Annotated in this window: 439 protein-coding genes, 4 tRNA genes and 2 riboswitches; of the genes, 234 read left to right on the top strand and 209 right to left on the bottom strand. The window is 62.4% G+C overall.

Annotated elements, in window-relative coordinates:
- On the top strand, positions 1-1,322 hold a 1,322-nt coding region (locus tag AAC077_RS00005; protein WP_339765604.1), incomplete at its 5' end, for a methylmalonyl-CoA mutase family protein.
- Between the two features lie 59 nt (positions 1,323-1,381).
- On the opposite strand, the gene AAC077_RS00010 is transcribed toward AAC077_RS00005, so the two are convergent.
- Positions 1,382-2,008: a tail fiber protein gene (locus AAC077_RS00010; RefSeq protein ID WP_339765606.1), complete on the bottom strand. Its 627-nt coding sequence runs from the start codon at positions 2,006-2,008 to the stop codon at positions 1,382-1,384.
- Between the two features lie 400 nt (positions 2,009-2,408).
- Here AAC077_RS00010 and AAC077_RS00015 point away from each other — a divergent pair, with 400 nt between their 5' ends.
- From AAC077_RS00015 to AAC077_RS00035, 5 genes are all read left to right on the top strand, one after another.
- On the top strand, positions 2,409-3,032 hold the full coding sequence (locus AAC077_RS00015) for a VOC family protein (protein WP_339765608.1): 624 nt from the start codon (positions 2,409-2,411) through the stop codon (positions 3,030-3,032).
- Entirely contained in the window at positions 3,029-3,505 is a 477-nt protein-coding gene (locus tag AAC077_RS00020; RefSeq protein WP_339765610.1) for an N-acetyltransferase family protein, read from the top strand. The genes AAC077_RS00015 and AAC077_RS00020 overlap by 4 nt, the downstream gene beginning before the upstream one ends.
- Positions 3,506-3,573: 68 nt before the next feature.
- The gene (locus AAC077_RS00025) at positions 3,574-4,266 is read left to right on the top strand and encodes a molecular chaperone DjiA (RefSeq protein WP_339765612.1); all 693 of its coding nucleotides are present in this window, start codon (positions 3,574-3,576) and stop codon (positions 4,264-4,266) included.
- The gene (locus AAC077_RS00030; RefSeq protein ID WP_339765614.1) at positions 4,266-5,294 is read left to right on the top strand and encodes an endonuclease/exonuclease/phosphatase family protein; all 1,029 of its coding nucleotides are present in this window, start codon (positions 4,266-4,268) and stop codon (positions 5,292-5,294) included. Before AAC077_RS00025 ends, AAC077_RS00030 begins: the two co-directional genes overlap by 1 nt.
- A gap of 41 nt (positions 5,295-5,335) precedes the next feature.
- The gene (locus AAC077_RS00035) at positions 5,336-5,692 is read left to right on the top strand and encodes a hypothetical protein (RefSeq protein ID WP_339765616.1); all 357 of its coding nucleotides are present in this window, start codon (positions 5,336-5,338) and stop codon (positions 5,690-5,692) included.
- Positions 5,693-5,705: 13 nt separating this feature from the next.
- Here AAC077_RS00035 and AAC077_RS00040 read toward each other — a convergent pair whose 3' ends face one another.
- The 7 genes from AAC077_RS00040 to AAC077_RS00070 form a co-directional block, all read right to left on the bottom strand.
- Positions 5,706-7,325 (bottom strand): Ppx/GppA family phosphatase, encoded by a 1,620-nt coding sequence (locus AAC077_RS00040; RefSeq protein ID WP_339765618.1) that lies wholly within the window; start codon positions 7,323-7,325, stop codon positions 5,706-5,708.
- 63 nt (positions 7,326-7,388) lie between these two features.
- Positions 7,389-9,557 carry an RNA degradosome polyphosphate kinase gene (locus AAC077_RS00045; RefSeq protein ID WP_339765620.1) on the bottom strand — a complete coding sequence of 723 codons (2,169 nt, stop codon included), beginning with the start codon at positions 9,555-9,557 and terminating at the stop codon, positions 7,389-7,391.
- 123 nt (positions 9,558-9,680) lie between these two features.
- Positions 9,681-10,355, bottom strand: coding sequence for a chromosomal replication initiator DnaA (locus AAC077_RS00050; protein ID WP_339765622.1), 675 nt, complete (start codon positions 10,353-10,355; stop codon positions 9,681-9,683).
- Positions 10,356-10,358: 3 nt separating this feature from the next.
- Positions 10,359-11,465 (bottom strand): AI-2E family transporter, encoded by a 1,107-nt coding sequence (locus AAC077_RS00055; protein WP_339765624.1) that lies wholly within the window; start codon positions 11,463-11,465, stop codon positions 10,359-10,361.
- Positions 11,466-12,211: 746 nt separating this feature from the next.
- Positions 12,212-12,382, bottom strand: a complete 171-nt coding sequence (locus AAC077_RS00060) for a hypothetical protein (RefSeq protein ID WP_339767985.1) — start codon at positions 12,380-12,382, stop codon at positions 12,212-12,214.
- Positions 12,383-12,546: 164 nt separating this feature from the next.
- Positions 12,547-12,939 (bottom strand): hypothetical protein, encoded by a 393-nt coding sequence (locus AAC077_RS00065; protein WP_339765626.1) that lies wholly within the window; start codon positions 12,937-12,939, stop codon positions 12,547-12,549.
- 84 nt (positions 12,940-13,023) lie between these two features.
- Complete coding sequence (locus AAC077_RS00070; protein WP_339765628.1) at positions 13,024-13,473, bottom strand: hypothetical protein; 450 nt, start codon at positions 13,471-13,473, stop codon at positions 13,024-13,026.
- A 266-nt stretch (positions 13,474-13,739) separates the two neighbouring features.
- Here AAC077_RS00070 and pepT point away from each other — a divergent pair, with 266 nt between their 5' ends.
- From pepT to AAC077_RS00110, 8 genes are all read left to right on the top strand, one after another.
- Positions 13,740-14,996, top strand: coding sequence for a peptidase T (gene pepT / locus AAC077_RS00075; RefSeq protein WP_339765630.1), 1,257 nt, complete (start codon positions 13,740-13,742; stop codon positions 14,994-14,996).
- 204 nt (positions 14,997-15,200) lie between these two features.
- Positions 15,201-16,268: a DUF6792 domain-containing protein gene (locus AAC077_RS00080; RefSeq protein ID WP_339765632.1), complete on the top strand. Its 1,068-nt coding sequence runs from the start codon at positions 15,201-15,203 to the stop codon at positions 16,266-16,268.
- Between the two features lie 292 nt (positions 16,269-16,560).
- Entirely contained in the window at positions 16,561-18,057 is a 1,497-nt protein-coding gene (nhaC, locus tag AAC077_RS00085; protein ID WP_339765634.1) for a Na+/H+ antiporter NhaC, read from the top strand.
- A gap of 157 nt (positions 18,058-18,214) precedes the next feature.
- The gene (gene proS / locus AAC077_RS00090; protein ID WP_339765636.1) at positions 18,215-19,552 is read left to right on the top strand and encodes a proline--tRNA ligase; all 1,338 of its coding nucleotides are present in this window, start codon (positions 18,215-18,217) and stop codon (positions 19,550-19,552) included.
- A gap of 47 nt (positions 19,553-19,599) precedes the next feature.
- On the top strand, positions 19,600-20,088 hold the full coding sequence (locus AAC077_RS00095) for a DUF2937 family protein (protein ID WP_339765638.1): 489 nt from the start codon (positions 19,600-19,602) through the stop codon (positions 20,086-20,088).
- A 396-nt stretch (positions 20,089-20,484) separates the two neighbouring features.
- The gene (locus AAC077_RS00100) at positions 20,485-21,771 is read left to right on the top strand and encodes a lipoprotein-releasing ABC transporter permease subunit (protein ID WP_339765640.1); all 1,287 of its coding nucleotides are present in this window, start codon (positions 20,485-20,487) and stop codon (positions 21,769-21,771) included.
- Positions 21,764-22,444 carry an ABC transporter ATP-binding protein gene (locus AAC077_RS00105; protein WP_339765642.1) on the top strand — a complete coding sequence of 227 codons (681 nt, stop codon included), beginning with the start codon at positions 21,764-21,766 and terminating at the stop codon, positions 22,442-22,444. Before AAC077_RS00100 ends, AAC077_RS00105 begins: the two co-directional genes overlap by 8 nt.
- Positions 22,445-22,559: 115 nt before the next feature.
- Entirely contained in the window at positions 22,560-23,102 is a 543-nt protein-coding gene (locus tag AAC077_RS00110; protein ID WP_339765644.1) for a hypothetical protein, read from the top strand.
- Between the two features lie 9 nt (positions 23,103-23,111).
- Here AAC077_RS00110 and AAC077_RS00115 read toward each other — a convergent pair whose 3' ends face one another.
- From AAC077_RS00115 to AAC077_RS00140, 6 genes are all read right to left on the bottom strand, one after another.
- A complete protein-coding gene (locus AAC077_RS00115) occupies positions 23,112-23,867 on the bottom strand; it encodes a class I SAM-dependent methyltransferase (protein ID WP_339765646.1) in 756 nt (251 codons plus the stop codon).
- Positions 23,868-23,909: 42 nt separating this feature from the next.
- On the bottom strand, positions 23,910-24,593 hold the full coding sequence (locus AAC077_RS00120) for a pentapeptide repeat-containing protein (protein WP_339765648.1): 684 nt from the start codon (positions 24,591-24,593) through the stop codon (positions 23,910-23,912).
- A gap of 75 nt (positions 24,594-24,668) precedes the next feature.
- Positions 24,669-25,334 carry a DNA-3-methyladenine glycosylase I gene (locus tag AAC077_RS00125; protein ID WP_339765650.1) on the bottom strand — a complete coding sequence of 222 codons (666 nt, stop codon included), beginning with the start codon at positions 25,332-25,334 and terminating at the stop codon, positions 24,669-24,671.
- Positions 25,334-26,017, bottom strand: coding sequence for a hypothetical protein (locus AAC077_RS00130; protein WP_339765652.1), 684 nt, complete (start codon positions 26,015-26,017; stop codon positions 25,334-25,336). Before AAC077_RS00130 ends, AAC077_RS00125 begins: the two co-directional genes overlap by 1 nt.
- Before the next feature lie 57 nt (positions 26,018-26,074).
- Entirely contained in the window at positions 26,075-26,575 is a 501-nt protein-coding gene (locus AAC077_RS00135; protein ID WP_339765654.1) for an alkylphosphonate utilization protein, read from the bottom strand.
- Positions 26,576-26,682: 107 nt separating this feature from the next.
- The gene (locus AAC077_RS00140) at positions 26,683-27,093 is read right to left on the bottom strand and encodes a PaaI family thioesterase (protein WP_339765656.1); all 411 of its coding nucleotides are present in this window, start codon (positions 27,091-27,093) and stop codon (positions 26,683-26,685) included.
- Positions 27,094-27,432: 339 nt separating this feature from the next.
- On the opposite strand from AAC077_RS00140, the gene AAC077_RS00145 reads away from it, so the two are divergent.
- The gene (locus tag AAC077_RS00145; RefSeq protein WP_339765658.1) at positions 27,433-27,849 is read left to right on the top strand and encodes a hypothetical protein; all 417 of its coding nucleotides are present in this window, start codon (positions 27,433-27,435) and stop codon (positions 27,847-27,849) included.
- On the opposite strand, the gene AAC077_RS00150 is transcribed toward AAC077_RS00145, so the two are convergent.
- Positions 27,846-29,801, bottom strand: a complete 1,956-nt coding sequence (locus AAC077_RS00150) for a DNA topoisomerase IV subunit B (protein WP_339765660.1) — start codon at positions 29,799-29,801, stop codon at positions 27,846-27,848. The two genes, AAC077_RS00145 and AAC077_RS00150, sit on opposite strands and share 4 nt — an antisense overlap.
- 183 nt (positions 29,802-29,984) lie before the next feature.
- Between AAC077_RS00150 and AAC077_RS00155 the strand changes: the two genes are divergently transcribed.
- Complete coding sequence (locus AAC077_RS00155; protein ID WP_339765662.1) at positions 29,985-30,587, top strand: NADAR family protein; 603 nt, start codon at positions 29,985-29,987, stop codon at positions 30,585-30,587.
- A gap of 386 nt (positions 30,588-30,973) precedes the next feature.
- On the opposite strand, the gene AAC077_RS00160 is transcribed toward AAC077_RS00155, so the two are convergent.
- The gene (locus AAC077_RS00160; protein ID WP_339765664.1) at positions 30,974-31,372 is read right to left on the bottom strand and encodes an STAS/SEC14 domain-containing protein; all 399 of its coding nucleotides are present in this window, start codon (positions 31,370-31,372) and stop codon (positions 30,974-30,976) included.
- Positions 31,373-31,664: 292 nt separating this feature from the next.
- Between AAC077_RS00160 and AAC077_RS00165 the strand changes: the two genes are divergently transcribed.
- Both AAC077_RS00165 and AAC077_RS00170 read left to right on the top strand, forming a co-directional pair.
- Positions 31,665-32,174, top strand: coding sequence for a cell wall hydrolase (locus AAC077_RS00165; RefSeq protein WP_339765665.1), 510 nt, complete (start codon positions 31,665-31,667; stop codon positions 32,172-32,174).
- Between the two features lie 335 nt (positions 32,175-32,509).
- Positions 32,510-32,827: a hypothetical protein gene (locus tag AAC077_RS00170; protein ID WP_339765666.1), complete on the top strand. Its 318-nt coding sequence runs from the start codon at positions 32,510-32,512 to the stop codon at positions 32,825-32,827.
- Positions 32,828-32,896: 69 nt separating this feature from the next.
- On the opposite strand, the gene AAC077_RS00175 is transcribed toward AAC077_RS00170, so the two are convergent.
- The 4 genes from AAC077_RS00175 to AAC077_RS00190 all read right to left on the bottom strand — a co-directional run bounded on the left by AAC077_RS00175 (position 32,897) and on the right by AAC077_RS00190 (position 36,557).
- Positions 32,897-33,448 (bottom strand): 2OG-Fe(II) oxygenase, encoded by a 552-nt coding sequence (locus AAC077_RS00175; protein ID WP_339765667.1) that lies wholly within the window; start codon positions 33,446-33,448, stop codon positions 32,897-32,899.
- Positions 33,449-33,723: 275 nt separating this feature from the next.
- The gene (locus tag AAC077_RS00180; protein ID WP_339765669.1) at positions 33,724-34,152 is read right to left on the bottom strand and encodes a hypothetical protein; all 429 of its coding nucleotides are present in this window, start codon (positions 34,150-34,152) and stop codon (positions 33,724-33,726) included.
- A gap of 234 nt (positions 34,153-34,386) precedes the next feature.
- Entirely contained in the window at positions 34,387-35,268 is an 882-nt protein-coding gene (locus tag AAC077_RS00185) for an alpha/beta hydrolase (RefSeq protein WP_339765671.1), read from the bottom strand.
- On the bottom strand, positions 35,265-36,557 hold the full coding sequence (locus tag AAC077_RS00190) for a dienelactone hydrolase (RefSeq protein ID WP_339765673.1): 1,293 nt from the start codon (positions 36,555-36,557) through the stop codon (positions 35,265-35,267). Before AAC077_RS00190 ends, AAC077_RS00185 begins: the two co-directional genes overlap by 4 nt.
- A 373-nt stretch (positions 36,558-36,930) precedes the next feature.
- On the opposite strand from AAC077_RS00190, the gene AAC077_RS00195 reads away from it, so the two are divergent.
- Together AAC077_RS00195 and AAC077_RS00200 are read left to right on the top strand one after the other, a co-directional pair.
- A complete protein-coding gene (locus AAC077_RS00195; protein ID WP_339765675.1) occupies positions 36,931-37,875 on the top strand; it encodes a Hint domain-containing protein in 945 nt (314 codons plus the stop codon).
- The gene (locus AAC077_RS00200) at positions 37,875-38,396 is read left to right on the top strand and encodes a toxin-activating lysine-acyltransferase (protein WP_339765677.1); all 522 of its coding nucleotides are present in this window, start codon (positions 37,875-37,877) and stop codon (positions 38,394-38,396) included. Before AAC077_RS00195 ends, AAC077_RS00200 begins: the two co-directional genes overlap by 1 nt.
- A gap of 214 nt (positions 38,397-38,610) precedes the next feature.
- Here AAC077_RS00200 and AAC077_RS00205 read toward each other — a convergent pair whose 3' ends face one another.
- Positions 38,611-39,813, bottom strand: coding sequence for a pyridoxal phosphate-dependent aminotransferase (locus AAC077_RS00205; protein WP_339765679.1), 1,203 nt, complete (start codon positions 39,811-39,813; stop codon positions 38,611-38,613).
- A 96-nt stretch (positions 39,814-39,909) separates the two neighbouring features.
- Between AAC077_RS00205 and AAC077_RS00210 the strand changes: the two genes are divergently transcribed.
- Positions 39,910-40,317, top strand: coding sequence for a helix-turn-helix transcriptional regulator (locus AAC077_RS00210; RefSeq protein ID WP_339765681.1), 408 nt, complete (start codon positions 39,910-39,912; stop codon positions 40,315-40,317).
- A complete protein-coding gene (locus AAC077_RS00215; RefSeq protein ID WP_339765683.1) occupies positions 40,310-40,576 on the top strand; it encodes a succinate dehydrogenase assembly factor 2 in 267 nt (88 codons plus the stop codon). Before AAC077_RS00210 ends, AAC077_RS00215 begins: the two co-directional genes overlap by 8 nt.
- 156 nt (positions 40,577-40,732) lie before the next feature.
- On the opposite strand, the gene AAC077_RS00220 is transcribed toward AAC077_RS00215, so the two are convergent.
- Positions 40,733-41,374, bottom strand: a complete 642-nt coding sequence (locus AAC077_RS00220; protein WP_339767888.1) for an NAD(P)H-dependent oxidoreductase — start codon at positions 41,372-41,374, stop codon at positions 40,733-40,735.
- A gap of 126 nt (positions 41,375-41,500) precedes the next feature.
- On the opposite strand from AAC077_RS00220, the gene AAC077_RS00225 reads away from it, so the two are divergent.
- A complete protein-coding gene (locus tag AAC077_RS00225) occupies positions 41,501-41,863 on the top strand; it encodes a helix-turn-helix domain-containing protein (RefSeq protein WP_231034090.1) in 363 nt (120 codons plus the stop codon).
- A gap of 64 nt (positions 41,864-41,927) precedes the next feature.
- Here the strand turns inward: AAC077_RS00225 and AAC077_RS00230 are convergent, their stop codons facing one another.
- Complete coding sequence (locus AAC077_RS00230) at positions 41,928-42,647, bottom strand: TetR/AcrR family transcriptional regulator (RefSeq protein WP_339765686.1); 720 nt, start codon at positions 42,645-42,647, stop codon at positions 41,928-41,930.
- A 257-nt stretch (positions 42,648-42,904) separates the two neighbouring features.
- Between AAC077_RS00230 and AAC077_RS00235 the strand changes: the two genes are divergently transcribed.
- Both AAC077_RS00235 and AAC077_RS00240 read left to right on the top strand, forming a co-directional pair.
- Positions 42,905-44,137: a serine hydrolase gene (locus tag AAC077_RS00235; protein WP_339765688.1), complete on the top strand. Its 1,233-nt coding sequence runs from the start codon at positions 42,905-42,907 to the stop codon at positions 44,135-44,137.
- 268 nt (positions 44,138-44,405) lie between these two features.
- Positions 44,406-44,915, top strand: a complete 510-nt coding sequence (locus AAC077_RS00240; RefSeq protein ID WP_339765690.1) for a winged helix DNA-binding protein — start codon at positions 44,406-44,408, stop codon at positions 44,913-44,915.
- A 16-nt stretch (positions 44,916-44,931) separates the two neighbouring features.
- On the opposite strand, the gene AAC077_RS00245 is transcribed toward AAC077_RS00240, so the two are convergent.
- The 5 genes from AAC077_RS00245 to AAC077_RS00265 all read right to left on the bottom strand — a co-directional run bounded on the left by AAC077_RS00245 (position 44,932) and on the right by AAC077_RS00265 (position 49,104).
- Entirely contained in the window at positions 44,932-45,639 is a 708-nt protein-coding gene (locus AAC077_RS00245) for a DUF1194 domain-containing protein (RefSeq protein ID WP_339765692.1), read from the bottom strand.
- Positions 45,636-46,319 (bottom strand): DUF1194 domain-containing protein, encoded by a 684-nt coding sequence (locus AAC077_RS00250; RefSeq protein ID WP_339767889.1) that lies wholly within the window; start codon positions 46,317-46,319, stop codon positions 45,636-45,638. The genes AAC077_RS00245 and AAC077_RS00250 overlap by 4 nt, the downstream gene beginning before the upstream one ends.
- Before the next feature lie 40 nt (positions 46,320-46,359).
- Positions 46,360-46,788: a VOC family protein gene (locus AAC077_RS00255; RefSeq protein WP_339765694.1), complete on the bottom strand. Its 429-nt coding sequence runs from the start codon at positions 46,786-46,788 to the stop codon at positions 46,360-46,362.
- A gap of 107 nt (positions 46,789-46,895) precedes the next feature.
- On the bottom strand, positions 46,896-48,245 hold the full coding sequence (locus AAC077_RS00260) for a hypothetical protein (protein WP_339765696.1): 1,350 nt from the start codon (positions 48,243-48,245) through the stop codon (positions 46,896-46,898).
- Between the two features lie 4 nt (positions 48,246-48,249).
- Positions 48,250-49,104: a hypothetical protein gene (locus tag AAC077_RS00265; RefSeq protein WP_339765698.1), complete on the bottom strand. Its 855-nt coding sequence runs from the start codon at positions 49,102-49,104 to the stop codon at positions 48,250-48,252.
- 194 nt (positions 49,105-49,298) lie between these two features.
- Between AAC077_RS00265 and thyX the strand changes: the two genes are divergently transcribed.
- The 4 genes from thyX (at position 49,299) to AAC077_RS00285 (ending at position 53,095) form a co-directional block, all read left to right on the top strand.
- The gene (gene thyX / locus AAC077_RS00270) at positions 49,299-50,204 is read left to right on the top strand and encodes an FAD-dependent thymidylate synthase (RefSeq protein WP_339765700.1); all 906 of its coding nucleotides are present in this window, start codon (positions 49,299-49,301) and stop codon (positions 50,202-50,204) included.
- Positions 50,201-51,001 carry a DUF4393 domain-containing protein gene (locus AAC077_RS00275; protein ID WP_339765702.1) on the top strand — a complete coding sequence of 267 codons (801 nt, stop codon included), beginning with the start codon at positions 50,201-50,203 and terminating at the stop codon, positions 50,999-51,001. Before thyX ends, AAC077_RS00275 begins: the two co-directional genes overlap by 4 nt.
- Before the next feature lie 550 nt (positions 51,002-51,551).
- Positions 51,552-52,730: a cytochrome P450 gene (locus AAC077_RS00280; protein WP_339765704.1), complete on the top strand. Its 1,179-nt coding sequence runs from the start codon at positions 51,552-51,554 to the stop codon at positions 52,728-52,730.
- Positions 52,731-52,813: 83 nt separating this feature from the next.
- A complete protein-coding gene (locus AAC077_RS00285; protein WP_339765705.1) occupies positions 52,814-53,095 on the top strand; it encodes a hypothetical protein in 282 nt (93 codons plus the stop codon).
- A gap of 61 nt (positions 53,096-53,156) precedes the next feature.
- On the opposite strand, the gene AAC077_RS00290 is transcribed toward AAC077_RS00285, so the two are convergent.
- Positions 53,157-53,363, bottom strand: coding sequence for a cold-shock protein (locus AAC077_RS00290; RefSeq protein WP_339765707.1), 207 nt, complete (start codon positions 53,361-53,363; stop codon positions 53,157-53,159).
- Between the two features lie 189 nt (positions 53,364-53,552).
- On the opposite strand from AAC077_RS00290, the gene AAC077_RS00295 reads away from it, so the two are divergent.
- On the top strand, positions 53,553-53,873 hold the full coding sequence (locus tag AAC077_RS00295; protein WP_339767891.1) for an ArsC/Spx/MgsR family protein: 321 nt from the start codon (positions 53,553-53,555) through the stop codon (positions 53,871-53,873).
- On the opposite strand, the gene AAC077_RS00300 is transcribed toward AAC077_RS00295, so the two are convergent.
- The 6 genes from AAC077_RS00300 to AAC077_RS00325 form a co-directional block, all read right to left on the bottom strand.
- Positions 53,870-54,406, bottom strand: coding sequence for a DoxX family protein (locus AAC077_RS00300; RefSeq protein WP_339765709.1), 537 nt, complete (start codon positions 54,404-54,406; stop codon positions 53,870-53,872). The genes AAC077_RS00295 and AAC077_RS00300 overlap by 4 nt on opposite strands.
- Entirely contained in the window at positions 54,403-55,170 is a 768-nt protein-coding gene (locus AAC077_RS00305) for a DNA-binding domain-containing protein (RefSeq protein ID WP_339765711.1), read from the bottom strand. The genes AAC077_RS00300 and AAC077_RS00305 overlap by 4 nt, the downstream gene beginning before the upstream one ends.
- Positions 55,167-56,018 (bottom strand): DUF692 domain-containing protein, encoded by an 852-nt coding sequence (locus AAC077_RS00310; RefSeq protein ID WP_339765713.1) that lies wholly within the window; start codon positions 56,016-56,018, stop codon positions 55,167-55,169. The genes AAC077_RS00305 and AAC077_RS00310 overlap by 4 nt, the downstream gene beginning before the upstream one ends.
- Positions 56,019-56,083: 65 nt before the next feature.
- A complete protein-coding gene (locus AAC077_RS00315) occupies positions 56,084-56,389 on the bottom strand; it encodes a DUF2282 domain-containing protein (RefSeq protein ID WP_339765715.1) in 306 nt (101 codons plus the stop codon).
- Between the two features lie 251 nt (positions 56,390-56,640).
- Positions 56,641-58,623, bottom strand: coding sequence for a threonine--tRNA ligase (thrS, locus tag AAC077_RS00320; protein WP_339765717.1), 1,983 nt, complete (start codon positions 58,621-58,623; stop codon positions 56,641-56,643).
- A gap of 89 nt (positions 58,624-58,712) precedes the next feature.
- Entirely contained in the window at positions 58,713-59,864 is a 1,152-nt protein-coding gene (locus tag AAC077_RS00325; RefSeq protein WP_339765719.1) for an MFS transporter, read from the bottom strand.
- A 208-nt stretch (positions 59,865-60,072) separates the two neighbouring features.
- On the opposite strand from AAC077_RS00325, the gene AAC077_RS00330 reads away from it, so the two are divergent.
- The 5 genes from AAC077_RS00330 (at position 60,073) to AAC077_RS00350 (ending at position 63,682) form a co-directional block, all read left to right on the top strand.
- Positions 60,073-60,825 carry an alpha/beta hydrolase gene (locus tag AAC077_RS00330; protein WP_339765721.1) on the top strand — a complete coding sequence of 251 codons (753 nt, stop codon included), beginning with the start codon at positions 60,073-60,075 and terminating at the stop codon, positions 60,823-60,825.
- Entirely contained in the window at positions 60,825-61,811 is a 987-nt protein-coding gene (locus AAC077_RS00335) for an alpha/beta fold hydrolase (protein WP_339765723.1), read from the top strand. The genes AAC077_RS00330 and AAC077_RS00335 overlap by 1 nt, the downstream gene beginning before the upstream one ends.
- Complete coding sequence (locus tag AAC077_RS00340; RefSeq protein WP_339767893.1) at positions 61,811-62,239, top strand: VOC family protein; 429 nt, start codon at positions 61,811-61,813, stop codon at positions 62,237-62,239. Before AAC077_RS00335 ends, AAC077_RS00340 begins: the two co-directional genes overlap by 1 nt.
- A 17-nt stretch (positions 62,240-62,256) precedes the next feature.
- Complete coding sequence (locus AAC077_RS00345; RefSeq protein ID WP_339767895.1) at positions 62,257-62,871, top strand: hypothetical protein; 615 nt, start codon at positions 62,257-62,259, stop codon at positions 62,869-62,871.
- Between the two features lie 97 nt (positions 62,872-62,968).
- On the top strand, positions 62,969-63,682 hold the full coding sequence (locus AAC077_RS00350; RefSeq protein WP_339765724.1) for an alpha/beta hydrolase: 714 nt from the start codon (positions 62,969-62,971) through the stop codon (positions 63,680-63,682).
- Positions 63,683-63,725: 43 nt separating this feature from the next.
- Here the strand turns inward: AAC077_RS00350 and AAC077_RS00355 are convergent, their stop codons facing one another.
- Entirely contained in the window at positions 63,726-65,366 is a 1,641-nt protein-coding gene (locus AAC077_RS00355; RefSeq protein ID WP_339765726.1) for an ABC transporter substrate-binding protein, read from the bottom strand.
- A gap of 213 nt (positions 65,367-65,579) precedes the next feature.
- The gene (phaZ, locus tag AAC077_RS00360; protein ID WP_339765728.1) at positions 65,580-66,908 is read right to left on the bottom strand and encodes a polyhydroxyalkanoate depolymerase; all 1,329 of its coding nucleotides are present in this window, start codon (positions 66,906-66,908) and stop codon (positions 65,580-65,582) included.
- 128 nt (positions 66,909-67,036) lie between these two features.
- On the opposite strand from phaZ, the gene phaC reads away from it, so the two are divergent.
- The 3 genes from phaC (at position 67,037) to phaR (ending at position 70,252) form a co-directional block, all read left to right on the top strand.
- The gene (phaC, locus tag AAC077_RS00365; RefSeq protein WP_339765730.1) at positions 67,037-68,842 is read left to right on the top strand and encodes a class I poly(R)-hydroxyalkanoic acid synthase; all 1,806 of its coding nucleotides are present in this window, start codon (positions 67,037-67,039) and stop codon (positions 68,840-68,842) included.
- Between the two features lie 172 nt (positions 68,843-69,014).
- Entirely contained in the window at positions 69,015-69,458 is a 444-nt protein-coding gene (locus tag AAC077_RS00370) for a phasin family protein (RefSeq protein ID WP_339765732.1), read from the top strand.
- 218 nt (positions 69,459-69,676) lie between these two features.
- Positions 69,677-70,252 (top strand): polyhydroxyalkanoate synthesis repressor PhaR, encoded by a 576-nt coding sequence (phaR, locus tag AAC077_RS00375; RefSeq protein ID WP_339765734.1) that lies wholly within the window; start codon positions 69,677-69,679, stop codon positions 70,250-70,252.
- A 91-nt stretch (positions 70,253-70,343) separates the two neighbouring features.
- On the opposite strand, the gene AAC077_RS00380 is transcribed toward phaR, so the two are convergent.
- The 14 genes from AAC077_RS00380 to rlmJ all read right to left on the bottom strand — a co-directional run bounded on the left by AAC077_RS00380 (position 70,344) and on the right by rlmJ (position 82,834).
- Complete coding sequence (locus AAC077_RS00380; RefSeq protein ID WP_339765736.1) at positions 70,344-71,531, bottom strand: aminotransferase class I/II-fold pyridoxal phosphate-dependent enzyme; 1,188 nt, start codon at positions 71,529-71,531, stop codon at positions 70,344-70,346.
- Between the two features lie 128 nt (positions 71,532-71,659).
- Positions 71,660-72,964 (bottom strand): FAD-binding oxidoreductase, encoded by a 1,305-nt coding sequence (locus AAC077_RS00385; protein ID WP_339765738.1) that lies wholly within the window; start codon positions 72,962-72,964, stop codon positions 71,660-71,662.
- Positions 72,965-73,025: 61 nt separating this feature from the next.
- A complete protein-coding gene (locus AAC077_RS00390; protein WP_339765740.1) occupies positions 73,026-74,390 on the bottom strand; it encodes a glutamine synthetase family protein in 1,365 nt (454 codons plus the stop codon).
- On the bottom strand, positions 74,390-75,070 hold the full coding sequence (locus AAC077_RS00395; protein ID WP_339765742.1) for a type 1 glutamine amidotransferase: 681 nt from the start codon (positions 75,068-75,070) through the stop codon (positions 74,390-74,392). Before AAC077_RS00395 ends, AAC077_RS00390 begins: the two co-directional genes overlap by 1 nt.
- Positions 75,071-75,134: 64 nt before the next feature.
- On the bottom strand, positions 75,135-76,469 hold the full coding sequence (locus AAC077_RS00400; protein ID WP_339767897.1) for a glutamine synthetase family protein: 1,335 nt from the start codon (positions 76,467-76,469) through the stop codon (positions 75,135-75,137).
- 122 nt (positions 76,470-76,591) lie between these two features.
- Positions 76,592-77,398, bottom strand: coding sequence for an ABC transporter permease subunit (locus AAC077_RS00405; RefSeq protein ID WP_339765744.1), 807 nt, complete (start codon positions 77,396-77,398; stop codon positions 76,592-76,594).
- Positions 77,395-78,276, bottom strand: coding sequence for an ABC transporter permease subunit (locus AAC077_RS00410; RefSeq protein ID WP_339765746.1), 882 nt, complete (start codon positions 78,274-78,276; stop codon positions 77,395-77,397). Before AAC077_RS00410 ends, AAC077_RS00405 begins: the two co-directional genes overlap by 4 nt.
- A gap of 39 nt (positions 78,277-78,315) precedes the next feature.
- Positions 78,316-79,050: a transporter substrate-binding domain-containing protein gene (locus AAC077_RS00415; RefSeq protein ID WP_339765748.1), complete on the bottom strand. Its 735-nt coding sequence runs from the start codon at positions 79,048-79,050 to the stop codon at positions 78,316-78,318.
- 26 nt (positions 79,051-79,076) lie between these two features.
- On the bottom strand, positions 79,077-79,856 hold the full coding sequence (locus AAC077_RS00420) for an amino acid ABC transporter ATP-binding protein (protein WP_339765750.1): 780 nt from the start codon (positions 79,854-79,856) through the stop codon (positions 79,077-79,079).
- 273 nt (positions 79,857-80,129) lie between these two features.
- On the bottom strand, positions 80,130-80,567 hold the full coding sequence (locus tag AAC077_RS00425; RefSeq protein ID WP_339765752.1) for a TerB family tellurite resistance protein: 438 nt from the start codon (positions 80,565-80,567) through the stop codon (positions 80,130-80,132).
- Between the two features lie 57 nt (positions 80,568-80,624).
- A complete protein-coding gene (locus AAC077_RS00430; protein WP_339765754.1) occupies positions 80,625-81,071 on the bottom strand; it encodes a TerB family tellurite resistance protein in 447 nt (148 codons plus the stop codon).
- Positions 81,072-81,080: 9 nt separating this feature from the next.
- A complete protein-coding gene (locus AAC077_RS00435; protein ID WP_339765756.1) occupies positions 81,081-81,665 on the bottom strand; it encodes a hypothetical protein in 585 nt (194 codons plus the stop codon).
- Positions 81,666-81,747: 82 nt separating this feature from the next.
- Positions 81,748-82,044 carry a DUF1330 domain-containing protein gene (locus AAC077_RS00440; protein ID WP_339765758.1) on the bottom strand — a complete coding sequence of 99 codons (297 nt, stop codon included), beginning with the start codon at positions 82,042-82,044 and terminating at the stop codon, positions 81,748-81,750.
- Positions 82,045-82,054: 10 nt separating this feature from the next.
- A complete protein-coding gene (rlmJ, locus tag AAC077_RS00445) occupies positions 82,055-82,834 on the bottom strand; it encodes a 23S rRNA (adenine(2030)-N(6))-methyltransferase RlmJ (RefSeq protein WP_339765760.1) in 780 nt (259 codons plus the stop codon).
- Between the two features lie 138 nt (positions 82,835-82,972).
- Here rlmJ and AAC077_RS00450 point away from each other — a divergent pair, with 138 nt between their 5' ends.
- Complete coding sequence (locus AAC077_RS00450) at positions 82,973-83,491, top strand: methanogen output domain 1-containing protein (RefSeq protein ID WP_339765762.1); 519 nt, start codon at positions 82,973-82,975, stop codon at positions 83,489-83,491.
- Positions 83,469-84,425 (top strand): GGDEF domain-containing protein, encoded by a 957-nt coding sequence (locus AAC077_RS00455; RefSeq protein WP_339765764.1) that lies wholly within the window; start codon positions 83,469-83,471, stop codon positions 84,423-84,425. The genes AAC077_RS00450 and AAC077_RS00455 overlap by 23 nt, the downstream gene beginning before the upstream one ends.
- Before the next feature lie 68 nt (positions 84,426-84,493).
- Here the strand turns inward: AAC077_RS00455 and AAC077_RS00460 are convergent, their stop codons facing one another.
- Both AAC077_RS00460 and secG read right to left on the bottom strand, forming a co-directional pair.
- Entirely contained in the window at positions 84,494-86,140 is a 1,647-nt protein-coding gene (locus AAC077_RS00460; protein ID WP_339765766.1) for a CTP synthase, read from the bottom strand.
- A gap of 183 nt (positions 86,141-86,323) precedes the next feature.
- Positions 86,324-86,686: a preprotein translocase subunit SecG gene (secG, locus tag AAC077_RS00465; protein ID WP_339765768.1), complete on the bottom strand. Its 363-nt coding sequence runs from the start codon at positions 86,684-86,686 to the stop codon at positions 86,324-86,326.
- Positions 86,687-86,814: 128 nt separating this feature from the next.
- Here secG and nthA point away from each other — a divergent pair, with 128 nt between their 5' ends.
- The 3 genes from nthA to AAC077_RS00480 all read left to right on the top strand — a co-directional run bounded on the left by nthA (position 86,815) and on the right by AAC077_RS00480 (position 88,522).
- Positions 86,815-87,432, top strand: a complete 618-nt coding sequence (nthA, locus tag AAC077_RS00470) for a nitrile hydratase subunit alpha (RefSeq protein WP_339765770.1) — start codon at positions 86,815-86,817, stop codon at positions 87,430-87,432.
- A gap of 101 nt (positions 87,433-87,533) precedes the next feature.
- The gene (gene nthB / locus AAC077_RS00475; RefSeq protein ID WP_339765772.1) at positions 87,534-88,211 is read left to right on the top strand and encodes a nitrile hydratase subunit beta; all 678 of its coding nucleotides are present in this window, start codon (positions 87,534-87,536) and stop codon (positions 88,209-88,211) included.
- Positions 88,208-88,522: a nitrile hydratase accessory protein gene (locus tag AAC077_RS00480; RefSeq protein ID WP_339765774.1), complete on the top strand. Its 315-nt coding sequence runs from the start codon at positions 88,208-88,210 to the stop codon at positions 88,520-88,522. The genes nthB and AAC077_RS00480 overlap by 4 nt, the downstream gene beginning before the upstream one ends.
- Before the next feature lie 2 nt (positions 88,523-88,524).
- Here AAC077_RS00480 and AAC077_RS00485 read toward each other — a convergent pair whose 3' ends face one another.
- Complete coding sequence (locus AAC077_RS00485) at positions 88,525-88,920, bottom strand: DUF6524 family protein (protein ID WP_339765776.1); 396 nt, start codon at positions 88,918-88,920, stop codon at positions 88,525-88,527.
- A gap of 187 nt (positions 88,921-89,107) precedes the next feature.
- On the opposite strand from AAC077_RS00485, the gene AAC077_RS00490 reads away from it, so the two are divergent.
- From AAC077_RS00490 to AAC077_RS00500, 3 genes are read left to right on the top strand one after another with little or no spacing between them, the layout of a single operon-like run.
- A complete protein-coding gene (locus tag AAC077_RS00490) occupies positions 89,108-90,400 on the top strand; it encodes an adenylosuccinate synthase (RefSeq protein ID WP_339765778.1) in 1,293 nt (430 codons plus the stop codon).
- Positions 90,401-90,409: 9 nt separating this feature from the next.
- The gene (locus tag AAC077_RS00495) at positions 90,410-90,643 is read left to right on the top strand and encodes a DUF2842 domain-containing protein (RefSeq protein WP_339765780.1); all 234 of its coding nucleotides are present in this window, start codon (positions 90,410-90,412) and stop codon (positions 90,641-90,643) included.
- On the top strand, positions 90,643-91,014 hold the full coding sequence (locus AAC077_RS00500) for a glyoxalase superfamily protein (protein WP_339765782.1): 372 nt from the start codon (positions 90,643-90,645) through the stop codon (positions 91,012-91,014). Before AAC077_RS00495 ends, AAC077_RS00500 begins: the two co-directional genes overlap by 1 nt.
- Positions 91,015-91,077: 63 nt before the next feature.
- Here AAC077_RS00500 and AAC077_RS00505 read toward each other — a convergent pair whose 3' ends face one another.
- Positions 91,078-93,186: a chemotaxis protein CheA gene (locus AAC077_RS00505; RefSeq protein ID WP_339765784.1), complete on the bottom strand. Its 2,109-nt coding sequence runs from the start codon at positions 93,184-93,186 to the stop codon at positions 91,078-91,080.
- A 229-nt stretch (positions 93,187-93,415) separates the two neighbouring features.
- On the opposite strand from AAC077_RS00505, the gene AAC077_RS00510 reads away from it, so the two are divergent.
- On the top strand, positions 93,416-94,063 hold the full coding sequence (locus AAC077_RS00510) for a thiamine diphosphokinase (protein WP_339765786.1): 648 nt from the start codon (positions 93,416-93,418) through the stop codon (positions 94,061-94,063).
- Here AAC077_RS00510 and AAC077_RS00515 read toward each other — a convergent pair.
- The 5 genes from AAC077_RS00515 to AAC077_RS00535 all read right to left on the bottom strand — a co-directional run bounded on the left by AAC077_RS00515 (position 94,060) and on the right by AAC077_RS00535 (position 97,526).
- Positions 94,060-94,974, bottom strand: coding sequence for a DMT family transporter (locus AAC077_RS00515; protein ID WP_339765788.1), 915 nt, complete (start codon positions 94,972-94,974; stop codon positions 94,060-94,062). The genes AAC077_RS00510 and AAC077_RS00515 overlap by 4 nt on opposite strands.
- Positions 94,975-95,029: 55 nt before the next feature.
- Positions 95,030-96,403, bottom strand: a complete 1,374-nt coding sequence (locus AAC077_RS00520; protein WP_339765790.1) for an L-serine ammonia-lyase — start codon at positions 96,401-96,403, stop codon at positions 95,030-95,032.
- The gene (locus AAC077_RS00525; protein WP_339767899.1) at positions 96,404-97,093 is read right to left on the bottom strand and encodes a glutathione S-transferase family protein; all 690 of its coding nucleotides are present in this window, start codon (positions 97,091-97,093) and stop codon (positions 96,404-96,406) included. It lies immediately after the preceding gene.
- A gap of 71 nt (positions 97,094-97,164) precedes the next feature.
- A complete protein-coding gene (locus tag AAC077_RS00530) occupies positions 97,165-97,326 on the bottom strand; it encodes a hypothetical protein (RefSeq protein WP_339765792.1) in 162 nt (53 codons plus the stop codon).
- Positions 97,323-97,526: a hypothetical protein gene (locus AAC077_RS00535; protein WP_339765794.1), complete on the bottom strand. Its 204-nt coding sequence runs from the start codon at positions 97,524-97,526 to the stop codon at positions 97,323-97,325. Before AAC077_RS00535 ends, AAC077_RS00530 begins: the two co-directional genes overlap by 4 nt.
- Before the next feature lie 263 nt (positions 97,527-97,789).
- Here AAC077_RS00535 and AAC077_RS00540 point away from each other — a divergent pair, with 263 nt between their 5' ends.
- From AAC077_RS00540 to AAC077_RS00570, 7 genes are all read left to right on the top strand, one after another.
- Complete coding sequence (locus AAC077_RS00540) at positions 97,790-98,830, top strand: Hint domain-containing protein (protein WP_339765796.1); 1,041 nt, start codon at positions 97,790-97,792, stop codon at positions 98,828-98,830.
- Between the two features lie 72 nt (positions 98,831-98,902).
- A complete protein-coding gene (gene rpiA / locus AAC077_RS00545) occupies positions 98,903-99,691 on the top strand; it encodes a ribose-5-phosphate isomerase RpiA (protein WP_339765798.1) in 789 nt (262 codons plus the stop codon).
- A gap of 22 nt (positions 99,692-99,713) precedes the next feature.
- A complete protein-coding gene (locus AAC077_RS00550; RefSeq protein ID WP_339765800.1) occupies positions 99,714-101,183 on the top strand; it encodes an FAD-dependent oxidoreductase in 1,470 nt (489 codons plus the stop codon).
- A gap of 75 nt (positions 101,184-101,258) precedes the next feature.
- Positions 101,259-102,431, top strand: coding sequence for an FtsH protease activity modulator HflK (gene hflK, locus AAC077_RS00555; RefSeq protein ID WP_339765802.1), 1,173 nt, complete (start codon positions 101,259-101,261; stop codon positions 102,429-102,431).
- A complete protein-coding gene (locus tag AAC077_RS00560; protein WP_339765804.1) occupies positions 102,431-103,324 on the top strand; it encodes a protease modulator HflC in 894 nt (297 codons plus the stop codon). The genes hflK and AAC077_RS00560 overlap by 1 nt, the downstream gene beginning before the upstream one ends.
- 1 nt (position 103,325) lies before the next feature.
- Complete coding sequence (locus AAC077_RS00565) at positions 103,326-103,523, top strand: DUF2065 domain-containing protein (RefSeq protein ID WP_339765806.1); 198 nt, start codon at positions 103,326-103,328, stop codon at positions 103,521-103,523.
- 277 nt (positions 103,524-103,800) lie between these two features.
- Positions 103,801-105,276: a DegQ family serine endoprotease gene (locus tag AAC077_RS00570; protein ID WP_339765808.1), complete on the top strand. Its 1,476-nt coding sequence runs from the start codon at positions 103,801-103,803 to the stop codon at positions 105,274-105,276.
- 54 nt (positions 105,277-105,330) lie between these two features.
- Here AAC077_RS00570 and AAC077_RS00575 read toward each other — a convergent pair whose 3' ends face one another.
- Positions 105,331-105,858 (bottom strand): peptidoglycan-binding domain-containing protein, encoded by a 528-nt coding sequence (locus tag AAC077_RS00575; RefSeq protein WP_339765810.1) that lies wholly within the window; start codon positions 105,856-105,858, stop codon positions 105,331-105,333.
- Between the two features lie 203 nt (positions 105,859-106,061).
- On the opposite strand from AAC077_RS00575, the gene AAC077_RS00580 reads away from it, so the two are divergent.
- On the top strand, positions 106,062-106,385 hold the full coding sequence (locus AAC077_RS00580; RefSeq protein ID WP_339765812.1) for a 2Fe-2S iron-sulfur cluster-binding protein: 324 nt from the start codon (positions 106,062-106,064) through the stop codon (positions 106,383-106,385).
- Entirely contained in the window at positions 106,385-107,104 is a 720-nt protein-coding gene (locus AAC077_RS00585; protein WP_339765814.1) for a VCBS repeat-containing protein, read from the top strand. Before AAC077_RS00580 ends, AAC077_RS00585 begins: the two co-directional genes overlap by 1 nt.
- A gap of 70 nt (positions 107,105-107,174) precedes the next feature.
- Here the strand turns inward: AAC077_RS00585 and purD are convergent, their stop codons facing one another.
- Positions 107,175-108,440, bottom strand: a complete 1,266-nt coding sequence (gene purD / locus AAC077_RS00590) for a phosphoribosylamine--glycine ligase (RefSeq protein ID WP_339765816.1) — start codon at positions 108,438-108,440, stop codon at positions 107,175-107,177.
- Positions 108,441-108,518: 78 nt separating this feature from the next.
- Here purD and xseA point away from each other — a divergent pair, with 78 nt between their 5' ends.
- Entirely contained in the window at positions 108,519-110,069 is a 1,551-nt protein-coding gene (gene xseA / locus AAC077_RS00595; RefSeq protein ID WP_339765818.1) for an exodeoxyribonuclease VII large subunit, read from the top strand.
- Here the strand turns inward: xseA and AAC077_RS00600 are convergent.
- Both AAC077_RS00600 and AAC077_RS00605 read right to left on the bottom strand, forming a co-directional pair.
- The gene (locus tag AAC077_RS00600; RefSeq protein ID WP_339765820.1) at positions 110,066-111,103 is read right to left on the bottom strand and encodes a cyclase family protein; all 1,038 of its coding nucleotides are present in this window, start codon (positions 111,101-111,103) and stop codon (positions 110,066-110,068) included. The two genes, xseA and AAC077_RS00600, sit on opposite strands and share 4 nt — an antisense overlap.
- 134 nt (positions 111,104-111,237) lie before the next feature.
- Entirely contained in the window at positions 111,238-111,627 is a 390-nt protein-coding gene (locus AAC077_RS00605) for a hypothetical protein (RefSeq protein WP_339765822.1), read from the bottom strand.
- 229 nt (positions 111,628-111,856) lie between these two features.
- Between AAC077_RS00605 and AAC077_RS00610 the strand changes: the two genes are divergently transcribed.
- Positions 111,857-113,560: an NAD(P)H-dependent oxidoreductase subunit E gene (locus AAC077_RS00610; protein WP_339765825.1), complete on the top strand. Its 1,704-nt coding sequence runs from the start codon at positions 111,857-111,859 to the stop codon at positions 113,558-113,560.
- Between the two features lie 2 nt (positions 113,561-113,562).
- Here the strand turns inward: AAC077_RS00610 and AAC077_RS00615 are convergent, their stop codons facing one another.
- Positions 113,563-114,465, bottom strand: coding sequence for a lytic transglycosylase domain-containing protein (locus tag AAC077_RS00615; protein ID WP_339765828.1), 903 nt, complete (start codon positions 114,463-114,465; stop codon positions 113,563-113,565).
- Positions 114,466-114,528: 63 nt separating this feature from the next.
- Here AAC077_RS00615 and ftsY point away from each other — a divergent pair, with 63 nt between their 5' ends.
- The 3 genes from ftsY (at position 114,529) to AAC077_RS00630 (ending at position 117,654) form a co-directional block, all read left to right on the top strand.
- On the top strand, positions 114,529-115,947 hold the full coding sequence (gene ftsY, locus AAC077_RS00620; protein ID WP_339765830.1) for a signal recognition particle-docking protein FtsY: 1,419 nt from the start codon (positions 114,529-114,531) through the stop codon (positions 115,945-115,947).
- A gap of 169 nt (positions 115,948-116,116) precedes the next feature.
- Positions 116,117-117,019, top strand: a complete 903-nt coding sequence (locus AAC077_RS00625) for a DMT family transporter (RefSeq protein ID WP_339765832.1) — start codon at positions 116,117-116,119, stop codon at positions 117,017-117,019.
- Positions 117,016-117,654, top strand: coding sequence for an inner membrane-spanning protein YciB (locus AAC077_RS00630; RefSeq protein ID WP_339765835.1), 639 nt, complete (start codon positions 117,016-117,018; stop codon positions 117,652-117,654). Before AAC077_RS00625 ends, AAC077_RS00630 begins: the two co-directional genes overlap by 4 nt.
- A 71-nt stretch (positions 117,655-117,725) precedes the next feature.
- On the opposite strand, the gene AAC077_RS00635 is transcribed toward AAC077_RS00630, so the two are convergent.
- The gene (locus AAC077_RS00635) at positions 117,726-118,610 is read right to left on the bottom strand and encodes an alpha/beta hydrolase (protein WP_339765837.1); all 885 of its coding nucleotides are present in this window, start codon (positions 118,608-118,610) and stop codon (positions 117,726-117,728) included.
- A gap of 109 nt (positions 118,611-118,719) precedes the next feature.
- A riboswitch (SAM riboswitch) is annotated at positions 118,720-118,797 on the top strand.
- A gap of 68 nt (positions 118,798-118,865) precedes the next feature.
- Here AAC077_RS00635 and metZ point away from each other — a divergent pair.
- From metZ to AAC077_RS00660, 5 genes are all read left to right on the top strand, one after another.
- Entirely contained in the window at positions 118,866-120,044 is a 1,179-nt protein-coding gene (metZ, locus tag AAC077_RS00640; RefSeq protein ID WP_339765839.1) for an O-succinylhomoserine sulfhydrylase, read from the top strand.
- Between the two features lie 200 nt (positions 120,045-120,244).
- The gene (folE2, locus tag AAC077_RS00645; protein WP_339765841.1) at positions 120,245-121,351 is read left to right on the top strand and encodes a GTP cyclohydrolase FolE2; all 1,107 of its coding nucleotides are present in this window, start codon (positions 120,245-120,247) and stop codon (positions 121,349-121,351) included.
- A 195-nt stretch (positions 121,352-121,546) separates the two neighbouring features.
- Positions 121,547-121,792 (top strand): hypothetical protein, encoded by a 246-nt coding sequence (locus AAC077_RS00650; protein ID WP_339765844.1) that lies wholly within the window; start codon positions 121,547-121,549, stop codon positions 121,790-121,792.
- Positions 121,793-121,863: 71 nt separating this feature from the next.
- Positions 121,864-123,312 (top strand): TrkH family potassium uptake protein, encoded by a 1,449-nt coding sequence (locus AAC077_RS00655; protein ID WP_339765846.1) that lies wholly within the window; start codon positions 121,864-121,866, stop codon positions 123,310-123,312.
- Entirely contained in the window at positions 123,312-124,889 is a 1,578-nt protein-coding gene (locus AAC077_RS00660; RefSeq protein WP_339765849.1) for a thiamine pyrophosphate-binding protein, read from the top strand. The genes AAC077_RS00655 and AAC077_RS00660 overlap by 1 nt, the downstream gene beginning before the upstream one ends.
- Before the next feature lie 169 nt (positions 124,890-125,058).
- Here the strand turns inward: AAC077_RS00660 and AAC077_RS00665 are convergent, their stop codons facing one another.
- Positions 125,059-125,328 (bottom strand): hypothetical protein, encoded by a 270-nt coding sequence (locus AAC077_RS00665; protein WP_339765851.1) that lies wholly within the window; start codon positions 125,326-125,328, stop codon positions 125,059-125,061.
- A 127-nt stretch (positions 125,329-125,455) separates the two neighbouring features.
- The gene (locus AAC077_RS00670) at positions 125,456-127,258 is read right to left on the bottom strand and encodes a serine protease (protein WP_339767901.1); all 1,803 of its coding nucleotides are present in this window, start codon (positions 127,256-127,258) and stop codon (positions 125,456-125,458) included.
- A gap of 267 nt (positions 127,259-127,525) precedes the next feature.
- Here AAC077_RS00670 and AAC077_RS00675 point away from each other — a divergent pair, with 267 nt between their 5' ends.
- From AAC077_RS00675 to AAC077_RS00720, 10 genes are all read left to right on the top strand, one after another.
- Positions 127,526-128,467: a glycine--tRNA ligase subunit alpha gene (locus AAC077_RS00675; RefSeq protein ID WP_339765853.1), complete on the top strand. Its 942-nt coding sequence runs from the start codon at positions 127,526-127,528 to the stop codon at positions 128,465-128,467.
- On the top strand, positions 128,464-128,982 hold the full coding sequence (locus AAC077_RS00680; protein ID WP_339765855.1) for a DUF6446 family protein: 519 nt from the start codon (positions 128,464-128,466) through the stop codon (positions 128,980-128,982). The genes AAC077_RS00675 and AAC077_RS00680 overlap by 4 nt, the downstream gene beginning before the upstream one ends.
- Positions 128,983-129,035: 53 nt before the next feature.
- The gene (locus AAC077_RS00685) at positions 129,036-129,857 is read left to right on the top strand and encodes a DUF1206 domain-containing protein (protein WP_339765858.1); all 822 of its coding nucleotides are present in this window, start codon (positions 129,036-129,038) and stop codon (positions 129,855-129,857) included.
- Positions 129,858-129,960: 103 nt separating this feature from the next.
- Positions 129,961-132,180, top strand: coding sequence for a glycine--tRNA ligase subunit beta (glyS, locus tag AAC077_RS00690; RefSeq protein WP_339767903.1), 2,220 nt, complete (start codon positions 129,961-129,963; stop codon positions 132,178-132,180).
- Between the two features lie 146 nt (positions 132,181-132,326).
- Positions 132,327-134,864: a putative PEP-binding protein gene (locus tag AAC077_RS00695; protein WP_339765860.1), complete on the top strand. Its 2,538-nt coding sequence runs from the start codon at positions 132,327-132,329 to the stop codon at positions 134,862-134,864.
- 129 nt (positions 134,865-134,993) lie between these two features.
- Positions 134,994-135,623, top strand: a complete 630-nt coding sequence (locus tag AAC077_RS00700) for a cell wall hydrolase (RefSeq protein WP_339767905.1) — start codon at positions 134,994-134,996, stop codon at positions 135,621-135,623.
- Positions 135,624-135,723: 100 nt separating this feature from the next.
- Positions 135,724-136,644 carry a dihydroneopterin aldolase gene (locus AAC077_RS00705; RefSeq protein WP_339765863.1) on the top strand — a complete coding sequence of 307 codons (921 nt, stop codon included), beginning with the start codon at positions 135,724-135,726 and terminating at the stop codon, positions 136,642-136,644.
- Positions 136,641-137,651, top strand: coding sequence for a dihydropteroate synthase (gene folP, locus AAC077_RS00710; RefSeq protein WP_339765865.1), 1,011 nt, complete (start codon positions 136,641-136,643; stop codon positions 137,649-137,651). The genes AAC077_RS00705 and folP overlap by 4 nt, the downstream gene beginning before the upstream one ends.
- Complete coding sequence (glmM, locus tag AAC077_RS00715; protein WP_339765867.1) at positions 137,648-138,994, top strand: phosphoglucosamine mutase; 1,347 nt, start codon at positions 137,648-137,650, stop codon at positions 138,992-138,994. Before folP ends, glmM begins: the two co-directional genes overlap by 4 nt.
- Positions 138,995-139,048: 54 nt before the next feature.
- Positions 139,049-139,543 carry a hypothetical protein gene (locus AAC077_RS00720; RefSeq protein WP_339765869.1) on the top strand — a complete coding sequence of 165 codons (495 nt, stop codon included), beginning with the start codon at positions 139,049-139,051 and terminating at the stop codon, positions 139,541-139,543.
- Here AAC077_RS00720 and AAC077_RS00725 read toward each other — a convergent pair.
- The 3 genes from AAC077_RS00725 to ilvC all read right to left on the bottom strand — a co-directional run bounded on the left by AAC077_RS00725 (position 139,537) and on the right by ilvC (position 142,162).
- The gene (locus AAC077_RS00725) at positions 139,537-140,469 is read right to left on the bottom strand and encodes a DMT family transporter (protein WP_339765872.1); all 933 of its coding nucleotides are present in this window, start codon (positions 140,467-140,469) and stop codon (positions 139,537-139,539) included. The two genes, AAC077_RS00720 and AAC077_RS00725, sit on opposite strands and share 7 nt — an antisense overlap.
- 139 nt (positions 140,470-140,608) lie before the next feature.
- Entirely contained in the window at positions 140,609-140,992 is a 384-nt protein-coding gene (locus tag AAC077_RS00730) for a hypothetical protein (protein WP_339765876.1), read from the bottom strand.
- Positions 140,993-141,139: 147 nt separating this feature from the next.
- Positions 141,140-142,162 carry a ketol-acid reductoisomerase gene (ilvC, locus tag AAC077_RS00735; protein ID WP_114293858.1) on the bottom strand — a complete coding sequence of 341 codons (1,023 nt, stop codon included), beginning with the start codon at positions 142,160-142,162 and terminating at the stop codon, positions 141,140-141,142.
- A 132-nt stretch (positions 142,163-142,294) separates the two neighbouring features.
- On the opposite strand from ilvC, the gene AAC077_RS00740 reads away from it, so the two are divergent.
- The 3 genes from AAC077_RS00740 to AAC077_RS00750 all read left to right on the top strand — a co-directional run bounded on the left by AAC077_RS00740 (position 142,295) and on the right by AAC077_RS00750 (position 144,392).
- On the top strand, positions 142,295-142,750 hold the full coding sequence (locus tag AAC077_RS00740) for an Lrp/AsnC family transcriptional regulator (protein ID WP_339765883.1): 456 nt from the start codon (positions 142,295-142,297) through the stop codon (positions 142,748-142,750).
- The gene (locus AAC077_RS00745; RefSeq protein WP_028958170.1) at positions 142,747-143,205 is read left to right on the top strand and encodes an Lrp/AsnC family transcriptional regulator; all 459 of its coding nucleotides are present in this window, start codon (positions 142,747-142,749) and stop codon (positions 143,203-143,205) included. The genes AAC077_RS00740 and AAC077_RS00745 overlap by 4 nt, the downstream gene beginning before the upstream one ends.
- 62 nt (positions 143,206-143,267) lie before the next feature.
- Entirely contained in the window at positions 143,268-144,392 is a 1,125-nt protein-coding gene (locus AAC077_RS00750; protein ID WP_339765927.1) for an aminotransferase class V-fold PLP-dependent enzyme, read from the top strand.
- Positions 144,393-144,492: 100 nt separating this feature from the next.
- Here the strand turns inward: AAC077_RS00750 and AAC077_RS00755 are convergent, their stop codons facing one another.
- The gene (locus tag AAC077_RS00755; RefSeq protein WP_339765929.1) at positions 144,493-145,686 is read right to left on the bottom strand and encodes a UbiH/UbiF family hydroxylase; all 1,194 of its coding nucleotides are present in this window, start codon (positions 145,684-145,686) and stop codon (positions 144,493-144,495) included.
- Between the two features lie 48 nt (positions 145,687-145,734).
- The gene (locus AAC077_RS00760; RefSeq protein ID WP_339765931.1) at positions 145,735-146,382 is read right to left on the bottom strand and encodes a pyrimidine 5'-nucleotidase; all 648 of its coding nucleotides are present in this window, start codon (positions 146,380-146,382) and stop codon (positions 145,735-145,737) included.
- Between the two features lie 108 nt (positions 146,383-146,490).
- Between AAC077_RS00760 and AAC077_RS00765 the strand changes: the two genes are divergently transcribed.
- Positions 146,491-147,135: a GntR family transcriptional regulator gene (locus AAC077_RS00765; RefSeq protein WP_339765933.1), complete on the top strand. Its 645-nt coding sequence runs from the start codon at positions 146,491-146,493 to the stop codon at positions 147,133-147,135.
- Positions 147,136-147,325: 190 nt separating this feature from the next.
- Complete coding sequence (locus AAC077_RS00770; protein WP_339765935.1) at positions 147,326-148,333, top strand: hypothetical protein; 1,008 nt, start codon at positions 147,326-147,328, stop codon at positions 148,331-148,333.
- Here AAC077_RS00770 and AAC077_RS00775 read toward each other — a convergent pair.
- Both AAC077_RS00775 and carA read right to left on the bottom strand, forming a co-directional pair.
- Complete coding sequence (locus AAC077_RS00775) at positions 148,330-150,207, bottom strand: glycosyltransferase family 2 protein (RefSeq protein ID WP_339765937.1); 1,878 nt, start codon at positions 150,205-150,207, stop codon at positions 148,330-148,332. The two genes, AAC077_RS00770 and AAC077_RS00775, sit on opposite strands and share 4 nt — an antisense overlap.
- A 126-nt stretch (positions 150,208-150,333) precedes the next feature.
- Complete coding sequence (gene carA, locus AAC077_RS00780; protein ID WP_339765939.1) at positions 150,334-151,494, bottom strand: glutamine-hydrolyzing carbamoyl-phosphate synthase small subunit; 1,161 nt, start codon at positions 151,492-151,494, stop codon at positions 150,334-150,336.
- Between the two features lie 197 nt (positions 151,495-151,691).
- Between carA and AAC077_RS00785 the strand changes: the two genes are divergently transcribed.
- On the top strand, positions 151,692-152,153 hold the full coding sequence (locus AAC077_RS00785) for a GatB/YqeY domain-containing protein (protein WP_339765941.1): 462 nt from the start codon (positions 151,692-151,694) through the stop codon (positions 152,151-152,153).
- Positions 152,154-152,260: 107 nt separating this feature from the next.
- Here AAC077_RS00785 and AAC077_RS00790 read toward each other — a convergent pair whose 3' ends face one another.
- Together AAC077_RS00790 and ctaD are read right to left on the bottom strand one after the other, a co-directional pair.
- Positions 152,261-152,743, bottom strand: a complete 483-nt coding sequence (locus AAC077_RS00790; RefSeq protein WP_339767907.1) for a DUF2244 domain-containing protein — start codon at positions 152,741-152,743, stop codon at positions 152,261-152,263.
- Between the two features lie 254 nt (positions 152,744-152,997).
- The gene (ctaD, locus tag AAC077_RS00795) at positions 152,998-154,665 is read right to left on the bottom strand and encodes a cytochrome c oxidase subunit I (RefSeq protein WP_339765943.1); all 1,668 of its coding nucleotides are present in this window, start codon (positions 154,663-154,665) and stop codon (positions 152,998-153,000) included.
- A gap of 251 nt (positions 154,666-154,916) precedes the next feature.
- Here ctaD and AAC077_RS00800 point away from each other — a divergent pair, with 251 nt between their 5' ends.
- Entirely contained in the window at positions 154,917-156,176 is a 1,260-nt protein-coding gene (locus AAC077_RS00800; protein ID WP_339765945.1) for an MFS transporter, read from the top strand.
- Here AAC077_RS00800 and lipB read toward each other — a convergent pair.
- Entirely contained in the window at positions 156,173-156,829 is a 657-nt protein-coding gene (lipB, locus tag AAC077_RS00805) for a lipoyl(octanoyl) transferase LipB (protein WP_339765947.1), read from the bottom strand. The genes AAC077_RS00800 and lipB overlap by 4 nt on opposite strands.
- 4 nt (positions 156,830-156,833) lie before the next feature.
- Complete coding sequence (locus AAC077_RS00810) at positions 156,834-157,514, bottom strand: DsbA family oxidoreductase (RefSeq protein WP_339765949.1); 681 nt, start codon at positions 157,512-157,514, stop codon at positions 156,834-156,836.
- Between the two features lie 145 nt (positions 157,515-157,659).
- Here AAC077_RS00810 and AAC077_RS00815 point away from each other — a divergent pair.
- Together AAC077_RS00815 and AAC077_RS00820 are read left to right on the top strand one after the other, a co-directional pair.
- A tRNA-Leu gene (locus AAC077_RS00815) sits at positions 157,660-157,745 on the top strand.
- Between the two features lie 240 nt (positions 157,746-157,985).
- Complete coding sequence (locus AAC077_RS00820) at positions 157,986-158,885, top strand: YihY/virulence factor BrkB family protein (RefSeq protein WP_339765951.1); 900 nt, start codon at positions 157,986-157,988, stop codon at positions 158,883-158,885.
- Here AAC077_RS00820 and AAC077_RS00825 read toward each other — a convergent pair.
- The 7 genes from AAC077_RS00825 to AAC077_RS00855 all read right to left on the bottom strand — a co-directional run bounded on the left by AAC077_RS00825 (position 158,882) and on the right by AAC077_RS00855 (position 165,463).
- Positions 158,882-159,820 (bottom strand): AEC family transporter, encoded by a 939-nt coding sequence (locus AAC077_RS00825; RefSeq protein ID WP_339765953.1) that lies wholly within the window; start codon positions 159,818-159,820, stop codon positions 158,882-158,884. The genes AAC077_RS00820 and AAC077_RS00825 overlap by 4 nt on opposite strands.
- A 66-nt stretch (positions 159,821-159,886) precedes the next feature.
- The gene (locus AAC077_RS00830; RefSeq protein ID WP_339765955.1) at positions 159,887-160,684 is read right to left on the bottom strand and encodes an MBL fold metallo-hydrolase; all 798 of its coding nucleotides are present in this window, start codon (positions 160,682-160,684) and stop codon (positions 159,887-159,889) included.
- Positions 160,684-161,487, bottom strand: coding sequence for a TatD family hydrolase (locus tag AAC077_RS00835; RefSeq protein ID WP_339765957.1), 804 nt, complete (start codon positions 161,485-161,487; stop codon positions 160,684-160,686). The genes AAC077_RS00830 and AAC077_RS00835 overlap by 1 nt, the downstream gene beginning before the upstream one ends.
- Before the next feature lie 8 nt (positions 161,488-161,495).
- Positions 161,496-162,626 (bottom strand): DNA polymerase III subunit delta', encoded by a 1,131-nt coding sequence (locus AAC077_RS00840; protein ID WP_339765959.1) that lies wholly within the window; start codon positions 162,624-162,626, stop codon positions 161,496-161,498.
- 109 nt (positions 162,627-162,735) lie between these two features.
- Positions 162,736-163,383, bottom strand: a complete 648-nt coding sequence (gene tmk / locus AAC077_RS00845; protein ID WP_339765961.1) for a dTMP kinase — start codon at positions 163,381-163,383, stop codon at positions 162,736-162,738.
- A complete protein-coding gene (locus AAC077_RS00850) occupies positions 163,380-164,549 on the bottom strand; it encodes a D-alanyl-D-alanine carboxypeptidase family protein (protein ID WP_339767908.1) in 1,170 nt (389 codons plus the stop codon). Before AAC077_RS00850 ends, tmk begins: the two co-directional genes overlap by 4 nt.
- A gap of 14 nt (positions 164,550-164,563) precedes the next feature.
- Complete coding sequence (locus AAC077_RS00855) at positions 164,564-165,463, bottom strand: SPOR domain-containing protein (RefSeq protein ID WP_339765963.1); 900 nt, start codon at positions 165,461-165,463, stop codon at positions 164,564-164,566.
- A gap of 216 nt (positions 165,464-165,679) precedes the next feature.
- On the opposite strand from AAC077_RS00855, the gene AAC077_RS00860 reads away from it, so the two are divergent.
- The 10 genes from AAC077_RS00860 (at position 165,680) to AAC077_RS00905 (ending at position 177,530) form a co-directional block, all read left to right on the top strand.
- A tRNA-Ser gene (locus AAC077_RS00860) sits at positions 165,680-165,769 on the top strand.
- A gap of 330 nt (positions 165,770-166,099) precedes the next feature.
- The gene (locus tag AAC077_RS00865; RefSeq protein ID WP_339765965.1) at positions 166,100-168,982 is read left to right on the top strand and encodes a monovalent cation/H+ antiporter subunit A; all 2,883 of its coding nucleotides are present in this window, start codon (positions 166,100-166,102) and stop codon (positions 168,980-168,982) included.
- Position 168,983: 1 nt separating this feature from the next.
- Positions 168,984-169,340, top strand: a complete 357-nt coding sequence (locus AAC077_RS00870) for a Na+/H+ antiporter subunit C (RefSeq protein WP_028956614.1) — start codon at positions 168,984-168,986, stop codon at positions 169,338-169,340.
- Complete coding sequence (locus tag AAC077_RS00875) at positions 169,337-170,881, top strand: monovalent cation/H+ antiporter subunit D (RefSeq protein WP_339765968.1); 1,545 nt, start codon at positions 169,337-169,339, stop codon at positions 170,879-170,881. The genes AAC077_RS00870 and AAC077_RS00875 overlap by 4 nt, the downstream gene beginning before the upstream one ends.
- 1 nt (position 170,882) lies before the next feature.
- A complete protein-coding gene (locus AAC077_RS00880; RefSeq protein ID WP_339765970.1) occupies positions 170,883-171,383 on the top strand; it encodes a Na+/H+ antiporter subunit E in 501 nt (166 codons plus the stop codon).
- Positions 171,380-171,667 carry a K+/H+ antiporter subunit F gene (locus AAC077_RS00885; RefSeq protein WP_339765972.1) on the top strand — a complete coding sequence of 96 codons (288 nt, stop codon included), beginning with the start codon at positions 171,380-171,382 and terminating at the stop codon, positions 171,665-171,667. The genes AAC077_RS00880 and AAC077_RS00885 overlap by 4 nt, the downstream gene beginning before the upstream one ends.
- Positions 171,664-172,053 (top strand): Na+/H+ antiporter subunit G, encoded by a 390-nt coding sequence (locus AAC077_RS00890; RefSeq protein ID WP_339765974.1) that lies wholly within the window; start codon positions 171,664-171,666, stop codon positions 172,051-172,053. Before AAC077_RS00885 ends, AAC077_RS00890 begins: the two co-directional genes overlap by 4 nt.
- A gap of 224 nt (positions 172,054-172,277) precedes the next feature.
- Positions 172,278-172,784 carry a hypothetical protein gene (locus tag AAC077_RS00895; protein WP_339765976.1) on the top strand — a complete coding sequence of 169 codons (507 nt, stop codon included), beginning with the start codon at positions 172,278-172,280 and terminating at the stop codon, positions 172,782-172,784.
- Positions 172,699-174,153, top strand: coding sequence for a DNA polymerase Y family protein (locus tag AAC077_RS00900; RefSeq protein WP_339767910.1), 1,455 nt, complete (start codon positions 172,699-172,701; stop codon positions 174,151-174,153). The genes AAC077_RS00895 and AAC077_RS00900 overlap by 86 nt, the downstream gene beginning before the upstream one ends.
- On the top strand, positions 174,150-177,530 hold the full coding sequence (locus AAC077_RS00905) for an error-prone DNA polymerase (RefSeq protein ID WP_339765978.1): 3,381 nt from the start codon (positions 174,150-174,152) through the stop codon (positions 177,528-177,530). Before AAC077_RS00900 ends, AAC077_RS00905 begins: the two co-directional genes overlap by 4 nt.
- A 44-nt stretch (positions 177,531-177,574) precedes the next feature.
- On the opposite strand, the gene AAC077_RS00910 is transcribed toward AAC077_RS00905, so the two are convergent.
- The 5 genes from AAC077_RS00910 to AAC077_RS00930 form a co-directional block, all read right to left on the bottom strand.
- Positions 177,575-178,498, bottom strand: a complete 924-nt coding sequence (locus AAC077_RS00910) for a response regulator (protein ID WP_339765980.1) — start codon at positions 178,496-178,498, stop codon at positions 177,575-177,577.
- Positions 178,499-178,617: 119 nt separating this feature from the next.
- Positions 178,618-179,583, bottom strand: coding sequence for a response regulator (locus AAC077_RS00915; RefSeq protein ID WP_339765982.1), 966 nt, complete (start codon positions 179,581-179,583; stop codon positions 178,618-178,620).
- 13 nt (positions 179,584-179,596) lie between these two features.
- Positions 179,597-180,139 carry a hypothetical protein gene (locus tag AAC077_RS00920; RefSeq protein WP_339765984.1) on the bottom strand — a complete coding sequence of 181 codons (543 nt, stop codon included), beginning with the start codon at positions 180,137-180,139 and terminating at the stop codon, positions 179,597-179,599.
- Between the two features lie 16 nt (positions 180,140-180,155).
- Complete coding sequence (locus tag AAC077_RS00925; protein WP_339765986.1) at positions 180,156-182,096, bottom strand: BapA prefix-like domain-containing protein; 1,941 nt, start codon at positions 182,094-182,096, stop codon at positions 180,156-180,158.
- Between the two features lie 266 nt (positions 182,097-182,362).
- Positions 182,363-184,354, bottom strand: a complete 1,992-nt coding sequence (locus tag AAC077_RS00930) for a BapA prefix-like domain-containing protein (RefSeq protein ID WP_339765988.1) — start codon at positions 184,352-184,354, stop codon at positions 182,363-182,365.
- 293 nt (positions 184,355-184,647) lie between these two features.
- On the opposite strand from AAC077_RS00930, the gene AAC077_RS00935 reads away from it, so the two are divergent.
- The 3 genes from AAC077_RS00935 to AAC077_RS00945 all read left to right on the top strand — a co-directional run bounded on the left by AAC077_RS00935 (position 184,648) and on the right by AAC077_RS00945 (position 188,763).
- On the top strand, positions 184,648-186,603 hold the full coding sequence (locus tag AAC077_RS00935) for a response regulator (protein WP_339765990.1): 1,956 nt from the start codon (positions 184,648-184,650) through the stop codon (positions 186,601-186,603).
- 175 nt (positions 186,604-186,778) lie between these two features.
- A complete protein-coding gene (locus tag AAC077_RS00940) occupies positions 186,779-187,420 on the top strand; it encodes a response regulator transcription factor (RefSeq protein ID WP_339765992.1) in 642 nt (213 codons plus the stop codon).
- 119 nt (positions 187,421-187,539) lie between these two features.
- On the top strand, positions 187,540-188,763 hold the full coding sequence (locus AAC077_RS00945) for a glycosyl transferase family 1 (RefSeq protein ID WP_339765994.1): 1,224 nt from the start codon (positions 187,540-187,542) through the stop codon (positions 188,761-188,763).
- Here AAC077_RS00945 and AAC077_RS00950 read toward each other — a convergent pair.
- The 6 genes from AAC077_RS00950 to AAC077_RS00975 all read right to left on the bottom strand — a co-directional run bounded on the left by AAC077_RS00950 (position 188,760) and on the right by AAC077_RS00975 (position 198,046).
- Positions 188,760-190,061 carry a BamA/TamA family outer membrane protein gene (locus tag AAC077_RS00950; protein ID WP_339765996.1) on the bottom strand — a complete coding sequence of 434 codons (1,302 nt, stop codon included), beginning with the start codon at positions 190,059-190,061 and terminating at the stop codon, positions 188,760-188,762. The two genes, AAC077_RS00945 and AAC077_RS00950, sit on opposite strands and share 4 nt — an antisense overlap.
- Positions 190,062-190,167: 106 nt before the next feature.
- Positions 190,168-191,340 carry an HlyD family efflux transporter periplasmic adaptor subunit gene (locus AAC077_RS00955; RefSeq protein WP_339765998.1) on the bottom strand — a complete coding sequence of 391 codons (1,173 nt, stop codon included), beginning with the start codon at positions 191,338-191,340 and terminating at the stop codon, positions 190,168-190,170.
- A complete protein-coding gene (locus AAC077_RS00960) occupies positions 191,337-193,472 on the bottom strand; it encodes a type I secretion system permease/ATPase (protein WP_339766000.1) in 2,136 nt (711 codons plus the stop codon). Before AAC077_RS00960 ends, AAC077_RS00955 begins: the two co-directional genes overlap by 4 nt.
- A 30-nt stretch (positions 193,473-193,502) precedes the next feature.
- A complete protein-coding gene (locus AAC077_RS00965) occupies positions 193,503-194,795 on the bottom strand; it encodes a TolC family protein (RefSeq protein ID WP_339766002.1) in 1,293 nt (430 codons plus the stop codon).
- A complete protein-coding gene (locus AAC077_RS00970; RefSeq protein ID WP_339766004.1) occupies positions 194,792-195,535 on the bottom strand; it encodes a hypothetical protein in 744 nt (247 codons plus the stop codon). Before AAC077_RS00970 ends, AAC077_RS00965 begins: the two co-directional genes overlap by 4 nt.
- Positions 195,536-195,865: 330 nt before the next feature.
- Positions 195,866-198,046, bottom strand: a complete 2,181-nt coding sequence (locus AAC077_RS00975) for a hypothetical protein (RefSeq protein ID WP_339766006.1) — start codon at positions 198,044-198,046, stop codon at positions 195,866-195,868.
- Positions 198,047-198,560: 514 nt separating this feature from the next.
- On the opposite strand from AAC077_RS00975, the gene AAC077_RS00980 reads away from it, so the two are divergent.
- The 3 genes from AAC077_RS00980 to AAC077_RS00990 all read left to right on the top strand — a co-directional run bounded on the left by AAC077_RS00980 (position 198,561) and on the right by AAC077_RS00990 (position 203,117).
- On the top strand, positions 198,561-199,520 hold the full coding sequence (locus AAC077_RS00980) for a TAXI family TRAP transporter solute-binding subunit (protein ID WP_339766008.1): 960 nt from the start codon (positions 198,561-198,563) through the stop codon (positions 199,518-199,520).
- Between the two features lie 61 nt (positions 199,521-199,581).
- A complete protein-coding gene (locus AAC077_RS00985) occupies positions 199,582-201,366 on the top strand; it encodes a TRAP transporter fused permease subunit (protein ID WP_339766010.1) in 1,785 nt (594 codons plus the stop codon).
- Positions 201,367-201,710: 344 nt separating this feature from the next.
- Complete coding sequence (locus AAC077_RS00990; RefSeq protein ID WP_339766012.1) at positions 201,711-203,117, top strand: HWE histidine kinase domain-containing protein; 1,407 nt, start codon at positions 201,711-201,713, stop codon at positions 203,115-203,117.
- A 52-nt stretch (positions 203,118-203,169) separates the two neighbouring features.
- Here the strand turns inward: AAC077_RS00990 and AAC077_RS00995 are convergent, their stop codons facing one another.
- Genes AAC077_RS00995 through AAC077_RS01010 form a run of 4 tightly spaced genes read right to left on the bottom strand, consistent with a single transcriptional unit; the run spans position 203,170 to position 207,006 of the window.
- Positions 203,170-204,006: a heme ABC transporter ATP-binding protein gene (locus AAC077_RS00995; protein WP_339766014.1), complete on the bottom strand. Its 837-nt coding sequence runs from the start codon at positions 204,004-204,006 to the stop codon at positions 203,170-203,172.
- Positions 204,006-205,088, bottom strand: a complete 1,083-nt coding sequence (locus tag AAC077_RS01000) for an iron ABC transporter permease (protein ID WP_339766016.1) — start codon at positions 205,086-205,088, stop codon at positions 204,006-204,008. The genes AAC077_RS00995 and AAC077_RS01000 overlap by 1 nt, the downstream gene beginning before the upstream one ends.
- Positions 205,088-205,954 carry an ABC transporter substrate-binding protein gene (locus AAC077_RS01005; RefSeq protein WP_339766017.1) on the bottom strand — a complete coding sequence of 289 codons (867 nt, stop codon included), beginning with the start codon at positions 205,952-205,954 and terminating at the stop codon, positions 205,088-205,090. The genes AAC077_RS01000 and AAC077_RS01005 overlap by 1 nt, the downstream gene beginning before the upstream one ends.
- Positions 205,951-207,006, bottom strand: coding sequence for a ChuX/HutX family heme-like substrate-binding protein (locus AAC077_RS01010; protein ID WP_339766019.1), 1,056 nt, complete (start codon positions 207,004-207,006; stop codon positions 205,951-205,953). Before AAC077_RS01010 ends, AAC077_RS01005 begins: the two co-directional genes overlap by 4 nt.
- A 235-nt stretch (positions 207,007-207,241) precedes the next feature.
- Here AAC077_RS01010 and AAC077_RS01015 point away from each other — a divergent pair, with 235 nt between their 5' ends.
- The 9 genes from AAC077_RS01015 (at position 207,242) to AAC077_RS01055 (ending at position 213,771) form a co-directional block, all read left to right on the top strand.
- Entirely contained in the window at positions 207,242-209,233 is a 1,992-nt protein-coding gene (locus AAC077_RS01015) for a TonB-dependent receptor (protein ID WP_339766021.1), read from the top strand.
- A 20-nt stretch (positions 209,234-209,253) separates the two neighbouring features.
- Complete coding sequence (locus AAC077_RS01020) at positions 209,254-209,694, top strand: hypothetical protein (RefSeq protein ID WP_339766023.1); 441 nt, start codon at positions 209,254-209,256, stop codon at positions 209,692-209,694.
- A 4-nt stretch (positions 209,695-209,698) separates the two neighbouring features.
- Positions 209,699-210,340, top strand: a complete 642-nt coding sequence (locus tag AAC077_RS01025) for a MotA/TolQ/ExbB proton channel family protein (RefSeq protein ID WP_339766025.1) — start codon at positions 209,699-209,701, stop codon at positions 210,338-210,340.
- Positions 210,330-210,716, top strand: coding sequence for a biopolymer transporter ExbD (locus AAC077_RS01030; protein WP_339766028.1), 387 nt, complete (start codon positions 210,330-210,332; stop codon positions 210,714-210,716). Before AAC077_RS01025 ends, AAC077_RS01030 begins: the two co-directional genes overlap by 11 nt.
- Positions 210,713-211,093, top strand: a complete 381-nt coding sequence (locus AAC077_RS01035; RefSeq protein ID WP_339766030.1) for a biopolymer transporter ExbD — start codon at positions 210,713-210,715, stop codon at positions 211,091-211,093. The genes AAC077_RS01030 and AAC077_RS01035 overlap by 4 nt, the downstream gene beginning before the upstream one ends.
- Complete coding sequence (locus tag AAC077_RS01040) at positions 211,090-212,004, top strand: TonB family protein (protein WP_339766032.1); 915 nt, start codon at positions 211,090-211,092, stop codon at positions 212,002-212,004. Before AAC077_RS01035 ends, AAC077_RS01040 begins: the two co-directional genes overlap by 4 nt.
- Before the next feature lie 72 nt (positions 212,005-212,076).
- Positions 212,077-212,847, top strand: coding sequence for a cyclase family protein (locus AAC077_RS01045; RefSeq protein WP_339766034.1), 771 nt, complete (start codon positions 212,077-212,079; stop codon positions 212,845-212,847).
- A gap of 247 nt (positions 212,848-213,094) precedes the next feature.
- Complete coding sequence (locus AAC077_RS01050) at positions 213,095-213,295, top strand: hemin uptake protein HemP (protein ID WP_339766036.1); 201 nt, start codon at positions 213,095-213,097, stop codon at positions 213,293-213,295.
- The gene (locus tag AAC077_RS01055) at positions 213,292-213,771 is read left to right on the top strand and encodes a hypothetical protein (RefSeq protein WP_339766038.1); all 480 of its coding nucleotides are present in this window, start codon (positions 213,292-213,294) and stop codon (positions 213,769-213,771) included. The genes AAC077_RS01050 and AAC077_RS01055 overlap by 4 nt, the downstream gene beginning before the upstream one ends.
- On the opposite strand, the gene AAC077_RS01060 is transcribed toward AAC077_RS01055, so the two are convergent.
- The 8 genes from AAC077_RS01060 to AAC077_RS01095 form a co-directional block, all read right to left on the bottom strand.
- A complete protein-coding gene (locus AAC077_RS01060) occupies positions 213,768-215,246 on the bottom strand; it encodes a mannitol dehydrogenase family protein (RefSeq protein ID WP_339766040.1) in 1,479 nt (492 codons plus the stop codon). The two genes, AAC077_RS01055 and AAC077_RS01060, sit on opposite strands and share 4 nt — an antisense overlap.
- Entirely contained in the window at positions 215,234-216,007 is a 774-nt protein-coding gene (locus AAC077_RS01065) for an L-iditol 2-dehydrogenase (protein ID WP_339766041.1), read from the bottom strand. The genes AAC077_RS01060 and AAC077_RS01065 overlap by 13 nt, the downstream gene beginning before the upstream one ends.
- Positions 216,004-217,008 (bottom strand): ABC transporter ATP-binding protein, encoded by a 1,005-nt coding sequence (locus tag AAC077_RS01070; protein WP_339766043.1) that lies wholly within the window; start codon positions 217,006-217,008, stop codon positions 216,004-216,006. The genes AAC077_RS01065 and AAC077_RS01070 overlap by 4 nt, the downstream gene beginning before the upstream one ends.
- A 10-nt stretch (positions 217,009-217,018) precedes the next feature.
- The gene (locus AAC077_RS01075; protein ID WP_339766045.1) at positions 217,019-217,849 is read right to left on the bottom strand and encodes a carbohydrate ABC transporter permease; all 831 of its coding nucleotides are present in this window, start codon (positions 217,847-217,849) and stop codon (positions 217,019-217,021) included.
- 8 nt (positions 217,850-217,857) lie between these two features.
- The gene (locus tag AAC077_RS01080; RefSeq protein ID WP_339766047.1) at positions 217,858-218,724 is read right to left on the bottom strand and encodes a sugar ABC transporter permease; all 867 of its coding nucleotides are present in this window, start codon (positions 218,722-218,724) and stop codon (positions 217,858-217,860) included.
- A gap of 115 nt (positions 218,725-218,839) precedes the next feature.
- A complete protein-coding gene (locus tag AAC077_RS01085; protein ID WP_339766049.1) occupies positions 218,840-220,159 on the bottom strand; it encodes a sugar ABC transporter substrate-binding protein in 1,320 nt (439 codons plus the stop codon).
- A 111-nt stretch (positions 220,160-220,270) separates the two neighbouring features.
- On the bottom strand, positions 220,271-221,299 hold the full coding sequence (locus tag AAC077_RS01090; protein ID WP_339766051.1) for a LacI family DNA-binding transcriptional regulator: 1,029 nt from the start codon (positions 221,297-221,299) through the stop codon (positions 220,271-220,273).
- Positions 221,300-221,478: 179 nt separating this feature from the next.
- Positions 221,479-221,943, bottom strand: coding sequence for a RidA family protein (locus AAC077_RS01095; protein WP_339766053.1), 465 nt, complete (start codon positions 221,941-221,943; stop codon positions 221,479-221,481).
- An 18-nt stretch (positions 221,944-221,961) separates the two neighbouring features.
- Between AAC077_RS01095 and AAC077_RS01100 the strand changes: the two genes are divergently transcribed.
- From AAC077_RS01100 to AAC077_RS01115, 4 genes are all read left to right on the top strand, one after another.
- Positions 221,962-222,681, top strand: coding sequence for a WYL domain-containing protein (locus AAC077_RS01100; RefSeq protein WP_339766055.1), 720 nt, complete (start codon positions 221,962-221,964; stop codon positions 222,679-222,681).
- A 250-nt stretch (positions 222,682-222,931) separates the two neighbouring features.
- Complete coding sequence (locus tag AAC077_RS01105) at positions 222,932-223,771, top strand: crotonase/enoyl-CoA hydratase family protein (RefSeq protein ID WP_339766057.1); 840 nt, start codon at positions 222,932-222,934, stop codon at positions 223,769-223,771.
- 4 nt (positions 223,772-223,775) lie between these two features.
- Positions 223,776-224,927 (top strand): iron-containing alcohol dehydrogenase, encoded by a 1,152-nt coding sequence (locus tag AAC077_RS01110; RefSeq protein ID WP_339766059.1) that lies wholly within the window; start codon positions 223,776-223,778, stop codon positions 224,925-224,927.
- Entirely contained in the window at positions 224,921-225,364 is a 444-nt protein-coding gene (locus AAC077_RS01115; protein ID WP_339766061.1) for a thioesterase family protein, read from the top strand. The genes AAC077_RS01110 and AAC077_RS01115 overlap by 7 nt, the downstream gene beginning before the upstream one ends.
- Positions 225,365-225,416: 52 nt before the next feature.
- Here AAC077_RS01115 and AAC077_RS01120 read toward each other — a convergent pair whose 3' ends face one another.
- Together AAC077_RS01120 and rsgA are read right to left on the bottom strand one after the other, a co-directional pair.
- Positions 225,417-225,791, bottom strand: a complete 375-nt coding sequence (locus tag AAC077_RS01120; RefSeq protein WP_339766063.1) for a hypothetical protein — start codon at positions 225,789-225,791, stop codon at positions 225,417-225,419.
- Positions 225,792-226,171: 380 nt separating this feature from the next.
- A complete protein-coding gene (gene rsgA / locus AAC077_RS01125) occupies positions 226,172-227,248 on the bottom strand; it encodes a ribosome small subunit-dependent GTPase A (protein WP_339766065.1) in 1,077 nt (358 codons plus the stop codon).
- A 367-nt stretch (positions 227,249-227,615) separates the two neighbouring features.
- Here rsgA and AAC077_RS01130 point away from each other — a divergent pair, with 367 nt between their 5' ends.
- The 14 genes from AAC077_RS01130 (at position 227,616) to AAC077_RS01195 (ending at position 241,749) form a co-directional block, all read left to right on the top strand.
- Positions 227,616-229,907, top strand: coding sequence for a bifunctional salicylyl-CoA 5-hydroxylase/oxidoreductase (locus tag AAC077_RS01130; RefSeq protein ID WP_339766067.1), 2,292 nt, complete (start codon positions 227,616-227,618; stop codon positions 229,905-229,907).
- Positions 229,904-230,623: an SDR family NAD(P)-dependent oxidoreductase gene (locus AAC077_RS01135; RefSeq protein WP_339766069.1), complete on the top strand. Its 720-nt coding sequence runs from the start codon at positions 229,904-229,906 to the stop codon at positions 230,621-230,623. Before AAC077_RS01130 ends, AAC077_RS01135 begins: the two co-directional genes overlap by 4 nt.
- Complete coding sequence (locus AAC077_RS01140) at positions 230,620-231,078, top strand: MarR family transcriptional regulator (protein ID WP_339766071.1); 459 nt, start codon at positions 230,620-230,622, stop codon at positions 231,076-231,078. The genes AAC077_RS01135 and AAC077_RS01140 overlap by 4 nt, the downstream gene beginning before the upstream one ends.
- The gene (locus AAC077_RS01145) at positions 231,068-231,868 is read left to right on the top strand and encodes an enoyl-CoA hydratase family protein (protein WP_339766073.1); all 801 of its coding nucleotides are present in this window, start codon (positions 231,068-231,070) and stop codon (positions 231,866-231,868) included. The genes AAC077_RS01140 and AAC077_RS01145 overlap by 11 nt, the downstream gene beginning before the upstream one ends.
- 55 nt (positions 231,869-231,923) lie before the next feature.
- Positions 231,924-233,069: an acyl-CoA dehydrogenase family protein gene (locus AAC077_RS01150; RefSeq protein WP_339766075.1), complete on the top strand. Its 1,146-nt coding sequence runs from the start codon at positions 231,924-231,926 to the stop codon at positions 233,067-233,069.
- Positions 233,069-234,688, top strand: a complete 1,620-nt coding sequence (locus tag AAC077_RS01155; RefSeq protein WP_339766077.1) for an AMP-binding protein — start codon at positions 233,069-233,071, stop codon at positions 234,686-234,688. Before AAC077_RS01150 ends, AAC077_RS01155 begins: the two co-directional genes overlap by 1 nt.
- Positions 234,685-235,500 (top strand): tryptophan 2,3-dioxygenase, encoded by an 816-nt coding sequence (gene kynA / locus AAC077_RS01160; RefSeq protein ID WP_339766079.1) that lies wholly within the window; start codon positions 234,685-234,687, stop codon positions 235,498-235,500. Before AAC077_RS01155 ends, kynA begins: the two co-directional genes overlap by 4 nt.
- A complete protein-coding gene (kynU, locus tag AAC077_RS01165) occupies positions 235,500-236,684 on the top strand; it encodes a kynureninase (protein ID WP_339766081.1) in 1,185 nt (394 codons plus the stop codon). Before kynA ends, kynU begins: the two co-directional genes overlap by 1 nt.
- Positions 236,685-236,747: 63 nt before the next feature.
- Complete coding sequence (locus tag AAC077_RS01170; protein ID WP_339766083.1) at positions 236,748-237,890, top strand: ABC transporter substrate-binding protein; 1,143 nt, start codon at positions 236,748-236,750, stop codon at positions 237,888-237,890.
- A gap of 98 nt (positions 237,891-237,988) precedes the next feature.
- Positions 237,989-238,906, top strand: a complete 918-nt coding sequence (locus AAC077_RS01175; protein ID WP_339766085.1) for a branched-chain amino acid ABC transporter permease — start codon at positions 237,989-237,991, stop codon at positions 238,904-238,906.
- Between the two features lies 1 nt (position 238,907).
- A complete protein-coding gene (locus AAC077_RS01180) occupies positions 238,908-239,891 on the top strand; it encodes a branched-chain amino acid ABC transporter permease (RefSeq protein WP_339766087.1) in 984 nt (327 codons plus the stop codon).
- Positions 239,884-240,639, top strand: coding sequence for an ABC transporter ATP-binding protein (locus AAC077_RS01185; RefSeq protein ID WP_339766089.1), 756 nt, complete (start codon positions 239,884-239,886; stop codon positions 240,637-240,639). Before AAC077_RS01180 ends, AAC077_RS01185 begins: the two co-directional genes overlap by 8 nt.
- Entirely contained in the window at positions 240,636-241,328 is a 693-nt protein-coding gene (locus AAC077_RS01190; RefSeq protein WP_339766091.1) for an ABC transporter ATP-binding protein, read from the top strand. The genes AAC077_RS01185 and AAC077_RS01190 overlap by 4 nt, the downstream gene beginning before the upstream one ends.
- A gap of 25 nt (positions 241,329-241,353) precedes the next feature.
- Positions 241,354-241,749 (top strand): RidA family protein, encoded by a 396-nt coding sequence (locus AAC077_RS01195; RefSeq protein ID WP_339766094.1) that lies wholly within the window; start codon positions 241,354-241,356, stop codon positions 241,747-241,749.
- On the opposite strand, the gene AAC077_RS01200 is transcribed toward AAC077_RS01195, so the two are convergent.
- The 3 genes from AAC077_RS01200 to AAC077_RS01210 are packed head-to-tail and all read right to left on the bottom strand — an operon-like array spanning position 241,730 to position 243,796.
- Complete coding sequence (locus AAC077_RS01200) at positions 241,730-242,527, bottom strand: metal ABC transporter permease (protein WP_339767912.1); 798 nt, start codon at positions 242,525-242,527, stop codon at positions 241,730-241,732. The genes AAC077_RS01195 and AAC077_RS01200 overlap by 20 nt on opposite strands.
- On the bottom strand, positions 242,517-243,293 hold the full coding sequence (locus AAC077_RS01205) for a metal ABC transporter ATP-binding protein (RefSeq protein WP_339767913.1): 777 nt from the start codon (positions 243,291-243,293) through the stop codon (positions 242,517-242,519). Before AAC077_RS01205 ends, AAC077_RS01200 begins: the two co-directional genes overlap by 11 nt.
- 23 nt (positions 243,294-243,316) lie before the next feature.
- On the bottom strand, positions 243,317-243,796 hold the full coding sequence (locus AAC077_RS01210) for a transcriptional repressor (protein ID WP_339766096.1): 480 nt from the start codon (positions 243,794-243,796) through the stop codon (positions 243,317-243,319).
- An 85-nt stretch (positions 243,797-243,881) separates the two neighbouring features.
- Between AAC077_RS01210 and AAC077_RS01215 the strand changes: the two genes are divergently transcribed.
- A complete protein-coding gene (locus AAC077_RS01215) occupies positions 243,882-244,949 on the top strand; it encodes a zinc ABC transporter substrate-binding protein (protein WP_339766098.1) in 1,068 nt (355 codons plus the stop codon).
- A 145-nt stretch (positions 244,950-245,094) separates the two neighbouring features.
- Here AAC077_RS01215 and AAC077_RS01220 read toward each other — a convergent pair whose 3' ends face one another.
- Positions 245,095-247,119 (bottom strand): PhoX family phosphatase, encoded by a 2,025-nt coding sequence (locus tag AAC077_RS01220; protein WP_339766100.1) that lies wholly within the window; start codon positions 247,117-247,119, stop codon positions 245,095-245,097.
- 272 nt (positions 247,120-247,391) lie between these two features.
- Here AAC077_RS01220 and AAC077_RS01225 point away from each other — a divergent pair, with 272 nt between their 5' ends.
- From AAC077_RS01225 to AAC077_RS01250, 6 genes are all read left to right on the top strand, one after another.
- Positions 247,392-248,033: an ATP-dependent Clp protease proteolytic subunit gene (locus AAC077_RS01225; RefSeq protein WP_028958095.1), complete on the top strand. Its 642-nt coding sequence runs from the start codon at positions 247,392-247,394 to the stop codon at positions 248,031-248,033.
- Between the two features lie 157 nt (positions 248,034-248,190).
- Positions 248,191-249,456, top strand: coding sequence for an ATP-dependent Clp protease ATP-binding subunit ClpX (gene clpX, locus AAC077_RS01230; RefSeq protein ID WP_028958094.1), 1,266 nt, complete (start codon positions 248,191-248,193; stop codon positions 249,454-249,456).
- 75 nt (positions 249,457-249,531) lie between these two features.
- Entirely contained in the window at positions 249,532-249,894 is a 363-nt protein-coding gene (locus AAC077_RS01235) for a RidA family protein (RefSeq protein WP_339766113.1), read from the top strand.
- A gap of 88 nt (positions 249,895-249,982) precedes the next feature.
- Positions 249,983-250,366 carry an NADH:ubiquinone oxidoreductase subunit NDUFA12 gene (locus AAC077_RS01240; RefSeq protein WP_339766115.1) on the top strand — a complete coding sequence of 128 codons (384 nt, stop codon included), beginning with the start codon at positions 249,983-249,985 and terminating at the stop codon, positions 250,364-250,366.
- Positions 250,367-250,828, top strand: coding sequence for an outer membrane lipid asymmetry maintenance protein MlaD (mlaD, locus tag AAC077_RS01245; protein ID WP_339766117.1), 462 nt, complete (start codon positions 250,367-250,369; stop codon positions 250,826-250,828).
- On the top strand, positions 250,825-251,190 hold the full coding sequence (locus AAC077_RS01250; RefSeq protein WP_339766119.1) for a DUF2155 domain-containing protein: 366 nt from the start codon (positions 250,825-250,827) through the stop codon (positions 251,188-251,190). Before mlaD ends, AAC077_RS01250 begins: the two co-directional genes overlap by 4 nt.
- Here the strand turns inward: AAC077_RS01250 and aat are convergent.
- The 9 genes from aat to AAC077_RS01295 form a co-directional block, all read right to left on the bottom strand.
- Positions 251,154-251,786, bottom strand: coding sequence for a leucyl/phenylalanyl-tRNA--protein transferase (gene aat, locus AAC077_RS01255; RefSeq protein WP_339766121.1), 633 nt, complete (start codon positions 251,784-251,786; stop codon positions 251,154-251,156). The genes AAC077_RS01250 and aat overlap by 37 nt on opposite strands.
- On the bottom strand, positions 251,786-253,138 hold the full coding sequence (gene accC / locus AAC077_RS01260) for an acetyl-CoA carboxylase biotin carboxylase subunit (protein ID WP_339766123.1): 1,353 nt from the start codon (positions 253,136-253,138) through the stop codon (positions 251,786-251,788). Before accC ends, aat begins: the two co-directional genes overlap by 1 nt.
- Positions 253,139-253,148: 10 nt before the next feature.
- Positions 253,149-253,643 carry an acetyl-CoA carboxylase biotin carboxyl carrier protein gene (gene accB, locus AAC077_RS01265; RefSeq protein WP_339766125.1) on the bottom strand — a complete coding sequence of 165 codons (495 nt, stop codon included), beginning with the start codon at positions 253,641-253,643 and terminating at the stop codon, positions 253,149-253,151.
- A gap of 365 nt (positions 253,644-254,008) precedes the next feature.
- Positions 254,009-255,202, bottom strand: a complete 1,194-nt coding sequence (locus AAC077_RS01270; RefSeq protein WP_339766127.1) for a calcium-binding protein — start codon at positions 255,200-255,202, stop codon at positions 254,009-254,011.
- 322 nt (positions 255,203-255,524) lie between these two features.
- Entirely contained in the window at positions 255,525-256,280 is a 756-nt protein-coding gene (locus AAC077_RS01275; RefSeq protein ID WP_339766129.1) for an ABC transporter ATP-binding protein, read from the bottom strand.
- An 11-nt stretch (positions 256,281-256,291) separates the two neighbouring features.
- On the bottom strand, positions 256,292-257,053 hold the full coding sequence (locus AAC077_RS01280; protein WP_339766131.1) for an ABC transporter ATP-binding protein: 762 nt from the start codon (positions 257,051-257,053) through the stop codon (positions 256,292-256,294).
- 13 nt (positions 257,054-257,066) lie between these two features.
- Complete coding sequence (locus AAC077_RS01285; protein ID WP_339766133.1) at positions 257,067-258,308, bottom strand: branched-chain amino acid ABC transporter permease; 1,242 nt, start codon at positions 258,306-258,308, stop codon at positions 257,067-257,069.
- A gap of 3 nt (positions 258,309-258,311) precedes the next feature.
- Complete coding sequence (locus AAC077_RS01290) at positions 258,312-259,343, bottom strand: branched-chain amino acid ABC transporter permease (protein ID WP_339766134.1); 1,032 nt, start codon at positions 259,341-259,343, stop codon at positions 258,312-258,314.
- A 93-nt stretch (positions 259,344-259,436) separates the two neighbouring features.
- Entirely contained in the window at positions 259,437-260,801 is a 1,365-nt protein-coding gene (locus tag AAC077_RS01295; protein ID WP_339766135.1) for a substrate-binding protein, read from the bottom strand.
- Between the two features lie 248 nt (positions 260,802-261,049).
- Between AAC077_RS01295 and AAC077_RS01300 the strand changes: the two genes are divergently transcribed.
- The 5 genes from AAC077_RS01300 to AAC077_RS01320 all read left to right on the top strand — a co-directional run bounded on the left by AAC077_RS01300 (position 261,050) and on the right by AAC077_RS01320 (position 267,084).
- Positions 261,050-262,342: a short-chain fatty acyl-CoA regulator family protein gene (locus AAC077_RS01300; RefSeq protein ID WP_339766136.1), complete on the top strand. Its 1,293-nt coding sequence runs from the start codon at positions 261,050-261,052 to the stop codon at positions 262,340-262,342.
- 117 nt (positions 262,343-262,459) lie between these two features.
- Entirely contained in the window at positions 262,460-262,828 is a 369-nt protein-coding gene (locus AAC077_RS01305; protein ID WP_339766137.1) for a response regulator, read from the top strand.
- 4 nt (positions 262,829-262,832) lie between these two features.
- Positions 262,833-263,111, top strand: coding sequence for a hypothetical protein (locus AAC077_RS01310; RefSeq protein WP_339766138.1), 279 nt, complete (start codon positions 262,833-262,835; stop codon positions 263,109-263,111).
- Entirely contained in the window at positions 263,111-265,801 is a 2,691-nt protein-coding gene (locus tag AAC077_RS01315; protein WP_339766139.1) for a sensor histidine kinase, read from the top strand. Before AAC077_RS01310 ends, AAC077_RS01315 begins: the two co-directional genes overlap by 1 nt.
- Before the next feature lie 104 nt (positions 265,802-265,905).
- Positions 265,906-267,084 carry a FliM/FliN family flagellar motor C-terminal domain-containing protein gene (locus tag AAC077_RS01320; RefSeq protein ID WP_339766140.1) on the top strand — a complete coding sequence of 393 codons (1,179 nt, stop codon included), beginning with the start codon at positions 265,906-265,908 and terminating at the stop codon, positions 267,082-267,084.
- A gap of 248 nt (positions 267,085-267,332) precedes the next feature.
- Here the strand turns inward: AAC077_RS01320 and AAC077_RS01325 are convergent, their stop codons facing one another.
- The 15 genes from AAC077_RS01325 to AAC077_RS01395 form a co-directional block, all read right to left on the bottom strand.
- A complete protein-coding gene (locus AAC077_RS01325; protein ID WP_339766141.1) occupies positions 267,333-267,758 on the bottom strand; it encodes a TIGR01244 family sulfur transferase in 426 nt (141 codons plus the stop codon).
- Positions 267,759-267,768: 10 nt separating this feature from the next.
- The gene (locus AAC077_RS01330) at positions 267,769-268,200 is read right to left on the bottom strand and encodes a DUF6691 family protein (RefSeq protein WP_339766142.1); all 432 of its coding nucleotides are present in this window, start codon (positions 268,198-268,200) and stop codon (positions 267,769-267,771) included.
- Between the two features lies 1 nt (position 268,201).
- The gene (locus AAC077_RS01335) at positions 268,202-268,630 is read right to left on the bottom strand and encodes a YeeE/YedE family protein (protein ID WP_339766143.1); all 429 of its coding nucleotides are present in this window, start codon (positions 268,628-268,630) and stop codon (positions 268,202-268,204) included.
- 16 nt (positions 268,631-268,646) lie between these two features.
- Positions 268,647-269,513 (bottom strand): MBL fold metallo-hydrolase, encoded by an 867-nt coding sequence (locus tag AAC077_RS01340; RefSeq protein WP_339766144.1) that lies wholly within the window; start codon positions 269,511-269,513, stop codon positions 268,647-268,649.
- Positions 269,514-269,578: 65 nt separating this feature from the next.
- Positions 269,579-269,821: a hypothetical protein gene (locus AAC077_RS01345; protein WP_339766145.1), complete on the bottom strand. Its 243-nt coding sequence runs from the start codon at positions 269,819-269,821 to the stop codon at positions 269,579-269,581.
- Positions 269,822-269,857: 36 nt separating this feature from the next.
- Positions 269,858-270,844 carry a TonB family protein gene (locus AAC077_RS01350; protein WP_339766146.1) on the bottom strand — a complete coding sequence of 329 codons (987 nt, stop codon included), beginning with the start codon at positions 270,842-270,844 and terminating at the stop codon, positions 269,858-269,860.
- Positions 270,841-271,221 carry a biopolymer transporter ExbD gene (locus AAC077_RS01355; RefSeq protein ID WP_339766147.1) on the bottom strand — a complete coding sequence of 127 codons (381 nt, stop codon included), beginning with the start codon at positions 271,219-271,221 and terminating at the stop codon, positions 270,841-270,843. Before AAC077_RS01355 ends, AAC077_RS01350 begins: the two co-directional genes overlap by 4 nt.
- A gap of 2 nt (positions 271,222-271,223) precedes the next feature.
- Positions 271,224-271,595, bottom strand: coding sequence for a biopolymer transporter ExbD (locus AAC077_RS01360; RefSeq protein ID WP_339766148.1), 372 nt, complete (start codon positions 271,593-271,595; stop codon positions 271,224-271,226).
- Positions 271,595-272,230, bottom strand: coding sequence for a MotA/TolQ/ExbB proton channel family protein (locus tag AAC077_RS01365; protein ID WP_339766149.1), 636 nt, complete (start codon positions 272,228-272,230; stop codon positions 271,595-271,597). Before AAC077_RS01365 ends, AAC077_RS01360 begins: the two co-directional genes overlap by 1 nt.
- Entirely contained in the window at positions 272,227-273,009 is a 783-nt protein-coding gene (locus AAC077_RS01370; protein WP_339766150.1) for a cobalamin-binding protein, read from the bottom strand. The genes AAC077_RS01365 and AAC077_RS01370 overlap by 4 nt, the downstream gene beginning before the upstream one ends.
- Positions 273,009-273,668 carry an adenosylcobinamide amidohydrolase gene (locus AAC077_RS01375; RefSeq protein WP_339766151.1) on the bottom strand — a complete coding sequence of 220 codons (660 nt, stop codon included), beginning with the start codon at positions 273,666-273,668 and terminating at the stop codon, positions 273,009-273,011. Before AAC077_RS01375 ends, AAC077_RS01370 begins: the two co-directional genes overlap by 1 nt.
- Entirely contained in the window at positions 273,665-274,411 is a 747-nt protein-coding gene (locus tag AAC077_RS01380) for an ABC transporter ATP-binding protein (RefSeq protein WP_339766152.1), read from the bottom strand. The genes AAC077_RS01375 and AAC077_RS01380 overlap by 4 nt, the downstream gene beginning before the upstream one ends.
- Positions 274,408-275,388 carry an iron ABC transporter permease gene (locus AAC077_RS01385; RefSeq protein ID WP_339766153.1) on the bottom strand — a complete coding sequence of 327 codons (981 nt, stop codon included), beginning with the start codon at positions 275,386-275,388 and terminating at the stop codon, positions 274,408-274,410. Before AAC077_RS01385 ends, AAC077_RS01380 begins: the two co-directional genes overlap by 4 nt.
- Positions 275,385-276,221 carry an ABC transporter substrate-binding protein gene (locus tag AAC077_RS01390; protein ID WP_339766154.1) on the bottom strand — a complete coding sequence of 279 codons (837 nt, stop codon included), beginning with the start codon at positions 276,219-276,221 and terminating at the stop codon, positions 275,385-275,387. Before AAC077_RS01390 ends, AAC077_RS01385 begins: the two co-directional genes overlap by 4 nt.
- Positions 276,208-278,043 (bottom strand): TonB-dependent receptor, encoded by a 1,836-nt coding sequence (locus tag AAC077_RS01395; protein ID WP_339766155.1) that lies wholly within the window; start codon positions 278,041-278,043, stop codon positions 276,208-276,210. Before AAC077_RS01395 ends, AAC077_RS01390 begins: the two co-directional genes overlap by 14 nt.
- 134 nt (positions 278,044-278,177) lie before the next feature.
- Positions 278,178-278,381: riboswitch (cobalamin riboswitch) on the bottom strand.
- 147 nt (positions 278,382-278,528) lie between these two features.
- Between AAC077_RS01395 and AAC077_RS01400 the strand changes: the two genes are divergently transcribed.
- Positions 278,529-278,792, top strand: a complete 264-nt coding sequence (locus tag AAC077_RS01400) for a DUF2312 domain-containing protein (RefSeq protein ID WP_028958061.1) — start codon at positions 278,529-278,531, stop codon at positions 278,790-278,792.
- Positions 278,793-278,944: 152 nt separating this feature from the next.
- A complete protein-coding gene (locus AAC077_RS01405) occupies positions 278,945-279,265 on the top strand; it encodes a hypothetical protein (RefSeq protein WP_339766156.1) in 321 nt (106 codons plus the stop codon).
- Between the two features lie 12 nt (positions 279,266-279,277).
- Here the strand turns inward: AAC077_RS01405 and AAC077_RS01410 are convergent, their stop codons facing one another.
- Positions 279,278-279,796 (bottom strand): hypothetical protein, encoded by a 519-nt coding sequence (locus AAC077_RS01410; protein ID WP_339766157.1) that lies wholly within the window; start codon positions 279,794-279,796, stop codon positions 279,278-279,280.
- 257 nt (positions 279,797-280,053) lie between these two features.
- A tRNA-Thr gene (locus tag AAC077_RS01415) sits at positions 280,054-280,129 on the bottom strand.
- Positions 280,130-280,276: 147 nt separating this feature from the next.
- On the opposite strand from AAC077_RS01415, the gene AAC077_RS01420 reads away from it, so the two are divergent.
- Both AAC077_RS01420 and AAC077_RS01425 read left to right on the top strand, forming a co-directional pair.
- Positions 280,277-281,152: a hypothetical protein gene (locus AAC077_RS01420; RefSeq protein WP_339766158.1), complete on the top strand. Its 876-nt coding sequence runs from the start codon at positions 280,277-280,279 to the stop codon at positions 281,150-281,152.
- 101 nt (positions 281,153-281,253) lie between these two features.
- Positions 281,254-281,475 carry a hypothetical protein gene (locus AAC077_RS01425; RefSeq protein ID WP_339766159.1) on the top strand — a complete coding sequence of 74 codons (222 nt, stop codon included), beginning with the start codon at positions 281,254-281,256 and terminating at the stop codon, positions 281,473-281,475.
- A 68-nt stretch (positions 281,476-281,543) separates the two neighbouring features.
- On the opposite strand, the gene eda is transcribed toward AAC077_RS01425, so the two are convergent.
- Both eda and edd read right to left on the bottom strand, forming a co-directional pair.
- The gene (gene eda, locus AAC077_RS01430; RefSeq protein ID WP_339766160.1) at positions 281,544-282,185 is read right to left on the bottom strand and encodes a bifunctional 4-hydroxy-2-oxoglutarate aldolase/2-dehydro-3-deoxy-phosphogluconate aldolase; all 642 of its coding nucleotides are present in this window, start codon (positions 282,183-282,185) and stop codon (positions 281,544-281,546) included.
- A gap of 20 nt (positions 282,186-282,205) precedes the next feature.
- Positions 282,206-284,011, bottom strand: coding sequence for a phosphogluconate dehydratase (gene edd, locus AAC077_RS01435; protein WP_339766161.1), 1,806 nt, complete (start codon positions 284,009-284,011; stop codon positions 282,206-282,208).
- Between the two features lie 276 nt (positions 284,012-284,287).
- On the opposite strand from edd, the gene AAC077_RS01440 reads away from it, so the two are divergent.
- The gene (locus AAC077_RS01440; protein ID WP_339766162.1) at positions 284,288-285,304 is read left to right on the top strand and encodes a Fe(3+) ABC transporter substrate-binding protein; all 1,017 of its coding nucleotides are present in this window, start codon (positions 284,288-284,290) and stop codon (positions 285,302-285,304) included.
- A 74-nt stretch (positions 285,305-285,378) separates the two neighbouring features.
- On the opposite strand, the gene AAC077_RS01445 is transcribed toward AAC077_RS01440, so the two are convergent.
- Positions 285,379-285,885 (bottom strand): flavin reductase family protein, encoded by a 507-nt coding sequence (locus tag AAC077_RS01445; protein WP_339766163.1) that lies wholly within the window; start codon positions 285,883-285,885, stop codon positions 285,379-285,381.
- A 162-nt stretch (positions 285,886-286,047) separates the two neighbouring features.
- On the opposite strand from AAC077_RS01445, the gene AAC077_RS01450 reads away from it, so the two are divergent.
- Positions 286,048-286,569, top strand: a complete 522-nt coding sequence (locus tag AAC077_RS01450) for a DUF992 domain-containing protein (protein ID WP_339766164.1) — start codon at positions 286,048-286,050, stop codon at positions 286,567-286,569.
- A 103-nt stretch (positions 286,570-286,672) separates the two neighbouring features.
- On the opposite strand, the gene AAC077_RS01455 is transcribed toward AAC077_RS01450, so the two are convergent.
- The gene (locus AAC077_RS01455; RefSeq protein WP_339766165.1) at positions 286,673-287,386 is read right to left on the bottom strand and encodes an adenylate kinase; all 714 of its coding nucleotides are present in this window, start codon (positions 287,384-287,386) and stop codon (positions 286,673-286,675) included.
- A gap of 5 nt (positions 287,387-287,391) precedes the next feature.
- Positions 287,392-289,335: an acetate--CoA ligase gene (gene acs / locus AAC077_RS01460; protein WP_339766166.1), complete on the bottom strand. Its 1,944-nt coding sequence runs from the start codon at positions 289,333-289,335 to the stop codon at positions 287,392-287,394.
- Positions 289,336-289,815: 480 nt separating this feature from the next.
- On the opposite strand from acs, the gene dctP (AAC077_RS01465) reads away from it, so the two are divergent.
- The 4 genes from dctP (AAC077_RS01465) to AAC077_RS01480 all read left to right on the top strand — a co-directional run bounded on the left by dctP (AAC077_RS01465) (position 289,816) and on the right by AAC077_RS01480 (position 293,737).
- The gene (dctP, locus tag AAC077_RS01465) at positions 289,816-290,835 is read left to right on the top strand and encodes a TRAP transporter substrate-binding protein DctP (protein ID WP_339766167.1); all 1,020 of its coding nucleotides are present in this window, start codon (positions 289,816-289,818) and stop codon (positions 290,833-290,835) included.
- A 156-nt stretch (positions 290,836-290,991) separates the two neighbouring features.
- Entirely contained in the window at positions 290,992-291,618 is a 627-nt protein-coding gene (locus tag AAC077_RS01470) for a TRAP transporter small permease (protein WP_339766168.1), read from the top strand.
- Positions 291,618-293,018, top strand: coding sequence for a TRAP transporter large permease (locus AAC077_RS01475; protein ID WP_339766169.1), 1,401 nt, complete (start codon positions 291,618-291,620; stop codon positions 293,016-293,018). Before AAC077_RS01470 ends, AAC077_RS01475 begins: the two co-directional genes overlap by 1 nt.
- A gap of 182 nt (positions 293,019-293,200) precedes the next feature.
- Entirely contained in the window at positions 293,201-293,737 is a 537-nt protein-coding gene (locus AAC077_RS01480) for a YaeQ family protein (protein ID WP_339766170.1), read from the top strand.
- Here the strand turns inward: AAC077_RS01480 and sulP are convergent.
- The 5 genes from sulP to AAC077_RS01505 form a co-directional block, all read right to left on the bottom strand.
- Positions 293,734-295,476 (bottom strand): sulfate permease, encoded by a 1,743-nt coding sequence (sulP, locus tag AAC077_RS01485; protein WP_339766171.1) that lies wholly within the window; start codon positions 295,474-295,476, stop codon positions 293,734-293,736. The genes AAC077_RS01480 and sulP overlap by 4 nt on opposite strands.
- A 66-nt stretch (positions 295,477-295,542) precedes the next feature.
- Positions 295,543-297,222 carry a TIGR01244 family sulfur transferase gene (locus AAC077_RS01490; RefSeq protein WP_339766172.1) on the bottom strand — a complete coding sequence of 560 codons (1,680 nt, stop codon included), beginning with the start codon at positions 297,220-297,222 and terminating at the stop codon, positions 295,543-295,545.
- A 21-nt stretch (positions 297,223-297,243) separates the two neighbouring features.
- Entirely contained in the window at positions 297,244-298,128 is an 885-nt protein-coding gene (locus AAC077_RS01495; RefSeq protein WP_339766173.1) for an MBL fold metallo-hydrolase, read from the bottom strand.
- Positions 298,129-298,172: 44 nt separating this feature from the next.
- Positions 298,173-298,385, bottom strand: a complete 213-nt coding sequence (locus tag AAC077_RS01500; protein WP_339766174.1) for a DUF2892 domain-containing protein — start codon at positions 298,383-298,385, stop codon at positions 298,173-298,175.
- A gap of 113 nt (positions 298,386-298,498) precedes the next feature.
- The gene (locus AAC077_RS01505) at positions 298,499-299,164 is read right to left on the bottom strand and encodes a Crp/Fnr family transcriptional regulator (protein WP_339766175.1); all 666 of its coding nucleotides are present in this window, start codon (positions 299,162-299,164) and stop codon (positions 298,499-298,501) included.
- 326 nt (positions 299,165-299,490) lie between these two features.
- Here AAC077_RS01505 and dusA point away from each other — a divergent pair, with 326 nt between their 5' ends.
- Positions 299,491-300,546: a tRNA dihydrouridine(20/20a) synthase DusA gene (gene dusA, locus AAC077_RS01510; RefSeq protein WP_339766176.1), complete on the top strand. Its 1,056-nt coding sequence runs from the start codon at positions 299,491-299,493 to the stop codon at positions 300,544-300,546.
- Positions 300,547-300,649: 103 nt separating this feature from the next.
- On the opposite strand, the gene AAC077_RS01515 is transcribed toward dusA, so the two are convergent.
- On the bottom strand, positions 300,650-301,828 hold the full coding sequence (locus AAC077_RS01515) for a multidrug effflux MFS transporter (protein WP_339766177.1): 1,179 nt from the start codon (positions 301,826-301,828) through the stop codon (positions 300,650-300,652).
- Between the two features lie 157 nt (positions 301,829-301,985).
- Here AAC077_RS01515 and AAC077_RS01520 point away from each other — a divergent pair, with 157 nt between their 5' ends.
- Positions 301,986-302,807 carry a sulfite exporter TauE/SafE family protein gene (locus AAC077_RS01520; protein WP_339766178.1) on the top strand — a complete coding sequence of 274 codons (822 nt, stop codon included), beginning with the start codon at positions 301,986-301,988 and terminating at the stop codon, positions 302,805-302,807.
- 15 nt (positions 302,808-302,822) lie between these two features.
- Here the strand turns inward: AAC077_RS01520 and AAC077_RS01525 are convergent, their stop codons facing one another.
- The 4 genes from AAC077_RS01525 to ccmI all read right to left on the bottom strand — a co-directional run bounded on the left by AAC077_RS01525 (position 302,823) and on the right by ccmI (position 305,305).
- Positions 302,823-303,242 carry a PACE efflux transporter gene (locus tag AAC077_RS01525; RefSeq protein ID WP_339766179.1) on the bottom strand — a complete coding sequence of 140 codons (420 nt, stop codon included), beginning with the start codon at positions 303,240-303,242 and terminating at the stop codon, positions 302,823-302,825.
- 120 nt (positions 303,243-303,362) lie between these two features.
- Positions 303,363-303,596 (bottom strand): DUF1289 domain-containing protein, encoded by a 234-nt coding sequence (locus AAC077_RS01530; protein ID WP_339766180.1) that lies wholly within the window; start codon positions 303,594-303,596, stop codon positions 303,363-303,365.
- Between the two features lie 9 nt (positions 303,597-303,605).
- On the bottom strand, positions 303,606-304,082 hold the full coding sequence (gene ruvX / locus AAC077_RS01535; RefSeq protein WP_339766181.1) for a Holliday junction resolvase RuvX: 477 nt from the start codon (positions 304,080-304,082) through the stop codon (positions 303,606-303,608).
- Positions 304,079-305,305, bottom strand: a complete 1,227-nt coding sequence (gene ccmI / locus AAC077_RS01540) for a c-type cytochrome biogenesis protein CcmI (protein ID WP_339766182.1) — start codon at positions 305,303-305,305, stop codon at positions 304,079-304,081. Before ccmI ends, ruvX begins: the two co-directional genes overlap by 4 nt.
- Before the next feature lie 211 nt (positions 305,306-305,516).
- On the opposite strand from ccmI, the gene AAC077_RS01545 reads away from it, so the two are divergent.
- The 7 genes from AAC077_RS01545 to rarD all read left to right on the top strand — a co-directional run bounded on the left by AAC077_RS01545 (position 305,517) and on the right by rarD (position 313,114).
- On the top strand, positions 305,517-306,761 hold the full coding sequence (locus AAC077_RS01545) for a sarcosine oxidase subunit beta family protein (protein WP_339766183.1): 1,245 nt from the start codon (positions 305,517-305,519) through the stop codon (positions 306,759-306,761).
- Positions 306,762-306,864: 103 nt separating this feature from the next.
- Positions 306,865-307,200, top strand: coding sequence for a hypothetical protein (locus AAC077_RS01550; RefSeq protein ID WP_339766184.1), 336 nt, complete (start codon positions 306,865-306,867; stop codon positions 307,198-307,200).
- A 99-nt stretch (positions 307,201-307,299) separates the two neighbouring features.
- Positions 307,300-307,629 carry a sarcosine oxidase subunit delta gene (locus AAC077_RS01555; RefSeq protein WP_339766185.1) on the top strand — a complete coding sequence of 110 codons (330 nt, stop codon included), beginning with the start codon at positions 307,300-307,302 and terminating at the stop codon, positions 307,627-307,629.
- Positions 307,626-310,646 (top strand): sarcosine oxidase subunit alpha family protein, encoded by a 3,021-nt coding sequence (locus AAC077_RS01560; protein ID WP_339766186.1) that lies wholly within the window; start codon positions 307,626-307,628, stop codon positions 310,644-310,646. The genes AAC077_RS01555 and AAC077_RS01560 overlap by 4 nt, the downstream gene beginning before the upstream one ends.
- Positions 310,639-311,208 carry a sarcosine oxidase subunit gamma family protein gene (locus AAC077_RS01565; protein WP_339766187.1) on the top strand — a complete coding sequence of 190 codons (570 nt, stop codon included), beginning with the start codon at positions 310,639-310,641 and terminating at the stop codon, positions 311,206-311,208. Before AAC077_RS01560 ends, AAC077_RS01565 begins: the two co-directional genes overlap by 8 nt.
- A 198-nt stretch (positions 311,209-311,406) precedes the next feature.
- Positions 311,407-312,006 (top strand): superoxide dismutase, encoded by a 600-nt coding sequence (locus tag AAC077_RS01570; protein WP_339766188.1) that lies wholly within the window; start codon positions 311,407-311,409, stop codon positions 312,004-312,006.
- A gap of 166 nt (positions 312,007-312,172) precedes the next feature.
- Positions 312,173-313,114, top strand: coding sequence for an EamA family transporter RarD (gene rarD, locus AAC077_RS01575; protein WP_339766189.1), 942 nt, complete (start codon positions 312,173-312,175; stop codon positions 313,112-313,114).
- On the opposite strand, the gene AAC077_RS01580 is transcribed toward rarD, so the two are convergent.
- Positions 313,051-313,599, bottom strand: a complete 549-nt coding sequence (locus tag AAC077_RS01580) for a TIGR00730 family Rossman fold protein (protein WP_339766190.1) — start codon at positions 313,597-313,599, stop codon at positions 313,051-313,053. The genes rarD and AAC077_RS01580 overlap by 64 nt on opposite strands.
- Before the next feature lie 131 nt (positions 313,600-313,730).
- Between AAC077_RS01580 and AAC077_RS01585 the strand changes: the two genes are divergently transcribed.
- The 3 genes from AAC077_RS01585 (at position 313,731) to AAC077_RS01595 (ending at position 317,615) form a co-directional block, all read left to right on the top strand.
- Positions 313,731-315,359 (top strand): LysM peptidoglycan-binding domain-containing protein, encoded by a 1,629-nt coding sequence (locus AAC077_RS01585; RefSeq protein ID WP_339766191.1) that lies wholly within the window; start codon positions 313,731-313,733, stop codon positions 315,357-315,359.
- A 69-nt stretch (positions 315,360-315,428) separates the two neighbouring features.
- Complete coding sequence (locus AAC077_RS01590) at positions 315,429-317,279, top strand: ABC transporter ATP-binding protein/permease (RefSeq protein ID WP_339766192.1); 1,851 nt, start codon at positions 315,429-315,431, stop codon at positions 317,277-317,279.
- Positions 317,280-317,615 (top strand): hypothetical protein, encoded by a 336-nt coding sequence (locus AAC077_RS01595; RefSeq protein WP_339766193.1) that lies wholly within the window; start codon positions 317,280-317,282, stop codon positions 317,613-317,615.
- A gap of 14 nt (positions 317,616-317,629) precedes the next feature.
- On the opposite strand, the gene AAC077_RS01600 is transcribed toward AAC077_RS01595, so the two are convergent.
- Both AAC077_RS01600 and AAC077_RS01605 read right to left on the bottom strand, forming a co-directional pair.
- A complete protein-coding gene (locus AAC077_RS01600) occupies positions 317,630-321,562 on the bottom strand; it encodes an efflux RND transporter permease subunit (protein WP_339766194.1) in 3,933 nt (1,310 codons plus the stop codon).
- Entirely contained in the window at positions 321,559-322,851 is a 1,293-nt protein-coding gene (locus AAC077_RS01605) for an efflux RND transporter periplasmic adaptor subunit (protein ID WP_339766195.1), read from the bottom strand. Before AAC077_RS01605 ends, AAC077_RS01600 begins: the two co-directional genes overlap by 4 nt.
- 245 nt (positions 322,852-323,096) lie before the next feature.
- Here AAC077_RS01605 and AAC077_RS01610 point away from each other — a divergent pair, with 245 nt between their 5' ends.
- The 3 genes from AAC077_RS01610 to der all read left to right on the top strand — a co-directional run bounded on the left by AAC077_RS01610 (position 323,097) and on the right by der (position 326,717).
- Positions 323,097-323,774, top strand: a complete 678-nt coding sequence (locus AAC077_RS01610; RefSeq protein WP_339766196.1) for a tetratricopeptide repeat protein — start codon at positions 323,097-323,099, stop codon at positions 323,772-323,774.
- A 48-nt stretch (positions 323,775-323,822) separates the two neighbouring features.
- Positions 323,823-325,175 carry a PQQ-binding-like beta-propeller repeat protein gene (locus AAC077_RS01615; protein WP_339766197.1) on the top strand — a complete coding sequence of 451 codons (1,353 nt, stop codon included), beginning with the start codon at positions 323,823-323,825 and terminating at the stop codon, positions 325,173-325,175.
- Positions 325,176-325,244: 69 nt separating this feature from the next.
- Positions 325,245-326,717, top strand: coding sequence for a ribosome biogenesis GTPase Der (gene der / locus AAC077_RS01620; protein ID WP_339766198.1), 1,473 nt, complete (start codon positions 325,245-325,247; stop codon positions 326,715-326,717).
- Positions 326,718-326,788: 71 nt separating this feature from the next.
- On the opposite strand, the gene AAC077_RS01625 is transcribed toward der, so the two are convergent.
- Complete coding sequence (locus AAC077_RS01625) at positions 326,789-327,478, bottom strand: hypothetical protein (protein ID WP_339766199.1); 690 nt, start codon at positions 327,476-327,478, stop codon at positions 326,789-326,791.
- A gap of 82 nt (positions 327,479-327,560) precedes the next feature.
- Between AAC077_RS01625 and AAC077_RS01630 the strand changes: the two genes are divergently transcribed.
- Entirely contained in the window at positions 327,561-328,673 is a 1,113-nt protein-coding gene (locus AAC077_RS01630) for a DUF2235 domain-containing protein (RefSeq protein WP_339766200.1), read from the top strand.
- On the opposite strand, the gene serS is transcribed toward AAC077_RS01630, so the two are convergent.
- Positions 328,670-329,962: a serine--tRNA ligase gene (gene serS, locus AAC077_RS01635; protein ID WP_339766201.1), complete on the bottom strand. Its 1,293-nt coding sequence runs from the start codon at positions 329,960-329,962 to the stop codon at positions 328,670-328,672. The genes AAC077_RS01630 and serS overlap by 4 nt on opposite strands.
- Before the next feature lie 209 nt (positions 329,963-330,171).
- Between serS and yajC the strand changes: the two genes are divergently transcribed.
- The 10 genes from yajC (at position 330,172) to AAC077_RS01685 (ending at position 337,059) form a co-directional block, all read left to right on the top strand.
- Positions 330,172-330,450: a preprotein translocase subunit YajC gene (yajC, locus tag AAC077_RS01640; RefSeq protein WP_339766202.1), complete on the top strand. Its 279-nt coding sequence runs from the start codon at positions 330,172-330,174 to the stop codon at positions 330,448-330,450.
- A complete protein-coding gene (gene secD, locus AAC077_RS01645; RefSeq protein ID WP_339766203.1) occupies positions 330,451-332,112 on the top strand; it encodes a protein translocase subunit SecD in 1,662 nt (553 codons plus the stop codon). It begins immediately after the preceding gene.
- Between the two features lies 1 nt (position 332,113).
- Positions 332,114-333,082 carry a protein translocase subunit SecF gene (secF, locus tag AAC077_RS01650; protein ID WP_339766204.1) on the top strand — a complete coding sequence of 323 codons (969 nt, stop codon included), beginning with the start codon at positions 332,114-332,116 and terminating at the stop codon, positions 333,080-333,082.
- On the top strand, positions 333,075-333,830 hold the full coding sequence (locus AAC077_RS01655; protein WP_339766205.1) for a sulfite exporter TauE/SafE family protein: 756 nt from the start codon (positions 333,075-333,077) through the stop codon (positions 333,828-333,830). The genes secF and AAC077_RS01655 overlap by 8 nt, the downstream gene beginning before the upstream one ends.
- 1 nt (position 333,831) lies before the next feature.
- Entirely contained in the window at positions 333,832-334,185 is a 354-nt protein-coding gene (locus AAC077_RS01660; protein WP_339766206.1) for an Mth938-like domain-containing protein, read from the top strand.
- 118 nt (positions 334,186-334,303) lie between these two features.
- A complete protein-coding gene (ccmA, locus tag AAC077_RS01665; protein ID WP_339766207.1) occupies positions 334,304-334,924 on the top strand; it encodes a heme ABC exporter ATP-binding protein CcmA in 621 nt (206 codons plus the stop codon).
- Positions 334,921-335,577, top strand: a complete 657-nt coding sequence (gene ccmB, locus AAC077_RS01670) for a heme exporter protein CcmB (protein WP_339766208.1) — start codon at positions 334,921-334,923, stop codon at positions 335,575-335,577. Before ccmA ends, ccmB begins: the two co-directional genes overlap by 4 nt.
- 63 nt (positions 335,578-335,640) lie before the next feature.
- Positions 335,641-336,372 carry a heme ABC transporter permease gene (locus AAC077_RS01675; protein WP_339766209.1) on the top strand — a complete coding sequence of 244 codons (732 nt, stop codon included), beginning with the start codon at positions 335,641-335,643 and terminating at the stop codon, positions 336,370-336,372.
- On the top strand, positions 336,369-336,527 hold the full coding sequence (gene ccmD, locus AAC077_RS01680) for a heme exporter protein CcmD (RefSeq protein ID WP_339766210.1): 159 nt from the start codon (positions 336,369-336,371) through the stop codon (positions 336,525-336,527). The genes AAC077_RS01675 and ccmD overlap by 4 nt, the downstream gene beginning before the upstream one ends.
- Complete coding sequence (locus AAC077_RS01685; protein WP_339766211.1) at positions 336,520-337,059, top strand: DsbE family thiol:disulfide interchange protein; 540 nt, start codon at positions 336,520-336,522, stop codon at positions 337,057-337,059. The genes ccmD and AAC077_RS01685 overlap by 8 nt, the downstream gene beginning before the upstream one ends.
- Before the next feature lie 5 nt (positions 337,060-337,064).
- On the opposite strand, the gene AAC077_RS01690 is transcribed toward AAC077_RS01685, so the two are convergent.
- The 3 genes from AAC077_RS01690 to acnA all read right to left on the bottom strand — a co-directional run bounded on the left by AAC077_RS01690 (position 337,065) and on the right by acnA (position 342,131).
- Entirely contained in the window at positions 337,065-338,372 is a 1,308-nt protein-coding gene (locus tag AAC077_RS01690) for a short-chain fatty acid transporter (RefSeq protein WP_339766212.1), read from the bottom strand.
- 131 nt (positions 338,373-338,503) lie between these two features.
- Positions 338,504-339,187 (bottom strand): SDR family oxidoreductase, encoded by a 684-nt coding sequence (locus AAC077_RS01695; RefSeq protein WP_339766213.1) that lies wholly within the window; start codon positions 339,185-339,187, stop codon positions 338,504-338,506.
- 154 nt (positions 339,188-339,341) lie between these two features.
- On the bottom strand, positions 339,342-342,131 hold the full coding sequence (gene acnA / locus AAC077_RS01700; protein WP_339766214.1) for an aconitate hydratase AcnA: 2,790 nt from the start codon (positions 342,129-342,131) through the stop codon (positions 339,342-339,344).
- Positions 342,132-342,417: 286 nt separating this feature from the next.
- Here acnA and AAC077_RS01705 point away from each other — a divergent pair, with 286 nt between their 5' ends.
- Complete coding sequence (locus AAC077_RS01705; RefSeq protein ID WP_339766215.1) at positions 342,418-343,110, top strand: DUF1223 domain-containing protein; 693 nt, start codon at positions 342,418-342,420, stop codon at positions 343,108-343,110.
- A gap of 25 nt (positions 343,111-343,135) precedes the next feature.
- On the opposite strand, the gene AAC077_RS01710 is transcribed toward AAC077_RS01705, so the two are convergent.
- The 6 genes from AAC077_RS01710 to purB all read right to left on the bottom strand — a co-directional run bounded on the left by AAC077_RS01710 (position 343,136) and on the right by purB (position 348,349).
- On the bottom strand, positions 343,136-344,035 hold the full coding sequence (locus AAC077_RS01710) for a lysophospholipid acyltransferase family protein (protein WP_339766216.1): 900 nt from the start codon (positions 344,033-344,035) through the stop codon (positions 343,136-343,138).
- Between the two features lie 6 nt (positions 344,036-344,041).
- Complete coding sequence (locus AAC077_RS01715) at positions 344,042-344,935, bottom strand: DMT family transporter (protein WP_339766217.1); 894 nt, start codon at positions 344,933-344,935, stop codon at positions 344,042-344,044.
- Positions 344,936-344,986: 51 nt separating this feature from the next.
- Positions 344,987-346,021, bottom strand: a complete 1,035-nt coding sequence (locus AAC077_RS01720; RefSeq protein WP_339766218.1) for a FliG C-terminal domain-containing protein — start codon at positions 346,019-346,021, stop codon at positions 344,987-344,989.
- A 114-nt stretch (positions 346,022-346,135) separates the two neighbouring features.
- On the bottom strand, positions 346,136-346,681 hold the full coding sequence (locus AAC077_RS01725) for a hypothetical protein (protein WP_339766219.1): 546 nt from the start codon (positions 346,679-346,681) through the stop codon (positions 346,136-346,138).
- 93 nt (positions 346,682-346,774) lie between these two features.
- On the bottom strand, positions 346,775-346,936 hold the full coding sequence (locus AAC077_RS01730) for a hypothetical protein (RefSeq protein WP_339766220.1): 162 nt from the start codon (positions 346,934-346,936) through the stop codon (positions 346,775-346,777).
- A 108-nt stretch (positions 346,937-347,044) separates the two neighbouring features.
- Positions 347,045-348,349 carry an adenylosuccinate lyase gene (purB, locus tag AAC077_RS01735; protein ID WP_339766221.1) on the bottom strand — a complete coding sequence of 435 codons (1,305 nt, stop codon included), beginning with the start codon at positions 348,347-348,349 and terminating at the stop codon, positions 347,045-347,047.
- Between the two features lie 90 nt (positions 348,350-348,439).
- On the opposite strand from purB, the gene AAC077_RS01740 reads away from it, so the two are divergent.
- The 3 genes from AAC077_RS01740 (at position 348,440) to AAC077_RS01750 (ending at position 350,418) form a co-directional block, all read left to right on the top strand.
- Entirely contained in the window at positions 348,440-348,853 is a 414-nt protein-coding gene (locus AAC077_RS01740) for a DUF6314 family protein (RefSeq protein WP_339766222.1), read from the top strand.
- A gap of 106 nt (positions 348,854-348,959) precedes the next feature.
- Positions 348,960-349,547, top strand: coding sequence for a biotin transporter BioY (locus tag AAC077_RS01745; RefSeq protein WP_339766223.1), 588 nt, complete (start codon positions 348,960-348,962; stop codon positions 349,545-349,547).
- A gap of 145 nt (positions 349,548-349,692) precedes the next feature.
- The gene (locus tag AAC077_RS01750; RefSeq protein ID WP_339766224.1) at positions 349,693-350,418 is read left to right on the top strand and encodes a DUF3445 domain-containing protein; all 726 of its coding nucleotides are present in this window, start codon (positions 349,693-349,695) and stop codon (positions 350,416-350,418) included.
- Here the strand turns inward: AAC077_RS01750 and AAC077_RS01755 are convergent.
- From AAC077_RS01755 to AAC077_RS01790, 8 genes are all read right to left on the bottom strand, one after another.
- A complete protein-coding gene (locus AAC077_RS01755; protein ID WP_339766225.1) occupies positions 350,415-350,846 on the bottom strand; it encodes a glyoxalase superfamily protein in 432 nt (143 codons plus the stop codon). The genes AAC077_RS01750 and AAC077_RS01755 overlap by 4 nt on opposite strands.
- A gap of 225 nt (positions 350,847-351,071) precedes the next feature.
- Positions 351,072-351,884, bottom strand: coding sequence for a lytic murein transglycosylase (locus tag AAC077_RS01760; protein ID WP_339766226.1), 813 nt, complete (start codon positions 351,882-351,884; stop codon positions 351,072-351,074).
- Between the two features lie 73 nt (positions 351,885-351,957).
- On the bottom strand, positions 351,958-353,109 hold the full coding sequence (locus AAC077_RS01765; RefSeq protein ID WP_339766227.1) for a hypothetical protein: 1,152 nt from the start codon (positions 353,107-353,109) through the stop codon (positions 351,958-351,960).
- Positions 353,110-353,242: 133 nt separating this feature from the next.
- Positions 353,243-354,550 carry a M10 family metallopeptidase C-terminal domain-containing protein gene (locus AAC077_RS01770; RefSeq protein ID WP_339766228.1) on the bottom strand — a complete coding sequence of 436 codons (1,308 nt, stop codon included), beginning with the start codon at positions 354,548-354,550 and terminating at the stop codon, positions 353,243-353,245.
- Between the two features lie 184 nt (positions 354,551-354,734).
- On the bottom strand, positions 354,735-356,141 hold the full coding sequence (locus tag AAC077_RS01775) for a calcium-binding protein (RefSeq protein WP_339766229.1): 1,407 nt from the start codon (positions 356,139-356,141) through the stop codon (positions 354,735-354,737).
- A gap of 238 nt (positions 356,142-356,379) precedes the next feature.
- Entirely contained in the window at positions 356,380-357,594 is a 1,215-nt protein-coding gene (locus tag AAC077_RS01780; RefSeq protein ID WP_339766230.1) for a M10 family metallopeptidase C-terminal domain-containing protein, read from the bottom strand.
- A gap of 536 nt (positions 357,595-358,130) precedes the next feature.
- Positions 358,131-359,534, bottom strand: a complete 1,404-nt coding sequence (gene glnA, locus AAC077_RS01785; protein ID WP_339766231.1) for a type I glutamate--ammonia ligase — start codon at positions 359,532-359,534, stop codon at positions 358,131-358,133.
- 33 nt (positions 359,535-359,567) lie between these two features.
- Complete coding sequence (locus tag AAC077_RS01790) at positions 359,568-359,906, bottom strand: P-II family nitrogen regulator (protein ID WP_339766232.1); 339 nt, start codon at positions 359,904-359,906, stop codon at positions 359,568-359,570.
- A gap of 280 nt (positions 359,907-360,186) precedes the next feature.
- Between AAC077_RS01790 and AAC077_RS01795 the strand changes: the two genes are divergently transcribed.
- The gene (locus tag AAC077_RS01795; RefSeq protein WP_339766233.1) at positions 360,187-361,041 is read left to right on the top strand and encodes an NAD(P)H-hydrate dehydratase; all 855 of its coding nucleotides are present in this window, start codon (positions 360,187-360,189) and stop codon (positions 361,039-361,041) included.
- Here AAC077_RS01795 and AAC077_RS01800 read toward each other — a convergent pair.
- Positions 361,038-361,541 carry a Hint domain-containing protein gene (locus tag AAC077_RS01800; RefSeq protein WP_339766234.1) on the bottom strand — a complete coding sequence of 168 codons (504 nt, stop codon included), beginning with the start codon at positions 361,539-361,541 and terminating at the stop codon, positions 361,038-361,040. The genes AAC077_RS01795 and AAC077_RS01800 overlap by 4 nt on opposite strands.
- A gap of 185 nt (positions 361,542-361,726) precedes the next feature.
- Here AAC077_RS01800 and AAC077_RS01805 point away from each other — a divergent pair.
- The 6 genes from AAC077_RS01805 (at position 361,727) to tig (ending at position 367,629) form a co-directional block, all read left to right on the top strand.
- Positions 361,727-361,810, top strand: a tRNA-Leu gene (locus tag AAC077_RS01805).
- A gap of 176 nt (positions 361,811-361,986) precedes the next feature.
- Positions 361,987-362,886, top strand: a complete 900-nt coding sequence (locus AAC077_RS01810) for a type IV pili methyl-accepting chemotaxis transducer N-terminal domain-containing protein (protein WP_339766235.1) — start codon at positions 361,987-361,989, stop codon at positions 362,884-362,886.
- Positions 362,887-363,092: 206 nt separating this feature from the next.
- Positions 363,093-364,136, top strand: a complete 1,044-nt coding sequence (dctP, locus tag AAC077_RS01815; RefSeq protein ID WP_339766236.1) for a TRAP transporter substrate-binding protein DctP — start codon at positions 363,093-363,095, stop codon at positions 364,134-364,136.
- Between the two features lie 112 nt (positions 364,137-364,248).
- A complete protein-coding gene (locus AAC077_RS01820; RefSeq protein ID WP_339766237.1) occupies positions 364,249-364,821 on the top strand; it encodes a TRAP transporter small permease subunit in 573 nt (190 codons plus the stop codon).
- On the top strand, positions 364,818-366,131 hold the full coding sequence (locus AAC077_RS01825; protein ID WP_339766238.1) for a TRAP transporter large permease subunit: 1,314 nt from the start codon (positions 364,818-364,820) through the stop codon (positions 366,129-366,131). The genes AAC077_RS01820 and AAC077_RS01825 overlap by 4 nt, the downstream gene beginning before the upstream one ends.
- A gap of 166 nt (positions 366,132-366,297) precedes the next feature.
- On the top strand, positions 366,298-367,629 hold the full coding sequence (tig, locus tag AAC077_RS01830) for a trigger factor (RefSeq protein WP_339766239.1): 1,332 nt from the start codon (positions 366,298-366,300) through the stop codon (positions 367,627-367,629).
- 114 nt (positions 367,630-367,743) lie between these two features.
- Here the strand turns inward: tig and AAC077_RS01835 are convergent, their stop codons facing one another.
- The 5 genes from AAC077_RS01835 to rpsF form a co-directional block, all read right to left on the bottom strand.
- Positions 367,744-368,229 (bottom strand): lytic transglycosylase domain-containing protein, encoded by a 486-nt coding sequence (locus AAC077_RS01835; RefSeq protein WP_339766240.1) that lies wholly within the window; start codon positions 368,227-368,229, stop codon positions 367,744-367,746.
- Between the two features lie 581 nt (positions 368,230-368,810).
- Complete coding sequence (locus AAC077_RS01840) at positions 368,811-370,769, bottom strand: bifunctional 2',3'-cyclic-nucleotide 2'-phosphodiesterase/3'-nucleotidase (protein ID WP_339766241.1); 1,959 nt, start codon at positions 370,767-370,769, stop codon at positions 368,811-368,813.
- A gap of 204 nt (positions 370,770-370,973) precedes the next feature.
- Positions 370,974-371,606 (bottom strand): 50S ribosomal protein L9, encoded by a 633-nt coding sequence (gene rplI / locus AAC077_RS01845; RefSeq protein ID WP_339766242.1) that lies wholly within the window; start codon positions 371,604-371,606, stop codon positions 370,974-370,976.
- 12 nt (positions 371,607-371,618) lie between these two features.
- Positions 371,619-371,846: a 30S ribosomal protein S18 gene (rpsR, locus tag AAC077_RS01850; protein WP_028957713.1), complete on the bottom strand. Its 228-nt coding sequence runs from the start codon at positions 371,844-371,846 to the stop codon at positions 371,619-371,621.
- 26 nt (positions 371,847-371,872) lie between these two features.
- Entirely contained in the window at positions 371,873-372,226 is a 354-nt protein-coding gene (gene rpsF / locus AAC077_RS01855) for a 30S ribosomal protein S6 (RefSeq protein ID WP_339767915.1), read from the bottom strand.
- A gap of 301 nt (positions 372,227-372,527) precedes the next feature.
- Between rpsF and AAC077_RS01860 the strand changes: the two genes are divergently transcribed.
- Positions 372,528-373,031, top strand: a complete 504-nt coding sequence (locus AAC077_RS01860; protein WP_339766243.1) for a hypothetical protein — start codon at positions 372,528-372,530, stop codon at positions 373,029-373,031.
- A gap of 149 nt (positions 373,032-373,180) precedes the next feature.
- Positions 373,181-373,750, top strand: a complete 570-nt coding sequence (locus AAC077_RS01865; RefSeq protein WP_339766244.1) for a YceI family protein — start codon at positions 373,181-373,183, stop codon at positions 373,748-373,750.
- A 131-nt stretch (positions 373,751-373,881) separates the two neighbouring features.
- Here AAC077_RS01865 and AAC077_RS01870 read toward each other — a convergent pair whose 3' ends face one another.
- Entirely contained in the window at positions 373,882-375,087 is a 1,206-nt protein-coding gene (locus AAC077_RS01870; protein ID WP_339766245.1) for a cytochrome b/b6 domain-containing protein, read from the bottom strand.
- Positions 375,088-375,276: 189 nt separating this feature from the next.
- Between AAC077_RS01870 and fabD the strand changes: the two genes are divergently transcribed.
- The 25 genes from fabD (at position 375,277) to cysE (ending at position 396,116) form a co-directional block, all read left to right on the top strand.
- Positions 375,277-376,206, top strand: a complete 930-nt coding sequence (gene fabD, locus AAC077_RS01875; RefSeq protein ID WP_339766246.1) for an ACP S-malonyltransferase — start codon at positions 375,277-375,279, stop codon at positions 376,204-376,206.
- A 22-nt stretch (positions 376,207-376,228) separates the two neighbouring features.
- Positions 376,229-376,963, top strand: coding sequence for a 3-oxoacyl-ACP reductase FabG (gene fabG / locus AAC077_RS01880; protein ID WP_339766247.1), 735 nt, complete (start codon positions 376,229-376,231; stop codon positions 376,961-376,963).
- A 183-nt stretch (positions 376,964-377,146) separates the two neighbouring features.
- The gene (locus tag AAC077_RS01885) at positions 377,147-377,380 is read left to right on the top strand and encodes an acyl carrier protein (RefSeq protein WP_028957706.1); all 234 of its coding nucleotides are present in this window, start codon (positions 377,147-377,149) and stop codon (positions 377,378-377,380) included.
- 178 nt (positions 377,381-377,558) lie between these two features.
- Positions 377,559-378,095 (top strand): GNAT family N-acetyltransferase, encoded by a 537-nt coding sequence (locus tag AAC077_RS01890; RefSeq protein WP_339766248.1) that lies wholly within the window; start codon positions 377,559-377,561, stop codon positions 378,093-378,095.
- 128 nt (positions 378,096-378,223) lie between these two features.
- Positions 378,224-379,486: a beta-ketoacyl-ACP synthase II gene (gene fabF / locus AAC077_RS01895; protein ID WP_339766249.1), complete on the top strand. Its 1,263-nt coding sequence runs from the start codon at positions 378,224-378,226 to the stop codon at positions 379,484-379,486.
- A complete protein-coding gene (mltG, locus tag AAC077_RS01900) occupies positions 379,486-380,646 on the top strand; it encodes an endolytic transglycosylase MltG (protein WP_339766250.1) in 1,161 nt (386 codons plus the stop codon). The genes fabF and mltG overlap by 1 nt, the downstream gene beginning before the upstream one ends.
- A 211-nt stretch (positions 380,647-380,857) precedes the next feature.
- Positions 380,858-381,199, top strand: a complete 342-nt coding sequence (locus tag AAC077_RS01905) for a hypothetical protein (protein ID WP_339766251.1) — start codon at positions 380,858-380,860, stop codon at positions 381,197-381,199.
- A 55-nt stretch (positions 381,200-381,254) separates the two neighbouring features.
- Positions 381,255-382,481 (top strand): terminase family protein, encoded by a 1,227-nt coding sequence (locus AAC077_RS01910; RefSeq protein WP_339766252.1) that lies wholly within the window; start codon positions 381,255-381,257, stop codon positions 382,479-382,481.
- A gap of 188 nt (positions 382,482-382,669) precedes the next feature.
- Positions 382,670-383,854: a phage portal protein gene (locus tag AAC077_RS01915; protein WP_339766253.1), complete on the top strand. Its 1,185-nt coding sequence runs from the start codon at positions 382,670-382,672 to the stop codon at positions 383,852-383,854.
- Complete coding sequence (locus AAC077_RS01920; RefSeq protein WP_339766254.1) at positions 383,847-384,071, top strand: hypothetical protein; 225 nt, start codon at positions 383,847-383,849, stop codon at positions 384,069-384,071. The genes AAC077_RS01915 and AAC077_RS01920 overlap by 8 nt, the downstream gene beginning before the upstream one ends.
- A 23-nt stretch (positions 384,072-384,094) precedes the next feature.
- Positions 384,095-384,658, top strand: coding sequence for an HK97 family phage prohead protease (locus AAC077_RS01925; protein ID WP_339766255.1), 564 nt, complete (start codon positions 384,095-384,097; stop codon positions 384,656-384,658).
- A gap of 36 nt (positions 384,659-384,694) precedes the next feature.
- On the top strand, positions 384,695-385,873 hold the full coding sequence (locus AAC077_RS01930; RefSeq protein ID WP_339766256.1) for a phage major capsid protein: 1,179 nt from the start codon (positions 384,695-384,697) through the stop codon (positions 385,871-385,873).
- A gap of 164 nt (positions 385,874-386,037) precedes the next feature.
- The gene (locus AAC077_RS01935; RefSeq protein ID WP_339766257.1) at positions 386,038-386,637 is read left to right on the top strand and encodes a head-tail connector protein; all 600 of its coding nucleotides are present in this window, start codon (positions 386,038-386,040) and stop codon (positions 386,635-386,637) included.
- Positions 386,634-386,972: a head-tail adaptor protein gene (locus AAC077_RS01940; protein ID WP_339766258.1), complete on the top strand. Its 339-nt coding sequence runs from the start codon at positions 386,634-386,636 to the stop codon at positions 386,970-386,972. The genes AAC077_RS01935 and AAC077_RS01940 overlap by 4 nt, the downstream gene beginning before the upstream one ends.
- Complete coding sequence (locus AAC077_RS01945; protein ID WP_339766259.1) at positions 386,969-387,379, top strand: DUF3168 domain-containing protein; 411 nt, start codon at positions 386,969-386,971, stop codon at positions 387,377-387,379. Before AAC077_RS01940 ends, AAC077_RS01945 begins: the two co-directional genes overlap by 4 nt.
- A gap of 25 nt (positions 387,380-387,404) precedes the next feature.
- The gene (locus AAC077_RS01950) at positions 387,405-387,818 is read left to right on the top strand and encodes a phage major tail protein, TP901-1 family (RefSeq protein ID WP_339766260.1); all 414 of its coding nucleotides are present in this window, start codon (positions 387,405-387,407) and stop codon (positions 387,816-387,818) included.
- A 6-nt stretch (positions 387,819-387,824) separates the two neighbouring features.
- Positions 387,825-388,142, top strand: a complete 318-nt coding sequence (locus AAC077_RS01955; protein WP_339766261.1) for a gene transfer agent family protein — start codon at positions 387,825-387,827, stop codon at positions 388,140-388,142.
- Positions 388,139-388,342 (top strand): rcc01693 family protein, encoded by a 204-nt coding sequence (locus tag AAC077_RS01960; protein WP_339766262.1) that lies wholly within the window; start codon positions 388,139-388,141, stop codon positions 388,340-388,342. Before AAC077_RS01955 ends, AAC077_RS01960 begins: the two co-directional genes overlap by 4 nt.
- Positions 388,339-389,001, top strand: coding sequence for a phage tail tape measure protein (locus tag AAC077_RS01965; RefSeq protein WP_339766263.1), 663 nt, complete (start codon positions 388,339-388,341; stop codon positions 388,999-389,001). The genes AAC077_RS01960 and AAC077_RS01965 overlap by 4 nt, the downstream gene beginning before the upstream one ends.
- A 12-nt stretch (positions 389,002-389,013) precedes the next feature.
- Positions 389,014-389,646, top strand: a complete 633-nt coding sequence (locus tag AAC077_RS01970) for a DUF2460 domain-containing protein (RefSeq protein ID WP_339766264.1) — start codon at positions 389,014-389,016, stop codon at positions 389,644-389,646.
- Positions 389,646-390,533, top strand: coding sequence for a DUF2163 domain-containing protein (locus AAC077_RS01975; RefSeq protein ID WP_339766265.1), 888 nt, complete (start codon positions 389,646-389,648; stop codon positions 390,531-390,533). Before AAC077_RS01970 ends, AAC077_RS01975 begins: the two co-directional genes overlap by 1 nt.
- Positions 390,530-390,970, top strand: coding sequence for an NlpC/P60 family protein (locus AAC077_RS01980; protein WP_339766266.1), 441 nt, complete (start codon positions 390,530-390,532; stop codon positions 390,968-390,970). Before AAC077_RS01975 ends, AAC077_RS01980 begins: the two co-directional genes overlap by 4 nt.
- Positions 390,971-394,894, top strand: coding sequence for a glycoside hydrolase/phage tail family protein (locus AAC077_RS01985; RefSeq protein ID WP_339766267.1), 3,924 nt, complete (start codon positions 390,971-390,973; stop codon positions 394,892-394,894).
- Complete coding sequence (locus tag AAC077_RS01990) at positions 394,894-395,193, top strand: hypothetical protein (RefSeq protein WP_339766268.1); 300 nt, start codon at positions 394,894-394,896, stop codon at positions 395,191-395,193. The genes AAC077_RS01985 and AAC077_RS01990 overlap by 1 nt, the downstream gene beginning before the upstream one ends.
- A gap of 107 nt (positions 395,194-395,300) precedes the next feature.
- Entirely contained in the window at positions 395,301-396,116 is an 816-nt protein-coding gene (gene cysE / locus AAC077_RS01995; protein WP_339766269.1) for a serine O-acetyltransferase, read from the top strand.
- A gap of 142 nt (positions 396,117-396,258) precedes the next feature.
- On the opposite strand, the gene AAC077_RS02000 is transcribed toward cysE, so the two are convergent.
- From AAC077_RS02000 to AAC077_RS02025, 6 genes are all read right to left on the bottom strand, one after another.
- Positions 396,259-397,584 (bottom strand): pyruvate dehydrogenase complex dihydrolipoamide acetyltransferase, encoded by a 1,326-nt coding sequence (locus AAC077_RS02000; RefSeq protein ID WP_339766270.1) that lies wholly within the window; start codon positions 397,582-397,584, stop codon positions 396,259-396,261.
- 12 nt (positions 397,585-397,596) lie between these two features.
- Positions 397,597-398,979: a pyruvate dehydrogenase complex E1 component subunit beta gene (locus AAC077_RS02005; RefSeq protein WP_339766271.1), complete on the bottom strand. Its 1,383-nt coding sequence runs from the start codon at positions 398,977-398,979 to the stop codon at positions 397,597-397,599.
- Between the two features lie 3 nt (positions 398,980-398,982).
- Complete coding sequence (pdhA, locus tag AAC077_RS02010; protein WP_339766272.1) at positions 398,983-399,993, bottom strand: pyruvate dehydrogenase (acetyl-transferring) E1 component subunit alpha; 1,011 nt, start codon at positions 399,991-399,993, stop codon at positions 398,983-398,985.
- 304 nt (positions 399,994-400,297) lie between these two features.
- Positions 400,298-401,662 carry a calcium-binding protein gene (locus tag AAC077_RS02015; RefSeq protein ID WP_339766273.1) on the bottom strand — a complete coding sequence of 455 codons (1,365 nt, stop codon included), beginning with the start codon at positions 401,660-401,662 and terminating at the stop codon, positions 400,298-400,300.
- Positions 401,663-402,174: 512 nt separating this feature from the next.
- On the bottom strand, positions 402,175-402,474 hold the full coding sequence (locus AAC077_RS02020; protein ID WP_339766274.1) for a septum formation initiator family protein: 300 nt from the start codon (positions 402,472-402,474) through the stop codon (positions 402,175-402,177).
- A gap of 156 nt (positions 402,475-402,630) precedes the next feature.
- Entirely contained in the window at positions 402,631-403,821 is a 1,191-nt protein-coding gene (locus AAC077_RS02025) for a phosphoglycerate kinase (RefSeq protein WP_339766275.1), read from the bottom strand.
- Positions 403,822-403,952: 131 nt separating this feature from the next.
- Between AAC077_RS02025 and AAC077_RS02030 the strand changes: the two genes are divergently transcribed.
- The 3 genes from AAC077_RS02030 (at position 403,953) to AAC077_RS02040 (ending at position 406,325) form a co-directional block, all read left to right on the top strand.
- Complete coding sequence (locus AAC077_RS02030) at positions 403,953-404,462, top strand: peptidylprolyl isomerase (protein ID WP_339766276.1); 510 nt, start codon at positions 403,953-403,955, stop codon at positions 404,460-404,462.
- Positions 404,452-405,003, top strand: coding sequence for a peptidylprolyl isomerase (locus AAC077_RS02035; protein ID WP_339766277.1), 552 nt, complete (start codon positions 404,452-404,454; stop codon positions 405,001-405,003). Before AAC077_RS02030 ends, AAC077_RS02035 begins: the two co-directional genes overlap by 11 nt.
- Before the next feature lie 134 nt (positions 405,004-405,137).
- The gene (locus tag AAC077_RS02040; protein WP_339766278.1) at positions 405,138-406,325 is read left to right on the top strand and encodes an HPP family protein; all 1,188 of its coding nucleotides are present in this window, start codon (positions 405,138-405,140) and stop codon (positions 406,323-406,325) included.
- Between the two features lie 425 nt (positions 406,326-406,750).
- Here the strand turns inward: AAC077_RS02040 and AAC077_RS02045 are convergent, their stop codons facing one another.
- The 4 genes from AAC077_RS02045 to AAC077_RS02060 all read right to left on the bottom strand — a co-directional run bounded on the left by AAC077_RS02045 (position 406,751) and on the right by AAC077_RS02060 (position 410,075).
- Positions 406,751-407,272, bottom strand: coding sequence for a polymer-forming cytoskeletal protein (locus AAC077_RS02045; protein ID WP_339766279.1), 522 nt, complete (start codon positions 407,270-407,272; stop codon positions 406,751-406,753).
- Positions 407,262-408,593: a M23 family metallopeptidase gene (locus AAC077_RS02050; protein WP_339766280.1), complete on the bottom strand. Its 1,332-nt coding sequence runs from the start codon at positions 408,591-408,593 to the stop codon at positions 407,262-407,264. Before AAC077_RS02050 ends, AAC077_RS02045 begins: the two co-directional genes overlap by 11 nt.
- Before the next feature lie 199 nt (positions 408,594-408,792).
- A complete protein-coding gene (locus AAC077_RS02055; protein ID WP_339767917.1) occupies positions 408,793-409,602 on the bottom strand; it encodes a ferritin-like domain-containing protein in 810 nt (269 codons plus the stop codon).
- A gap of 11 nt (positions 409,603-409,613) precedes the next feature.
- A complete protein-coding gene (locus AAC077_RS02060; RefSeq protein ID WP_339766281.1) occupies positions 409,614-410,075 on the bottom strand; it encodes a peroxiredoxin in 462 nt (153 codons plus the stop codon).
- Positions 410,076-410,156: 81 nt separating this feature from the next.
- Here AAC077_RS02060 and AAC077_RS02065 point away from each other — a divergent pair, with 81 nt between their 5' ends.
- The 5 genes from AAC077_RS02065 (at position 410,157) to lpdA (ending at position 418,285) form a co-directional block, all read left to right on the top strand.
- Entirely contained in the window at positions 410,157-413,612 is a 3,456-nt protein-coding gene (locus AAC077_RS02065; protein ID WP_339766282.1) for an AsmA-like C-terminal region-containing protein, read from the top strand.
- A gap of 10 nt (positions 413,613-413,622) precedes the next feature.
- Positions 413,623-414,702 carry a tRNA preQ1(34) S-adenosylmethionine ribosyltransferase-isomerase QueA gene (gene queA, locus AAC077_RS02070; RefSeq protein ID WP_339766283.1) on the top strand — a complete coding sequence of 360 codons (1,080 nt, stop codon included), beginning with the start codon at positions 413,623-413,625 and terminating at the stop codon, positions 414,700-414,702.
- Positions 414,703-414,804: 102 nt separating this feature from the next.
- Positions 414,805-416,082 carry an MFS transporter gene (locus tag AAC077_RS02075; protein ID WP_339766284.1) on the top strand — a complete coding sequence of 426 codons (1,278 nt, stop codon included), beginning with the start codon at positions 414,805-414,807 and terminating at the stop codon, positions 416,080-416,082.
- Positions 416,083-416,198: 116 nt separating this feature from the next.
- Entirely contained in the window at positions 416,199-416,795 is a 597-nt protein-coding gene (locus tag AAC077_RS02080; RefSeq protein ID WP_339766285.1) for a DUF924 family protein, read from the top strand.
- Between the two features lie 95 nt (positions 416,796-416,890).
- Positions 416,891-418,285 carry a dihydrolipoyl dehydrogenase gene (lpdA, locus tag AAC077_RS02085; protein ID WP_339766286.1) on the top strand — a complete coding sequence of 465 codons (1,395 nt, stop codon included), beginning with the start codon at positions 416,891-416,893 and terminating at the stop codon, positions 418,283-418,285.
- Positions 418,286-418,375: 90 nt separating this feature from the next.
- On the opposite strand, the gene AAC077_RS02090 is transcribed toward lpdA, so the two are convergent.
- Positions 418,376-419,599, bottom strand: coding sequence for a calcium-binding protein (locus AAC077_RS02090; RefSeq protein WP_339766287.1), 1,224 nt, complete (start codon positions 419,597-419,599; stop codon positions 418,376-418,378).
- A gap of 314 nt (positions 419,600-419,913) precedes the next feature.
- Between AAC077_RS02090 and AAC077_RS02095 the strand changes: the two genes are divergently transcribed.
- Together AAC077_RS02095 and AAC077_RS02100 are read left to right on the top strand one after the other, a co-directional pair.
- Entirely contained in the window at positions 419,914-420,678 is a 765-nt protein-coding gene (locus tag AAC077_RS02095) for an SDR family oxidoreductase (protein ID WP_339766288.1), read from the top strand.
- Between the two features lie 269 nt (positions 420,679-420,947).
- Positions 420,948-421,661, top strand: a complete 714-nt coding sequence (locus AAC077_RS02100) for a ribonuclease E inhibitor RraB (protein ID WP_339766289.1) — start codon at positions 420,948-420,950, stop codon at positions 421,659-421,661.
- A gap of 75 nt (positions 421,662-421,736) precedes the next feature.
- On the opposite strand, the gene AAC077_RS02105 is transcribed toward AAC077_RS02100, so the two are convergent.
- Positions 421,737-422,102, bottom strand: coding sequence for a VOC family protein (locus tag AAC077_RS02105; protein ID WP_339766290.1), 366 nt, complete (start codon positions 422,100-422,102; stop codon positions 421,737-421,739).
- Positions 422,103-422,250: 148 nt separating this feature from the next.
- On the opposite strand from AAC077_RS02105, the gene AAC077_RS02110 reads away from it, so the two are divergent.
- Positions 422,251-423,414: an MFS transporter gene (locus tag AAC077_RS02110; RefSeq protein ID WP_339766291.1), complete on the top strand. Its 1,164-nt coding sequence runs from the start codon at positions 422,251-422,253 to the stop codon at positions 423,412-423,414.
- Here the strand turns inward: AAC077_RS02110 and AAC077_RS02115 are convergent.
- Positions 423,404-426,094 carry a VWA domain-containing protein gene (locus tag AAC077_RS02115; protein ID WP_339766292.1) on the bottom strand — a complete coding sequence of 897 codons (2,691 nt, stop codon included), beginning with the start codon at positions 426,092-426,094 and terminating at the stop codon, positions 423,404-423,406. The genes AAC077_RS02110 and AAC077_RS02115 overlap by 11 nt on opposite strands.
- 214 nt (positions 426,095-426,308) lie before the next feature.
- Between AAC077_RS02115 and uvrA the strand changes: the two genes are divergently transcribed.
- Complete coding sequence (uvrA, locus tag AAC077_RS02120) at positions 426,309-429,188, top strand: excinuclease ABC subunit UvrA (protein ID WP_339766293.1); 2,880 nt, start codon at positions 426,309-426,311, stop codon at positions 429,186-429,188.
- A gap of 18 nt (positions 429,189-429,206) precedes the next feature.
- Here uvrA and AAC077_RS02125 read toward each other — a convergent pair whose 3' ends face one another.
- The 6 genes from AAC077_RS02125 to AAC077_RS02150 all read right to left on the bottom strand — a co-directional run bounded on the left by AAC077_RS02125 (position 429,207) and on the right by AAC077_RS02150 (position 436,138).
- Positions 429,207-430,229: a transketolase gene (locus tag AAC077_RS02125; protein ID WP_339766294.1), complete on the bottom strand. Its 1,023-nt coding sequence runs from the start codon at positions 430,227-430,229 to the stop codon at positions 429,207-429,209.
- Complete coding sequence (locus AAC077_RS02130; protein ID WP_339766295.1) at positions 430,226-431,353, bottom strand: AI-2E family transporter; 1,128 nt, start codon at positions 431,351-431,353, stop codon at positions 430,226-430,228. The genes AAC077_RS02125 and AAC077_RS02130 overlap by 4 nt, the downstream gene beginning before the upstream one ends.
- A gap of 71 nt (positions 431,354-431,424) precedes the next feature.
- A complete protein-coding gene (gene mmsB / locus AAC077_RS02135) occupies positions 431,425-432,297 on the bottom strand; it encodes a 3-hydroxyisobutyrate dehydrogenase (RefSeq protein WP_339766296.1) in 873 nt (290 codons plus the stop codon).
- Positions 432,294-433,340 carry an enoyl-CoA hydratase/isomerase family protein gene (locus AAC077_RS02140; protein ID WP_339766297.1) on the bottom strand — a complete coding sequence of 349 codons (1,047 nt, stop codon included), beginning with the start codon at positions 433,338-433,340 and terminating at the stop codon, positions 432,294-432,296. The genes mmsB and AAC077_RS02140 overlap by 4 nt, the downstream gene beginning before the upstream one ends.
- A complete protein-coding gene (locus AAC077_RS02145; RefSeq protein WP_339766298.1) occupies positions 433,337-434,479 on the bottom strand; it encodes an acyl-CoA dehydrogenase family protein in 1,143 nt (380 codons plus the stop codon). The genes AAC077_RS02140 and AAC077_RS02145 overlap by 4 nt, the downstream gene beginning before the upstream one ends.
- A gap of 159 nt (positions 434,480-434,638) precedes the next feature.
- Entirely contained in the window at positions 434,639-436,138 is a 1,500-nt protein-coding gene (locus AAC077_RS02150) for a CoA-acylating methylmalonate-semialdehyde dehydrogenase (protein WP_339766299.1), read from the bottom strand.
- Between the two features lie 141 nt (positions 436,139-436,279).
- Between AAC077_RS02150 and AAC077_RS02155 the strand changes: the two genes are divergently transcribed.
- The 5 genes from AAC077_RS02155 (at position 436,280) to AAC077_RS02175 (ending at position 440,518) form a co-directional block, all read left to right on the top strand.
- Entirely contained in the window at positions 436,280-437,179 is a 900-nt protein-coding gene (locus AAC077_RS02155; RefSeq protein WP_339766300.1) for a LysR family transcriptional regulator, read from the top strand.
- Between the two features lie 63 nt (positions 437,180-437,242).
- Positions 437,243-437,677 (top strand): CBS domain-containing protein, encoded by a 435-nt coding sequence (locus AAC077_RS02160; RefSeq protein ID WP_339766301.1) that lies wholly within the window; start codon positions 437,243-437,245, stop codon positions 437,675-437,677.
- Between the two features lie 108 nt (positions 437,678-437,785).
- Complete coding sequence (gene coaD, locus AAC077_RS02165) at positions 437,786-438,280, top strand: pantetheine-phosphate adenylyltransferase (RefSeq protein ID WP_339766302.1); 495 nt, start codon at positions 437,786-437,788, stop codon at positions 438,278-438,280.
- Between the two features lie 37 nt (positions 438,281-438,317).
- Positions 438,318-439,682, top strand: coding sequence for a L,D-transpeptidase family protein (locus tag AAC077_RS02170; protein WP_339766303.1), 1,365 nt, complete (start codon positions 438,318-438,320; stop codon positions 439,680-439,682).
- Positions 439,679-440,518: an extensin family protein gene (locus tag AAC077_RS02175; RefSeq protein ID WP_339766304.1), complete on the top strand. Its 840-nt coding sequence runs from the start codon at positions 439,679-439,681 to the stop codon at positions 440,516-440,518. Before AAC077_RS02170 ends, AAC077_RS02175 begins: the two co-directional genes overlap by 4 nt.
- On the opposite strand, the gene gap (AAC077_RS02180) is transcribed toward AAC077_RS02175, so the two are convergent.
- From gap (AAC077_RS02180) to gap (AAC077_RS02190), 3 genes are all read right to left on the bottom strand, one after another.
- The gene (gene gap, locus AAC077_RS02180) at positions 440,519-441,517 is read right to left on the bottom strand and encodes a type I glyceraldehyde-3-phosphate dehydrogenase (protein ID WP_339766305.1); all 999 of its coding nucleotides are present in this window, start codon (positions 441,515-441,517) and stop codon (positions 440,519-440,521) included. It abuts the gene before it with no gap.
- A gap of 112 nt (positions 441,518-441,629) precedes the next feature.
- On the bottom strand, positions 441,630-441,773 hold the full coding sequence (locus tag AAC077_RS02185; protein WP_339766306.1) for a hypothetical protein: 144 nt from the start codon (positions 441,771-441,773) through the stop codon (positions 441,630-441,632).
- Between the two features lie 74 nt (positions 441,774-441,847).
- Positions 441,848-442,849 (bottom strand): type I glyceraldehyde-3-phosphate dehydrogenase, encoded by a 1,002-nt coding sequence (gap, locus tag AAC077_RS02190; protein WP_339766307.1) that lies wholly within the window; start codon positions 442,847-442,849, stop codon positions 441,848-441,850.
- A 173-nt stretch (positions 442,850-443,022) separates the two neighbouring features.
- Here gap (AAC077_RS02190) and AAC077_RS02195 point away from each other — a divergent pair, with 173 nt between their 5' ends.
- Positions 443,023-444,003, top strand: a complete 981-nt coding sequence (locus AAC077_RS02195; RefSeq protein ID WP_339766308.1) for a DUF808 domain-containing protein — start codon at positions 443,023-443,025, stop codon at positions 444,001-444,003.
- An 80-nt stretch (positions 444,004-444,083) separates the two neighbouring features.
- Here the strand turns inward: AAC077_RS02195 and tkt are convergent, their stop codons facing one another.
- The gene (gene tkt / locus AAC077_RS02200; protein WP_339766309.1) at positions 444,084-446,102 is read right to left on the bottom strand and encodes a transketolase; all 2,019 of its coding nucleotides are present in this window, start codon (positions 446,100-446,102) and stop codon (positions 444,084-444,086) included.
- Positions 446,103-446,361: 259 nt separating this feature from the next.
- On the opposite strand from tkt, the gene AAC077_RS02205 reads away from it, so the two are divergent.
- Together AAC077_RS02205 and AAC077_RS02210 are read left to right on the top strand one after the other, a co-directional pair.
- Positions 446,362-446,868 (top strand): hypothetical protein, encoded by a 507-nt coding sequence (locus tag AAC077_RS02205; protein WP_339766310.1) that lies wholly within the window; start codon positions 446,362-446,364, stop codon positions 446,866-446,868.
- Positions 446,868-447,272, top strand: coding sequence for a cell division protein ZapA (locus AAC077_RS02210; RefSeq protein ID WP_339766311.1), 405 nt, complete (start codon positions 446,868-446,870; stop codon positions 447,270-447,272). Before AAC077_RS02205 ends, AAC077_RS02210 begins: the two co-directional genes overlap by 1 nt.
- Positions 447,273-447,528: 256 nt before the next feature.
- On the opposite strand, the gene AAC077_RS02215 is transcribed toward AAC077_RS02210, so the two are convergent.
- The gene (locus AAC077_RS02215; protein WP_339766312.1) at positions 447,529-448,038 is read right to left on the bottom strand and encodes a GNAT family N-acetyltransferase; all 510 of its coding nucleotides are present in this window, start codon (positions 448,036-448,038) and stop codon (positions 447,529-447,531) included.
- Positions 448,039-448,053: the final 15 nt, after the last annotated feature.

Genomic DNA, 448,053 nt, shown 5'->3' on the forward strand with positions numbered 1-448,053 from the left:
CGCGCCTGTCGTTCTTCTTCGCCATCGGCATGAACTTTTTCATGGAGGCCGCCAAACTGCGCGCCGCGCGCCTGCTGTGGTCGCGGATCATGGCCGAGTTCGAGCCGAAGAACGAAAAATCCTCGATGCTGCGCACACACTGCCAGACATCCGGCGTCAGCCTTGCGGAACAGGACCCTTACAACAACGTGGTGCGCACCGCCTATGAGGCGATGAGCGCCGTTTTGGGCGGCACCCAGTCGCTGCACACCAACTCGCTGGACGAGGCCATCGGCCTGCCCACCGAACATTCCGCCCGCATCGCACGCAACACCCAGTTGATCCTGCAAGAGGAAACCGGTGTGACGAACGTGGTCGATCCGCTGGCGGGGTCTTACTATGTCGAAAAGCTGACCCATGATCTGGCCGAGGCTGCGTGGCAGCTGATCGAAGAGGTCGAGGAACTGGGCGGCATGACCAAGGCGGTTGCCTCCGGCATGCCCAAACTGCGCATCGAAGAGGCCGCCGCGACCCGTCAGGCCAATATCGACCGCGGCGACGAGGTGATCGTGGGCGTCAACAAATACCGCCGCGACAAGGAAGAGCCGATCGACATTCTGGACGTCGACAACGTCGCTGTGCGCCTCAGCCAGATCGCGCGTCTGGAAAAAATCCGCGCCACCCGTGACGACGCGGCCTGCACCGCCGCCTTGGACGAACTCAGCCGCCGCGCGCGCGAGGGCGGCAACCTGTTGGACGCAGCGGTCGAAGCCGCCCGCGCCCGCGCCTCAGTCGGAGAAATCAGCATGGCGATGGAAAAAGTATTCGGCCGCCACCGCGCCGAAGTCAAAACACTGGCAGGCGTCTATGGCGCGGCCTACGAGGGCGACGAAGGCTTTGCCGCGATCCAGAAATCGGTCGAGGATTTCGCCGAGGAAGAAGGCCGCCGCCCGCGTATGCTGGTGGTCAAGATGGGGCAGGACGGGCACGACCGTGGCGCCAAGGTGATCGCCACCGCCTTTGCCGACATCGGCTTTGATGTGGATGTGGGGCCATTGTTCCAGACCCCCGCCGAGGCGGCGCAGGATGCGGTGGACAACGATGTGCACGTCATCGGCATCAGCTCTCAGGCGGCGGGTCACAAAACACTGGCCCCGCAACTGGTACAGGCGCTGAAAGACGCAGGCGCGGGGGATATTCTGGTGATCTGCGGCGGCGTGATCCCGCAACAGGACTACCAGTTCCTCTATGACGCAGGGGTCAAGGCGATCTTTGGCCCCGGCACCAACATCCCCAACGCCGCACAGGACATCCTGCGCCTGATCCGCGAAACCCGCAGCTAAACGGCAAACGGGCCGCCCCGGTAAGGGAGCGGCCCGTGCTTTGTGTCCTTTGCCCCCGTTTACGAACGCGAGGGGTAAAGCCCGTCAGTCACGATACAAAAGTTCACCCCCTGTACGGGGCTGCGATGGTTCACCGGTGCGCTGTTGCCAGCCGATGTTACGGCGTCGGTGCGCAAGTATGAATTCGCAGGTGCGTTGGAATAGGTGTAGACGTCCCGCTTGGTCATATCCGTGCTCGACGCGCCCAGAATATCATTGGCCGGTCCTTTTTCGTTCCCGACAGAGCTGGTCACCGCAATCATGTGGTTGTGTTGCGGCATTTGCTGGGCGCTCAGGGTAAAACTGCTTGAGCCAACCTTTTGCCCCATGCTGATCGGGTCCAGCCCCGGTTGTGTGCCATAGCCGACCATGCTGCGCCCGCGCAGGTCGGGCAGGCCAAAATTCGTGCGCGCATCGCCGCCATACTGATTGCCCAGCAACGAAAACAGGGCTTGGTACTGTGCAATCGGCAACAACTGACCGGCAGCTTGCATGGTCCCGCGCGGGCAGAAGTTGAACCCATAGGCCTGAATGGTGCCAATATAAAAGTCCTGTGCGCGCGCCTCGACAGCGGGCAGAACCAGCGCGGCAGCGGTCGCCACAACCGCGCCCGTACGCAGCATGTGCGATTTGATAGAAGTCATCATGAAGAGTGTCCCTGTTATGCAGGCGAAACGGTTTTCTCAAATATCATGCGTAACGCTCTGCTACGTCAAAAAATAAACAAAACTAAACTCGTACCACTACCGCAAATTGAATGACTGGCGGCATTCATGTCAACAAAATTCCCGAAATGGTTGTGTATCGGACGCCTTGGCGCGGGACGCTTTGGCCTGTGTCCCGACCGGCGTGTTTCGCGTCGCGCGCATCAGGGCACAATTATCCATCACATCCATCACATCCGACCCCGACAACACGCCCCGCCGCAGGGCAGGGCCGATCACAAGCGCGCCTTTCAGGCGCAAATGCTTGTTTGTCGTTAACTTCGATGCGCCAAAATGCGATAAACCGGCGCAGTCTTGCATTTTTTGACATAGGATTTCGGGTATGATGCAGTTCGACCACATTGCCATCGCCGCGACCACTTTGGCCGAGGCGACAGAGTATGTTGAAACCGCGCTGGGCGTGAAAATGCAGCCGGGTGGAGAGCACGCCGTGTTTCACACGCACAACACGCTGCTGGGGCTGGCTGACGGTCTGTATCTGGAAGCCATCGCCATCAATCCCGCAGCGCCACAGCCCGACCGCGCGCGCTGGTTCGATCTGGACCGGTTCAGCGGGCCTGCGCGGCTGACCAACTGGATCTGCCGCTGCGACGACATGGATGCGCTGCTGGCGCAGATGCCCGACTTGCCGCCCGACGGGGCAGGGCAACCGGTCGATCTGCAACGCGGCGACCTGCGCTGGCGGATGGCGGTGCCGCCCGGCGGCGTGCTGCCCTACGACAATTGCTGGCCTGCGCTGATCCAATGGCAAACCACACAGCACCCCGCCGACCGTCTGGCCGCCAGCGGCGTGCGCCTGAAACGTCTGATCGTCAGCCATCCGCATGCGGATGACATGCGCACCGCTCTGGCCCCCATGCTGCACGATGCCCGCGTGGTGTTCGACACCGGCCCCGCCGCCTTGCGGGCCGAGTTTGACACCCCCCACGGCCCGCGCGCCCTGTGATCCGCGCGGCCCATCCCGACGATGCCCCGGCCATCGCCGCCCTCTGGAACGCGGTGATCGCACAGCCGCACATCACCTTTACCACCGACACCAAAAGCGACGCCGCCATCGCGCAGATGATAACCGAGCGGGCAGGCGCCTTTCGCGTGGCCCAGCTTGACGGCGCGGTCGCAGGGTTCGCCACCTTCGGCAGCTTTCGCAGCGGTCCGGGCTATCGCCACACCGCCGAACATTCCATCATGCTGGGGCCACAGGCACGCGGGCAGGGCGTGGGCCGTGCACTGATGGCGGCATTGGAATCAGACGCCGCAGCGCGCGACATTCGCCTGCTGGTGGCCGGCATCAGCGGCGGCAATCCCGACGCCGTGGCCTTTCACAATTGCCTTGGTTTTGCACATTCGGGCCGCATACCGCAGGCAGGGTACAAGTTCGGCCAGTGGTTTGACCTGATTTTAATGCACAAAGTGATTTAGTCAGATTTATTGGATTTGGCCTCGTTCCCATCCTGACACTGTCACACAACATCTCTATGGTGCGCCCCATGTCGATCTGGACCCGCATAACCGAAGCGCTCAGCGCCCTGACCGCAGGCGAAGGCCTGTCCGCGGTCTTTGACCGTCTGCGCACGCCCCCCGAACGCTCTGTCGGCTTTGCCATCGCGGTGATTGCGCTGTCGGCCAAGATGGCCAAGGCCGACGGCCGCGTGACCCGCTCCGAGGTCATGGCCTTCCGCGAGGTGTTCCACATCGCCCCCGAGGACGAAGCCGGTGCCGCCCGCGTGTTCAATCTGGCACGTCAGGACGTCGCAGGCTTTGACGTCTACGCCCGCCGCATCCAGTCGATGTTCCGCGACCAACCCGAAACGCTGTACGACCTGATGGAAGGTCTGTTTCACATCGCTATGGCGGACGGTCTTTATCACGAGGCCGAGGCCGCCTTTCTCGAACAGGTCGCCGAGATTTTCGAACTGCCGCCCGCCCGCTTTGCCGCCCTGCGCGCCCGCGCCGTGCCCAACCAGAAATGCGACCCCTACACGGTTCTGGGCGTCGAATGTGGCGCCGATCTGGCCACCACCCGTGCCGCCTGGCGCAAACTGGTCCGCGAGAACCACCCCGACGTGCTGATGTCGCGCGGCCTGCCCGAAGAGGCCATCGGCATGGCGCAGAAACGGCTGATCGAGATCAACCGCGCTTGGGACGAAATTCAGGAAACGACCACCTCCGGCGCGGCCTGATGCGGCTGGCCACCTACAACGTCGAATGGTTCAATGCCCTGTTCGACGATGACGGCACACCGCTGTCCGATGATGGCTGGTCCGCCCGCTACGACATCACCCGCGCCCAGCAGCTCGAAGCATTGGGGATTGTCTTTACCGCGCTGGATGCCGACGCGGTCATGGTGATCGAAGCCCCCGACCAGAACCGCCACCGCGACACGGTCCGCGCGCTGGAATCCTTTGCGCGCCTGTTCGACCTGCGCGCCCGCCGCGCCGTGATCGGCTTTGCCAACGACACCCAGCAGGAAATCGCCCTGCTCTATGACCCCGACGTGCTGGCGGCCACCCACGATCCCGTCGGCCACGACACCGGCAAAAAGGGCGCGCGCGACGCGCCGCGGTTCGACGGCACCTTTCGCATTGATCTGGACGTGGACGACACCGAGGACCTGATCCGCTTTTCCAAGCCGCCGCTGGAGCTGGCCATGCGTTCGCTGGCCACCGGGTTTGAATTCCGCATGATCGGCGCACACCTGAAATCCAAAGCGCCCCATGGTGCTGTCACCGAAGCCGAAGTGACCCACCATTCCATCGCCAACCGTCGCAAGCAACTGGCACAGGCGATCTGGCTGCGGGCCCGCATCACCGACCATCTGACCGCAGGCACGCCGCTGATGGTGATGGGCGACATGAACGACGGGCCGGGGCTGGACGAATACGAACACCTTTTTGGCCGCTCGTCGGTTGAAATCCTGCTGGGGTCCGAAGGGCAGCCGCAGCTCTACGACCCGCACGCGCGTCTGGCGCTGGGGCGGCGTCTGGGCGTCATGCCCACCAGCGCGCGGTTCTGGATACGCCCCGAAAAACGCTATTTGCAGGCGCTGCTGGACTATATCATGATCTCGCCCGACCTGCGGCAGCGCGCGCCAAGCTGGCGCATCTGGCATCCGCTGGACGATCCCGACTGCTGGCATCTGCCCGACTTGCGCGATGCGCTGGTGACGGCATCCGACCATTTTCCGGTGTCCCTGGACATCGAAATCTGAACCCTCTTTGAAATGTCACACATAGCCCCCATATTGGGGGCATGAAACGTTTGTTCATCCCCGTGACCCTCGTGGCCGCATTGGCCACACCGTCCTATGCACAGGACGACGACGAAGGCCTGTCGCTGATGGAGCGGGGCGCGCGGATGTTCATGGACGGCATCATGAAGGAAATGGAGCCTGCCATCGACGATCTGGGCGGATTGATGGAAGATTTCGGCCCCGCCATGCGCAATTTCGCCCAGGAAATGGGGCCCGCGCTGCGTGATCTGATGGATCAGGTCGAAGACTGGAGCGTCTACAACGCGCCCGAGGTTCTGCCCAACGGCGACATCATCATACGCCGCAAACCCGACGCGCCCGAATACGTGCCGAAAGAGGGCGAAGTCGAGATCTAGAAGCGCCCCGCCGTCAGGCGCTGCCCTCTGCCGCCCCTGCATCGCCCGAAACCCGTGGCGCGCGTCGCCGTGTCTTGACCGTCAGATCGGCGCCCAGACTGCTGGCCAGCGATGCCAGCCGCGCCTCGGCCACCTCGCCATAAAGCGGCACAACGGCGGGGGACAAATGCAGCTCAAGCTGTTTCTTCTTGGGATACCACCGGAACTCGCCCCGGTCCGCATCCTTCTGCATCCAGAACATCGCCCCGAACCGCATCGCCTTGCCCAGTATCTCCGCCTCAAGCCGGGTCTTTTCGTCCAGCATTTCGTACAGGTTCTCGAACGGCGTGCCTTCGCTTTTGTTGGAATAGCGGTGCAACAGCGCCAGCCCCAGGAACACCCGTTCCGAATGTTTCAGCCCGCCCAGGTTCGCCCGTGTGGCGTTGTCGAAACACACTTCGGCGCGGTAATCGGGGTGCGCGCGCCAGCTTACATCATGCAGCAGGCAGGCCGCCTTGATCAGCCGCTTGCGCTGCACCGGCGCGGATTTGAACAAGGGCATGATGAATTCATACAGTGTGCGGCCAAACCCGGGCAGGCGCGCGTCCTTGGCCTCGCCGAAGCGACAGGATTCGATCAGCGGATCACGGTCGCGCAGGCGCTGGGGCATCTGTTCGTACAGCAACCCCTCGCGGATGCCATAGGACGACACGGCAATGTCCTTGGGCTTGAATGTGCGCACCAGCCGCGACAGCACTTCGGCGGCCAGCGGCACCAGCCCCATCCGTTGCGCCGAGATGCCGCATTTGTTGCGCAGCTCCTCGGGATCGCTCTCGGCGATAAAGGCCACCGTCTTGGCCACGCTCTTGGGCGTCATGCGGTATTCGTGCAGCACGTGCAGCGGATAGTTGCGCCGGTACATGTCAATGCGCGCAATCGCCCGCCACGACCCGCCGACCAGAAACAGACGGTCGCGCTGCATCCCCATCGCCTCTTGCAACTGGTCCATCACAGCAGCGATATGGTCGCGGCGGCCCTTCTTGCCGCCCTTCACATCCACCAGCTTCAGCGGCCCCAACTGCGATGTCTCGCGGCGGCCCACACGCCCGCCGGATATCTCGGCCAGCTCCATCGACGACCCGCCGATGTCACAGACCAGACCGTAGGCCCCCGGCCAGCCCAACAGCACACCCTGCGCCGACAGCCGCGCCTCTTCGCGCCCGTCGATGACCCAAATGCGCAATCCCGTCTCGCGCAGGACATCCGCGCAGAACTCGGCCCCGTCCGACGCATCGCGCACCGCCGCCGTGGCCACCAGCGTCAGCTCGGGCAGGTTCATCCCGTCGGCCAGATGTTTGAACCGGATCAACGCCGCCAGCGCCCGCTTGCGCCCCGACGGGTTCAGCGTGCCGCTTTCGCTCAGCCCCGCACCCAGGGCGCACATGATCTTTTCGTTATAGAAATACGCCGGACTGCGCGCCGCGCCGTCAAACACCACCAGCCGGACCGAGTTTGACCCGATGTCGACCACGCCCACACGGGCCAGCGCCCGCGCGCCGGGATCTTCGAACAACGGCCGCCCGAACGGGCCCCAGTCATGCGGTGCGACAGGATCGGTGGCCACAGTGCTGGCCTGTTCGGTCTGATCGGTCATTCGGTTCCCTATGGCCGCCGCAGTGTCGTTGCCGAACATGGCCCACGGGGGGGCCGTGGTCAATCAGTCCTCGGTGTGCGTCAGCTGCGGCACATCCGACGCACCGGCTGAACCACGGCCCGAAAGCGACGGGTTTTCCATGAAAAACCGGTGACAGTTAAAGGCAAATCCGCCTTCGGGCAGATCGGGGCGCACGAATGTCCCGTCCGGCGCCATCACCCAGCTTTGCGCCACATCCGCAAGGTTTGCGGCCATGACCTGACTGGTGATCTGCGATTTGACTGTGGGATTCTCGATCTCGACCAGCGTTTCCACCCGGCGGTTCAGGTTGCGGCCCATCCAGTCGGCAGACGAGATAAACACCCGCGCCTTCTTGTGGGGCAGCCCCTTGCCGTTGCCAAAACACACGATCCGCGAATGCTCCAGAAACCGCCCGATGATGGATTTGACGCGAATGTTCTCGCTCAACCCTGTCACACCGGGCCGCAGGCCACAGATGCCGCGAATCACAAGGCTGATCTTCACGCCGGCCTGTGACGCGGCATAGAGCGCATCAATCACCTCGGCGTCGATCAGCGCGTTCATCTTGGCCCAGATTTCCGCAGGCCGTCCGGCGGCGGCATGTTCGGCCTCGTTGGCGATCATTTCCAGCAGGCGCGGTTTCAGCGTGGTGGGCGAAATCGCCAGGTTGTCCAATGCTTCCGGCTCGGCATAGCCGGACAGGAAATTGAACACCTTGGTGGCATCGCGGCCCAGCTTGGGATCGCAGGTGAACAACGACAGGTCGGTGTAAATCCGCGCCGTAATCGGGTGATAGTTGCCGGTGCCGTAATGGGTATAGGTCACCAGCTCGTCACCCTCGCGGCGCACCACGGTGCTGATCTTGGCATGGGTTTTCAGATCGATAAAACCGTAGACCACATGCGCGCCCGCGCGCTCCAGCCGCCGCGACTGGTTGATGTTTGCCGCCTCGTCAAAGCGGGCCTTCAACTCGACCAGCGCCGTCACCGACTTGCCGTCCTCGGCCGCCTCGCACAAGGCCTCGACAATGGGCGACCGTTTCGAGGTGCGGTACAGCGTCTGTTTGATCGCCACCACATTCGGGTCGCGCGCCGCCTGTTGCAGGAACCGGATCACCATCTCGAAGGTCTCGTAGGGGTGATGCAGCAGCATGTCTTTCTGACGGATCGCGGCGAACATATCGCCGTCGAAATCCGTCACCCGTTCGGGCACGCGCGGGGTGAACGTGGGCCACAAAAGATCGGGACGGCTGTCCAGCACCAGCTTGCCCAGATCGGCCAGACCGATCATCCCGTCGATCTCGATCACTTCGGAATGCATGACGTTCAGTTCGCGCATGATCACCGACTTCAACCGCTCGGGCGCACCCGCCGAATGCAGCATCCGCACCACTTCGCCGCGCCGGCGGCGTTTCAGCGCCACCTCGAATTCGCGCACCAGATCCTCGGCCTCGTCCTCGACCTCAAGGTCGCTGTCGCGCAGCACCTGAAATTCGAAATGCGCGGTCAACTGATAGCCCGGGAACAACGTGCCGATCTGTTCGACCAGAAGTTCCTCCAGCGGCAGGAACCGCGTGCCTTGACCGGGCAGGGCGACAAAGCGGTCGATCTGTGCGGGGATCGGCAACAGCGCCTGCAACGGGCGCTTGTCCGACTTGCGTTCCAACTGCAACGCCAGCGCAAAGCCGGTGTTGGGAATGAACGGGAAGGGGTGTGCCGGATCAATTGCCAGCGGCGACAGAACCGCAAAGACGTGGTTCAGGAAATAATCGGCCAGAAACGTCTTGTCGCTGGACGTCAGTTCCTCGCGTTTCAGCACGTCGATGCCCTCGGCCTCCATCTCGGCCAGCAGGTCCGACAGCACCCGTTGCTGCGACAGCATCAGCGCGCGGGCGTTTTCGTTGATCAGCACCAGTTGCTCGGCAGGGGTCAGCCCGTCGGCGGCGGGCGTGGTGTTGCCCGCAATCGCAAGCTCGCGCAGACCGGCCACGCGCACGGTATAAAACTCGTCCAGATTGCCCGCGCTGATCGACAGAAACCGCAGCCGTTCCAGCAGCGGCACACGCGGGTTCTCGGCCTCTTCCAGCACGCGCCAGTTAAAGGCCAGCCAGCTCAGCTCGCGGTTTACAAAACGGCCGGGGCCGGACAGATCAAGATCGTCCAGCGTCTGGGCTTCGGGGAAGGGGTGCTTCAGGAAATCTGCTTGTGACATGGCGCGCTGATAGACCGGTATTGTAACGGAGATATAACAAGCTTGGCGCGCATCCGACTTAAATGTCCAGCTTTAAGCCTTTGAAACAACGTTAGGATGGCAGATCGGCGCCTATGGGGTCGCTCACCCTTCTTCGCGCCCCAGAACCTTGGCCGCCATGACCCGGGTCAGCGGCTTTTGCGCGCTCAGCGATTCTGTGTCCAGCGCCGCCACAATCCGCCGCGCGGCCTCGAACGACCGCTCCATATGCAGCGCCAGATAGGGGATCACGTCAATGCGCGGTTTCAGTTGGCGGTCAGCAAACAGCTTGGCCAGCACGGCGGCCAGCAGCGCATCATCCGGCAGCTCCAGAATAGCGGCAGGCGTGCCGCCCACGCGGCTTTGCAGATCGGGCAGCGCCAGCCCCCAGTGCACCGGCGCACCGCGCCCCGTCATCAACAGCGCATGACCATTGGCCAGCACCAGATTGTGCAGATGGAACAGGGCGGTCATCGCATCGGTGTCCTGCGCAATCTGCGGCACGTCCTCGACCGCAACGGCCCCGCCAGCCAGATCGGGAATATCCGCCCCCGCCAGATCGCCCGCCGCCACGATGCGCGCGCCCGACAGCCCCGCCCAGACATGGGTCAGATGCGTCTTGCCCGCGCCGGGCGGGCCGGTCAGCACCAGCTTGCCCCCCGGCCAGTTGGCCCAGTTCTCGATCAGGCTGACCGCCACCGCATTGCCGGGCGACACCATGAAATCATCGCGCCCCAGTGCGGTGCGCACCGGCAGGTCAAAACTCAGCTGTTGCGGCATGGCTTAGTCCGCGTCGCGCTGGTCGGGGACAACGTGGCCCTCGTCCGTCAGGTGATGGTCCGACAGCCCGCGATATAGCAGACTGTCCTGATACTGCTGCACGGCAAAGCGTGTGACCACGCCCAGCGCCGCCGCCACGGGCACCGCGACCAGCATCCCGACAAAACCGAAGAGCGTGCCGAACACCGACAACGCCAAAATCAGCCACACAGGATGCAGCCCCACCGAATTGCCCACCAGCTTGGGCGTCAGGAAATTGCCCTCGATCACCTGACCGACGACGAAAATACCTGCCACCAGCCCCAGCGACACCCAGTCGCCCCAGAACTGGAACAGCCCCAGCCCGATGGCCAGCGCCCCGCCGATCAGCGCGCCCAGATAGGGAATGAACGTAATCAGCCCCGCGACAAACCCCACGACCAGCCCGAATTGCAGCCCCACCAGCATCAGCGCAATCGCGTAATAGGCCCCAAGGATCAGACAGACCGTGCCCATGCCGCGAATGAACGACGCCAGCGTGTTGTCGATCTGGCCCGCCAGTTTGCGGATGGTGGGTGCATGGTCGCGCGGCAGCAGTTCGTCAATGCGCGCCACCATATTGTCCCAGTCCAGCAGCAGATAGACCGACACCACCGGCACGATCACGAACAGCACCGCGATGTTGATCAGCGACGCGGCGCTGCTCAGCGCCGTGGTCACCAGCTCGCCGCCGCGCTCTTGTACGGTGGCGGCCAGGCTGTCCAGCGACTGGCGCAACGTGCTGTCGGAATCCAGCAGCGACGGAAAGCGTTCGGTCAGGAAGGTGCCGAAATTCTTGGCCAGATCAGGCGCGGTGTTGAACAGTTGCACCGACTGGTTGACCAGCGTCGGCACCACCAGCAGCGCCATCAGCACGAACAGCAGCAGCGCCACCAGCGTGATGATCGCCGTGGCCAGCACACGACTGGCCCCCATGCGCTCCAGCTTGTCAGCGACCGGATCAAGGAAATAGGCAATCGCCCCGCCCAGCAGGAAGGGCACCAGCACATCGCCCAGCGCCCAAAGCAGGACAAAAAAGATCACCGCGGCAAAGCCCCAGTATTTCAGTTGATCGCGGACGGGCAAACCCATGTGACGCTCCTGCAATGGTCAGCTTTACACATCGCTTATGGGGCGTTCGGTTTCAAGGGGCGGGTGGCAGGGCGCGCATCGCCGTGTCAGCGGACGGCCCGCCATGTCGCAGGCACGCCCGCGGCATGATGCGCGGCGGCTTGCGGTTCTGGTTCGCGGGGGAAAGCGGAAAGGGGGCGGATGTGCTTGGCTGCGATAAACGGTTGAGTTCTGACCAGAGAGTACCTGACAGCGGACATTCAAGGACGAGCCAGCCACTGTCCGCAGTGCGGGACCTAGCGGTCGTCCACCAAAGCCCGGAGTCAAGGTGCGTAGCACCGCCGGGCAGCGCCCGACCGCCCCATGGGCGGGCGCTTCCTCACCGTGGCGCAGTTCATCATCCACACGCCAAAGATTAGAAATAAAGTGGTATCCACTGACCTTCCGATGCCCACCCGCGGTCGGGCGCTGCCTTCACTGGCAAGGTCACTTAGGGCTCTCTTCCGGCATTCGCCGCGCGACGCACGAACGGCTGATCTGGGTAACCCCCCCCCCCTCGCTCTGCCCTTCCACAAACCCCGTTCAAAACCCAAGTGGGTGTTGAACGGTTTTGCCCCCCACCACGATAGGAAACTTCCGCTGCGCATCAGAAGAAATGCAATGGGGCCTCCAAGCAGACCCTCACGGCACCTTGCACCAAGCCCCGCTTTTTCGCCTCGGGTCCGATCTATAACGCGAAGGTCAAAACCATCTGACGCTCAGCCCCGTCACTGCACCCGCACGCCTTGCCCCCGCAGAACATCCTGCACCGCTGCCACATCCACCGCCCGCGCCGCCGCAATCGCCGCCGCCAGCCCGCCGGGGCCCGAGCCTACGACCAGCACCTCGGTGTCATGGATCACAGGCGTTTCGCGGGCAGGCTCAAGGATCGTGGTCATGGGGCAGGCTCCTGTTACAGAGCCGTTACATGGCACGGGGGCAGGGGCTGTGGTAAGGGGGGCGTGGGGGGAAGGGGGTCGTGACGCTTCAAACTTCAGTTACGCAACAACGCCATGTCAACGGAACAAGTCAGATATAATCTATCGAGCCGTTGCCCTCAAAGCTATTCCACTGGCGTGCTTAAAGCGTCAGCAAAAAAGCTACGGGCTACGATCTTGCCTCCTTCACGGGTAAAACCTAGTAGGGCGTTCCCTAGACGAGGGGTTGTAATTTCGGCAACGAACTCTGGAACTTCGGTCGGGTATTCAAAACAGGTCATATCCAGAATATTATAGCTGTCCCCAGGCCTCCAATCAGCCAAAAATCCAGGAACGTCATAATCATCGGGAATCTCCCGGAATATCTCTTCCCATACGCTTCGTTTTTCCGTGGCTTGAGAAAGTGCCTGGGTCAACTCGATAGGAGCGAGGCATTCTGACGCCTCTGTTTTTGGCACCGAACACCCAAAGGCGAATGCTAGCGTTCCGGCTAAAGCTATCAGGTTCTTAATATTCACTGAAACGTTCTTTCTTAGTTACGCCACAAAGCTATGTCGAAGGAACAAGTCAAATAGCTTCTATTGAGGCTGTTGCCCTCAAAGCTATTCCACTGGCGTGCTTAAAGCGTCAGCAAAAAAGCTACGGGCTACGATCTTGCCTCCTTCACGGGTAAAAGTTAGGTAGGCGTACCCTACCCGAGGGGTTGTAATTTTGGCATTGAACACTGGATTTTCGGTCGGGTATTCATAACAGGTCATACGCATAATATTATAGCTGTCCCCAGGCCTCCAATCAGCCAAAAATGCTGGAACGTCATTCTTATCGAGAATCGTTCGGAACACCTCTTCCCATGCGCTTCGTTTTTCCGTGGCTTGAGAAAGTGCCTGGGTCAACTCGATGGGAGCGAGGCATTCTGGCGTCTCTGTTTTTGGCACCGAACACCCAAAGGTGAATGCTAGTGCCCCGGCTAATGCTAAAAGTTTCCTAATCTGACATTCCCCAAGTTGCCTGCCGTCTGACGTGACGATCACCTGGTTTTGCCAGTTGAACAAGCGTTTTTCACCCTGAGCGGTGTGTGCGATCGCGCAAACGCCCGAAGTTTGGCGGATCGGCCCATGAACTCGCAGCGTCGCAGCCCGGCAGCGACGTTTCTCATCGTGGCGGACAGACCTGTCCTGCCGTTTTCGTTCAGTTTGGGTCCGGATCGCGGTCCTGCGCTGCCCTACGAGGCGCGGTCACGATCCCAACGCCGCCCCACTTGACACTCCACCACCCACGATCCCAGATGCGCGCAACCCCCAGATGCAGGAGACCCGCCATGCGCACCGATTTCGACACCGAGCTGGAAGACCGCCTTGTCCGCTACGCCAAAATCGACAGCCAAAGCGACGGGCACAGCGCATCGGTCCCCAGCACGCAGATCCAGCTGGATATGTCCCGCCTGCTGATGGACGAACTGACCGCGATGGGCGCACAGGACGTGACGCTCAGCCAGGACAGCGTCGTGCTGGCCACCATCCCCGCCACCGCAGGCGTCACCGCCCCCGTCATGGGCTGGCTCGCCCATGTCGACACCGCGCCGCAGTTCAACGCCACCGGCGTCAAACCCGTGGTGCACCGGGGCTACAACGGCGGCGACATCACCTTTGCCGACGCGCCCGATCTGCGCCTGTCGCCCGACGACTACCCGTTCCTCGCGGAAAAACACGGCGAGGATATCATCACCGCCAGCGGCACCACCCTGCTGGGTGCGGATGACAAGGCCGGCGTTGCCGTGGTCATGACCGCCGCGCGCCATCTGCTGGAAAACCCCGACATCCCGCACGGCAAAATCCGTCTGACCTTTGTCCCCGACGAGGAAATCGGGCGCGGCGTGACGCCGAACCTGCCCACCGATCTGGCGGCGGATTTCGCCTATACCTTTGACGGATCAAAGCCCGGCGACGTGGAATACGAAAGCTTTTCGGCCGACGCGGGCGTCGTCAAGATCACCGGCGTGTCGATCCACCCCGGCTGGGCCAAGGACGAGCTGGTCAACGCTCTGCACTTAGGCGCCAAGGTGCTGATGACATTGCCCCACGTCACCATGACCCCCGAAACCACCGAGGGCCGCGACGGCTTTATCCACGCCGTGTCGATGACCGGCAGCGCGGCCGAGGTCGAGATGCACTTCATCCTGCGCGACTTTGAAATGGAGGGGCTGGAAGCCAAGGGCGCGCTCTTGCGTCAGGTCTGCGAAACCGTCGCCGCCACCGAACCGCGCGCGCAGATCACCTGCGACATCACCCACCAATACCGCAACATGCGCTACTGGCTGGAAAAAGACATGACACCCGTCGACATGGCCACCGCTGCCGTGCGCAAGGCGGGGATGGAACCTGTGTCCGGCGCAATCCGGGGCGGCACCGACGGGTCACGCCTGACCGAGTTTGGCACCCCGTGCCCCAACATCTTCTGCGGGATGCAAAACGTGCACGGCCCGCTGGAATGGGTGTCGGTGCAGGACATGGCCAAGGCGACTTTGGTGGCGCTGAACCTGGCCAGCGGTGTGGCGGAACTGGACGCGCCGGAATAGCGGCGCAAGGGCAGGGCTGGCGTATTCATCTGCGTCGGCTGCATTGCCTGGCTTTCCCCGGACCGGAATAAAACCTAAAAAACCTTGATCGGCAGGGAAACAGGGGGCACCCTGTTCCCATTGGCGTGCTTATTCAAAACTATTTATCGCAGCTATTCATGACGGCGTTTCTGAAATTTCCGGCAGACAGGGTAGATAACGCATATGCTATTTCGCAAAACAACGGGGCTGTTGCGCCCCTCGTGGCTCAGGAAATCTTGTCTGTTTGTCGCCGTGCTCAGTTGCATGGCAAGCTGCGGGGTGGTGGTGACGCCAATTGCCCATGCCATTCACAAGGACAAGGTGAAAGAGCCGGTGATCGGACAGGATCCGGTTGTGCAGGACATTGCCGTGCGCTTTGGTTTCATGGCGCTTCTGTCGGAAATGGTCTATTACCGCGAGGAAATGGGCGGGCGCGAAAACAGGGGCGCAACCTGCCGTGACGCGTCGGTGCATCGCAACCTTTTGCAGCTGCCGGTCGTGGACAGAACCCAGCACGCCGCAGGACCCGCCGGCCGCTGGGAACGGGTGTTGAACACGAGGGATGCGAATTTCTGCCTCGATCACCCAAACGGGCTGTTCTACGAAACCTTCGCCTACAGGACGTCCAGCAACAAGGTGCTGGAGGTGGCGATCGTCTTTCGGGGCACCGAAAGCCCCAGCTTGCGTGACTGGAGCACGAACCTCTCTGCCGCCACAGGGGTGGAACCCCCACAATACAGGGTGGCAGAGGGCGAACTTGTAAAGGTTTTCAAATCGTTGGACGCAGGCCCTTACAAAGGGGCCTCGGTCTATACCGCCGGACATTCGCTGGGCGGCGGGCTCGCACAAATGGCGGCCTATCGGTTTAAACGGGTCGCGGCCGCTTACACCTTTAACAGTTCGCCGGTGACAAATTGGTCCTGGATGGCGATCAATGACAACATCGAGGAGGACTGGCCGGTCATTTACCGCGTCTATCACAGCGGCGAGGTTCTGGGAATCGTCAGAAATGCCGCCGCCTACACAACCTCGACCCGGTTCAACCGCTATGACATCGGCCTGCAACTGCAGGAAAAATCGTTGATTGGCGGTCATGCGATGAAAATCATGGCCTGCGGTCTGGCAAAGATCATCGCCCGCAGCGCCCGCGTGGATGGCGCCCACCACTATCCGGTGCGCTACGCAGAGCGCATATATGCAACAGAAGGCATGTGCAGCGATTTCCGCAAGGACAACAATATTGGCGGATAGGCTCTGACCCCCATGTTTTCCGAGAACGGCTTTGACGCTTTGAAATCTGTTTAGTCCCGCCCAAAAGGCCGCGGGCAAAGGCGCGTCCGATCCGGCCTTTGACGGGGCCGTTTCGGGATGAAACCCGCGCCACGCCGCTCCGGCCTGTCGGCCTTCCTTCCTCGGTCAAAGCCACGCGGCGCGCACCCTGCGTCAGTTGGCACCGGCACCAATTTTGGAACTCAGCCCGCTTCACCCGCGTTTGGCCAAAGGACGATCAAGTCAAAAAACGCAAAAACGAAGGACTGCATTCATGAAAAAGGAATTGCCCAGCCTACCGCTCGCGCTTCTTCCGGTAATACTCACACTGGGGCTATTGGCTCTGCAATTGTTCTACTACGGCGACTTCACACCGCATATTCCGCTGGCCATCGGCCTTGCCATCACCGCGCTGCTGGGGGTGCTGCGCGGGCAGACATGGCTCGACATCCGCGAAGGCGTTTTTCACGTGATCCACGTGTCCATGCCATCCCTTGCCGTTCTGATCGTGGTGGGGATGATCATCGGCACATGGATCGCGGCCGGCACCGTGCCGACCCTGATCTATTATGGCCTCACACTGCTGACACCTTCCATCTTCCTTGCCGCCGCCATGATCCTGTGCGCCGTGGTCTCGCTGTCCTTGGGGACAAGCTGGGGCACGGTCGGCACGGTCGGTCTGGCGCTGATGGGCATTGGCGCGGGGTTTGGCATTCCGGCCTATTGGACCGCTGGCGCCATCGTCTCGGGCGCATTCTTCGGGGACAAGATCTCGCCGCTGTCGGACACCACCAACCTTGCCCCGGCGGTGACGGGGACCAATGTCTTTGACCACATCCGCAACATGATGCCCACCACGGTCCCCGCGATGCTGATCGCGCTGACCATCTATGTCGTCGTGGGCTTCGTGATGATCGAAGACGGGGCCACGGGCGACGTCAGCAGCATCTCGCAGATCACCGCCCAGCTTGACGATACCTTTGCGCTTGGCCTGGTGCCGCTGCTGCCGGCGCTGATCGTGATCTGCCTGGCCCTGCTGCGCCAACCGCCGCTGCCGTCGCTGTTTGCCGGTGTCGTCGCGGGCGGGTTGGTCGCCGTGTTCTGGCAGGGCGAGGGGCTGCATTCGGTCTTTGCCTATGCGCAATCGGGCTATGCCATCGAAACCGGCGTGGCCGACATTGATACGCTGCTGAACGCCGGCGGCATCCAGTCGATGATGTGGACCATCTCGCTGATGCTGATCGCCCTTGGCTTTGGCGGTGCGCTGGAACGCACCGGCTGCCTCGAAGCGATCATTCACGCCATCATCGCCCGCGTCAAAAGCTTTGGTGCCGTGCAAAGTTCGGCCATCGGGACGGCCTTTGCCACCAATCTGGTGGCGGGTGATCCCTATATCTCGATCGCGCTGCCGGGCCGCATGTACGCGCCGCTGTACCGGGGCATGGGCTATTCCACCCTGAACCTCAGCCGCGCCGTCGAAGAAGGCGGCACATTGATGAGCCCGCTGATCCCGTGGAACGCGGGCGGCGCATTCGTCATCAGCGCGCTGGGCCTTGGCGTGATGGGCGGCAATCTGGAAAACCTGCTGTATATCCCGCTGGCCTTCGCTTGCTGGACAGCACCCGTGATCGGTATCTTCTATGCGCTGACGGGGCTGTTTTCGCCCGAAGCCACGGAACAGGACCGCCGCGACTGGGAGAAATCCAACGAGGACGTGATGAACCTGGACGATCACGAACTGGGTGGCCTGGTCGAAAACCCGACAACCTGATCGCAGATCGCAGATCGCATGACCTGAACGGCTGGCGGCCCCCTTGCAGGGGCCGTCGGCGTTTCTGACCCAGGCGGCGACCTTGCCCCGCTTTCCCAATTGCGACAGCGCCGCCAATGCCCTAATCAGGCGCAAACCCCGTTCCAAGGAGGCCATGATGCGCCTGAGCCGTTATTTTCTGCCCGTTCTCAAGGAAACCCCCAGCGAGGCACAGATTGTCAGCCACCGCCTGATGCTGCGGGCGGGCATGATCAAACAAGCCAGCGCGGGCATCTATTCGTGGCTGCCGCTGGGCTTCAAGGTCCTGCGCAAGATCGAAAACATCGTGCACGAGGAACAGGCCCGCGCCGGTCACATGCCGATGCTGATGCCCACCATCCAGTCCGCCGACCTGTGGCGCGAAAGCGGCCGCTACGACGCCTACGGCGCGGAAATGCTGCGCTTCAAGGACCGGCACGACCGCGACATGCTGTTCACGCCCACCGCCGAGGAACTGATCACCGACATCTTCCGCGCCAACGTCAGCAGCTACAAGGATCTGCCGCTGACCATGTATCAGATCCAGTGGAAATTCCGCGACGAAGTCCGCCCGCGCTTCGGCGTGATGCGCGGCCGCGAATTCCTGATGAAGGACGGCTATAACTTCGACCTGACCAAAGAGGACGCGTTGCACGCCTACAACCGTCACCTGGTCACCTACCTGCGCACCTACGAACGCATGGGCCTGCAAGCGATCCCGATGCGCGCCGACAGTGGCCCCATCGGCGGCGACGACACCCATGAATTCCTGGTGCTGGCCGAAACCGGCGAATCCGAGGTCTTCTATGACAGCGCCGTGACCGATCTGAAATTCGGCGACCGCGAGATCGACTACGACAGCGTCGAAGATTGCGCCGCCGTGATGGAAGAATTCACCACCAAATACGCCCGCACGGACGAAACCCACGATGCCGCCCTGTTCGAACAGGTCCCCGAGGACCGCCGCCGCGTGGCACGCGGCATCGAAGTGGGCCAGATCTTCTATTTCGGCACCAAGTATTCCGAACCGCTGGGCGCGGTGGTCCAGGGACCGGACGGCAAACAGGTGCCCGTGCACATGGGCAGCCACGGCATCGGCGTCAGCCGCCTGCTGGGCGCCATCATCGAGGCGAACCACGACGACAACGGCATCATCTGGCCCGAGGGCGTGACCCCCTTCCACGTCGGCATCGTCAACCTGCGTCAGGGCGACGAGGCGACAGATGGCGCCTGCGAGGGACTTTATAAAGCGTTGAAAGCCAAGGGGTTCGACCCGCTCTATGACGACCGCGACGAGCGGGCAGGCGGCAAATTCGCCGCGATGGACCTGATCGGCCTGCCGTGGCGCATCACCGTTGGGCCCCGTGGGCTGAAAAACGGCGTGGTCGAACTGACCTCGCGCCGCACCGGTGAAAGCGAAGAGATGACAGCCGACGCCGCCGTCGCCCGCATCGCGGAGATTTACGCAGGCATCTAAGAGGACACCATGCGCACGCTTCCCATCCACAGCATCGGTACCGGACCATGATCGTGCGCACACTCACCTTGGTGGCGGCCCTGACCGCAGGGGCCGCCACCTCGCAATTCCCTGAATTCTCGCAGCAATATGCGCAACGTCTGGGCGGTGCCGTCGATGCACTGGCCGAGGTCGTGGCCGATTTCGATGCCTCGGCCCAGGCCGAGGGGCTGACCCGCACGCAGGCGCTGGAAGAGTTGGGCGGCACACCTTTCAGAGATCGCCATCGCGCCGACACGGCCCGCACCTTAGCCCGCTATGAAAAACTGCGTGCCGATCTGGCGGCCCTCGACAGTGCAGGCCCCTTCATGCGCGCCTATCACGCCAGCCGCATGACCGACAGGGACGTCGCCCGCGCCGCATGGGCCGCCTTCCAACCCGCCGTGCCGCTGACCTTCGCAGGCGGCATCTTTGCGGCTGCGGGCTTTGTCGTGATGCTGCTGTTGATCGGCGTCTTGCGGCTGCTGTTGCCCAGCCGCCGGAGAGGCATGGGTTAGGTCTGCTGTTTTCGCTTCAGGAGTTGCCTTTCCCTATGAAACGCAAAGCCGCGCATCGTCGGGCCGTGGTGCGGCGATCCGACCTTGGTGCCTACCACTTTATGGCGGCCAAGCACTTCCTAGCTATCGACAATACACAACAGCAACCAAATCGCCGTGCCGGCGGACGGCCCGGCGATGCGCGGCGGCCTGCGGCCTTGTTCCGCGCTTGGGTCAACACAAACACCGCTTTCCCAAAACACCAGAACCAACACCGCAACTCCGCGCACCATTTACAAACGACATTGCCCCCCCCACACGCAAAACTGCGTGACCGCACCCACCTCCCACCGCGCCACGGCTTGACCCCACCCGACAAACAAACCAACGTGCGCGCGACCCCGAGCAGGAGCCGAAATGGCCAATTCCACCGCCCCCTTTGCCCCCTTCGAATGGATGATCGCATGGCGCTATCTGCGCGCCCGCCGCGCCGAAGGCGGCGTCAGCGTCATGACATGGATCAGCCTGATCGGCATCACGCTGGCCGTCTTTGCCCTGATCGCCACGCTGGCCGTCCGATCGGGCTTTCGCGCCGAATTCGTCGACACGATCCTGGGCGCCAACGCCCATGTGACCGTCTACAATCTGGGCAAAACCACCGAAACCGGCCAGCTTGACAGCACCATCCCCGACTATACCGAAATGGCCCAGCGTCTTGCCGCCGTGCCCGACGTGATCCGCGCCGCGCCCCTGGTGCGCGGGCAGGTCATGGCCAACATGCGTCAGGCCAACGCGGGCGTCGAGGTGTTCGGGATCGACCTCAAGGACCTCAAGGGCCTGCCGCGCATCGCTGACCCCACCACCAGCCTGGGCGACATCGACACCTTCGACCAAGGCATCGCCATCGGCTCGGGCGTGGCCCGCGAACTGGGCGCCACCGTGGGCGACAGGATCAAGCTGATCTCGCCCAACGGGGTGAAAACCGCCTTCGGCACCAGCCCGCGCGTCAACGCCTACGAGGTCGTCTACGTCTTTTCCGCCGGCCGCTACGACATCGACCGCACCCGCGTCTACCTGCCACTGGCCGAGGCACAAAGTTTCTTCAACCGCGAGGGCGTCGCCACCGAGATCGAGGTGATGGTGAAAAACCCCGAACAGGTCGACACCATGGTGCAGGCCCTGCAACAGGCCGCAGGGGACCGCGCCCAGACATGGACATGGCGCGACGCCTCGGGCGGTTTCCTGCGCGCGCTCGAGGTCGAGGACAACGTGATGTTCATCATCCTGTCGATCCTCGTGCTGATCGCCGCGATGAACATCGTATCGGGGCTGATCATGCTGGTGAAAAACAAGGGCCGCGACATCGGTATCCTGCGCACCATCGGCCTGTCCGAAGGGTCGATCCTGCGGGTGTTCTTCATCTGCGGTGCCTTCACCGGCCTGATCGGCACCGCGCTGGGCGTCATCCTCGGTTGCCTGTTCGCCATCTACATCGACCCGATCTTTTCCTTCGTGAACGTGGTGATGGGCGGCGGCGTTTGGGACCCGTCCATTCGCGGCATCTACGCGCTGCCTGCACAACTGAACCTGTCGGACGTGCTCAAGGCGGTCAGCCTGTCGCTGGGCCTGTCCTTCATCGTCACCATATTCCCCGCCCGCCGCGCGGCGCGGATGAACCCTGTCGAGGCGCTGCGTTATGAGTGATCCTGTCCTGCACCTGCAAGGCCTGCAAAAGACCTACAATCGGGGCCTCCCCGGCGAGGTGCAGGTGCTGCGCGGCGTCGATCTGACCGTGACCGCAGGCGAAGTCGTGGCGCTGGTCGCCCCCTCGGGGGCCGGCAAATCCACAATGCTGCACATCGCGGGCCTGCTGGACGTGCCCGACACCGGCACCGTCAGCCTGGTGGGGCAGGACATGACCGGCCTTTCCGACCGCAAACGCACCGCCGCACGGCGCAGCGATATCGGGTTCATCTACCAGTTCCACCACCTGCTGCCCGAGTTCTCGGCGCTGGAAAACATCGTGCTGCCGCAACTGGCCGCCGGCACCGCCCGCAAGACCGCCGAGGCGCGCGCGCGCGACCTGCTGGACCGCGTCGGCATCGCCCCGCGCGCCGATCACCGCCCCGCGGCCCTGTCGGGCGGTGAACAACAGCGCGTCGCCTTCTGCCGCGCGCTGGCCAACCAGCCGCGCCTGCTGCTGGCGGATGAGCCCACCGGCAACCTTGACCCCGAAACCTCCGATCAGGTGTTCGGCGCGCTGATGGAACTGGTGCGCGGCACCGGCCTGTCGGCGCTGATCGCCACGCACAACATGGAACTGGCCGCCCGCATGGACCGCATGGTGCGCATGGACGCAGGCCGGCTGTCCATCTGAAGGGGGTTTCTGGAAACGCGCTGTTTCCAGAACGGCACGGGTGAAATCGCCCGCGTTTCAGGGTAAACTGCGTTTGACGGCCAAGCGTGTGGCCCCGATCAAAGGCACCGGCGACATGAGAGACCACAGCACAGACACCGATGCGCCGACGTCGCCCCTCGGCAACGCGACCCCCGAACCGCACAGCACCATCGCGGGCTTCGACGCGACCGACGACGTGCTGATGATCGAAATACCGCCGGGCGTCGACGCTTGGATCACCGGCCAGCACGTGACCCGAACCGGCCTGCTGGTCACCTTCTCCACCGGCGAGGTGCTGCTGCTGCAAGGCGTCGCCACCCCCATCCCCGAAGACGCGGTGACCTTTGTCGAAGCGGAACCGGACGAGGCGGACCATCCGGCGGCGGACCCCCCGCATGCGCCCCAGGCACACGACAGCACCGGCACCACAACCGTCGAACACTTTGACCCGGCCACCGACTGCATCGCCGTCGCCGCAGACCACCCCGAACGCCTGACCATAGCCACCCAACACCTGACCGATCACGGCGTGGTCGTCACCCTGTCGACGGGTGCTACGATCACCCTGACCGGCGTGACCGCGCCCTTGGACGACAAAGCGGTGGTATTTTTGCCGTCAAATCTGCCATTGCCTTAACCTGCGGCCTCAGCGCAGTTCCACAATTCCGACCCGCTTGCCGATTTGCCACGCGGCGGCGACTTCGCTTGCGGCGCAAACCTCTTGCCAGCACGCCCACATATCGTCCGAGAAATTCAAGTCGTCGAAAATGACCAAGGCGCCCGGCGCGCTGACCTGTTTGACCAGATCGAACTGCTCCAGCACCACGGATTTTGTGTGGATCGCGTCAATCAGCGTGATCCCCGCAGCCGGTGACACCAGCGCCAGATTGTCCTCGAACGTGCCAGCGGTCAGAACATGGCGGTCGTTCACCAAGTCAAAGTTCGCGCGGGCAATGTCGCACCACTGAGCGTTCGGCTCGAAGCTGACCAGCTGGCCACGCTCCGCAATCCCCAACCCCGCCAGCCAATACATGCCACTGGCCCCAAAGGCTGCGCCGAATTCCAATATCGTTTCGGGCTGCCGTTGAACGGCCAACCAGGTGTAAAACTGGCAAATCCCTTGCCCCGTCCTGACCTGGGTCATGCTGCGCCGTGCGCCCGGGCCGGTGCTTTGCACGTATTCCGGGATCTGCTCATAGCCTTCCCACAACGGCATCTTGCCTTTTTCGCCGGTCTGCTGAATCGCATTTTCGATCCGGTGAAACAGCGCCTTGTGCTCTGCGTTAAACGCAGCCTGAACCGCGTTGTAGCTTAGGATCAGATCATGGGTGGGGCCGCGCGCGCCGCGCACATGGGTCAGGTTCAGTTTCAACGTGTCCGCCTTGGCTGTTGTTGCGGCCAAAAGTTTGACAGCCGTTGATCGGGAAGGGAAGGGGTCCTGACCCTACAGAACCGTCAACCCAAGCTGCCCCAGCAGGTCAGCCGCCTGATGCTTGGAAATAACCGCCCCCTTGAACAGCCGCGCATCGGTCAACCGGACCCCGCCCAAATCCGCCCCGCGCAGGTCCGCCCCTTCGAACCGGCACTCCGGCAGATGCGCGTCCCGCAGCGAACACGCCTCGAAAACCGCCTCCCGGAAATCACAGGACCGCAGGTCAGCATCGGTAAAATCCACCGCGTTCAGCGTCGCCTTGCGAAAGGAAATGCGCGGCAGAACCGCCATGACCAGCAAAACACCCTCAACGGAAAAGCCCAGCGTTTTCGCATCGGTGAAATCACACCCCGTCATCTTGCAGTTCACAAGCCGGGACGCGGTCAGCGTCGCCGCCCGAAAGCTGGCGTTGCTGAAATCCCCGCCGTCCAGCGTGGCCTCTTGCAGGTTGGTCCCGACAAAACTGGCCCCCGCCGCGCGACAATTGGCAAACCGTGCCTCGTCCAGCCGCGCGCCGTTGAACCTGGTGCCCGCCAGCTTGCAGCCGGTGAACTGCCACCCCGTCAGGTCAAGGTCAGACAGGTCCAGCCCGCCCAGATCGCAGGTGTCCAGCGTCGCGCTGTCACCCGCCACGCTGATCTTTTCCAGATCGGCACGGGCAGGGCTTTGGTCGGTCAAGGTGCGGGTGTGATCCATGCCAGCTATTTCGCAAATGCCCGTGGGATAAGCAAGAACCGGGGCAGGGCGGACGCCACCGCAAGCGCCAAAGCCCTAAACACTCATCGCCAGAACGCGGCTGATCTGAGTCAGCCCGCGCCCCGACTGGTCCATCCACGTATCGAACGCACCCTGAACCGCCCGCATCGCCCCTTTCGAGGTCGGGGCCTTGTCCACCACACCCTCGGCCACCAGCCGCGCCACCACGTCGCGCGACAGGATGAAACTGTCGCGCCCCATGAACCGCATGGCATATTGCCCCGTCATGCCACCCAACCGCGCCCCGCGCGTCTTGAGCATGTCCAGCAACCCGATGTAATCCCCCGACGGCCAACCGCCCAGCACCGCACCCGCGCCGCCCTCGGCCCGCAGTTCCAGCAGAAACGCCGCATTCTCGCGGACCGTGGCCAGCTTCGGCCCGTTGCGCACCACGCCCTTGTCCGCCATCAGCCGGTCGAACCAGTCGTCGTCCATCATCGCACAGGCGCCCACGTCAAAACCCTTGAAGGCCGCCTCGAACCCCGCCCACTTGGCCTCGATCACCTTCCAGTTGAATCCGGCCTGAAACACACAGCGCGTCATCTGCGACAGCCAGCGGTCCTCGGGGATCGCAGCCAGTGCCTGCGCAGACAGCGGCCCATCCCCCAACATTTCCTCCAAAGCCTCGGCACCGCCCTTGCGCGCGGCGGCAATGTCGAAAATCTCCTGAAACCCGCGCATCAGTCGCAAATCCCTTTCAGCTCGACCCCGTCCCACGGCATCCGCACATCGCTTTGGCGGCGGTCGGGCAGGGGGGCCACCGGCATCACCTGCGAAATCAGCGCGTGCAGCCGTTTCGTGCGCGGCGCGGTGGGGGCCAGCGCGCGACAGCAGACGAATTCCTCGACGATCGAGCCCTGTTGCTCATATCCGTAATCGCCAAACTTCGGATTGCGCTCCAGATCGAACAGATAGGGATCGGCCCCGCGCTCGTGCTCGGATGCGGCCTTCAGCGGCGAATACCCCGTGGTCTTGCGGTTCTGCCATTGCCACACATGCGTCAGCTCGTGGCTCAGCAGCATCGCGGCGATCAGGCCGATCTTGTCGGGGTAGTCCGGCAGGTAGTCGTCCAGATACCAGTCCTCGTCAAACAGCACATGGTTGAACAGGGTGACAGCCGCAGGCTTGGCCGTGACCATCGCCGTGGTGGGCGGCGGCAGGATCCGCTCGCGGCAGGTGGTGCGGGGCCGCGCCTTGCGCTGGAACGTCACCGACCGCGTCGGCGCACCGTCCACCAGCCGCACTTTGGACGTGTCCAGACCGGTGCCGTGAATGGTGTTCGAAAACGCCACCTCGGCCGGTGTCATCGGCCGCCCGCAGGCGCACAGCAGCAACAAAAGGGCGATCAGGGGGCGTATCAGCATAGACCCAACTAAGGCGGCAATCGCCGCCTCAGGCAAGGGGGTAAACCGCCCGCCGCCTTACTTTTTCTTGACGAACTGGGTCAGGATCACGATGCGCTGGCCTTCGACGCGGCCCTCGATATGTTCGGGGTTGTCCATGACCAGCGAAATGCCCCGCACCGCCGTGCCCCGCTTGGCGGTGAAATTCGCGCCCTTCACCGGCAGGTCCTTGATCAGCACCACGTTGTCGCCCACGGCCAGCGGCACGCCATTGGCATCGCGGTGGCCGGTGTCGGCAGGCACATCCTGCGCCCAGGCCAGCGTGTCCTCGTCCAGGTACAGCATGTCCAGCGCATCACGCGCCCAGTCGGCGTCCAGCTTTTTCAGAATGCGGTAAGCCAGCACCTGCACGGCGGGGTCCTCGGACCACATGGTCGACGGCAGCGCGCGAAAATGGTCGGCCTGCGGCGCGTCAAGCTGTTCGGCGCAGGTCGCGCAGATCGCGACATGGCCTGTTGGGCCACCGGTCACGGTGGTGTCATTCAGCGGCGCGTCGGTGTCACACAGGGGGCAGGGCATGGCGGTCTCCTCTTTTCCCTCGCTCTGGCACGGATCGCGGCGCAGGGACAGGGGAATGGGCCGCTTCGGTGCAAAAAAGATGACGCATCAAGCAATTTCGGCGCGCATTATCCCGCAGGTTTGGCAAATGTCGCCGTGGCCAGCGCAATGTCCTTGCCCGAAGGATGCGCCGTCAGCGTGCAGCGGGTGAATATGGTGCCCTTGCCGGCCCGCATAACCTCGGCCCGCGCGGTGATGCTGTCACCGCTGCCGGGGCGCAGGAACTGCGTGTCCAGCGTGACGGTCGACACCGGTATCATCGCGCCCGCATGCCCCATGCAGGCCAGCACCATGGCCGTGTCCGCCAGCGTCGCCATGACCTGCCCCGAGACAATCCCGCCTGCGCGGGCAATGTCAGCGGTGATCGGGATGGTCAGCGTGCAGTGTTCCGCGTCAATCGAGGCCACACGCGGCTGCAAGGCCAGCACCCAGGGGGCGAACATGGTATCAAGGATGTCTTGGGCGGCGGTGGGGGTCATGGGCGGTGTCCTGTGGTGGGGTATGGGCAGCTTACACAAGGCGACGTAGAAGAGAACCCCAGCGGAAACGCCTCGCGTTTTCGCCGCGCCCGACCGCCCCCATGGGCGGGCGCGTCTGCGACGCCCCCGAGGCTTACGCCTTCTTCGGCCTCAAAAGGTCCACCGGACCTTTTGCAAGACGGCCTACGACCCGCGGTCAGGCGCTGGTGTTGAATACGTGAAATATTGCGGTACAGCTGGAAGCAGAGCTAATCTGTAGAGATCAGTTACCGTTGAAAGTCTAAAGTGCAGTCAGAAAACGCCAAAAGACTATTATCCGATTGCGAGTTTGCTCTGCAAATGATGGAGGATTCTGAAAATTTGCAATTGCGAAGGATCTTATGGGTTTCGATGATGGCAATGTTGAGGACCATTGCTGATACTCTCGACCGGGATCCGAACAAAAAGGTTAGGCAAGCATATCAGAAAGCCAGAAAGTCATGGGAGCAAGAGCGCACAGGTAGTGCGCTAATTTTTTTCGAGTTCATTGTCCATGAGCGGAACAACATTATTCACGAATGGTCATTTGGTCACTCCGATGATGAAGATATGAACCTTGCCTTCATGTCCGAGAATAGTGAGTTAGAGGTCGCAGATTTGACTGACATTTATTGGCCTATGGTATCTGGACCATTTTCAGGAACAGATGCACGCGATGTAGCTCATGAAGCGATCAATTGGTGGAGGCACGAGTTAAAGAAGATGGAAATAAGTTAAACATCCAACTCCTCAACAAACCGCGCATTCTCCTGAATATACTCAAACCGCAGTTCCGGCTTCTTCCCCATCAACCGCTCGACCAGATCGCCGGTCTGCCCCGGCTCGTCCTCGTCGATCGTCACCCGGATCAGCTTGCGCGTGGCGGGGTTCATCGTGGTGTCTTTCAGGTCTTTCGCGTCCATCTCGCCCAGACCCTTGAACCGCGACACGTCGATCTTGCCCGACCCGCCCAGACCCTTCTCCAGCCAGACATCGCGCTCGGCCTCGTCCAGACAATACACACGCTTGGACCCCTGCGTCAGCCGGTACAAGGGCGGACAGGCCAGATACAGATGCCCCGCATCAATCATCGGGCGCATCTGGGTGAAAAAGAACGTCATCAGCAGCGCCGCAATGTGCGCCCCGTCCACGTCCGCATCGGTCATGATAATGACCTTGTCATACCGCAGGTCATCGACGTTGAACTTCGCCCCCAGCGACACGCCCAGCGCCTGCGACAGATCGGAAATCTCCGCGTTCGATCCCAGCTTGGACGACGCCGCCCCCAGCACGTTCAGGATCTTGCCCCGCAACGGCAACAGCGCCTGCGTCTTGCGGTCGCGTGCCATCTTGGCCGACCCGCCCGCGCTGTCGCCCTCGACGATGAACAACTCGGTGCCCTCACGCGATTTCGACGAACAATCCGTCAGCTTGCCGGGCAGGCGCAGCTTTTGCGTCGCCGTCTTGCGCGAGGTTTCCTTCTCCTGCCGCCGCCGCAGCCGTTCCTCGGCGCGCAGCACCAGGAAATCCAGAATCGCCCCCGCCGATTTCGTATCCGCCGCCAGCCAGTTGTCGAAATGGTCGCGGACCGAATTTTCGACCATCCGCTGCGCCTCGACCGTGGCCAGCCGGTCCTTGGTCTGGCCGACGAATTCCGGCTCGCGGATGAAACAGGACACCAGCGCACCGCCGCCGGTCATCAGATCCTCGCGGGTGATGGTCGCGGCCTTGCGGTTGTTCACCAGCTCGCCATAGGCCTTGATCCCCTTCAGGATCGCGGCCCAGAAACCGGCCTCGTGGGTGCCGCCCTCGGGGGTGGGCACGGTGTTGCAATAGGACTGGATGAACCCGTCGCGCGCGGGCGTCCAGTTGATCGCCCATTCCACCTTGCCCGGCACCTTGAACTTCTCGAACGACACCGACCCCGCGAACGGCGCCTCGGCATAGGTGGTGGCCCCGCCCATCGCCTCTTTCAGGTAATCCGCCAGACCGCCGGGAAAGTGGAACTTGGCCTCTTGCGGCGTCTCGCCATCGTTGATGCCGGTTTTCCAGCGGATTTCAACGCCCGAGAACAGGTACGCCTTGGACCGCGCCATCTTGAACAGCCGCGCGGGTTTCAGCTTCAGCGACCCGAAAATGTCGGGATCAGGGTGGAACGTCACCGCCGTGCCGCGCCGGTTCGGGGCGGCGCCGACCTTGGCCAGCGGCCCCTGCGGCACACCGCGCGAAAACTCCATCGCATAAAGCTCGCGATTCTGCGCCACCTCGACCCGCAGATGGTCCGACAGCGCGTTCACCACGGACGAGCCGACCCCGTGCAGACCGCCCGAGGTCTCATAGCTGTCGCCGGAAAACTTGCCGCCCGCGTTCAGCGTGCAGAAAATGATCTCCAGCGCCGACTTGGTCGGGTCCTTGGGGTGCATCCCGATGGGAATCCCGCGCCCGTTGTCGCGCACCGACACATGGCCGTTCTCGTGCAGTTCCACCTCGATCCAGGTCGCGTGCCCCGCCACCGCCTCGTCCATCGAGTTGTCGACGATTTCCGCCACCATATGGTGCAGCGCACGGTCGTCCTTGCCGCCGATATACATACCGGGGCGCAGGCGGACGTGTTCCATGTCCTCCAGCACCTGGATCGAGGAGGCATCATAATCCGAAGAAGGCTCGGACCCGGACAGAAGATCGCTCATGGGGGCTGCTCACTTTTTTATACTTGGCGGGTATAATGGCAGAGCAGGGCGGATGACGAAAGAGGGAACAGGGCAGGGGGGCCTGATCGCCCCGCACCCCCGCACCGTTGGACCCGCGCCGCCGCCTCTGATACACCCTGTCACCGACCACAACAGAACACCGCAACCGTCAAGGAACCCCCTATGCCAGATCAGGGTCACAGCTCACCACAGCAGGGTCTGGTGCTGCCCTATGACACCGCATGGGCCGCCAAGGCCGCCCGCCACCCCAAGACCGGCTTTGTGATGTTCTGGGGCCACCGCGCCCGCAAGGGGCAGCCCGCCCGCGAAACCTGTTTCAGCCAGTGGTTTCCCAGCCCCTTCCGCCATCAGGGGCAACGCTATGCCACCGCCGAACACTGGATGATGGCGGGCAAGGCGCGGCTGTTCGGGGATGCGGCAATCGAACGCGCCATCGTCGCCTCGGACGACCCGCGCGCGGTCAAGGCCTTGGGCCGCAAGATCGCGGGCTTTGATGCGCAGGTCTGGAACCGGCACAAGGTCGGCATCGTCTATGCGGGCAATCTGGAAAAGTTCCGCGCGCACAAGGACATGGCGGCCTTTCTGCTGAAAACGCATCCCAAGATACTGGTCGAGGCCAGCCCCGTAGACCCGATCTGGGGCATCGGCCTGGGCCGCGATGACGCCAACGCGGCACGGCCCGCGAAATGGCAGGGCGAAAACCTGCTGGGCTTCTGCCTGATGGCCGTCCGCGACACATTGCGGCAGGACGGCGCGGCGCGCTGACCGGACCTTGGCTCAGGTCGCGGCGAATGGCAGGAATGAACCCGTTCCGCATTCTCCCGCGCGGAATCAAGGCCGAAGGCCGCCGCGCATCGCCGGGCCGTCCGCCGGCACGGCGATTTGGCTGCTGTTGTTCGTGACGGATAGCTGGGATGTGCTTGGCTTCCATAAAGTGCCAGTCACAGAGGTCTGATCGCCGCACCACGGCCCGACGATGCGCGGCTTCGCACTCCATTTCAAAGGGCAGCTAAGTCCCGCACAGCGGACCTCGGCACCCGCCGCAGCAACCGACCGCTCCGAACCTATCCGCTGCGGCATCCATCTGACGCAAACAGCCGCTTTTGCGTGGCTCATGACACCCCTAAACCCGTGCCCCTAAAAACATCCCCCTAAACCGGAAAATTCTCGTCCTCTTCCCCGTCCTCTCCCGCAAGCCAGGCCTCTGCCGCATCCCCCTGCGCCAAGGCAAAGCTTTTGATCTCCAGCGACGGGATCACCGCGCCCTCCACCTCGGCGGTCGTGCGCAGCCACGCCACATCGGACAGCACCGCACAGCGGTCGAACCGCATCACCGCCGCCATCAGCTTGGGCAACCGCACCAGCTCTGCCGCCCAAGCCCCCATCGACGGCATCTCGAAATCCTCGATCGCAAACAGCATCTGCCCGTGCGCAACGCCCTGCGACGCGGCAATGACGCGGTCCAGGGCCTCGGCCATCATATCGGCGTCAAGCGGACCGGACAGGACAACATCGACACGGTGGGCCGCCGGTTTGGTTACACTCATCATGGTTTCGGGCCTTTCTGTTGGGTGACAAGACAGGCATTCTGCCCCCTGGGTGCACAGGTGCAGATCAGGGGTACACGCAGATTATAACACCGCGATTACGCAAAATGGCAACACAGGTGTGCGACTGCCGGCATCCGATCACCCCCAAGCGAACATCTGCCGACATGGCCGCCCCACGCGCGCTGCCGGCCGATGCGCGCGCAAAAGCGGCCCCGACGCTCTTGCCTGTGCCGGAATATTGCTGAAAGATCACCGCGCAACCCAAACCGATGTCCTGACCAGCGGAAAGCCGATGACTGTGCAGCGCCTGAACATCAAACCGATCACCGCAGTCTTGGCCAGCCTGACCGTTCTGGCCGGCTGCGGCGGCTCCGACCGCCACCCTCCCGCACCGGCAGCCCAGGTCGATTGCCTTGCGCGTGCCATGTATTTTGAATCGCACCGCTCCAGCCGCGACGGCATGATCGCGGTCGGCACCGTGGTGATGAACCGCGTCGCCTCAGATGCCTTTCCCAACACCATCTGCGGCGTGGTGGGCCAGCCGAACCAGTTCGCCCCCGGCGTGATGACCAAGACAATGTCCGGCCCCTCAGCCACATTGGCCAGAGAGGCCGCCATGTCGGTCTACGCGGGCGAAAGACACCCCAAGATCGCGCAGGCAAAATTCTTTCACGCCGCATGGTATCAGGCATCTTACAACAACATGCACTACGTGGTGACCACGGGCGGCAACGCGTTCTACGAAAAGCGCCGCCCCGAGGACGTGACCTCCCCGTTCCCGCTTCCGGCGTTTCAGGGCTAGGGCGGCCCCGCGACGGGCCGTAACAGGGGGCCTCGCGCAGGGGCGTTGACATCGGCGTGATCGCCATTCACCCGCTGTTCAAACACCCTGAAATCGTGCTACCTGACCGCCCATGGACCCCAAAAGCTTTCAGCCCGCCGCGCGCAGGGTTGATGGCACGAAACGCGGCGTGCAGACCGAACCGCACAGTCGCCTTCCTGCCTTGCGCGACCCTGAGGGAACCAAGGCCAGACAAGCTGCCTCTGCCCACCTTTTCTTAAATCCCAATGTATCGCTTGCCGCATCTGAAACCGGCCAGGCACATTCCTGTCAGGAGACACCTCATGAAATTCCTCATGCGTGTTACACTTGTCCCAAGCACACTCACCGCGCACGCCGCCCTGGCCGTCGAAAACAGCCGCCACGTCTACCGCGCGGTCGAACCCATCCGCATCGCCTGCTACCGTGGCCCGCTGCACGCCACGATCTGGGACGCACCCGAAGGCCACTTTGTTCAGGATCTGGTAAGCTTCGGCTATGACTTTGCCAACGCCGACGCCACCGCGCGGTCGGTCTGCAAGGACCAAAGCCTGATCGGACACAGCGAACTGCTGAAAACAGCACTTCTGGAAAAAGTCCACCAGTCCCCACCGCGCGGCAAACGGCTGCGCTGATACGCTGGGCAAAACCGCCTGCGCGCCATGTCCCACCGTCGCGCGCAGGCTTGGTGGCAGATTACAGTTTCACCGGAACGCAGGCCCGTGTGCCCAGACCGTCAGGGAATGGCGCACGCCGCTGCGCACCGGCGTCACCTGATGCAACATAAAACTGGGGAACACGGTCACACAGCCCTGCGCGCGGCTCGCCTCCAGCACCTGCGCGCCGGGCATCACCTCCAGCGTGCCGCCTTCGTACGCCTCGGGCGGCGACAGTTGCAGCACCAGCGTCAGCTTGCGCTTGGCCGAGATCGGCCCGCCGCCAATGTCCGAATGCCACACGAAATGCCCCGCCGCACTGGCGCGGTAAATCGCCACCTGCGGGCTTTCCTCAAACGCCGTCAGATCAAACCCGAAGTGATCGCGGTTCGCCACCCGCACCAGATCAATCAACCGGTCCATGACCCAAGCCAACCCGTCGACCTCGTCGGTCCATACCAGATCGGCACTGCGCATATTGTGGTCCCGGTTGCGCCCCACCAACAGCGCGGGATCGCTGGGGGCCTGCGATATGGCAGCCACAATCGCGTCGCATTCGCCGACGCTAAAGGCCTGCGGAATCATATGCATGGACAGCATTTTTTGGATCTTTCAAAAGGGTGCGCCGGCCCCCGAAACAGGGCCAGACAGGCGGTCGCGCATCATAGCACCGCGCCGCATCCCTGTCTGAAAATTCGTTTGTCCCGTAGGGGTCAGACAGGCGAAATCCTGCGCAGGGGGAGGACGGAGAGGGCGCGAAGATGAGCTTCGACGCAGTCGGCGCCAAGGTTCGCTGTGCGGGACATAGCAGCCGTTTGCTTCGACGAACTCAATGTCAGCTTTCGCCAAAGGTGTTATGATCTGCGGCACGTCACCTAAGCAACATACCACTCAATCAGTTCGAAAAACGATTCCCAAGTCGGTTCTGCCTTGCCTTGCTCTAGGTCATCGAACTCTGCGACTTCTAAATCGTACACTTTCTGATTTATTTTTGAATACAGAATGAACCCTTCACCCTCACCCGAGCTAAGACAAATATAGCCGTCAGGAAGGTTGTAGATGTCGCGGCCAAATTCCGTTGCCTCAAAAATTTGCCTAGTTGGTGAGCAAACGTCTAACAATTCGCCGAGCTGCCTACTTAAAATCGCCGCGAAATTGTATACTTCAAAAATCTCTCTAACTTGATCATGTTGAAGTAAATCCAACTCAGCCAAGCTCTCTCTTACTACCTCAGATTGCTCTGATGGCCGTTTGGCCTTCGGGCCATGTTTGTACATTCCTTGAATAATCTTGTCTGGTATCATTCTCCTACCCTCTGCGTTCGCTCCAGCGAATTGCTGTCTACCTCTATCAGTCACCCGGTGGTTTTTTGCCATGCTGGTCAAGGGCTCATCGCGCAAAGCCGACATTCCTGGGACATGCAGCATCCGACTCTCTGGCCTCAAACCCCACCTTCGCTGCGATCCTCGCCAAGGTCTGCTATGCCATCCCATTTCGGTCCACGCCGATCGGGCCAACACCCACCGACGCATCCCGTCCTAACCCTCCGCCAGCCAATCCAGCACAACCCCCGCAATCTCATGCGGCTTCTGGTGGAACAGCCAGTGGTCCGCATCCGCAATCTCCACCCGCGTCAGGTCCGGCGCATACTCTTCCAACCCCTCGGTCGCCTCGGGCATCAACGCCACATCCCCCGCCGCCCAGATCAGCAGATGCGGACAGCGCACCTGCAACCGCTCCACCGGCAAGGCGCGCAGATCGGTCACCGGCACTCCCGGATCGGCCACCACCAGCGGCGACGCGCGATACCAGTTGATCATCCCGCGCAGCCGCCCCGGACGCCCCCACGCTTCCTTGTACCGCGCCAGCACATCGCCCTTCAGCCACGACATATCCATCTTGGCCGAAAACAGGGCGATCAGCTTTTCAAAGTCATTGGCCGCCAGCCGGTCCTCGGACCCTTCGGCGCGCAGATAGTTGATGTATTGCGACGCCTCGGACTGCCGGCCGCCCTTGGCCATCTCCCGCTGGAACGGGCCGGGGTGCACGCCGTTGGCAATGATCAGCCGCGACACCAGTTCGGGGTGCATGAACGCCAGCGCATAGGCCACACCGGCGCCCCAGTCATGCCCCAGCACCGTCACCGGCCCCCCATCGCCAATCAGCGCCACCATGTCCGACACCAGTTTCGACGCGGTGTACTCCCCCACATCCGCAGGCGCCCAGCTGCGCCCGTATCCGCGCTGGTCGGGGGCGATCACATGGAACCGCTCGGCCAGCAGCGGGGCAAAGTCGTCCCACGCGCCGCCGTACTCGGGAAACCCGTGCAACAACAGCAACCGGGGCAGGGCAGGGTCGCCCCAGGTGCGCACGTAAAACGCCTGCCCGTTCAGATCGCGCATTTCGGCCTGCATGGTCATTCCCCCTTGGCCTTGCTCTCGAACCGCAGACCGGCGGCGGTGCCCGCTCCGAACCCGTTCCAATAGGTGTGCTCGTCGGTCGGCTTGCCCGCATCATCCAGCGCCACAACCCCGTCGCCCGACACCGGCACCAGATCGAAATACGTGGCCTCGTCCACCATGCCCTTCAGATGCACATCCATGAAAGCCGTGGCAAAATGCTGGGCGATGTTGTTCATCCGGTTGGTGTCCCAAACCGCATCCGCGTAATGCTCGAACGGCGCATAGCCCAGCCCTTCGTCCACGCCCCAGCTTTCGCGGGGCGCAGGCATCGGCGCGGCGGCGTTGTGGCCGGCATTGTCAAAGGTCAGCAAATGCCGGTCGGTGCCGGTGGTGCCGTCGAAAATCCCGCGGATCGCGTCATAGATCGACGTGTCGTCCACGCTGCCCGCCATCAGCATCAGCGGCTTGCGGAACCCGGCCAGCCCTTGGGCATCCCAGAACCCCGCGTTGTTGCCCCACGGCCCGATGGCGATGATCGCCTTGACGCGGTCGTCCACCAGCGCCTCGTGGCTCTCCGACCCCGCCAGATGCGCCGCCAGCAACCCGTTCGGCGTGCCCCAGCTGTATTCCGTCGACGCCTGCGTCACACCGGCCCCGCCAAAGATCATCGCCCCATAGCCGCCCATGGAATAGCCGATCACCCCCACGGTATCGCCATCAATGATCGCCCCAAGCGGCCCGTTCAGCGACGCCATGCTGTCGATCACAAACCGCTGGTCGATGGGCCGGTTCAACAACGTCGACCCGAACGCGCCCTTGTCGGAATAGGTGCTGTCGGTGTGGTCGATCGACACGGTGACATAGCCCTTGGACGCCAGGTTTTCGCCCAGATGGCTCATCAGGAACCGGTTGCCGGGATAGCCGTGGCTGATCACGATCAACGGAAACAGCGCGTCCTCGGCAGGGGCCGCATCGCGCGCCGCGCGCCCCGTCAGCGTCGCCTGCCTGTTGCCGTCGCGCAGGGTGGTGATGTATTCGCCCCCAGGCTGGGTGCCCGGTGCTGCGGGATACCACACCTCGACCGTCAGCGGGCGGTCATAGGTGGGGGCATTGTCCGCCGTGGTGTTCAGGATGTCGACCTGACCCGCATGGGTAAACTCCAGCGTCTGCACGCCGATCACATGGTCGCCATAGGGCGCCAGTGCCGGCGCATCGGGGCGGATCTGGTCAATCGGGTTGGCACACAGCATCCCCGCCGCGCCGATCCCCGCAAGGCCCAATGTAACCGATTTCAATGTGGTGGTCATGACAGCTCTCCCTCTCTGTCTGGTCCCGAAAGCCCGGGGAACCACGCCCCCCGGGGCCCTGATGCGCCCGCCCGTGGCTGCCGCACGGTCACTGTGGCACAGCCACCGCACCGATCAACCCGTGACCTTACGGCGTGAGGGGCCGCGCCGCCCTGTCGCCGCGCCACGGCCCAACGCGGCCCAGCGTCGCGCTTCACGGCAAAGTGGCGCGCAACAGCCCTCGGACACGCCGCGCCCGAATGGGCGGTTTTCAGCACAAAAGCCGCCGTAAGAAACTGGACGCAGGTTTCAACCTATGAGATAGTGCACTGGCACTGCACAACCCCAAAAGGGGCAAACAAAAAGGCAGGCACCGAAGGCAAGCAGGTACGTTATGGCCTATAATATCAGTGAAACTTCCGGCGACTCCACAGGTGGGGTGTCAACGGGCTTTGATGCCTGGACGTTCGACGTGGCCTTGTCCGATGCCGTCGTGCGCGGCGATTTCGACGAGGACAGAGATCAGGACGGCATCAGCGACGGCGAAGCGTCAAGCTACCGGTTCTCGGCGCTCAGCACGAACCAATACGGCACGCTCAGCTTCAACACCAGCACCGGCAAGTTCACCTTTACCATCAATCAGGCGGCGGTGATCGCGTCGGGGTCCAGCCAGACCGTCGAATTCACCATCACGGGCACGCGCGGGTTCAACTCGGACGCGGACCGCGTGGTGATCAACATTGCCATCTGCGTGCTGCGCGGCACCGGCATCGACACCGCACAGGGGCGCGTGCCGGTCGAGGATCTGAAAGTCGGCGACCGGGTGCGCACGCTGGATTCAGGGCTGCAACCGATCCGCTGGCTTGGATCGCGGCGGTTGACCCGGCGCGATCTGGACCGCGCGCCCGAGTTGCGCCCGGTCCGGCTGGCTGCCGGCGCCCTGGGTACGCAGTGCCCCGATGATGCGCTGGTGGTGTCCCCACAACACCGCGTGCTGGTGACCGGCTGGCGGGCCGAGTTGCACTTTGGTGTGTCCGAAGTGCTGGTCCCCGCCAAAAGCCTGGTGAACGATCTGGACATCACCACCGCCCATGACCTTGACGATGTGGAATATTTCCACGTCCTGTTCGACCATCACGAAATCATGCTGACCAACGGCGCCCCGACAGAAAGCTTTTTCCCCGGCGACTACGTGATGGACGCGCTGGACCAGCCGGTGCGCGACGAACTGGCGGCGCTGTTCCCCGCACTGTTCTCCGATCCCGACCGTTTCGGCCCCGCAGCCCGCGCCTCGGTCAAAGTGACCGAAGCCGCCGTTTTGCGCCACGAGGTTTACTGATGGCCCCCCTGACCGACACCACGGGCGCGACCCTGCCCGAAAGCGAGGCGCCCAGCGACACGCGGTTGCGCGCCTATGGCGATTTCCTGTTCCTGGCCTTTCGCAGCGACTGGCACCAGCGCATGACCATGTCCAACCTGCGCTCGGCCTTCGAGACCCCTATCGCACTGGACCAATACCGGATTTTCCGTTTTGACGGCGTGCCGCGCGGGCTGATCACATGGGCCTGGATGAGCGCCGAGGCCGAGCGTAAATATGTGTCGGGCGACCTGCTGGACCCTCAGGACTGGCAGTCCGGCGACCGTCTGTGGCTGATCGACATGATCGCCCCCTACAAGGGGCTGGCCTCCAGCATCACCCGCTGGGTGATGGTGCCGGGGCAGTTCGCGGACACGACATTCCGCTTCCGCCGCGTGGGTGCCGACCACACAACCCGCAGGATTGTGACGATTGACCTGACCCGCCCCGACGACAAGGCACGGGTGGTGTCCGAAGCCGCGTTTCTTGAGGGTGGTGAGTGAGCGGGCAGGGTCGGCCACAAAGCCGCGCATCGCAGGGCTGTGGTGCGGCGATGCGACCGTCGTGACTGCCACTTTATGGCAGCCAAGCACATCCAACCGACCTGTTCCGCGCACCATCGGCCAAATCGCCGTGCCGGCGGACGGCCCGGCGATGCGCGGCGGCCTGCGGCCTTGTCCCGCGCTCGGGAACAGCGGTGAGGGCCAAGCCCCCCCCTCACGTCAGCGCCGCACAAAACCCCTGTATCCGCGTGCACGCCTCTTTCAGCGCCGCGTCCGAGGTCGCATAGCTGACCCGGAAATTCGGGCTCAACCCAAACGCCGCGCCAAACACCACCGCGACGCCGGTTTCCTCCAGCAGCGCCGTGGCGAACGCCTCGTCATCGACAATCTCGACCCCCGCAGGGCTGGTCTTGCCGATCAACCCGGCAATCGACGGATAGACGTAAAACGCCCCCTCCGGCACCGGGCACGAAATCCCCTCGGCCGCGTTCAACATCTCGACCACCAGATTGCGCCGCCGCACGAATGCCGCGTTGTTCTCGGCGATGAAATCATGCGGCCCGTTCAGCGCCTCGACCGCCGCCCACTGGCTGATCGAACAGGGGTTCGACGTCGACTGAGACTGCACCTTGCGCATCGCCCCGATCAGCTCTTGCGGCCCCGCCGCATAGCCGATCCGCCAGCCGGTCATCGCATAGGCCTTGGACACACCATTGACCGTCAGCGTGCGGTCGTACAGGCGCGGCTCGACCTGCGCAGGGGTGCAGAACTCGAAATCGTCATAGGCCAGATGCTCGTACATATCATCCGTCATCACCCAGACATGCGGATGCCGCATCAACACATCCGTCAGCGCCTTCAACTCGTCGCGGCTGTAGCCCGCGCCGGTCGGGTTCGACGGCGAGTTGAAAATGAACCACTTGGTCCGGGGCGTGATCGCCGCCTCCAACTGGTCCGCCGTCAGCTTGAACCCCGTCTGCAACGACGCCTCGGCCACCACCGGCGTGCCACCGGCCAGCAACACCATGTCGGGGTAACTCACCCAATAGGGCGCAGGGATCACCACCTCGTCCCCCTCGTTCAGCGTCGCCATCAGCGCGTTGTACAACACCTGCTTGCCGCCCGACGACACAGAAACCTGAGCCGGCACGTAATCCAGCCCGTTGTCCCGCTTGAACTTGGCGCAAATCGCCTGCTTCAACTCGGGGATGCCATCGACAGCCGTGTACTTGGTCTTGCCCAGCGCAATCGCCACCACGGCCGCGTCCTTGATGTGCTGCGGCGTGTCGAAATCCGGCTCGCCCGCACCCAAACCGATGATATCGCGCCCCGCAGCCTTCAATTCCGCCGCCTTGTTTGTTACAGCAATGGTCGGAGACGGTTTGACACGTTCGAGTGTCGTTGAAAGCAGTTTCATCTGAGCCTCGCAGGTCTAGGATTACCCCAAGACTCATAGGCGCGGGCCGATGCGCGTTCAAGCACGTTAACGAACCATTGCAAAAGGGACATCTACATGACCGACGACAGCACAGACAGCGCCGACTGGTACAGCCAGGACGCCGCCACCTTCGGCGACCGCGTCGCCGCCGCACGCGACGCCGCGGGCCTCAGCCAAAAGGAACTGGCCCGCCGTCTGGGCGTGCGCCTGTCCACCGTGCGCGGCTGGGAAGACGACCGGTCAGAACCCCGCGCCAACCGCCTGTCGATGATGGCGGGGCTGCTCAATGTCTCGATGATGTGGCTGATCAACGGCGAAGGCGCCGGTCTGCCCCCGCCCGACGAAGACGTGATGCCCCGCGACATGCGCCTGCTGCTGGCCGACCTGCGCACCCTGCGCGCCGACCTGGTGGCCAAGGCGGAAAAGGTCGCCCGCATGGAAAAATCCCTGCGCCAGATCCTACAGGATACCCCCGATGTCTGAACTGCACGAACACCGCCTGAAACGTTTGAAAATGCGCTCGATGCGGCGCGGGATCAAGGAAATGGACCTGATCCTGTCCGCCTACGCCGACGACACCCTGCACACGATGGATGACGCCGCGCTGACGCTCTACGACGACATGCTGAACGAAAACGATCAGGATCTGTACCAATGGGTCACAGGGCAGGTGCCCGCGCCCGAGCGGTTCGCCGGGCTGATCGGACGGATTTCGGTGCAGTTTCAGGGCAGCGCGGCCTAGGAGGGCTTTCGGGCCTTGGCGGACCTTCACGGTCTGCGCCGCGAAGGGCAGGTTTGCGCCCGGATTGCCCGTTACCACAAAGCGGTCAATGAATGACCGCTTTGTGGTGGTGTCAACTCTTGGGCCGCAGTGCAACGTTCACCGCTGCGTCAAAGTTCAGCTGACGTGCGTTACGATGGTTTCGCGTGACTTGCGCACCTTGGCCATCGGCAACAACCAATCGCCAGCCGGGTCACGGTATCCCAAAGGCAGCAGGACGACTGACCGCAGGCCCCGCGCCTTCAGATCCAGGATTTCATCAACTGTATCGGGGTCGAACCCTTCCATCGGTGTGCTGTCGACTTCCTGTTCTGCCGCAGCCACCAGCGCAATCCCCAGCGCAATATAGGCCTGGCGCGCAGCATGTGCATAGTTCACAGCCGCGTCGCGTGGCACATAGTTGCTCTTCAGATTGTCATAATATGTTTTCAACATCGGCAAATCGCCGCGCGCCTCAACGTTCAGATCAACCACCTCGTCGATGCGATCGGTTGTGTAATCGTCCCACGCAGCGAACACCAAAAGATGAGAGCCCTCGGTAATCTGCGCCTGACCGCGAGCGGCCTCTTGAAGGGCGGCCAGTTTGTCCGGGTTCGTCACGACGATCAGCTCAAAGGGCTGGGTGCCGCTTGATGTCGGTGCCATACGAACCGCCTCGATAATGACATCAAGCTTTTCCTGTGGAACAACCTTGGTCGTGTCCATCTTCTTGGTTGCATAGCGCCAGTTCAACAGTTCGAGAAGGGGGCTGTCGGTCATCAATTTTGATCCCATTGTAAGCACGCATTTGGTGCGGTATAAATTAGTAACCAACGACATATTCAGAACCAGATTGCGCCGCAAGAAGGCACACCACCGACACTCGGTCACACAAAGGGAACCACTATGCTCGACACTGCTCAGTGCCCGGACTGCAAGCGCATCAACGAAGTGTTATCGCGCGTTGGTGACCGCTGGAGCGTCCTTGTGATCATTTCGCTGGCCCAGTACGAAACCCTTCGATTCAATGAACTCAAGCGGACATTGGGCATTTCCCAGCGTATGCTCAGCCTGACGCTGAAAGAGCTCGAGCGAGACGGTTTGGTCAACCGCACATATCATCCGACAATCCCGCCAAAGGTGGAATACAATCTGACACCGATGGGCCAATCATTCCGCGAGCCGGTCAATGCATTGGGCAACTGGGCTTTGGGCAACCTTGCCAAAATCGACGCCGCACGCGAAGTTTATGATGCCGTCGCAAGATAGCAATCTGCCGGTTTGGTCGTTCTGACAACGCGACCTGATCAAGACAGCTTTCATTCGCCGAAGGTCACCGCGCGTGCGACAACGTCGGGGCCGTCAGAAAGTCGGGCGCAAAGATCATCTGGCACAGGGGGGCGAAACGGGCGCGCAACTGATCGCAATGGGTGTCCACCGCCATGTCCGGTGACTGGATGAAATCCTGAAATGTGCTGAACCAGACATCGAAGAACAGATGCGCGATGTGGCGGCCATCCCCCTGCGTGCCATTGGCCAGCGTCAAGGTGTACTGCGACAGAATGTCTTCGGTCAGATCCAGCAGCGCCTTGTCCACCTCCTTGAAGGCCCGCGCAAATTCGGTTGTCGGATGGCGGGTTGATGCCGCGTGGGCATAGCGCCAGATGCGTTTGCTCGCGATCGCCATCGTCTCGACCGAAATGTCCATGAAGACCGCCAGAAGCGCGGTGACGAAATCGACATCCGTGCGCGGTTTCAACACCTTGCTGTTGGTGCGCGCCTTCTGTGTGCCCTCGGTGATCAACGCGATCAGAATGCCGTCCTTGTTCCCGAAATAGTTGAAAACGGTCGGCGTCGACACCCCCGCGGCTTCGGCAATCTCTGCCATCGTCACCGCATCCACGCCCGTGTCCGCAAACAGCGCCTTGGCCTCGGCAAGGATCTGTTCGCGCCGCTGCGCCTTCTGGCGGGTCCTCAACCCCGTGGCGCCCGCCGCGCCGGTGTCCTGCGCCGTTTCGTCGGCCCTCTGGGTGGGAAGCTTCGATTTGTCCATCCGAAAGCCTTTTTACTCCATAAAACTTTTTATTGACTAAAAATAGCAAGTCAATATCAATGATCCGCAACGATCCGTCCGAGAAAGTTTCCGGTTCCGTCGCTGTGCGTTCCGAATTGTACATCCGCAAGCACAGTGTCCGCCAGACGAGAGTTGGCGGTTTGCAACATTCAAGCTGGCGGGGAAGGGCCGGTTTGCAAGCAAATACGGGCAAAAGCCTGTCGTCGATACCGATCCATGCACATGAGGAGAAACGAATGATACCTTTGAAACACATTGGGGCGATCCTGACCGCCTCGGCCACTCTGCTGACCGTCGGGAGCGCCGCCATGGCCCAGTCTACAGATCCGGACCGGTGGCTGACCCCCACGATGATCGACGCCCGCGCAAGCATGTTCATGCCGTCGCTGAACTATCTGACGTTCCAGCATATGGACCAGATGTTCGCCACGCGCGCCGTCGCCAAGGGCACCCAGACATGGGAGCTGCCCGAGAAACCAATGTCGCTCGACGGCGACTACACGATCCTGGGCGAAACCTACGATCTTGAAGGGGCCTTGGAGCGCACCCAGGCAAACGCGCTTCTGGTGCTGAAAGACGGCGCGATTGTCTATGAACACTACCGCAATGGCAGTGGCCCCGACACGCGGTTCCTGACCTTTTCGGTCGCCAAGTCCTATACCTCGACCCTGATCGGCTTTGCGCTGCATGACGGGCTGATCGACAGTCTCGACGACAAGGTCACGAAATACCTGCCCGAAATGGAAGGCTCCGGCTACGACGGCCCCACAGTGCGGGACGTCCTGCGGATGCGCTCTGGCGTGGATTGGGAAGAACGCTACGAATTCGGCAGCGAAACCCAGCTGACCCAGGTCCACGACAATTCTCTCGTGGCCTACCGCTACCGCTGGTGTGACTACGCGGCGAATGAATCCAAGCCCGGCGCGAATGAACCGGATGCCGTGTTCAACTATGCCACGCTCGACACCAGCGTGCTGGGCTGCATCGTGGAACGGGTGACCGGCCGCACCGGCGCCGAATACATGAGCGAAAAGCTCTGGCAACCGATGGGCGCCCAATACGACGCCTATTGGATCATGGACGGACCGGACGATGTCGGGCGCGAATTCTATGGGGCCGGCTTTGCCTCCACCGCCCGCGACCATGCGCGCTTTGGCCAGATGTTCCTGCAAGACGGCATGGCCAACGGCAAACAGGTCGTGCCTGCGGAATGGGTGCGCGAAGCGACGGTGCCGGACGATGGCTACGAGCCGACCGAGCCAGGCGCGCCGGTGGGCTATCAATACCAATGGTGGACCGATGCGCGCAGCGACGTCTTCATGGCGCTTGGCCTGCACCACCAGTTCATCCGCGTGGACCCGACCAATCAGATCGTCATCGTCAAGATCAGCCATACGACGGAACCCGTCGGGCGTGATCAGGAGAACGAAGAACTCTTTGCCCAGATCACCGCGCGACTGACCGAATAACCCCTGGCGCGGCCCCGCGTCTGCGGGGCTGCGCTTGCTGTCGCAAGTGGGCCGACGCACAAGGCTTCCCATCCATCGAAATACCTCTGCGCGCCCCGTTTTGCGTACAATTTGAATTGGATTTGGCGCGGCACCCGGGAATTCGCCCTCTTATCCCTGCACAGAACGGCCGAAACCCCCACGCCCGTCCCCCCCAAACCCAACTTAACGGTTTCTTGTCAAATTCTCCTCATTCTCCCCCGCAGGATGAACGAGTCGGAGACACACCATGAGCATTCAACAGCCTGCGCCGCAGGTGCCCGGAGCTGCAAACAGCCCCCCGGGGAAAAGTTTCATATTCAGCTACCTCGAGGCGCTGTCGCTGGTCGAACGGCTGCACCGCCTGTTGCTGGACGTGATCAAGGATGAATTCGAACGCGTCGGCGTTCTGGAAATCAACGCCGTGCAGGCGCTGCTGCTGTTCAACATCGGCGACAACGAGGTGACGGCCGGCGAATTGAAAAGCCGCGGCTATTACCAGGGCAGCAACGTCAGCTATAACCTGAAAAAGCTGGTCGAAATGGGCTACATGCACCACCAGCGCTGCGAGATTGACCGCCGCTCGGTCCGCGTCCGCCTCACCGAAAACGGCCGCATGATCCGCACCACCGTCAGCGACCTGTTCGAACGCCACGCCGAAGGGTTGCAAGCCGCCAACGTGCTACAGGCCGACGGCATCGACGACATCACCGGCACCCTCAAACGCTACTGGACCGACCAGATCCGCTATATCTACTGACGCGGCAGGGCAGGGGCTACTCCAGCCGCCCGATCACCAGCGTCAGCAACTCGCGTTCCAGCTTGCGCTGCATCGCCTGCGCATAGTGTTCAAACCCCAGCGCGGTCTCGACAAAGGCATCGCGCCCGAAAATCACCTCGGCGCGAAAATACGAACTCAGCGGCCCGATCCCCGATTGCCGGTCGTCGCCGGTCGCGGGGGCATCTTCACCGATCACCAGCGCGTTGATGGTGATGTCGCGGCCCGCCAACAGGGTCTTCACATCGCGCGGACGCGGCCCCAAATTCGACCGCCCGTCGCCCGACACATCCAGCGTGCGCAGGGTGCAGTCGGTCTGCTCAAGCAAGGCCGCGCCATACAGCATCGCCGACCCCAACCCCGTCCCCGGCGACCGCGGCGCGCGCGTGGTGCTGCGCAGCGTGGCGATGATCCCGTCCAGCACCGCCTCGGATGTGACCGGCGTCCACGGCACCAGCAGCGTCACGTCGTCGGGGCTGCTCCATTCATAAACCGACAGCGCCACCGGACTGTCGGGCTGTTGCATCAGCGCCTGCCGCACCGACCCCGCATCCAGCGCCAGCGCCAGCCCGTCCAACTGCTGGCGGTACTCGCGCGCATCCACCGATCCCGACACATCCAGCGCCAGCGCCAGCGCCTGACGGCACGCCGCCTGCGCAGCCCCCCCAGCCACCAGCGCCCACAACAGCACCGCCAGCCGGATCATCCCGGCCCGCCGCCCTGAAACACAGGACGTGGCAACGCCCCGAACACCGGCGGCGACAGCTCGCGCACCAGCTTGCGGCGCATCGCGCGCTCGTAATCGTCGAACCCCTGCGCCACTTCCATGAACGCGCCCGGCCCGTGCAAAACCTCGGCCTTGTAAAAGGCGATCAGCCCCACCTCGGCCTCGTAATCGGCGGCGTTCACCACCAGCCCGTTGACCGTCACCGCGTCGAACCCAAACTCGCGGTACGCCGCCTGCGGGCCAAATCCCTCGTTGTTCTGCCCGTCGCCCGCCATGTCCAGCGTTTGCTGCAAACAGACAGGCCCGCGCGCCAGAACCCCCGCGCCGTACCCCAGCGCATAGCCCATCGCGGTGGGAAAATCATTATACGACCGCTGCGACGCGGCCACGGTTTCGGCCGCCATCAGCAAGTCCGCCGGTCCGCGCACCACGGTCCAGTCCAGCACCATTTCCTGATTGTACCGCCCCGACCACTCGTAAACCGCCAGCGCCACGGGGTCGTCGGTGGCAAAAAACGCCGCCCGAACCTCGGGCGCGGTCAGCGCCGCCACCAGCCCCTGCCGCTGCAACGTGTCCTCGGTGGCATCCACCGACGACGACACATCCAGCGCCAGAACCAGCGCCAACCGGCACTGTTCGGCGGCGGCGGGCAGGGCCATCAGGCCCCACCACAGTGCGATCAGGGCGCGCAGCACCGCCTTACCAGTGACCGGTGTTTTCCATGCTGGCCCACGGCTCTTGCGGGTCCAGCCGGTCACCGGCCTGCAACAGCTCGATCGAGATGTTGTCGGGCGAGCGCACGAACGCCATATGCCCGTCGCGCGGCGGGCGGTTGATGGTCACGCCATTGTCTTGCAGCGTTTGGCACATCGCATAGATGTCATCGACCTCATAGGCCAGATGGCCAAAATGACGGCTGTCATCGGGCAGCTTGTCATCCCCATCCCAGTTATAGGTCAGCTCGACAGGGCATTCCTCCTGCCCCTCGGGGGCCATGAAAATCAGCGAAAACCGCCCCTGTTCGCTGTCCATGCGGCGGGTCTCTTTCAGGCCCAGCATCTCGAAAAAGGCCATGGATTTCTCCAGATCCTTCACCCGAACCATCGTGTGCAAATACTTCAGCGCCATTGTCGCGTCCTTTCGTCCTTGAAGTTAGGACACAGACTAGCACGCACAGGGCTGAGGGCCAGAGCACATTGGCGTGCACATTGTGGTGGGACGCAGGGGCAGGGGGGTTAGAACACCGATTGAAAGCCGATGTTCACCCCGATGCTTTGCGTGTCGAACCGCCCGATGTTCGAATGGGTCCGGCTGACATCCAGCGTCACCTTGGGCGCAAAACCATAGCTGTCCAGATCAGAGAACAGGAACGATGTCGACAGGCTGGCGGCCACATCCTGCCGCGCGTCCGGTCCGTAAACTGCGTCGTCATAACTGCGGAATTGCCCGCTCAGCGACACCGATGTGCGCGCGCCCAGAACCTTCTGACCCAGAACATAGCTCAGCCCGACCTTGGCGCGGCTGTGCGTCAGCGTCTTGCTGTCGGTCACCGTGCGGCCCACTTCGGCATCCAGCGTCAGCCGTCCGTCGTCCGCCGTGGGCCGCGACCAGCTTAGCCCCAGCGATCCGGTGGTGCCCGACCGCAGGTCGTTGTCCTGCCGCTCGGCATAGCCGATGTCGGCCGACCAGGTCAGAAACCGGTCGTCGGGCAGGGCAAAGGTGCTGTTCCAGTCGGCCCGCACCTCGTCCGACAAATGACTGCCGCCATACCAGATGCGCCCGTAACTCAGGCTGTAGCCGTGGCGCGGTTTGCCCGGTCCGGTGGTGAAATCCCGCCCCACTTGCGCGCGCAGTTGCTGGTACAGAAAATCGCCTTCCTCGACGCCCGCAGGCACCGCGTCATCGGTCAGCATCACCCGTGTCTCTGCCCAGCTTAGGGCTGCATAATTGCGGTGGGTCTCGGTGATGTTGAAATTGTAACGCAGCCGCGCCTGTGACGAGATTTCGATCCCCGACAGCGGCACCGCCGTCGGATCGACAAAGACCAGCCCGCCCAAGACGATGGTGTTGTCACGCGGGGCGTTGTTGACGTTGTCGCTGGGCACCAGCCCAAAAGACAGGTTGACCGACCACGGATTGGCCATGCGCACGAACTGGTAATCACGGATCGCGCGGGCGCGGGTGGCCTCTGACGGCGCAACTTCGGCCGCACGGCGCAGCCACAACTGGGCACGTGTCTTGCGGTTGTCCGACGACAGCGCCTGCGCCATGGCCAGCGCCGCGCCGTATTTCTCGACATCGCGGTCGGCGGCCTTCCATGCCTGCCGCGCCGCACCCTGCGCCGCTTTGAAATCGCCCGTGGTCCGCAGCCCTTGTGCCAGCAAAATCAGGCTGGTGGCGTCTTGGGGGTCACGTGCGACCAGCACGCGGGTCAGCTCGACCGAGGCATGGGCATGGCCCTCGGACAAAAGCTTGGCCGCCGCCATCCGCGCCTCTTGCGGGCTTAGCGTCGTGGACTGCGCCACGGCGGGCGGGGCCGACCCCGACAGGGCCAGCACCAATCCCAGCGCCCCAGCGCGCCACATGGTGTTATTGCGTTGTGACAAAGCCGCCGACTTCGCGGACATCGTCGCCCTCGACAAACAGCACACCGGCAATCTCTTCGCCGTTCGGTCCGGCAAAGACACCTTCCCAGCTGCCGCTGCGCGTTGCGGTGCCGCCGACAAATTCGGTCGCTGTCGCACTGACAATGGTCTGCGTTTCAAAGTCGATGGTGCTGTCCTGCATCGAAATGAACCCGTCCAGCGTGCCGATCTGCGTGCCGGTGGTGTCATACAGCCGTCGGTTCCCCACCGTGCCGCCCACCGTGCCCGTGTCGTCAAAGTCGCCATAATCGACCCGCATCGTCACGTCACCGGTGACAAACTCGGCCAGGTTGCTGCCCCCGGGGCCCGCATCCAGCGTCGTGCGCACCGCGGCATACTCACCGTTGTACGAATAGATCCCCGTGGTCGGCAGCGTCGGGTTCGCCCCCAACCGCTGCGCGCCCGCACCGCCATAGCCGAACTGGACATAGGCCGTGGTCCCCGCCGCCGCCACCTGCGACTGACCGCTGTCCGACCGGCGGAACACGGCGAAATACTGAATCTCGTTGCTGCCCGGCGCAGGGTCGCTTTCATAGGCGTTGAACCCGTTGGCAAACGTCTCGGTCTGAATGCGCTTGTAGGCGTTTTCCGGATCGTCAAACGGAATGTTGTTGATCGTCAGCGTGTCCGACCCCGGGTCATAGGCAATGTTGTTCAACGTCAGAAACGTGCCTTCCTCGTCCAGATACGCACTGCCGGGGGTCTTGTCGTCGCCGTCTTCGACTGTGTTGAACGGGCTGCCATCGCCACACGCGGCAACCAACGCCAAAATGGCGATGCCTGAATAGAAACGGGTCATTTGCGACCACCTTTTTTTGAACTGCTGCCTCTTATTGCCCCCAAATTCACGGCAAACTCACACAAAGTCAACGAATCTGTGAACAACCCCCGCGCGATGTGTCTTAACGGCGACCACGATATAGCGGTTCACGGATGGCGCCCCGCTAGATAAGGTGAGCGCCTATCAGATTCTCTGCCAGAAGGATTCGCGCAATGCCGCTCAGCCCCGACCAACAAGCCGAAGTAGACGCCCTGCGTGACACCCCCCAGCAAACCCTGCGCGCCACCGTGCCCGGGATCGAGGCGCACCTCTACCGCGCGCATGACGTGCTCGACCACGGCTTTGTCCGCGTCATCGACTACATGGGCGACGATTCAGCCATCTGCCAGGCCGCCCGCGTGTCCTATGGCCGCGGCACCAAATCCGTCCAGAACGACGAAGGGCTGATCCGCTACCTGATGCGCCACTGGCACTCGACCCCCTTCGAGATGTGCGAGATCAAGCTGCACGTCAAACTGCCCGTCTTCGTCGCCCGCCAGTGGATCCGCCACCGCACCGCCAACGTCAACGAATACTCGGCCCGCTATTCGATCCTCGACCGCGAATTCTACATTCCCGCCCCCGATCACCTGAACGCGCAATCCGTGGTCAACAACCAGGGCCGCGGCGCACTGCTCGAGGGCGAAGAGGCCGCCCGCGTCCTCGACATCCTCAAGGCCGACAGCAACCGCGCCTACGACCACTACGAACAGATGATCTCCGAAGACGGCCAGTCCGGCCTCGCCCGAGAGCTGGCGCGCATGAACCTGCCCGCCAACATCTACACGCAATGGTACTGGAAGGTTGACCTGCACAACCTCTTCCACTTCCTGCGCCTGCGCGCCGACGCCCACGCCCAATACGAAATCCGCGTCTATGCCGATGCGATTGCCAACATCGTGGCCGACTGGGTGCCCGCGGCGTTCGGCGCCTTCGAGGACTACCGCATGGGCGGCGCGCAACTGTCGGCCAAGGGGCTGGACTGCGTGCGCCGGATGCTCAAGGGGGAAGAGGTGACGCAGGAGACGTCAGGGATGTCTAAGGGGGAGTGGCGGGAGTTTGAGGGGGTGATTGGGTGAGTAATGAAATTGAAAACGCTAAAGCTGCGTTAGGGGTCGCTGGTCAAATAGTTAGTCTAGCGAAGGAGTCCCCAGAGTTGACTGAAGCGGGCCAAAAGTTTGCTGACTCTGCTCTTGTACTGTCGAAAGCTGTTAACAATGTTTTACTACCAATTGCAGCAGTAAATTTTGCCTTCGACAAAGGACGTAAGTATTTTGATGAAAAGTTTCAGAAAGACCTAGAAGGAAAAGCATCTAATATTGCGCCAGAAGATGTTGTCGAACCAAAGGCTTCCGTTGCCGCTCCCGTACTTCAGGGTTTAGCATTTTCGCATGAAGAGCCAAGTCTGAAGGATATGTATCTGAGCCTATTGCGCACGGCCATGAACCGTAGCGAAGCCGATACGGCCCACCCCGCCTACGCAGAGGTTATTAAGCAGCTATCTGCGGTGGAGGCACCGCTTTTGCTTTTAGTGCTGAAAGGGAAAAGCCCTAGTCCTATCGTGAAACTGAACCGGAAAGTGGAAAGTGCTAAAGGTGAGGTATTGATAAAAAGCCATCTAATTCCTTGGATAGACGGAAGTGGAAATCAAAAAGAAATTCCCGGTGTTATTTCAATGATCGAAAATTGGAGGAGGTTGGGGTTGGTGGATATTCAATATGACGCGCACTTAACAAATGAGACATTATATGATTGGGTGACTTTGCGACCGGAGTATATCGCGCTAAAAGAGGAAATTGGAGATTCTCTGGAAATTGGCAAAGGATATTATTTAATCACTGAATTTGGAAAATCTTTTGCTAAAGCGGTTTCGTAGAGTGGAAATTTGTTTGGAGAAACTTCAAACTTACTTTTCCAGTTTCCCGCCCGGCGGCACCGCCGGGCAGCGCCCGAACCGCCCCCACGGGGCGGGCGCTTCGCACCAGCCCCTCGGTTCGGGCGCGGCCCTCTCCAAGCCACACAACCCAAACCACCTGCATCCCCGGCCCAATCCTTGCGGATTGTGCGTTCGGCCCTTTGAACAGTCCCCCGGACTGTTCAATCCGGCTGCGCCGGACCGCGCCTCCCGGGGCTCCGCCCGTTCGCGCCTGAAAACGTCCACTGGACGTTTTCCAAGACGGCGATTACCCCCCCAAATTAACCATTCCCGTTAACCCATCCTTAACCCGCTGCAAAATCCGTACACATCTCGCCCAAATACGTACAACACCGCAAAAACACGGGAATTTGTGCCAAATTCCCACCGCAATCTTGTACAAGATTGCCCGCGATACGTACAAATTCACCCCGTCCCACGCCGCGGATCGCCGCAAGAAACCGGCGTTAATCCCCCGTGCGTTCCGTAAATTCCGCGCTACACTGTCCCCATGATTGACCTTGCAAACCTTCCCGCCGGCTTCCACGAAAACCCGTTCCCTCATTACGACCGGCTGCTGGAAACCGCCCCCGTCTGCCCGCAGCCCGACGGCTCGGTTCTGCTGTCCCGTCACGCCGATCTTGGTGCCGTCTACAAGGACACCACCACCTTTACCTCCGACAAACGTGTTGTTTTCAAACCGAAATTCGGCGCGGGCACGCCGCTTTATGAACACCACACCACCTCGCTGGTGTTCAACGATCCGCCGCTGCACACCCGTGTGCGGCGCATCATGGCCTCGGCGTTGGCCCCGCGTGCCATTCAGCGCATGGAACCGGGCCTGATCGAAACCGTCGATCACTTGCTGGACAACCTGCCGCAACACGCTGATATTATTGAGGATTTCGCCTCGACCATCCCCATCCAGATCATCGGAAACCTGCTTGATATTCCCCAGTCAGAACGCGGTCCCCTGCGTGACTGGTCCCTGGCCATCCTTGGCGCGCTGGAACCCGTGCTGACCCCCGCCCAACTGGCCGCAGGGCAACAGGCCGTTTCGGAATTCAAGGAATATCTTCAAGGACTTATCGCCCGCCGCACCGCCCGCCCGGGCGATCCCGACACCGATGTTCTGACCCGTCTGATCCAGGGCGACAGCGACGGCACCCTGACCGAGATCGAGTTGATCCAGAACTGCATCTTCATCCTGAACGCAGGCCACGAGACCACCACCAATCTGATCGGCAACGGACTGGCCCTGCTGCACGATCATCCGGCGGAAAAGTTCCGTCTTATCAATGACATGGACCTGATCGCCCCCTGCGTAGAAGAGGTCCTGCGTTGCGCCTCGCCCAACCAGTTCGGCAACCGCACGGCCGCCACCGACTGTCAGATCGCAGGCCACCAGATTGCCGCCGGCACCAACCTGCACCTGTGCATCGGTGCCGCCAACCGTGACCCCCAAGCCTTTGAGAACGCAGATGTTTTCGACATCACCCGCAGCCCCAACCGTCACCTTGCCTTCGCCGGCGGCCCCCACGTCTGCGTCGGCCTGACCCTCGCCCGCATGGAAGGCCGCATCGCCATCGCGCGCTTTGTGCAACGCTATCCCAATTACACCATCACATCCCGCACACAGGGCGGCCGCATCCGCTTTCGCGGCTACACGTCCCTTCGTGCAACCCTGTGAAACTACAGAAAAAACTGGACAGGTTAACGAAGTGTAGCCAAACTAAGATGCATTGAACGCCCTTCATCCGAGACGAGGATCACATGCACATAAAATCCATTTTGACCGCCGCATTCGGCCTGACCCTGCTGGGCACCATGCCCGCACTGGCCTCTGACACCCCCGCGATCTATGCCTATCCCAGCAGTGCCAATTACTGCCCCGCCGGCCTGCAACCCATTACAATCAATGGCGTAATCTGCTGCGGCACCCCGAACCAGCCGGTGACCTACAGCCAGGTCATGCAACACCCGGTCCAGCGCGTCAAAGCCCGTCAAAGCACCTACGACTGCCCCATCGGCACCAAGGGCTGCACCTACGACTGACCCCACCTCATCAGATCAACAGGCCCGATCCAACGTCCGGGCCTGTCGACCTGCACGGGTTTCACAGCAACGTCAAATCCGAAGCCATCTGCCGCCCGTCGCGGCCTTCGGACAGTTCGAAGCTGACCTTCTGATTGTCGGCCAGGCCCGTCAAACCGGATCTTTCCACTGCTGAAATATGTACAAAAACATCATTGCCGCCCTCGTCCGGTGCGATGAAGCCGTAACCTTTTGTGGTGTTGAACCACTTCACGGTGCCAGTTGGCATATTCCCGTGCCTCCTTCTGCCTTACATTCACTCCCGTGACCCCACGGGACATTGCCGTGACTTCGCAAGGGGTTCAGGCCCGATGCCACCGCCACACCTATCAAGATTGTTCAACCTTGGAAAAAATCAAGAAAAAGCCATGCAATCGGGGGGCAGATTTCCTATGTCATGCCCAATAGGAGGACAATGATGCGGATTTATGGGCTGAAAACATGCGACACCTGCCGCAAGGCGATCAAGGCATTGCCGCATGCGACCTTTGTGGATGTGCGCAAGGACGGGGTGCCGGGCGACGTTATGGCGCAGGCGCAAGCGACCTTTGGCGATGCGCTGACCAACACCCGCAGCACCACCTGGCGCGGGCTGGATGATGCCGCACGGGCGCTGCCGCAGGCGACACTGCTGGCGGAACATCCCGCGTTGATGAAACGCCCGCTGATCGTGGACGGCGACCGGATGCATCTGGGCTGGGACGCGGCCACACGTGATGCACTGGGCGTTGATGGCTAGCGCCGCGCCGACCTCAGGGCCGCATCCAGGCTGACCGGCCCTGCGCCCTTGATCACCAGGATCAGCAGCAACAACACCCACAGCGCACGTTGATCCAGAATCGCGGCACCCGAGACATGGTCGAACCACGCGCCTGTGGCCTTGGCGCCTACGTCATGGCCGTGAATGTCCACGTAACTTTGAACTGCGACAAACACGATCATTCCCAGCGCCGCCAACCGCGTCAGCAACCCGATGGCAATGCACAGCGGCAGCAGAAATTCCGCCCATGTGCCCAGCACCGCAATGGGCCAATAGCCCCAGCCCAGTTGCGTGGCATCATAGTTCACCGCTTCGACCGCCTTGGGGAACATCTGCACATAGGCGGTGTCCGACAGCCACACCAACCCCGCTACGCCGTCACCCAGCTTGGTCAGGGCCGACACCCAGAAATACAGCAGCAGCACGCCGACAAACACCACACGCGCCAGCGTGGGCAGCAGCCAGTCGGCGCGGTCCAGGGTGGCGGTCAGGCGGGTGTATCGCTGGATCATGCAGGGTCTTTCGCAGAGGGGTCCAACATCAGGCCGGTCACAGCGTTCTGCGCAAACAGCAGCGCCATCGCAGCCGCAATATCGCAGTCGGCATCGACCGTGGTCGCCGTGTCCTGTGCTGCGTCCAACGTCGCGCCGGACATCAACGCCGCAACCCACGCGCCTTGGGCCGGGGACAGGGCGTGCGGGGCGGGGTCGTATTCGGCGCGGGTGACCAGAACGTACTGCGCCACGGGCTGCGGCTTGGGCGCGCCGTCCTCGGTGTTGAACCGCCAGATGTCAAAAAGCGGCCAGGCCGAAGGGATCAGGTGCACGGCAGGCGCAAAAGCCAACTGCACCGCGCCAAGCGCGTCCGTCGCCAGATCGCCAAGGCGGGCGGCATCCAGCGGCACGCTGTCGGCGGCGTGGTAGGACAGGCGCAGCGCCTGTTCCAGCCGCGCCACATCGCCCAGATAGCCCAGATGCGAAAGCTGCGGCACCTCGGCCAGAAAGCTGTCAAAGCCCGCGCCATAGCGTTGCATGATTGGCTCGCTGGGGGGCTGGGCGCGGATAAACGCCCCCGCCACGATGTCGAAATTCTGCGCCCCGATCAGCTTGCGCACCACCGGAAACCCTGCGCGCATCACATCCGTCAGCGATTGCATCACGTTGTTGCGGTAAACGTCAAAGCGTTTGCCGGCCGGCGCGCCGCGTCCGTCGGTCAACCCGTCGGGGGCGGGCTGCTCAGGGTCCAGCAGGGCGGTGTAAAACGGCGCTTGTTTCATGCAGGCGCCAGCGCATCGGCGACGCGGTCGGCCTCGGCGCGCAGGGTGGGCCAGTCGGGCACGTCGTTGTCCCATTCGACCAGCACCGGCTTTGGCCCCGTGCGCGCCAGAACGCGGCCCAGCAAGGTCCAGACCGCACCCGCCACAGGCGCACCGTGGCTGTCAATCAGAAGCGGCGCGCCGTGGTCGTCGGCATCTTCGGCATGGCCACCCACGTGCAATTCGCCCACGGCCTCAAGCGGGTAGGCGTCGATATACGCCTCGGGGCTGGTGCCCAGATTGGTGGCGGAAATGAACACGTTGTTCACGTCCAGCAGCAGCCCACAGCCGGTGCGGCGCACCAGTTCGGCCAGGAAATCGGTTTCCGACCATGTGCTGTCGTCAAAGGCCAGATAGCTGGACGGATTTTCCAGCAGCATCTGGCGGCCCAGCGTGTCCTGGACCTGCGCAATATGCGCCGCCACATGGGCCAGCGTCGCATCGGTATAGGGCAGGGGCAGCAGGTCGTTCATGTACTCGGCCCCATGGGTGGACCACGCCAGATGTTCGGAAAAGCTGTCGGGTTTCAGCCAGTCGCACACGTGTTTCAGCCGCGCCAGATGGTCAGTGTCCAGATCCTGCGTGCCGCCGATGCTAAGCCCCACGCCATGCACCGAGGTGGCAAATTGTTCGGACAGTGCGCGCAGTTGCGCGATCTGCCGGCCCCCGTCGCCCATGTAGTTTTCGGCATGCACCTCGATCCAGCGCACGGGGCCGGGATCATCGGTCAGCCCCTGAAAATGCGCAGGCTTGAACCCGACGCCGGGGGCGTTTGGCAATGTGTTGGGGGGGCGGCGTGCGTCCAGCATGGGGGGTGGCCTTTCACGCAGGGGGGCGTGCACCGGGCCGGATTGGACCCGGTGCAACAGGTGCCTTAGGCAGAAGGCAGATCGCGGTCCAGCTCTTCCAGCGCGCCGGTGCGCGGGGTGCCGTCGGCCATCGCGGGCAGGTCAATGTCGGTGCAGGTGCCCGCATCGACCAGCGTCCAGGCGTTGCCTTGGTAATCCACGGTCGAGGTGCCCGCACAGGTGGTGCCTTCGCCCGCCTTGCACGAGTTTTCACCCGCCAGCGACACGCCATAGCATTTCTCTTTGGTCGCGGCGCTGACGCTTGTGGTTTGCGCTGTCATCGCAGCGGCAACAGCGCCCAGCAGGGCGGCGGTTTTCATGGTGTTGGACATCTTCAATCTCCCTTAAACATATCACTTTGGTGCGGGCACTGACGGCCCTTGCATCCAGAGTAGTGGTGCGTCTGTGTACTCTACCACTCACGAGGCTGTTATTCACATGTGTGTTAGCTGGTGGCCGCACAAGTGGGGCAAATCTTACAGGATTTCGGCAATCCGGCCACAGCATCGCGGGCTTTGATCGTGTTCTGTAACAATTTCTGCGGCGCGGCACCGGGGCTGATGCCGGTGCCGCGCCAAATGTGTCAGGCTTTCTGGTCGGGCGGGGTGGCTTCGTCCGCCAGCGTCACCAGAACGTCGTCCAGCGATTGCACGCTGGTCTGTTTTTCGCCCAGACGCCGCACGGACAGGGTGCGTTCCTCGACCTCGCGGGCACCCACGGCCAGGATGACGGGCACCTTGCCAACCGAATGCTCGCGGACCTTGTAGTTGATCTTTTCGTTGCGCAGATCCGCCTCGGCGCGCACGCCGCGCGCTTGCAGGGCGGCGACGACCTCTTGCACATAGTCATCCGCATCCGAAATGATCGACGCCACCACAACCTGACGCGGGGCCAGCCAGAACGGCAGCTTGCCTGCGTGCTCTTCGATCAGGATGCCGATGAAGCGTTCAAAACTGCCCAGCGTTGCGCGGTGCAACATGAACGGGCGCGCCTTGGCCCCGTCCTGCGCGATATAGGTCGCGTCCAGCCGTTCGGGCAGGTTGGGGTCAACCTGGAACGTGCCACACTGCCAGACCCGGCCAATGGCGTCGGTCAGGTAAAAGTCCAGCTTGGGGCCGTAGAACGCGCCGTCGCCGGGTTCCAGCGTGTAGGTGCGGCCGGTCTTGCGGATCGCTTCTTCCAGCGCGTTTTCGACGTAATCCCACGATTCCTCGGTGCCCACGCGCTTTTCGGGGCGGGTGGCGAATTTGATCTCGAAGGTGGGAAAGCCCAGCTCGGCATAGATGTCGGCCAGGAATTCGATGAACCGGGCGCATTCGGTTTCGATCTGATCCTCGGTGCAGAAGATATGGCCGTCGTCCTGGGTAAAGCCGCGCACCCGCATGATGCCGTGCAATGCACCCGAGGGTTCAAACCGCGCGCAAGACCCGAATTCGGCCAGCCGCAGCGGCAGGTCGCGGTAGGATTTCAGGCCCTGATTGAACACCTGCACGTGGCAGGGGCAGTTCATGGGTTTCAACGCGTTGATGCGGGTTTGCGCCTTGTTCTTGACCTCGGCGTCGTCGTTTTCACCATCGCGGCTTTCGTCCACCTCGACGATGAACATGTGATGCTGGTACTTGTCCCAGTGCCCCGACGCTTCCCACAGCTTGCGGTCCACGACCTGCGGTGTGTTGATCTCGCGGTAGCCGCCCGCGCGTTGCTTGCGGCGGACATAGTCCTGCAACTCGGTGTAGATGGTCCAGCCGTTCGGGTGCCAGAACACCTGACCGGGGGCTTCCTCCTGCATGTGGAACAGGTCCATCTCGCGGCCCAGCTTGCGGTGGTCGCGTTTGGCGGCTTCTTCCAGCATGTTCAGATGCGCGCGCAGCTTTTCCTTGCCGGTGAAGGCCACGCCGTAGATGCGTTGCAGCATCTGGCGGCTGCTGTCACCGCGCCAGTAGGCACCGGCGATCGACATCAGCTTGAACGCGTCGCCCGGAACCTGTCCGGTGTGTTGCAGGTGCGGACCGCGGCACAGATCCTGCCAGTCGCCGTGCCAGTACATGCGCAGCGGCTCGTCGCCGGGAATGCTTTCGATCAGCTCGACCTTGTAGGGCTCGCCCCGGTCTTCGTAGTATTTGATCGCAACATCGCGCTCCCAGACCTCGGTGCGGACGGGATCGCGTTTGTTGATGATCTCTTTCATCTTCTTTTCGATCTCGCCCAGATCTTCGGGGGTGAAGGGTTCGGCGCGGTCAAAGTCATAGTACCAGCCGTCCTTGATGACGGGGCCGATGGTGACCTTGGTATCGGGCCAGATTTCCTGAACGGCGCGGGCCATGATGTGCGCCAGATCGTGGCGGACCAGTTCGTTGGCCTGCTCGTCGTCCTGCATGGTGTGAATGGCGATCTGCGCGTCGGCGTTGATCGGCCACTGCAAATCCCAGTGCTGGCCGTCTACGGTCGCGCTGATGGCCTTTTTGGCCAGTGATTTGGAAATGCTTTCCGCGACTTCGGCGGCGGTGATGCCGGCATCATAGTCGCGTGCGTTGCCGTCGGGAAAGGTAAGGGAGACTTGGGCCATCTTGGCACTCCTCGTCAGTTTGGCGCCCACGGAACGCCCGGTTGCGGGTTATATGTGTGCCAGCCTTTTGGCGGGGCTGCGCGGCTGCGTCAAGGGGCAGGGGCAGCCGATGGTGACATTCGTGCCGACAGCAGCAGATGCGCAAGGGCCGCCACCATGCCGACGGTCGCGGCAAATCCCAATGCGGACAGGCCCGCGTGCGACAGCACCCAGCCGCCGATGGCCGATCCGACGGCCGCGCCCACATAGATGGCGGCCGCGTTCAGCGCCAGCACCACGGTGGCCTGCGATCCGGCCAGCCCGATCAGCCGCGTTTGCTGGGCGGCCATGAACGCCCAGCCGGTCATCGCCCACACAGTCGTCAGGCCCATCAGCATGATGTCCGACAGGGGCAGCAGCGAATAGACCGGCAACAGCACGATCTGGCACAGGCACAGCGACACCAGCGTGCGCTTCCATCCCAGCCGGTCGGTCAGCAGACCGCTGGCCAGATTGCCGATCACGGCCCCCACGCCCGACACCGCCAGCACCAGCGTCACGCCGTTGCGGCCATAGCCCATGGTTTCGCTCAGCAGCGGGGCCATGTAGGTGTAAAGGATATAGGTCGCCCCCAGGAACGAGCTGGTGAACAGCACCGCAAGGATCATCCGCAAATTGCCCAGCACCTGACGCAGATCGCGCAGCGTGATCGGCTGAAACTTCAGACCCGCAGGCACATGGCGCCAGATCATCGCAATGCAGGGCAGGGCAAGGGCCACAACGCTCCAGAACCCCCAGCGCCAGCCAAAGGTATAGGCGATGTAGCTGCCCGCAGGCACGCCCAGCACCTGTGCCACGCTGAAACCGAAGAACACCATCGCCAGCACCCGCGCGCGTTGCTGGGGCGGGAAAAGTGCTGCGGCAGTGGCGGCGGCCACCGGCGTGAACAGCCCCGCCCCCGCAGCGGCCACGACGCGGGCCATATTCAGCACCAGCATCGACGGCGCCAGCGCCGACATCAACGCGGCAAGGCCGAACAACGACAGCCCCAGCGCCATCACCCGCCGTCGCCCGATGCGGCCCGTTACGGCGACCAGCACCGGCGACAGCACCGAATAGGCCAGCGCGTAGACGGTCAGAAGCTGTCCGGCGTGGGCGGGCGTGATGTTCAGGTCGGCACCCAGCGGCTCCAGCATACCGATGATGATGAACGCCCCCACGCCGATCAGAAAGTTCGACAGGGTCAGGACGGGGATCAACATTTTCGGGGGCGCTTGCATGAATTTGCTTGTGATCCACAAGCGTAGAAAGCGCAAGGTACACCAGCGGCGGGTGGCTTTGACGTTAGGTCATAGCGGGCCGTGCGAGAGCGGGGAAGCCGTCCGGGGGTGGCTTTGCCAAACAATACGGTTGAACGCGCCCCGCTCCCTGCGCAGACTGCGGCCAACATCCCACCCCAAGGAGCCGCACATGTCCGACCCGCAGTATCTGGAAACGCTACAAGGGCGTCGCATCGCCTATCATCTGACGGCGGGGGACGGCCCTTGCGTGGTGTTTCTGGGCGGGCTTAAATCCGATATGGAAGGCACCAAGGCGGTGCATCTGGAAGCATGGTGTGCTGCCCAAGGTCGTGCGTTCCTGCGGTTCGACTATTCCGGCCACGGTCAAAGCAGCGGGACATTCGAGGAAGGCTGCATCGGCGACTGGGCCGAGGACACGGCGGCGGCGATCACCACGCTGACGACGGGCAAGGTGATCCCCGTAGGGTCGTCCATGGGCGGCTGGCAATCGCTGCTGTTCTGCCGCGCGCACCCCGAACGGGTCGCGGGGCTGGTGACCATCGCGGCGGCACCGGATTTCACCGAGGACGGATATTGGGCGCACTTCACCGACGCGCAAAAGGCGGCTCTGGAGCGTGACGGGCAGATTGCCATGCCGTCGGACTATATGGAGCCGTACATCATCACCAAACGGATGGTCGACGACGGGCGCACCCGTCTGGTGCTGCGCGATCCGCTGCCGTTGCCCTTTGCCGTGCGCTGCCTGCAAGGCACCGCCGACAGCGCCGTCAGCACCGAAACCGCCGTGCGCCTGCTGAACCACGCCGACAGCCCCGACATGCGGCTGCTGCTGGTCAAGGACGCCGACCACCGTTTTTCCGATGGGCCGTGCCTGGGGCTGATCGAACAGGCGGTGACCGATGTCATCGCGGCGGCGGTCTGATGGCGCGCGCGCTGGGCTGGGTGTTTGTGGGGCTGCTGGTGGCGGTGGCCGCACTGGTGGCCTTTGGCCCGCGCGAACCGGCACCGCTGGACATGTATTTCGACACGGCGCAGTTCGACAACGGTGTCGCGGCCCATTTCGCCCGCACCGAGGCGCGCTTTGATGACATCACGCCGGGCACCGAAAAGCGGGTGATCTGGGCGGGTGAGCCCGAGGCCAGGACCGAATGGTCGGTGCTCTATGTGCACGGCTTTTCCGCAACGTCCGAAGAAATCCGCCCCGTGCCCGACCGCGTGGCGCAGGCGCTGGGCGCGAACCTGATCTACACCCGTCTGCAAGGTCACGGGCGCGGGCCTGCCGCGATGGCCGAGGGCACCGTTGCGGGCTGGATGGCCGACATGGCCGAAGGGCTGGCCGCCGCGCGGGCGCTGGGTGACAAGGTGCTGCTGATCGGTACGTCGACCGGAGCCACGGTGATCACGGCGGCGGTGAACAGCCCGGTGCATATGGACAACGTCGCGGCGGTGGTCCTTGTCTCGCCCAACTATGGCATCAACAACCCCTTTGCCCGCATCCTGACGTGGCCTGCCGCGCGCACATGGGCACCATGGATCGCCGGCGACACCATCCGCTTTGCCCCGCGCAATGACGGGCAGGCGAAATATTGGACCACGTCCTATCCCTCTGTCGCCACCCTGCCGATGGGCGCGCTGATCAAGGCGGTGAACGCGCTGGACCACGGGCTGTTCCTGACGCCTGCCTTGTTCTGGTATTCCGACAACGATCAAGTGGTGCAGGCCGAGGCCACCGACCGTATCCGCCGTCAGTGGGGGGCCGACTGGGGCACCGTGGCGACCCGCGCCTATCCCGATCTGCAACCGGGCGATGACCCCGCCGCCCATGTGGTCGCGGGGGCTATCATGTCGCCCGGCCAGACGGATATGATGGTCGCGGGCATTCTGGGATGGTTGAAGGAGATTGAATGATGGAACAGCGGATCAGCCTGATCACCCTTGGGGTGCACGATATGACGGCGCAGGCGGCGTTTTACACGGCGCTGGGCTGGCAGGCGGTGGACAGCCCCGACGGGGTCGTTGCCTTTGACCTGATCGGGCAGACGCTGGGCCTGTACCCGCTGGCCGATCTGGCGCGTGATCTTGGGTTGCCCGAGGGCGAACTGGGGCGCGGGGCGATGACGCTGTCCTATAACGTGCGCGCCAAGGACGAGGTGGCCCCGCTGCTGGCCCGCGCCGAGGCGGCGGGCGCGCGCATTCTGAAGCCCGCGCATGACGTGTTCTGGGGCGGGCATATCGGATATTTCGCCGACCCCGAGGGCCACATCTGGGAGGTGGCGCACAACCCCTTTGCGCCGCTGGGACCGGACGGCGCATTTCAGTGGAACGGGGCCGCCTGATGCGCCCGCCGCGCAGTATGCGCGGGCTGGAAGAGCTGGGGCGCGTCAGGCTGTCGAAACATTTCTACATGCGCGATTTTCTGTATTCCGAGATCGGCAGCCTGCACGGCATTCCCAATGTGCCCGTCGATCCCGACCTTGCCATCGCCAACGGGCGGATGCTGTGCACCGAACTGCTGGACCCGCTGACCGAAACCTTTGGCCGTCTGGCGATCCGGTCGGGCTATCGGTCGCCTGAGCTGAACCGCTTTGGCAACGAAAACGCGCTGAACTGTGCGCGCAACGACAACCCGATGGAATGCCACATCTGGGACCGGGCCGGGGGCGCGGATGCCATTGCGGGCACCTCGCTGGCGATCCCGTGGTTTTCCGACCGCTATGCGCAGGGGCGCGACTGGCGCGATCTGGCGTGGTGGCTGCACGACCATCTGCCCTATTCCGCGATCTGGTTCTTTCCCAAGCTGTGCGCGTTCAATCTGGACTGGCGGCCCACACCGCTGCGCACCATCTCAAGCTATATCGCGCCACGGGGGATGCTGTTGCGGGCAGGGGATGCGCCTGAGGAGGGGCAGGAGGCAAGGCATGCGCGCTATGCGGATTTTCCCAGCTATCGCGGGTTGGAGTTGCCTTAGGCAGGTGCTTGCCCCCCGCAAGGGTTAACACTTGTGACAGACGCGCGCATACGACATGGTGCCGGACAAACGCAGCAGCAAAAAGCGCGAGACAGGCATGGCCGAACCCTTGGTCCTTATCCCCGGAATGATGTGCGATGCACGCGTATTCCACGATCAGATAGCGGCCTTTTCCAACGACATTTGTGTGACCTTCGCGCCGGTGACCCAAGGCGAACGGATCGAAGAGATTGCATCGAACCTGCTGGATCAGCTCCCCGCGCGCTTTGCCCTTGCGGGACTGGGATTTGGCGCGATGGTCGCAATGGAAATCCTGCGCCGTGCGCCTGACCGTGTGACCCGCCTTGCGCTGATTTCGACGAATGCGCTGGCGGAAACACCGCAAATCGCAGCAGACCGCGAAGCGCAGATAGTGGCTGCGCGCAGTGGTCGGATGCGCGAAGCGATGCCTTCGATTGCCCGAACCCAAGATCTTGCGCGGACAGAGTGGAGTGCGACGGCGAGATCGTTGATGAGCTATATGGCGCGCGATCTGGGTGCGGATGTATTCGTGCGCCAGTCGCGCGCAATGCAACGGCGCCGTGACCAGCAAAGCACCTTGCGCAAATGCAAGGTTCCGACGCTGGTGCTGTGCGGAGCCCATGACGCGGAAATGGCGGTCAAGCACCACAACTTCATCGCGGAACTGATCCCCTATGCCAAGCTGGTGGTCCTGGAAAGCTCGGGCCATATGCCAACGCTGGAACAGCCCGAAGACACCACCGAGGCGCTGAAAGAGTGGATGAAACAGCCGCTGGTTCTGCGCAGCTAAAGGGGTCCGACCCGCCACCGGATCGGACCCCTTGGCACGGGACTTAAGCCGCGTAACCCAGTTTGGCGACGTGAATTTCAAACGTCGGGTGCATTTCCGCACCGATCACCTCGGGCTTGTGATGGCGGTAGATCGAACGCCAGTAAGGCTGCACGATCACCCCTTCGTCCTGCATGATCTTTTCGATCTTGGCCATCACCTCGCGGCGCTGGTCCGCATCGGCAATCGCCAGCGCGTCGCTCAGCAGGCTGTCGAATTCGGCGTTGGAAAACGCGGTTTCGTTCCATGCCTCGCCCGAGCGGTAGGCCAGTGCCAGAACCTGCACACCCAAGGGCCGCTGCGCCCAGTCGGTGGACGACAGCGGATATTTCAGCCAGTCGTTCCAGAAGGTCGAGCCGGGCAGGATCGTGCGTTTCACGTTGATACCGGCGTCGCGCAGCATGGCGGCGGCGGCGTCGGTGGTGTCCTTGCGCCATGTGTCGTCGATCGAAATCAGCTCGTGTTCGAAATCGCCCATACCTGCTTCTTCCATCAGCGCCTTGGCGGCGGCGGGGTCAAAGACGGGGGCGGGCAGTTCGGCGTATTCGGGATGGATCGGCGACACATGGTGGTTTTCGGCCACGCGCCCGTTGCCCGCAAACCCCAGCTCCAGCAGCACGCTGTTGTCGATGGCCATGGCCAGCGCGCGGCGCACGCGGGCGTCGGCATAGGGCTTTTTGCCGTCAATCTCGGCCTCTTGATTGGCGCGGATCACCACGGTGTTGGCGGTGACGGCTTCGGATTTGTTCCAGCCGATGTCGTCCAGGATCGGGATGAACTCGCCGATGCTTTCATAGATCATGTCAACCTCGTCCGCGTCGACAGCGGCCACGATGCTGGCCTGATCGGTGCCAAAGTCCAGATATTCGATGCGGTCCAGATAGGCGCCTTCGCCCCACCACTGGTGGTCGGTGTTCTTGACCAGAACCGCGCGGTTGCCAACCTCGAATTCCTCGGGCAGGTAGGGGCCGGTGCCGATGGGGTTGTCCAGCGGGTCGCCGTTGAACGACTGGTGCACGATGGCGGCGGGGTAGTCGGAAAAGCCTGCAATCAGGGTGATGTCAGGCTTGGCCGGTGTCAGAACCACGGTGTTTTCATCGGCCACGGTGATCGCCCCCTCTCGGGCCGTGCCGGTTTCTTCGTCCACCAGCGACGACATGCGCGAGGCCATCGAATTGCCCTCGACGCTTTTCTCGCACCAGCGGGCGATGTTGAACGCCACGTCCTCGGCGGTAAAGGCGTCGCCGTTGCTCCAGGTCACGCCGGGGCGGACCTTCAGCGTGTATTCGGTGGCGTCGTCGTTGACCTCCCAGCTTTCCAGCAGGGCCGGTTTGAAGCTGCCGTCGATCTGGTATTCGACCAGATATTCCAGATAGCCACGGGTAAAGTTCGACATCTGCGGCCAGTCATAGGTGCGCGGATCTTTCAGCGCCTTGACCGAGGATTCGATGCGCAGCGTGCCACCCGACTGGGCGTGGGCGGCGGCATGGGCCGGCTTGGACAGACCCAGCAACCCATAGGCGGCGCTGGCGCTGACACCCAATGCGGTGGCGCGTGTCATGAATTCGCGACGCGACAAGGTGCCCGCGGACACTTCGGCGGCATAGTCACGTGCGGCGGGATGGATGGTTTTGGAAACTTTCATGAAACTCTCATCTTTTGTGGTGAGTAGTTTAAAGCGGTGCGCCAGAATAGGGCGGGGCCGCTTCGAACGCGGTCATCGCGCTCTTTCGTCATGGTCCATGAAATAGTGTAAAAGCGACAATTTCAACAAAAACGACAATGTAAAATGAAAAGCGCCCCGCCGGTGTTATCGGCGGGGCGCTTTGTCGGATTGTTGCGATATGTCAGAGAGGTGTCAAACCGGTTGGTCGGTCGTTCCGTTCTTGCGCAGTGCCTTGGGTGTTCCATCCGGCTTTTGCGTGGTGTTCGCTGCTGCCTTGGCAGGCGCATCGGTGCCGCTGTTCTTCTTGATGAACTCCAGCACCATCGGGCGGATGTTGTTGCGCCAGCTGCTGCCCGCGAAGATGCCGTAGTGACCGGCGCGGGGTTCCACGTGGCTGGCTTTCTTTTCGTCCGGCAGGCCGGTGCACAGGTCCAGCGCCGCGATGCACTGGCCGGGGGCGGTGATGTCGTCCTCGCCGCCTTCGACGGTTTTTACGGCCACCGTGGTGATCTTGCCGATGTCGACCTGACGGCCCGCGACCACGAATTCGTTCTTGGCAATCTCGTGGTTCTGGAAGATGCGTTCGACCGTGGACAGGTAGAATTCTGCGGTCATATCCATCACGGCAAGGTATTCGTCGTAGAATTCGTTGTGCTTGTCGTGGTCAGACGCTTCGCCGCGTGCGGCGCGCGAGATCTGGTCGTTGAACGCCTTGGCGTGTTTGTCCGCATTCATCGAGATGAACGACGACAGTTGCAACAGGCCCGGATAGACGTTCCGGCCGACCCCGGCAAACTTGAACCCGACGCGCTGGATCATCGCCTTTTCAAGCTGGCCCATGGTGACGCTGTGGCCAAAGTCGGTCACCTCGGTCGCCGCAGCGCCCGGATCAATCGGGCCGCCGATCAGTGTCAGGCTGCGCGGTTGGGCTTCGGGTTCTTCTTCGGCCAGATAGGCGGTTGCAGCCAGTGTCAGCGGGGCAGGCTGGCACACCGCGATCACGTGGGTGTCCGGCCCCAGATGTTTCATGAAGTTCACAAGGTACAGCGTGTAATCTTCGATGTCGAACTTGCCGGCGCTGACAGGGATGTCGCGGGCGTTGTGCCAGTCGGTGATATAGACATCACAGTCGGGCAACAGCGAAATCACGGTTTTGCGCAGCAGCGTGGCATAGTGGCCCGACATGGGGGCAACCAGCAGCACGGTGGGTTTGTCATCGCTGTGGCCTGCCACGTCAAAGTGGATCAGGTCGCCAAAGCTGTCTTCGACAACCTTTGTGACCGACACGATGTGGTCCTTGCCGTCTTTGGCGGTGAAGTGCGGGATGTTCCAGTCGGGTTTGACAACCATGCGCTGGAAACTGCGCTCGGTGACTTCGCCCCATGCGCGCATCCATTCGAATGCAGGGTTTGGGATCATGGAGAAGGCAGGGTATGATCCCATCGCAAGGGCCGAAGCGCCAAGCCATTGATTCGTCGTTCTGATTGTCTCCATCAGATCATATGTGGCCATGTTACGCATTTCGGGTCTCCTGTTTCTGCCGGGTGTGCCCGGCGCAGTCGTCGCATAGCCTCCCCGAAGTCGGCGACGTAATAAAGGGTACGATACTACATAATGCTGCAACTGCAAAGTACGAGGTTCGTTTCACTATGACAACAAAAGACACAGTATCTGGTGAAATGTCGGGTGAAACTCTCGATAAATTGACAGAAAACCTTTCCAAAGTGGACGAACTGCGCGAACGCCTGACGCGTGTCATGACGCAGCGCAGCACACATAACGCTGCGTTAGATGGCCCGAATCAAGAGCTGTTTGGCAAGGCTGCGACCGCCTATTGGCAGGATGCCATCCATAATCCGGCCAAACTGATCGAACAGCAGATGGGCTATTGGTCGAAGACGATGGCCCATTTTGTCGAGGCGCAGAAGGCGTTGACGCAGGGGGGCATGTCGGCCCCCGAGGACACCGGCCCGACGGACCGGCGCTTTGCCAACCCGATGTGGAGCCATCACCCTTATTTCAATTACGTCAAACAACAGTACCAGATCAATTCGGCAGCACTGCTTGAGGCTGTGAACAATGTCGAGGATATGGACCCCGCCGAGAAGCGGCGGCTGGGCTATTTCACCCGCCAGATCGTCGATCTGATGAGCCCGACCAATTTTCTGGCCACCAACCCCGACGCGCTGGAAAAGGCCGTGGCGACCGAAGGCCAAAGCCTGATTGACGGGCTGGAGAACCTGATCAAGGATCTGGAAACCAACAATGGCGAGCTGGTGGTCAAACTGGCCGATGAACAGGCCTTTGACATTGGCAACAACATTGCCACGTCGCCGGGCAAGGTGGTGTTTCGCAACCGCATGATGGAGGTGATCCAGTACACCCCCACCACGGACGAGGTGCACGCCACGCCGCTGATCATCTTTCCGCCCTGGATCAACAAGTTCTACATTCTGGATCTGAAGGCGCAGAATTCGCTGGTCAAATGGATCGTCGACCAAGGCTATACGCTGTTCATCGTGTCGTGGGTGAACCCCGACGCGTCCTACCGCGAGGTCGGGCTCGAGGAGTATGTGGAAGAGGGGTATATCACCGCCATAGAAGAGGTGAAGAAGATCACCGGCCAGAAGCAGGTCAATGCGGTGGGGTATTGTATTGCGGGTACGACCCTGTCGATGACCCTGTCGATCCTCAAGCAGCGCGGCGACAGTTCGGTGAAATCCGCCACGTTCTTTACCGCGTTGACCGATTTCAGCGAACAGGGCGAATTTGCGCCCTTCCTGACCAACGACTTTATCGACGGCATCGCGGCCGAGGTCGAGGACAAGGGCGTATTGCCGTCGGTCATCATGGCGCGGACGTTTTCGTTTCTGCGGTCCAACGATCTGGTCTACGCACCTGCAATCCGAAGCTACATGATGGGCGAAACGCCCCCTGCGTTTGATCTTTTGTTCTGGAACGGTGACGGCACGAACCTGCCCGCCAAGATGGCCATGCAATATCTGCGCGGCCTGTGTCAGGAAGACCGCCTTGCCCGCGGCGAGATGGAGCTGCTGGGGCACAAGCTGTCGCTGGCCGATCTAGAGCTGCCTGTCTGCGCCATCGCCTGCGAGACAGATCACATCGCCCCGTGGAAAGACAGCTTTCGCGGCGTGCAACAGATGGGGTCCAAGCAAAAGACCTTTGTCATGACGCAGTCGGGACATATCGCGGGGATCGTCAATCCGCCCTCGAAAAAGAAGTACGGCCATTACACCAACACCGACCTGTCGGGCGATCACGCCAGTTGGCTGGACGGCGCGCAGTTCCACGAAGGGTCGTGGTGGCCACGCTGGGGCGTATGGTTGAAGAAGCGGTCGGGCAAGATGATTTCTGCACGTATTCCGGGTGATTCTACGCACCCAGTGCTGTGCGAGGCCCCCGGAACCTATGTGTCGAACAAGCCAAAGGGCTGATATTTTTAGGGAATTACCTTAGGTCAGTCTTTTTTTGCTGCGGCGCAGCATTTTTCTTGCAATGCCGCAGTGCAGCATCTATATTGATGTCAGACGCCAAACGCGGGGATGCCCCGCAACCAGACGCCGAATGCGGGGATGCCCCGCTTTGCAACCCGAAAGGACAAGTAAAATGGCTAAGACACAAGATATGACCGCGATGTTCAAAGACATGATGGGCGCATTCCCCGTCGACACAGCTTCGATGGAAGATGCATTCAAATCCGCAACAACACTGAACGAAAAACTGTCCGGTGTTGCGCTGGAAGCGGCTGAGAAATCGACCGAAGTGTCCAACAAATGGACCAAGGAAACGCTGGCCAAGCTGGCAGAAATGTCGAAAGCGAAAACCGAGCCCGCAGATTACGCCAAAGCGATGACCGACTTCGCGTCGTCCACTGCTGAAGTGGCTGCTGAAAACATGGCCGCATTCGCCGAGATCGCCAAAAAAGTTCAGATGGAAACAGTTGAACTGATGATGGCCGCTGGCAAAGACATGAGCGAAGAAGCTCAGACAGCGATGAAAAAAGCTTCGACAGACGCGCAAGCGGCTGTGAAAAAAGCGACAGCGAAGTAATTCGCAACAGACAACCGCGCGATTTCCTCCCTGTTATTCGCGGTAAATCAGGGTGGGTTCCGAAAGGGACCCGCCCTTTTTTTATGCCTGTGGGCCTTGGAACGGTGATCTGCGTGCACACGTTTGACGTGTGCGACCCGCAGCGCGATGATTTCCTTTCCATTTTCGATTTGGCCCCCTAAGCTGCATTGCAGCACGTAGTCTGGGGAGGATTTTCCGTGACGACCAAAGACAAGCCATTGCTGATCAAACGGTACGCAAGCCGCAGGCTGTATAATACCGAAACGTCCGATTATGTGACGTTGGAAGATATTTCCGGATTTATCCGTGACGGGCGCGAGGTTCAGATCGTCGATCTGAAATCCGGCGACGACCTGACGCGGCAATATTTGCTGCAAATCATCGCCGAACACGAAAGCCGCGGCGAAAGCGTTCTGCCGGTGGATGTGCTGAACGATCTGGTGCGCAGCTACATGGGCGGCAACGCCAGCGTCGTGCCGCAGTTCCTGGAAGCGTCGTTCGAGATGCTGCGCAGCGGGCAAAGCCGCATGTTGGAAAACATGGGCGCGATGAACCCGATTGCCAAGATGCCCGGCCTTGAAGCGATGCAGGCGCAGCAGGCGGCCTTTGTCAAAGCGATGACAGGCGGCATTGGCGGCATCCCGACCAACTGGTCGACCACACCGCAGATGGACCCGTCCGAGGCAACCGAAGACGAAGCGCCCGCCGAAGATCTGGACGCGATCAAGAAACAACTGGCCGAGTTGCAGGCGAAGCTGTCCAAGCTGAAGTAATGCACTGGCACCCCGACCAACGACATCCCATTAAAGCAAAAGGCGGCCACTAGGGCCGCCTTTCTTTTGGTCCGTGAGCGTGGTGGTGATCTCAGGTCCCGTAAGCGCGCGCCTCGCCAAAGGCAGCTTCGGCGGCACCCAGCAGGATGTCGGCCACCGTGTCCAGTTCCGCGCGGGTCAGATGCACCGGCAGACGCACGTCACAGGCGCGCATCAGCATGGCACGGGTTTGCGGCAGTTCGGGCAGGTCGGCGATGAACTTCCAGTTCCAGAAGGCACGCGCGTTGTCGTCGCTTAGGCCAAACACCTGAACGGTGACGCCCTGCGCCTTGGCGGCGGCGACATAGTCCAGCACTTGCGCATCGGTTACGCCCTGCACGTTGAACTGGATCGAATCCGGCGCGCGGGTTTCGGGGGCCATCGGGGCGGGCACGTCGATCCATGGGCTGGTGTTCAACTGCGCTGCAACATGATCGTGGCCCGCCAGCCCGTCGGTGACGCGGCGCGCCAGTTCGGGCAGTTGCGGGCGGATCACGGCGGCGCTGAGGTTGCCCATGCGCAGGTTGTACAGGGGCAGGGTGTTCTGGTGCGCGGCAAAGGCGTCTTGCAGAACGGGGTGTTTCTTCCAGTTGTGCTCGTACGCGCCGGACATGATGACCGCACGCGCCACCAGATCGGCGTCGTCGGTGATCAGGATGCCGCCTTCGCCCGCGTTGATCATCTTGTAGGACTGGAACGAGAAGCAGCCGATGCGGCCCAGCGTGCCGATCTTGCGGCCATGCCACAACGTGCCCAGCGAATGGGCCGCGTCTTCGATCACCGGAATGCCTGCGGCGTCGCACAGGCCCATGATTGCGTCCATGTCCGACGTGTGTCCGCGCATGTGGCTGACGATCACGGCGCTGACGGTCGGCAGTTTGGCGGCGAAATCCGCCATGTCGATGCGATAGTTGTCGCCCACTTCGCACAGCACCGGCAGGCAATCGGCGTGGATCAAGGCAGAGGGGACAGCGGCAAAGGTAAACCCGGGGATCAGCACCCGCGCATCACGGGGCAGGTCCAGCGCCCTGAGCGACAAGAACAGCGCCGCCGAACAGGACGACACGGCCAGCGCGTATTTGCTGCCCATCATCTGCGCAAACTCGGCCTCGAGCAGGGTCACCGGAGAGTCGGAGGCCGCCGTATAACGGAACAGGTCGCCCGATTGCAAAAGCCGGTCAATCTCGGCCTTGGCGGCTTCGGGGATCGGTTCGGCGTGGTGCATGTTGGGCAGGGACATATTTGCATTTCCTTAACTGCGGTTTTCAATTTCGTAAAACAGTTACGCAGAAAAGGAAACGGTTTTGTGACGCGACACCAGATTTCGGCGGTGTTGTGCAGTTTTGGGTGAATGCGTGAAAGGGCGCGTCAGACGCCCAGCCGGTCGCGCAGCGCATACCATGTCATCGCCAGCGCCAGCAGCGGCGTGCGCATCGCAGGGCCGCCGGGAAAGGGTGTCGTCGGGATCGCGGCCATTGTGTCAAAGCCGTCGCCTTGCCCCTCGACGGCCAGCGCCATCAGTTGTCCCGCGTGGGTGGCGGTGCCCAGCCCGTGACCGGAATAGCCCGAGGCCGACAGGATGTTGGGCGCCAGTCGTGCCAGATAGGGCAGGCGTTTCATCGTGATGCCCAGCGTGCCGCCCCAGGCATAGTCAATGCGCACGTCTTTCAGATGCGGGAACACCACCGACATGGGGCCGCGCACCTTGGCCGAGATGTCGGCGGGGAATTTGTAGCCATAGCTTTCGCCACCGCCGAACAGCAGGCGGCCATCGTGGCTCAGCCGGAAGTAGTTCACCACAAAACGGCTGTCGGCCACCGCCACGTCCTTGCGCAACACCTCTTGCGCGGCAGCGCCCAAGGGTTCGGTGGCCGCGATGAAATTGTTGATCGGCATGACACGTGCAGCCGTCTTGCGCTCCAGCCCGCCCAGATAGCCGTTGCAGGCCAGCAGCACGTGATCGGCGACGACACGGCCCCCGTCGGTGCGCACGGTGGCCTTGGCCCCGTGGTCGATGTGTTGGGCCGCAGACCCTTCGAATATCCGCACGCCCGCCGCCTTGCAGGCCCGCGCCAGTCCCAGCGCCAGGTTCAGCGGATGCAGATGCGCCGCATCGTGGTCCAGGATGCCGCCGCAATAGTCGGGCGAGGGGCAGACCTCGGCGGCAAAGCGGTCGGCGTCAAAGGTTTCGATCTGATAGCCGTAGACGCGGTCCATGTGTTCGGCATAGTCATGCAAGCCTGCCACGTCGCCCTTGTCCGAGGCGCTCCACGCGACGCCGGGTTTCAGGTGGCAGTCGATCCGGTGCTTTGCGATCAGGCTTTTGACCAGATGTTTCGCATCCTCGCCCAGATCCCACAGCTTGCGCGCGGCCTCGATCCCGACCATCTTTTCCAGCTTGGGTTGCTCGACCCGCTGGCCCGACCCCAACTGCCCGCCATTGCGCCCCGACGCGCCAAAGCCCACGCGCTGCGCGTCGATCAGCACCACGTCGCGCCCCGCTTCGGCCAGATGCAGGGCCGCTGACAGGCCGGTATAACCGCCGCCCACCACGCAGACGTCCGCCTTTGTCTCGCCTTTCAGCGGGGCAAAGGCAGGCAGGGTGTTGGCTGTCGCGGCGTACCAACTGTCGGGGTAGGCGCCCAAGGCATCATTGGCGTAAAGCAGGTTCACGAAGCGGCATCTCTTCTCTGGTTCAAAAAATCCCCCCCGGAGGGCCGGGGGGCAACGATCGTCACGCGTTCAGCAAAAGGTGCTCGCGTTCCCACGGGCTGATGACTTGCAGGAACTCGTCGTATTCGGCGCGTTTCACGATGGAATAAACCCGGCCAAAGTCCGGGCCCAGCACCTCTTGCAGTGCGTCGGCGGCGTCGAACCCTTCCAGCGCCTGGCCCATGTCGCGGGGAATGTCGCCTTCGCCTTCATAGGCATCGCCCTTGAACTCGGGCTTGGGCTGTGTCGCTTCGACCAGACCCAGATAACCGCAGGCCAGCGAGGCCGCGATGCCCAAGTAGGGGTTGCAGTCCATGCCGGCGATGCGGTTCTCGACCCGCCGTGCGCCGGGGGACGACAGCGGCACGCGGATGCCCGTGGTGCGGTTGTCGCGGCCCCATTCCAGGTTGATCGGCGCGGCGTGGTCTTTGACGTAGCGGCGGTAGCTGTTCACATAGGGCGCCATCACCGCCAGCGCGTCGGGCATGTGGTTTTGCAGCCCGGCGATGAAGTGATAAAACTCGGGCGTTTCGGCCCCGTCAGCGTCGGAAAAGATGTTCTCGCCGGTTTCCACGTCCAGCACCGAATGGTGGATGTGCATGGCCGAACCGGGTTCCTGCGCGATCGGTTTGGCCATGAAGGTGGCGAAACAGTCGTGGCGCAGGGCCGCCTCGCGGATCAGGCGTTTGAAATAGAACACTTCGTCGGCCAGCTTGATCGGGTCGCCGTGGCGCAGGTTGATCTCCAACTGGCCCGCGCCGCCCTCTTGGGTGATGCCGTCGATCTCGAACCCTTGGGCCTCGGCAAAGTCATAGATGTCGTCGATCACGGGGCCAAACTCGTCGACGGCGGTCATCGAATAGGCCTGCCGCGCGGCGGCAGGGCGGCCCGACCGGCCCATCATCGGCTCGATTTCCTTGGCGGGGTCGATGTTGCGCGCCACCAGGTAGAATTCCATCTCGGGGGCCACGACCGGCTCCCATCCCTTGTCGCGGTACAGTTGCACCACGCGGCGCAGCACGTTGCGCGGGCTGAACGGCACCGGCGCACCATCGCGGTCATAGGCGTCGTGGATCACTTGCAACGTCCAGTCGCCGGTCCACGGCGCAGCGGTGGCCGTGTCCATGTCGGGGCGCAGGATCATGTCGCGTTCGATGAACCCGTCGGCCCCCGCCGCTTCGCCCCAGTCACCGGTGATGGTCTGGAAAAAGATGCTGTCAGGCAGGTGGAAATAATCCTGCCGCATGAATTTCGAGGCAGGCACGGCCTTGCCGCGGGCAATGCCGGGCAGGTCTGAAACGATACATTCCACTTCGTCCAGTCGCCGCCCCTCAAGATAGGCCTGCGCGGCTTCGGGAAGGCTTTCCAACCAGCTATCGTTGGCCATTATGCTCTCTCTTTCTTGAAAAATTCGGCCATGAACGTGCCGATGTCTGAACTGTTGTCTGCGTCCTTCAGGTGGGTGGCGGCGTCTTGCAGTTGCGCGTCGGGCACCACGCCGGGGCCGCGATAGCGGATCAACCCGTCGACAACGCCGCTGTCGAACTCGGGGTGCGGCTGGATCGTCCAGATGCTGTCGCCATAGAGCAGCGCCGCAGTGGCGCAAAAGTCGCTGGCACCCACGACGCGGGCACCGGGGGGCACTTCGACCACCTGATCCTGATGCCACGCGTTCAGCGCCATTCTGGCCCCGTGCAGGTCGTATTCGGTGCGCCCCACGGACCAGCCGCCATCGTATTTCACCACCTTGCCGCCCAAGGCCTGCGCGATGATCTGGTGGCCAAAGCAGACCCCGATCAGCGGTTGGCCCGCGTCGCGGATCTGGCGAATGAACGCTTCCAGCGGGGGGATAAAGGGCAGGTCTTCGTAGGCGCCGTGTTTCGATCCGGTGATCAGCCAACCGTCGGCGTCCTGGATGCTGTCGGGAAATTTCATGTCCACCACGTCGAAGGTCACGAACTCCAGATCGTGCCCCCCAAGCAAGCGGTGGAACATCGCGTCATAGTCGCCGTGGTCTTTGTATACTTCCGCTGCGGCGTGGCCGGTTTGCAGAATGCCGATCTTCATGAGTCACCTGATTTGATCAAATTTTCCGCAAGGCGACGGCAGCCGCCCTGCGTTGGTGTGCAGCCTACACGGTATCGAGATAAACTTCGACCCGCTCTTCTGGGGTCAGCTCTTCCATGTATTTGGCTTCCTGGCGCTTGGTCATGGTAAAGTTTCGGATCAGCCCGGGGGCAAAGATGCGCGCGATCTCGGGGCTGGTTTCAAAGACGTCGATCGCCTTTGTCCAGTTTTCGGGCACCTGTGGCAGGTCCTGATCATAGCCGTTTCCGGTGATCGGCGCGGGTGGTGCGATCTTGTCTTCCAGCCCGTTCAGCGCCGCACCCAGAACGGCGGCGACCGACAGATAGGGGTTCACGTCGCCACCTGCCTGACGGTGTTCGATCCGCCGCGCAACCGGTGACCCTGAGGGAACGCGGATGGCTGCCGTGCGGTTTTCATAGGCCCATGCCACGCCGGTGGGCGCATGTGCGCCCGGCACCAGACGGTCAAAGCTGTTGTGATGCGGCGCAAAGATCAGCGTCGAGCCGGGCATCGCCGCAAGGCAGCCCTGAATGGCATGGCGCAGCGCGTCCGATCCCAGTTCGGTGCCGTCGTCAAAGATGTTCTTGCCGTCCTTGTCCAGCACCGAGAAATGCATGTGCAGGCCCGAGCCTGCGTAATCCTCGTAGGGTTTGGCCATGAACGACGCGGCAAAGCCGTGTTTGCGCGCCAGGCCTTTGACCAGCATCTTGAACAACCACGCATCATCCGCCGCTTTCAGCGCGTCGGGTTGGTGCATCATGTTGATCTCGAACTGGCCCAGACCGGCCTCGGAAATCGCCGTGTCGGCGGGAATGTCCATCGAATCGCAGGCGTCATAGAGTTCGGTAAAGAACTGGTCGAACTGGTCCAGCGCCCGCAGGCTTAGGATTTCACCCGCCACACGCCGCTTGCCCGAGCGGGGCGAGATGGGAACGCGCAGGTCACGGCCCGAATCGTCGATCAGGAAGAATTCCAGTTCAACGGCCACCACGGGGGTCAGTTCCAGATCGGTGAACCGTTGCTGAACGGCCGCCAACGCATGACGCGGATCGCCCTCGAAGGGGCGGCCATCCTCGTGGAACATCCAGATCGGCATCAGGCCGGTGGGCGTGTCCAGCCACGGCATCCGCACGAACCCGCGGTCGGTGGGTTTCAGCACGCCGTCGCGGTCGCCGCTTTCCATCACCAACGGGCTGTCGTCGATATCTTCGCCCCAGATATCAAGGTTCATCACCGACAGTGGAAAGCGCGTTCCGTCTTCGATCACCTTGTCAGCAAAGCGCACAGGCACACGTTTGCCGCGGGGTTGTCCGTTCAGATCAGATGCCGCGACGCGGATGGCGCGGATGTCGGGGTTGGATTTCAGCCAGTCGTCCATGGGATGCTCTCGTTTTATTCGACCCATGAATATCCCTGCGCGGGGTGCAAAGTCTATTTAATTTGATCAAAAGTTTGCGCGGGCCGTCAAAAACCCCTTATCCGATCAATTTCGGGGCACCATTATCTGATCAAATTCATCCGAATTTTCAGCCGTGGCCGCGTGTTCGCAGGCAGGTGCCGGTTCAGGTGCCGGTTTACCAGCCCGAACAGGCTGACAATCACCAACGTCAGCAGGATGAAATAGCCCGCGAGGATCGGGTAGGGCACGAAGGGGTTGAACGTTTTGTCCGCGAAATAGCTGGCGTAATACAGGGCGTCGCCGCGTTGTTGCCATGCGGGAAAGCCGCTGAAGAACACCAGCGTCGTGGCGTGAAACAAAAAGATCGCCTCGTTGGTGTACGCAGGCCAGGCCAGCCGCAGCATGGTGGGCCAGATGATGCGTCGGAACCGTGGCCAGCCTGACATGCCATAGGCGTCGGCGGCTTCGGTATCGCCCTTGGGGATGGATTGCAGCGCGCCGTAAAAGATCTCGGCCGAGTAGGCGGCGGTGTTCAGGAACAGCACGATCAGCGCCCCCAGCCACGCGGCTGTGAAGTTGCTGAAGAACGGATAGCTGCTTTTGAGCGACAAAAACAGAAAGTAGGCAAAGAAGAACTGGATGAACAGCGGCGAGCCACGGAACAGGAAAATGAACCATTCCGCCGGTTTGCGCAGTGAGGCACGGGGCGACGCCTTGGCCACGGCAAGGGCTGTGGCAAAGAAGAAACCCGTCAGCAGGGCGCAGATGCCGAAATAGGCGTTCCAGATCATGCCCGAGCCGATCAGCGTGACCTGTTCACACAAGGTAAAGTCGGACCGGGGCAGCAGCCGTTCGCCAAAACCCAGCGAGCGAAAGGCATAGGACTGGATGGTGTCGATACAGCTCATGCCGCTTTCCTTTGGGCTTCGCCGCCGGCGGTGGCCTGTCCGCGCGTCAGCCGTGCCATCAGACGGCCCAGCAGGGTTTCTGACACTTTGGTCATCAGCAGGTAGAAAATAAGCAAAGCAAGGAAGTACCACATGCGCCAGTCGCCGTGCGGGTAGCTGGTGAATTTCGACGTCTTGGTGCCGCCCAGTTCGCGTGCCCAATAGACGATGTCTTCGATGCCCAGCAGGAACAGCAGTGGCGTGGCCTTGATCAGCACCATCCACAGGTTCGACAGGCCGGGCAGGGCAAAGACCCACATTTGCGGCACAAGGATGCGCCAGAAGGTCTGGCGTTGGGTCATGCCATAAGCTTCGCCGGTTTCCAGTTGCGCGCGGGGCACGGCGCGCATGGCGCCGAACAGCACGTTGGCGGCAAAAGCGCCGAACACGATGGCAAAGGTGATGACCGCAAGGCCAAAGGCATAGGTTTCGTGCATCCACTCGGGGCTGCTGCCCAAGGGCAGCTTGGCCGCCTGGCACACGATGAAATCGTTGCCCTGACGCACCGGCTGGTCCCAATCGGGGCACAGGATGCGGTGGCGGGTGTATTCAAACAACTGGTCCAGCGCGATCACGAAGAACAGGAAAAACGCAATGTCCGGCACGCCGCGCACAACGGCGATGTATCCTTTGCCCAGCCACGAGACAGGGGCAAAGCTGGCGCGGGCGGCCATGGCCCCCAGAAAGCCAAAGGCCAGCGCCACGGGGGCGGTGACGGCCAACAGCCCCAGCACCTTGAAGAAGGACAGGTAGAACGACAGATGCACCCCTGTTGTCAGAAAACAGGAGAGCCAGGTCAGTCCGCCCAGTGTCGATGGATCAGCGCAATATGAAAACATGGGTGTTCAGGGCGGGGCCAAGCCCGCCCTGATGCTTTATCAATAGGTCGCGGTGTCGTCGCCGAACCACTTTTTCAGAAGGGTGTTCAGCGAACCGTCCCCTTTCATCTCGGTGATGACGGCGTCGAACTTGTCTTTCAGCTCGGTGTCGCTTTCGCGCAGACCCATGCCGATGCCGCCGCCCAGGGCCACTTCTTCGCCAACGAACACCAGTTCGCCGCCCGACGCTTCGACCAATGGCACCAGATAGTCACGGTCGGCGAACACCGCGTCCGCTTCACCGTTGCGCACGGCGGCGACGGTTTCTTCGGGGGTTGCGAATTCAACCAGTGTCGCACCGCTTTCGGCAATGTAACCCGCCTGAATGGTGGCGGTCTGTGCGGCCACGATGGCCTCTTTCACGTCCACACCCTCGGCTGCGGCGACATAGGCCGATGCGGTGGGGGGGAAGTAGTCCTGGGTAAAGTCGATGACTTCGTCACGTTCGTCGGTGATGCTCATGCCCGCCATGATGGTGTCGTAGTTGCCCGACACCAGGTTGGGGATGATGCTGTCCCAGTCGTTCTTGACCCATTCACACGTCAGCTCGGCACGCTTGCACAGCTCGTCGCCCAGCTCGCGCTCGAACCCGTCGACTTCGCCGGCGTCGTTGATGAAGTTATACGGAGGGTAGGCGCCTTCGGTGCCCATGCGGATGGTCTTTTCGTGACCGGCGGCCAGCGCAAAGGTGGCGCTAACGGCCAGTGCGGCGGATGCAAGGATGATCTTTTTCATGATTAACTCCCGTTTGGTTTTTTTGTTTACGCAGCGTGGGTTGTCGCAGACAAGAACCCGCGCAGTCGTTCGGATGAGGGCGCGCCGAACAGCGTGTCGGGCGGCCCTTGTTCTTCGATCAGGCCCTGATGCAGGAACACCACGTGATCCGACACGTCAGCGGCCAGTTTCATATCGTGGGTCACGATCATCATGGTGCGGCCTTCGGCGGCCAGATCCTTGATGACCTTGACAACTTCCTGCTCCAGCTCGGGGTCGAGCGCGCTGGTGGGCTCGTCGAACAGCAGCGCCTCGGGCTCCATGCAAAGTGCGCGCGCGATGGCGGCGCGCTGTTGCTGGCCGCCGGACAGTTGCGCAGGATAGGCGTCGCATTTGTCGCCGATGCCGACCTTGTCCAGATAGGCGCGGGCGGCGCTCTCGACCTCTTTGTGATCGCGCTTCAGGACCGTTACCGGCGCTTCCATGACGTTTTGCAGAATCGTCATGTGCGCCCACAGGTTAAACTGCTGGAACACCATACTCAGATTGGTGCGGATGCGCAAAACCTGACCCGCATCGCCGGGGCGGCGGCCGTGGCCGGTGCCGCGCCATGTGACCGGTTCGCCCTTGAACAGAACCTCGCCTTGCTGGCTGTCTTCCAACAGGTTGCAGCACCGCAGCAATGTGGATTTTCCGGAGCCGGACGAGCCGATCAAACTGATCACATTGCCGCGCGGCGCGGAAATATCCACGCCTTTCAACACTTCAAGCGCGCCATAGGCTTTGTGCAGGTTCCGAATTTCGATGACAGGCGAGGTGTCGGACAAGAGCAGGCCTTTTGGGCTTGGGTGACAGGTTAGAGGGTATAAGGGACAAATTTTAGGCGGTTTGCAACTTGGATTTACAGTCAAAGTGATCTGTCGGGGGTGGTTGACGCCAAGGCAACAGGCATATGCCGCGAAAGAAGGCGGTTGTGGCGGCGGTGGTTCGGGGGCGCTGCCCCCGGCGCTGGCGCGCCACCCCCGGGATATTTGGGGCCAAAAGAAAGCCTGTCCGGTGAGGGTGGGACAAGGCCCCGCCCGGTCGTCGGGCAGGCGCGCCTAGCTGTTCGTGACCTGTTGGCGGGCGATGGCGCTGTCGCGGTCGGTGACGCCCAGCAGGTTCGCGGCCAGCCGCAGCACGGCGTCTTCTTCCTGCGCGCGTTCGCCGTCGGCCAGAACCACGGTCCACATCGCCTCGATCACGCCCAGACGATGTTCGTAGGGCACGGCATCCTTGATCGCGCGGGTGAAGCGAACGGTGTCCGGGGCCTCTGATTCCAGTGCCTCTGCATCGCGGCGCAGGGCGGTGGCTGCATCGGGTGTCAGCCCGTAGCGGGCGCCGACCACGCTGTCGATGGTGGCCGCTTCGCCGGTGTCATAGGTGCCATCAGACCGGGCGATCCGCACCAGCAGTGCGGTCAGCGCAAGGCGCGCGTCGGTGTCGGGCAGTTGGGCGGGCTCCGGCTGGGTCAGCCGTTTGAGAAAATCAGCAAACATGGACGTGATATAGGCGGTGCCGCGCCCGAGGCCAATGCACAGTTTGATGACCGGTTTTTAATGTCCGGGGGCGGCACCCGTGGCTTCGGCCTGAATCACGGCGCTGTCGGCGTCGGTGATGCCAAGGGCCGCCTCGATCTGGTGCAGCGAAAGCTCTTCGGATGCTTTGCGGCGTCCGTCGGCCAGCACGACCTTCCACATGGACATGGCCAGCGACCGGCGGTCGTCATAGCCGACCTCCTGGCGCAGGATGCGGGCGAATTCTTCGGTGCCCGGCGCATGCCGTTCCAATGCCTCGCACGAGGCGCGCAGTTTCGCGGCAGCCAGCGGTTTCAGCCCGAAGGTCGCTTGCAGGATGCGGTCGATCTGGCTGACCTCTTCGACCGTATAGCTGCGGTCGGCCAGGGCGACGCGCACCAGCAACGCCCCCAGCGCCAGTTGCGCGTCAGGTTCGGGCAGCGGTTTCTGGTCACGGGGACGGCGGGGAAAAAGGCGATCAAACATGGTGCAACCCTAGCCCAGATCGGGCGGCGGACCAAAGCGTAAATTGTCCAAAGCAAGGCCTTGATCGTCAGAATTTGTCAGCACAAAGCCCGCGATGTCCGAGGTGTCGTCGTTGCGCACAAATCCGAAGGTGTCCTCGGCCAGAGGGCCCAGTTGCAGGGTGGTGATCACCGATCCGTCGCGGCGCAGGAATTGCACCTGTGCGGTGCCGCCTTCGCCGCCGCGCAGATCAAAGGCCAGCGCCGGCTGGTCGCGGTCGAATTGCACGGCGATGGCCCCTTCGCCCTGGGCGTCGCGTTTGGGAAAGCCTGCCGTGCCGTAGCCCACCAGAACCGTCCGGGCCGCGCCACCCATGTGCACCAGCGCCAGATTTTGTCCTGCGTCACCCGCCACCACCGCCAGCGGCGGGCCGAAAGCGGCACCGGTGACGCTGTCGTGGGGGCCTGTTGCGGTCAGGCCCTGGCCCGAGAAACGTTCGCCGAACCGCGCGCCTTTCAGCGCCAGCACCGTATCAAGGTGGCGGCCGGGGCCAAAGCTGGCCTGTTGGTCGTCAAAGGTGATGATCTGCGTCAGCGCCAGAGATGCGGGGGACACGACGCAAACGGGCGTATCGCAGGCCGCAGCAGCGTGTGCGAAAAACAGTGCGGCGCAGGCACCGCACCACGGGGTTGTCCCCTTAGGGGGCATAGCCTTCGACGATCACCAGATTGCCCTCGGAGATGTCTTTGCGCAGGTCATAGGCGGCCTTGTAGGCGTCGCTTTCATAGCAGGCGACCGCGTCGGCATAGCTGGGGAATTCGATCACCACGGTGCGGCTGTTCCATGTGCCTTCGGGGTTGGTCTGCTGGCCGCCGCGCACGACGAAACGCGCGCCATATTCGGCGAAGGGGGCGGCGTTGGCGGCCTGGTATTTCTTGTAGGCGTCGGCGTCATGCACCACGTTGTGTGCGATCCAGTATCCTTTGGCGGCCATTGTCTTGTCCTTAGGTCAGTGTGTCGAAACGATCTTTCAGCCGTTTTGCCTCGGCGTCCAGACCGAAGGGTGGATTTATCACGAAAAGCCCCGAGCCGATCATGCCATGACCCGGGCGCGCAGGGGGAAAGCGGACCTCGGCGCGCAGGGCGTCGGGATAGGTTTTCGACAGGGTTTTCAGCATGGGCACATGCAGGGCCGAGGTCAGCACCGGATACCACAGCGCCACGATGCCCACGTTCCACGCGCGGGTGAATTTGGCGATATGTTTGGGGATGTCGTCATAGTCGTCCTTGATCTCGTAGGACGGATCAATCAGCAGCATCCCGCGGCGCGGGGTGGGGGGCAGCAGGCTGTGCGCCATGTCAAAGCCGTCGCGCTGGTGGCAGGTGACGGGATAGGGCGACATCGCATAGTCCAATGCGCTGTGTTCGCGCGGGTGCAGTTCGGCCAGATGGATGGTGTCGGTGGGGCGCAGCAGGCGCGCGGCGATCATCGGCGATCCGGGGTAGGCCTGCGGCCCGTCCTCGGCGCGGACCTGGTTCAGCACGCGGGAAAAGGGGTGGTCGGGCGCGAACCAGCCCTGCACGCGGCGGATGCCTTGGGCCGCCTCGCCGGTCTTGCGCGCCTCGTCGGCGTCCAGATCATAGCTGGCGCGCCCCGCGTGGGTTTCGATATAGGACAGCGGTTTGTCCTTGCGCGTGAGATAGTCCAGCATCCACGCCAGCAGGCCGTGCTTGTGAACGTCTGCCAGATTTCCGGCGTGATAGATGTGTTGATAGCTAAGCATAAGTCCTTGTGCGGCATGTGCAGCCTGCGCGCAAGGCAGCGGTGGTGCCGGTGCTGCACGACTGGGGCGGGCTAACCATTTGTTCAGACCTTGGTGCGATGGTGAAACCCTGCACTGAAATTTATGTTGGATAAGCCGATGAAAGATACTGTTTCTTCCCCGCCCGAGGCCGGGCGCCCGGCGTTGACGCGCGATGTGTTCTTTGCCGACATGATCGGCGAACTTGCCGGCGCCCTTGAAGAGGTGATCGGGCTGGAAGATGCCTCAGGTTTTGTGGCGATGGTCGGCAACCGGATCGGGGATGACCTATCGCAGCTTTATGCCCTGTCCCCTGATTTTCCAAATGATACACCCGAAGACATCGCGCGCATCTGCGTCGATCTGAAGGAGAAGATCAGCGGTACGTTTACCGTGGAAGAGGTCAGCGAGGATGGCGTTGTGTTCTCCAATTGCGACTGTCCCTTTGGCAAGCGGGTCGAGGGACGGCCGTCGCTGTGCATGATGACAACCAATGTGTTCGGGCGGATCGCCGCAAATGCAACGGGATATGCGCGCGTTCATGTCGCTGAATCAATTGCGGCAGGCCATTCACGGTGCCGCGTGACCCTGGGCCTGAAACCGGATGACAGCGCCAATGGTCACGAATTTTTCCGCTGATCCGGGGGCGACGGTTCAGCAGCTAGATGCTGTATTCGGACGCGCACCCGAACCTGTGATGCTGTTGTCGGAACAGGGTGAAATTTCATATGCGAACCAACGGGCAAAAGCATTGCTGGCCGCAGGGTTGGATGGCACGGACGACGGGTTGATCGCGGCACTCGTACCGCAGTTGAGCCAGGTGTTGCGATCCTCGGTGACGATCCCGATACGGGTCGATTTGAAATCCGGGCCTGTCTGGTTCAAGGCGTGGCGCATCTCGGGTGCTCCATTGGATGAAAGGGGCGCGATGGTCATGCTGTTCGGCGATTCCTCGGGTATCTTGCGCAGCCGGTTCATGTTGTTGCGCAACGAGGTTGCCAATATCGAACACCGCCGCGCCCGTGAACTGAAAGTGGCCCAGCAGCTTAAGACCGAGGCGCAACACCTGCGCCGTTTGGTATCCACCGACCAACTGACCGGCCTGACCACGGGGCAGGAATTGCGCAAGGCGGTGACCAAGGCTTTGGAACGCGGAACCAAGACCGGCGCGCTGCTGTTTGCGGACCTCGACGGTTTCAAGGAAATCAACGACACCTATGGCCACAGCGCGGGCGACACGGTGCTGGAACATGTGGGTCAGCGGCTGTTGGAACACAAACGGGGCGAGGATGTGTCTGCCCGTCTGGGCGGGGATGAATTCGCGTTCTGGATTGCCGACGTGGACGCCGCGATTGCCACCCGCATTGCCCTCCGTCTGCGCCGCCAGATAGAACGCCCGGTGTCCTGGCGCGGACCGGATGGGCAGGCGCTGGATCTGGTGGTCGGCGCGTCTTTTGGCATCGCCTGCTATCCGCAGGACGGATCGGATTACGCAGCGCTGGCCAATGCAGCCGACGCACGGATGTACACCAACAAACGCGACCGCAAGGCGGTGCTCCCGCAGCGCGCATAACGCTAGGCCCTATCCATCCTTCGCCGCCGGGGCGGGATGACTGGACGTCTGAGCAGGGTGTTCAGAAATCAGACCAGCCGGCTGATCTCTTTCGCGGCACGCACGAAATCCTTGAACAGTGGGTGCGGGGCGAAAGGTTTGGATTTCAGCTCGGGGTGGAACTGCACGCCGATGAACCACGGATGATCAGGCCATTCCACGATTTCGGGTAGGCGGCCATCCGGCGACATGCCGCTGAACACCAGCCCGGCTTTTTCAAGTTGCTCGCGGTATTTCACGTCAACTTCGTAGCGGTGGCGGTGACGTTCATCAATGGTGGTGGTGCCATAGGCCGTGGCCACCTTTGACCCTTCTTTCAGCACAGCATCGTAGGACCCCAACCGCATGGTGCCGCCCTTGTCGTCGCCGACTTTGCGGGTGACTTTGGCATTGCCCTGCACCCATTCCTTCAGGTGGTAGACCACAGGTTCGAAACGCTTTTTGCCCGCTTCGTGGTCGAACTCTTCCGAGCCTGCGGCCTCGATGCCCGCGACGTTCCGCGCGGCCTCGATCACCGCCATCTGCATCCCCAGGCAAATGCCCAGGTAGGGCACCTTGTTCACGCGGGCATATTCGGCTGCCTTGATTTTGCCCTCGGTGCCGCGCTCGCCGAAACCGCCGGGCACGATGATCGCGTGAAAGCCGTCCAGGTGGGCTGCAACATCGCCGGATTTGTCAAATATTTCGGCGTCGACCCATTCGATCCGCACTTTCACACGGTTGGCCATGCCGCCGTGCGTCAGTGCCTCGGCGATGGATTTATAGGCGTCTTCCAACTGGGTGTACTTGCCGACAATCGCCACTTTCACCTCGCCTTCGGGGTGATGCACGCGGTCGGATACGTCTTGCCATGTGGTCAGGTCAGGGCGCGGTGCCGGGCTGATCTGGAAGGCATCCAGAACCGCCTGGTCCAGACCCTGTTCGTGATAGGCCAGCGGCGCGTCGTAAATGGTGGGCAGGTCATAGGCCGCCACGACCGCCTCTTTGCGAACGTTGCAGAACAGGGCGATTTTTTCACGTTCTTTTTCGGGAATCGGCTGTTCCGAGCGGCAGACCAGAATGTCGGGGGCGATGCCGATGGATTGCAGTTCCTTGACCGAGTGTTGCGTCGGTTTGGTTTTCAATTCACCACTTGCCGCCAGATAGGGCAGCAGCGTCAGGTGCATGAAAATGCACTGGCCGCGCGGTTTGTCGTGGCTGAACTGGCGGATCGCCTCAAAGAAGGGCAGCCCTTCGATGTCACCGACGGTGCCACCGATTTCGCACAGCATGAAATCAACCTCGTCATCCCCGATGTCAAGGAAGTCTTTGATTTCATTGGTAACGTGCGGCACCACCTGAATGGTTTTGCCCAGGTAATCGCCACGGCGTTCCTTTTCCAGCACGGTGGAATAGATGCGCCCCGACGACACGGAATCGGTTTGCCGCGCAGGCACACCGGTGAACCGCTCGTAGTGGCCAAGGTCCAGATCGGTCTCGGCGCCGTCGTCGGTGACGAAAACCTCGCCATGCTCGAACGGGGACATCGTGCCGGGATCGACGTTCAGGTAAGGATCAAGCTTGCGCAACCGGACCGAAAAGCCGCGTGCCTGTAGCAAGGCCCCCAGCGCTGCCGACGCGAGCCCCTTGCCAAGTGAAGAGACCACACCGCCAGTGATGAAGATATAACGCGCCATGAGTTCGGATGCTCCCCGTGTTGCAAATGCGATTTTCGGATGAACCAAAACCACCAGAATCGGCTGCGATTTTCACAGCACCACGGGGCCTCAGTATAACAGATGATTTCAGTTCAAGGCAAGCCATGCCGCAACATGATGTTGCAGCGCGGCATCTTGCCTCAAGGTATAGCGATTAAAGGGTCAGTCGCCCGCGGGCACCAGCGGCGCGTCGGCGTCGCTTTGTGTGGGCGGTGTCAGACCATCGGCAGGGGGTGTCAGCGGCGTGCTGTCCTGCGTTTCAGGCGCGGCACCCAACCGGTCAATGACAGAAGACCCTGCGGCCTTTTCGGCTGCGATGATGGTCAGCGTGATCGACGTGATGATAAAGCCGATCGCCAGAATCCATGTGACCTTGCCCAAGGCTGTGGCGGCTGCACGGCCTGTCATGGCCCCGCCACCACCGCCGCCCATACCCAGACCGCCGCCTTCAGAGCGCTGAAGCAGCACAACGGCAATCAGTCCCAAGGCTAGGATAAGGTGAATGATCAGGACGACATTTTCCATGGATGCTCACGATGCTCACGTTCGGTTTTGCGGGTATCTATGCAAGTTTCGCAGGCGGGGCAAGGGTGCGTGGCCGGTAATGCGGAAGGCTCTGGACAAATGGCCGGCCTGCGCGCCATGCTGGGGTCATGCCACACGACCATCATGACCACGATCACGCCCATGCGCTGCTGCCGCCGGACCCTGCTTTGCGGGTCAAGGCGCTTGAGACGATCCTGACCGAAAAGGGGTTGATCGACCCCGCGGCACTGGATGAAATCATCGACACCTACGAAAACCGCATCGGCCCGCGCAATGGTGCGCATGTGGTGGCGCGTGCGTGGTCCGACCCTGCGTTCCGCGCGGCCTTGCTGGACGATGCCACCGCAGTGGTGTCCGATCTGGGGTATTACGGACGCCAGGGCGAACATATGGTTGCGGTCGAGAACACCGATGACGTGCACAACATGGTCGTGTGCACCCTGTGCAGTTGCTATCCGTGGCCGTTGCTGGGCATTCCGCCGGGTTGGTACAAATCCGACGCCTATCGCGCCCGCGCCGTGCGCGAGCCGCGCAAGGTGCTGGCCGATTTCGGCGTGACATTGCCCGAAGCCACCGCCGTGCGGGTCTGGGATTCGACGGCCGAGGTGCGCTATCTGGTGATCCCGCAGCGCCCCGCCGGAACCGAAGGCATGGACGAGGCGGCTTTGATGGATCTGGTCACGCGCGATTCGATGATCGGCACCGGACTGGCGTTGAAACCATGACCCGCGTCCACACGAATAAGGGCGCAGACGCGTGACCCGTGTCCACGACCACAAAGGCGCAGACGCGTGAGTCGCGTCCACGATCACAAAGGCGCAGACGCATGACGCGCGTCCACGACATGGGCGGGCGTTACGGCGATGGCGCGGTCGTGCCCGAACCCGAAACCGAGGTGTTCCATGCCGACTGGCATCCGCGTGCGCTGGCGGTGACGCTGGCCTGCGGGTCGTTGGGCCAGTGGAACATCGACACCAGCCGCCACGCCCGCGAACGGCTGGCACCCATGGATTACGCCGCCTTCAGCTATTACGAAAAGTGGATGGCGGGGCTGGCCGATATGCTGGTGGACAAGGGCGTGCTGACGCCCGAGGAACTGGCCAGTGGTCATGCCATTGGTCCGTCGCCGCTGGCCGACCGCAAGTTGACGTCGGATGCCGTCGCCGGTGTTCTGGCGCGTGGTGGCCCTGCGGACCGGCCTGCACAGGTCGCGGTGGCGTTTTCTGCCGGTGACAAGGTCCGCACGCGGCGGCACGCCCACAACGCATTTGTCGACGGCGGCCACACCCGTTTGCCGGATTACGCAGCCGGGGCTGTGGGGCGCATCGTGCGGCTGCACGGCCACCATGTCCTGCCCGATGCCGCCGCGCACGGGCTGGGGGACCGTCCCGAACCGCTCTATGCCGTGGCGTTTGCCGCGTCGGAATTGTGGGCGCGCCCCGAACATCCGCGCGACGAGGTGGTGCTGGACCTGTGGCAGAGCTATCTGGAGCCTGCATCATGACCCGTCCCGAACCGGTCTTCGAAGCGCCGTGGCACGCGCAACTGTTTGCGCTGACGGTGCATCTGAACGAGGCAGGGCGGTTCGACTGGCCCGACTGGGCCGCGCGGTTTTCCACGACTTTGGCGCGACACGGGCTGACCCGCGACCTGAACGGCGGCGATGACTATTTCGCGGCGTGGCTTGAAACGCTCGAGGGGCTGCTGGCCGAAAAAGGCTGGGCCGAGGCTGCTGCCGTGGCCGACATGCGCGACGCGTGGGAGGCGGCCTATCTGCGCACCCCGCACGGCGATCCGGTGACGCTGGACGGTTGATCCTATTCGTCGACGTCGTCCATATCGGCCTGACCGGACAAACGGCGGCGCACCAGGCTCCAGGACAGGCCGATCCCCAGAACCGAGCTGAGCGCCAGCAGGCCCAGCCATGTGTTCATGCTGGTGTTGTCCAGGCTGAGCAGGTGCAGATCGTACAGCACCCACAGCCCCGATCCCATCACCGCCAGCACCAGCGCCATTCCGAATCCGCCGATAGAACGCAGCGTCGCGCGCAAATAGATGATATATCCGATCAACAACAAAAGCCCCACCAGCACCGCGATTGACAGGTTTTTCGACCCGTAATCCCGCACCCACCGCACGTAGTTGAATTCGGTCGGATTGTAGGTCAGGGCCAGCAGCACAAAGGCCGCCAGCCAGCGCAGGATAAAGCCCATCGCGATCTCCGGTGTCTGGTTTCCACAGGAATTGCCCAAAACGGCCCCTTGTGTAAAGGGTGTTGGGTCAACATCCCTAGTCCGCACTTATTTGCAGATATGCGGGCCGGGGCCACAGTTTGTGGTTTCGCGCCCTGTGCGGGCGGACTATACCACACCCGGTTTGCAATCAAAAAGGACCTGCATCATGGCCAATGTCGTCGTTGTCGGCGCCCAATGGGGTGACGAAGGAAAAGGCAAGATCGTCGATTGGCTCAGCGAGCGCGCCGATGTGATTGCCCGGTTCCAAGGCGGGCACAATGCGGGCCACACGCTGGTGATCGACGGGACGGTTTACAAGCTGCACGCGCTGCCTTCGGGTGTGGTGCGCGGCGGGAAATTGTCGGTGATCGGCAATGGTGTGGTGCTGGACCCCTGGCATCTGGTCAAGGAAATTGCAGGCATCCGCGAGCAGGGTGTGACCATCACCCCGGAAACCCTGATGATCGCCGAGAACACGCCGCTGATCCTGCCGTTCCACGGTGAACTGGACCGCGCGCGCGAGGGCCAGAATTCGGTGGCCAAGATTGGCACGACCGGGCGCGGCATCGGCCCGTGCTACGAGGACAAAGTGGGCCGCCGCGTGATCCGCGTGGCCGATCTGGCGGATGATGCCACGCTGGAACTGCGGGTCGACCGTGCGCTGGTGCACCACAACGCGTTGCGTGCGGGTTTGGGTCTGGAACCGGTGGACCGCGACGACCTGCTGGCGCAACTGCGCGAGATTGCACCGCAAATCCTGCCCTTTGCCGCTCCGGTCTGGAAAGTGCTGAACGAAAAGCGCAAGGCGGGCAAACGTATCCTGTTCGAAGGGGCGCAAGGCGCGCTTCTGGACATCGACTTTGGCACCTATCCTTTTGTGACCTCGTCCAACGTGATCGCGGGGCAGGCGGCCACCGGAACAGGTATGGGGCCGGGTGCCATCAACTATGTTCTGGGCATCGTCAAAGCCTACACCACCCGCGTGGGTGAAGGCCCGTTCCCGACAGAACTGCTGGACGAAGACGGTCAGCGTCTGGGCGAACGGGGCCACGAGTTCGGCACCACAACAGGCCGCAAGCGTCGCTGTGGCTGGTTCGATGCCTGCCTGGTGCGCCAGACCTGTGCCACCAGCGGCGTTGATGGCATTTCGCTGACCAAACTGGATGTGCTGGACGGGTTCGAAACGCTGAAGATTTGCGTGGGCTATGAGCTGGACGGCAAACGGATGGACTATTTGCCCACCGCCGCCGACCAACAGGCGCGCTGCACACCGATCTACGAGGAAATGCCGGGCTGGTCGGAATCGACCGAAGGCGCGCGCAGCTGGGCCGATCTGCCCGCCGAGGCGATCAAATACGTGCGACGCGTCGAAGAGCTGATCGAATGTCCGGTGGCGCTGTTGTCCACCTCGCCCGAGCGTGAAGACACCATTCTGGTACGCGATCCGTTCGCTGATTAAGGGGGCCACATGGCGCTAAGCTACAAAGCACGTCGGCGCTGGTCGCTGATCATCCTGCTGGTGGGGCTGCCGCTTTATATCATCCTTGCGGTGAACATCGTGGCGCTGTTCGACCGGCCGTCGATCTGGGTCGAACTGCTGGTCTATGTGGGTCTTGGCGTCTTGTGGGCCTTCCCGCTGAAGGCCGTGTTCAAGGGGGTCGGGCAACCGGACCCCGACGCGAACCAAAGCAGGGGCGACTGATGCAGGCGCAGGCCCCGATCCCGATCCTGCGCAGCTTTGACGAAGCCAAGGCGCGGGAATTCTACGTGGATTTCCTGGGGTTCGAAGTGGTGTTCGCGCACCGCTTTGCGCCCGATCTGCCGCTGTACCTAAGCTTGCGCATGGGCGACTGCGAAGTGCACCTGTCCGAACATCACGGCGATGCGTCGCCGGGGGCTGCGCTGCGTATCGGGGTGCCGGATGTGGCGGCCTATGCCGCCAGCTTGCGCGCCAAGAACTATGGTTTTGCCCGCCCGGGCGTCCAGCGGCAGCCTTACGGAATGGACGATATGAGCGTGGCCGATCCCTTTGGCAACCGGCTGATTTTCTGTACGCCGGTGCCGGACAGCTAACCCCCAAATGCCAAAACGGCGGACCCGAAGGCCCGCCGTTTCAGTCTCATTCAGCTGTGGCAGTCAGCCTGCGGCGCGTTGGTCGGGGCGAAACCCGATGTCGCCAGAGACAGCAAAGCGCCCGCCCTTGATCTTTTCGATCTTCCCGGCCCGGAGCAGTTGGCCAAAGGAACGCAGGCCGTCTTCGCGGCTAAATTCGGTGCCGATCACCTGGCGAACCTTGGTCATAAGTTGCGGACGCGAGAACTGGTCGCGCTCTTCCACAAAAGCCAGATAGGCGGCGGCGGCTTCCAACAGGTCGGGCAGTTCGTGCGCGCCCATCTCGTCCGCAAACTCGGCAAAGCTGGTGCTGCTGGCCTCGACAACCGCGATAGGCTGTTCCACGCGACGCGGGCGCACAGGTGTGGCCAGTGCTGCGGGTTGGGCCGTGTCCACACGCTGCTCGGCCACCAGTTTCAGCGGGGCCGGGCGTTGCACATCGGGGCGACGGTCGCGGCCGGTGCCGCGCGCTTCGGGGCGGCGCGGTTTGACCACATCGGCCAGATCGGTCTGATAGGCGCGCACTTCCAGCGCATCCTCGGCCAGCTTGGCGCCAACAATCCCGTCGTCCGAATTCTTGGCCGCCACGGCTGCGCGCAGGTGGGCAAAGGCATCGCGGCGGCGCGCGCTTTCGGGTTCGCCCATCTCGGCATCGGTCTTGGCCATCAGGCGGGCGACGTCACCGTCGTCAGCCGCATCGTCCAGTTTGGCCGCGGCGGTGCGGGCCGCGTGGGTGGCGCGGGCTGCTTCGTCGGCGTCATCATCTTGATCGTCCAGACCGGCCTCGACATCGGCCAGTTCGCGCAGCAAGGCGTCTTCGTCTTCATCCGACAACGAGGATTCGCGGCCGTCGGCCTGCGCGTCGGTGTCGTCCTCATCCTCGTCGGACATCTCTTCAAGATTGCCCTGCGCGATGGCGGCTTCCAGTTCGGAACGTTTGACCTTGACGATACGGGTGATGCGTGGGGCAGGGGCTGCGGCGTCTTCCGCGCTGTCCTCTTCCTCGACGATCATGATTTCTTCGTCGTCGTCATCCGCGTCGTCGCTGTCGTCGAACAGGTTCATGTCGTCGATTTCGTCGGACATATCATCCGTCAAATCGTCCGCGGCGTCGTCTTCTGTGGCCACATGGGCCGTCGCTGTGTCGTCACTGTCGTCAGACATTTCGCCGTCCAGACGGGCAAGGATTTCGGCGACGTCGTCGTCGTCTTCATCCTCGGCCACGGTCATCGCGTCGTCTGCATCCAGTGCGGCGCTGACATCGGCGGCGGCATGGGCTGTCAGGTCGGCGGCGGATTCGCGGGCGGCGTCCTGCGCGTCGTCTTCGTCCTGTGCCTGCGCCATCATCGCGGTCATCAGGGCATCGTCCTGCGCGGTCTGTGCGTCGTCTTCGTCTTCAAAGTCGGCGCCGGCATGAACGGCGTCGGACAGCAGTTCCTCGGCATGCTCGTCTTCGGAATAGTCGTCGTCCCGATCGTCGTCATCGGCTTGCGACACGACGGCGCGGATACGCTCAAGCTTGGCCGCGATGCTGTCGGCGTGGGGAATCACACGGTCACGGGGGGCGCTTTCGACGGCTTCGGCTTCCGCGATTTCGGGGGTGATTTCGGGCTGTTCGTCTTCTTCGGCAACCGTTTCTGTGGTGTCTTCGATGGTGTCGGCCATGAAGGTTTCGGTGTCGTCCTGCGCGTCCTCAACCTGTGCTTCCTGTGCTTCGGGCGCTGTTTGCAGCATGTCGCCCGCTTTGGCATGGTCAAAGGCGTCGTCGATGTCGTCGCCCTTTTGGTCGTCCGCATCCGCCGCGTCGTCTTGCACCTGCACGGCGTCGGCTTCGGTGGCCATCACCTCGGGGGCGATGTCGGGTGTCGCTTCGGGCGCGGCCTGTTGCGGCGCAGCTTCGGCAGCGGGTGCGGCAGCGGGCGCAGGGGCGGCCTGCGGGGCAAGCGGTGCCTCGGCCTGCGGCGCTGTGGCACTCAGGAAGATGCGGCCATCGTTTGTGCGCGCCTCGACGCGGCGGGCAATCTCGCGTTCTGCGATACGTGCCAGCATCTCGGCGTCCGGTTGCGGAGGTTCAGCGCCAAAGTACCGGTCGTCGCTGGCCAAATCGCGGAAATACTCGGCAATGGCTTTCATTGTGTGGAAAGAATCGTCAAACCCTTCCAACGTGCACGAGAAGGTGCCGTAGGAGACCGTTAAAATTTTATTGTTACTGATCATAATAGGCGTCCTCTGCGGTGCTGCAGGCTTTGGTATTGTTGAACGGCGCGGCCAAAGCAGCCCGAATCTGTGCCCAGCACGGTATCATTTTAAGGCGACTTTGTGACTTGTTTCCAAATATGAGGCTAATACCGTGCCGGACAGTGTGATCGTTGAAAGTGCAGCGCCAGTAACTTTGATCGGCGGGGGGGCCGGCACTGCCGCCGATGTGGCTTTGGCGGCTGCGCTGGCGCCGGTCTGTGTGGCAGCCGACGGAGGGGCCGCATTGGCCCTGACCGCAGGCGTCCTGCCCGATGCGGTTATTGGCGATTTCGACAGTTTGCCGGACGAAATTCGCGCCCAGATCCCAGATAACCGCCTGCATCACATAACGGAACAGTCCAGCACCGACTTTGACAAGGCGCTGCGCAGCATTGCGGCACCTTTGGTGATTGCTGTCGGTTTTACAGGGGAACGGCTGGATCATCAACTGGCTGCCTTTCACGTTCTCGCGGCCCGCAGCGCGCGCCCCTGCATCATGCTGGGGGCGACCGAGGTGATCTTTCATTGTCCCGCGCAGGTGGCCTTGCCTGTGGTTGCGGGCGATGTGGTATCATTGTTTCCCATGCAGAAAGTATCGGGGCGGTCGATTGGCTTGCAGTGGCCGATTGACGGGTTGGAGTTTCACCCGATGCACCTGATCGGCACGTCGAACCGCGCGACGGGGCCGGTTCGGTTGTGGATGGACGGGCCGGGAATGCTGTGTATCGCGCCACGGCGTATCCTGGCAGAGCTGGTTCAGGCGCTGGTTTAGGCTGTTGGTGGCACCCGCATCTGCCGCCGCGCCACGCTGCGTTCGCGCAGTACTACATACAGGCCCGCCCCAACCGTGACCAGAATGCCCACCGTCGCCAGCCCGTTGGGCAGATCGCGGAACACCACGTAACCGATGGCGGTGGCAAAGGGGATTTCCAGGTATTGCATCGGCGCCAGCGTGGCCGAGGGCGCAAAGCGCAGCGACCATGTCATCATCAGGTGTCCCAGCGTGCCGAACAGGCCGATCCCCACCAGCAACAGCGTCTCGGTTCCGTCCGGCAGGCGCATCGCCAGCCCGGCCACATCATCCGAGAACAGCCACAGCAGCGGCGACATGATCGCAATTGCCATCGCGCCGGACACGGCCTGCAAGCTGACGGGGTCGGTTTGCTTGGCGATCTGGCGGGTCACCAGCATGAACAGCGCGAACGTAAAGGCCACGAAAATCGGCCACAGCGCGGGCCAGCCCACATCGACAAAGCTGGGTTGCACCACCAGCAGCGTGCCCAGAAACCCGACGATGCAGGCGATCAGGCGGCGGCTGCCGACTTCTTCGCCCAGAACGTATTTGCCCAGCAGCAGCATGATGAACGGCATGACGAAGGCAATCGCCACCGCATCGGCCAGCGGCAGATAGCGCAGGGCGGTGAACATGCCGCCAATGCCCGCGATATGCAGCAACGTACGAATGAACGTCAGCCGCAGCACACGGCCCCGCATCTTCCATTGGCGTCCGGTCAGCCAGACCAGCGGGATCAGCACGATCACCTGCACCATGAACCGGCACCACAGCAATTGCCCCAGCGACAGCGACTGGCCAATGACCTTGGCCAGCGCATCGCCCATCGGGGCAACCACGCAAAAGCCAAGCATCAACATGATACCTAAAAGGGGGCGATCCTGATCCATAAGCCGCACGCTAGGTGCGGCGTTGGGGATTGGCAATTGCCGAAGGTGCAAAAGGTCAGCAGTTCGGCACGTTGACCGCCAGCCCGCCCAACGAGGTTTCCTTGTACTTCTCGGACATATCCGCGCCGGTCTGGCGCATGGTTTCGATGCAAGCGTCCAGCGGCACCAGATGGGTGCCGTCGCCGCGCAGGGCCAGCGACGCGGCGCTGACCGCCTTGATCGCGCCCAGCCCGTTGCGTTCGATACAAGGCACCTGGACCAGCCCTTTGACCGGATCGCAGGTCATGCCCAGATGATGCTCCAGCGCGATCTCGGCGGCATTTTCGACCTGTTCCGGCGTGCCGCCCATCACCGCGCAGAGGGCTGCGGCTGACATGGCGGCGGCACTGCCCACTTCGGCCTGACAGCCCGCTTCGGCGCCCGAGATCGAGGCGTTGTATTTCACCAGCCCGCCAATGGCGGCAGCGGTCAGCAGGAAATCCTCGATATGTTTTTCCGACGCCCCCGGCACATGGTCCAGATAATAGCGCAAGGTCGCAGGCAGCACGCCCGCCGCACCATTGGTGGGGGCGGTGACCACTTGCCCGCCGGCTGCGTTTTCCTCGTTCACCGCCATGGCATAGACGCTCATCCAGTCGTTGATGGTGTGCGGGGCCTGTTGGTTCATCCCGCGCTCGGCTTGCAATGCATCGTGGATCGCCTTGGCGCGGCGTTTGACCTGCAAGCCGCCGGGCAGGATGCCATCATTGTTCAGCCCCCGGTCGATACAGTCGTTCATCACCTGCCACAGCCGTGCCGTGCCGCGTTTCAGGTTGTCGGCCCCGCCGCGCGATTCCTCGTTGGCGCGTTTCATGCCCGCGATGGTCTTGCCCGAGGCGTGGGCCATCTCCAGCATTTCATTGGCGGATTTGAAGGGAAAGGGGACGGGGTCGCCCTCATCGGTGTCCTTGCCTGCGGCCAGCTCTTCCTCGGTCATCACGAAGCCGCCGCCGATCGAATAGAACACCTGTCGCAGGGTGACGTCGCCCTGGGCATCGGTGGCCATCAGGATCATGCCGTTGGCGTGGCCCTTTAGCTGGGTGTCATAGTCGAAAACCAGATCACGTTTGGGATCGAATTTCAGCGGTGGCAGGCCGTCGGGGTGCAACAGGTGCGTGGTGTCCAGATCGGCCAGCGTCGCCTCGGCCTTGTCGTTGTCATAGGTATCGGGCACGAACCCCGCGAGGCCCAGAATGGTGGCGCGGTCCGTGGCGTGACCGACCCCCGTGAACGCCAATGACCCGTGCAGCGACCCGCGCACACCGGCAAAATGGAAGGGCGAGGCGCGCATCATGTCCAGAAACCGGGCGGCAGCGACCATCGGCCCCATGGTGTGCGAGGACGACGGGCCAATGCCCACTTTGAACATCTCGAAGACGGATAGGAACATTCAGGTGGCACTTCCATATGGTGGGGTGGGCGCACGGGGCGCGGTGAAGGGCGTGTCGCCCAGACCTTCGGCACGCATCAGCATGGCACAGGCGGGCAGGGTTTCGACGCGCAGGCAGGTGGCGTGCAGCGCGGGGTAGCTGGACAGGTCGAACCAACTGCGGTCGGTGTCGACAGGATAAAGAACACACCAGCGCAGGCAAGCCGCGATATAGAAATCCAGCACGGTCGGGGCATTATGTTGCCAGTCGGCGGCGGCATCGTTCAGCCTGCTCAGGTGATCGGCAAGCTGGGTTTGCAGGTGCTGTCGCAGGCGGGCCTGATCGCGGCGGTCTGTGCCGGTGTATTTGTCGGGATAGAAGGTCATCCGCAGGGCCGGATGCACGGTGTTGGCGACAAAGAACAGCCATTTCAGCCAGTTGCCCCGCCCCGGATCGTCCGGCGCAGGGCCCAGCCCGCCGTGGGTGTCCGCCAGCCACAGCAGGATCGCGCCTGTCTCGAACAGCACGCCGTGCGGGGTTTCCAGCGTCGGGATCAACCCGTTGGGGTTCAGTGCACGGTAAGCGGCTGTTTCCTGTGCACGGGCGGCACGGTCCACCAGACGCGTCTGGTAGGGCAGCCCGGCATGGTCCAGCGCCAACCGAACGATCAGCGAGGCATTGTCAGGGGCAAAGTGCAGCACATATGTCATCTCCGCAGACATAGCGCCCGGCAGACAGTCGATGCGCTTCATTTGCGACCGATCAGCAGCGAAAGCTGACCCTATGGGTGCTGCGCGCCATCCTCGATGCGGATGCGATGGCGCAACATCAGGGTGTTCAGCACGGTAATGACCACGGCGACCCACCACAGGCCCAGCACCCATGCCGCCGCGCCGTCTCCGAACAGGACCGTGACGATGACATCCACCTGATCGGCTGTCATCCGCGCGTCGTCCAGCGCGGCGTGGGCAGCGCCAGAAGCTTGCGCGCCTGATCCAGAACCACGGATTGCGGCAACGCATGGCGCGGCAGCGCGGTGCCGACCGATAGCAGTACTGAATAATGTGTCAGGAGTGCGCCGTTCTCAAGCGTGCACGCGATGCGGATAGTGCGACGGCAGTGGCGGGACACAGGCCGGAACATCCCATTTGCGTGCGACTTAAACATATAAAAATCAACGATATAGGTGTTCTTGCCTCGCCCCGCCATTTATTGGGGGCGATTGCGGGGCAGTCTGTCGTCGGGGGGCAGAGCTTGAACGGGTAGGTTTGTTAAACCAGCCAGAAATTCCACGATATTTTCAAAACTTAGCCGCAAATCGCCGCCATTCCTTTGGAGGTTCTTTAACCGTCTTTCAGTTGTTTTTGTTTAAGGCGGTCAGGTTTGGTAACGAGGAAGGCCGGTAGATGCCGACTTACAGTTTCGATGCGTTCGGATTCGACGAAATCTCTTTCACGGGACCAGATCCCTTTGCGTCGGATAACAGTGGCAACGCCGATTCTGTCAGCAATGGCGCGACCATTCGCATCGACCCCGATGCCGTGGCCAGCGATGTGGTCCTGACCGACAACGAAGGCATATTTGAAGACGGCGATGGCGGTCAGGACCTTGTGCAAGGTCTGACGCTGAACGGTATGTATTTCGGCCCGGGCCAGAACGTCGAGATTGAATATGCCTATGTGATCCGGCCTGTCGGCTCGAACGATCCGGCTGACAATATCACGATATACGTTCTTGAAATGGACGCGGATGCCCAAGGTATCGCGTCGGACAAACGGCTGATCCCGGGCGTTGACTATCAGATCGTGTCGATTGCGTCGAACGACCCTGAAATCGCTTATGCGGACATGGCTGTCTGTTACGTGCGCGGCACGTCGATCGCAGTGCCGGGGGGCGAATGCGCGGTCGAGGATATTCAGGCCGGCGATCTGGTCAGCACCGTCGACGATGGACCCCAAGCGGTGGTCTGGTGTGGGGAAGAAAGGGTCGGGGGGCAGGGAAATCTGGCTCCGATCCGCATCGCCGCCGGAACGCTGGGCAACGACCGTGACCTGTTCGTGTCTCCGCAGCACCGCATTCTGGTCACCTGCGGATGGGCCGTGCCGTTGTCCGGCTGGCAACCGCATCTGGTCCCGGCCAAGGCGCTTGTTGGGCTGCCGGGCATTGCCATCGCGCCGCGACGGGTGGTGGATTATCATCATATCATGTGTGCCGGTCACCACCTTGTGCACGCAAACGGCGTGCTGTCGGAAACCATGTTGCCGGGCGCGCAGGCGCTCAAGGCGCTGGGCCCGGTTGCCCAAGAGGAAATCGCGGCGCTTCTGGGGCCGTCTGCTGACATGCCGCCGGCGCGCCCTTGCCTGCGGGTGGGGCAATGGCGGCGGATGCTGCGTCAGGCAGACACGGTTTCGAAACCGGCGCTTTCAACGGTGTCACCTGCAATCTGACGCGACAATTGCCCATAGCACCCACGACGCATCTTTCCTATAAGCAGCACAAGACACTATTGGAGCTGCCCCATGTCCGGAGAATTGTCCCCGATTGACAAGGCGAAATTCGTCGCCGCCAAACGTGCCGCCGACTATGTCGAGGACGGTATGCGTGTGGGATTGGGCACTGGCAGCACCGCCGCATGGCTGGTGCGCTGCATCGGCGAGATGGTGCGCAACGACGGGCTGCGGATCAAGGGCGTTCCCACCTCTACCCGCACAGCACAACTGGCGCGCGAGGTGGGCATCGAGGTGATGTCGCTGGACGAGGCCAAATGGCTGGACCTGACCATTGACGGGGCCGACGAATTCGACGGCGACCTGAACCTGATCAAGGGCGGCGGCGGCGCGCTGTTGCAGGAAAAGATCGTAGCGACCGCCAGCGACCAGATGGTGGTGATCGCGGACATCGGCAAAGAGGTCGAGACGCTGGGCGCCTTTCCCCTGCCGATCGAAGTGATTCCGTTCGGCTGGCAGACCACGCAGGCGCTGGTCGAGGAAACGCTGATCTCGATGGACGTTCTGGGCCGGTCGTCGTCGCTGCGCATGAACGGCGCGCGGCCTTTCATCACTGACGAAGGCAACCACATTCTTGACCTTCATTTGCACCGCATCGGCAACGCCCGGCAACTGTCGCTGGTGCTGAACCAGATGCCCGGCGTCGTCGAAAACGGTTTGTTCATCGACATTTGTGACGCGGTTGTGATCGGCTATGGCGATGGACGGGTCGAAGTGCGCGACATAAATGAAGGCACAATCGAACAGGACCGTCTGGAATTCGTCGAGACGGACAACCTGTTCACCGACCTTGCTGACTAACCAACCTAAGGGGCGCGCTTTTATGGCATCCACATATGACTTTGATCTTTTTGTAATTGGCGGCGGTTCGGGCGGCGTGCGTGCGGCGCGGGTGGCGGCTGGCGATGGCGTCAAGGTCGGGCTGGCCGAAGAAAGCCGCTATGGCGGCACCTGTGTGATCCGTGGCTGTGTGCCGAAAAAGCTGATGGTGTTCGCCAGCGAATACCGCGACACGGTGCGCGATGCGTCGGCCTATGGCTGGGATCTGAAAGAGGGGCCGTTCGACTGGCCGGTGTTTCAGAAGCGTCTGAACACTGAACTGGACCGGCTTGAGGATGTGTATCGCAATCTGCTGGCCAATTCCGGCGTTGAGACTTTTGACTGTCGCGCCACGCTGAAAGACAAGCACACCGTGGTGCTGTCCAACGGCGCGGAAAAGACCGCCAAGACGATACTGGTGGCCACCGGGGGCCGCCCCGTGCGCCCCGATCTGCCCAATGCCGATCTGGGGATTGTCAGCGACGACATCTTCCATCTGGAAAAGCTGCCCAAGTCGATCCTGATCATCGGCGGCGGCTATATCGCCTGTGAATTTGCCTGCATCCTGCATGGGTTGGGTGTCGAGGTGACGCAATATTACCGCGGTGCACAAATCCTGCGCGGTTTCGACGACGAGGCGCGCGGGCTGGTGGCCGAAGCGATGCGTGAACGCGGCATTGACCTGCGCGTGGGCACCAACATCGTCGAGATGTGCCCCGACACGGAAGAGCACGCGCCGCACGTGGGATCAGACGCCGCAATGGGCGCCGATGCCCAGCAAAGCGCCGAAATTGCCAACCGCAAAACCGACCCCGAAGCCGGCACGCGCGGCGGGCCGATCCGGGTGAAATCGACCACCGGCGGCGAAAAGGTCTTTGACGTGGTGTTCTTTGCCACGGGCCGCGCGCCGAACACGCAAGACATGGGGCTGGAAGAGGCGGGCGTAAAGCTGGGCCGTGGTCAGGAAATTCTGGTCGACGAATACTCGAAAACCGATGCCGACAACATCTATGCCATTGGGGACGTCACCGACCGGGTGAACCTGACACCGGTTGCGATCCGCGAGGGCATGGCCTTTGTCGAAACCGTATACCGTGACAATCCGACGCCGGTGGATCACGACCTGATCCCGTCCGCGATCTTCACACAGCCCGAAATGGGCACCATCGGCCTGAGCGAAGAGGCCGCAGCCAAGCAGGAAGAAATTGAGATTTACGCCTCAAGCTTCCGGCCGATGCAGACCGCATTTGCCAAACGCGACGACCGGGTGCTGATGAAACTGATCGTATCCAAGAAAACGCGCGTGGTTCTGGGATGTCATATCGTCGCGCCCAATGCGGGTGAAATGATCCAGCTTGCGGGCATCGCGATCAAGATGGGTGCAACCAAAGAAGACTTTGACCGCGTTTGCGCGGTGCATCCGACCATGTCCGAGGAAATCGTGACAATGCGGACGCCGACGCGCACTGCTTGAATTCTCAAGTAAAATACACAGGTAATAGAGTGATGCGCGGCCCCCACGGGTCGCGAACAGGAGGACAGAAAACATATGGCTGGCAACACAGGCGGCCCTTGGGGCGGCGGAGGCTCTGGCGGAGATGACGGACGCGGGGGCGATCGCGGCACCAACGGTGCAGGCAATGGCGGCAAACCCGGTGGCGGTCGTCGCCCCGGCGAAGGCGGCGGGCAGATGCCCGAAATCGACGAATTGGTCAAAAAGGGCCAGGAACAACTGCGCGTCCTGATGGGCGGACGTGGTGGCAACAACGGCACCGGCGGACGTGGTCCGGGCGGTGGCGGCGGTGGTCCGCGACTGACCCGTGGAACAGTTGGCCTTGCGGTTCTGGTGGCGATCATCGGCTGGGGGCTTGCCAGCTTTTACACCGTGAAACCCGAAGAACGCTCGGTCGAGCTGTTTCTGGGCAAATATTCCGCAACCGGTGATCCCGGCCTGAACTTTGCGCCCTGGCCGCTGGTCACGGCCGTGGTCCTGCCGGTGACGCGCGAACAGACGGAAACCATTGGCACGGGCACGCGTGGCGAAACCGGCCTGATGCTGACCACCGACGAAAACATCATCGACATTGATTTTCAGGTGGTCTGGAACATTTCGGACCCGGCAAAATACCTGTTCAACCTGGCCGAGCCCGAAGAAACCATTCGCGCCGTGTCGGAATCGGCCATGCGCGAAGTTATCGCACGGTCGGAACTGGCGCCGATCCTGAACCGCGACCGTCAGGTGATTGCGGATGAAGCACAGGAACTGATCCAGTCAACGTTGGACCAATACGACAGCGGCGTGAACATCCTGCGTCTGAACCTTGATAAAGCCGACCCGCCGCGCGACGTGATCGACAGCTTCCGCGAAGTGCAGGCAGCCGAACAGCAACGCGACCGTCTGGAACGCGAGGCGGATGCCTATGCCAACCGTGTGCTGGCTGGTGCCCGTGGTGAAGCCGCGCAAACGCTGGAAGAGGCCGAAGGTTACCGCGCCCAGCAAGTGAACGAAGCCCAGGGTGAGGCCGCGCGCTTTACCTCGGTTCTGGAAGAATACTCCAAGGCACCGCAGGTGACACGCAAACGCCTGTATCTAGAGACGATGGAGAAAATCCTGGGGGATGTGGACAAGATTATCCTTGAGGACGCGTCCGGTGGTAACGGCGGACAGGGCGTCGTGCCCTATCTGCCGCTCAATGAATTGCGCCGTGGAGGATCGAACTGATGCGGAATACAACATTTATCATTCCCGCCGTCGTCGTGCTGGTGGCCATCCTGCTCAGCTCGGTCTTTATCGTGGACGAGCGTGAAAAGGCGCTGGTGCTGCAATTCGGCCAGATCAAATCGGTCAAGGAAGAACCGGGGCTGGCGTTCAAAATCCCGCTGATTCAGGAAGTCGTGCGTTACGATGACCGCATTCAGGCGCTGGACACCGACCCCACCGAGGTGACGCCTTCGGATGACCGCCGTCTGGTCGTCGACGCCTTTGCCCGCTACCGGATTTCGGACGTGGTGCAGTTCCGCCAAGCGGTGGGCGCCAACGGGATGCGCGGGGCCGAGGACCGGCTTGAGGGCATCCTGAACCCGGTGATCCGGGCGGTTCTGGGTTCGAACGGGGTGACATCCAACACCATCCTGTCGGCGGACCGTGCGGGCCTGATGGCGCGCATCACCGAACAGGCACGCCAGCGTGCGCTGCCCCTGGGACTGGAAGTCATCGACGTGCGTCTTAAACAGACCAACCTGCCCGAGCAGAACCTTGATGCGACATTCGCCCGGATGCGGGCCGAACGGGAACGCGAAGCGGCGGACGAAATCGCGCGCGGTGAAGAAGCCGCCCAGCGGGTGCGTGCGCAGGCTGACCGGACCGTGGTCGAGCTGACTTCGGACGCGACACGGCAGGCGGACATCATTCGCGGTGAAGCCGACGCCGAACGCAACGGTATCTTTGCCACCGCGTTTGGCGCCGATCCCGAATTCTTCGAGTTCTACCGCTCGCTGACCGCATACGAGCGGGCGCTGAAAGGTGAGAACTCGACGATGGTGATGTCGCCCGACAGCGAGTTCTTCAACTACCTGCGCTCGGATCAGGGCGCGCGGTCGGTCGAAGGCGAATAACATGGCCTGGGTCCTGATGGCCCTTGGTCTTGTGCTGATTGTCGAGGGGCTGGCCTATGCGCTGGCCCCTTCGCTTATTGAACGTGTGCTTGAACTGTTGCGCAGCCTGCCCGAGGGGATGCGCCGGCAGGTGGGCGTTCTCGCTTTGGTGAGCGGTCTTTTGCTGGTCTGGGCGGCCTTCCAGTTCGGCCTGAACTGATCGCGGCGCTGACGCGCCATTTGATTTTATTTAAAATTCTCCGAATTTTGGTGCGATGCCTCCGGCGGGGATATTTTGGGCCAAAAGAAGTTTTGCGCGCCGGTCTTGTCCGTGGCGGGCAGGGTTCACAGATGGGTAACGTGGTGTTGACAGGGTGCGATTGAATTCCATCTTTCATGTTGCAAGCCAGCAACGCTAGATGCACGGTAGTGCGCAGACGCGCAGTAATGTGTGAAAAGCGGGCGTCCCGCCCGCATGAAAAGCAGGAGAACGTCGTATGCAGACCAGAGCGGTCGCGGTGTCGACAACACGCACACCTATTTTCCAAATTCGCGCTATGTGGCTGACGGCCCTGGCGATGGTCCTTGTGCTGGCGCAGGTGATTGCGGCACAGGCCAAACCTGAAAGCCTCGCGCCGCTGGCCGAGAAAATCAGCCCCTCGGTGGTGAATATCACCACCTCCACTGTGGTGGCAGGCAACACCGGTCCGCAGGGCATCGTGCCCGAAGGCAGCCCGTTCGAAGATTTCTTCCGTGAATTCCAGGACCGCAACAACAACGGCGACCGCCCGCGTCGGTCGTCTGCATTGGGGTCGGGTTTCGTGATTTCCGAAGACGGCTATGTGGTCACCAACAACCACGTGATCGAAGGCGCGGACGAGATCACAATCGAATTTTTCAACGGCAAGGAACTGGATGCCAAGGTTGTTGGCACTGACCCCAACACCGACATCGCCCTGCTGAAAGTCGAGGCTGACGGCCCGCTGCCGTTCGTGCCCTTTGGCAACAGCGACGCGGCGCGTGTGGGTGACTGGGTGATTGCCATGGGCAACCCGCTGGGTCAGGGCTTTTCGGTCTCGGCCGGTATCGTGTCGGCCCGCAACCGCGCGCTGAGCGGCACCTATGACGACTACATCCAGACCGACGCTGCGATCAACCGCGGCAACTCGGGTGGCCCCTTGTTCAACATGGACGGCGAAGTGATCGGCGTGAACACCGCCATCCTGTCGCCCAACGGCGGCTCGATCGGCATCGGGTTCTCGATGGCGTCGAACGTGGTGAACCGCGTGGTCAAACAGTTGCAGGAATACGGCGAAACCCGCCGCGGCTGGCTGGGCGTGCGCATTCAGGACGTGACACCGGATATTGCCGAGGCGATGGGTCTTGAGAAGACAACCGGCGCCTTGGTGACATCGGTGCCCGAAGGTCCCGCAATGGAAGCCGGCATGAAGGATGGCGATGTGATCCTCAGCTTTGCCGGTGTCGATGTGGCAGACACCCGTGCGCTGGTGCGCCAGGTGGGCAACAGCCCCGTGGGCGAAGCGGTGCGTGTGGTTGTGTTCCGCGACGGCAAGACCGTGACGCTGAAGGTCACGCTGGGCCGTCGTGAAGAAGCCGAAGGTGCGGTTCCGGCCGTGGCCAAAGGTGACGACGCCGAGCAGGCCCCTGAAACCACCAAAGAGGTTCTGGGCCTGACGCTGGCACCGCTGACCGACGAGATGCGCAGCGAGCTGGGTGTCGGTGACGATCTGGTGGGGCTGGCGGTCGGCGCTGTTGACGAAAGCTCGGAGGCCTTCGAGAAGGGGTTGCGTCCCGGTGACGTGATCACCGAAGCCGGTCAACAAAAGGTCGCCACGATTGCCGACTTTGAAACCCGCGTGTCCGAGGTCAAAGAGGCCGGCCGCAAATCGCTGTTGCTGCTGGTACGCCGTGGCGGCGACCCGCGGTTTGTCGCACTTGGCATTGCCGACTGACGGCATCTGACGACTGAAACATTGAAAGGCCGGGCCGATGTGCCCGGCCTTTTGCTATTCGGCGGGCTGGCGTTCCACCGCGACAAGACCCAGTTTGCGTGCCGTTGCGATGGTCAGTATATCGCTGTCAAAGCCGTCAGGCGCCTGAAACCGGCGCAGGGCCGCGCGGGTGCGCATCGACATCTCGCCGGTGACAGGGCCGTTGTAGACGTTTCGCGCCGCCAGAGCCCGTTGCAGGGACGAGATGAATTCGGGCGTCAGCTCGTCGGCGCAGGGCACCTCGAACCACGTGTCCACGCGCTCTTGCACGATCTCTTGCACGCTTTCGCGTTTGTAAACTGCGGGCTGCTGGATCAGCCCTTCGGCGGTGACTTGCGCGGGCTGCAACAGCACCTCACGCTCGACCGTTTCGATAATGGCGGGCGATGTTTTCTTGCCCCAGCACGTGTCAGGGTCAGCGCCCTGGGGGCGTTCTGCGGTCAGGCGGATCATGCCCGGACCATCCAGCCCGCCACCGCCCGACAAAGGGGCGCAGGCGGCCAGCAACAACACACCAAGGGTTGCGGTTCGAAAGTGGATCATTGCTCGGGTCCTCGGCCGGTTCAGGGGCGGCTTTGCGCGCCAAGCTAGCGGCATCGTGCAGCGGTGACCAGCCCTGCGCGGCAGAGGCACCAGGGGTAAACTGTGTGCCGTGTGCAACCTGCCGACGTGGCGGTGCAAAAGGGGCTGGCGCAGCCCACGGCGGCTGGATAGACATGCAGGGATTTCGCACCAAGGGGGCAGCAATGGCCAAAATTACCTACATCGAACACGGCGGCAAAGAACATGTTGTCGACGTTGCGACCGGCATGACCGTCATGGAAGGCGCGCGCGACAACAACATTCCCGGCATCGAAGCCGACTGCGGTGGCGCTTGCGCCTGCTCGACCTGCCACGTTTATGTCGATCCGGCCTGGGTCGAAAAACTGCCGGCCAAGGACGACATGGAAGAAGACATGCTCGACTTTGCCTACGAACCCGATCCCGCGCGGTCGCGTCTGACCTGCCAGCTCAAGGTTACCGATGCGCTGGACGGTCTGGTCGTCCACATGCCCGAAAAACAAATCTGATGATGCGGCTGGCGGCGCTCTGCTGGGCGCTGCTGGCCGGTGCCGCCACTGCGGCGCCGCAGGGCCATGCGCGCCTTGGCACATACACCGCGCAGTTTCAGGTACCGACCCACCGCTATGGTCACGCCATCATGGGCGATCTGCCGGAATGGGGGCGGCTGTGCCTGACCGGCCCGGGAACGCAGGCCTGCGTGACCCTGCCCGAAACAGCGGTGTTCGAGGATATGGCCCCGCGTCTGGCCGATCTGGATCACGACGGCATCCCCGAGGTGGTCGTTGTGGAAAGCACCATGACCCAAGGCGCCGCGCTGGTCGTCTACCGTTTGGACAAAACGACGCTGACCCGTATCGCTACGCCACATATCGGCAGGCGCAACCGCTGGCTTGCCCCTGCGGGCATCGGCGATCTGGACGGCGATGGCAGCGTCGAAATCGCCTATGTCGATCGTCCGCATTTGGCCAAGACCCTGCGCATCTGGCGGTATGAGAACGGCGCGCTGCACCATGTGACGGACCAGCAGGGGCTGACCAACCACCGCATTGGCGACGAGGGTATCGCCGGCGGTCTGCGCACCTGTGACGGCCCGCCCGAAATCCTGACCGCCAATGCCGACTGGTCGCAAATCATCGCCACCCGTCTGACAAGCGGTCGCACGCACACGCGCCCCTTGGGCCGCTACAGCGCCGCAGCCATGACCCGCGCGCTACGCTGTAACTAACCCTTCATCTTGCCGGAAAAACTCCGGGGGACGCGTCGCAGACGCGGGGGGCAGCGCCCCCTGCGCCGTCTCAGTCCAGCGCCCGCCAGCCGATGTCGCGGCGACAGAACCCGCCATCCCAATCCACGGCGTCAACCATCGCATAAGCACGTTCGCGGGCTTCGGCCAGCGACGCGCCACGGGCGGTGACGTTCAGAACCCGCCCGCCATTGGCGACCACATCACCGCCCGCGCGCTTGGTGCCCGCGTGGAACACCATGTTGCTGCTGTCTTCGGGCAGCACATCCAGCCCTCCGATCACGCTGCCTTTTTCGTAAGCATCGGGATAGCCCTTGGCCGCCATCACCACGGTGATCGCGTGATCATCCGCCCAGTTCACCCGTGCATCGCGCAGACGCCCTTGGGCTGCGGCGTGCATCAGGTCCAGCGCCTGCGCACCCAGGCGCATCATCAGCACCTGGCACTCGGGGTCGCCAAAGCGCACGTTGTATTCCACCAGACGCGGCACGCCGTCCTTGATCATCAGGCCCGCGTACAAAATACCCTGATAGGGCATCCCGCGTTTGGTCATTTCGTCCATGCAGGGCTTGATGATCTGGTCCAGTGCGGTTTGTGCAATCGCATCCGTCAGCACCGGCGCGGGCGAATAGGCGCCCATGCCGCCGGTGTTGGGGCCGGTGTCGCCGTCGCCCACGCGCTTGTGGTCCTGGGCCGTGCCCATCGGCAAAACATCGGTGCCGTCGCACAGCACGAAGAACGACGCTTCCTCGCCCTCCATGAACTCCTCGATCACCACCTCGGCGCCGGCCCCGCCAAAGGCGCCGCCGAACATGTCGTCGATGGCCGCTTCGGCCTCGGTCACGGTTTCGGCGATGATCACGCCCTTGCCCGCGGCCAGACCGTCGGCCTTGACCACAATCGGCGCGCCTTGCTCTTGCACATAGGCGCGGGCGGCAGCGGCATCGGTGAAATGTCCGTAGGCGGCGGTGTTCGCGCCGCAGGCATCACAGATTTCCTTGGTAAAGGCTTTGGACGCCTCCAGTTGCGCGGCGGCAGCGCTGGGACCGAACACCAGCACACCCGCATCGCGCAGACGGTCTGCAACGCCGGCGGCCAGCGGGGCCTCGGGGCCGACGATGACAAAGTCGATTGATTCCGCCTCGACCAGCGCCACCACTGCACCGCCGTCTTCAATATCCAGCGTGGCGCATTCCGCCATCGTCTCGATGCCCGCATTGCCGGGCGCGACGATCAGCCTGTCACACTTGGGGTTTTGCACCACCGCCCATGCCAATGCATGTTCGCGGCCACCACCGCCGAGGATCAGAATATTCATGCCGCACACTCCTTGGCCTTTGTTGCCCCGCGTTCTAGTCTGCGCACACCCGCCACACAAGCACACAAGGCACAGCTTATGGACCTGATCGACGACCCTTCCGAGGCTGGCAACTCTCCCGAGTTCAGCGTCACCGAGCTTTCTGGTGCGATCAAGCGGGTGATCGAAGGAGAATTCGGCCATGTGCGCATCCGCGGCGAGGTGGGCCGCGTGTCGCGCCCGCGCTCGGGGCATGTCTATCTGGACCTCAAGGACGACCGCAGCGTGATTTCCGGCGTGATGTGGAAAGGCGTGGCCAGCCGTCTGCAAACCCAGCCCGAGGAGGGCATGGAGGTGATCGCCACGGGGCGCATCACCACCTTTGGCGGTCAATCGAAATACCAGATTGTCATCGAAGACATCAAACCCGCAGGCATGGGCGCGCTGATGGCGCTGCTGGAAAAGCGCAAGGGCATGTTGCAGGCCGAAGGGCTGTTCGACGACGCCCGCAAGCGCCCCTTGCCCTATCTGCCGGACATCATCGGCGTGGTCACGTCGCCGTCGGGTGCGGTGATCCGTGACATCCTGCACCGGCTGCGCGACCGGTTCCCGCGCAAGGTGCTGATCTGGCCCGTGGCCGTCCAGGGTGAGCGGTGCGCCCCGGAGGTTGCCCGCGCCATTGCGGGGTTCAACGCGATGACACCGGGCGGCGCACTGCCACGTCCCGACCTGCTGATCGTCGCGCGCGGTGGCGGCAGTGTCGAAGACCTGTGGGGGTTCAACGAAGAAATCGTCGCGCGGGCGGCAGCGGCTTCCGAGATTCCGCTGATCTCAGCCGTGGGACACGAGACGGATACGACGCTGATTGACTACGTGTCAGACCGCCGGGCGCCGACGCCCACTGCTGCCGCCGAACTGGCGGTGCCGGTGCGCCATGAATTGCTGGCATGGCTGGGCGGGCAGGGCGCGCGCATGTCGCAGGCCTTGTCGACCACGCTGGTGCGTCGCCGCCAGCGCCTGACCGATCTGGGCCGCGCCCTGCCGCGCCCCGAGGTGCTGGTCGAAGGACCGCGCCAGCGGCTGGATGTGCTGGGCGACCGTCTGGGCCCTGCGCTGATTGCCGGGGTGCAGCGGCGCAAGGTCAAACTGTCCGAGGCCTCGGGCAGCCTGCGCCCCGCCACCCTGCGCCGCAGCGTGCAGACCGCGCGGCGCGATCTGGACCGACTGTCGGCGCGACTGGCCCCGGCGCTGGCCCGTGCGGTTGCCGCGAAATCGGAACGGTTTACGGCCCGCACCGCCCGCTTTGACCCCACCGCCCTGACCGCGCAAACCGCCACGGCGCGGCGTGATCTGGACCGTCTGGTTGCGGGGATCACCCGTGCAGGACAGGGCCAAACCCAAACCCTGCGCCGCAAGATCGACGCCATGGACCGCCTGCGCGAAACCCTCAGCTACAAGGCGACGCTGGCGCGCGGCTATGCCGTGGTGCGTGGCGACGGGGATGTGGTGACGACCAAGGCAGGGGCGAAAAAGGCCGCAAGCCTCGAGATCGAATTCGCCGACGGCAAGCTGGTGGTCGGCGGCAAGGCCGGCGGGGCGACCCCGAAAAAAGCCGCCCCCGAAGCACCGGACCAAGGATCGCTGTTCTAGACTGTCGCCACCGGCGTCACCGGCGATCCGACCGCCGACGGCAGGCGCAAGGGGGGCGCCGTGATCAGGAACCGTGATCGCCCGTTGGCCCGCAGCCAGTCGGCCAGCGGCGTCAGGTGCCACAGCTCGCCCAGCATGATCCCGTTCTTGAACAGGCAATGTTCGTGCAGGGGCAGGGTGGAACAACACCCCTCGCCGGGGCTGGCCGGTGTGGCCTCGACCGCGTAGTTGTCGGCGGCAATCGCCGCGATCCCGCTGTCGGTGATCCATTGCAACAGCCGCGCGTCGCGCCCGTCCAGCACGGCGCAGGCATTGTGCAAACGGTCCTCGTCCGGGGTTTTGTTCATGTCCAGAATCACCTGCGCGAACCCTGTGTGCAGCACCAGCATGTCGCCCGGCTCGACACTGACCCCGTCGTCCTGCATCACCTGCATCAGCATATCGTAGCTGACCAACGTGCGGTCATCACCGAAATGCGCGCGCAAATCCACCATCACGCCGCGCCCCTGAATGCCATGGGCGGCGGCGTTTTCGATGCCCAGAGCGGTGGCCTGCGAGGTGCTGTGCGGTTTCATCTCGGGGCCGACGCCCGCGTCCGACATCGCCTCGGGCGCGATGATGTGTTCGCCCGCGCGGTAGCCGTTGTAAAACACCTTGTCCGCCGTGCCGGTGCCCAAGCTGTCGAATTGCCCGCCCACATGGCAAAGCGCGTCCCATTGGGTGGAATATTGCAGGTGAATGATCGCCAGATCATCGCACAGCACGTCCGATGCGCCCGGCAATGTCGCGTTAAAATTCACCGCACCCTCACGCAGCGTGGGCCGCACCACGGGCGGCTTGCGGCGCGGGTTCAGCCCGCTGCCACCGGGGTAATCCAACGGCAGCGACAGGCAAAAGGTGATCCCCTCGATCGCCTCGGCCAGCCCTTGTTTGACCTTGGCGCGGTCCATCAGGTTCAGCCGCCCGATCTGGTCATCTGGGCCAAAATCGCCCCAGTTTGACCCGGGCGGACGGTGGGTCCATCGGTCTGTCATATGCGGGTCTCCTCCCCCTTGTGTGCTGCCATCATGGCGCGTGGGAAGGGTTTGGCGCAAGTGTGCTTGTGCGCCTGGTATTTTGATTTAATTTCAGTCTGTTATGGCCGGATCTGAATGTCAGAAGGTCGCGCTTACACGCCGATCTTCGGCCCCAGGCACAACATTTCCTCGCCCAGATCCTGCGCCTCGTACAGCGACAGCGCACCTGGTTCGTTCTGGAACTGCGCCAGCAATCCGCCGCCGCGCTGCTCGAAGGTCCAGCATTGCGGCTCGGGACGGTCTTCGTAGACAAAACAGATGTTGCCCGCGTCTTCGTACCAATAGCCGTCCTTGCATTCGCCATCCAGAAACGACCAGCGCACGCGGCGGTCGTTCAGATAAACCTCGGCCCCATAGGGCGCGCCGCCGGACCCAAAGAACAATGTCTTGCCCTTGGTGTATGCATCAAAGGCAGCGCCATCCATCGGTTCCGCTGCCAAAGGGGCAGCGCACAGGGCGGCAAGAAGGAATATACGTGTCATCATATCACCAGCTTGCCAGACACGCAGCCCCGGCGCCAGCCTGTGATGCACGGATCGGCGAATATGCGTAGGCTTGCGTTTCCGATGCGTCTCAGCGCACCACAATCCGCGCAGGCGTGTGGCCAGAAATGCGCGTTCAAGGGTCGCTTTTGGGCTGAACCGGTGGGCGGTGTTGGGCTAGTGTGCCTGAAATTCGCCCCCCTTGGGGGCGCTTGCGCAGGGACGAACCATGGCAGTTGATCAGAAAAAACAGGGCGATAACCGGCGCGGTGTCTGGAAGTCAGGCAAGGGCAAGGGCCGTGTGCGCCCAAAGGGCCGCGCGCTGGACGATCAGGCCTGGGACGAGGTGCGCGCGCTGTTGGGGGATGCCCCGCGCCGTCGTGATCTGCTGATTGAACATTTGCATCTGATTCAGGACCGGTTCGGCCACCTGTCTGCCGCGCATCTGCGCGCGCTGGCCGAGGAAATGCGCCTGTCCATGGCCGAAGTCTATGAAGTTGCGACCTTTTACGCCCACTTCGATGTGGTGAAAGAAGGCGAAACACCGCCGCCCGCGCTGACCATCCGCGTGTGCGACAGCCTGTCGTGCGAACTGGCGGGCGCGCAAGCGTTGAAATCCGCCCTTGAAGACGGGCTTGACCCTGCCAAGGTCCGTGTTGTCCGCGCGCCCTGCATGGGCCGCTGTGACACCGCACCGGTACTGGAACTGGGGCACAACCACGTCGATCACGCCACGCCGGAAAAAGCACACGCAGCGATTGCCGCGAACGATATCCACACAGTTATCCCCAGCTACGAAAGCCTTGAAAAATACCGCTCATCAGGCGGTTACGAGGCATTGCTAAAGCTTCGAGCGAGCGGAAACTGGGAGGCTGTTCAGCAAGAGATTCTAGACAGCGGCCTGCGTGGTCTGGGCGGGGCGGGCTTTCCTTCGGGGAAGAAATGGGGATTTGTGCGGGGCAACGCGGGTCCGCGCTATCTGGCGGTGAACGGGGACGAGGGCGAGCCTGGAACCTTCAAGGATCGCTACTACTTGGAACGCACGCCGCATCTGTTTTTTGAGGGGATGCTGATCGCCGCATGGGCGGTCGAGGCGCAAACCTGTTTTATCTACATGCGCGATGAATACCCCGCCGTGATCGAGATTTTGCGTCGCGAAATCAAGGCACTGGAAGACGCAGGTCTTGTGGATAAGGGGTTTATCGACCTGCGGCGCGGGGCGGGCGCCTATATTTGCGGCGAAGAAAGCGCGATGATCGAAAGCATCGAAGGCAAGCGTGGCATCCCGCGCCACCGTCCGCCGTTCGTAGCGCAGGTGGGCATTTTCGACCGCCCGACGCTGGTGCACAACGTCGAAACCCTGCACTGGGTCGCCCGCATCTGCCGCGAAGGTGCGCAAGTGTTGTCGGCGACGCAGAAGAACGACCGCACCGGCCTGCGCAGCTATTCCGTGTCGGGCCGTGTGGCGCAGCCGGGGGTGTATTTGCTGCCCGCGGGATCGACCATCACCGATGTGATTGCAGCGGCCGGCGGCATGGCCCACGGGCACAGCTTCAAAGCCTACCAACCGGGCGGTCCGTCATCAGGTTTGCTGCCGGCGTCGATGGATGACATCCCGTTGGATTTTGACACATTGCAACCACATGGCACCTTTATCGGCTCGGCAGCGGTGGTTGTCTTGTCCGATCACGACAAAGCACGTGATGCGGCGCTGAACATGCTGCGCTTCTTCGAGGACGAAAGCTGTGGCCAGTGCACACCCTGTCGTGTGGGCTGTGAAAAGGCGGTCAAGCTGATGCAGGCCGACCATTGGGACCAGCCGCTGCTGGAGGATCTGTGCACCGCCATGGCCGATGCGTCGATCTGCGGGCTGGGGCAGGCGGCACCAAACCCGATCCGGCTGACGATGAAACATTTTGCCGACGAAATCTGACCTCAGCCTTTGTGTTTCAGCACGCGGCACAAACAGCCGTCCTTGCGCAGCGCGGCGCAGATCTTTGCAGCGCCGTCCTGCGTGTCCCGCGCGATCCGCCCCAGATGATAGGGCGGCTGCCCGCGCACGCGGTTGGGCACGGTCACATAGTCCACCTTTTCACGGGCGACACGGGCGCTGCATTGCGCCGTCAGCCGTTTGACGTTGGCCTGCGCCTGCGCGCGGGTCTTGCCGTAGGCCAACTGCGCGCTCCACGGTTTCACGGGTGATTTCAACGGGGTCATGCGCCGGTCTTTGGCCAGTGTCAGGCAGGCCACCATGAAGGGCCGCGTCGCATCCAGCCGAAAATCATGCACCTCGGGCGGATCGTCGCGCCAGACCTCGGCCCCCAGGCCGGTGACAATACGTACATAATCCCACGTTTCTTGTGCAAGTCCCTTGTCATCTTGCGTGAACCCGTCCGCACGACGCTCGCCACCGTTATATGCCACAGCGGCCAGCCCCGCGTTGCCATAGCGCAGCTGAAGCTCGCCCAGATAGTGCGCCGACCGCTCCATCGCCTCGGCGGGATTGTAGGCATCCGACAGGCCACGCAATTGCGCCGTTGCGGGCATGAACTGCGCGATGCCTTGCGCGCCCATCGGGCTTAACGCGTTGGGATCAAACCGGCTTTCCTGCCACAGCAGCCGCGCAAAGAACCCGGCGTCCAGACCGTTGCGCCGTGCCGCGTCCGCGATCAACTGGCAGGTGTCAAAGGCAAAATACTGCGGCCGGATGCATTGGTAAGGCCCCAGCGTGCCATCGCTGCACAGGGTGCCCGGATCGGTGATCTGCCCCACGGCGTCCACCGGTGCCAGCCACAGCAGCAGGGCCATAAAGGCCGCTTTGACGTTGCTTCGTTTCATGCTGGCCCTTTTCTTACCTCGCGCTGCATACTAGCTAGGGTTTATAGCAACTCACGGGGCATTATGGCGTTTTTCAAGAAACTCAAGGACCGTATGTTCAAATCGTCGTCAAGGATTGACGAGGGTCTGGAAGCGATTGTCGAAGATGGCGGCGAAATCAGCGCGGCGGAACCCGAGGTGCCGCAACCGGCTGACCCCACGCCTGCACCCGAACCGACCCCCGCGCCAGAACCGGTGCCCGAACCCGATCCTGTCCCCGCACCGCAACCCGAAGAGGTGCCCGCGCCCGACCTGCCGTCGGACCCGATCCCTGCGCCCGAACCCGAGCCCACGCCCGAGCCGACGCAGATCCCGGCCCCGGAACCGGACCTTCCGCCCGACCCCACGCCGGAAATCCCGAACATCCCCGAGCCGCAGCCAACGCCCGAACCTCAGCCGGTGCCTGCCCCCCAACCGGACCTGCCGCCGTCCCCCGGACCGGGGCCTGCGACAATGGCCGTTGATCGGCTGATGGAAACCCCTGCCGCCGCCACGGCAGAAATGCCCCGCGCCACCGATCCGGGCCAGCAAGAGACCACCAACGCGCCCGCATCCGGCGGCCTGCTGGGCCGTCTTTTCAAGCGCACCCCCACAGCCCAGCCGGTCGTGCGCCGCGTGTTGGACGACGACATGCTGGAACAGCTCGAAGAGTTGCTGATTTCAACCGACATGGGGGTCGACACCGCGCTGCGCGTCACCGCCAACATGGCCGAAGGGCGCATGGGGCGAAAGCTGTCGGTGGGCGAGATCAAGAACCTGATGGCGACCGAGATTGCCCGCATCATGGAACCGGTGGCGCGGCCTTTGCCGATCTACCCCAAAACACCGCAAGTGGTGCTGGTGGTGGGGGTCAACGGCTCGGGCAAGACAACGACCATCGGCAAACTGGCCAGCCAGTTCCGCGCGGCGGGCAAGAATGTGGTGATCGCCGCCGGTGACACGTTCCGCGCCGCCGCTGTCGAGCAATTGCAGGTCTGGGGTGAGCGCGCCGGCGTGCCGGTGATGACAGCGCCCGAAGGATCGGACCCCGCCAGCCTGGCCTTTGACGCGATGACCAAGGCGCAGCAGGACGGGGCCGACCTGTTGATGATCGACACCGCGGGCCGCCTGCAAAACCGCGCCGACCTGATGGAAGAGCTGGCCAAGATCGTGCGCGTGATCCGCAAGAAAGACCCAAGCGCGCCGCACAACACATTGCTGGTGCTGGATGCGACCACAGGGCAGAACGCGCTGAACCAGGTCAAGATTTTCCAAGAGGTTGCCGATGTCTCGGGCCTGGTGATGACCAAACTGGACGGCACCGCCAAGGGCGGTGTGCTGGTGGCGTTGGCGGACAAGTTCGGCCTGCCGATTCACGCCATCGGCGTGGGCGAGCAAATCGACGACCTCGACGCCTTCGACCCCGAAGACTTTGCCCGCGCCCTGACCGGTGCCGATGTCTGAGATCACGGACCAGCACGTGTCAAAACACCTTGCAGCCCGCGGCGTTCCGCGTCACTGCCTGTGCCATGGTTTCTGATCTCCCAACACATTTCCCTTCTCTGGTTTCAAAAAATCCTCGGGGGACGGCCGCAGGCCGGGGGGCAGACAGCCCCCTGCGCGGGTGCAGCCTGTGACTGACTGGCTGATCGGGATCGAAGGCACCGCCGCAGGCCACCAACTGGCGCTGATACTGGCGCTGATGGCGGCATTTTTGCATGCGGTTTTCGGCGCGATGCAAAAGGGCCGGCACGATCCTTGGCTGACACGCGGTGCGATTGACGCCAGTTACGGCGTGATGGCCGCGCCCTTTGCCCTGTTTGTCGTGCCCTGGCCCGAGCCGCACATGTGGCTGATTTTCTTCGGCGCCTGGGCCATCCACACCGTTTACAAGCTGTTGCAGGCCTGGGCCTATACCAAGGGGGCTTATACCGTCGTCTACCCTGTGGTGCGCGGCACCGGACCGCTGTTTGCGGTCATCGGGGCCTATCTGATTTTCAACGAGGTGTTCACCTGGGTCCAGTGGGCTGGCGTCGGGGTGTTGTTGTGCGGCATTTTCGGGCTGGCGGTCTACAACCTGCGCAATCTGACGGCGGCGCGGGACACTTTGAACATGGCGCTGGGGCTGGCGGTTCTGACCGGCTTGTTTGTGGCACTTTACACCACATATGACGCTTATGGCATTCGTGCGACCGAAAACCCGTTTACCTTTCTGGCATGGTTTTTCATGATCGACGCGCTGGTGATGCCGCCGATCGCATATCTGCGCTGGCGGGCGATGCCGGACCGGCCCGACGTGGCCCCGCTGATGCGGCGCGGCGTGTTGGGCGGGCTGGTGGCGTTCCTCAGCTTTGGCTCTATCATGATGGCCACACGGCTGGACAAGGTCGGCGAAGCGGCCGTCTTGCGCGAAACCTCGACGGTGTTTGCCGCCTTTATCGGCTGGCTGGTGCTGAAAGAAACCGTAGGCCCCCGCCGCATCGCGCTGATGGCGCTGATTGCTGTGGGTGCCGTGATTGTAGAGATGGGCGGATGACCAAGGAAACTTCTGTGACAGACAAACGCGAGATCAACCCGTTCCTGAAATCGGCGCTGGATTTCGGGCCGATCCTTGTGTTTTTCGTCGCTTACGTGATGCTGAAGGACCGCGTGTTCACCATTGGCGGCACGGATTATGACGGCTTTATCGTGGTCACGGCGGCGTTCATTCCGTTGCTGATCGCGTCAACCGGCGCACTTTGGTTTCTGACGGGCAAGCTGAGCCGGATGCAAGTGGCGACGCTGGTGCTGGTGGTGGTCTTTGGCGGGCTGTCGGTGTGGTTGAACGATGACCGGTTTTTCAAGATGAAGCCGACAATGATCTATCTGCTGTTTGGCGGCGTGCTGGGCTTTGGCTTGCTGCGCGGCACCTCCTACCTGAAATATGTGATGGAGGGGATGATGCCGTTGGAGGATGCGGGATGGATGATCCTGACCAAGCGGTTGATGCTGTTCTTTTTCGGGCTGGCTGTGCTGAACGAAGCGATCTGGCGCACGCAAAGCACTGAAACCTGGGTGTATTTCAAGACCTTCGGCCTGTCGATCGCGGTGTTCGGGTTCTTCATGTTCCAAAGCAAGCTGTTCCAGACCTACGGGATCGAGGACGACAAGGACGACAAGACCGATACATAGGCCACAGCGCGCCCGAAAGGTTTGATGCCTCCAGCGGGGATATTTGATGCCAAAAGAAAGCGGTTGCCAGATCAGGTGGCCGCTTTTTGCCATCCGGGCAGGGACAGCCGCCAGCGCGCTGGGGCCGAGGGCAGGGGCGCTTGCAAGGCTGACAGGGGCACGCGCGCGGGATCGCGCAGCAGGCGGTTGTAGAACCCCAGAGCGCCGGGACGGGTGTAGCCGGACCAATGGCAGATGCGCGCGGTGGGTGGCGCGATTTGTGCACCAAAGCGTTGCAGCCGCTCCAGCGTGCGCGGGCAATCCAGCCGCAATGTGGTCGCGTTGGCCGCGTGCAGGCGCGCGCCGATCACGCGGTCGCGGCGGCGGGGTGGTGCGACAAGGCGTTCATAGATCAGATCGAACAAAGCGTTTTCGCGGCTCGCGACATTGATCCATTCCAGCGCGCGCCCGGCTGGCGCGCGCAGGGCATCATCTGCGGTGCTGCGATAGGTGGCCGGGGTCAGTGTCAGCAACCGGGCAACGGCGCCGCGCGGCAACACGTGCAGCGCCGCCATCGCAACTTCGGCGCCCATGGAATGTGTCATCAGGTGAATGGGGCGGTGCGGGGCGGCGTGGTGCAGGATGCGCAGCACGCGACCCAACTGGCCACCCGCGACCCGTGCACGGCGCGCGGCCTTCCAGACCGATCCGCGGGCGTTCCAGCCAAAGCCAAGCGCCAGCCCTTCGTCGGGATCGCCCATGCCGAACCCCATCTGCCGCAGCCAAGCCCCGTCGCGGCGCAGCAATGTGCGGTGCGGGCAATGGTCGGGCAGGTCGGGGTTGTAGCTGTATCCGTGGATCATCACGATGATCGGACCGGTGCCGCGGGCGGCGGTTATCAGGGCCGGGCGCAGGGGCGCGTGGGTGAGGTGCAGACAGGGGCCGTCGGGGGCGGCGTTCACTCTGAGGACGGGCAAGAGCGTCTCCTTGCAACGTTTCGGTGCTGTTGGCGAAGCTCTAGGCAATCTATGTAAACTTTACATGACCCCGACGCACGGTGTTGACGCCGGCAGTCCAAGAGCCTATCCGTGACGCCGTGGCGATTTGTTACCGGATTGCGGGCCACGTTAAATATTCCCGCTAAAAGGTCAGGATGAAGCCTCCCTTCGCTTGACCGCGTTTCGGGGGCTTTTTTGTGGCCAGCCCTTTCTTGGCCCGTAAGGATGACGGATATGACCGATTGGAAACCACGCACCCGCGCTGTTCACGCAGGCACACGCCGTAGCCAGTATGGCGAGGTCAGCGAAGCGATTTTTCTGACGCAGGGCTTTGTCTATGACAGCGCCGAAGCCGCTGAAGGCCGGTTCGAGGCACTGGGCGAGGACGAGTTCATTTATGCCCGCTACGGCAACCCCACCGTTGCGATGTTCGAAGACCGCATCGCGTCGCTGGAGGGGGCCGAAGCGGCCTTTGCCACCGCATCTGGGATGGCTGCGGTCAGCGGTGCGCTGATGTCGATGCTGAAGGCGGGCGACCGCGTGGTCGCGGCGCGGGCCTTGTTCGGGTCATGTTTGTACGTGCTGGAAGAGATCCTGGGCCGCTACGGGGTCGAGATTGTGCTGCTGGACGGCACCGATCTGGCCGCGTGGGAGCGCGAGATTACACCCGAAACCGATGTGGTGTTCTTTGAAAGCGTGTCGAACCCGACGCTCGAGGTGGTCGACATTGCCGCCGTGGCCAAGCTGGCCCATGCGCAGAACGCCAAAGTGGTGATCGACAACGTATTCGCCTCGCCGGTCTACAGCCGTGCGTTTGAACAGGGCGCGGATGTGGTGATTTATTCCGCGACCAAGCATATTGACGGGCAGGGGCGCGCCATGGGCGGTGTGATCCTGGGGTCGGAAGAGTACATTCGCAAGACGGTCGAACCTTTCCTGAAACACACCGGCCCCGCGATGTCGCCGTTCAGCGCGTGGATCATGCTGAAAGGTCTGGAAACCATCGACCTGCGCGTGCGTGCGCAAACCGCCACTGCCGAAGCCCTGGCCGAGGCGCTGGTGGGGCACCCGAAACTGGCACGCGCCGTTTATCCCGGTCATCCGTCGCACGCGCAGCACGATCTGTGCATGCGCCAGATGGGCAAGGGCGGCACGCTGCTGGCGCTGGACCTTGCGGGCGGCAAAGAGGCGGCGTTCCGGTTTCTGAATGCGTTGCAGATTGGCGTGATCTCGAACAACCTGGGGGACGCAAAGTCGATCCTGACGCATCCTGCCACCACCACCCACCAGCGACTGCCCCAGGATCAAAAAGATTTGCTGGGCATCACGCCCGGTCTGGTGCGCGTGTCGGTCGGGCTGGAAGATCAAGCCGATTTGATCGCCGACATGCTTCAGGCCCTCGATCAGGCCTGAGCCATGAATTTAACGCCCGAAGCTGCGGTTTCGGGCGCTTTTCTGTCGCCTTTGTCCCACAAAATATTCCGCCCCCGCAGGATATGTTGTGAAACTTTGAACCGATGTGCACAGCCGCACGTATCCTTTGCAATACATTGGCAAACATCGGTCGCACACCTATGTAGAGTGTGGATTGATATACAAAGGGGGGCCACTGCATGAACATTCATACGCCCGATATCCAACAAATACCCGAACGCGATGACGCCGAGGCAGCACTTGACGTGCTGCGCCGCTGGGCAAAATCCGCGACACCCACCGAAATTCTGGAACTGGACGCCTCTGTCGCGCGCCTGTTGCCGGGGGATTCCGGTTCCGATTATCCCGCCTTTTCCCGCAGCTATCCCGAAGGGTTCACTGTGGACGAAGGCTACAAAGACACGCTGCCCGACCTGCAAAACGGGCCATCCAGCCTGATCAAGGGTGCGCACCAGCAAATTCAGCACGTGGGCATTTCGAACTTTCGCCTGCCGATCCGCTATCGCAGCCGCGATACGGAAACGCCGCTGCTGCTGGAAACATCCGTGACCGGCACCGTCAGCCTTGAGGCGGACAAAAAGGGCATCAACATGAGCCGCATCATGCGGTCCTTTTATGCCCATGCCGACGAAACCTTCAGCTTCGAGGTCATCGAGGCGGCGCTGGACGATTACAAAACCGATCTGGAAAGCTTTGACGCACGCATTCAGATGCGGTTTTCCTTTCCGATGCGGGTGGAAAGCCTGCGCTCGGGGCTGTCGGGCTATCAATATTATGACATCGCGTTGGAGCTGGTCGAACAGAACGGCGTGCGCAAGAAGATCGTGCATCTGGATTACGTCTATTCGTCCACATGCCCCTGTTCGCTGGAGCTGAGCGAGCATGCCCGTGCCACCCGAGGCCAGTTGGCGACGCCGCATTCGCAACGTTCGGTCGCGCGGATTTCGGTGGTTCTGGACTGTGACGCAGGCCCGCTGTGGTTCGAGGATCTGATCGACGCCTGCCGCCGTGCGGTGCCGACGGAAACCCAAGTGATGGTCAAACGCGAAGACGAACAGGCCTTTGCCGAACTGAACGCCGCCAACCCGATCTTTGTCGAGGATGCGGCGCGTCTGTTTTGCGAACAACTGCTGGCCGACCACCGGGTTGGCGACTTTCGTGTCGTCGCCAGCCATCAGGAAAGCCTGCACAGCCATGACGCCGTTTCGGTGCTGACCGAAGGCGATACTTTTGCCGCAGACAGCCTGGACCCGCGCCTGTTCCAGTCGCTGTTTCACGTCGGCTGAAGTGATGATTTCCCCCTGCTGCGCTGCGGTGCAGCGGGGTTAAATCAGGCGATTTGCACGATATTTGGGCGAAAGCATATTCGAAATGCTGCAATGCAGCTATGCAATATCGTCGGTGGTAGGTCAGCCGCGCATACCTATATGATGGTCCACAGGAGGAACGTTTCACACTCCAAACCATAAAGGCACATCATCATGGCTACCCAAACCGTCACTCACGTATCCACATCGCCCGTCGCACATTTCTTTGCAGGCCTCGGCGTAACGCTGTCGCGTTTTTTCACCGTGCTGGTCGAAGCCGGTCAAAAATCGCGCGGCATGGAAGCCCGTATGCACCTGATCGAACGTCTGAACGCGATGTCCGACGCACAACTGGCCGAACTGAAAATCGAACGCGAAAACATCCCCGCGTACGTGTTTCGCGATCTGTACTACGTCTAATATCAAATTGATGCTGGGCTGCGCCTGAGACTGCCTTGACAGTCGGCGCGGCCCGCGCCAACGCTGGCGAAATGTTAGACCTGCGCCCCGTTGGATATGTCATCGGACTTTTGGTTACTGCCCTGGGGCTGACCATGATTGTCCCGATGCTGGTGGATCTTGCCGAGGGCAGGGAGCACTGGCCGGTGTTTGTTGAATCCGGCCTGATCACCATTCTGGCTGGCGGCGTTATGGCGCTGAGCTGTTCCAACGGTGTCCGCGAAGGTCTGACCATCCAACAAACATTCCTGCTGACCACCGGTGTGTGGCTGATGTTGCCGATCTTTGGCGCGCTGCCCTTTGTGCTGGGCGCGACCGAGGCGCGCTATGTCGATGCGTTCTTTGAAGCGATGTCCGGGCTGACCACCACAGGGTCCACGGTGTTCACCGGTCTGGACGGTCTGCCAAAGGGGCTGTTGCTGTGGCGCGGCATCCTGCAATGGCTGGGCGGCATCGGTATCATCGTTGTGGCCATGGTGTTCCTGCCCGAACTGCGGGTTGGCGGTATGCAGATTTTCCGGTCGGAAGCCTTTGAAACCATGGGCAAGATCCTGCCCCGTGCCACCCAGATCGCCAGCCAGATATCGGGCATATACATCGCCATCACCCTGGTCTGTGCGCTGGTCTACCTGATCCTGGGGATGAACGTCTTTGACGCCACGGTTCACGCGCTTACCACGGTGTCCACGGGGGGCTTTGCGAACTACGATGCATCTTTTGGCACCTTTGTCGGGGTCAAGGAATACGCGGCCTCGTTCTTCATGATTCTCGCGGCGCTGCCGTTTGTGCGCTATGTTCAGTTGATCAACGGCAACACCACCGCCATCTGGCGCGACACACAGGTGCACGCGTTTCTGGGCACCATCGCCGTCATCGTCGGCGTCAGCGCCTTTACCCTGACCTATATCTTCCCCCACAGCATAGAGCGCGCAGTGCGCGAGGCGTTGTTCAACGTGGTTTCGGTCATGTCGGGCACCGGCTTTTCCAGCGTGGATTACATGGCGTGGGGGCCGTTCCTGATCGCGATTTTCTTCTTTGCCGGGCTGATCGGCGGTTGCGCGGGGTCGACGGCCTGTTCGGTCAAGATCTTCCGCTACCAGATCCTGTTTTCGTCGATCCGCGCGCAGTTGCGCAAGACCCGCAGCCCGCATGGCATCTTTACCCCGCGCTACGACGGGCGTCCCGTGGATGCGGATGTGTTGGGCTCGGTCATGTCGTTCTTTGTGTTCTTTGTCGTGTCGCTGGGCCTTTTGTCCGTCGCACTGGGCATGACGGGACTGGATTTCGTCACCTCTTTGTCGGGGGCGGCCACTGCATTGGCCAACATCGGCCCCGGTCTGGGCGACACCATCGGCCCGGCCGGGAACTTTGGCCCGTTGAACGACACGGCCAAGTGGTTGCTTGCCGGCGGAATGCTGGTAGGACGGCTTGAGCTGATGGTGGTCTATGCCATCGTGACCGTTCAATTCTGGAGAGCCTGATGAAACGTCCCCTTGGTGCCCAAATTTCGCACATGCTGAAGGCGCGCGGGGTCGATACGATCTTTGGCATTCCCGGCGTGCACAATCAGGAAATGTACCGTGGCATAGAAGAGGCGGGGATCACCCATGTGCTGGCCCGCCACGAGCAGGGCGCGGGGTTCATGGCTGACGGCTATGCGCGCGCATCGGGCAAGCCGGGCGTGGCCTATGTGATCACCGGGCCGGGACTGTGCAATATCATGACGCCGATGGGGCAGGCCTATTCCGATTCCGTGCCGGTTCTGGTGGTGTCGTCCTGTCTGGACGAGGTCGAGGGTATCAAAGGCCAGTTGCACCAGATGAAAGACCAGCGCGCGGCGGCCGCCACCGTCTGCGACTGGTCCGCCGAGGCGCGCACGGCGCAGGCCGCCTATACGCTGATCGACCGCGCGCTGACCGAAATGACGGCACAGCGCCCGCGTCCCAAGCACATCCAGGTGCCGATCGCAGCCCTGCAAGCGCCCGCCGAACCCGCCCCCGCACCGCGCCCCTATACCGCGCCCAGCCTGCCGCAGATGGGCGACGCGCTGGACCGTATCCTGGGCGCCGAGCGGCTGTTGTTCGTCTTTGGCGGCGGGGCGTGCGTTGGTGCCGATGTGACCCGCAAGGCGCTGAAAGCCTTGGGCGCTGCATCGTTCACCACCTACGCAGGGCGCGGCATTGTCGGCACCGACGATCCGCTGCACTTTGGCGCGGCGCTGTCGCAGCCTTCCAGCGCAGATGTGATCGGGTCGGCCGATGTGGTTGTGGTCGTCGGATCGGAACTGGCCGAGGTTGACCTGTGGCGCGCGCATCTGGGGCATCAAAGCCTGCTGGTGCGCGTCGACATCGACCCGCAGGCCTTTACCAACACCGATGCGGGCGTGCTGAACATCCTGTGCGACGGCCCGCTGCTGATGCGCGCGCTGCTGGAACGGGCCGAAGCGATGGACAAGAGCGCCTCGGGCTGGTCGGCGGACGAGGTTGCAAAATCCCGCGCCGTATGGCGCGCCGACACCGACGCGGCGCGGCCCGGCATTGCGCTGCTGTGCGATGCGCTGCGCGAAGTTATGCCTGACGACACCATGATCTATTCGGACATGACCCAGTTTGCCTATGTCGCTCAGGATGTCTGGCCGATGACCAAGCCCGGTCACTGGCACCATCCATACGGCTTTGGCACGCTGGGCTATGCCACGCCTGCGGCCATCGGCGGTGCCATCGCGCGCCCCGGCAAGCCGACGCTGGCGATCATCGGCGACTACGGCTTTCACTACACCATGCAGGAATTGGGCGTCGCCGTCGAACTGGGCCTGCCGCTGCCGATCATCCTGTGGGACAATGGCAAGCTGAAAGAGATCGAAGACAGCATGACCCGCGCCCAGATCGCCCCCAACGCGGTGATCGCGCGCAATCCCGATTTCTGCAAACTGGCCGAGGCGTTCGGCGCGAATGCTGCCGCGCCAAAGACCATTCAGCAGATGCAGCAGGCCGTGACCGCCGCGTTCCGCGCCGATGGGCCGACGCTGATCTACCTTACGCCGGACATCACCGACTGATCACGCCCGTCGCGGCTTCTCTGGTTCAAAAAATCCTCCCCGAAGGGCCGGATTGCCACGCACGCGATGTCTGCACAAACGCACCACAGCACCAGCGGGCGGCAGCCGAACCGTGGTCCCGCCCGCTGTCCTGTAGCAATCAATCGTCAACGGGTCAGGTGATCAGGCTTTACCGTTTCAAAATCGTGCCATGCGCGCGATAGATACCGCCCCACGTGGTGCCCGCGATATAGGTCGGGCAGCCCGGTCTGGCGGTGTTGATGATCAGGAACCACATGGTTTCGCCGGGGCGTCCGGCACGCGAATATTCGCAGCCCAGCGGATTGGTCCACCACTGCCCCTGATGGGTCGCAGGCGGCGTTGCAACGGTTGCAGCCGCTTGCGATGCCGTCAGGACGGTTGCGCCAACTGCGATAATGCTCAGAAATCTGGTAATCATGGTCCACTCCACTTTGATCGACATTCACGTGCCCCCACGCTTGATCGTCAAAATGATGGACAGCCCTTAACGCGGGCCTAACGCGGCACCCTTGAGTGCCGCGCATTTGTTTAAACCGATGGGCCGTTCAGTCCCAGCAACTGACCAGAACGGTCATGCCCACGGCGGTCTGGGTGATGTCCTCGGGTTCGGACACTGCCGTTTCGGCAGCCGCCTTGATGCTGACGCCCGCACCGGCCAGAACGCGACGGATCACATCCGCATCGGCGGCAAAAACCACCTCGTCCGGCAGGGCGCGCGCGCCGCCGGGCTTGGGCAGCAACATGCCCATCACCGACCCCGTGGCGTCAAACACCGGACCGCCCGCATCGCCGGGCAGGGTGGTCATGGCCAGACGGTAGACACCGGCTTCGCCTTGCAGGCCGCGCACATCGGCCAGCGTGCCAAAGGTCATGCTGGGCGCACTTAGCACGCCGTCATAGCTGTAGCCTGCAACCGCAACTTCGGACTGCAACCGGGGCGCGTCTGCGCTGAAATGTGCGATCGACAGCGGTGCCAGCGTTTCTTGCGGGCGCAACACGGCGATGCCGGTGGCGGCGTCATCGGCCACCACGTCCGCGTCATATTCGTCGTCGATGGTCAGACGGGTGCAGGACTGCACCGCTTCGGATGTGGTCATGACCAGACCGGCGTTGTCCACATAGAACCCCGACCGTGCAATGCGCGGCTTGCGCACGTCCAGACCCGACACCAGATCAATCGCCTGTTCGCTGGCCTCGCCCGCAGCAGGGTCAAGTGCCGCTTCGAGACGGACAAAGCTTTTTTCCATTTCGCCAATCAGACGGCGGCGGCGTTCTTCGTCGCCCGCAGGCCAGATCAGGGTAAAGCCCTTGATCTTGCCGTCTTGCAGGGTGGCGCGGGTTTCCGACACCATGACGCCGTTTTCACCGATCAGCACAAAGTCGTTCTGGCGGCGTTCGCGCGGCCCTTCCAGCGGGACGATTTCCAGCGTTTGCATGATGTCATACAGGCCATACAGCGTGTCCTGATCGCCGCGCTGGCTGATCAGCAGCACCTTGGCCGGAATGTCGCCGGTGGCGTCGTAATGGGCAAAGGGCGGCTCGTAACGGTCAAAGGCCACCACGCCAGTGGGGATCATCATCTCGATGCCCGCCTGCGCGTCCACAACCCGTTCCAGCCCCAATCCGTCCAGCACTGCGTTGTACTGCTTTTTCAGGGTGGCGCGTTGCAGGGTGGTCAGGATGCCGGTGACGTCAAAGGCGTTCGCCTCTTGCCATGCGGCCATCGAATTGCGGGTGCCACGGCCAAAGGCGCCGTCGATGGCAGCTTCGTAGAAGCCGGCCCATTTCAGCATCATCTGCAATTCCATCCGCTCGTCGCGGGTCAGCAACTGTTCGCTGCGGCGGGCTTCGGTCGGGGTTTCATCCGCTGGTTCGGGTTCGGGCAGGGGGGCCGCTTCGGCGGTGGTTTCTGTTGTGGGGTCCGGCGTCGCCTCGGGGGCGGTCTCGGTGGTTGCAACCTGCGTATCCGTTTGCGTCGGGGTGTCCGATGCCACACCTTCGGGCGCATCAATCACGCCACGATTCAGCACGTTGGCCCCCAGCGGCCAGAACTGTTGCCGGTAATCCGAGGTTTCGGCGATATACGCATCGCGCGGGATCAGCCCGTCGGCGCGATAGACGCGCAGCACCTGTTCGGCATCATCGCGGGCGTAAGGTCCAAGAGCGATGCCGTACCAGCCGCCACCCAAGGCAAAGCCGTTCACATCCTCGATGGCGCCGGCATAGTCGCGGGCGCGGTCTGTCGCGGTGGCCAGACTGGGGTGCGCTTCGATCTGCACCCAAACGACCTCTTGCGCGGACTGAGCCGCCGCAGGTGTCGCCACCACTCCTGCTGTCAACCCTGACATCCCTGTTGCCAGCATTGCCGCAACCACCATCTTGCGCATCATCTTAACCTGAACTCCTGCTCGGAAATTATTTGACACAATTAAGCAGGATTTCGCTGCATTGACCATATGGCCACACGGGGAATTCATCCGATCCTGCATCTATTCTTGCGGTTTCGGGGCCGATTCTGATGTGCATGTGCCCGACGCCTGCGACAAAGCCGCGATTGACCATTGTCGGGGGGCTGCGTAGGTAAGGCGCGCACGAAACTGGAAAGCGTACCGCCCATGTCCAACACGTCCACAGCCCCCCGTTCGTTTCAGGAGATTATCCTGCGGCTTCAGACCTATTGGGCGTCCAAAGGCTGCGCCATCCTGCAACCCTATGACATGGAAGTGGGCGCAGGCACATTTCATCCCGCAACCACGCTGCGGTCGCTGGGCGCGCAACCTTGGGCTGCGGCCTATGTGCAGCCCTCGCGCCGTCCCACCGACGGGCGCTATGGCGAGAACCCCAACCGCTTGCAGCACTACTATCAGTATCAGGTGCTGATCAAACCCAGCCCGCCCGATCTGCAAGAGCTGTACCTTGGCAGCCTTCAGGCCATCGGCATCGACGCCAGCCTGCACGACATCCGCTTTGTCGAGGACGACTGGGAAAGCCCGACGCTGGGCGCGTGGGGGCTGGGCTGGGAAGTCTGGTGTGACGGCATGGAAGTGTCGCAGTTCACCTATTTCCAGCAGGTCGGCGGCCACGATTGCAGCCCCGTCTCGGGCGAGCTGACCTATGGTCTGGAACGTCTGGCGATGTATGTGCTGGCGGTCGATCACGTGATGGACATGCCGTTCAACGATCCGCAATCGCCGATCCCGCTGACCTATGGCGATGTGTTCAAGCAAACCGAAGAAGAATACGCCCGCTGGAATTTCGACGTGGCCAACACCGACGTGCTGCTGCGTCACTTTGAGGAGGCCGAGGCCGAGTGCAAGGCGATCCTTGAACAGGCACACGACGACCCCAAGACCGGCAAACGCATCGTGATGGCGCACCCCGCCTATGATCAGGCGATCAAGGCCAGCCACATCTTCAACCTGCTGGACGCGCGCGGCGTGATCTCGGTCACCGAACGGCAGGCCTACATCGGCCGCGTGCGTGCGCTGACCAAGGCCTGCGCAGACGCCTTTGTGCAGACGCGGGCAGGGGGCTGGACCCCGGACGCAGTCGCATGACCGGCAAGATACTGGCGGGATTGATCGTGATTACAGCTCTCATCGCGGGCGCAGGCATGTATTACCTGCAAGTCTACGGCTTTTACGACGAGGTGACGCAGGAAGAGGTCAACCTTGTCTCGGTGGTCTCGGACCAGCCCGAGCCGATCCCCTTCACCGACTTTCAGGCGATCGACGCCGACAGCTCTCCCATCCGCTACCGCGCCTGTTTCACAACCGAAATGTCGCTGGCCACGCTGACCGAAACCTTTGTCGGTCTGGACCGCGCTGAACCGCGCAATGCGCCGGACTGGTTCGACTGCTTTGACGCCGCTGCCATCGGCGCCGAGCTTGAGGCCGGGACCGCGCTGCCGTTCCTGTCGCAAAAGAACGTGCATTACGGTGTCGACCGTGTCGTGGCAATCACGCAGGACGGACGCGGCTATGTCTGGCACGAGCTGAACGATTGCGGCGAAAAGGCATATGATGGCACCGTCGTGGGCGAGGAATGCCCCGAACGGCCCGCCGACGATTGAACCATTTCACGACCCTGTGAGTTGTCCCTTGTATCGCATGAGGGATTTGTCAGATGGCCGACGCCGCACACCAAAGCACAAAATGGATCATGCGCGCGGGCTATGGCGCGCGCGGAGTGATCTATATCATTGTTGGCGGGCTGGCGCTGACGGCGGCCCTGCGCGGCGGTGACGCCAAGGGCACCAAGGGCGCGCTGGCCACTTTGCAGGACGAACCGATGGGGCTGACGCTCTTGTGGTGCATCGCGGTGGGGCTGGCGGCCTATATGATCTGGCGGATCGTCAACGCGGCACTGGACCTTGAGGACCACGGCACCGACGCCAAGGGCATCTTTGCCCGCCTGTGCACGGCGGCCACCGGCGTGATCCACGGGGCCATTGGCCTGTCAGTTGCAGGACTGGCGCGCGGCGGGGCCGCCGATGACAGCGGTGCGCGGGACTGGACCGCACAAGTGATGCAGATGCCGATGGGGCCGACGCTGGTGGCGCTGGCCGCGGCTGTGCTTGTCGCCGCAGGTGTCTATTATGCCCGCAAGGGCGTGACCGGATCGTATCGCAGCCATCTGTCCAACGCCCCCTTTACGCAACGCGCCCAGCCTGTGCTGACCTTTGGCCTTGTGGTGCACGGTGCCATGCTGGCGCTGGTCGGCATGTCGCTGGGCTTTGCCGCCTTGCACGCCGACCCGTCAGATGCGGGCGGCATCGGGCAGGCGCTGGACACGCTGCGCACCCTGGCCTGGGGCCGCTTTTTGCTGGCGGGGGCCGGGCTGGGGCTGCTGGGATTTGCCGTCTACAATCTGGTCGAAGCCGCCTATCGGGTGATCCCGCATATCTCTGGCCCCGACGTGACGACGCTGGCTGACGAGATGGCTTAAACAGTTTCCACACCCTGTGCTACGATTGTTGCTGTTCCGCCTCTGGACCCTTGGCCTTAGGGGCGCTATCCACCCCGCAGCGCAATCTGATGGGGAAATGCCCGTGCCCGACCTGCTGATCGAACTGTTTTCCGAAGAAATCCCTGCACGGATGCAAACCCGCGCGGCAGGTGACCTGAAAAAGCTGGTGACCGACGGGCTGGTCGAGGCCGGTCTGACCTATGCGTCCGCCGCCGCCTTTTCGACGCCGCGCCGTCTGACCCTGACCATCGAGGGCGCGCTGGCCGCGTCCCCCACCACGGTCGAGGAACGCAAAGGCCCCAAGGCCGACGCGCCCGAAAAAGCCATCGACGGCTTTCTGCGCGGCGCCGGCCTGACCCGCGGCGATCTGGAAGAGCGCGACACGCCCAAGGGCAAGATCCTGTTCGCCAAGATCACCAAACCGGGCCGCCCCGCCGCCGAGATCGTGGCCGAGGTGCTGGAACAGACCATCCGTAATTTTCCCTGGCCCAGGTCGATGCGCTGGGGCCGTGGCACGCTGAAATGGGTGCGCCCGCTGCATTCGATCCTGTGCATTCTGGTCACCGAAGAGGGCGCCGAAGTGGTGCCGATGGACATTGACGGGATCGCGGCCGGCAACACCACCCAAGGCCACCGCTTCATGTCGCCCGGTGCCATCACCGTGCGCAATTTCGACGACTATACCACCAAACTGCAACGCGCCCACGTGGTGCTGGACGCATCCGAGCGTGCCGATACGATCTGGCACGACGCCACCAATCAGGCGTTCGCCCAAGGGCTTGAGGTGGTCGAGGATGCTGGCCTGCTGGCCGAGGTTGCGGGGCTGGTCGAATGGCCGGTGGTGCTTATGGGCAAGATTGACGACGATTTTCTGGGCCTGCCGCCCGAGGTTTTGCAAACCTCGATGAAAGAGCATCAAAAGTTCTTTTCCGTGCGCAACCCCAAGTCGGGGCGGATCGAACGGTTCATCACCGTCGCCAACCGCGAAACCGCCGACAACGGCGCGACCATCCTTGCAGGCAACCAAAAGGTGCTGTCGGCCCGTCTGGCGGATGCGAAATTCTTCTGGGAAAACGACCTGCGCACTGCCAATGCAGGCATGGCCGCATGGCTGGACGCGCTGAAAAACGTGACCTTCCACAACAAGCTGGGCACGCAGGCCGACCTGGTCGACCGTATGGCGACACTGGCCCGCGAAATTGCCCCCGCCGTGGGCGCCGACCCCGATCAGGCCGAACGCGCCGCGCGTCTGGCCAAGGCGGATCTGGCCTCGGAAATGGTCTATGAATTCCCCGAACTTCAGGGGCTTATGGGCCGCTATTACATCGAAGCCATGGGCGAGGACAAAGCCATCGCCGCCGCCGCCCAAGACCACTATGCGCCGCTGGGGCCGTCCGATGACGTGCCAACCGCGCCGGTGTCTGTGGCCGTGGCGTTGGCCGAAAAGATCGACAAGCTGACCGGCTTCTGGGCGATTGACGAGAAGCCGACAGGGAGCAAGGACCCCTTTGCGCTGCGGCGGGCGGCGTTGGGGGTTATTCGGATTTTGGTTGAGAATGATTTGAGCGTAAATTTGGTCAGTCCAATTGCTTACAACTTGGCTTTTCTCCTGAACACACTCCGCCACTCTGAAGTACTTGGCCAAGCGACTAAGATTGCAAAATTTGCTCAAGGCACTGGTGAACCGATTTGGGCGCAAAGCTTCTTGAAAAGTATTATCGGAAGCCTTGCAGAAACTAACTTTGATGCGAATGTAGATGAGGTGGCGGCACTCGATTACGACCTCCTCGCCTTCATCCACGACCGCCTCAAAGTCTACCTGCGCGACCAAGGCATCCGCCACGACATCATCGACGCCTGCATCGCCATGGACGGCAACGACGACCTAAACCTGCTGGTCAAACGTGCCCGCGCCCTGTCGGACACGCTGAAAACCGACGACGGCGAAAACCTGATCCAGGGCTTCAAACGCGCCAACAACATCCTGACCCAGGCGGAACAGGCCGACGGCGTCGAATACTCTTTCGGCGCGGACCCCAAATTTGCCGAAACCGACGAGGAACGCGCCCTGTTCACGGCCCTTGATAAAGCCGAGGCACAGATTACCCCCGCCATGCAGGCGCAGGATTTCACCACCGCCATGTCCGCCATGGCCGGCCTGCGCGCGCCGATTGATGCGTTCTTTACCGCCGTTCAGGTGAATTCCGACAACGGAGCAGTGCGCCGCAACCGTCTGAACCTGCTCAGCCGCATCCGCCAGATCTGTCTGGCCGTGGCCGACCTGACCCGCATCGAGGGCTAAGCCCCTTCATCTTGCCAGATAAACTCCGGGGGAGGCGCAAAGCGCCGGGGGCAGCGCCCCCCAAAGCATCTCCTCCAAAGGCCCCCGCGCCCCCTTGTCACATAATCATTACCTTCTATGCTGCCCCCAAATCAAAAGGTGCCGCAGTGCAGAATAACCCCGACACGACGCTGGTCACGCAGACCGCCCCGATCACCGCTGAAACCCACGGCGGTCGGGCAAAGTGTCTGCAACGGCTGGTGCGGCTGGACCTGCCGGTGCCCGCGACCGTGGCGCTGAGCTTTGGCGCGGTGCACAACATCGCCTCGGGGCATTTGCCGGACATTCCCGGCATCCTTTCCGCATTCCCGTCCCGCGCGCTGCTGTGTGTGCGCCCTTCGTCGCAAGACCCCGATTGGGGCGGGCCCGGCGCGGTGCTGAACATCGGCATGAACCACGACCGCCACGCCGAACTGTGCGAGACGCTGGGCACCCAAGCGGCGACCAAGATTTTCCTGCGGTTCGTGCAGGGCTATGCCGTGCACGTCGCACGTCTGGACCCGGACATGTTCGACGCCATCGACGGCGAGGACGCCGCGGCGCTGGACGCGACGCTGTCCGCCTATGAACAAGAGACCGAAGAGCCGTTTCCCGAAGACATCGGTACCCAGTTGGCCGGCGTTTTGAAATCCATGGCCCGCGCGTGGGAGGGCACCTCGGCCCGTCTGTTGCGCATGGCCAAGGGCGCACCAGCCGATGCGGGGCTGGGGCTGGTGGTGCAACAGATGGCACTGGGCGTCGGGCGCGGCGAATGTGGCTCGGGCGTGCTGCAACTGGTCGATTCCGAAACCGGGCTCAAGCAGATCACCGGACGCTACTTGCGGCAAAGCCAGGGCCGCGACGCGCTGAGCCCGCAGGCCGAAAGCATCTTTATCACCCGCGACCCGCGCGGTCCTTCCCTGGAAGAGCTGGTGCCCGAGTGTTTTGCCCAGCTTAAATCCCATGCCGCGCTGATGCGCGCCCGCCTGCGCGCCGAGATGCAGGTGGAATTTACCATTGAAAACGGCAGCTTGCACATTCTGGACGGGGTGCGTGTCAACCGCTCGTCGCGCGCCACGGTGCGCATTGCCGTGCAACTGGCCCGCGATGGCATCATCACCCGCGAAGAGGCGCTGATGCGGGTCGAGCCGCGCGCGCTGAACGAATTGCTGCACCGCCAGATCGCCACCGACGCGCCGCGCGACGTGCTGGGCCACGGCATCGCCGCCAGCCCCGGTGCCGCCACCGGACGGCTGGTGTTTTCCGCGACCGAGGCGCAGGCCAGCGCCGCGCGGTCCGAACCGTGCATTCTGGTGCGCCGCGAAACCTCGCCCGAGGACATTCGCGGGATGCACGCGGCCAAGGGCGTGCTGACCGAACGCGGCGGCATCACCAGCCACGCGGCGGTGATCGGGCGCGGCATCGGTCTGCCTTGCGTGGTGGGCGTCTCGGACATGAAGTTCAACATTGCCAACAAAACCATTCAGGCCAGCGATGGCCGCACCCTGCGCGAAGGCGATGTTGTCACCATCGACGGCACCTCGGGGCAGGTGCTGCTGGGCGCGCCCGACATGCACGAGGCGGCGCTGGACGATGCGTTTCAGGAGTTGATGGACTGGGCCAGTGCCGCCAGCGACATCGGCGTGCGCGCCAACGCCGACACGCCCGCCGACGCGCAGACCGCGCGCAACTTCAATGCGCAGGGCATCGGCCTGTGCCGGACCGAGCATATGTTCTTCGAGCCGGGCCGCCTGACCGTCATGCGCGAAATGATCTTTGCCGACAGCTCGAACGACCGGCGCGCGTCGCTGGAACGGCTGCTGCCGATGCAGCGCGACGACTTTACCCAACTGTTCCGCATCATGCAGGGTCAGCCGGTGTGCATCCGCCTTTTTGATCCGCCCTTGCATGAATTCCTGCCCACCAGCCGGTCCGGTCAGCGGGAATTGGCCGAAGCGCTGGACCTGCCGCTGTCCACCGTCACCCGACGGGTCGACAGCCTGATGGAATACAACCCCATGTTGGGGATGCGCGGCGTGCGTCTGGGCATCACCGTGCCGGAAATCTACGAAATGCAGGCCCGCGCCATCTTCGAGGCGACCATCGACGCCAGCAAGGACGGAGAGCCGGTGGTGCCCGAAATCATGATCCCGCTGGTCAGTGCCAAGCGCGAGGTCGAACTGGTGCGCGCCCGTGTGGATGGCATCGCCGCCGCCGTGCGCAACGAACGCGGTGCGGCCTTTGACTATCGTTTGGGCGTGATGGTTGAAACTCCGCGCGCGGCGCTGCGGGCGGCAGAAATCGCGCCTTATTGCGCATTTATGAGCTTTGGGACCAACGATCTGACCCAAATGACCTATGGTCTGTCGCGCGACGATGCGGGCCGGTTCATGTCGACCTATGTCAAACAGGGCGTCTTTCCCGAGGACCCGTTTCACACGCTGGACGTGGACGGCGTGGGCGAGTTGATGCAGATGGCCGCCGAACGCGGGCGCGGCACGCAGCCGAATATCGTGCTGTCGATCTGCGGCGAACACGGCGGCAACCCCGAATCGATTGCCTTTGTGCGGCAGGCCGGATTCGACTATGTTTCATGTTCGCCGTTTCGCGTACCGGTTGCACGGCTTGCTGCGGCGCAGCTTGCGATAGGCCACAAGACCGGGTAGCCGACCCCTGTTTTCGCCGCCATATCCTGTGCCGGAACAGGGCTGCCTGCGACATAAAGGCATCAGAGGTGGATTCTTTGCCTTTGTTTCGTTAGATCACCGCCATTGAAACTGCGTGTGATGGATCTGATGAAATTTTTGCTGCTGTGCCTCTCACTGGCCTTTGGTCTGTGTTCTGTTCCTGCTCATGCCTCGGAAAAAGAGGCGCTGAGCCTGCTCAAGACCGAACGTCAGGGTCTTCAGTCCCTGTCCCAGGAACGCCTGCAAGCAATGATTTCGCCCCCCACCACCAGCCACAAGGGCCTGCAATTCACCAGCACATGGCTGGACCACCAGCCCAAGGCGACCGGCGGCGACCAATGGCGTTGTCTGTCCGAGGCGCTGTATTTCGAAGCGCGTGGCGAAACGGTCAAAGGCCAGTTTGCCGTGGCCGAGGTGATCATGAACCGTGTCAAATCGGGCCGCTTCCCCGGATCGGTCTGCGGTGTGATCAAACAGGGCACCGGCAAGAAATATCAGTGCCAGTTCACCTATACCTGTGACGGCCACGCCGACAAAATCCGAGAGCAGGGAGCGTATAACCGCGTGGCCAAGGTCGCCCGCGCTGTTCTGGACGGAACCGCGCCCAAGCTGACATCGGGTGCCACACACTATCACACCACCGCCGTGAACCCACGCTGGAGCAAGGTCTATACCCAGACGGCGCGCATCGGTGTGCATCTGTTCTACCGCGACACGTATATGACCGCGTCGAACTGACGCCGCGCCGTCTTTGGTCGTTCCTGTGACGCCTTTGACCCTGTCGCTTTGGGGGCGGGGGCGTTAGAAGGGCATTCAACTGCTCTTGGAATGCGACGTTATGGCCTCTGAAATCCACCTTGCTTTTGCGCACCCGTCGGAACGATCGGCGGCCACTGATGACGGAATGCCGCTCGACCGGATTTCGGTGCGCGATTATGCGGTAGATGTGGAAATTGGGGCCTTTCAGGCGGAACGCGGCAAAACCCAGCGCATCAAGTTCAACATCGTGGTCGAGGTGCAGCCGCTGACCGGCCCCATCGACGATGATGTGGACCGCATCCTGAGCTATGACAAAGTCACCGAAGCGATTGCCCACGAGCTGGCAGACGAACGGTTGAACCTGCTTGAAACGCTGGCGGAACGTGTGGCCGACCGCATCCTGATCGAACCGCAGGCGGTCCGCGCCTTTGTGCGCATCGAAAAGATGGATCGCGGACCGGGTGCCCTGGGCGTCGAGATCGTGCGCGCCCGGACCGAGGACGCAGCGCCCGCCGAGGAAGACGACCCGTTGCATCCCGAACTGGTGTTCTTTGGCAACGCCGCCATCGCCTCGTCGCATCTGACCGGCTGGATCGACCAGTTGCAGGCCGCAGGTCGCCCGCTGATCTTTTGCGTCGGTCCCTCGGACGTGCCTGCGCCGCAAACCGGCCACCGCTGGACCCAGCGGCGCATCGACCTGCTGGCCATTGAACAGAACGCCTGGGTGCTGGCGGCGCGCGACGCGCGTTGCGTGGTGGTCGAGACCCACACCGAACTGGATTGGGCAATGAAAAACGGTCAAAGCTGCGTTTGGGCGCCGTCCAAGATCGTGCTGGATGCGGTGGCGGGGCCATCGGTGCAGCCCAGTGATGCGGTGGCACTGGCCGCGTGGTTCGCCTCGACCTATCACGCGTCCGAGCTGCTGGTGATCGGCGCGGACCTGCCCGCAGATGCCTCTGTGCCTTTGCGCGCGGTGCCGGTGACCGAGGCGGTGCTGTGAAGCAGTATTTCCGGCCCCTGGTGCAGGTCGGGCCGGCGCGGCCCGATGCGGCGCTGACGCTGGCCGGTGGCTGGGGGTGGTTCACCCATGTCGAAGTGTTGGAACGTGGCCGTGCACCGGTCGTGACCTCTGCGGATCAGGTGCATGGCGACCTTGACGCGCTGACAGCTTCACGCGCAGCGATTGCGGGCCTTGGGTGGGACACGCCGCATGTGATGGGCATTCTCAACCTGACGCCTGACAGTTTTTCGGACGGTGGCCAGCATTCAGGCGATGCGGCCACCGCCCATGCGGTTCAGATGGTGCAGGACGGCGCTGCCATGATCGACGTGGGCGGTGAATCCACCCGCCCGGGCGCCGAAACCGTCGACCCGCAAGACGAGATTGCCCGCACCGCCCCGGTCATTGAAGCGATCCGCGCGGCGGGCATCGACACGCCGGTGTCCATCGACACCCGCAAGGCGGCAGTCGCGGCCGCGGCGCTGGATGCCGGTGCCGATGTGGTGAACGATGTGGCGGGCTTTACCTATGACGCAGCACTTGCACCGCTGTGTGCCTATCGCGGTGCGCCGGTCTGTGTGATGCACGCGCAGGGCGATCCGGCAACCATGCACCACGATCCGCACTATGACGATGTGCTGCTGGATGTGTACGATTACCTGGACGCGCGCATCACCGCGCTGACCGACCAGGGCATTGCCCGCGACCAGATCATCGCCGATCCCGGCATCGGATTTGGCAAAACGCTGGATCACAACATGGCCCTGCTGAACCGCCTGTCGCTGTTCCACGGGCTGGGCGTGCCGATCCTGCTGGGTGTGTCACGCAAGCGTTTCATCGGCACCTTGGGGAACGAACCGGACGCGGCCAGACGCGGGCCCGGTTCGGTCGGCGTGGCGCTGGCGGCATTGGGGCAGGGGGTTCAGCTGATCCGCGCCCATGACGTCGCGCTGCACACACAGGCCATTGCCCTTTGGCGCGCCTCTGTGGCACATCAGGCGTCATGAAAAAACTCTTTGGGACAGACGGCATTCGCGGCACTGCGAACACCGGCAACATGACAGCCGAAACCGCCCTGCGCATTGGCGCGGCGGTCGGGCGCTATTTCAAACGCGAAGCCAGCGGCGTGCACCGGGTGGTGATCGGCAAGGACACGCGCCTGTCGGGCTATATGTTCGAAAACGCGCTGACGGCGGGTCTGACGTCGATGGGCATGAACGTGCTGCTGCTGGGACCGGTGCCGACACCGGCAGTCGGCCTGCTGACCCGGTCCATGCGCGCCGATCTGGGCGTGATGATTTCAGCCAGCCACAATCCGGCCCATGACAACGGCATCAAGTTCTTTGGCCCCGATGGCTTTAAACTGTCCGATGCCGCCGAGGCCGAGATCGAGGCACTGGTGCGTGACGGGGTGGACCTGATCGACGCAGGCCAGATCGGCCGCGCCAAGCGCATCGACGACGGGCGCTTTCGCTATATCGAGCGGCTGAAATCCTCGTTCCCGCGTCAGATGCGTCTGGACGGTCTGAAGGTCGTGATCGACTGCGCAAACGGGGCTGCGCACCGCGTCGCGCCCGAAGCCTTGTGGGAACTGGGCGCCACCGTGATCCCCGTGGGCGTCAGCCCCAATGGCCACAATATCAACGAGGGCTGTGGGTCGACCCACCCGCAGGCCGCTGCCGAAACAGTGGTGGCGCACGGGGCCGATGTGGGGATTTGCCTGGACGGCGACGCCGACCGCGTCATCCTGATCGACGAGCATGGCCAGGTCGGCGACGGTGACCAGTTCATGGCGCTGATGGCGGCGCGGATGGCCGAGGACGGCACGCTGAAAGGCAACGCCTTGGTTGCCACCGTCATGTCGAACCTTGGGCTTGAACGGTTTCTGGAAGGGCGCGGCTTGCGGCTGGAACGCACCAACGTGGGCGACCGCTATGTGGTCGAGCGTATGCGCGAGGGCGGGTTCAACCTGGGCGGTGAACAATCGGGCCATATCGTGATGACCGACCATTCCACCACCGGCGACGGTCTGATGGCGGGCTTGCAGTTCCTGGCAGAAATGATCCGCTCGGGGCAACCGGCCAGCGCGCTGTTGCACAGTTTCGATCCGGTGCCGCAATTGCTGAAGAACGTGCGCTATGCCGAAGGGCAGGCACCGCTGGATGTCGCATCGGTCAAAACCGCGATTGCGGACGCCGAAGGCCAGTTGCGCGGCAATGGCCGTCTGCTGATCCGCACCTCGGGCACCGAACCGCTGATCCGCGTCATGGCCGAAAGCGAAGATGCGCAGGTGTTGGAAAGCGCGGTCAATTCGGTGGTGGACGCGGTCGAGGCTGCTGTCGCGACTTGATCGGGGGCGACAGTTGGGCAAAACTGGGCTGATATTCAGTCAGGAGCCTTTGTCATGAAATCCCTTTTCCTCGCCTTGCCCATCATCGCCATGTCCGCAGGTCTGGCCAGCGCTGAAATGCGCGCCCAGATCGGCGCCCCCTGGAACGGCAAGACCGTGCCAGCAGGCCAGCAATGCACCCTGCACGGCGGCAAGGGGAAAACCCCGCCCTTTCAGGTCTCGGGCATTCCCGATGGCACGGTGATGCTGGTGGTGGAATACAACGACAAAAGCTTTCGCCCGCTGTCGACCAAGGGCGGGCACGGCACGCTGGGCTATCCGGTCAAGGGCAGCGCGGGCAGCTTTGCGGCGGTGCCCGGCCTGACCGCCAAGCTGCCGGGCGGTGTGCGCGTTATCAAGAAGGCGCGCAGCACGGGCGAATATGCCTCCGCCGGCTACTTGCCGCCCTGTTCCGGTGGCAAGGGCAACCAGTATCAGGCCGAGATCAAGGCGATCAACGCCCAAGGGAAAGTGCTGGCCAAAACCAAGATGGACCTTGGCCGCTACTGACCCGCGCGGCTGGCACCAAACAACCGCCGCAGCGCCCCGTACTGGCTCAGCCCGACACCTGCCAAGATCAGCGCCATCGCCAGAAACAACGAGGGTGGCGCGGGTTCGCCCAGCAGGACGATGCCCATCAGCACCGACCAGACCGGCACCTGATAGTTGGTCAGGGACATGAACACCGGTCCCGCCGTGCGGATCACCGTGACACGCAGGAAATTGGCCGCTGCCGTGGGCACCAGCCCAAGAAAGGCGATGACCAGCAGGGTTTGCGCCGAGGGCAGGGGCGGCAGCCCTTCGACGATCAGCGCGGCAGGCACCACGATGGCCGCAGCGATCAGCAACAACACGGTGCTCAGCCCAATCGGGTCGATCTGGGGCAAACGCCGCATCAGCACCGACGAAATGCCATAGCACAGCGCGGCCCCCACACAGGCCATGCGCCCCGCCGTTTCCAGCCCCGCGCCCGTGCTTTCAAAGGCACGGCCCCCGACCAGCACGCAAACACCGGCAAAACCGATCAGAAACCCGATGGTGCGCCGCAGGGTCAACCGTTCGCCCGGCACAAAGAAGTGCGCCAGCGGCAGCACCGTCAGCGCCACCGACGCCATGCTGACCCCGGCAAAACCCGATGTGACATATTGCTGACCCCAAGCCAGCAGCATGAACGGAATCGCCGAGCTGAACGCGCCAATCGCCACCATTGCGGCCCATGCGTCGGCGCGCGGCGGCTGTGCGAACAGCCGCCCGCCCATCGCCTGCCATATGGCCAGCATCAACACCGCGGCAAATCCGATGCGCCCTGCGGCCAGCCAGAAGGGGGTGATGCCGGTCAGGGCCAGTTCGGTCACAAGGAACGTGCCGCCCCAGGTGAACCCCAGCACCGCGACCATGATCCAGCTTTTGCCGGAAATGTCCGAATTTTGCGTCATCGTTTCAGTTTCTTCATATTTCGGTGCCCCCGGCAGCAAACCGGTGCAGACACGTTCGCACGTATGGCGCGCGCGATGCTTTGATGACGCTCAAAGCATCTGTTTCAAGTCATGTCGAGGGGCGGATGTGCGTTCGCGCTTACGGGCAGCGCGAATACTTCTGCGCGCCGGGGATCGCGCCGGGCCCATATTCGCGGGTGATCAGCGTTTGGCCATCGTCCTGCACATCCAGAACCATCTGTCGTTGCCACGCCTGACCTTCACCTTCAAAGGCAAAGTCCCCCACAAGGCGGGTCGGCGTCTGGTCGATAATTCCGGTCAGGGTGCCGCGTGCTTCGTAGTATCTTAATTTGGTATTGGAAATCTTGACCAGCCCCTTGGCGGCGGCATCATTTTTACAATCGGCCAGATTCATACCCCACGTGCCCACCAGCGCCTTGGGTATGTTGTCCGAGACGGCCGGGGTGCCGACCATATTGCACGCAGCGGTCAGTACCATGATCGGCAGGGCAAACTTCAACATGGGACTGTCCTCGTTACGGTGATCAGTGTCGCAACGCACGAGCGGCGCGGGCTGTTCCGTTCTGATTGCGAGGACGCAGGAATATGCCCAATGAAAAAAGCCCCGGCGCAGTGGCCGGGGCTTTGGATGGTGCAAGGTCGGAACGGATCAGTTCTTGGATTTGTCGACCATTTTGCCTGCGGAAATCCACGGCATCATGCCGCGCAGTTTCTCGCCTGTGGCTTCGATCTGATGTTCGTCGTTGATGCGACGGGTGCCTTTGAAGAACGGCTGACCCACCTGGTTTTCCGCCATGAAGTCGCGCACGAACTTGCCGGTTTGAATGTCGGTCAGAACCGCTTTCATCCGCGCCTTTGTCTCGTCGTAGGGCAGGATGCGCGGGCCGGACACGTATTCACCGTATTCGGCTGTGTTCGAGATCGAATAGTTCATGTTGGCGATGCCGCCTTCGTAGATCAGGTCGACGATCAGCTTCACTTCGTGCAGGCACTCGAAATAGGCCATTTCCGGCGCGTAACCGGCTTCGACCAGTGTCTCGAAACCCATGCGGATCAGTTCGACCAGACCGCCACACAGAACCGCCTGTTCACCGAACAGATCGGTTTCGCATTCTTCGCGGAAGTTGGTTTCGATGATGCCCGAACGCCCGCCACCGATGGCCGAGCAATAGGACAGACCGATTTCCAGCGCTTTGCCGGATGCGTCCTTGTCCACGGCCACCAGGCAGGGCACGCCGCCGCCTTTGGTGTATTCGCCGCGCACGGTGTGACCGGGGCCTTTGGGGGCCATCATGATGACGTCGACGCCTTCTTTCGGCTCGATCAGGCCGAAGTGCACGTTCAGACCGTGGGCAAACGCAATCGCGGCGCCTTCGCGGATGTTGTCGTGCACGTATTTCTTGTAGGTTTCGGCCTGCAATTCGTCGGGCATGGTGAACATGATCAGATCGGCCCAGGCGGCCGCCTCTGCGATGCCCATGGTTTTCAGGCCTTCGCCTTCGGCCTTGGCGATCGAGGGCGACCCTTCGCGCAGGGCGACGACAAGGTTCTTGGCACCGCTGTCGCGCAGGTTCAGCGCGTGGGCGTGACCCTGGGAGCCGTAGCCCAGGATGGCCACTTTCTTGTCCTTGATCAGGTTGATGTCGCAATCGCGGTCATAGTAAACGCGCATGTTGGTATCCTTCCATATGTCTCTGGCCCGCACCATAGGCGGGGTTTCGGGGATGGTCAGCGTTGGATTTTGAGTTTATTTGGCAAGATGAAGGGTGAATCATTCGCCTGAATTGCAAAAGGCATAAAATTCATGCTTGATGATCTGGACCGGCGCATTCTGCGCCAATGGCAGGCCGACCCGACGCTGTCACCGGCGGAGCTGGCCGAACGTTGCGGCATGACACCGGCGCGGGTGCAGCGGCGGCAGATGCGGCTGATGGACACCGGCGCGGTCAAGGGCGTGCGGGCGGTGATCGACTGGCAGGCGCTTGGCTATTCCGTCGAGGTGTCGCTGCGCGTGACGCTGGACAAGACGGTCGCGGCGGCCTTTGACGAGTTTCTGAAAGCGGCGCGCGAGGTGCCCGAGGTGGTCGAGATCCAGACCTTTCTGGGCCGCGTCGATGTGCGCCTGTCGGTGATCGCGCAGGATATGGGGCATTACCAGCGGGTGTACCGCACGCGGGTGCTGACCCTGCCGCATATCGCGGACATCGAACCGCTGATGCATGTGGCGCGGATCAAGGCGGACGAAAGGTTGCCGATATGATGGAACTGGACGACATCGACCGCGCCCTGCTGCGCGCGCTGGCGCTGGACGCCACGCAAAGCGCCGGTGCCTTGGGCCGCGATCTGGGCCTGTCGCAGCCGGCCACATGGCGGCGGATCAAGCGCCTGAAAGACAGCGGCGTAATCGCGGGCCACCGTTTGCAGATTGATGCCGAGGCGGTGGGTTTTGGCGTGACGGTGTTCCTGGGGGTCAAGCTGGCCACCAAAGGCCGCGTCAGCCTTGAGGATTTTGAACGCGCGGTCACGGCCATCCCCGAGGTGCAGACGGTGGAACACGTCCTTGGCCTGTACGACTACCGCCTGCGCGTGGTGGCCCGCGATTTGCCCGATTTCGAACGGGTGCTGCGGCGGCGGATCATGACATTGCCGGGGGCAGGGGATGTCGAGGCCAACGTGCTGCTGAGCGAGGAGCGGCTGACCGGCCCCATCGGCTGATCTGGCATTTGTCACATATCGGGCGTAGGACTGGCGCAACGTCAGACTGAAGGAGGCCACACATGGCATTGCTCGACACTGTTGACCCGCAAGGGCTGGATGAATTTTCGGTGGTGTTTACCGACCGCTCGCTGAACCACATGTCCGCCGCCTTTCAGAAGGTGATGAAGGATATTTCGGCGATGCTGAAAGAGGTCTACGCCGCCGATGCCGTGGCCATTGTTCCCGGCGGTGGCACCTACGGGATGGAGGCGGTCGCCCGCCAGTTTGCCCGCGGCGCGCGCGTGCTGGTCGTGCGGAACGGGTGGTTCAGCTACCGCTGGAGCCAGATCATCGAAAGCGGCGACCTGACCGGCGAGGCGACCGTGCTGAAAGCGCGCCAGTCGGGGAACGCGTCACCGTCCCCCTTTGCCCCCGCACCCATCGAAGAGGTCGTGGCCGCCATCCGCGACGGCAAGCCCGAGATCGTCTTTGCCCCCCACGTCGAAACCAGCGCCGGTGTGATCCTGCCCGACGACTATGTCGCGGCCATGGCGGCAGCGGCCCACGAGGTCGGCGCGCTGATGGTGCTGGATTGCATCGCCTCGGGCTGTGCCTGGGTGGATATGCGCAAGCTGGGCGTCGATGTGTTGCTGTCTGCCCCGCAAAAGGGGTGGAGTGCGGCCCCCTCGGCCGGTCTGGTGATGATGTCCGACCGCGCGCTGGCGCGGATGGAGCAGACCACGTCCGACAGCTTTGCCATCGACCTGAAGAAATGGCACCAGATCATGCAGGCCTATGAAAACGGCGGCCATGCCTATCACGCCACCATGCCGACCGACGCGCTGCGGGCGTTCCGTGACACGATGGTGGAAACCCGCGATTACGGCTTTGGCCGCCTGAAAGAGGCGCAGTGGCAACTGGGCGATGCGGTGCGCAAGATGCTGGCGGACCGGGGCGTGACCTCGGTCGCCGCAGACGGCTTTGGCGCGCCCGGTGTCGTGGTGTCCTATACCGCCGATCCGCAGATCCAGAACGGCAAGAAGTTCGCCGCCGAGGGCATGCAGATCGCCGCAGGCGTGCCGCTGGCCTGTGACGAGCCTGCGGATTTCTCGACCTTCCGGCTGGGACTGTTCGGGTTGGACAAGCTGTACAACGTCGACGCCACGCTGGCGCGTCTGGAAACGGCGCTGGACAAGGTGCTGTAATAGCGCTTTCGAAAAAAACCTGAATCACTTAACGCTGCCTGAAATCAGAGATTCAACGCGTTAAGTGATGACCGTTACATTATGTTTTCCGAGACGTGCTTTAACGCACCCCAAGGCCCATCTGCATCAGCGTCTTGCGCACCGGTGCCAGCGCATAAAGCGCATTCAACCCCGCCGCCCGCGCGTCCCGCAGCGCGGGCGTGCTGACCTGCGATGCGCGGTTCAGCGCGTCAATCCCAGCCACCCGCACGCGCATGTCGCGGATGCGCGCGTCGTGATAGGCATCTAGCATCTGCGCATCGCCCAGATGTTCGTGCCGCGCCAGCGCCAGCTCCAACAGGGTGGACAGGTCCGACAGGCTCATGTTCAACCCCTGCGCGCCGATGGGCGGCACCACATGGGCGGCTTCGGCCATCAGGGCAATGCGCTGACCGCTCAGCCGCTCGGCCTGTTGGCTGATGATCGGCCAGATGGTGCGGTTCGACGCCAGTGTCAGCGGGCCAAACAGGTGGCAACTGCGCGTGGACATCTCGGCCTCGAACTCGCTCACGTCCAGCGCCATGCGCGCAACCGTCGCGGGGCCATCGTCCATCCACACCACGGCCGAGCAGGGCAGCCCCTCGTGATCGGGCAATGGCACCAGCGTGAACGGCCCGCCCGTGCGGTGCACTTCGGTTGACACGTTGTCATGTGGGATCGGATGGGTCACCGCAAAAGCCAGCGCCTTTTGTCCGTAGCGCGTTGTTTTCACGTCAATCCCCGCCGCCTGCCGCATGGGCGAGTTGCGCCCGTCGGCGGCAATCACCAGCTTGGCGCGCAACTGTGTGCCATCGCTCAGTTTGACCCGTGCCTCGGCGGTGCGGGTCAGCAGACCGGCGGTACCGGTGCCGGGGCGGAAATCGACATTGGGCAATGCCTCCAGCCGCGCCACCATCTCGCGCCGCAGCCGCCAGTTGGGCAGGTTCCAGCCAAAGGGCAGGTCGGAAATATCCGCCGCACGGAAATCACGGGTCAGACGCGGAACGCCTTCCGCGCCACCCGCATCGACGATGCGCATGATCTTCAGCGGCGCGGCATGGGGTTCCAACTGCTCCCAAAGGCCCGCAGTCTTCAGCACCTCGCGGGCCGGTTGCAACATGGCCGTGGTGCGCATGTCGGCGCCAGCCGCCTCGCGTTCGGTGATGGGCGGGGCCGGATCGACGCAGATCACGTCAAAGCCGGCAGTGCCAAAGGCCGCCGCCGCAGTCAGCCCGGCCACACCGCCGCCGGAAATCAGGATATCGGTTTCAATCATGATGCAACTCTAGAGCGGGACGCAGCAGAGGAAAGGCGGCAAAGCGTCCTATCCCACCAGCCGCGCCAGAAATCCCGACAGGTCGTCGGTGTGGTGGTGGATGTGATCGGCGGGCGCGGCCAGATCGGCCACATGCACGGTGCGCATCCCCATCGCATGGGGCGCGGCCAGATTGCGGGTGTCATCCTCGAACATCGCGGCGACCTCGGGGCGCAGCCCGTCGGTGGCGAAAATGGTCTCGAAGGCGGCGCGGTCGGGCTTGGGCAGGAAATTGGCGTGCTCGACCCCATAGATCGCATCGAAACACCCCGCCAGCCCACGCGCGGCCAGCACCCGCTCGGCGTAGGGGCCGCAACCGTTGGTGTAAACGATCCGCCGTCCGGGCAGGGCACGCAAGCGCGCGGCCAACATGTCATCCGCCGTCAAATGCGACAGGTCGATGTCGTGCACATCCGTCAGGTACGGCGCCGGATCAACACCATGTTCGCGCATCAGCCCCGCCAGCGTGGTCCCGTGGGTGCGCCAGTAATGCAGGCGCAGGCGGTCCGCCTCGGTCCGGTCCACGCCAAGCGCGTCCATCACATAGGCAGTCATGCGCACCTCGATCTGGTCGAACAGGCGCGCCGAGGGGTGATAGAGCGTGTTGTCGAGGTCAAAGACCCAGGACGTCACATGAGAGAAATCAGATGCTGGCATACCCCCCGTGGTAGGCCCGCACGCGACGCTGTGCAAGCGCCAAGGCTTGCGCACCCGCACCCCGCGCCCTTAGGGTGCGCGCAAGACTGCCCAAGGCCGGAGCGCGTGATGAAACCAGTGAACACCGACGCCTATTCGATGATCCTCGAAGCCATCGACATCGGGCAATACCGCCCTGGCGACCGGCTGGTGGAAAGCGAGCTGGCCGACCGGTTCGGCATGTCGCGCACACCGATCCGCGAGGCTTTGCAGCGGCTCGAGACGCAATCGCTGCTGGCGCGTGACGGGCGCAGCCTGATCGTGGCGTCGCTGGATCACAACCAGATGGCCGAGCTTTACGTGGTGCGCGGCGAACTGGAAGGGCTGGCCGCAAACCTGGCCGCCCGCCATGCCACCGCCGAAGAGGTGCGCGTGCTGCGCGAGATGGTCGCGGCGGACAACAAGCTGTTGAACGATCCCGCCGCCATGGCCCGCGCCAACCGGCGGTTTCACAAGCAAATCCACCTGGCCTCGCACAACCGCTATCTGGTGCAGCAACTGGATCTGGTGCACCGCAGCATGGCGCTGATGGCCACCACGACACTGGCCGCCGAGGGGCGCGCCGAGATTGCGCAACAGGAACACGACGCCATTGTGCGTGCGATCGAGGCGGGCGATGGTGCCGCAGCCGGGACGGCGCTGCGCGAACATATCTCGGTGGCGTTCATGACACGGCTGAAGCTGGATGCCGCACGGCGCGAGGAAGAGGGCTGAAGTGAACTTTCCCCTCGCTGGCACGCAGTTGCGAAAACACGCGTGCGTATTGGGCCATCCTGAAACGTTCAAGACAATCACCGAAGACCAAAAGGCAGTTCTGCTGGCCTTGCCCGCGCAACGCCCGATTTTGCCCACATTCGCGGGATAGCAATCCGGTCGAACAGATTGAGCCCCAAGGAGCCAGGCTATGGCACGTCTTTTGCTGAGCATCGCGTGGATCGCCCTGTTTCCCCTGACATTATGGGCGCAGGTGCAGGGGGAAGACGATCCACGCTATCAAAAGCTGCGGACAGAGTGGCTGGCGGGCGCGGATGATCTGGCCACGCTGCGTGACATGGCTGCTTTGGCGAACGAGGGCAATGTCGCGGCACAGGTGACGCTTGGCATGATTGAATTTGCGTTTCCGACGCATTTCTACCTCACTAACAGGCTTTCCCCCGATTCACGCAAGGCGATTTTCCGCAAGCCGAACGGTCGGTTCGGTGTCCCTTGGATCTGGGTCGCGGCTCCCAACAGTCCCTTGGCAGCGTTGCTGATGCACTACAAGGACACGGATTATGCGGCCCATTCCGCTGCGCTGGCGGATGCGGGCGTGATCGATCGTGCGATTGCCTACGCGAATATGCCAATGAACCTTGGCGATACACTGTCTACTATGCGCGCATTGGGCCATCCGGCCTTGCTGCCCTATACTGGACCTGCGCTATTTCCCTTTATGCAGGCATTTGAGGCGGGTGTACGTGGGACCAATTATGAGCACCTTGCCAATGGAATCTCGGACCTGAGGCAATCGCTGCCTGCGCTGGACAGCGGAGATCAGATTTTGGTGGCGCCGTTCTTTTCGTCCAAAGGGGCAGTGTCATGGGAAGAGTCAGAGGACGCATGGCGCGCACGCGGTGCGGACCTGTTGCAGCATCCAAAGCTGGCCCCGATGGCCGCGGTGGTGCGTGCGGCATGTCCGCAGAATGCCGACGACGTCATGGGGGTATTGTTTCACTTGCGGGGCAGTCAGCAGGCTCGGCTGGATCTGATCAGCCCGCTTGCGCCCCTGGTTTCGACCGAAGACTGGCTTGCATCCGCCCGCTTCAAGGGGGATCTTTTGCGCGTCTGGTCCCCGACGTCATCCAAGTTCAAGGATCTGGAACAGCGCGCGCCTTGCTATGCCAAGGCCGTTGTCGAAGCCTATCAACCCTAAACATCCTCGGTCGCCTCGGCGTAACCATGCTGGGTCTTGTCCCAGAAGAACGGCTGCGCGATCATCTCGTGCAAGGCTTTGTAGGCCGCCAGCGCCCCCAGTGGGAAATAGAACGGCATCGTCGGCACCCACGGCAGCAGATGCCGGTGCGCACGCCCCGACACGGCGGCAAGGCCAAGGATCAGGCTCAGCGCCTCGGCGCAGATGAACAGCACCGTCATCACCCAGACCGCGCCTGACCCCAGCGTCATCTGCACCGGATGCGGCACGCCCAGCGGGATCAGCCAGAACGACCACAGGAAAGGGGCTGCGGCAAACTGTGAAAACGTCGCCAGAAAGATCACTTGCAGGCCCATCACCCGTTTCCACCCCAGTTCGCGCAGCAACTGGCGCGGATGGCGCATGTGGACGAAATAGGTGATCATGAACCCCTTCAGCCAGCGCGACCGCTGCCGCACCCAGCGCCACGGGCGGCAGTTGGCCTCTTCGTGGGTGACGGTGGGCAACAGCTCCGTGCGATAGCCGTGGCGCGCCAGCCGCACGCCCAGATCGGCGTCTTCGGTGACGTTATGCGCGTCCCATCCGCCCAGCTTTTCCAGAATATCACGGCGGAAAAACAGCGTCGTGCCGCCCAGCGGGATCACCAGCCCCAACCGCGCGATACCGGGCAGGATCAGCCGCCACCACGTCGCATATTCGATGGTGAAACAGCGTGACATCCAGTTGGTGCGCGGGTTGTAATAGTCCAGCACCCCCTGCAAACAGGCGACATCGGCGGGCGCGCTTTGAAACCGCAGCACCACCTTTTCGATCTGGTCCGGTTCGGGCGCGTCCTCGGCATCCCAAACCCCGATGATCGACCCCTTGCAGAAATCCAGCGCATAGTTCAGCGCGCGCGGCTTGGTGGTCAGGCAATCGGCATCGGGCACCTCGATCACGCTGATCCACGGCGGCAGATCGGTGCGTGCGATGGTGTCGCGGGTGACGGTGTCGCTGGCTTCCAGCACCAGAACCACCTCAAGCAGGGACTTGGGATAGGTCAGCCGCTCCATCCGCTTGATCAGCGCATTGGCGATTTCCTTTTCGTGCAGCAAGGGCACCATGACCGACACGCGCGGCAACCGGAAACCGGACGGCACCGGCGGGGCAGAGGACAGATGGTCCTGCAAGGCGCCGACGATCTGCGCGCCAAAGGCTGCGGCTTTCATCAAGGTCGTCATCATCAATGTCAGCACCGCCCACAGGCAGGCCACGGTCACCGTCCAGGCGGGCGACAGGATCATGCAGGTGGTCAGGGCAAAGCCGGCCGACCACAGCCACAGCGCATTGCTGCGCGTTCCCCAGTTGCGGCAGCTTTCGACACTGGCCACACGGGTGATCGCCTTGTGTGCCAGATCGGCGCTGTAAAGCCGGTTGATATGCCTGCGAATGGCACCGGGGCTGGCGATCACAGGCAGCATCATTGGGCCATAGGGCCCCATGCATTGCCGTAGATGGTCGAACAGATCGGGCCGCGCGGTGGCCACCAGCAGGGTTTTGCCCAGCCAGATCCATGGCACCACCTGATGCTGCAAACACAAGGATGACGGCAGCGCACGCGCAATCTTGCGGCGCGGTGGTGCTGCGTCCAGATCAACAAGCTGGGCGTTGTGCTGCCGCGCCAGCGCAGCCAGCAGGTCGTCGGGATGGACCGCGCCCTCGGCGACCAGAATGTCACCCAACTGCGCATCTACCCGCCGTTGCAGCCCCAGCGCGTTCAGCAATTCGGTTTGCGTGATCAGGCCCAAATCGACCAACTGCCGGCCCAAAGGGACGGATTGTCCCGGATCGGACACCCCTTCGGGATCGACAAATCGCAGCCGTGGATCGCTCATTCAAGGCCCCTGCGCAGATGGCAAAGCCTAGCTTGGGCAGAACACGGTTAATGACGTGTTAAGGCAAAGGGGCGACGTTAACGGAATCACCCCGTTTCCACAAATTAACTCAGATGAAGGATCGCCTTAGCTTGCGCGGGCGGCCATGGCTTCGGCGAAACGCTCGAACAGGTAAAAGCTGTCTTGCGGGCCGGGGCTGGCTTCGGGGTGGTGTTGCACGGAATAGACCGGGCGGCCCTCCATGCGGATGCCACAGTTGGACCCGTCAAACAGCGATGTGTGGGTTTCCACAACGCCCTTCGGCAGGCTTTGCCCGTCAACCGCAAAGCCGTGGTTCATCGACGTGATCTCGACCTTGCCGGTTTCGTGGTCCTTGACCGGGTGGTTCGCCCCGTGGTGGCCGTGGTTCATTTTCACGGTCTGCCCGCCCAATGCCAGCGCCAGCATCTGGTGGCCCAGACAAATCCCGAACACGGGCAGGTCGGTCTGGTCCAGAATGCCCTTGATCATCGGGACGGCATAAACGCCGGTGGCCGCCGGATCGCCGGGGCCGTTGGACAGGAACACGCCATCGGGATTGTGCGACAGAACCTCTTCGGTGGTGGCACTTGCAGGCAGCACAGTCACGTCACAGCCCGCCGAGGCCAGGCAGCGCAGGATGTTGCGCTTTGCGCCGTAGTCCACCGCGACGACCTTGTACTTGGGGTCGGTCTGCGGCTTGTAGCCCTCGGGCCACGCCCACCGCATTTCGTTCCAGCGATAGGATTGCGCACAGGTCACATCCTTGGCCAGATCAACGCCCTCAAGCCCCGCGAACGCACGCGCGTCGGCCACCAGCTTGGCCGTGTCGAACTTGCCATCGGGGCTGTGGGCCAGCGTCACATGCGGCGCACCGGCCTGACGGATGGCGCGGGTCAGCCGACGGGTGTCGACGCCGCCAATTGCGATGCGCCCGCGCGCGGCCAGCCAATCGCCCAACGTACCGACACTGCGCCAGCTCGAGGGATCGGTCGGCATCCATTTCACCACCATGCCCGCCGCCACCGGATCGGCGGTTTCGTCGTCTTCGGGCGTGATGCCGGTGTTGCCGATGTGCGGGAAGGTAAAGGTGACGATCTGCCCGGCATAGGACGGGTCGGTCATGATTTCCTGATAGCCCGTCATCGCCGTGTTAAAGCACAATTCTGCCTGTGTCTGGCCGGTGGCGCCAAATCCCACCCCGTAGAATAATGTGCCATCAGCAAGGGCAAGACAGGCGGTCGGGTGCGTGGGAGCGTGCGCGGACATGGGCGGCCTCATGTGTACAGGGATGCGGGCAAAGTCGCGCGAAACTAGTCATTGCGACAGGCAGGGTCAAGGGCGCGGGGTAATTTACGAAATCTTTATATATCAGTTACTTGGCAAGGATCGCAATGGTTGCGGCTTGGCTGGGGTTTCGGTATTGTCGCAATCTTATCATCAACCCATGGGGATGGGACACACATATGGATATGCGAACCCGGATTTCGACTGCTTTGAAGCAGGCGATGAAGGAAAAAGCCACCGACCGGCTTTCGACGCTGCGTCTGATCAATGCCGCCTTCAAGGACAAGGATATTGATGCACGCGCCGCTGGGGCCGAAGACGGTGTAGACGACGCGGCCTTGCTGGCGATTCTAAGCCGCATGGTCAAACAGCGACAGGAAAGCGCGCGCGCCTACGAAGAGGGCGGGCGTCTGGACCTGGCCGAGCGGGAACGCTCCGAAGTCGAGATTATCGAGGAATTCCTGCCGCAACAGCTAAGCGAAGAGAAAAGCGCCGCAGCCGTCGATGCCGCCGTGGCCGAAGTGGGCGCCGACAGCATCCGCGACATGGGCAAGGTGATGGCCGTGCTCAAGGCCAAGTACACCGGCCAGATGGACTTTGGTGTCGTGGGGCCAATGGTCAAGGACCGCCTGAGCACCTGACCCAACTGCGCCGTTTCCGGCGCTTTCCCAAAAACGACTTGTCGCCCTGACCGGGGCGGCGCCGCCGCAGCTTTTGCTGCGGTGTTTTTGCGTGTTCAAGTCTTGGTCTAGCGGCGCAGGGCGCGGTTCAGTTCATCATATAGTGAAATGCGTTCGTCCTCGGACAGGAACGCGCCAATCTCGACCTCGCGGCCCATGCCCTTGAGCGTGACATAGTGGGGCACCGGGCCGTCGGTTTCGTATTTGGTGACCTTGGTCCAGTAGCGGTTGCAGTGCCATTCCTGCGTGCCGCCCTTGGCATCGGTGCGGACCAGTTGCGCGGAATTGCCGGACAGGGACAACACTTCGCTGATCTGGCGCGCGCGATAATTGTGCTGCAACGCGAAATACAGCCCCCAGACCGCCAGCAGCGTAAACGGCAACAACCCCCACAACAGCGGTGTGCCCAACAGCGGCATGGTCGGGATCAGCAACAGCGTGAACGTCGCCAGCACAAAGGCCGCCATCCCGCGCGCAGGCAGGGACTGGTGCGGCCACAGGTGCAGCAGTTGGGTCGGGGCGTCTGGTTCGGTTGTCCAGCGGTATGGCATGGTCGGGCTGCTTTGCGGCGTCGGTTGGGACAGGGTGCGGGTACAAGATAGCATCGCGGTTTGATGCTGCAATGCAACATGCTGATTTGCCATCGGCAAAGGGGCGCTGCCCCTCGGCCTTGCGGCCTCACCCCGGAGTTTTCTGGCAAGATGAAGACCGGGCAGGCAGCAGACATGGAATGACATCGGGCATAGAAAAAGGGCCCCGACCGCCGTCGGAGCCCTTTGTTTTGGGGCTGAAGGGGAGGCAGTGCCTAGTGGCGCTGGTGGTCCCATTCTTCCTGCTTGGGCAGGGTTTCGAACGTGTGCTCGGGCGGCGGGCTGGGCAGTGTCCATTCCAGCGTGTCCGCATATTCGTTCCACGGGTTGTTCTCGGTGACCCGCGCGCCTTTCAGCAGCGAATAGATCACGATGCCGAAGAAGAACACGAAGGACGCGAAGGACAGGAAGGCACCCAGGCTGGACACATAGTTCCATGTCGAGAACGCTTCGGGATAGTCGATGTAGCGACGTGGCATGCCCTGACGGCCCAGGAAGTGCTGCGGGAAGAAGGTGATGTTCGCACCGATGAACATCATCCAGAAGTGCAGCTTGCCCGCCCATTCAGGGTACATGCGGCCGGTCATTTTGGGGAAGTAGAAGTAGATCCCCGCAAAGATGGTGAACACGGCGCCCAAGCTCATCACGTAGTGGAAGTGCGCCACAACGTAGTAAGTGTCGTGATAGGCACGGTCGACGGCGGCTTGGCTCAGGACGATGCCGGTGACGCCACCCACGGTGAACAGCACCAGGAAGCCAAAGGCCCAAAGCATCGGTGTCTTGAACTCGATCGAGCCGCTCCACATGGTGGCGATCCACGAGAACACCTTGACCCCTGTCGGGACCGCGATGACCATCGTCGCCAGCATAAAGTAGGACTGCTGGTTCAGCGACATACCGACCGTGTACATGTGGTGCGCCCACACAACAAAGCCCAGCACGCCAATGGCGATCAACGCCCAGACCATCGGCAGGTAGCCAAAGACCGGCTTGCGCGAGAAGGTGGCGATGACGTGGCTGATCAGACCAAAGCCCGGCAAGATCACGATGTACACTTCAGGGTGACCGAAGAACCACAGGATGTGCTGGTACAGGATCGGGTCGCCGCCGCCCGCAGGGTCAAAGAAGGTGAAGCCAAAGTTGCGGTCCATCAGCAGCATGGTGATCGCGCCCGCCAGAACCGGCAGGGACAGCAGGATCAGCCAGCTTGTGACAAAGATCGACCACGAGAACAGCGGCACCTTGAACAGGGTCATGCCGGGGGCACGCATGTTCAGGAAGGTGGTGATCATGTTGATCGCACCCAGGATCGACGAGGCACCCGACACGTGAACCGCGAAAATCGCAAGGTCCATGGCCATCCCGCCTTCGCGCACCGACAGCGGCGGATACAGAACCCAGCCCACACCGGCACCGTGCTGGCCGCCCTCGGACGGGGCCAGAACCGAGCAGACAGCCAGTGTTGTCCCGGCGACATACATCCAGAACGACAGGTTGTTCATCCGCGGGAACGCCATATCCGGCGCGCCGATCTGCAACGGCATGAAATAGTTGCCAAACCCGCCGAACAGGGCGGGAATCACCACAAAGAACATCATCAGGATGCCGTGGCCGGTGATCAGCACGTTCCAAAGGTGTCCGTTGGGGGTACATACGTCGGACGACGCGATCAGACGCGCCCCTTCCTGACACATGTATTGAACACCGGGGTTCATCAGCTCAAGGCGCATGTAAACGGTAAATGCAACCGAGATGAAACCGGCCAGTGCCGATACGATAAGGTACAGAATACCGATATCTTTGTGGTTTGTGGACATGAACCAGCGGGTAAAGAACCCGCGTTCGTCGTGATGATCGTGCCCGTGAATGGCTGCGTCTGCCATGCGGTGCCTCCTGCTGAGATGACTGCGGGCACGCCAAGAGCGACGGTGACCCGGATATGGAGCGGTTCTAGTGTGTTGGGCCGCGTGCATCAATGCATGATCTTGCCGCAGGTGGGGAATTATTGTCGCGGTCGGGCCTGTGAGGTGCAAAAATTTTTGTATTTCGTGCAAAAGGTCTATTTTCCGTTGGGATCGCGCAACACGGGAGAGCCTTCGTGGCCTTGAACTTGCAAAGACGCCTGTATGGCAGTTTGACAGAGGATGACGCGCAGGCCGATGCGGGCCAGATCCGCGCCTTTGCCACGCATTTCACCGCGCTGACCGCGTCAAAACTGGCGGGCGGGCTGGTGGACCCAAAGCTGGTGTTGTCCTCGGTGCTGGTCGCCTTGGGCGCGCCGGGCGGATTGGTCGGGGCGCTGGTGCCTGTGCGCGAGGCGGGGGCGCTGCTGCCGCAACTGGCGCTGGCCGCGTGGATCGACCGCAGCCGTCAGCGCAAATGGTTCTGGGCCGCAGGCGCCGCAGGGCAGGGGATTGCCGCCCTTGGCATGGCGGCGGCGGCGTTGACGCTGGACGGTGCGGCGGCGGGTTGGGCGATACTGGGCTGTCTTGCGTTCCTGGCGGTGTGCCGGTCGGCGGGATCGGCCAGTTACAAGGACGTTCTGTCGCGCACGCTGGACAAGGGCACGCGCGGGACGGTGTCGGGGCTGGCGGGCACCATTGGCGCGGTGGGGGTTCTGATCTTTGCGCTTTTGCTCAGCTTTGGGATCATTCCGGGCACCCCTGCGGCGATTGCCGGTGTGATCGCGGTGGCCGGGGCGCTGTTGATCGTGGCGGGTTTGATTTTCACGCTTCTGCAAGAGCCGGACGCCGATATTGATGATGCGGCCCAAGGGCTTGGCGGGCTGCGCGCCATCTTTGCGCCGCTGCGCAAGGACGCGCAATTGCGGCAATATATCCTGACGCGCACGTTGCTGATCTCGACCGCCCTTGCGCCGCCATTTGTCGTAATGCTGTCGGCGGGGGATGGCGAAAGCGTCAATCTAGGGCATTTGGGGTTGCTGGTGCTGGCCTCGTCAGCGGCGGCGATTGTGTCGTCTTATGTCTGGGGCCGCCTGTCAGACCGGTCGTCGCGGCGCACGTTGATGTTTGCCGGAATGGCCGCTGCGGCCGTGCTGGCACTGGCGGCGCTGATCGGTACGCTGACGGGGGGATTGGGCGGACCATATGGTGCGGCGGGCTTCGTCTTTGCCGCCAAGATCGCTTACGAGGGGGCGCGGGCAGGGCGCAAGACTCATCTGGCGGATATGGATGCCCATGACCAACGGGCCATCTATACCGCGCTTAGCAATTCGATTCTGGGGGTGATGCTGTTGCTGGGCGGGGGATTCGGGCTGTTGGCCGATCTGGTCGGACCTGCCTTGGTGCTGGGCGTCTTTGCCGCGATGGCAGCGGGCGGCGCGTTGCTGGCTGCGGGGCTGGACGAGGTGCAGGCAGACGCGCAGTCAGGTTAGGGGTGCGCCTCGAACACCCGCGCGAAGCTGCGGCGCAGGGCCACGTCCACGTCGTCCATCGTCACCGGCAGGCCCAGATCCACCAGCGACGTGACTCCGTGTTCGGTGATGCCGCAAGGCACGATGCCGCTGAAATGTTCAAGATTCGGTTCAACATTGATGCTGATGCCGTGAAAGCTGATCCACTTGCGCAAGCGGATGCCAATCGCAGCGATCTTGTCTTCGGCAGGCGTGCCATCGGGTTGCTGCGGCTTTTCGGGCCGTTGCACCCAGACACCGACGCGGCCATCGCGGATCTCGCCCTTGACGTTGAAACTGTCCAGCGTGTCGATCACCCAAGCCTCAAGGTCACGCACGAAACACCGCACATCGCGCCCGCGCTTGCCCACGTCCAACAGGGTATAGGCCACGCGCTGGCCCGGTCCGTGATAGGTATATTGCCCGCCGCGCTTGGTCGGATAGACCGGAAAGCGGTCGGGGTCGGTCAGATCGGCCACCTTGGCCGACGTGCCCGCAGTATAAAGTGCCGGATGTTCCAGCAACCATATGCATTCATCCGCCGTGCCCGCCGCGATCCGGGCGGCGCGGTCTTCCATCCACGCCTCGGCGGTGCGGTAATCGGTCAGGCCGGGGGAGGTGATCCATTCGACCATCGGTTCAGGCGGCCTCTTCCAGCGTCTGGCGCAGGATTTGCGCATAGTTTTCGGCACCTTGTGCGCCGGTGACCAGATATTTGCCGCCAAAGACCATGGAAGGCACGCCGGAAATCCCGCGCGATGTCCAGAATTTCTGCTTTTCGCGCACGCTCTCGACCAAGGCACCGCTGTCCAGCACCTCGCGCGCCGTGTCGGCGTCGATGCCCACGGAACCGGCCACGTCGATCAGCACATCGGGGTCGGACACATCGCGGTTGTCGGTGAAATGCGCCTTGAACAGCGCCAGTTTCAACGGATGTTGCAGCCCTTGCGACAGGGCAAAATCCAGCAACTGGTGCGCCTGAAACGAATTCACGATGCGGCTTTCGGGGGTAAAGTTGAAATCAAACCCCAGCGATTTGCCCAGATCCTGCAACTGCTTGCGGTTCTGCGCGGATTGTTCGGGCGAGGCGCCGTATTTCTCGGCAATATGCTCGGCGGTGTTCTGTCCTTCGGGCGGCATTTCTGGGTTCAGCTCGAACGGATGCCAACGGATGCGCGCGCCAATGCCGGTGGCGGCCAGCGCCTGTTCCAACTGGCGGTAGCCCACGATGCACCACGGACACATCACGTCCGAGACGATGTCGACGTCAACGACAGGCCCTTGCGGCGCGGCGGTATCGGGTGATGCGGGTGTGGACATTGGGTGCGATCCTTTCTGCTTTGTCTATAGGTCGTCTTTGCACCGCCGAATTGCAAGCCGCCGCCGCATGTGCGCTTGCGCGGCAAATTTACACTTCACATCTGACCGATGGCGGTCTATAGCCCGCTCACCAAGCGACTGGCGTGCGGCCGTGGCGGAATGGTAGACGCGCAGCGTTGAGGTCGCTGTGGGGTAACACCCGTGGAAGTTCGAGTCTTCTCGGCCGCACCAATCTCTCAGGTTCGAACGATGTTCGAACAGGTGCCCCAAACGCTCCCCTGTCAAAATACGTACATATCTCGGCCGATCTTGTACAAATTGCGCAAACCTCTGGCAATCCAGGTGCATCGCCATACCTGTGAGATGCCCTGATGCATTGCGCAGTGCCGCCATCACAAAACCCCACGCATGGGTTGAGGGTCGGACGTGCACAGGGCAATGTGCCAGAGTTCTTCAGCTGTAGGTTTCCGCTTGTCCCAGTCCGATACATCCACCGCCGACACACGTCCGCCCGCGCCCTATTCGTCGCGGGGGCAATGGGTGCGCATTCTGCGCCATGTCTGGGTGGACCTGGACGACAAGAACATGACGCTGATCGCGGCCGGTGTCGCGTTTTATTCGATTCTTGCGGTGTTTCCCGCCATTGCCGCGATCATCGCCATGTGGGGCATCGTGGCCGACCCCGAGGTGGTTGCGGTCGAGGTGGACAAGTTCCGCGCGGTGCTGCCGCAAGAGGTATACGACCTGATTTCGCAACAGATCGCGCAACTGACCAATGGCGACCGCGCCACGCTGACCTGGGCGTCTGGCGTATCGCTGACCCTGGCGCTGTGGACATCGCGGGCCGGGGTGGCGGCGGTGATGCGCGGGCTGAACGCGATCTACGGCCAGCCCAACCGCAGCGGGTTGTCGCATTATGTGCGGGCGATTTTGCTGACGCTGACGCTGGTGGGCGTGGCGCTGGTTGCGCTGACCTGCATGGTGCTGGCGCCGATCATCATCCGTTTTGTGCCCTTCGGGATCGCAAACAGCGGTCTGATCGAACTGTCACGCTGGGTGGTGATGATCGTGGTGCTATACGCGGGGATTTCACTGCTCTACCGCATGGGACCGGTCAAACGCGAGGCGCGGATGAAATGGTTCACCCCCGGAGCGATTTTCGCCACGCTGGGCTGGACGGCCGCATCGCTGGGCTTTTCGATCTATTTGCAGAACTTCGGCAATTATAACGAGATTTACGGCTCGATCGGGGCGGTGATCGCCTTGTTGATGTGGCTGTTCATCAGTGCCTTCCTGGTGCTGCTGGGCGGGTCGATCAACGCGCATTTCGAACGCGAACGCTGGCACCGGCGCGCGCAAGACCCGGTTTAGATATGCGTGCCCAATGCGACCAGCCACAGCCATGCGGTGATCACTGACGCGCCTGTCGCCACCAACACCGATGACGCGGCCACGCGGCGTGCACGTCCGTACATATTGGCAAAGATATAGGCATTGACCCCCGGCGCCATCGCCGCTGTCAGCACCGCAGAGCGGAAGAAGTCGGGCGAGATGTGCAGGCTTTTGCCAATGGTCCACGTGATGGCGGGATGCACCACCAGCGCAATCAGGCAAACCATTGCGATGGCCAGCTTGTCACCTTCGGGTTTGTACTGGATCAGAACACCCCCCAGCGCAAACAACGCCGCGGGCAGGGCGGCGCGCACGATCAGGTCCAGACCGTCGTTCAAAAAGCCGGGAACAGGAATGTGCATCAGGTTGACGGCAAACCCCAGCACGATTCCGATCACCAGTGCATTGCGGAACATGGCACGGGTCACGGCGCGGGCGGTCTGAAGGGGGCTTGCACCACGGTTGCGTGCGATTTCCATCACCGTGATGCCCAGGCCATAGCAAAAAGGCGAGTGGATCGCGACAATGACAAAGTTGCCGGTCAATGCCGCCGTGCCATAGGCGCTTTCGGTGATCGCAAGCCCCAGAAGCAGGGAATTCGAGAACAGGCAGCAAAAGCCGATGACGATGCTGTCTTCCAGGTCGCGTTTCAGCAGATAGAACGACACCAGCGTGCCAAGGGTGAAACAGGTCGCAGCCCCGGTGTAGAAGGCGATCAGGATGCCGGGATCGAAATTGGCCGAAAGGTCCATGCGTGCAATCGCCTGAAACAGCAGGCAGGGGATCGCAAAGCTTTGGGTGAACTTCATGACCCCGTCGATGCCCGAGATCGGAAAGGTCTTGGTCCAGACCGCGACATAGCCAAAGCCGATGACAAGGAAGACGGGCAGGATCACGTCAAGAAGGGTTTGCATATTCAGAGCCTTGGGAGGGTCGGAAAGCGGCCCTTCGGGGAGGATTTATAAGAACCAGAGAAGCGGTCAGTCGGGGAAGGTCAGCGACAGGCCGTCATAGGCAGGTTGGATGTGGTCGGGGGTCTCGTCTGCCAGCGTCTGATAGTCGAGGTCGATGTGCATGTTGGTCAGCACGGCCTGTTTGGGTTGCATCCGGTCGATCCACTCCAGCGTCTGGGCCAGATGGCTGTGGGTCGGATGGGGGTCGCGGCGCAGGGCGTCGACGATCCAGCAGTCCAGATTGTGCAAGTGGCCCCAGGACGCATCGGGAATGGTCGCCACATCGGGCAGATAGGCCACATCGGCGATGCGAAAGCCCAAGGCGTCGATGGCCCCGTGGTTGACCGAAAAGGGGGTAAAGGTGATGTCGCCCCCCGCGCCGGTCACGGTCACGTCGCCGTCGATGGTGTGCATGTCCAGAATGGGCGGATACATCGACCCCTTGGGCTGCACAAAGGCATAGTCGAACCGGTCCAGCAGCGCCGTTTGGGTTTCGGGGTCGGCCCAGACGGGCAGACGGGCGCGCATGTTGAACACGATCATGCGCAGGTCGTCGATGCCATGCACGTGGTCGGCGTGGCTGTGGGTGTAGATCACCGCATCAAGCCGTCCGACACCTGCGTCCAGCAACTGGCTGCGCAGATCGGGCGAGGTGTCGATCAGCACGGTGGTGGTGCCTGCATCTGTTGTGCGCTCGACCAGCATCGAACAGCGGCGGCGGTTGTTTTTCGGGTTGGTCGGATCGCAGGCACCCCAGTGCCCGCCCAGACGCGGCACCCCGCCCGACGAGCCGCAGCCGAGGATGGTAAAGCGCAGGTCGGCCATCAGGCGGCGACCTTGTAAGCGGCGGCTTTGGAAAACAGACGGTCAAAGTTGGCCTGAGTCTGGGCGGCGAAATCGGCGTAGTCCATGCCGAACACCTGCGCCCCGACGCGCGCGGTGTGCGCGGTATAGGCCGGCTCATTACGGCGGCCCCGATGGGGCGGCGGTGCCAGGTAGGGGGCGTCGGTTTCGACCAGAATGCGGTCCACGGGTGCGGCGGCAAAGATGTCGCGCAGCTCCTGGCTTTTGGGGAACGCGGAAATGCCCGACATGCTGAGGTAAAAGCCAAGGTCAAGGGCGGCGCGGGCCAGTTCGGGCGAGGACGAGAAACAGTGCATGACGCAGGCGTAGGCACCGTTGGCATGTTCTTCGGCCAGAATGCGGGCCATGTCGTCGTCGGCCGCGCGCGCATGGATGATCAGCGGCAGGCCGGTCTGGCGGGCGGCGGCGATGTGGATGCGCAGGCTTTGCTGCTGCACCTCGGCGCTGTCGGCGGTGTAGTGGTAATCAAGGCCGGTTTCGCCGATGCCCACGAATTTGGGATGCTGGGCCAATGCCACCAGTTCATCCACCGAGGCCATCGGCTCATCCGCCGCGCTCATCGGGTGGGTGCCTGCGGCATAGAAGACGGGGGCGTATTTCTCAGCAATCGCGCGCACTTGCGGTTCGTTCTTCAACTTGGTGCAAATGGTGACCATGCGGGTGACGCCCGCGGCGGCGGCGTCGGCGATGATCTGGTCGCGTTCGCCGTCAAAGTCGGGAAAGTCCAGGTGGCAATGGCTGTCGGTGATGTGCGGTGTCTGCATTGGGCCCTTCAGGCAAGTGCCTGTTGTTGTAGCTTGAAAAACGTATCCAACACCAGCGCGGCAGGGTCAAGGTTGACTGCCCGCCCATGTGCGGCGCGGGCGCTGACCTGCTGTTGCGTGGTCGCCCAGCCGCGTGCGGCGCGGGCGTCGGGGGCAAGGCGCGCCAGCACGGTGGATTCGTGCGGTGCGGCCTGTGTGGCGGGGGGGCTGCCGGTGGCACCGGTGCGCGCCAGACGGCCCAGAGCGATGTCGAGCAGCACGAACAAAAGATCCAGTTTGTCCGCCGCCCCGCGCTGTGCGGCGGCTTCGGCCAGTTTCAGGGTGCGGGCGCGGTCGAGGTTGGGCAATGATCCGAGGATGCCGATGATTTCGGCGTAGATTTGCAGACCGCCGGACAGCGACAGGCGCAATGCCTCGCCGACCGAGCCTGCGGACAGCTCGGCAAGTGCTGCGGTGGTGTCGCCTGTCTCGATGCCCGCCTGTGCCATCGCCTGGGCCATCTGTTCGGGGGGCAGGGTGCCCAGCCGCAGGGTGCGGCACCGCGAGCGGATCGTGGGCAGCAGCCGCGACGGCTGGTGCGAGATCAGCAGGATGGTGGCGCGGGCGGGGGGCTCTTCCAGCATTTTCAGCAGGGCGTTGGCCGCTTGGGTGTTCATGTCGTCGGCGGCGTCCACGATGACCACGCGGCGGCCGCCGTCGGCCGAGGACATCTGGAAGAACCCTGCCAGACGGCGGATGTCGTCCACGACGATCTGGTCGCGCATCCGTCCGGTTTTTTCGTTGACGGTGCGGGTGATGGATTTCAACCCCGGTTCGGCCCGGGCCGCGATGCGGCGGGCGACGGGGTGGTCGGGATCGATGTGCAAAGACGCAGGCGGGTGCGGCGCGCCGAACATGCCGCCGTCCTCGGCAGGATCTGGGGTGGCCAGCAGGAACCGCGCGATGGACCATGCCAGTGTTGCCTTGCCCACGCCGCGCGGGCCGGTGATCATCCAGGCATGATGCAGGCGCGCGCTGGCGAAGGCATCAAGAAACGCCTGCTGTGCTGCGTCCTGACCGATGAGATGCGTCGCCGCGCTGGGATGCGGGGCGCCGGGGACCTGATCGGCAGGCTGGGTATCGGGTGAGGTGGTGGCCATGGCGCAGGTCTAGCACCGTGTTGCAGGGGTTGGAATGGGGGCTATGCAACGCACTTTATTTTGGGGGCGCTGCCCCCGCGTTGCTGCGCAACGCACCCCCGGGATATTTTCAGCCAAAAGAAGACAGGTGGGTGGTGACTGTTTCGGCAACGTCCGCGGCCACCGCGTCGATGTCGCGGGCGCCGTTGATGGTGCGGAAGCGGTCGGGGAATTCCTGGGCCAGTGCCAGAAAGCCCGCGCGCATCTGGGCTTGAAGGTCGGCGCCGAAATCCTCGAAACGTTCTTCGGCGGTCTGGCGGGATTTGGCGCGGGCGTGGCCGGTCCCGGGGTCCATGTCGATCAGTACGGTCAGGTCGGGTTCGCGCCCGATCATCAGGCTGTGCAACTGGTCGACGGTGGCACGCAGGTCACCGCGTGACAGGCCCTGATACATGCGGGTGCTGTCGGCAAAGCGGTCGCAGATCACGATTTGCCCTGCGGCGAGGGCCGGGTTGATCGTGCGTTCCAGATGGTCGCGGCGGGCGGCGGTGAACAGCAAGATCTCGGTTTCGGCGGACCAGCGGTCGGGATCGCCTTGCAGGACCAGCGCGCGGATTTCTTCGGCGCCCGGCGAGCCGCCGGGTTCGCGGGTCAGGATCACATCGTGCCCCGCCGCGCGCAGATGATCGGCCAGCAGACGGGCCTGCGTGGATTTACCCGAGCCGTCGATGCCCTCGAATGTGATGAAAGTGCCGCGCGGGGCCTGCGGCTGGCTCAACTGGCGGCCCCGGTTTCTTCTTCGGGGCCACGGTTCAGCCGTTCCAGCAGGATCAGGGCCACGGCGCTGACCTTGGCCATGAAGCCGGCGGGGGCAACCGTGGTTTCGGCCACCAGCGGGACGCGGGTTTCGGGCAGGCCCTCGGGCTGAATCACCAGTTCGGCCAGTGTGTCGCCTGCGGTCACGGGTGCCTTGATCGGACCTGTGTAGACGACCTCGGCCTTGATGTCGTCACCGGCCAGAACCGGCAGCAGAACGTTCAGATCCTGATCCAGCGTCAGGCCGACGGTTTTCGACTGGCCCATCCAGACGTCGGCCTGCGCGATGCGCTGGCCGGCCTTGCCCAAAGGGCGCTGGGCAAACTGGCGGAAGGCCCAGTTAACCACGGCTTCGGCCTCTTCGGCGCGGGCCTCGGCCGAGGGCATGCCGGACAGCACGAAGATGATGCGACGGTCGTCTTGCACGGCCGAGCCGACAAGGCCGTAGCCGGCCTCCTGGGTGTGGCCCGTTTTCAGCCCGTCCGCGCCGATGCCAAGACCCAGCAGAGGGTTGCGGTTAAAGCGGTTCGACGCCTCGTTGGCATCAAAGAGGTACTCTTTTTCAGCAAACAGCGGGTAATACTGCGGGAAATCGGTGATGATGCGGCGCGCCAACAGGGCCAGATCGCGCATCGACATCAGGTGGCCTGCTTGCGGCCAGCCGTTCGAGTTGGCGAAGGTCGAGTTTGTCATGCCCATTTTCTGCGCGCGCTGTGTCATCAGGCGGGCAAAGCCTGCCTCGGTGCCATCGGGGCTGAGCGCCTCGGCGATGACTGCACAGGCGTCGTTGCCCGACAGCACGATGATGCCGCGCAGCAGGCTTTCGACCGGCACCCGTTCGCCCGCTTTCAGAAACAGGGTGGACCCGGCATAATTCATTGCGTGTTGCGACACGGGCAATTCTTCGTTCAGGGTCAGACGGCCGTCACCCAGGGCCTCGAAGGCCATGTACAGCGTCATCAGCTTGGACATCGACGCAGGCGGCAGCGGCTGGTCCGCGTTCTTGGTCAGCAGGACCGTGCCGGTGGTGTGGTCGATCACAAAGGCCGAGCTGGCGCGGGTGTCAAAGGCCAGCGCGGGCAGGGCGGTGAGGATCAGCGCAAGGGCGGCAGCAAGGGTGCGGATCATCATTGGGGTGTCCTTCAGTTGGTCACGGCGTAGGCGTCAGAGAAGCCCTGTTCCTTGATCTTGGCAAGGAGCTGTTTGCGTTCGGATGCGGTTACGGCGGGGCCTACGACCACACGCCAGAATGTTTTGCCATTGGCTTCGAATGTTTTGACCTGCGGCACAACGCCTGCGCCGCGCATCTGGTTTGCGGTGCGTTCGGCGTTGGCCTCGACCGAGAAGATGCCGATCTGGACATAGGGCTTGTCCAGCGACGACGTGCGTGGTTTCGCGGCAGGTTGCGGTGCCGGGGTCGGGGGCGCTGCGGCAGCGGTGGGCGTGGCCGGATCGTCCAGCGCGGTTTCGGCGACCGCGACGGGATCAAGCGGTGTCGCGGCAACATCCGAGGCTGCGGGCAGGGCGGCACCATCAGCCGCGGCTTCGGCAGGGCCGTCCTCGGTGATCTCTTCCTTGCGCAGGGCGGTCACGTTCAGTTCGACCGGTGCACCGGCCAGCATACCCAGCGAGGTTGCCGCATCGGATGACACCTGAAGCCGTGGTCCGGGGATGTCACGTTCGCGGCGGAACAGGGCGCCGACGACGAACTGGCCGTTGGCCTGGTTGCGGATGATCACCCGCTCGGGGTCCTTCACGTCAGGGTGCGCGACCCAGACACCGCCCAGCGATGGCCGCCCGTCCCATAGTCCCGGTTCGGTGGCGGAAAACACGTCGGGCGCTTCGATGTCACGCTCGACCGTCTTGCGGGTGCGTTTGGTGGCGCTGACCTGTTCGCTGCCCTGCGCCTTGATGCCCAGACCTTGTCCCAGGCTGAACTGCCCGCCTTCGTCGCATCCGGCCAGCAAGGCCAGCGTGCAGGTGGCGGCAATCAAGCCTTTGGTGGAATTGGAAATTTGTGTAGAGAAGACTGCCCAAGTCATCGTCATCAAGTCCTTGCCTGTCTCCGGCACCCCAGTGGGCCGGTGCGCCCGGAACGGCACGCGTGATGGCCCCTCTGTCGGGGGCGTTGGGCGCACTCTAGCGCGTGTGAGCCGGTGTGAAAAGCGCGCGCTGGGCCGATCGGCAATATTCCCCGCGCACGAGGAGGAAAATCGCGGTTTGCCGAATCGCGGAAGCCGCATTATTGGACCCCAGTCGGAGGAGTGGCAGAGTGGTCGAATGCACCGGTCTTGAAAACCGACGAGGGTGAAAGTCCTCCGTGGGTTCGAATCCCACCTCCTCCGCCACCTTTTTCATTTTCAGTGGATTGGCCGGCTTTCGGGTGGTCTTGCGCGCGCAGTTTATCGTTCGTGGCGCCAGCTCACCTCTGCTCGTCCGTCCTCTCGCGATGCGGCGGCGCAACAGGGGCGCAACAGTTATAGAGTATGGCAACTGCACAGCACCCGCTTCTGCCCAGGAACCACGGCGTTTCTTGTTAAGTGCGAAGGTGCGACTTTATGTCTGGAATGACCGGAACAACTTGAGAATCTTGAAGTCTTGAGGTTGTTAACCTTGTGGCTGCGGGAAATTAATTCATAATCGGTGGGCTGGATTTTTCGTAGGGATTAGGAGTTCTTTTGTCTCTGTTCTTTATCGTCGCTTTACCATTCCTGGGTGCGTTGCTTCCTGGATTGATGAACTCTGCCGGACGGTCGGCCACGGCGGGCGTCACGTTCACCGTGACGCTGGCGGCTTTTGTGGGTCTGCTGACCAACCTGCCTGCTGTGCTTGCGGGCAATGTGGTGATGGCGCGGGTCGACTGGATGCCGCTGCTGGGGCTTAACTTTTCGTTGATGCTGGACGGGCTGGGCTTTTTCTTTGCCCTGCTGATCCTTGGCATTGGCCTGTTGATCATTGCCTATGCGCGCCACTATCTCAGCCGCGACGACAATGTGGGGCAGTTCTTCACCTATCTGCTGCTGTTCCAAGGCGCGATGGTGGGCATTGTCATGAGCGACAACATCCTGCTTTTGCTGGTTTTCTGGGAACTGACGTCGCTGTCGTCCTTCCTGTTGATCGGATATTGGAAACACCTGCCCGAAGGGCGTCAGGGCGCGCGCATGGCGTTGACGGTCACCGGCATGGGTGGGCTTGCGATGATCGGTGGCATGTTGATGCTGGGCCAGATCGTCGGCAGCTATGACCTGAGCGTGATCTTGCAGAACCGCGAGTTGATACAGGCCGATCCGCTGTACGTCCCTGCGCTGGTGTTGATTCTGCTGGGCGCGTTCACCAAGTCGGCGCAGTTCCCGTTCCATTTCTGGTTGCCGCACGCGATGGCGGCGCCGACGCCTGTGTCGGCCTATCTGCACTCGGCCACGATGGTAAAGGCGGGCATCTTCCTGATGGCACGCATGTGGCCGGTGCTGTCGGGCACGCCTGAGTGGTTTGCGATCGTCACCACGGCGGGACTGATCACGATGGTTCTGGGCGCGGTGATTGCGCTGTTCAAACATGATCTGAAGGCGCTGTTGGCGTTTTCGACGGTCAGCCATCTGGGCCTGATCACCATGCTGCTGGGCACAGGCACCGCGTTTGGCGCGATGGCCGCGGTTTTTCATATTCTCAACCACGCGACGTTCAAGGCGGCGTTGTTCATGTCTGCGGGCATTATTGATCACGAGGCGCACACGCGCGACATTCGCCGTTTGGGTGGGTTGCGCAGGTTGATGCCCGTGACCTTTGGCATTGCCAGTCTGGCGGCACTTTCGATGGCGGGAATTCCGTTGCTGAACGGGTTCCTGTCCAAGGAAATGATGCTGGAAGAAGCGCACCACACTGTCCTGTTTGGCAGCCCCATGCTGGTGCCGGTGCTGGCAACGGTGGGGTCGTTGTTCTCTGCCGCCTATTGCTTCCGGTTGATCGGGCACGTGTTCTTTGGCCCCGTGCGCGACGACTATCCGGCCAAGCCGCATGACCCCAACACCGGCCTTTGGCTGCCGCCTGCTGTGCTGGTTGTTCTGGTGGTGGCAATTGGCGTGGCGCCGTTCCTGGCCGAACCCTTCGTGAAGCTGGTGACGGCATCGGTTCTGGGCGACGCGGCAGCGGTTCCGACCGCGCATTTCAAGATCTGGCATGGTCTTGTGCCTGCGCTGTACATGTCGCTGATCGCCATTGCGGGCGGTTTGCTGATGCTGGCGCTGTTCAAGCCGGCGCTGTTCGTCTGGGACAAGGCACCGCGCCCCGAGGCCAAAGTCATCTTCGAGGCCATCGTCGAGGCGGTCGCGAAGCTGGCGCGCGAGGTCATCCACGCGTCGCACAACGGTGCGTTTTCGCGCTATGCGGCAATTGCCTTGGTGGTCATGGTCGCTGTCGGGTATCACGCATGGTCCACCGGTACGGTCGGACCCGATACACGCGCAGTGCAATATGCACCGCCTGTGTTCATCGCGGCCTGGCTGATGCTGGCGGCGGCCACGGCGGGATTGGTCCTGTTGCACCGCAACCGGCTGCTGTCGCTGATCCTGATCGGCATCGTGGGTCTGATGGTGTCCATCGGCTTTGTGTTCTTCAGCGCGCCCGACCTGGCGATGACGCAATTCACCGTCGAAGTTGTCACCATCATCCTGTTGCTGCTGGCCCTGAATTTCCTGCCCAAGACCACACCCGTGGAAAGCACTGTGTTGCGCCGCGTGCGTGACACAGGTGTGGCGGTGCTGGGGGGGCTGGCGACGTTCGGGCTGTCCTATCACTATTTGCTGCGCGACGCGGTCAGCACGCCGATTTCGGAATTCCACCTTGCCAATGCCTACAAGGGCGGCGGCGGTACGAATGTCGTGAACGTCATTCTTGTCGATTTCCGTGGTTTTGACACCTATGGCGAGATCATCGTGTTGGGCATCGCTGCGCTGCTGATCTATGCGATGACCGAAACGCTGCTGGACGGTCCGGTGCGGGCGCGATTGTTGAACCGCAAACCCGATCAGTCGCGGTCGGGCAACAAGCATCCGATGATGATGGTCGTGCTGACGCGGGTCATCATGCCGGTTGTTCTTATGGTCGGCTTCTACATCTTCTTGCGCGGCCACAACGAACCGGGTGGTGGATTTATCGCGGGCCTGATCGTGTCCATTGGCGTCGTCATGCAGTATATGGCCAGCGGCTTTGGCTGGGCGTCGGCGCGGTTGCGGTATCCCTATCACGGGGTGATCGGGGCGGGCGTTCTGATTGCGGGGCTGACCGGCATCGGGTCATGGTTCTTTGGCAAGCCCTTCCTGACTTCGGATTTCACCTATGTCCGCATTCCACCGTTCGAAAAATTCGAACTGGCCACTGCTGCGCTGTTTGATCTGGGTGTGTTTCTGGCCGTTGTCGGCGCTGTGATGCTGTCGCTGGAAAGCTTCTCGCGGCTGGCGCGGCTGGCCGGATACCATGACAGCGACGAACCCATGGACATTGATCCCTTGCGCGACGACACCAAAGCTGCGGGACTTGCCGCCGCCGAAAAGAAGGGAGTGTAACATGGAGTTTCTTGTTGCATCCGCCATTGGCATCCTGACCGCCGGGGGCATCTACCTGACTTTGCGGCTGCGGACCTTTCCCGTGATTCTGGGGGTGTCGCTGCTGACCTATGCGGTGAACGTTTTCCTGTTTGCTTCAGGCCGATTGACAGTGGGGGCGCCGCCGATCCTGCAAGACGGGGTCAGCACCTATACCGACCCGCTGCCGCAGGCCCTGGTGCTGACGGCGATTGTTATTTCCTTCGGCATGACGGCTGTTGTCGTGATGATCGGCCTTGGCGCGTTTCTGGGGTCGGATGACGATCATGTGGACGACCAGCCCCAAACCGATGAAGACCGTTCGGAGGGCGCATCATGAACCATTGGATCGCTGCACCCATTATCCTGCCCGCCCTTGTCGCGCCCTTTATCGTGCTGGCCGCACGCTATCACATCGGCATTCAGCGGGTGCTGTCCGTGGCGGGCGTTCTTGGCCTGATCGCCGTTGCTTTCGGCCTGGCCCTTCAGGCATTCGACGGCACCATCACACTGTATCAAATGAGCGACTGGGCCGCGCCCTTCGGCATTGTGCTGGTCGCTGACCGCCTTTCCACGATGATGGTGCTGCTGACGGCGGTCCTGGCGCTGTTTGTGCTGCTTTATGCCATCGGATCGGGCTGGGACAATCGCGGCTGGCACTTTCACGCGCTGTACCAGTTCCAGCTTATGGGCATCATGGGCGCGTTCCTGACGGGCGACCTGTTCAACCTGTTCGTGTTTTTCGAGGTGCTGCTGATCGCGTCCTACGGTCTGATGATCCACGCAGGCGGCAATGCGCGACTGAAGGCAGGTGTGCAATATGTGCTGTTCAACCTGATCGGCTCGACCCTGTTCCTGTTCGCCTTGGGGTCGATCTATGCCGAAACGGGTACGCTGAACATGGCCGACCTGGCAAACCGCGTGGCGCAAATCGGCCCCGAGGCGACGGTGGGCATTCGGGTCGCTGCCGTGCTGCTGTTGCTGGTCTTTGCGATCAAGGCGGCGGTGGTGCCGTTGCACTTTTGGCTGCCATCCAGCTATGCCGAAGCGCCGGCCCCGGTGGCCGCGCTGTTCGCGATCATGACCAAGGTGGGCGCCTATGCGATCATCCGCGTCTATACGATGATCTTTCCGCCCGATCTGGCGGCGACGGCCGGATTGCATGGCTATTGGCTGATGCCCGCGGCACTGGTGTCGCTGGCCATCGGGATGACCGGCGTGCTTGCGGCCAAACATCTGGACCGGCTTGTGGCGTTTTCGGTGATCGGGTCGATGGGTATGGTGATGGTGTCGATTGCGCTGTTCACCCCCGCCGGTATCGCGGCGGCGTTGTACTATATCGTGCATTCGACGCTGGCCGGTGCCGCGCTGTTCCTGATCGCTGACCTTGTCCGCACGGGGCGGGGCAGTCTGACGCTGACACCGCAGCCTGTTCTTGCGGGCAACGCGCTGACGGCTGCGCTGTTCTTTGTCGGGGCCATTGCGATGGCCGGACTGCCGCCGCTGTCGGGTTTTCTGGGCAAGTTGCTGGTGCTGAATGCCAGCTATGACAGCCCCCAGATGGTCTGGATCTGGGCGGTTGTGCTTGGATCAAGCCTGATCAGCATTGTCGGGTTCTCGCGCGCAGGCAGCATTCTGTTCTGGAAGGCGCATTCCGTCACCCCCGAGCCAGAGGCCGAAGCGCTGGCGCGACCTCATGCGCTGTCCTATGTGGCGGTTGGCGGTCTGGTGACGCTTTTGGTCGCGCATACCGTTTTTGCAGGGCCCGTGCACAGCTACACCACGACGATGGCCGCGCAACTGTTCGCACCGCAGCCCTATATCTCGACGGTGGTGGACACGCCCGGCAAGTTGAGCACCCCCAAAACGGGAGACCACTGATATGTCCCGCGTCTATAACTGGCTTTTGCCGCACCCGCTTTTGACGCTGCTGCTGGCGGTTGTCTGGACCCTGCTGCAAAATGACATTTCGGCCGGCATGGTGGTGTTCGGCATTATCCTGGGGATCATCATCCCGCGGATGACCTCGATCTGGTGGCCTGATCTGCCGCAAGGGTTTCACATCGGCAAGATGTTCAGCTATTGCCTGATTGTGATGTGGGACATTCTGGTGGCCAACATTCAGGTCGCTTGGGTTGTTCTGTCGGTTCCGAACGCCAAGCTCAAGCCTGCGTGGATTGCCGTGCCGCTGAACCTGCGCCAGCCCGAGGCGATTACCTTGCTTGCAGGGACGATCACCCTGACCCCTGGTACCGTGTCCTGCGACCTGTCCAGCGATGGCCACAGCCTGCTGGTGCATGTGCTGCACACCCATGACCCCGACGCCGTTCTGGAAGACATCAAGATCCGCTACGAACGCCGGCTGGAGGAGATTTTTATATGATTGCTGCTGCGGATTTACTGAATTTTGCGCTGATCGTCACCTTTGTGACACTGGCCTTGGGGCAGATCCTGTCGATGGTGCGGTTGGTGATTGGCCCGACCCAGGGTGACCGCATCCTGGCGCTTGACACGATGGTTATCAACGCGTTGGGGTTGGTCGTTTTGCTGGGCATCTATCAAGGTGTGCAGATCTACTTTGAGGTCGCGTTGCTGATTGCGATGCTGGGTTTTGTCTCGACCGTGGCACTTGCGCGGTTCATCTTGCGGGGGGACATCATCGAATGAGCCTTGAGATTATCGGTACATATGCGGTGGCGCTGCTCTTGCTGATCGGGTCGGGGTTTGTTGCCGTCGGCGTGATTGGTCTGCTGAAGTTCAACGACCCGATGACGCGCCTGCACGCCCCGACAAAGGTGGGCACGGTCGGCATCGGCGCATTGCTTTTGGCATCAATGCTGTATTCCTTCGTGCAAGGTGAACGATCGCTGCACGAGATGCTGATCATGGCATTTTTGTTCGTAACCGCCCCGATTTCCGCGCATTTCATTGCAAAGGTGAACATTCACCAGCGGACCTGCGAAACCCCGCCGGCCCCGCCGAAAGATGCGATGTGGTCGACACTGAACGTCACAGAAGAAGACCGCGAGATCGCGCCGCAAGAGAAAGACTGACCACCTTGCAGCGTTCAATATCAATGCCTTCTCGGCGCATCTGGCGCCGGATTTTGCGCACGCCTGGACGTTGAAGCCTCAGGCAAATCCGGCGCGGGTCAATGTGAGCATGGTCGTTGATGCATTGGCGTGTTCCCTTTACGTTCCAACTCATGCGAGTCGCTTTTCAGAACGTTTTTCCCCTGTGCTCTGCCCGTGTCCACGAGGTCAGCGGGGCCGGTGCGATGGGCTTTGCCGCGATCGTCGCGCGGGGGCCCGTGCTTTGGATTCGGGAGGCGTGGCTTTCCAAGACCCTGACGCCACAGGGGTTGTTGCCCCTTTTCGATCCGGCGCAGCTTTTGCTGGCGCGCCCAAAGGATGAAACCGATGCACTTGCCGTGGCCGAAGAGGCGCTTAAAGACAGCGCGCTGCCTTATGTTGTCCTTGAGGTAACCCGCCCGCTGGATCTGCGCGAGGGGCGGCGGTTGCAATTGGCGGCCAAGGCGGGTGGAACGACAGGGCTGTGCATTATCTCGGATGGCATGGGGTCGAACGCCGCAGAAACCCGTTGGCGCGCCAGCCCGGTTTTTGATCCGGCACAGGAAGACTCGACTCTGATGCGCTGGGAAATTATTAAGAACAAATCGGGAACATTTGGGGCCTGGCATGTTCGATGGAATCAACAAACGAGTCGTCTCGATGTGGTTTCCCCGGTTGGCGAGCGACCGGGTTCTGCGGCAGTGCCCGATTGAGGGGCCGTTTGCGCTGACGGTGAAGGCCGATAATACCGAGCGGCTTTATTGCCTTAATCAGGTGGCAGAGCAGGTGGGTCTGAGCCGTGGAATGAGCTTTGCCGATGCCCGCGCCTTTTGCCCCGATCTGATCAGCCGACCGGCCCGCCCTGATCTGGATGCGCCTTTCCTTGCCGTTCTGCGCCGTTGGGCGACGCGTTATTGCCCTTGGGCGGGCTATGAGGGCACCGATGGTTTGGTGCTTGATGTCACGGGGGCGGCGCATCTTTGGGGCGGTGAGGCCGGGATGCTGGACGACATGCGTGCCCGCGCCGACCGTGCCGGATTGGAGCTGCGGCTTGGGGTGGGCGAGACCCGTGGTGCCGCATGGGCGCGCGCGCATTTTGGAGACGTGCACAGCACGCTTGCGGATTTACCTGTCGCGGCGCTGCGGATCGACGGTCGGATGGTCGTCGCGCTGCAACGTCTGGGGTTGCGTCGTATCGGTGATCTGACCGCCACCGCCCGCGCGCCGCTTGCCCGCCGTTTTGGTCCGGAACTGATGCTGCGGCTGGATCAGGCTATGGGGGATACCTCTGAACCAACCATGCCAGAAAGCGAACCGCCGCATTATGCGACACGGATGAGTCTGCCCGAACCGATCGGGTTGACCGAGGATGTGATGGGGGTCACTGCGCGGCTGCTCGCGCCGCTTTGTGACAAGCTTAAAGCGCAGGAGATGGGGGCGCGCAGCCTGTGTCTTACCCTGCGTCGGGTCGATCAGGGGTGCCAGATGGTCGAGCTGCGCCTGGCCGCGGCGATGCGCGATCCGGCCCGTATTCTGCCGCTGTTCGAGCGGGGTGTGGGAAAGGTCGATGCGGGGTTTGGTATTGATCAGATCCGGATTGAAGCCACGGTGGTCGAACCGCTTGCTGTTCAGCAGATCGGGCGCCGTCAGGCTTCGCCGGATCAACTCAATGACCTGATCACGCGCATCGGCACCCGCATCGGGCTGGAGAATATCCAGCGGTTTCTGCCCGCCGACAGTCATATCCCCGAACGCGCCTTTTCCATCGCACCCGCGGCTTTCAGCACGCCCGAGCGTGGCTGGAGTACGCTGCGGTCCCGCCCATCGTGCCTGTTCCCACCGGAATCGATCTCGGCCAGTGGGTCACAGCCGCCCGCACAGTTTCGCTGGCGACGCATGCGCCTGACGGTGGGCCGTGCCACCGGGCCCGAACGGATCGCGCCCGAGTGGTGGCTTCCCGATGACAATTGGCGTCGTGGGGTGCGCGATTATTGGAAGGTGGACACGCGCGAGGGGCGGCGGCTGTGGCTGTTCTATACCCCGCAGAACCCCGGTTGGTTCGTGCAGGGGGAATTCACATGATCAAGGGTGTCCGCGGTCAAAGGCAAGCCGACGCCGTTCCGCTCGAAGAAAGGCTTCGGCAACGCGACGGGGCAGGGTATGCAGAGCTGTGCGTGACGACGAATTTCACCTTTCTCACCGGCGCCTCGCATCCGGAGGAATTGGTGTTGCGTGCGGCGGAACTGGGTCTGGAGGCCATCGCCATCACGGACCGCAATACGCTCGCAGGGGTGGTGCGGGCCTATTCTGCGCTGAAGACCCTGCGCGAGGAGGCGACCCAGACCTTGCGCGTGCGCTCTTCGCATCAGGTCGATTCCTGTTCGCGCCAAGAGGTCGGGCAGCCGCAGGACCTGCACCCGCCCCAGATGCCCCGCCTTCCCAAGCTGATCGTCGGTAGCCGTCTGGTGTTGCGTGATTGCCCGGTGGAATGGATGGCCCTGCCCACGGATCGCGCCGCCTATCACCGGCTGTCGCGGCTTTTGACCCTTGGCAAACGGCGGGCGGAAAAGGCGGAGTGCCATCTTGATTTGCAGGATCTGGAAGCGGGGTGTCAGGGAATGATCCTTATCGCCTTGCCGCCCGCCGATCTGGACCTGGCACAGGCCCCTGTACGGCGGCTTGCGCGTCGGTTTCCCGGCGCGGTCTTTCTTGGCGCCCCACCACGTTACGACGGTTCGGATCAGGCATGGTTCGATGCCTGTGCCGCCATGGCGCAGCGGTGCTCTACCCCGATGGTCGCCGTGGGCGATGTGCTGATGCACCACGGCAAGCGCCGACAGCTTGCCGATGTGCTTACCTGCCTGCGTGAAGGCATCACCATTGACCAGATCGGCACCAAGGCACTGCCCAATTCCGAGCGCCGCCTGAAAGGCGCATCCGATATGGCGCGGCTTTACCGCCGGCATCCGGCGGCGCTGAAACGCAGCCTGGAAATCGCGGCGCGCTGCGGGTTTGACCTTTCGGAACTGAGCTATGAATACCCCGACGAGATGTCCGAGGGGGAGACGCCGCAGGCCCGCCTGGAACGGCTGGCCCGTGAGGGGGTCAAACGGCGCTATCCCAACGGGGCTTCTGAGCGGGTGCATCAGTTGATGCAAAAGGAGTTGGCGCTGATTGATGAGCTGAAATATGCGCCTTACTTCCTTACCGTTCGTGACATCGTGCAAGAGGCCCGCGCGCGCGGTATTCTGTGTCAGGGACGCGGCTCGGCGGCCAATTCCATCCTGTGTTATCTGTTGGGCATCACCGATGTCAGCCCCGACATGATCGGCATGGTGTTTGAACGCTTCATCTCGCGCCATCGCGGCGAGCCGCCCGACATCGACGTGGATTTCGAACATGAACGCCGCGAAGAGGTGATCCAGTGGATTTATAAGAAATACGGTCGTCACCGCGCAGGGCTTTGCGCCACGGTGATCCATTTCCGCACCCGTGCCGCGATCCGCGAGGTGGGCAAGGTCATGGGGCTGTCGCAGGACGTCACGGCGCGGCTGTCGGGCGATATCTGGGGCATGTCCAACGCGGGGGTCGATATGGACCGGGTCCGGGCGCTGGGCCTTGATCCAACGGACCTGCGTCTGGCGCAGACGCTCAAGCTTATCGGCGAGGTCATCGGTTTTCCGCGTCACCTGAGCCAGCATGTCGGCGGGTTTATCATCACGCGCGGGCGGCTTGACGAGCTGTGCCCCATCGAGAATGCCGCGATGGACGATCGCACGGTGATCGAATGGGACAAGGACGATATTGACACGCTTGGGATTCTCAAGGTCGATATTCTCTCGCTTGGAATGCTGACCTGCCTGCGCAAATCCTTTGATCTTCTGGAGCAACACGAGAAGATGCGGCTCAGCCTCGACACCGTGCCGCAAGAGGACCACACCACCTATGAGATGCTGCAACGGGCCGATGCGGTTGGCGTGTTTCAGGTCGAAAGCCGGGCGCAGATGAATTTTTTGCCACGGATGAAGCCCGCGACATTCTACGATCTGGTGATCGAGGTCGCCATCGTCCGACCGGGTCCGATCCAGGGCGGCATGGTCAAACCCTATATCCGCAGGCGACAGGGGTTGGAGGTGCCCAAACCTTTTGGCCCCGCACTGTCAGAGGTGACGCGCAAGACCCTTGGTGTGCCTTTGTTCCAGGAACAGGCCATGCAGATCGCAGTGGTGGGCGCGGGCTATACCGCCGAAGAGGCCGACAAGCTTCGCCGCTCGCTGGCGACGTTTCGGCGCTTGGGCACGATCGGCGAGCATCGCGATAGGTTCGTGCGGGGCATGTTGAAAAACGGCTATCCGCAAGACGTGGCCGAGGACTGTTTTTCCCAGATCGAAGGCTTTGCCGATTACGGCTTTCCCGAAAGCCACGCCGCCGCCTTTGCCATGCTGACCTATGTGTCCTCCTGGCTTAAATGCCATCATCCTGCAATCTTTGCCTGCGCCCTGCTGAATTCCCAACCGATGGGGTTTTACGCCCCCGCCCAGATCGTGCGGGATGTCCGGGACCACAGCGTCGAGGTGCGGCCGGTCTGCGTCAATCATTCGGAATGGGACAATATCTTAGAGCGTCGCGCCGACGGGGCGCTGGCGCTGCGGCTTGGCTTTCGCCAGATCAAAGGTTTCCGCGCGGAAGACGCGGGCTGGATCAGGGCGGCGCGGGGCAACGGTTATCAGGACCCTGAAAGCGTCTGGCTGCGTGCCGGTGTCGCGCCTTCCGTGCTTGAACGGCTGGCCGAGGCGGATGCGTTTATCGGTATGGGGCTGACGCGGCGCGATGCGCTGTGGCAGGTCCGCGCAATCCGGGCCCCTGCGCCGTTGCCGCTTTTTGCCGACCCGCTGGATGGCGAGGGCATTCGCGAGCCTCAGGTGGATCTGCCAAACATGCATCTGGGCGAAGAAGTCGTCGAGGATTACATCTCCTTGCGCCTCACGCTGCGTGCCCATCCGATGGAGCTGTTGCGCCCGACGATCTCTGGCTTGACGCCGCATGACCGTTTGCCCGTCGCGCCACTGAAGCGCACCTCTGTCTGCGGTCTGGTCATCACGCGCCAGCGCCCCGGCACCGCGTCAGGCGTGATTTTTCTGACGCTTGAGGATGAGACGGGTGTTTCAAATGTGGTCGTTTGGCCGAAGGTCTATAAGCGGTTCCGGCGCATTGTCATGGGCGGGCGGCTGTTGCGTGTCACCGGACGGCTCGAGCGCGAGGGCATCGTCGTGCATCTTATCGCGGACCAGATCGAGGACCTTTCCCACAGGCTTTCCGACCTTGGCCATCCGCTTGACGACGCGGTGGGCATCACCCAACCCCAAGCCGACGACGCCCCCAGAACATACCGCAAAACCGCCGCCCACCACCCGCGCGAACAGGCCAAACGCCTGTTCCCAAGCCGGGATTTCCATTGAGGGACATACGAGCGAGGGGGGCGTGCCAGCGTCCAGTGCGTGACTTAAACAGGTTGGCTGATTTTTTGCATCATGCGCCGTTCGGCCCTGGCAAGGGCACGTTCAAAGATATCGCGGGCCGGGTGGGTGGTGTTCAGGCGTGGAGTGATCGGGTTTCCAATCGAAACATCCAGATCCAAAGGGTCGCCGTTGTCGTATTCGGTGCCCTTGTCGTCCAGAAGGTTCTGGATTTCGAGCTCCAGCTCCGACGACGTACATCCGGTTCTGCCCAGTACCAGCAAAAAGGCCCCGCTTCCGGCATAGGCCATCATGATGTTTTGGGTTGTCAAAGCGCCACTGATGGCATCCGCCACCTCTCCCAGCGCATAGGCGAATTCCTGGGGGGATGCTTTTGCATGGATCGCGTCGATGCGGTGGATTTTCACGGCCAGCACCTGCGATCCCGCAAGCCCTGCTTTGGACAACTGCAACAGGTAATTGCCCAGGGCATCATAGCTGATCAAGCTGGGAAAGCCGGTGATCTGGACGCTGTGAGACAGTGGTTGTGCAGCCTCGTCGGCCCGTTGGCCGCCGGACGTGGTGACGCTGCGCGCCGCAATGATCTGTTGCGCAATGCGCAGCCGCGCCCCGAGTTCGGAAATGTGAAACGGCTTGTTGGCGTAATCGGTCGCCCCGGCCTTGAAAGCACGGTCCACATAGTCCCGGTCGGTCATCGACGTCAGCATGATGATCGGCGTGTGCCGGTAAGCGGGCAGGGCGCGCACAAGACTGCACAGTTCAATGCCGTTCATGCCGGTCATCTGGATGTCGAAAAGCAGGCAGTCGAACGGGGACCCCTCGCGGCCAAGAAATTGCAGGGCGTCCTCGCCCGACGATGCGGTCGTGATGTCGCCGAACCCCAGTTGGCCGGTCAGTTTGGACAACAGGTCAAGCGTAAGCTGGTTGTCATCAACGGCTAGAATTTTCATATGGTCCTAATAGGTTTGTGCGCGGTCAATACATCCCGCTGGAAAACTCGTATGGCGTTCTTAAAATAGGCTTTTCCCTGTCCAACATGGGCGACGGCCCTGGGTGATCCCGGGGCAGGTCAGATGCCGTGAACCTCGTGCTCTTCGGCTTTGAACTTGGCGCTTTGGCGCGCCTCGGCCAGACGAATGACACGGTCAAAGGTGAACTTGACCCGCTGGGTCCGGTTGGCCGAGGGATGGACGGCGCGCCCGACCGACAGTGTGATCTTCATGGCGCGGCCATCGTCATCGCGCAGGTCGATCTTGTTCAACTGGGACTGAATGCGGTGTTCAAGATCCTGCCAGATCGGCGCGCGTTCTTCGGTGACGATGCACAGGATGGTGCCGTCGCCGTTGTAGGCCATCAAAAGCTGGGGGCAGTCGACGACCTGTGCAATCGTCTGCGCCGCCGCCGCGATGGCGCCGGCAAACTCGCGGCTTGTGCCGTTGCTGTACAGCGCGTCAATGTCGTCGATCTTTATCGCAAAAGACTGACAGATCTTGAGATTGGTGCGCGACAGTTGCGACAGGTAGTTGCCCAGCGAAAAGGGCAGCACCATCTGGTTGATGCCCGTGACAAAGACCGGGTCTTCGACATGGAATTTGTGGATGCCGGGCAGCCCGTGTTTCGTCATCGTGTAGGGGGTCAGCCGCGGCACCGTGTCCGAGATTTCGGTCATCCGCTTGGCCACGCGCAGACGGGTGGCGATTTCCTTGATCTCGAAGGGTTTGGTGATGTAGTCGTTCGCCCCCGCGGCAAAGGCCTGTTCGATCGACACCGGGTCTGATTTCAGGGTCAGCATCAGGATCGGTGTGTTGTGATAGGCCTGAAGGCTGCGAATTCTGCGGCACAGGGTGATCCCGTCCATCTCGGGCATTTCAATGTCCAGCAGCAGGCAATCGAAGGGGGCGTCGGCTTCGGCCAGAAGGTCAAGCGCCTGCGGGCCCGAGGAGGCCACGCTTACGTCCGGGAAATCGGTTTTCTGAAGAATGGCCGGCAGGAAATCAAGAATGAACGGGTTGTCATCTACGGCAAGGATTCTCATGTTTCAGGCTTTCCTATTTGGCTTTTGCGATGTCACAGGCATGATCGGGGCCCGGGTTTTCGCTGCGGTGTTCAGGGGACTGTGGCGCATCAACAAGGGCAGCCCGCCGGTGCAGCATCGCGTGGATCAGGGACGAAACCATGGCCGCCACGCCGCCGCCCAGAACATAGGCCAGCGCCACCACGCCAAGGTGCGCGCCCAGCAGATAGACCACAGCGGCCGACAGGTTGGCGTAGATCAGTCCGATGAACAGGAACGCCGAACTGTTTGTTCTTGGTGCTTCCTTGGGCTGTGCGGGGGGCAGGGTGCATTTCATTTCGACCAGATCTACATCGTAGGTTACGGCTGACAGACGCTGCGGGTCCGCTTTGGCGCGGGGTCGGCCCTTGCGGCACGGTGTGGTTTGGAAGGTCGCGGGGGCGCTGTATCCAACGCCGGGTAAAAAGGCTGACCGGAACGTGCCGGGGGGCACGGGTGTTCCGGTCAGCCCAGTGAAATGGCCCCCCGTGGCTGCCTGGGCCGGCAGCTCTGAAAAGGGGCCATATCCTCGTTTCATGTCCGGACGTTCCTGATCAGATGTCCAGGAAGCCGTCGAGACCGTCGGTCAGGCCGCCCAGCAGATCATTGCCATCTGTCAGGCTGTCCAGCGTGCCACCCAACAGGTCGCCTCCGCCAAGCAGGCCGCCAACCAGACCGTCGTCGCCGGTCAGGCCGTCCAGCAGGTCACCACCGCCAAGGACATCCCCCAAGGGTCCGTCCTCACCCAGCAGCCCGTCCAGCAGGCCACCCCCGGTGCCGTCCTCGCCGGTGCTGTCGCCCAGCAGGCCGGTGCCGACCAGTTCGCCGACCAGACCTTCGTCGCCGGTGACGTCGCCCAGCAGGCCGTCGTTGCCGACGACATCGCCCAGAAGACCGTCCGAGCCGGTGACGTCGCCCAGCACACCGTTGTTGCCGGTGACATCACCCAGCAGGCCGTCATCCGCGATAACCGGGTCCAGCAAACCTTGCTCTGGGGCAAGGCCGCCGGTCAGTCCATCGGTCAGACCGCCCAGCAGGTCGCCTTCGCCACCCAGCAGGCCATCGGTCAGGCCACCCAGCAGGTCGCCTTCGCCACCCAGCAAGCCGTCGGTCAGGCCGCCCAGCAGGTCGCCGTCACCCCCCAGAAGACCGCCCAGCAGGCCATCGTCGCCAGTGAGGCCGCCCAGCAGATCGCCGCCGCCAAGGACATCACCCAGAGGGCCGTCTTCGCCGGTCAATCCGCCCAGCAGATCGCTGTCGCCCAGCAAGCCGCCCAACAGGCCATCTTCTCCGGTCAGGCCGTCAAGCAGGCCGCCTGTGCCGTCTTCTCCGGTGCCGTCACCCAGCACGCCGGTGCCGGTCAGGTCACCGATCAGCCCGTCGTTGCCGCTGACGTCACCCAGGGAACCGTCGTTGCCGACCAGATCGCCCAGCAGACCGTCCGAGCCTGTGATGTCGCCCAGGATGCCGTTGTTTCCGGTGACATCGCCCAGCAGGCCGGTGTCCGAAACAACCCCGTCAAGAATGCCGGTTTCACCGTCGACGCCATCCCCAAGCAGCGGTTGCCCCAGAAGCTCGTCTGCAAGGTCACCCAGCGGCGAGTCCTCGCCCACCAGATCACCCAGCAGGCCGTCAGAGCCGGTCACGTCACCCAGCAGACCGTCGTTGCCGGTCAGGTCTCCCAACAGCCCGTCATCCGAGATGATGGGGTCGAGCAGACCTTGGGTTTCCGTGTCCGTAGGATCGGTCGGGTCCGTGGGATCGGTTGGGTCCGTTGGATCGGTCGGATCTGTAGGATCGGTCGGGTCCGTGGGGTCAGTCGGGTCCGTGGGATCGGTCGGGTCCGTAGGATCTGTCGGGTCCGTGGGATCGGTTGGGTCCGTAGGATCTGTCGGGTCCGTGGGATCGGTTGGGTCCGTAGGATCGGTCGGGTCCGTGGGATCGGTCGGATCTGTAGGATCAGTCGGGTCCGTGGGATCTGTAGGATCAGTCGGATCTGTGGGATCGGTCGGGTCCGTAGGATCAGTCGGATCTGTGGGATCGGTCGGGTCCGTAGGATCGGTCGGATCTGTGGGATCGGTTGGGTCCGTGGGATCGGTCGGATCTGTAGGATCGGTTGGGTCCGTGGGATCGGTCGGATCTGTAGGATCAGTTGGGTCCGTAGGATCAGTCGGATCGGTAGGATCGCTGCCACCACCGCTACCAGCGGCAAGCAGACCCAGGCCGCCAAGCACGGCCGCCGCGATTGCGCCGCCATCTTCCATGGCGCCGCCGACACCGGCTTCACCATCGACTTCGGTGCCGTCCGCCATGACCAGGCTGTGCAGCGAACCGTCTGCCGTCGGCACGTAGTAATCGTTGACCGTAATCACATCACCATTCTTGAGAGTGATGAACAGGTCATCGCCTTTGCGGGCATAGTTGCTGACGTCCGCTTGGTTTGCATCAATCTTGATGCCGATTTCCGCGCCGGCCTGAATGCTTGTGTTTGCCATTTCTGAACTCCTGGTGGTGGTGCGCAACAAACCGCGCATATGCTAAAGTATGTTATTAACCCTTAAGTATGTAAAAGCATACCAAAGGTGTATCTGTCAACGCTTCTGGTTGAGCGGGCTGGGGAAGAATTCACCAAGGGTTGCCCGAAGCATCGGGCGATTTCCCTAAGCTAAGTAACTGTTTTCGTTTTATAAAATTAAGAGTGTAAAAAGCCCCGCCAATCGGCGGGGCTTTTTCAATTGGCTCTGAACTGGAAATAATCTGTTCACACACCGTCCAAGGTCGATGTGAGTCCCGAAAGCAGTCCGTCATCTCCGGTCAGGCCACCCAGCAGGTCACCGCCCAGCAATCCGTCGGTCAGCCCGCCCAGCAAGCCGCCAGTCGCGCCGTCTTCGCCAGCGCCATCGCCCAGCAGGCCGGTGCCGGTCAAATCGCCGACCAGACCTTCGTCGCCTGTCACGTCAGCCAGCAATCCGTCGTTTCCGACAACATCCCCAAGCGCACCGTCCGAGCCGGTCACGTCGCCCAGAATGCCCGCGTTGCCGGTGACATCCCCCAGCAAGCCGCCATCGGCGATGACCGGGTCCAGCAACCCGTCTTCGGCGCCGAGCGATGCCAGCAGATCCTCGACCGTGCCGGACAGTCCGTCCGTCACGCCGCCTTCGCCACCCAGCAGGCCGTCGGTCAGACCGCCCAGCAGGTCACCTTCGCCACCCAGCAAGCCGTCGGTCAGACCGCCCAGCAGGTCGCCTTCGCCGCCCAACAGGCCGCCCGTCAGACCACCCAGCAGGCCGCCTTCGCCACCCAGCAAGCCGTCGGTCAGACCGCCCAGCAGGCCGCCTTCGCCACTCAGCAAGCCGTCGGTCAGACCGCCCAGCAGGTCGCCTTCGCCACCCAACAGGCCGTCGGTCAGACCGCCAAGCAGGTCGCCTTCGCCGCCCAGCAAGCCGCCCGTCAGGCCGCCAAGCAGGCCATCGTCGCCGCCCAGTACGCCGTCCAGCAGTCCGCCGGTCAGCCCGTCAAGAAGACCACCCGCACCACCTTCGCCGGTGCCGCCGCCCAGCAGGCCAACGCCGGTCAGGTCACCGATCAGGCCGTCTGCTCCGGTCACATCGGCCAACAGACCGTCGTTGCCGATCAGGTCGCCAACCAGCCCGTCCGAGCCGGTCACGTCGCCCAGAATGCCCGCGTTGCCGGTGACATCCCCCAGCAGGCCACCATCGGCAAGGAGTGGATCAAGCAGGCCGGTGTCTGCGCCAAGACCGCCAAGCAGGCCTTCGACCGTGCCGGACAGGCCACCCAGCAGGCCATCGTCGCCGCCCAGAACACCGTCCAGCAGGCCGCCACCCAGCAGGCCGCCCACGATGCCTTCGTCGCCCAGGATGCCATCGGTCAGGCCGGTGCTGCCAAGCAGGCCGCCCAGGATGCCTTCATCGCCCAGGACGCCGTCAACAATGCCCTCTACCGCGCCGACAATGCCATCGACTGCGCTGTCTTCGCCCAGCAAACCGTCGGTCAGGCCGGTGCCGCCCAGAACGCCGCCCAGCAGGCTGTCGTCCGAGGTCAGACCGCCCGTCAGGCTGCCCGAACCGTCGCTGTTCCCCAGCAGGCCGGTGCCCAGAAGGCCGCCGACCAACCCGTCGGACCCTGTCACGTCGCCCAGCAACCCGTCTTCGCCGAGCAGATCGCCCAGCAGGCCGTCGGACCCGGTGATGTCGCCCAACAGGCCATCGTTACCGGTCAGGTCACCCAACAGGCCTTCGTCTGCCAGAACGGGGTCGAGCAGACCTTCAACGGCCGGTTCGGTTGGGTCCGTAGGATCGGTAGGGTCTGTCGGATCTGTGGGGTCTGTCGGATCAGTAGGGTCTGTGGGATCGGTCGGGTCTGTCGGATCAGTAGGGTCCGTGGGGTCCGTAGGGTCCGTAGGATCGTCATTCCCGCCATTCGTTGCAACCAACCCGGTGGCAAGGGCGGCCAGACCTGCGCCCACTTCTTCCATGTTCATACCCAGCCCGGCGGCTTCTTCGGTTTCATCCGAAAGCCCTTCGACGCCGCTGAAGCTTCCGTCCGAAAGCATCAGCTTGTGTGCCTCGCCGCCCGCAGCGCGATCATAGAAATCGGTGACCATGATGCTTTGACCGTTGTTCATCTCGACGATCAGGTCGTCACCGGATTTCACGTAACGCGCGATGTCAGCTTTGGTGGCGGGTATGGTTACATTCGCTGCCGCCCCAGCCTGGATTTTCGTGGTAGCCATTTCAACATCCTCTGTGCGGGAGGGCCGCACTATCTAAAGTTTGTGTTTACATACTTAATAGATCAAACACATACTAAAGTTGCAGTCAATACGACTCGCGCTTTGAGCCTGCGGGTTTTGAAGAATGTGACACTTGGTTGTTTTTGAAGCCTTTCACACGGGCGATCAAAGGCGGCGCAGTTGACAGATGGGAGATTGGAATACAGGCTTTTGTATAGGAAAAATACCCTCTTAAGGTGTACTTAGGCCGTGGCCGGGTGCATTCGGGCCTTGTCCCGAAGTTGGAGATCGCAATGACACGAAAAGCAGACCATTCGAAAGACGCGGCCACGGTAAGACCCGTGCTTCAGGCCATTGCCCGCCTGATTTCGACCGATCGGCGTGCGGTGATTCTTGCGACGGACAAGGCCGAGGTCTTGTTGTCCAACGTGGCTGCGGCGCGGGTGGGGATGGACACCGACGGGTTGAAAACCGCCTTTGACTGGCCTGCCTTGTGTGCCCGCGCCCGCCGCGCCGGCAGCATCGCGGTGTCAAAGGTCTTTGACAAAACCGAGCTTGAGGGTGAGCTGGTCTATATGCCGCTTGGGACGGCGGACGGCTTTTTGTTGCGGCTGGCCGAAACGGATCAGGAAGCCGCCGTTTTGCGCAACCGCACGCGGACGGCGACGTTGCTGCGGGTGTCGCATGATCTTAGAACGCCCATTCAATCGTTGCTGGCCGCAACCGATGCAATGTTCCAAACCGACGATGCCAGCACCGCCGATGTGCGCCGTGACCAGATGCAGCGGTCTGCACAACTGGCGCTGAGCCATATCGACAACGTCATCAAGGTGATCCGGGGCGAACTGACCACCGCTGACATCCAGTCAGACGAAGATTTCAGCATTGCCGAAGAAACTCGGGCCACGCTGGACATGATCCGCCCCATTGCGGCGCTGCGCGGAACCTCGGTGGCGCTGCACGTCGATCCGTCGGCCGAGGCACAGGTGAACGGGCCTGTGCGCTTTGTCAGGGCGCTGTTGCAGAACATGTTCGACAACTCGGTCAAACATGGCGGATCAAAGGTCGAGGTGCGTGTGACCTGTGCGCCCGCCGCTGGGACCGCCGCCAAAAAGAACATCACGGTCGAGGTCTGCGACCTTGGCGGGGGCTTGCCCCAGACGCAAAAGGCACGGTTGATGCGGGCCATTGATCTGGCCGACGTTTCGCTGGCCCGGCAATCGGGCGCTGCTGCGGGGCCTGCGGACGGGCGCCCCTCGGCGGGGTTGAACGTGCTGGCCTACGCCCTTAGCCAGCTTGGCGGCACGCTAGAGGTGTTTGATCGCGGCGCGGACGGAAACGCGCTGGCAGAGGGTGCGGCAGACAATGTGGTTGGCACGATTTTACGGGCACGTTTCGACCTGGCGGCGGCAGACACGACCGCAGTGCCCGCGATCACGCCGCCCGCCGTGGCGGATGACAGCCCGGTGTTGCGCGGGATCGGTGTGCTTGTGGTCGAGGACAGCCCGTCCAGCCGTGATTGGGTTGTTCATTGCCTGACTGCGGCAGGGGCGCAGGTGGTTGCGGTTGAAAACGGCTTGCGCGCCCTGGAGGTTCTGCAAGGCGCTGATGCGGAAGGCAAGATCGACCTGCTGCTGACTGACATGACATTGCCCTATATCAACGGGATCGAACTGGTGCAGCGGATCATCGCACAGCAATCATCCGGTGCGCTGGCCTGGCGCGGCAAGATGCTGGGTCTGTCCGCGCATATTGATGACAATCTGCGGGCCGCCTGTCTGAAACTGGGAATGGCGCAGTTGCTGGAAAAGCCGATCCGAAGCGTGGATTTGTGCCGGTCTGTTCAGGACGTGGTGCGCGCGTCGGCCTGCGATGTTGCCCCTGTGCCCGACCAGAAGGCCGCCGGAGGGGCGGATTGCACCCATGCTGACCCTTTGGCCGAGAGCATGGTCAACGAACTGGTCGGACAACTGGGGCTGGACACCGCGCGCGGCTTTATGCTGCGGGCGCGATCCGAAGCGCAGGGCGTGTTCGAGGACATGCAGCAGCAGGGTATGCACGCAGACACCGGCCGGTTGCTGCACGCGGCCACGGGGGCCTGTGGATTGACGGGGTTGAAGCTGCTGGAACGCACCCTGCGCGAACTGGAGATATTGGCGAAAGCGTCCAAACCGATTTCACAAACGCAACTGGGAGACCTCGATACGGCTTTGGCTGCAACCGGGCGGGCGATAGAAAAGCTGGGTTGAAGCCTTCTGCCGCGCGGGTGTAGTCGCTTCACCTGAGTGCGGAATTAGACTACTGAACTAGAAACACAGGCGCACACGCAAGGTTATGACGCCTTTTCAGGCGATCGGGGGAACCAAGCAGGAACCCGTTTGTTCGTAACTGTGCGAAAGCCTAACAAAGCTGAAAATGGACCTTATGAATACTTCAAAACCCGAAATTCTAAGAGTTCTCATCGCAGACGATCACGCCATGATCCTGGAGATGTTCCAGCAGTTCCTGTCTGGTCTGCCGGATTTCGAAGCGCAGACCGCGCCGGATCTCGATTCTGCGCTGGCACAGATTGACAGCGAAGGTGCGTTTGATCTGGTGCTGGTTGATCTGGATATGCCGGGCATGAACGGCGTTGCCGGGTTGGCAAAGGCGATCGAGCGCAACGGCGGCAAGCCGGTCGGGATCATCACCAGCAACCCGACACCGCATGTGGTTTCGGAAACCCTGGCGATGGGCGGGGCGGGGATCGTGCTCAAGACGGAATCGCTGACCAACCTGACCAATGAAATCCGGTTCATGGCCAACGGCGGCCGCTATGTGCCGGTTGAGCTGATCGACCGGCAACGGGTCGCCAAGCCGCGCGAAAGCAATGGCGCGTCGTTGTCTGATCGGGAAATGACCGTTCTGGCGCTGCTGGCCGAGGGCAAACCCAACCGCGAGATCGGCACCGACCTGGGGCTGGCCGAGGCCACGGTCAAGATGCACGTCAAATCCATTTGCTCGAAGCTGGGGGCAAGCAATCGCACGCAGGCTGTGATCGTGGCGCGTGATCACGGCATTTTCTGAACACGCTGTCCCCCCGCGTTCAGGCTTGAGTTGCATCCCTAAGTATGGGTGATGTAGGCTGATCCCATGTGCCGCGCCGCGGCTGTCTGGCATGGGGCTTGGATGAGTTGACCAAACCGGTGATTGTTTTCGTGGGCGCCGTCTATCCGGGCCAGTTCGGGCGGCTGTGCGATTACCTGCGCGAAACGGGCATGGCAGAGGCCTATTTCCTGACCACGCCGGGCCATATGGAGCGCAACCGAGAGCGCGGGCCGCATATTCTGGGGTTCAAGCCGGACGGCAAGATCGTCGGCGATCAAAGCTATTACTACACGTCCAAGGTCGAGCGGTCGGCGCGCATCTCGCGCGGTGTCCTGTCGGCGCTGACCGCGTTCCAGAAACAGCGCAAGATCGACGTGGTGGTGGCCCATTCCCTGTGGGGCGCGCCGCATTTCCTGTATGACGAAATCGACGCCGCCATCGTCAGCTATATCGAATTCCCCAGCTTTCGCGCGCACGGCTGGGACCCGGCCTATCCGCCGGACCAGTCCCAGCGGATGACGGACCGCAACACCGAGATGCTGAATTTCCATCAGGCGCTGTGCAGCGATCTGGTGATCTGCCCCAGCCGCCATGCCAAGCAGATGTTTCCCAAGGCGTTGCAGGCAAACATCGAGGTGCAATTGGAAGGGTTCGACTTTGCCGCGATGCCAGAGGCGGAACCCGACACCCGGGCCCGCCCGTTCACAATCGGGTTTGCCGCGCGCGATCTGTCCTCGGCCAAAGGGTTCGAGACGTTCATGCGCATCACTGACAAGCTGGCAGGGCAGGGCGTGGATGCCCGGTTTGTCGCCTTTGGCGGTGCGGGCGTTGCGACCTATGGCTACGAGGGTCAGGCCGTGCAGCGCCTGCATGACGGTAAGGTCGAAAATTTCCGCGACCATCTGCTGTTGAAATACCCCCGCGCGGCCAAGGTGGTCGAGTTCCCGGGAAAACTACCATATGACGAATTTTCCAAACGGGTCGCCGAGGTTGATCTGTTCCACTATCCGCTGCAATTCGGCGTGGCGAACTGGGGGCTGATCGAGATTCTGGGCCGTGGCGGCTGTGTCATGGCGCCCGACCGTGGCTATGCCGCCGAACTGATCCAGAAAGACATCAACGGCCAGCTTTTGCCCGACGACGACGACGCATGGATCGCGGCGACGCTGGCGTTGAAGGACGATCCCGCCCGCCGGTTGCGCTATGGTCAGGCCGCGCGCGCAATGGCGCGCCAGCAGTATGATCTGTCAGCGGTTGCACCGCGCTACATGGGGTTGTTCAGCCAGGCGATGCAGAACCGCGCGGCCCGCACCGCGTCCTAAAAGCGTGTGCTGATGCTAAGCCCGAACACCTGGGATTCGTCACCCGGCTGCTCTTCGATGGGTGTGGCCACGTAAAGCGAAACAGGCGTTTTGCCCACGTCAAAGACCACGGACAGCCCGACACTGCTGCGCCGGTGCAAGCTGTCGTCGATGGAGCCGCCCAGCGTGTCGTCCAGATCCCAGCTTGCGCCGCTGTCGATAAAGATGCCTGCGCGGAAGGGGGTTTGGTAAATCTCGCCAAAGTCGCGTTGCACTTCGATGGACACTTTGGCGTAGGTGTTGCCGCCCAGGGCGTCGCCGCCGTCGCGCGGGCCGATGCCGCGCGGGGCAAAGCCGCGGAAGGTGTCCGCGCCGGGATAGAACCGGTCGATGGCGCGGGTGGCGTTGCCATCGGTGCCGCTGACCGATCCCGCGTCAAAGCCGAACAGCAGCCGCGTGTTGCTGGACAGCGGGAACTGCATCTGCGTCTCAAGCCGGGTGTCGGAAATCGGGTCGTCCGTGCCGATGTTCCAGAAATACTGATCCAGCCGGATGCGATAACCGAAGCGGTCCCAGTCTTCCTTGCCGTCGCGCGCCTCGGCCGTCTGTTCGTGACGCAGCCCCAGCCGGATGTAGGGCGCTGAAATGCCGTCGGTCTGTTCGCGCACCAACAGCGCGCTGGCCGTCGGTTCAAGATCGTACAGACGGTGATCGCGATACCCGATCCCGGCTTCCAGTTTGGTGGAGGGCGACATTGCCCATGCCAGATAGGTTTCGATCCGGTGGGATTCGTGGGTGTAGCTGCGGTCGTCATAATCGTCGCGCCCGCCCGACAGCTCGAACCCCATGTCGAAATTGCGATTGAACGCTTCGGTGCGGTACAGGTTCAGGCTGTAGCGTTGCACCTCTTCGCCGTACTCAAGGTTGACCGCGCCATATGTCCGGTCAAACAGGTTGTAGCGTTCATAGGACAGGCTGCCGGTCAGCCCGTCCTGAGAGACATAGGCCAGCGTCGCGTCGATGCGTCCGGGGCGGGTGTCCAGTTCTTGCACGTCGATCACCAATGTGTCGCCTTCGCGCGACAAGGCGACCGTTTCAAAAACGCCCGTGGACATCAGGCAGTCTTCGATCGCACGCAGTTCATAGTCGAAATATTCGATGCCTTCCTCGGCACCGCAGGTCGCCTTGATGTCCTGTTCGGGAATGAATTGCGCGCCGCGCACTTCGACGGTGTTGACCATCTGCGACAGGGCAGGGGTGGCCACCGCCAGCGCAAGGCCGAAAGCGCCCGCGGTCAGAAAGGTTCGGGTACGATCCAAGGCGCCGTGGCAGGTGGCGTGGTGTGGTCTGGACAAGGGGCAGTCTCTTTCTGGTCGTATTCTGTCGCAACGGGGCAGGCCAGCAGCGGCCCGTTCCCGCCGGGGGTTATTGTAGCCGCGCCTTCAGCAGCGGGCGGGTGAGATAGCTAAGAACGGACCGTTTGCCGCTTTCGATGTCAACTTGCGCGATCATGCCGGGACGGATTGCAAACTGCTCGCCGCCGCGTTCCAGATAGCTGCGTTCGGTCTTGACCATGACGCGGTAGAAATCCTGTGGTCCTTGCGGCGTGTCCTCTTCGACGGTGTCTTCCGAGATCTGGGTGACCGTGCCGCGCAGGTCGCCATAGGTGGCAAAGTCATAGGCGGTGATCTTGACGCTGGCGGGCATTCCGGGGGCAATAAAGGCCACATCGCGCGGCTGCACTTTGGTTTCGATGATCAGCTGGTCGTCGGTGGGGGTGATTTCCATGATCGGCTCGCCGGGCTGGACGACGCCGCCCAGCGTGGTGATGTCGATGTTATTGACGCGCCCCGCGACGGGTGACCGGATCTCGGTGCGCTGGAATTCGTCCTCTTTCTGGATCAGATCCTGCTGGATCATCAGCAGCTTGGCCCGACGCTGCGCCAGATCCTTGTAGGAATCCTGCACATAGACGTTGCGGGTTTCGCTGATCTTGCCGTCGATCTCGGCCTTTTTCTGTTCCAGTTGCAGCAGGTTGATCTTGCTGACCGACCCCGATGCCGTCAGCGGACGGGTGATGTCGATCTGTTCCTGAATGGCCGTTTGCTCGGCTTGTAACGCGGACAGCGACGCCTCCAGCTTGGTGCGGCGGGCGGTGAACAGGCGCAGCTCGGTCTGCTCGGCGGCGTTCGGTTCAGGGCCAAAGTCCAGTTCCGGCTTTTCCAGAACCTCGGCTTGCAGGCGCGCAACCTCGGCTGTCAGCGCGGTAATCTCGGACTGTGCCGACAAAAAGGCAGATTGCGACCGCGTCGGGTCCAGCCGGGCCAGAACCTGACCTTCCTGAACAATGTCACCTTCGCTGACCTCAAGTTGGGACAAAATCCCACCCTCAAGGCTTTGGATGGTCTGCATACGCCGCAGGGGGATCACCCGTCCGTCGCCGCGTGTGATTTCGTTGATCTGGGCCAATGCGGCCCAGGTCACGCCGATGATCAGCGCCAGAACGATGGTCTGAATGGTCAGCCGCGCCACCCGCAGCGTTTGCCGCCGGTAACTGCCATCCATGTGGCTGGATGTCATGGCATCCGCGCTGCTCATGTGACGGCTTGAACGGGACGGGTTTTAACCGAATTGGCACGGGCCGAGTTCAGGATCTGCATCAGGTCGCCATCCCGCGCCACGCGCCCGTCTTTCAGCACGATGGCCCGTTCGGTCAGCGCCAGCAACTCGCGCTTGTGCGTCGAGATCACCGTGGTGCGCCCCGCCAGCCAGTCTTTCATGTGGCTGATGACCTTGCTTTCGGTGATGTGGTCAAAGGCGGCTGTGGGCTCGTCCAGCAACACGACCTTGGGGTCTTGCAGCAGCACCCGCGCCAGACCGATCGACTGACGCTGGCCGCCGGACACGTTGGCGTTGCCTTGCAGTTGCAGGTCCAGCCCGCGCACGTGGCGGCGCACGAATGTGCCAAGGCCGACGGCATCCAGCGCCGCAAGCAGTTCGTCGTCGCTGTGCAACCCGTGATCCAGCAGCAGGTTGTCGCGCAGGGTGCCCTGAAACAACGCCACGCTTTGCGGCAGATAGCCGATCTGACGACGCCGGTCGATGGGGTCGATCTGGGACAGGGACAGGCTGTCGATCAGCACGCTGCCCGACTGCGGGTCGGTCAGCCCGGCCATCAGGCGCAACAGGGTGGATTTGCCGGCCCCGTTGCCGCCCAGCAGGGCAATGCGTTCGCCCGACCCGATGGACAGTTCCGGGATCGAAATGACCGGCGGCGCTTCGGGGTCGTGGCGGAACACCACATCGTCGATCTTGTAGGCACCGGACAGCGATGACGCGCGCACGAAATGACGGTCGCCGGGGCGCTCAACTGGCAGGGCCATGATCTCGTCCAGCCCTTCCATCGCGGCGCGCACCTGTTGCCAGCGCGCCAGCAAGCCCGCGACCTGACCCATCGGGGACATGGTGCGGCTGGACAGCAGGGTGCAGGCGATCAGGCTGCCGACGGTAAGCTCGCCCGCGCTGATCAGGTAGACACCGGCGATGATCACACCGGCATAGGCCAGTTTCTGCACGGTGCTGACCAGTTGGGTCATGATGTTGGTGATGCTGCGCGTCTTGATCGCCGTGGTGGCCATGGTCGCGGACAGCTGGGCGTGGGCACGTTGCAACCGGCCCTCGGCGCGCGAGGCTTTGACGGTTTCAAGGTTGGAAATGGTTTCCAGCAGCAACCCGTTCAGCGCCGCCGCCTCGCGGGTGTTTTCGCGCGACGCACGGGCCAGTTTCTTTTGCATCAATACGCCGGGCAGGATGGTGGCAATCACACCGGCCAGCACGACGAATGCAATGGGGCCGCCGATGAACCAGATCACGCCGACAAAGATCAGCACGAAGGGCAGGTCGCAGATTGCTGTCACTGTGCCCGAGGTGAAAAATTCGCGCACGGTTGCGAAATCGCGGACCTGATTGGCGAACACACCTGTCGAGGCCGGCTGATGTTTCAGCCGCATGTTCGCAACCTTGTCAAACAGTTGCGCGGACAACCTGAGGTCAAGGTCGCGCCCCGACACGTCCACCAAAGTTGATCGCATCAGCCGCAGGACCAGTTCCAGAACGATGGCAATGCCAACACCGCTGGCCAGAATCCACAGCGTGTCAAAGGCGTTGCTGGGCACCACGCGGTCATAGACCTGCATCGAGAACAAGGCGGTCGCCACCGCCAGGATGTTGGCAGCAAAGGACGCCAGCACAACATCGCGGTAGATCACCCAGTTGCCCAGAACGGGGCCCAGAATCCAGTGGCGTTTGTCCTTGCTTGGCGCGTCCAGCCGGTCCGACACGATGTCGATGGGCTTGGACACCAGAATGCGCCCGTCGTGCTGCGACGCAAGCTCGTTGCGCGACCACATGCTGCGACCGCCGCCCGCCTCGGGGACGATCACCCTGGCGTGGGTTTTGGTCAGGCTTTCCAGAATGACGGTGCGCCCGTTTTTCAGAAACAATAGGGCAGGCAGGCCGTGATCGGGGAAATCGTCAATGTCTTCCCGGCTGATCCGGCAGCTCATGTTGACCCGGCGCAGCGCCAGCGTGGCAAGGCTTTCGCCCGCGGCACCATCCTTGGCCTTGGGCAACCCGTCCATCATCTGGCTGTGCGACGTCGCAACACCCTGCACGCGGCACAGTTCGACAAGGCCTTCGATTAGCGGGTCTGAGGATGCTGCGTCTTTCATGCGAGTTTCCAGTTTGCTTGCGGGGCGCTTCTATTGCGAGGGGGATGCCGCGATGATCAGGGTGCCCAGCACACCCAGGTCATGCGCCGCGCGGTATTCGGTGCGTTTGCGTTCGTCGTAGGTGTTGATCTTGTCGATTTGCGAGTCGTACAGGTCGCGGCCCGTTGTCAGCAGGTCCAGCAGTTCGCGCTGACCGCCGATGAATTGCTGTTCATAGTTGTCCAGAACCCGCTGCGCTTCGGCCAATTGCTGACCCCGCGCGTTTTCGGTGGTGCGCAGAATGGTGATCTGTTGGCGGGCGCTGGATGCGGTGTTGGTCAGGTCACGTTCGACCGAAACAAGCGAGGACTTGGCCGCTTGCAGGTTCAACTCGGCCGATTGCACCCCACGTTTGCCCAGCCCGCTTGAGCTGAGATCGACGCCGGTGGAAATGCCGATGGCGGTGCGGCTTCGGCCGCCGTTCAGGTCGGCGCGGCCCTGGGCCTGCAGTTTGATCGTGGGCAGGCGCGCGGCCTTGGCGGTTTGCACGCCTGCTGCTGCCTCATCGGCGGCGGCGCGGGCCGCGATATAGGACGGTGCGATGTGCACGGCCGAGCGGACCTTGGCGGGTTGCGCATAGCGGCTGGCAAAACCCAGATCGGGGGCTGACTGAACACCGGCAACCGGCTGTCCTACCAGAAATTCGATTTGCGACAGGGCAATGCGGCGGTTTGCAACCAGTTGCGCCAACTGATCCTCGGCGCGGGCAATCTCAAGCCGGGCGCGGGCGACCTCGCCGTTGTCACTGATGCCTGCCGTGGCACGATCCTGCGCCTGCCCCGAAATCCGGCGCGCAAAGGTCGTATAGGCCCGTGTACGCGCAATTTTCAGGTCGATGATCTCAATATCAATGAAGAACTCGGCCACCAGCAGCGACAGCCCCTCGACCTCCATTTTCAGGTCCGACACAGCCTGAACGCGCACGTGCGAGGCGGCGTTGATCTTGCTGCGGATCAGGCCCCAGTCGTACAGCACCTGCGAGACGGTCAGCGTGATGCCGGCGCCGTTTGAATCGGTGGTCGAACTGTCACCCGAAAGGCTGATGCTGGGATAATATTCATCTCGGGCGGCCTGAATGTCGATCGAACGGCTTGCAACCGTCTGACGAAGCGCCGCCACATTTCCGTCACGTTCCGTCGCCCGCAAAACAGCCGTTTGCAACGACATCTGCGCGGCGGCGGGCATCGCCATGATCACGGTCAACAACGCTGCGGCCAGCGGCGCGAAACGGATGCGCGGGCGCTGTGTCGGTTGGTTCGGATTGGGCCGTGTCAGCGCGATCATCCAGTGATCTCCGTCATAAGGTCAGCCAGCAGTTCATCTTGCGGGTCGGGGATGTACAGCGAGCCTGGGTCAGGTGACTCTGACTCAAGAAAACCGTAAGTTTCTGTCAATTTGGTGGCATTTTCGTCACCAAATTCTGAAGACGGCGCTTCCTCTTCAGAGGGGTGAGGTTCAAAGTCCCATGGTTGCAGTGCGGCGTCTTCGGGCCCCGTTAATGCGTCAATGACTTCGACCAGATCTGTTTCCGTTTCAGGCTGGGTGCTTTGCGCCGTGCGGGCAGGGGTTGCGTCGCTGTCATCACCCGACAGAAAACCAATGCCGCTGCCCAGCGAAAAGCCGGCGCCTGCGAACAGTGCGGTGTTGTCCCAGTCACCTGCGGTGCCCGTACCGTCATCTTCGGCAGACGCTGTATCGGCGGCGGCAACACCCTGCGGGGCTTGCATCCCTTGGGTGAATTCACTGTCTTGCGGAATGTCGGGTTCGGGCGCCATCAGCCCGGTCACGACGGGGGTGCCGCTGGCCGACAGCAGCCGACTGAAGTCGCCATCGGGCCCAATGACAAAAAAGTTTTCGATAGTTTGGGTTTCGCCGTTCGCCAGGCGCACAACCAGATCTTGTCCGGCTTTTTCCGTGCCAAGAACGGGCGCGCCAACTGAGACGTCGGTTGGTTCCGCCAGCACACGGCGGGAACTGACTGACGCTGCACTTGCTTGTTCTGTGCCCTTTGTTTGCGTGGTCACTCCAACAGTCACTGCCATCTCACAAAAATAACTACTCTTTTACCGGCTTTACGTCCCTCAACAGAATGGCTGCCAACTTAAGATTGTAGCCGTATCTTTTGGGGTCAACTGATTTTCTTTTGACAGCCAACGAACTATGGCTGAAACTTTAACCAGTTGTTAACCTTTTTCAAGCAAGAGTTTATGGTTTAGGTTGTATTTTTAGACGCACGAATGGCGTCAAAGTTGTTTTTACTGATTAAATTTAATACATTAAAAGGTAAAGCCCCGCTGTCGTGGAACCCCAATTTTCACCGTAGCAACACGTTTAGGTTGCCAATTTGGCTGCAATTAAACAGCGTCGTTGTCTGATGAACTATCAAACAGTCCATCCAAAAGAGATGTTTCGGCGTCGCCGCCTGTGTTGAAGAGAGTGTTCATTGCGTCATCGACCGCGTTGTCGACCAGCAAGCCGCTGCCCTCGGCATCGGACAGCAGGCCGTCACCGTCAGGTGCCGCGGCGTCCAGCAGGTCGTTGAACGTATTCTGCTCACCCAGCACGTCTTCAACGCCACCGGCAAGGATGTCATTCAGCAGGTCGTCAATTTCGGGGTCGGGTGCCGCGCCGTCACCCGAAGCCGCGTCCTCGAACAAACCTTGATCGACAAGCGTTCCGGTCAGGCTGGCATCGCCGCTTAGGCCCGCAAAAAGATCATCGGCCCCGACGTCGGTGTCCACATCCACATCAAGGCCAAAGATGTCCTCCTCTCCCAGAAGGCCACCAAAAACAGAAGCTTCAGCACTGTCGCCGCCGCCGCCAAAGCCCAGCAGGCTTGTAGGGCTGTCGCCGCCGATCAGCGTGTCCAGGAACCCGTCATCACCGTCCAAAATGCCGTCTTCGCCGATCAGGTCCTCGACCAGAGGGGTGAGGCCGCTGGTCACGTCCTCGACGACGGTTTCCACTGGCGCGGATACGGTTTCGATCAGGTCGTCGTTTGTATCGGTGACGGTTTCCAGCGGTGCGGATACGGTGTCGATCAGGTCGTCGGTTGTATCGGTGACGGTTTCCAGCGGTGCGGTTACGGTGTCGATCAAGTCATCGGTTGTGTCGACGACGGTTTCCAGCGGCGCGGACACGGTGTCGATCAGGTCATCGGTTGTGTCGACGACGGTTTCCAGCGGTGCGGATACGGTTTCGATCAGGTCGTCGGTTGTGTCGACGACGGTTTCTACTGGCGCGGATACGGTGTCGATCAGGTCGTCGGTTGTATCGACGACGGTTTCCACAGTGTCCGTCACAACATCTGTTAGGGGGTCAATGCTGTCCACGACGACTGAAACGGGGTCATCCAAGACGTCGGGGCTATCATCTTCAGTGATCCCGCCAAGAATGCCACCGACCAGGGTTCCAACGATGCCATCGTCTCCCAGCACCGTGTCAACGACAGTGCCGACAACCCCATCATCACCCAGAATGGTGTCCACGATACCATCGTCACCCAGGACGACATCGACCACGCCGTCGTCGCCCAGCACGGTGTCGACCACAGTTTCAACAACTCCGTCGTCACCCAGAACGGTGTCCACGATGCCATCATCGCCCAGGACAACATCGACCACGCCGTCGTCGCCCAGCACGGTGTCGATCACGGTATCAACGACCCCGTCATCACCCAGAATGGTGTCCACGATGCCATCGTCACCCAGGACGACGTCAACCACGCCGTCGTCACCCAGCAGTGTATCAACAACGGTATCCACGACGCCGTCTTCACCCAGCAGTGTGTCAACAACGGTGTCCACGACGCCGTCTTCACCCAGCAGTGTGTCAACAACGGTGTCCACGACGCCGTCTTCGCCCAGCAATGTGTCAACCACGGTGTCCACGACGCCGTCTTCGCCCAGCAATGTGTCAACAACAGTGTCCACGACACCGTCTTCACCCAGCAGGGTGTCGGTCACAGGCATGGGCGGAGGGGAGGAGGGCGTGTCGTTTGAAACTTCGGGTTTCGGCGACGATGGAGTGTGCAGTGTCGGGTCGGTGTCTTCGCCCGGCTTTACGGATTGCTTGAAATAGGGCTGATCATCTTGCGACCCGTGCAGCGGTGCCGCGCCCAGGCTGGCCATTTTCGGTTCGGCGGCGGCATCGGTCGTGTCGCCCACGGCAGCAGATTCGGCCGCCACGTCCAGGCTGGCGATCTCAAAGGGGTGCGCCGTAGCGTTCCCGCCGTCTTGATCCGCGTCCAGAACGGTCTGGTCCTGCGCCGCAGGGGTCTTGTCGGCGGCTTTCGCGTCGGGAACAGGTGCGTCACCCTCGGGGAGCGTCTCGGCAAAAGCCTGCAATCCATCAGGCGACCCGCTTTGCAAGGCAAGACCCATGCCGATGGCGGTTGCCGTCGCCGACACACCGTTCAGGCGTCCGCCCTTGTCGTCAGCGTTTTGGAGGGTGCGTCCGGGCAAGCTCAGGCCGTTGGCCTGATCGCCAACAGCCGAACGCACCTGAGTGCCACTGAGATTGTCACGCTTGCCCACTTAGGCAACTCCATTATAGCCTGCGCTGTGCGCAACCGAAGCTTTAGACGCTGTAAGGCGGGCCGCCAGACGTGCGCGAACCCTGTCCTATTTGCAAACTTAGTATGGCATATAGTGAACTCTCGCGGGGGAATCCATACTTAAGCTTCAGTTTAGATACTATAGTATGCGATATTGTGATGTTTTCGCAAGCCAGAAGTCGTTATCCAGTAAAATAGCTGAATTTACTGACGGAAAAACCTATCCATAAGTATGTATTGGCGTTGATTTGAGTTGGTGGGTGTTGGCCCGGGCGGGTTTCGCGCGACTCGGGCCCGGTTGCGCTTCTGCGCTTTCTACGCCGCGCCATGGCAAGAGGTTGCCCTTGTTGCAGTGTTTCTGACATTCTGCGCGCGTTGATTGATGATCAAAGCACATCCGCACGTTGACACAGGTCCAGCTTAGACGTTCTTTGCAGCACCGAATTTGTCGACCCGATACCCATCACAGGTTCCATCTTGAAGGAGGAGTTAAGATGAACGCTTTTGTAAAAACCGCTCTGGCTGCATTGGCTGTGAGTGCCCTTGGACTGACAGCCGCATCAGCCGAAACCCGCATCACCTATAAATCCGCAAAGACCGGTTCGTCCTATTACCAGATGGGCGTTGAACTGGCCGAGGCGATGAAAGCAGGCACTGACGGCGCGCTGATCGTTACCATCGAAGAAAGCCAGGGTTCGGTTCAAAACGTCATGGAGGTCAAAGCGCGCGGCGCCGACTATGTCTTTACCACGCCACCGGCGCTGGTCGGTCTGGCCCAGCAGGGCAAGGCCATGTTCGAGGGCAAGGGCGACCCCAAGTTCGACGACATCCGCGCCCTGTTCCCGATCCCGTCGCTGACCATGCATTTCGTGATGTCCGCCGACAGCGGGGTCACCGACCTGATGGGGATGGACGGCAAACAGATCCTGCTGGGCAAGGGATCGTTCGGTGCCACCGAGGGCGAGAAATACATTGAAACCTTCGGACTGGCCGACAAGGTCAAGATTGCCGATGCCGAACTGTCCAACGCTGTGGCGGCGCTGAAGAACGGCCAGATCGACGGGTTTGTCACCGCAGGCTCGTGGCCCGCGCCCAACGTGATCGAAGCGGCGGCCTCGACCCCTGTGACCGTGCTGTCGCTGACCGACGACCAGATCGCGCAAACCGGCCGCACGAAACTGGTGATCCCGGCGGGCACCTATGCCGGTCAGGACGCCGACATTCAAACCACATCGCTGCCGGTTGTGGCCTATGCGACCGCCGCTATGGATGACGACACGGCCTATGCGCTGACCAAAGCCTTCTGGGACAGCAAGGCCAAGCTGGGCGACACATCGCCATGGTGGAACGGTGTGGACCAGACCCTGATGGCCAACATCGCAGGCAAGATTCACCCCGGCGCACAGCGTTACTATGAAGAGGCAGGCATTGCCCTGACCGACGCGCAAAAGTAATGCGTCCTTCGCAGGTCGGGGTCATTCCCCGGCCTGCACTTTCCAAGCGATGGGCACCCCGATGGATATGCTTCCCAAAGGCCGCGTGCACGCGGCGTTCTGGCTTGTGCTGGCGACGGCTCTGGTCGGCTATCATCTGGCCCTGATCTTCTCGGGTCTGGTGCCCAATCTTGTCAGTCGCCCGCTGCACATGGCGTTCATCCTGCCGTTTATTCTGGTGCTGGGTGCGACGGGGCCAGCCAGCCGCATCAGCGGTGCGATCATCGCCATCCTCGGTGTGGCCGCGGCCCTTTGGATCGCGCTGAACAGTGACCGGCTGGGTGACCAGTACGGGTTTCTCGAGGGCAACTTCCAGATCATCATCGCCGTCGTCCTGTTGGCTGTCACGCTCGAGGCTGCCCGCCGCGCCATTGGCTGGCCGCTGCCGCTGGTGGCCGGCACCGCGCTGCTGTACGGGCTGTTCGGCCAGTATGTTCCGGGGCAGTTCGGCCATTCCGGCACCCCGATCAACAGCTTTCTCGGCACGCTGACCATTGCCGAAGGCGGCATCTGGGGGTCACTCACAGGTGTGTCCGTCAGCGTCGTATCTATATTCGTGATTTTTGGCGCGGTTCTGAACGCAGGCGAAGCGGGGCAGGGGTTCATGAACGTCGCCGCCGCCTTTGCCGGGCGCCTGAACGGCGGCGCTGCAAAGGTGTCGGTTATTTCCTCGGCGCTCTTTGGCTCGATTTCCGGCTCGGCCTCGGCCAATGTGGCCTCGACCGGTGCGATCACGCTGCCCGCGATGACCAAGCTGGGCTATCCCAAACGTCTGGCCGCGGCGGTCGAGGCCGTGGCCTCATCCGGCGGGCAGATCATGCCGCCGCTGATGGGGGCGGGGGCCTTTGTCATGGTCGAGCTGACGGGCGTGCCCTACACGGCGATCATGTCCGCCGCGATCCTGCCTGCGTTTCTGTATTTCCTGGCCGTCTGGGTTGGCATCAACGCCTACGCGCGCCGGTTTGATCTGAAAGGCGTCGATGCCGCAGACCGCCCCGCGCGCCGCGATGTGATCGTGACATCGCTGTTCTTTCTGGTGCCGTTCACGGTGCTGTTGTGGGGCATGTTCGGGGCAAAGTTCACGCCGGAATATGCCGCCGCGCTGGCGATCCTTGCGGGCGCGCTGCTGCTGTTCGTGAACGGCAACCTGCAATGCAAACGCGAACAGGTTGCCGCCCGCTTTGCCTCTGCCGTGGTCAACGCCGCACGGCAGGTGTCGATGATTGCGGCGATCATCCTGTGCGCTTCGATCATCATCGGGGTGCTGTCGATCACCGGTCTGGGGGTCAAGGTGACCTCGCTGATCCTGGAAGGTGCGGGCGGGCTGCTGTGGCCGTCGCTGTTGCTGACCGCGCTGGCCTGCCTGATCCTGGGGATGGAGGTGCCGACGACCGCCGCCTATGTGATCTGCGTTTCGGTCGCAGGGCCTGCGCTGACGCAACTGGGGCTGGAGCCGTTGCAGGCGCATCTGTTCGTGTTCTGGTTTGCGCTGCTGTCCACGATCACCCCGCCGGTGTGCGGCGCGGTCTTTATCGCCGCTGGCATGATCGGTGAAAACTGGCTGAAAGTTGCCCTGACCGCCATGGCGCTGGGCATTGGCCTGTATATCATCCCGCTGGGCATGGTCGCCAACCCTGACATGCTGCGGCTGGCCGAAAGCCCCGTGGCCGCCGTGATTGCCACGCTGCGTGTGGCGCTGGGGCTCAGCTTGATCTCTTACGGCCTGATCGGTGCGCGCAAGCTGGTGCCCACCGTGCTGATGGTGGCCGCCGGCCTGTGTGTGGTGTTCTCGGGCGTTTACGTCTGAGCTTTGGCGTTGGTTCGTGACCGACCCGTTGCCACCCCGCTGCAGCGCGAGGCAAAGCGCATACCGTGCGATAAGAGGGGGCCAAATGCGGCCCTGCGTGCAGGAATACGCAGGGGGCGATTGAATTCCCAGATCGGGCAGGCGCGCGATTTGTTCCCGACTTTTTGCAAAGGCTGCCGCGAGAGTATTCATTTCGCATAAAGATTTGTTTTTATGCGCTTTGCCCGCCTCTGCTTCATGCTCGGTTATCCGCCGTTTCATGATGCTTGTCGGCAGCAAAGGCTTTTTTCTGGAAAAACTGTCCTATATCGTTCCGGAACAGATATTTTATTGAGACGCGAATTATGAAGAAATCAAGTTTTCTGGAAAGCGGTGTCGATCACCTTGACCTTCTGTTGGCCACGTCCGAAATCGGCATCTGGGAACTGGATGCGACCACCGGCGAAGCAGAGCGCAATCTGAGGCACGACCAGATTTTCGGACATGATGAACTTCTGGACCGCTGGAGCGGCGAAATTTTTCTGAGCTACGTGATAGAGGAAGACCGCGAGCGGGTGGGTGATCTGTTGAATGCGTCACTGACAGAGGGAAAACCTTGGTCTTTTGAAACCCGCATACGTCGTGCAGATGGTGTCGACCGTTGGATCAGTGCCCGGGGCGTGCCGAAGTTTTCCGACACGGGCAAGGTCACCAAGCTGATCGGTCACGTGCTGGACATCACCGAGACAAAGCAGAGCGAGGACCGCCTTAGACTGCTGTCAAAAGAGCTGAACCATCGTGTTGCGAACACCTTTACGATCATGAATTCGATGATCCGGCACGCTTCGAAAAAGGCGAGCAACGTTGAACAGCTTGCCGAGACGCTGACAGAGCGGTTGGCGGCCCTTGCCCGGTCGAACAGGGTATTGGTCGCCGAAGAGGCGGAACGGTCCAGCCTTCTGGAAATCCTGAACATGGAGCTTGAGGCGTTTTCGGGATGGCAGCGGCGCATATCCATCAGCGGTGAAACCCGTGTCTGGTTTTCGGGCGAGGCCTCTGAAGCGCTTGCGTTGATCTTCCACGAACTGCTGACCAATGCCGTGAAACACGGGGCGCTTTCGGTGCCATCGGGGCGTGTGGACGTGACCGTCAGCCAAGGCAGCGGCAGGCAGGTTTGCGTGAAATGGACTGAAACAGGGGGGCCTTCGCTGGCGGGTGAACGTCGCAAAGGGATCGGGTCGACCATTTTGCAAAACGCCATGCGCGATCAAGGCACTGTGACACTCGATTTTGCCCCTGATGGGCTGATCTGTGACATCGTGATCAACGACAGCTTTCAGCGCGAAGTGCCTGACACACCTGTGGTGCCTTCCGAGGAGCCACAGGAACATGAATATGAACAGCCCGTCGTCGAAAATCAGACGTTTTCGGGTCAAAGGATCATGGTCGTCGAAGATGACCCGATCATCGGTCTGGACATCTCCGAGACATTGAAATCGCGCGGGGCGCAGGTAATCGGGCCGTGCACGACCGTGGCAAGTGCGTTGAAAGCGATACGCGACAAACCGGACGCTGTTTTGCTGGACGTGAACCTGGGGCAGGAAACCACGGATGCGGTGGCTTCGCAGCTTGCGGATCTGTCGATCCCGTTTCTGGTGCTTAGCGGTCAGTTGGACAGCTCGGATCTGGGCGATGCGTTCCGGGGCGTATCGGTCATGAGCAAACCCTTTCGGGAGCGTGACCTGGTAAGCGCGCTTTACCGTCTGGTTTGACGGACACGACAAGGGCGCCTTGTGCCTGTCGACATGGTGCAACGCCTGTCTGTCACGCCACAGACATTTTGAGGCTGTCCTTCAAAGTCTCGGGTTGTCCTGTCGGCTGATCGTCCAGCCTTGCCGATTGCGGCAGCATGAACCATCCCCCGTCCGCAGGGGCAGTGCCGGTCCGGATGTCGCAGCCATATGCGCGCGAAACCTGGGCATCGGTCAGCACCTGTGACGGGGTGCCGTGGCCGATGATCCGGCCGGACTGCATCAGCACGATCTGATCGGCGAACATCGCGCTTAGGTTCAGGTCATGCATCACGGCGACAACGCCGCCGCCTGCACGGGCAAAGTCGCGGGCGATTTGCATGACCGTCAACTGATGGCCGATGTCCAGGCTCGACACCGGCTCGTCCAGAAACAACCAGCGCGGCACGCCGCTGACCACGGGCCGCCATACCTGACACAGCACGCGCGCCAGTTGCACACGCTGTTGTTCGCCGCCCGACAGCTCTTGGTAAAAGCGGTTGGCATAGCCGTCCAGGCCGACCCGCGACAAGGCGGTCAGCGCCAGCCGGTCGTTGGTCTCGATCCCGCCGCGCAGGCCCAGACGCACGACTTCGACCGCCTGAAACGGGAACGCCAGCGGCGTTGCCTGGGGCAGCACGGCGCGCTGGGCGGCCAGATCATAGGGTTTGGCCGTGGCGATGTCGGTGTCGCCCAGCGTGATCGTCCCGCCAAAGGCCACGTCGCCGGTCAGTGCGCGCATCAGCGTGGTCTTGCCCGACCCGTTGGGGCCGACGATGGCGGTCAGGGTGCCGGGGCGTGCGGTCATGTCCAGCCCGTGCAGCACCTGTTTGTGGCCGTAGCTGACCGAGATGTTGTTCGCTTTCAGCATCACATATCCACCAATCCGCGTTTGCGCAGCAATATCCATAGAAACACCGGCGATCCCAGCAGGGCCGTCAGGATACCGATGGGCAATTCAGCAGGGGCCACGACCACCCGCGCGATCATGTCCGCCACCAGCAGCAGTGACGCACCCAGCAGGCCCGCGTTCACCAGCAACCCGCGATGGTCCGGCCCGGTGGCCAGCCGCAGCAGGTGCGGGACGACGATGCCGATAAACCCGATGCCGCCCGAAATGGCGACGGCGGTGCCGGTCGCGGCGGACACGGCCAGAATGGCCACGGTCTTTGTCCGTTCAACCGGAATGCCCATGTGGTGCGCGGCAGCTTCGCCCAGGGCCAGACCGTTCAGGCCCCGCCCCAGGGTGCAGGCCAGCGCCACCGACACCACGATCACCGGTGCTGCGATGCTCAGCTTGACCCAGGATGCACCGGCCAGCGATCCAAGCGACCAGAAGGTCAGTTCGCGCAGTTGCATGTCATCGGCCAGAAAGATCAGCACACCGGAAAAGGCGGCGAACAGCGCGCCAAGGGCGATGCCCGCCAGCAGCATCGTCGCCACTGATGTGCGCCCTGCGCGGGTTGATACGCGGTACAGCAGCAACATCGACCCCCAAGCGCCCAGAAAAGCCGCCACCGGCAACAGGCCCGCACCCAGCGTGGATTGCACCACCGCTGGCAGCGCCGCCCCCAGCACGATGATGCTGATGGCCCCCAGAGACGCACCCGAGGTCACACCGAGGATGCCCGGATCGGCCAGCGGGTTGCGGAACAGCCCTTGCATCACTGCGCCCGATACGGCCAGCGCGCTGCCAACGCAGATGCCCATCACCAGACGCGGCGCACGGATGTCCCACAGCACCACCCGTTCGGTCAGGGTCAGCGCCTCTCCCTGCGCCAGTTTGATCAGGGCGCCCCACAACGATGTGCCGGATGCCCCCACAGCCAGACTGGCCAGCGACACCAGCAGCAGCAACAGGCCCAGCCAGATGTGCGCGCGCCGCGCGGTGCTGCGCCTGTCGACAAAGGGCGCGTGAACAGCAGCCCCGACAGCGGTGTCGCTGGCCATCATCAGCTTTGCCCCTGCAATGCGTCATGCAGCGTCTGTGCCGCCTGCGGGGTGCGCGGACCAAAGCCCAGCAGCAACAGCCCGTCCATCTTGACCAGTGCGCCCGCTTGGGCCGCCGGGGTGGTGGACATTTCGGGCATGGCAAACAGCGCCTCGGCGGTGCTGGAATGATCGCCCTCGCGGTCCATCATCAGCACCACGTCAGGGGCGGCGACAGAAATCGCCTCGGCCGTCAGTTGGCGGTAGCCTTCGAACTGGTCGATGGCGTTGACGCCACCGGCCAGTGAAATAATCCCGTCCGCCGCCGTGTTTGTCCCCGACGCCATGATGCGCCCGCCTTGGGTGCTCAGCACGAACAGAACCCGCTTGGGCGCGCCCTCGGATTGATCCACTTGCAGTGCCACGTCGTCGAATGCGGCCTGCACTTGATCGTTCAGCGCCTGTGCCTTGTCCGGCACGCCCAAAGCGTCGCCAATCGCAGTGATCTTGGTCAGCACCCCATCCGCCGAAAAGGGCGCAGGCACCACCACCATCGGAACCGACGCGGCCTGAAGCACCGAGATCGTCTCGGGCGGGCCTGCGCCCGGTTCGCTCAGGATCAGCGTCGGCTGCACGCTCAGCACGCCCTCGGCGGCCAGCGCGCGCATATAGCCGATGTCGGTCAGCTTTTCTGCCGCGGCGGGAAAGGTCGAGGTGGAATCGCGCGCCACCAGACGGCTTTCCTCGCCCAGGGCATAGACGATTTCGGTCGTGGCCCCGCCAATGGCGACGACACGGCTGGTGTCATAGCTGTCGGCAAAGGCCGTCATCGGCAGTGCGGACGCCAAAGCCGTGGTCGCCAGCGCCCGCAAAAGCGTTCTGCGTTTCATTCTGCCGCCTCCAGCTCCAGCGCGGGCAGGGCATCGACGATGGCGCGCCATGCGGGGCGGCTGTCGTAATCGTCCTTGCGCACGCCAAAGACCTGAAAGATCAGCCCGCCGTCAGCGTCGAATGCCTCGATCGACACGGCCTTGCCGCGCTGGGTGGGCTTGTCGACGGCATAGACTTCGGCCACGTGGTCCAGACGCAGGTGCAGGTTGAAACCGGGGTCCATCACGTTCTGCCAGGGGCCCATCGGCTTGAGGGTTTGAATCGGGCCGGTGTGGATCTGGATACAGCCACGGTTGCCGACAAAGACCATCACTTCGATGCCCGCCGCCTGCACGTCGTTCAGCATCCGGTCAATTGCACCGGTCGCCAGCGGACGCACGAAGGGCGCGCCAACGATGCGGTATGCGCCCAGACGGTTCATCCGCAGCTTGGACGTCAGGCGCATGAACTGGTGGGTGTCGGTCATCTTGGACCATTCCGATTGCAACACGTCCAGCTTTTCGGGGTTGGGTTTCGCAGCTTCGGTTGGTGCACGCGCGGCCAGGTCCAGATGCGTGGGCTGGTCGGGCAGGGCGGCCTCGGCCTTGGCGGCGTCCCATGCGGGGACAAAGGCGTCGTCGCGCAGGAAAATCTTGTGCACCGCGTCGCCGGCGGCATCAAAAACCTGAAGACTGCGGCGCAGCCCTGCATCAGTTGTCTTTTCCACCATGAAGGCGTGGCACCAGTGCGACGGGAACATGCGCAGGTCGATCTTGTCGTTCAGCACCATCGCAGCGTGCGCACCAGAGGTGTAGTTGGCGTAGCTGCCGACCTTTTCGTTCACGCATGACACGTTGCGCGTCAGCGCCATGACCTCGCCCAACTGGCTGGCAATGGCCATGATGTTGTCGGGATGCGGCGCGATGTGCGTGACGCCCTGACCTGTGTGCGCGGCAATCAGTTGCGCCTCGGTGATGCCAAGTTTGTCGGCAAGATCGCGTTCGCGCAGATTGGCGTGTTCGATGCGTGCCGTACGAATGTCGTCGGCGGATGGTTGTGTGCTTAGGCCCATGATGTCCCTCGGGGTTGCTCAGTGTGATGGGATGAACTGGCTGCGGCCCGGGGTGCGGGGGGCGTGGCTGGACAGGGTCGAAAACCGCCGTCTTTAATTCTTGACAGTTTTAGTATGATTAAATAGTGGACTGCAAGCGACAAGTTTTGAACTTGCCGAGAAATCAAAATCAAACGCCAAGCCAGCCCTTTCGCAAGCCCAAGGCCACCGCCACGCACTGCGAAGGGACTCCCGCATGACATTCCGAACAACAAGGGCACGCTTGTGTGCCTCAACCGCTGCACTGGTCGCACTTGGCGCCGCTTCGGGCGCATTTGCTCAAGACGCCACCGAAGGCTACTTGGGTGAAATCGTACTGGGCGAAGGCAAGCGCGCGGTGCAGACAGACACTGCCATCCCCGTGACCATCGTCGACCAGGCCGAGATCGAGGACCGTCAGGCGGGCACCGTTGCCGAACTGATCGACACCGTGCCCGGCGTGACGCTGGTGAACGGCACCACGGCGGCCGGTTCGGGCATCAACATTCGCGGTTATGGTGCCAACAGCACCTATGGCACAGACGGCAAGGTTCTGGTGCAGATTGATGGCGCGACCAAGGGCAGCGAAGAATTGTACCGCATCGGCTCGCAGCTATACACCGACCCGTTCCTGTACCGCGAGATCGAAGTGCTGCGCGGCTCGGTGGGGTCGTTTGAATATGGCTCTGGCGTCTTTGGCGGTGTCGTGCGGCTGGAAACCATTGACGCCAGCGACATGACCAAGGGCGAACTGGGCTTTGTCGGGCGGCAAACGCTGGACTTTTCCACCAACGGCAACGGGCTGGCATCATCGACGACGCTGGCGTGGCAACCGGATGAGCAGTTCGAGGTGTTGTTCAACTACACCCGTCGCCAGCTGGGGGTGCGTACCGATGGCAACGGCGACCAGATCAACCCCGACGCGGGCGACATTGACGATCCTTCGGGCCTGCTGAAGGCGCGCTATACCTTTGGCGCGGGCAATGACCAGTTTGTCGAATTCAGCTATACCAAGACCCAGCAGGAACAGTTCGATGTGCCCTACGACCAGTTCGGCACGACGGCATTCGGCAACGTTGACCGTTACATCGAAAACGAAGTGGCCACCCTGCGCTACAACTACAATCCCGGCGATGTGGCGTGGCTGAATGTCACGGCTGAGTTGCTGTATTCGGACGAGCTGGTGGAAAGCGAAGCCATCGTTGGCCCCAACGCGCTGTTGGATGCGGACAACCGCTATCGTACCACGACATTCCGCGTGAAGAACGAGGCCTTGTTCAGCACCGGTGCCATAGACCACGAACTGCGCACGGGTATCGAGTTCATCCAGCGTGAACGCAGCGATGCGACAGCAGGGTCCGCCCCCGGTGGGACCAAGGATGCGCTGGCGTTCTACGCCGTGGATGAAATGCAGATCGGGGACCGTTGGACGATCACGCCTGCGCTGCGCTATGAAAACCAGACGATCACGCAGGACCCGATCAACGGCAATGCGGAATATGACAAGGACGCGCTGATGGGCGGCGTGTCGGCGCGCTATGCATTCGACAACGGCTGGGCCGTGTTCGGGTCGGCCTCGTATACCGAGAACCTGCCGATCATTGATGACATCGACACCGGCCTGATCACACAGTCGGAAAAGGGCCGCAGCTACGAAATTGGCGTGGCCTATGACGCGGTCGACGTTTTCCGCAGCGGCGACAGCCTTGCGTTCAAGGTCAACTATTACAACGACCATTTGACCGATCTGACCACTTATCAGGGACGTGGCCCCGGCACCACGGTCGAGGGACTGGACCGCGAAGGGGTCGAGCTTGAGGCCGCTTATGCCATGCAGAACGGCTATTATCTGGACGCCAACGCCCACATTTCCCAAGGCACTGCCACCTACGATGGCGGCGGGCAAGGCGACTGGGCGCAGAACCCGCAGGACAACCTGCGTCTGACGCTGGGCCGCAAGTTCAGTGACGAGCTTGACCTGAGTTGGGAAGTCGAAGCGGCCAAACGCTATGACGAAGGTGGCACCGTGTCACCCGGCTTTGGTGTGCACAACCTGCGCGCGACCTACGTGCCGCAGCATGGCGTGCTGGAAGGATCGACCATCCGCTTCGGTGTCGAGAACGTCTTTGACAAAAATTATCAGCCGCGCCTGTCCACCCGCAACGCGACGGGCCGGACGTTCAAGGTGACGCTGTCGACAACCTTCTAAGACAAAGCAAAGGAAACCCCATGCAGCCATATCGCCACATAGGCGCCTGTCTTGCCGTCGCTGTCGTGCTGTTTGGCACGGTGGCGCGGGCCGATGATGCGACACCGTCCAAGGGCGGTGTTGCATTGGAGCTGAACGCGGCGGATCTGGTGGGCGAAGCCTGCCGGATCACCTTTGTCGCCACCAACACCGGCACCGCGCCGATCGACCGCGCCGTCTACGAGACCGTGCTGTTCGGCGCGGACGGCGCGGTGATGATGTTGACGCTGTTCGACTTTGGCGCATTGCCCGCTGGCGTGCCGCGCGTGCGCCAGTTTCAGATTGCCGACACCGCCTGCGGGCGGATCGGATCGCTGCTGATCAACGGGGCAGGGACATGCACCGTGGACGACGCGGAGTCAGAGGCCTGCACCAAGGGGCTGGCGACCTCCAGCCGTCTGAACATCGCATTGCAAGGATAAGACCATGTTTGATCTGTCACGGCTTCAGGGCCTTTACGATCTGGGCGGCCCTGTGGTCGCTGTTCTGGTGGGGGTCTCGGTTCTGACGCTGGCCGTTATTCTGTACAAACTCTGGCAGTTTCGCGCCGCCCGCGTGGGCCAGCATACGGCGATGCGGCGCGCGCTGATGCATTGGGACGCCGGCGCGCGCGAGGCCGCTGCCCATGATCTGCAAAGTTCGCGCAGCTATCTGGCCCCCGTGGTCGTCCGCGCGATGAATGCCCCCGATGCCCCCGACCGCGCCGCGCGGCTGTATGCCGAGGCCGAAACGCAGTTTCTGGCATTGGAGCGCGGCTTTCGTCTGCTGGACAGCGTCGCACAACTGGCCCCGCTGATGGGTCTGTTCGGCACCGTTCTGGGCATGATCGAGGCGTTCCAGGCGCTGCAAAACGCAGGTTCCTCCGTGGACCCGTCGCTGCTGGCGGGGGGGATCTGGGTGGCGCTGCTGACCACGGCGGTCGGGCTGGCCGTGGCCATGCCCACGTCGATTGTCCTGTCGTGGTTCGAGGCGCGGATGACCTCCGAGCGTGTCTTTGCCGAACAGGCGCTGACCACCGTTCTGGCCCCGTCCAAGGGCGCGTTGCAGCAGGTGCGTGATGCCGCTTAGGGCCGTCAGACAGCGGCGCAAACTGTCGATGACCTCGCTGATCGACGTCATCTTTTTGCTGCTGCTGTTCTTCATGCTGTCCTCGACCTTTTCCAAATTCGCCGAGGTCGAAGTGCAGGCCGCCAGCGGTGGCAGGGCGGCGTCGGGGGATCAGGCGCTTGCGTTCCTGCGTGCGACTCCCCAGGGGCTGACCCTGAACGGGACCGCGCTGGGCGTCGATGATCTGCCCCAGCGTCTGCGCGATTTGCAGGCGGGCAAGCCGTTGGTGCTGCTGGTGAACCTGAATGCCCAGGTGGATGCGCAGGCGATGACCGATATTCTGGTTGCAGTGCGCGGCATTCCCGATCTGGCGGTCAGCGTGATGGGGGCGTCATGAGGGCACAGCGACAGAAATCCGAACGCGAGCCCACGATAGCGCTGATCAACATCGTCTTTTTGATGCTGGTGTTTTTCATGGTGGCGGGGACATTGGCGGCTCCGCTGGACCCTGAGTTGAAGCTGGTGAAAACCGCCGACCTGCAAGGCGAGGCGCCCGCCGATGCGCTGGTGATCGGGGCCGACGGCGCGCTGACCCACCGCGGCGCGCCGGTGAATGTGGCAGGCTTTATCGCCGCCGTGCCTGCCGCCGCCCAAACCGCGCGCATGATCCCCGACCGCGCCGCCCCCGCGCACAGCGTGATCGAGACCGCCCGCGCGCTGCGCGCCGCCGGGGCTGCACGGGTTGTGATCGTCACAGAGAAGGCATTGCAATGATCCGCAGGTCCTGGAAAATCGCGGCGTTGTTTCTGGGCTGTTCCGCCGCCGTCCATGCCGCGATGCTGGGCCTGACCCGTGCCGAGGAAACCGCACAGGTCGAAGGCGGCGCACCGGCCACGGTGGCGGAACTGGGCAACAGCTTTGCCGATATGGCCGCGGGTGTGATGACCGCTGATGCCGTCGAAACCGTCCAAGAGGTCACCGAACCGCCCGCACAACAGCCTGACACCGCGCAGGAAACACCACCCGAACCGGTCGAGATGGCGCGCGCCGAACCCGTCGAGGCGGCTCCTGCGGAAACACAGCCGTCCGTCATCGTGCCGATGGCACCCGTGCCGACCACTCCGCTGCAAGCTGAAGCCACGCCGCCCGAAGTCACCGCTGCGCTGACGCCCGATGTACAACAGGCCTTGCCCGAGGAAACCGCGACACAGGTCTCGCGCCGCCCCGCGCTGCGCCCCAAGTCGATCGAGGCACAGGCGCCCAAACCCGCACCGAAGCCGGCACGCAAACCGCAAAAGCCAAAGCCCCAACCCAAAGGCAACGCCAAGGCCAATGCCGCCGCCGGAGCCGCCGATGGTCAGGCGGGTGCCAAGGCCAAAGCCGCCGCCAGCCGTCAGGCCGCCGCCGCTGCCAAAGCGGCCAATGCCGCCGCCAGCAACTATCCCGGTCAGGTGATGGCACGCATCGCCCGCCTGCCGCGACCGCGCACCAGCAGCCGCGGATCGGCGACGATTGCATTTACCGTGGCCGGCAATGGTGGATTGTCGGGCGCGCGGATTGCCGCCAGCTCTGGCTCGGCACAACTGGATCAGGCCGCCCTTGAACTGGTCCGCCGCGCCAGCCCCTTTGCGCCGCCGCCCAAGGGCGCGCAACGCAGCTTTTCGATCCGTATCAAAGGACGCTGAACCTGTTGATTGCCCTGCTGGTCCGTTCGACGCACAGTGCGGGCAAAGGCAACACGCAAGAGGAGACCGCCCATGAGGATCGTCGATCTGTCAAACCCGCTGGAAAACACCCAATTCGCTGACCCGCCGGGGCTGGCCCCCAAGATTGACTACATGGGCCATGATCAGACCGCCGACCAGATGTTGCAGTTCTTCCCCGGCGTGACACGCGACCAGTTGCCCGGTGGCGAAGGCTGGGCGGTCGAGCAGGTGACCCTGTCGACCCACAACGGCACCCATCTGGACGCGCCCTATCATTATCATTCGACGATGGACGGCGGCAAACGCGCGATCACCATTGACGAGGTGCCGCTGGACTGGTGCTTCGGGCGCGGCGTGAAGCTGGACTTTCGCCATTTTGCGGACGGTCACGTGGTGACGGGCGATGAGATGGCGGCGGCGTTTGATGCCATCGGGCACGAACTGGCACCGGGAGACATCGTATTGGTCAACACCGCCGCGGGCGCGGCTTACGGCACACCGCAATATGTCGGCACCGGTTGTGGCATGGGGCATGACGCCACGGTTTATCTGACGGAACGCGGGGTGCGTGTCTGCGGGACCGACGCCTGGAGCTGGGACGCGCCGTTCATCCACACCGCAGCGCGTGTGGCCGAGACGGGCGACGCGGGGTTGATCTGGGAAGGGCACCGCGCGGGTATGGTGCGGGGCTATTGCCACATCGAGAAGCTGGCAAACCTAGATGCACTGCCTGCGACGGGGTTCGAGGTGGCCTGCTTTCCAGTCAAGATCAAGGACGCCAGCGCAGGCTGGTGCCGTCCGGTGGCAATGTTCCGCGAATAGCAATTCGCCACCTTAGAAACCCTGGAAATACCAACCTGGGATGCAATGTCGCAATGCCTGACGGAGGTCGGGCGTTGCCCTTTGTGGTGCGATTTGTGCAGTCCAAGGCAATCTCTGTGGTTGTTTTGATTTCCCCATTTGACAATTCCTATTAAATCACTCAGGTATTAGGGGAAAGGTCCAGCCACCCCGAGTCACGCATCGGGCCAGCCCGACGGTTGCAAGACAAAGGGACACAGCCATGCGTATGGACAAGATACAAACACCGCATCACTCTTCCGAAAAACAGACGCTTACCGTGGCCGCCAAGCCGACGCTTACCGACAAAACGCCCGTGCACGACGCGCGTGCCCTGACCGAAGGCAATGATCAGGCGCGGATCGTGCTGGACGGTCAGGTCTATACCCTGCGCATCACCCGCGCGGGCAAGCTGATCCTGACAAAATGAGCGGGTCTGCGAACGCGCGTGGCGGGGCTGCCGTCGGGCTGCTGACCGAACTGGACGGGGTCGAGGCCGCATCGGTCATCTACCTGCGCCTGTGGAGCGATGGGCCGGACGGGCAGGCGATGCTGTGGAGTGACCTGAGCCGTACTTTAGGCCGGGATCGTGGCAGGCGGACGTTGCAGGCATTTGAACAATTGTGCACTTTGTGCGCCCGTCACGGACGCCGTCCGCTGATGCGCCATGCGGTCGAATGCAAATGCCTGGGCGCGGACGAGGCGTGCTTTGCCAATTTCGTGGCCCTTGCCGCGACCGGCGCGCAGGAAGACGCGATGCTGATTGCAACGTTGCTGGTGCGCGCCGATGTGGCCCCGCAGATCACGTCGCTGGCCACGAACTTTGGACTGGGCCTGCAACAGATGCGCCCGGCCGCCCCCCGCGATCTGGACATGACCAGACCACAGGCGGCCACGCTGCATTAACCTTTGGCATAGGCGGTCAAGGCCGCCTGTGTCCCGTCGGACCAGATCATCGCCAGCCAGCGGCCAAAAGCCGTGGCAAAGGCCGGCGTGTCGGCCAGATCACCGTAATACTGACGTTGCGCAAGCCAGGCCGCCGGATCATCCCGCGCGGCCTTTGCGGCGGTTTGCAGGGCGGGCCAGTGCGGATCGTTGGGCGCAATCTCTGTGCCGTCCTCGCGGTTGCCTGCGCACATGCGCGCCCACAACGCTTCGGCCAGTGCCAGCCCTTCGACCGGCGTGCCCGCAGCCAATCCATCGCGCAGGATCGGCAGCACGAAACCGCTGTGCCGTGATGAGCCGTCAAAGGCCACGCGGCGCGTGGTGTCGACGATGGCGGTGTTGGCGAACCGTTCGGAAATCAGCGTAACGTAAGCCTCGGGCGTCATGCCGGGGACCGCGTGCACGTGGGGCGCGATTTCATCGCGTTCCACACGGGCAAAGAAACCTGCGATGGCAGGGTGGGCCATGCAGCCCGATATGGTTGGCACCGACAGGATTTCACCCGCGTTGGCCAGCAACTGGTGGCCTGCATTCAACATGCGGATTTTCATCGCCTCATAGGCGTGCACATCGTCGGTAAAGGTCGCACCCGCACGGTCCCAGTCGGGGCGACCGGCGCAGAAATCATCCTCGATCACCCATTGGCGAAAGTTCTCGTGGGTCACGGGGGCGGCGTCGTCGATGCCCATGTCGCGCACCAGCGCCAGTTCGGCAGGGCCAGTGGCAGGCACGATGCAATCCACCATCGCATTGGGAAAGCTGGCGTTGGCGTCGATCCAGTCGGCCAGCGCCGGATCGCTCAGCCGTGCCAGCGACACCACGGTTTGCCGCAGGATCGCGCCATTGCCTTGCAGGTTGTCACAGCATTGCCCCGTGAATGGCCCGTGACCGGCATCGCGCCGCTGCCGCAAGGCCGCAACCATCGCGCCAAAGGCGGTGCGCGGCGTGTCGGGGTGGGCGGCGTCGTGCTGCATGTCGGCGTGAGATGCGTCAAAGCCGCCCGTCGCCGGATCGACGTAATAGCCGCCCTCGGTCACGGTCAGCGCAACGATGCGGATCGCGGGGTCGGCCATCTGGGCGATCAGGGCGGCGTTGTCATCCTCGATGGGCAGATAGCCGATCATCGACCCCACGACCTCGGCGGACACGCCGGACGGGTCCAGTTCGATCAGCGTGGTCAGACAGTCCTGCGCCAGCAAGCGGTCGCGTTGGGGCGCATCGGCCTGGCGCACGCTGGCGCCGATAATGGCCCAGTCGTGGGCCAGCCCCGCCTGCATCAGGCGGTGCAGATACCACGATTGGTGGGCGCGGTGAAAATTGCCCAGACCGATGTGCACGATCCCCGCGGTCAGCTTTGTGCGGTCGTATGTGGGGACCGAAACTGCGCCCGGCAGATCGGCCAGCGTTGCGTCGCGCAACGGCGTCAGCTCATCCATTGGCCACCATCGACGTTATAGGTTTGCGCAAGAATATAATCGGCGTCGCCGCTGGCCAGAAACACGGCCATGCCGGTCAGGTCGGCGGCGGTGCCCATGCGGCCATGCGGCACGGCGGCGCCCACTTCGCGTTTCTTCTGACCCGGTGCCTTGCCTTCGTATTTGGCAAAGAACGCGTCGACCCCGTCCCAATGTTCGCCGTCCACCACACCCGGTGCGATGGCGTTGACGTTGATCCCGTGGTCGATCAGGTTCAGTGCCGCCGATTGGGTCAGGCTGATGATCGCGGCCTTGGTCGCGCAGTAGACGGCGACAAGCGGTTCGCCCCGGCGGCCCGCCTGACTGGCCATGTTGATGATCTTGCCACCGCCGCCGCGCGCAATCATGTGTTTGGCGACCGCTTGCAGGGTGAACAGGGTGCCCGCAACATTGATGTCAAAGGTACGGTCGAAATCGGCACGGGTGATTTCGGTGATGGGCGCGGCGCTGAAGATCGCCGCATTGTTGATCAGGATGTCGATCTGCCCCAACTGCGCCACGGTTTCGGCCACGGCGTTGTCGATGCTGGCCTGATCGGTCACGTCCATGTGCACGGCAATGGCGTTCGGGCCGATCTCGGCAGCCGCCGCGCGGGCGCGCGTGATGTCGATGTCAGCAATGGCCACCCGCGCGCCTTCGGCCACGTAGGCCTGGGCAAAGGCAAGGCCGATACCACGTGCAGCACCCGTGATCAGGGCACACTTTCCGGTCAGTCTGGTCATTGGATACGCAGGCCCTTGTCGTCAAAGCGGTGGATTTGGTCGGCGCGCGGGTTCAGGTGGATGGTGTCGCCGTGGCGCAGGTTCACCTCGCCCGCGACGCGCACGGTCAGCATGTCGGCCAATCCTGTGTCGTGGACGTGAAAGAACGTGTCAGACCCCAAATGTTCGGCCACACCGACACGGCCCTGCCAAAGCCCGTCTGTTTCGACCACGTCGATGTGTTCGGGGCGCACGCCGATGGTGTGGGCATCGTGTTTGGCGGCCTCGGGACCTTCGATCAGGTTCATCTTGGGCGATCCGATAAAGCCCGCGACAAAGATGTTGCGTGGCGTGCGATACAGGTCCAGCGGGCTGCCGACCTGTTCGATGTGGCCCGCACGCAGCACGACGATCTTGTCGGCCATGGTCATCGCCTCGACCTGATCGTGGGTGACATAGATCATCGTGGTTTCCAGCCGCTTGTGCAGCTCGGAAATCTCCAGCCGCATCCCCACCCGCAGGGCGGCATCAAGGTTCGACAACGGCTCGTCGAACAGGAAGGCGGACGGCTCGCGCACGATGGCGCGGCCAATGGCGACACGCTGGCGCTGGCCGCCCGACAACTGTCCGGGGCGGCGGTCCAGATAGTCGGTCAGGTTCAGCGCGGTGGCCGCCTGTTCGATCCGGCGGTCCTGTTCGGCCTTGTCGACGCCTGCCATGCGCATGGGAAAGGCAATGTTCTTGCGCACCGACATATGCGGATACAAAGCGTAGGACTGAAACACCATCGCCAGTCCCCGCTTGGCGGGCGAGATGGCAGTGGCATCCGCGCCGTCGATCAGAATGGTGCCCGAGGTGATGTCCTCAAGCCCCGCGATCAGGCGCAGCAGCGTGGACTTGCCACAGCCCGAGGGGCCGACAAAGACGGTGAATTCGCCGTCTTCGATGGTCAGGTCCAGCGGCGGAATGACCTGCACGTCGCCAAAGCTTTTGGTGACCTGTTGAAGCGTGATCTGTCCCATATTCTTATCCTTATTTCACAGCGCCAAAGGTCAGGCCGCGCACCAGTTGTTTCTGGCTGAACCAGCCCAGGATCAGGATCGGTGCGATGGCCATTGTCGAGGCGGCAGAGAGCTTGGCGTAAAACAGCCCTTCGGGGCTTGAGTAGCTGGCGATGAAGGCGGTGAGCGGCGCGGCCTTGGCGGCTGTCAGGTTCAGGGTCCAGAACGCCTCGTTCCAGGCCAGGATAATGTTCAGCAACACGGTCGATGCAATGCCGGGCACGGCCATCGGAGTGAGCACATAAAGGATTTCCTCTTTCAGCGACGCACCGTCCATCCGCGCGGCCTCGAGGATTTCGCCGGGAATCTCGCGGAAATAGGTGTACAGCATCCAGATGATGATCGGCAGGTTGATCAGCATCAGCACAACGGTCAGGCCGATGCGGCTGTCCAGAATGCCCATTTTGATGAAAATCAGATAGATCGGGTACAGCACGCCCACCGCTGGCAGCATCTTGGTCGACAGCATCCACAACAGGATGTCCTTGGTGCGGCGCGATGGGACAAACGCCATCGACCACGCCGCAGGCACCGCCACCAGAATGCCCAGAAAGGTCGAGCCGCCGGCGATGATGACCGAGTTCCACAAGAACCGCATGTAGTCCGAGCGTTCCTGCACCACGCGGTAGTTGTCCAGCGTCCAGTCAAAGAACAGGAACACCGGCGGATCGGCGATGGCTGTGGCTTCGGACTTGAAGCTGGTCAGGATCGTCCAAAGGATCGGGAAAAAGATCAGCAGACCGATGCCCCATGCGACGGCGGTGTTGATGATCTTGCGTTGGGTGGTGACGTTGCGTGCCATGGTCTACCTCATGCGTCCAGGTTTTTGCCGACGATGCGCATCAGGAAGATGGCGACGATGTTGGCCAAGATCACGGCAAAGATGCCGCCCGCCGAGCCCAGGCCGACGTTCTGGCTTTCCAGCACCCGCTGGTAGATCAGATAGGTCAGCGTCTTGGTGCCAAAGGACCCTTGGGTGGTCACAAAGATTTCGGCAAAGATCGACAGCAGGAAAATGGTCTGGATCAGCACCACGACCGTGATGGCCCGGCTCAGGTGGGGCAGGGTGATATAGCCGAACCGCGACAGGGGCGGGGCACCGTCCATCTCGGCGGCCTCAAGCTGTTCGCTGTCCAGCGATTGAATTGCGGTCAGCAGGATCAGCGTGGCAAAGGGCAGCCACTGCCATGCGACGATCATGACGATCGAGGTCATAGACGCCTGGCTGAGCCATTCGATGGGCGCTGCGCCAAAGAATTTCCACAGGTGGGCGAACAGCCCGTTCACGGGGTCCATGAACATGTTCTTCCACACCAGCGCCGACACGGTGGGCATGACAAAGAAGGGCGCGATCACAAGGATGCGCACGATGCCCTGACCCCACATCGGCTGATCCAGCAGAATCGCCAGCAGGATGCCAAAGACAACCGTGATCGCCAGCACACCGCCGACAATCACCAACGTTGCCAGCACCGAAGGCCAGAAAGCGGACGAGCTGAAGAAACGCACATAGTTGTCAAAGCCGACCCAGCCCAGATCACCGCCACGCAGGGGCAGGTATTTCTTGAACGAAAAATACAGGGTCATGCACAGCGGCACCAGCATCCAGCCCAAAAGCAGGATCACGGCAGGGGCCATCATCAGACGTGCGGCGGATCGGGAAGCTTTGGTGGCCATGAGGGGTCTCCTTGCCGGTGGCGTGCCTTGCGGGCGGTCACGCGGTGCGGGCGTTCAGAGGAAGCAGAAAGGTTCGGGGGGCAGGCGTGCCGCCCCCCAAGAGATGCTCGACGATTCAGTAGCCTGCGGCTTCCATCTCGTCCGTGGTCAACGCCTGCGCTTTTTCCAGCGCGTCTTCGGCGGATTGCTGACCTGCAAGGGCGGCCGAGAATTCCTGACCGACTTGTGTGGCGATGCCAGCAAATTCAGGGATCGCGACGAACTGGACGCCGGTATAGGGCACGGGGTCCACGCTTGGGTTGGTCGGATCAGCCGAGTTGATCGACTTCAATGTCATTTTGGCAAAAGGGGCCGCTGACGTATAGTCGGTGTTCTCGTACAGCGATGTGCGCGTGCCCGGAGGGACGTTTGCCCAACCTTCGTTCGCAGCAACCAATGCGGTGTATTCCTTGCTGGTGGCCCAGGCGACGAACTTCTTCGCGGCGTCTACCTTGTCCGAACCTGCGGGGATCGCCAGGGACCATGCCCACAGCCAGTTGCCGCGCTTGCCCAGACCCTTGTCGGGGGCCAGTGCAAAGCCGACCTTGTCGGCCACGGTCGAATCCTTGGGGTTGGTCACAAAGGACGCGGCCACGGTGGCGTCGATCCACATGCCGCATTTGCCCTGCTGGAACAGCGAGAGGTTTTCGTTGAACCCGTTGGTCGATGCACCCGGAGGGCCATAGTTGTTCATCAGGTCCAGATAGTCGGTCAGCGTGGCTTTCCATGCGTCGGTGTCGAACTGGGGTGTCCAGTCTTCGTCGAACCAGCGCGCGCCGTACGAGTTGGCCATGGCACTCAGGAACGCCATGTTCTCGCCCCAGCCGGCCTTGCCGCGCAGGCAGATGCCGTAAACTTCGGCGTCTTTGTCGGTCATCGCTTCGGCCGCGGCTTTGATGTCGTCCCATGTGGGCGCGTCGGGCATCTCCATGCCTGCGGCTTCCATCAGGTCCTTGCGGTACATCACCATCGAGCTTTCGCCATAGAACGGTGCGGCGTACAGTTCGCCGTCAACGGTCAGACCGCCGCGCATGGCGGGCAGGATGTCATCGGCGTCCCATTCGGCGGGCAGGTCGTTCAGCGACACCAGCCAGTCCTGCGCGCCCCAGATCGGAACCTCGTAGGTGCCGATTGTCATCACGTCGAACTGACCGCCCTTGGCGGCGATGTCTTGCGTGACGCGCTGGCGCAGCACGTTTTCTTCCAGTGTCACCCACTCAAGGGCGATGTCGGGGTTTTTCGAAGTGAAATCGTCGGTCAGGCCCTGCATTCGGACCATGTCGCCGTTGTTCACTGTTGCGATGGTAAGGGTTGTTGTGTGGCTTTCGGCGAAAGCGCCGGTCGCAGTGGCCAGCGCAAGCACGCTCGCCGCACAAAATGCGGTTCTTATGGTCATCCGGTTTCCTCCCTGGTGATTGGATGCTTGGCCCAGAGTGAACCAAAGAACTAAGCGCGGAGTCAATAAAAACTTTACGCGCGTAAATAAAAGTGAGAGAGCAACGGTGCCTTAGGCCGAGGCGCGCATGACCAGTTTTCCCTCAAAAAGTGTCTCGATACGCGGGCCTGCGGTGCGTCCGCCTTCGATCAGGTGAAACAGCGCCTCGACGCTGCGGTCCGATATTTTTTCGTAATCCTGGGCGATTGTGGTCAGGGGTGGGCACCCGAATCGCGAGAACGGATGGTCGTCGTGTCCTGCCACGCGCAAAACGCAATCGGCATCACGCCCCACCCGCAGACCACGTTCGTAACAGGCCGCCAGAAATCCGATGGCCAGCCGGTCGTTGCTGCACAGCACCGTATCCGAAGTCAAAAGCCCGCGATCAATCACGTCCAGACCGCCGCGATACCCGACCTCTTCAAACCCCCAGCCTTCGCCCGCGACACGGATCACCTGCGGGGCAAACCCGTTCGCCTCCATCGCCTGAATATAGCTGTTGCGCCGTTTGTTGGCGTTCGGGTTCACGGGCGGCATTTCGAAAAAGCAGGGCGGCTGGCCGGTGCGGCACAGGTATTCGACGCTTAACTTGACGAATTGCGTGTTGTCAGATCCGACGAACGCTTCGCCAACGCCTTCGATGTTGCTGTCGAACAGCACGGTCGGCACGTCATTGCAGAACTTTTCAACCGCCGCGCGGTCCGATGCGCGGCCCAATGGCGCCAGCAGCACACCCGCCGGTTTGAGCGAGCGCAGGCTGTCAAGAATTTCAACCTCAAGCGCGCTGTCACCATGGGCGCTGAACAGGGTGGGCCAGAACCCGGCCTGCATACAGCGCTGTTCGATGTTTCGCGCGATCTCGGCAAAGAACGGGTCAGCCAGATAGGGCACCACGATGCCGATGTTCTTGGTCAGGCGCCGGTTCTGGTTCACTGCAAAGATGTTCGGGCGATAGTCGTATTGCTCCAGCGCCTCTTCGATCCGGGCGCGGGTCTTGGGCCGCACGCTGGCGGGATCGTTAAAGTATTTCGACACCGTGGGGCGCGAAATGCCGCTGACGCGGGCGAACTGCTCCATATTGCGGATCTTGCTGTCGTCCATGCCGTGGTGTCCTTGAGCGAGGGCGCAACTGCCGGAAGTTATCGCGCGTAAAGCAGGGTTCTTTACACGAAACTTAACCGCGCAAGGACGGGCAGGGCAAGGGCAAGCCGGGACATGGCTGTTTTTGGTGCACTGCCAGTTGCACAGCGTCGCCCGCTTTCCAGGCGACGCCGATAATCTTAGGCTGCTGCCGTCGCTTCAATCTCGAACAGCAATCCGGGAATGGCCAGGCGCGTCACCCCCAACAGGGTCATTGGCGGGGCCACCTGATGGGGCCCGAAACGCATGCCCATCAAGTCGAAGTTTTTCAGGGCTTGGTCTACGTCTGTCGCATAAACCCCGAGCTTGATGACATTGCTCAGGTCCATCCCGGCACCTTTCAGCACCGCTTCGAGATTATCGAGTGCCAGTGTGATCTGTGCGCGCATGTCGTCGGGATGCTGCGGATTGCCTTGTGCATCCACCGCCGTCTGGCCTGCACAGATCACTTGGCGCGTCGCGCCTTGGATCACCTCGGCCTGATTGTAGCCCAGCTTGATCGACCAGTCCCAGGGGTTCACTGCTGTCCGTTCCATTTTGCAATTTCCTTGTTTTCCGTTGCTGAAATCAGCGTAGAACGAAATGGTGCCAAAATTTGTCACCATTCATGATAGGGTACGGATATGAGTGTAAGACTTAGACATGACGCCATCGTGCGTACCCTTCGCCGCAATGGAACATCCACAATAGACGCGTTGGCAGAAACCGTCGGCGCATCCCGCCGGACCGTTTTGCGCGACATCAGTGCCCTGCGGGACGAGGGCTATGTGATCCATTCCGACGTCGGGCGCGGCGGCGGCATCCAGCTTGACCCGCAATCCATGCAGACACAGGCCAAGTTGTCGGTGCCCGAAGTGTTCGCGTTGTTGATCAGCGTCGCGGCAATGCGGGCTGCGGGGAATTTGCCCTTTTCGGAACTTGCCGATGCGGGGCTGGCCAGGATCGAAAAGGCGCTCCCTTCGGACAAGGTGAAAGACCTGCGCGCTTTTTTGGGGTGTCTTCACATCGGTAGACTGTCGCCTATGCAGGACCTGTCTGACTTGGGAAAAATGGACACCGAACTTCTTCCGGCCTTTGAGGCGGCGTTTCTGGGCCGACAGTTCATCTGTTTCGACTATGGCGATGCAAAAGGGCGCAAGTCCCAGCGTCAGGTCGAGCCGCAAGCCATGCTGATTCTGCCGCCCATCTGGTACCTGGTCGGCTGGGACCCTGCGCGCGACGACTTTCGGCATTTCAGGATGGACAGGATCAGCAACCCTCAGGCGGTTGCAAACACCAGCTTTCGCCGTCGGCATGTGCCCTTCGAAGATGATGTTTGCCCCTACAGCGCATTGCATCCGTAACCTCGCAAGCGGGCATGCACGCGTTAGTGCAGCATCCGATACTTTGCGCGGCGCTTCCTTTCACCCTGATCTGCGCGACAGGTCCGGTTTCGCATTTCGGGTGAGTTGGGGCTGTCAGGATCGAAGTCGTCTGTCGTTGACGACCCTGACGCATGTATCGCAGCGTCACGGGATGTGCGGCGTGCGTGACCGTCTGGACTTAGCCCCCACGATCAAGGCACCATGCCCCCGCTGGCAGGAGGAGCTTTGCATGACCGATCCGATAACATCGACCTTTTTCGCCATTTCCGTGGCCGATGGCGTGGCCCATATCGAAATGGACAACGCCGCCAAGGCCAACAGCATGACGCCTGCGTTCTGGGATGACCTGCCGCGCATTGCGGCTGCGTTGGACGCTGATCCGGCCGTGCGCTGTGTGGTGATTTCGGGGCGGGGCAAGCATTTTACTGCTGGCATGGATCTGGCCGCCTTTCAGGGCATCATGGAACTGACCGGTCAGGAACCGGGCCGCGCGGCCTATGCGATGCGCAAGCTGGTGCTGAAGTTGCAGGCGTCGCTGAGCGCGCTGGAGGAGATGCGGGTGCCGGTGATTGCCGCGATCCACGGGGCCTGTCTGGGCGGTGGCATTGACCTGATCACCGCTTGCGATATTCGCCTGTGCACCGCCGACACCGCGTTCGGCATCGAAGAAATCAACATCGGCATGGCCGCCGACGTGGGCACGTTGCAACGTATGCCCAAACTGATGGCCCCCGGCGTGGTGCGCGAACTGGCCTACACCGGCCGGCGGTTTTCGGCAGACGAGGCCAAGGGTTGGGGCATCGTCAATGCCATTCACGCCGACCGGGATGCGGTGATCGCCGCCGCGTTGCAGATGGCGCAGGCCATTGCCGCCCGTTCGCCGCTGGCCATTGCAGGGATCAAACAGGCGGTGACCTATACGCGCGACCATTCCGTTGCTGACGGGCTGGACCAGATCGCCACATGGAACGCGGGCATGTTGCGCCCCGATGATTTGACCCGCGCCATGGGCGCCAAGATGAAACAACAGCAGGCCTTGTTCGATGACCTGCTGGCAGATGCAGGATAATCCAATGACACCTTTTACCTTCAACACCACACCCAGCATCCGCATGGGCGATGGCCTGCTGGACCAGTTGGGCGATATGGCCCGCGTGACCTGTGGCGACAGTGTTCTGCTGGTCACCGATCCGGGCATGATGGCCACGGGCATCGTCGACCGCGCGCTGGCGGCGCTTGAGGCGGCGGACATCACGGTAGAGGTTTTTTCGGACGTCAAAGCCGACCCGCCCGAGGCGGTGATCCTGCAAGCGGTCGAGGCGGCCAAGGGGATGGACGGTGTGATCGGTCTGGGCGGCGGGTCGTCGATCGACGTGGCCAAGCTGGCGGCCCTTCTGGCCTGTTCCGGCGAGACATTGGCCGATTGCTACGGTGTGGGCATGGCCAAGGGACCGCGCCTGCCGCTGATTGCGGTGCCGACGACATCCGGCACCGGATCAGAGGTGACGCCCATCAGCATCGTGACCACCGGAGCGTCGGAAAAGATGGGCGTCGTCAGCCCGCTGATCATCCCCGACGTGGCCTTGCTGGACCCCGAACTGACGCGCGATCTGCCCGCCCATGTGACCGCCGCCACCGGCATCGACGCGATGGTGCACGCCATCGAAAGCTATGCCAGTGCTTCGGCCAACAACAATCCCGTCAGCCGCGCGCTGGCGGTCGAGGCGCTGCGCCTGATGGGCGGTGCATTGGAACGCGCGGTGAACGCGCCGCACGACATGGCCGCACGTGGCGACATGCTGCTGGGCTCGCTTCTGGCGGGACAAGCCTTTGCCAACAGCCCGGTGGCGGCGGTGCACGCGCTGGCCTATCCGATTGGCGGGCATTTCAAAGTGCCGCACGGGCTGTCGAACGCGCTGGTGCTGCCCCATGTGCTGCGATTCAACGCGGTGACGGCTCCGACACCCTACGCGGAACTGGCAGGCATCGCCTTTCCCGAACTGGCGGGGTTGCAGGGGCAAGAGGCCGCGACCGCCTTTGCCGACGCGTTGCAAGACCTGTCCACCCGCTGCGGCCTGCAAAAGGGCCTGCGCGAGGTCGGCATCGGGCAGGACGACCTGCCCATGCTGGCGCGTGATGCGATGAACCAGACGCGCCTGCTGGTCAACAACCCGCGCGCCCTGGACGAGGCAGACGCGCAAGCCATCTACGAGGCCGCGTGGTGAGCCGTCCGAAACCCGGCACGCGGGCCGATTATACCGCGTTTTCCGTCATCACCACGCGCTGGCTGGACAATGATATGTACGGCCACATGAACAACGCGATGCACTATCAGTTGTTCGACACGGCGGTGAACGGCCACCTGATCGAACAGGGTGTGCTGGACCTGAAAACCAGCGAAACGGTGTTTCTGGTGGTCGAAACGGGCTGTGTCTATCACGGCGAGCTGGCGTTTCCCGACGTGATCCACGCAGGCATCCGCGTCGCGCGGCTGGGCGGGTCGTCGGTGCACTACGAGATTGGCCTGTTCCGCAACGACGACAACACCGCCGCCGCCGAAGGGCGGTTTGTGCATGTGAACGTGGACCGTGTGACCCGCAGGCCGGTGCCGATTGCGGATGGCGCGCGGGCGGTGCTTGCGGCGTTGATGACGGCGGGGTGAGTGTTTGTGGTGGTTTCTTGGCCTGGCCGGGGATTTTGCGGCTGGGGACCAATCAGTCGTTCTTTTTCACTTCTTTAACAAAATAGTCACGATTTTCCCCAGCAATCATCAGTGTCTTTCCTAGTGGGATTTGCGCGGCCCTTGCGCGGTTGTAGATTCCTATTGGATCACTGGTTTCAGAATTAGCATTCAACGCATCACGAGCTTGTTCCCTACGATGCTCTTCGCGCATGTCGATTACCTGAATAGGGTCATAGTAATGCTTTGCGTTTGATCGAAGGCAAGAATTTACAACAGCGTTATCATCTAAGTCCTGGCAGACAAGCCTCTCTAGCAGCAGATGCAGATTGACACTTTTGGGAACGTGCAGTTGCTTCACAATTTTGCCGTCACTCCCATACTGGATGATCAGATACTCTGTCTTCATAGCCCTCATTTTCTCCTTGGCGTTAGACCTGCCGATAATCGGGCATGCGGTCATAGCGGACTTTCATGGGTAACGGAGAATCGATCAATTGGGTTTTAGCCAGACCTTTAGAGACAAAGCATCAAGCAGTTTCCAAACTTACCAAAGCCCGGAACAAGGCACGCAGTGCCTCCGGGCAGCGCCCGACCGCCCGATGGGCGGGCGCTTCTTAGCTGTTTTGCATCTCTGACACCCCACGCCAAAGATCAAAATAAATTGGCATCCACAAGCGTTTCGATGCCCACCCGCGGCCGGGCGCTGCCCTTAGGTTGGTTTGCTGCGAAAGGGTTGCCTTTGACTGCCTGCTACAGCGCCAGCCAAAGACATCTCATGTCACCCCTTCAGCGTTTTTTCTTCTGTTGCACCGTCTTGATCTTCTTGTGAAACGACTTCTCATGCGCCTTGCGCTGGGCCAGCGTCGAGGTGTTGAACCGTTCCTCGGCCGCCAGCTTGCGCCAACGGGCCAGACGGGCCGCGTCGATCTCGCCTGCCTCCAGCGCCTGACGCACGGCACAGCCCGGTTCTGTCTCGTGCGCACAATCGTTGAACCGGCACTGGCCTGCCAGCGTCACCAGATCGTCAAAAACCTCGGCAATGCCGTCCTCGACATCGGTCAGTTGCAGCTCGCGCATGCCCGGTGTGTCCAGCACCGCGCAGCCATCTGCGGTAAAGTGCAACTGGCGGTGCGTGGTGGTGTGGCGTCCGCGATTGTCGTCTTCGCGCACAGCCCCGGTGTCGGCCACAGTGCTGGCAAACAGCGCGTTGACCAACGTGGATTTGCCGACGCCCGAAGATCCCAGAAAGGCCACCGTCTGCCCCGGGGTGCACCAGCCTGACAGCTTGGCCGCAGGTTCGGCGCTTTTGGCATTCAGCGCCTCGACCACCACGCGGTTGGAAATCGCGCGTGCGTCGTCCAGATAGGGGGCGGTGTCGTCGCACAGATCGGCCTTGGTCAGCAGGATCACCGGAGTCACCTGTGCCTCGAAGGCCAGCGCCACGAACCGTTCCAGCCGCGCCACGTTGAAATCGCGGTTGCACGAAGTGACGATAAACACCGTGTCGACATTGGCCGCGATCATCTGGCGTTTGCGGTCATGCCCCGCCGCGCGGCGCTCGAACAGGCTGATGCGGTCCAGCAGGATGCTGTTGGCGGGGTTGATCTGGTCCAGCAGGAACCAGTCACCCACCGTCGCCTCGGGCCCCGGCGGGATGGTGGTGTCGATGCCGTCGCCCAGCACCCGCAGGCCCGACCGGTGCACTTCGGTCACGCGCACGGGCGGGGTGGTGGCAAGGGTGTCGATGTCGGTCTGCTGGCTGAAGAACGGCTTCCAGCCCAGCAACTCAAGCGGGGTCGGGGTGCGCTTGGGCAGGGGGGACGCACCTGCGGAAAGCAGGAATTTGGAATAGTCTCGTGTCATCGAAATGAACTCTCATGTTCAGGGGTGGGGCGTGGCCCGCACTGATAAAATGTCGTGTGACGAGAGTGCAGAAAGACAGCGCCCGACGACGCTGTGGTCGGGCTGGTGTGTCGTCCGGTTCTGCATCGGGAGGGCGCGTTGCCTCCCCACTTTAACAGGTCATACCCTCTCCATGAGCGTTTCGGATTGATAGGCTGCCCACCGTAGATCGGCAAGGTTTTTCGAATGCGGCAAAGTCAGGGAGGTGCGCAGAAGTGAGGCACGTTTCGACTCATTCCGATCTGATAGTTTATGCATAAAATATTTTATCTTGAAATAAAAAGGAATCACTCCTAGCTTCGGTCTTGCTTGGATGAGGGAGACGATGATGCGTGCTGTATGTTTGGGCGGCGGGCCTGCGGGCCTCTATTTCGCGATCTCGCTAAAGTTGCGCGATCCGTCGGCACAGGTCACCGTAATCGAGCGGAACAAACCTGATGACACCTTTGGCTGGGGCGTGGTGTTGTCCGACGAAACACTGGGCAATCTGGCGGCAAACGATCCTGTCAGCGCCGAAACCATTCGCCAGCATTTCGCCTATTGGGACGACATTGCGCTGCTCCACAAGGGGCAGCGGGTCGTCAGCACCGGTCACGGGTTCTGTGGGATCGGGCGTAGGGCGCTGCTCAGCCTGCTGCAAGCACGTGCCCGCGAGCTGGGTGTCGATCTGCAATTCGAAACCGAGGTCGGCAGTGCCAGCGCGTATATGGACGACTACGATCTGGTTGTCGCCTGTGACGGGCTGAATTCCAAGACGCGGCTTGAATTTCAGGACACGTTCAAGCCCGACATCGACGTGCGCCGCTGTCCTTTTGTCTGGCTGGGAACGCATCAGAAATTTGACGACGCTTTCACCTTTATCTTCGAGCAGACAGAACACGGTTGGATCTGGGCGCACGCCTATCAGTTCGACGCGGACACGGCGACCTTTATCGTGGAATGTTCGCAGGCGACCTATGACGCCTTTGGCTTTGAAACGATGAGCAAGGAAGACAGCATCGCCACCTGCGAGCGCATCTTTGCGGCGCATCTGGGGGGCCACGCGCTGATGTCGAATGCCAACCACGTGCGTGGATCGGCATGGATCAAATTCCCGCGTGTGCTGTGCGAAACATGGCACCACAAGAATGTCGTGCTGCTGGGCGATGCGTCGGCTACCGCGCATTTCTCGATCGGGTCGGGGACCAAGCTGGCGCTGGAATCAGCGGCCAAGCTGGCCGAGGCGGTGGTGAACGAGCCTGACCTGGGCAAGGCCTTTGTCGACTACGAAGCCGCCCGCCGTCTGGAGGTGTTGCGTCTGCAATCGGCGGCGCGCAACTCGCTGGAATGGTTCGAGGATGTCGAACGTTATCTGGACATGGACCCGGTGCAGTTCAACTATTCGATGCTGACGCGGTCGCAGCGGATCAGCCACGAAAACCTGCGCGAACGCGATCCGAAATGGCTGGCCGATGCTGAAAACTGGTTCATGGCGCAAGCAGGCGCAGGCGCAAACGACGCGCCCCGTGCGCCGATGTTCGCGCCGCTGAAACTGCGTGATCTGACGTTGAACAATCGTATCGTGGTGTCGCCCATGGCGCAGTACAAGGCGGTGAACGGTTGCCCGACCGACTGGCACCTGATCCATTACGGCGAACGGGCCAAGGGCGGTGCGGGGCTGGTTTATACCGAGATGACGTGCGTGTCGGCAGATGGGCGGATCACGCCGGGCTGTCCGGGTCTGTACGCGCCCGAACACGAGGCCGCATGGAAGCGGCTGGTGGATTTCGTCCACACCGAGACCGACGCCGCCATCTGTTGCCAGATCGGCCACGCGGGCCGCAAAGGGTCGACGCAAGTGGGCTGGGAGACGATGGACGCGCCGCTGCCTTCGGGCAATTGGCCGCTGATCTCGGCCAGCGCTGTGCCGTGGTCCGATGGCAATGACACGCCCCGTGCCATGACCCGCGAGGATATGGATACCGTGACGGCAGAATTCGTCAGGGCCACGGAAATGGCCGAACGCGCGGGCTTTGACATGATCGAACTGCACGCGGCGCACGGCTATCTGATCTCATCCTTCATCTCGCCGCTGTCGAACCAGCGCGACGATGACTACGGCGGTTCGCTGGAAAACCGGCTGCGCTATCCGTTGGAAGTGTTCACTGCCATGCGCGCCGTCTGGCCCACCGGCAAACCGATGGCCGTGCGGATTTCGTCGACCGACTGGCACGACATGGGCGTGACCCCTGAACAGGCCGTCGACATCGCCCGTGCCTTTACCCAAGCCGGGGCCGACATCATCGACGTCAGCGCAGGTCAGACCAGCACCGAAGGTCGCCCCGTCTATGGCCGCATGTTCCAGACGCCGATGTCGGACCGCATTCGCAACGATGCCGGTGTGAAAACCATGGCCGTGGGCAATATTTTCGAGGCCGATCACGTCAATTCGATCCTGATGGCAGGGCGTGCCGATCTGGTCTGCCTTGCGCGGCCGCATCTGGCCGATCCCTATTGGACCCTGCGCGAAGGCGCGCGGATCGGTGACAGGCAGGCCATCTGGCCAAAGCCCTACGGGCCGGGCCGCGATCAGCTTTGGCGGCTGGCGGATCGTGCCGCAGAGACAGAGGAACGGGTATGAGACAGGTATTGATCACAGGCGGCGGCTCGGGCATCGGGCGCGGAATTGCACAGGCCATGGCCGACGCGGGCGATGCGGTGACCATCGCGGGGCGCCGGATGGATGCGCTGCAAGAGACTGATGGCGGACGGGGCATGACCTGCCTGACCTGCGATGTGACAGACGAAGCATCGGTAGAGGCCCTGTTTTCCAAACCCTATGATGTGGTGATCGCCAACGCAGGCGCGGGCAAGTCGATGAAACTGCGCGACATGCCGCTGGATGTGTTCAAGGGCACGGTTGACGTGAACCTGACCGGCACGTTTCTGACCTTCCGCGCAGCCTTGCAAACGATGACACGCGGCGGGCGGCTGATTGCCATCGCCTCGACCGCCGGATTGCAGGGCGGGCCGAATATTTCGGCCTATGTCGCGGCGAAACACGGGGTGATCGGGCTGGTGCGTGCGCTGGCGACCGAGGTTGCGCGCGACGGCATCACCTGCAACGCGGTATGTCCCGGTTTTGTCGATACGCCGATGGGCCAGGCCGCCGTCGAAGGCGTCGCCGCGCGGTTCAAGATCAGCGACGAGGAAGCCACGGCGCGCATCACCTCGGGGAACCCCATGCGCCGGATGATCACGGTGGATGAAGTTGTGGCGGCGGTTACTTTCCTTGCCTCGGACGGGGCGTCGATGGTCAACGGGCACACCCTGTCCGTCTCGGGCGGCGAGATATGACCAATTCAAAAGACCGCCTGCGCCTATGGTTGCGCTTGTTGAAGATCACACGCGGTATCGAATCCCGCCTGCGCGACGCGTTGCGCCGCGAGTTTGACACCACGCTGCCCCGCTTTGACATGATGGCGGCCCTGTCGCGCCACCCCGAGGGGTTGAAGATGAGCGCGCTGTCCGGCGTGTTGCGTGTCTCAAACGGCAACGTGACCGGGATCGTGGACCGATTGTCGGCCGAAGGTCTGACCGAACGGATGCCGGTTCCGGGGGACCGCCGCGCGATGATGGTCCGGCTGACCACAGACGGTCAGGCCGAGTTCGCGCGTCAGGCCGAAGCCCACGAGGGATGGGTCGACGAATTGCTGGGTGATTTCACCGCAGACGAGGCCCGCACATTGGCCACACGGTTGATGCAACTGGCCGAAAAACAAGACAAAAAGGAGATGACCAATGCGCTCTGACGTAACCCATTTCGAATGCGAGATCGCCGACGGCATCGCCACCGTCCGGCTGAGCCGCCCGGACCGCAAGAACCCGCTGACCTTTGACAGCTACGCCGAGCTGCGCGACTGGTTTCGTGATCTGCACTATGCAGACGACGTACACGCGGTGGTGTTTGCATCGAACGGCGGCAACTTTAGCTCTGGCGGGGATGTGCATGATATTATTGGCCCTTTGACCAATATGAACATGAAGGAACTGCTGCGGTTCACGCGCATGACCGGCGATCTGGTCAAGGCGATCCTGGGCTGCGGCAAGCCGGTGATCGCGGCCATCGACGGCATATGTGTGGGCGCCGGTGCGATCATCGCGATGGCGTCGGACCTGCGGATCGGCACGCCCGAGGCCAAGACGGCATTCCTGTTCACCCGTGTCGGTCTGGCCGGATGCGACATGGGGGCCTGTGCGATGCTGCCCCGTATCATCGGTCAGGGGCGTGCGGCGGAGCTGCTGTACACCGGCCGGTCGATGAGCGCGGCCGAGGGTGAAAAATGGGGATTTTTCAACCGCCTCGTCGATGCTGATGCGCTGGAGGCAGAGGCCCGCGCGTTGGCGGTGCAGATCGCGGCGGGCCCGAATTTTGCCCATATGATGACCAAAACCATGCTGGCGCAGGAATGGTCGATGTCGCTGGACCAGGCGATCGAGGCCGAAGCGCAGGCACAGGCGATTTGCATGCAGACCGCGGATTTTGAACGCGCTTACCGCGCCTTTGTCGCCAAGGACCGCCCCGTCTTCGAGGGAGACTGAGGGTGGGAGCCTCCGGCGGGGATTTTTTTGAACCAGAGAAGAAGGGCGCCAAGCCATGTCTGACCGATCGTTTCTGAACTGGCCGTTTTTCGAGCCGCGCCACAAGGCGTTGGCAGACGACCTTGATGCCTGGTGCGCGGCCAACCTGCCAGTGGATCATTCCGACGTGGACGGGGCTTGTCGCGGTTTGGTGGCGGCGCTGGGCGATGCAGGTTGGTTGCAGCACTCGGGTGGTGATCTGGATGTGCGCACGCTGTGCCTGATCCGCGAGACATTGGCGCGGCATGACGGGTTGGCCGACTTTGCCTTTGCAATGCAGGGGCTGGGCACGGGGGCGATTTCGCTGTTCGGGACCGAGGCGCAGAAACAGGCGTGGCTGCCGCTGACGCGAACGGGGCAGGCGATTTCGGCCTTTGCGCTGACAGAACCGCAATCTGGTTCGGATGTGGCAAGTTCAACCATGTCTGCGGTGCTGGATGGCAATGAATTTGTTCTGAATGGACAAAAGACCTGGATCAGCAACGGCGGGATTGCAGATGTGTATTGCGTCTTTGCACGGTCCGAAGACGTGCCCGGAGCGCGGGGCTTGTCCGCCTTTGTCGTGCCTGCCGACACGCCCGGACTGGAGATCACCGAGCGGTTGCAAGTGATCGCGCCGCACCCGTTGGCAACGCTGACATTCACCGATTGCCGCGTGCCTGCGTCGGCGTTGCTGGGCGAACGGGGCAAGGGGTTTGGCATTGCGATGTCGGTTCTGGATGTGTTCCGGTCGACCGTTGCGGCGGCGGCGTTGGGCTTTGCCCGTCGCGCGCTGGACGAGGCGTTGGCCCGTGTCACGTCCCGACAGGTGCAGGGGGCGGCGCTGGCGGAATTGCAGTTGGTTCAGGGGCATATCGCCGAGATGGCGCTGGATGTGGATGCTTCGGCCTTATTGATTTACCGCGCCGCGTGGACCAAGGATTCAGGCGCTTCGCGCGTGACGCGCGAGGCGGCGATGGCCAAGCTGTTTGCAACGGATCAGGCGCAAAAGGTGATTGATGCGGCGGTGCAGTTGCACGGCGGAGACGGTGTGCGCAGCGGTCAGATGGTGGAAAGCCTGTACCGCGAGATCCGCGCCCTGCGCATCTACGAAGGGGCGTCGGATGTGCAGAAGGTCGTGATTGCACGGCAGACTTTAGCGAACTTTGCAGGAGAAAAGTGATGTTGGGACCGTCGGCACATGTAGATACGTTTTCACGTGACAACCTGCCGCCGCAGGACCAGTGGCCGGAGTTTGCGACGGGTGGGTTCGATTATCCTGACCTTCTGAATGTGGGCGTTATTTTGACCGACGAGATGGTGGCCAAAGGCTTTGGCGATCACACGGCGTTGATCGGGAACGGGCGGCGGCGGACCTATAAAGAGATGTCCGACTGGACCAACCGGCTGGCGCATGTATTGGTTGAAGATCTTGGCGTAAAGCCCGGTAATCGCGTGCTTATCCGGTCAGCCAACAATCCTGCGATGGTGGCCTGCTGGCTTGCCGCGACCAAGGTGGGTGCGGTTGTGGTGAACACCATGCCAATGCTGCGTGCGGGCGAATTGCGCGCGATTGTGGACAAGGCCCAGATCAGCCACGCGCTGTGCGACACGCGCCTGCTGGACGAATTGATGACCTGCGCCGAAAGTTCGGCCTTCCTGACCAGTGTGACCGGCTTTGACGGGACATCGAACCACGACGCCGAGCTGGACCGGCTGGCACTGGAAAAGCCAGTGAAATTCGACGCGGTGCAAACCGGTCGGGACGATGTGGCGCTGTTGGGGTTCACCAGCGGCACCACCGGCAGCCCCAAGGCGACGATGCATTTTCACCGTGATCTGCTGATGATCGCAGACGGTTATGCGCGCGAGGTTCTGGGCGTTGTGCCCGAGGATGTCTTTGTCGGCTCGCCGCCCCTGGCATTCACCTTCGGCCTTGGCGGGCTGGCGATTTTTCCGTTGCGGTTCGGGGCCGCGGCGACCTTGCTGGAAAACGCATCGCCGCCGAATATGATCGAGATTATCGAGAAATACCATGCAACCGTGTGCTTTACTGCCCCCACAGCTTACCGCGCCATGTTGCGTGCGATGGACGAAGGGGCCGACCTGAGCAGCCTGCGCGCCGCCGTGTCGGCGGGCGAAACCTTGCCCGCACCGGTCTATGAAGAGTGGATGACCAAGACCGGCAAGCCGATGCTGGACGGGATCGGTGCCACCGAAATGCTGCATATCTTTATCTCGAACCGTTTTGACGATCACCGCCCGGCGTGCACGGGCAAGCCGGTGTCGGGCTACCGCGCCAGAGTGGTGGACGCCGATGGCGCGGAAGTGCCGCGCGGCACGGTGGGCAGGCTGGCCGTGCAGGGGCCAACCGGCTGCCGTTATCTGGCAGATGCGCGGCAGGCGGACTACGTGCAGGGCGGCTGGAACATCACCGGCGACAGCTTCACGATGGACGAAGACGGCTATCTGCATTTCGCGGCGCGCAATGACGACATGATTGTCAGCGCGGGCTATAACATCGCCGGACCCGAGGTCGAGGCGGCCTTGCTGTCGCACCCTGATGTGGTGGAATGCGCTGTTGTGGCCAAGCCGGACGAGGCACGTGGCCAGATCGTTCAGGCGCATGTGGTTGTCGCTGAAGGTGTTGCGAAGGATGCAAACCTTATCAAGTCGTTGCAGGACCATGTTAAAGCGACCATTGCCCCCTATAAGTACCCCCGTGACATCCAGTTCACTGATGCGCTGCCCAAGACGGCCACCGGGAAAATCCAACGTTTTGCTTTGAGAGGCACCGAATGACAGACCACCACGGCGCAAAGCTCGATTTCAGCAAGGATATGTCCTATGGCGACTATCTGGGACTGGATGCGATCCTGACGGCGCAACACCCGCGCTCGGATGCCCATGACGAGATGCTGTTTATCGTACAGCACCAGACATCCGAATTGTGGATGCGGCTGGCGATTCACGAGTTGCAGACGGCGCGGGCGCGTATAACCGCCGGGGAATTGCAGCCTGCGTTCAAGATGTTGACCCGTGTGGCGCGGATATTCGAGCAGTTGAACGGGGCATGGGATGTTCTGCGCACCATGACGCCCAGCGAATACACGGCGTTTCGCCCGTCCTTGGGCAATTCGTCCGGGTTTCAGTCGCATCAATACCGGATGGTGGAATACCTGTTGGGCAACCGGCAGGTGGCGTTGAAGAAGGTGCATGAACACCGCTCCGAAGCGCACGCAGCACTTGAGGCAGAACTGGCGCAGCCCAGTCTGTATCAGGTGGCATTGGCCGTTGTGTCGGAAAAACTGGGTTTGGACGCACCGGATGCGACGCCGTCGCAGACCGCCTGGTCGGCAAATCCCGCGGTTCAGGATATGTGGAAAACGGTTTACCAAGATCCAGCAACCCATTGGGAGCTGTACGAACTGGCGGAAAAGCTGGTGGATCTTGAGGACTACTTTCGCCGGTGGCGGTTCAACCATGTGACCACTGTGGAACGCATCATCGGGTTCAAACGCGGCACGGGCGGAACATCCGGTGTGGCCTATTTGCGCAAGATGCTTGAGGTCGAACTGTTCCCGGAACTTTGGCACGTCAGAGGAGAGTTGTGATGGTTTTGCGTAAAGAGATGTTCGATCTGCCCGAGGGTGTGCTGTATCTGGACGGCAACTCGTTGGGACCATTGCCTAAGGCGGCGCGGGCACGGGTGTCTGGCATGATTGCCGACGAATGGGGGCAGATGCTGATCCGCGGCTGGAACGATGCGGGATGGATGGCGCAGCCTGCACGTCTCGGGGACAAGATTGCCCGTCTGATCGGCGCGCCCGGAGGGTCGGTGGTGATGGGCGACACGCTGTCGATCAAGGTCTATCAGGCTGTCGCGGCGGCATTAAAACTGCGGCCCGGTCGCAAGGTGATCCTCAGCGACACCGGCAATTTTCCCACCGATTTGTATATGGTTCAGGGGCTGATCAACACGCTGGATCAGGGTTATGAGCTGAAAACTGTCGCACCCGAAGATGCAGCCGACGCCATCGACGATACTGTGGCGGCGGTGATGCTGACCGAGGTGGATTATCGCACGGGCCGCAAGCATGACATGAAGGCAATCACCGAGATTGCCCATGCCAACGGTGCCGTGATGATCTGGGATCTGGCGCATTCCGCCGGTGCCGTGCCGGTCGACCTGGCCGCCAGCAATTGCGAGATGGCGGTGGGTTGTACATATAAATACCTCAACGGCGGTCCCGGCGCGCCTGCGTTCATCTATGTGCGCCCCGATCTGGCGGCAGAGGTGCAGCCGGCGCTGGCCGGCTGGATGGGGCATGATGCGCCGTTTGATTTCGATCGGGATTACCGCCCCGCAGGCGGAATCGAACGGATGCGCGTTGGCACGCCGCCGATCATCCAGCTTGCGGCCCTTGAGGCCGCGATGGAGGTTTGGGAAGGCGTCGATATGGCCGATGTGCGCGCCGCATCCATCGCGCTGCAAGAGGTGTTCATCCGCGAGGTCGAGGCCCGCGTGCCCGAATTGACGCTTTCCAGTCCGCGCGATGCGGGACAGCGGGGCAGCCAGGTCTCGTTCCGTTTCGACGAAGGTTATGCCGCGATGCAGGCATTGATCGCGCGCGGTGTGATCGGGGATTTTCGTGCGCCCGACACCATGCGATTTGGTTTTACGCCGCTTTACCTCGACGAGGCGGACGTGATGGCTGCTGTCGCACATATTGAGACCGTGATGCGTGACAAACTGTGGGATGATCCGCAATATCGCAAACGTAGCAGGGTGACCTGACGACAGCATCCAAAGAAACGAAAAGAGGGGCGCAATGACCCCATCAACACGGGAGACGACGAAATGACACTTAAATCACTGGTAACAGCCGCCTGTATGGCACTGGCAGGCACGGCGGCGCTGGCCGAAGGGCATGGCGGCAAGGTCAAGGTCGGCATGATCACCACGCTTTCAGGCGGCGGTGCGGGCTTGGGCATTGATGTGCGCGACGGCTTTATGCTGGCGGCCAAGGGCAACGACATGCTGGATATCGTTATCGAAGACGACCAGCAAAAGCCCGACATCGCAGTGCAACTGGCCGACAAGATGATCCAGTCCGAGAAGGTCGATGTCATGACCGGTATCATATGGTCCAACCTGGCCATGGCCGTGGTGCCCAGCGTGACAGCCCAGGGCAAATTCTACCTGTCGCCCAACGCCGGTCCGTCTGCATTGGCGGGCAAGGGGTGCAGCCCGATGTATTTCAACGTCGCATGGCAGAACGACGCCTTTTACGAGGCAGGTGGGCTGTGGGCCAATGACAACGGGATCGGGAAAGTGTTCCTGATGGCGCCCAACTATCCGGCGGGCATCGACGGCATGACTGGCTTTAAACGCACCTTCAAGGGCGAGGTCGTGAACGAGGTTTACACCAAGCTGGGCCAGACCGATTATGCCGCCGAGATCGCGCAAATCCGTGCCTCGGATGCGGATACTGTCTATTTCTTCCTGCCGGGCGGCATGGGCATTTCGTTCATGAAACAATGGGCCGGCTCGGGCGTCGACAAAAACGTGATGGGCCCTGCGTTCAGCTTTGACCAAGGTATCCTGGGCGCGATCGGCGATGCTGCCTTGGGCGTCAAGAACACGGCGCATTGGTCCAAGGATCTGGACGTTCCCGGCAACGCTGATTTCGTAAAGGCGTTTCAGGATGAATACGGTCGTCTTCCTTCGCTTTACGCGGCCCAAGGATATGACACCGCGTTGTTGCTGATCTCGGCCATGGGCAAGGCAGATGTGAAAGACGCGGCCGCGTTTCAGGCTGCACTGGAAGAGGCTGATTTCCAGTCGGTGCGTGGCAAGTTTTCGTTCGCGCCCAACCATCACCCTGTTCAGGACATCTATATGCGCGAAGTCGTCAAGGAAGGTGACGTGGTCACCAACCGCATGATCGGCGTGGCATCGACCGATCAGTCGGACGTCTACGGCGCAGACTGCAAGATGTAAGACCCTTGGCTCTGGCAGGTTTTCTGCCAGAGCCAAATTCCTGAAACACAATAATTTTCAAAGGCTTGCTGGTGCGTGGCGCGGGGCAGGGTTGGCAAATGACACCAATGTTGTTGATAGAACAGGTCTTGAACGGGCTGCAATCGGGGATCATGTTGTTCCTGATGGCCGCCGGTCTGACGCTGATTTTCGGGGTCATGGGGTTGATCAATCTGGCCCATGGATCGCTGTATATGGTCGGCGCTTTTGCAGCGGCGGCGGTGGCGGGATGGACCGGATCGTTTGTGCTGGCCATGGCGGCAGCGCTGGCGGCTGCGGCCCTGGCCGGGTGCATCATTGAAATGGTGGTGATCCGCAGGTTGTATGACCGCGACCATCTGGATCAGGTGCTGGCGACCTTTGCGTTGATCCTGATCTTTTCCGAAGGCACGCGGTGGCTGTTCGGATCGTTCCCGCTTTACTTGGATGTGCCCGCGGCATTGTCCGGTCCGGTGACATTGCCCGGTGGTATACTGTACCCGTCCTATCGTTTGCTGATCATCGTGATCGGGCTGCTGATCGCCTTTGGCCTGTTCCAGTTGATCGCCCGCACGCGCATCGGCATCCAGATCCGCGCAGGCGAAAGCGACCGCGAGATGATCGGTGCCTTGGGTGTCGACATCAGCCGTCTTTACACCATCGTTTTTGCCCTTGGTGCCGCACTGGCCGGTCTGGCCGGAGCGCTGGTGGGCGCTATTCAGTCGGTGCAGGTGGGCATGGGCGAGCCTGTGCTGATCCTGGCCTTTGTGGTGATCGTGATCGGCGGCATCGGGTCGATCAAGGGCGCGCTGGTCGGCGCGTTGTTGGTGGGGCTGACCGACACGCTGGGTGGTGTGCTGTTGCCGCTGTTGTTTGGTCTGTTCATGGACCCGTCCAGTGCGACAACCATCGGCTCGGCGCTGGCGTCGATGTCGATCTATATCCTGATGGCGCTGGTTCTGCTGTTCCGGCCCACCGGCCTGTACGGAGGGGCATAAGATGCGGCGCGAGACACTATTGAACACACTGCTGTATCTGGCGATGCCTGTGGCCGCTGGACTGGCCTTTGCGCTGGACGAGCCGTTTTTGATCACGCTGATCACCCGCGCCGCGATCTTTGCACTGGCGGCTGTGGGGTTGAACCTGGCGCTTGGGCTGGGCGGGCTGGTCAGTCTGGGCCATGCGGCATTTTTCGGGATTGGCGGCTATGCCATGGGCATTCTGGCGCATCACGCCCAGACCTATAGCCCGATGATCGACGGCTGGATCGTGATCGAGGGGACCAAGTCGATGCCGGTGATCTGGCTGGTGGCGATTGTCACCAGCGCGCTGGCCGCACTGGCCATCGGGGCGTTGTCGCTGCGCACCTCGGGTGTTTACTTTATCATGATCACGCTCGCCTTCGGACAAATGCTGTATTACTTCGCGATTTCCTGGCCTGCCTATGGTGGCGAGGACGGTCTAAGCATCTATGTGCGCAATGGTTTTCCGGGGCTGAACACGTTGGACCCGATGCAGTTTTTCCTACTGGTCTTTGTGATCCTGTCGGTGGTCCTGTGGTGGATGGGCCGACTGGCGCGCGCGCCCTTTGGTCTGGCGCTAAGTGCGGCGCGGCAAAACGCCGAGCGGGTCGAGACCGTGGGTCTGGGACCCTACCGGTTGCGGCTGGTGGCATTCGTGATTTCGGGCGCTGTGACGGGGCTGGCTGGGGCACTCTTTGCCGACCTGAACCGCTTTGTCAGCCCAACGATGTTCAGCTGGCAGATGTCGGGTGAGTTTATCGTGTTTATCGTGCTGGGCGGTGTAGGGCGTTTGTTCGGGCCAGTCGCGGGAGCGATGGTGTTTGTCTTGCTGGAATACCTGCTGTCGCCACTGTCCGAGTTCTGGCTGATCTACGTGGGTGCGATCCTGCTGCTGGTGGTGTTGTTCGCACGCGGCGGGCTGATCGGGTCGCTGGCAGGACGGGAGGTGGCCCATGACTGAACCGCTGTTGCATGTGGACGGGCTGTACCGGGCCTTTGGCGCGTTGCAGGCCACGGACGGGGTGACGCTGACGCTGATGCCTGGTGAAATTCACGCGTTGATCGGGCCGAACGGGGCCGGTAAATCGACGCTGATCAAACAGATCGCGGGCGGGCTGATGCCCGATGCGGGGCGTGTCTGGTTCAAAGGGCGCGATGTAACGGCGCTAAGCACGCAGGCGCGGGCGCAAGCGGGGCTGGGGCGCACGTTCCAGATTTCGTCGCTGGCGATGGAGGCGACAGTGCTGCAAAACGCGGTGCTGGGTGCGCTGGGGCGGGCCGGATCGGTCTGGCGGTTCCTGCGTCCGGTGATGCGCGATGCCGAACTGGTCGCACAGGCACAGGCGGCGCTGGACCGCGTCGGGCTGGCCGATCACGCTGCCACCCGTACGGCCGAGCTGAGCCATGGCCAGCGGCGATTGCTTGAGGTTGCGGTGGCGCTGACGCTGAAACCCCATGCCTTCGTGATGGATGAACCGATGGCGGGCCTTGGCGCGTCGGGCTCGAAACGTATGACCACTTTTCTGGACGGTCTGCGCCGCGAGGCGCCGATCCTGCTGGTCGAACATGACATGGACGCGGTGTTTGCGCTGGCCGACCGGATCAGCGTGCTGGTTTATGGCAAGATCATCGCCACCGGTACGGCGGACGAGATCCGCGCCGACCCGTTGGTGCGCACCGCCTATCTGGGCGAGGAGGACGCGGCATGAGCCTTTTGTTGGAGCTTGAGCAGATCCAGGCGTTCTACGGGCAGTCGCAGGCGCTGTTCAGCGTCGATCTGGACGTGGCCGAAGGCCAGGTTGTCGCCCTGATGGGGCGCAACGGCATGGGCAAGTCATCGACCATCAAGGTGATCAGCCGCCTGCTGAAACACACATCCGGCACAGTCAGGCTGGACGGGCGCGACATTGGCAACCTGCCGCCACACAAGGCCGCGCAGGCTGGTCTGGGGCTGGTCCCCGAGGGGCGACGCTGTTTTGCCAACCTGACGGTGCGCGAAAACCTGATCGCGGCGGCGCGGCCTGGGCATTGGGACATGGCGCGGGTGACGGCGCTGTTTCCGCGGCTGGAAGAGCGTCAGGACCAGCTTTCGGCTTCGCTGTCGGGCGGCGAGCAGCAAATGCTGGCCATCGGGCGCGCGCTGATGACCAACCCGCGCCTTTTGATGCTGGACGAGGCCACCGAGGGGCTGGCGCCCGTGGTGCGGCAAGAGATATGGGCCGCCGTGCGCACGTTGAAATCCGAGACGGGCCTTGGCCTGTTGGTGGTCGACAAATCGCTGGCCGAACTGCGTCAGGTCGCAGATCGCGCTGTAATTCTGGAACGCGGCATTTCGGTGTGGCGCGGCGATATGGCGGCTTTGGACCGCGATATTGCGGATAAATTTTTGGGCGTCTGACGTCCGTGTATATAGGAGGTGGCCAATGGCCAATCGCATCATTCAACCCGACGGTTGGAAACCCGCCAAGGGTTACGCCAACGGCGTTCTGACCAAATCCGGCACGCTCTATGTGGGCGGGCAAATCGGCTGGACCGTCGATCAGGTGTTCGAAGCGCATGATTTCATCGGCCAGATGCGTCAGGCGCTGTCCAACATCCGCACCGTGGTCGAGGCGGCAGGGGGCACATGTGCCGACATCGTGCGGCTGACGTGGTACGTCACGGACAAGGCCGATTACCTGGCGCATCAGTCCGAGGTTGGGGCGGCGTACCGCGACGTGCTGGGCCGGAATTTCCCTGCCATGACCATGGTGGTGATCGACGCGCTGGTCGAGGACGAAGCGTTGCTGGAAATCGAAGCTACCGCCGAGATCGGGTAACACTGCGCAGCACCGAGGTCAGCACAAAGGCTCCGGCCGCGACGCTGACAATGCTGGGGCCAGTGGGCGTATCCCATTGAAAGGATGCGCCCAATCCGCCCAATGCTGCCAATGCTCCGATGCCGGCGGCGATGGCAGCCATTGCCTCGGGCGTGCGGGCCAAGGGCCGTGCCGCAGCGGCGGGAATGATCAGCAGGGCGGCAATCAACAGCGCACCCACCACTTTGATTGCGCAAGCCACGGTAATGGCCAGCGTCAGCGTCAGCACCAGTTGCTCGCGGCGTGGGTTGATGCCGCTGGCCTGTGCCAGATCAGGATTAAGCGTGGCCGACAGCAGCGCCGTCCAGCGCCAGACCAGCATGGCGATGACCAGCGCGGCACCGCCCCAGATCAGCGCCAGATCGCTTTTGGTGACGGCCAGGATGTCGCCGAACAGATAGGCCATCAAATCCACCCGCACCCCGTGCAGCAGCGACACCGCGACCAGCCCCAGCGCAAGGGCTGCATGGGCCATCACGCCCAGCAGCGTATCCTCGGCCAGCCCGCGCCCCGACAGGGTGCTGACCGCCAGTGCCATCAGCAGTGCCACCACCAGAACGCCCAGCAGCACAGGCCCCTGAAAGGTCAGCGCCAGCGCCACGCCCAACAGGGCCGCGTGCGATGTGGCGTCGCCGAAATAGGCCATGCGCCGCCAGACCACGAAACAGCCCAAGGGGGCGGCGGCAAGGGCGACGCCGATGCCGGCAAGGGCGGCGCGCAGGGCGAAATCATCCAGCATGGGTGTGGCCTTTGTGCTTTGCGTCGTGACCGTGCGTGTGGTCGTGATCATGCCCGTGATCGTGGTTGTGATCGTGTCCATGCCCGTGATCGTGATTGTGCTCGTGGCGATACAGCGCCAGTGCGCCTTGGGTGCCGGTGCCAAACAGCGCGCGGTATTCCGGCGCATCGCGCACCACGTCGGGGGTCCCTTCGCAGCAGATGTGGCCGTTGACGCACAGCACCCGATCGGATGCGGCCATGACCACGTGCAAATCGTGGCTGACCATCAGCACCGCACAGCCCAGATCGGCGCGGACCTCTTCAATCTGCCGATAAAAGGCGGCAGAGCCGGGCTGATCAAGTCCCTGGGTCGCTTCATCGAGGATCAGAAGATTGGGCCGCATCAGCAGCGCACGCGCCAGCAGCACGCGCTGGAACTGGCCGCCCGACAATTCCGACATCTGCGCGCGGCCCAGATCGGGCAGGCCCGCGTGGCGCAGCGCATCGGCCACCGCCTGCGGCTTGCTGCGGCGGGGCAGGTTCATGAACCGCTGCACGGTCAGCGGCAGCGTCGGATCAATGTGCAGGCTTTGCGGGACATAGCCGATGGACAGGTCCGGCGCGCGGGTGATGGTGCCCGACACCGGCGTCAGCGCGCCTATCAACCCTTTGAGCAGCGTGGACTTTCCCGACCCGTTCGGTCCGACGATGGTCACAATCTCGCCCGCGTTTATGGAGAAATCGACGTGGCGCAGCACGGGGGTGCCGCCCTGGGCCAGCGTCATGCCGTGCGTTTCGATCAGCGCGGTCACGCGGCGGCGTCCTGACAGTCGGGGCACAGGCCTTCGGCCTCGATCACGGTGCGCTCGATTTTGAACCCCGTGTCGCGGGCGGCGTCGCCCAGACGGCCTCGGGCCATTTCGGTTTCGGCTTCGGCCACGGATTTGCAGGACCGGCAGATCAGGAAAGCGGGCGCATGGTCCGATCCCAGATGCGCGCAGGCGATATAGGCGTTCAGGCGTTCGATCTTGTGAGCAAAGCCCGCCGATGTCAGAAAATCCAGCGCCCGGTAGGCGACAGGGGGTTGCGAGCCGAGCCCGTCTTCTGACAGATGCGCCAGCAGGTCATAGGCCCCCAATGCGCGGTGTTCGCGCAGCAAGATTTCCAGCGCACGGCGGCGCACCGGCGTCAGTTTCAGCTTGTGCGTGGCGCAATGGCGTTCTGCGGCTGCGATGGACGTGTCGATGCAGGCGGCGTGATCGTGGCGGTGAAAGCCGATGGCGGGCATGATGGAAATCTCCGTCGTTTTGTGGGTTGATATGTTATAGCATAACAAATAGCAAGGCCCCGAAATGCATACCGGAGAGACTGTGATGATCAATAAAGTAGGACTGGCCCTTGTGTTCAGTGCGACCGCAGCAATGGCCGAAGCGCCGCGCGTGGCGGTGGACATCGCCCCCGTGCACGCGCTTGTGGCGCAGGTCATGAAGGGCGTGGGCACGCCCGAACTGATCGTCCCGCCCGGCGCGTCGCCTCACGGCTACGCCCTGCGCCCGTCCCAGGCGCGCAGCCTGTCGCAGGCGGATGCGGTGGTGTGGGTCGGTCCCGGTCTGACCCCGTGGCTTGAGGGGCCGCTGGATGCGCTGGCGGGTGATGCGTCGCAGCTGGTGCTGATGGACGTGCCGCAGGTGCTGAAGCTGAAAGTGCGCGAAGGTGGCGGGTTCCAAGGACACCATCATGGCGATGAAGGCGACGCGGCGGATCATGCGGGGCATGACCACGAAGACCACGACCACGAAGACCACGACCATGAAGATCACGGGCATGAAGACCACGGGCACGACGATCATGATCACGAGGGTCACGATCACGACGAGCATGATCACGAGGGCCACGATCATGCCGAGGAAGCACACGCAGATCACGTGGATCACACGCTGGACCCGCACGCGTGGCTGGCACCCGAAAACGCAGCACTTTGGATGCTGGAAATATCCGTTGTTCTGGGCGCGCTCGACCCCGACAACGCGGTCACCTACGAGGCCAACGCCCGCGACGGGGCTGCGGCCCTTGCGGGGCTGACCGCGGACATCAATGCGATCCTCGACCCTGTGCGCGGGCGGCCCTTTGTGGTCTATCACGATGCCTACCAGTATTTCGAGCGCAGCTTTGACATGCCCGCAACCGGATCGCTGAGTGGTGGCGACGCACAGCCCGCCGGCGCCGCCCGGGTGGCCGAGATTCGCGACATGGTCGCTGATGCGGGCGTGAATTGTGTCATGTCCGAGCCGCAGTTCAACGCAGGTCTGGTCACCGCGGTGGGCGCTGCAAAGACCGGCGTGGCCGATCCATTGGGCGCATCGCTAACGCCCGGACCTGCGCTGTACGACGAGGTGTTGCGCGGTTTGGCGACATCATTGGCCGCGTGTTTGCAAGACTGAGACCGGGTTTCGGGGGCGCTGCCCCCGGCGCTTTGCGCCTCCCCCGGCGTTTATCTGGCAAGATGAACAAGGGGGTATGAAAAAGACCCCGCCCTGTCAGGGGCGAGGTCCGAGCCGTGCTGAAAAGAGATTGATTGGAATAAGGTCAGGTGGCGATTTTACCGCCGCCTTTTTTCGTGACCACCAGCACCGAAGGGCGCGGCGGCATAGCCGGGTCGAAGTCGGGCCAGCGGGTGGCGGGATCTTCAAAGGTCGAGTTGCGCTCGAAGCCTACAAGGTCCTTGGTGCCGTCGGTGCCGGGGTGCTGGACAGCTAGGAAAAGCGTGTCCATCGGTTCGGTGAAATATGGCCCGCACAGCTCGCCGCCGACGGGGCAGCGGAAAAACAATTTCGACGTGCCGCGCGCGGCGCCTTCGGTTTCCAGCGCATAGAGCCCGTCGGATTTGCCGGTCTTGCCCCAGCCGGACCCCTGGTCGGTCGAAATCCAAAGACGGCCATCGGCGTCGATGGCGGCGTTGTCGGGCGAGCCGAACCAGCCGTTTTCCGAAGTGTCCGGGTTCCACTGTGCGCCCACTTCGGTCACCGCAGGATCACCGCATTTCACCAGGATCGACCAGGTGCCGGTGGTGGCCGAATGCAGGCCGCCGTCTTCCTTGATCTCGATGATGTGGCCAAAGCTGCTGTCGGCGCGCGGGTTGGCGGCGTCGACCTGATCGGGTTTGCGCTTGGTGTTGTTGGTCAGCATGATGTAGGCGGTGCCGTCGCCGCGCGGTTGCGCGTCTTCGGGGCGGTCCATCGGCGTGGCGCCCAAGGCATCAGCGGCCAGACGGGTGTCGATCATCACGTCGGCCTGGCTGTCAAAGCCGTTTTCGGCGGTCAGCGGACCGGTGCCATGCACCAGCGGCAGCCAAGTGACGGTGCCGTCTTCGTCAAAGCGGGCGACGTAAAGCGTGCCGTCGGACATCAGCGACGATCCGAATGTCTCGTCGCCGGTCACGCTGCCGTTCGAGACATATTTGTACTGATAGTCAAAGCGGTTGTCGTCGCCGCAGTAGACCACCAGCTTGCCGTCTTCAGAAACGCAGGTTTCGGCGCCTTCATGGCGGAAACGACCCAAAGCGGTGTGTTTGATCGGCATGGCGTCGGGGTTGCGCGGGTCAACCTCGACGATCCAGCCCCAGCGGTTCGGCTCTTGCGGCTCAAGGTCGATGTTCCAGTGGTCGTGGAACTTGCCCCAGGCGTACCAACGCCCCGGCACGCCGTAGCGCTTCAGTTTCGCGGCCTCGGGGTGTTCCGAGATGTCTGGGTTGCCCTCGGCGTCCAGCTTGTCGGTCCAGAAGTAGCCGTGGAAGTTTTCCTCGGCCATCAGGTAGGTGCCCCAGGGTGTCATGCCGCCTGCACAGTTGTTGACGGTGCCCATCACGGTCATGCCTTCTGGGTCGGCATTGGTCTGCATACGCGCATGACCTGCGGCGGGGCCGTCGAGGGTCATCTTGGTGTTAAGCGGTGTGATGCGGCGGTTGTATTTGCTGTCGCGCACCAATTCCCATTTGCCGGCATCGTTGCGGGCAATCTCGACGACAGTGCCACCGTGCGCGGCCATTTCGATGTCGATCAGCTCGGGCGTCATGCCTGCGAAATCGACGTTGTCCTGACGGCCAAGGCCGGGGAACATGACCTCTTCGTTGGTGTATTCGTGGTTGACGCACAGCAGGCCGCGGTCGGGGTTGCCGTCCAGCGGAGTAAAGCCCACGTAGTCGTTGTTATAGCCGAACTGCTGCAACTGGGCGGCGGCGGTCTGGTTCATCACGTCGAATTCGGGTGCATCTGCGGTGATCGGATCGCCCCAGCGCAGCAGCACGTCGGCGTCGTAACCTTCGGCGATGTGGTGGGTGGCATCGTTGCCCCAGGACAGTTCGTCGAACACGTAACGTGACCCGGCGGCGGCATCAGCCGGGGTGGGGGCCATCATCGCGGCACTGCCGAACAGGGCGGTCGTGGCGGTCACACCCAACGTGCCACGCAGGATGTCGCGGCGCGAATAGCGTGCGGCGATCACGTCACCGATGGTGCGGCCGAGGTTTGGGTTGGTCGGGATGTCGTCGAAGGCTTCGTATGCCTCGGCCTTGTTGCCGATGTCGGGGGCGTTGATGATGCTGCGGCGATTCATTTGGGTCTGTCCTCACATGGGGCTGATGATTTGTGCACCGGATGCCGCAAAAGTGTAACGGGGGTGTGACAGCGGGGCGGTCGGTATTAATCATTTGGGCCGCTGATACACCTGCGTGTTTCCGGGCAAGATGTAGGCACGCAACCGTGTGCGAGGCACCATTGCAGCAGCTTTTGACAGGTCGCGGGGTTGCAGGTCGGAAATGGCGATACTAAGACTCAGGTAACACCTTTGCAGGTATGGTCCCGCAAAGGCTGACGAGGCAGGAACACATGCACGATCCAATCGACACATATATGAACACGCTGGTCCCCATGGTGGTGGAACAGACAAGCCGCGGCGAACGCGCCTATGACATTTTCTCGCGCCTGTTGAAGGAACGGATTATCTTCCTGTCCGGTCCGGTGCATGATGGCATGTCATCGCTGATCGTCGCCCAGTTGCTGCACCTTGAGGCGGAGAACCCCAGCAAGGAAATCAGCATGTATATCAACAGCCCCGGCGGCGTTGTGACCTCGGGCCTGTCGATCTACGACACCATGCAGTACATCAAACCCAAGGTCAGCACGCTGGTCATCGGGCAGGCGGCGTCGATGGGGTCGTTGCTGCTGACGGCCGGTGCTGCGGGCATGCGGTTCTCGTTGCCCAACAGCCGCGTGATGGTCCACCAGCCGTCCGGTGGCTATCAGGGTCAGGCGACCGACATCATGATTCACGCGCAGGAAACACAAAAGCTGAAAACGCGCCTGAACGAGATTTACGTGCGCCACACTGGTCAGACGTTGGAAAAAGTCGAGGCCGCGCTGGAGCGTGACAACTTCATGTCGCCCGACGAGGCCAAGGACTGGGGCCTGATCGACGAGATCGTCGAAAACCGCGAGAAGGCTGAAGAGGCCAAAGACGACGCGAAGTAAGCGGCACGGGGTGCCCGGTTGTCGGCGTTAGGCAATCGGGCATTTTGACATTGTGGAGCGTCTGGGGCTGCCTTAAACTGTCCCGAACATCCGCGAAACAGGCTGCTGCACCATCGGGCGCAGCGGTGATAAAACGGCAAAACCTGAAAGGGTGGACATGGCGAACAATTCAGGCGGCGACAGCAAAAACACGCTTTATTGCAGTTTCTGTGGCAAAAGCCAGCACGAGGTCCGCAAGCTTATTGCAGGGCCCACGGTGTTCATCTGTGATGAATGCGTCGAGCTGTGCATGGACATTATCCGCGAAGAAACCAAGGCAAGCGGGCTGAAGTCGACCGACGGTGTGCCCACGCCACGCGACATTTGCGGCGTGCTTGACGATTATGTGATCGGTCAGGCGATGGCCAAGCGTGTGTTGTCGGTGGCTGTGCACAACCACTACAAACGCTTGAACCACGCACAAAAGGGCGGTGACATCGAGCTGTCGAAATCGAACATCCTGCTGATCGGCCCCACCGGCTGCGGCAAGACCCTGCTGGCGCAAACGCTGGCGCGGATTCTGGATGTGCCGTTCACGATGGCAGATGCGACCACACTGACCGAAGCCGGTTACGTGGGCGAGGATGTGGAAAACATCATCCTCAAGCTGCTGCAATCCAGCGAATACAACGTCGAACGCGCGCAGCGCGGCATCGTCTATATCGACGAGGTCGACAAGATCACGCGCAAGTCGGAAAACCCGTCGATCACCCGCGACGTGTCGGGCGAGGGCGTGCAGCAGGCGTTGCTGAAGCTGATGGAAGGCACTGTTGCCTCGGTGCCGCCGCAGGGCGGGCGCAAGCATCCGCAGCAGGAGTTCCTGCAAGTGGACACCACCAACATCCTGTTCATCTGTGGCGGGGCCTTTGCCGGTCTGGACCGGATCATTGCCGCACGCGGCAAAGGGTCGGCCATGGGCTTTGGCGCCGATGTGCGCGACAATGACGAACGTGGCGTGGGTGAAATTTTCACCGACCTCGAACCCGAAGATCTGCTGAAATTCGGCCTGATCCCGGAATTCGTCGGCCGTCTGCCGGTTCTGGCGACGCTGGAAGACCTGGACGAGGACGCGCTGGTCACGATCCTGACGCAGCCCAAGAACGCGTTGGTCAAACAGTACCAACGTCTGTTCGAGATCGAGGACACGGTGCTGACCTTTACCGATGATGCGCTGAGTGCGATTGCAAAACGTGCGATCCAGCGCAAAACCGGCGCACGCGGTCTGCGGTCGATTCTTGAGGACATCCTGCTGGACACCATGTTCGAACTGCCCGGTCTGGACAGCGTCACCGAAGTGGTCGTCAACGAAGAGGCGGTGAATTCAGACGCCGCACCGCTGATGATCCATGCGGATGCAGAAAAAGCTCCTGCAACCGCAGGTTAAGGCGGATGTGTTGAGGCAAGTATCAAAGGCGGTGCGCAAGCGCCGCCTTTTTTGTGGCAACAGTGGAAATGTGACATGACACTTAAACGGATACACTCAGGCAAGCCATTCGAGACAAAGATCGGCTATTGCCGCGCCGTGGTCGCAGGCGGCTTTGTCCATGTGGCGGGCACCGTCGGGCAGGGCGACACGGTCGAGGCGCAATGCGCCTCCGCGCTCGAAATCATCGGCAAGGCGTTGAGCGAGGCGGGCAGTGGCTTCGACAAGGCCGTGCGCGTGACCTACATGCTGCCCAACGCCGCCGATTTCGAGGCCTGCTGGCCGCTGCTGCGAGAGACATTTGGCGACAACCCGCCCGCGGCGACCATGATCGAATGCGGGCTGATTGATCCCAAGTTCCTGATCGAGATCGAAGTCACGGCATTCGCGGGCACGTAACCGCCCGAAAAGACCGCTGCGCGTACCTGTCCACTGGACCTTGTGCGCGCGATGCGGCATAGACGATGCAAAGCTTTCGGAGGCCAAAATGGGTATTCTCAAATCAATGTTGCGCGCGGTGACGTGGTGGAACGGGCAAACCCTGAACACGCAGTTGTTCACGTGGCGCAAGGGCACCAAGGTCGGCGAAGATGCCGAGGGCAATATTTTCTACCGCAACGCGGACGACAGCAAACGCTGGGTGATTTTCAACGGCGAGGCGGAAGCGTCGCGTATTGACCCCAACTGGCACGGCTGGCTGCACCGCACCTGGGACGAGCCGCCGACGGACAAGCCGCTGGTGCACAAGGTTTGGGAAAAGCCGCACCAGGAAAACCTGACGGGCACCGCGATGGCCTATGCGCCTGCGGGGTCGATCCGGCGCGTGCAACCCGCGGACCGCAGCGATTACGAGGCGTGGAGCCCCGAATAAATGGCCGAAAACACAACAGAAGTTCTGGTGGGCGGCGTGGTTCTGGCTGCCGCCGTTGCCTTTGGCATCTATGCCGCGCAAGCGGCCGGTCTCAGCTCGGGCGGTGACAGCTATCCGTTGCACGCCAGCTTTCGCAGCCTTGAAGGCGTGAGTGTCGGCACCGATGTGCGTCTTGCTGGCGTCAAGGTCGGCACCGTGTCGGGCGTGGCGCTGAACCCTGAAACATTTCGCGCCGACACCACCGTGGATGTGGCCAAAGCCATCGAGATCCCCGACGACAGCGCCATCGTGATCAGTTCCGAAGGGTTGCTGGGTGGGAATTTCGTTGAAATCGTGCCCGGCGGGTCGCCGTTTTACTTTGAACCGGGCGACCAGATCACCGACACCCAAGGCGCTGTTTCCCTGATTTCCCTGCTGTTGAAATTCGTGGGCGGCGGCAGCGACGGGGCGGCGACCGAGTGAAACATCTGTTGGCAGCCCTGTCGATGCTGGCGCTGGCGTTGCCTGTGGCGGCACAGCAACCGGAAACGGCCAATGCCAGCGGCGCTGTGCTGCGCGGGCTGGACACGTTCAACGGCCACGTCACCGACATGAACGTCGCAGCCGGTCAAAGCGTTCAGTTCGGGCGTCTGAACATCGTTCTGCGCGAATGCCGCTATCCTGCGGGCAACCCGGCGGGCGATGCTTATGCGTCGCTTGAAATCAGCCAGCAGGGCCGCGAGGGCGTGATTTTCTCGGGCTGGATGATCGCCTCGGCGCCCGCGCTCAGCGCGATGGAGCACCCGCGCTACGACGTCTGGGTGCTGCGCTGCACCACGGAATGAAGCGGGGCAGGGGGCAGCAGTGTAAAGCTGGCCTGTCCCTCTAGCGCGCGCTCCAGCATCTTGTGATAGGCGGCGCGCGACACTTCGATCCCGCCCAGTGACGCCAAGTGATCGGTCAGAAACTGCGTGTCGAACAGGGTGAAACCGCTGCGCTTCAAATGGTCAACGCAGGCCCCCAACGCCATCTTTGACGCGTTGGTGCGCCGTGAAAACATGCTTTCGCCAAAGAATGCCGTGCCCAGCGTGACACCATAAACGCCGCCCACCAGTTCATCCCCTTCGTAAAGCTCAAAGGAATGGGCGTGGCCCATCTGGTGCAATGCATTGTAAAGGCTTCGAATTTCGGCGTTGATCCAGGTCTCGGCGCGGTCGGCACAGGCATCGACAGTGCCCAGAAAGTCGGTGTTGATTGCCACCCGCCAATCGCTGCGGCGCATGGCGCGGGCCAGGCTGCGGGACATATGAAATCCGTCCAGCGGCATCACCCCGCGCTTGCGCGGATCGACCCAGAAAATCTCCGGGTCGTCGCGGTGTTCGGCCATCGGGAAAATCCCGATGCTGTAGCCATGCAGCAAAATCTCGGGTGTGAGATCCATTATGCAGGCTGTAGATGCGTCTCCAGCCAGTGTTCCAGCCAGTGAATGTTGTAGTTGCCCGAATGGATGTCAGGCTCTTGCAGCAGCGCATCGAACAGCGGGATGGTGGTGTCCACCCCGTCCACGATCAGCTCGCCCAAGGCACGGTGCAGACGCGCCAGTGCTTCGGGGCGGTCACGACCGTGCACGATCAGCTTGCCGATCAGGCTGTCGTAATAGGGCGGGATCGAATAGCCGTCATACAGCGCCGAATCCATCCGAACCCCCAGACCGCCGGGCGCGTGGTATTGCGTAATGCGACCGGGACAGGGGGCAAAATTGGGCAGGCGTTCGGCGTTGATGCGCACCTCGATGGCGTGACCGTTGATCTTCAGGTCGTCTTGGGTGAACGACATCGGCAGGCCTGCGGCCACGCGGATTTGTTCGCGCACCAGATCGACGCCAAAAATGCCTTCGGTCACAGGGTGTTCCACCTGCAAGCGGGTGTTCATCTCGATGAAATAGAATTCGCCGTTTTCGTACAGAAACTCGATCGTGCCCGCACCGATATAGTTGATGTTGGCGCAAGCGTCGGCACAGATTTTGCCGATGCGGTCGCGTTCTTCCTGGGTGATGGTGGGGCCGGGGGCCTCTTCGAACACTTTCTGGTGGCGCCGTTGCAGCGAACAGTCGCGTTCGCCCAAATGCACCGCGTTGCCCTTGCCATCGCCGAACACCTGGATTTCGATGTGGCGGGGCGTGGTCAGATATTTCTCGATATAGACTTCGTCGTTGCCAAAGTTTGATTTGCCCTCGGCGCGGGCGGTCATGAACGCCTTTTCCATGTCCGCAGCAGTCTGGGCCACTTTCATGCCCTTGCCGCCGCCACCGGCGGTCGCCTTGATGATGACGGGATAGCCCATCTCGGCGCCGATGCGCTTGGCGTCGTCCAGCGTATCAACGCCGCCGTCCGAGCCGGGAACACAAGGCACGCCCAGTTTTTTCATCGTGTCCTTGGCGGTGATCTTGTCACCCATGACACGGATGTGATCGGCTGTCGGGCCGATAAAGGTCAGGTCGTGGTCCTGAATGATCTGCACGAACGCAGCATTCTCGGACAGGAAGCCATAGCCGGGGTGAATCGCCTCGGCTCCGGTGATTTCGCAGGCGGCGATGATCGACGGGACCGACAGATACGACTGTGCGGACGAAGGCGGGCCGATGCAGACGCTTTCGTCGGCCATGCGCACATGCATCGCGTCGCTGTCGGCGGTCGAATGGACCGCGACGCTGCCGATGCCCATTTCGCGGCACGCACGGATGACGCGCAGGGCGATCTCTCCGCGGTTGGCGATCAGAATTTTGTTAAACATTGTCAGACCCTTATTCCAGGATCACAAGCGGTGCGCCAAATTCGACCGCGGCGCCATCATCCACAAGGATACGCTTGACGGTGCCGGCGCGGGGGGCCGGAATGTGGTTCATGGTTTTCATCGCTTCGACGATCAGCAGCGTGTCGCCTTCGGCCACCGTGGTGCCGACCGAGATGAACGCGGGCGCGCCGGGTTCGGCTTGCATATAGACGGTGCCGACCATGGGCGAGGTCACCGCACCGGGATGGTCTGCGGGATCTTCGTTGGCGGCAGGAGCCGACGCTGCGGCAGCGGCAGGTGCGGCAGCAGCCGGGGCCGCGGAAATCTGGGCCGGTGCGGGCGCATAGCCTGCGACGGGCGGGTGTTCGCGTGTGACGCGCACGTTCAGGCTGTCGTCTTCCGCATAGTCGCGTTTGACCTGAAGCTCTGTCAGATCGTTTTCGCGCAGCAGTTCGGCCAGCGCCTTGATAAAGGCCACGTCGTCGTCGTGTTTGTTCTTTGTCATTGTCGTCCTCGACCTCTTGCCAGGGGCGTTGAACGCCCCCTGTTCTGGGGTCGGGTTATAGGCCAGATATGCCGCATTGGAAAGCATGGCTTTGGCAGATTGATGCTGGTGCCTGCGCGTACCGTCACGGATTGCTTGCGTGACAGCGGGCAGATGACCGGCGCCACCGGCAAACTGTGCTGCCCCCTGGCTGCGCGCAGTCATAAGATCGGTCCCAAGGGGGGCGATCCTTTGGGGTCTTAGCGGCATTTTCCTACGCGGTGTCGGGGTATCGGCAGGAACCACGATGGCCAAGTGCTGAAAACAGATTTGCGGGCGCTGTTGCAACACAACGCCCGCAATTGCGGTGGTTCAAACTGTGTGACTTAGGCGACGAGGAATGCGTCGCCCGGTGTCATGAAGTTGTCACCCGTCAACTCACCCGGTTTCACATCCAGGAAGGTCACGGTGATATCGTCAGCGTTGCTAAAGCCGCTCATGCCGCCCAGCCCCAGATCCTGATAGAGACCCGACAGGTCCAGCACCGCATTGCCACCGGCATAGGTCAGATGCGCCAGAACGTCGGCATCGCTGAACGCGGGCAGGCCGCCAACCAGCGCGTCGGGCAGGCTGACCATATCGCGGGTCGCGTCGAAATCGGTGATGATGTCGGCCCCGCTGTTGCCCGCGAAGACAAACACATCGCTGCCCGAACCGCCGCTGAGCATGTCATTGCCGCGCCCGCCGTCGATCAGATCTTCGCCAGTGCCGCCAAACAGTTGGTCGTCGCCGTTGCCCCCGTACAGACGGTCCTTGCCACCGTCGCCGTACAGCACGTCGTTTCCTTCGCCGCCGCGCAACACGTCCTTGTTGTTGCCGCCCATCAGCGTATCGTTGCCACCGTGACCGTTCAGAACATCGCGGCCCTGGCCGCCCATGAACACGTCGTCGTTCGCGCCGCCGTACATCACGTCATTGCCGTTGCCGCCGCGCACTTCGGACGCAAAGACAGCGGGGTTGTCGTAGTTGTCGTAGTTCAGATCATCCTGCACGGCGCTGTAAAAATCATTGCCGTCGCCCAGGAACACCCGGTCCAGCGTGCCTGCGTTCAGCACGCGGTCGTCGCCGCTGCCCATGCGCAGGGTGCCAGCCACGTCACCGCGCATTGTATCGGTTGCGAAGTTCTGGAAATAATCGTCGCCGCCGCCCATGCGCACGTCGCCGCCGATGCTGCCGTAGTTGTCGATCAGATCACTGCTGTTGCCCAATGTGACATCGCCGCTGACCAGCCCAAGGTTGTTCAGATAATGCTCGCCCTGGCCGATCAAATCGAGGTCACCGTAGATGGCAGTGCCTGTTTCCATGAAAAGGGCGGCGTCGCCGTCACCTTGGCCAAAGAAGCCGCCGGTGATCGAAGACCCGCTGGTAAGGGTTGCTTTGTAAGCCGACTGGTTGACCGTTCTCTCTGTGGCGAAATCGCCGGTGTAAGTGAAAGTGTACGGAAATGCGCCCAGTGCAACGGTGGTCGCGTCCGTCAAGTTGTTGCCGGGAGTGAAGGTAACGTACGAAAGATGTGCCATCTGTGGGCTATCCCTTTTGCGAATGTGAACGGAAAAGGGGGAGACAGCGCGCCAGATCAAGGTTCTGAGGCTGCAAGCCTGTCACAAGAAATGGCACAAGAATGATGTAATCATCCTGCCGAATGGCAGAATTTGCTAAAGAAAATGGCATCTTAATCAACCCCCAGGTCAATGCCATGATTTTGCCTTAATTGGCGGGGGCTGCCTAGGGAAAACGACGAACGTTTCCAAAAGAGGAACAAACCCCAAGTATCGTTCGCGGATCGGCATGAAAAAACCGGCCGCAGGGGCCGGTTTCAATCATAGGTGGAATTTGTGCAATTCAGATCGCCAAGTATTCTTCGCGCAGCTCTTTGTTCTCAAGCACTTCGGCGGCGGTGCCGTCAAAAACGATTCCCCCCGTGTCCAGAATCACCGCGCGGTCGGCCAGTTTCAGCGCCCGCACCGCGTTCTGCTCGACGATCACGGTTGTGATGCCCTGTTCCTTGATAATCCGCAGTGTTTTTTCGATTTCGTCGACGATCACGGGCGCCAACCCTTCGTAGGGTTCGTCCAGCAACAGCACCTTGATGTCCCGGGCCAGCGCGCGGGCGATCGCCAGCATTTGCTGTTCGCCGCCCGACAGGGTCACGCCCTCTTGCAGTCGCCGTTCGCCCAAACGCGGGAACAGGTCATACAAGCGCTCGATTGACCAGCCGATAGGGGGGGCGATCTGGGCCAGTTTCAGGTTCTCCTCGACGGTCAGACCCTGAATAATCCGCCGGTCCTCCGGGACCAGACCCAGACCGGCCTGCGCGGCCTCGAAGCTGGACATGTTGTGCAGCGGTTTGTGATCCAGCCAGATCTCGCCCTTGCGCACTTCGGGGTCACCGATGCGCGCGATGGACCGCAAGGTTGACGTTTTGCCCGCGCCGTTCCGGCCCAGCAGCGCCAGGATCTCGCCCTCGTGGACATTAAAGCTGACACCTTGGACGATATAGCTTTCGCCGTAATAGGCGTGCACATCCCAGACCGATAGAAAGGCCGGGGCCGTGGCCGCGTGGTTTGCGTTCTTCGAGAAGTCGGGTTGAGTGTTCATCCGGCCCGTCCTTATGCTGCCTGGGTTTCGCCAAGGTAGGCTTCGCGCACCTTGGGATGGCCCTTGATGTTGTCGGGGGTGTCTTCGACCAGCGGGGTGCCCTGTGCCAGAACGGTGATCCGCTCGGCCAGAGAGAACACAACATGCATATCGTGTTCGATGATGGCGATGGTAATGTCGCGCTCGGCCTTGATCTGTTTCAGCAGGTCGATGGTGTTGTTGGTGTCGGCCCGCGCCATGCCGGCGGTGGGTTCGTCCAGCAGCAACAGGCGGGGTTCCTGGGACAGGCACATGCCGATCTCCAGCCGCCGCTTGTCACCGCGCGACAACGATGCCGCGTGCATGTGGCGTTTGTCGGCCATGTTCATTTCTTCCAGCATGTGTTCGGCCCGTTCCACGATGTCACGGTCGTCCAGCATGTTGGTCATCGCGTTCAGCCCAAACGACCCGTCCCGCTTGGCAAAGCAGGGGATCATCATGTTTTCCATCACCGTCAGATCGCCAAAGATTTCCGGCGTCTGGAAAACGCGGCTGATGCCCATCTGGTTGATTTCATAGGGCTTGCGCCCCAGCACGGATTGGCCGTCAAACAACACGGACCCGGTGTCGGGGATCAGTTTGCCCACCAGACAGTTCAGTAACGTGGATTTGCCCGCGCCGTTGGGTCCGATGATCGCATGAACGCTGTTCTCCGCGATGCTCAGGTTGACATCCCCCAGCGCCTGCAACCCGCCAAAGCGTTTGCCGACATTTTTGACTTCGAGAATACCCATTTGTCTCTCTCCCTTATTCGGCTGCTGTGTTGCGGCGTTTGGCGGCATCCGCCTCGGCCTGTGCGGTTGCGCGTTTGGACCGGCCAAAGAACAGGCCCCCCAGACGTTTGCCGCCCTCGACCAGCCCGCCGGGCAGGAAGATGATCACGACCATGAACAAAAGTCCCAGCGTCAGATGCCAGCCCTTGCCAACAAAGGGGTGGATGATGGTCACCAGGAAATCCTCGACGCCATCCGGCAGGAAGCCCAGCCATTGATGCAGCACGCCATCGTTGATCTTGCTGAGGATGTTCTTGAAATACTCGTTGAACCCAGCCCCCAGAATGGGACCGATCAGCGTGCCGACACCACCCAGGATCGCCATGATCACGATCTCGCCCGAGGCGGTCCAGTGCATCCGTTCTGCCCCCGCCAGTGGGTCCATCGACGACAGCAATCCACCCGCCAGGCCGGCATAGATGCCCGAGATGACAAAGGCCGCAAGCGTGTAGGGTTTGGTGTTCAGCCCAGTGTAATTCATCCGCTGCTGGTTCGATTTGACGGCCCGCAGCATCATCCCAAAAGGCGAGCGGAAGATGCGGATCGAGATATAAAACGAAATCAGCATGATGATGCCGCACAGGTAGTAGCCTGCGTTAAAGGTGAACAGCCAGTCGCCCAAGCGCAGCTCGTAACTGTCGCGCATGGCCACGCCAAAGAAGTTGGTCACCGGCAGCGACCCGTCCGGCGTGGTCGATTGGCCCAGCACCCGCGGATCGGTCAGCAGCAGTTGCAGGCCGGTTTCGCCGTTGGTCAGGTTAAAGTTCGACGACGGATTGCCCAGCACCGAATAGGCCAGATTGTACGACATCTGCGCAAAGGCCAGTGTCAGGATCGAGAAATAGATGCCCGAGCGGCGCAGGCTGACGTATCCGATGGCCAGCGCAAAGATGCCCGCCACAACCATCGACAGCAGGATGCCGGGGATCACGTTCATGCCCAGCAGTTTGAACATCCAGACCGCCGAATAGGACCCGACACCCAAGAAGGCCGCGTGGCCAAAGCTGAGGTATCCGGTCAGGCCGAACAGGATGTTGAACCCGATGACCAGAATGCCAAAGATAACAAAGCGTTGCATCAGGTCGGGGTAGCCTGCGTTGAACATCTGCGCGAGGCTGGACCCTTGGGGGAAGGGGTTCAGGATGAAGGGGGCCAGGGCCACCATCGCCAGAACCACCATGAACAGGGTAAAGTCTTTTTTGGTCAGTCCAAGCATGTCTTATTCCTCCATCACGCCACGACGGCCCATCAGGCCACGGGGACGGGTGAGAATGATAATGATTGCCACCACATAGATGATGATCTGGTCGATGCCGGGAAAGATCGCCTTGACCTCGTTCATCGAGGCGAACGCTTCGAGAATGCCCAGCAGGAAACCGGCCAGCACCGCACCGGGCAAAGACCCCATGCCGCCGACAACAACCACAACAAAGCTCAGCACCAGAAAATCCATGCCCATGTGATAGTTGGGCGAATTGATTGGCGCGTACATCACACCTGCCAATCCGGCGACGGCGGCGGCGATGCCGAACATGATGGTAAAGCGGCGGTCGATGTTGATGCCCAGCAGGCCCACGGTTTCGCGGTCGGCCATGCCCGCACGCACCACCATCCCGAAGGTGGTGAATTGCAAAAAGGCAAAGACCGCACCGATGATCACGGCAGCAAAGGCAAAGTAGACCATGCGCCAGTAGGGATAGATGATCGCATTGGGATCAAACCCGATCAGCACACCGAAATCGAACGACCCGCGAAACACTTCGGGCGCGCCGGTGGGGATCGGGTTGGCCCCGTAGAACGCCTTGATCACTTCTTGCAGGACGATGGCCAGACCGAATGTCACCAGGATCTGGTCGGCATGGGGGCGTTTGTAGAAATGTTTGATCAGGCCGCGTTCCATGATGAACCCGATGATGATCATGATCGGAATGGCAAACAGGATGGCCAGTGGCACCGACCAGTCAATCAGGGCGGCACCCACATCGGGGCCGAACCAGCTTTCGACATAGGGGGTGCTGATTTTTGCGGGATTTCCCAGGAAATCGGTTTTTGTCGGGTCTTCGACGACGGTCGACAGGTTCAGGATGCGTTGCAGGGTGACGGCGCAAAAGGCACCGATCATGAACAGCGCCCCGTGGGCAAAGTTGACCACGCCCAACGTGCCAAAGATCAGGGTCAGGCCAAGGGCAATCAATGCATAAGCAGAGCCTTTGTCCAAACCGTTGAGAAATTGAAGGATTATCTGATCCATCGTCCCACTCGTTTTATTGTACAGGAAAACTGCCCTCTTGCGGGGCAGGGAAATGCGGGGCAGGCGATGGCCCGCCCCACACTTTGAACCAGCTTACGCGCCCGGGTTGCACGATCCCAGCGCACCGCCCGAGAACATCGGGTGATCGACAGGATAGGTGACCTGCTCGGTCGGCGTGACTTCGACGATTTCCACAAGATCGAATTCGTTCTCGGGGTTTTCCTTGCCGCGCACGACAACGACGTCCTTGAAGCACTGGTGGTCACCGGCACGGTACAGCGTCGGGCCGTTGCCCAGACCGTCGAATTCGAACCCTTCAAGGGCCTCGACGACAGCGCAGGGGTTGAACGAACCGGCACGGGTGACCGCGTCAGCATACAGCAGCGTCTGCGCATAGCAGGTCTGAGCCGCCTGGCTGGGCGGGAAGCCGTATTTTTCGCCGAAGGATTTGACGAAAGCGTTGGTGCCCGCGTAACGGTCGCCTTTTTCGTTCTCCAGCTTCCAGTCCCAGTTTTGCGAGCCGACGATACCGGCAATGTTTCTGCCCGCACCCTTGGCCATCAGCTCGGAATACAGCGGCACGACGATTTCAAAGTTCTTGCCGTTGGCTTGCTTTTCACGCAGGCCGAACTGCACCGCGTTGGTCAACGAGTTGACCATGTTCCCGCCGTAGTGGTTCAGAACCAGAACATCTGCGCCCGAGTTTAGAACCGGCGCGATGTAAGACGAGAAATCCGTGGCCGCCAGCGGCGTGCGGACCTTCTCGACGGTTTGCCAGCCCAAAGCTTCGGTCGCGGCGGCAATCGATTCTTCCTGCGTCCAGCCCCATGTGTAGTCGGCGGTCAGGTGGTACGCGCGACGGTCCGAACCGTACAGTTGCTCAAGCACCGGGGCGAGGGCAGCAGCGGACATGTAGGCGTTAAAGAAGTGGCGGAAACCGTTGGCTTTCTTGTCTTTGCCGGTGGTGTCGTTCGAGTGGGTCAAACCCGCCATGAAGATCACGCCAGCCTCTTGGCACAGACCCTGCACAGCCACGGCCACGCCCGAGGACGAGCCGCCCGAGATCATGATCGCACCGTCTTTTTCGATCATCGACTTGGCCGATGCGCGCGCTGCGTCCGATTTGGTTTGCGTGTCGCCGGTGACGAACTGAACCTTTTTGCCCAGAATACCGGTGCCATCCAGAACCTTGGACGAGAAGGTGCTGAGCATACCGCCGTCGCCTTCGCCGTTCAGGTGTTCGACCGCCAGCTCGAAGGCGCGCAGCTCGTCTGCGCCCTCATCCGCGTAGGGGCCGGATTGGGGCACGTTAAAGCCCAGCGTGACCGTGTCGCCGGTCGGCGCGTTGGTAAAGCCTGCGTGGCTGGCCGCACTCAGATACGTCGGCAGCGCAAGGCCCGCACCGGCAATGGTGCCGGTCTTGAGCACGCCGCGACGTGTAAAGTTCGAATTGGACATGAAATCCTCCCAGTTGTTGAATTGCGCCCTGCCGACTCCTCCGTCCGCACAAGGCACATGCACCACGCCTGTTGGTGCACAGTGCAAATATGTTATCGCCTGCTTTTGGAAAACTGCGCAATAACCCCCTTGAAATTCAAGATTATTTTGTAAATAAATGAACAGAATTCGTTAACGATATGTAAATTTACTTATGTCGCGTTGCAGAAAGCCTTTGATAAGGTGCAACAAAGCGATGGGGGCGGATAATGAATAAGGACTCGTTAACCGGCAGCCGTATTCGGGAACGCCGGGTGATTGCCGGTCTGAAACAGGCCGATCTGGCGCAACAGGCCGGAATCTCGGCCAGCTATCTTAATTTGATCGAACACAACCGCCGCAGAATCGGTGGCAAACTGCTGCTGAACATCGCGCATTTATTGGGGGTTGAACCCTCTGCCCTGACTGAAGGGGCCGAAGCCGCGCTGATCGCGTCGCTGCGCGAGGCGGCCAATGACGTGGGGCGCGGCGTGGCCGAGGTCGAGCGGGTCGAAGAATTTGCAGGCCGCTTTCCCGGCTGGGCCGAGGTGCTGGCCGGTGCCCATCGCCGTGTGCTGTCGCTGGAACGCACGGTTGAAACACTCAGCGACCGGCTGACCCATGATCCGCAACTGGCCACCTCGATGCACGAGGTTCTGTCGACGGCTGCGGCGATCCGGTCGACCGCGTCGATTCTGGCCGATGACACCAGCATTTCGCCCGACTGGCAGGCGCGGTTCCACGCCAACATCGACCAGGACAGCCGTCGGCTGGCGGACAGCGCCAAGGCATTGGTGACCTATCTGGATGCGAACCCCGAAGAGACCGCCCATGCGTCGCCCCAGGAAGAGGTCGATGCCTTTCTTGAGGCGCAGGGTCACAGTTTCGAGGCATTGGAAGCCGGAACGCAAACAGTTGAGGCTGTGCTGGCACAGGCCCCGCAACTGGCCTCTGTCGCGGCCCAGCATCTGGCGCGGCAGGTTCTGACCCAGATCGAAGCCGACGCCTGCGCGGTCAGCCGTGCGGCATTGATGGAAGCGGTCGCACATGCGGGCATTGATCCTGTGGCGCTGGCGCAGGAATTCGGCGTATCGGTCGCCCGCATCCTGCGCCGTCTGGCGGCCCAACCCGGCACGCCGCGTGGGCTGGTCGTTTGCGACCGCGCGGGCAGCCTGGTGTTCCGCCGCCCCGTCGAAGGGTTTTCCATCCCGCGCTTTGGTGCCTGCTGTCCGCTGTGGCCCCTGTTTCAGGTCTTGCAGCATCCCGGGCAGGTTCTACGGGAACGGGTTCAGCAACAGGGGCGCAATGTGGCGACCTTTGACTGCTTTGCCGTCGCCGAACCTGTGGGGCCTGCACAATATAATGCGCCGCCGCTGGTTCACGCGACCATGCTGATCCTGCCGGTCAGCGCACCGGACCACGGTCAAACTGCGGGGCGTCCGGTGGGGGCCACCTGCCGGATCTGCCCGCGCGAGGTCTGCGCAGGCCGCCGCGAGCCGTCGATCCTGAGCGCAGGCTTTTGACAGGCACTGCTTTTCGATCAATAGTCTGCGATCAAGAGGAGAGCCGCGCGCGGCAACGTGGTGCGGCGACGTGGCACGCGGGTGCGACGGGGGCCGTTCGGGGAGGAATGGACACCAATGGACAAGCACGTACTGCTGGTCGAGGACGAAGTGAATATCATCGAGGCCATGCGCTTTTTGCTAACGCGCGACGGCTGGAAGGTGGGCACCCATTCGGACGGGGCCACTGCCATATCGGCGATCCGCGACGCGCGACCCGATCTGGTGGTGTTGGACTATATGCTGCCGGGCAAAAGCGGCATCGAGATTCTGACCGAACTGCGGGCCCTGCCTGACTTTGCGGAGCTGCCGGTGCTGATGCTGACCGCACGCGGCCAGTCGCGCGACCGCGAGCTGGCCGAGCGGGCGGGGGTCAACCGGTTCATGACCAAGCCGTTTTCGAACGCCGAAGTGCTGAACGCCGTGCGCGATCTGGTGCGGACCTAGGCGCATGGCACGCGGCCCATCCTCGCCTGTGTTTCTGGAGCGGCGCAGCTACCGCCGCCGCCGGATGCAGGACGCGCAACGACTTTTGCCGGTGTTGGGCATGTTGTTGTGGATGGTGCCGGTGCTGTGGCCCACGCGCGACGAAACGGGCCATGTCACCATGTCCGCCGCGATCTATTACGTCTTTGGCGTGTGGTGCGTTTTGATCGGGCTAAGCTTCGGCTTGTGGCGCGGATTGAAACCCAAGGCCGATGACAGCACGGAACAAGGCGGTGATCTCTGATGGCGTCGCTGAACCTGCTGGTCGGTGTCTGTCTGGTCTATGTGGCGTTTCTGTTTGCCGTCGCCTTTGCCGCCGAACGTGCCGCCGTGCGCGGGCGCAGCGGCTGGTTGCGCACGCCGCTGGTCTACACGCTGTCGCTGTCGATCTATTGCACCGCCTGGACGTTTTACGGCGCGGTTGGCTATGCGGCGCGGTCGGGGATGGAATATGTGACCATCTACCTGGGCCCGTCGCTGGTGATGATCGGCTGGTGGTGGGTGCTGCGCAAGCTGGTGCGCATCGGGCGCAGCCAGCGGGTGACCTCGGTGGCCGACCTGATCTCGGCGCGCTATGGCAAATCCAACACGCTGGCGATTGTGGTGACAGTGATGGCTGTCGTCGGCGTTACGCCCTATATCGCCTTGCAATTGCAATCGGTTACGCTGGCGCTTTCCATTTTTGCAGGTCCGTCCGACGCGGCCGGTGCGGCGGCGCTCAACCCGCTGTCGGCGGGGTTCTGGGTGGCTGGCGGGCTGGCGGTGTTCACGGTGCTGTTCGGCACCCGCAACCTGAACGCCAATGAACGCCATGACGGCGTCGTTATCGCCATCGCGGTCGAGGCCGTGGTGAAGCTGGTGGCGCTTATGGCCGTGGGCATCTTTGTCGTCTGGGGCATCGCGGGGGGCATCGGCCCGATGATGGAGCGCATCGACGCCAGCGCGCTGGGCACATGGGAGCTGGACCGCAGCCGCTGGGCCGCGTTGACCGTGCTGTCGGCTGCGGCCTTCCTGTGCCTGCCGCGCATGTTTCAGGTGCTGGTGGTCGAGAATGACGACGAACGCCATGTGCAGATCGCAAGCTGGGCCTTTCCGGTCTACCTGATGCTGATGAGCCTGTTCGTGGTGCCCATCGCCGTTGTGGGCCTGAAGCTGCTGCCTGCGGGATCGAACCCCGACCTGTTCGTGGTCAGCGTGCCCTTGGCCCAGGGGCAGACCGGCCTTGCGGTGCTGTCGTTTCTGGGCGGGTTTTCATCGGCGACGTCCATGGTGATCGTGGCCACGCTGGCGCTGTCGACGATGGTGTCGAACCACGTGGTCATGCCGATCTATCTCAGCATCAAGCCGGGCGGGGCCAGCATGTCGGGCGACGTTCGCAATGTCATCCTGCTGGCGCGGCGGCTGTCGATCCTGCTGATCATCGCCTTGGGCTATCTGTACTACGTGCTGTCGGGGGGCAGCGGCGCGCTGGCCGCGATCGGTTTGATTTCCTTTGCCGGCGTGGCGCAGTTCCTGCCCGCGATGTTGGGCGGCATCTTCTGGCGCGGGGCCACGCGGCTGGGCGCGTTGTCGGGTCTGTGTCTTGGGTTTGCGATCTGGGTCTATGCGTCTTTGTTGCCCAGTTTCGGACAGGACGCCGTGCTGCCTGCCTCGTTTTTCGAGGTCGGCCCCTTTGGCATCGGCTGGCTGCGCCCCTATGCGTTTTTCGGCATCGACGGCATGGACCCCACCGTTCATGCGGTTTTCTGGTCGCTGCTGCTGAACACCGGCGTGTTCGTGGTGGTGTCGTTGCTGACCTTCCCCAAACCGTTGGAGCGTTTGCAGGGGGCACAATTCGTCAACGTGTTTGACCATTCGGGGCAGGCGCGCGGCTGGCACGCGTCGGTCGCGGCGTCCGAAGACCTGATGATCATGGCGCAACGCATCCTGGGCGCGTCCGAGGCGCAAGCATTGTTCCGGGCGGCGGCCCGCGAACAGGGCATGACGGGCCATCTGCCCGAACCGAACCCTGCGTTTCTGGAACGGCTGGAACGCGAGCTTTCGGCATCCGTTGGCACCGCCACGGCGCATGCGATGGTCAGCCAGATGGTTGGTGCGGCCTCGGTGTCGGTCGAGGATTTGCTGGCTGTGGCCGACGAATCCGCGCAGATGCTGGAGTATTCCAGCCAGCTTGAAGCAAAATCCGCCGAACTGAGCCGTACCGCGGGCCAGTTGCGCGAGGCCAATGAAAAGCTGACGCAGTTGTCGGTGCAAAAGGATGCGTTCCTTGGCCAGATTAGTCACGAGCTGCGCACGCCCATGACCTCGATCCGCGCGTTTTCGGAAATTTTGCGCGATGCCGACGGGCTGAGCCTTGCAGAAAAGACCAAATACGCCTCGATCATCCACGTCGAAGCGATCCGCCTGACGCGGTTGCTGGACGATCTGCTGGATCTGAGTGTGCTGGAAAACGGTCAGGTCAGCCTGAATTCTGCCACCGGCCCGTTGGACGCGGTGCTGGATCACGCTGTGGTCACGGCACAGGCGGGCGGCGATGGCCGTTTGCGGATCGTGCGCCATGCGGGGGCGGGCGACACCACGTTGACCACCGATATGGACCGGTTGGGGCAGGTGTTCATCAATTTGATCACCAACGCTCAGAAATACTGTCGCGCAGCCGCGCCGCAGCTTGAGATTTCCGTAGGCGTCGACGCCGATACGCTGGCGGTCGAGTTTCGTGACAACGGCACGCCAATTCCCGATGCGGCCCGCGCGCTGATCTTTGAAAAATTTGCCCGCGTGGCCGAAGGCGAAGGATCGGGGGCGGGGTTGGGGCTGGCCATCTGCCGCGAGATTATGGCACGGCTGGGGGGCGACATCACCCATGTGCCACAGTCGGCCGGCAATGTTTTTGTTGTGCAAATCCCGCGCCGTCAGGCTGTGGCCACGCAGTAGCCTGCGGACCAAGCACGCCTGCACGTCTAAAGCCTATGGTAACCATTAATGCGCTAGGACGGGGGCAATCCACACGCAGGGCCCACACGCAGGGCAGGGGTGCCATGAGCGCAAGCGATCCTAATCCATCGGTTCTGCGTCGCAAGACGGCCGCAGGACAACAGCAGCATCAGGCGCGGTCGGTGACCGTGGCCAAGGCGATGCGCCTGTCGATTGCCAAGGTGGGGCTGGATACCTTTGACATGGCGATGCAGGCAATTGGTTTGCTGGTCGAGGATCGCAGCCAAGAGGCGTGCATTGACATGATGGATGCGGCCAACCTGCTGGTTTTGCTGGACGGGCCGCAGGGACGCGTGGGCGCTGCGATGATTGACGCGGGGCTGGTCGGTGGGCTGATCCAGCAGCAGACGATGGGCCGCGTGGTGTCGCCCGTAGGGGACCCGCGAGAGATGACAGCGACGGACGCAGCCATGTGCGCGCCGTTGCTGGATGCGCTGTTTGACAAGGCGTCGGCTGCGGTCGAGGACGAGGCCGACCGCTTGCTGTTGCGCGGCTTCACCTTTGGCGCCCGCTCGGAAGAACCGCGATTGGTTGCGATGGCGCTGGAGGGGGCGGAATACCGCGTGATCCGCCTGACGCTGGATCTGGCCAAGGGCGTGCGTCAGGGCGATCTTGTGCTGTTCCTGCCACTGGTGCCGCTGCACGATCCCGATGGCGGCGGTCTGGATGCCAGCGATGATGCGGGGCAGGTGGAACATGGCCCGCGCAACATGACGGACGTGGTGATGCTGCTTGAGGCGGAATTGATGGTGCAACTGTGCCATGTGCGGATAAACCTGTCCGACCTGACCCGCCTGTCGCCGGGCGACACGGTCCTGCTGCCGCCGGGCACCTTTCCCAGGACGCGGATCATGGCACAGTCGGGCAAATGTCTGGGCACGGGGACGCTGGGGCAGGTTGACGGTCAGCGCGCGTTGCAGATCGACCGCGAACCGGCCCATGCCAACCAACCGCAGCGCCGCCAGTCGGACCAGCCGGACGTGGACATGCCGACCGTGGCGCAGGTTGACATGGGCGCAGGCGGGCTTCCGGCCTTGCCTGATATTGACGGTGTTCCCGCTCTTGATGACATGCCGATGCTGCCATCCTTTGACGAGGCGGACATGCCACCGCCGCAGGTGGACGAGCTGCCTGATTTGAATAGCTTGCCCGAGCTTGACGACCTGCCTGATCTGGCTGATTTGCCCGACCTTGGCGATCTGCCAGAGATAAAATCGGCCTGATCGACAGGTGGGCCGTGCCTGTTCGTGCCTTGACCGCGTCGCTGAGCTTTCCAAATCGCCCTAGCAAAGGCTGTGGGGTGTCAATCTGCACCGGATGACCCGCGCGCAAATCAACGAGCTTGGGTGCTGCTCTGCGGTCGGCCATCACTCGGGTGCCGGGTCGCTGACACGACTTTCGTGCCCTGACAGCATCAGCGCAAGAAAATGGCCGGCCCCGTGCCGCCCGCATCAGCAGGGCGGCGGGCCCCTCAGCCCTGTGACATTGCCGTAAGCGTTGGCCGCAGACCTTCCAGATCGTAGCCCCCCTTGCGGGCGGTCTCCAGAATGTCATCGACACTTTGGGTGCCCGCCTGACCCAGCGCCCAGATCACCGTGCAACGGGTGCCCGACGCGCAATAGGCCAGAACCTTGCCCGGCGCATCGGCGACAAAGCCCATCTGCGCCGCGACATTGTCAGGCGTCATGGTCTGGTGCGTCAGCGGCAGAACCTTGAAATCCAGCCCTGCATCCTGCGCCGCCTGCGCCATCACGTCGGCCTGATGGCTGGGCGGGTTTTCGGCGTCGGGTCGGTTGCAGATCACACGGGTAAACCCCGCCTCAGCGATTGCGGGCAGGTCTGCCGGATCAATTTGGGGCGAGACGAAGTAGTCGGGGGTGATTTGACGAATATCCATATTCGAAGGTCTAGGCCGATGCCGCGCGTCTGTCCAGCATCTGACTGATGCGCGGTGCCGCTGCCATGCCGATCAGCATTGTCACAAAGAACACCAGGCCCGACGTGCCGCCATAGCTGAGCGATGCCATCGCGGGTCCGGGGCACAGGCCCACCAGCCCCCAGCCAATGCCGAACAACAGCGATCCGATCACCAGCCTGCGGGTGATGTCGGTGGTGGGGCGTGGCGGGAACATGCCGCCGGCCAAGGGCTTGCGACCCGTCGTCAGACGCCACGCCACCGCCATGGGCACAATCGCGCCGCCCATGACAAAGGCCAGCGTCGGGTCCCAGTTGCCAAAGAGGTCCAGAAACCCCTGCACACGGTTGGTGTCGGTCATGCCCGACAGGTGCAGGCCCAGCCCGAACAGGCCACCCGCGATCAAAGCGATCATCAGACGCATGTCACAGCCCTCCCATCAGGGCGCGCAGGCCCGCCACCGTGGCGACCCCTGCACCGATGTAGAACAGCGTGGCCGCGATTCCGCGCACACTCAGCCGCGAAATCCCACAAACCCCGTGCCCCGAGGTGCAGCCGTTGGCCAGCCGTGTGCCCAGTCCGACAGCCAGACCGCCCGCAATCAGCAAGGCGGGCGACGCGGTTGCATGTGTCTCGACACTTGCGGTGCCCAGATAGTGAAAGGCGGCAGGCACCGCGATCACGGCGGCGATAAAGGCCACCGATTCCGGCCAGCCGCGCCGCGCGGTGCCGTCCAGCAGCCCGCCCAGAATGCCCGATGCCCCCATGATCCGACCGTTGCCCAGCAACAGGATGGACGCCGCAGTGCCAATAATCAGACCGCCGAACAGCCCCCAAAGCCAAGACACTTCCATGATATTTCCTTCGCTTTCAAAGCTTGTTGATCGGCAATTTCAGCATAACCGTGCCGTCGTCCTCTGCGGGGGGCATGTGGCCTGCGCGCATGTTGACCTGCAAGGATGGCAAGATCAGCTTTGGCATTCCCAATGTGGCATCGCGGGTCTGGCGCAGGGTTACGAAATCGTCGCAATCCACGCCGCCGCCGATGTGGACGTTGGCCGCTTTTTCCTCGGCCACGGTGGTTTCCCAGGCAAAGTCGTCGCGTCCCGGTGCCTTGTAGTCATGGCCCACAAAAATACGTGTCTGGTCCGGCAGTGACAGGATGCGCTGGATCGAGACATAAAGATCCGTGGCCGACCCGCCCGGAAAATCACAGCGCGCGGTGCCAAAGTCGGGCATGAACAGCGTATCCCCGACAAAGGCCGCATCGCCGATGACATAGGTCAGACAGGCGGGGGTGTGCCCCGGCGTGTGCATCACGTCGCCGCGCATCTGACCGATGTGAAAACTGTCACCATCGGCGAACAGCGCGTCGAATTGCGATCCGTCACGCTGGAATTCCGTGCCCTCGTTGAACACTTTGCCAAACGTGTCTTGGACCACGGTGATGTTCTTGCCGATGCCGATCTTGCCGCCGATGCGGTCCTGCACATAGGGCGCGGCTGACAAATGGTCGGCATGAACGTGGCTTTCCAAGATCCACTGGCATTCCAGGTCATGGTCGCGGATGTGCGCGATGATCCGGTCGGCGCTGGCGGTAGATGTGCGCCCCGCGGCCTGGTCGAAATCCAGAACTGAATCGACCACAGCACAAGCGCGGCCTGCCGGGTCCTTGACCACATAGCTGACGGTATTGGTGGCCTGATCGAAAAAGGCGGTGACATCTGGGTGAAACATGGCGCTCTCCGACGTTTGTCTATTCAACATATGAATACCAATCGACGGTTTGCAAGCTTCGGCCGTCAGCCGAGGAAAATGCCCAGGACCACCAGCATCAGGCCAAAGGCAGATACGAACAAAGCGCCGATGTTCAACGGCACCACCGATTGCAGCACGGCGCGCATGGCGTCGTCGTCCAGTTGCGCCCGTTTGGCGCGCGCCACACGGATGATGCACCACACCAGCCCCGCAAGACCGATAAGCGAGATTGCGGCACCGGCCCAGATAAGCAGGTCGAAGATCAGGGATGAGGTTTCAAGTTCCATGCGCACCCGCTACTGCATTGGCGCGCGCTGGGCAAGTCAGCCGTTGAAATCCAGTGCGATGGTAAAGGTATAGGCAGGCTTGGTCAGCCCGCCCGGCGCGCGGGCAAAGCGGCGGGCGCGTTTCACGGCGGAAATGGCAGCCTTGTCCAGCGTCGCATTGCCGGACGACGCCACCACCCGCACCGATTGCAGCACGCCTGACGGCGCGATGGACAGGGCCAGCTTGGTGCGGCCCGCACCTGCACCGCGCGGTGACGCGGCGTTGCGGCGCACTTTGGATTGGATCGCAGCACCCCATTGCGCTTGCAGGGCGTTGGCGCGGGCGGTGGAGACGCTTTGCGTTTGCGCGGCGCCGCCGGTGCCAGCGGTGGCTGATTTCGCGGCGCTGCCCTTGGCGGTGGATTTCGGTTGCGGGGCGGATGCGGTCGCTTTGGGTTTCGGTTTGGCTGCGGGTTTGGCCTTGGCGGGCGGGGCCAGATCGCGCGGGCGCAGCATGGGCCGTTTCGAGGTGCTGGCAGTGGTGTCCTGAACCTGTGGCATGTCGGTGGGCGGTGTGACGGCGGCCAGTTGGTCCGGCTTTGCTGGGGCAGGGCGCGCGTCGGTGCGCGCAGCGGGTGTGTCTTGCGGCATCGCCTCGGGGGGGGCGGGCTGTGCCACCTCGGTTTGCGGCTGAAGGTCAGGCAAGGGCGCGGGGCGCGTCGGCAGCGCAGGTGCCGCCATGTCGAACTGCGGCGCTTCGGGCAGCGCAGCGGGTGACGCTGGGCGATCCTCCACGGGGCGCTGCGGGGCGGTTTCCGCCGTGGGCTGCTGGGGAAGGGCGATGTCAGTGACGGCCTCGGGCGGACGCTCCCATGTCTCGGCCAGGGCTGCCATTGCTGCCGATGCCGGGGCCACGGTTGCCGCATCCGCGCCTGTGTCGCCAGCCGAGGACGCCCCGTTGGGGGCAGGGAAGGCTGCCCACAGGCCCACATGGGCGCTTGCGGCCAGCGACAGGAACACGGCTGCCTCGACCAGACGCATCATTTCGCCCCCGTGATCAGTTCGACACCGTCTACGCCCGCCGCTGCCAGCTTGGGCAGCAGCGCGGCCAGCTTGGCCGCGGGCAGGGCAGCATCGGCGCGCACCGGCAGCACGCCTGTGTGATCCTCCAACGCCACCAGCGCCGCATCGCCCGTCGCACCGCCATAGGCCAGCGTGCCATCGGCCCCGATGTACAGCGCGTTGGGGTCAACCGGTGCAGTTTCGGACGTGCTGTCGGGGACGGTGACGTCGATGGGGTCCGGCGGGGCGATCTGGGCGCTCATCAGGAAGAAGATCAGCAGCAGAAACACCACGTTGATCATCGGCACGATGTTCTCGGCGCTGCGGCGTGGGGGCGTGGGGGGCGAGAAATCCAGCATCGCTATTCCACCACGATCAGTTGCGTCAGGCCGGCGGCACGCAGATCGTCCAGCGTGCGCACCAGATCCTGTACCGTGGCCGCGCCGCGGGCCCGCAGCAGCACGGCGTCGTCCGGTCCCGACATCAGCGGCGCAAGGGCGGCAGGCAAGTCATCGACCGCCACGCCGTTCAGGGTCACGCCATCGGCTGTGATGCCCACCAGACGCGGCGGACCGGAATAGTCAGCTCCACGACCCGCCGTCTGCAACGGCAGGGCAAAGTCGGTGCCAAACCGTGCGGCCAGCATGAAGAACACCAGCAGCAGAAACACCACGTCGATCATCGGCGTAAGGCTGGGCCTGCGGGCGGGCCGAATGGGGCCAAAGCTGAACATCAGGGCGCTTTGGGGCCTCGGGTGAACACACGGGTGGCGGCGGTTTCCATGTCGCCTTGCAGCCGTGCGGCGATGCTTTCGAACCACGTCAGGGCCACGCCTGCGGGAATCGCCACGGCCATGCCTGCGGCGGTGGTCAGCAGCGCCTCCCAGATGCCACCGGCAAGGGCTGCGGGATCGGCGCGGCTGCCTGCCTCTTGCAGGGCCTGAAAGGCGTCGATCATGCCGACAACCGTGCCCAGCAGACCCAGCAACGGGGCGGTTGTGGCGATCAACTCCAGCGCGCGCAGACCGCTGCGGGTGTGGGCCAGGTCAATGCGCGCATGTGCGGTGGTTTCCTCGCGCGCTTGCGCTTCGTTCAGTTCCGGATCAAGTCGCGCGTCCATTGCCGCCAGCGCCATACGTGCGCGTATGGACCGGCGACCGGCCAGCTTTGCGCGGGCGCTGTCCACATTGCCTTGCGCCCAGTCGTCCAGCGCCGCCGCCGTGGCCGCGCCCGACCACGCGCCCAGCCGCGCCAGTTGCCACAGCTTCCAAAGGATCAGCGCCAGCGTCAGCACCGACAGCGCCGCGATCAGCCACAGCACAGGCCCGCCGCGTTCCAGAAATGCGATCAACGAGGGTGGCAAAATCATGGTGTCTCTCCCCATAGGGCGGTCAGAATGGCGTCCAGCCCGTCGGTCAGGGCCGCAGGGCCCGGTTGCAGGATCAGCGGCGATTTGATCTCGTGGATGCGGGCCTGCGCCACTGCGGGAATGGTGTCCCAGCCGGGGCGGGCAGCGATGCGTTCGGGACGCACCTTCTTGCCGCACCACGAGGCGATGATAACATCGGGGGCCGCGTCAATCACCTGTTGCGCATCCAGTATGCGGGCACGGGCGCCCTGTTCGGCTTGCAGGTGGGCAAAGACATCGACGCCACCGGCGATCTCGATCAGCTCGGATGCCCAGCGGATGCCCGAAATGGGCGGGTCGTCCCATTCTTCAAAATACACGCGGGGACAGGACGGACGCGGGGTGGCGCGGATGGTGTCGATGCGCGCGCCGTAGCTGTCGGCCAGCGCATTGGCCTCTGCCGCGCAACCGGTCAGCGCGCCCAAGGTGCGGATCATATCCAGAATGCCCGCGACCGAGCGTTGATTGAACCCGTGCACGGCGATCCCTGCGCGGATCAGATCGGCGGCAATGTCGGCTTGCAGGTCCGAAAAGGTCAGCACCAGATCGGGCTGCAACTCCAGTATCTTGGGCACATCCGCCGAGGTGAACGCCCCCACGCGCGGCTTTTCGCGGCGCACGCGGGCGGGGCGGACGGCATAGCCTGTGACACCGACGATGCGGTCGGACTGGCCCAGCAGGTACAGCGTTTCGACTGTTTCCTCGGTCAGGCAGACGATGCGTTCGGGGGGGAAGGCCATCAGATCACCTCTGGCCTGCGGACGGTCCGCATCCACTCTTGCGCGCCTTGCAGAACAGCGGTGTAGACGGCGCGGCCGACCGCTTCGCCCAGATCGGTGTGCATCCCCGCAAAGGTCGCGTCGCCCGCAGGGGCAGCCACCGCGATGCAGTCGGTGCCGGTGCCGGTGGCAATGCCGGTGGGCAACTGGTGGGCCACCTCCATCACCGCGACGGTGCGGGCCTGGGTGGCGATGGCCATCATCTCGATCAGGGCGGCTTGGGTCAGGGCGACGTCTGTCTGCACCGCGACGTTGATGGTGCCCCAATCCTTGCCCGACCGGTCCAGCCGCGTGCCGATGTGTTCGGCGTTCGACAGGCCCACGGTGGCCACGGCGCGGGCGTTGGCGATGCCTGCGGTGGTGGTATGCTCGGTCACCGCGCGAATGTCGCGCGAGGTCAGGAAACACACATCATCGGGCGTGCCGCGCTTGACCAGTTCGCCCGTCAGCCAGTCCAGCACGTCCAGATCCGGTGTCAGATCGGCATTGCGCACCTCGCGCCATGAGATCGCATCGGCAGTGACAAAGCCGGGGCGGTTCAGCGCCCAACTGAACACCTGATGCGGCCCGCCCAGGTCAAAGCGCAGCCACGGGCGGTCAAGGGACAGCGGCACGATCATGTCAGCGTGTCCAGCGTCTGGAACACGGGGCCGCGGTCGGTCATTTCGTAATGGGCGAGGATGCCAAAGACGTCGGCGAGGTTCTGGGGCGTCATCACCTCGACCGGAGGGCCGTCAGCGACAATAGTGCCGCGATGCAGCAGGATCACGCGGGTGCAATGGCGCGCGGCCAGCCCCAGGTCGTGCAAGGATGTCAGCACCGTGCGCCCCGCGGCGGCAAGGTCGGAAAACACCCGCATCGTGGCAATCTGTGCGGCGGGATCAAGGCCCGCGATCGGTTCATCCGCCATCATCATCGGCGTATCCTGCGCCAGCGCGCGGGCGATCAGCACCCGCGCCTGTTCGCCGCCCGACAGTTGCGTCGCGGTGCGTTGGGCGTAGGCCTCCAGCCCCATCTGCGCCAGCGCGTCGCGGACGGCGGCGGCATCCTCGGCCTTGGTGCCAGTATGGGGCAGACGGCCCAGCCGCACCAGCCGCTCCACACTCACGGGCCAGGCGATCTCGCGGGCCTGGGGCATCCACGCACAGGCGCGCGCACGCTCCATGCTGGTCATCTGCGCCAGAGACGATGTGCCCTCGTGCGGCAACAGGCCAAGGGCCGCGCGCATCAGGGTGGTTTTGCCGGCGCCATTTGGTCCCAGCAGGCCGACGCATTCGCCGGGCTGCAAGGTCAGCGACACGTTGTCGATCACCGGACAGGCGCCGCGTTGAACGGTCAGGTTTTGCAGGGTCAGCAGGCTCATTGCAGTGTCCCCCGCGTCTTGTAGATCAGGTGCAGGAACAGCGGCGCACCGACCAGCGCCATCAGCACGCCCAGCTTCAGGTCGCGGTCGGGCAGGGCCACGCGCACAGCTATGTCCGCCGCCAGCACCATCGCCGCCCCGCCAAGCGCCGAGGCCCACAGCAGCCGCGACGGTTGCCCACCCACAAAGGGGCGCAGCACATGCGGCACCACCAGTCCGACAAAGCCGATGGAGCCTGCAACAGCCGTACCGGCGCCCACACAGGCCGCCGTGCCGATGACCAACGCCAGACGCAAACGGGGCAGGCGCACGCCCATCGCGGCGGCGGCGTCTTCGCCCAGCGTCAGCGCGTCCAGACCACGGCCCAACGACCCCAGCAGCACCCAGCCCACCACCATGAACGGCAGCGCCAGCCAGACGTGCGAAAACGACCGGTCGGCCAGCGACCCCAGCATCCAGAACACGATTTCGGCGGCGGCAAAGGGGTTCGGCGACAGGTTCAGCACCAGCGAGGTAAAGGCCGAGGCCAGCGCCGAAATCGCAATCCCCGCAAGGATCAGCGTCAGCGCCGCGCCGCCCGGTCCGGCCAGCGTCAGGATCATCGCCACGGCGATCAGCGCCGCCAGCAGCGCCGACAGCGGCAACGCCAAGGCAAAGGCGGCCGCCAGTCCGGTTTGCAGCGCCAGCACCGCGCCCAGACCCGCCGCCGCCGACACGCCGATCAGGCCCGGCTCGGCCAGCGGGTTGCGCAGATAGCCCTGCATCGCGGCACCGGATACCCCCAACGACGCGCCGATCATCACCGCCAACAGCGCACGCGGCAGGCGGATTTGCTGCATTACCACGCTCATCGGAGTGCCGTCGGTGGCGAACAGGCTGGTGAACGAATGCCACACGGACACAGGCGTGGTGCCGGTCACCAGCGAAATCACGAACAGGACCACGCAAAGGGTCGTCAGAAGAACCGTCAGCTTCATTTGCGGGCCTCGACCTGTTTGCGCAGATTTACCATGCTGCGCACGGCGTTCAGCACGTTCGGCGTACCGCAGACCCAATCACGGTCGGTCAGCTCTCCGGCCATATAGGTGCCTTTCAGCGACGACAGGGCTGGGTGGTCCAGATTGTCCTCGGCGCGCGCGGCACCGGGATAATTGCGCCCTTGGACAATCACATCAGGGGCCAGCAGCACCAGCTGCTCCAGCGGCAGCACGCCAACCGACCCAAGGCCCACCTCTTCCGCGACATTGTCGAATCCGGCGGCAAACAGCACGTCACCCGCCAGCGAATGGCGGCCCGAGGAATAGTTGTTCACATATGTCAGTGCGGCGCGGGGGCGGTGGGCAGGTGTGGCGGAGAGCTCGGCAAGTTCGCTGTTGAAGGTGTCGATCAGGGCGGTGGCCTCAGCCTCGCGGCCCAGGGCGGTGCCCATCTGCGCCAACCGCTCGGGCACATCCGACAGCGCGCGGGCGGGGGCGAATTGCACCACTTCGATACCAAGGTTGCGCAACATGGAAATCGTCGCCATCGAGGTGAACGTGCCGGCCAGCACCAGATCGGGTTTCAGCAGATAAACTTCTTCGGCGCCCGATCCGTTCGCGGGCAGGGCGCGGGCCTGTTCGGAAAAAGCCGAATCCGTGTCCTCGTGTGACAACCGTGTGACCGACACCAGTTGACCGGGGGCGGCCATCAGCAACGCAAGCTGGTCGGTGCACAGGTTGATCGAGACCACCCGCTGCGGGGGGGCTGCCATGGCCGCAGCGGCGCTGACCAGCAGCGCCGCCAGGGATGTTATGAGATCAGAACGACGCACGGACGCCAAAGTAAATCGCGCGGTCAGAAGTGCCGTAGCCGTACGAGGTCTGGTATTGCTCGTTGGTCAGGTTCTCCAGCCGCACATAGCCTTCGGTGGTGTCGCTGAAGTCATAGGTCATGGAGGCGTTCACCACGGTGTAGTCGGGCATTGCATTGCCGCCGTCATTGGCGCGCCCTGCGACGTGGTTCAGCACCAGCTGGCCTGACAGCTTGTCGCTCAGGTCTGCCTCGACGCCAATGACAAAGTCGTGCTTGGGCACGCGTATCAACTGGTTGCCGCTTGAATCTTTGCCATCTGTGTAGGTGTACGAGCCGAACAGATCGGTGCCCGCCCCCAGCGCCACGCGGCCCGACAGTTCAAGGCCAGAAGTTCGCGATGCACCTTGCAACTGTTCAAAGCGCCCCGGAATCGGCCCAGTCCAGCCATCAGGATCAAAGTAGTCTATCAAGTTGTCGATTTCTGTGTAGAAGACGGTGGCCTTGATCTGTGCATCTTTGGCAAAGCGGTGTTCAACGCCAATCTCGGCGCTTCGGCTTTCTTCTTGAACCAATGACGAGTTGCCATAGAGAGGGTCGAACAACTCGTAGAGCGATGGCGCACGGAACCCGGTGCCAATGGACGCGCGCAGGGTGGTGTCCGCTGTGATGCGCCAGTTGGCCGCAAGACGGCCCGTGGTGAACCCGCCAAAGGTCGAGTGGTCGTCGTGACGAAGAGCAAAGCTCAGGTCCACATCCTCGGAGGCGGCATATTGTGCCTCGCCAAAGACCGACGCGATCTCGTAAGTGTTCTTGACTCCGTCGACGTCAGATTTTTCTTCGGTGTAGCTGGCGCCAAAGGCCAGATCAACCGCGCCCATCTGGGTCACGCCTTTGTAGGCGAGCTCGTTGCGGCGTCCATTGAAATTGCTATTGCCACCAGATTTATATTCGCGGTCGGTTTCTGAGTAATTCATGGAAAAAGTATGCTGAATTACACCGCCATCGACTTCAGCGTAAATGCGTGCGCCTTTCCGTGTAATAAGCGATAAATCGTCGGTATCTGTGAGGCCCGGATTGAAGCTGTCATATTCAGTTTCGCTATCGATGTAGTTCAATGCGAAACCAAGCTTGACAACATCGGTGGCCTGATGGGCACCCGTTAGAAAAAGCGTCGTGCCTTTATAACCGTCAGCTTCGTCGTTGCCATCATTTTCATCAGCCGCAGAAAACCCGTTGGTGTCGATATGGCTGAAGGTAAAGGCGAGCTCACCGCGCTCAGTTTTGGTCGCCACGCCAAATGTGGCGGAATAAGTGTCGTAGCTGCCTGCTTCGAAGCTATAGCGCAGTTGTGTTCCCATTTCGGTGGCACGCAGGGTGGTGATGTTGATCACCCCACCAATAGCCTCTGAACCGTAGATTGCTGATTGCGAGCCTTTCAGCACTTCGATCCGGTCGATACCCGCGGTGGTTAGGCTGCCGAATCCGAAAGATGTTTGCCCGCTGGAAGGGTCGGTCATGTCGATGCCGTCGATGTAGACGGGGATGTATTTGCCGGGCAGGCCACGGATGCGCAGCGTCGTGGTGCTGCCAAGGCCGCCATTGCCCGACACCGAAATGCCCGGCAAAGTGTCCAGCGTTTCTTCAACGCGCGCGCTGCTGCTCTTTTCGATGTCGTCCTGCTCGGCCACTTCGACCACAGTGCCGGTGCGTTTCGTCTCAACCGGCGTCTGGCTGGCCGAGACGGTGATCGTGCCCAGATCAAAGGCGTCATCCTGCGCCAGTGCAACGCGGGGCAGGGTGGCCATGGCCAGCACGGAGGCCGAAGCGAGTAGATGTTTCATAAAATTATCCCCTTACAGACGGGTCGGTTGGGTCCGGCCCTTTGGTCGTCGATATGGGAAAGGACAAAGCGCCTTCCGCCGGTGAAACGCCACCAAAGCGGTCAGGCCGCCGACACATACGCACCCCGCGCGTGTATCCGGGTGATCCCTTTGGCAGGTCTCCTGACTTGCGGGTCGATGCGGGGCCGCGCCTTCCCGGGGTTGATCCCCAGTGGCATGTGACGGCGGCGCTCACCGCTTACAGTTGCGGGGGCAGTCACGGATTTGGGGAAATTGCCCCGTACCGCGTTCCCTTTAACGACGAGTCACCCCGCCGAACCAAAGTAGGCGTGGCTTAGCCTGCGGATCGCTGCCGATCAAGTTGTGAATGCGACGCAGCAGGCGGGGCTTGCGTCAAACCGGCGTCAAAGGTGACTTGCAGGCGGCAGGGCAGGACGGTATCGGTTGGGTCTTGCCAGACCAGCCCTGACCGAAGGACGCGCCCCATGACCGACACCGCCACGAACCTTGAAAGCTACCGCGTGACCGCCGACGAACTGCGCCAGTTCATCGAGCGGATCGAACGTCTGGATGCCGAGAAAAAAGACCTTGCCGAACAGCAAAAAGAGGTGATGGCCGAAGCCAAAGGGCGCGGTTACGACACCAAGGTGATCCGCAAGGTCATCGCCCTGCGCAAGCGCGAGCCCGACGACATCGCCGAAGAAGAAGCGGTTCTGGAGATGTACAAAGAAGCGCTGGGCATGTCCTGACGCGGGGCGCGGGGCGCGCGATTGCTTGCCTCGCACCTGCTGCACCCTGTCCGTACCGGGACGGTGCACCTCTTTACTTGAATGCTTGCCGCCTTTGACCGGGCAGCGTAGCGTCAGGGGCGTGGTCAATTGTCGGCCACGGGGGGATTTTCATGCGACAGACCACCGGCTTTGCCGCGTTGCTTTGCGTCCTGTCAGGGATGTCATCACCGGCCCTGGCCTCCGAGGCTTGTGAGGTTGTCGCAACCGTTGCGGGCGCGGCAAGCGTGCCACTACATGCTGAACCCGACGAGAGTTCGGACCTTCTTCACGTTGTGCCCGTGGGAGATATTGTTCTTTACCCTCAACAGGATCTGGCTCCGGCGCAGTCGGAAAGCTGGCTGTGGGTGCGCCACGACAGCACACAACGCGACATCTGGCAAAGCGGCATCGCGGGCTGGTTGCGCGTTGAGAATGTGACAGATTGCGGCTGAGCGCGGCTGCGCCTAACCCTGGCCGTTCTCGAGAAACTGAGATGCGTCAAGAATGGTTTCCGCCAACCCGTCAAAGAAACGCGGCGACATGACATCAATCAAGCCCGAGGGCGCGCCCTCGGCCCTGGTCGGGCCTTCCGCGGCCTGTACCACGGCAAACATCGGTGTCTTGGCGCTCAGCAACTCACGATGGCTCGCGCCTGTGCCGTGCTTCAGGACATTGATCGCCAGGTAGTATTGGTGAAGCCTGTGGGCAAGATCGGCATGTCCGGCGGCCGACAACCGGGCTTCGACTTTGCGTGACAGCGGGCCGCGTTTGAAATGGCGCTGCATGCGTGCTTCGAACACGGTAAAGACATCGACGGCCGCCAATTCGATTGCGACCGTTTCAGATGTCACTTCTTCGATTTGCGCGCCCGACAGAGGCTGACCCTGCGCATGTTCCAGGATTGCCGAAATCCGGTCTTGTGACGCTTTCGCGGCAGTCAGTGCAGCGTTAACCAGTTCTGGCAGGGTCTGTGAGGATGTCATGGTGCGTCCTTGATAAGATTTGCTCTCCCAATAAGCTAAAATGTCGCCGAGGGTAGGCCAAATGTATCCGCCGGCTCTGCACAGTTTGCGGTCTTGGCAAGAGAAGAGGGGCTTGGCGATTCTCCCGCAAGGTTGGGCTGTGGCCACAGCAGGAGGGACATTTCGAAAGGAAGCGCCTTTGGCCCCGGTTTATGATGACATGCGCACGTATAAGAGCGCTGTGACTGCGCGAAAAATTACTGAGATTTAAGGAAAAATGGTGCCCCCACACGGACTCGAACCGCGGACCTACTGATTACAAATCAGTTGCTCTACCAGCTGAGCTATAGGGGCACTCGGGCGCTCGTTTACTGCGCTGTTACACGACGCGCAAGATGAAAATGCACTTGCTGATGCAGTTTATGTTTGGTGGTTTTCCCGACCGTCAAAAACGCTATAACAAACGCACGGGCACAGCCTTACAGGATCAGACACCCATTTATGCAGATTGTTCTTCATACAGGCGCGCACTTCACGGAAGAAGAGCGGTTGGTCAAATGCCTGCTGCGCAACAAGGAAGACTTTGCCGCCAAGGGCGTGGCCGTGCCCGGGCCTTCGCGCTATCGCAAATTGTTGCGTGATACGTTTGGCGCGATGCAGAACGCAGCACCCGCCGAAGGGGCGCGGGATGTTTTGCTGGATGCCATTCTGGACGCGGAAGATGCAGATCGTGTGATTCTGAGCCATGCGCATGTGTTCGGTGCGCCGCGCGCGTCGGTGCGGGGCGGGCTGCTTTATCCCAATGCGGCCGAGCGGATGGTGCAAATGAGCCAGCTTTTCCCGCATGACCAGATCGAGATGTTCACAGCGCTGCGCAATCCGGCGGCGTTTTTGCCCGCGGTGTTCCGTGCGTCACCGCATGAAAGCGTGGACGCGTTTCTGGGTGGGGTCGATCCGGCGGATGTGCGGTGGTCGGACATGCTGGTCGAAGTGCGTGCGGCCGCGCCCAACGTGAACATCACGGTGTGGTGCAACGAGGACACGCCGCTGATCTGGGCCGAGATCATCCGCGAGATGGCGGGGCTGGAGCACAACGAAAAGATCATCGGCGGCTTTGACGTGCTGGGTGACATCATGTCGCCCGAAGGGATGCAGCGGTTTCGCGGCTATCTCAAGACCCATCCGGCGATGACCGAGATCCAGAAACGCCGGGTGATCGCGGCGTTTCTGGACAAATACGCGCTGGAAGACGAGATCGAGGAAGAGCTGGACATGCCCGGCTGGACCGAGGATCTGGTTGACGAGCTGACCGAGGTCTATGACGACGACATGCTGCGCATCCAGCGGATGCCGGGGGTGACGCTGATCGCGCCCTGACAGAGCATGTTGTGGTTGAACCGGCGTTGACACGCGGCCAGTGTTCCCACACTCATGCGGCGAACAATTATGTTCGGCTTTGAAAACATGGACAAAAACACATGCGCAAACTTGCCTTGCCGCTGATCGCCGCACTGGCGTTGGTCGCCTGCGGGACATCGACACCGACATCTACATCGGCCCCCAAGAAACAGCCAACGCCGGAACAACGTGCGGAAATTGAAAAGGCCCGCGCCGATATGGTCGCGGCAGAATGCGCTCTGTACGCCGAGGCAAAGACGCGGCAGCCGGATTTCAAGATGCCGGCCCAGTGTCAGTCATAAGCCGCGTGTGAAAATGGCCGCTTGGGATGCAAGCGGCCATATGTTCTGCGGGGCGATGGGGGGCCTTGTCAGCGCTCTAACTGCGCCGCTGCCTGTGCCAGCGCTGTGATCCCGTCCCAGTCCCCCGCCAGCACCATATCCTTGGGGGCAACCCAGGACCCGCCTGCACAAACGACGTTCGGCAGGCTCAGGTAATCTGCGGCATTGGCCGGGCTGACGCCGCCCGTGGGGCAGAACATCACCTGCGGGATCGGCGCGCCGATGGCTTTGATCGCGGCCGCCCCGCCCGAGGCTTCGGCGGGAAAAAACTTTAGCATGGTGTAGCCGCGTTCCAGCAGGCGCATCGCCTCGGATGCGGTGGCGGCACCGGGCAGCAGAGGCAGGTCGGCCTCTTCGCAGGCGTCCAGCAGGCGGTCGGTTGCGCCGGGGGACACGCCGAATTGCGCGCCTGCGTCTTTGGCAGCTTGCACATCGGCAGGGGTCAGCAGGGTGCCGGCGCCCACGACGCCACCCGGAACGCCCGCCATCTCGCGGATCACGTCAAGGGCGGCAGGCGTGCGCAACGTCACCTCAAGCGCGGGCAGCCCGCCCGCCACAAGGGCGCGGGCCAGCGGCGCGGCGTGGGTGGCGTCGTCGACCACCAGAACCGGAATGATCGGGGCCATTTGCGCAATGCGCAGGGCGGCGGCGCTGGCGTCTTGGGGTGTCATCGTGTTTCTCCTGTTGTGTCTTAAACGACCACGGCAGCGCCGGTGTCGGCCCCGCCCACGTTGGCGCGGAACATGGCGAACAGCTCGCGGCCCACGCCGTTGCGGTTGCCGCTCAGGTCGGCAGTGGCGGGCGCGCGGTCTTCGATTCCTTCGGCCAGAACCTGAAGCGTTCCGGCCTTGGCGTCCAGCCGTATCATGTCGCCGTCGCGTACCTTGGCGATCAGCCCGCCGTCCAGTGCCTCGGGGCTGACGTGGATTGCGGCGGGGGTCTTGCCCGATGCCCCGGACATGCGCCCGTCGGTGACCAGCGCCACCTTTTGCCCGCGTCCTTGCATCACGGCCATCAGCGGGTTCAGCGCGTGCAGTTCGGGCATGCCGTTGGCCTTGGGCCCCTGAAACCGCACCACGATCACACAGTCGTCGGTCAGGGTGCCTGCCTTGAACGCGGCCTTGACCTCTTCCTGGTCGTGGAACACGCGGGCAGGGGCCTCGATCAGCTGGTGTTCATCCGCAACGGCCGAGATTTTGATCACCCCGCGCCCAAGATTGCCGTTCAACTGTTTAAGGCCCCCCTGCGGTGCAAAGGGATCACTGGCGGGGCGCAGGATACGATCATTCTGGCTGTGGCGTGGGGCGTCCTGCCAGCGGACTTCGCCGTCGATCAGTTTGGGTTCTTGCGTGTAGTCTTGCAGGCCGTTGCCCATGACAGTGACTGTGTCAGGATGCAGAAGGCCCGCGTCCAGCAGTTCGCCGATCATATAGGTCAGCCCACCCGCCGCGTGAAAATGGTTCACGTCGGCCAGCCCGTTGGGATAGACGCGCGCCATCAGCGGTGTCGCGTCAGAGATGTCGGAGAGGTCTTGCAGGTCAAGCTGCACGCCCGCGGCGCGGGCCATGGCGATGATGTGGATCACCAGATTGGTCGATCCGCCCGTCGCCATCAGCCCCACCAGACCGTTCACAAAGGTGCGCTCGTCCAGAATATCACAGACGGGGCGGTAATCATTGCCCAGGTTGGTGATTTCCAGCGCGCGTTTGGCGCCCGCATGGGTCAGCGCATCGCGCAGGTCGGTGTCGGGGTTCACGAAAGACGCACCGGGCAGGTGCAGGCCCATGAACTCCATCAGCATCTGGTTGGAATTGGCGGTGCCGTAGAACGTGCAGGTGCCCGGACCGTGATAGGATGCCATCTCGGCCTCCATCAGCTTGTCGCGGCCCACTTCGCCAGCGGCGTGCTGCTGGCGGACCTTGGATTTCTCCTCGTTCGGCAGGCCCGAGGGCATCGGCCCCGCAGGCAGAAAGATCGAGGGGATGTAGCCAAAGGTCGCGGCGGCAATGATCAGCCCCGGCACGATCTTGTCGCAAACACCAAGATAAACCGCACTGTCAAAGGTGTTGTGCGACAGCGCCACACCGGCGGCCAGCGCGATGACGTCGCGCGAAAACAGCGACAGCTCCATGCCCGTTTGCCCCTGGGTCACGCCGTCGCACATGGCGGGTACGCCCCCCGCAACCTGTGCGGTGCCGCCGTTGGCCAGTGCGGTCTGCTTGATCAGATCGGGGAACCGCTGGAACGGCTGGTGCGCTGACAGCATGTCGTTGTACGCGGTTACGATGCCGATGTTGGGGCTGATCCCTTCGACCAGCGGCGCCTTCTCGGCGCCCATCGCGGCAAAGGCATGGGCCTGATTGCCACAGGTCAGGTGCGCGCGGCGTGGGCCGTCGTCGGCGGCGCGGCGCATGTTGTCCAGATAGCGCGCGCGGCTGTCCGCCGAGCGTTTGATAATGCGGGCTGTGACGTCCTGAATCTTGGGATTGAGGGCCATGGGCGGTGTTCCCTTCACGGATATGTGTCATTGGCTGTTGCAGTCTTGTTAGCGCTAACGGCTCTATGTTTCAACCCGAAGTTTGTTCAACGATGCGCGTTCGGTTCGGGGTTTTCCTCACCATAGCAGAGCTGGACCATCTTTGCGAAACATGCGCGGGGCAGGGCGCGACGAATTGCGACACCCTGCCGGTTTTCACGCCAATGGCTTGACGCATGGCCCGATTTAAGTAATTGACTGTTTTAATCGGAATTTACTGCAACAGGAGTTTTCCCCATGCGTTTCGCCCCCCCTCTGACCCTTGCCTTTGCCACGTTGGTGGCGCTGCCGGCCTATGCCGACGGCGAGTTGAACCTGTATTCCTCGCGTCACTACGACACCGACGAACGGCTGTATTCCGACTTTACCGAGGCCACAGGCATCACCATCAACCGCATTGAAGGCAACGCCGACGAGCTGATCGCGCGGATGCAGGCCGAAGGGCAGAACTCGCCCGCCGACGTACTGCTGACGGTCGACACCTCGCGTTTGAAGCGGGCCAAGGATGCGGGCGTGTTGCAATCCGTGGACAGCGATGTTCTGGAAAACCGCATTCCGGGCTATCTGCAAGATGCCGACAACGAATGGTTTGGCTTCTCGCAGCGTGCGCGGATCATCTTTTATGACAAGGACCGCGTGGCAAACCCGCCGCAAACCTATCTTGATCTGGCCGATCCGGCCTACAAGGGGCAGGTGTGCCACCGGTCGTCCACAGCCGTCTATTCCCAGACACTGCTGGCCGCGATGATCGAAAACTTTGGCGAGGAAGAGGCCAAGGCCTGGGCGCAAGGGATTGTCGACAACTTTGCCCGTGATCCGCAGGGCGGTGACACCGACCAGTTGCGCGGACTGGTGTCGGGCGAATGCGACATTGCCATTTCCAACACCTATTACTTCGCCCGCGCCCTGCGCACCGATGTCAAAGGTCTGGAAAAAGACGCGATTGCCAACATTGGCTGGGTGTTCCCGTCGCAGAACGCCGAAGGCGCGCATATGAACCTGTCGGGCGGCGGTGTGGCTGTTCATGCGCCCAACCGTGACAATGCGGTGGCCTTCCTTGAATATCTGGCCTCGGACAAGGCGCAGGAATATTTCTCGGCCGGCAACGATGAATACCCTGCCGTGCCGGGTGTGGGCCTTAGCCCGTCGGTCGCGGCCTTGGGCATGTTCAAGCCCGATGATGTCGACCTGTCCGCCGTGGCGGAAAACGTGCCTGCGGCGCAGAAGATCTTTAACGAAGTTGGCTGGAAGTGATTTTTGCCACTTGGCACTAAAACAGCAATGGCGCGGGAAACCGCGCCATTTTGCATTGTGTCAGACGGGTTGGGTCAAAACGCCTGAAAGCGACCGTATACGCCTTGGTCAAAGGCCAGACCTGCACCGGCGGCCTTGGCGGCGACCTGAGTGACGCGCCCGACGATGATGCTGTGATCGCCTGCGGGGTGCGCGGCGTAGTGGGTGCAGTCGAACCGCGCAAGGCATCCGTGCAGCAGCGGCACGCCGTGCGCGTCGATGTCGTGGGGATAGGCGTCGAACCCGTCGCCCTTGGCAGCGAAATGCAGCGCCATGTCGGCCTGCGCATCGGTCAGAACGTGGATGCTGTAATGCTGTGCTTGGGCAAAAGCGTCGTGGCGCCGTGACGTGTTCGACAGTGACCACAGCACCAGCGGCGGGTTGAGCGATACCGATGAAAACGAATTGGCCGTGAACCCCAGCGGCCCGATGTCGGACGCCGCGGTGATCACGGTCACGCCTGTGCCAAACCGCCCGAAGGCGTGGCGCAAGGACACGTCGGTATCGGGGCCGGGGGCAAATATCTCGTCGTAAACGCTCATCCTGTGACGGGTGCCATGTTCCGCCGGTGGTGTCCATATCAGAACAGGTGCGTGGGAGGGCGCAGTGCCGCCTGCCGCGACGGCACTGGAACATTGCGCGGCGCGCGCACGTTGTCATGTCAGCGCGGGCAAGCTCGCACCTATAACGAACGGGAGACCAACATGACACGTATCACCCCCAAAAGCATCACCGCAGCACTGGCGCTGACCGCAGGCCTGGCCGCAGGCACGTTCGGGCCCGCGACCACAGCACAGGCCCAAGCCAAGGACCGCGCCGAGCTGGGGTTGCTGGACTGCAACGTCGAAGGCGGTAACGGCTTCGTCTTTGGCTCGACCAAGGAACTGGCTTGCACGTTCAACCCGGCCAATGACGAGCTGCCGCCGGAATTCTACACCGGTTCGATTGAGAAATTCGGCATTGATCTGGGCCGCAGCGACGGCGCTGTGATCAAATGGGTCGTGCTGGCCCCGACCGAGCAAGAACACGTCACCGGCGCGCTGGCGGGCACCTATGGCGGTGTGACGGCTGCGGCCTCCGCTGGCGTCGGCTTGGGCGCGAACGCGATGCTGGGTGGCTCGAACGAGACATATGCCCTGCAACCGTTCAGCATCTCGGGTGAAACCGGCATCAATCTGGCCGTGGCCGTCAGCAAGATGGAACTGGTCTCGGTGCCCGCGCAATAAGCGCGCAGCGTATCCAGAGAAGACGAGAGCCAGAAAAGACAAGGCCCGGCAATTGCCGGGCCTTTTTGCGAACCGCACCGTTTCACAGGATCCAGCGCTTAGATTACGTCGGTCGGTTTCGCGTCGCGTCGGCCACGGCGCGGCTGACGGTTGTGGCGATCTCGTCGATGGACCCCATGGCGTTGATGCGCTGCAAGGCGCCCCGATCCTCGTAATAGGTGATCAGCGGGGCGGTCTGCTTGTGATAGGCCGCCAGCCGTTCGGCCACGGTTTCAGCGTTGTCATCCGACCGGCGTTTCATGTTCGACGCCCCGCAGACGTCGCAAACGCCCTCGACTTTGGGTTTCTTGAAGCTGTCGTGATACCCCTCGCCGCATTCTCCACAGGTGTAGCGGCCCGCGATACGGTGCACCATCGCCTCGTCGTCGACCTCAAGGCTGATGGCCGCGTCAATGCGCTGTCCGCTTTCGGCCAGCAGATCGTCCAGCGCCTCGGCCTGAACGGTGGTACGCGGGAAACCGTCCAGGATCACGCCCTTGGCGGTGTCGGGGTCGGCCAGCCGGTCGCGCAGGATGGCGATGACGATCTCGTCACTGACCAGCCCGCCCGATTTCATCACCTTGTCCGCCGCCTTGCCTGCTTCGGACCCCTCGGCCACCGCCGCACGCAGCAGGTCGCCGGTGCTAAGCTGCACAAGGCCATAGCGTTTTTCCAGCATACGCGCCTGCGTGCCCTTGCCGGCACCCGGCGGCCCCAGCAGGATCAGCACAGGCGGCGCCACGGTGGCAACATCAGCGGTGGTCTTGGTGTCGGTCATGCAGGTCAGCCTTTGTTCATGCGGTTTGCGATCAGGTCGTCCACAACAGACGGGTCGGCCAGTGTCGACGTGTCGCCCAATGCGCCAAAATCATTCTCGGCGATCTTGCGCAAGATACGACGCATGATTTTGCCCGAGCGTGTCTTGGGCAGGCCTGGCGCCCACTGGATCAGGTCGGGCGAGGCGATGGGGCCTATCTCGTTGCGGACCCATGTGCGCAATTCCTTGCGCAAGTCTTCCGACGGTTCTTCGCCGCTCATCAGGGTAACATAGCAGTAAATGCCTTGCCCCTTGATGTCGTGCGGATAACCGACAACCGCCGCTTCGGCGACCTTGTCGTGGGCGACCAGCGCGCTTTCAACTTCGGCCGTGCCCATGCGGTGACCGGACACGTTGATCACATCATCAACGCGGCCGGTGATCCAGTAATCGCCGTCTTGGTCACGGCGGCACCCATCACCGGTAAAGTAGTAGCCCTTGTAGTCGCTGAAATAGGTCTGCTCGAACCGTTCGTGATCGCCCCAGACGGTGCGCATCTGGCCGGGCCAGCTGTCCGCGATGCACAAGACACCTTCGACGCCATTGCCGTCGATTTCCTGACCGCTGGTCGGGTCCAGAACCACGGGCGCTATGCCAAAGAACGGCTTTTGCGCGGCACCCGGTTTGGTTTCATGTGCGCCGGGCAGGGGGGTCATCAGGTGACCGCCGGTTTCGGTCTGCCACCATGTATCGACGATCGGGCAACGCCCGCCGCCGACAACATAGTTGTACCATTCCCAGGCTTCGGGATTGATCGGCTCGCCCACCGTGCCCAGCAGTTTCAGGCTGCTGAGGTCGGCCTTTTTGACGAAATCGTCGCCTTGGCCCATCAGCGCGCGGATCGCGGTTGGGGCGGTGTAGAACTGCGAAACCTTGTGCTTTTCGCAGATCTGCCAGAACCGGCTGGCGTCCGGATAGGTTGGCACACCTTCGAACATCAGGGTGGTCGCGCCGTTGGCAAGCGGGCCATAGACGATATAGCTGTGGCCGGTGACCCAGCCCACATCGGCGGTGCACCAATAGATGTCTCCGTCGTGGTAATCGAACGTGATCTGGTGCGTCATCGCCGCATAGACCAGATAACCGCCGGTGGTGTGCACCACGCCCTTGGGCTGACCGGTAGAGCCCGAGGTGTAAAGGATAAACAGCGGATCTTCGGCGTTCACTTCTGCCGGCTCGCACGTGTCGGATGCGGTGGCGGACAGCGCGTTATAGTCACGGTCGCGGTCCGACCATGGCACATCCGCACCCGTGCGGCGCACCACCAGCGACAGGACGCTGTCGTCACAATTGGCCAGCGCCTTGTCCGCGTTGGTTTTCAGCGGCGTGTTGCGCCCGCCACGGGGCGCCTCGTCGGCGGTGATGACAACCTTGGCCCCGCAGCCGTTCACACGGGCGGCCAGCGCGTCAGGCGAAAAGCCCGCAAACACAATGGAATGGATTGCCCCGATCCGCGCGCAGGCCAGCATGGCATAGGCGGCCTCGGGGATCATCGGCATATAGATCACCACGCGGTCGCCCTTTTCGACGCCCATGTCCTTCAGCACGTTGGCCATCTTGCAGGTGGCCTTGTGCAGATCGCGGTAGGTGATGTGCAGCGCGTCGTCGTCGGGGCTGTCGGGTTCCCAGATAATCGCGGTCTGGTCACCGCGCGCCGCCAGATGGCGGTCAATACAGTTGGCCGAGACGTTCAGGGTGCCATCGTCGTACCATTTGATCGACACGTTGCCATAGTCAAAGGACACGTCCTTGACCCGTGTATAGGGTTTGATCCAGTCGATGCGCTTGCCATGCTCGCCCCAAAAGGCTGCCGGATCGGCGATGGATGCGGCATACATCTTATCATAGTCGGCAGCGTTCACATGTGCATTTGCAACCATGTGAGCGTGCGGAGCGTGGGTTTTTGTCATCGGTGGCGTCCTTCCTTGCGGTCTTGGTGATCAAGGGAAGGGGACAGGCACGTGTGTGCATGTCATTGGTCTCCATCCTCCCTGATGTGATCGTGATAATACCGTGATGTGAAAAGAAGGGAATAACTTGCGGAAATTTAACGGTTTCGCTGTAAATGTTTTTCCGATAACGCCAACATTTTGTAAATTTCAACCTGCGGCACGCCATTTTTCTCTTATTTTCGGGCGATTGCATGTCAAATGGACGCAGGGGCCAATCGCGCACAAACTGTCCGACACCGTGACGGTCCCCATGTCGCCACAGCTTTGCCCCTGTGCCCTATGGCCGCAGGTGTCGCAGCGGGGCAGAATCACGCAACATTCTTTCGCGTTCCCCGCAATGGTCCCGGACGTCGGGGGTTCTGGGTATTGGCATGATGGGAAACGCAGGTTACCCTGAGCCCAAGCGCGCCACCCAAGGCGCGCACAAGGGAGAGTATCATGAACAAATTTACGCTGGGCGCCGTTGCAGGCGCGCTGACTTGCACCTTTGCACTCGAGGCTGCTGCGACCGAATGGAACGTCAGTGTCTGGGGCAAACGCCGCGCATTCACCGAACACGTTGAAAAGCTGGCCGAACTGGTGGCTGAAAAGACCAACGGCGAATTCACCATGAATGTCAGCTATGGCGGCCTGTCGAAGAACCGTGAAAATCTGGACGGCATCAGCATCGGTGCGTTCGAGATGGCGCAGTTCTGTGCTGGCTACCACGCAGACAAGAACCGCGTGATCACCGTGCTGGAACTGCCGTTTCTGGGTGTCGAGAACCTGAAACAAGAGGTGGCGGTATCCAATGCGGTTTACGCGCACCCCGCCGCCGTTGACGAGATGGCGCAGTGGAACGCCAAGCTGCTGATGACTTCGCCCATGCCGCAATACAACCTTGTGGGCACCGGCGAGCCTCGCGACACGCTGGCCAAGTTTGACGGTATGCGCGTGCGTGCCACCGGCGGCATCGGCGAGGCGTTCGCGCTGGTCGGCGGCGTACCAACATCCGTGACCTCCGCCGAAGCCTATCAGGCGATGGAATCGGGTGTTGTGGACACTGTGGCCTTTGCCCAGCACGCCCACCTCAGCTTTGGCACGATCAACCAGGCCGACTGGTGGACCGCCAACCTGAACCCCGGCACCGTGAACTGCCCCGTGGTGGTGAACATCGACGCTTATGAATCCCTCAGCGACGCCGAGCGTGAAGCACTGGACAGCTCGGTTCCCGAGGCAATCGACTATTACCTGTCCAACTACGGCGAACTGCTGAAGCGCTGGGACACGGTTCTGGAAGAAAAGGGCGTTGAAAAAGTGATGTACAGCGACGAGACCATCGCCGAGTTCCGCGAAAAAGCTGCCGGCCCCATCCGTGACGCATGGATTGCCGACATGGAAGGTCAGGGCCTGCCGGGTCAGGAACTGTACGATCTGGTCGAAAAGACTTTGGCGGAAGCCAAAGCATCGGGCAGCTAAGGCACCATCGGGTCACGCCGTCAGGCGGGACCTGACACGCACCCCGTCAAGCCACCGCAGCGCGTCTTGCGGTGGCTTTTCACACTTCGGACATGCACCTGCGTCAAAACCGGGCCTGAACACCGGTCACAGGACATCAAAACTTAGGGGACAGACATGGCAGGAACGTCATCGGTTCTGGAAGACAAAAGTCTGCTCAGCAGGCTGGACAGGGCGCTGTTGCCCGTCGAGTGGTTTTTTGCACTGATCAGCGGCATTGCCGTCTTTTCGCTTATGTTTCTGGCCGTGTGGTCGGTGCTGGGGCGCAAGTTCTTTGGCAGCCCGTTGCTGGGTTACGTCGATTACATCGAAACCGCGATGCCACTGATTGCGATCATGGGCGTGTCTTATGTGCAGCGCAGCGGCGGGCACATTCGGATGGACATGCTGGTGGGCGCACTTTCGGGGCGGGCAAAGTGGTTGTTCGAACTGATCTCGATCCTGTTGATCCTTGTGCTGATTGTCGCGTTGATCTGGGGCAGTTGGGCGCACTTTGACCGGTCGTTCGATTGCGCGCGGCCCCTTTGCAGCCGCGACAGCACCATCGACATCGGGTTGCCACTTTGGCCCAGCAAACTGATCGTACCGATGGCGTTTACGGTGCTGGCGCTGCGTCTGGTGTTGCAAGCGTGGGGATACGCCCGTGCGCTGGTGCTGGGGCTGGAAAATCCGGTGGCGGTGCCGCTGATCCTGACCGTGGCCGAGCAGGCCAAACTTGAAGCCGACGCGCTGGGAGACGACTGATGGATCCGATTACCATTGGTCTGTGGACCACGGGCGGCATGCTGGTGATGGTTGTTCTGGGGATGCGCGTGGCCTTTGCCGCGGGCCTTGCCGGTTTTGCGGGGCTGTTCTGGCTGCGCTGGAACGGCTTTGACTATGACCCCGAGCGCATCGGCAAGGCGCTGGAAATCAGCGTCAAGATCGCGGGGCAGGTGCCCCATTCCAAAGTGTCGTCACAGGCGCTTAGCCTGATCCCGACCTTTATCCTGATCGGCTATCTGGCCTATTATGCCAAGCTGACGACCGCCTTGTTCGAGGCGGCCAAACGCTGGATCGCCTGGGTGCCCGGGGGGCTGGCGGTGTCGACCGTTTTTGCCACCGCAGGCTTTGCCGCCGTGTCAGGCGCATCGGTGGCCACGGCAGCGGTCTTTGCCCGCATCGCCATCCCCGAGATGCTGAAGATCGGCTACAACAAGCAATTCGCGGCGGGGGTTGTGGCCGCGGGCGGCACGCTGGCATCGCTGATCCCGCCATCGGCCATCCTCGTGATCTATGCGATCATCGTTGAACAGGACGTGGGCAAACTGCTGTTGGCGGGGTTCATCCCCGGCGCGTTCTCGGCGGTGGTCTATGCCATCCTGATCATCGGCATCGCCATGGTGTTCAAAAACGTCGGACCTCCGGTCAGCGGTTTCACATGGCGCGAACGGTTCGAATCCCTGCCGCCCGCCTTGCCTATCGTGGCGGTGATCGTGATCATCATCTTTTTCGTCTACAACCCCTTTGGCGAAGCATGGGGCACCCCGACCGAAGGCGGGGCCGTGGGCGCGTTCATCGTGTTCCTGATGGCGCTGTATCGCGGGATGCGTCTGAACCAGTTGAAAGACGCGCTGATCGAGACGGCCAAGCTGACGGTGATGATTTTTACCATCATCTGGGGCGTGCTGATCTATGTGCGGTTTCTGGGCTTTGCCGACCTGCCGGGGGCTTTTGCCGACTGGATCACGTCGTTGCAAATGTCCCCGATGCTGATCCTGATCTGCATTCTGCTGGCCTATGCGGTGCTGGGGATGTTCATGGATGCCATCGGGATGCTGCTGTTGACGCTGCCTGTGGTCTATCCGGCGGTGATGGCGCTGAACGGGGGCGAGCTGGTCTCGGCGGCGGACAGTGCCTTTGGCATGTCGGGTCCGATGTGTGCGATCTGGTTCGGGATTCTGGTGGTGAAAATGGCCGAGTTCTGCCTGATCACCCCGCCCATCGGTCTGAACTGCTTTGTCGTGGCGGGCGTGCGCGACGACCTGACCGTGCAGGACGTGTTCAAAGGCGTGACACCCTTTTTCCTCGCGGATGCCGTGACCATCGGTCTGCTGGTGGCCTTCCCCAGCATCGTGTTGTGGCTGCCATCGCTGGCAGGCTAGACGCGGTTTTGATCCCGACACCAAGGCCCGCACCCCCTCGTGCGGGCCTTTTGCCTGTGCCGATCCGTTGCCCAACCCGAAAGCCGCCAAGCGAAACCAATTGTTCGCAGGGCCTGCTATGTGCTTTCACAATGCCCCCAGACGCACTAGGCATCGGCAACTTCGCAGGTCTGGGGCATGTCATGGCGCAAAAATCTACCATCTACAAAGTCGAGCTTTCCGTATCCAATATGGATCGCCACTATTACGAGACGCACAAACTGACCGTTGCAAAACACCCTTCGGAGACGGACGAAAGGTTGATGGTGCGCATTGTTGCCTTTGCGTTAAACGCCCACGAACAACTGGAAATGACCAAAGGCCTGTCCACGGATGACGAGCCGGACATCTGGCAAAAAAGCCTGAGTGGCGAGCTTGAGCTGTGGGTGGCGCTTGGCCAGCCCAGTGAAAAGGTCGTGCGCCAATCCTGTGGAAAGGCCGATCAGGTGATCATCTATTCCTACGGCGGCCGCACAGCCGAGATGTGGTGGGACAAGATCAAGAACAGCACCACGCGTTTCGACAACCTTCGGGTCCTGAACTTTTCCGAGACCGACACCGCCGCGCTGGAGAAACTGGCAAGTCGCGCAATGAAGCTACAGGTCAATATCCAGGACGGCGAAGTGATGGTCAGTGTCGATGATGAAATCGCCTATGTGACGCCGGTCAAGTGGAACTAGGCGGACCGATGCCCGCGCGTGATTTGTCGCTGCGTGACCTCTGTCCACGCATCGTAATTTGACAGAAACACCTGACCGTTCAGGTCATTGATCAAATGCGATGTCCTGAGCCGGTCCATGACCGGACCTTTGACCTCGGACAGGTGCAGGCCCACGCCCAGAAGCTTCAGCCGCTGGTTGATCGCCTCAAGGCTTTCCAGCGCGGAAAAGTCGATCTCGTTGACCGCCGAACACATCAGGATCACGTCGCGGATGGGGCCATCTGGCAAAATGCGGTCCTGAATCAGATCGTCCAGGAAGCGCGCGTTGACGAAATACAGGCTTTCATCGACCCGCAGGTTCAGCACCGATTGCACGGTTTCCACGTCGTGCCGGTGGATGTTGCGAAAATGCTGGGTGCCGGGGACCAGCCCGATCTCGGCCACGTGGGGGCGCGAGGTTTTGAACAGGTGCAGCAGGATCGACAGCAGCACGCCCGAGGCAACACCGATCTCGACCCCAGCGCCAAGCGTCAGCACGATGGTGGCCGTCACCGCCGCAAAATCGCCGCGCGAATAGGTCCATGTTTTCTTCAGGATGGAAAAATCCACAAGGCTCAGCACCGCGACGATGATGGTGGCGGCCAGCGTGGCATTGGGCAGAAAATAGATCAGCGGGGTCAGCGCCACAGCCGCGATGGCCAGCCCGATTGCGGTAAAGGCGCCAGCCGCGGGTGTGTCCGCGCCCGCGTCAAAGTTGACGACCGACCGGGAAAACCCGCCCGTGACCGGAAACCCCCCGGTAAATGCTGCGCCGATGTTGGCGGCACCCAAACCGATCAGTTCCTGATTGGGGTCGATGCGCTGTTGTTTCCGGGCCGCAAGCGTTTGCGCCACCGACACGGATTCCACAAACCCGATGATCGAGATCAGCACGGCGGGCACCGCCAGTTGCGCGATCAGGTCAGGGGCAAAACCGGGCAGGGTGAAGGGCGGCAGGCTTTGCGGAACCGCGCCCACGATGCTGACGCCGCGTGCCGACAGGTCGAACGCCCAGACGGCCACGGTGGTCAGCACGACGGCAGCCACTGGTCCTGCCTTGGTCATCACATCAGCCATTCTTGCGCCGACACCCATACGCCGCAACAGGGGATTGAACCGCTTGCGCACCCAGAACAGAAACGCGGTGGCCAGGACGCCAAGGATCATGGTGATCCAGTTCGTTTCGGGCAGGTGATGCCAAAGCGCGCTTAGCATCTGGATCAGCGTGTGCCCTTCGGCCTTGATGCCCAGCAGATGCTTGATTTGGCTGGCAGCGATCAGGATGCCCGAGGCGGTGATGAACCCTGCGATAACCGGATGGCTCAGGAAATTTGCCAGAAACCCCAACCTGAACAGGCCAAGCGCCAGCAGGAACAGTCCCGACATCAGCGCCAGTGTCAGCGCCGCAACCGCATAACCGGCGGTTCCCGCATCGGCCACCTGTGCCACGGCAGAGGCGGTCAGCAGCGACACCACCGCAACCGGCCCCACGGCCAGCGCCCGCGACGAGCCGAATATCGAATATAGAACGATCGGCACGATTGACGCGTAAATGCCGGCTTCGGGTGGCAGACCGGCCAGCATGGCGTAGGCCAGCGACTGAGGCACCAGCATGATCGTCACGATCACCGCAGCGACCATATCGTTGGAAAAGCTGTCTCGGTTGTAGCGGCGAGCCCAGTCGAAAACAGGGGCGTAGTGGCGCAGCAATTGGATCATCTTGGGTCTTTCACAGCGACGTTCGGGCGGGCCGGTGCGATCCGCGCGAAATCACGAAAACAGGAATTATTCGGCAACAACCGGCAGCGCCTCAGGTTTGGCCAGCCATTCGCGGCCTCTCAGCATGGCTTTCCAATAGATGGGTGGCAACAGCTTTTCCTTGAGAAACCACGCCGCGCGACTGGGTTTCGTCCCGTCGATCAGAAATTTCGGAAAGCTGGGGGCCAAGACACCACCATAGGCGAATTCCGCCAGCACGATCTTGCCGCGTTCGACCGTCAGCGGGCACGAGCCGTAGCCGTTGTATTGCGCCGCTGCCGAACGCCCGTCGATGTCGGCGGCGACGTTTTCGGCCACGACTGGTGCCTGCATACGTGCCGCGGCGGCGGTTTTGGCGTTGGGTGCGTTCATGACGTCGCCCAGGCTCCAGATGTTGTCATAGGTTTTGTGGCGCAGGGTGGCCTGATCGACATCCACCCAGCCTGCCGCATCGGCCAGCGGTGACACGCGGATAAAGTCCGGCGCGGTCTGCGGCGGGCAGACGTGGATCATGTCGAAGTCTGTGGTGATTGTCGTCGCTGGCGTGTCCGGCAATGCGACCTTGAAGGTGGCCTTTTTGGCCGGGCCGTCGATGGCGGTCAATGTGTGGAAAAAGTTGAGCGATGCATCGTATTTCTTGACGTATTCCATCAGCGCGGGAACGTAATCCTTGACCCCGAACAACACGCCGCCTGCATTGTTGAATTGGATGTCGATGTCCCCCAGCACGCCGCGCCGCAGCCATGCATCGCCCGACAGGTACATTGCCTTTTGCGGCGCGCCTGCGCATTTGATCGGCATCGGCGGTTGCGTAAAGATCGCGCGGCCTTTGTTCATGCCTTGCACCAGCTCCCACGTGTAAGGGGCCAGATCATAGCGATAATTCGACGTTACCCCATTGCGCCCCAGGGTGTCGGTCAAACCCTCGATTGCAGACCAATCCAGTTTCAGCCCCGGGCTGACAATCAAGCGGCCATAGGTTACGATCCGGCACCCTTCCAGGATGACGGCATTCGTTTTTGGCTCGAACGCGGCAACGGCGGCCTTTATCCACTTTACCCCCTGCGGGATCAGCGCGCCCATGGTGCGCGCGGTTTCCTGCGCGTGGAACACGCCGGCCCCGACAAGGGTCCAGCCGGGTTGGTAATAATGGATGTCCGCAGGGTCGATCAATGCGACGTCAAGGTCCGGCTTGCGTGCCTTCAGGCTGGCGGCAACGGCAATCCCCCCTGCGCCCGCGCCGACGATGACAACATCGTAGTGCACGTCGCTGGTGTCGGTCGGGGTCTTGCCACCGTTGGCGATGCGCCGTGCCACGCCGTTCATGTCATAGCCTGCCGCCTTGGTCGTCGACAGGATCTGTGCCATGGGCAACGTTCCCGCCTGATCCAGCGACCACAGCGTCGCCGAGCGTGTGCCGGTGCGGCAATAGGCCAGCACCGGACCCGGCAGATCGCGCAGGGCCGCGCCGAACGCATCGGCGTCGCCGTCGGTGACAAGCCCGGGCTGCACTGGAACATACCGCGCCTCAAGTCCCACGGCGCGCGCTGCGGCGTCGATTTCGGCAAATGTGGGCTGGTCGGCGCCTTCTGCGTCTGGCCGGTTGCAGATGACGGCGCGAAACCCCTTGGCTTTCAGTTCCGCCAGGTCCGCAGGCATGATCTGTGGGCTGACCGTCAGGTCATCGGTGATGCGTTTCAGGTCCATGTTCGTTCTCCCTGCGGCCACTTACAGACCGTTTACCGGCACTTTGAGCACCGCATTTCCGTCGGCGTCCTTGGGCAACTGGCCCGCACGCATGTTGACCTGCAACGACGGGATGATCAGCTTGGGCATGGCCAGCGTCGCATCGCGTTCTGTGCGAAACTTGACGAAATCCGCTTTGGTCTTGCCGGCGCCCACATGGATGTTGTGGGCCTTTTCGGCACCCACCGTGGTTTCCCACTGAATGTCGCGCCCGTTGGGACCATAGTCGTGGCACATGAACAGCCGCATTGCGTCGGGCAGCGCCAGCACCTTTTGGATGCTGTCATAAAGCGTGGCCGCATCCCCGCCGGGAAAATCCGCGCGTGCCGAACCTGCGTCTGGCATGAACAACGTGTCGCCGACAAAGGCCGCGTCGCCGATCACATGCACCATGCATGCAGGCGTGTGCCCGGGGGTGTAGATGGCAACCGCCTGCATCGTGCCGATCTGATAGGTGTCGCCGTCCTCGAACAGGGCGTCGAACTGGCTGCCGTCACGCTGAAATTCGGTGCCTTCGTTGAACACTTTGCCAAAGGTGTCCTGCACCACCATGATCTTTGATCCGATGCCGATCTTGCCGCCCAGTTTTTGCTGGATGTATGGTGCTGCACTCAGGTGGTCGGCATGCACATGTGTTTCGATAATCCATTCAAGCGTTAGGCTGCGGGATTGAACGTATGCGATCAGCGCGTCGGCGTGGTCATAGGTGATCCGCGCGGCGGCATAGTCGATGTCCATTACGCTGTCGATGATCGCGCAAGCGTCCGACGCGGGGTCCTTGATGACATAGCTGATGGTATTGGTCGCCGCGTCAAAGAACGCCGCGACCTCGGGGTGAGTTTTCATGTTCACGGGATAGTCGGTCATTGTGTGCTCCTGAGGGGCGGTATGGGTTGGATTTGCAAAAAGGGTCAGACCTTGCAGGTCCTGATACCCAGCACTGTGTAGATCGGGCAGGTGCCCACAGCGGCCACGCCCAGCATCACCAGACCGGCGGCGGCTGCGATCCACTTTGGCGCGCTTGCGTCCATCACGGCAAAGCCGCTTGCAAAGGCAAGCCACAACAGCGCAACCCCAAGGGCCGCACGCAGAATACGGTCGAGTGTTCCGACATTCGTTTTCATCTCGAGACTCCTTTTTGAAACAAACATGCATTTGGTTTAGCTGTTTGATTCTGGGCCGTCGGTGAGTTTGTCACCGTCCAGCAGGAGAAACCGTAAATATTCCGAATGCCGCCTCAGGCGGTCGCGGCCAGCCGGGCCAAAGCTGCGCGGTCCAACAGGTCAATCTGTCCGCGCGACTGACGTATCCAGTCGCGGCGCTGGAATTCGGTCAACTGGCGCGACACGACTTCGCGCGCCGTGCCCAGTTCGGTCGCCAGTTGCTGATGGGTCACGTGCAGATCATGTCCGCCGCCAGACAATGCAATCAACCGGTCGGCCAGCCGCATGTCGATCCGCCCAAAGGCCACGTCGTCGATGACACGAAACAGGTCGGTGATCCGGCGGGCATAGGCCGCAAAGACGAAATCGCGAAACGCGGGCACCGACGATACCAGATTGTCAAAGGCCGCCCGCGGGATCGCCGCCGCGGTAACGTCGGTTTCGGCAATCCCTTCGGCAGAGTAGGCTTCGTGGGCCAGCAGGCACGCCGTTGTCAGCACACAGCTTTCGCCGGCCTCGACCCGGTACAGCACGATCTCGCGTCCGCCTTCCGAAGTTTGCGACACCCGCACCGTGCCAGACAACAGCAATAGAAGATTGTCCGGTATATTGCCCGGTCCGAATATCGTGGTGCCGGCGGGGGCCGAAATCACCCGGCTGCGCTGCGTCAGCTCTTGTTTGATCTGGGCGGGTAGGGTGCTGAGGCCCTGAAACCGATCAATCCAGTCAGGCTGGGTCATGGCTGTGTCCTTTCAGGCGAAACGACGCCCTGTTCCAATGGCGCGATCGGGGCAAGAAGCTGGTCCCGTTTGGCGGCAGCGCCTGTCCGTGTTCAGAGACCGCCTCTTTGATGCTAAGCTCTATCACAGATATGGTTTTGTAAAAGAAGAACGGCATAGGGGCGGGTGGGCTTACCCCGTCACCGGTTCGGCGCAAATGCGCGCGAATGGATGACCCGAACAGGGTGCGGCCTGTCTGTGCAATGCCTATCTGTCGTGATAAGCAATCCGCTCTTGAACCCCCGCAGCAGGGTCTGGCGTAGTCGGTCAACTGCGCGTGGTGACAGATGACGATAAGCGGTACGGACCTAAGAGGCGTGGAAGTGGCTGAAAAGTTTAGAAGATCAGAGGTGATAAAATCCGCGCGACTGTCCGTTGCGCCTATGATGGACTGGACGGACAGGCACTGTCGTTACCTGCACCGGCTGCTGTCGTCCCGTGTGTTGCTCTATACCGAAATGGTCACCTCCCCGGCGCTGGTGCGTGGCGGGGCGCTGCATTTGCTGGACCATCACGCCGACGAGCATCCGGTGGCGTTGCAATTGGGCGGCTCGGACCCGGTCGAGCTGGCCCAGGCGGCGCGGATCGGGGCGGCAGCGGGTTATGACGAGATCAACCTGAACGTTGGCTGTCCGTCGGACCGTGTGCAATCGGGCACCTTTGGCGCGGTGTTGATGCGCCAGCCTGCGTTGGTGGCGACTTGCGTGCGCGCCATGCAGGATGCGGTCGACATCGAGGTGACGGTGAAATGCCGCATCGGCGTGGACGATCAAAACCCCGCCGAAGTGCTGCCCGAGTTTCTGTCACAGATGGTCGGGGCCGGTGTCGAGCGCGTGTCGATCCACGCGCGCAAGGCATGGTTGCAAGGGCTTAGCCCCAAGGAAAACCGCGATATTCCCCCGCTGGACTATGATCTGGTGCGTCAGATGAAGGGGCTGTTTCCCAATCTGCACATCTCGGTCAATGGCGGCATCACCTCGCTTGATCAGGCGGTCGGGTTCCTTGAGGCGGGGCTGGATGGTGTGATGGTGGGCCGCGCGGCCTATCACCAGCCGTCGGATATCCTCAGCACAGCAGACCGGCGGATTTACGGCGTGGGTCAGGATACCACGGCCGAGCAGGCGGTGCATGGCATGTTGCCCTATATCGAGGCGCATCTGTCGAACGGTGGCCGTTTGCATCAGGTGACCCGTCACATGCTGGGCCTGTTCGCGGGCCGTCCCGGTGCACGGGGCTGGCGGCGGGCGCTGTCCGAAGGGGCGCATCGCGACGGGGCCGGGCCGGACCTGGTTGAGCAGGCGTTGACCCACATCACCCAGGCCCCCCAGGCGCAAAGCGCCTGATGTTAAGTCCCATGGCGCAAAGCGCCTGAGGTTAAGTCTCATGGCGCAAAACGCCTGAGATTAGACACGTGGCGCAAAGCGCCCAACCCGCGATCGGAACAGCTTAGGCCGTGCGCACGCGACGGGGCAGGGTGAACAGCGTAAAGCTCATCGCCACCACCCCGCAGATTGCAATCGCCGCCAGCATCGGCAGCACCGTCCCGTCAAAGAACGGACCGGCCGCCGCGATCATCAGACCGCCCGCCAGCATCTGCAACGTGCCGCCCAGCGACGACGCCAGACCGGCCCGCGCGCCGTGGGCATCCAGCGCCAGCACCATCGTGGTGGGAATGACCACACCCAGACAGGCGTTGGCACAGAACAGGCCGACGATGACCACGGGCAGGCTCTCGAACCCTGCGGACACCACCAGCAACAGCAGCAGCACACAGAAGGTAAAGCCGGTCACGCCCATGCGCACCAGCGGGCGCATCCCGAACCGCTCGCCCAAGGGGGCGGCCATCTGCGAGGCCGAGAAAAACCCGATGGCGTTGACCGCAAAGGCCAGCGAGAATTGCGTCGGCGTCAGACCGAACTCCTGGACATAGACAAAGGGGGCCGAGGCGATGAAGACGAAAAAGCTGGCCATGCCAAAGCCGCCGATCATCGTCAGCCCCATGAACCCGCGATCGCGAAACAGGATGCCCGCATTCTGGATCAGCGATTTGATCCGCACCGGTGTGCGTTTTTCCGGCGGCAGGGTTTCGCCCAGCGACAGGCCCATGACCACGGCGGCCACCGCTGCGGCAACTGCCAGCACGGCAAAGACCGTGCGCCAGGACCCCAGCGAGATCACAAAGCTGCCCGCCAGCGGCGCCAGCATCGGCGACACGGACATCACCAGCATCACCATCGCCATCAGCCGCGTGGCTTCGTTGCCGGTGTGCAGGTCGCGCACGATGGCGCGGGGCATGACCATCATCGCAGCCCCGCCCAGCCCTTGAACCGCGCGCCATCCGGCCAAAGCTTCGACCGAACCGGCCAACGTCGCGCCAACCGAGCCTATGAAAAACACGCCCAATCCCAAAAACACCGGCAACCGGCGGCCTGTCTGATCGGACAGCGGTCCATAAACCAACTGTGCCACGCCCAGTGACAGGAAATAAGCGGTCAGCGTCATCTGCACGGCGGGTTCGTCCACGCCAAAGTCGGCGGCGATGTTGGGCATCGCGGGCAGATACATATCAATCGCAAACGGCCCGATCATGACCAAAAGTCCAAGTACAAGTGCGATGCGCAACATCGGTCTCTCCGTCAATTGGGTGTGGTTGGTGCGGCTCTGCCGCATTGCAGCATGGGCATACGCCTGTGATTTGTGAATGCCAAGGCCGCCTTTGAACTTGTGGCTGCGCGCTGGCTGCGGTCTATGTGTGCGCACACAAACGAACGGGAAAGTTGCGATGCCGGATACCATGCTTTTGTTGCAGATGCTGATCATGCTGATGATCATTGGTGCCTTTGCGGGGGTTCTGGCGGGGCTTTTGGGCGTCGGGGGCGGCATTGTTCTGGTGCCTGCGTTTTTCTATGCGTTCCAGACACTTGGCTATGACGGGCCGCAATTGATGCAGATGTGTCTGGCAACCTCGCTGGCGACGATCATCGTGACATCGCTGCGGTCGGTTCACAGCCACAACAAGAAAGGCGCCGTTGACTGGACCATCCTGCGCGGCTGGGCACCGGGGATCGTGATCGGCGCGGTGCTGGGGATGCTGCTGGTGTCGCAACTGCGGTCGTCCACCTTGCAGGCGATCTTTGGCACGCTGGCGCTGGTCGTGGGGCTTTATATGGGGTTTGGACGTGCACACTGGCGGCTGGGCGACGAGATGCCCAAGGGCCCGAAACGCTGGGCCTATTCGCCGGCTGTGGGGTTTTTGTCGGTGCTGATGGGGATCGGCGGCGGCAGCTTTGGCGTGCCGCTGATGAGCCTGCACAACGTGCCGATCCACCGCGCCGTGGCGACGGCTGCGGGCTTTGGTTTGTTGATTGCCGTGCCGTCTGTGATCGGGTTTCTGTTTGTCGACATGACCATGCCGGTGCCGCCGCTGACGGTGGGGGCGGTGAACTTTGTGGCCTTTGGCATCATCATCGCCATGACGCTGATCACAGCCCCCTGGGGTGTGAAGCTGGCCCATGCGATGGACCCCAAACCGCTGAAGCGGGTGTTCGCGGTGTTTCTGGTGCTGGTTGCGCTGAACATGCTGCGCAAGGCGCTGGGGTACTGATCGACACGCGCTGGATCAGGCGCCTTCGGGCAGGGGAAACAGCTGGTCGTATCCCCAGTTGAACCCGAAGGCGTAGACCAGATAAAACACGACAAAGGCCAGATCCATCACCAGCGCCTGCCACAGTCCGATGTCCAGATAGACCGCGATCATTGGTAGGGTCGCCAGCAGCAGACCCAGCTCGAACAGCAGCGCGTGAATGATCCGCGTGAAAACGGTTTTGTGCACAGTGCCCCGCAGACGTTTCAGGGCACGGTCGAACAGCAGGTTATAGACATAATTCCACAACGTCGCGAGCAACGAGGCAACCAGGGCAATCACCCCGATATGCTGGGCATCCATGCCAAAGCCCATCGACCCCAACGGGATGACCAGCAGAAGGCCGATAATTTCAAAGCTGATTGCGTGACGAATGCGGTCCGATGTGGTGCGCATGATTTTCTCCATCTGATCGCCGGGTCGTCCCGGATAGTGCCCGATCGGGGGAGGTCGTCCTCGCTGGAGGTCTTTTAGCCGTGTTGGTCGTGTCGGGCAAGTGGTCCCTTGCCAGCCAACTTATGGCCGTTTCAGTCGCGCCGCACGTCCGCCGCGCCGCCCTTTGGGGGCAACCTCGCGTTGGGGCAGCTCTGCCATGATGGCGCTGCGTTCCTCGGCGCTCATCCGCGACCAGCGGCCAATCTCGTCGATGGACCGCGCGCAGCCGGTGCACAGGCGTGTTTCAGGGTGCACGACGCAGATGCGCACGCAGGGGCTTTCGATCTCGTTGCGGGTCCAGACAGGGTCGGTCATGCGGTGTCCTCAGCTTGCCGCGCGCAGCACGCGCAAACGGTCCAGCAATCCTTGCAGGATATAGGCGGCGGCCACGTGGTCGATCACCTCGGAGCGACGCTTGCGTGTCGTATCCGCCTCAAGCAGGGCGCGTTCGGCGGCGACGGTGGACAGGCGTTCGTCCCAGAAGGTCACAGGGCCATCCCACAGCTTTTCGAAATTGCGGGCGAAGGCGCGGGTCGACTGGCACCGCGGCCCTTCCGAGCCATCCATGTTGCGCGGCAGGCCCAGCACGATCCCCCCAACCGAACGGTGGGCGATGATCTCTTGCAGGCGGGCGGCGTCCAACCCGAATTTCTTGCGCCGGATGGTTTCCAGCGGGCTGGCAACCGACCAGAACGTATCTGAAACAGCCACGCCGATGGTCTTGTCGCCCAGATCCAGTCCGATCAATGACCGCATCGGGGGCAGGGCGGCCAAAAATTCGCCCGTGTCGTCAAAAATCATTCCAAACCTGCCTGTTCTGCCGCACCGGTCAATGTGTCCAGCGCCGTGGGGTCGTCGGCAAAGGTGGCGCGCGCGTCCACCAGAACCGCGCGGGCGTCGTCCTGGCGGCCCAGCACAGACAGCGCCGTGACCAGCCGCGCCCATTCGGTTGCGGGGCCGCCTTCGGTTGCCAGACGGTCTGACAGCGACGATACCATGCCCTCGATCATTTGCATCCGCTCTTGTGGTGTCATGCCTGCGGCATTGTCTATGTCTTGCTGGTTGGGGCCACGGGCCTGCGCCTGCGGCGGGGTGTAGCCGTTTACACCCGCCAGTTCGGCCAGCTCGGGAATGCGGGCGCGGATGGGCGCGATCCACGGCGCATCCTCGGGGCCTGCGCGCAGCAAGCTGTCCCAAAGGCGAAAGCCCAGGTCGGGCCGCCCGGTCTGGATCAGCATTTCGCCCCAGTAGAACCGGGCCGATCCGTCGGTGTCGTCGATGTTCAGCGCCCGGCGCAGCGCGTCCTCGGCAGCGGGGGACACGTATCCGCCCGCGGCGAAGATCAGCAATTCGGCTTGCGTCGTCAGATCGGCCACAGTTGCGGCGTCGCCCTTCAGGCGCAGCACCACGGCCTGGGCATCGGCGGCTTGGGCAAAGTTGCCCAGCCGCGCCTCGGTCTGGGCCAGCAGAATGTGACCTTGCAGATCGTCGGGCCGCTGGGCCACGGCAGTGCGCAATTGTTCAATCAGGGCTGCATATTCGGGGTTTTCGTCCTGGGCCGCAGGCACAGCCGTTTGCGCGGCCTCGGCCTGCTTTTGCGTGGGACGGTCGGCGCGGCGCTCTGCCGCCATCTCGATGCGCGACTTCAGGCTTAGATCGCCGTAGCCCAACGCGCCAAGCCGCCAGTACAGCACCCCGCTGCCCACCAGCAACAGCGCGCCCAGCCCCAGCGCCAGGCCAAGGCTGCCGCGCCCTGACCGCGCGTTGTCAGGCTGCCGCGCACCGGCATCGGCGGCCAGAATGCGACGTGACACTTCGGTGCGCACCCGTGCGGCATCCTCGGCGTTGATGGTGCCACGGGCAAGATCACGATCAACCTCGGCCAGTTGGTCGCGGTACACCTGCACGTCATAGGACGCCGCAGACTGTGCCTGTACGCGCCCCGCCCGCAAGGCGGCTGCCAACAGCGCAGACACCACCAGTGCCAGCCCCGCCGCGATAATCCCGAAACCCCAGATGTCCATATCAGCCTTCTTTGTTGCCCCTCGGGGTGTACCTGCGCCTGCCTGCCATAAAAAGGGGCAAAAGGCCGCGCCCTGCCAACAGGTGCGGCAATTGCGGTGCGTGTCGCAAACCTGTTAAAAAGTGCCGCGGTGAGTATCCTTTCAAATCGCAGTCTCACCCAATACAGAACCAGCCGACCGCCTAGCCCCGAATCCTGTCAGGACCGTGCCCATGAAACGTTATTCCGCCTTTGCCATCGCCCGCGAGGCCATGCGCCACCACACCGGTTGGAACCGCGCCTGGCGCGATGCGCAGCCGAAACCCAAGTACGACGTGATCATCGTCGGCGCGGGCGGTCACGGGCTGGCCACGGCCTATTACCTTGGCAAGAATTTCGGCATCACCAATGTGGCGATTCTGGAAAAGGGCTGGCTGGGGGGCGGCAACACGGGCCGCAACACGACCATCATCCGCTCGAACTATCTCCAGGACCCCTCGGCCGCGATCTACGAAAAATCGCGCAGCCTGTATGAAACCATGAGCCAGGACCTGAACTATAACGTCATGTTCAGCCCCCGTGGCGTGATCATGCTGGCACAGACCCAGCACGAGGTGCGCGGCTATCAGCGCACGGCGCACGCGAATGCGCTGCAAGGGGTGTCGACCGAATTCATCAGCCCCGCGCGGGTCAAGGAACTGGTCCCAATCATCAACATCGACGGGCCGCGCTATCCGGTGCTGGGTGGTCTGTACCAGGCGCGCGGCGGCACCGCGCGGCACGATGCCGTGGCCTGGGGCTATGCGCGGGCCTGTTCCGACATGGGCATGGACGTGATCCAGCAATGCGAAGTGACCGCCGTGCGGACCGAAGGTGGCAAGGTCACCGGCGTCGACACCACGCGCGGGCCCATCGACTGTGACAAGCTGGGCGGCGTGGTTGCGGGCCATTCGGGGCACCTGTGCGATATGGCAGGCTTCCGGTTGCCCATCGAATCCGTAGCCTTGCAGGCGCTTGTATCCGAGCCGATCAAACCCTGCATGGACGTGGTCGTGATGGCCAACACCGTGCACGGCTACATGTCGCAATCGGACAAGGGCGAGATGGTCATCGGCGGCGGCACCGACGGCTACAACAACTACACCCAGCGCGGCAGCTTCCACCATATCGAGGAAACCGTGCGCGCGCTGATCGAAACCTTTCCGGTGGTGTCGCGCCTGAAAATGCTGCGCCAGTGGGGCGGCATCGTGGACGTGACGGGCGACCGATCCCCGATCCTGTCGAAAACACCGGTCGAAGGCATGTTCATCAACTGCGGCTGGGGCACCGGCGGGTTCAAGGCAATTCCGGGGTCTGGCTGGGCCATGGCCGAGCTGATGGCCAAGGGACATTCGCCCCTGACCGACGAATTCTCGATGCACCGTTTCCGCGAAGGCAAGTTCATTGACGAAAGCGTCGCCGCCGGGGTGGCGCACTGATGACAGACATGGCAGATTTTCGCCGCTGCGGTCCGCGGCACAGGAACCAACACGGACAGGCTGACGTTCTCCCTGCAATCAAGATCATGCAAGGAGACGATCAATGGCCGACTATGAAACAACGCGTACAACGACCAACGACCCTGTCCATTCGACCACCACAACAACCCGCTCCGGCGGCAGCTCGAGCATGGCGTTCATCGTCGGCGCGCTTGTCGTCGTCGTGGGCGTTCTGGCCTATGTCCTGTTCGGCGGCGACGTCGACAACGCCAGCGACGCCGGCGCGAATGATGTCAACGTCACCATCGAAGGCGCGGGCGACGCGGCCAATGACGCGGGCGCTGCCATCGAAGGCGCTGCCGAAAGCGCAGGCCAGGCCGTTGAAGGCGCTGCCGAAAGCGTTGGCAACGCAGCCGACAACGCCACTGACAACAACTAAGCGTTTCGTACGCACCCCCTCCCATACGCACTCTGGCACGGGCGCGCGCAGTCTTGCGTGCGCCTTTGTCGTGTCTGCCCATCACAACGAGGCCCGCCCATGCTGATCCTGACCTGTCCCTGCTGCGGCGTGACCGGCGAAGAGACCGAGTTTCACGCAGGCGGCGAAGCGCACCTGAAACGCCATGGCCCCGGATCGACCGAGGACCAGTTCGAAGAATACCTTTTCATGCGCGAAAACCCCAAGGGTGTGCATTTTGAACGCTGGCGTCACGTCTATGGCTGCGGCAAGTGGTTTCACGCCGCGCGCAACACCACCACGCTAGAGGTCTACGGCACCTACGCGGCCCAAACCCACGAGCCGCCCAAGGCCTTGCGCGATACAATCACCAAAAAAGTTCCCGGCTGGACATGGAGAGAGTTTCAATGAGCACCCGTCTTTCCACAGGCGGTCGCCTGCTGAACAAATCCCGTGCTGTGACCTTTACTTTCAACGGCCAGCACATGAAGGGGTTCGAGGGCGACACGCTGGCCTCGGCGCTTCTGGCGAATGACCAGATGCTGGTGGGCCGCAGTTTCAAATATCACCGTCCGCGCGGCATTGTCGCCAGCGGCGCGGAAGAGCCGAACGGCTTGGTCAATCTGGGGCAGGGCGGCACGTTCGAGCCAAACCAGCGCGTCACCACGACCGAACTGTTCGACGGTTTGACCGCCAAAAGCCAGAACCACTGGCCCAGCCTTGAGTTCGACGTGGGCGCGATCAACAGCCAGATGTCGCGGTTCATGCCTGCGGGTTTCTATTACAAGACTTTCATGTACCCGCGCCCGCTGTGGAAACACGTCTACGAGCCTTTCATTCGCAAGGCCGCCGGTCTGGGGGCTGCGCCCAAAGAACCTGACGCGGACACTTATGAACATTTCTACGCGTTCTGTGATGTGCTGGTGATTGGTGGCGGCGTCGCCGGTCTGCAAGCGGCCAAGGCTGCGGCGGACACGGGCGCGCGTGTGATGCTGATCGAACAGACCGCACATTGGGGTGGACGTGCCCCGGTGGACGGTGGCGAGATCGCAGGCCAGCCTGTGGATAACTTCGTGGACGAAACCGTGGCGGCGCTTGAGGCCATGGACAACGTGACGCTGCGCCGCCGCATGATGGGGGCGGGCGTTTACGACCACGGCTATGTGCTGGGCTACGAACGTCTGACCGACCATGCGCCAGAAACCACTGGCCCCCGACACCGGTTGTGGCGCATTCGCGCGGGCCATGTCGTGACCGCAACAGGGGCCATCGAACGCCCGCTCAGCTTTGCCGGAAACGACATTCCGGGGGTCATGCTGGCCTCGGCTGTGCGCGATTACGTGACCAATTTCGGCGTGTCGCCGGGGGATCGCACGGTTGTTGTGACCAACAACGACACCGCTTACCTAACGGCAATTGCGTTGAAACACGCGGGCTTAGACGTGCCGGCCATTCTGGATGCCCGCGTTCTGCCCACCGACAGCGCGCTGATGGCGCAGGCCAAGGCCTTGGGCATCCGGGTGCTGATGGGACACGGCGTGTCGACTGTCACGGGCGGCAAGCGTGTGACCGGTGTTTCCGTCTGTTCGCAGGCAGGCGAAGGCGCGGTTCTGGAAGAGATTTCTTGCGATGTCGTTGCCATGTCGGGCGGCTGGTCGCCTGTGGTGCACCTGTGGTCGCACTGTGGTGGCAAACTGGTCTGGGATGCAGCGCAGGCCGCGTTCAAGCCGGATGTGGACAAAGCACCGACAGGCGCGGACGGCACCGCCTTTGTCACCGCCGCAGGCAGCGCCAGCGGGGCGCTATTGCTGGCAGATGTGCTGACGGATGCAGATGCCGCGGGCAAGGCAGCGGCGACGGCGACAGGTCACAAGCCGGGTCGCAACTCAGCCAACGCCCCCGACGCCAGCCACACCCCCGAGGCCCCGATGGCGCCGGTCTGGCTGATGCCGCACGGGGCAGGGATCAAACTGCGCAGCAAGGCGTGGCTGGACTATCAGAACGATGTAAAAGTCAGCGACGTGCAACTGGCCGCCCAAGAGGGGTTCCAGTCTGTGGAACACGCCAAACGCTATACGACGCTTGGGATGGCGACGGATCAGGGTAAGCTGAGCAATATCAACGGTCTGGCAATCCTTTCGGACAGTCTGAACCAGCCTATTCCGCAGACGGGCACCACCACGTTCCGCCCGCCCTATACCCCCATTTCCATGGGCGCGATTGGTGGCGAGGCGCGCGGCGACGTGTTCCAGCCCATCCGCCGCACGCCCATGCACGACTGGCACGATGAAAACGGCGCCGAATGGGAACCTGTCGGTCACTGGCGCAGACCCTATGCATACGTTCGCAGCGGTGAAAGCACCCACGACGCGGTGATGCGCGAAACCAAGAACACCCGCGACAACCTTGGTCTGCTGGATGCCAGCACGCTGGGCAAGATCATCGTGCGCGGGCCGGATGCGGGCAAGTTTCTGGACATGATGTACACCAACATGATGTCCAATTTGAAACCGGGCAAATGCCGCTATGGCCTGATGTGCGACGAAAACGGCTTTTTGATCGACGACGGCGTTGTGGCGCGGATCGACGATGACACGTGGCTGTGCCACACCACCACGGGCGGGGCCGAGCGTATCCATGCCCACATGGAGGAATGGCTGCAAACCGAATGGTGGGACTGGCAGGTCTATGTGGCCAACGTCACCGAACAATATGCACAGATCGCCGTGGTCGGGCCGAAAGCCCGCGAAGCGCTGGAACATCTGGGCGGCATGGATGTCAGCGCCGAGGCGCTTGGCTTTATGGACTGGGCCGACGGCACATTGGGTGGCTTTGACGTGCGGGTCTACCGCATCTCGTTTTCGGGCGAGCTGAGCTATGAAATCGCGGTTCCGGCCTCGCAGGGGCAGGCGCTGTGGGATGCGCTGATGGCGGTTGGTGCGGGTTTGGGCGTGATGCCCTATGGCACCGAATGCCTGCACATCCTGCGCGCCGAAAAAGGGTTCATCATGATCGGCGACGAAACCGACGGCACGGTGATCCCGCAGGATCTGGGCCTGCACTGGGCGATCTCGAAGAAAAAGGACGACTTTATCGGCAAGCGTGGCCAGCAACGCAGCCATATGGTCGACCCGAAACGCTGGCAGCTTGTCGGGCTGGAAACTGTCGATGGATCGACGCTGCCGGACGGGGCCTATGCCACAGCCGAAGGCACCAACGCCAATGGCCAGCGCGAGACCCAGGGCCGCGTGACCTCGACCTATCATTCGCCCAACCTTGAGCGGGGGATTGCGATGGGGCTGGTGCTGAACGGGCCGGATCGCATGGGCGAGGTTCTGACCTTCCCCGGCACCGATGGCAAAGAGTACAAGGCCAAGATCGTCTCGCCCGTGTTCTATGACCCCGAAGGAAAGAAGCCGAATGTCTAATATTGTCAGTGCGCTGAACGAAGCAGCTTATGCAGGTGGTATTGCCGAAGTGCGCGAGATCGGCCTGCAAGGGATGATCACCCTGCGCGGCGACACGGCCAGCTCTGCCGTCAAATCCGCAGCCACCGGCGTTGCGGGCGTGGACATGCCTGCGCCCAACCACGTCAACTGCGTCGGCAATCGCGGCATCTGCTGGATGAGCCCGGACGAGCTGTTGGTGCTGTGCCCCTACGACACGGTCGCGGACAATCTTGCAAAAATGCGCAAGAGCCTTGGCAGTGCGCACGCGCTGAATGTCGACGTGTCGGACGCCCGCGCGGTGTTTGATCTAAGCGGTGCGAACGCCCGCGAGGTTCTGGCCAAGCTGGTGCCGGTTGATCTGTCGCCGGAGGTGTTCAAAGAGGGCATGTTCCGCCGCAGCCGCATGGCGCAAATCCCGGCGGCCTTTTGGCTGCACACGCCGGACACCTTCCGCATCATCACCTTCCGCAGCCAGGCGCAATATGCGTTTGATTTGCTGAAAGTGGCGGCACAACCGGGGTCCGAGGTAGGGGTCTTCTAAGCCCAACCTGTGCCCTGTGCCCACGGCGCAACGGCGCTGGCCAGTTGATATTGGCCGGTGCTGTACGACCCTTGGTGGAAATTGGCCGATCTGATTTTGCCAATTATGGAACATTTTCCTGTCTCGTGCCTTGATATTGCAGAAGCTGACGCTTTCTGTCAGTCAGAAGACATTCAATCTCAAAAGGGGGCCCGAACCATGGCTTTTGAACTTCCCGACCTTCCGTATGCACACGACGCACTTGCCGCCAAAGGCATGTCCGCCGAGACGCTGGAATTCCACCACGACATTCACCACAACGCCTATGTCACCAACGGCAACAAGGCGATTGAAGGCACCGAATGGGATGGCAAGTCGCTTGAAGAGATCATCAAGGGCACCTACGACCCCAAGGCCGTTGCCCAATCGGGTATTTTCAACAACATCAGCCAGTTGTGGAACCACAACCAGTTCTGGGAAATGATGGGCCCCGACGCCAGCAAAATGCCGGGCGATCTGGAAAAAGCGATCACTGACAGCTTTGGCTCGGTCGACAAGTTCAAGGACGAATTCAAAGCCGCAGGCGCGGGCCAGTTCGGCTCGGGTTGGGCATGGCTGGTGCGCGACACCGATGGCGGCCTGAAGGTCACCAAGACTGAAAACGGCGTGAACCCCGTGTGCTTTGGCCAGACGGCTTTGCTGGGCTGTGACGTGTGGGAACATTCCTACTACATCGACTTCCGCAACAAGCGTCCTGACTACCTGACCAACTTCCTCGACAATCTGGTCAACTGGGAAAACGTTGCCTCGCGCATGTAAGCGCGGAACCTAAGGTCGCGCATGTAAGCGCGGAACCTAAGGTCGCGCATGTAAGCGCGCTGTATGATGACAGCCACAAACGCCCCGCACCACGCTGCGGGGCGTTTTGCGTCTGACGGGGCGTTCACCCTTGCAGTGGCCCCGCAATCACGGTCTTGATGGGGCTATGACCGACACCCCCAAGATCCTGTCGCCACAGGCCAAAGGCATTCTGGCCGCCATCGGAGCCTGCTCCATCTGGGGGCTTTCGCCGATCTTTTACAAACAGGTGGCGCACGTGCCTGCCATCGAAGTGCTGGCGCATCGCACCGTCTGGTCGCTGGTGTTCTTTGGCGGCATTCTGGCGCTACAAGGGCGGTTGGGTCAGGTGCGCGCGGCGATGAACACAGGCCCGAAGCTGGGCTGGCTGGCGCTGGCGTCGCTGATGATCGGGACCAACTGGTTCCTGTTCATCTGGGCGGTGGGGGCCGGGCGCACCACCGAAAGCAGCCTGGGGTATTACATTCTGCCACTGGTGGCCGTGGTGATCGGTCGCGTGGTCTTTGGCGAGGCGCTGAAGCGCAGCCAGTGGATCGCCGTGGCGCTGGCGGCAGGGGCGGTGGTGCTGCTGACCGTGGGGCTGCAAGCGCCGCCATGGATCGCGCTGACGCTGGCCGTTAGTTTCGGCATCTACGCGCTGATCAAGAAGCGGTTGGAGGTGGGGCCGGTGGTTTCGGTCACCGCCGAAGTCATGCTGATGCTGCCCATCGCCCTGTTCGTTTTGTTGCAATCGGAACACAGGGGCGGATCGGCATTTCACGCGGGCGCATGGACCATGGGGGTGCTGCTGATCTCGGGGCCGGTGACGGCGCTGCCGCTGATCCTGTTCAGCTATGCGGCGCGGCGGGTGCGGATGACCTCGCTGGGGCTGGTGCAATACCTGAACCCCACCTTGCAGTTTTCCTGCGCGGTCTTCGTGTTCTCCGAGCCGTTCACCGGCTGGCACATGATCGCCTTTGGCCTGATCTGGCTGGCGCTGGCGATCTATGCCGCCAGCATGTTCGCTCAGGACAGGGCGGCGCGCAGGGCGGCGGTGGCAGCAGCCGTGTCCGGCACGGGCGTCACGTAATCCAGCAGGCTGGCATCGGCAAAGCCCTGATCGACCACATGGTTCAACAACTGGATGAACGGGTCCCAGTAACCGTTTGAGTTTAAAACGATAACCGGCTTTTGGTGCAGGCCAAGCTGCCGCCATGTCAGCACTTCGAAAATCTCGTCCAGCGATCCGGCACCGCCCGGCAACAGCACCACGGCGTCGCAGTTCATGAACATGACTTTTTTGCGCTCGTGCATGGTTTCGGTGACGATATAGCGGGTCAGATCGACCTTGCCGACCTCCCAGGCCACCAGGTGCGCGGGGATCACGCCAAAGGTATCGCCACCCGCCGCCTGCGTGGCCCGCGCCACGGTGCCCATCAGCCCGACATCGCCCGCGCCGTACACCAGCCGCCAGTCGTTTTCCGCCAGCGCCGTGCCCAGAGCCGTGGCCTGTTCGGCATATTCAGGGTCATTGCCGGTGCGCGAGCCGCAGAAAACACAGACAGATTTCAGCATGGTTCACCTCAGGGTGTTGAAAATAAACGGGGTTGTCATTGCTTGGCTTTTGACCGGTGTTAGCGCGCTTGTTATGTAACCTCAATGGCACTTGGGCCAACTGGGGGGCGCCATACGGGCGCGCGAGAGACATGAGCAAGTTTTCATCATTTTCGGGGGCGCCTGCGGGTGTCGCCGTGGCTGCCGTCGTTGCCGTGGCTGCGGGGTTGGGCCTGTATTTCTTCAAGCCTGCACCGGTTGATGCACCCGTTGCCGTGATGCAAGCGCCCGAGGCTGAGACGCAGGCCGCGCAACCCGAGGCCCAAACACCCAAGGTGGCCGAAGCGCCTAAGGTGGCCGAGGTGCCCGAAGATGCCGCAACGCCCCAGGCCGCTGACACGCCCGCACCGCCCACCATTGACGAGGTGCGTCTTGAAGCGGACGGGATCTTTGTGGTCGCTGGCCGCGCGGCCCCCGACAGCACTGTTGCCGTTTTGTTGGACGGGGTCGAAAACACCACGACCCAAGCGAGCGGGCAGGGTGCCTTTGCTGCCGTGACGTTGATCGAACCCAGCACACAGCCGCAGATCCTGAGTGTGATCCAGCGCGGTCCTGATGGCGATGTCATGGGCGCGGAAGAGATCGTTCTGGCACCAATGGCACCGCAGCCCGAGACCACGCAGGTGGCAGAGGCCGAGCAGGTGGCAGAGGCCGAGCAGGTGGCAGAGGCCGCACCGCAGCCCGAGACCACGCAGGTGGCAGAGGCCGCGCAGGTGGCAGAGACCGCGCAGGTGGCCAAGGACACAGCACAGGCAGACCCCGGCGCAACGCCCCCCGCAGTGGCTGAGCCGACAACCGACGAAGCCGCTGCGCCAACCGTAAAGGCGACCTCGGAACCGGTCACAGATACATCGGAATCGACGGCTGTGGCAGCAGCAGGGCAACCCGATGACGCCACAGCCGCCACAAAAGCGCCGACCGAGGCAGGGACGGAGGCACGGGCCGAATCGCCGACCGAGGCACCGACAGTGACGGCGCAGGCTGACCCCGCAGCCACAGCACCGACACCCGCGCCACCTGTCGTAAGCGCGGGCCAGACGGATCAACCGGCCCAAGCGGCTGAACCCGCGTCCGCTGCGACCCAAGACACCACGCAGACAGCGCAGAATACTGCACCGGCGCAATCCGCTGACGCCCCCGCCGCAGCAACTGCCCCGACCACGCAGGCTGAAACGCCGACCGCGCCGACGGCTGTTGCGATCCTGAAATCCGACGCCGACGGTGTCGAGCTGGTCAACAGCCCCACCGCGATGACCAAGCTGAACATCTCGATCGACACCATCGGCTATTCCGACGACGGCAGCGTGCAATTGTCGGGCCGTGCCACCGGGCGTGACGGGTCTGTGCGTGTCTATCTGGACAACACCGCCATGATTGATCTGCCGGTGGATGCCCGTGGCCGCTGGCGGGGCGATTTGCCCCATGTGGACGGCGGCGTCTACACCCTGCGCGTGGACGAGATGAGCCCGCAAGGCGAGGTCGTCAGCCGCGCTGAAACCCCGTTCAAACGCGAAGACCCCGCCGTGCTGGCCGCGCAATCGGGCCCGCAGGACGCACCGGTCAAGGCGGTGACCGTCCAGACCGGCAACACGCTGTGGGCCATCGCCCGCGACCGTTACGGCGAAGGCGTGATGTACGTGCGCGTCTTCGAGGCCAACCGCGACGCCATCCGCGACCCCGATCTGATCTACCCCGGTCAGGTCTTTAACCTGCCGGACTAAAGCGGCCCGCAGCACTGGCAACCGTGCCTTTGTCGGCCTATGTAGAAGGCCAGCAAGACAGGACCCTTCATGCCAGCCGACACAGCCAGCCCCGCCGCAGACACCGATGCAGCGGCCCAAGCCGAACTTGACCTGAACGAAACCAAGGCCGAACGCCGTTCCGGCTGGCGCACCATTCGCAAGGTCATGCCCTATCTGTGGCCCGAAAATCAGCGCTGGGTGAAACACCGCGTTGTCTGGGCACTGGTGGCGTTGCTGGCGTCGAAGCTGGTGTCTGTCTACATCCCCATCATCTTTCGCGACGCGGTCAACGTGCTGTCGGGCGAAGGCGTGTCGGCGCTGGCGCTGGGTGCCGTTGGCCTGACTGTGGCTTACGGCGTGGCGCGTTTGATGAACGTCGGCTTTCAGCAGTTGCGCGATGCGATCTTTGCCCGCGTGGGGCAGCGCGCGCTGCGGATGCTGGCGCTGGAGACCTTTGAACACATCCACCGCCTGTCGATGCGCTATCACATCACCCGCAAGACCGGCGGGCTAAGCCGGATTATCGAGCGGGGGGTGAAGGGCGTGGATTTCCTGCTGCGTTTCCTGCTGTTCTCCATCGGACCGCTGGTGCTGGAGCTGCTGCTGATCGGCATCATCCTGACGGTTCTGTTCGACTGGATGTATCTGGCCATCGTCGCCTTTACCATCGCGCTGTACGTCTGGTTCACCTTCAAGGTGACCGAATGGCGCGTAAAGCTGCGCCGCGAGATGAACGATCAGGACACCGACGCCAACCAAAAGGCCATCGACAGTCTGCTGAACTATGAAACCGTCAAGTATTTCGGGGCCGAAGCGCGCGAAGCCGGGCGCTATGACAAGGCGATGGAAGGCTATGAGGCGGCGGCGATCAAGACATCCTATTCGCTGGCCTTCCTGAACTTTGGCCAGTCGTTCCTGATCACCTGCGGGCTGGTGGGGGTCATGGTCATGGCCGCCGTCGGCGTGCAGAACGGCACGCTGACCGTCGGCGATTTTGTCATGGTCAACGCCTATATGATCCAGATCACCCTGCCGCTGAACTTCCTCGGGTCCGTCTACCGCGAGATCCGGCAAGCGCTGGTGGACATGGGCGAGATGTTCGACCTGCTGGAACAACCCGCCGAGGTCACCGACAAACCCGACGCCAAGCCGCTGGTGGTCACCGGCGGGCGGATCGAACTGGACGATGTGCATTTTGGCTATGACAGCGAACGCGCGATCCTCAAGGGGGTCACCCTGACCGCAGAGCCGGGGGAAATGGTGGCCATCGTCGGATCGACCGGATCGGGCAAGTCGACCATCGGGCGGCTGTTGTTCCGGTTCTATGACGTGGGCAGCGGCGCGCTGCGCATCGACGGGCAGGATGTGCGCGATGTCACGCAGGACAGCCTGCACGACGCCATTGGCGTGGTGCCGCAGGACACGGTGCTGTTCAACGATACCATCCGTTACAACATTGCCTACGGACGCGGTGGCGCCACGCAGGACGAGATCGAGGCGGCGGCGCGGTCGGCGCAAATTCACGATTTTGTCCTCGGCCTGCCGGACGGCTACGACACCGCCGTGGGGGAACGGGGCCTGAAGCTGTCGGGTGGCGAGAAACAACGCGTGGGCATCGCGCGGACCTTGTTGAAAGACCCGCCGATCCTGCTGCTGGACGAGGCCACCAGCGCTCTGGATAGCGAGACCGAGCAAGAGATCAAATCGGCTCTGATGGCCGCAGGGCGGGGGCGCACGGTGCTGACCATCGCGCACCGTCTCAGCACCATTTCCGAGGCGGACCGGATCATCGTGCTGGAAAAGGGCAAGATCGTCGAACACGGCACCCACGAGGCGCTGTTGGCGCAATCGGGGCGGTATGCGCAGTTGTGGAACCGCCAGCAGTTCGAAGAGGACTAGATGCCGCCCAAGGATTATCCGCATACGCCCGACGGGCGCTATTTCGTGTCCAAGGGGCGGCTTTGGCGCACCACCAATCCGGCGCTGCCCGACGATGTGCGCCGCGCTGCGATCAAACGGTTGATGCGGGCGCGGCTGGACGTGCGCAACGCCAAGGACGATGCGGCGAAAGCTGAGGCGCGGGCGCGTGTGCAAGAGGCCAAGGAAGCCTTGGGCGAGCGTGGTCCGGTCTGGTGGGACGATGGGGCGCCCGACCAGACGCAGATGGCGCCGCAAAACTCGACCTATGCGGATTGGTGGGCGGCCCTTGACCCGCAGGACCGCGCCAGGGGCTAGGCCAACGCCAACTGTTATTCCGCCGCGCGCAGGTCGCTGTTCAGGCGCGGATCTTTCGGAAAGGTCGGCTTGACGCGGGCATCGGGCCCGTCCGTCCCGTCGTCCCATATGATCTCGTGCAGGTCGGCCGCCTTGGCCTGACGGGTCAGCGCCCAGTCGCGGGCGGCCGCACTGGCGCGGCCAAGGCTGAGCTTGGCCAGCAGGTGCGACAACCACAGCACGTAGGTGCCCAGCCACACGCGGATCGCCAGCAGCGACGGCGTGATGACCAGCGTCAGAACCGTGGCAATCCCCAGACCGAACACCACCGCCGTGGCCAGCTGTTTCCACCACAGCGCCGTCGGGCTGTCGATGGTAAAGCCGCCGTTGATGAAATCCAGCGACAGGCCGAACATCATCGGTGCCAGCCCCGCCATCGTGGTGATCGTGGTCAGCAGCACAGGGCGGATGCGGTCTTGGGCGGTGCGGATGATCGCCTCGATCCTTGGCATGTAACGTTCATATTCCTGATAGGTGTCGATCAGAACAATGTTGTTGTTCACCACGATCCCCGCTAGCGCCACGATGCCGGTGCCGGTCATGATGATCGAAAACGCCTGATCCATGACCATCATGCCGATCAGCACACCGGCGGTGGACAGCACCACGGCCCCCAGCACAAGGATCGAATTGTAAACGCTGTTGAACTGCGCCAGCAGGATGATGAACATCAGCCCCAGGGCTGCGGAAAAGGCCGAGGACAGGAAGGCCTCGGATTCCGCCTGATCCTCCTGGTCGCCGGTCCATTCCCAGTCGATGCCCGCAGGCAGCGGGTTGGTGTCCAGCCATTTGGTCACCTCTGCGATGCGCTCGTTGGCATTGATGGGCACCATGTTCAAACGCCCCGCATCCAGCGCCGCTTGCAGATCGGCGACAGGCTGGGTGCCGTCCAGAACCGCATAAGCGGTGCCATCCTCGGCCATCAGCGTGCCGTTCGGATCAGGGGTCAGCGTGGCCACCGTATCAGCGCCATCGGCGGCGGTTGTATCCGCGGGCACCAGCTTTTGCAGGCCGGTGCCGACGGCGGCCTTGACGTCAAAGAACCGTTTCTGACCGACCCTGCGGATCTGCGCCAGCTTGGGCACCGGCGTGCGGGTGATGAAATTCGACATGGGCACCAGCCCCGTCGGCGTGCGCACCTTCATCGAATCAAGCGTGCTCAGCAGCCGGTCCTGTTCGGGCAGGCGCACCCGAATTTCGATCTCTTCGTCCGAGGTGTCGACCCGCATGGTGTCCAGCAGCAGACCGCGCGTCACCAGTTGCACCATTGCACCCACCGTGGCCACGTCGGCGCCGTAGCGGCCGGCCTTTTCCACATCCACGTCGATCTGCCAGTCGATGCCGGGCAGGGGGCGCGTGTCTTCGACCAGTTTCAGGCCCGGGGTTGCGTCAAACTCGGCGCGCGCGGCGGCGGCGGCGGTTACCAAGTCGTCCCAGTTGTTGCCCTTCAGGCGCAAATGCACCGGCTTGGCCGAGGCGGGGCCCATCGCCAGATTGATGATTTCGACACGGATGCCGGGGATCTGGCTGAGCTCGGCGGTCAGGTCGTCAATCACGACGTTGCCGTCAAAGGCTGGGTCCTGCACGTCGCGGGTCAGCGCGTAGTTGATGAACGGGATGGTCAGGAACGGCTCTTTGTGGCTGGGGCGGTCTTCCCACGGGATCGTCTCGATCTGGATCTGGCCGATTGTGTCCTTCGGCGATTGCGCCCCGCCGGTGTTCGCGTTCAGCCCGCCAAGGCCAGCAAAGGCAAAAGCAGTGGCGACGCCCGGATGATGCAACACCACCTCTTCGGCCTCTTTCACCAGCGCATCTTTTTCCGCAAGGCTCAGGTTGCCGCGCGCCATCACGTAAACAATCGCCTGTTCGGGTTCGGATTCGACAAAGAACTCGGTGCCTTTGTTGTTGTTCATGAACACGATCAGCGTGGTGCCGACAAAGACAAACACGGCCCCCACCATCACCAGCGGCATGATCGGGTTGCCCGCGATAAATTCCATCACCCGCCCGAACGGCGACCGTTGATAGCCTGCGCGCACGCGGCGTGTGCGGGTGCCAAAGGTTTTCGCCACCAACCAGCGCCCGCCACGGCCCAGCCGTGCGATGACCGCCAGCAAGCCGATGAACAGCCCCGTGACGCAGCCCAGAACGATGCCTGCCGCTGCAAGCGCCAGCAAAAGCACACCAAAGGCGGCGGTAAAGGTGGACAGGATGGATGGCAGGCTGCTTTGATCCAGCTTGCCGAAAACATCCCCCATCAGCGCAAAGACAGGCGGCGCAGGCGGCACGGCCCCCACTTCGGCGGCGTGCGGCACAAAGGCCAGCGCCATCACCGCTGCGGCCACAGCCACCAGACCGATGATCATGCCGATATGCGCCAGCACCGGCAGCGCGGCGATGCGGCTGACACCCTGCGACACCCAACGCTCAAGCCGTCCGGTCACACCGCCCATCACCGGCAGATAGACCAGCGCCACGATCAGCGAGGCCGACAGCACAAAGATGATGGTAACCGGCAACATGCCCATGAACTCGCCGGGCACGCCTGGCCAGAACAGCATCGGCAGGAACGCGCACAGTGTCGTGGCAGTGGACGAGATCACCGGCCAGAACATCCGCTTGGCCGCGTCCACATAGGCCTGCATCGGGCCCAGCCCTTCGGCCTGTCGTTTGTCGGCGTATTCCACCACCACGATGGCCCCGTCCACCAGCATGCCCACGGCAAGGATCAGACCGAACATGACGATGTTCGAGATCGAAATGCCCATCAGTGCCAGCAGCACAAAGCACAACAGGAACGATGTCGGGATCGCAAACCCCACCAGCAACGACGCCCGCAGGCCAAGGGCCGCCAGCACCACGATCATCACCAGCGCGATGGCGGTAAACACCGACCCCTGCAACTGTTGCACCATCGAGTTGACCACACGGCTTTGGTCGTTCGAAGTGCCGACCTGCACGGCGGCCTTCAGCCCGTCGGGCCAGTTCGCGGCCTTCTTGGCCACGGTTGCCTTGATCAGGTCGGCGGTATCGATCAGGTTGAACCCTTTGCGTTTCACCACCTGGATGGCAATCGTGTCGGTGCCGTTGAACCGCGCCGTGCTTTCGCGGTCTTCAAAGGTCAGGTTGATCTCGGCCACGTCACCCAGCGTGACAACGCGGTCGCCGTTGATCTTGACCGGCAGCGCATAGACATCGCGCGCCTCGTTGAACGACGAGGGGATCTTGACCGAAAAGCTGCCGGTGTCCGATGTCACTTCGCCCGCCGCGATCAGCAGGTTGTTGTTCTGGACCACGTTGACCAGTTCGGCGGCGGTGACGTTATAGGCTTCCAGCCGCAGCGGGTCGATGACCACTTCCAGCATCTCGTCGCGGTTGCCGGAAATCGGCGCTTCCAGCACCGCATCAAGCGATTCCAGATCGTCCTGCAAATCCTTGGCAACGCGGGCCATGGTGCGCTCGGGCACGGGGCCGGTCAGGTTGACGATGATGATCGGGAATTCGGAAAAGTTGAACTCTTCCACCGTGTACTGTTCCGCACCCTCGGGAAACTTGGCCTGCGCGTTGTTCAGCGCGTCGCGGGCGTCGGCCATCACTTGTGTGCGGTTCCAGCCGAATTCGAACTCCAGCACGACGTTGGCATAGTTCTCGGCGGCGGTGGCGGTCATTTTTTTCAGACCAGGCAGATCGGCCAGTTCGGTTTCCATCGGCTTGATCAGCAGCGTCTCGGAATCCGCAGCCGAGATGCCGGGGAAGGGGGCCGTGACGATCAGCATCGGGATCTCGATGTCCGGCTCGCCCTCTTTCGGCAGGCTGACATAGGCAAAGGCACCGACCGTCAGGGACAGCACCACAAAGGCCAGAACCATCCGCGCCCGTGACGCGGCCCAGTCAACGATGCCGCTCATTCGGCAGCCTCCCGAAAGGTGGCATCGACGGTCACACCGGCGGTGACAAATTCCTGCCCCACCACGATCACGTCCACAGCGTCGGGCAATCCGCTCAGCCAGACGCCCTTGGGCGTGTCGCGCAGCAGCTTGACCGGCTGGAATTCTACCACGCTGTCAGCGGTCAGGGTGCGCAGGCCCAGGGTGCCCTCGTCGTTCAGGGTCAGCGCCGATTGCGGCAAAAGATGCGCAGGCGCGCCGTCGGTGGCGATCAGGATTTCCACGGTCTGCCCGTCGCGCAGCGTCAGGTCGGGGTTGGGTATCTCGATCTCGACACGGAAGGTGCGGGTGACGGTATCGGCCGAGCGCGACAAAAAGGTGACGCGGCCCTGCACGTCGTCACCGCCAGCCGCCAGCCGACCGCCTGCCAGCGCGCCCACATGTACACGTTCCACATCGGTTTCCGGCACAAAGGCCACCAGCTTGATCGGGTCAAGCTGGATCACCGTGGCGCACAGCCCGCCGGGTTGCAGCAGGCTGCCCAGCTCGGCTGTGTCGCTTTCCAGCAGGCCCGCAAAGGGGGCGTGGATGTCCAGACGTTCGATTTCTTTCTCGGCGGCAGCCACGGCAGCCGCGGCGCTTTCAATCGCGGCATCAGCCGATTGCAGCCCCGATTGCGCGGCCTTCACGCCCGCATTGGCGGATTCCAGCCCCGCACGCGCCGAAGCGACCGCGGCATCGGCGCTTTTGACGCGGGTTTCAGCGGCAAAGCCGCCTTCGCTCAGCTTGGTGGCTGCGTTCTGGCCAATCAGTGTTTCGTCCAGTCTGGCTTGTGCCTCGGCCACGCGGCTTTGTGCTTCGGGAACGCGGCTTTGGGCGGTGGCTTTGCCCGCGCGGGCTTCGGACAGGCGGGCGTTTGCTTCGGCCAGCGCCGCGCCACGGGTCCCGGGGGACAGTTTGCACAGCAGTTGACCTGCTTCGACAAAGGTGCCCTTGGGCAGCGGTTCGGACAGGACGGTGGAACTGGTTTCGGCGCGCACCTCGACCTGACGTTGTGCTTGGGTCTGGCCACGCAGCACCACCGCGCTGTCGATGTCGCGGGCGGTGGAATGCAGGGCCACGACGCGGATCACAGGTGCGGCGGGCTGCGCGTCTTGCGCGGCGACAGCAGGCGCGGCTTCGGCGGGTTGGTCCGTTGTCTGCGCAGTGTCATCGCCGCGCAGGAACGCCAGTGTGTCCTCTCGCTCGATGGTAAAGGCCAGCACAATAACGGCGACGATCAATGCCGCCAGAATAGAAAGAATACGCATGAGCGCCCCGATTCGTATGCGTCTGGCCGTGCCTGCCGCAGGGCCGATGACAAATTATATCTAGCGAAATACACTAAACTGACCAGTTCAGATATGAAATTTTCATCCTGTGACGCAATTTCGCAAAACGCCGCAGTGCGCTGTTGCGACGCGTGCCCCTTGGCTTGGGGCCATGTGCGCGTTAAGAGAGGCGAAACCGGGCCCCAACAGAGGGTCGGACCCTGTGACAGACCCGAGGCCGCACCATGAGCAATAACGACAGTTTCATTGATGAAGTGAATGACGAGGTCCGCCGCGACCGTCTGTACGGCATGTTGCGCCGCTATGGCTGGATCGCGGTTGTGCTTATCGTGCTGGTCGTGGGCGGTGCTGCCTATAACGAATGGCAAAAGGCGCAAACCCGCGCGCAGGCCGAAGCCTTGGGCGATGCCATGCTGAACGCGCTAAAGCTGAACGACAGCGCCGAACGCGCCGCCGCATTTTCGGAAATCGAGACCGGCCAGCCGTCGGCGCGTGCCGTTCTGAACTTTTTGACGGCGACCGAAGAATATGCAGCAGGCGATGCCGCCGAAGGTGCCGCGCGCTTGCAAGAGGTTGCCAACAACAATGATGTGCCGCTGATCTACCGTCAGATCGCTTCTTTCAAGCTTCTGGGGCAGGGTGCTGCCACCATGTCGGTTGAAGACCGCCGCGCAGGTTACGAGGCACTGATCCAGCCCGGCGTGCCGCTGCGGCTGCTGGCGACCGAGCAACTGGCGTTGATCGACATTGAAACCGGTGACACCGATGCCGCCATCGCACGACTGAAATCCATTTTGGACGACAGCGAGGTGACGCCGGACTTGCAACAACGGGCGCTACAGGTGATTGTGGCGCTGGGTGGGGAGCCCGACCTTGGTGCAAACAGCGCCAACGGCAACTAAACACACGACGAATTTGCCTCGGGACCGGAAACGACAATGAGCAGAGCCATGAAATCGAACCCAATTTTCGCGGCACGTTTGCCCCTGGCTTTGGCCCTTGGTGGCAGCCTGATCCTAAGCGCCTGCACCGAGCCCGAAGTCATTCTGGCAGGCAAACGCGAGCCCGTGCGCTCGGTTCTGCAAAACCCCGATCCCGAAGATCTGGTCGTGGCGGTCGCACCGGCAAACACCACCCGCGCGGTGTCCTTCCCTGCGGCCAAAAACAACGCGTCGTGGACCCATTCGATCGGCACACCGGCCTATCGCACGGTCAACCCGGCGCTGTCCCCCGCACCGCAGCGGGTGTGGAGCGCCAACATCGGCCAGGGCGACAGCCGCCGTCAGCGCATCACCGCCGATCCGGTGGTGGACGCGGGCCGTATCTTTACGCTGGATTCCGGTTCGACCGTGACCGCCACATCGACATCTGGCGCGACCCTGTGGCAGGCCGACGTGCGCCCCGCACGCGATGACGCGGGCAATGCCACCGGCGGTGGTCTGGCCGTCAAGGACGGCACGCTTTACGTCTCTTCCGGTTACGGCGTGCTGACCGCGCTTGACGTGACCAACGGCGGCGTGCGCTGGACACAGCAACTGGACGCCACCGGTTCGGGCGCGCCCACGGTCTATGGCGATCTGGTCTATCTGATGGCGGGCGACGACACCGGTTGGGCGGTTGAGGCCGCCACAGGCCGCATACGCTGGCAGGTGTCGGGCCCGACGTCCGTTTCCAACATTCTGGGTGCGCCTGCACCTGCCGTCACGGACGAACTGGCGATCTTTGCCTTCGGCTCGGGCGAAATGCAGGCCGTGTTCCGTCAAGGCGGGCTAAGCCGCTGGGACGCGTCGGTGCTGGGCGAACGGCAGGGCCGCGCCTTGTCCAAGGTGGACGACATCACCGGCGCGCCGGTGGTTGTGGGCAACACCGTTTATGCAGGCAACCAATCGGGCCGCATGGTGGCGGTCAATGCGACTTCGGGCCTGCGCGAGTGGACTGCGAACGATGGCGCAATCGACACCATGTACCCCATCGGCAACAGCGTTTTTGCTGTGACAGACCGCAACGAACTGGTGCGCCTTGACGCATCCGACGGCAGTCGCATCTGGGGCGTTCCCTTGCCCAATTACGTCAAGGACCGCCCCAAGAAAATCGCCGAAGTCTATGCCCACAACGGTCCTGTGGTTGCCGGTGGCCGCGTGCGCGTCGCCTCGTCTGACGGGCTGCTGCGCAGCTTTGACCCGACGAACGGCGCGCTGGTCGGCACTGCGGAAATCCCCGGCGGCGGGATCACCGCACCGGTGGTCGCGGGCGGCACGCTGTACGTTGTTAGCCGAAACGGGCAATTGCACGCTTTCCGTTGATGCAGAATTGCGCTAGGGCGTGCGCTTTGGGGCGCGCATCGGCGCGCCTGACCTGAACCGGAGACTGTCATGTCTTTCACCCTCGCCATCGTGGGGCGGCCCAATGTGGGCAAGTCCACGCTGTTCAACCGCCTTGTGGGCAAGCGTCTGGCGTTGGTCGACGACCAACCCGGCGTGACCCGCGACCTGCGCGAAGGTGCGGCCCGTCTGGCCGACCTGCGCTTTACCGTGATCGACACGGCCGGTCTGGAAGAGGCCACCGACGAATCCCTGCAAGGGCGGATGCGCAAGCTGACCGAACGCGCCGTGGACATGGCCGACATCTGCCTGTTCATGATCGACGCGCGGGCAGGGGTGACACCCACGGACGAAGTGTTTGCGGAAATCCTGCGCAAACGCGCGGCCCATGTCATTCTGGCCGCCAACAAGGGCGAAGGCGCCGCTGCCGACGCCGGTGTGATCGAAGCCTATAGCCTGGGGTTGGGCGAGCCGATCCGCCTGTCTGCCGAACACGGCGAGGGTCTGAACGACCTGTACACCCACTTGATGCCGCTGGCCGACAAGTTCGCCGAACGCGCCGCCGAAGACGCGCCCGAAGTCGATGTCAGTCTGGACGAGGACGAGGACGACATGGATGTCGTGCCGGTCCCCACCAATGCCAAGCCGCTGCAAGTGGCCGTCGTGGGCCGCCCGAATGCGGGCAAGTCCACGCTGATCAACAAGATCTTGGGCGACGAGCGTCTGTTGACCGGCCCCGAAGCAGGGATCACCCGTGACGCGATCTCGCTGCGGATCGACTGGGTGGGCGACGATGGCGTGGCCGTGCCGATGCGGATTTTCGACACTGCCGGTATGCGCAAGAAGGCCAAGGTGCAGGGCAAGCTGGAAAAGCTGAGCGTCGGTGACGGCCTGCGCGCGGTCAAGTTTGCCGAAGTTGTCGTGGTGCTGCTGGATGCGGCCATTCCGTTTGAACAGCAGGATCTGCGCATTGCCGATCTGGCGGAACGCGAAGGCCGCGCGGTGATCATCGCCGTGAACAAATGGGACATCGAGGACGAAAAGCAGGACAAGCTTCGCGAGTTGAAGGAAAGCTTCGAGCGGCTGTTGCCGCAGTTGCGCGGTGCGCCGCTGATCACGGTCTCGGCGAAAACGGGCCGGGGGCTGGACCGGCTGCACGCCGCCATCATGAAGGCCTATGACGTGTGGAACCGCCGCGTGACCACCGCATCGCTGAACCGCTGGCTTAGCGGCATGGTCGAGGCGCACCCGCCCCCCGCGCCGCAGGGCAAGCGGATCAAACTGCGGTATATGACCCAGGCCAAGACGCGCCCGCCGGGGTTCGTGGTGATGTGTTCGCATCCCGACAAGGTGCCGGAAAGCTATTCGCGCTATCTGGTGAACGGGCTGCGGATTGATTTCGACATGCCGGGCACGCCGATCCGTTTGTACATGCGCGGGCAGAACGATTCGAACCCTTACAAGGGCCGCAAAAAGGCACCGCCGTCCAAGCTGCGCAAACACACCGAGGGGCGGCGCAGCTAGCGGATTTCCGGGGCGCTGCCCCGGACCCCGGGATATTTTGGGCCAAAAGAAGCGGTGGTAAGCGGCGCGCGTTACAGACGCGCGCTGCGGATCATCGGCAGGACCATCAACACAGCCCCTGCCAGCGCCAGCCATGCGACGCCAGTGGTTCCGGTGCCCCAGTTCTGCACCGCCACGGCAATCAGCGCCCAGATCACCGCCAGACCGTAGGTTGGCGCGCGGTTCAGCAGGCTTTGCACACCCAACGCCAGCACGATCGCCAGCCCGACAAAGACGTAGGCGGCTGTGCGCTGGTCCATCCAGCCATACCCTGCCGCGAGCAATCCCAGCGATACGCAGGAGGCCGCGCTGAGCCAGCCTGCGTACAGTCCCAAGGGCCACGACGCCCAAGGCGCATCGACCGCGGGCGCGCGGAACAGCGCGATCAATGCGGTGATCAGCATTGCCCAGATCAGAATGGCGGCCCAGACGGGGCTGAGCATGGCCACCGGCAACCACGTGGCCCCGATGGCCAGCGACACGGCCAGGGCGGGGTGCATTGCGGCCCACTCCACGGGGCGTTTCAGCCCGAACAGGGCACTGGCGACCAGCCACAGATAGATCAGCCCCCAGATCGAGAACGCATATCCCGCAGGTTGTACGGGCGGGCTGTCCTGCGGAATCGGGAACTGGTTGGGGTCAAATCCACCAAAGCCGGGGACCAGCAAGGGAGAAGCCGCAAAAGCAACGCTGAGGATCAAGACAAGAATGGCGAGGGGCATGATATTTACAATTCTAACGGGAACGTTGATGGTATGGTATATTCACCTAATCCGTTTCATTTGACTGCCAAGGACTATTGTCATGACCCGTATCGCAATTTTCTGCGATGGCACGTGGAATTCTCCCACCATCGAAGAACCCACCAGTGTTCACAAGCTGCACCACACGTTGATCAGCGACCCGATGCAGGGACAGGTTTCGGCCTATTTTGCAGGGATCGGTACGGACGAGCGTTTTGACGGCCCGGTAAAGCGGTTTTTCAACAAGTACGGCGGCGGCATCTTTGGCTGGGGTTTGGATGCCAAGGTCAAACAGGCCTATCAGTTCATCGCGCAGGTCTATCAGCCGGGGGACGAGATTTACCTGTTCGGATTCTCGCGCGGCGCCTTCACGGCACGGTCGGTCGGGGGGATGATCCGCAAATGCGGGATCGTTACCGACACCAGCCCCGCGGGGATCAACGCGGCGTTCAAGCTGTACCGCAAGCCGGGGGCTGCCAACCATCCTGACAAGCCGCACATCCTGCAAGAGCGGCGCAAGCTGTCGCCCAAGTTTGCCACCTCGCAAGAGGATATGGATTGGCGCGGCGATGGGTCGGAGCTGGTCAACATCGCCTATATCGGTGTCTGGGACACGGTCGGTGCGCGCGGCGTGCCGGTGGCGATCTTTGGGCCGGTCGCGTCGATGTGGAACAAGCAGTACAAGTTTCACGACATGGCGCTGTCCAGCCTTGTGCGCAGCGCCCGCCATGCGCTGGCGGTGGACGAGCGGCGGCTGTTCTACCGGCCCGCGAAATGGGACAATCTGGACGATCTGAACGACAAGCAGGGCCTGAACAAGGGCGACACCGGGCCTGCGCGCAAGTATCAACAGGTCTGGTTTGTGGGCACCCACAGCGTCGTGGGCGGCAGTGCGCATGTACAGGCGTTGTCAGCCTATCCCTTGCAGTGGATCTATGAAGGGGCCAAGGCGCTGAAACAGAAACCCGGCGTGCGCTTTCCCAATGTGGATGCAGATGCGCTGGTGGACACGGACGAGCTGACGGGCAAGACCGGATGGCTCAGCCAGAAGCTGAGCGGCTGGCGCGAGGGGCCGCAGCAAGAGTGGGAACTGCACGACAGCACTGACGCGCGGGTGCGCGGGCGCAAAGATTACCGCCCGCGCAGTCTGTACAAGATGTTTCCGGCAGGTTAGGCCAGAATGCCGTCGGCGCCCAGCGTGGTCTTGCCGCCCAGATAGGGGGCCAGAACGTCGGGCAATGTCACGGACCCGTCTGCCTGCTGGCCGTTTTCCAGCACCGCGATCAGGCAGCGCCCGACCGCAAGGCCCGAGCCGTTCAGCGTGTGCACGAACTGTGGCTTGCCACCATCGGCGGGCTTGAACCGCGCGTTCATGCGGCGCGCCTGAAAGTCACCCGTGGTCGAAACCGAGCTGATCTCGCGGTAGGCATCCTGACCGGGCAACCACGCCTCGATGTCATAGGTGCGGCGCGCGCCAAAGCCCATGTCGCCGGTGCACAGGATCACGGTGCGGTACGGAATGCCCAACCGCTCCAACAGATCCTCGGCGCAGCGCAACATGCGTTTTTGTTCGGCGTCCGACTCTTCGGGCAGGGTGACGCTGACCATCTCGACCTTTTCGAACTGGTGCTGGCGCAACATGCCGGAAGTGTCACGGCCCGCGCTGCCCGCTTCCGACCGGAAACACAGGGTGTGCGCGGTGTAGCGGCGCGGCAGATAGTCCGCGTCGATCACATGACCGGCGGCGATGTAGGTCAGCGGCACCTCGGACGTGGGCACCAGCCATTTGCCCTCGGTGGTCTGATAGCTGTCTTCGCCGAATTTCGGCAGCTTGTCGGTGCCGTACATGGCGTCGGAATTGACCAGAACCGGGGTGTTGGTTTCGGTCAGACCGTTCACATCTACGTGCGTGTCCAGCATGAACTGCGCCAATGCACGGTGGATGCGCGCCACGGCTCCCGACAGCAGCACAAAGCGGCTGCCCGAGATTTTCGCGGCGGTTTCGAAATCCATCGACGGGGCGACCGAGGGCAGGTCGTAATGTTCGCGCGGCGTGAAATCGAAACTGCGCGGCGTGCCCCAGCGGTTCACCTCGACGTTGTCAGCCTCGTCCGCGCCGTCGGGCACGTCGTCGGCGGGCAGGTTGGGGATGCGCGCCAGCCTATCGGTCAACTGCGCATCCAGCGTCTTGGCCGCTTCGTTCATTTCGGCAATTTCGGCCTTTTTGGCCGCGACCAGCGCGCGCAGGCGTTCAAATTCGGCCTCGTCACCGCGTCCTTTGGCGGCGCCGACTTCTTTGCTGGCCTTGTTCTGTTCGGCCTGCGCGGTCTCGGCGGCCAGAATTTTGCCCCGACGTGCCTCGTCCAGCGACAACAGATCCGAGGACACCGGCGCATCCCCACGGCGGGCAAGGGCCGCATCAAAAGCGGCGGGATTTTCTCGGATGGCGCGGATATCGTGCATGGTCAGTTCCTCTGAGCGATGTGTCTGCTTTGAGTCGGTGCGCGCCTTATGACCCATCGCGCAGGAGAAAGGTAGCCTTAGGATGGCACCGGACGGGGCCAGATGCCGCAGTTTAGTGGTGTATTGCACCTTGCACACATGCCAAGCCACCCATAGGTTCTGCCAAAATCGAAAGCAGGCCGCTCAAGGCCGACAAAAGGACCATCTTCATGCAACAAATCGGCCAGTTCGTTCCACTCATCCTGATCTTCGGTATCATGTATTTCCTGCTGATCCGTCCCCAGCAGAAAAAGGTCAAAGAACATCAGGCGATGGTTCAGGCGCTGCGCCGGGGCGATCAGGTCGTGACCCAGGGCGGGATCATCGGCAAAGTTGTCAAGGTCAAGGAAGAGAACGAAGTCGAGGTCGAAGTGGCCGACGGCGTGAAAATCCGCGTTGTCCAAAGCACGATCGCGCAAGTGATCTCGAAAACAGAGCCTGCCAAGTAAATGTTGCAAATCGGTTTCTGGAAACGGCTGTTTATCTGGGGCCTTGTGGCCCTGGGTCTGCTGTTGGCACTGCCAAACGCGTTCTATACGCGGGTCGAGCAGTCGAACGACGCGGTTGCCGCCATCGAGGCCGGTGCCGACACCCCTGAAAATCAGGCGCTTGCGGGCCAGTGGCCGGAATGGCTGCCATCGAGCCTTGTGAACCTTGGCCTTGATCTGCGCGGTGGTGCGCATCTGTTGGCCGAAGTGCAGGTTACGGATGTTTACGATTCCCGCCTGCAAGCAAGCTGGCCTGAAATCCGCGACGCGCTGCGCCCCGAACGGGCCACTGTTGGCACGATCCGTCTGCAAGACTCTCCTGCGGGCACCTTGCGCATTCGCATCGGCGAGGCTTCAGGCATGCCTGAAGCATTGCAAATCGTGCGCGGTTTGGCACGGCCCGTGCAAACGCTGACCGGTGCCGGATCAACGGACATCGTCGCCAGCGGACAGGGCGACATCATCACCGTCACGCTCAGCGACGCTGAAAAGCAGGCGACAGACGAGCGGACCATGCAGCAATCGCTGGAAATCGTGCGCCGCCGGATCGACGAGGTTGGCACACGCGAACCCACGATCCAGCGTCAGGGTGCCGACCGCATCCTGATCCAGGTGCCCGGTATCGGATCGGCCGCCGAGCTGAAGGCGCTGTTGGGCACCACGGCCCAATTGACGTTCAACCCCGTCGTCACCCGCACAACGGACGAAAACGCTTCGGCGGGTCCGGGCGAAAAGCTGGTGCCGTCGCTGGACGAACAGGGCGTATTCTATGTGATCGAAACGGCGGCAGTCGTGTCGGGCGAAGATCTGGTCGATGCGCAGCCTGCGTTCGACCAGAACGGCGGCCCGGCGGTCAACTTCCGGTTCGATTCCACCGGCGCACGTCGCTTTGGCGATTATACGGCAGAAAACATCGGCAGCCCCTTTGCCATCGTTCTGGACGACGAAGTTGTCAGCGCCCCCGTGATCCAAAGCCATATTCCGGGTGGTTCGGGCATTATCACGGGCCGCTTCACGGTCGAGCAAACGACCAAGCTTGCGGTTCTGCTGCGGGCAGGGGCCTTGCCTGCCAAGATGAACTTTCTTGAAGAACGCACCATCGGCCCCGAACTGGGGCAGGACAGCATCGAGGCGGGCAAGCTTGCCACCGGTGTCGCCTTTGCCGGTGTGCTGATCTTCATGATGCTCAGCTACGGGCTGTTCGGTGTGTTCGCCAACATCGCCCTGATCATCAACATCGCCATCATCTTTGGCCTGCTCAGCACCATCGGCGCCACATTGACGCTGCCGGGTATTGCAGGGATCGTTCTGACGGTGGGTATGGCGGTGGACGCAAACGTGCTGGTGTTCGAGCGTATCCGCGAAGAGCTGAAGTCGGCACGCGGGCCTGCACGGGCCATCGAGCTGGGATATGAGAAGGCGCTGAGCGCCATTCTGGATGCCAACATCACCACATTCATCACCGCCGTTATCCTGTTCGTCATGGGTTCGGGTCCGGTGCGCGGCTTTGCCATCACATTGGGTCTGGGTATCGTGACCTCTGTCTTTACCGCCGTCTACGTGACGCGGTTGATGGTGGTCATGTGGTACGACCGCCGCCGCCCCAAGCAGATCGAGGTTTGATATGCGTTTAAGACTGGTTCCTGACGAGACGCAGTTTAACTTCTTTGGCCGCTGGAAGCTGTGGTTGGGCATTTCGGCCGTGATGGTCGTGATCGGCTTTACCTCGTTTCTGGTCCAAGGGCTGAACTATGGCATCGACTTTCGGGGCGGCACCACGATCCGCACCGAAAGCGCGCAGCCGGTGGATGTGGGCGTATACCGCGACGCGGTGGCGACCCTGGGCCTGGGCGATATTTCGATCACCGAAGTGTTCGATCCCAGCTTCGGCCCCGACAAGAACGTGGCGATGATCCGCATTCAGGCGCAAGACGACGTCGAAGCGGTGACCCCCGAAACCATCGCAGCCGTCGAGGCGGCGTTGGCCGTGGTCGTGCCGGACATCAAGTTTATCTCGGTCGAATCCGTCGGACCCAAAGTGTCGGGCGAACTGATCCAGACTGCTGCACTGGCCGTGATCCTCGCGATCGGGGCGGTGCTGGTCTATATCTGGCTGCGGTTCGAATGGCAGTTTGCCCTGGGCGCTGTAATCGCGCTGGTCCATGACGTGGTGCTGACAATCGGCGTGTTTTCTGAAATCCAGATCCGGTTCGATCTGGCGATCATTGCCGCACTTCTGACCATTGTCGGCTATTCGCTGAACGATACCGTGGTCGTCTTTGACCGGGTGCGGGAAAACCTGCGCAAGTACAAGAACCGCCCGTTGAAAGAGGTCTTGAACCTGTCGATCAATGAAACCCTCAGCCGGACGCTGATGACATCGCTGACCACGCTGCTGGCGCTGATTGCGCTGTATGTACTGGGTGGCGACGTGATCCGCGGGTTTGTCTTTGCGATGATCTGGGGCGTTGTGGTCGGGACCTATTCGTCGATCTTCGTGGCCTCGACGATCCTGCTGTATCTGGGCGTGAAACGCGACTGGACCAAGAAAGACGGCAGTGCTGGCAACCAATACGCCAACATAGATGCCTGAGATTCTGTCAGAGGCCCTGGCGCTGCCGGGCCTCTGGCTTTTGATCCTTGGCGCGTTGGTCGCCGGGATCGTACGCGGCTTTTCCGGCTTTGGCACCGCGATGATCTATCTGCCGATTGCGGCGCAGGTCATGCCGCCGATTTGGGCGATCCTCTCGCTTGTGATGATGGACGTGTTCGGCCCGATGCCCATCGTGCCCCGCGCCCTGCGCACCGCACACCGCCGCGATCTGGTGTTGCTGCTGGTGGGCACCCTGTGCCTGCTGCCGGTCGGGCTGGCGCTGCTCGCGCTGATGACGGGCGAAACATACCGCTATATCGTGTGCATTCTGTCGCTGGCGCTGGTTGCCTGTCTGGCCCTTGGGGTCCGCTATCAGGGTAGGCTGACGCCACCGCTGGTCGGGGGCATCGGCGCACTTGCGGGGTTTTCGGGCGGGCTAAGCGGTGTGCCGGGACCGCCGGTGATCCTGTTCTACATGGCCAGCGCGCTGCCGGTGGCGGTGGTGCGGGCGAATGTGCTGCTGTACCTTTTTGCCTTTGATTTTCTGCTGGTTGGCGTGCTGGCCCTGCGCGGCGATCTGGTCTGGCTGCCCGTGGTGATCGGCCTTTTGCTGGCGATCCCTTCGATGATCGGAAATTTGATCGGCGCCGCCATTTTCAACCCTGACAAGGCTGGGGTATACCGTGGCGTGGCTTACGTGGTTGTGGCAAGTTCGGCCATCATGGGCCTGCCTGTCTGGGGGAATTGAGATGCGTTTGAACGAAGTGACCTATAACGACGCCAAGCCGATCGAAGGCTATGGCCCCGGCTTTTTCCGCATCGGCGGCGAGGTGTTTCACGGTGCGGTGCTGACCGGACCGGAGGGCACGCAAATCTGGGGCGGCTATGACGCACCCGACGCGCTGCTGGCATTGGCGGGGCAGATCGACGTGTTGTTTCTGGGAACAGGGGCCGAGATTGCCCATATGCCGACCGAATTGCGCGACCGGCTGGAAGAGGCAGGCGTGGGCGTCGAGGTGATGGCCTCACCCGCTGCCGCGCGCACCTATAACGTGCTGCTGAGCGAAGGCCGCCGGATTGCGCTGGCGATGCTGCCTGTTTGAATCGTAGGTCAGGGGGCCCGTCTGCCCCCTTTTGGACCTTTGGCCCATTCACCCCCGAGGATGTTTTGACCCAGAGAAGGGGGTTTCCGGTTTTGTGTGCATCGGCTAGGTCTGCGTGATGGAATTAAGCGTATCCGATCTGTCTGTGGCACGTGGTGGCGTGCCGGTGCTGGCGGGGGTCAGCCTGTCGCTGATGCCCGGTCAGGCGCTGGTGCTGCGCGGCGCCAATGGATCGGGCAAGACCACGCTGCTGCGCACCATTGCCGGATTGCAGCCGGCACTTGCGGGCACCGTGACGGGGGCCGAGGACCGGATCGCCTATGCAGGCCACGCCGACGGGCTGAAAGCGATGCTGAGTGTGGCCGAAAACCTGAGCTTTTGGGCGGCGGTCTTTGGCACGCGGGACGTCGCGCGGGCGCTGGATGCCTTTGCGCTGGAGCCGCTTGCCGACCGGCTGGCGGGCACGCTGTCGGCGGGGCAAAAGCGGCGGCTGGGGCTGGCGCGGTTGCTGGTGACGGGGCGGCCCATCTGGGTGCTGGACGAGCCGACCGTGTCGCTGGACGCAAGCGCCGTGGCGCTGTTTGCGGATGCGGTGCGCGCGCATCTGGCGCAGGGCGGCATGGCGCTGATCGCGACGCATATTGATCTGGGGCTTGAGGCCGCGGTGCTGGACGTCACACCCTTCCGTGTGACGGCGCAGGCCGTGCGACTGGGCGCCAGCGACGAGGCGTTTTTGTGAGGGCGCTGTTGATCCGCGATTTGCGACTGGCGTTGCGGGCCGGGGGCGGCTTTGGCCTGGGCCTCGCGTTTTTCCTGATCGTCGTGGTGCTGGTGCCCTTCAGCGTCGGGCCGCAGTCCGACCTGTTGGGGCGGATCGCGGCCGGGGTTTTGTGGCTGGCGGCGCTGCTGGCGTGCCTTTTGTCGCTGGACCGCATTCTGGCGCTGGATTTCGAGGATGGCACGCTGGACGTTCTGGCCACGGCCCCGTTGCCGCTTGAGGCCGCGCTGAGCGTCAAGGCGCTGGCGCATTGGCTGACCACCGGCGTGCCGCTGGTGGTGGCAGCCCCGGTGCTGGCGGTGCTGCTGAACCTGCCTGCGGCGGGGTACGGCGGGCTGGTGCTGTCGCTGTTGCTGGGCACGCCCGCACTGTCGGTGATCGGCACGTTCGGGGCGGCGCTGACCGTTGGGATCAAACGCGGCGGGCTGCTGCTGTCGTTGCTGGTGCTGCCGCTGTACGTGCCAACGCTGATTTTCGGGGCCGAGGCGGCGCGGCGCAGTGCCGACGGCATGGACGCCACCACACCCTTGCTGATGCTGGCGGGCATCAGCGCGGGTGTGCTGGCGCTGATGCCCTTTGCCAGCGCCGCCGTCTTGCGCGTCAACTTGCGGTGAGCGCATTGCCGCAGCCGCGCGTCGGGGATTGAGCCTGTGCGCGCAACACATTAGGAAAACGCCATGTCATTGTGGGAATACGCCAATCCGGTCAAGTTTCTGCGTCTCAGCGAACGGGTTCTGCCCTGGCTGTGGGCGCTTGCGGCGCTGTGTCTGATCGGTGGGCTGGCCTGGGGGTTTTTCGGCACACCGGATGACTATCGCCAGGGGTCCACGGTCAAGATCATCTATATTCACGTGCCCGCCGCGCTGATGGCGATCAACGGCTGGTTCATGATGCTGGTGGCGTCATTGATCTGGCTGATCCGCCGCCACCACGTCAGCGCCTTGGCCGCCCGCGCCGCCGCCCCCGTGGGTGTGACCATGACGCTGATCGCGCTGATCACCGGCGCGGTCTGGGGGCAGCCGATGTGGGGCACGTGGTGGGCGTGGGATCCGCGCCTGACCTCGTTCCTGATCCTGTTTCTGTTCTATCTGGGCTATATGGCCCTGTGGTCCGCCATCGAAGACCCAGACACCGCAGCCGATCTGACATCGGTGCTGTGTCTGGTCGGGTCGGTCTTTGCTGTCCTGTCACGCTATGCCGTCAACTTCTGGAATCAGGGGTTGCATCAGGGCGCGTCGCTGTCGCTGGACAAGGAAAAGAACGTGGCGGATGTGTTTTACCAACCGCTGCTGGTGTGTATCGCAGGCTTTGTCCTGCTGTTTCTGGCGCTGGTGCTGTACCGCACAGGCACCGAGATCCGCGTGCGCCGCACCCGCGCGCTGCGGGCGCGTCAGGGGGCAGGGACATGATGCCAGAGCTGGGAAAATACGCCGTTTCGGTGCTGTCGGCCTACGGCGCCACTGCGGTGTTGCTGATCGTGCTGGTCGCCGCCACCTTGCTGCGCGGACGCCGCGTGCGGGCCGAAATGCAGCGCACCGAAGCCAAGGGACATAAAGATGCCTAGACTGTCACCGATGATGATCGCGCCGCCCGTGGTCTTTGCCGCCTTTGTCGGGCTGGCGGCCTTCGGCATGTTCCGCGATGACCCCGAAGGATTGCCCTCGACGCTGGTGGGGCAACAGGTGCCTGCGGTCACCGCAGACACGCTGGCAGACTACCCCGGTGTGACGCCCGAGATGTTCCAGCAGGGCGAGGTGACGCTGGTGAACTTCTGGGCCAGCTGGTGCCCGCCGTGCCGTGCCGAACATCCGCGCCTGCTGGAAATGCAGGCGGACGGGCTGACGATCATCGGCGTGAACTACAAGGACCAGAAGGGCACCGCGACCGCCTATTTGCAGGACGACGGCAACCCCTTTGCCGCCGTCGCCTTTGACCCGGCAGGGCGCACCGGCATCGACTGGGGCGTGACCGCGCCGCCCGAGACTTTCATCGTGGATGGTGACGGCACCGTGCTGTTCCGGTTCACGGGGCCCCTGGTGGGCAGCGATTACGAACAGCGGTTTCTGCCCGCGCTGGAAGCCGCGCAGGCAGATTAAGACCGTTAGAGGAAGGTCAGTCCAAGGGCGATGATCACGCCGGTGATGACCAGATGGATCACGCAAAACCCCATGATGTCCTTGGCGCGCAGACCGGCAATGCCCAGGATCGGCAGCGCCCAGAAGGGTTGCACCATGTTGGTCCACGCATCGCCCCAGGCCACGGCCATCGACGCACGGGCAAGATCCGCCCCCAAGGCTTCGGCTGCGGGCAGGATCACAGGGGCCTGAACCGCCCATTGCCCGCCACCTGACGGTACGAAAAAGTTGACCAGACCTGCGGACAGGAACGACCAGAACGGCAACGTTGTTTCGGTCGCCAATCCCACCAATCCCTCCGAGACGGTGGCGGCCAGACCGGTCTGAACCATGATTGCCATGATGCCCGCGTAGAACGGGAACTGAATCACGATGCCTGCGCCGCCTTTGACGGCCTCGTTCAGCGCGTTCAGCAAGTGGCGCGGCGTGCCATGCAGCAGGATCGCCAGTGTCAGGAACAAAAAGTTGATGACGTTCAGCGACAGCCCGTTGCCGACGGCGAAATACTGGATCAGCCATGCTGCGCCAGCGGCACCGATCAGCATCGACAGAACCGGCGTGGTTTCCAGAAACTCGGCGGGCGTGCGGGTTTCGGGCTTGGCTGTGTCATCGGCGTCCAGCAGCGCGGGGTCGATATAGACGCTGTCAGCCTCGGAAGGCATCATCGCGCGGTTGACCAGCGGGACGACAACGAACAGCGCGGCCACGATCAGCAGGTTATAGGTGGAAAAGATCGTCTGAGATGTCGGAATAATGCCCGTCAGATCGGCAAAGGGGTGTCCTTCGGTGGCGATGGACAGCGGGATCGACCCCGCCAGACCGCCGTGCCAGACGATAAAGCCCGAATAGGCCGAGGCCACCAGTAGGCGATAGTCCACCTTGATCTGGCGGGCCAGTTCCTTGGCGAACAGGGCCCCGACCACAAGGCCAAAGCCCCAGTTGATCCAGCTTGCCGCCAGCGACACCACGCTGACCAGCAAGATTGCACTGCCCGGGCTGCTGGCCAGCCCTGCGAGTGCTTGCAGGCCCTTTTTGACCAGAGGGGTCGAGGCCATCATATAGCCCGTGACCAGCACCAGAAGCATCTGCATCGAGAAGCTGAGCAGTGACCAGAACCCGTCGCCCCAGACGCTGACCACCTCAAGCGGGCTGCTGCCTTGGATGCCCATCGCGGCAAGGCCCGCAACCAGCGTCAGCACGACGACAAAGACAAACGGGTCGGGCAGGTATCGGTCAACGATGCGGACCATCGGTCGCGAGATTGCATTAAGCATGACGGCTTTCCTTTTCATCTTTTGGTTGAAATTTTCCCTGCGAAGGTGCTGGAGATTTCAGGGAATGAAAAGGGGATAGATCAACGAAACCTTGGGTTTATCGGGTTCTCTTGCGATATGTGTGACGGACCTTACAACCGATAGCCGCCCGACACGGTGATGATCTCTCCGGTGATGAAACCGGCCGCGTCCGATGTCAGGAAACGCACCACCTTTGCGATGTCTTCGGGCACGCCTGCGCGGCCCAGGGCGGTCAGGTCGGTGAACGCTTTGACCAGCTCAGGCGGGCGCGGGGATTCGGTGCGTTCAATCGCGCCGGGGGCCACGGCGTTGACGCGAATACCGCGCGGTCCCAGCTCTTTGGCCATGGCGCGGGTCCACAGGTTCAGGGCGGCCTTGCTGGCGGAATAGGCCACGGCACCCTTGGCGGGCAGGGTGGCGTTGACGGACGAGATGTTGATGACCGTGGCCGCGGCGCCAAGGTGCGGCAATGCAGCGGTCAACAGGGCCATCGGGGCCGCAACGTTGACCGTGTGGTTCAGATGCGCCGCGCCATCGTCCATCTCAATCGCGCCTGCGTTGTTCACAATCACGTCCAGCCTGCCGAACTTGGCGATCACCGCGTCGATGATGCGGGGCGGGGTGTCGGGATCACTCAGGTCCGCCTGTATCGGGTGGATGTCGGGATGATCGGCCAGCAGCGCATCGGGCGGCGTGCTGTTGTGGGTGATTGCGACGGCATGATCTGACGCCAGATCGCTGGCAATGGCGCGGCCGATGCCGCGTGCGGCGCCCGTGACAAGAACTGTGCGCATGCTGTGCTCCTTTTGGGGGTATTCGGCCATGGATTTGTCGGGAAGGCAATCCGAAGCTTGGGGCGATGGTCGTGCCGGTTTGGTCGTCGTCACCCGTAAAAAAGCCCCCGACACTTTCGTGCGGGGGCCTTTGCGTTGTCCTGTCGCGCGAGGGTTACTCGGCAGCGATGGCGCTTTCAGCGGCAAGGTTGCGCAGCACATAGTGCAGAACGCCGCCGTGCTCGATGTATTCGATCTCGATCGCCGTATCGATGCGGCACTTGATCGTGATCTCTTTGACCGAACCGTCCGCCATGGTGATGGTGCAAGGCACCTCTTGCAGCGGCTTGATGGTGTCCAGACCGCTGATCGACACGGTTTCCTCGCCGGTCAGACCCAGCGATTTGCGGGTGTCGCCATTTGTGAACTCGAACGGAATAACGCCCATGCCCACAAGGTTCGAACGGTGGATACGTTCAAAGTTTTCAGCGATCACGGCCTTGACGCCCAGCAGCGCCGTACCCTTGGCCGCCCAGTCACGGGACGAGCCCGCGCCATACTGTTCGCCGCCAAAGATCACCAGCGGTGTGTCGGTGTCCTGATAGGCCATCGCCGCGTCAAAGATCGACGTCTGTTCGCCATCGGGGCCCTTGGTATAGCCGCCCTCGACGCCGTCCAGCATTTCGTTCTTGATGCGGATGTTGGCGAATGTGCCGCGCATCATCACCTCGTGGTTGCCGCGACGCGACCCGTACGAGTTGAATTCGCGCACCGGAACCTGACGTTCCACCAGATACTGACCGGCAGGCGTGCTTTCCTTGAACGACCCGGCAGGCGAGATGTGGTCGGTGGTGATCATGTCACCCAGAACCGCCAGCACTTTGGCGTCCTTGATGTTGCTGATCGTGCCCGGTTCCTTGCTCATGTTCTGGAAATAGGGCGGGTTCTGCACATAGGTCGATTGCGGCGGCCAGTCATAGGTCATGCTGTCCGTCACTTCGACGCCCTGCCACTTTTCGTCGCCTTTGAAGACGTCCGCATACTTCTCCTGGAAGGCGGCGCGTGTCACGGTTTTCTCGACCAGTTCCGCAACCTCTTGGGTCGAGGGCCAGATGTCTTTCAGGTAGACGTCATTGCCGTCCTTGTCCTGCCCCAGCACACCGTTGGCCAGATCGACGTTCATGTCACCGACCAGCGCATAGGCCACGACCAGGGGGGGCGATGCCAGATAGTTGGCGCGCACGTCAGGCGAAATCCGGCCTTCGAAGTTGCGGTTGCCCGACAGGATCGACGTGCCGATCAGGTCATAGTCGTTGATCGCCTTGCTGATCGGCGCCTCAAGCGGGCCCGAGTTGCCGATGCAGGTGGTGCAGCCATAGCCGACAAGGTTGAAGCCGATGGCGTCCAGATCCTCTTGCAGGCCTGCGGCCTCAAGGTAATGCGACACAACCTGGCTGCCGGGGGCCAGCGACGTCTTGACCCAAGGCTTGCGGGTCAGACCCAGCGCGCGGGCTTTGCGCGCAACAAGGCCCGCACCGATCATCACGTAGGGGTTCGACGTGTTGGTGCACGATGTGATCGACGCAATCACGATGGACCCGTCGTGCAGTTGATAGTTGCCATCTTCGGTCTGCACATAGCCACGCTTGTGGTTGCCTGTGTCGCCGGGGATATCGCGCGGCTCGGGCTGGCCGCCTTCACCTTCCCAGCGCACTTCGGACGTTTCGGTGGCATCCGTACCGCCGCGCACGCCGTTGACGTAATCGGCGAATGCGGTGTGGGCCGACGTCAGCGCGATATAGTCCTGCGGGCGTTTGGGACCGGAAATCGCGGGCACGATGGTGCCCATGTCCAGATGCAGCGTATCGGTGTAGATCGGCGCATAGTCCGCGCCGCGCCAGAAACCGTTTTCCTTGGCATAGGCTTCGACCAGCGCAATGCGGTCCTTGTCGCGGCCCGTGCTGGTCAGGTAGCGCAGGGTTTCATCGTCGATGGGGAAGAAGCCGCAGGTCGCGCCGTATTCCGGTGCCATGTTGGCAATGGTGGCACGGTCGGCCAATGGAAGATGGTCCAGACCTTCGCCGTAGAATTCGACGAACTTGCTGACCACGCCTTTTTCGCGCAGCATTTCCACGACTTTCAGAACCAGATCGGTGCCGGTGGTGCCTTCCATCATGCGGCCTGTCAGCTCAAAGCCGACAACCTCGGGGATCAGCATCGAAATCGGCTGACCCAGCATGGCGGCCTCGGCCTCGATGCCGCCCACGCCCCAGCCCAGAACAGCCGCGCCGTTGACCATGGTTGTGTGGCTGTCAGTGCCGACCAACGTGTCGGGATAGGCCACCAGTTCGCCGTTCTGATCCTTGTCGGACCAAACGGTTTGCGCCAGATACTCCAGGTTCACCTGGTGGCAGATGCCGGTGCCGGGGGGCACGACGCGGAAGTTGTTAAACGCCTTCTGGCCCCATTTCAGGAACACATAGCGCTCCATGTTCCGCTCGTATTCGCGGTCCACGTTCATCTGGAACGCGCGCGGGTTGCCGAATTCGTCGATCATCACCGAGTGGTCGATGACCAGATCGACGGGGTTCAGCGGGTTGATCTTTTCCGGGTCGCCGCCCAGTGCCTTCAAGCCATCGCGCATCGCGGCCAGATCGACCACGGCGGGAACACCGGTGAAATCCTGCATCAGCACGCGGGCGGGCCGATAGGCGATCTCGCGCGGGTTGTTGCCGCCCTTTGTTGCCCATTCGGCAAAGGCCTTGATGTCGTCGGTTGTGACGGTCTTGCCGTCTTCGAACCGCAGCATGTTTTCCAACACCACTTTCAACGCGGCGGGCAATTTCGAAAAATCACCCAGGCCGGCCTCGGTGGCGGCGGGAATCGAATAATAGGCGATGGATTGGTCGCCGACGGTCAGTGTCTTGCGGGTTTTGGACGTATCATGGCCAACTGTGATGGGCATGGGTGGCTCCTTTGGCTTAGTGTGCCCCGATTGGATGGGGCAGGTGGCAGGGGGCGGTCTTCGCGCCTGATTTGCATCTTAATCTAGTTCGGATCAACAGGATTCCACCGCTGTGCGACACTTTTGTATACCATTGTGTACCGAATTTTAAAGATCGCCCTCAGATATGGCGTTTTGGGGACATCCTGCACGGTCCTTCGCCATCTTTCAACAAAGGTTGATTGGTTATTACAGGACCATGGGGTTAGGTAGGGACCATATCAAAAGACCCGAAGGCCCCCAATTCATGAAATCAGTCCTGTCCGTTCTTGCCGCCGCGATGCTGTCTGTTGCCACGTCCGCCGCCGCTCAGTCGCCCGTGGTGGTCGAACTGTATACGTCGCAGGGATGTTCATCCTGCCCACCCGCAGACGCGATTTTTGCAGAACTGGCGCAACGCGATGACGTGATCGCCTTGGCTTTGCACGTGGATTACTGGGATTATATCGGCTGGAAAGACGAATTCGCCGTGCCCGCCTTTGCCGACCGCCAGCGCAGCTATGCCGCCGCGGCCCATCGCCGGTCGATCTATACGCCGCAGATGGTGGTGAACGGTCAGACCGACATCGTGGGCGCGCGCCCGATGGAGCTGTCCGAGGCAATCGCCAAACACGCGGCCATGCCATCGCCGGTGACGCTGGATGTGACGCGGCAGGGCGATGCGCTGAAGATTTCGGCGCAAAACACGGGTGCGGCGGGCAACATGGTGGTGCAACTGGTGCGCTACACCCCGATGAGCAACACGCGCATCACCCGTGGCGAGAACGCGGGAATGACGCTGGATTATGCCAATGTCGCAAGGGACTGGCAGGTGCTGGGCACATGGGACGGGCGCAGTGACCTGTCGCTGGACGTGCCCGTGTCAGGTGACGCACCGCTGGTCGTGCTGGTCCAGCAAGGCACCGACGGCGCGATCCTGGCGGCAGACGCCATGCGCTAGATACCCCGCGAGCGGTGAGCCCGCTTCAGACCTCGTAGGCCCGCCAGCGGCGGTGCACCCAGAACCACTGTTCGGGGTGTTCACGCACCCGCGCTTCCAGGCTGTCGTTTAACGCCTGCGTCATCGTTTCCGCATCAGAATGCGCAATCGGCGCTTCCAGCACGGTTTCAAAACTTAGCCCGTCGGGCTGGCGGATGCCGTAGAACGGGATCAGCAGCGCATCGAACCGCAGCGCCAACTCTGCCGCCGACAGCGCGGTTTTCGCAGGCTGGCCCATAAACTCCAACACCGTGCCCTCGAACACGTGCTGGTCGAACAGCAACACCAACTGCCCGCCACCGCGCAAGTGCCGTACAAAACCGGACGTACCGCGCCGCCCTTGCGGAAACACGGGGCCGCCAAAGGCCTGCATCGTCTTGACGTAATGGGCGTTGAAATAGGGGTTGGCCATGTCACGATACAGGCCCCCCACCGCAAAGCCTTGCGCGACCAGCGCCGCGCGCGTCGCCTCGTAATTGCCGAAATGGCCCGTGACCAGAATGACCGGACGGTCGGCGGCATCGGCCTCGCGCAAGGCTTCGAAACCTGCGCCGGTCACCGGCTGGTTTTCCATGCGGTGCAGGAACTCTTCCGACGAATAATTCTCGATGATGCTGCGGCCGGCATTGTTCAGACAGGCCCGCGCGATGCGCTTTCGTTCCGGGGCCGCCATCTCGGGGTAAATCAGGGCCAGATTGGCCTCGGCGCGGCGGCGGTAGCCAACCAATGGCCCCACGATCCGCTCTACGATCCCGCCCAGCAGCGCCACGCGCGTGGCATAGGGCAGGGCCAGCGCCACGCGGATCAGCGTGTAGATGATCGCATTGGACACATAGTGCCCGGCGCGTTCGCGCAGCGGCATCGTCGATGGGTCAGCTTTGGCCATTTTGCATCACACGTGAGGTAGGGCCGGCGCGCGCGCCAGACGGGTTTCGCGGTGCCAGACATACAGACCCGCCCCCACGATCACAAGCGCACCGACCAGTGTCCACAGGTCGGGGAACTCGTTAAAGAACACCACGCCCCAAAGCATCGCCAGCACCAGCCCCGTGTAGTTGAACGGGGCAAGCAGCCCCGCCTCGGCCTGCGACAGGGCGCGGATCAGCATCAACTGGCCTGCGGTGCCGAAACCGCCGATCATCACCATCAGCGTGGCGGATTTCGCAGTCAGCGGGGTCCAGTGGAAGGGCACCATGCAGGTCATCACGACCGACCCGACCAGCCCGGTGTAAAACAGCGATGTCCACACGTCCTCGTCCGACCCAAGGCGGCGGGTCAGCAACGTATAGGACGCAAAACAGACAGCCGACCCCAGCGGCAACAGGGCGGCGGGCGCGAACACGTCCGTTCCGGGGCGAATGATGATCAGCGCGCCGATCAGTGCTGCGACAATGGCAAAGATGCGGCGGGGGCCAAGCGCCTCGCCCAGAAACAGCGCGCCACCCAATGTGATCAGCACGGGGTTCAGGCTCATGACTGCGGTCGCCTCGGCCAGCCCGATCTTGCCCAGGGCGGTAAAGAAAAATGCGGTCGCGGTCATCAGCAGCAAGGACCGCGCGATTTGCAGCTTGGGGTACTGGCTGCGCGCAACGGTGCGCAGGCGCGGGGCGACCAGGATCAGAACCACCAGCATTTGACCGCCATAGCGGGCCCATAGGGCAGGCACGGTGCCTGTCAGCGGGCTGATCGCCTTGACGCTGGCATCCATCCCGCCAAAGCAGGCAATGGCAAGAACCGCCAGCAGGATGGCGCGGGCAGGGTTGGCGGCTGTATGGGGTGTTTTCATTCCCTGCGCTTACGGCGGGGGCGTGCGCCTGTCCAGTCAGGACGCTGCGGCCTATTCTTCCTCCTCCGACATCAGGATCAACTCGCCCTCGGCCTCAAGCTTGCGGATGGCCGCGACCATATTGGCCGTGGCGGCATCGTGGTCGGCGGGTTTTGGGGCCGCGCTTTCCTGCATTTCCTCGCGCAGGGAATCGGCCATGCGCCCCGACATATTCTCCAGAATGAAATCGGCCGAGGCTTTCATGCCCGCGGCCTCTGCGCCGGCCATGGCGACCAGCAGATCGGCGGGGTCCACCTCGCGCAGCACGCGGGGGATGTCGCGCGGGGCGATGCGTTGCGGGATGTTGGCAAAGGTAAAGATCGCCTTGCGCACCGCATTGGCAAAGCCCTGATCCTGTTCGTCCAACCCTTCCAGCACGTCGTCGCGCGTCACGGATGTGGACGAGTTCAGGATCGCGCCGACACGTTCCACCGGCCCGGTGTCAAAGGCGCCCATCGGCTGCGCGTTCAACTGCATGGCCAGCGACAGGCCGATGCGTTCCACAGCGTCCGGCGTGACCGATCCGGTCAGAGACACGGCATAGGTGATCTGGCGGGCGCGCGGGCCGGGCAACATGCCCAGCAGGGCGGCCGCCTTTTTCACCTCAAGCTTGGACAGCAGAACGGCGGACACCTCGATGCTTTCCTGTTGCAGGATCGGCAACAGCTTTTCCGCGCCCATCTCGCGCAAGCGCACCCAAGGGTCGCCAGCCTGCTTTACCCCGGCCTCTTTGCGCAGGCGTTCTGCGGTTTGCGGGCTGATCTTGCCCTCAAGCGCGTTCAACGCGCCCGCGATGCCACCGGGAAAGCGCAGGCCGATGCGTTCAACCTCTTCCGCGAATTCGGACACCACCGCAGACAGCGTGTCACGATCAACGGTGCGCATCTGGCCCATCGCCTTGGTCAGGTGCGATTGCAGTTCCTCGGGCAGATCCTCAAGCGGGATGTCGGCCCCTTCGTTCAGCAGCAGACGCACCACCACGGCAGCCTTGGCCCGACGGCTCAACTGGACCGGTGCGCCCCCACCGGACATGGGCAGCGAAGGCATGGGGGAGGAGAGAATCAGTTCATTCACCAGACGGCCTCAACACACAGGAACAAAGGTCCCGTGTGTTGTGGCATCTATTGGTGAACAAAGCCTGAAATCAGGCGCGCACAAAGCTTAGTAGTTGTAGGTCACGCCGGTTTCGATGGCCGTGCGCAGCGATGTGGCAGCCCAGGTGTCGGCACCGCCACGGGCATTGATTTCACGCAGTTGCGTCAGCGCGGCCACGCGGTCACCCTGCGCCACCAGCCCCTGACCCATGTAGGACCGTGCCAGCAGGTTGTCTGGGTTGGCGTCCAGTGCTTGTTGATAGAACACCATCGCCACGTCCATCTGCCCCAGCTTGCGGGCGGTAAAGCCGCGATAGGTCAGCACGCGGTCGTCCGATTGGTCGGACATGGCGTCCAGCACCCCTTGGGCGTCCTCATAACGGCCTGCATAGGCCAGCTCGCGCACAGCCTGATAAAGCTGGTCGTCGTCCAGACGCGATTCCTTGGGTTTGACACAGCGCTGTTTCTCTTCGTCCCAGACGCGGACACCTTTGCAATCCTCGCTGGTTTCCGTGGGCTTGGGGGCCGTTTCGTTGCCGCTACCCGCGGCATACACAGGTGCAGACAGAGAAAGAGGCAGGGTAAGGGCCGCAGCCAGTAGTGTGACTCGCATCAGAAAAACTCCCATTTACAATACAAGGAAATAGATAACGCATTTTCAGAAAACGCGAGCCGTTTTTGTGTTCAACAGGTTGTGAAGCGTGGTTCAGGTGCTGACAGGAACGCAAGTGCCGGTTGTGTGGTCAAAATTTGACCCTTCAGCACAGGACATTGCCTGTTGGTCCTTCATGCCACCGCAGCCTTGGGCCGCAGCGAAGACAGGGGCCAATACAAGCGCCAGCGTGGTGGCGATACGTGTGATTTTCATCTGTTCGTCTCCTTGATTGCCGAATGTATTTTGGTGGTATGGCAAACAGGATACGACAAACCGCGCGACGGACCTAATCAATAATCCGCCGCACAGTTCCAAAGGCAATCAGTCGCCGAACACGCGGGCAAAAATCGTGTCGACGTGTTTGGTGTGATAATCCATGTCGAATTTTTCGTTGATCGCGTCCGCGCCCAATGCGGCAACCACATCAGCGTCGGCCAGCAATTGTTCACGGAAATCAACACGCTCTTCCCAGACCTTCAAGGCATTGCGCTGCACCATGGCATAGGCGTCCTCGCGGCTGACGCCCGCTTGGGTCAGGGCCAGCAGCACCCGCTGGCTCATCACCAGACCGGGGAATTTGTTCATGTTGTCCAGCATGTTCTGCGGGAAAATCAGCATCTTGTCGATCACACCGGTCAACCGCGCCAACGCAAAGTCCAGCGTGATCGTGGTGTCGGGGCCAATCGCCCGCTCGACCGAGCTGTGCGAGATGTCGCGCTCGTGCCACAGGGCCACGTTTTCCATCGCAGGCACCACCGACATGCGCACCAGACGCGCCAGACCGGTCAGGTTTTCGGTCAGCACGGGGTTTTTCTTGTGCGGCATCGCGGACGATCCCTTTTGACCCATCGAGAAGAATTCCGCGCCTTCCAGCACTTCGGTCCGCTGCATGTGGCGAATCTCGATGGCGACGTTTTCGATGGACGAGGCTATGACGCCCAGCACCGCAAAGAACATCGCATGACGGTCGCGCGGGATCACTTGGGTGCTGATCGGCTCGGGCGACAGGCCCAGCTTGGCGCACACATGCGCCTCGACCGCCGGATCGACGTTGGCGAATGTGCCGACAGCGCCGGAAATCGCGCCGGTTGCAATCTCGGCGCGCGCCGCTTTCAGGCGGTCGCGGTTGCGGTCCATTTCGGCGTAGAAACGCGCGAACGTCAGACCCATCGTGGTGGGTTCCGCATGAATGCCATGGCTGCGGCCCACGCGCACGGTGTTCTTGTGTTCCAGCGCGCGCTTTTTCAGCGCGGCCAGCAGATCATCCAGATCGGCCAGCAGAATGTCTGCGGCGCGCACAAGTTGCACGTTCAGGCAGGTGTCCAGCACGTCCGAGGATGTCATCCCCTGATGCACGAAACGCGCCTCGTCGCTGCCCACATGTTCGGCCAGATGCGTCAGGAACGCGATGACGTCGTGTTTGGTGACCGCTTCGATCTCGTCAATGCGGGCGACGTCGAATTCAACGTCCTTGGCCTTCCAGACCGCATCGGCGTTTTCGCGCGGGATCACACCCAGATCGGCCATCGCATCGCAGGCATGTGCCTCGATCTCGTACCAGATCTTGAACTTGGTTGCTGGTTCCCAGATCGCAACCATATCGGGACGGGAATAACGGGGGATCATGGGCGCACCTTTTCATGACTGTTCAGCGGTTGCTGCGGCTCATAAACTGCGGCGCGACGCATCACAACCTTTGGAGTGACAATAGCTGCCATGTCCCACGCGCCCACCGCCCGTACCCTCAGCGATTTCGCAGGCCAATGGCGGCTGACGCGGCAGATCGTGCACGAAGACGGCACCACCGCGCAATTCACAGGCACCGCCACCTGGACGCCCGAAGGCGACCGGCTGCGCTGTGTCGAAGAGGGCGCGTTGCGCATCGGCGAGGGGCCCGCGATGACGGGGCAGCGGGTCTATCTGTGGGATGCCGACTTGCAGGTTTATTTTGACGACGGACGGTTTTTCCACCGCGTCCCGCCGCTGGGCGGTGACAGTGGTCACTGGTGCGATCCCGATCAATATGACGGGTCATATGATTTCAGCGAATGGCCCGCGTTCACCGTCACCTGGTCGGTGCGGGGGCCGCGCAAGGCCTACCATATGACCAGCCGGTATGACCCAGCGTGACCCCGCGCATAAGCGGGGAATTTCGCGCTTGCAGAAACCTTGACGGCTTGGCACCATTGGCGGGACTGTTACAGATAACAAACGGAGCTGTCTGGTGGAAAAAACGATGCAAAACAGAGTGCTAAGCGATCTTCTTAACTCAGATGATAAGCTGACCTTGCGCGCACGTCAGGTGCTTATGGTGACGGTGGGCATTCTGTTGCTTGCAGTTGCAGCGAAAATCAAGGTTCCGATGTGGCCTGTGCCCATCACGATGGGCACATTTGCGGTGCTGGCCGTTGGCGCGGCTTACGGCGCGCGACTGGGTCTGGTGACGATCCTTGGCTACATGATTATCGGCGCGTTGGGCTTTGATGTGTTCGCAGGTTCGTCGGCCCAAGCATACGGCCTGACCTACATGATGGGCGGCACTGGCGGCTATCTGGTGGGCTATGTGCTGGCCACCGTGGTGCTGGGCGCGCTGGCGCAACGCGGCTGGGACCGGTCGATCGGTTGGATGGCGCTGGCGATGCTGATCGGCAACGCGGTGATCTATCTGCCGGGTCTGGCGTGGCTGGGTCAATTGTACGGCTGGGACAAACCGATCCTGCAATGGGGTCTGACACCGTTCCTGCTGGGCGATGCCATCAAACTGGCGCTGGCCGCCGTGCTGCTGCCCGCCGTCTGGAAGCTGGTCGACCGCGCACGCGGCTGATCTGACAAACAAGACATCAGAAAAGGGCGCGGACCGCAGGGTGCGCGCCTTTTTTGTATTCTGGTTCAGAAATTTAGCGCGTCTTCCACAGGGTTTCGCAGTGGCCTGACTTGCACCGGACTTCGGGCAGGGCTAGCGGTAGGCCATGACCATTCTGCACCGCACAATCCCCTATGACATCACGCCCCGCGCCTTGCCGGGCATCCAGCCCGCGACAGAGCCGTGGTTGCGGGTGGACGAAGCCTATGGCGGTCAGATGGCACGCCGCTGTGACCTGATCAAGACCAGGGCTGACGCGGTGCTATATCTTGAACCCCAAGCCCACGCAGCGGCGGTCGAGCTGTTGGAGATGGTGCTGGGGCTGCTGCCCGGTCTGGGGTTTGCCCAAGACGGCGGTGTGGTCACATGCCCTGACGGACGGCAGGTCACCATCGACCGCGCGGACCCTATGACGACGCTGGGGCGTCTTGTGCAATGCGATTTTGTGCTGCTTGACAAACGCGGCGATGAACATGTGCTGACCGGCGCGGTGTTGTGCTTTCCGGCCAGTTGGCGGCTGGACGAAAAGGCAGGGCGCCCGCTGGGGGCCATCCACACGCCCGTGGCATCCTATGACGCCAACATCGCAAAGCGTGTGCAGCGGCTGTTCGATGGTATCCAACCCGACCGCCCGCTGTGGCGGTTCAATGCGCTGTGGTATGACGACCCCGAACTGCACCAACCGCGCAGCGCCACCGAACCACGCCACCAACGGGACGGCGCGGGCTATTTCCGGTCCGAGCGGCAGACGCTGATCCGCCTGCCGCAATCGGGAACGGTGGTCTTTGCCATCCACACCTATGTGCTGCGCGCCCAAGACGTGGGCAGCTAGCCCATGTCGATGACCATCTGCGGCTGACCGTCCGAGGTTTTGCGCGGGCTGGCACCACTGGCATCCACCGTACAGTTCACCTGTTGCCGGAAGTTGCTGAAATGCGGCGAGGTCACGACATCCACCGGCCGGTCAAAGCGCAGGGTTAACTGCCAGTGCCCGTGCGCCATCATCCGCGCGGCCTTGACGCAGCCGGTAAACCGGTGACCCAGATAGCGGCCCGAAACGGCCATGCCGGGGGCGAACCCCGCAGGCGCATCATTGCCCAGCCGCGCCGACAACGTGTTCCAGTCACGCGCGCCCCATTGATGGGCCAGCGTTTCCAGCGCCTGCGCGTGGGTGATGGGCGTGCCCTGGGCCGCCAGATCGGCACGCAGGCGCTTTGCCTGTGCCTTGAGCGCATCGCGCGAGGGAAGGGAATGTTCCATGTCTTCAATCCTGTCAGGATCGCAAATCTGGGGCCGGGTGCCTGCATTGCCGGGGTCCGGTGCGATCATATGGGGATCAGACGGGACAAATCAGCCAAGGCTTCACCACATGCAGGCGGCAGGGGCCTTGGACCCTTGGCATCGCATATGGCCCAAGGGGCGGTTGAATTCAACTATCATCGGCAAAGGGCAGGCGCACGGACGCGCACCTGCGGCAGGGATGCATCAGCCGTCGATGCGCGCGCCCATCAGGGCGATGGCCTGCTGATAAACGGTGGCTGCATTCCACTGTTTGATCACGGCAAAATTCGGCTGCCCTTCCTGATAGCCCTGACCGGCTTTCCAGCCCTTGGCGCGCAGGAAATTCGCGGTCGAGGCCAGCGCGTCGGTCTGGTTGTAGAAATCAACCCGCCCGTCGCCACTGGCGTCCACACCGTATTGCAGCGCGTTGCCGGGCAGGAATTGTGTGTGCCCCAGCTCGCCGTGTTTGGCCCCTTTGGTCGCGCCGTCGATGGCGCCACGGTCCACCAGCATCAGCGCCCCGATGGCGTGCGGTTGGAAGAACGCCGAGCGGCGGCAATCATAGGTCAGCGTGGTGATGGCCGAGACAACCGAGGTGTCGCCCATGAACCCGCCAAAGGCTGTTTCCATGCCGTGAATGGCGATGATCACGCCCGCAGGCACGCCGTATTGACGTTCAAGTGCTTGATAAAACGACGGGCTTTTGGCTTTGCGCTTGCGCCCTTGGGCCACGATTGTGTCGGCCCCGCGCACCTGAAGAAACTTGGACAGGCTGTATTTGAACGACTTCTGGTTGCGGTCTGCCGATATGGTCGACGACGCATAGCTGGCCCGCGCCAGCGCATCCAGTCCGCGCTGTTTGACCCCTGCGCGTTGGGCTTCGGCGGCGAATTCTTTTTTCCACGCCTCGAACCCCGACGAGGTGTTGCCGCAACTGGCCGCGTAAGCTGCCGGTGTCAGACAAAATGCGGTGGTCAGCGACAGGGCAATCGTGTGTGCAAGGGTGCGAAATGACATAAAAAAATCTTCCCGGTATCAACAACAGACACTTCAGTATCGCCGTATTCCGGGGCTGCGTAAAGCGTTTGATCTAGGGCTGTGCGGTTCCTTGCGCGGGAAGGGTTTGCGTGGTCACCAGACTCTCGGACAGCGAGGTGTTGCTGGCGACAGACACCGTTTTGGGGGGCGTGACAAACGTGTAATACAGCACCAACAGCAAGGCAGGTAACACCACGCCACGCACCATCAGCGAAAATGCCATGCGCGACAGCAGGCTTTTGCGCGGGCGCGCTTCGGCTTCGACCTTGTCGGTGATGCTGACGGCCATCTTTGTATCGCCGCGCGCGACACCTTTAAGACGCGACAGGCGGTCCTCGAACCCTGCGGCGTCCGTCGTGGGTGCGGTGCGCGCCTGCGGCGGGGTCAAGCCGACACAGATGCGCCCCGGCCTGTCCGCCGACGCCGCGTTTTCGTGGCGGACATGCAAAACGGTGCCGTCTGTCAGCTCAAGGCTGTCCCCATGGTTCAGGTGAATGCGGCCTTCGTGATGTTCGTTCAGGATCGACACCAGTTGACGCAATCCGGTGGCCTGATCGCGCGGCATCGGGTCCAGATACAGGGTCTTGCCCAACAGATGTTCGGAACAGCCCGCAATCATGGCCAGCCGGGCGGCGCCGTCGATGTCGGGGCGCGCGGGCAGGGGCAGCGGATGCATGACCAGCGAAAACGGCAGGTCGCTGTCTTTCCACATTTCCAGTTCTGACGGGGCGCAGATCGTGTCGGATTGCACCCAATGCACCAGCGACACCGGCGCGGTGGCAATCAGTGCGTCCAATGCCGCCTTGAGCACCCGCAGACGCAACACCAGCGGCAGCTTGTCCTTGATCGTGTCGTCAGGGCCTGCGCCGTGCCCCACGTCCAGTGTGACATAGCCGGTGTGGGCGGAAAACAGACGGTCGTAATCGGGGATGCGTGCCTTGGCAAAGGGGCTGGCCAGCGCACCGGCCATGGCCTGACGCGGCATCTTGCGCCGGTGTGCGGTGACCGACAGATGCACATGCGGATGGCTGAACAGGGCCTGCCCGCCGGACAGGTCCGCGACCTGTTCCAGAACCATGCCGGTGTCCTTGATCGCGGCATTCACCCGCGCGCACAGTTCGGCACCGTCGGGGCGTAACGCGCGTGCCGCCAGGGCGTGCGCAGTTGCTGGCACATCTGTGTGCAAGGGCAGGGTGTCGGCCATGGAATCTCCGCAAGGTTTGGGCGCTTGTACGGTCAATCACATGAAGACAGGGCAACATTAGGGCAAAGACGGGCCGCTTTGCGGACAAAACGGCCCTGCTTTTAAGACGCCTTTTTAAGACGCGGCGACTGCGTTACAGCACGAAATCATCCGCACTCAGCGCACCCACATCGGTCAGCCAGATGCGCATGTCGGCGCTGCCGTTGGCGTCGGTGTCGACCTGAATGTAGGTGCGCCCGTTGCCCGCAATGTCGAAACGCACTTCGTTGGCCGTGCCGGAAAAGGCCGCCGTGCCGACAAATGTCAGCCCCGAGGCAACCCCGCTGAGGTCGATGGTGTCGATGCCCACTTCGAAATCCTGAATGACATCACTGGCACCGGTGCTGCTGTCCTGTTTGACGCCGTAGACGAACACATCGGCCCCGGCACCGCCGTTCAGCACATCATTCAGCCGTCCGCCCTTGATTTCATCGGCCCCGTCGCCGCCATAGATGGTGTCCTTGTCACGGCCGCCGTTCAACGTGTCGTCGCCCGACCCGCCGAACATCTTGTCGCTGCCGTCGTCGCCGATCAATTGGTCGTCGCCTATACCGCCGGACATGAAATCACTGCCCAAGCCCCCGCGCAGGTCATCGTCACCGCCGCGTCCGAACAGGCGGTCATTGTCGTCGCCGCCGTCCATGAAATCGGCGTTGCTGCCGCCGGTCAGGGTGTCATTGCCCAGCCCGCCGTCGATAACACCCAGCACGATGCCACCGTCAAAAGCGGTGTAAACGTCGTCGCCCGCGCCCAGCAGCACATCGCCCTGGAATACACCGGAATTGTCGACAGTGTCAGTCGCGGAATATTTCGACTGGTAGGCTGCAAACCGACCGCTGACCAAGCCTGTGTTCAGCGTATAAACCGCGCCGCTCGCTTCAACGGATATGGCGGCAGCAGTCGTCGAGTTTGAATTAAGGCTGCCATGGTTTTCAAGGTGCGCATTGACAACATCGCTTTCCAAGAGAAAGCCGCTGCTGTAAATGCCGGTGTCAGTGGCATTGATGGTGCCATAGTTGATCAACGTGCCAAACTCTGCGTCAGACAGGTCCATTCCGACAGAGCGGTGGGTGGTGATCTGTCCATAGTTGACGGCAATGCTGTCGTCTCCATGGATTATTATTCCGGTAAAGAAATAGGCCACGATGCTGCCGGTGGCCTGAACCGTCACATTGTGCTGGCCGGTGGTCCCATTCGTATTGAGGCTTACCCCGTTGCCATAAGCGTAGAGGTCGCCCGCAATGACCACATTCACACTGTCCGCAGTGCCATCTGAATAAATGGTATTGCCGTCTGAACTTGAAACGATCACGTCGTCGGCGACGATAATAAGGTCATCGGTGTTGGCGGTGATCTGCACGCCAGTGCCGATCAGGTCCGTGGTGAAAAGCCGTAGTGCCATGAGAATTCTCCTTTTGGGTATGATTGCACTGCTTTCGGCAAGCGGGGCAGGGTCTTCAATCTGTCAGACTTGATGAACTGGTCTGAATGTCTTCAATCTAATGACTGCTGTCTGGTGAAATCTTGGATCAAGGCACCGGTTCGGTAAACCATGGCGGTAGCTTTGGCGAAGCCGGCCCTGCGACCTATAGCACGAAATCATCCTCACTCAGCGCGCCCACATCCGTCAGCCAGATGCGCATGTCGGCGCTGCCGTTGGCGTCGGTGTCGACCTGGACAAAGGTCTTGCCGCTGCCGTCGATGTCATAGCGGACCTCGTTGCCGGTGCCGGAAAAAGCCGCCGTGCCGACGAATGTCAGCCCCGAGGCCACCGCGCTCAGGTCGATCACGTCGATGCCGACTTCGAAATCCTGGATGGTGTCGCTGGCCCCGGTGCTGCTGTCTTGCTTGACCGTATACAGGAACGTGTCCGCCCCCGCACCGCCACGCAGCACGTCGGCCAGACGCCCGCCGTTGATCTCGTCCTCGCCGTCGCCGCCGCGAATGGTGTCCTGATCGCGTCCGCCTTGCAGTGTATCATCACCCGCCCCGCCAAAGATCTTGTCGGCCCCGTCATCGCCCAGCACCTGGTCATCGCCGGTGCCTGCCGCCACGAAATCGGCCCCTTCGCCCGCGCGCAGGTCATCATCGCCGCCGCGCCCGTACAGCCGGTCGTTGCCGACCCCGCCGTCCAGATAATCCGCATTGTTGCCACCAGTCAGGGTGTCATTGCCCAACCCGCCCCGCACCTGTCCCGTCACCACGCCGTCACCCACTGCGGTGTAGATGTCGTCGTCGTCCCCCAGATCAACATCCCCGGCGATTGTGCCTTGGTTCAACACGGTGTCTTCCCCGGCCAATGTCAGCACGTCGCCGAAAATTTCGCCACTGTTGTTGATCAGGTCCATCCCGCCCAGCAAGGAGATGCTGCCGTTGATGGTGCCCGAGTTGGCGATGTCGAAATCTTCGTAATAGCTGCTGAAGGCATAGCTCCAGATTGCCCATGTCCCGCCGCCGTTCTCGGCCAGTCGCGCGGCACCGTTCAGGGTACCCGAATTGTTGATCTGGATCGCGGCCTGCGCAAAAGCGCTGGTGATATAGGTCTTGATCGCCGCGTCATTTGCGCCATCTCCGGTGGCCGTGATGGTGCCGGAATTGTCGATGGTGACGCCGCGCCCGTTGTACAGCATGACACCGGCGTTCCCGACAAATTCGCCAAGGTTGGTCACCTTCATATCGTCGGCACGCAAATGCACTGCCGCAAACCTCATCGAGACGATCTTGCCCGTGGCGCCATTGTAGATATTGGTGCCATCCCCGCGCATAAAGATCGTATCGGCGCTTACCGACATCAACGTGCCGTAGTTGGTGATGTAGCTGGGCGGGACATAGGCCGAGGTGAAATCGTGATCAATCACTTCGCGTGTGGCGCCGGTGCCATCGTTGATCAGCGCCACGCCTTCCAGGATAAAAATATTGTCGTTCCCCGAGGTTGGCACCACCACGTGCGAGGTGTTGAGCGTGGAACTGGTCGTGAAAATGTAGTTGGTCATTTAAATTCTCCTTGAAATAGCCATCGCGCAGGTGGTGCGGTCGGGTGGGATTGTCAAAAATGCTGTGTGTCGTCTGGCGCAGAGCGATCCGAATTGGATCGGACCAGAGATCGAAACTATTTGACGGAATTAGGCGGGCAACCTTTCCATCGGTCAATATGACTTCGTGGGGAAAAATGGGTTGTCTGTCCCCACCGCCCGACCTATTGGGGCCGGGAGGTGGGGAACGGTTTTGGGTTTACAGCACGAAATCATCCGCACTTAGCGCACCCACATCCGTCAGCCAGATGCGCATGTCGGCGCTGCCGTTGGCGTCGGTGTCGACCTGGACAAAGGTCTTGCCGCTGCCGTCGATGTCATAGCGGACCTCGTTGCCGGTGCCGGAAAAAGCCGCCGTGCCGACGAATGTCAGCCCCGAGGCCACCGCGCTCAGGTCGATCACGTCGATGCCGACTTCGAAATCCTGGATGGTGTCGCTGGCCCCGGTGCTGCTGTCTTGCTTGAAAGTATACAGGAACGTGTCGGCCCCCGCACCGCCGCGCAGCACATCGGCCAGACGCCCGCCGTTGATCTCGTCGTTGCCGTCACCGCCACGGATGGTGTCCTGATCCCGGCCACCGTTCAGCGTGTCGTCGCCCGATCCGCCAAACATCTTGTCGGCCCCGTCGTCACCGATCAGTTGGTCATCACCCGTGCCACCGGACATGAAATCGCTGCCCAGCCCGCCGCGCAGGTCGTCGTCACCGCCACGTCCGAACAGGCGGTCGTTGTCGGCGCCCCCGTCGATGAAATCGGCGTTGTCGCCCCCGGTCAACGTGTCATTGCCAGCCTCGCCGTTGATCCACCCCAGCACGACGCCCGCATTGGTCGCGGTATAGCTGTCGTCGCCGTCATTCAGGGCAACGTCGCCAATCATCGTGCCAGAGTTGTCGACCACATCCGCACTTATCGACCCCAGAAACGACCCCGCACCGCCCGAAATGGTGCCGGTGTTGACCAGAACCGCCAGATTTGAGGCGTTGAGTTCACCAAAATCGACGCCCCAGGCCTGGACCGAGTGCACGTCGCCGTGGTTAAGAACGATCGAGTTGTTCGCGGACTGCATCACCTTGATGCCTGCGCCTTCGCTCGACATGGCCGAGATCACGCCGCCTTCGTAGTTGACGATGGTGCTGTCTGACCGCAGTGCGACAACGCCGTTGTTGTGACGCGAATCCCTAAGGTCGTCGTCGTAGTTGTTGGCCTGCACGGTGCCGGAATTGTAGAACGTGTCGCCCACGCCGGCATAGCTGATAAAAACGCCACTGCTGGCTTCGATGTTACCCGTGTTGGTGATCGTCGATGTGCCACCCGAGGAAAACAGGCCAATGGCTTTTTGGGCGATGATACTGCCATGATTGGTGATGGAGGAATCCGCGCCGGTGATCTGGAACGTGGCCTGCGTCGAATCCATGTCAAAGTTAGTGACGCTGCCGGTTGCCGTGATCGTTAGATTAACACGGTCTCCACTAAAGAAGGTGTTATTCGCCTGCACAGCGTCACCGGCGAGAACGATGGAAACATCATCATAGAAGCTTCCAGAAAACATATTGGCGTTGGTGGACCCCCACAAGATTCCCTGTTGCAGATAGAAACTGTCGCCGTCAGCGGTAAAACTATGGGCGATTCCGGAAACGACGCTGGTTGAAGTGATAAATGTCGCGGTCATGGCATGCTATCCTTCGTTAAAAAACAAAAATCCGAATTCAAAAAATATTGATGCGCAGATCATGCACAAAATGCGCGTTTCCCCAAGAAAAACGACGTGGCGCGGGCAGGAAGAGGCGGATTTGAGCCGGAAACCGATAGTTCTCAGCACCGTTTCCACCTTGGCGTGTAAAACCTGTGTCCTGCTTTTGAAATGCGCCGGTCGTACCCACGAAAAAAGGCGCCCGCGAAGGGGCGCCTTTTCCGATTTCTGCGATGTGCGGGCCAAGGCCCGCAACCGGTTCAGCAGGAATAGTACATTGCGAACTCGACCGGGTGGGGCGTGTGTTCGTAACGGTGCACTTCTTCCATTTTCAGATCGACATAGCCTGCAATCTGGTCGCGGGTGAACACGTCACCGGCCAGCAGGAAGTCCATGTCTTTTTCCAGCTCTTCCAGGGCTTCGCGCAGCGAACCGCACACCGTGGGGATGCCGGCCAGCTCTTCTGCGGGCAGGTCATACAGGTTCTTGTCCATGGCTTCGCCGGGATCGATCTTGTTCTGGATACCGTCAAGGCCGGCCATCAGCAGGGCCGCAAAGCACAGGTAGGGGTTCGCCGACGGATCGGGGAAACGGGCTTCGACGCGCTTGGCTTTGGGGCTTTCTGTCCACGGAATACGCACGCAACCCGAACGGTTGCGGGCCGAATAGGCGCGCAGAACGGGGGCCTCGAAACCGGGGATCAGACGCTTGTAGCTGTTGGTGCCGGGGTTGGTGAAGGCGTTCAACGCTTTGGCGTGGGACAGGATGCCGCCGATGAAATACAGCGCTTCCTGGCTCAGGTCGGCGTATTTGTCGCCTGCGAACAGGGGCTTGCCGTCTTTCCAGATCGACATGTTCACGTGCATGCCCGTGCCGTTGTCGCCCGCGATGGGCTTCGGCATGAAGGTTGCGGATTTGCCATAGGCGTGGGCCACGTTGTGGATCACGTATTTGTATTTCTGAAGCTCGTCGGCCTGTTTGGTCAGGCTGTCAAAGATCAGGCCAAGCTCGTGCTGGCACGACGCAACCTCGTGGTGGTGCTTGTCGACCTTCATGCCCAGACGTTTCATCGTCGACAGCATTTCCGAACGCAGGTCTTGTGCCTCGTCGGTGGGGTTCACGGGGAAATAGCCGCCCTTGATGCCGGGACGGTGGCCCATGTTGCCCATTTCGTATTCGGTGTCTGTGTTCCAGGCCGCGTCGGACGCGTCCACTTGATAGGACACTTTGTTCATCGACACTTGGTAACGCACGTCGTCGAACAGGAAGAATTCAGCCTCGGGGCCCATATAGGCCACATCGCCGATGCCCGAAGATTTCAGGTAGGCTTCGGCTTTCAGCGCCGTGCCACGCGGGTCACGCTCATAGGCTTCGCCGGTGTCGGGTTCGACCACCGAGCAGTGCACGCAGATGGTTTTTTCGGCATAGAAGGGGTCAACATAGGCGCTGTCCAGATCGACCATCAGCTTCATGTCCGATGCTTCAATCGACTTCCAGCCTTCGATCGACGAGCCGTCGAACATAAAGCCTTCTTCGAGGAAATCCTCGTCAACCTGATCGGCGATCAGGGTCACGTGCTGCAATTTGCCACGCGGGTCGGTAAAACGGATGTCGACGTATTCGGCGCCTTCATCCTTGATCATGTCGAGAACTTTGTTTCCCATGTGTGTCTGTCCTTCTTGTGCAGAATTGTACGTTTAAAGCGCGTCCGAACCGGATTCACCGGTGCGAATGCGGATGGCTTGTTCGACGGAAGTGACAAAAATCTTGCCGTCGCCAATCTTTTCGGTCTTGGCCGCGTCGATGATCGCCGCGATGGCGCCGTCAACCTGATCGTCGTCCAGCACGACTTCGACTTTTACCTTCGGCAGGAAATCGACGACATATTCGGCGCCACGGTAAAGCTCCGTGTGACCCTTCTGGCGCCCGAAGCCTTTGACTTCGATCACGCTCAGGCCTTGCACGCCCACGTCCTGGAGGGCCTCTTTCACTTCATCAAGCTTGAAGGGCTTGATGATGGCTTCAATCTTCTTCATGCGGGCCTCCCTTTGCATGGTGTCGATGGGCGTCAGACCATTTTGCGCCTGATGCGTCTACGACGGGCGGGCGGATTGCAATAGGATCAGGCAGATTTGGAATTGATGAGGACGTTTTTTGTGCAGTATGATTAAAAATTGATCACTTTGCAAAAGATAGGGCTGTTTGACACGCATAAGCTCTTTTGACGGCGTGACACACCCGCCGGGGTTGCTTGCAACAGGGCAACCGTTAGGTGTTTTCTTTTGGCCTTAAATATCCCCGCCGGAGGCACCTGCCATGACACCGCAATCCATCACCCGCGAAAGCCTGCCCGCGCTTGCCAAGCAGGCAGGGCACAAGTTTGACCACGGCCATGCGCTGGTGTTGTGCGGCGGTCCCGGCCGCACGGGCGCCGCGCGCATGGTCGCGCGGGCCGCCTTGCGTGCGGGCGCGGGGTTGGTGACGCTGGGCGTGCCACCTGCGGCGCAGCTTGAGGTGGCGATCCAGGTGACTGCCGTGATGCTGCACCGTTTGAAGGACGCCGCTGACTTGACCACGTTGCTGGAAGACAGCCGCCTGAACGCGCTGTGTGCAGGACCAGCGCTGGGGCTGGACAGCCGCGCGGCGGGGTTGGTCCGCAGCGTGCTGGACAGCCGGCGGCCTTGTGTTCTGGACGCCGATGCGCTGACGCTGATGGCCCGCGATCCGCTGCTGTCGGGGCAATTGCACGACCGCTGCGTGCTGACCCCGCATGGCGGCGAATTCGCGCGGTTGTTTCCTGACCTTGCCGCGGATCTTGGCGATGATCCGCACCTTGACGACAAGGTTTCAGCAACCCGCGCAGCCGCGGCGCGTGTCGGGGCTGTGGTTCTGTTCAAGGGCGTGGACACGGTAATTGCCGATCCCGACGGGGGCTGCGCCGTGCACAGCGCGCGCGGCGATCGCGCTGCACCGTGGCTCGCCACGGCGGGGGCAGGGGATGTTCTGTCCGGAATGATCGTGGGACTGCTTGCGCGCGGCTTTGCCCCGACCAAGGCCGCAAGGGCCGCGTCCTGGCTGCACGTGTCTTGTGCGCTCAGCTTCGGCCCCGGCCTGATTGCCGAGGATTTGCCGGATCTGCTTCCGGCAGTGTTGCGTAAGCTGGCGCCTTAGGCGGCCATCTCGTGCACGGCCACCATCGCGGGCACCGACAGTTCCAGCCCGTCGGCATAGACCACGTGAGGCGCGTCAAACCCCAACTGGATCAGCGTCATGGTGCGCACGCCCAGATCGGTGATGAATTCACCGTCGATCAGGCATCCGGCGGGCAGAACGGCCTGCGATGCACCGGCCAGCGCCTTGGCCCGCCAGTCGCGCACCAACACTTGTTGCGCGGCAGGCAGGATCACGTTGGTTTCCGGCCGTTTCTGGCCCAGCGATCCGGCGGCAATGGCCACAGCGGCGGATGTGATCCGCGTGGTGCTGACAGCTTTCAGCGTCACCAGACCCGCATTGCGGCTGATAATGCGATCGCCTGCGGACAGATATTCCACAGGAATTTCGCCGTCGGATGTCAAAAGGATTGTGCCGGCAACAAGGCCGACATGAAGGATTTCTGCGCGCAGTTGCGGAACCTGTCCGCTTTCGACGCGCCCGACCGTTTTCGGTTTCATGGGCGTCTCTCTTTTTGTACAACCTGCCTCAAGGTTGACGACAATATACCCCAATAATCCGTTAATGTCGCCAGAATAATAACTGTAAAATTTTCCTGGCCTGGCTGTGGCATTTTTGGTCTCGCCTATTGCGCGATGCTTTGGTATCTGACGCGCCAGCGCTGTGTTATGAGCGCTGCAAATGTGCGGGTGTGGCGGAATTGGTAGACGCACCAGATTTAGGTTCTGGCGCCTTTGGCGTGGGGGTTCGAGTCCCTTCACCCGCACCACTTTGATTTTACTTGATAATCAGAGTGTGCATTTCCCCCCTTAAGACGTCTCTGTCAAATACGCGTACTTCGTGTGGCCATTTATTACAGCGCCAAAACGCGGCAATCTGCTTTGGTGGGGCGCATTTGCGTGCCTTAACCGCTTGTTCAGGTCTTCAATGCTAACTGGGTCCAAGATGAACAGGCAGGGTTGGCACCTCATGAGAATTCTGAGCGTTTTGATGCTTCTGGCGGGCGCGCTTGGGGGCTTCGGCTTCGCATCCGCGGTGGTGGCCCAAACGACCGCATCTGATGCGGCGCTGAATCAGCGCATTGATATTGCCGGGCGGCAGCGGATGTTGTCGCAGCGTATGGGGATGGCATCGTGTTTTGTCATGGGGGATGTCCACGCAGAACGGTTCAGCGCTGTCGCGCAGCAGGCCTATGCTGTGTTTGCACAAACACAGACTGTCCTGCGCGACGGAGGCACGAAAAAACAACTCGCGCCCGCGCGTGATCCGCAGGTTCTGGCGCTGCTGGATCAATCGGACGAGATCTTTGATACTTTCGGGCGCGCTGTGTTGCAGGTCAGCCATCAGGATTTGCAATCGGTGGTGGTGGCGCAGGTGACCGAACTGGACCTGCCGCTGCTGGAACGCCTGAATGAAACGGTCAACGCGATTGAAGCCCAAGGCGCATCTGCGACGCAGGGCGGGGCCTTGGCCAATACGGTCAACATCGCCGGACGGCAGCGGATGTTGTCGCAAAAGGTGCTCAAGGAATTTTGCTATGTCGGGCTGGGTGTTGACAGGATACGCCAGCAAAAACGGTTGGCCGCAACCCTTGAGCTGTTTGAAACCAGTCTGGCGCTGCTTGAGACGGGCAGCGCCGATCGCGGGGTTCTCGGGCCGCCCAATGCGCGCGCTGAGGGACGGCTGCGGCGCGCGCGTCTGGTTTGGGAGCAACTCTTGCCAATTCTGCGTCTCGGGATCGCGGGCGAGGAGGTGGGGCACGAAGATTTGCTGCGTGTTGCCGGTTTCAGCGAGGACTTGTTAAAGGCCTCGCAGCACGTGGTGGCCAGTTACCTGAAGTTATGAGGGACGGTCGCGCACGGCCTATTTTGCGAAGATTGCGGATTCTTCAAGTCCATTTCGCACACAGGACGTTGGGTCGCATTTGAAAAGATTGGTTGAGGGGCGGGGCTATCGCGTCCACACTCCTGCACTCATAGGCACCCTTTGCATGTCGTCGGCTTCCGGCGGCATTGCGACCGGTGCCAAAGCCATTCTTTTGGGAGGAAGACATGACCATCAAGTCAAAAGGTATGAACCGCCGCGCCATGCTGCGCGGAGCCGCCGTTGCCGCCGTCGCCACACCCGCGCTGGTGGGCAAGGCCATTGCCGCAGGCGAAGTCACATGGCGCGTACAGGCCCACTGGCCCAAGGCGTCCAGCTCGTTCACCGACAGCCTTGGCGTGCTGGCGACAGCACTGGAAGAGCGCACCGAAGGTGCGTTCAAACTGGAACTGCTGGGTGCCGGCGAGTTTGCCAAAGGCCCCGACATCTACAACATCGTGCGCAAGGGCGTGGTGCCCATGGGCTCGATCAGCCCGTCCTACATCATCGACAACGCCGAAGCCGCGTCCTTTGCCTATGGCATTCCGGGCACGCTGCGTCAGGCGTGGGAAATGGAACACGCGATCAAGAACCTCGGCATCGAGGATCTGGTAAACGAAGATCTGGCCTCGGACGGCGTCCGTCTGATGTCGGAAAAGGTTCTGCCCACCGAAATGGTCGTGTCGAAAAAGATCGAATCCGCCGCAGATTTCCAAGGCCTGAAAATCCGGTCCTCGGGCAAGATGCTGGATTATCTGGCCGCAGCCGGTGCCGCACCGCAGTTTGTGCCCGGCTCGGAACTGTATCAGGCCCTGTCGTCAGGCGTGGTCGATGGCGCGCATTGGGGTGCCGCCGTGGGCGCGCAGTCGATGTCGCTGTGGGAAGTGTGCAAATACCACTATAAACCGGTTCTGGCACAGACCACTGACGCGTTCATCATGAACGAAGACGCGTTGGCCGACCTGCCCGAGGATCTGCGCACCGCGCTGCTGGACACCGTCACAAACCGTTTCTTCCTGCGGTCGGCCGAATACCAGCACAAAGAAGCGATCGCACTGTCCGAAGGCGTGGCCAACAACAGCGTCGAAGTGGTGCAATTGCCGCAGGACGTGCTGGACATGCTGGCCGCCGCATCTGCCCAGATCCTCGAGGAAGAGGGCCAGAAGGGCGAAAAAGCCGCCAAGGCCGCCGACATCTATCGCGGCCTGATGAAAGACCTCGGTTACGCCTAAAGCACCTGACATCACCGGCCTGCAAAACGGGCCGGTGACCGGGCTTTGATGACGCCTGCGCACCCCTTCCGGGGCGGCGCGGGCGCTTTGCACTCATTCAGGAGACAGTCACATGTTTCAACTGGCCCGCGCCGTGACGCGCGTGAACAGGTTTATCGGAAAGTGGGCCTCGCTGGCCGTTCTGATAATCTTTGCCCTGCTGCTGGCCGATGTGGTCATGCGCTATCTGGTCGGAAGCCCGGCGATCTGGACGGCAGAGCTGGCTGTGCTGATCTTTGGCGTCTACGCGATCATTGGCGGTGGCTATCTGCTGACCGAACGGGGGCACGTCAACGTCGACATCATCTATGGCGCCCAAAGCCTGCGCCGCCGCGCGATGCTGGACATTCTGACATGGCCGCTGTTCGCGCTGTTTGTGGGGGTTCTGCTGTGGCAGGGCTACGACATCGCCGCCGAGGCGCTGGACGATATGGAGCGGTCACAGTCGATGTGGAAAGCGCCCCTGTGGCCGACCAAGATCATGATCCCCGTCGCCGCCGCCCTGCTGTTGTTGCAGGGGGTGATCCGCCTGTGGGCCGATGTGCGCGTCGTCATGGGCCTGCCCGTGCCGGATGACGTCTTTGGCAAACCCGGCACACCTGACACCGACAACACCCTAGAACCTTCCAAGGAGATGCAGCAATGAGCGTCGAACTTCTGACCCTGCTGTTCTTCGGCAGCTTGCTGGTCTTTCTTATGCTGGGCACCCCGCTGGCCTTTGTGCTGGGCGGTGTGTCGGTGGTTTTCCTGTACTTCGAGATGGGCGAGATCGGATTTTACCTGCTGGCCTCCAAGATGTGGGAGACGATGCAAAACCCCACGTTGATGGCGATTCCGCTGTTTGTCTTCATGGCGATCCTGCTGGAAAAATCGGGGGTTGCGAATGATCTGTACGATATGATGCACCAATGGTGGGGCGGCCTGCGCGGCGGTCTGGCCATTGGCACGGTGCTGATCTGCGTGATCTTTGCCGCCATGTCCGGCATTTCCGGTGCCGCCGTTGTGACCATGGGCACGATTGCGCTGCCCAAGATGCTGGAACGGGGCTACGACAAGAAGCTGGCGCTGGGGGCGATCAACGCGGGCGGGGGCTGGGGCATTCTGATCCCGCCGTCGATCCTGATGGTGCTCTATGCGCTGCTGACCGAAGTGTCGGTGGGCCGTCTGTTCGCCGCAGGTGTCGGCCCCGGCCTGACGCTGTTCGTGCTGGTGTCGCTGTACATCGGCGGGCGCTGCTGGTTGCAGCCGGATCTGGGCCCGGCGCTGCCCCCCGAAGAGCGCGCGGACTGGGGCCAAAAGTTCCGGTCGCTGCGCGCGGTGATCCTGCCGATCCTGATCGTGACAATCGTTCTGGGCGCGATCTTTGGCGGCTTTGCCACCGCGACCGAAGCGGCGGCCATCGGTGTGTTCGGCGCGCTGTTCGCCACCGGCGTGAACCGGCAACTGTCCTGGCCGGTGATCCACGAGGCGTCTATTGCCACGCTGAAGCTGACGGCGCTGATCATCTGGATCCTGTTTGCGGCACATGCCTTTTCCACCGCCTACACGGCATTGGGGGCACAAAGCCTGATCAGCGACCTGATGGCCTATATCCCCGGCGGTCGCTGGGGGGCGCTGGCGTTCATGCTGATGGTGCTGTTCTTTTTCGGAATGGTGCTGGACCCCGTTGGGATCATGCTGATCACGCTGCCGGTGTTCCTGCCGGTGGTGCAACAGGCGGGCTTTGACCCGATCTGGTTCGGCATCCTGTTCATCATCATGATGGAGGTGGGGTATATGACGCCGCCCTTCGGCTTTAACCTGTTCTACCTCAAGGGGGTGGCGCCGCCGGATGTGACCATGGGCGACATTTACGCGTCGGTCATTCCTTATGTGATCGTGACGCTGATCGGTGTTCTGCTGATCATCCTGTTCCCGGGCATCGCGCTGTACCTGCCGAACCTGTTCTACAACTAGACCGGACGGCACAAGCCACGCCCGACACCAGTTGAATCCGCGCAGGCCCCAAGGCTTGCGCGGATTTGCACCTTGAACCCCTTGCGCCCGGTCCATTGGGCCAATAGAACGGCGCAAATTTTGCCAAGCACTCCGCATTGGGGTGCTGTTACGCTATGGAGCACACATGCAGGTCAACGAGACGCTGAACGAAGGTTTGAAACGCGGCTACGCCATCACGATCACCGCGGCCGAAATCGAAGCCAAAGTGAACGAAAAGCTGGTCGAGGCGCAGCCCGAAGTTGAAATGAAGGGCTTTCGCAAAGGCAAGGTCCCGATGGCGCTGCTGAAAAAGCAGTTCGGCCCGCGCATCATGGGCGAAGTCATGCAAGAAAGCGTTGACGGCGCGATGTCCAAACATTTCGAAGACAGCGGCGACCGCCCCGCCATGCAGCCCGATGTCAAAATGACAAACGAGAACTGGAAAGAGGGCGACGACGTCAACGTCGAGATGTCCTATGAAAAGCTGCCCGAAATCCCCGAAGTTGACCTGAGCAAGATCAAGCTGGAAAAGCTGGTCGTGAAATCGGACGACGCTGCCGTGGAAGAAGCCCTGGGCAACCTGGCAGAAACCGCACAGGATTTCGCAGACCGCAAGAAAGGCTCCAAAGCCAAGGACGGCGACCAGATCGTGATGGATTTCGTCGGCAAGGTTGACGGCGAAGCCTTCGAAGGCGGCTCTGCCGAAGATTACCCGCTGGTTCTGGGCTCGAACAGCTTTATCCCCGGTTTCGAGGATCAACTGGTTGGCGTCAAAGAAGGCGAAGAAAAGGCCGTGACGGTGTCCTTCCCCGAGGACTATCAGGCCGAGCATCTGGCCGGCAAAGAAGCCGTGTTCGACTGCACCATCAAAGCCGTGAAAGAACCCAAAGCCGCCGAGATCAACGACGAGATGGCCAAGAAATTCGGCGCCGAAGATCTGGCCGCGCTGAAAGGTCAGATCGCCGAGCGTCTGGAAGCCGAATACGCCGGTGCCGCCCGCGCCGTGATGAAACGCGGCCTGCTGGACGCGCTGGACAAGGCCGTCAGCTTTGATCTGCCCCCGTCGCTGGTCGACGCCGAAGCAGGCCAGATCGCGCACCAGCTGTGGCACGAGGAAAACCCTGACGTCGAAGGTCACGATCACCCCGACGTGACCCCCACGGACGAGCACAAGACACTGGCCGAGCGTCGCGTGCGTCTGGGCCTGTTGCTGGCCGAACTGGGTCAGAAGGCCGAAGTCGAAGTGACCGACGCCGAAATGAGCCAGGCCGTGATGAACCAGGCGCGTCAGTACCCCGGTCAGGAACGCCAGTTCTTTGAATTCGTGCAGCAGAACCCGCAGATGCAACAGCAGCTGCGCGCGCCGTTGTTCGAGGACAAGGTTGTCGATTACGTGTTCGACCAGGCGTCCGTCACCGAGAAAGAAATCTCGAAAGACGAGCTGCAAAAAGCCGTTGAGGCGCTGGAAGACGAATAAGTCTTTCGCCCTCCTTCGGGTTCGGAATTGGAAAAGGCCGCCTTTCGGGGCGGCCTTTTGCGTTTGGGATGTATTACCGAAAATCGCCCCGATCTTGGGACGCTCTGCGCGCGTTCAGCCCTTGCGCAGGCCGGTTTCCACCAGCATCCCGCGCTTCTTGGCCTCGTAGTAATACCCGCGCGCGTACCAGTGGATCGCGGTGCTCATGTCGCCATCAGACAGCAACCACGCGCCGCGCAGGTATTTCACCCCGTATTTCAGGTTGGTTTCGGCATCCAGCAGGTCCGAAGCCGACCCTGTGTGACCCATGCTGCGGGCTGTGGCAGGCAATATCTGCAACAGGCCGTAATAGGGGCCGTTCCGCGCGGACGGATTGTGGGTGCTTTCGCGGATGGCAAGGCGGTGGATCAACGGGCGCGGGACGTCGTAGGCGTCGGCGTATTTGTTGATCAGACGACGCAATTGGGGCGTCTCGTTGGGATACAGCGGCGGTTCCATGAAACCGACGCTTTGGGGTTCGGTGGGTGCCGCGCTGCACGCAGACAGGGCAGGGGCACAGGCCAGCATCAGCAGGGCGGTGCGGCGGGTGAATGAGGGCATACGATGACCATAAGCAGTGAATATGCCGGTGATGTAGACGCGTCTGGGTGATTCCAGCCAGAGACCTTGCCTGACATGGGCGCGAACACGCCGATGTGAGCCGATGAGGCGCTGGTGCCTGAGGGCAGGTGCATGCTGCGCGTTCTTGATCCGATGCACTGCGCGTTCTGAATTCTATCAGGGCACCGTATCGTGCGGTTTTGCCCCAAGCGACGGGTGCTTTTCCGCATAACGGCCCTTGCACACAGTTCGTGGCAATGTCGGAAGAGCAGGACTTTCTGCCATTCACTAAGCCGCGCATCGTCGGGCCGAGGTTCGGCGATCCAACCGTAGTGTCGGCCACTTTATGGCGGCCAAACACATCCGAGTTATCTGTTGGACACAGCGGCAACCAAATCGCCGTGCCGTGGGGCGGCCCGGCGATGCGCGGCGGCCTGCGGCCTTGGTTCCGCGCGGGGAATGTTGAAAGGCCTCAAACCAGACCTTCGCTGCGTGACGCACAAAGGTCGGCTCTTGCACTTCGGCCCAACGGTCTGACGGAAACGCCAAAGCCATCTGGCGTTTCCCGGTTTTTGGACCTGTTACAGCTGGATGCGGAAGCGGGCGAAGCCGTCGGCACCTTCGCCTGCGGGGGCGATGTCCACGCCTTTGACGTCGTCCACGTAATCCGCAGCCTTGGGGCCGGTGTCGAACAGAACGCTGGCCCCGTCGACGGGCGCGAAGGTCCAGTTGGCATCGGCGCGGGGGCTGATGGTGCCCTGTTCGACGATATAGCGCACGATCACATCGCGGTTGGTGTCTGGCCCTTCGAACACGATGCTGTCGCCCATGGCGCCGGGGAAAGCACCGCCGCCACCGGCGCGGTAGTTGTTGGTTGCGATGATGAATTGTGCTGCGGGATCAATCGGTTTTCCGTCGTAGTTCAAGTTCACGATCCGGTTGGCATCCGGGTTGATCACCGCGCCCTTGCTGTCGAATTTGGACGGCTGCGACAGGTCGATCTGATAGGTCACACCGTCCATCACATCAAAGTTGTAGCTGGGAAAGTCGGGGTTCAGCAGCATCTGGTCGGCTTCACCAGGCGTCACCTGATTGAACATGCCCGCCGAGCGTTCCAGCCAGTCCTTGACTTGCGCCCCGGTCACCAGAACGGCGCGGGCGGTGTTGGGGTAGAGGTACAGATCCGACACGTTCTTGATCGCCACGTCGCCCTTGGGCACGTCGGTGTAATATTCCGGTCCACCACGGCCACCGGCCTTGAACGGCGCGGCGGCGGACAGGATCGGCAGGCCTTCGTATTCGGTGCCCTTCATCATCTGCGCGATGTACCACGTCTGGGCAATCGACACGATCTGCACGGACGGGTCATCCGCCACCAGCGCGAAATAGCTGTGCAGGGGGGCGTCGGTCTTGCCCACGGCGCGGCGGACATAGGCCAGCGTTGCGTCGTGTTCCGCCTGCACCGAGGCCAGAACCTCGGGATCGCTTTCCACCAGCGCGGTCACGCTGCGGTCTTCGTTGCGTTTGGAGATCGGCCGCGCTTCCGAGGCGGAGCCCGCGATGCGCCAGCCGTTGCCGTCGCGTTCCAGCATCAGGTCGATCAACCCCATGTGGCTGCCCCAGAACCCACCCATGGTGGCCGGTTTGCCGTGGATGGTGCCTGCGTCCGCGTCAACGGCGGCATAGTCGGTGTAGGTGGCCGAGGGGAACACAAGGTGGCTGTGTCCGGTCATGATCGCGTCGATGCCGTCCACGGCGGCCAGCGGGACGGATGCGTTCTCCATGCCCTCGGTGTGATCTGCCGACCCGATGCCCGAATGGGACAGGGCGATGATGATGTCGGCGCCTTGTTCCTTCATTTGTGGTACATATTCCCGCGCGGTTTGTACAATATCGCGGGTCTGAACGTTGCCTTCCAGATGGCGGCGGTCCCAGTTCATGATTTGCGGCGGCACGAAGCCGATCAGCCCGATCTTGATCGGGTGGCTGTTGCCCGCGCCGTCGGTAATCATCCGGTCGATCAGCACATAGGGTTTGATCAGCGTGGTGTCCTTTGTCGGGCTGCTGCCCATTTCCTTGACCACGTTCGATGACACCACGGGGAAATTCGCGCCGCTCAGCGATTTCATCAGGAAATCGAGGCCGTAGTTGAATTCGTGGTTGCCCAGCGTCGATCCGTCAAAGCCCAGCGTATTCATGGCCGCAATGACGGGATGCATGTCGCCGTCCTTCATGCCGCGCTCATAGGCGATGTAATCGCCCATCGGGTTGCCTTGCAGGAAATCGCCGTTGTCCAGCAGCAGCGAATTGGTCGCCTCGGCGCGGATGTCCTTGATGATCGACGCGGTGCGGGCAAGCCCCACGGTGTCGACTTCCTTGTCGGCGTAATAATCGTAGGGAAAGACGTGCACGTGCAAGTCGGTGGTTTCCATCAGCCGCAGGTGCGCCTGATTGGCGGCGGCATTCACCGAAAACGGATGCACGGCCAGCAGGCTGGCTGAACTGGCGATAAAGGCACGGCGGGACAGGGTGAAGGGCATCGTTCGATCCTTTGAGATGTTTGCTTCCGGCTATCGCTGCGGTCTGTGACAGAGGTGTGACAGAAAGGGAGCGGACCCAGGAATGATGCGCGCGGGGACAGCGGTGCGTCAATAGGGGCGGCGGGGGGCGCGCAGGGTCACCCGGAACGAAAAAGGCCGCCCCGAAGGGCGGCCTTTGAAATGTGCACTGTGCGAAAGTCGCGATCAGTTGTTCGACGTTTCTTCTTCGTCGTCCGAGGACTGTTCAGAAACCGCTTCGGCCAGATCGTCGTCGTCGGATGCCGCGGCACCGATGTCTTCGAACAGCTCGGAGATTTCGAAATCGGCTGCGGCTTCTTCTTCCGCGGCTAGTTCCTGGATCGATTTGCCCGAGGCTTGCAGTTCGGCTTCTTCCACCGAGCGTGCGACGTTCAGTTCGATTGTTACCTGAACTTCGGGGTGAAGGGTCACTTCAACTTCGTGCAGGCCAAGCTGTTTGATCGGTTGAACGATGACAACTTGTTTGCGGTCCAGCGAGAAACCTTCGGCTGTGGCAGCTTCGGCCGCGTCACGGGTGGTGACCGAACCGTACAGGTTGCCGCCGTCCGACGCCTGACGAATCACAACGAACTGTTGGCCGTTGAGTTTGTCGCCAAGTGCTTCGGCTTCTTTCTTGGTCTCAAGGTTCTGCGCTTCGAGCACGACTTTGCGCGCTTCGAAGTCTGCGATGTTCTGCTCGGAAGCCGACAGCGCCTTGCCCTGGGGCAGCAGGTAGTTGCGTGCAAAGCCGGGTTTGACGTCGACGACGTCGCCCATCTGGCCCAGTTTGGCCACGCGTTCGAGAAGGATCAGTTGCATGTACTTGGCTCCTTATTTCACTGCGTAGGGCAGCAGGGCGAGGAAGCGGGCGCGTTTGATGGCACGGGCCAGTTCGCGTTGCTTCTTGGCCGAAACGGCGGTGATGCGCGACGGCACGATTTTGCCGCGCTCGGAAATGTAGCGTTGCAGCAGGCGTGTGTCTTTGTAGTCGATCGCGGGCGCGTTCTCACCCGAGAAAGGGCACACTTTGCGACGGCGGAAAAATGGTTTTGCAGCCATGGGTTAGCTCCTTTTTTGCTCGGGGTTCAGCGGCGCTCGCGACGGGTGTCGCGTTCGTCACGTTTCTGCATCTGGACCGACGGGCCTTCCTGGTGCGCGTCGACTTTGATGGTCAGCACGCGCATGACGTCGTCATGCAAACGCATCAGGCGTTCCATCTCTTGCACGGCGGCTGCCGGTGCGTCGGTGCGCAGGAAGGCGTAGTGGCCTTTGCGGTTTTTGTTGATTTTGTACGCCATCGTCTTGACGCCCCAGTATTCGTTTTCAACCAGGGTGCCGCCGTTGTCGGCGAGGACGGTGCCAAAATGTTCGATCAGGCCTTCGGCTTGTGTGTTCGACAAGTCCTGGCGTGCGATCATAACATGCTCGTAAAGGGGCATGTGCGCTCCATTTATATCAAGGCGCATTTCATAGACGAAGCGTTCAAGTCCCTTTGCGGCTTCGGCACGAGAGTCTGCGCGGTTCAGATGAGGTGCAAAAGGAAGTGCCCATATACACGGTTTGCACGGGGGCGCAAGCGCGGTGGGCGCGCAAGGGGCGGGGGCGTGCGGGCGGCATTGTTCGCGGTGCCGCAACAATGCCCTGCAACTGACGGGGGCGTGCCCAATTCTTGCCGTCTTCGCTGGCCAGACATGCTGCAACAGACAGAGCAGCAGCGTTCGTGCGCGGGGAGACACAAGAATGACAACCACATCCGATTATATCGCAGAAGCTTCACCCATGGGCACAGCGACGCTAAGCGCCCCTGTGCGGTCGATGGATGCAGGGCGTGCGCTGGGGCGGATGGCGCAGCGGGTGACCGGGGCGGCGCTGATCCTTGCGGCGGCGGGCCTGTGGTTGGCACCCGGCAGCAGCTGGGCGGCGGAAATCCTGTTGGTTAAGCTGGTTCTGTCACTGGTGGCCGGTTTTGTCGGGCTGGCGCTGATCCAGAACTGGACCACACCGGATGCGCCCGAGGTCGAAATTGATCTGGTGCGCCGTCATGTCCGTCTGGTGCGTCGTGCGGGGGCGCAGCTTATGGTTTTGCACGAATGCAGCTTTGCCGAGCTTGGCCATGTCGAAAGGACCAAGAACACGGTGACCCTGTGGGATGCCCATGGCGACCTGCTGGCCGAGGTTGCCCCCGTTGATCGCGGCGTGTTGAAGGCGCTGGTGGCGGGGTTGCGGGACGCGGGCAAGCTGTAAGGCCCCCCCGGTTCTGTCGTGTGCACAAGGACCCAGCGGAAATGTGATGTTCAGAAAAGCGCATAGGGTGTTAATCCGTACCGACTTGTCTTGTGGGGCGCAAACCCCACATGGTCACATGAGTTTCATCAACACGGAGTATCCCAAATATGAAATCGCTTATCCTTGCCGCGGCTCTTTCCACTGCCGCCACCATGTCTTTTGCGGCCGACACATATACGCTGGACCCCAGCCACAGCCAGATCGTGTTCCATTACGAGCACCTTGGCTTTTCGACCACATACGGCATGTTCTCGGGCTTTGACGGCGAGATCAGCCTGGACCAGGAAGACCCTGCCAAGTCGACCGTGTCGGTGTCGTTTCCCGCATCGTCGCTGATCACCGGCTGGCAGCCGCGTCTGGATCATTTCATGACGGGTGATTTCTTTGGTGCCGACGAAAACGAAACGATCACCTTCAACTCGACCAGCATCGAAGTGACCGGCGACGACACCGGCATGATCACCGGCGATCTGACGATCAACGGCATCACCAAGTCGGTCGTTCTGGACGCCAAGCTGAACCAGATGGGTGATCACCCGCAGGCGGGCAAACCCTGGGCCGGTTTCAGCGCCACCACATCGGTGCTGCGGTCGGATTTCGACATGGGCATGTTCGCCCCCTACGTGGGCGACGAAGTGGACATCATGATTTCGATCGAGGCGATGAAGGCTGAGTAAGCCTGTCGTCTGAGTAAAGGAAAGGCCGCCGGAGTGTTCCGGCGGCCTTTTTTGTGTGTACTCTCTGGCGTTGCGCGGTGAGGCAAGGTGCCTCCGGCGGGGATATTTGAAGCCAAAAGAAGGCGCTGTGCCTAGTTCGCGGCCGCGGCGCGGGTGGCGGTTAGTTCGATTTGAACCTGAACGGGGAATTTCAGGCTGGATTCGTCGTTCATGTTGTCCCCGATGTTGAAGTCCTGGCGGTCCAGCGTGGTGGCGCCTTTCATCGTGGCGGTGTCGCCGTCGATGGTCAGATCGAAAGGCAGTTCCAGCGGCACCGACTGGTCCTTGATCGTCAGGGTGCCGGTGGCGGTGGTGCGGTCGGTCGTTGTGGCGATTTCGGCGGTATAGGTGGCGGTGGGGAATTCCGCGACGTTGAAAAAGTCGGGGCCCATCGCCTGATCTGTGACCGAGCCAAGTGTGAGCGAGCCGATGGCGATGGTCGCCTCGACAGCGCCGGAAATGCCGTTTTGCACCGTTTCGTCAAAGGTGATGTCGGCGGTCCAGTCGGCAAAGCTGCCGGTCACGTCCGAGCCGAACTGGTTGACCGTGATGGACAGGGTGCCGTTCTGGACCTGCCAGTCGGATTGCACCTGTTCGAGCGCTTGCGCGGGGCCGGTTTCGGAACCGCCCGACAGGCCCAGACCTGCGCCGAATGCGATGGCCACGGCCCAGATCACGGCGGCGGTGATGGCGGGGCGGCGGACGTTGTGCGTGCCGCCCGGCGTGGCGGCGGTGGTGGTGCCGAACCACATGCGGCGCAGGGTGCTGTCGCGGTCGATAAAGTGGTGTTTCAGCGCGCCGAGGATGTGCAGGGCAAGGGAGGCCTCGAGCACGTGGGTGGCAATTTCGTGCATCGCCCCGAAGGCCCGCGCGACGGCGTCCGATTTCGGCACCAGCGGCAGATCCTGACCGATGGGCCACCAGATCGGCGCAAAGCCCGAGGTGGCGGCGTGGTGAATCCATCCCGACAGCGGCACGATGACAAGGCTGGCATACAGCAGCCAGTGCACGGTTTCGGCGGCGAAGGTTTCAAGCTTGCGCTCGGGGTGCAGGTGGGCCGGTTTGGTTTGGGTCAGCGCCCAGACGATGCGGGCCAGCGCCACGGCAAAGACGGCGATGCCCAGCGTTTTGTGCAACGAGAACAGCCACGCCTTGGTCGCCAGTTGCTCGGCGGTGTCATAGGCCATGTCATTGGCGATCAGCCCAAGGGGGATCAGGGTCAGGATCAGCAGGGCGATCAGCCAGTGAAATGTTTTGGTCACAGAGCCGTAGCGGTCTTCGGCGTTGGTCAGGGGCATGTCTGTCTCCGGGTTGGAACGGATGGGGTTTGCCCTGTGGCGGGCTTGGGTCTTAATGTGACCTATTGGCTTGTCTTTGTAACTGCAAATTGTTGCACAGGTTTGGTGCGGTAGGTTTTGGGCGGCTTGTGCGCAGGGCGCAGTCTCTCTAAACCGCGCAGGACGGCAAAAGAGGGAGGGCAGCAGCCCATGAGCATAGCATTTGTATTTCCCGGGCAGGGCGCGCAGACCATCGGCATGGGCCGCGATCTGGCCGAAGCCTATCCGGCGGCGCGGGCGGTTTTTGACGAGGTTGACGATGCCTTGGGCGAAAAGCTGAGCGATCTGATCTGGGAGGGCGACATTGAAACGCTGACCCTGACGCAGAATGCGCAGCCTGCGCTGATGGCCACGTCGCTGGCGGCGATGCGCGCGCTTGAGGCCGAGGGGTACGGTATCAGCACCGCGTCCTATGTGGCGGGGCATTCGCTGGGTGAATATTCCGCATTGGCGGCGGCGGGGGCGATTTCGGTGGCCGACACGGCGCGGTTGCTGCGGATTCGCGGTGCGGCGATGCAAGAGGCGGTGCCGGTGGGCGTGGGTGCGATGGCGGCCCTTTTGGGGCTGGATTTTGCCACCGCGACCGAAGTGGCCGCCGAGGCAGCCCAAGGCGAGGTGTGCCAGGCGGCCAACGACAACGACCCCGCACAGGTGGTCGTCTCGGGCCACAAGGCAGCGGTGGAACGCGCCATCGAGATTGCCAAGGCCAAGGGCGCGAAACGCGCGCTTTTGCTGCCCGTAAGCGCACCGTTCCATTGCGCGCTGATGGAGCCGGCGGCCCGCAAGATGGCCGAGGCGCTGGATCAGGTGGACATCAACGCGCCTGCGGTGCCATTGGTCGCGAACGTTCGGGCCGAGGCGGTCGACGATGCCAAGGTGATCCGCAATCTGCTTGTCGATCAGGTAACCGGGTCGGTGCGCTGGCGCGAAAGCGTGATGTGGATGGCGTCACAGGGCGTTACCGAAATGTGGGAAATTGGCGCAGGCAAGGCGCTCAGCGGGATGATCCGGCGGATCGACCGCGAGGTTGCAACGCGCAACGTTGGTGTGGCGGCAGACATTGCTGCGCTGAAAGCGTAACTGGTTAAAAAGGAAAAGTTTCATGGATTTGACGGATAAAACGGCGCTGGTCACCGGCGCATCGGGCGGCATCGGGGCCGAGATTGCACGGGTTTTGCACGCAGCAGGGGCCACTGTGGCGCTGTCGGGCACGCGGGTCGAGCCGCTGGAGGCCTTGGCTGCCGAGCTGGGTGAACGCGCGCATGTCCTGCCGTGCAACCTGAGCGATATGGAGGCGGTTGACGCGCTGCCCAAGCAGGCCATCGAGGCGATGGGGCGTGTGGATATTCTGGTGAACAACGCGGGCATCACCCGCGACAACCTGTTCATGCGCATGTCGGACGAGGATTGGTCCAGCGTCATGGACGTGAACCTGACCGCGACAATGAAACTGTGCCGTGGCGTTCTGCGCGGCATGATGAAGGCCCGTTGGGGTCGGATCATCAACATCAGTTCGGTTGTCGGCGCCATCGGCAACCCCGGTCAGGCGAACTATGCTGCCAGCAAGGCGGGGATGATCGGCATGTCGAAAAGCCTGGCCTATGAGGTGGCCAGCCGTGGGATCACCGTGAACGCCGTGGCGCCGGGATTTATTACCACTCCAATGACCGATAAGTTGACAGATGACCAAAAATCCGGCCTTTTGTCGCAAATTCCTGCGGGTCGCATGGGCGAGCCATCGGAAATTGCTGCCGCAGTGGCCTATCTTGCCAGCCCGCAGGCGGGTTATGTCACAGGAACAACCTTGCACGTGAACGGCGGTATGGCCATGTTGTAAGGGCCGCGCCTGAAGCCTTGCCATCTTTTCGGGATATGCTATAGGCGGCGCAGATTTGAACCGGGGGCGCGCAAGACGCGCCGCTGGAATAGCCGCTCCTTGGGGGCACGACCATGTCGCACCAAGAGGGGCGGCACCACTGAAGGGCAAGAAATTTTGCCCGTTTGGAATGAGGACTTAGAAATGAGCGACATCGCAGACCGCGTTAAAAAGATCGTTGTAGAGCACCTGGGTGTTGAAGAAGACAAAGTTGTCGAGAACGCGTCGTTCATCGATGATCTGGGCGCAGACAGCCTGGACACCGTCGAGCTGGTGATGGCGTTCGAAGAAGAATTCGGCATCGAGATCCCCGACGACGCGGCGGAAACAATCCAGACTTTTGGCGATGCTGTGAAATTCATCACCGAAGCGTCCTGAGTTCCAAACGCTTCAGACCGATTAGAAACGGTGCCTTTCCTTTGCGGAAAGGTGCCGTTTTTTTTATGTCCGGTCGAAACGGGATTGCACCGGGCGGCTGTGGGCGGCACTGTTGGTTCAGAGCCTTGGACAACAAGAGGCCGCAGCAGGTTACCAATATAATGCCCCCGATTGATCCATGTCGCGTGTAATTCCGACCATCAACACCAAAGGCCTGACGCTGCGCGCGTTGCGGCCCGAAGATTTTGACCGCTATGCCGCGATCTGGGCGATGCCCGAGGTGGTGCGCCACATCGGTGGCGTGCCCTGGAGTCGCAGCCGCGCGTGGGATTCGTTTTTGCGCAACGCCGGGCATTGGCAGATGACCGGCTTTGGCCAATGGGCGATCGAAGCGCAGGGCACCAAGTCGCTGGTGGGGCAGGCCGGTTTTTTCTACGGTGTGCGCGGGCTGGGGGACGATTTTGATGTCTACCCCGAGGCGGCCTGGGTGCTGTCACCGGATTTTCAGGGGCGCGGGTTGGGTCGGCAGGCGGCGCAGGCCGCGCATGACTGGTTTGACCGCGTGGTCACCGGCCCGCTGGTGTGCCGGATTGCCTCTGAAAACGCAGTGTCGCTGCGGCTGGCCGAGGTGTTGGGGTACAAGCCGCTGCGCCAGACCGAGGAAGATGGCGTGACAGTGGAGCTGTTGTTGCGCAAGTCGCCGCCACAGGCTTAGGACGGCGAAAATCAGCCAATTTCGTCATGGAATGCTGCACTTGCAAAGGCTGCGTGATGTCGCGTTGGACTTGAACACGCGGGGCGTGACGGGCTATGAGCATCGAAACGAGACAGAGGGGCATTTTTATGCGCAGAGTTGTTGTGACGGGTTTGGGTTTGGTCACGCCATTGGCTGACGGGGTTGAGACCACGTGGAGCCGTATTCTGGACGGCCAGTCGGGCGCGGGTCCGATCACCGGATTTGACACCGAAGGGCTGGTCACGACCTATGCCTGCGAAGTGCCCTTGGGCGACGGCAGCGACGGCACGTTCAACGCTGACCATTACATGGAGCCGAAAGAACAGCGCAAGGTTGATACCTTTATCCTGTTCGGCATGGCAGCCGCCCAGCAGGCGGTGGAAGATTCCGGCTGGAAGCCGCAGACCGACGAGGATTTCGAGCGCACCGGCGTTCTGATGGGGTCGGGCATTGGCGGGTTGAACAGCATCGCCAACACCGCCGTGATGATGGAAGAAAAGGGCCCGCGCCGCGTCAGCCCGTTCTTTGTGCCCGGTGCGTTGATCAACCTGATCAGCGGGCAGGTCAGCATCCGCTATGGCTTCAAGGGTCCGAACCATTCGGTGGTGACCGCCTGTTCGACCGGCGCACATGCGATTGGCGATGCCAGCCGTCTGATCCAGCATGGTGATGCGGATGTGATGATTGCGGGCGGCGCCGAGGCGGCGATCTGCAAGATCGGGATCGCCGGTTTCAACGCGTGCAAGGCGCTGTCGACCAAATATGCGGACGACCCCAAGAAGGCGAGCCGCCCCTATGACACCGACCGCGACGGGTTTGTCATGGGCGAGGGTGCGGGCATTGTCGTGCTGGAAGAATACGAGCACGCCAAGGCGCGCGGCGCGAAGATTTACGCCGAAGTGAAGGGCTATGGCCTGTCGGGCGATGCCTATCACATCACGGCACCTTCCGAGAGTGGCGAAGGCGGCGAGCGTGCCATGCGTGCGGCGTTGCGCAATGCAGGTTTGCAGCCGTCGGATATTGATTACATCAACGCCCACGGCACCAGCACCATGGCCGATACCATCGAGTTGGGTGCGGTCGAGCGGATGTTGGGCGATCACGCCAGCAATGTGACGATGTCGTCGACCAAATCCGCCACCGGCCACCTGCTGGGCGCTGCGGGCGCGATCGAGGCGATCTTTGGCATTCTGGCGATCCGTGACCAGGTGTGCCCGCCGACGATCAACCTGGACAATCCTGCCGTTGAAACGGCTGTGGATCTGGCACCCAATGCCAAGCGCGAGCGTGCGGTGAACGTGGTGTTGTCGAATTCGTTCGGCTTTGGCGGGACCAATGCCTCGGTGATCTTTGCCAAGGTTGATGGTTGATGTGGCGTCATATCGCCTCGAACGCGCTGACGTTTTTGTTGCTGGCCATGTTCCTGCTGGGGGGTGTTATCCTGTGGGGCAAGGGGCAGTACGAGGCGGAAGGGCCGCTGTCGGATGCCATTTGCGTGGAAGTGCCGCGTGGGACCAATTTTGACCGCGTGAGCAAGTCGCTGGTCGATCAGGGCGCTGTCACCAGCGGCCCGATCCTACGGATTGGTGCGAATTATGCCGAGAAGACGGACCAGTTGAAGGCCGGCAGCTATCTGGTGGAACCGCGCGCGTCGATGGAACAGATCGTCGATGTGGTCACCCGTGGCGGGGCCAGCACCTGCGGGACCGAAGTGGTGTACCGTGTGGGTGTGAACCGTGTGTCGGTGCAGGTGCGTGAACTGGACCCGGCAACCAGCAAGTTTGTCGAGCGGGCCGAGTTCGAGCAGACCGTTGAGGATATTCCCGAGATTTACACCGAAGTGAAGGCCAAGCCGGACACGCGGTTTCGCGTGGCCGTGGCCGAGGGTGTGACCAGTTGGCAGGTGACCGAAGCCTTGCGCAGCATGGATGTGCTGGAGGGCGAGGTGGGTGATGTGCCGGCCGAGGGATCGCTGGCACCCGACAGCTACGAGGTGCGCCCGGGCGATGACCGCGCGGCCATTCTGGCGCGTATGGAGGCGGCGCAGGAAGTGTTGGTCGCCGCGGCCTGGGAAGGACGGGACGAAGATTTGCCCGTGTCCACGCCCGAGGAACTGCTGATCCTTGCGTCGATCATTGAAAAGGAAACCGGCGTGCCCGAAGAGCGTCGCCAGGTGGCCAGCGTGTTCGTGAACCGTCTGAACCGGGGGATGCGTCTGCAAACCGACCCCACGGTGATCTATGGGATCACCAAGGGCGAGGGCGTGCTGGGCCGTGGATTGCGCCAGTCGGAACTGCGCGGGGCGACGCCGTGGAACACCTATGTGATCGAAGGGTTGCCGCCGACACCCATCGCCAACCCCGGGCGGGCGAGCCTGGAAGCGGCGGCGCGGCCGGACAGCACCGATTTTGTGTTCTTTGTGGCCGATGGCAGCGGCGGACATGCCTTTGCCACCACGCTGGAAGAGCACAACCGGAACGTCGCGGAATGGCGCAAGATCGAAGCGCAACAACCGACGCAGGACAACTGAGCAGCGGCCCAATCGTTAAGTTTTCGTAATGATAACGGACGGTTGGGCGGCGCGCCTTGTGCCGACAGGCTTGACTTTGCGCGCGGTCTGATGTAGAGATTGTGACATGCTGGAAGACATGGGCAAACGGCCCCGAGGGTGACCTCGGTGGCCGTTTTTTCGTGTTTCTCTCGTGCGGGGGCACAAACCCAAGAGAGGTGAATGACCAGTCATGATCATCATTACCCCAAATGAGGACACCGGGCAGATCCAACAGGCATTGGACACGGTTTACCGTGAGCTTGGTGAACTTAGAGAGCAGCTCGCCGCTTTGAAGGAAGAGGCGCGGAACGGGGGGGATGCGGATGCAAAAGATGTTAAAGCGACGGTCGCTTCGCTGCGATCGTCGCTTGAGACCTGTATGAAACTGGAGACTCAAGTTGCAGAATGTCGACGTAAACAATCACACATCGCCCAAGGCGGTTATGCACTCGATCTTGACGCCGCACGGGCTGAGGTCGGGTGCCGACTTGCTCGCTTGCGCAACTGTGCAAGAGCAGGCCAAATTTCTTGACGATATTGGCGAGGGGGGGCTTTGTGCCCTCCCTTTTTTGTTCGAGTTCTGGGCGATGCCGCATCAGTTGCCGCCAGAGGGGGACTGGCGGGCCTGGGTGATTTTGGGCGGGCGCGGGGCGGGCAAGACCCGTGCCGGGGCCGAGTGGGTGCGCAGCAAGGTCGAGGGGGCGCGGCCTTTTGATCCCGGCGCGTGCACGCGCGTGGCGCTGGTGGGCGAGACGCAGGATCAGGTGCGCGAGGTGATGATCTTTGGCGACAGCGGGATCATGGCCTGTTCACCGCCCGACCGGCGGCCCAAGTGGGTTTCGACGCGCAAGCGGTTGGAATGGCCCAATGGCGCGGTGGCGACGGTGCATTCGGCGCATGACTATGAAGGGCTGCGCGGGCCTCAGTTTGATGCGGCATGGGTCGATGAGCTGGCCAAGTGGAAAAAGTCGGAAGAGGCATGGGACCAGTTGCAGTTCGCGTTGCGGTTGGGGGACCAGCCGCAGGTCTGTGTGACGACGACGCCGCGCAATGTGGGGGTGCTGAAAGCCTTGCTGGATGCGCCGTCGACGGTGACCAGCCATGCGCCGACAGAAGCGAACCGGGCCAATCTGGCGCAGAGTTTTCTGCAAGAGGTGCGGGCGCGGTACGCGGGGACGCGGTTGGGGCGGCAGGAGCTGGACGGTGTGCTGCTGGTGGATGCGGAGGGCGCGCTGTGGACCTCGGCGGGGCTGAGTGACGTGCGGGTGGCATCGGTGCCGGAACTGGACCGCGTGGTGGTGGCGCTGGACCCAGCGACGACCAGCGGCAAGGGCGCGGACGAATGCGGAATCGTGGTCGTGGGGGCGCAGACGCAAGGGCCGCCCGAGACCTGGCGGGCCTATGTTCTGGCCGACCGGACAGTGACCGGGGCCAGCCCCGCGGAATGGGCGCGGGCGGCGATTGCGGCGCGCGACGAATTTAACGCCGACCGGCTGGTGGCAGAGGTGAACCAGGGCGGGCAGATGGTGGGCGAGGTGATCCGGCAGGTGGACCCGCTGGTGCCCTACAAGGCGGTACATGCCAGCCGGGGCAAGGTGGCCCGCGCTGAGCCGGTGGCGGCGCTGTATGAGCAGGGACGGGTGCATCACACGGGGCCGCTGGATGCGCTGGAGGATCAGATGGTGAAGATGACGGCGCGCGGGTTCGAGGGAACAGGATCGCCCGACCGTGTGGACGCGCTGGTGTGGGCGCTGCACGAGCTGATGATCGTGCCTGCGGCGAACTGGCGGCGACCCGGCGTACGGTCGCTTTGATCGGTATTAACCCTTTGTTGGCATAGTGCCCTCAACGCCGACATCACCGCGATACCACGGGGATGTCGGTCACGGATTGAACAACAAGACGCGGCCTGGACGGTCGGCGGGTGACCCCGCCGGAGCGAATGGGGTGCGGGGTGGTTGGCGGTGTGACCGCCGGCCAAGGACAGGTGAGGAGCGAAGCGATGGTCTTGGATTTCTTTCGACGCGGTGGCGGGCAGGATGCCCCGCAGCAAAAGGCCAGTGCGACAGGGCCTGTGGTGGCCTATCAGACATCGGGGCGGGTGGCGTGGAGCCCGCGTGATACCGTGTCGCTGACGCGCACGGGGTTCAGCGGCAATCCGGTCGGCTTTCGCTGTGTGAAGCTGATTGCCGAAGCGGCGGCGGCGCTGCCGTTGGTGGTGCAGGATGATGCGCAACGCTACGATGTGCACCCGCTGTTGCAACTGGTGACGCGGCCCAATGCGGCGCAGGGGCGCGCCGAGATGCTGGAGGCGTTGTACGGGCAGTTGCTGTTGTCTGGCAACGGCTACGTCGAGGCGGTGTCGGATGGCACAGGCGTGCCGCAAGAGCTGCATGTGCTGCGCAGTGACCGCATGAGCGTGGTGCCGGGGGCCGATGGTTGGCCTGTGGCTTACGAATACGCGGTGGGCGGGCGCAAGCACCGGTTTGATGCCAGCGGTGTGCCTGCTTCGGTGTGTCATATCAAAAGCTTTCATCCGCAGGACGATCATTACGGGTTCAGCCCGATGCAGGCGGCGGCGATGGCGCTGGACGTGCACAACAGCGCCAGCCGCTGGTCCAAGGCGCTGCTGGACAATGCGGCGCGGTCCAGCGGGGCGATTGTGTATCGCGGGGCCGAGGGGCAGGGCAGTCTAAGCTCGGATCAATATGACCGGCTGGTGAGCGAGATGGAGAGCCATCATCAGGGTGCGCGCAATGCGGGGCGTCCGATGCTGCTGGAAGGTGGGTTGGACTGGAAGCCGATGGGGTTTTCGCCCAGCGATATGGAGTTCCAGAAGACCAAGGAAAGTGCCGCGCGCGAGATTGCGCTGGCCTTTGGCGTGCCGCCGATGCTGCTGGGGATTCAGGGGGATGCGACCTATGCCAACTATCAGGAAGCGAACCGCGCGTTTTTCCGGCTGACGGTGCTGCCGCTGGCGACGCGGGTGACGGCGACGCTGGCCGAGTGGTTGGGGCAGTTCAGTGGCGACGCGGTGGCGTTGAAGCCCGACCTTGATCAGGTGCCCGCACTGGCCGCCGAGCGTGATGCGCAATGGGCGCGGGTCGCGGGGGCCGATTTCCTGACCGATGCGGAAAAGCGCAGCCTGCTGGGGCTGCCTGCCGCGCAGGATGGCGACGATGCCTGAGGGGCCATTGCTGGAGCGGTTCGAGTGTTCGCCGGGGCTGCGGTTGCAGGCGCACGAGCGGGTGACGCAGATTCATCTGGAGAACATCGCCCGCCGACTGGACCGGCTGGACGAGACCATGGAGCGGCTGGAGCGGCGGTTGTGGCTGACGGTGTATGGGGTGGTGGCGGTGATTTTGGCGCAGGTGCTGCAATCTTTTCTGGTGGCGACACCATGAGCGGACAAACAAAGGAGTGGGCCATGAACATGGACACCGGATTGGAAACGAAATTCGCCCGTTTCGGCGAGGGTTTGCAGGTGCAGGACGGGGCGGTGATCGAAGGTTATGCCAGCCTGTTCGGGGCCTGTGATCAGGGGGGCGACGTGGTGGCCAAAGGCGCCTATGCGGCGTCGTTGAAAGCGCTGGTGGCATCGGGGCGCAAGGTCAAGATGCTGTGGCAGCATGATCCGTCCCAGCCGATCGGCGTGTGGGACGAGGTGCGCGAGGACGCCACGGGCCTGTGGGTCAAGGGCCGGTTGCTGGACAGTGTGGAAAAGGGCCGCGAGGCGGCGTCGCTGATCGCGGCGGGGGCCATTGACGGGCTGAGCATCGGCTATCGCACGGTGCGGGCGGCGAAGAATGACAAGGGCCAGCGGCTCTTGACGGAACTGGAGCTTTGGGAGGTGTCGCTGGTGACGTTCCCGATGCTGCCCAGTGCGCGTGTTGCGGGCAAGACGGACGCATTGCTGTCTGACGAGGTTGCGGCACTGCGCGGAATGGCGGCGGCCTTTGAGGGCGCGCGCACGAGGTTGATGCGCACGTAAGTCGCGTCTGAACTGCACTCAATCAAGGACATGAGGATGAGCAAGACCGAGATCAAGGCTCGGACCGGGGAAGATCTGTCTCCGGTTCAGGAAGTCACCCAGGCCATCAACGGCTTTATCAGCGACTTCAAAGGCTTTCAGGGCGAAATTGAGATGAAACTTCAACAAACAGAAGAGCGACTGATCATGCTGGACCGGAAACAAATGACATCTGCGCGCACCCCTTTGGCAGGGGCCGTGGACACGGGCGCACCGCATCAGAAGGCGTTCAACGCCTATCTGCGTTCGGGCGACGACGACGGCCTGCGCGGGCTGGAGATCGAGGTGAAATCGCTGTCGACGGCGGTGAACAGCGATGGGGGTTACCTGGTGGACCCGCAGACGGCGAACACAGTGAAATCGGTGCTGAATGCCACCGCTTCGGTGCGCTCGATTGCGTCGGTGGTGAACGTCGAGGCGACGACCTTTGACGTGCTGGTGGACCATACCGATGTGGGCGCAGGCTGGGCCACGGAAAGCGGTTCGGTTTCGGAAACGGATACGCCGCAGATCGACCGCATTACCATTCCGCTGCACGAGCTGTCGGCGCTGCCCAAGGCATCGCAGCGTTTGCTGGATGACAGCGCGTTTGACATCGAGGGCTGGCTGGCCGGACGCATCGCTGACAAGTTTTCGCGCGCTGAAGCGGCGGCGTTTGTCAATGGTGACGGCGTGGACAAGCCCAAGGGGTTCCTGGCGCATCCGACGGTTGCGAACGCAAGCTGGTCGTGGGGCAACATTGGTTATGAGGCGACGGGCATCGACGGGCTTGTCACGCCGGATGCGATCATTGGTCTGGTTTATGCGCTGGGGGCGCAATACCGCGCCGGTGCAAGCTTTGTGATGAACTCAAAGACCGCCGGCGTCGTGCGCAAGCTGAAGGACAGCGACGGGCGGTTCCATTGGTCGGACGGTCTGGGCGCGGGGCAGCCTGCGCTGTTGCTGGGCTATCCGGTGCTGGTGGCCGAGGATATGCCGGATGCGGACGTGGGCAGCTTTGCCATCGCCTTTGGCAATTTCGCCGCCGGTTACACCATTGCCGAACGTCCTGATCTGCGCGTGCTGCGTGATCCGTTCAGCGCCAAGCCGCATGTGCTGTTCTATGCGACCAAGCGCGTGGGCGGCGATGTCAGCGATTTCGCGGCAATCAAACTGCTGAAATTCGCCGTCTCTTAATCGGGGTGGTGGATGGCGCGGGGAAGCTTTGGCTTTCCCGTGTCGGTCGGGCGTATGCCCTTTGACAGGCCAGTGTTGTCTAGCTGCTCCCCTCCGTCTGAGCAACGCGGGCTGGTGTGCGTCCGGCTTTGAACCATGAGGGGCCGGAATTTTGGAGATGTTCCATGATGTTGATCGAAGAGACCACGGTGCCTGACGCGGGCCTGCCGGTGGATGAATTCAAGGCGCATTTGCGTCTGGGCACCGGATTTGGCGCGGGATCGCTGCAAGACGAGGTGTTGATAAGCTTCTTGCGGGCGGCGATGGCGGCGGTTGAGGCGCGCACGGGCAAGATCCTGTTGCAGCGTGGTTTCATCTGGTCGCTGTCGCGCTGGCGTGACCGTGATGCGGCGGCGTTTCCTGTTGCCCCCGTGGTGGCGGTGACCAGCGTCGAGGTTGTGGACCGTCTGGGGGTGCGCAGTGCTGTGCCAGCGGCGCACTACTGGCTGGAGCAGGACGGGCAGCGGCCTCAGCTGCGCCCTGTGGGGACGTTTCTGCCGGCTGTTCCGGCTGCGGGTTCGGTCGTGATCGGGTTTGACGCGGGCTATGGCGCGACATGGGCGGATGTGCCTGCGGATCTGCGCCAAGCGGTGCTTTTGCTGGCGGCGCATTACTACGAGTTCCGCAATGAAACCACGCTGAGCGAGGGCTGCATGCCGTTTGGGGTCAGCAGCCTGATTGAACGCTACCGCACGTTCCGTGTGTGGTCAGGGGGTGCGGCATGACGCTGCCGCGTCTGAGCCACCGGCTGAGCCTGGAAGCGCCTGTACGGGTGGCCGACGGGGCGGGCGGATATGCGCAAAGCTGGACGGTGCTGGGCGTGCTGTGGGCGCAGGTGTTGCCGCGCACGGGGCGCGAGGCGGCAGCCGGGCCTGCGCCGGTGTCCAAGGTGGCCTATCGCATCATTGTGAGGGGCGCGCCCGAGGGGCACCCCGAGCGGCCAGCGGCGGAACAGAGGTTCCGCGACGGCGCGCGGGTGTTTCGCATTACGGCAGTGGCCGAGCATGACCCCGAAGGCCGCTATCTGACCTGTTTTGCAGACGAGGAGGTGGCCACATGAGCTATGGCGTATCGGCAGCGCTGCAAAGCGCGATTTACGGGGCTTTGACGGGTGCCACGGCGGTCACTGATCTGGTGGGGACCGACATCTACGATGCAATGCCCACCGGCACCGTGCCGTCGCTGTATGTCAGCATCGGGGCCGAGACCGCGCGGGCGGCCAATGACAAGACCGGCACCGGCGCATTGCATGATGTGCGGATTGCGGTTGTCACGGATGTGCAGGGCTTTGCCGCGGCCAAGGCGGTGGCGACGGCGGTCAGTGACACGTTGCATGATGCCGACCTGACGCTGACGCGGGGGCGGCTGGTTTACCTGAATTTCGACCGTGCGGTGGCCGACCGCAGCGATGGCGGCGCCGGACGCACAATTACGATGCGGTTCAAGGCGCGCGTTGAAGACGATTAACCTTTTACCCTGATTGGAGAATTTCATGGCTGCTCAGAACGGAAAAGACCTGTTGGTCAAGGTGGATATGACCTCGGACGGTCAGTTCGAGACGATTGCGGGCTTGCGGGCCACGCGCGTCAGTTTCAATGCGGAAACGGTGGATGTCACCAGCCTGGAAAGTCAGGGCGGCTGGCGCGAGTTGCTGGCGGGGGCCGGGGTGCGGTCGTGCAGCATCAGCGGGTCGGGTGTGTTCAAGGACGAAGGCACGGACGAACGCGCGCGGCAGTTATTCTTTGACGGCGAGGTGCCGGATTTTCAGATTATCATTCCCGATTTCGGGGTGATCGAGGGGCCGTTTCAAGTGACGGCCATCGAATACGCGGGCAGCCACAACGGCGAGGCGACCTACGAGATGTCGCTGGCGTCGGCGGGTGCGCTGACCTTTGTGGCGCTGTGATCTGACATGGCCAATCCGTGGAGGGGAGACGTGGCGCTGACCGTCAATGGTCAGCGGTACGTGATGCGTCTGACGTTGGGCGCGCTGGCATCGCTTGAGGCGGCTTTGGAAGTCGGATCGCTGGTGGCGCTGGTCGAACGGTTCGAGAGCGGGGCGTTTTCGACGCGCGATGTTCTGGTGCTGCTTGGGGCCGGGTTGGAAGGCGGTGGCTGTGAGCTGACGCCTGCCGATCTGGCGCGGGCCGAGATTGAAGGCGGGCCGATGGCGGCGGCACGGGCGGCGGCAGAGTTGCTGGCGCGTGCCTTTGTGGTGCCGGAGGCATGAGGCAGACGATGGACTGGCAGGCGTTGATGCGGGCGGGATTGCACGGGCTGGGCTTGGCCCCCGATGTGTTCTGGAGCCTGACGCCTGCCGAGTTGCGGATGATGCTGGGGGATGCGGGCGCGGGCGCGCCGTTGTTGACGGACGGGCTGGCGGCGTTGATGGCGGCCTATCCCGACACAGCACGAGAGGGAATGAGATGAGCGAATACGAAGACAGGATCGAGGATCTGGATGCCAGTGCGGATGCGATGGCGGACAGTCTGGGGCAGGCGTCGGTCATGGTGTCGGCCTTTGACGGCGAGTTGCGCCGGATGCGCACGTCGCTGGCGGCGACAGGGCAGGATGTGAAGGTTCTGGAGCGGGGCCTGAGCCGTGGGTTGCGTCGTGCCTTTGACGGGGTGGTGTTTGACGGCATGAAGCTGTCGGATGCGTTGCAGACGGTGGCGCAGTCGATGATCAACGCCACCTACAACGCCGCCATGAAGCCGGTGACCAACCATTTCGGTGGCCTGCTGGCGCAGGGGGTGAACGGGCTGGTGCAGGGTATTCTGCCCTTTGCCGACGGGGCGTCGTTCAGTCAGGGGCGGGTGATGCCCTTTGCCAGTGGCGGGATCGTCAGCAGTGCCACGCCGTTCGGGATGCGCGGAGGGATCGGGCTGATGGGCGAGGCAGGCCCCGAGGCGATCATGCCGCTGGCGCGGGGGGCTGACGGCAAGCTGGGCGTGCGCAGTGGCGGGGCGGCAGCACCGACCATCGTGATGAACATCACCACGCCGGATGTGCAGGGGTTCCAGCGCAGCCAGAACCAGATCGCGGCCAAGATGGGCCGCGCGCTGGGCCGTGGCAACCGCAACCGCTGAGGAGGGGACGACATGGATTTTCACGAGGTACGGTTTCCCGCATCGCTGAGCTTTGGTTCAGTCGGCGGGCCGGAGCGGCGCACAGAGATTGTGACGCTGGCCAACGGGTTCGAGGAACGCAACACGCCCTGGGCCCATTCACGCCGCCGCTATGACGCGGGGCTGGGGATGCGGTCGCTGGACGACATCGAGGCGCTGATCGCGTTCTTCGAGGCGCGACGCGGGCAGATGTTCGGGTTTCGCTGGAAGGACTGGGCCGATTTCAAGACGTGCAAAGCCAGCGGGCAGGTGGCCTTTGACGATCAGGTGATTGCCGTGGGGGACGGCGAGACGCGGGATTTTGTGCTGGCCAAGACCTATCGGTCGGGTGTGCACAGCTATATCAGGCCGATTGCCAAGCCCGTGGTGGGCACGGTGCGTGTGGGCGTCGAGCAGGACGAATTGCAAGAGGGCGTCGATTACGAGGTGGACGTGACCACCGGTGTGGTTAGCTTTGCCCATCCGCCCGATCCGCAAATGCAGATCGTGGCAGGGTTCGAATTTGACGTGCCGGTGCGCTTTGCCACCGATCAGATCCAGACCAGCGTGGCCAGCTTTCAGGCGGGCCAAGTGCCCGATGTGCCGGTCGTCGAGGTGCGGGTCTGATGGGGGGGCTGAGTGCTGCGTTTCAGGCGCATGTGGCCACGGGCACGACGACGTTGTGCCGCGCGTGGGCGATCACCCGCAGCGACGGTGTCCGATATGGCTTTACCGATCATGATGTGGCGCTGGCGTTCGACGGGATGGTGTTCAAGGCCGACACTGGCCTGAGTGCGTCGGCGCTGGCGCAAAGCACGGGGCTGTCGGTGGACAACACCGAGGCGCTGGGCGCGCTGAGTGATGCCGCGGTGTCCGAGGTCGATATTGAAGCCGGGCGGTTCGACGGGGCCGAGGTGCAGGCGTGGCTGGTGAATTGGCAGGACGTGGACGTGCGGTGGTTGCAGTTTCGCGGCAGCATTGGCGAGTTGCGGCGTGGTGGTGGTGCCTTTCACGCCGAGTTGCGCGGGCTGACCGAGGCGTTGAACCGGCCGATTGGTCGGATCTATCAGAAACCGTGTACCGCGGTGCTGGGGGATGCGCAGTGCCGGTTCAACACCGCCACGCCGGGGTATTTCGCGGATGTGACGTTGGCGGCGGGCAGCGACGGGTTGGTTTTCGAATGGCCGGACACGGGCGCGTTTGAGCCGGAGTGGTTCCGGCGCGGGCGGCTGGATGTGCAAAGTGGTGCGGCGGCCGGGCTGTGGGGGGTGATCAAGGATGATGACTTGAGCGGTGGCATGCGGCGGATCGAGCTGTGGCAGAAGCTGCGGGTGCCGTTGGCAGCGGGGGATCAGGTGCGGGTGGTCGCAGGCTGTGACAAGCGCACCGAAACCTGCCGGTTGAAGTTTGACAATCTGGTGAACTTCCAAGGATTTCCCGACATTCCGGGCGAAGACTGGGTGATGGCGGTGCCACGTGCCGACGGGGCCAACACCGGCGGCAGCCTGCGATGAGCGGGGCGCGGGCGGTTGCAGCGGCGCGGGGCTGGATTGGTACGCCCTATGTGCATCAGGCGTCGTGTCGCGGGGCCGGGGCGGACTGTCTGGGGCTGGTGCGGGGCATCTGGCGCGAAGTGGTGGGGGCAGAGCCCGAGGCGCCGCCTGCCTATTCGATGGACTGGTCCGAACCGCAGCGCGACGAACGGCTGTGGGCCGCGGCCTTGCGGCATTTGCGGCCCAAGGCGCTGGAGCACGCAGAGGCGGGCGACATCCTGTTGTTCCGGATGCGCGACGGGGCGGTGGCCAAACATCTGGGGCTTGCGGCCGAGGTCGGCGCGCAGCCCAGTTTCATACATGCCTATTCCGGTCACGGAGTGGTGGAAAGCCCGCTGAGCGCGCCCTGGCGGCGGCGTCTGGTGGCGCGGTTTCAATTTCCCGAGGAGGGGTCCTGAATGGCGACGATAGTTCTTTCGGCGGCGGGTGCGGCGGTTGGCGGCTCGATTGGTGGCACTTTGGCGGGGCTGTCGTCAGTGGCCATCGGGCGCGCCGTGGGGGCGACGCTGGGCAAAGTGATTGACCAGAGGTTGATGGGCCAAGGCTCGGACGCGGTCGAGACGGGGCGGGTGGACCGTTTTCGGCTGACCAGTGCGAGCGAAGGCGACCCCGTGGCGCAGGTTTACGGGCGGATGCGTGTCGGCGGTCAGGTGATCTGGACGTCGGATTTCCGCGAGGTGGTGGCGCAGTCGGGGGGTGGCAAGGGCGCGCCTAGCCGACCTGCGACGCGCGAATACAGCTATTCGGTGTCACTGGCGATCGCTCTGTGCGCGGGAGAGATCCTGCGGGTGGGGCGCGTCTGGGCGGATGGCGAGGAACTGGCGGCGGACGAGCTGAACATGCGCGTCTATACCGGCACGCCTGACCAGTTGCCCGATCCGACGATAGAGGCGGTCGAGGGTGCGGGGTTGGTGCCTGCCTATCGCGGCACGGCTTACGTGGTGATGGACGATCTGGGCTTGCAACGCTTCGGCAACCGCGTGCCGCAGTTCTCGTTCGAGGTGATCCGCGCCGAGCAGCCGCAGGAGGATGGTTACGCTGACGAGATGGCACAGGCGGTGCAGGGTGTGGCGCTGATCCCCGGGTCGGGGGAATACGCCTTGGCCACCACGCCCGTCTATTATGCCGATGGCAAGGGAGGGCGGTGGAGCGCCAACGTGAACACGCCTGCGGGCAAGCCCGACTTTGCCCAATCGCTGGAGGTTCTGGACGGCGAATTGCAGAACTGCGGGGCGGTGTCGCTGGTGGTGTCGTGGTTTGGCGATGATCTGCGGTGTGATCACTGTACTTTGCGGCCCAAGGTAGAGCGCAAGGATGCCGAAGGGCAGAACATGCCGTGGTCGGTGTCGGGGCTGAGCCGGACCGCAGCGATGCAGATTGCCGAGGATGGTGGCCGTCCGGTCTATGGCGGCACAACGACGGATGCGGCGGTGGTCGAAGCGATCCGGGCGCTGAATGACGCGGGCAAGGCGGTGATGTTCTATCCTTTCGTGTTGATGGACCAGATGGAGGGGAACACACTGCCCGATCCCTATTCTGACGCGCTGAGCCAGCCTGCGCTGCCGTGGCGGGGGCGGATCACCACGTCGAAGGCTGCGGGGCAGGTGGGCAGCCCTGATGGCACAGTTGCGGCCGAGGCCGAGATTGCCGCCTTTGTCGGGACGGTGACGGCGGCGGATTTTACCGTGGGCGACGGTGTGGTGACCTATACCGGCCCGGACGAGTGGAGCCTGTCGCGGTTCATCCTGCATTACGCGGCGCTGTGCGCGGCGGCGGGGGGCGTGGATGCCTTTTGCGTGGGGTCCGAGCTGCGCGGGCTCAGCCGTGTGCGGGGGGCTGCGAACAGCTTTCCTTTTGTCACAGCGCTGCGCGGGCTGGCGGGCGAAGTGCGCGCGCTGGTGGGGGCCGGGACCAATATTGGCTATGCGGCGGACTGGTCCGAGTATTTCGGGTATCAGCCGGATGACGGCTCGGGGGATGTTTTTTTTCACCTTGATCCGCTGTGGGCGGATGACGAGATCGACTTTGTCGGCATCGACAATTACATGCCGCTGTCGGACTGGCGGGATGGCCATGATCATCTGGATGCCGATCAGGGAGAGATTTACAACCTCGAGTACCTGCGCGCCAATATCGAGGGCGGCGAGGGGTTCGATTGGTATTACCATTCTTCCGACGCACGCAACGCGCAGATCCGCACGCCGATCACCGACGGGGCGCATGATGAGCCGTGGGTTTACCGCTACAAAGACCTGCGCAACTGGTGGCAGAACACGCATCACGAACGGGTGGGCGGCGTGCGCAACGAGGTGCCGACGGCGTGGGAGCCGCAGTCAAAGCCGTTGTGGTTCACCGAGATGGGCTGTGCGGCGGTCGACAAGGGGACGAACCAGCCGAACAAGTTTCTGGATGCGAAATCATCGGAAAGCGATCTGCCGCATTATTCGGACGGCACCCGCGATGATCTGATCCAGAAGCGGTATTTGCGGGCGATGTATTCCTATTGGGGGGATGCGGCGCACAATCCGGTGTCGGTGGAATACGGCGCGCCGATGCTGGACCTGTCGCGCAGCTTTGTCTGGGCTTGGGACACGCGGCCCTATCCGTTCTTTCCCAACAACACGACGCAGTGGAGCGATGGCGAGAACTACACCCGCGGTCACTGGATCAACGGGCGCACCGGTGCGCGCACGCTGGCGTCGGTGGTGGGCGAGATTTGCGACAAGGCCGGATTGCAAGCCTATGATACATCGGCGCTGCATGGGCTTGTGCGTGGCTATGTGGTGGGAGAGGTCGCCGATGCGCGGGCATCCTTGCAGCCGCTGATGCTGCGCTATGGCTTTGATGCGGTGGAACGGGACGGGGTGCTGTCCTTTCGCAAGCGGGACGGGGCGGTGACCGCAGATGTGGCGCGCACCGATCTGGTGGTCAGTGACGAGATGGACGGCACGCTTGAGCGTATCCGCGAGGCGGAGGCCGAGATGGCAGGGCGCGTGCGATTGCGGTTCGTGCAGGCCGACGGCAATTTCGAGACCATCGCGGAAGAGGCGGTGCTGCCCGACGAGGCGACCCATGCGGTTGCCACATCCGAGGTGGCGTTGGCGATGACGCGCGCCGAGGGGCGGCAGGTAGCCGAACGCTGGCTGGTCGAGGCACGGGTGGCGCGCGATGCGGTGCGTCTGGCATTGCCGCCGTCGTTGATGCATGTCGGTGCGGGGGATGTGATCGGGCTGAGGGGGGCTGGCGAGGACACCGGGCGCTACCGCGTGGACCGGGTCGAACAGGGCGCGTTTCAGATGCTTGAGGCTGTGCGGATCGAGCCGGGAGTGTACCAGCCGTCGGATATGGAGGATGTGCTGGCGACGGTGCGCGACTTTGTCCCGCCGGTGCCGGTGACGCCGCTGTTTCTGGACCTGCCGCTGATGACCGGCGACGAGGTGCCCCACGCACCGCATCTGGCGATCACGGCAGACCCATGGCCGGGGACGGTGGCCGTCTACAGCGCGCCGACGGACGAAGACTACACGCTGAACAGCATTATTGCCCAAGAGGCGGTCATCGGGCTGACACAATCGCCGCTGGTGCGTCATGCGCCTGCGGTCTGGGACAATGGCGACGCGCTGGAGGTGCGGCTGTTGCATGGCACGCTGTCGGCGGCCTCCGAGGCGGCGGTGCTGAACGGGCGCAACCTGTGCGCCATTGGCGACGGCAGCAGTGACAACTGGGAACTGTTCCAGTTTCAGGAGGCCGAAATGATCGCGCCCGACACCTATTTGCTGCGCAGGCGTCTGCGCGGGCAGTTGGGCACCGATGCGCTGATGCCTGATGCATGGCCTGTGGGGTCGTGGGTGGTGCTGATGAACGGCACGCCGGCACAGATCGACATGGCCACCAGCCTGCGGCGCGTGGCGCAGCATTACCGCATCGGCCCTGCGCGGCGGGGGCTGGACGACCCGAGCTATGTCGAGACGGTACAGGCCTTTGACGGGAACGGGTTGCGCCCCTATGCGCCGGTGCATTTGCGGGCAGATGTGCAGGGGACTGGTGACGTTGCAATCGGCTGGGTTCGGCGGACGCGGATCGAGGGCGATGGTTGGGACACGCCCGAGGTGCCGCTGGGCGAGGACGTGGAAAGCTACCGTGTGCGGGTGCTGCAAGACGGTGCCGTGCTGCGCGAGGAGGTGGTTGGCGTGCCTGCCTGGACCTACGACGCCGGCGCACAGGCAACAGACGCGGCGCTGGGCGCGATCACGGTCGAGGTGGCGCAACTGTCGGCGCGTTATGGGGCGGGACTGGCGGGTCGGATCACGGTTGATCTGTGATGCGGCCCGTACTGCACACCGATCTGCGCGACGCGGCGCGGGCGCTGTTGATGCGGCCCGCGCGCCAGCGGTTTGACCTGTGCAGGCGGATGTTGAACGAGGCGGCCTGGGCTGACAGATATGCACGCCAGACGGGGCGGCCGCATCCGTTGTGGGGCAATGGCACTTTGTCGGATGCGGCGCGCAAGCGGGGGCTGGCGCGGGAGCCGACACTGGATGATACGCAATTTTGCGACTGTCTGGCCCTTGTTTTATTGGGGTTGCGGGATCGTTTGGGGCACGTCCAAGGCCGAGAATGACCCTGAAAAATTGGACCTATTTGATTTGGGAATGTGTCCCTTCACAGGTTTGCGTTTGGTCATTTTACCGCTATTGCGCTATCAAGAAGCGTGAAAGGACAGGTGTCATGGCTGAATTGCGAACAAACGTCTCTGCGATGGACCCGGTATGGGACCAGATCACCGACGAAGCCCGCGCGGCGGTAGAAGATGAACCGTTGATCGGGGGCTTTGTTCATGCGTGCATCCTGCATCACAAAACCATCGACAAGGCGCTGAGTTACCGAATTGCCGCGAAACTGGCGTCGAACGAGATGTCGATGGTCGTGGTGCGCGAGATCGTGGACGAGGCCTATGCCGCATCACCCGATCTGATCGACGCTGCGCGCGCCGATCTGGTGGCGGTGTATGAGCGTGATCCGGCCTGCCACCGGTTGGTGCAGCCGATCCTGTATTTCAAAGGCTATCAGGCGGTTCAGGCCTATCGCGTCGGGCATTTCCTGTGGGAACAGGGGCACCGTGATCTGGCCTATTTCTTCCAGATGCGGGTGAGCGAGATTTTCGGCGTCGACATCCACCCTGCCGCGAAGATCGGCAAGGGGATCATGATCGACCATGCCCATTCCATCGTGATCGGGGAAACCGCAGTGGTCGGTGACAACGTGTCGATGCTGCATTCGGTGACGTTGGGCGGGACCGGCAAGGAAGAACAGGACCGTCACCCCAAGATCGGTGATGGCGTGCTGATCGGCGCGGGGGCCAAGGTTCTGGGCAACATCCAGATCGGCCATTGCAGCCGCATCGCGGCGGGGTCTGTCGTGCTGGAAGACGTGCCGCCCTGCAAGACCGTGGCGGGCATTCCGGCGCGGATCGTGGGCGAGGCGGGATGTGACCAGCCTGCGATTTCGATGAACCATATGCTGGGCAAGAACGAAGCGTTTTAAGCTTCTTTTGAAAGCGTCAGAACGGAAAAAGCCGGGGCAAATGCCCCGGCTTTTGTTGTTTTTGTTCAGGGGCTCTGCCCCCGCCCTTGCGGGCGTCCCCGGGATTTCTTTGAACCAGAGAAGCCCGCTTGGGGTTTGGACCTTAGGCCAGCATCGACATCGGGTTTTCAAGGTTGTCCTTGATCGCGTTCAGCAACTCGGCCCCCAATGCGCCGTCGATCACGCGGTGGTCGACCGACAGGGTCACGGACATGACCGTGGCCACGGCCAGTTCGCCATCCTTGCCGACAACCGGTTTCTTGACGCCGGCACCCACCGCAAGAATCGCGCCGTGGGGCGGGTTGATGACCGCGTCGAAGTTGTCGATGCCGAACATCCCCAGGTTCGAGATCGCAAAGCTGCCGCCCTGATATTCATGGGGCGCCAGTTTGCGGTCGCGGGCGCGGGTGGCCAGATCTTTCATCTGGGCCGACAGGGCCGACAGCGATTTGTGGTGGGCGTCTTGCAGGACGGGGGTGAACAGGCCCCCTTCGATGGCGACGGCCACGGCCACGTCGGATGGCGTCAGCTTCAGGATGCGGTCACCGGCCCAGACGGCGTTGGCATCGGGCACCTGTTGCAGGGCGATGGCGCAGGCTTTGATGATGAAGTCGTTGACCGACAGTTTCACACCGCGCGCTTCAAGCTGTTTGTTCAGCGTGGCGCGGAAGGCCAGCAGGTCGTCCAGCTGGATGTCGCGGCGCAGGTAGAAATGCGGCACGGTTTGTTTGGCTTCGGTCAGGCGGGCGGCGATGGTTTTGCGCATGCCGTCCAGTTTGACCTCTGTGTACTCGCGGCCTTCGTACATCTTGGCGACGGTGCTGGCGGATGGGCCTGCGGCCATCGCGGGTTTGGGCGCGTCCGAGGATTCGGCGGGTTTGGACGCCGCTGCCTTGGGGGTGTCCGAAGCGGACAGCCCTTCGACATCTGCCTTGACGATGCGCCCGTGCGGGCCCGAGCCGGAGACGCCCGACAGGTCCACGCCCTTGTCCGCCGCGATACGACGCGCCAGTGGCGAGGCAAAGATGCGTTTGCCATCGCCGCCCTTGGGGGCGGGTGGGGCAGCGGCGGCTTCGGGTGCTTTGGCGTCCGGGGTTTCCTTGGACGTGTCAGCCTTTGGCGCGTCGTCTTTGGGTGCGTCGTCTTTCGGGGCGGCCTTGGCTGATCCGATGTCATCGGCGCTTTCGCCGTCTTCCAGCAGCACGGCGATCACGGTGTTCACCTTGACCCCTTCGCTGCCTTCTTCGACCATGATCTTGCCGATCACGCCTTCGTCCACGGCTTCGAATTCCATCGTCGCCTTGTCGGTTTCAATCTCCGCCAGCAGGTCGCCCGAGCTGACGGTGTCGCCTTCTTTCACCAGCCATTTGGCCAATGTGCCCTCTTCCATGGTGGGCGAAAGCGCGGGCATGAGAATTTCAATAGGCATATCGCGCGCTCCTTATTTGTATGTCACGGTTTTGACCGCTTCGATAACCTCGGCGGTGGTGACCAGTGCGTGTTTTTCCAGGTTCGCCGCATAAGGCATCGGCACATCCTTGCCCGTGCAGTTGATGACCGGCGCATCCAGATAATCGAACGCTTCCTGCATCAGGACCGAGCTGATGTAGCCGCCGACGGACCCTTGGGGCCAGCCTTCTTCGACGGTCACGCAGCGGTTGGTCTTCTGCACCGACTTGATGATGCTGGCCGTGTCCATCGGACGCAGTGTGCGCAGGTCGATGACTTCGGCGTCAATGCCCTCTTCGGCCAGCTTCTCGGCCGCTTCCAGCGCATAGGTCATGCCGATGCCAAAGCTGACGATGGTCACATCGCTGCCTTCCCGCCAGATGCGGGCCTTGCCGAACGGCACGGTGTAATCGTCGGTGTCCGGCACATCGAAGCTGCGGCCATAGAGGATTTCGTTTTCAAGGAAAATCACCGGGTTCGGGTCGCGGATCGCGGTTTTCATCAACCCTTTGTAATCCGAGGCCGAATAGGGCATCGCCACCTTCAGGCCGGGGATCTGCATGTACCACGCGGCATAGTCCTGCGAGTGCTGCGCACCGACGCGGGCGGCGGCACCGTTGGGGCCACGGAAGACCATCGGCGCGCCCATCTGGCCGCCGGACATATACAGCGTTTTGGCCGCCGAGTTGATGATCTGGTCGATCGCCTGCATGCCAAAGTTCCACGTCATGAATTCGACGATGGGGCGCAGGCCGCCAAAGGCCGCACCGACGCCGATACCGGCAAAGCCGTGTTCGGTGATCGGCGTGTCGATGACCCGCTTGGCGCCGAATTCATCCAGCAGCCCTTGGGAAATCTTGTAAGCGCCCTGATACTCGGCCACTTCCTCGCCCATCAGGAACACGTTTTCGTCGCGGCGCATTTCTTCGGCCATGGCGTCGCGCAATGCCTCGCGCACCGTCTGCTGTTTCAGCTTGGTGCCTTCGGGCCAGTCGGGGGTGGTGTCGGCTTCGGGCTTGGCCGGGGCAGGGTGGTCCTTGCCGCCTGCGGGGCTGTCGCCTTTGGCCTCTTCCTTGGCCGGTGCCTCTTCCGTTTCGGCAGGTTTCGCGGTTTCGACGTCGCCCACCTCTTCGCCTTCTTCGACCAGAATGGCGATGGCGGTGTTTACTTTCACGCCTTCGGTGCCTTCTTCGATCAGGATCTTGCCGATCACACCTTCGTCGACAGCTTCGAATTCCATCGTCGCCTTATCGGTTTCGATCTCGGCCATGATGTCACCGGATTTGACGGTGTCACCTTCCTTGACCAGCCACTTGGCCAGCGTGCCTTCTTCCATTGTGGGGCTCAGGGCGGGCATCAGAATTTCGGTTGCCATGGATCAAGCCTCCTGCGGAATTTCGGTTGCGTAAATGTCGGTCCACAGCTCGTCGAGCGCGGGTTCGGGGCTGTTTTTGGCGAACTCGGCGCTTTCGTTCACCACATCCTTGATCTTCTTGTCGATGGCTTTCAGGTCCTCTTCGGTGGCGTGCTCGCCTTGCAGCAGCAGCGTGCGCACGGCTTCGATGGGGTCGCGTTCGTCGCGCATTTTCTGCACTTCCTCGCGGGTCCGGTATTTGGCCGGATCGGACATCGAGTGGCCGCGATAGCGGTAGGTTTTGATTTCCAGGATATAGGGACCTTTGCCCGAACGGCAGTGGGCCACGGCGGTTTCGCCTGCGGCCTTGACCGCCAGAACATCCATGCCGTCCACCGCTTCGCCCGGAATGCCGAACGCCTTGCCGCGTTCCCAGATCTCGGCGCTGGAGGTCGAGCGCTGTTGCGAGGTGCCCATGGCGTACTGGTTGTTTTCAATCACGAAGATACAGGGCAACTGCCACAGGGCGGCCATGTTGAAGGTTTCGTAAACCTGACCCTGGTTTGCCGCGCCATCCCCGAAATAGGTAAAGGTGACGTTGTCGTTGCCCTTGTATTTGTCAGCAAATGCCAAACCGGCCCCAAGCGGCACGTTGGCGCCCACGATACCGTGGCCCCCGTAGAAACGCTTGTCCTTCGAGAACATGTGCATCGAGCCGCCCTTGCCCTTGGAATACCCGTCCTCGCGGCCTGTCAGCTCGGCCATGACGCCGTTGGGGTCCATGCCGCAGGCCAGCATATGGCCGTGATCGCGGTAGGTTGTGATGCGGCTGTCGCCGTCTTTCGCGGTGGCCTCAAGGCCCACAACAACCGCTTCCTGCCCGATATAAAGGTGACAAAAGCCACCGATCAGACCCATACCGTAAAGCTGGCCCGCTTTTTCCTCGAACCGGCGGATCAGCAGCATGTCATGGTAATAGGCCTTAAGCTCGTCTGCCGAAACATTCGGTTTCTTGGTGGTCTTTCTGGCGGCCATGCGCGACCCTCCCTGACGTTAATAGTTTAGCGTTAAACTATCTTTTATCGGATTCGGCGGAGTGATGCGAGAGGTTATATTCGCGCAAGCCAATTCGCAGCCGTACGGGGCTGGACTGCCTTGTTTTTTGGCAGGGGCTGCGCCTGACTTTCGGGATGGTCGCAAGTGGGGCGATATTTACGTGCGTGCAAACGTGCCACTGCCCCCGCGTTGGCAGGGGCAGTGTGTCACTTGCTGTGCCGCGCTGCGGCGGTGCGAACGGGATGAATTCGACCGCCACAGGTTGAGGGGTGCGGCGGTGCGGTTACAGGATAATATCCGACCCCAGCAAGGTGATTTCGCCGTCCAGGATAAGCTGGAAGTCGGCCATGCCATCGCCGTCCACGTCACCGCTGATAAAGGTGCGCCCGTCCGAGATGATCGACCGCAATTCACCGGCGGTTCCGCTAAAGTCTGCGTCGCCGACAAAGTCAAAATTCTGGTCCCCGCCCGTGGTGATGTCCGCGTCGATGCCGCGCATCCGCAGGCGGTCCTCGCCTTGGGTGAAATCGGTGATGACTTCGCGCGCGCCGCCGTTCCACAGGTCTTCGATCTCGGTGAAGATGAACAGATCGGCACCGGCACCGCCGGTCAGCGTGTCGTTGCCGTTGCCGCCATAGATCATGTCGTCGCCCGCACCGCCGTCGATGACATCGCGGCCTTTGCCACCGTCAAGGATGTCGTTGCCATCGCCGCCGTTGATCGCGTCGTTGGCGCCTTCGCCGCGCAGCAGGTCATCGCCGCTGCCGCCGGTCATGGTGTCATTGCCCTGACCTGCGACGACGATGCGGTCGTCGGACGATCCTGTGCTGTCAAAGGTGTCGTTGCCGTTGCCAAGCCGGACAAACCCGCTGAGGCTGCCGGTCGCGGTGACATTGTCATCGCCCGATCCGGTCAGCACGTTGCCATTGATGCCGGCAGTGTCGCCCACGGTCAGATTGTCGTCGCCGCCCTTCATATAGACGCGTCCGTTGACCTGTGCCTGATTGGCCAGATCCAGCGTGTTGGCCAGATTGTTGAAGGTCAGATCGGCGTTCACGGCGGTCGTTCCCGTGACATCCAGCCCGCCGCCAAAGGTCAGCGACCCTTCCAGCGAACCACCGGCCAGCGTGACATCCGAGAAAATAGTGCCCGTACCGCGCAGCACTCCGGTGCCAGAAACACTGACGTCCGATGCGGTGATGGACCCGTTCACCTCGAGCGTACCAACGCCGACAGTGGTTGCACCTGTGTGGCTGTTCGCGCCGTTCAGGATCAGCGTGCCGGTGTCGCCCAGCACGACGTCGCCTGCGGTAATGTCCTGCGCGACGGTCAAAGTGGCACCATTGGCGACCGAGACGAGTGATCCGGTTCCCAGGCGCAGATCTTCGTCCGCGTCGCCGGTGATCAGAACATTGCCACCTTCAAGGGTGATGTCTCCGGCCCGTACGCCCAAGCCACCGGTTTCGATGGTTACGGTGTAGTCATCATCGACAAAGATGATGTCGTCGCCATTGTCGAACAGGGCAGGAAGCGAAACCGTGAGCAAAGTGATCACGTCGATCACTTCGACGCTCCAGTTAAGCGTGCCGAAATTCCACGTGCCGTTGTTGTTCGGGATAGAGAGGGGATTCCATGTAAGCTCAGACATACTGTTACCTCGTTAATAAATCGTTAACTCTGCTTAAAAGTGTATGTGGAACTGTGGCATGAATTGGGCAAGTTTGTTGCTACTGGCAAATTAAATTAGGAATGCTCATGATTTATTGGCTTTTGTTGGGGTCAGCTCCCCCTGATTCAGCCCATGGTTTCAGTAATTTGCAATCTATAGGTGTGTTGTGATGTGGGCAGCGGAGTGGTTAAAAACCCCTTAAGTTGTATGGCTTAACCTTGCCTGGGTGGTCCAATTCCTGCCGGAAACCACCCATCGAACCTGTTCTGCACGGTGTGGCAAAAGCTGGCGTTGCGCAGGGACAAAAAAAATGCCGCCCCCTTTCGGTGGACGACGTCACAGGGCATGGGACCGGCGGTCGCTGCGTCTTGAAATCTGACTGGGCAAAGGGGCTCGGGCACAGGTTTGCCACAATTGATGTGCGGCGGTGCTATGCGCGATTCGAAAAAATGTGGGGGCTGCGGGTCTGTCTGGTTGCCGGTGGCAAGGTGTCAGCGGATGACGATCTCGTCGCTGCGCACCATGCCCAGAACGCGCCGCGCCTGTTCGTCCAACAGGTCAAGATCAAGATAGTCGTCGGACAAACGGTAGGTCAGGTTTTCCATGCGCGCCACGTCTGCGCGCACCTCGGCCAGTTGCACCGTCAGCACGCGGCTTTCCGCATCAATCTGGGCGCGCTGGAACAATCCGAAATCCCCCTGCACGGCGGCAAAGGTAAAATAGACGCACAAGGCAAAGGCCACGGCGAAAAAGAGAAACGTACCAAATGCGGGGCGCGCGATGCGTGTCATGACTGCTGCCTTTTACTTTCGCCTCTTGGGTGGGCGATGGTCCCGTTATGACACAGATGATTCTTCAAGGGAATCCCTCGATTCGCTATCTGCGATCACAATCGGGGCCAAGTGAATCCTTGGTGCAACACCACGCAGGCTGGTCGGGGAAAACCCCTAGGACAGCGCAGCCACGCCGGGCAGTTCCTTGCCCTCCATCCATTCCAGAAACGCGCCGCCGGCGGTCGAGATATAGGTGAAATCATCCGCCGCACCCGCCTGGTTCAGGGCTGCGACCGTGTCGCCGCCGCCTGCCACGGTCACCAGCGCGCCGTCGCGGGTCAGTTTGGCTGCGGCTTGGGCCGCAGCAACGGTTGCGGTGTCGAAGGGCGCGATTTCGAACGCCCCCAACGGGCCGTTCCAGATCAGCGTTTTCAGCGTTTCAAACGCAGTGACAATCTCGACCACGGCGGCGTCGCCTGCGTCCAGCACCATCTGGTCGGCGTCCAGCTTTGTATCACCGTTCAGCGCGATCAGGTCAAAGGCAGCACCAGCCGCAAATTCACGCGCCACGCGGCCATCGACCGGCAGGATTACGCGACAGCCGCGCGTCTTGGCCTCGTCCAGGATGGCGCGGGCCGTGTCCAGCAGGTCATCCTCGCGCAGGGACGCACCCATGTCGGCGCCCATCGCGGCCAGGAACGTGTTGGCCATGCCGCCACCGATCACCAGAATGTCCAGCTTTTGCACAAGGTTCTGCAACAGGTCGATCTTGGTCGACACCTTGGCCCCGCCGACAACAGCCCCCACGGGGCGCTCGGGCGCGCTCAGCGCGCTTTCCAGCGCTTGCAGCTCGGCCTGCATCAGACGGCCCGCACAGGCGGGCAGCAGGCGGGCCAGCGCCTCGGTGCTGGCGTGGGCGCGGTGCGCGGCGGAAAAGGCATCGTTGCAATAGACGTCGCCCAATGCCGCCAGCCGTTCGGCAAAGGCCGGGTCATTCTTTTCCTCGCCGGGGTAAAAGCGGATGTTTTCCAGCAGCAGCACATCGGCGCCTGCAATCTCGTCGGTGCCGGCCTCGGCGGCCTCCAGCGTTTCGATCAGCCGCACCTTGCGGCCCAAAGCCTCGGACAGGGCAGTGACCACCACCCGCAGGCTCAGGTCCAGCACGACCTTGCCCTTGGGGCGGCCAAAGTGGGCGATCAGGATCGGCGTGCCGCCCTGTTCCAGAATATACTGCACCGTCGGCACGATCCGCTCGATCCGGGTGGCATCGGTGACGTGGCCGTTTTCCACCGGCACGTTGATGTCCACGCGGCACAGCACGCGTTTGCCGTTCAGGTCCATGTCGTCCAGTGTCTTCCAAGCCATCGCCGTCAATCCCTTAAACCAATTGTTAAGCGGTGTTTCGCGGCATTTGTCGCTCAGGTCAATGCAGCGGCTTGGCAAAAGCAGGCCCGCGCCTTAGGTATCCTTGCAATATCAAGACAGAGGAGCCGAAAATGGCCGAGATCAAAGACCCGGAAAACACCATCCTGATGGAACTGAAGGGTGGCACCGTCACCATCCAGTTGCTGCCCGACCTTGCCCCCAAGCACGTCGAGCGGATGAAAGAGCTGGCGCGTGCCGGCGAATATGACAACGTCGCGTTCCACCGCGTCATCGAGGGCTTCATGGCCCAGACCGGCGACGTGCAGAACGGCGACATGGAAGACGGCTTTAACATCCGTGCCGCTGGCACCGGTGGCTCGGCGCTGCCCGACCTGCCTGCCGAGTTCTCAAAGGTGCCGCACGCGCGCGGCTCCATCGGTGCGGCCCGTTCGGCCAACCCCAACAGCGCCAACAGCCAGTTTTTCATCAACTTCAAGGACAATGATTTCCTGAACGGTCAGTACACCGTTTACGGTCAGGTCATTTCCGGCATGGAACATGTGGACGCGATCACCCGTGGCGAGCCGCCCGCGCAGCCCGACCGTATGATCAGCGTCAAGGTTGCCGCAGATGTTGCGTAACCTGCTGATCCCTCTTGCCTTTGTGGCCAGCCCTGCGCTGGCCACGGGTCTGGCCATTGAGGTCGAGGGCGAAACCGCCAGCGGCACGATCCAGATTGACCTGCTGGATGACGTGGCACCCCAGCATGTGGCGCGCATCACCGAACTGGCCCGCGAAGGGGCCTATGACGGCGTTGTGTTCCACCGCGTGATCGACGGCTTCATGGCGCAAACCGGTGACGTGCAGTTCGGCAAGTCCGGTGCCGATACGTCGAGTGCGGGCATGGGCGGGTCGGACAAGCCTGATCTGCCGCAGGAATTCTCGGACATCCCGTTCGAGCGTGGCATCGTCGGCATGGCGCGGTCGCAAAGCGTGGACAGCGCCAACAGCCAGTTTTTTATCATGTTCACTGAATATCCTTCGCTGAATGGCCAATACACCGTTGTGGGCCGCGTGACCGAAGGTCTGGACGTGCTGGACAGCCTGAAACTGGGCGATCCGCGTTCCGGCGCCATCGACGGTCAGCCGGACGTGATGAAATCGGTGACCGTGACCGAGTGATCGGTTTTTCAGGTTTCTTCGACAGGCCCGCGCAGTGATCTGCGCGGGCCTGTTGCGTTCCGGGCGGGGCGGTATGGCTTTACCTTGGCCGCGACCTTTGTCACTGCGTGCACATCGCGGGCGAAGGAGGATTCATGTACAGATTTGCTCAGTTTACGTACAGTTTCGCAAAGATCGTGCGGGGGCTGGGGCCTGCGATGCCCGCAGCCCATCCCGCCGAGGCCCTGCGCGCCGGTGTCGGGGCCTGCGTCGGGCTGGCGGTGGTTGGGTTGTTCATCCTGTCCCCGCTGGTCGATCTGCGGTTGGGCCTGTATCTGATCGCGCCATTCGGAGCCAGCGCCGTGCTGCTGTTTGCCGTGCCCAACGCGCCGCTTGCGCAGCCATGGTCGGCGGTGGTCGGCAACACCCTGGCCGCGCTGGTTGGTGTGGCGGTCTGCCTGACGGTGCCCGATCCCGCGCTGCGCATCGCGCTGGCAGTTGGGCTGGCGATTGCCGTGATGATCCTGTGCCGCGCGGTGCATCCGCCCGCAGGGGCCGTGGCAATGACCGCCGCCATGAGCCCCGATGCCGTGGCCGAACTGGGGTTCTGGTTTGCGCTGGCGCCTGTTGCCGTGGGCACCGTTGCAATGGTGGTGCTTGCGATGGTCTATGCGCGGCTGACCGGGCGGCGCTATCCCTTTCGGCACTTTGACGATCGCAACGCGCGCGGCACCACCGACCCGGAGCCCATGCAGCGTCTGGGGTTGAACGAGGAAGAACTGACCGACCTGCTGGACCGTTATCGCCAGTCGTTCAACATGGGGGCCGAAGACCTTGCGCGGTTGATCGGCGCGGCTGAATTGCAGGCGGCCAGTCACCGCACCGGACCCTTGACCGCCGCCGACGTGATGTCGCGCGATCTGGTGACCGTCACCGCCGAAACGCCGCTGGGTCAGGTGGCCGACCTGTTCCGGCGGCACCGCTGCACGTCACTGCCCGTGGTCGGGGCGGAAGACAGGTTTCTGGGCGTGATCTTTCAAATGCACCTGATCGACCGCGCCCGCGATGACGCGCTGCGGCTGAACCGTGGCTTTGGCGCGTCGATGGCACGGATGCTGGACCGCAGCCGCGACCGGCCCCCACGGGCGCATGAGATCATGGGCGTCGCAGGGCCACGCGCGGTGCCCGATACACCGATTGCTGCGCTGTTGCCGATGATGGCCGAAGGGACAGTCGATGCGGTGCCGGTGCTGGCGCGGGGCCGTTTGCAGGGTATCGTCACCCGCACCGACCTGATCGCGGCACTGGCCAAGGTCAGCCTGCAACAGCCTGTGGCGGGCTAGGCGGGCAGGGCGCTTAGATTGACGCGGGTGAAGGTCCGTTCTGTTGTATTGGGGGAAGCGGACCGTCGCGCAGATCGCAGCGAAGGACGGCTATGAGGCTGGAGTGACCTTGCCACAAAGGGCAGTGCCTGACCGCGTGTGGGCATCGGAAGGTCATTGGATACCACTTTATTTCTAATCTTTGGCGTGTGGGTGATGAACTGCGCCAGGGTGAGAAAGCGCCCGCCCATGGGGCGGTCGGGCGCTGCCCGGCGGTGCTAAAGCACCTTGATTCCGGGCTTTGGTGGTTGGCAACTTCGTCCCGCACACCGGACCTTGAACCACATCGCGCATAAGGTCCGCTTTGAAACGTTTCGCACGCACCAATGAAAACGGGCGTCGCGGCAATGCCGGACGCCCGTTTCCCTGATCTCTAACGCAAGCCTTTAGCTTTGCGGCTGGCCTTGCGGTTTGGGCGCAGGGGCAGGGGCCGCCTGTTTGGTGCCGCCCGGGTTCAGCGGGTCGTCCTGACGCTGCACGGACCCTTCGAAGTGCGCACCGCTTTCGATGGCGATGGTCTTGTGGATGATGTCGCCTTCGACCCGCGCGGTCGATGTCAGGCGCACTTTCAGGCCACGCACGCGGCCGACGATGCGGCCGTTGATCACCACGTCATCGGCGGTCACTTCGCCTTTGATCGTTGCGGTTTCGCCAATCGTCAGCAGGTGGGCGCGAATGTCGCCTTCCACGGTGCCCTCGACCTGGATGTCGCCGGTTGTCTTGAGGTTGCCGGTGATGTGCAGGTCGGACGACAGAACCGAGGCAGGTGGTTTTGCCTTGGGCGCGCTGGCCTTGAATTCGTTGGGCTTGGGTGCCGCCGACGCCGGCTGTGCAGGAGCAGCGGGTGCGCTGCCCTTGGCCGCGTCGTCTTTGGGTCCGGGTTCGTTGATTTTGCTCTTAGAAAACATCGTTTGCAGCCTTGATATAGATCATGGGGTTTACAGCTTTGCCGCCGACGCGGACTTCGTAGTGCAGGTGTACGCCGGTCACCCGTCCAGATGCTCCCATATCACCGACACGGTCCCCGCGCGAGACCTTTTGGCCAACTTTCACGCGAAGTTTCGACATATGGGCATAACGGGTCTCGATACCGAAGTCGTGCTGGATCTTGACCAGACGGCCGTAACCGTTGGACCAGCCCGCGTGGGTGACCACGCCGTCGGCGGTGGCATAGAGGGGGGTGCCCGTGGGGGCGGCGAAATCAACGCCCTTGTGCATCCGGCGGCCGCCCGTCTTGGGGTCGCGGCGATAGCCGAAGCTGGACGTGAAGCGGAACGAGCTTTTCACCGGCAGCGCGAAAGGCGCTTTTTGCGCGGCGATGCGGTACATGTTCAACTGGTCCATCTGGTTCAACAGACGGTTGGCGCGCAGCGCATCGGCGCTGGGTTCTTCGCCGCGTGTCGAGAACGACAGCGGTGTCAGCGGGCCACCCTGACCGGAATAGCCACGGCGCACCTGTTCGATGATCTGCTTGGTCGGCATGCCTGCGGCGCGGAACATCTTGTCCAGCGGGGCGACAGAGATGGTCATCGCATCCTCAAGCTGGCGGAAGATGGCGTCGTTCTGGTCTTTCATCGTGGCGATCTGGTCGGACAGCTCGTCCGCCGCCAGCAGCGCGTCTTCGGCGTCGCGGGCGATCTGGTCACGTTCGGCGGCGGTTTCAGCCAGTGCTGTGGCGACGAAATCCATTGGCGCACCTGCGCCGCCGTTGTCCATCGCCAGACCGGTGCCGCCATTGTCCAGACGTTCGGTCAACGACGCCACCTGTGCGCGCGCGGCCTCGCGGTCTTTCATGGTGCCGCGCAGGGTCGACTGGATCACTTCGATCCCGGTTTCCAGCTCGCGGCGGCGGGTTTCGCTTTCCAGAAGTTCCGACTGCATCACCGAAATCTGGGTGAGGGCGGCGTTAAACCGTTCTTGGGCGGCGTGTGCTTCGGCTGCGCGCGAGTCGCGCTGGCCTGCCAGATCGTTCAGCCGCGCCTGATAGGTGCGCTGATCGCGTTTGGCCTGTTCGCGGAAGTTGCCCGACCCGATGCTGTCCATCAGGATCACCGCAGTGGCGACAATGGTCCAGGCGATCAGAAGGGACGATCCGGTGAAAGCCACAAGCTGGGTGACCGGACGCAGGCGTATGAACCGCGTGTCGGTGTCGGACTTCAGGAAAACCCTGCGTTCCGGAAACCACCGCTCCATCGCGGCATCGAATTTGATTGCGAGACGTGTGCGCAAACTGCCCGTCCTTTTTCCATCCCAAAAAAGGCGAAGTGTTCCCCAACACGGCCACCTTGTCGCTGTTGCATAAACACCTCGGTTCAATCGGGCAACCGCTTTGGTCCTTGTTGGGGGTTTTCAGGTCGATTCGTGGCCAAATGGGCAGAAAACCGCTTAAATAAATCAACTTAGCAAGTGGCGCTCAGGCTCGCCCACTTCAGGTTGAAACTGCCAATGGCCAGTAAAAGTCGGGTGGTATACCGGCCTCGGCGCGCTTTTCCTCGTTGAAGGGCGGCTTGAGTGCGCCGTGAAAATACTTTTGCACCAGCGTGTGAAACACCTCTTTCGGGTCGGCATTTTCGCGCCCGCACAGGAAGTGGAACCATTTGGACCCGTATGCCACGTGGGCCACTTCCTCGGCATAGATCGTTTCCAGTGCGGCGACCGCGCTGTCGTCCTTGGCCTGTTTGAAGATGCGGATCATGTTGGGTGTCACGTCCAGCCCGCGTGCTTCCAGCACCATCGGCACGACCGCCAGCCGGCCCATCAGGTCGTCGGCGGTGTCCTCGGCGGCGCGCCACATGCCTGCGTGCGCGGGCAGGGCGCCGTAATGGCTGCCCAATTCCTCAAGACAATCGGCCATCAGGTTGAAATGTTTGGATTCTTCGTCAGCCGCTTTGACCCAGTCGTCAAAGAACCCCATGGGCATCGGCACATGGGAAAACCGCGCAATGATGTCCCAGTGCAGGTCGACCGCGTTCAGTTCGATATGGGCGACCGCGTGCAGCAGGGCAATGCGCCCCTCGGGGCTGCCGGGTTTGCGGTGCGGTACATCGCGCGGCGCCAGCAGTTCGGGGCGGGCGGGCCGTGCGGGCTGCATCGGCGGGCTGGCAGTGCCCACGTCCGGTGTTTCGCCCGCAGCACGGGCCGCCTGCCACTGGGCGGCCAGCCTGCGCGACAGGGCGGTCTTTTCGCGCCCGTCGCCACAGCGCAGCACGGCATCGGCCATCTGGGCCAGCGGCATCATCGGGGTATCGGTCACAGGGTCTTTACCGCGTCCAGAACCTCTTCGGCGTGGCCGGGGACTTTGACCCGTGGCCAGATGCGCGCGACGGTCCCGTCTGCGGCGATCAGCACGGTCGTCCGTTCAATCCCGAAATAAGTCTTGCCATACATCTGTTTTTCTTTCCACACGCCATAGTCTTCGCAGACCGTGCCGTTTTCATCCGACAACAGCGGCACTGTCAGATCGTGTTTGGCGGTAAAATTGGCGTGTTTTTTCAGGCTGTCCTTGGAAATGCCATAGACCTGCGCCCCCGCATCGGCAAAGGCTTGCATATGCTCGGAAAAGGCGATGGATTCCTTGGTGCAGCCCGGCGTATTGTCCTTGGGATAAAAGAACAGAACAACAGGGGTGCCACGCAGAGCCGACAGCGTGACCTCCGGCCCTTCGGTTTGCGGCAAGGTGAAATCGGGTGCGGTTGAAGCTACTTCTATCATGACGGTCCTTGTCATACTTGCCCATCTGGGCGTGCGCGAAACTGACTGTCATAGTAGCTTTGGAGCAGCAAGAATAAAGACATGACCGACACCAAGTCGCCAAAACACTCTGTGACCGACCTGCCAAAGGTCAAGGCCAAGGGCCGCAAGCGTCGCATTGCCAAGCATGTGGGGCTGGGCACGCTTGTTCTGATGGCGCTGCTGGGTGTGGCGGCCGTGGTGCTGATCACCGTGCTGGTGGGCAAGCCGATTGCCGCCCCCGACTGGCTGGAACAGCGGATCGAAACGCGCGTGAACAGCAACCTGCAAGGGGTGCGGCTGACCTTTGACGAGGCTGAAATCGTCGTGAACAAGGGCTGGCGTCCGCGCGCGCGCATCCGCAACGTGACTTTGCGGACAGTGGCCGGCGACGAGATCGTCAAGTTTTCCGAACTGGAAGCCAGCCTTGCGATGAAGCCGTTGCTGTCGGGCGAGGTTGTGCCGAAAAAGATCGAGCTGACGGGGGTTTTCGTGACCCTGCGGCGGGACGCCCAAGGCCAGGTGTCGTTGTCCAGCGGGCAGGGCATCGGCAATGGCGATGCGCTAACGGTGTCGTTGCCGGGGTTGATCGCTGCGGTGGATGCGGCGTTTGGCCAGCCGCAACTCAAGGCGCTGACCAACGCCGACATCTACGGTGTTACCCTGCGCTATGAAGATGCGCGCGCCGACCGCGCCTGGACCGCGGATGGTGGCCGGTTCCGGCTGACGCGCACGGGCGAGGAGCTGGCGGTTTCTGCCGATCTGGCGCTGCTGTCGGGGGGCACCGGCGTCGCCACCGTCGAGGCCAACTATTCCGGCCGCATCGGGTCAGCTGTGGCAGACTTTGGCGTGACGATGGAAGATGTCGCCGCCGCCGACATCGCGGCCCAAGGCCCGGCTTTTGCATGGCTGGACGCAGTGCGCGCGCCGATTTCGGGGGCCTTGCGCACCGGCGTTCTGGCCGACGGCAAGCTGGCCCCGATCAGCGCCACGCTGCGCATCGGCAAGGGTGTGTTGCAGCCCAACAACGAAACCCGCCCGATCCCGTTCCAGTCTGCACGCACCTATTTCAATTATGATCCCGCCGCCCGTCTGCTGCGCTTTGACGAGTTGAGCGTGGTCAGCAAATGGGTCACGGGTCGTGTCGAAGGTCAGGCGATTGTCGGCGGTGGGCCGGACGACGCCGGGCAGGTCGATACGCTGATTGGTCAGTTTTCGGCCTCGGACCTCAAGTTCAATCCGCGCGATCTTTATGTCGAGCCTGTGGTGCTGGACGGGGCCAATCTGGATTTCCGGCTGGATCTGAACCCGTTTCGCGTGACGTTGGGCCAGATGCTGGTGTCGGATCAGGGGCAATGGCTGCGGGCCAGCGGCAGTTTTGTCGCCGAGCGTGAAGGCTGGCGGTTTGCGCTGGACGCGCAGGTGGACGAGCTGGCGCCCGAGCGGCTGCTGGCGCTGTGGCCGGAAAAGCTGATCGTGAAAACCCGCGAATGGGTGGCTGACAACCTGCTGGCCGGACGGCTGCGCGAGGTCGATCTGGCCCTGCGCGGGGAGCCGAACATGCCGATGCAAAGCTATCTGAGCTTTGATTTCGCGGATGCGGACATGCGGTTCATGAAGACGATGCCGCCCATTCAACAGGCCTCGGGCCATGCCAGCCTGCTGCGCAACCGGTTTGTCGCATCGGTCGATCAGGGCTTTGTCACCGCACCGCAGGGCGGGCGCGTGGGCGTGGCGGGGTCGTCCTTCATCATTCCTGATGTCACGGTCAAGGATGGCGCACCGGCCATCGCGCGGCTGGAAACCACCAGCACCGTCACCGCAGCACTGTCGCTGCTGGATCAGGAACCGCTGTTCGTGATGGACAAGGCGGACCTGCCCGTGGGGCTGGCGGACGGGCGTGTGACATTGGATGGCACCATTGCGCTGCCCCTGAAGAAAAAGCTGGAGCCCGGCGAGGTGACCTATTCGGTGACAGGCACGCTTGCCGATGTGCGCACCGATGCGTTGGTGCCAAACGAAACCCTTGCCGCCAGCGCGCTGAAACTCAGCGCCGACAATGATGGCGTGCGGGTGTCGGGGCAGGGGCGTCTGGGAAATGTGCCTTTTGACGTGGCATGGGACCAGCCGCTGGGCGTCGAGGCCAAGGGCGGCAGCCAGGTGCGCGGCACTGTCGAGATTTCGCAGGCCACATTGGACGAATTCAACATAACCCTGCCACCGGGATCGGTGCGGGGCAAGGGCGTGGGGCAGATCGTTGTGGACCTGCCTGCGAAGGGTGGCACGCCGCGCATGGTGCTGACGTCGAACCTGCGCGGGCTTAGCCTGCGGCTGGCTCCGCTGGGCTGGTCCAAGGCCGCCGCCAGCGCGGGTTCGCTGCGTGTCGAGGCAACCTTGGGCGCGCGCCCCGAGGTCACCGCCATCAGCCTTGAGGCCGCCGGATTGCAGGCCCGTGGCACGGTGACGCTGGATGCGTCGGGTGCGCTGCAAAGGGCCAGTTTCTCGCAAGTCAAAGTGGGCAACTGGATGAATGCGCCGGTGGACATCATCGGCCGTGGCCGCAGTGCCGCACCTGAAATCCGTGTGCGTGGCGGTATGATCGACCTGCGCACCGCCAATTTTGGTTCGGACAGTGCGGGCGGCAGCGGCCAGTCGACCGGACCGCTGATCCTGTCGCTGGACCAGTTGCGGATCACCGACACGATTGCGCTGACCGGTATGCAAGGCACCTTCAGCACGGCCAAGGGATTGGATGGCAAGTTCACCGGCAAGATCAACGGCGGCGCCGCGGTGGCGGGGCGTGTGGTGCCGCAGAACGGGCGCAGCGCGGTGCGCATCACCTCGCAGGACGCAGGCGGGGTCGTGGCATCCGCCGGGATCATCCAGAATGCGCGCGGCGGCGATCTGAACCTGACATTGCTGCCCGTTGGACAGGACGGTGCATTTGACGGCGATCTGACCATACGCAACACACGGGTCAAGGACGCGCCCGCCATTGCCGACCTGCTGGCGGCGATCTCGATTGTGGGTCTGCTGGAACAGCTCAGCGGCGAAGGGATCGTCTTTTCCGAGGTGGACGGATCGTTCCGGCTGACGCCGAACAGCATGACCCTGACCAAGGCCAGCGCGACCGGTCCGTCGCTGGGGATTTCGATGGACGGTATCTATAACCTGAACACCTCGACGCTGGACATGCAGGGGGTGGTGTCGCCGGTTTACCTGCTGAACGGCATCGGTGCGATCTTTACCCGCAAGGGCGAAGGGTTGATCGGTTTCAACTATCGGCTGACCGGTCCCGCCGCCAAGCCGAAGGTCAGCGTGAATCCGCTGTCGGCGCTGACGCCGGGGCTGTTTCGCGAAATCTTCCGCCGCCCGGCGCCGCAGGTGCCTGATCTGGAGACCCCGCAAGGCCAAACTGGCGGCACTGTGCCCGAGGCGTTTGCGCCCGCTCAGCAGCAACAGATCACCCCCGCGCAAGAGCAACGGCAACGCCTTGATAGCCCCGGATATGGGCGTTAAGGGCGGGGTCATGAAACTGACCGACTTCGACTTTGACCTGCCCGACGGGCTGATCGCGACCCGCCCTGCGGTGCCGCGCACCTCGGCGCGTTTGCTGGTGGCGGATGCCGCGCAGATACACGATGCGCAGGTGTCCGATCTGCGGGAATGGCTGCGCGCGGGCGACCGGCTGGTGCTGAACGACACGCGGGTGATCCCGGCGCGGCTGTCCGGGCTGCGGGCGCGGATGTCGGCGCAGGGTGCCACCGAAGCGCGGATCGAGGTGACCCTGCTGGAACCGCGCGCCGATGGCACGTGGTCGGCTTTGGTCAAGCCGCTGAAAAAGCTGAAGGTTGGCGAGGTCGTAAGGTTTTCCGACGCGCTGTCGGCGACGCTGGAAGGCACCGAGGACGGCCAAGGCCATTTGCGGTTCAACCTGACCGGCGATGATTTCGACGCGGCGCTGGCCGAGGCCGGGGCGATGCCGCTGCCGCCTTATATTGCCGCCAAACGTCCCGCCGACGCGCAGGACAAGCACGATTACCAAACCGTCTGGGCGCGCCATTCCGGCGCGGTGGCCGCTCCCACGGCGTCGCTGCATTTCGACGACGCACTGCTGGCCGAGCTGGCGGCGATGGGCGTGAGCTTTACCCATGTGACGCTGCACGTTGGGGCGGGCACTTTTCTGCCGGTCAAGGTGGACGATGTGACCACCCACAAGATGCACGCCGAATGGGGCCACGTCAGCGCCGAAGCCGCCGCCGAGATTGCCGCGACCAAGGCGGCGGGCGGGCGTGTGATCCCTGTGGGCACCACCGCCCTGCGCCTGATCGAAAGTGCCGCCCGCGACAGCGGCGCCGTGCAGCCGTGGGAAGGCGAGACCGACATTTTCATCTATCCCGGCTTTGCCTTTCAGGTGGCCGACGGGCTGATGACCAATTTCCACCTGCCCAAATCCACGCTGATGATGCTGGTGTCGGCCCTGATCGGTCAGGACCGCATCCGCGAGATTTATGCCCACGCCATCAAGAAATCGTATAGATTCTTCAGTTACGGTGATGCGTCGCTTTTGCTTCCCCACGGGGCAGGCGACCCAAACAGACCGCAATAAGTCGTTTTCATCCCTGACCGCACCCATATGGTGTGAAACAGGGGGACGACATCCTTTCCACCGCAGCACCAGCCACACACGCGACATATATCGGAGCGCAAAATGTTATCAGTTTTATCCAGTGCCTGGGCCTTGCTGTTCGGTATGGGGCTTTTGATGGTCGGCAACGGGATGCAGGGCACGCTGCTGGGCATTCGCGGCAACATCGAAGGGTTCTCCACGCTTGAGATGTCGATTGTCATGTCGGCCTATTTCGTGGGCTTTCTGGGGGGCAGCCGGATGGCGCCCAACATGATCCGCCGCGTCGGCCACGTGCGGGTGTTCGCGGCGCTGGCCTCGCTGATTTCGGCGGTGATGATCCTGTATCCCACCTTTGCCGAGCCTTGGGCCTGGACGCTGGGGCGGGTGTTGATCGGGTTCTGTTTCTCGGCCGTTTACGTGACCGCGGAAAGCTGGCTGAACAACGCGGCCACAAACGAAAATCGCGGGCAGTCGCTGTCGCTGTACATGATCGTGCAAACGCTGGGCATCGTCGCGTCGCAAGCCTTGTTGGTGACGGCAGACCCATCCGGCTACGTATTGTTCGTGATTCCCTCGGTGCTGGTCAGCCTTGCGGTCACACCTATTTTGCTGTCGATCAGCCCGACACCGGCCTTTGACACCACCAAGCCGATGTCGCTGCGCGCGCTGGTCAATTTCTCGCCCTTGGGTTGCGTCGGCATGTTCTTGCTGGGGGGCGTGTTCTCGGCCCAGTTCGGCATGGCCTCGGTTTACGGCGCGCAGGCGGGGTTGAGCATTCCGCAAATCTCGACCTTCGTGGCGATGTTTTTTGTTGGCGCGGTGATCCTGCAATACCCCATCGGCTGGATTTCCGACCGGATGGACCGCCGCCTGTTGATCGTGGCGGTCAGCGCCATCGGTGGTGCCGGGTCGGTCCTGGGTATGCTGATGGGGCATAACTTTACCATGCTGCTGGTTTCGGCCTTTGTGGTCGGTGGCATGTCCAACCCGTTGTATTCGCTGCTGATTGCACACACCAACGACTTTCTCGAACTCGAAGATATGGCCGCCGCATCTGGTGGGATGCTGTTTCTGAACGGTCTGGGCGCGGTTGCGGGCCCGCTGATCACCGGCTGGCTGATGGACAATGTTGGACCGGGGGGCTTTTATCTGTTCACCGCCGTGCTGTTCGCAGCGCTTGTGGTCTATGCGATCTATCGGTCGACCCAGCGTGCTGCCGTTCCCGTGGATGAAACCGGATCGTTCGTGGCGATGTCGCCTGCGGGCACCACGGTTGTGGGCATGGAGATCGCGCAAGAGTGGGCGATTGAATCTGCCGAAGCCGCACAAGACGACACCGATGGATCAGAAGCGGCTTGATGCCTATGAAACCAGCGGCGCCGGATTTATGTCGCCGCTGTTGCATTTCGTGAATTGAACCATTGTTACAAAACTTTAACAGTGCAGGGGCAGAGCAGGCGCAAACGGAGTACCCCATGCCCAAGCAAACCGAAGTGACCTCGGATGACGTTCTGAAATTCTGGCTGGATGCGTGTTCGCCCGCCGACTGGTACAAGGCCGACGACGCCTTTGACAGCCAGATCCGCGACCGCTTTGAAGGTGCCTGGCAGAACCTGTGCGACGGCCACTATTCGCTTTGGCTGACCCATCCTAGCGGCGCGCTGGCCTATATCATCCTGGCCGATCAGTTTCCCCGCAACATGTTCCGCGGACAGGCCAAGGCATTTGCCAGCGACCGCATCGCGCTGGCCGCGGCCAAGTCGACGGTCGACAAGGGGTGGGACATGCGCATCGACCCGCCCGCGCGGCAGTTTTTCTATATGCCGATGATGCATTCTGAAAACCTGTGCGATCAGGAACGCTGTGTGCGCCTGATGTGCGAGCGTATGGACGACGGTGGCAACAACCTGCTGCACGCGCGCGCGCACCGCGAAGTGATCCGCAAGTTTGGCCGGTTCCCGTACCGCAACGACGCTTTGGGCCGCAGTTCGACGTCGGTGGAACAAAGCTATGTTCAGGATGGCGGTTACAGCACCACCGTCAACGCGCTGGAGCAGGTCGCAGCGGCCTGACACGGGTCTTGTGTCCTGAAACCTTGCGGTTGTGACAGGATGGGATATGGTTTAACGCTAAACTATATCCCATTTCGCAGCCAGCGAGGACACATATGGCCGAGACTTCCTTTGATCTGATCGTGATTGGCGCAGGCCCCGGCGGCTATGTTGCCGCGATCCGTGGCGCACAGTTGGGCATGAAAGTGGCCATCGTCGAGCGTGAAAACCTTGGCGGCATCTGTCTGAACTGGGGCTGTATCCCCACCAAGGCGCTGTTGCGCACGTCCGAGGTGTTCCACCTGATGCACCGGGCCAAGGAATTCGGGCTGAAGGCCGAGAATATTGATTTTGATCTGCCCGCCGTGGTCAAACGGTCGCGGCAGGTGGCGGGGCAGTTGTCGGGCGGCATTGGCCATCTGATGAAAAAGAACAAGATCACCGTGTTCATGGGGGCCGCCACGCTGCCCGCCAAGGGCAAGGTCAAGGTGAAAACCGACAAGGAAACGCTGGACCTGAGCGCCAAGAACATCGTTCTGGCCACTGGCGCGCGGGCACGCGAGTTGCCGGGGCTGGAGGCTGACGGCGATCTGGTCTGGACCTATCGCCACGCGCTGGACCCGAAACGGATGCCCAAGAAGCTGCTGGTCATCGGGTCGGGTGCCATCGGCATCGAATTTGCCAGCTTCTACAACACGCTGGGCGCCGACACGACCGTGGTCGAGGTGATGGACCGCGTGCTGCCGGTGGAAGACGAGGAAATCTCGAAATTCGCCAAGAAGCAGTTCGAGAAACAGGGCATGAAGATCATGCAAAAGGCGATGGTCAAGAAACTGGACCGCGCCAAGGGCAAGGTCACCGCGCATATCGAAGTGGGCGGCAAGGTCGAGACGCAGGAGTTCGACACCGTCATTTCCGCCGTGGGCATCGTCGGCAACGTCGAGGATCTGGGGCTGGAAGAGCTGGGCGTGAAAATCGACCGCACCCATGTGGTGACGGACGCATACTGCCGCACCGGTGTCGAGGGTCTGTATGCCATCGGCGACATCGCCGGTGCGCCCTGGTTGGCCCACAAGGCCAGCCACGAGGGCGTGATGGTGGCCGAGCTGATGGCGGGGATGCACCCGCACGCGGTCAAACCCGAAAGCATCGCGGGCTGCACCTATTGCTATCCGCAGGTTGCATCGGTCGGCTATACCGAGGCCAAGGCCAAAGAACTGGGCTATGACGTCAAAGTGGGCCGGTTCCCGTTCATCGGCAACGGCAAGGCAATCGCACTGGGCGAGGCAGAGGGCATGGTGAAAACCGTGTTCGACGCCAAAACCGGCGAGTTGCTGGGCGCGCATATGGTCGGCGCGGAAGTGACCGAGCTGATCCAAGGCTATGTGGTGGGCCGCCAGTTGGAAACCACAGAAGAAGACCTGATGAACACCGTCTTCCCGCACCCGACGCTGAGCGAGATGATGCACGAAAGCGTGCTGGATGCTTATGGTCGTGTGATCCATATGTAGGGCAGGGACTGCCCCACGAAAAACCGCCCGCAGGTGATGCCTGCGGGCGGTTTGCGTTTTGAAAGGTGTCTTGGGGGGGAATGAAGCGCCTTAGATAAAGTCCATCATGATGAAAAACTGTTCCTCGGTGGCAAACGAGCCGCCGTTGATGATCATCTCGGCTTCGCCGTTGAAATCCACGGTCCAGACGGACCCGACATTGGTGGCCGAAATACCGGCATCGCGGATCGCCTGAAACCGGTCGCCCAGATCCAGATCCATCACGCTGGCATCCAGCCCTTCGAACCCGTCCAGCAGCAGGTGGTCGCCGCCAAAGCGGGTGATGTCCACCAGCTTAGTGCCGCTGATCTTGCCGCTTTCAAACACAAATGTGTCCGCACCGTTCTGGCCGTGCAGCACGTCATTGCCGCGCCCTGCAATCAGCACATCGTCGCCCGCACCGCCATAGATGGTGTCGCGGTTCTTGCCGCCATCCAGCGTGTCGTTGAAATCACCGCCGTAAAGGATGTCGTTGCCTTTGCCACCTTTCAGGTGGTTCACGTCATCCAGCGCATCGCTGTCGCCGTTCAGGTCCGAGGCATAGAGCGTGTCGTTGCCCAACCCGCCGCGCAGCACGTCGCGCCCCGCACCGCCCACCAGCATGTCGTCGCCCGCGTCTCCGTTGATCTTGTCGCCGCCCATGCCGCCGCGCAATTCGTCGTCGCCACGGCCCCCGATCAGCAGGTCGTTGCCGTCGTCACCGTACATGGTGTCGTTGCCGTCCAGCCCGCGCAGCCGGTCGTTGCCGTCCAACCCGTGCAGCACATCGCCCAGTTCGGTGCCGCTGAAAATGTCCACGTCATCCGTGCCGGTCCAGTCCAGCGGCTCGGGCGGCAGCACGTTCACCAGATCCTCTTCGGCCCACGAGGTGACCAGCTCGCGTGGGGTGGGGCCTTCGCCGTCAAAGTCGATGTCGATCTTGAACCCGCCGCCGCGTGTGTCGATCAGCGTCAACTGGTCGATCTGGATGTCACCCGCAGCCTGAAGCCAGTTGTTCAGCGTGTTGATGTTGGACATCTCGGCCGGGCTCAGCGGCGCGGGCCAGTTGCCGGTAAAGAAGGCCGTCACCGATTGCGGCACGCCGTTCACGGTGCCCAGGTTCATGGTGATGGTAAAGATGTTCTCGGTCTGGAACGTGGTTTCGGGCGCACCGGCCAGCACCGACGACGTGGGCGGAAAGCTATAGGCCGTCTGGTTGAAAAATGTCAGGTCCACATCGTCCAGCGTAAGCTGTTGCAATGTGTTCAGATTGATCGCGGTGTAGGATACGGGCATGGTTGAATTCTACCTCTTTGGAATGTGTAAGCGTTTGGAATAAGGTGAATTAAGTCATGTTTCTGTTTTGCTTCAAGATGGATAATGCAGGGCAAAGATGACAATTGCCGTTAGGCTTGGCCAGGCTATGTCAAGTGACATAACCTTGCTGCGTGCAGGGGGCGGGAACACGATTTTCTGTGCCTGAAATCGGGGCAGGGACGGCGGAAATCGCCCCTACACGCGCAGCGATAGCCTTTACAGTGCGCCTACGGCGCGTATGCCTTGATGCGTCAGCGCATCGCTGAACATTTCGACAAAAGGACACAAGCGCCATGTCTGACAAAACCCAGGACAACAGCCCGTTCAAGAAACCCACCGTCGCCGTCACCGGTGCCAGTCGCGGGATCGGACATGCCATCGTCAAGGAATTCCACAACTCGGGCTGGGAAGTGTTCACGTTGGCCCGCACGCCATTCTCTGACGTGTGTCCCTGGGCAGAGGGGATCGTGCAGCACATCGAGATCGACCTGGCCGATCCGGTGTCGATCCGTGCCAGCATGGCCGAGTTGAAGAGACGTCTGGGCAACCGCGGCCTGAACGCGCTGGTCAACAACGCCGGTATCTCGCCCAAGGCCGAAGACGGCGGGCGGATGTCGGCGACCGGCACCTCGCTGGAGGATTTTCAGCGGGTGATGATGGTCAACCTGATGGCGCCGATGATGCTGTGCAGCGAACTGCTGGGCCCCTTGCAACAGGCCAAGGGGGCGGTGGTGAACGTGACCTCGATCGCGGGCCAGCAGATACACCCCTTTGCGGGGTCCGCCTATGCGGTGTCCAAGGCGGGCCTGTCCGCGCTGACCCGCGAGCTGGCGTTCGAGCTGGGCGACAAGGGCGTGCGCGTCAACGCCGTGTCACCGGGTGAGATTGCCACGTCGATCCTGTCGGCGGGCACCGAGGAAATGGTAGAGCAACAAGTGCCGATGAAACGTCTGGGCAGCCCTGCGGAAGTGGCCGAGGTGGTCAGCTTTCTGTGCAGCGCAAAGGCGTCTTATGTGACGGGGGCGGAGATTCCGATCAACGGCGGGCAGCACGTTTAAGCGGGCAGAATGAGCAGGGCACCCCTGTTTTGGGCCCCAGGTGATCGTGGCGTTCGATTGCAGCGGTCGCGACGCGGTTTGGTTCATAGCACAGCTTTGGTCGCGCGTTGACCTTGGTTCGCTGCTTGTGCAGTACTGGCACCCCAAGACAATCGGAGCCCCCGCAAATGATAAAGCAGATCGCCGCATCGTTATGTCTCCTCTTCGCGGCCGTTCACCCGATCAGTGCGCAGCCTGTGCACCTTGCGTCCACTGAAGACGATGTTTGGATGATTTTTGACCGCGTGGCGTCTGATGGCATGCCGCTGGTCGTTGTGGCCCGCGCGGGCACAGCGCCTGCACACATGCGGTTGTCTGCGGGACACGTAACGGTCGTGACATGCCGGGCCGATCTTGCAAACATCGGCGCGCGGGGGATGCCGCAAGGCACCGCTGGCCTTTACGCGCTTGAAGACACGCTTGCCGTGGCGCCGTCGTTTCGTGCGGCGGGCGCTGTCCAGATCGCAAGTGTAACCGGTCAGGGTCAGCGCCTGATGTATCTTGTTCATCGCGACCCGCTGGACGTGACGCCAATTCTGGACGCAACGCCAGTACAGGGCTTTAGCTGCGCGGCCGAGGAGGTGGAGGATCGCAAGGCGCTGGTGCAGTTTTTGACACCCAGCCCCGTCGACATCCGGTTGGACGGAGATCGGCGCGTTATCGCAGTGCTTCATGAGAACGGTGATGACGGGCTGATACCGCGAAAGACGGATTTCTGGTTTTACGGGCGGCGCGGATCGCTAACGGATCTTGCCGACGGCCTCGCGGCGCATGGGTTTTCAGTTGACCAGTGGCTGAGCGGACCTGTCGGCGTTGTTCTGACGCGTGACATGCCGGTCAGCTTTCCCGAATTTTACGAACTGACGCCCGTTATTCTGGATATGGCAGAGCGTGCCGGGGTCGAATACGATGGATGGCAGACAATGCTGATGTCACGGCCATAGACAAAGCCGGGTGACGACGAGACCCGCCAGACGTCGCGCAATACGGTGGTTGGTTGCAGGGCGGTCAGGGCCGTCTCAGGACGTCTTGAACGCCCGGTTCGAAATCTGGATTGCGTTTTTCGCGGGGTCTTTTGCATTGGCAAAGACATATCCGTCGGCTTGGTGGATCTTGCCGAACTCAAGGCCGTCTTTCCGCGCGGTTTCGCAAAATGCGGCGACGTCCTCGACATCGAACACCAGCTTCACCAGAACCTGACCTGCGCGCTGCCCCTTGGCGGCGGGATGCAGCAGGATGGTTATGCCCGTCGACAGCGGTCTGAGTTCGACGATGCGATCGGTGTCACTGCGCACAATTGAAAAGCCGAAGTGGTGCGCATAAAATTCGGCCATGCTGTCGATCTGACCCGTGTAAAGGATCACCCGTCCAAGTGCCGGTGCCATAAGCTGTCCCGCGGAAAATTGCGCATATGCCACGGGTATCACACCGGCGCAGTCTGCGACAACTGCGGCCGCACATTGCATGACATCTTTCCGATCCGGCGAACCTCTGTCACAACACGGGCATCCCGTCTGACTGAAAGCGCCCCATATGACCCGCACCCCCATCGCCCTTGTGTTCGCTCTTTGGGGCGCGGGGCTGGGGGCGGCGGCGCAGTACGGCAAGATCAGCGTGATCTTTGACCAGTTGCCGCAGCTTTACCCCGATGCGGGGGCTGCGATTGGCTGGGCGGTGTCGCTGGTGGGCTTGCTGGGGATCATCTTTGGCGTGGTCGCGGGGCTGCTGGTGGCGCGTATCCGCTATCGTCGGGCGCTGCTGATGTCGCTGTGGCTGGGCGCTGCGGTGTCGGCGGTGCAGGCGATGATGCCGTCGTTTCAGTGGTTTCTGGCCCTGCGCGCCATCGAAGGGCTGTCGCATCTGGGGCTGGTGGTCGCGGCACCCACGCTGATCGCGCAGATCACAGCGCCACAGGATCGCGGCTGGGCGCTGACCCTGTGGGGCACATTCTTTGGCGTGGCCTTTGCGGTGCTGACATGGGCGGGGCTGCCGCTGGTGGCTGTTCGGGGCGTGCCTGCGCTGTTCATCGCGCACAGTCTGTACATGGCGGGCTTTGCCGTAATGCTGATGGTCTGGCTGCGACGGTTGCCGGGGACGGGGCCGGACACGCCGCTGTCGCTGGGGCAGGTGCTGCGCAGTCATGTGACGATCTACAGCTCGGCGCGGATCGCGGCACCGGGGCTGGGCTGGCTGTTCTATACATTTTGTTTCGTGTCGATCCTGACGGTTCTGCCGCCCTATATCCCACAGGACGTGCGGGCGCTGGTTATGGGGGCGATGCCGCTGACATCCATTGCCGTGTCGATGACCCTTGGCGTGTGGCTGCTGGGGCGGCGCAGTGCGGTCTGGGTGGTCTGTGTCGGCTTTGGCCTCAGCGCGCTGTCGATCCTGTGGCTGTGGGTGCAGCCCGGCCTGCCGCTGGCCTGTCTGGCGCTGGCTGCCGCGATGGGGCTGATACAGGGCGCAACCTTTACCGCTGTTCCACAGTTGAACGGCACCGCGGCCACTCAGGCGCAGGCCAACGGGGCGATGGCGCAGATGGGCAATCTGGGCAACACGCTGGGCACGCCGGTGATGGCGGCAGCATTGGCCGGTCTGGGGTACACCGGGCTGCCATTGCTGGCAGGCACGGCCTTTGTCGCGGGGCTGGCGCTGCACCTGTTGCTGGCGGCACAGCGCCGCCGCGTTACGGCGTGACGGTGAACGGCTGGCGCGCCATCACGCGGTTGCCTTCGTCCATCATGTAGAACAGCTCGTAGTCGCCGGGTGTCTCGGGCAGCTTCAGCTTCGCGATCTCGCCTTTTCTGGCATAGACGTATGTTTCGTAGCTGACCGACCCCGGCGCGCCGATGCCGATATAGTCCCGCGCATAGCCCGGCCCCTCAAAGGGGATGGCAATGGTCGTGCCCGCCGCCCCGCTGGCGGGTGCGTTCAGGGTCACGGTGACATCGGTGACCGTCAGCGGTACGGTGGCGATCACCAGATTGTCCTGATCCAGCACATAGCGCAGTTCATAGTCGCCGGGCGTTGCGGGCATTTCGACCCGCGCGGGGTTGCCGTCCTTGGTGTAGACATAGTTGATATAAGGCTCGTCCGGTTTGGCCACGGCGATAAAGTCGCGCTTGTAATCCGGCCCTTCCCACCGCACGGCCACGGTCGCACCCACGGGGGCATCCTGTGGCGGCGTGATCCCGGCGGTGACGGCACCGACGGTGATCATGGCGGTGGCGATGATCTCGCGGTCCTGATCCAGCACATAGCGGATTTCATAGTCGCCCGGTTCGGTTGGCATCAGCAACTGCGCCGGTGTGCCGTTCTTGGTGTAGGCGTAGTTGACATATGGCTCGCCCGGTTTTCCAACAGCGATGAAATCGCGCGTGTAATCCGGCCCTTGCCACGGCACGGCAACCATCGCCCCCGCGACGGCCTGCGCAGGTGGCGTCACGCTGGCCTCGGCCGCCGCGATGGTGATCGTGGCGGTGGCGATGATTTCGCGGTCCTGATCCAGCACATAGCGGACCTCGTAATCACCGGGCTCAATCGGCATCAGCAACTGGGCCGGCGTCCCGTTCTTGGTGTAGACATAGTTGATATAGGGCGCGCCCGGTTTGCCGACAGCGATGAAATCGCGTGTGTAATCGGGGCCTTCCCACGGCACTGCGACGGTCGCACCGGCGGTGGCCGTGGCGGGGGGCGTCACGCTGGCGGCGACAGCGACCAGCGTGATCGGCGCGGTGGCAATCACCTCGCGGTCCTGATCCAGCACATAGCGGATTTCGTATTCACCCGGTTCGGTCGGCATCAGCAACTGCGCAGGTGTGCCGTTGCGGGTGTATTCATAGTTGATATACGCCTCGCCCGGTTTGCCGACCGAGATGAAATCGCGTTTGTAATCCGGCCCTTCCCACGGCACCGCGATGGTCGCACCAACGGTGGCCTGCGCGGGCGGGGTGACCGAGGCGGTCACATCCACCACGTCGATCACGCGGGTGGCGATCTGCGTGCGGTCCTGATCCATGACATAGCGCAGCTCGTAGCGGCCGGCCTTGGTCGGCATCGTGACCGAGGCGGGGCTGCCATCCTTGGTGTAGGCATAGTTGATGTACGGCTTGCCCTGTTCCCCCACGGCGATAAAGTCGCGCTTGTAGTCCGGCCCCTGCCACGTGACGGCCAGTTCAGAACCGGCCGGCGCTGTCTCGGCCGCTTCGATCAGGGCGGTGACCGGCGTCACTGTGATCGGGCGGGTGCCGATCACGGTGCGGTCCTTCTGGTAATAGCGCAGCTCGAAATCGCCCTCGCGCGGGGGCATCGTGACGCTGACGGGGTTGCCGTCGCGCACGTAGGTATAGTTGATCACACGGCCACTGTCGTCTAGCGGGTCGACGACGGCGATATAGTCGTCCTTGCCAGCCGGTCCTTGCCACGAGACCTGCGTGTCGCTGCCCATGGGGGCGCTTTCGGCGGCCTCAAGCGTGGCTTTTACGGCGGGCTTTTCAAACACCACGGTCAGCGTGTTGTCGTTGCCCACGATGACCTGCAATTGCGCGTCCAGCGCGGTTTCGACCTGCGCGCGGTAGGCGGTGATTTCGTAGGCCCCCGGCAGCACGTCCAGTACCAGCGGGTTGGTCTGTTCGTCGGTGGTCAGCACGGTGCCGTCCGGCCCTGTCACCGTCCACATCACCGGATCGTCCAGCAGCGGTGCATTTTCGTCGCCTTCGACCGCGCGCAGGATGGCGGGGACAGGGACCGGCGCGGTTTCCGTGGCCACCGTGTTCAGCGCCGCCGTCAGCTCGTCAGCATTTGAGGCGGTCAGAAAGGTGCCGCCGGTTTCTTCGGCCAGACATTGCATCTGGGCCAGCGCCTCGGCGTCGGTCACGTCAAAGCCGATGACGTGGGCGGTGAAATCAATGCCTGCCTCTTCCAGCAGGCGCGCGGCGGCGCATGGATCGGGATTGCAGGTTTCGATCCCGTCGGACACCAAAATAACGGTGGCCTTTTCCTCGGTATAGCGCAGCGCCTGTGCGGCGGCGATCACCGCGTCGGTCATTGGCGTCTTGCCCAGCGGCTTGATCCCGCGCACCGCCTGGCCGATGGCGTCGCGGGTGTCGGGGCCGGGGGGCACGACGGTTTCGATGTCCGTACAGTCGCCACGGGTGCGGTGGCCGTAAACGGTCAGGCCCAGTTGCTGGTCGGCGGGGATTGTGGTCAGCAATTTGCCCACAACGTCCTGCGCGATGGCAATCTTGGCCACATCGTCGATCTGGCCCCACATCGAGCCTGACCCGTCCAGAACCAGAATTGTATTGGCGCGATCCTGCGCCACCACGGGTTGCGCGAGCAAACCCAGAAAACAAATGACTGCCAGCAGATACCGCATCGTGAAACCTCGTAGGATAAATGTGAACTGAATATGCAGCAATTCAGACCATGACTTTGCCAGCCAGTCCATCCCAAAGTCGCCAGCCCCGCGCAACAGGCGGTTACTGACACATTTTGTCAGCATCCTGCCGATGTTCCCTATTGGTTCCGTTTTTGCCATTGGAGAATCCGCCACGCGGGACTATGTACAAATCGTTAACCGTGGGGCGGATATGGCAGAGCAGAAAAACATCGAGGTGCGCGGCGCGCGCGAGCACAACCTGAAATCCATCGACGTGGACATTCCGCGCGACCAGCTGGTGGTGATCACCGGCCTGTCGGGGTCGGGCAAATCGTCGCTGGCGTTCGACACGATCTATGCCGAAGGGCAGCGCCGCTATGTGGAATCGCTGTCTGCCTATGCGCGCCAGTTCCTGGACATGATGCAAAAACCGGACGTGGACCACATCAGTGGCCTGTCGCCCGCGATTTCCATCGAACAAAAGACCACGTCGAAAAACCCCCGTTCGACCGTGGGCACCGTGACCGAGATTTACGACTATATGCGGCTGCTGTTCGCCCGCGTCGGCACGCCCTACAGCCCCGCGACCGGCAAGCCCATCGAGGCGCAGCAGGTGCAGGACATGGTCGACCGCGTCATGGCGATGGAGGAGGGCACGCGTGCCTATCTTCTGGCGCCGATCATCCGTGACCGCAAAGGCGAATACCGCAAGGAATTCATCGAGTTGCGCAAGCAAGGCTTTCAGCGGGTGAAGGTTGACGGGGAATTCTACGATCTGGACGAACCGCCGACGCTGGACAAGAAATTCCGCCACGACATCGACGTGGTCGTCGACCGTATCGTGGTGCGCGAAGGGCTGGAAACGCGGCTGGCCGACAGCTTGCGCACGGCCCTTGATCTGGCCGACGGTATCGCGGTTCTGGAGACCGCTCCGGCCGAGGGCGACCCGGAACGCATGACGTTTTCCGAGAAATTCGCGTGCCCCGTCAGCGGCTTTACCATCCCCGAGATCGAGCCGCGCCTGTTCTCGTTCAACGCGCCTTTCGGCGCCTGCCCGGACTGTGACGGGCTGGGGGTCGAGCTGTTCTTTGATGAACGTCTGGTGGTGCCGGATCAGAACCTGAAGGTTTACGATGGCGCGCTGGCACCCTGGCGCAAGGGCAAGTCGCCCTATTTCCTGCAAACCATCGAAGCCATTGCAAAACATTACGAATTTGACGCGCAGACCAAGTGGAAAGATCTGGACGCCCATGTGAAACAGGTGTTCCTGTTCGGTTCGGGCGACGATGAAATCCCGTTCCGTTACGACGAAGGTGGGCGGGTCTATTCGGTGACGCGCACGTTCGAGGGCGTCATTCCCAACATGGAACGCCGCTATCGCGAGACGGACAGCAACTGGGTCCGCGAAGAGTTCGAGCGCTACCAGAACAACCGCCCCTGCGGCACCTGCCACGGCTACCGCCTGCGGGCCGAGGCGCTGGCGGTGAAAATCGGCCCGTCCGACAAGCCCGACGAGCTGTTGCACGCAGGCCAAGTGGTCGAAATGTCGATCCGCGAGGCGTTCGCGTGGTGCGAAACCGTGCCCGACAACCTGACCGCCCAGAAAAACGAGATCGCGCGCGCCATCCTCAAGGAAATCCGCGAGCGGCTGGGGTTCCTCAATAACGTCGGGCTGGAATACCTGACCCTCAGCCGCAACAGCGGCACGTTGTCGGGCGGCGAAAGCCAGCGTATCCGGCTGGCCAGCCAGATTGGCAGCGGCCTGACCGGGGTGCTCTATGTGCTGGACGAGCCATCCATCGGCCTGCACCAGCGCGACAACGACCGGCTGCTGGGCACGCTGAAAAACCTGCGCGATCAGGGCAATACCGTGATCGTGGTGGAACATGACGAGGAAGCGATCCGCGAGGCGGATTATGTGTTCGACATTGGTCCGGGGGCAGGGGTGCACGGCGGGCGCGTGGTCGCCCACGGCACGCCCGACCAGATCGCCGCCAACCCCGACAGCGTCACCGGCCAGTATCTGACCGGCGCACGCGAGATTGCCGTGCCTGCGACCCGTCGCAAGGGCAAGAAGAAATCGGTCAAGGTGGTCAAGGCGTCGGGCAACAACCTGCACGACATCACTGTGGATTTCCCGCTGGGCAAATTCGTCTGCGTCACCGGCGTATCGGGCGGGGGCAAATCGACGCTGACCATCGAGACGCTGTTCAAGACCGCGTCGATGCGGCTGAACGGCGCGCGCCAGACACCGGCCCCCTGCGAAACGATCAAGGGGCTTGAGCATCTGGACAAGGTCATCGACATCGACCAACGCCCCATCGGGCGGACTCCGCGTTCAAATCCAGCGACTTACACCGGCGCCTTCACCCCGATCCGTGACTGGTTTGCCGGTCTGCCTGAGTCCAAGGCACGCGGCTATAAACCCGGCCGCTTCAGCTTTAACGTCAAGGGCGGGCGCTGCGAGGCCTGTCAGGGTGACGGCGTTATCAAGATCGAGATGCACTTTTTGCCCGATGTCTACGTCGAATGTGAAACCTGCAAGGGGAAACGCTACAACCGCGAAACGCTTGAGGTCACGTTCAAAGGCAAGTCGATTGCCGACGTGCTGGACATGACCGTGGAAGACGCGCAGACGTTTTTCCAAGCGGTGCCGTCGATCCGCGAGAAGATGGACGCGCTGATGCGGGTCGGTCTGGGGTACATCAAGGTGGGCCAGCAGGCGACGACCCTGTCCGGCGGCGAGGCGCAGCGGGTCAAACTGTCCAAGGAGCTGGCACGCCGGTCCACGGGACGCACGCTGTACATTCTGGACGAGCCGACAACCGGCCTGCATTTCGAAGACGTGCGCAAGCTGTTGGAAGTGCTGCACGAACTGGTGGATCAGGGCAATTCGGTCGTGGTGATCGAACACAATCTGGATGTCATCAAAACCGCCGACCACCTGATCGACATCGGCCCAGAGGGCGGCGACGGCGGTGGTCAGGTTGTGGCAACTGGCACGCCCGAACAGGTGGCCGAAGTCGCGGCCAGCCACACGGGCCGCTATCTGAAACCGATGTTGCAGGGTCGCAAGGTCGCCGCCGAATAGGGCGGCGACCAGCGCGGTTTACAGGATGGCGCGGGCGATGCGGATCAGTTGCAGCGTCTCGAATGCGTCATCGTCCAGCATCAGCACGTCACCGTTGACGGCCGAATAATTGTACCCCGGCTGCGGCGCGGGCAGGCGGTACATGCGCTGCATTTCGGCCTGTGTCAGCGCGGCAGTGGGCGCAATCCGCACCCCGCCCGGAAGATCAACAACACGCGCCAAGCCGTTGACTTTCAACAATGTATCGTATTCATCAACGTCCAGCAGGACCGGCATACCGTCGATCAGCGCATAGCGTTGGCCAGCCGGTGCAGGTGCCAGATCATACAGGTCGGCAATCTGGCGCGAGTTCAGCACCAGATCGTCATAGGGGCGCAGGTCGCGGTCGCGGTATGTGTCCACACGGTCGCGCAGCAGCCCGTCATAGTAACGGTCGTCATGATCGACCCACTGGTCATAGGTCACACCCTTTTTGGCCAGTCCGGGCGGCACGCAGGGGGGATCTTTCTTGGCCAGACCGGGCGGACAGTTGCGATAGCGCAGGATTTCGTCGTCGGGAATATCGGCGTAGACGCGGTCCAGCCCCAGCAGCGCCAGCGGCAGGGCGGCGATGATCCCGCGCAGGTCACGGTCCTTGGGGGCCTGAACGTTCAGAACCTCACGCGCGACGCGGTCCAGATCAGTGCGTTCGCGGGCTTTGCGGGCGTCTTTAAAGTCGGTCCCATGACCCTTTTCGGCGCGATCATCGGATTTGTGATCCTTGTCCTTGCCTTTGTGGTTCTGGTCCTTTTTCGGGCCTTTGGCGTCCTTGCCGTGGCCGCCGCCTTTGTCGTCCTTATGACCTTTGGCTTTGCCCTGGCTCTTGTCGTTGCCTTTCGCTTTGCCCTTGGCTTTGTCAGGCTTTTCCTTGTCGTTCTTCACCAGCACCACGGGGCCGTGCGCGGCGTTCAGGCTTGGGATGGACGTTGCAGCCTGGACCGGCGCGACAAACCCCGTGCTGGCCACCGCAACCGCTGAGGCCAGGGTGAGAAGATGTTTCATTCTGTTTTCGCTCCATGCTTGAGAATTTCCATATCCAGCCGCGTCTGGGCTTCGTCGTCCATATCCTGCGCGTCGCCCAGAAACCGGCCCATGTGGCGCATCGGCTCAATCTCGTCCAAGATGATCTTGGCGACGATCAACAGTGGCACCGCGACAATCATGCCGATGACCGACCAGATATAGGCAAAGAACGCGACGACCAGAAACAGCACAGGCGCGTTCAGGTGCATCCGCCGCGAGATCAGCAAAGGCGTTACAAGCTGGCCTTCGATGCTGGTGCAGCCCATGTAGACCGCGAACACCAGCAGCGGCGACCAGATAGCGCCGAACTGTGACGATGCCACCAGTGCGGCGATACAGGCCCCAGCAAGACCCCCGAAATAGGGGATAAAGTTCAACGCAAAGGCCATGACGCCGATTGCGATATACTGGTTGATGCCCATCAGGAACATCGCCGTGCCGATGGTAAGGCCAAGCCCCGCGTTGATCAGGGTGATGCCGCCCAGATAGCGGCCCAACCGGCGTTCAATCGTGGCCACGATTTCAAGCGCGCGGCTTTTGTCCTTGGTTCGGCCAATGCTTTCAACAGCCCGTTGCAGGAAAAAGTCGCCCGAACTCAGCAGAAAGAACAGCAACAGCACCGCGAACAGCAACTGGCTGACCAATTGCGGCGCAAGGGTCAGGATTTGCCGTGTCGAGGTTTCCTGGTCCACCACCGCGACTTCGACAGGCTTTTCCGTCTGGGTGTCTTTGGTTTCGATCATGTTGTCGACGGCTTCGGCCGCTTCGGCCACTGCCTTGATCGTGTCGTTCTGCGTGGCGCTGATGCGGTCCTGCAATTGCTCGATCAACTCGGGCACGTCGCGCACCATCATGCTGACGGGGGACGAAAAATAGTAAAGCGACAGGGACAATAGGGTGATGATCAGGCCGGTGAACAGCACCGCGACCGCACCGCTGGGAATGCCCAGTCGCTGCAAGCCGCGACGCGGGCGGCTGAGGACGAAATAGGCAAGAACGGCGGCGGTGACAGGGATCAGGAAGTTGGACGCAGCGACCAGCCCGTAAATCAACATGATGACGAATATACCGATAACCGGCAGCGCCGTTGCTTTTTGGCTCATGATTGCGTTGCCCCCCAGGACGCTTGGTTCGAGGGACAACGCCGTCAGCGTGTAAAGGGTTCCTTACAGGGTCAACCGCGACCCCGTTCGGCAAACCGGGGCAACATGGCGCTGAAATCGCGCCCTTTGCCGCCTTCGTCCTCGACAAAGGTTTTGTACAGTGCCAGCGCCAGCTTGCCCATCGGCGTGTCGGCATCTGCCGCTTCGGCGGCTTGCTGGCTAAGGCCCAGATCCTTTAGCATCAGCTCGGCGGCGAACCCGGGTTTATAGTCGTTGTCGGCCGGCGATTGCGGACCCACGCCGGGGGCGGGGCAATAGGCGTTCATGCTCCAGGAATAGCCCGACGAGGTGCTGACCACGTCGAACATTTTCTGCCGTTCCAGCCCCAGCTTGTCGGCCAGTGCAAAGGCCTCGCAGGTGGCGATCATCGTGGCGCCAAGGATCATGTTGTTGCAGATCTTGGCGGCCTGTCCGGCGCCTGCCTCGCCGCAATGCACGGCCTTTTGGCCCATGATGTCGAACAGCGGTTCGGCCTTGGCAAAGGCATCTGCGCTGCCGCCCGCCATAAAGGTCAGCGTGCCGCCCGCCGCACCACCGATGCCACCCGAAACGGGCGCATCCACGGCCAGAAGGCCAGCGGTTTCAGCGTCTTCGGCCACGGCGCGGGCGCTGTCGACGTCAACAGTGGAACAGTCGATGAAACACGCACCCTTGGCCATCAGCGGGATGATCTGTGCGGCGACATCGCGCAGGATCGCGCCGTTGGGCAGCATGGTGATCACCACGTCCATACCTGCCGCTGCGGCGTCGATGGTGTCTGCAACAGCGGCCCCTTCGGCGGTGGTGCCCGCGACGTCAAAACCTGTCACGTCATGGCCCGCTTTGGCCAGATTGGCCGCCATCGGTGCACCCATGTTGCCAAGGCCGATAAATCCTATCTTCATTGCTCAGTTCCTCCCAGTTTCAGTGACGCGTCGCCCAAGGGGCGCAGCATTTTGCTGACAGCACTTGGCGGCACGTCGGTGTCTGCGTATTGCCAGTTCGGGCTGCGGTCCTTGTCGATGATCGCAGCACGAATGCCTTCCAGAAAATCGCCATGTTCCATCGCGCGGGACGTGAACCGGTATTCCAGATCCAGCGCCTTTTCGATGGTCAGGGACGGGCCGCGCAGGCGGTGCAGCGCCTCGATGGTGCAGGCCATCGACAGCGGGCTGTTGCGGCCCAGTGATTTCAACGTGGCACGGGCAAAGTCGCTGTCTTCGGCGCTGAGTGACCGGAGAATATCGCCCAGGCCTTCGCCGCCGAAATGGCGGTTGATGTCGTCAAGCTGGCCTTGCAGGGGGCCGGTTTCGGGCGTTTCGGCGGCGGTCTCCAGCAGGGTGATGTCGCCCGATGACTCCAGTTGCTCGATCAGATCAGTCCACTTTAGCTGCGGCACATAACTGTCAGCAAAACCTGAGAAAATCGCATCAGATGGCCCCATGCGGGACGCCGTGGTGCCCAGGTATTCGCCCATCCGTCCCGGTGCCAGCGCCAGCATCAGCGTGCCGCCCACGTCGGGGATCAGGCCGATGCCGACCTCGGGCATGGCGATCTGGCTGCTTTCGCCCACGATCCGGTGCGATCCGTGACAGCCGATGCCCACACCGCCGCCCATCACGAACCCTTGCAGGAAGCTGACCACAGGTTTGGGATAGGTGAAAATCTTGGCGTTCAGGCGGTATTCATCGGCCCAGAACTTTTGCCCATAGGCGAAGTCACCCTTGCGCCCCGATGCATAGAGGTCGGCAATGTCGCCGCCCGAGCAGAAGGCGCGGTCGCCTTCGGCGTCGATGATCACCAGTTGCACCGCGTCGTCGTCGCGCCAGCGGTCCAGCGCGTCCTCGATGGCCAGACACATGTCATAGGTCATCGCGTTCAGCGCCTTGGGGCGGGTCAGCGTGATGCGGCCGGCGACACCAGTGATGCGGATGGAAATATCGCTCATCGGTTTTTCAGCATGTCACGCGCCACGATCACGCGCATGATCTCGTTGGTGCCTTCCAGAATCTGGTGAACCCGCAAATCGCGCACCAGCTTTTCAATGCCATAGTCGGCCAGATAGCCATAGCCGCCGTGCAGTTGCAGACATTGATCGACCACTTTTGACCCGGTTTCGGTCACGAACTTTTTCGCCATCGCGCAGAACTTGGTGGCGTCGGGCGCGCCCTGATCCAGTTTCCACGCCGCCTGCCGCAGAAAGACGCGCGCGGCTTGCAGTTCGATTTCCATATCGGCCAGACGCCATTGCAGCCCCTGAAACTGGTCGATGCTTTGGCCAAAGGCCTTGCGTTCGCCCATGTAGTTGAGCGTGGCGTTCAGCGCGGTCTGCGCGGCGCCCAGCGAACAGGCGGCAATGTTCAGACGGCCACCATCCAGCCCCATCATCGCATATTTGAATCCTTTGCCTTCTTCACCGATCAGATTGTCGGCAGAAATTTTGCAATCGTCGAACTGCACCTGTGCCGTGGGCTGCGACCGCCAGCCCATTTTGTCCTCAAGCGCGCCGAACGACAGCCCGTCGGTGCCGTCCTTGACATAAACGGTGCTGACGCCGCCGGCACCCGCATCGCCGGTGCGCACCATGCACACGTAAGCGTCCGAATAGCCGCCGCCCGAGATGAACGCCTTGGTTCCGTTCAGGGTGTAGCCTTCGTTCGTGCGATCCGCGCGGGTTTTCAGCGCCACGGCGTCCGAGCCGGAGCCGGGTTCGGTCAGGCAATAGCTGAGCACGGTGTTCATCGTCAGCACATCGGGCAGCACGCGGGCCTTGAAGTCGTCGCTGGCAAAGCTGTCGATCATGCGCGCGCACATGTTGTGGATGGACAGGAAGGCTGCAACAGACGGGCAGGCCATGCTCAGCGCCTCGAACACCAATGTGGCGTCCAGACGGCCCAGACCGGCACCGCCGGACGCTTCGGACACATACAGCCCGCCAAAGCCCAGCTCGCCCACCTGCGGCCACAGCTCTTTGGGAATGGTGCCCTTGGCCTCCCAGTCGCGGGCGTGGGGTGCGATGTTGTCCTGGCCAAAGGCATAGGCCATGTCGAAAATAGCTGATTGTTCGTCTGTCAGTGCGAAGTCCATCGCATCCTCCCTGATCGCCGAAATGAACGTTTGTTTAATAATCGGTCTCTGCGGCCACAGTTGCAAGTCTTTCGTGGGCAGGGCCAGCGGGCGGACGGGCCAGCGGCAGAAACCTGCCCCGATGCGCAGTGCACCGGGGCAGGGTATATCGCAGGGGCGTTATTCCATCACGGGGATGGAGAATTCGCCGCCTTCCTTGATGCCCGAGGGCCAGCGCGCGGTCACGGTTTTGGTGCGTGTGTAGAATTTGAACGCATCCGGGCCGTGCTGGTTCAGGTCACCGAACACCGATTTCTTCCAGCCGCCAAAGGTGTGATAGGCCAGCGGCACGGGGATCGGCACGTTGATGCCGACCATGCCGATGTTGATCCGGTTGGCAAAGTCACGGGCCGCGTCGCCGTCACGGGTAAAGATCGCGGTGCCGTTGCCGTATTCGTGGTCCATCGCCAGACCCAGCGCCTCTTCATAGTCCTGCGCGCGCACGCAGGTCAGAACCGGGCCAAAGATTTCCTGGGTGTAGATGTCCATGTCCTTGGTGGCGTGGTCAAACAGGTGCGGGCCGACGAAATAGCCGTCTTCGTAGCCTTGCAGCTTGAAGCCACGTCCATCGACAACCAGCTTCGCACCCTGGTCGATGCCGGTCTGCACCAGACGTTCGATGTTGGCCTTGGCCGCAGCGGTCATAACGGGGCCGTAATCCACGTCATTGCCTGCGGTATAGGGGCCGACCTTCAACGCTTCGACGCGCGGGATCAGCTTTTCCATCAGACGGTCGGCGGTCTCATCACCGACGGGCACGGCAACCGAGATCGCCATGCAGCGTTCGCCCGCCGCACCGTAACCGGCACCGATCAGCGCGTCGGCGGCCTGATCCATGTCGGCGTCGGGCATGATGATCATGTGGTTCTTTGCACCGCCAAAGCACTGCACGCGTTTGCCGTTGGCGCAGCCGGTGGCATAGATGTATTCGGCAATCGGGGTCGAGCCGACAAAGCCGACCGACTGGATCACGTCGTGATGCAGGATCGCGTCAACCGCTTCCTTGTCGCCGTTGACGACTTGCAGGATGCCTTTGGGCAGGCCTGCCTCTTCCAGCAGTTCGGCCAGCATCAAGGGCACGGAGGGGTCGCGCTCGGACGGTTTCAGGATAAAGGCGTTGCCGCAAGCGATGGCCGGCGCGAACATCCACATCGGGATCATGGCAGGGAAGTTGAAGGGCGTGATGCCCGCCGTCACACCCAGCGCCTGACGCATGGAATACATGTCGATGCCGGGGCCGGCGCTGTCGGTGTATTCACCTTTCAGCAGTTGCGGCGCGCCGATGCAGTATTCGACGACTTCCAGACCGCGTTGCACGTCACCGGCGGCATCGGGCAGGGTCTTGCCGTGCTCGCGGCTGAGCGCTTCGGCCAGCTTGTCCATGTCGCGGTTCAGCAGGTCGACGAATTTCATCAGCACACGGGCGCGGCGCTGCGGGTTGGTCGCGGCCCATTTCGGTTGGGCGGCGGCGGCGTATTCGACGGCCTTGTTCAGCTCTTCTCCGCTGGCCAGTGGCACGCGGCCCTGCACTTCGCCGGTCGAGGGGTTCATGACGTCGGCAAAGCGGCCCGAGGTGCCTTTGACGTGTTCGCCGTTCAGGTAATGGGTCATCTCTTGCATGGGAAATCCTTCCTGTGGTGTTCCGTTGGGCGCACTGTAGGCTTGCAAAAACACATGGAAAAGACGCATCTTTCCAAAATAGTCATGCATTTTTGCAAAATGAACGGGTTTGCAAAATGAAACGGGAAGGGCACTTACGGTATGGAAGCGCACTGGGATGATTTGCGGCTGTTTCTGGCCATCGCCCGCGAGGCCAGCCTGACCGCGGCGGGCAAGACGCTGCGGCTGGACCCCGCCACGCTGGGCCGCCGGATGGTGCGGCTTGAGGCGGCACTGGGGGCGGTGTTGTTCGTGAAATCCCCGCAAGGCTATGCGCTGACCGAGGCGGGCGTGATCCTGCTGGACAAGGCCGAGGCGGCCGAAGCGGCGATGCGCGCGGCGACCTCGACCCTGTCGGGCGGGCAATCCGACCGGCTGACAGGACAGGTGCGCATCGGGGCGCCGGACGGCTGTGCCAACTATCTGATGCCGCAGGTCTGCGCCGATCTGGCCGACCGCCATCCTGATCTGGACATTCAGGTCGTGGCCTTGCCGCGTGTCTTCAACCTGTCGCGCCGCGAGGCGGATCTGGCCATCGGCGTCAGCGCGCCCACGGCGGGCCGTCTGACGGTGCAGAAAATCACCGACTACCGTCTGCATCTGGCCGCCGACGACAGCTATCTGGCCCAGCATCCGCACATCACCACCACTGCCGATCTGCAAGGGCACCGGATCGTGGGCTATATCCCCGACATGATTTTTGACCGTGAACTGGATTACCTGGCCGACATCGGCCTGCCACGCACGGCGCTGGCGTCCAATTCCGTCTCGGTCCAGTTGAACCTGCTGCGTGCCGGCGGCGGGGTGGGGATCGTGCACGACTTTGCACTGCCCGCCGCCAGCGGATTGCGGCGTATTCTGACCGATCAGATTGGCCTGACCCGTGCCTTTTACCTGATCCGCCACGCCGACGACCGCAACAACGCGCGGCTGACGCGCTTTGCCGATGATCTGGTGGCGGGGCTTCGCGTGGAACTGGCGCGGCTTGAGGCGCACGCTTGACACAAAACGGGTTTGCGGGGACGATCAATATATCGACCGTTCAACCATCACACGAGGTTTGCCATGCTTGTCCAACATATCCTGCAATCGAAATCCAGCGACGCGGTGATTACTGTCAAACCCGGCACAAGCGTCTCGGATGCCGCGAAAATTCTGGCCAAGCACAAATTCGGCAGCGTGGTCGTGTCGCGTGACGGGACGACTGCGGACGGTATTCTGTCAGAGCGTGACATCGTGCGCGAACTGGCCACCCGTGGCGCAAGCTGTCTGGAAGAAAAGGTCGAGACCTATATGACCACCAAGCTGGTCACCTGCACCCGTCAGGACAGCGTCGAAAGCGTCCTGCAAAACATGTCCGACGGACGGTTCCGCCACATGCCCGTGGTCGAGGATGGCAAGCTGGTCGGCCTGATCACCCAAGGTGACGTGGTCAAGGCGCGCCTGTCCAAAGTGTCGATGGAAAAAGACGCCCTGCAAGGAATGATCATGGGCCACTAGCGGACCGTTGGTTATAATTTTGCGACACTGCGTCTTGGCGCTTGCATTTTTGTATCCCGAGTGGTTGCTTGCCGCGAAATAATATTACCCTGACCACGGAGCACGCCCATGCGCGTTGGCCTTTACCCCGGCACTTTCGACCCCATCACCCTGGGACATATCGACATCATCCGCCGCGCCACGTCGCTGGTGGACCGGCTGGTGATCGGCGTTGCGATCAACCGGGACAAGGGGCCGTTGTTCCGTTTGGAAGAACGTGTTGCCATGATCGAGGCGGAATGCGCCAAGCTGATGGAACAGACCCAGACCGAGATTATCGTGCATCCGTTCGAGAACCTGCTGATCGACTGTGCTGCCGATGTCGGGGCCCAGATGATCATTCGCGGCCTGCGGGCTGTGGCTGATTTCGAGTATGAATATCAAATGGTCGGCATGAACCGCCAATTGAATGACGAGATCGAGACGGTGTTCCTGATGGCCGAGGCCACGCATCAGGCCATTGCGTCGAAACTGGTCAAGGAAATCGCGCGGCTGGACGGCGATGTCAGCAAATTTGTCACGCCGCAGGTCAATGAGGCACTGATCACGAAACTTTCAGGCTGACGCGGGAACTGGCCAGCCAACGGGCACGTTGGTTGGCATGTCATACACATCGCACATCGCCCGTATCACCCTGTTGACGCTGATCGCGTCCCCCTTGGTCGCGCAGACCCCGACAACAACTCAGCTTGATCCTGCGCCTGTCGTGCCGCCCGCCACGCAACAACCCCCTGTGACGCCACAGCCTTCTGTGACGCCCCCGCCGCCTGTCAGCCAGCAGCAAACCGCACCTGCGACGGGTGATCCCATCATTCCGATGGCCGAATCCGCGCTGGATGATGTTCCGGGCGATTCCTCGGGCGATCCTTCGGGTACGCGCATTCCCAGTGTGTCAGAGCTGTCAAAGGCACTGGAAGACAAGGAAAACGCCGAAACCCAAGGGGACACTGGCCTGGGCACCAATGATGTCATTCCGGCCACGCCGGATGCAGGCGCAAACCAGACCACCGACCCGGCCAACAGCGACGCCACCGCCGCCGCACAGCCTGAGATTCCATCGCAGCCCGTCACCCCGGCGACCGTCAACGCGGCCAGCTATTCAGGCGTGGGCGGCCTGCCCGATGGGCGCAGTCCCGTCACCGTGAAGCTGCAAGTGCTGTTGGACCGCGCTGCCGTGTCGGTGTCGATCATCGACGGTGTCAAAGGTGGCATGACCGAAAGCGCGCTGAAAGCCTATGAGGCGCGCATGGGGCTGCCGGTTGACGGCCTGCTGGACGCCGAGGTTTGGGACAAGCTGGGTGGCAACGACATTGACGTCTACATGAAACAGTACACGATCACAGATGCCGATGTTTCGGGCCTGTCCGCGCCGTTGCCGCGCGACTATGGTGAGTTGGCCAAGCTGGACCGCATGGGATACACCAGCGTTCCCGAAAAGCTGGCCGAACGGTTCCACATGAGCGAGGATTTCCTGAAACTGGTGAACCCCGGTGCAGGGTTTGTCGCCGGTGAAACGATTGTCGTCGTCGAACCCGGTGAAAAGGCCGTGGGGCAGGTGACCAAGATTGTCATCGACAAATCCGACCGCCGTCTGCGCGCCTGGGATGCGGCGGGGACCGAGATTGCCAACTATCCCGTGGCCGTGGGATCGTCGGGCACGCCGTCACCTTCGGGCCACATGACGGTCGAGGCGGTCGCACTCGAGCCGACCTATCACTATAATCCCAGTGTCAATTTCAAGCAGGGTGACAACGACAAGCCGCTGACACTGCCGCCGGGACCGAATGGGCCGGTTGGTCTGGTGTGGATCGACCTGTCGAAACCCACCTACGGCATCCACGGCACGCCGGAACCCGCCAGCCTGTTCACCGCCCATTCCCACGGCTGTGTGCGCATGGCCAACTGGGATGCACAGGAACTGGCGTCGCTGGTCAGCGCAGGTGTCGTCGTTGATTTCCGCGAATGAACCGCGTGCTGGCGGTAGCGCTGCTGATGATACCATCAGTGGTCTGGGGGCAGGGCGCGCCTGACACGTCGCGTCTGCCCCCCGTCAGGCCCGAGGCCGCGGTGGAGGGCGACGGGGCAGCCAGCGCCCCGACGCAGTCCAAGCTTCCGCCTGACACGGACGCCGCGCCCCGGTCAGAAACACCGCAGGACGGCGGCACAGAGAACGGGCAAACCACTAAGGACCCTGAAACCCAGCCAGAGCCGCTTGCCCCGCCTGTGTGGCAAACCCTGCAAGAGACCGACGACGCCTTTGTTGCCTGCCTGGGGGCGCTGAATGAATTGGGTGCTGTGTACAAGGTGGCTGACCCGCAGATCGAAGACGACCGCGATTGCGGTATCGCCAACGCGGTGCGCGTGTCGCAGGCCGTGCCCGGCGTTCAGATCGACAGCCCTGCGCTGATGCGGTGCGAAACGGCCGTGGCCCTGGGCACATGGATGCGCGATTTTGTGCAGCCCGCAGCCGCCACATTGAAACGCGGGCCGGTGGTGACCTTGGCCAAGGGCAGCGGCTATCAGTGCCGTCGCCGCAACAATTTGCCCGACGGCAAACTGTCGGAACATGCCTTTGGCAATGCCATCGACATCATGGCGTTCGGGTTCAAAGACGGATCACAGATCAAGGTCGCCCCGCGCGAGCGTGAAGGATCACGCGAGGAAAGCTTTCAGGACGCGGTGCGCGCCACTGCCTGTCTGCATTTTACCACCGTTCTGGGGCCGGGGTCGGACGACGCGCACAGCAATCACCTGCACTTGGACGTGATCGCGCGCAGTGGCGGCTTTCGTCTTTGCCAGTGATCACTTGGCGTTGGCCATCGCCAGCGCCGTGTCCAGCATCCGGTTGGAAAAGCCCCATTCGTTGTCGTACCACGACAGGATGCGCACCAGCGTGCCGTTTTGCACATGGGTCTGGTCCAGCGCCACGGTCGAACTGGCGGCGGTGTGGTTGAAATCAACCGACACCAGTGGGCGGGCTTCAATCTCAAGCACACCACCCGAGGCGCGGGCGGCCTTGGACAGGGCGGCGTTGATGCCTGCGATGTCGGTTTCCTTGGCCACTTCCACCGTCAGGTCCACGCAGGACACGTTGGGCGTGGGCACCCGCAACGAGGTGCCAAAAATCAGCCCGTCCAGTTCCGGCATCACCAGCCCGATCGCCTTGGCCGCACCGGTCGAAGTGGGCACCATCGACAGCGCCGCAGCCCGGCCCCGCGCCAGATCGCTGGCGGCACGGTCATGGGTGGGCTGGCCGCCGGTATAGGCGTGGATCGTGGTCATGGTGCCGCGCAGAATGCCGAATTCCTCGTGCAGCGCCTTGCACAGCGGGGCCAGGCAGTTGGTGGTGCAGGATGCATTCGACACGATTTTATCGTCAGCGGTCAGGATGTCGTGGTTCACACCATAGACGATGGTTTTCATCTCGCCCTTGCCGGGGGCCGAGATCAGCACCTTGCCGCTGCCGTTTTTCAGGTGCGCGCCTGCGGTTTCGTCCGTCTTGAAAAAGCCGGTGCATTCCAGCGCGATGTCCACGTCACCCCAATCCAGCTTGGCCGGGTCGCGTTCGGCGCTCATGCGGATGGGGCCTGCGCCCACGTCCAGCGTGTCACCGGTCAGGGTGACGGTGCCGTTATAGCGGCCATGGACGCTGTCGAATTCAAACAGATGCGCATTGGTGGCAGGGTCGGCCAGATCGTTGATGGCAACAACTTGCAGGTCGTCGCCGCCGCGCTCCATCAGCGCGCGCAGCACGTTGCGCCCGATGCGTCCAAATCCGTTGATTGCGATTTTTGTGGTCATGGTTGGGCCCCCTGTGTTCGGTTAGCGCTAACATAGGCGGGGCAACCACATTGTCAACCGCGCGCGCAGCGCAGGCGCACCATCGCACATCACAGTCGAAAAGGGCAGGGCGTCAGCGCCAGAAGGCCATCCATTCGATCAGGTCGAACAGTTCTTTGCCCAGAAACAACAGGTTTTCGCTGTTGTTGGCATACACGTCAAAGCCGATCCAGGCGATCAGGAGGGCAGCCAGAATAAGCGACAGCGTGTTGGTCATTTGGGTAAAACTCAAACAAAAAGGGCAGGGCTGTTGTGACAGCCCCGCCCCGATCCCGCAAGTGGCGGTGCGTTTTACGACAGACGGCCCATGGCGACGGCGACGTCGGCCATACGGCACGAGAATGCCCATTCGTTGTCGTACCACGCCAGCACCCGCACCAGATTGCCGCCGGTGACCTTGGTCTGGTCGGGGGCAAAGATCGACGAATGTTCGGTGTGGTTGAAATCGACCGAGACTTTCTGTTCGTCATCATAGGCCAGAACGCGGCTCATCGGGCCATCGGCGGCGGCTTTCATGGCGGCGTTCACTTCGTCCACGGTCACGTCGCGGCCGGCGACAAAGGTCAGGTCCACGGCCGACACGTTGGGCGTGGGCACGCGCATGGCGGTGCCGTCCAGCTTGCCCGCCAGTTTCGGCAACACTTCACCCAGCGCCTTGGCGGCACCGGTCGAGGTCGGGATAATGCTCATCGCGGCGGCGCGGGCGCGGTACAGATCGCTGTGGCGCTTGTCCAACGTCGGCTGGTCGCCGGTATAGCTGTGAATGGTGGTCATCAGGCCGCTTTCGATGCCAAACGCATCATCCAGCGCCTTGGCCAGCGGGGCCAAGCAGTTGGTGGTGCACGACCCGTTGCTGACCATGCGGTCGATATTGGTCAACTCCTTGTCGTTGACGCCGTAAACCACGGTGCGGTCCACGTTCTTGCCGGGGGCCGACAACAGAACCTTGCCTGCGCCACGCTCAAGGTGGGTTTTGGCCTTCAGGCCGTCGTTGAACATGCCGGTGCATTCCAGAACGACGTCGCAGCCCTCCCAGTCCAGCGCGTCCATGTCATAGGTGGACATCACGTCGATCGGGCCACGCCCCAGATCAAGGGTATTTTCGCCCACTTCGACCATGCCGGGGAATGCGCCGTGCACCGAATCGTATTTGATCAGGTGTGCAGCGCTTTTCAGCGGGCCGGTGGCGTTCAGTTTGACGACCTGAATGTCGTTGCGTCCGCTTGCGGCGATGTGCGACAGGGTGCAGCGGCCAATGCGGCCAAACCCGTTGATGCCAACTCTGATGGTCATGGTCTGCGTCCTTATGTGGGATGTTGAGGGGTGTATAGCGACAGGCCAAATTGGGCGAAACACCTGAAAACAAGCTGTTAGCGATAAACCTGTGACCCATTTGCTGCGTTTGCACGTTTGTCTTTCGCGCGGTCAGTGTTAGCTCTGTATCCAGGCACCTCGAAAGGAACGACATGAGCGGATTACTGGCCCTATTGGATGACGTGGCAGCGATTGCCAAAGTGGCGGCGGCCTCGGTCGATGATGTGATCGGGCAGGCGGCCAAGGCCAGCGCCAAGGCGGCAGGTGCCGTGATTGACGATGCTGCCGTGACGCCGAAATACGTGACCGGTTTTGCCGCCGAACGCGAGCTGCCGATCATCTGGCGGATTGCCAAGGGGTCGCTGCGCAACAAGCTGCTGTTCTTGCTGCCTGCGGGGCTGGCGCTGAACCAGTTTGCGCCTTGGGCGATTACGCCGCTTTTGATGTTGGGTGGCTGTTACCTGTGTTTCGAAGGGGCCGAAAAGATCGCCCATGCGGTTGGTGTCGGGGGCAAGGGCCACGAAGATCATCCAAAGGCAAAGCAGGAAATCGTCGATCCCGCCCATCTGGAAGAGGAAAAAGCCAAGGGCGCGATCAAGACCGATTTCATCCTGTCCGCCGAAATCATGACCATCACGCTGGCCGCGATCCCCGAAAGCAACTTCTGGATGGAAGCGGCGACACTGGCCGGGGCTGCGATCATCATCACGCTGGTGGTCTACGGCTCGGTCGGGTTGATTGTCAAAGCGGACGATCTGGGTCTGGCGATGGCCAATCGCGGGCGTCTGGCGCTGACGCAGTCGCTGGGGCGCGGCATTGTGCACGCGATGCCATGGGTGTTGAAAATTCTGCTGGTGGTCGGCACTGCGGCGATGCTGTGGGTGGGTGGCAACATCGTCATCCACGGGCTTGAGGTGCTGGGCTATGACACGCTGGGCCACTTTACCCACGACTGGGCGGCGGCCGCGGGCCATGCGGTCAGCGAAAGCTGGCGTGGGGCGGTCGAATGGACGACCAAGGCGACGATGGACGGTGTGTTCGGTCTGGGGCTGGGTCTGGTGCTGATCCCGATTGGCGAAAAGATCATCACGCCGATCTGGCGGGCCGTGTTTCATCGCGACGCGGCGGCCTGAGGCAAAAGCCGAAGCTTGATGCAAAACGGGCCGGTGAGGAGTTCTCACCGGCCCGTGTCATTCCGTAACCCGGTATCAGATCACAGCAGCGCCTTGGCCTTGGCCACGACGTTGTCAGCGGTGATCCCGAACTTTTCGAACAACTCTTCCGCAGGGGCCGAGGCACCGAACCGGTCCATGCCGACGAAATCAGCCTTGCCCGCGCGGCCACGTTCGCCCAGCAGCCATTGGTCCCAGCCCTGGCGCACAGCCGCCTCGATGCCGATGCGCACGGCGCTGCCTGCGGGCAGAACCTTGCGGCGATAGGCTTCGTCCTGTTCGGCAAAGAGCTCCATACAGGGCATGGACACGACGCGCGTGCCGATCCCGTCGGCTTGCAGCGCCTCGCGGGCTTTCAGCGCGACCTCGACCTCGGAGCCGGTGGCGATCAGGATCACCTGACGTTTGCCCTCGGCCTCGGCCAGAACGTAAGCGCCCTGGGCGGTCAGGTTCTTGTTCTTATGCTCGGTCCGCACGGTCGGCAGGCCCTGACGGGTCAGCGACAGAACCGACGGCGTGGTTTTCGAGGTCAGCGCGATTTCCCAGGCTTCTGCCGTTTCAATCGTGTCGGCGGGGCGGAACACATAGGTGTTGGGCGTCGCGCGGCTGATCGCCAGATGCTCGACCGGCTGGTGTGTCGGTCCGTCTTCGCCCAGGCCGATGCTGTCGTGGGTCATGACATAGACCGTCGGCACCTGCATCAGCGCCGACAGGCGCATGGCAGGGCGGGCATAGTCGGTGAAACACATGAACGTGCCGCCATAGGGGCGCATACCGCCGTGCAGCACCATGCCGTTCATTGCCGACGACATGCCGTGCTCGCGGATGCCCCAATAGACATAGCGGCCCTTGCGGTTGTCCACGTCGAAGACGCCCAGATCGCCGGTCTTGGTGTTGTTGGAACCGGTCAGATCAGCCGAGCCGCCGACGGTTTCGGGCATGATCGGGTTGATGACTTCCAACACCTTTTCGCTGCTGGCGCGGGTGGCCAGTTTGGGCGCGCTTTCCGACATCTGCTTTTTGAACGCCTTGATGGTGGCGCTCAGCTTCTTGGGGGCGTCCAGCGCATAGGCGCGCTCGAACTGGGCGCGTTTGGCGTTGCTGATCGCGTCCATGCGGGCCTGCCAGTCAGCGTGTTCCGCGGCACCGCGTTTGCCGATTTCCTCCCATGCCGATTTCACATCGGCGGGGATTTCGAACGGGCCGGTGGTCCAGCCATAGGCGGCCTTGGCGTCGATCAACTGCTGCGGATCGGTCAGCGCGCCGTGCCCTTTCGAGGTGTCCTGCGCTGCGTGGCCCAAGGCGATGTGCGTCTTGCACGCGATCATCGTGGGCTTGCTGCCCTTCTTGGCCTGCGTCAGGGCGGCGTCGATTTCGTCGGGGTTGTGGCCGTCAATCTCGATCACCTGCCAGCCGGCGGATTTGAAACGCGACACCTGATCGGTGCGGTCGCTCAGCTCGACGGTGCCGTCGATGGTGATGTTGTTGTTGTCCCACAGCACGATCAGCTTGCCCAGCTTGTGACGGCCCGCAAGGGTGATCGCCTCTTGGCTGACGCCTTCCATCAGGCAGCCGTCGCCCGCGATGACATAGGTATAGTGATCGACAACCTTGCGCCCGTATTGCGCGCGCTGCATTTCTTCGGCCATGGCAAAGCCGACCGAATTGGCAATGCCCTGCCCCAGCGGGCCGGTGGTGGTTTCAATCGCATCGGCCAGGAAGTTTTCAGGGTGGCCCGCGGTGCGCGCGCCCATCTGGCGGAAGTTCTTGATTTCCTCGATGGGGAACTGCGCGTCGCCCACAAGATGCAGCAGCGAATACAGCAGCATCGAGCCGTGGCCCGCCGACAGGATGAACCGGTCGCGGTCGGGCCAGTTGGGGGCGGATGCATCAAATTTCAGGTGTTTTTCGAACAACACGGTGGCCACATCGGCCATGCCCATCGGCATGCCCGAGTGACCCGAGTTGGCAGCGGCGACCGCGTCCAGTGTCAGCGCACGGATGGCGGTGGCTTTGGACCAGTGGTCAGGGTTGGCGTTGGCAAGTGCTTTGAGATCCACGGCAGCAGTCCTTTGGCTGGAAATAGCGAGCTTGCCCTGCTCCATATCAGCCCAAGGGCAGGGGTCAAGCGCCCGAGGGCTTTCGCACCGCTGCGCACATCAACGCCCGCCCGCAAGTCGTTGATCGCAAAGAGGGCGCATTTCGCGTACCGTTTCGCTAGACTTTGCCTATTGCGGACCTTCCGAGCGATTCGCCGGTGGTCAAAGCGTGAAAAACGATACAGAAACAGTACAAGCCGAACGCAAACAGGGACGACGGATGAGCGATATAATCGAGTTGCAACGCCGGATCATGGCCGCGATGGACCGTGTGGCCAGCGGTCTGGGAGAATTGTCAGGCACCGGGGGCGGCGATGCGGCGACCCAACAGGCGCTGGAAGACGAAAAAGTCGTCAACGCCCAGTTGACCGAACGCATCCGCATGCTGAGCCAGCGCCACGAAAGCGATCTGGCCAAGCTGCGCGAGACGACCGAGGGCACGCAGGCGCAACTGGCCAGGCTGGACGCCGACCTGCAAAAGCTGCGCAAGGCGAACACCCAACTGTCGCAGTCCAATCAGGCGCTGCGCGATGCCAATGCCGCGGGCGTTGCCGAACCGCATCTGATCAACAAGGCGATGCTGGCCGAGCTTGAGGCGCTGCGCGCGGCCCGCGCGGCGGACATCTCGGAAGCGAACACGATTATCGCGGCGATGACCCCGCTGCTGGAAGAGGGCGCCTCTGACCCGTCCGCCGCAGAGCCCGAAGCCAAGCAAGGAGACGCCTGATGCCCGAAGTGATCATTTCCATCGGGGGCCGCCAGTTCGAAGTGGCCTGCCAGGAGGGCGAAGACGCCTATCTGCACTCCGCCGCCAAAATGCTGGACGACGAGGCGAAGGTTCTGTCCGACCAGGTGGGCCGCATGCCTGAGGCGCGGATGCTGTTGATGGCGGGGCTGATGCTGGCCGACAAGACCGCCAGCGTCGAGGACCGCGTGGCCGAAATTCAGGCCAAGCTGGACGAACGCGAGGCCGAACTGGAAGGGCTGCGCAATCAGGTGATCGAACCCGAACGGATCGAGATTCCGGTGGTGCCGCAATCGGTGACCGACACGCTGGCCGAACTGGCCGCACGCGCCGAGTCGCTGGCCGAAGAGGTGCAGGAGCGGCTGGACGGGACTTACGAGGGATAAATTCTCTTTTATTCAGGAGCTTGCCCGCAATACCTCATCCGTCTGACAGGGCGTGCCAAAGCCCGGAATTAAGGTGCAAAGCACCGCCGGGCAGCGCCCGACCGCCCCATGGGCGGGCGCTTCTTCACCGTATTGCGGTTCATCATCCACACGCCAAAGCGGATAGATAAAGTGGCATAGACCAAGGTATCAGCGCCCACCCGCGGTCGGGCGCTGCCCTATGTTTCAACTGTGATATGCGGCCAGCCTCATGATGTCACAGAAACCGATAGGCATAGACGTTGTTCAGATAGGCTTCACCGCCGATACGAAAATGCGTCTCCCCGACCTTCTCAAAGCCTTGGGACAGGTAAAACGCGATGGCCGGATCATTTTCGGCATTGGTCGTCAGCCAGACAGATTTGGCATTTTGCGCGCGGCAATGGTCCAGCGCTGCATTTAACAGGCGCTTGCCGATGCCTTTGCCATGATGGCGCGGTTGCACGTAGAATGTGGCGATTTCCATGTCTGAACACCCGTCTACGGGGGCCGCGCTTGATGAGGCGATACATATAAACCCATCAATCCCCTCTGCATTGTCAGAAACAAGGATGAACCGGTCAGCGTCGTCGATCAGCGCCGCGATCTTTGCGGTGGTAAACTGTTCCAGAACGTAGTCCGCAAAGAACCTGTTCACCCCGCGTTTCAGATAGGTGCCAACCCAAACCTCAATCGAGATTGCCGCGATGCTGGATGCATCTGAGATGTCGGGTGCGCGTAAAGTCATAGGCGCAGAAAGACC

This window comes from uncultured Pseudosulfitobacter sp., from assembly GCF_963976325.1.
GTDB lineage: Bacteria > Pseudomonadota > Alphaproteobacteria > Rhodobacterales > Rhodobacteraceae > Pseudosulfitobacter.

What these genes read in the sequence shown, in the direction of transcription:
- AAC077_RS01015 (WP_339766021.1), top strand. Translation starts at nt 207,242, where the DNA reads ATGACATTCCGAACAACAAGGGCACGCTTGTGTGCCTCAACCGCTGCA.
- AAC077_RS02055 (WP_339767917.1), bottom strand. Translation starts at nt 409,602, where the DNA reads ATGATGCCGCTGGCCCAGATGGCCGATGCCGTGCTGCGCTGTGGCGAC.
- AAC077_RS00055 (WP_339765624.1), bottom strand. Translation starts at nt 11,465, where the DNA reads ATGGGTTTGCCCGTCCGCGATCAACTGAAATACTGGGGCTTTGCCGCG.
- AAC077_RS00010 (WP_339765606.1), bottom strand. Translation starts at nt 2,008, where the DNA reads ATGATGACTTCTATCAAATCGCACATGCTGCGTACGGGCGCGGTTGTG.
- AAC077_RS00440 (WP_339765758.1), bottom strand. Translation starts at nt 82,044, where the DNA reads ATGGCCGCCAAAGGATACTGGATCGCACACAACGTGGTGCATGACGCC.
- AAC077_RS00825 (WP_339765953.1), bottom strand. Translation starts at nt 159,820, where the DNA reads ATGCAAACCCTTCTTGACGTGATCCTGCCCGTCTTCCTTGTCATCGGC.
- nthA (WP_339765770.1), top strand. Translation starts at nt 86,815, where the DNA reads ATGCCACACGACCATCATGACCACGATCACGCCCATGCGCTGCTGCCG.
- AAC077_RS00155 (WP_339765662.1), top strand. Translation starts at nt 29,985, where the DNA reads ATGCCAGATCAGGGTCACAGCTCACCACAGCAGGGTCTGGTGCTGCCC.
- rpsR (WP_028957713.1), bottom strand. Translation starts at nt 371,846, where the DNA reads ATGGCTGCAAAACCATTTTTCCGCCGTCGCAAAGTGTGCCCTTTCTCG.
- AAC077_RS02015 (WP_339766273.1), bottom strand. Translation starts at nt 401,662, where the DNA reads ATGTCTGAGCTTACATGGAATCCCCTCTCTATCCCGAACAACAACGGC.
- AAC077_RS02140 (WP_339766297.1), bottom strand. Translation starts at nt 433,340, where the DNA reads ATGAGCGATATTTCCATCCGCATCACTGGTGTCGCCGGCCGCATCACG.
- AAC077_RS00745 (WP_028958170.1), top strand. Translation starts at nt 142,747, where the DNA reads ATGATGGAACTGGACGACATCGACCGCGCCCTGCTGCGCGCGCTGGCG.
- AAC077_RS01975 (WP_339766265.1), top strand. Translation starts at nt 389,646, where the DNA reads ATGGGGGGGCTGAGTGCTGCGTTTCAGGCGCATGTGGCCACGGGCACG.
- AAC077_RS00615 (WP_339765828.1), bottom strand. Translation starts at nt 114,465, where the DNA reads ATGAAACGAAGCAACGTCAAAGCGGCCTTTATGGCCCTGCTGCTGTGG.
- mmsB (WP_339766296.1), bottom strand. Translation starts at nt 432,297, where the DNA reads ATGAAGATAGGATTTATCGGCCTTGGCAACATGGGTGCACCGATGGCG.
- AAC077_RS01480 (WP_339766170.1), top strand. Translation starts at nt 293,201, where the DNA reads ATGGCGCAAAAATCTACCATCTACAAAGTCGAGCTTTCCGTATCCAAT.
- AAC077_RS00400 (WP_339767897.1), bottom strand. Translation starts at nt 76,469, where the DNA reads ATGGACGACTGGCTGAAATCCAACCCCGACATCCGCGCCATCCGCGTC.
- AAC077_RS00915 (WP_339765982.1), bottom strand. Translation starts at nt 179,583, where the DNA reads ATGAGAATCCTTGCCGTAGATGACAACCCGTTCATTCTTGATTTCCTG.
- AAC077_RS00240 (WP_339765690.1), top strand. Translation starts at nt 44,406, where the DNA reads ATGAGCATTCAACAGCCTGCGCCGCAGGTGCCCGGAGCTGCAAACAGC.
- AAC077_RS01050 (WP_339766036.1), top strand. Translation starts at nt 213,095, where the DNA reads ATGGACAAGATACAAACACCGCATCACTCTTCCGAAAAACAGACGCTT.
- AAC077_RS01220 (WP_339766100.1), bottom strand. Translation starts at nt 247,119, where the DNA reads ATGAATCGCCGCAGCATCATCAACGCCCCCGACATCGGCAACAAGGCC.
- AAC077_RS01810 (WP_339766235.1), top strand. Translation starts at nt 361,987, where the DNA reads ATGAACAGGCAGGGTTGGCACCTCATGAGAATTCTGAGCGTTTTGATG.
- AAC077_RS01615 (WP_339766197.1), top strand. Translation starts at nt 323,823, where the DNA reads ATGAAATCGAACCCAATTTTCGCGGCACGTTTGCCCCTGGCTTTGGCC.
- AAC077_RS00495 (WP_339765780.1), top strand. Translation starts at nt 90,410, where the DNA reads ATGGCGCTAAGCTACAAAGCACGTCGGCGCTGGTCGCTGATCATCCTG.
- AAC077_RS00775 (WP_339765937.1), bottom strand. Translation starts at nt 150,207, where the DNA reads ATGAGCGATCCACGGCTGCGATTTGTCGATCCCGAAGGGGTGTCCGAT.
- acnA (WP_339766214.1), bottom strand. Translation starts at nt 342,131, where the DNA reads ATGCCCATCACAGTTGGCCATGATACGTCCAAAACCCGCAAGACACTG.
- thyX (WP_339765700.1), top strand. Translation starts at nt 49,299, where the DNA reads ATGCCGCTCAGCCCCGACCAACAAGCCGAAGTAGACGCCCTGCGTGAC.
- AAC077_RS00985 (WP_339766010.1), top strand. Translation starts at nt 199,582, where the DNA reads ATGGATATGCTTCCCAAAGGCCGCGTGCACGCGGCGTTCTGGCTTGTG.
- AAC077_RS00105 (WP_339765642.1), top strand. Translation starts at nt 21,764, where the DNA reads ATGAGTGATCCTGTCCTGCACCTGCAAGGCCTGCAAAAGACCTACAAT.
- AAC077_RS00725 (WP_339765872.1), bottom strand. Translation starts at nt 140,469, where the DNA reads ATGACGCAAAATTCGGACATTTCCGGCAAAAGCTGGATCATGGTCGCG.
- AAC077_RS00650 (WP_339765844.1), top strand. Translation starts at nt 121,547, where the DNA reads ATGGCTACCCAAACCGTCACTCACGTATCCACATCGCCCGTCGCACAT.
- AAC077_RS01580 (WP_339766190.1), bottom strand. Translation starts at nt 313,599, where the DNA reads ATGCTGAAATCTGTCTGTGTTTTCTGCGGCTCGCGCACCGGCAATGAC.
- AAC077_RS01630 (WP_339766200.1), top strand. Translation starts at nt 327,561, where the DNA reads ATGACCCGTATCGCAATTTTCTGCGATGGCACGTGGAATTCTCCCACC.
- AAC077_RS01440 (WP_339766162.1), top strand. Translation starts at nt 284,288, where the DNA reads ATGCGTTTCGCCCCCCCTCTGACCCTTGCCTTTGCCACGTTGGTGGCG.
- proS (WP_339765636.1), top strand. Translation starts at nt 18,215, where the DNA reads ATGCGCCTGAGCCGTTATTTTCTGCCCGTTCTCAAGGAAACCCCCAGC.
- AAC077_RS01195 (WP_339766094.1), top strand. Translation starts at nt 241,354, where the DNA reads ATGGCCAATCGCATCATTCAACCCGACGGTTGGAAACCCGCCAAGGGT.
- AAC077_RS02185 (WP_339766306.1), bottom strand. Translation starts at nt 441,773, where the DNA reads ATGACCAACACGCTGTCGCTTATTCTGGCTGCCCTCCTGATCGCCTGG.
- queA (WP_339766283.1), top strand. Translation starts at nt 413,623, where the DNA reads ATGAAACTGACCGACTTCGACTTTGACCTGCCCGACGGGCTGATCGCG.
- rpiA (WP_339765798.1), top strand. Translation starts at nt 98,903, where the DNA reads ATGTCCGGAGAATTGTCCCCGATTGACAAGGCGAAATTCGTCGCCGCC.
- AAC077_RS00520 (WP_339765790.1), bottom strand. Translation starts at nt 96,403, where the DNA reads ATGTTCCTATCCGTCTTCGAGATGTTCAAAGTGGGCATTGGCCCGTCG.
- AAC077_RS01980 (WP_339766266.1), top strand. Translation starts at nt 390,530, where the DNA reads ATGAGCGGGGCGCGGGCGGTTGCAGCGGCGCGGGGCTGGATTGGTACG.
- AAC077_RS01300 (WP_339766136.1), top strand. Translation starts at nt 261,050, where the DNA reads ATGAATAAGGACTCGTTAACCGGCAGCCGTATTCGGGAACGCCGGGTG.
- glnA (WP_339766231.1), bottom strand. Translation starts at nt 359,534, where the DNA reads ATGGGAAACAAAGTTCTCGACATGATCAAGGATGAAGGCGCCGAATAC.
- AAC077_RS02035 (WP_339766277.1), top strand. Translation starts at nt 404,452, where the DNA reads ATGTTGCGTAACCTGCTGATCCCTCTTGCCTTTGTGGCCAGCCCTGCG.
- AAC077_RS01335 (WP_339766143.1), bottom strand. Translation starts at nt 268,630, where the DNA reads ATGGAAGTGTCTTGGCTTTGGGGGCTGTTCGGCGGTCTGATTATTGGC.
- AAC077_RS01095 (WP_339766053.1), bottom strand. Translation starts at nt 221,943, where the DNA reads ATGGTGACAAATTTTGGCACCATTTCGTTCTACGCTGATTTCAGCAAC.
- secD (WP_339766203.1), top strand. Translation starts at nt 330,451, where the DNA reads ATGTTGCAAATCGGTTTCTGGAAACGGCTGTTTATCTGGGGCCTTGTG.
- AAC077_RS01225 (WP_028958095.1), top strand. Translation starts at nt 247,392, where the DNA reads ATGCACGATCCAATCGACACATATATGAACACGCTGGTCCCCATGGTG.
- AAC077_RS02105 (WP_339766290.1), bottom strand. Translation starts at nt 422,102, where the DNA reads ATGGCACCGGCACTTGGACGGGTGATCCTTTACACGGGTCAGATCGAC.
- AAC077_RS00530 (WP_339765792.1), bottom strand. Translation starts at nt 97,326, where the DNA reads ATGACAGCCGATCAGGTGGATGTCATCGTCACGGTCCTGTTCGGAGAC.
- AAC077_RS02095 (WP_339766288.1), top strand. Translation starts at nt 419,914, where the DNA reads ATGTCTGACAAAACCCAGGACAACAGCCCGTTCAAGAAACCCACCGTC.
- AAC077_RS00515 (WP_339765788.1), bottom strand. Translation starts at nt 94,974, where the DNA reads ATGGATCAGGATCGCCCCCTTTTAGGTATCATGTTGATGCTTGGCTTT.
- AAC077_RS01840 (WP_339766241.1), bottom strand. Translation starts at nt 370,769, where the DNA reads ATGCCCTTCACCCTGTCCCGCCGTGCCTTTATCGCCAGTTCAGCCAGC.
- glmM (WP_339765867.1), top strand. Translation starts at nt 137,648, where the DNA reads ATGAAAAAACTCTTTGGGACAGACGGCATTCGCGGCACTGCGAACACC.
- der (WP_339766198.1), top strand. Translation starts at nt 325,245, where the DNA reads ATGTCTTTCACCCTCGCCATCGTGGGGCGGCCCAATGTGGGCAAGTCC.
- AAC077_RS00350 (WP_339765724.1), top strand. Translation starts at nt 62,969, where the DNA reads ATGGCCGAACCCTTGGTCCTTATCCCCGGAATGATGTGCGATGCACGC.
- AAC077_RS00895 (WP_339765976.1), top strand. Translation starts at nt 172,278, where the DNA reads ATGGGCTTTGCCGCGATCGTCGCGCGGGGGCCCGTGCTTTGGATTCGG.
- dctP (WP_339766236.1), top strand. Translation starts at nt 363,093, where the DNA reads ATGACCATCAAGTCAAAAGGTATGAACCGCCGCGCCATGCTGCGCGGA.
- AAC077_RS00570 (WP_339765808.1), top strand. Translation starts at nt 103,801, where the DNA reads ATGCAGACCAGAGCGGTCGCGGTGTCGACAACACGCACACCTATTTTC.
- ilvC (WP_114293858.1), bottom strand. Translation starts at nt 142,162, where the DNA reads ATGCGCGTTTACTATGACCGCGATTGCGACATCAACCTGATCAAGGAC.
- AAC077_RS01965 (WP_339766263.1), top strand. Translation starts at nt 388,339, where the DNA reads ATGAGCGAATACGAAGACAGGATCGAGGATCTGGATGCCAGTGCGGAT.
- AAC077_RS00600 (WP_339765820.1), bottom strand. Translation starts at nt 111,103, where the DNA reads ATGACAGACCGATGGACCCACCGTCCGCCCGGGTCAAACTGGGGCGAT.
- AAC077_RS01500 (WP_339766174.1), bottom strand. Translation starts at nt 298,385, where the DNA reads ATGAAAACGAATGTCGGAACACTCGACCGTATTCTGCGTGCGGCCCTT.
- AAC077_RS01495 (WP_339766173.1), bottom strand. Translation starts at nt 298,128, where the DNA reads ATGACCGACTATCCCGTGAACATGAAAACTCACCCCGAGGTCGCGGCG.
- phaZ (WP_339765728.1), bottom strand. Translation starts at nt 66,908, where the DNA reads ATGCGTAACATGGCCACATATGATCTGATGGAGACAATCAGAACGACG.
- rlmJ (WP_339765760.1), bottom strand. Translation starts at nt 82,834, where the DNA reads ATGCTTAGCTATCAACACATCTATCACGCCGGAAATCTGGCAGACGTT.
- AAC077_RS01235 (WP_339766113.1), top strand. Translation starts at nt 249,532, where the DNA reads ATGACACTTAAACGGATACACTCAGGCAAGCCATTCGAGACAAAGATC.
- AAC077_RS00705 (WP_339765863.1), top strand. Translation starts at nt 135,724, where the DNA reads ATGGCCTCTGAAATCCACCTTGCTTTTGCGCACCCGTCGGAACGATCG.
- AAC077_RS01330 (WP_339766142.1), bottom strand. Translation starts at nt 268,200, where the DNA reads ATGCGTCTGATGATCGCTTTGATCGCGGGTGGCCTGTTCGGGCTGGGC.
- AAC077_RS01920 (WP_339766254.1), top strand. Translation starts at nt 383,847, where the DNA reads ATGCCTGAGGGGCCATTGCTGGAGCGGTTCGAGTGTTCGCCGGGGCTG.
- AAC077_RS02195 (WP_339766308.1), top strand. Translation starts at nt 443,023, where the DNA reads ATGAGCGGATTACTGGCCCTATTGGATGACGTGGCAGCGATTGCCAAA.
- AAC077_RS00900 (WP_339767910.1), top strand. Translation starts at nt 172,699, where the DNA reads ATGTTCGATGGAATCAACAAACGAGTCGTCTCGATGTGGTTTCCCCGG.
- AAC077_RS01425 (WP_339766159.1), top strand. Translation starts at nt 281,254, where the DNA reads ATGCGCAAACTTGCCTTGCCGCTGATCGCCGCACTGGCGTTGGTCGCC.
- AAC077_RS01590 (WP_339766192.1), top strand. Translation starts at nt 315,429, where the DNA reads ATGCCAGCCGACACAGCCAGCCCCGCCGCAGACACCGATGCAGCGGCC.
- AAC077_RS01285 (WP_339766133.1), bottom strand. Translation starts at nt 258,308, where the DNA reads ATGCTTGGACTGACCAAAAAAGACTTTACCCTGTTCATGGTGGTTCTG.
- AAC077_RS00425 (WP_339765752.1), bottom strand. Translation starts at nt 80,567, where the DNA reads ATGTTTGCTGATTTTCTCAAACGGCTGACCCAGCCGGAGCCCGCCCAA.
- AAC077_RS00905 (WP_339765978.1), top strand. Translation starts at nt 174,150, where the DNA reads ATGATCAAGGGTGTCCGCGGTCAAAGGCAAGCCGACGCCGTTCCGCTC.
- AAC077_RS01075 (WP_339766045.1), bottom strand. Translation starts at nt 217,849, where the DNA reads ATGGCACGCAACGTCACCACCCAACGCAAGATCATCAACACCGCCGTC.
- AAC077_RS00830 (WP_339765955.1), bottom strand. Translation starts at nt 160,684, where the DNA reads ATGGCCGACCTGCGCTTTACCATCCTCGGCTGCGGCTCGTCGGGCGGG.
- AAC077_RS00995 (WP_339766014.1), bottom strand. Translation starts at nt 204,006, where the DNA reads ATGCTGAAAGCGAACAACATCTCGGTCAGCTACGGCCACAAACAGGTG.
- AAC077_RS01695 (WP_339766213.1), bottom strand. Translation starts at nt 339,187, where the DNA reads ATGCGCACAGTTCTTGTCACGGGCGCCGCACGCGGCATCGGCCGCGCC.
- AAC077_RS00415 (WP_339765748.1), bottom strand. Translation starts at nt 79,050, where the DNA reads ATGAAAAAGATCATCCTTGCATCCGCCGCACTGGCCGTTAGCGCCACC.
- AAC077_RS00035 (WP_339765616.1), top strand. Translation starts at nt 5,336, where the DNA reads ATGAAACGTTTGTTCATCCCCGTGACCCTCGTGGCCGCATTGGCCACA.
- AAC077_RS01240 (WP_339766115.1), top strand. Translation starts at nt 249,983, where the DNA reads ATGGGTATTCTCAAATCAATGTTGCGCGCGGTGACGTGGTGGAACGGG.
- AAC077_RS02030 (WP_339766276.1), top strand. Translation starts at nt 403,953, where the DNA reads ATGGCCGAGATCAAAGACCCGGAAAACACCATCCTGATGGAACTGAAG.
- AAC077_RS01035 (WP_339766030.1), top strand. Translation starts at nt 210,713, where the DNA reads ATGAGGGCACAGCGACAGAAATCCGAACGCGAGCCCACGATAGCGCTG.
- AAC077_RS01755 (WP_339766225.1), bottom strand. Translation starts at nt 350,846, where the DNA reads ATGGAACATTCCCTTCCCTCGCGCGATGCGCTCAAGGCACAGGCAAAG.
- AAC077_RS00265 (WP_339765698.1), bottom strand. Translation starts at nt 49,104, where the DNA reads ATGACCCGTTTCTATTCAGGCATCGCCATTTTGGCGTTGGTTGCCGCG.
- AAC077_RS01865 (WP_339766244.1), top strand. Translation starts at nt 373,181, where the DNA reads ATGAAATCGCTTATCCTTGCCGCGGCTCTTTCCACTGCCGCCACCATG.
- AAC077_RS01280 (WP_339766131.1), bottom strand. Translation starts at nt 257,053, where the DNA reads ATGGGTATTCTCGAAGTCAAAAATGTCGGCAAACGCTTTGGCGGGTTG.
- AAC077_RS00345 (WP_339767895.1), top strand. Translation starts at nt 62,257, where the DNA reads ATGCGCGGGCTGGAAGAGCTGGGGCGCGTCAGGCTGTCGAAACATTTC.
- AAC077_RS01870 (WP_339766245.1), bottom strand. Translation starts at nt 375,087, where the DNA reads ATGCCCCTGACCAACGCCGAAGACCGCTACGGCTCTGTGACCAAAACA.
- AAC077_RS01515 (WP_339766177.1), bottom strand. Translation starts at nt 301,828, where the DNA reads ATGTTGCGCATCGCACTTGTACTTGGACTTTTGGTCATGATCGGGCCG.
- AAC077_RS01690 (WP_339766212.1), bottom strand. Translation starts at nt 338,372, where the DNA reads ATGCTTAATGCAATCTCGCGACCGATGGTCCGCATCGTTGACCGATAC.
- AAC077_RS00235 (WP_339765688.1), top strand. Translation starts at nt 42,905, where the DNA reads ATGATACCTTTGAAACACATTGGGGCGATCCTGACCGCCTCGGCCACT.
- AAC077_RS00980 (WP_339766008.1), top strand. Translation starts at nt 198,561, where the DNA reads ATGAACGCTTTTGTAAAAACCGCTCTGGCTGCATTGGCTGTGAGTGCC.
- AAC077_RS00370 (WP_339765732.1), top strand. Translation starts at nt 69,015, where the DNA reads ATGGCTAAGACACAAGATATGACCGCGATGTTCAAAGACATGATGGGC.
- AAC077_RS01610 (WP_339766196.1), top strand. Translation starts at nt 323,097, where the DNA reads ATGAGCAATAACGACAGTTTCATTGATGAAGTGAATGACGAGGTCCGC.
- ftsY (WP_339765830.1), top strand. Translation starts at nt 114,529, where the DNA reads ATGGCGTTTTTCAAGAAACTCAAGGACCGTATGTTCAAATCGTCGTCA.
- accB (WP_339766125.1), bottom strand. Translation starts at nt 253,643, where the DNA reads ATGACAAAGAACAAACACGACGACGACGTGGCCTTTATCAAGGCGCTG.
- AAC077_RS00535 (WP_339765794.1), bottom strand. Translation starts at nt 97,526, where the DNA reads ATGTTCCGGCCTGTGTCCCGCCACTGCCGTCGCACTATCCGCATCGCG.
- AAC077_RS00990 (WP_339766012.1), top strand. Translation starts at nt 201,711, where the DNA reads ATGAAGAAATCAAGTTTTCTGGAAAGCGGTGTCGATCACCTTGACCTT.
- AAC077_RS01730 (WP_339766220.1), bottom strand. Translation starts at nt 346,936, where the DNA reads ATGAAAATCACACGTATCGCCACCACGCTGGCGCTTGTATTGGCCCCT.
- AAC077_RS00965 (WP_339766002.1), bottom strand. Translation starts at nt 194,795, where the DNA reads ATGATCGCGCTGACACGGCCCAATCCGAACCAACCGACACAGCGCCCG.
- AAC077_RS02040 (WP_339766278.1), top strand. Translation starts at nt 405,138, where the DNA reads ATGTACAGATTTGCTCAGTTTACGTACAGTTTCGCAAAGATCGTGCGG.
- AAC077_RS00875 (WP_339765968.1), top strand. Translation starts at nt 169,337, where the DNA reads ATGAACCATTGGATCGCTGCACCCATTATCCTGCCCGCCCTTGTCGCG.
- AAC077_RS01765 (WP_339766227.1), bottom strand. Translation starts at nt 353,109, where the DNA reads ATGGCCGACACCCTGCCCTTGCACACAGATGTGCCAGCAACTGCGCAC.
- AAC077_RS01525 (WP_339766179.1), bottom strand. Translation starts at nt 303,242, where the DNA reads ATGCGCACCACATCGGACCGCATTCGTCACGCAATCAGCTTTGAAATT.
- AAC077_RS01940 (WP_339766258.1), top strand. Translation starts at nt 386,634, where the DNA reads ATGACGCTGCCGCGTCTGAGCCACCGGCTGAGCCTGGAAGCGCCTGTA.
- AAC077_RS01055 (WP_339766038.1), top strand. Translation starts at nt 213,292, where the DNA reads ATGAGCGGGTCTGCGAACGCGCGTGGCGGGGCTGCCGTCGGGCTGCTG.
- AAC077_RS00505 (WP_339765784.1), bottom strand. Translation starts at nt 93,186, where the DNA reads ATGAAAGCCATTGCCGAGTATTTCCGCGATTTGGCCAGCGACGACCGG.
- AAC077_RS02090 (WP_339766287.1), bottom strand. Translation starts at nt 419,599, where the DNA reads ATGCCCGTATCCTACACCGCGATCAATCTGAACACATTGCAACAGCTT.
- AAC077_RS00140 (WP_339765656.1), bottom strand. Translation starts at nt 27,093, where the DNA reads ATGACCCCCACCGCCGCCCAAGACATCCTTGATACCATGTTCGCCCCC.
- AAC077_RS01180 (WP_339766087.1), top strand. Translation starts at nt 238,908, where the DNA reads ATGCGGCGCGAGACACTATTGAACACACTGCTGTATCTGGCGATGCCT.
- purD (WP_339765816.1), bottom strand. Translation starts at nt 108,440, where the DNA reads ATGAATATTCTGATCCTCGGCGGTGGTGGCCGCGAACATGCATTGGCA.
- AAC077_RS00185 (WP_339765671.1), bottom strand. Translation starts at nt 35,268, where the DNA reads ATGACCATGCAGGCCGAAATGCGCGATCTGAACGGGCAGGCGTTTTAC.
- mltG (WP_339766250.1), top strand. Translation starts at nt 379,486, where the DNA reads ATGTGGCGTCATATCGCCTCGAACGCGCTGACGTTTTTGTTGCTGGCC.
- AAC077_RS00175 (WP_339765667.1), bottom strand. Translation starts at nt 33,448, where the DNA reads ATGCTGTCCATGCATATGATTCCGCAGGCCTTTAGCGTCGGCGAATGC.
- AAC077_RS01210 (WP_339766096.1), bottom strand. Translation starts at nt 243,796, where the DNA reads ATGCCCGCCATCGGCTTTCACCGCCACGATCACGCCGCCTGCATCGAC.
- AAC077_RS01835 (WP_339766240.1), bottom strand. Translation starts at nt 368,229, where the DNA reads ATGCCCTCATTCACCCGCCGCACCGCCCTGCTGATGCTGGCCTGTGCC.
- AAC077_RS01040 (WP_339766032.1), top strand. Translation starts at nt 211,090, where the DNA reads ATGATCCGCAGGTCCTGGAAAATCGCGGCGTTGTTTCTGGGCTGTTCC.
- AAC077_RS00670 (WP_339767901.1), bottom strand. Translation starts at nt 127,258, where the DNA reads ATGTCAGGGTTGACAGCAGGAGTGGTGGCGACACCTGCGGCGGCTCAG.
- AAC077_RS01185 (WP_339766089.1), top strand. Translation starts at nt 239,884, where the DNA reads ATGACTGAACCGCTGTTGCATGTGGACGGGCTGTACCGGGCCTTTGGC.
- AAC077_RS01985 (WP_339766267.1), top strand. Translation starts at nt 390,971, where the DNA reads ATGGCGACGATAGTTCTTTCGGCGGCGGGTGCGGCGGTTGGCGGCTCG.
- AAC077_RS01625 (WP_339766199.1), bottom strand. Translation starts at nt 327,478, where the DNA reads ATGCCCCTCGCCATTCTTGTCTTGATCCTCAGCGTTGCTTTTGCGGCT.
- AAC077_RS01555 (WP_339766185.1), top strand. Translation starts at nt 307,300, where the DNA reads ATGCTGATCCTGACCTGTCCCTGCTGCGGCGTGACCGGCGAAGAGACC.
- AAC077_RS01720 (WP_339766218.1), bottom strand. Translation starts at nt 346,021, where the DNA reads ATGCCTTCGCTGCCCATGTCCGGTGGGGGCGCACCGGTCCAGTTGAGC.
- AAC077_RS00955 (WP_339765998.1), bottom strand. Translation starts at nt 191,340, where the DNA reads ATGAGCAGCGCGGATGCCATGACATCCAGCCACATGGATGGCAGTTAC.
- AAC077_RS01520 (WP_339766178.1), top strand. Translation starts at nt 301,986, where the DNA reads ATGCCGGATACCATGCTTTTGTTGCAGATGCTGATCATGCTGATGATC.
- AAC077_RS00200 (WP_339765677.1), top strand. Translation starts at nt 37,875, where the DNA reads ATGGCCCCCCTGACCGACACCACGGGCGCGACCCTGCCCGAAAGCGAG.
- AAC077_RS01270 (WP_339766127.1), bottom strand. Translation starts at nt 255,202, where the DNA reads ATGGCACATCTTTCGTACGTTACCTTCACTCCCGGCAACAACTTGACG.
- sulP (WP_339766171.1), bottom strand. Translation starts at nt 295,476, where the DNA reads ATGATCCAATTGCTGCGCCACTACGCCCCTGTTTTCGACTGGGCTCGC.
- AAC077_RS01740 (WP_339766222.1), top strand. Translation starts at nt 348,440, where the DNA reads ATGTCCCACGCGCCCACCGCCCGTACCCTCAGCGATTTCGCAGGCCAA.
- AAC077_RS01470 (WP_339766168.1), top strand. Translation starts at nt 290,992, where the DNA reads ATGGCAGGAACGTCATCGGTTCTGGAAGACAAAAGTCTGCTCAGCAGG.
- AAC077_RS00935 (WP_339765990.1), top strand. Translation starts at nt 184,648, where the DNA reads ATGACACGAAAAGCAGACCATTCGAAAGACGCGGCCACGGTAAGACCC.
- AAC077_RS02155 (WP_339766300.1), top strand. Translation starts at nt 436,280, where the DNA reads ATGGAAGCGCACTGGGATGATTTGCGGCTGTTTCTGGCCATCGCCCGC.
- fabF (WP_339766249.1), top strand. Translation starts at nt 378,224, where the DNA reads ATGCGCAGAGTTGTTGTGACGGGTTTGGGTTTGGTCACGCCATTGGCT.
- AAC077_RS00195 (WP_339765675.1), top strand. Translation starts at nt 36,931, where the DNA reads ATGGCCTATAATATCAGTGAAACTTCCGGCGACTCCACAGGTGGGGTG.
- AAC077_RS02115 (WP_339766292.1), bottom strand. Translation starts at nt 426,094, where the DNA reads ATGCGGTATCTGCTGGCAGTCATTTGTTTTCTGGGTTTGCTCGCGCAA.
- AAC077_RS01935 (WP_339766257.1), top strand. Translation starts at nt 386,038, where the DNA reads ATGATGTTGATCGAAGAGACCACGGTGCCTGACGCGGGCCTGCCGGTG.
- AAC077_RS01885 (WP_028957706.1), top strand. Translation starts at nt 377,147, where the DNA reads ATGAGCGACATCGCAGACCGCGTTAAAAAGATCGTTGTAGAGCACCTG.
- AAC077_RS01820 (WP_339766237.1), top strand. Translation starts at nt 364,249, where the DNA reads ATGTTTCAACTGGCCCGCGCCGTGACGCGCGTGAACAGGTTTATCGGA.
- AAC077_RS01750 (WP_339766224.1), top strand. Translation starts at nt 349,693, where the DNA reads ATGACCATTCTGCACCGCACAATCCCCTATGACATCACGCCCCGCGCC.
- AAC077_RS00755 (WP_339765929.1), bottom strand. Translation starts at nt 145,686, where the DNA reads ATGATTGAAACCGATATCCTGATTTCCGGCGGCGGTGTGGCCGGGCTG.
- AAC077_RS01860 (WP_339766243.1), top strand. Translation starts at nt 372,528, where the DNA reads ATGACAACCACATCCGATTATATCGCAGAAGCTTCACCCATGGGCACA.
- AAC077_RS00880 (WP_339765970.1), top strand. Translation starts at nt 170,883, where the DNA reads ATGTCCCGCGTCTATAACTGGCTTTTGCCGCACCCGCTTTTGACGCTG.
- AAC077_RS01190 (WP_339766091.1), top strand. Translation starts at nt 240,636, where the DNA reads ATGAGCCTTTTGTTGGAGCTTGAGCAGATCCAGGCGTTCTACGGGCAG.
- cysE (WP_339766269.1), top strand. Translation starts at nt 395,301, where the DNA reads ATGGCTGAATTGCGAACAAACGTCTCTGCGATGGACCCGGTATGGGAC.
- AAC077_RS00190 (WP_339765673.1), bottom strand. Translation starts at nt 36,557, where the DNA reads ATGACCACCACATTGAAATCGGTTACATTGGGCCTTGCGGGGATCGGC.
- AAC077_RS01310 (WP_339766138.1), top strand. Translation starts at nt 262,833, where the DNA reads ATGGCACGCGGCCCATCCTCGCCTGTGTTTCTGGAGCGGCGCAGCTAC.
- purB (WP_339766221.1), bottom strand. Translation starts at nt 348,349, where the DNA reads ATGATCCCCCGTTATTCCCGTCCCGATATGGTTGCGATCTGGGAACCA.
- AAC077_RS01915 (WP_339766253.1), top strand. Translation starts at nt 382,670, where the DNA reads ATGGTCTTGGATTTCTTTCGACGCGGTGGCGGGCAGGATGCCCCGCAG.
- nhaC (WP_339765634.1), top strand. Translation starts at nt 16,561, where the DNA reads ATGAAAAAGGAATTGCCCAGCCTACCGCTCGCGCTTCTTCCGGTAATA.
- AAC077_RS01380 (WP_339766152.1), bottom strand. Translation starts at nt 274,411, where the DNA reads ATGAGCCTGCTGACCCTGCAAAACCTGACCGTTCAACGCGGCGCCTGT.
- carA (WP_339765939.1), bottom strand. Translation starts at nt 151,494, where the DNA reads ATGTCCGCGCACGCTCCCACGCACCCGACCGCCTGTCTTGCCCTTGCT.
- AAC077_RS00335 (WP_339765723.1), top strand. Translation starts at nt 60,825, where the DNA reads ATGGCGCGCGCGCTGGGCTGGGTGTTTGTGGGGCTGCTGGTGGCGGTG.
- aat (WP_339766121.1), bottom strand. Translation starts at nt 251,786, where the DNA reads ATGGATCTCACACCCGAGATTTTGCTGCATGGCTACAGCATCGGGATT.
- AAC077_RS01000 (WP_339766016.1), bottom strand. Translation starts at nt 205,088, where the DNA reads ATGATGGCCAGCGACACCGCTGTCGGGGCTGCTGTTCACGCGCCCTTT.
- AAC077_RS00910 (WP_339765980.1), bottom strand. Translation starts at nt 178,498, where the DNA reads ATGAAAATTCTAGCCGTTGATGACAACCAGCTTACGCTTGACCTGTTG.
- AAC077_RS01400 (WP_028958061.1), top strand. Translation starts at nt 278,529, where the DNA reads ATGACCGACACCGCCACGAACCTTGAAAGCTACCGCGTGACCGCCGAC.
- AAC077_RS01970 (WP_339766264.1), top strand. Translation starts at nt 389,014, where the DNA reads ATGGATTTTCACGAGGTACGGTTTCCCGCATCGCTGAGCTTTGGTTCA.
- AAC077_RS01085 (WP_339766049.1), bottom strand. Translation starts at nt 220,159, where the DNA reads ATGACCATAAGAACCGCATTTTGTGCGGCGAGCGTGCTTGCGCTGGCC.
- AAC077_RS00680 (WP_339765855.1), top strand. Translation starts at nt 128,464, where the DNA reads ATGACCGGCAAGATACTGGCGGGATTGATCGTGATTACAGCTCTCATC.
- AAC077_RS00500 (WP_339765782.1), top strand. Translation starts at nt 90,643, where the DNA reads ATGCAGGCGCAGGCCCCGATCCCGATCCTGCGCAGCTTTGACGAAGCC.
- ccmI (WP_339766182.1), bottom strand. Translation starts at nt 305,305, where the DNA reads ATGGACATCTGGGGTTTCGGGATTATCGCGGCGGGGCTGGCACTGGTG.
- AAC077_RS00125 (WP_339765650.1), bottom strand. Translation starts at nt 25,334, where the DNA reads ATGCGCGGGTTTCAGGAGATTTTCGACATTGCCGCCGCGCGCAAGGGC.
- AAC077_RS00130 (WP_339765652.1), bottom strand. Translation starts at nt 26,017, where the DNA reads ATGCTGATACGCCCCCTGATCGCCCTTTTGTTGCTGCTGTGCGCCTGC.
- pepT (WP_339765630.1), top strand. Translation starts at nt 13,740, where the DNA reads ATGCGCACCGATTTCGACACCGAGCTGGAAGACCGCCTTGTCCGCTAC.
- AAC077_RS01350 (WP_339766146.1), bottom strand. Translation starts at nt 270,844, where the DNA reads ATGATGCGTCTGGTCGAGGCAGCCGTGTTCCTGTCGCTGGCCGCAAGC.
- AAC077_RS00135 (WP_339765654.1), bottom strand. Translation starts at nt 26,575, where the DNA reads ATGCCCTGCCCCCTGTGTGACACCGACGCGCCGCTGAATGACACCACC.
- AAC077_RS00355 (WP_339765726.1), bottom strand. Translation starts at nt 65,366, where the DNA reads ATGAAAGTTTCCAAAACCATCCATCCCGCCGCACGTGACTATGCCGCC.
- AAC077_RS00740 (WP_339765883.1), top strand. Translation starts at nt 142,295, where the DNA reads ATGCTTGATGATCTGGACCGGCGCATTCTGCGCCAATGGCAGGCCGAC.
- AAC077_RS01010 (WP_339766019.1), bottom strand. Translation starts at nt 207,006, where the DNA reads ATGGGCCTAAGCACACAACCATCCGCCGACGACATTCGTACGGCACGC.
- AAC077_RS00575 (WP_339765810.1), bottom strand. Translation starts at nt 105,858, where the DNA reads ATGATCCACTTTCGAACCGCAACCCTTGGTGTGTTGTTGCTGGCCGCC.
- AAC077_RS01930 (WP_339766256.1), top strand. Translation starts at nt 384,695, where the DNA reads ATGAGCAAGACCGAGATCAAGGCTCGGACCGGGGAAGATCTGTCTCCG.
- ccmD (WP_339766210.1), top strand. Translation starts at nt 336,369, where the DNA reads ATGATGCCAGAGCTGGGAAAATACGCCGTTTCGGTGCTGTCGGCCTAC.
- AAC077_RS00540 (WP_339765796.1), top strand. Translation starts at nt 97,790, where the DNA reads ATGCCGACTTACAGTTTCGATGCGTTCGGATTCGACGAAATCTCTTTC.
- AAC077_RS00390 (WP_339765740.1), bottom strand. Translation starts at nt 74,390, where the DNA reads ATGGCCAACGATAGCTGGTTGGAAAGCCTTCCCGAAGCCGCGCAGGCC.
- AAC077_RS01065 (WP_339766041.1), bottom strand. Translation starts at nt 216,007, where the DNA reads ATGACCAGACTGACCGGAAAGTGTGCCCTGATCACGGGTGCTGCACGT.
- AAC077_RS01925 (WP_339766255.1), top strand. Translation starts at nt 384,095, where the DNA reads ATGAACATGGACACCGGATTGGAAACGAAATTCGCCCGTTTCGGCGAG.
- AAC077_RS01725 (WP_339766219.1), bottom strand. Translation starts at nt 346,681, where the DNA reads ATGCGAGTCACACTACTGGCTGCGGCCCTTACCCTGCCTCTTTCTCTG.
- AAC077_RS01490 (WP_339766172.1), bottom strand. Translation starts at nt 297,222, where the DNA reads ATGGACCTGAAACGCATCACCGATGACCTGACGGTCAGCCCACAGATC.
- AAC077_RS00225 (WP_231034090.1), top strand. Translation starts at nt 41,501, where the DNA reads ATGCTCGACACTGCTCAGTGCCCGGACTGCAAGCGCATCAACGAAGTG.
- edd (WP_339766161.1), bottom strand. Translation starts at nt 284,011, where the DNA reads ATGGCCCTCAATCCCAAGATTCAGGACGTCACAGCCCGCATTATCAAA.
- AAC077_RS01120 (WP_339766063.1), bottom strand. Translation starts at nt 225,791, where the DNA reads ATGAAGACAGAGTATCTGATCATCCAGTATGGGAGTGACGGCAAAATT.
- AAC077_RS01550 (WP_339766184.1), top strand. Translation starts at nt 306,865, where the DNA reads ATGGCCGACTATGAAACAACGCGTACAACGACCAACGACCCTGTCCAT.
- AAC077_RS00080 (WP_339765632.1), top strand. Translation starts at nt 15,201, where the DNA reads ATGCTATTTCGCAAAACAACGGGGCTGTTGCGCCCCTCGTGGCTCAGG.
- AAC077_RS00170 (WP_339765666.1), top strand. Translation starts at nt 32,510, where the DNA reads ATGCGTGTTACACTTGTCCCAAGCACACTCACCGCGCACGCCGCCCTG.
- AAC077_RS01705 (WP_339766215.1), top strand. Translation starts at nt 342,418, where the DNA reads ATGAAATCAGTCCTGTCCGTTCTTGCCGCCGCGATGCTGTCTGTTGCC.
- AAC077_RS01155 (WP_339766077.1), top strand. Translation starts at nt 233,069, where the DNA reads ATGTTGGGACCGTCGGCACATGTAGATACGTTTTCACGTGACAACCTG.
- AAC077_RS01170 (WP_339766083.1), top strand. Translation starts at nt 236,748, where the DNA reads ATGACACTTAAATCACTGGTAACAGCCGCCTGTATGGCACTGGCAGGC.
- AAC077_RS00395 (WP_339765742.1), bottom strand. Translation starts at nt 75,070, where the DNA reads ATGAAGATCGGCATTCTGCAAACCGGCCACGCCGCAGCGGAAGTATAC.
- AAC077_RS01345 (WP_339766145.1), bottom strand. Translation starts at nt 269,821, where the DNA reads ATGGAACTTGAAACCTCATCCCTGATCTTCGACCTGCTTATCTGGGCC.
- AAC077_RS00855 (WP_339765963.1), bottom strand. Translation starts at nt 165,463, where the DNA reads ATGACTTGGGCAGTCTTCTCTACACAAATTTCCAATTCCACCAAAGGC.
- AAC077_RS01655 (WP_339766205.1), top strand. Translation starts at nt 333,075, where the DNA reads ATGCCTGAGATTCTGTCAGAGGCCCTGGCGCTGCCGGGCCTCTGGCTT.
- AAC077_RS02205 (WP_339766310.1), top strand. Translation starts at nt 446,362, where the DNA reads ATGAGCGATATAATCGAGTTGCAACGCCGGATCATGGCCGCGATGGAC.
- AAC077_RS00285 (WP_339765705.1), top strand. Translation starts at nt 52,814, where the DNA reads ATGCACATAAAATCCATTTTGACCGCCGCATTCGGCCTGACCCTGCTG.
- AAC077_RS02000 (WP_339766270.1), bottom strand. Translation starts at nt 397,584, where the DNA reads ATGCCTATTGAAATTCTCATGCCCGCGCTTTCGCCCACCATGGAAGAG.
- AAC077_RS00290 (WP_339765707.1), bottom strand. Translation starts at nt 53,363, where the DNA reads ATGCCAACTGGCACCGTGAAGTGGTTCAACACCACAAAAGGTTACGGC.
- AAC077_RS00785 (WP_339765941.1), top strand. Translation starts at nt 151,692, where the DNA reads ATGGATATGCGAACCCGGATTTCGACTGCTTTGAAGCAGGCGATGAAG.
- lipB (WP_339765947.1), bottom strand. Translation starts at nt 156,829, where the DNA reads ATGGTCGAATGGATCACCTCCCCCGGCCTGACCGATTACCGCACCGCC.
- AAC077_RS00310 (WP_339765713.1), bottom strand. Translation starts at nt 56,018, where the DNA reads ATGCTGGACGCACGCCGCCCCCCCAACACATTGCCAAACGCCCCCGGC.
- AAC077_RS01710 (WP_339766216.1), bottom strand. Translation starts at nt 344,035, where the DNA reads ATGGCCAAAGCTGACCCATCGACGATGCCGCTGCGCGAACGCGCCGGG.
- secF (WP_339766204.1), top strand. Translation starts at nt 332,114, where the DNA reads ATGCGTTTAAGACTGGTTCCTGACGAGACGCAGTTTAACTTCTTTGGC.
- accC (WP_339766123.1), bottom strand. Translation starts at nt 253,138, where the DNA reads ATGTTTAACAAAATTCTGATCGCCAACCGCGGAGAGATCGCCCTGCGC.
- coaD (WP_339766302.1), top strand. Translation starts at nt 437,786, where the DNA reads ATGCGCGTTGGCCTTTACCCCGGCACTTTCGACCCCATCACCCTGGGA.
- AAC077_RS01595 (WP_339766193.1), top strand. Translation starts at nt 317,280, where the DNA reads ATGCCGCCCAAGGATTATCCGCATACGCCCGACGGGCGCTATTTCGTG.
- AAC077_RS01910 (WP_339766252.1), top strand. Translation starts at nt 381,255, where the DNA reads ATGCCGCATCAGTTGCCGCCAGAGGGGGACTGGCGGGCCTGGGTGATT.
- AAC077_RS00660 (WP_339765849.1), top strand. Translation starts at nt 123,312, where the DNA reads ATGAAACGTCCCCTTGGTGCCCAAATTTCGCACATGCTGAAGGCGCGC.
- AAC077_RS00455 (WP_339765764.1), top strand. Translation starts at nt 83,469, where the DNA reads ATGGTCACGAATTTTTCCGCTGATCCGGGGGCGACGGTTCAGCAGCTA.
- AAC077_RS00925 (WP_339765986.1), bottom strand. Translation starts at nt 182,096, where the DNA reads ATGGCAAACACAAGCATTCAGGCCGGCGCGGAAATCGGCATCAAGATT.
- AAC077_RS00675 (WP_339765853.1), top strand. Translation starts at nt 127,526, where the DNA reads ATGTCCAACACGTCCACAGCCCCCCGTTCGTTTCAGGAGATTATCCTG.
- folE2 (WP_339765841.1), top strand. Translation starts at nt 120,245, where the DNA reads ATGAACATTCATACGCCCGATATCCAACAAATACCCGAACGCGATGAC.
- AAC077_RS01600 (WP_339766194.1), bottom strand. Translation starts at nt 321,562, where the DNA reads ATGAGCGGCATCGTTGACTGGGCCGCGTCACGGGCGCGGATGGTTCTG.
- AAC077_RS01045 (WP_339766034.1), top strand. Translation starts at nt 212,077, where the DNA reads ATGAGGATCGTCGATCTGTCAAACCCGCTGGAAAACACCCAATTCGCT.
- AAC077_RS01405 (WP_339766156.1), top strand. Translation starts at nt 278,945, where the DNA reads ATGCGACAGACCACCGGCTTTGCCGCGTTGCTTTGCGTCCTGTCAGGG.
- phaC (WP_339765730.1), top strand. Translation starts at nt 67,037, where the DNA reads ATGACAACAAAAGACACAGTATCTGGTGAAATGTCGGGTGAAACTCTC.
- fabG (WP_339766247.1), top strand. Translation starts at nt 376,229, where the DNA reads ATGGATTTGACGGATAAAACGGCGCTGGTCACCGGCGCATCGGGCGGC.
- AAC077_RS00525 (WP_339767899.1), bottom strand. Translation starts at nt 97,093, where the DNA reads ATGACATATGTGCTGCACTTTGCCCCTGACAATGCCTCGCTGATCGTT.
- AAC077_RS01020 (WP_339766023.1), top strand. Translation starts at nt 209,254, where the DNA reads ATGCAGCCATATCGCCACATAGGCGCCTGTCTTGCCGTCGCTGTCGTG.
- AAC077_RS01990 (WP_339766268.1), top strand. Translation starts at nt 394,894, where the DNA reads ATGCGGCCCGTACTGCACACCGATCTGCGCGACGCGGCGCGGGCGCTG.
- AAC077_RS00180 (WP_339765669.1), bottom strand. Translation starts at nt 34,152, where the DNA reads ATGATACCAGACAAGATTATTCAAGGAATGTACAAACATGGCCCGAAG.
- gap (WP_339766307.1), bottom strand. Translation starts at nt 442,849, where the DNA reads ATGACCATCAGAGTTGGCATCAACGGGTTTGGCCGCATTGGCCGCTGC.
- AAC077_RS01295 (WP_339766135.1), bottom strand. Translation starts at nt 260,801, where the DNA reads ATGTCCAATTCGAACTTTACACGTCGCGGCGTGCTCAAGACCGGCACC.
- AAC077_RS00315 (WP_339765715.1), bottom strand. Translation starts at nt 56,389, where the DNA reads ATGTCCAACACCATGAAAACCGCCGCCCTGCTGGGCGCTGTTGCCGCT.
- AAC077_RS02005 (WP_339766271.1), bottom strand. Translation starts at nt 398,979, where the DNA reads ATGGCAACCGAAATTCTGATGCCCGCCCTGAGCCCCACAATGGAAGAA.
- metZ (WP_339765839.1), top strand. Translation starts at nt 118,866, where the DNA reads ATGACCGATTGGAAACCACGCACCCGCGCTGTTCACGCAGGCACACGC.
- AAC077_RS00120 (WP_339765648.1), bottom strand. Translation starts at nt 24,593, where the DNA reads ATGGATCACACCCGCACCTTGACCGACCAAAGCCCTGCCCGTGCCGAT.
- AAC077_RS01325 (WP_339766141.1), bottom strand. Translation starts at nt 267,758, where the DNA reads ATGGATATTCGTCAAATCACCCCCGACTACTTCGTCTCGCCCCAAATT.
- AAC077_RS00165 (WP_339765665.1), top strand. Translation starts at nt 31,665, where the DNA reads ATGACTGTGCAGCGCCTGAACATCAAACCGATCACCGCAGTCTTGGCC.
- AAC077_RS01355 (WP_339766147.1), bottom strand. Translation starts at nt 271,221, where the DNA reads ATGCTGGATTTCTCGCCCCCCACGCCCCCACGCCGCAGCGCCGAGAAC.
- rsgA (WP_339766065.1), bottom strand. Translation starts at nt 227,248, where the DNA reads ATGACACGAGACTATTCCAAATTCCTGCTTTCCGCAGGTGCGTCCCCC.
- AAC077_RS01790 (WP_339766232.1), bottom strand. Translation starts at nt 359,906, where the DNA reads ATGAAGAAGATTGAAGCCATCATCAAGCCCTTCAAGCTTGATGAAGTG.
- AAC077_RS01005 (WP_339766017.1), bottom strand. Translation starts at nt 205,954, where the DNA reads ATGAAACGCAGAACGCTTTTGCGGGCGCTGGCGACCACGGCTTTGGCG.
- AAC077_RS00565 (WP_339765806.1), top strand. Translation starts at nt 103,326, where the DNA reads ATGGCCTGGGTCCTGATGGCCCTTGGTCTTGTGCTGATTGTCGAGGGG.
- AAC077_RS00810 (WP_339765949.1), bottom strand. Translation starts at nt 157,514, where the DNA reads ATGTCCACACCCGCATCACCCGATACCGCCGCGCCGCAAGGGCCTGTC.
- AAC077_RS00150 (WP_339765660.1), bottom strand. Translation starts at nt 29,801, where the DNA reads ATGAGCGATCTTCTGTCCGGGTCCGAGCCTTCTTCGGATTATGATGCC.
- AAC077_RS01605 (WP_339766195.1), bottom strand. Translation starts at nt 322,851, where the DNA reads ATGCGTATTCTTTCTATTCTGGCGGCATTGATCGTCGCCGTTATTGTG.
- AAC077_RS02080 (WP_339766285.1), top strand. Translation starts at nt 416,199, where the DNA reads ATGCCCAAGCAAACCGAAGTGACCTCGGATGACGTTCTGAAATTCTGG.
- serS (WP_339766201.1), bottom strand. Translation starts at nt 329,962, where the DNA reads ATGCACGATATCCGCGCCATCCGAGAAAATCCCGCCGCTTTTGATGCG.
- AAC077_RS00685 (WP_339765858.1), top strand. Translation starts at nt 129,036, where the DNA reads ATGGCCGACGCCGCACACCAAAGCACAAAATGGATCATGCGCGCGGGC.
- AAC077_RS01200 (WP_339767912.1), bottom strand. Translation starts at nt 242,527, where the DNA reads ATGCTGGATGATTTCGCCCTGCGCGCCGCCCTTGCCGGCATCGGCGTC.
- AAC077_RS01570 (WP_339766188.1), top strand. Translation starts at nt 311,407, where the DNA reads ATGGCTTTTGAACTTCCCGACCTTCCGTATGCACACGACGCACTTGCC.
- xseA (WP_339765818.1), top strand. Translation starts at nt 108,519, where the DNA reads ATGGACCTGATCGACGACCCTTCCGAGGCTGGCAACTCTCCCGAGTTC.
- AAC077_RS01745 (WP_339766223.1), top strand. Translation starts at nt 348,960, where the DNA reads ATGCAAAACAGAGTGCTAAGCGATCTTCTTAACTCAGATGATAAGCTG.
- AAC077_RS01890 (WP_339766248.1), top strand. Translation starts at nt 377,559, where the DNA reads ATGTCGCGTGTAATTCCGACCATCAACACCAAAGGCCTGACGCTGCGC.
- AAC077_RS00230 (WP_339765686.1), bottom strand. Translation starts at nt 42,647, where the DNA reads ATGGACAAATCGAAGCTTCCCACCCAGAGGGCCGACGAAACGGCGCAG.
- AAC077_RS02020 (WP_339766274.1), bottom strand. Translation starts at nt 402,474, where the DNA reads ATGACACGCATCGCGCGCCCCGCATTTGGTACGTTTCTCTTTTTCGCC.
- AAC077_RS01320 (WP_339766140.1), top strand. Translation starts at nt 265,906, where the DNA reads ATGAGCGCAAGCGATCCTAATCCATCGGTTCTGCGTCGCAAGACGGCC.
- AAC077_RS02110 (WP_339766291.1), top strand. Translation starts at nt 422,251, where the DNA reads ATGACCCGCACCCCCATCGCCCTTGTGTTCGCTCTTTGGGGCGCGGGG.
- AAC077_RS01080 (WP_339766047.1), bottom strand. Translation starts at nt 218,724, where the DNA reads ATGGCCACCAAAGCTTCCCGATCCGCCGCACGTCTGATGATGGCCCCT.
- AAC077_RS01475 (WP_339766169.1), top strand. Translation starts at nt 291,618, where the DNA reads ATGGATCCGATTACCATTGGTCTGTGGACCACGGGCGGCATGCTGGTG.
- AAC077_RS01060 (WP_339766040.1), bottom strand. Translation starts at nt 215,246, where the DNA reads ATGGATGAGCTGACGCCGTTGCGCGACGCAACGCTGGCCGATCTGCCG.
- AAC077_RS00870 (WP_028956614.1), top strand. Translation starts at nt 168,984, where the DNA reads ATGGAGTTTCTTGTTGCATCCGCCATTGGCATCCTGACCGCCGGGGGC.
- AAC077_RS01145 (WP_339766073.1), top strand. Translation starts at nt 231,068, where the DNA reads ATGCGCTCTGACGTAACCCATTTCGAATGCGAGATCGCCGACGGCATC.
- thrS (WP_339765717.1), bottom strand. Translation starts at nt 58,623, where the DNA reads ATGGCCCAAGTCTCCCTTACCTTTCCCGACGGCAACGCACGCGACTAT.
- AAC077_RS01315 (WP_339766139.1), top strand. Translation starts at nt 263,111, where the DNA reads ATGGCGTCGCTGAACCTGCTGGTCGGTGTCTGTCTGGTCTATGTGGCG.
- AAC077_RS00450 (WP_339765762.1), top strand. Translation starts at nt 82,973, where the DNA reads ATGAAAGATACTGTTTCTTCCCCGCCCGAGGCCGGGCGCCCGGCGTTG.
- AAC077_RS01025 (WP_339766025.1), top strand. Translation starts at nt 209,699, where the DNA reads ATGTTTGATCTGTCACGGCTTCAGGGCCTTTACGATCTGGGCGGCCCT.
- AAC077_RS00750 (WP_339765927.1), top strand. Translation starts at nt 143,268, where the DNA reads ATGGCATTGCTCGACACTGTTGACCCGCAAGGGCTGGATGAATTTTCG.
- AAC077_RS00490 (WP_339765778.1), top strand. Translation starts at nt 89,108, where the DNA reads ATGGCCAATGTCGTCGTTGTCGGCGCCCAATGGGGTGACGAAGGAAAA.
- AAC077_RS00205 (WP_339765679.1), bottom strand. Translation starts at nt 39,813, where the DNA reads ATGAAACTGCTTTCAACGACACTCGAACGTGTCAAACCGTCTCCGACC.
- AAC077_RS01960 (WP_339766262.1), top strand. Translation starts at nt 388,139, where the DNA reads ATGAGGCAGACGATGGACTGGCAGGCGTTGATGCGGGCGGGATTGCAC.
- AAC077_RS02210 (WP_339766311.1), top strand. Translation starts at nt 446,868, where the DNA reads ATGCCCGAAGTGATCATTTCCATCGGGGGCCGCCAGTTCGAAGTGGCC.
- AAC077_RS01565 (WP_339766187.1), top strand. Translation starts at nt 310,639, where the DNA reads ATGTCTAATATTGTCAGTGCGCTGAACGAAGCAGCTTATGCAGGTGGT.
- AAC077_RS01505 (WP_339766175.1), bottom strand. Translation starts at nt 299,164, where the DNA reads ATGACCCAGCCTGACTGGATTGATCGGTTTCAGGGCCTCAGCACCCTA.
- AAC077_RS01140 (WP_339766071.1), top strand. Translation starts at nt 230,620, where the DNA reads ATGACCAATTCAAAAGACCGCCTGCGCCTATGGTTGCGCTTGTTGAAG.
- AAC077_RS01275 (WP_339766129.1), bottom strand. Translation starts at nt 256,280, where the DNA reads ATGAACACTCAACCCGACTTCTCGAAGAACGCAAACCACGCGGCCACG.
- AAC077_RS01360 (WP_339766148.1), bottom strand. Translation starts at nt 271,595, where the DNA reads ATGTTCAGCTTTGGCCCCATTCGGCCCGCCCGCAGGCCCAGCCTTACG.
- AAC077_RS00940 (WP_339765992.1), top strand. Translation starts at nt 186,779, where the DNA reads ATGAATACTTCAAAACCCGAAATTCTAAGAGTTCTCATCGCAGACGAT.
- AAC077_RS01780 (WP_339766230.1), bottom strand. Translation starts at nt 357,594, where the DNA reads ATGGATTCGACGCAGGCCACGTTCCAGATCACCGGCGCGGATTCCTCC.
- secG (WP_339765768.1), bottom strand. Translation starts at nt 86,686, where the DNA reads ATGGAAAATGTCGTCCTGATCATTCACCTTATCCTAGCCTTGGGACTG.
- mlaD (WP_339766117.1), top strand. Translation starts at nt 250,367, where the DNA reads ATGGCCGAAAACACAACAGAAGTTCTGGTGGGCGGCGTGGTTCTGGCT.
- AAC077_RS00145 (WP_339765658.1), top strand. Translation starts at nt 27,433, where the DNA reads ATGATGGAGGATTCTGAAAATTTGCAATTGCGAAGGATCTTATGGGTT.
- rarD (WP_339766189.1), top strand. Translation starts at nt 312,173, where the DNA reads ATGACCGACACCCCCAAGATCCTGTCGCCACAGGCCAAAGGCATTCTG.
- AAC077_RS02065 (WP_339766282.1), top strand. Translation starts at nt 410,157, where the DNA reads ATGACCGACACCAAGTCGCCAAAACACTCTGTGACCGACCTGCCAAAG.
- kynU (WP_339766081.1), top strand. Translation starts at nt 235,500, where the DNA reads ATGGTTTTGCGTAAAGAGATGTTCGATCTGCCCGAGGGTGTGCTGTAT.
- AAC077_RS02215 (WP_339766312.1), bottom strand. Translation starts at nt 448,038, where the DNA reads ATGACTTTACGCGCACCCGACATCTCAGATGCATCCAGCATCGCGGCA.
- AAC077_RS00305 (WP_339765711.1), bottom strand. Translation starts at nt 55,170, where the DNA reads ATGAAACAAGCGCCGTTTTACACCGCCCTGCTGGACCCTGAGCAGCCC.
- AAC077_RS01365 (WP_339766149.1), bottom strand. Translation starts at nt 272,230, where the DNA reads ATGATTTTGCCACCCTCGTTGATCGCATTTCTGGAACGCGGCGGGCCT.
- AAC077_RS00300 (WP_339765709.1), bottom strand. Translation starts at nt 54,406, where the DNA reads ATGATCCAGCGATACACCCGCCTGACCGCCACCCTGGACCGCGCCGAC.
- AAC077_RS01340 (WP_339766144.1), bottom strand. Translation starts at nt 269,513, where the DNA reads ATGTTTCACCCAGATGTCACCGCCTTTTTCGATCAGGCCACCAATACC.
- eda (WP_339766160.1), bottom strand. Translation starts at nt 282,185, where the DNA reads ATGACACCCCAAGACGCCAGCGCCGCCGCCCTGCGCATTGCGCAAATG.
- AAC077_RS00100 (WP_339765640.1), top strand. Translation starts at nt 20,485, where the DNA reads ATGGCCAATTCCACCGCCCCCTTTGCCCCCTTCGAATGGATGATCGCA.
- AAC077_RS01945 (WP_339766259.1), top strand. Translation starts at nt 386,969, where the DNA reads ATGAGCTATGGCGTATCGGCAGCGCTGCAAAGCGCGATTTACGGGGCT.
- AAC077_RS01370 (WP_339766150.1), bottom strand. Translation starts at nt 273,009, where the DNA reads ATGGCCTTCCCCCCCGAACGCATCGTCTGCCTGACCGAGGAAACAGTC.
- AAC077_RS01135 (WP_339766069.1), top strand. Translation starts at nt 229,904, where the DNA reads ATGAGACAGGTATTGATCACAGGCGGCGGCTCGGGCATCGGGCGCGGA.
- AAC077_RS00605 (WP_339765822.1), bottom strand. Translation starts at nt 111,627, where the DNA reads ATGACACGTATATTCCTTCTTGCCGCCCTGTGCGCTGCCCCTTTGGCA.
- AAC077_RS01090 (WP_339766051.1), bottom strand. Translation starts at nt 221,299, where the DNA reads ATGGACGACAGCAAGATCCGCAATATGGAGCAGTTCGCCCGCGTCAGC.
- AAC077_RS00040 (WP_339765618.1), bottom strand. Translation starts at nt 7,325, where the DNA reads ATGACCGATCAGACCGAACAGGCCAGCACTGTGGCCACCGATCCTGTC.
- AAC077_RS01070 (WP_339766043.1), bottom strand. Translation starts at nt 217,008, where the DNA reads ATGGGACAGATCACGCTTCAACAGGTCACCAAAAGCTTTGGCGACGTG.
- AAC077_RS01110 (WP_339766059.1), top strand. Translation starts at nt 223,776, where the DNA reads ATGACACCTTTTACCTTCAACACCACACCCAGCATCCGCATGGGCGAT.
- AAC077_RS01375 (WP_339766151.1), bottom strand. Translation starts at nt 273,668, where the DNA reads ATGATCGTGCCGCTGTCCCTTGACCGCCCGTGGCTGCGCTTTGACCTG.
- AAC077_RS01560 (WP_339766186.1), top strand. Translation starts at nt 307,626, where the DNA reads ATGAGCACCCGTCTTTCCACAGGCGGTCGCCTGCTGAACAAATCCCGT.
- AAC077_RS00045 (WP_339765620.1), bottom strand. Translation starts at nt 9,557, where the DNA reads ATGTCACAAGCAGATTTCCTGAAGCACCCCTTCCCCGAAGCCCAGACG.
- AAC077_RS00245 (WP_339765692.1), bottom strand. Translation starts at nt 45,639, where the DNA reads ATGATCCGGCTGGCGGTGCTGTTGTGGGCGCTGGTGGCTGGGGGGGCT.
- AAC077_RS00485 (WP_339765776.1), bottom strand. Translation starts at nt 88,920, where the DNA reads ATGGGCTTTATCCTGCGCTGGCTGGCGGCCTTTGTGCTGCTGGCCCTG.
- AAC077_RS00610 (WP_339765825.1), top strand. Translation starts at nt 111,857, where the DNA reads ATGGCAGTTGATCAGAAAAAACAGGGCGATAACCGGCGCGGTGTCTGG.
- AAC077_RS00480 (WP_339765774.1), top strand. Translation starts at nt 88,208, where the DNA reads ATGACCCGTCCCGAACCGGTCTTCGAAGCGCCGTGGCACGCGCAACTG.
- AAC077_RS00050 (WP_339765622.1), bottom strand. Translation starts at nt 10,355, where the DNA reads ATGCCGCAACAGCTGAGTTTTGACCTGCCGGTGCGCACCGCACTGGGG.
- AAC077_RS00340 (WP_339767893.1), top strand. Translation starts at nt 61,811, where the DNA reads ATGGAACAGCGGATCAGCCTGATCACCCTTGGGGTGCACGATATGACG.
- AAC077_RS01955 (WP_339766261.1), top strand. Translation starts at nt 387,825, where the DNA reads ATGGCCAATCCGTGGAGGGGAGACGTGGCGCTGACCGTCAATGGTCAG.
- AAC077_RS01660 (WP_339766206.1), top strand. Translation starts at nt 333,832, where the DNA reads ATGCGTTTGAACGAAGTGACCTATAACGACGCCAAGCCGATCGAAGGC.
- AAC077_RS00015 (WP_339765608.1), top strand. Translation starts at nt 2,409, where the DNA reads ATGATGCAGTTCGACCACATTGCCATCGCCGCGACCACTTTGGCCGAG.
- AAC077_RS00655 (WP_339765846.1), top strand. Translation starts at nt 121,864, where the DNA reads ATGTTAGACCTGCGCCCCGTTGGATATGTCATCGGACTTTTGGTTACT.
- AAC077_RS00765 (WP_339765933.1), top strand. Translation starts at nt 146,491, where the DNA reads ATGAAACCAGTGAACACCGACGCCTATTCGATGATCCTCGAAGCCATC.
- AAC077_RS00770 (WP_339765935.1), top strand. Translation starts at nt 147,326, where the DNA reads ATGGCACGTCTTTTGCTGAGCATCGCGTGGATCGCCCTGTTTCCCCTG.
- AAC077_RS01420 (WP_339766158.1), top strand. Translation starts at nt 280,277, where the DNA reads ATGCAGATTGTTCTTCATACAGGCGCGCACTTCACGGAAGAAGAGCGG.
- AAC077_RS00885 (WP_339765972.1), top strand. Translation starts at nt 171,380, where the DNA reads ATGATTGCTGCTGCGGATTTACTGAATTTTGCGCTGATCGTCACCTTT.
- AAC077_RS00550 (WP_339765800.1), top strand. Translation starts at nt 99,714, where the DNA reads ATGGCATCCACATATGACTTTGATCTTTTTGTAATTGGCGGCGGTTCG.
- AAC077_RS00430 (WP_339765754.1), bottom strand. Translation starts at nt 81,071, where the DNA reads ATGTTTGATCGCCTTTTTCCCCGCCGTCCCCGTGACCAGAAACCGCTG.
- AAC077_RS00255 (WP_339765694.1), bottom strand. Translation starts at nt 46,788, where the DNA reads ATGGCGCTGAAGTATTTGCACACGATGGTTCGGGTGAAGGATCTGGAG.
- fabD (WP_339766246.1), top strand. Translation starts at nt 375,277, where the DNA reads ATGAGCATAGCATTTGTATTTCCCGGGCAGGGCGCGCAGACCATCGGC.
- tig (WP_339766239.1), top strand. Translation starts at nt 366,298, where the DNA reads ATGCAGGTCAACGAGACGCTGAACGAAGGTTTGAAACGCGGCTACGCC.
- AAC077_RS00030 (WP_339765614.1), top strand. Translation starts at nt 4,266, where the DNA reads ATGCGGCTGGCCACCTACAACGTCGAATGGTTCAATGCCCTGTTCGAC.
- AAC077_RS00325 (WP_339765719.1), bottom strand. Translation starts at nt 59,864, where the DNA reads ATGTTGATCCCCGTCCTGACCCTGTCGAACTTTCTGATCGGCGTGGGG.
- AAC077_RS01685 (WP_339766211.1), top strand. Translation starts at nt 336,520, where the DNA reads ATGCCTAGACTGTCACCGATGATGATCGCGCCGCCCGTGGTCTTTGCC.
- AAC077_RS02025 (WP_339766275.1), bottom strand. Translation starts at nt 403,821, where the DNA reads ATGGCTTGGAAGACACTGGACGACATGGACCTGAACGGCAAACGCGTG.
- pdhA (WP_339766272.1), bottom strand. Translation starts at nt 399,993, where the DNA reads ATGGCCGCCAGAAAGACCACCAAGAAACCGAATGTTTCGGCAGACGAG.
- gap (WP_339766305.1), bottom strand. Translation starts at nt 441,517, where the DNA reads ATGACCACAAAAATCGCAATCAACGGATTTGGACGCATCGGGCGCAAC.
- AAC077_RS01715 (WP_339766217.1), bottom strand. Translation starts at nt 344,935, where the DNA reads ATGAAAACACCCCATACAGCCGCCAACCCTGCCCGCGCCATCCTGCTG.
- AAC077_RS01150 (WP_339766075.1), top strand. Translation starts at nt 231,924, where the DNA reads ATGTCTGACCGATCGTTTCTGAACTGGCCGTTTTTCGAGCCGCGCCAC.
- AAC077_RS00920 (WP_339765984.1), bottom strand. Translation starts at nt 180,139, where the DNA reads ATGAAACGAGGATATGGCCCCTTTTCAGAGCTGCCGGCCCAGGCAGCC.
- AAC077_RS00720 (WP_339765869.1), top strand. Translation starts at nt 139,049, where the DNA reads ATGAAATCCCTTTTCCTCGCCTTGCCCATCATCGCCATGTCCGCAGGT.
- ctaD (WP_339765943.1), bottom strand. Translation starts at nt 154,665, where the DNA reads ATGGCAGACGCAGCCATTCACGGGCACGATCATCACGACGAACGCGGG.
- AAC077_RS00330 (WP_339765721.1), top strand. Translation starts at nt 60,073, where the DNA reads ATGTCCGACCCGCAGTATCTGGAAACGCTACAAGGGCGTCGCATCGCC.
- AAC077_RS00840 (WP_339765959.1), bottom strand. Translation starts at nt 162,626, where the DNA reads ATGGCCACCACCTCACCCGATACCCAGCCTGCCGATCAGGTCCCCGGC.
- AAC077_RS01450 (WP_339766164.1), top strand. Translation starts at nt 286,048, where the DNA reads ATGACACGTATCACCCCCAAAAGCATCACCGCAGCACTGGCGCTGACC.
- AAC077_RS02160 (WP_339766301.1), top strand. Translation starts at nt 437,243, where the DNA reads ATGCTTGTCCAACATATCCTGCAATCGAAATCCAGCGACGCGGTGATT.
- AAC077_RS02060 (WP_339766281.1), bottom strand. Translation starts at nt 410,075, where the DNA reads ATGATAGAAGTAGCTTCAACCGCACCCGATTTCACCTTGCCGCAAACC.
- AAC077_RS01825 (WP_339766238.1), top strand. Translation starts at nt 364,818, where the DNA reads ATGAGCGTCGAACTTCTGACCCTGCTGTTCTTCGGCAGCTTGCTGGTC.
- AAC077_RS00060 (WP_339767985.1), bottom strand. Translation starts at nt 12,382, where the DNA reads ATGACCACGATCCTTGAGCCTGCCCGCGAAACGCCTGTGATCCATGAC.
- AAC077_RS01530 (WP_339766180.1), bottom strand. Translation starts at nt 303,596, where the DNA reads ATGACCGACCCTGTCTGGACCCGCAACGAGATCGAAAGCCCCTGCGTG.
- AAC077_RS00095 (WP_339765638.1), top strand. Translation starts at nt 19,600, where the DNA reads ATGATCGTGCGCACACTCACCTTGGTGGCGGCCCTGACCGCAGGGGCC.
- dctP (WP_339766167.1), top strand. Translation starts at nt 289,816, where the DNA reads ATGAACAAATTTACGCTGGGCGCCGTTGCAGGCGCGCTGACTTGCACC.
- AAC077_RS01795 (WP_339766233.1), top strand. Translation starts at nt 360,187, where the DNA reads ATGACACCGCAATCCATCACCCGCGAAAGCCTGCCCGCGCTTGCCAAG.
- AAC077_RS00025 (WP_339765612.1), top strand. Translation starts at nt 3,574, where the DNA reads ATGTCGATCTGGACCCGCATAACCGAAGCGCTCAGCGCCCTGACCGCA.
- AAC077_RS00850 (WP_339767908.1), bottom strand. Translation starts at nt 164,549, where the DNA reads ATGATCCGCACCCTTGCTGCCGCCCTTGCGCTGATCCTCACCGCCCTG.
- AAC077_RS00585 (WP_339765814.1), top strand. Translation starts at nt 106,385, where the DNA reads ATGATGCGGCTGGCGGCGCTCTGCTGGGCGCTGCTGGCCGGTGCCGCC.
- nthB (WP_339765772.1), top strand. Translation starts at nt 87,534, where the DNA reads ATGACGCGCGTCCACGACATGGGCGGGCGTTACGGCGATGGCGCGGTC.
- AAC077_RS01030 (WP_339766028.1), top strand. Translation starts at nt 210,330, where the DNA reads ATGCCGCTTAGGGCCGTCAGACAGCGGCGCAAACTGTCGATGACCTCG.
- AAC077_RS00210 (WP_339765681.1), top strand. Translation starts at nt 39,910, where the DNA reads ATGACCGACGACAGCACAGACAGCGCCGACTGGTACAGCCAGGACGCC.
- rplI (WP_339766242.1), bottom strand. Translation starts at nt 371,606, where the DNA reads ATGCAACTGATCCTTCTCGAACGCGTGGCCAAACTGGGCCAGATGGGC.
- AAC077_RS02145 (WP_339766298.1), bottom strand. Translation starts at nt 434,479, where the DNA reads ATGGACTTCGCACTGACAGACGAACAATCAGCTATTTTCGACATGGCC.
- acs (WP_339766166.1), bottom strand. Translation starts at nt 289,335, where the DNA reads ATGACAAAAACCCACGCTCCGCACGCTCACATGGTTGCAAATGCACAT.
- AAC077_RS02045 (WP_339766279.1), bottom strand. Translation starts at nt 407,272, where the DNA reads ATGTTTTCTAAGAGCAAAATCAACGAACCCGGACCCAAAGACGACGCG.
- AAC077_RS00380 (WP_339765736.1), bottom strand. Translation starts at nt 71,531, where the DNA reads ATGTCCCTGCCCAACATGCACCACGCCGAACCGATCCCCGAAGCCGCC.
- AAC077_RS00250 (WP_339767889.1), bottom strand. Translation starts at nt 46,319, where the DNA reads ATGGCCCTGCCCGCCGCCGCCGAACAGTGCCGGTTGGCGCTGGTTCTG.
- rpsF (WP_339767915.1), bottom strand. Translation starts at nt 372,226, where the DNA reads ATGCCCCTTTACGAGCATGTTATGATCGCACGCCAGGACTTGTCGAAC.
- AAC077_RS00960 (WP_339766000.1), bottom strand. Translation starts at nt 193,472, where the DNA reads ATGAAAGACGCAGCATCCTCAGACCCGCTAATCGAAGGCCTTGTCGAA.
- AAC077_RS00560 (WP_339765804.1), top strand. Translation starts at nt 102,431, where the DNA reads ATGCGGAATACAACATTTATCATTCCCGCCGTCGTCGTGCTGGTGGCC.
- AAC077_RS00460 (WP_339765766.1), bottom strand. Translation starts at nt 86,140, where the DNA reads ATGGCGCGTTATATCTTCATCACTGGCGGTGTGGTCTCTTCACTTGGC.
- AAC077_RS01385 (WP_339766153.1), bottom strand. Translation starts at nt 275,388, where the DNA reads ATGAAGCTGACGGTTCTTCTGACGACCCTTTGCGTGGTCCTGTTCGTG.
- AAC077_RS01305 (WP_339766137.1), top strand. Translation starts at nt 262,460, where the DNA reads ATGGACAAGCACGTACTGCTGGTCGAGGACGAAGTGAATATCATCGAG.
- AAC077_RS02130 (WP_339766295.1), bottom strand. Translation starts at nt 431,353, where the DNA reads ATGAGCCAAAAAGCAACGGCGCTGCCGGTTATCGGTATATTCGTCATC.
- AAC077_RS01545 (WP_339766183.1), top strand. Translation starts at nt 305,517, where the DNA reads ATGAAACGTTATTCCGCCTTTGCCATCGCCCGCGAGGCCATGCGCCAC.
- clpX (WP_028958094.1), top strand. Translation starts at nt 248,191, where the DNA reads ATGGCGAACAATTCAGGCGGCGACAGCAAAAACACGCTTTATTGCAGT.
- AAC077_RS02150 (WP_339766299.1), bottom strand. Translation starts at nt 436,138, where the DNA reads ATGCAAGAGATGACCCATTACCTGAACGGCGAACACGTCAAAGGCACC.
- AAC077_RS01205 (WP_339767913.1), bottom strand. Translation starts at nt 243,293, where the DNA reads ATGACGCTGGCCCAGGGCGGCACCCCCGTGCTGCGCCACGTCGATTTC.
- AAC077_RS00260 (WP_339765696.1), bottom strand. Translation starts at nt 48,245, where the DNA reads ATGTGGCGCGCTGGGGCGCTGGGATTGGTGCTGGCCCTGTCGGGGTCG.
- AAC077_RS00110 (WP_339765644.1), top strand. Translation starts at nt 22,560, where the DNA reads ATGAGAGACCACAGCACAGACACCGATGCGCCGACGTCGCCCCTCGGC.
- AAC077_RS01445 (WP_339766163.1), bottom strand. Translation starts at nt 285,885, where the DNA reads ATGAGCGTTTACGACGAGATATTTGCCCCCGGCCCCGATACCGACGTG.
- hflK (WP_339765802.1), top strand. Translation starts at nt 101,259, where the DNA reads ATGGCTGGCAACACAGGCGGCCCTTGGGGCGGCGGAGGCTCTGGCGGA.
- AAC077_RS01775 (WP_339766229.1), bottom strand. Translation starts at nt 356,141, where the DNA reads ATGACCAACTACATTTTCACGACCAGTTCCACGCTCAACACCTCGCAC.
- dusA (WP_339766176.1), top strand. Translation starts at nt 299,491, where the DNA reads ATGACGATAAGCGGTACGGACCTAAGAGGCGTGGAAGTGGCTGAAAAG.
- AAC077_RS00405 (WP_339765744.1), bottom strand. Translation starts at nt 77,398, where the DNA reads ATGAGCTGTATCGACACCATCCAGTCCTATGCCTTTCGCTCGCTGGGT.
- AAC077_RS01455 (WP_339766165.1), bottom strand. Translation starts at nt 287,386, where the DNA reads ATGACCGACACCAAGACCACCGCTGATGTTGCCACCGTGGCGCCGCCT.
- AAC077_RS01585 (WP_339766191.1), top strand. Translation starts at nt 313,731, where the DNA reads ATGAGCAAGTTTTCATCATTTTCGGGGGCGCCTGCGGGTGTCGCCGTG.
- AAC077_RS00580 (WP_339765812.1), top strand. Translation starts at nt 106,062, where the DNA reads ATGGCCAAAATTACCTACATCGAACACGGCGGCAAAGAACATGTTGTC.
- AAC077_RS01395 (WP_339766155.1), bottom strand. Translation starts at nt 278,043, where the DNA reads ATGAAACATCTACTCGCTTCGGCCTCCGTGCTGGCCATGGCCACCCTG.
- AAC077_RS01770 (WP_339766228.1), bottom strand. Translation starts at nt 354,550, where the DNA reads ATGGCACTACGGCTTTTCACCACGGACCTGATCGGCACTGGCGTGCAG.
- AAC077_RS00410 (WP_339765746.1), bottom strand. Translation starts at nt 78,276, where the DNA reads ATGTTTTCATATTGCGCTGATCCATCGACACTGGGCGGACTGACCTGG.
- AAC077_RS01760 (WP_339766226.1), bottom strand. Translation starts at nt 351,884, where the DNA reads ATGTCATTTCGCACCCTTGCACACACGATTGCCCTGTCGCTGACCACC.
- AAC077_RS00295 (WP_339767891.1), top strand. Translation starts at nt 53,553, where the DNA reads ATGCGGATTTATGGGCTGAAAACATGCGACACCTGCCGCAAGGCGATC.
- AAC077_RS01290 (WP_339766134.1), bottom strand. Translation starts at nt 259,343, where the DNA reads ATGGATCAGATAATCCTTCAATTTCTCAACGGTTTGGACAAAGGCTCT.
- AAC077_RS00665 (WP_339765851.1), bottom strand. Translation starts at nt 125,328, where the DNA reads ATGATTACCAGATTTCTGAGCATTATCGCAGTTGGCGCAACCGTCCTG.
- AAC077_RS00215 (WP_339765683.1), top strand. Translation starts at nt 40,310, where the DNA reads ATGTCTGAACTGCACGAACACCGCCTGAAACGTTTGAAAATGCGCTCG.
- ccmA (WP_339766207.1), top strand. Translation starts at nt 334,304, where the DNA reads ATGGAATTAAGCGTATCCGATCTGTCTGTGGCACGTGGTGGCGTGCCG.
- AAC077_RS00760 (WP_339765931.1), bottom strand. Translation starts at nt 146,382, where the DNA reads ATGCCAGCATCTGATTTCTCTCATGTGACGTCCTGGGTCTTTGACCTC.
- uvrA (WP_339766293.1), top strand. Translation starts at nt 426,309, where the DNA reads ATGGCAGAGCAGAAAAACATCGAGGTGCGCGGCGCGCGCGAGCACAAC.
- AAC077_RS01215 (WP_339766098.1), top strand. Translation starts at nt 243,882, where the DNA reads ATGATCAATAAAGTAGGACTGGCCCTTGTGTTCAGTGCGACCGCAGCA.
- AAC077_RS01800 (WP_339766234.1), bottom strand. Translation starts at nt 361,541, where the DNA reads ATGAAACCGAAAACGGTCGGGCGCGTCGAAAGCGGACAGGTTCCGCAA.
- AAC077_RS02075 (WP_339766284.1), top strand. Translation starts at nt 414,805, where the DNA reads ATGTTATCAGTTTTATCCAGTGCCTGGGCCTTGCTGTTCGGTATGGGG.
- kynA (WP_339766079.1), top strand. Translation starts at nt 234,685, where the DNA reads ATGACAGACCACCACGGCGCAAAGCTCGATTTCAGCAAGGATATGTCC.
- AAC077_RS01675 (WP_339766209.1), top strand. Translation starts at nt 335,641, where the DNA reads ATGTCATTGTGGGAATACGCCAATCCGGTCAAGTTTCTGCGTCTCAGC.
- AAC077_RS00790 (WP_339767907.1), bottom strand. Translation starts at nt 152,743, where the DNA reads ATGCCATACCGCTGGACAACCGAACCAGACGCCCCGACCCAACTGCTG.
- AAC077_RS00630 (WP_339765835.1), top strand. Translation starts at nt 117,016, where the DNA reads ATGACCAAGGAAACTTCTGTGACAGACAAACGCGAGATCAACCCGTTC.
- AAC077_RS00730 (WP_339765876.1), bottom strand. Translation starts at nt 140,992, where the DNA reads ATGTTGAAGTTTGCCCTGCCGATCATGGTACTGACCGCTGCGTGCAAT.
- AAC077_RS01130 (WP_339766067.1), top strand. Translation starts at nt 227,616, where the DNA reads ATGCGTGCTGTATGTTTGGGCGGCGGGCCTGCGGGCCTCTATTTCGCG.
- AAC077_RS00220 (WP_339767888.1), bottom strand. Translation starts at nt 41,374, where the DNA reads ATGACCGACAGCCCCCTTCTCGAACTGTTGAACTGGCGCTATGCAACC.
- AAC077_RS00930 (WP_339765988.1), bottom strand. Translation starts at nt 184,354, where the DNA reads ATGGCTACCACGAAAATCCAGGCTGGGGCGGCAGCGAATGTAACCATA.
- yajC (WP_339766202.1), top strand. Translation starts at nt 330,172, where the DNA reads ATGCAACAAATCGGCCAGTTCGTTCCACTCATCCTGATCTTCGGTATC.
- AAC077_RS01950 (WP_339766260.1), top strand. Translation starts at nt 387,405, where the DNA reads ATGGCTGCTCAGAACGGAAAAGACCTGTTGGTCAAGGTGGATATGACC.
- AAC077_RS02100 (WP_339766289.1), top strand. Translation starts at nt 420,948, where the DNA reads ATGATTTTTGACCGCGTGGCGTCTGATGGCATGCCGCTGGTCGTTGTG.
- AAC077_RS01905 (WP_339766251.1), top strand. Translation starts at nt 380,858, where the DNA reads ATGATCATCATTACCCCAAATGAGGACACCGGGCAGATCCAACAGGCA.
- AAC077_RS00835 (WP_339765957.1), bottom strand. Translation starts at nt 161,487, where the DNA reads ATGCAGACACCGCACATCACCGACAGCCATTGCCACCTGGACTTTCCC.
- AAC077_RS00280 (WP_339765704.1), top strand. Translation starts at nt 51,552, where the DNA reads ATGATTGACCTTGCAAACCTTCCCGCCGGCTTCCACGAAAACCCGTTC.
- AAC077_RS00160 (WP_339765664.1), bottom strand. Translation starts at nt 31,372, where the DNA reads ATGATGAGTGTAACCAAACCGGCGGCCCACCGTGTCGATGTTGTCCTG.
- AAC077_RS00700 (WP_339767905.1), top strand. Translation starts at nt 134,994, where the DNA reads ATGAAATTTTTGCTGCTGTGCCTCTCACTGGCCTTTGGTCTGTGTTCT.
- AAC077_RS01410 (WP_339766157.1), bottom strand. Translation starts at nt 279,796, where the DNA reads ATGACATCCTCACAGACCCTGCCAGAACTGGTTAACGCTGCACTGACT.
- AAC077_RS00890 (WP_339765974.1), top strand. Translation starts at nt 171,664, where the DNA reads ATGAGCCTTGAGATTATCGGTACATATGCGGTGGCGCTGCTCTTGCTG.
- lpdA (WP_339766286.1), top strand. Translation starts at nt 416,891, where the DNA reads ATGGCCGAGACTTCCTTTGATCTGATCGTGATTGGCGCAGGCCCCGGC.
- AAC077_RS02175 (WP_339766304.1), top strand. Translation starts at nt 439,679, where the DNA reads ATGAACCGCGTGCTGGCGGTAGCGCTGCTGATGATACCATCAGTGGTC.
- AAC077_RS02170 (WP_339766303.1), top strand. Translation starts at nt 438,318, where the DNA reads ATGTCATACACATCGCACATCGCCCGTATCACCCTGTTGACGCTGATC.
- AAC077_RS01105 (WP_339766057.1), top strand. Translation starts at nt 222,932, where the DNA reads ATGACCGATCCGATAACATCGACCTTTTTCGCCATTTCCGTGGCCGAT.
- AAC077_RS02125 (WP_339766294.1), bottom strand. Translation starts at nt 430,229, where the DNA reads ATGAAACATCTTCTCACCCTGGCCTCAGCGGTTGCGGTGGCCAGCACG.
- AAC077_RS01175 (WP_339766085.1), top strand. Translation starts at nt 237,989, where the DNA reads ATGACACCAATGTTGTTGATAGAACAGGTCTTGAACGGGCTGCAATCG.
- ruvX (WP_339766181.1), bottom strand. Translation starts at nt 304,082, where the DNA reads ATGATTTTTGACGACACGGGCGAATTTTTGGCCGCCCTGCCCCCGATG.
- AAC077_RS01100 (WP_339766055.1), top strand. Translation starts at nt 221,962, where the DNA reads ATGAGTGTAAGACTTAGACATGACGCCATCGTGCGTACCCTTCGCCGC.